This is a genomic window from Mucilaginibacter gossypiicola, assembly GCF_900110105.1.
Classification (GTDB): Bacteria; Bacteroidota; Bacteroidia; order Sphingobacteriales; family Sphingobacteriaceae; genus Mucilaginibacter; species Mucilaginibacter gossypiicola.
On record NZ_FOCL01000007.1, the window covers coordinates 1 to 386,720 of the forward strand.

Genomic DNA, 386,720 nt, shown 5'->3' on the forward strand with positions numbered 1-386,720 from the left:
ATCTTTGAGCGCTGTTGACTAAAAGCAGACTTGGTGGCTTTCAGTTCCTGAAAACCCATATGATCGAAGAATGCTGATAGCTCTATATCATAACTTCTCTTAAAAAAATTAAGCAGCATGCATACTACCAGTTCAAAATGAAGCTTACGCCTTCTGCTAAAAGCATTACAAGAGTTGGTGAATAGCTGTCTTAACTCGCTATTTTGAGATGAAAGGGCAATAAAATTCCGTAAATCTGAAATGATTTTTAAGTTTGCTGACATACCACAGTTTTTTGATTCGTAACCATAAAGAACCGGATTTTATCCGGTTCTGAACTGTGGTGTTCCTTAACTTAATGACATTGGGATACCGGCCTGTGGCTAAGGCCCGTGTAGTATGAGCGTACAGCCCGGGCCGCAGGCAACGCCCATATTATAAAACCGATAAAAAAAATTCTAATAATCAATGACTTACGGTTGCGTCATTAGAAGGTACGAAGCAATCTCCGACTTGCAGAGCTACTCTGTATAGTTCGCGATTGCTTCGTACCTCGCAATGACGGGGGGATTAAGTTATAATAAAAATAACCTTTCATCTTTATTTTCATTTTTTTTTGAAAGTTTAAAAACTTATCTATCTTTGTGCATGGAATTGGCAGAGGCAAGGTTAAAATTTATCGAGGCGTGGGGTAAGCTGGGATCGGAGTGGGGGATAAACCGCACCATGGCCCAGGTACATGCTTTGCTGATGATCTCGCCTGAAGCTTTGACCACGGAAGAAGTAATGGCCGAGTTAAGCATTTCGCGTGGCAATGCAAACATGACCCTGCGCGATTTAATTGACTGGGGCCTGGTAGAAAAGCAGCATAAAACCGGTGAACGCAAAGAGTTTTTTTACGCCGAAAAGGATGTATGGACTATTGCCCGCCGTGTAGCCGAAGAACGTAAAAAACGCGAGCTTACGCCTATTATCAAAATACTTGACCAACTGGCAGGGGTAGAGGGGGATGCAAAAGATCCGGCTTATAAAACATTTAAAACTACGGTTACTGATATCAACAAGTTGGCTAATAATGTGAACAAAACACTTGATACCATGCTTAAAGCCGAGGAGAATTGGTTTTTTGGTTCGATACTGAAAGTGTTTAAATAAATTTTTTTAAATTAAAATTTCAATTTTTACTGAAAATTCTAAATAATTAATAATAAATAAAACCCTAAGCGTCATGAACTACTTTATTTTAACCTATGTTATTTATCTGTTGGCAAGTATTGCATTAACTGTATGGGTGGCCAAAGTGCTGTTTAAAAACGGACGAATTTTTTTGGTAGATATATTTCACGGCAACAACGAACTGGCCGATTCTGTAAACAAACTGCTGGTGGTAGGCTTTTACCTGGTAAATATAGGTTATATGAGCCTGGCCCTTAAAGAGTATGGCTCTATAGCCAGTATGCAGGTAGTGGTAGAGGTATTGAGCTATAAAGTGGGCTGGATCATTTTAATATTAGGCGGTATGCATTTCCTAAACCTTGTCATTTTCTTTAAGCTGCGTAACCGCGCTAAACGGGAAAAGGCATTTAATACAAATGTTTGATTTTTAGTTTTTTGTTTTGATTTGGCGGGGTGGGCAAGCGTTTGTCTGCCCCGTTTTTTGGGGAGATATGCATTGTATATCAGGCAGCACTTCTTAATTGCCTGCTTATACTGTTCAGCAAAACATCAATATCAAAAGGTTTGGCTATAAAATCGTCGGGTGATCCGGCCTGGGTGAGCACGCCGGGGTTATGGCTGGCCGAAATTAATATCACGGGTATGTTTTTAGTTTCCTGCTGATTTTTAAGGGCTTTGCAAAGTTCGCGGCCGTCTAAATTGCCAAGCATAATATCAAGCAAAATTAAATCAGGCTCATGCTGCTTTATGCAGTCAAACAAACTTTTGCCTTCAGTTAAAGTCTCAACCTCATAACCTGAGTCTTCCAGTATATATTTTATGATCTCCAAAATATCTTTGTCGTCGTCCACCGCTAATATCCGTCGCATATGTAATCTGTAAAAATTGTATCAGCAAAAAAAATCGATATAGCTTATTCAATATCAGGTTACACTGAGCAATTTTTATACCAAGTATTATATCAAATATGAATCTGTATTTGTTCGGTTTTTATGCGGAAGATTTTATGATTTATTAATCACTGCAAAGTGTAGCGGGTATACTAATGTATATTAATAAGGGCAGTGTTGTAAAATAGCATAATTGTACTTTAAGCTCTGGCTATTTATGCTTAAAGTAAAAAAGAATATCAAGTTAACAGTGAAAACAGAATAACTGACCGAAAGTTATTTAATAAAAATATGGGCTGATTTTTTGCATTTGGCGCAAAAATATTTCCTAACTGGTATAAAAAACAGGACGTTTTTTAAAAACCAACTTCTTCGCATCTGGAAATGATAAGGGGCTCCGCACTTTGAACAATAGTACTTTTTTCTTGAGTTAGCTTCGTTTTCTTCCACAAATTTTTAAATAACAGGAAGCCAAAATACAATATCTATGTTATTGATTGTGAAGAAAAAAAGAAAAAGTACTTTTAAGTAGTTGTTAATTTACTTTTAAGAAATTAATTAAATTAGTTATCGTAATACATACCGCTTGCGTTGGCACTTGTAGCACATATATCTTTTTATGGGAAGGAAAAACAGAATTTTTTTCACAAAAAAACCTCTGGGTATGCGGGTGTCAAGCTCTGATTTACACCGCGGGCACAGCGGTGCTTTCCTTACTTCTGTTTTGTCTTGTTCTGTTATAGATAGTACCATAATACAATCAGGGGTTATTGTATTTAATTAATTGTTGTATTAACTTATAAAACAAAGTTAATGTAATTATCAATGTTTTAATAAGGGTGTTGAAGTATTGATAAATATTTAATTGAAGCCGTAAAAAGGCACTGTATTTATAATGGAGCAGACATTTAGCTGCTTTTTTTGTTTTTTTGATAATTACAGCTGCTTATTACAGGAAAAGATTTATAACTAATGCTTAAAGTGTGCAAAAAACAGGGCAGATAAATGGTTGATAGGTTGAGGGAAAGGATGGCTTAACTTTTAAAGCAGGTTATTTACCTTTTCAACAAGCTCGGTCAAATCAAATGGCTTATTGATTATCGAGTCGCATCCGTAACTAATGAGTTCACTTTCATTATTCACATAGGCCGAAAAGATAATTACGGGGGTATTGCCAAATTTAGGGTGTACTTTTATGTTACGGCAAATTTCGCCTCCATTGGTGCCGGCTACACGATAATCCAGTATTACCAGGTCTGGTTCAAAGCTTTCAATCAGCGGCAGAACGTCGGTACTTACTGATGTACTTTTAACTTCAAATTGCTCATAAGTAAGGGTTTCATGAACAATATCAAGGATGTCCTGATTGTCATCCAATACTAAAATACGCTTAACCATAATAAAAATTAAAGAAATAAATGCCGAAAAGGTATTAAAGTATGCTCGTCAAAATACAGTATCCCGTAAATAGTGGTTTGGGTTTAATCTTAATCGGATAAAACTTTAATGCAAAATTAAAACTATTTTTTATAAAATTAATCAAACAAGCCATAAATAGTAACAAGTTGTAGGAATAATTATACAAGCTTCCTGTTTTTCAGGTTGTAACTGCAAATACCGTGTAAATGCTATTGATAACAAGGTAGTAAAAAGCTTTTACCATTAAAAATCTGAAACTCAAATTTTGTTGTTACATTAGTTGGCCGCAGCGGGTGTTCAATGCGCTGGTTATACACCACAGGCCCTACATAAACTTATAATTTAATGGTACTATTAACTATCCTCTTTTGTATTGTTCTGCTGGTTTTGCTTGTGAGCCTTGTAAAAGTAAATCCCTTTATCGCATTTCTGCTTGTTTCAATAGTAGCAGGTTTGTTATTGGGTATACCTATTAATAAAGTAACCGCCTCGGTGCAAAAAGGTATGGGCGATATATTAGGCCAGCTGCTCATCATTATTTGCCTTGGCGCTATGTTGGGTAAGCTTGTAGCTGTAAGCGGGGCCGCGCAAAAAATAGCAGGTGTACTTGTTGATGCTGTAGGCGAGAAATACATTCAATGGGCCCTGGTTGTTGCCGGCTTTATTATAGGTATTCCGTTATTTTACGGTATTGGTTTCGTGTTAATGGTGCCGCTCATATTTTCGGTTGTTTACAAATACAAACTGCCCGCCGTTTATATAGGTTTGCCCATGCTGGCCTCGTTATCTGTAACGCATGGCTTTTTGCCACCGCACCCTTCGCCATCGGCATTAGTAGCTTTATTTCATGCTAATATGGCAACCACATTTATTTACGGCCTTATCATAGCTATTCCGGCCATTATATTGGCAGGGCCCGTGTTTGCACAATTCCTTAAAAAAATCCCATCAGAGCCGCTGGCCACTTTTCGGGCAGAAGAATTGCCTGCCGAAAAGCTGCCCGGTGCATTCAATAGCTTTTTTACCGCTTTGTTGCCGGTTTTACTGTTAATGCTCACCGCTTTTTTTCCATACCTCAATATAAAAGACCCCGGAGTGTCAAAAGTCATTTCATTTCTTGGCGATCCATCAATTGTTATGCTGATAGCACTTTTGGTTGCTACTTACACATTGGGTATAAGGCAAGGCAGAAACATGGGCCAGCTTGCAGGCAGCTTTACCGATGCAGTAAAGGATGTAGCGTTAATATTGCTGATTATAGCGGGATCCGGTGCATTTAAAGAAGTTTTGACGGCCAGTGGGGTAAGCAGCCAAATAGCAGCGCAATTACAATCTTTCAATTTACCCCCCTTGTTGCTGGGCTGGGTAATTGCAGCAATTATCCGTGTTAGCTTAGGCTCGGCAACAGTAGCCGGATTAACGGCAGCAGGCATTGTAGCGCCATTGGTTTTACAAAATCACATCAACCCTAATTTAATGGTGCTATCTATCGGTGCCGGCAGCCTTGCATTTTCGCATGTAAATGATTCGGGGTTTTGGCTGTATAAGGAATATTTTAATTTAAGTATTAAAGATACCATAAAGTCATGGTCGTTAATGGAGACACTGGTTTCTGTGATCGGGCTTGTTGGCGTAACCATTATTAACCTGTTTGTTAAATAAAGCCATGATAAAACAAATACTGGTAAGCCTGATCCTGGCAATTTTTATGCTAACCGTCAGCAACAATGTTTGGGCACAGCAGGCTACTGTAACCGGCAGCTACTATAACTCGTTTGATGGTGTAAAGATTTATTACGAAGTAAAAGGCGATGGCTTCCCGGTAATACTGGTACATGGTTTTTCGGGTACCGGCGAAGGCTGGAAAAAAGGACAGCTTTATAATGATTTGTTAACCGCAGGATATAAAGTAATCATATTAGATCAACGTGGTAACGGGCGATCGGATAAACCCCATACCGATGCAGGTTATGCTAACGATGCCGAAGCTAAGGATATTATGGGCCTGGCTACGAGCCTGGGGTTGAAACAATATGACATTGTTGGATACTCTCGCGGATCGATTATCACGTCGCGGGTGTTTGTGCTTGATAAACGTGTTAAAAAGGCTGTAATGGGTGGCATGGGCGATGCATATACTAATCCCGAATGGCCGCGCAGGATCCACGCCTATAAGGCTTTAATGGGCGATACCAGTTTTCATGATGTTGACGGAATGATTAAATACATCCGCAGTAACCCTTTTGATGAGCTCGCGTTGGCGTATCAGCAAAAGTGGCAACCCTCAACCAGCAAACAGGAATTAGCTAAAGTGAAAATGCCCGTATTGCTTATCGACGGTACCGAAGATCATGATAACGGCGATGAAGTTGCACTTAATAAGCTTATCCCCAACTCCAGGCTTGTCCACGTTCCCGGCGATCATAACAGCGCCAGTCGTACTCCCGAATTTTCAAAAGTTGTGTTGGATTTCCTGAAATAGTACTTTCAGTTTAGATCTTTTGTCGGATTTTTAAAGCGTTATTTTCAAAACGGCCTGCTATTTGTATAAGTGTTTTTGTTAACACTTATTAATACATACCATTATGAAAAAGTTGATGCTATATATGTGCTTTTTAATTGGCCTGATGTTATCCTTCAGTATTAATGCCAACGCACAAACAACACAGAAAAAGGGGATCAGTAAACAAGGTAAGGGAGCTATAATAGGCGGTGCCGGCGGTGCTATCGCAGGTGGGTTAATAACACATAGCGCTGGCGGTGCATTGGTAGGAGGTGCGCTTGGTGCCGGTGGTGGTTACATTATTGGCAACGAAGCCCGCAGGCGCGAAGAAAAAAGGAAACGCGCGGCTCGTATTGCCTGGCGCAGGGCACATCCGCATCATCATTATACCACCACCAAAACAACGGTAACTAAGACCACAACTTACCACTAATTTAAAATACGGTTTTAAAGGCCTGTAATTTTTAATAGTTACAGGCCTTTTTTATTTAAATTAAAATTTAGCTAAATTGAAGCGATTGGGACATTTTATCCGTTAATAACTTTATTAACGATCAAACCGCAGGGTGATTTTTCTGTTTAAAGCACGATGGTGAAAGGGTTATCTGTATTAGTTTTATGTTTAATACCGGCTATGGTGCTGGCACAGGATGCAGGTACCGATACCATGAGCATAAAAAAAGATACAGTACCGCAAAGAGATGTTATTGATATAGTACGTTCGGTTTTTAAAATAAAACCCCGGCAGCAAACAACCGAAAGAAAAAAAATTTACTTTTCTGTTTTTCCTACATCAACAAGTGATGGCCGGAGCGGGGGGAGGGCGCTGTTTACTTCAACAACAGCAGGATTTTATCTTGGCGATGCAGCAACCACCAATTTATCAAGCTTTACTTTTACACCTTATTTTAATTTAAGGGGGAGGTATGGTTTGCCTATCAGGTCAAATATCTGGCTTGATAATAACGAGTGGAATATACAGGGTGATACCCGACTGATGGTTTATCCGCAGTATACCTGGGGGCTGGGCGGCAATCAGGGTCCGCATGATAAATTTTTGGTGAATTATAACTACCTCCGCTTTTATCAAAGCGTGTTAAAGCAGATCAAGCCATACTTTTATGCAGGTTTAGGCTATAATTTAGACTACTACATGGATATTGAAAGCAACGGCGATCAAAACCTACGGAAGTTTACCGGTTATAAGTATGGTACCGCTGCCGATCAGGATGCTTTTTCATCGGGCATTACGCTCAATTTATTATATGATTCGCGCAGAAACTCGATCAATCCGCTGCCCGGAGCTTATGCCAATGTGGTTTACCGGGTTAACGCCAAAGCATTTGGAAGCCATACCGACTGGCGATCATTATATATTGATGTACGGAAGTACATACAGTTAAGCAATTCGGGACCTAAAAACGTGCTGGCATTCTGGTCTTTCTTCTGGACAACGCTTACGCCGCGCACACCGTACCTAAACCTGCCGAGCCTTGGCTGGGAACCTTACCAGCGATCAGGCAGGGGATTTCCGCAAAGTCGTTACCGGGGCGATAGGCTTGCGTATTTTGAAACGGAATATCGCCGGGATATTACACGTAATGGCTTGCTGGGCTTTGTGGTATTTGCCAATGTAAACTCTGTTACAGAACCTGAAAACCACGCTTTTGTATACTGGCACCCTGCCGGAGGAACAGGTTTACGGTTTAAATTTAATAAAAAGGCGGGCACCAATATTAGTCTCGATTATGGAGTGAGTAAAAACTTCTCGTCAATAAGTCTTAATTTAGGCGAGGCATTTTGATGCTTCGGTTCATAGGTTATTGATCATGGTTCATAGAATTTTAGCATGACCATTATATAACATGTGCCCATTCGCAGCTATGAACTATTAACCGTCAACTAACCAACACACAAGTATGACCAAACAAAAATATACAGTGCTGATCCTGATATTAGGATCACTTACGGCGCTTGGCCCTTTCTCTATTGATATGTACCTGCCGGGGTTTACGGCAATAGCCAAATATATGCATACCAGTACCGATGAGGTAGCGTTGTCGTTATCGAGTTATTTCGTTGGTATTGCGGCAGGGCAGTTGCTTTACGGGCCTTTGCTCGATAGGTTTGGCCGTAAAAATCCACTGTACTGGGGGCTGGGCCTCTATATCGTGTCATCAATGGGATGTTTCTTTTCCTCATCGCTTGAAATGCTCATTGTGCTTCGCTTTTTCCAGGCAGTAGGTAGTTGTGCGGCAAGTGTTGCGGCTATGGCTATGGTGCGCGATCTGTTTCCGGTTGAGGATAATGCCAAAGTATTTTCATTGCTGATATTGGTACTTGGCGCATCGCCCATGCTGGCCCCTACGGCCGGTAGTTACATTGCCGCCGCCTTTGAATGGCAGATCATTTTCCTGGTATTAACCATTATAGCGGTGCTGATATTGGTGTCGGTAATATTCTGGCTACCGGAAAGTTATCAGCCTGATCCTTCATACTCCTTAAAGCCCGGGCCGATAATAGGTCATTTTATAACTGTTTTAAAAGATGCACAGTTTGTGACTTATGCCATAGGCGGAGCGTTTGCATTTGCCGGTTTGTTTGCCTACGTTTCGGCATCGCCTATTGTGTTTATTGACGGCTTTAAAGTAAGTGGAACTCAGTTTGGATGGATTTTTGCCGGGCTTTCGGTTGGCTTTATTGGGTCAAGCCAATTGAACAGCTTATTGATAAAAAAATACAAAAGTGAGCAGATGATCGGAGCGGCCCTGATTTTAATGGTAATTATCTCAATAGTGTTTTTTATAGGCTCATTACATCACTGGTTTGGAATAGGGGGCACTATAGCTATGATATTTGGTGTATTATGTTGCATCGGTATCAGCGCGCCAAACACATCTGCATTATCTTTAGCCCCGTTCACAAAAAATGCGGGTTCTGCTTCGGCAATTTTAGGTGCATCTCAAATGGCTGTGGGGGCGTTGTCATCCATCGGCATTTCGGTAATAAAACAACATAGCTCGCTGCCTATGGCGGCCGTTATGGTTAGCTCATCAATTTTGGCGCTTTTAATTGTGTTTATTGGCAAGCGGTTTATTAAACACAAGGTTGAGGCCAGCGGAGATGTTGTTGTGGCTCATTGAACCTTGATTTTTAGGATTGAAGGATTCGCATGATTTAAACCAAGCGCTGCCGCAAGGCTTTGCCTTGTGGCCCATATGCATCTACAATTTTCCCAATTAAAACTTACTTGCCCGTAAAGCGGTAACTTTTGAACCATCCGGGCCGGTGCTTTCAAAAACTATCTTGTTTTCGGTGAGTTCAGAAACGTAAAAAACAAAATCGCGGGTCTTGCCATCGGGTAGCTTCTCTGTTATATTCATATTACTGCCGTTAAGCGTAAAACTACCATGCGACAAGAACTTGCCACCCCAAACTATCAGGAACTTCATTTCGGGCGTAAACTGGATATAGGGCACGTTTGCATCCAACTCGGCTTGTTTTACGGTATCGGGCGGACTGGCATTAGGGTGTTCAATTTTTATATATTTCCATTTACCGGTAAGCGTGGTAACCGAAACCGTAGGTTTGCATGATGTTATAAAAAGTGTAACTACAGCAAGCAATAAAAAGCCTTGTTTTATCATGACAGAAAAATGTTTGGATAAAACTATACAATTGCTTTTAAAATTGAAAGCGTAAACGGAGGCTTAGTCTTTAGTCTAAAGTTCAAAGTCGGGCATATCACTGCCGGCTTAAGACTATTAACTTTACACTATTATTTCTTTGTGCCTTTCCTGGTACGCTCTTCGGCCTGCTTCACTTCATCCTTTTCACTTAGTGGGCCTTCGGTTTTGATCTCTTTGGCTTTTTGTGCCCCAGTTTTAGTAGTATCTGCCTTGCTACCTTCTTTTTTGATATTATTAGTAGTGTTCATGGCTTTGTAAGATAAGTTTCTATTAAATAACCTGTATTTGTTTAACTATACGTATTGTTAAAAGTTTTTATAAAAATCGTCTTAAAATTTACTTTCTGTGTATCAATTAATTACATGGATTTGACGTTGTGCGTAAAATATTTTTAAGATTTTTCGTAACAATGCATCATAGCAACTGTCTTAATGACACTATATAGCCAAGGTACTCTTCCAGGTAAGCTATAAGTATTGTGAGGGCCCGCACCTTAAGGGTTCCGTTAATAAAAAAATCAAAAACAATCTTTAAAAAAATGGACAATCTAATTGTTAGTCTGTGGTGGGTTATACCCGTCATAGTGTTATTGCTGATGTACAAATTTGTTTTGCGCGTATTTTGCGGTATGGTTATCGTTCCTGATGATCGTATTGGGTTGGTGATCAAGAAGTTTGCTCTTACAGGTAATAGCCGACTGCCCGATGGCCGTATCATTGCTACTAAAGGTGAGGCCGGTATGCAGGGCCGTGGCCTTGCGCCGGGCTTATACTGGAAAATGTGGCCATGGCAGTACACTATTATCATGCAGCCCTTTACCATTATCGAGCAAAATAAACTGGGCCTTGTAAAGGCTAAAGACGGTGCCTCGTTTGATACCGGCCGTGTACTGGGTAAACCGGTTGATTGTGATAAGTTTCAGGATGCGGTAGCATTTTTGGATAATAATGGTCAAAAAGGCCCGCAGGCAGCTTTTCTTACACCGGGTAGCTATCGTATCAACACCTTTTTGTTTGATATTGAGATGGTGCCTATCACCCAGATCCACGAAAACAAAGTAGGTATTATCACCACTTTGGATGGTGAGCCGCTGAACAAAGGTGAGATAGCCGGCGAATCGGTTGCCGGGCACAAAAATTACCAGGATCCAATTGCCTTTATCACCGCCGGTGGCCGCAAGGGTTTGCAGGAGGATGTAATACTGGCAGGTACCTACTACCTCAACCCATGGTTTGTAAGTGTTGAACAAGTAGATATGATCTATATACCAATTGGTTACGTAGGTGTTGTTAACTCTTTTGTTGGCCCGGAAGGTAAGGATACCAGCGGCGATAACTTTAAGCACGGTAACATTGTAAAACGCAATGAAAAAGGTGTTTGGGATGAACCGCTTGACCCAGGTAAGCACCCGGTAAATATCTACACCCATGCGGTTGAAATTGTGCCTACAACCAATATCGTACTGAACTGGGCCGATAGCCGTACCGAATCACACGAATTGGATAAGAACCTGTGTACCATTACAGTAAGGTCAAGCGATGGTTTTACCTTCAACCTCGATGTGTCACAGATTATCCACGTGCCACGTAACGAAGCACCAAAAGTGATAGCAAGGTTTGGTAAAATGAAAAACCTGGTATCACAGGTACTGGAGCCAACCATCGCCAACTACTTCCGTAACTCAGCCCAAAAAAGTGATGTGATCGGCTTCCTTGCCAATCGTATCCAAAGGCAAACCGATGCCCGCGAACACATTGGCCGTGTGCTGGAAACCTACAACGTAATTGGTGTGGATACCCTGATAGGCGACATAGTACCTCCTGCAGCGTTGATGAAAACCCTTACCGACCGTAAACTGGCCGAAGAGGAGAAGGTTACTTACGAGATACAGCGCCATGCGCAGATTGAACGTAAAGAGTTTGAAAGTGCACGTGCCGGTGCCGATATGCAGCCTGAAGTAGTGAAATCAACCCGCCAGGTTGAGATCAACACCCAGATGGCCGCTTCAAGGGTTGCCGCGTCAAAAGGTGAGGCCGAAGCTAAAACAATCAACGCCAAAGCCGATGCCGAGGTAAGGATCACGATAGCCAAAGCCGATGCCGAAGCAAAAACAGTGAATGCAAAAGCTGATGCGAATGCCACTGAAGTGAACGGTTTGGCCGAAGGTGCTAAGATCAAAGCAATAGGTTTATCAGAAGCCGAGGTTACCAAACAAAAAACCGAGGCCATGGGTACCGAACAATATGCCATAGTGCGTGTAGCCGAAGCTTTAGCTGCTGCGGGCATCAGGTTAGTGCCTGAGATATTGGTGAGTGGTAAAGAGGGTGGCAGCGGCGGTATGATTGACGCCTTGATAGGTACCGAAATGCTTAAAAAATTGCAGATCGAAAACCAGGGCAAAGGTGCCGCCAGCACTAAAGGCGAATAATTAAAATATCCTGATGCATAAAAATTTGCTGGCTGATTATGTAATCCCTGCAAATTATGCATCATGGTTAAGGTTTGTGATTAGAGATTTTTGAGGGAGAGTACATATGATTTCAAAATCCTAAACCTTTTTATTGAAGAGATCTGCAGTTGGAGGTGAGTTTTGTTACTGCCTCCGGCCAAAGAAAAATGAGTTCTTTATACCTAAACCTTTTTTTAACGTGATCAGGGGTTGGAGATTATAAATCGGTTGCTGTGATAGTATCCGGCTTTATGATTCAATTGCACTGATATAATTGACGAGGCTTTTAACCTAAACCGATCAATGAACAAAGGCATTCCGCGAGGGGATGCCTTTTGTGTTTTAATGCTAAGTCCTCAAAAAGAGGCAGGCGTTATTCTATCCATCACATATTAAAAAATACGGTCATGTTGAACTTGTTTCAACACCTCATATGCTGAGTCGCCTGCTAATCAACCTGCCTGCCTGTCCTTTGAGGCGCAGAAGTAAATTACACATAGTATAATTAAAAATGGGTGTCATGCTGAGTTTGTCGAAGCATGGTGGGCAGGGCCACTGCGCGCGAGTCTTCGACCGGCTCAGACTGACAGACCCTATTTTGTTATTAGAGTTCAATTGATTTAAGCACTTAGCATGAAGATTTGGAGGTGCCATCATCGGAATCAAAACCAATCAACGATTAAAGATCACTAAGTTTGAAGGTTTCTTTAACCCTGATGCCTTTTTCTGTTTGTTGTAAAGTGCAACACTCATTAACCGGGTCATGCTCAAAATATAATACATATTCTTTTTCCAGAGCTTCGTTTAAAAATAGCTTTTTTTCGGCAAGTGTTTGCAGTGGGAACATATCGTAAGCCATTACATAGGGGATAGGCAGATGCCCTACAGATGGCAGCAGATCGGCCATGTACAAGAGTTGTTTTCCTTTATAATTAATGAGCGGCAGCATCATAGATTCGGTGTGGCCGGATACAAAACGGATATCAAAATCCTTCATGAAATTGATGCCATCTTTTGCATCAACAAATTTAAGCTGGCCGCTTTCCTGTATTGGTATAATATTTTCTGTAAAAAAAGAAGCTTTTTCACGGTCGTTAGGATTTACGGCCCAATCCCAGTGTTTGGGGTTACTCCAGTAAGTTGCATTTTTAAAAGCAGGCAGCAGGTTTTCGCCCTCGCGTATAACAGCACCTCCCACATGGTCAAAGTGCAGGTGGGTTAAAAATACATCGGTAATATCATTTCTGTGAAAGCCAAGTGAAGCCAGCGAGCTATCTAAAGTAGCATTACCGTGTAGATAATAATGGCTGAAAAACTTTTCGCTTTGCTTATTACCAATGCCGGTATCAACTAAAATCAGCCGGTTTTCATGTTCAACCAGCAGGCAACGCATGGCCCAGGTACAAAGGTTATTTTCATCGGCGGGGTTGGTTTTGTTCCAGATTGTTTTCGGAACAACGCCAAACATAGCGCCGCCATCTAATTTAAAAAAGCCGGTATCGATGGTATGTAAGTTCAAAGTTGTAAGTTTTTAGTTCAAAGTCAGTAGTCAAATATATTATAATAAAAAAGAAGCCCGAAGTTTTGAACTCATAAATGCAAGTTCAGAACTTCGGGCTTCAGACTTAGAACTTAAGACTTTCTGCTTACAAGTGGATACACTCGCCGTAAGCTTCGGCTGCTGCTTCCATTACTGCTTCACTCATGGTTGGGTGAGGGTGTACCGATTTGATGATCTCATGACCGGTAGCTTCCAGCTTGCGGGCAGTAACTACTTCGGCAATCATTTCAGTAACATTATAGCCAATCATGTGAGCACCTAAGAACTCGCCATATTTAGCATCAAATATCACTTTTACAAACCCATCTTTAGCGCCGGCAGCACTTGCCTTACCCGATGCCGAGAATGGGAACTTACCAACTTTAATTTCGTAACCGGCTTCTTTAGCTGCCTTTTCGGTGTAACCAACAGAAGCAATTTCAGGCGAGCAATAAGTACAGCCCGGGATGTTGTTATAATCAAGCGGGTGTGGGTTTTGACCGGCAATTTTTTCAACGCAGATAATACCTTCGGCAGATGCTACGTGGGCAAGGGCCTGACCTTTAACGATATCGCCTATAGCGTAAACGCCTTCAACGTTGGTACGGTAAAAATCATCAACCAATACTTTACCACGATCGGTTTTAACGCCGTTTTCTTCGAGGCCAATGCCTTCAAGATTGGTAGCAATGCCTACTGCAGATAATACGATCTCCGCTTCAAGTGTTTCGGTACCTGTAGCTGTTTTTACAGTTACTTTGCACAGCTCGCCGCTGGTATCAACAGCTTCAACATTTGAGCTGGTCATGATGTTGATGCCTTGTTTTTTAAGGATACGGTTTAATGCTTTTGATACGTCCTCGTCTTCAAGCGGAACGATGTTATCAAGATACTCAACAACGGTAACTTTAGTGCCTATTGCATTGTAGAAATAAGCAAACTCGATACCGATAGCGCCCGAGCCAACCACAATCATTGATTTAGGTTGCTGAGGCAATACCATAGCCTGGCGGTAACCGATAACTTTTTTGCCGTCCTGTTTAAGGTTAGGCAATTCGCGCGAGCGGCCACCGGTAGCTAATATAATATGTTTTGCATTGTAGGTTTTAGCCGAACCATCGGCAGCTTTAACTTCTACAACACCTTTGCTTTTCAATTTACCAAAGCCAACAAGAACATCAATCTTGTTTTTCTTCATCAAAAACTGAACGCCTTTGCTCATGCCATCGGCAACGTTACGGCTTCTTTTAACAACTGAGGCAAAATCAACTTCGCCTGCACCGTTAATTTTAATACCATAATCGGTACTGTGGTTAAGGTATTCAAAAACCTGGGCGCTTTTTAACAAAGCCTTGGTTGGGATACAACCCCAGTTCAAACAGATGCCGCCTAATGATTCTTTTTCGACAATGGCGGTTTTTAAACCAAGCTGGGAAGCGCGGATAGCAGCAACATAGCCACCCGGACCAGACCCAATAACAATTACATCGTAATCCATATTATTATTGATATACTTTAATTTCGTTTCAAAGGTAAATAAGCTGCGCGGATTTTTGTGGTTTTTCCGCAAGCCCCTATTTTTTTTCGAAGGCCAAATCTAAGTAAAAAGGGCTGAAACCAAAAATGTACCGCGGGTATATATAGCCCGCCTCAGGATATTTATATCTGCGCTGTGTCATAAAATAAACTCCGGCAGTTTAACCGTTGAGTTTGTATATGATTTAAACCATATTATTTATCATATTTTCATTGTTTGTGACCATAGTTTTATGGTTTTTGTATTTATGATGTAAAATGTTGATAAATATATAATGATTGTTAACGTTAACTTAACATTAGGAAACGGTTCATTAATTATCTTTGCGCCAATTAATTAAACGTATAATTAAAAAAGCAATTTATGAGGAAGCATTACCTTCTTTTATTACTTCTCATCGGCTTTTCGTTCTTCACTGGTAAGAATGTATTAGCTCAGGGTGTAACCACCGCCAGCATCAACGGTACCGTTACCGATGCTAAAGGTGCTATACCCGGCGCAACTGTAACAATGGTGCACACGCCAACTGGTACCGTGTATTCGACGGTGACCCGTGCCGACGGCCGTTACAACATCCCTAACTTAAGGGTAGGTGGTCCCTACACTTTCAAAGTAACTTTTATTGGTTATGCAAATTATGTTCAGGAAGGCATCAACCTTAACATTGGCCAGGATCAAAAACTTTCTGCCCAACTTGCTGACAACACTACTTCGTTAAAGGAAGTAACTGTTAAAGCTACAACCGGAAAAGTGATCAACTCTTCACGTACCGGTGCCCGCGAAACCATCAGCCGTCAGCAAATTGAAAACCTGCCAACAATTGCACGTTCATTATCTGATTTTACTAAATTAACTCCTTCTGCTAACGGTTTATCATTCGGTGGTCGTTCAAGTGCATTTAACAATATTACTGTTGACGGTGCTTTGTTCAACAACTCTTTTGGTTTATCAGGCACTTTAGGTGGTCAAACAAGTTCACAGCCAATTTCACTGGACGCGATTGACCAGATCCAGGTTGATATTGCCCCTTATGACGTACGTCAGGGTAACTTTACAGGTGCTGGTGTAAACACTGTAGTAAAATCGGGTACCAACGAAGTTAAAGGTACTGCTTACTACTACGCTCGTGGTTCAAAATTACAAGGTTACCATGTTGGCCCAACCAACCTGAATGTAACTCCCGTTAACTATCATACAGATGGTGTTGCAGTAGGCGGCCCGATCATCAAAAACAAATTATTCTTGTTTGTATCTGGTGAGCAGGAAAGAATCACTCAACCACCTGCAACTGTTTATGTAGCCGGTGGTAATGGTGCAAGCGGTGCAAACGTTTCGGCGGTACAAGCTTCAACACTTGATGCTATCAAAGCTAAATTGCTATCATTAGGTTATGATCCAGGTGCTTACCAGGGCTATAACTACAATACTTACAGCAACAAATTAACTGCAAAGCTTGATTGGAATATCGATAAAAACAACACTTTAAGTGCTAAATATTTTTATCTGAAATCATACAAAGATCAGCCTGCCAGTAACTCAGGTATCAGCAACAGCGATGGTAAAACTGCTGTTGGGTATGGTACCACTCGTGCTCCGGGTCCTAATACTTTGCCTTTCTACGGTTCAGGTTATACCATCAATAACAACTTTAACATCGGTATCATCGAGTTAGATACCCGTATCAGCAACAGCCAGTCAAACAAATTAACTGTTGGCTACTCTGCACTTAGGGATTTCCGTAATTTCTTAGGTAAAGGTTTATTACCAATGGTTGATATCGGTAACGGTACAAATGCTGCTGATGGTACTCAAATTACCGGCGCAACTGCAACAGCAACCAGCTTTGGTTCTGAATTGTATACTGCCGGTAACTTGTTGAGCACAAACATCTGGCAGTTTGCTGATGATTATACCATATATGCAGGTAAACACGAGTTTACCATAGGTACAAGCAACCAGATCCAAAGCTATACAAACGGTTTTGCGCCTGATTATAATGGTTTATATACCTATAACTCAGCGTCTGACTTTTTGAACGGTAACGCTGCTGCTGCTTACACTTTACGTTACTCTGCAGTTGGTAACAGCATTCCTTACGCTAAAATAAAAGCGTCTATCTATAGCGTTTATGTACAGGATAAATTCCATGTAACTGATAACTTCAGGTTAACCTATGGTTTGAGGGCTGATTACGACCAATTTCCTACTACTTTAGCTGCAAATACTAATGCAGCAGCTTTAACTTTCCAGGGTGGTACACATGTTGATGTTTCTAAATTGCCAAAAAACAGGGTTCAGTTATCTCCTCGTGTAGGCTTTAACTGGGATGTTAATGGTGATCAGTCAACCCAGATCCGTGGTGGTTCGGGCTTATTTACCGGTTCGGTTCCATTTGTATGGATCTCAAACCAGGCATCAAACAATGGTTTGTTATTTGGTTCAAAAACAATTACCAAAGCTAATGATCCAACTAACCCGGCCTTAATATTCAAACCGGATGTTAATGCAAACCGTCCTGCAAATGCAGCTGCTAATACTTCTTACGAGCTCGACGTTGCTGATCCAAACTTAAAATATCCAAAAATCTGGAGAACAAACTTAGCTGTTGACCAAAAATTGCCAGGTGGTGTTGTAGCTACTATCGAAGGTGCATATACCAAAGATATCCGTGCTATCTATCACCAAAACCTTGTTTTATCTGATGGCTTTACTACTATGCCAGGTACTGAAGGACAAATTCGTTACACTTCAAAAAATACAACACCTGCGGCCGCTGCTGCAACTGCAGAGAACCCGTCAATCACTGGTTTGTATTACATGAAGAATACTAACAAAGGTTTCTCTTATTTCGTTACCGGTCAGTTGCAAAAAAGCTTTACTAACGGTTTCGCTGCAAGTGTTGCCTACACTTACACCAAATCTAAAGACGTTAACGACGGTGGTTCAACAGCAAGTACTATCTGGAGCACCAGGTATGTTGCCGGTAACCCTAACGCCGATAACCTTTCAAATAGCTCATATGTACAGCCAAACCGTATCATTGCTACAGTATCTTACCGTAAACAATACGCTAAAAACTTAGCTACTACAGTTGGTTTAGTATTTGAAGCTGCTAACAGCGGTGCTATTTCTTATATCACCAGTAACGACCCTAACAATGACGGTGCTACCAACGACTTGATGTATATCCCTAAAAATCAGGGTGACATCATCCTTGTTCCTGGCGCTGCTTCAGCTAACGGTACAGTTGATAACCGTACTCCAGCTCAAATCTGGAACCAATTAAATGCTTTCATTAACCAGGATAGCTACCTGAGCGCACACAGAGGTCAGTACGCTCAAAGGAACGGTACTATTTTGCCTACTTACAAAAGACTTGACTTACACTTTGCTCAGGATTTCATGATCCAGGCTGGTAAAACCAAAAATACACTTGAGTTCACTTTTGATGTGATCAACTTCACTAACTTATTGAACCGTAACTGGGGCTTATACCAAACTTCATACAGCGGTTTTAACAACGGTGCAACTACTGTGTTAAGGTATGCCGGTGCAGATGCAACAACTGGACGTCCTACTTATTCATTCCCTTATCTTGATGCAAATAACCAAATTCCGGTTACTAAATCATTCCAGAATGATATCAGTACTCTTTCACGCTTCCAGGCGCAAATTGGTGTAAGGTATATCTTTAACTAAGAATAGCTTATAACAATATAAAACAAAAAGTCCCGGCCAATTGGTCGGGACTTTTTGTTTATAGGATTTTTCTGTTGTTTAAATATGACTGTTTTTGATCGTAGAGACGTATAATTGTGTCTCTACGCGTGCAGGTCAGATATGCAAGTTCGCAAGCTTGCATACAAAGTGGCTTGGCTTGTGAAAGACGCAATTATGCGTCTCTACGTAAACCGGTTTTGGGATTGTTTTCAAGCTCCCCCTGGAAAACGTCATGCAGCAAAGCAAAAAAGGCGCTTAAGTGAACCCTAAGCGCCTTTCTTTATGGTGATAAACTATTTATTCGTATTCAAATACCCCAAACTCAGATGTTACGGTTACCTTCTTGGTGTCAGCCTTTTCAACGCGACCAATGATCTGCGCATCAACGCCAAAGCTTTTTGAAATGCTGATCAGGTCTGCTGCAATAGCTTCAGGTACGTACAGCTCCATACGGTGCCCCATATTAAATACCTTGTACATTTCCTGCCAGCTGGTTTTTGATTCCTCATGAATGAGTTTAAACAGCGGAGGGACAGGGAACAGGTTATCTTTTATGATGTGCAGACCTTCTACAAAGTGTAATACTTTGGTTTGTGCGCCACCACTGCAATGTACCATGCCATGTACCTGGTTGCGGTAGCCATCCAAAATTTGTTTGATAATGGGAGCGTAAGTACGGGTAGCGCTTAAAACAAGCTTGCCTGCAGTTACAGTTTGGCTATTGCCTATCTCTATAGCGTCGGTAAGGTTTTTACTTCCCGAAAAGATTAGCTCATAAGGAATAGCAGCGTCATAACTCTCAGGGAATTTTTCGGCAATAGTTTTATTGAACACATCATGACGGGCAGATGTGAGGCCGTTTGAGCCCATGCCGCCGTTGTATTCTTTTTCGTAGTTGGCTTGTCCGTATGATGCAAGGCCTACAATAACATCGCCGGGCTCAATACGGTGGTTTGATACCACGTCATCGCGTTTCATACGGCAGGTAACCGTCGAATCAACAATAACGGTACGTACCAGGTCGCCTACATCGGCAGTTTCGCCGCCGGTTGAATAGATGCCAATGCCGGCTTCACGCAGTTCGGCCAAAATTTCTTCGGTACCGTTAATAATAGCTGCAATAACTTCGCCCGGGATCAGGTTTTTATTGCGGCCAATGGTTGATGACAACAAGATGTTATCTGTTGCGCCAACGCAAAGCAGATCGTCCAGGTTCATGATGATGGCATCCTGGGCTATACCGCGCCATACAGATATATCACCTGTCTCTTTCCAGTAAGTATAAGCCAGTGACGATTTGGTGCCTGCACCATCGGCATGCATAATGTTGCAGTATTCCTGATCGCCGGTTAAAATATCCGGTACTATTTTGCAAAATGCTTTTGGAAAAATGCCTTTGTCGATGTTTTTTATGGCATTGTGAACGTCATCTTTGGAGGCTGATACGCCACGCTGATCATATCTTTGCGAAGAAATCATGGGCAAATATAAGGCTATTAGGTTAAATTGAACGAATGGGCTTTCTGTATAAAGTAAAATGAGTTTTAATTAAATCGCGCTTTTAATATTCCCATCCATCGTACTTAATATTGGGAACTTCAATTTTAGGTGTTTGCCTTATTTTTCGGTTTCGCTGTTTTTTTTAACATTTTCTAAAACCGGCTTTAGGCTTTACCTCATATTTTCGATTAAACCAATGTTCGATTTGTTGATTTCTTAAAGACATATAATTGGCTTTGGGTAAGTTTAATAATTAATTAGGTAATGTAAATATGCTCCAATTTAGTTTAATGAATATAAACTGTTGGAAATTGTGTTTCTTTGTAAGAAAATAGACTAATACACATCCTTAGTCTGTTTTATCAGGTTAATCGAAAAATAATTCGCGCTGATAATACTTCATCGGCAGGATTAGTATTTACTTCTGTTATGTTAAAAACACTTTCCTACAAAATAAACCGCTGGCGGCTAAAGCGTAACAGCCAACGTAACTTTTTAATTTATTGCAGCGTTTTTGTAGGCTTTGTAGGCGGACTGGCAGCAGTAGCCCTTAAGTTTTTAGTGCATTTAATGGAAGAGCTGAGCCACAATATATCATCGCACCTGTATTATCATATAGCGTATGTGTTTTTACCAGCAATTGGCATTTTGGGTACGGTAGCTTATCAGCACCTGATAAACCGCGATAAGATTGAAAAAGGCATAGGCAAAATCCTCATCAATATCAAAAAGAACCGCTCGAACATTAAGGTCAATAATATTTATTCGCACCTGATCACAAGTTCATTAACTGTAGGTTTCGGAGGATCTGCAGGGTTGGAGGCACCTATTGTTTGTACAGGCACGGCTATTGGCTCAAACGTGGGTAAGTTTTTTAAGCTCACGCCCTATGAAAAAACGGTACTGTTAGCAGCTGGATCATCGGCTGGTATAGCAGCGGTATTCAATAGCCCTATAGCGGGTGTTTTATTTTCGCTCGAGATATTGATAGGGGAGATCACCATCCCAACATTTATTCCTTTATTAATAGCCTCGGCTACTGGTGTGGTTGTTTCAAAGGCCTTGTACTCGGGCCAGTTGTTTCACCTGGTTACTGAGGGCTGGGTAATGAACGCATTGCCCTTTTATGTGGCCCTTGGTGTACTAAGCGGATGGGTTGCTATTTATATAGCCAAAGTAGGTGGTAAATTAGAGAGCGGCATATTTAAAAAACAAAACCGATATGTGAGGGCCGTTGCAGGCGGTGTGATCCTTGGATTGATGATTGCGATATTTCCGCAGTTGTTCGGCGAAGGCTATCATTACCTTACAGCCATTTTAAATGGTAATATCCATGTTTTGAAAGAGGAAACTTTATTTAGTGAGTGGCTGGATCAGCCGCTTGTTATGCTGCTGTTTATAGCGGCATTAGTGTTTATGAAAATTATTGCAGCCGGCATCACCATAGGTGCAGGCGGTAACGGCGGTACCTTTGCGCCAACCATGTTTACCGGGGCTTTTCTTGGTTTACTGGTGGCTTATGGCGTTAACCAAACCGGGTTTATACATTTAAATACGGTTAATTTTATTGCTGTGGGCATGGCCGGTGCGCTGGCCGGTGTGTTGCATGCGCCACTTACAGCCATATTCCTGATAGCCGAAATTACAGGTGGATACGTGCTGTTTATTCCGCTTATGATCGTATCGGCTATATCTTATATCATATCGCGCTACTCGTCGCCACACAACATGTACTGGAGCCATCTTATTCATGAAAACAATATCCAGCCTGGCCAGGATTACGGTATGTTGAATTCCATAACGCTTGATAGTATTATCAATCGTAAATACACCGCTGTTGATAAATTAATGACAGTGACTGATTTTTATAAAGTATTGGCCAAAACAGACGCTAATATTTTCCCTGTACTGAAAGATGATGGCAGTTTGGAAGGAGTAGTGCTGATAGATGATATCCGCCGCAGGTTATTTAATAAGGAGATAGCTGATAGTTTGATAGCAGATATTATGATAGAGCCGCCAACAGTAATTGACTATGAGCAACCGGCCAGCAGCGTTATGGATACTTTTGATGCTATTGATGTTTGGCAGTTACCGGTGGTAAAAGATGAAGTTTTTATCGGGTTTATTTCCAAATCAGCATTGTTATCTAAATACCGGGCAGTGCTTATTGAGCAGCACAAGGCGAGTGATTTGTTTGCGTGATAGTAGGCTTAAAAAATGTCATTGCGAGCGCAGCGCGGCAATCTCGTAGCCAATGCATGTACGCCTACATTGCTACGAGATTGCCACGTCGCCCAGACGCTTTGGCCGTTCCGCTCCTCGCAATGACATGATAAATAACAAAAAATGCCACTAACTCTAAAATTAGTGGCATTGTATAAATGAGTAATCTTACCTATTTGATAAACAACAGCTCCCTGAATTTAGGTAACGGCCATAAACGATCGTCAATCAGTTGTTCAAGCTTGTCGACGTGGTAGCGGATAGGCTGGAAGAAAGATTTTACCTTTTCATCATAATCGATGGCACGCTGGCGGATATCATCGATAACGTTAGCCTTTTTACGCTCATTAACCATTTGCTCGGTATTGGTTTTAATGAAGTTGACATGCTCCGAAATCCTGTTGATAATATCAAGCTGCGAAGCATAAGTTGATTCAGCCAAACCGATGTCTTTTAAGCCTTTTACATTTTCAATCAGGTTGCTTTGGTAGGAAACTGCTGCAGGAATGATGATGTTCATCACCATTTCGCCAATTACACGGGCTTCTATTTGTAGTTTTTTATAGAAAGCATCCAGCAGGATCTCATGGCGGGCATGGGCCTCACGTACTGTAAATACACCGGTTTCGGCAAACAGGTTTTCTGATTTGTCGCTCAATAGGGCATCCAATGCCTTTGGTGTGGTTTTAACATTTGGCAAACCTCTTAATGCAGCTTCTTTTTCCCATTCTTCGCTGTATCCATTTCCCTCAAAGCGGATATTTTTTGACTCTTTGATGTATTTTTTGATCACCATTAATAAAGCAAGATCTTTTTTCTCGCCTTTTTTCATCAGTTTATCTACATCATACTTAAATTTCTTAAGCTGATCGGCAACGATGAGGTTAAGAATGGTCATTGGGCTGGCCGAGTTGGCTGATGAACCTACCGCGCGCAGCTCGAACTTGTTGCCGGTGAAGGCGAAAGGTGAGGTTCGGTTACGATCGGTATTATCGGGCAAAATTTGCGGGATCTTAGGGATGCCCTGCCATAGCAGGTTTTCTTCCTTGATCTTTTTGCTGATGCGCGATGTTTCTATCTCATCAAGCACATCATTAAGCTGGCTGCCCAGGAATATTGATATAATGGCCGGAGGGGCTTCATTGGCACCTAAACGGTGATCGTTATTAACTGATGCAATAGATGCCCTTAACAGGTCGGCATGTTCATGAACCGCTTTTATGGTGTTCACAAAAAAGGTAAGGAACATGAGGTTGTTTTTAGGCGTTTTACCTGGCGACAACAGGTTTTTGCCTGTGTTGGTTATCAGCGACCAGTTATTGTGCTTGCCCGAGCCATTGATGCCGGCATAAGGTTTTTCGTGCAGTAGTACCTTAAAGTTATGGCGTTTAGCTACGCGGTCCATCAAATCCATCAGCAATTGATTGTGGTCAATGGCCAGGTTGATCTCTTCGTATATAGGTGCGCACTCAAATTGAGATGGCGCAACTTCGTTATGGCGGGTTTTAAGCGGGATACCTAATTGCAGGGCCTCAGCTTCCATATCCTGCATGTATGCATACACACGCTCGGGTATTGAACCAAAGTAATGATCTTCCAATTGCTGGTTTTTTGCCGATATGTGACCAAACAACGTGCGACCGGTTAAGTAAAGATCCGGGCGGGCATTAAATAAGGCGATATCAACCAAAAAGTATTCCTGTTCGATACCTAATGAAGCGTTTACCTTTTCAATGCCTTTATCAAAATAGTGGCAAACGTCAACGGCCGCTTTGTCAAGCACGTTCAGTGCCTTTAATAAAGGTACTTTATAATCAAGCGCTTCGCCGGTGTAGGATACAAATACTGTTGGGATACACAGGGTACGCGCCATTAAAAAGGCTGGCGAAGAGGGGTCCCAGGCAGTATAACCGCGGGCCTCAAATGTATTGCGGATACCGCCGCTCGGGAAGCTTGAAGCATCAGGCTCCTGCTGCGCAAGGGCATCGCCCGAAAAGCGTTCAATAGCACCGCCATCTGCAGTAGGTTCAAAAAAGGCATCATGCTTTTCGGCAGTGGTGCCGGTAAGCGGCTGAAACCAGTGTGTATAATGAGTTGCACCTTTACCTAAAGCCCAGGCTTTCATTGCCGAAGCTATCTGTTCTGCCAGGTCGCGCGGAATTGGTTCTCCTTTTTCAATTGAATTAACTATTCCCTGATAGGCCTCTGATGAAAGATATTCTTTCATCTTCTTTTTATCAAAAACATTCGACCCAAAATAATCGGAAATTTTTGGTGAAGGTGGTTTTACTTCAGGGATAGTTCTTGAAAGTACATCCTGTAAGGCTTTAAAACGGATATTGGACATATTTTATGAGGTTTAAATAAAGGTTAGTTTCCAAAATTATAACTATCCTTTTAAAATACGGGGTAAAATTAAGTGAAATATAACATACCACCTAATCATTAAAAAAACTGAAATATTTTAAAGGAAAATCTTAATTCTTCTGGAATTTCTATCTGAAATTGATTGAATCCTGTTTTTTTTAATGTTTTTGTCGATATTTTTTGTTTTAATTCTGATTAATCACTGTTTTTAACTTTAAAAATTAAGTTTTTTGATTTTTTTAATGATGAAATTGAATTTATATTGAAAATAACATTTTTAAATAATTAAAAAATGGCATTTTGTAAGCCTTGTTTTTGCAATTTTCATAATTTTTCAATTTTTTACCATTAATTTATCATTAATAATTTGTTATTCTTAAAAATACTACCTAATTTCAGAAAATAATTTACGAAAACACACCAATTATTATGCTTTTTATAAAAAAATTAAAAAGTTTACAGGTAAAAAGAAGGATTTGGAGAGAAAAGGTGTTTTGTAACTAAGAATAGCAATCAAACTAAATTTAATACAACAATCAAACTAATTAATTTTTAAAAAACAATCAAACTAATTTAAACGATGAAAGTAGGTTCTACAAAACACAACTTCCTAAGTGCAGTCCGACAGCTGACACGTGAAAAATGGGCGCTGGGAGCAACCATTTTTACAGGGAAAATGATTGGCTTGTTGCTGGTATTTGCCGCAATGATGGTTTTGCCAGGTGTATTTGGTACAAAAGCTAACGCTGCTGAAACATACACCGCCCATGAAACAGCATTAATTAACACAGTTAATACTGTTTGGACACTGGTTGCTGCCTTTTTAGTATTTGGCATGCAGGCGGGTTTCGTTATGCTCGAAGCTGGTTTTGCCCGTAAGCGCGAAACAGTGAACGTGTTGATGGAGTGTATTTTTGATACTTGTCTTTGTGGTTTACTGTTTTACGCTATTGGTTACGCCTTTATGTTTGGCAATGGCAACGGCTTTATTGGCTGGGGCGGTCCTGATGGCAAAACCTGGTTCTTCCTTCAAAATACTCCTGAAACCTATGGTTCAACCGGTATCCCGGTATTGGCACACTGGATTTTCCAGTACGCTTTTGCTGATACCTGCTCAACTATCGTGTCAGGTGCTATGATTGGTCGTACCAGTTTCCGTGGCGATATTCTTTACAGTATTGGTATTACCGGCTTTATCTATCCTATCATCGGTCACTGGGCTTGGGGTCCGGATGGTTTCCTTGCTACAATGGGAACTTCAGGTTTCTTCAAATCAATAAGCGCTCAGCCTTTCCGTGACTTTGCTGGTTCAACAGTGGTACATACTATTGGTGGTGTGGCTTCATTGGCCGGTGCAATGGTATTAGGCCCGCGTTTAGGCAGAATATTTGCCCGCGATGATAAAGAAAAAGGCGGTTTGCCTCCAGGTCACAACTTATTGGTTGCTGCTGTAGGTGGATTTTTACTTTGGTTTGGTTGGTATGGTTTTAACCCTGGTTCAACATTGTCAGCAATGGACATGCAGGGTATTGGCCGCGTTGCAGCTAATACTACGCTTGCTGCCTGTGCTGGTGGTTTTACCGCTATGCTTGCTGCTTTGTGGTTTGGCCCAACAAAAGGCAAATTTGATTTGGCCTTTACAATTAATGGTTTCCTTGCAGGTTTAGTTGCTATTACCTGTCCTTGTTACTGGGTAAGTCCATTCGGTGCTATCCTTTTAGGTGCTGTATCTGGTTTCATCATCTTCGGTGGTGTTTACCTTATCGAGTGGTTCCGTATTGATGATCCGGTTGGTGCAGTATCTGTACACGGTCTTAACGGTATCTGGGGTACTATCTCTTTAGGTTTATTTGCTTCTGGTCAGTATGGTGCTACAGGCCCAACTGGTGCCGATAATTCAGCTCCTGTAACCGGTTTGTTTTACGGTGGTGGCTTCGATGTATTGAAAGCTCAGCTTATCGGTAGTCTTACTATTACTCTTGCGGTATTTGTGGTAAGCTATGTGATGATGTTTGTGATCAACAAATTAGGTCATCCATGGAAATTACGTATCGAAGAGCATGGCGAAACAGGTACAGGTGGTATCGACGTATTCGACCACGGTATCGAAGTTTACCCTGTTCAGGATGATGAGATCAGCTTAAGCGGCCTTTTTGATAAAGGTGCTAAAGTTGCTTCTGAAGCTTAATAGGATAATATATAAGCCTTATAGCTTATTGAAAATATTGATGCCTTGTGCGGTTGGAAAGTGTAGTATTAAGTCTATAGTCCTTGGTTTAAAGTCAGGAGTTAATTCTTTGACTTTAAACTAAAGGCTGGTGACTTAAAACTAAACAGCATTTCATGTTGAAACAACGGTAGTTGTTTAAATGGACGTTGCCGTTGCCAACCGTACAGGGATTTTTTATGCCGACACATAAATGATCCTTTTAATTGCAAGGTGTTGATAATCAAATAGTAACATCGTGATTATTCCCCAAAAAACAACAATTAACAAAATAGTTTATCAATTCACAATTAAATCGTTATCATGAAAAAAGTATTTCTACTCTTCTCATTTTTTTCAATTGCGGCCTTTACGGTTAAGGCCCAGGATACAGTTAAAACAACTTCAGATGCCCCTTTGGTGATCTACGGTTCGGTAGATACCTATTATAAGTATGATTTTTCTGATAAAGGCTCACAAATCCCTACAAGTTTTGCGAGCGACCATAATTCAGTATCAATAGGCATGATTGATCTGGGTTTAAAGAAAAAAGTTGGTAAAGCGGCTTTTGTTGGTGAGCTTTCGTTTGGTCCGCGCGGCCAGGCTCAGTCAATTCCTAATGGCCCTAACGGTGATTCATTTCATATTCAAAACTTATATGTATCGTATGATCTTACCGATAAATTAAACCTTACCGGTGGTTATATGGCAACATTTATTGGTTACGAGGTTATTAGCCCGGTAGGTAACTTTAACTATTCTACTTCGTACCTGTTTACCAATGGTCCGTTCCAAAACCCGGGTGTTAAATTAACTTACGCATTTAGCGATAAAGTAAGTTTAATGGCCGGTATCTTTAATGATACCTGGAACAATTATACTTCAACTAAAAAAGTTAATACGTTTGGTTCGCAGTTGTTCGTATCTCCGGTAAAAGGATGGACTGCTTATCTTAACCTTGCTACCGGAAGTACTTCTGGTACCGAAGTTGATTTGACAACTGCTTATCAAATTACTGATGCCTTTAAACTGGGCTTAAATGGCGCTACTTATTCTGCTCCTCATGATGGCGGCGGTTTTAGTGGTGTTGCTTTATATCCGCAGTTAGCAGTATCAAAAACTGTAACTTTAGGTTTAAGGGGCGAGTACTTTAAAACTAAAAAAGGTGATTTATTAACTTTAGGCCCTCCTCCGGGACAAAATGTTAAAGCATTTACATTTACTGCAAACATCAAATCAGGTCCGCTTACTTTCATTCCCGAAATCAGGTTAGACCACGGCTCATCTACTTCATTCCTGAATCACTCTGGCGATCCTTCAAAATCAGCCGGTCAGTTTGCTGTAGCTGCTGTTTACGCGTTCTAAAAAATATAATTTTAATCTATTTTTATCACGAGCCGTTCCGGATAAACCCGGAGCGGCTTTTTATATTTGTATATGAAAAATTTGCTGCTTACCCTGGCTGCTATCCTTTATTCGGGGATGGTATTTGCTCAAAAGGATTCTTTATCATTTGATGAGCGGGATAAATATATTTACTATAAGCTTGTTGACCAGCCGGGGGCTAATGCCGATACCTTGTATAACCGGGGCCTGTATTTTTTAACTGCCGCATATCCTAAAAAAACGCTCGCGCTTTCAAAAAGTGATAAGGCTGCTTATTCGCTAACGGCTGCGGGCAGTTACATGGTTTCAAAAAAAGGATTGGTAAGTAATAGTGATGGCGGATCGTTAAGTTATACACTAAAAATTGAGGTGAAAGATTCAAAATACCGGTTTTGGCTTACTGATTTTGTTTATCAGCCTTACCAGCGTAACCGATACGGATCTTCGGAGCCTGTGCCTGGCGGTGATGTTCCGCTCGAAAAGGCATCGGCAAAATTATCAAGAGTTGATTTCAATGTCTGTTTGGATCAGGTGTTGGTCAATAGTAAGCAGGTGGGGGATAAATTAAAGTTGTATATGCTTAAAGTTTCATCGCTGGTTAAGAAACAGGAGCCTAAAAAGGTAAATAAAATTTCTACTAAGGATTGGTAGTTTTCCTGATTTTGCAGTTGGTAGTAAATATCTGGCGAATAAAAGGTAATAAAAGAGCCGCACCTTGTAAAGGGTGCGGCTTATTTTTTATGTTGTTAATTGAGTTTAATCAGGTAGGGGTAGGATCTGGTTACAGTTCCTCGTCGTGCTGGCTTATGTCAAGGCCTGCAAGCTCTTCTTCAGGTGTTACACGTAATGTGCTGATCATGTCGGTGATCTTTAATAAAATGAATGAGCCGATGAAAGCAAAGGCTGATACGCCAATCAATGTAATTAAGTGAACTAAGAAAAGATGTGTTTCGCCATAAAATAAACCATTGCCGGTTGTGTTGGCAGCGTTTACATTTTGGTGCGCAAATACGCCGGTTAATAGCATGCCTACCATACCGCCTACGCCATGGCAAGGGAATACGTCAAGTGTATCGTCGATGCTGGTTTTGGTTCTCCAGATCACAACCAGGTTGCTCACTACAGCTGCTACGATACCGATAATTAATGAGTGGGGGATAGTTACAAAGCCTGCTGCCGGGGTGATAGCTACAAGGCCCACAACGGCACCGATACAAGCACCCAATACGCCGGGCTTTTTGCCGCGAAGGATATCAAAGAACATCCAGGCCATAGCAGCTGCAGCTGATGCTGTAGTTGTTGTTGCTAAAGCGGTTGCTGCTAATGTGCCTGATCCTAATGCCGAGCCGGCGTTAAAGCCAAACCAGCCAAACCATAATAAACCTGTGCCTAATAACACATAGCTGATACGGGCCGGGTTGTGTGAGGTTTCGTTACGGCCTTTTAAGTATATGGCTGATGCTAAAGCTGCCCAGCCTGCGCTCATGTGTACCACAGTGCCGCCGGCAAAGTCAAGTACGCCTTTTCCAAAAAGGAAGCCTTTTGGATGCCATGTAGCGTGTGCTAACGGGGCGTATATGAAGATCATGAACAGGCAAAGGAAGATAACGTAAGAGTTAAAGCGGATCCTTTCGGCAAATGCGCCGGTGATCAAAGCTGGGGTGATAACCGCAAATTTTAACTGGAACATGGCAAAAAGGATCAAGGGGATAGTTGGGGCAAGTTCCCAGGTGGCGTTGCCTAATGTTCCTTTCATCATAAAGAATGTGCCGGGGTTGCCGATAAAACCGCCAAACTCATCTTCGCCGAAGGCAAGGCTAAAGCCAAATATTACCCATATAACGGTAATTACACCCATACAAACAAAGCTTTGCAGCATGGTTGATAGCACGTTTTTCTTGCTCACCATACCGCCGTAAAAAAATGCCAGGCCAGGGGTCATGATTAATACAAGGGCGGTACTTACTAATAACCAGGCAGTGTCGCCGGTGTCAATTTTGCTGTCTTTAACGGTTGTAAGGGTAACTGAAGGGTATATAAGGGCTAATACAATTACAATTAAAAGTATGCCAAAGGGTATAAATTTTTTCATGTTTCGGGTTTAAAGGGAGGAAAAAATGAAGGTTTGAATAATACTGCCCGGTATCCAATCAAAAATACCGGACAGCATTAAAACTAAATTTTTTTAAAAAACAATAAATCCTGCATGCTTAATCAGAGCATGAGGGTTGAAGTTGTTTTTTGCCTACCAAAAGTCGTGAAACGGAAAAAGGATGAGCTTGCGAAATTGGGATAGTTTGCTTGTATCCAGTCCGCAAGTAAAATCAAGGTGCTTAAATCTAATTGTGTAACTGCCGGGTGTTGCTACAAACGCCTGTAATGAATGTGCGCCTCTGTGTTGCTGTACATTAATAACCGGAGCCGGTATATTATTTATTACAAACTCTAAAAGAGGATTGTGGTGCGGTATTGTAGCGGATACAGTGGTTTTTTTTGTTGTTTTATGGTAATAATGGTATAATCCACCCTTTGCAGAAGCTCTGAATCCGCAAAAGAGTAAAAATAATAAGGCAATAAGTTTGTAAAGCCTGTTAACCATATCTAAAAGTAATAAAAAATTAAAATAGTTGCACTTTTTTTTAAAATATTTTAAGTTTTAATGATTTATATGTTAAAATTTTGAATTATGTGCTGTTTTTTAAGGCTGTTTTGTATTTTATTAAATAAAAAATGCAAATAATGATCTTTTTTTTGTTGCTTGTTGTTATTGAGACGATATTTTATCAAGATGAAAATGAGATGAAAAAATCAGCGAAATTATTTTGAATTATTTTTAGTTTTTGCAAAATATAATATAAGTATATTCGTTATTAATAAAATTTAATTCTGAAACTATGCTTATCACCAAATTTGATTTGTACAAAGCCGAGTGGCTCGACCTTGTATTTGACCATCGCAACAAAAATTATGGCGCTTATGAATTAAGGCAGAACTATGGCCGTACCATGGCTAAATCCATGAGTATCGCCTTTGCGGCAGTAGCGCTTTTATCAGCAGCAGCCATTATTTTTAAAGCAAAGCCGAAACCTTTGGATAATATCGGGATGATTGAAGTGAAACTTGATCCTTCAATACCTAAGCCTCCTGTAGAGGCAAAGCCTAAGCAGCCAGACGCACCTGCCCCGGTTGAGCATCAAAAGCCGGCTGCTCCCGTTGAAACTAAAGGTTTCACAACTCCGCATATGGTAGCAAATGATCCGCCGACAGATCCACCTACAATAGAAGAACTGAAAAATGTTGCCATTGGGCCAGCAGATGTAGCCGGTAAAGGCGGGACAGATAATGTGACCAAATCTGATGAGGGGACACCCGGAGGAACATCATCGGTTCCTGCTAATAATAATGAAGTGTACACACCTGGTACCCTCGAAGTAATGCCCGAACCTATTGGGGGAGCGGCCGCCTGGGCTAAATTTTTACAAAAAAACCTGCGTTTTCCGGGTGCCGCGCAAGATGCCGGCGTTTCGGGCAGGGTATTTATGAGCTTTATTATTGAAAAAGACGGCTCGCTTTCCAATATCAAGGTTGACCGTGGGGCAGGTTATGGCTTTGATGAAGAGGCAACCCGTGTATTAAAGCTGGCCAAAGCCTGGAAACCCGGCGTACAAAATGGGCAGAACGTAAGGGTTAGGTACAGTATTCCAATAAGCTTTCAGTTAGGGACAGAAGAATAAATAATTGGTGTTATGTTTTTAATTAGATGTGTGTTATAAATTGTTGCTAACTGTGTTTAGGCCCCGTTTACGCGGGGCTTTTTTGTATATTAGCAATACCAGTTAAAAAAGGTATGAACAGGCCTAAATCTGAAATTTACAACGATAGCGTATGCGTTTACGTTTCTGTAAACGTAAGTAACCCGCTTTGGGGTAAAGTGGCGCTGATTTTAGCCAACTTATTTATTTTAACAATTATTGGTTTAGGTATAGCCTGGCAAATTCCGCTAATGATTATCTGTTTCGGGTTGCTTTTTGTGTCGCTTATAAAGTATTCATTATGGAATTTTTGCGGGTGCGAAAACCTGATCATCAATACACGGGCGGTTAGTTACCAGCACAATTATGGTTTGTTTAAAACAAGGTATGTAACCAAAAGACTTCAAAGCAGGCTTATCATAAGCCATAGCGTGTACAAGGCCTGTTCGGGATGTGTACTGTGCAGTTTTGGCTCTTATAAACAGATTGACAATACGCCTTTTGAGCTTTATAATATGATTTTTCCGATGACCGAAGTTGATGCAAAGTATCTGAATGCTTCGATTGAAAAGCTTTTTATAGATGACATGTCTAAACGATATGACCTTCCGCAGATCATTTTAAACTGAGGCCAGCCAGTATCACAAAGGTTTTTTGAAGCAAAAACTATAAGGCAATCCCTCGTATTGCCCGTAATTGAGTATCCGCTCATAGCCCGATTTTAGGTATAAGCTGTGCGCTTCTACCTGTTTACTGGCACTTTCAAGCACAGCAAATTTAAATCCCTGTTCCCGGGCCCAGGTTTCCAGTTCGGCTAAAACCGTTTTGCTGATGCCATTTCCCCTTGCATCCGGCCGCACAAACATTCTTTTAACTTCTATCGATTCTGCGTCGAAAGGTTTAAAACACCCGCAACCGGCAGGTTTATCATCTATATAAGCTAAAACTACGGTGTTGTTTTTTTCAATAATATTATGGTGGTCGTAAAAATCCATCATTTCGCCATTGCGAAGGCGTAGGTCGGCGTCGAGTTCTGTAATAAGCAGCCTGAAATCGGGATTGTCACTATTTGTTCTTTTAAGGATGGTGGTTTTCATTTGGGGCTAAAATAGCAGTTTCTTTAATGAATATGCCGCCGGCTGTATTGCATTTTTAAATGACCCTATCGTTTGCTATCCGTAATGCCTTTTAATACCTCGTTATATAAAGACTGGGTTGAAACTATTGCCGAATATTTTCCGCTTTCTGTTATCACAATAAAAGGTTCTTCGTTAGAGAACAGTGTCTTTGTTTGCTCTTCATTAGTCCAGTTTTTATCTATCTGTTTTTTTATTAGTACCGGTTTAAATATTTCATCGAGGTGCACAATGCTGATGTGCCTGGCATCGCCTTTATTTTCAATAGTTTCGCCAAGTTCGTGTTGTAAAAGTTGCTCAGACAGTAGTTCGTTGGGCAAACCTGTGGCGGTTGAAAATGCCATCCAGTTATGGTTTAGGGCAAGCGCGCCCTGCATCCAGGGCGGCGGGGGCGGAATAGTATAATAACTAAAAGGAGGAACAAGCTCTAACGGACCTAACAAAGCCCATTGTGCTGCCGCTGCGCGGGAGGCATAAAAGCTTTTTAAATATCGTGGATCTTCTTTTAACAACTGTTCAAGCAGGTCGCCGGGCCTGGCCCAGCCTATGTAAACCTGCTCTCTTGTTTCATCGGTTGCGGTAAAAACAATTTTGTCGGGTTTTTTAAGGCGGTCTGCACCAGCCAGTAAAACTAATAAGCGGGTTTCCCACCAGGCATGCCCATCTTCAAGGTCAATCACAGCGACGCCCGAAGAGGTGGCCGCACGCAAAGTTTCCAGGATATTGGAAGTGCCACTATCGGCAACATATTCGCCGCGTACCCCGATATTGGCGGGTACAGTAAATCCCGAATTTGATAGCTGCTGAATTTTTGAAAAATCGATCTTAAGGTCGCCATAGCCTATGCTGCCGCCTCGTTCAATAATCACGTTAAGAATTGCAAGTACGATGGGCAACAGGCTGAGGATAAAAATACCTATTAAAACAGTGTTGTTGGATGAGTCGGCTGGCCAACCGGTATAGGTACGAAGTACCCCGGTAATGAGTAACAGCACCAATAAAACAACAACGGCGGTAATGATGCTCACTTTTGGCGTAAACGGCCAAAAACTATGATCGCGTGGTTGCATTTGTTTTGCCTTAAAAAAACTGTAATAAGTGTGTGTTGTTTGTACAATTGCGCGTGCAGGCTGTCAACCGCTTGCAGGTATATTGGTCGGTATAGATGGCTGCCGCTGATTTGAAATAAAATTCGATATAAATTATTGAAAAACAATGCGTTGAATCACGTTTGGGATGTGCGGCTTTTACGCGAATATAGTTCGTGTTTCTGGCCCTGGTTTAAGAGCTGCGTAACTGAAAGGCTTTGATCGGCTACTTTAAACGATGTTGATACACAGTATCCCCGCCCAGGCTTTTTATAATAAGGGTGTCATTGTTTTTAAGTTTAAAGGCGAAGCTTTGTTCGCCTTCGTCATACCCGATACGGATACTGTCGCCGGTTATTTTATATTTATAGGATACAGAATGTTCAGGATAATAAATGGAATCCTTATTTATTTCGAATATTGGATTTTCCTCGCCATTAATGGCCCATACACCTATAATGTTTTTTGAAACCTCGCTGCCGGGTGAAGTTGTATTTGCTATTTGTTTATTTTTTGCCCCATCAATGTTTTTGGCTGGATCATTTTTTGCTGTGATGTTTCTTTTGTTTTGCGCGCTATCAGTTGAGTTACTATTACAGGATAGCATAATCAGCAATAATGGGATAAAAAGCAGCTTTTTCATTTGTGAAAGGAGTGGCTGCAATTATAAATAATGTTGCGGTACTTTTATTTATTGTAACGCTTTTAGTACCGATGTTCACCAGGCTGCGGTACTATAAAAGCTATTCATTTAAACTTATTTAGCAACCTCCGGAGCAGCCTGTGCCATCTCCCTTATAGATACCCAACCATAAGGGCTGTTTTTATATCTAACAAAAACAGTCATTGCCCTTCCACGGCCTATTGAAGGTTTGCCGCCATTTATTGGGGTGCTTCTGAAAGCGAAGATACAGGTTTCGACGATGGTGTTGCCGTTGAAGGTGGTGCTTTCAACCTGGTTCTGAATTAATTCTATTTTAGCACTACGGAACATGGCTGTTAAGCCCTTAGCCAATTCCGCGCGACCGGTAACTACATTATTGCCTCCAAAATATTTAACAATATCAGGATGGTGCAGCGCTACTAAAGCTTTTACATCACCGCGGGCGAAGGCAGCGGCAAAAGCGACTTTGGTTTTTTCAAGCGCAATTTTATCGGCAGCAAGGTTATTGTTTTGGCGCGAACAGCAACCACAAAATATTAAAAAGAATAAGATAAGGCAGTGTGATGTTTTCATTCCGGCTGTCGATTTAATTAGTGCAAGATATTGAATATTAGTAGCTAACGTTTTATTGATTGATGACTGTAACCGGGTGATTGATAAAATGTAGAATTAGAGTGATAACAGGTATTTGCCCATTATTATCACTTATCAGACAACGGCACCAGCTTAGCTCTCAAATCCGGATCTTTCATGTCTTTATCCAGCGGAAACATCGGCCGCTGAATGCGTTTATAGGGTAAGCGTTCGATATTTTGATCTACACCGCCAGGAGTGATGGCTAACAGCCAGTCGGCACGCATGGCATATAGTTCGGGTTCGAGATAGCCTATTTTTACAACTACAATATCTGCAGTACGCGGGTTAAGGCCGAGCCGGGTAAAGTCTATCTCTTTATGGTAGGGCTTGCGCTTTTGGGTGATGATCACGTGAACACTGCCAACTTTTATCACAGCCTCAACTTCGGCATCCTTATCACCAGATACTATAGACTCAACAGTGCCGGAAAGTTTCACCGGCGGGGCAAAGCGGTTATCAACAGCCGCACCGGCAAAGCCTTCCACATGATTGCCTACGCCTGCTGCAATGGCGCTTTTGATTAATTCGGGCGCCGGGATGGATGCATAAAGGAGTGAAGGCCCGTTAGCTGCTTTAAATTCGGGCCGGGCAAGAATTTGTGTTAATGTCCATGTGGCATCACCTGCGCCGCCGGCCGTAGGGTTGTCGCCCGAATCACTGATATAAAACGGATGTTTGGGGCTGGCGATGGCTTTATCCAAACATTCGGTTAAGGTGCCGGTTGGGGCAACAAACTCAAACTGGTTGCGAACATTCCAGAAACTTCGCGCCAGTTGCTCGGCGGTGCGGGTTACTTTTTGTTTATCGTCGCCGGTAACCATTACTACGGCATGATTGCGCGGTTCATCGGCCCAGGCATATCCTATCCAGATGGCGGCATCGGTAATACCGCTTTGCAACGCAGCAGGTGCTACCTGTTTATACAGGCTTTTGCCGGGCTCGATGCGGGTACTTGTTTTTTCGCCGGGGAGTAAAATGGGTACGGATATGTAAGCCTTATAAGCGGGTTTGCCTTTACCGCTTTCAATCCTGTTTATGAGGTTTTGCACAGCACGTTGTTTAGTTTGCATGGCATCTTCGTGCGGGGCCATTCGGTAGCAGGTAATCAGGTCGGAGTTTTGGGCCAGCCGCCACGAAACATTGCCGTGCAGGTCCATAGAGGTAGAGATCATGGTTTGGTTCCCAATTACCTTTCTTATCCGTACAATAAAATCACCTTCAGGGTCATCAAGACCAACAACACTCATAGCGCCATGGATATCAAAGTAAAGACCATCATAGGGGAGGTGTTTTTTCAGCGAATCGAGGGTTTTGTTCACCAGCGACTCATAAGCTGCACGTGTAACCGCCCCGCCAGGTAATGATTTGCCAACTATGGTAGGAAACCAGCTTGCTTTTTTGCGAAGCGGAGAATCGGCAGCCATAAATGGATAGGCACTAAAAACATCCGTAGCATATTTAGCATGAAAGGCTGCTTCATCAGTAAGCGCCGGCGAAAATGTGCTCGATTCAATGGCAAGACCAGCTATTGCAATACGGGGCAGCGGTTTTGTTTGAGCGAGGGCGAGAGATGGGAGCAGCAGTAATAAAATTAGCGACAGATGGGATGATTTCATTATCATAAGCTTTATGCGGGGAGATTTTTAAATATAAGAATTATTGAGAAAGATTCTTTAACTGATCGAAGCTCGGCAACAATGTAATGTCGACCAGGCCTGGTGTCCAAGGGCGGATAGCAGATCTGTTATTTCATAATTTATTATCCATTAATGCTTTACCATAAGTTTATGTTGTTAACTTTATGAAGCAATCTTACCTAATATATGAAAATACTTACCGAGCCCATCGGGAGCATTCCGCGCCCGGTTTACTTACAACAAGCCATGACCGCCTTTGCAGGCGGACAAATTAAAGCCGACGAATTAAACAGCCTGTTCGATCAGGCTACTCACGAAACCATCATGGAGCTGGAGGCCACAGGTTCGCCCGTAATTAGTGATGGCGAGCAATCAAAACCAAGCTTTGTTACCTACCCGATGCAGGGCTTTAAAAACTTTGCTGCCGATGGCGTGGTGATCCCTTTTGCCGACGGGCACACACGTCAGTTACCCAAACTAACCGCGGGGCCTTTTCATTATACCACTTTTGCAAACTCATACCTGGGACGGGCAAAAAAGTACGCCACGCTGCCGGTAAAGCAGGCTGTTATTTCCTGCTCGGCCATGAGCCTGCTTTATCCGCAGGAGGGTATCGATGGCTATTCGCGTGATCAGTTCCTGGCCGATTTGGTGAATGACGCCGCATACGATATCCGGTCATGCCTTGAAAGCGGTGCATATAACGTACAAATTGATTTTACCGAAGCCCGCCTGGCCATTAAGTTAGACCCGAGCAAGCAACTGCTGTCGGCATTTATCGATCTCAATAACCAGGTGCTCGACCGTTTTACTGCCGAAGAACAGAAGAAAATAGGCGTGCATACCTGCCCCGGCGGTGACCATGATTCTACCCACAGCGCTGATATCCCGTATACCGAGCTGCTGCCCCTGTTGTTTAAACTGCACGCCGGTAACTTTTACCTTGAATATGCTGCCGAAAAGGATAAAATGACGGTACTCAATGCCATTAAAGAAAACCTCGGCGCAGGTCAGCGCGTGTTTCTGGGTGTTACAGATGTAATTAACCCCAAAGTAGAAACCGCCGAAGAGGTAAGCGAGCTGATCCTCGAAGCCGCACAGATCATTCCCGTTCAGCAGCTTGGCACTACCGATGATTGTGGTTTTTCGCCATTTGGCGATGATACTTCAACCGCGAGGGAGATTGCTTTTGCAAAGATTCGGGCGAGAGTTGAGGGAACTAAACTGGCGGAGAAGGTATTGGGGAGATAGGGGATTTTAGATATTTGTTGATTCAAAAGCCGATCCAGATCGGCTTTTGATGTTAATGTGTGATCCATTTAATATTGGTTCAAGTTTAGAGATAGCTTAACCTTAACCTAAAATAAAGCAAGCATCCTGCTTGCGAGGTTTAAGTTATTATTTATTTTTAGCATAAAGGATTTACGTTAATGTCAAAACAAAAACCGATCGAAGAAGAAAAACTAACCGAATTAAATAAATACCGCGCTTTAGTTCTTGCAGCGATAAATTATCTTTTAGAAGATCCTTCAGCAATGGTCAAAACAGAAAATTTCGATTCTAACGAGCATTTCGAATCGTTGAAAAAGGCCGCAATAGAACATCATAGCCATGGAAGACTCGCAAAGCTAAAGCAATGGTTTAAGGACCTGACTGAGCCCATGATAGAAGCCCATGATTTAAAGTTCAATGGATATCTGAAAAATGAAACCGGTTATGATGTTAATATTTTTCATAATTATTTTAAGCGGGTTGAAAAGGTAATTGAAAAAGGAAAGATCACAACCAATAATCAGTTTTATGATGTTGGCCTTATGGTTAATCAACTATGCAATGAACAACCGATGAACAAGGAAAAGATTCAAATTTTGAACAATCTTTTGAGGACTTATGAAGTTGGAAAATCTAAGAAAATCGGCTAACCTATTTCTGCAGGCTTCTTCAAAACTATTTCCCCGCAATTTTCTTATCATACTCAGCCTGTAGTTCAGCTATTTCATCGTAATACTTCTTTTTATCAGCGAAGATTAATGGATTATAAGGGCTGCCGGGCTTATGCTTACTGATGAGGTCAAATTGGATGCCATGGGATGCTAACCAGATATCAAATTTTAAACCCTCCATTGCCTTCAATGTATAAGCATAATCATCAGCAATGCCGGGATAGGAAGGTATGTCCGAAAATTTCCTGTCAGTAACAATGGTAGGCATATTAGCTATCAATACCCTGTAGCTTCGTTTGCTATCCTTTACATCAAACAAATAACTGCACGAACCTTTTGTGTGGCCCGGATGGTGAAGTATGGTAAGCTTCATATTCCCCAACTTAATGCTATCTCCATTGTGTAAAATGCGATCAACTTTTACAGGCGTGAATGTGCGCACATCTCCTTTCAAATCGTAATCAGAAAGACCGCCGTCGGCAACAACTGTTGCGTCGCCTTCGTCAACCATCATTTTGGCTTTTGTTATCTTCTTTATGGCCGCCATCGCACCCATGTGATCAAAGTGCGCCTGGGTTGTTAAAAGAATTTTAGTATCTGAAATCTGGAAGCCCAATGCCTTGATGTTTGCTATAATCTGCGTTTCGGACGATGCGAGCCCGGTATTGATCAGGATATTACCCCCGGAAGTGGTAATGAGGTAACAAGCCAGATCGGCGGTACCTACATAATAAAGATTGCCCGCAATTTGAAAAGGGGGGAATGGGTGCGTCCATTCGGGGTGCTTTGCTGCAGATGGCTCAACTACACTTTGCGCTTGTGCAATTAAAGCGCTGCAGATAAAAAATAGCAGGAAAAGCGTTTGTTTCATTTTTGGTAATCTTTTAAAGGACAAAGAAATCATTTTATTTTCTCATTGCTTACATTATACTGCTGCAAGGCAATGGCATAAAAATGCAACAAACTCGAAAGTATTTGCAACATACGCGTAAGTGTTTTTTTATTGGGTGCCCTTTTTTTGTAAGGTAATAGCATCGGCGTTATAGCTTACTATTCATACTAAACCTAATATTCATTAAATACCTATGAAAAACACTTATCAACTCGGAATTTATGCTGCAAAAATTAACGTATTAAAAATTAGTCGGCTAATTGCTATTGCTGGCCTGTTGTTTTTTGCCGCCTGTAAAAAGGATTCGCCTTCTGTAACTAAAACAACCACCGGAACAGATACCACCCATACAGGAACGGGAACAGGTACCGGTACAGGGACGGGCACTGGTACCGGGACAGGAACCGTGATAGATACCCTAACTCCCAGTAAAATTGCTGTTGCCGCTTTAGACGATGAGGTGAACACCTTTATGACTACTTATGATGTACCTGCGGTATCCGTTGCCATTACCAAAGGCGAAAAACTGGTTTACCTGAAAGCCTATGGCATAAGCGATAAATCAAAAGGCACCAAAGCCGCTATCAGCGATCGCTATCGTTTGGCCAGCTGTTCAAAACAATTTACTTCTGTTGCCATTATGAAACTGCTTGAACAGGGTAAGATAAAACTGACAGACAAAGTATTTGGCGACGGGGCTATTTTAGGTAAAACCTATGGTACTAAAACATACGGTTTGCATATTACCGATATTACGGTTGACGAACTGCTGCACCATACTTCCGGGGGCTGGGGCAACTCGGTAGACGACCCTATGTTTAGTAACCCCACAATGACAACTTCGCAACTCATCACCTGGACTTTAGATAACCGCCCGCTTGACCATGTACCGGGAACCAATTATGATTACTCCAATTTTGGCTACTGTATATTAGGACGCGTAATAGAGAAAATTACCGGGCAAACCTATGCAGATGCCGTGAATGCACTGGTGTTAAAGCCTATAGGGGTTACCGACATGACCATTGGTGGCAACACGCTGGCCGATAAACAGACAAAAGAAGTTACCTACTACGGCCAGTCGGGCGAAAACCCTTATGCTTATAATATTACGCGGATGGACGCGCACGGAGGCTGGGTTGCTACCGCTGCTGATTTGGCCAGGTTCCTGGTTTATATTGATAAATTCCCGGTACGTCCCGATATCCTTACATCGGCTTCGCTGACTACGATGTACACCGGTTCTGCAGTTAATGCAGCCTATGGATGCGGTTGGGCCATTGCAGGGAGTAACTATTTTCATCAGGGTAGTTTGCCCGGCACAGCCACAGAACAGGCCCGCCTTGAAAATGGGTTTAATTTTGTGATCCTGACCAACACGCGCAGTTTCAAAGCTAATTTCGACTCCGATCTTGACCAGATCTTCTGGAAAGCATTCGCCAAAAATCCAACCTGGGCTACGGAGGATTTGTTTTTGAAATAGTTAAAAGGATATATACCCCATGTGATTATATCTCACCGTCATTGCGAGGTACGAAGCAATCGCGAACTGTACCGGGGGACTGGCTTAGCCGCTCTGCAAGTAGGAGATTGCTTCGTACCTCGCAATGACGTTTTTTTAATCAGCTTTTAATAGCGTTTTTATTATGAAAATCAATAATTACAAATTTATACTGCTTAGCCTGTGCTGTGTGTTTGGCTTCAAGGCTTATAGTCAGCAAATAGATACAGCAAAAGAAAACGGGGTAATAAAGCAACTCATTAAAAACTATGAAGATGCCTGGAACCGGCACGATCCTAAAGGCCTGGCCGATAATTACACTGTTGATGCCACCTGGGTAAACTGGTTTGGTGCATACTATAAGGGTAAGGATGATATCCAGTTTCATTACCGGCAAGTGCATACCTCCTATTTTAAAAATACACATTATTATACCCGCGCGGTTGAAGATATTAGCTATCCGTACCCCAATCTCGCTATTTCGCATGTACGAACTGGCTTAGATGGCGATGAACGGTATCCCGGCGAAACGTTTGAATTTAGGAGGATGATTGTGCTGGCAAAACGTGATGGGGTTTGGAAAATTTTAGCCGGCCAAAATGCTAAGCTGGAGAAGGGAGTGAAGTAGTTAGCTATCATCTTAAACAAGGTTTTCGCCGGCGATGTAAATGTATAACGGTTAATATAAGAGCCATTACTACCAATAATATCACCCAGGTATCAAGTGGGCAGTTATTGGGGTCATAGTCGCCATCATCGGGGCCGCCGCCGCAGGGTACCTCTTCTTGTGCAAACACTGTAGCAATACTTAAGAGAAAAATAGCGATTATCGTAATAGCCTTGTATATTTTGCCTGCCATACTTTTATTGTTTGATAAATTTGGCCGAAGCGATGGTTTTTTGGGTGTTATTATCGATAAGCAGGATGCTGTAAAAGCCGGTCATTAATGAAGAAACGTCTACCTGACCGGTGTTGGAGTTGAAAGTAGTGCTTTTTAAAAGTGCCCCCATACTGCTATAGATGTCAACGCCGAAAGTTGTTTTTACAGGTTGATTTGTAGCGAAGTGTAAATAATTTGCTGTAGGATTAGGATACACCGTAAAAACATCCTGGCTATTACTCCCCGCAGAGATGATCACCACATTCGAATATTTTACAACCCCGTCCAAATCTGTTTGCTTCAGGCGATAGTACCCGTTTTTATCAGCGGCATCGGCAAAGCTATAGGTGCCGGAACCTGCCGATTGCATGGTGTTTATTGTCCTGAAATCTTTATCGTCTGCGCTGTACTGTATTTCAAAAGTGATGTAAGTGAACTCATTTACAGTGTTCCACTTTATAATATTTGTATTAATGTTGCGCTGGCCGGTAAAGGCTATCAGTGAGTAAGGCGGCAATTGTTTTTTATTGATAACAATTTCAAAACGGCTGTTACCATAAGAGGCCGCAACTTTTTTGTCGAGCTTGAACTCATAGCTATCCGAGTTTCGCATGTTCAGTGAATCATTTTGGAAATGGTCAAGAAGCCAAACGTCATAATAGTCGGGTATGGCCGATATTTCTATTTGCTTGATCTTGTAATTGCCGCTTGCAACGTCGTTAACGCTTAAAAAAACTGATGTCTGTTGTTTATTAAGCGGCTGCGAAGCAATAGAAACTTCGTGGCCATCAGCGGTCATTGCGCCAAATAACGTAGTTTGCCAGTTTCCATTCAGGTCGTCGGCATCTTCGGTCTCGTTGTAGTTTTTGCTGAAAGTATCAGAGAACCGGAGCTGAGCAATATCATAATTGGCCGAATCCTGGATCATTTTCAGCGTTATTTGAGGCTTCGGCACTTCTGCTTTAAATGCGATAGTTCCCGGGGCGGTTGTTTTTAAGTTCTCTTTAAATACTATAGCGCTGGAACTGCTGTTGGATTTAAGGTAAAATCCCTGCCCGGTTTGTATCGTTACACCGGCAGATACATCCTGTGCGGTTATGCTGTTACCGCCCGGTGCAAAAGTGTAAACAAAAGGCGTGGTGCCTGTCAAAGCCGAGGCCGGGATCGTGATATTACTTGGGTAAGGATTGCCAACTAAATTATAGCCGGCCCCTGCATTAGTTAAAGTATAAGTGAAGGACTGTTGGTTAAGAGTGCCTGATTGTAAACCGACTACATTTTTTTCGGGTATGGCAAAAGTGTTGGTAGTGGGCGACCTGATCAGCTTTTGGGTAATGTTATGAATATTATCGCCCCTAAAATAAAAGTAAAAGCCCGAGCCAACATTTATAGCCGGAGTAGGTGTTAGTGTTGTTAACGGAGCAAATACAGCTGTGGCGGTATTATAAAACAATATAGTTGGCCCGTTGGCCCCATAGCTTGCAGGTTGATCAAAACCGTTGGCATTGCCCCCTGCCCCGGTAATAAACAAGTTGGTTTTTAAGCTCGAAAAGTTATAGGTAGCGGCAGTAGATACCGGAAGCGTACTGCTGTTATTGACCGGCGAGCTCATGAGGCGCCAGCCACGATTGGCAATGCTGCCGCCTGTAAAATAGCGTTGCACAACAAATGTACCGGTTACCTTGGTATTGGAGGGGATACTTCCGATTGAGCCAGTTCCGTTGACGTCAGAAAGCAGGGTAAATGTCCCGGCGGCGTTATTTAAAGTAACGGCATTTGATGATCCGAATTGAATTGATGCTGTACTGGCAACGGTTGATAAACCTCCGTTTACCTTAAGGGCACCAGCCGTCGCAACACCGTTGTTTATGGTGAATACCGCTGCAGAGTCAACATTTAAGCCGTTATTTACCGTAATGGTTTTGCCATTGAGGTTTTATGATACCGCACTTGCGGCCGAACTGTTTGAACCGAATCGGCCTATCTGGAGGTTGCCAATGGTGATACTGGCAGCAGTATTGTTATTTGTTAAATTGTTATTGTTGGTGTAATTGATGTAACCTATACGTACGTTATCCCGGCTGCTGCTAATGCCGGGTACGGTTGTTGTTGATGTGCCGTTTTTTAACCAGTTTGTAACATCGTTCCAGTTACTGTTGGTGGCCCCTGTCCAATCATATGTCGGAATCCCGAGCGAAAACTGTTGACCATCGGTATTTGATGTACCTATTGTAGCGCCGGAGTTAAGGGCAATTGATCTGTATGTAAATTGAAATGTTGTGGGGGCGCTAACAGGCGTAAGCCAGTCGGCCATGATGAAATAGTAGGTGGTTTGATTAAATGGAAGTGTTTCTGATGGAGTAGTTGACGGTGTTGTTAAATCTAACTTAAACACAGTGGTACTTGTAGATATCGTACCACCAACCAGGTTTGCCGGCACGGCAGTGGCGCTCGTAAAGGTGCTGGACGTGGATCTGTAAACCCTGTAGTTACTGAAAGGAGCAGGGCTGATACCTGTCATATTCAGTTGAATATTACTAATAGCTGTTTGGCTACCCGTATTGGTTACCGAAAAACCGTATAGTACAATGTTTGTTTGGTTTAAGGTTAATGTGGTACGTGAAATGCCATTACCACTGGAGCCAACAATATTTTGCCCCGTAAACATAATGGAAGGTGTGGCAAATGCTATAGGGTAACCATTAATGACCGATTGGGGCGGATTTACTGTTTGAGCAGTGAATGCCGAACCTCCTGAGATTTCGGTATAAGCTACAGCATGCGGATTAAGGGAGAATGAAACCGCGTTAGGGTAGCTTTTAAAATTGCTGTTAAAGTTAATGTAAACAAAAAAGTTCCTCGTAATACTGCCTGTTGCCGATGACGGTGTAAACTCAAGCGGGGTATTAAAATTGAGGTTTACAGTTGATGAATTGCTGCCGACGGCATTAGTGGTAGGCACCGGGGTATTTGTGCCCGAATTGAAATCTGTCCCGTTGTTTTCAACCACATAAACATCTGAAGTGCTAAAAAATGGAGCCGCAGTTCCGGATAGGGCTGCGGACAGCGCCACCTGGGTTATCAAAGCCTTATTATTGGCAACGGTTATCGAAAAACCAAAAACACAAATGCCTTGCTGCGTATAGTAAATGTCATTAACCTCAATGCCATTGTCTTTAGGGACGTTATTGCCGGTAACGGTTACAATAGCAGGGTTGGTCCAGGTGTAAGTGGGCCCTGTTATGGTTGTTGTTGCAGTGCTATTAATTTGCGATAAATTAAAACTGAAACTGACCGGTGACGGCGTTGGTGCATTCCCGCCCACATCAAAGGTGACAACTAAAAAGAAACTTGCCGGAGTTGCATTGATAGTCTGGGTAAAATTGCTTATCGTTAATGTATTTGACCCCGAACCACTAACAGCAAAACTGGTAGAGCTGCCGGTTATAACTGTGCCCGAGCCTGGAGCATAAGTAGCGTTAGCGCCATTTATGCGTACCAGGGACATGCTGCTGCTGGTTTTAGTGAAATAATTTAAAATGGACTGATCGCAACCAAATGTCAACGATGATAATGTTGAACCTGTAGGGTCGGTTAAGGTAACACCTAATACTGCGATACGTTGCCCGGCAGATATAGTATTGGGAGACGTTAACCCATTAGTGTTTGCCGTTGCTACTATAGCCGCCTGCACTTTAATAGTGCTTATCAATATCGCAATAATTAGCAGGTATTTTTGTAAATGTGCTTTCAAAGCTTAGGGTTTTTTCCTGAGATTTGCAAAGATGGTGCTAATGGGTAGGTTGTTATTTATTGTGTATGTGGCAGAAAATTGCGCGAAAGGAAAAAGTGAGAAGCGAAGATTTTCTTAATGGTTTAATTAGATTTAGAGCGTGCTTGATTTATCGTATGGCTTATTAAATGTTGTTTTTATAGATACATTTCAAATATTAGCTGTTCATGGAATGTACAGTTGTTGGCAAAAATGTATAACAAACGAGAAGCTAATATGAACAGGAAATAGAGCCTTTAGTTATTGAAATTTGGCAAGCTAAAATTTTAATTTAAAATGTGTATTTTTTTCCCGATAGTGGCAAGGAAATGCACATGTTGAAATTCTTCATTGCTTTATTTGCTCAATTACAGAGATAATTTTATAAAAATAATGGATTTGTTGATTTGTAATATCTGTTTGATAACCAGATCGTTTTATTGTTGCTAAAGCTGCCTGGTGTTCACAGATATTCGGGGAATAGCGAAATTAGTCTGCAGCCCGATAACATGGCATGGTAGCTATACTTGAATGAGGTACTGACCTTTGTTACCGCAAGTGTCGCCACTTTTGAACTTTCGATAGATGTTAAGCGATTACCTGATTCGGGCCATAGGCGAGGACGCTCATGGCAGCCAGGGGCAGCGCTTAGTTGAATGCGCAACTTATTTTTGCTTCAATTTCGAAAAGAAACCGGTAATGGTGCCAATGACCGCGCATGGCGAATTGGCCGGACAATTGGTAACTGCCGGAACATAAAAAATGTTTCTGTTGCCAGGTTGCCCGTCGGGGCTTATCTCTACAACGTAGGTTTCCTCACTCATGCCGCCGCAATTGCACTCCCGCTTATTAATGTTTTCGAAGTTTTTGGGTGTCAAATTACCCAGGAATTTGGTCATAGCGGCATCAGCTATGTATTTACCTTTTTCGGCCGATAAGGATTTGCCTATTTGAACATGCGGTACTTTTTTAAAGTAATAACACTTAGCCGCCAAAAATGCTATCGCTTTAACTTTATGGTCTTTTTTGTGGTGCGGATTATACCGGTAGATCACAACAAATTTTGAATTTATATTTGATGGAGATTGGCTGCCGGTTTGAGCAAAAGAACTCCCTGTGCTTATGATAAGCAACGCTGTCGATAATATTTTTATAAATATTAGCATGGGTTTAAATGGTATTTGCTGGGTACCTCTGTCGACTGCGCCGTAAACTAATAATTCTTCATTAGCTTAACTAACATATCCGATATGCGTCGGTGTTCTGCATCAAAAGGGGCGTCGTAGTTATGCTCAATTTGATAATTGGTTGAATAAAATTAGGAATTTATTGGGGGAATGGCAATGGTTAATTGTTGCTGTAAGGTAATGAGTACACTACACTTTTTCCGGCATTACATTCGCGTGCCAGATGAGGTGCGGCAGCGAAAGCTGTAAGTCACGATAGGATCTCATTTCTACCTCATCCTTTATATCGCCACTGAATTAATGCAAAGTGTATTTTTTATATGTATTGTTAATAAATATTATCTCAAATTAATAGCAAATAATATTGATTAATTGCTTTTTTTACTTACATTGTACTACACAAGTTTCACTCATCCTTAAACCTTAGGCCATGAAAACAATAAAAAGCCTGGACCATTTTTTATTAAAATCACTAACTGTAATAATTTTAATATTTATATCAGTTTCTGTTTTTGGCCAGGCGCCCGATAATCATTTTTTGAATGCAACAGATTATGGCGTTAGTCCATCCCTGGCAGACAATTATAATAAGTTAGATTCTTTATTTATTAATCACCCCAATTCAGATATCTATGTTCCTCCGGGTGTATATAAAATTGTTAATGATAGCGTTACACACGGAGGGCAGGGCTATCTGAAAATTCAAAACTACCAGGGGCATTTGTTATGTGGGGCTAATACCATTTTTCAGTTTCAAAAAGCACAGGGAGGATTTAACTTTTTGGGCGGAACGGGTGCACGATTAGAAAACATCCATGTTGAGTTTGCGACTCTCCCCAGTACAAGAAATAACCTGCACTCCATTAATGTTGGAATGGCGCAAAATATTGTAGTTAATAATATAACGGTTAATGGAAGCGGAGGTGTTGGTTTATTATTTAATCTCTGCTATAACCCGCAGGTTTCCAATATTGTGATAACTAATACAATGGCTGATGGGTGCAGTTTTTATTCTTGCCAGAATGTTCAATTAAACGGGCTGATAACTAAAAACACAGGGGATGATGCAATGGCTTTTTTTCAGTCCTCAGGTAAACTCCCCTTGGAAAGGGCAACCATAACAAATTTAATTCTTAAGCAATCTTATGCCCGTGGTATTGCAATAAACGGCACTTCCGACGTATATATCAGCAATTTTATGATAGATAGTACAAGCGCGGCCGGAATTTATGTTGCGAAGGAGTCTTCCGTTACTTATCGCCCAACAAACATATTTATCGCTAATGGCAACGTAAGGCATGGCGGTGTACTAACAGGCCGGGGCGTTACAGGTTCCAAAAACGGTGTTACCGTAACCGGAGCAGGCAGTGTATATCTGAATAATGTCGCGGTAAAACGTTCGCAGGAAAAAGGCTTCTATGTATATAATACAAATTTTATAAACGCCGCTCAAATTGCTGTTGATACCAGTGGTACCCTCGGTGTGGCGATAGATACGAACGTGATGACTGTTTTGAGGAATATCACTTCTAAAAATTCGGGTCAGTACGGAATTAAGATAACGAAGAATAAAAATGCGATTGCGGAAAACTTAACTGTTAATAATGCCTGGAAAGATGCCGCCGTAACCCCTAATCTGCACCGAGCTATATGGTTTGAATCTAACGTGAACTTTTATAGTGATGCATTAACGCTTTTGGATGATGATGCAACTACAACAACTGCAAGGGCCGACACTGTAGGGGAATACAATACGCTGGGGAGTGGGTATTTTGGAGATATCCAATATATGATTTCAAGTACTTCACCGCAAGTATTTGGGTTGGTGAGCAGCAGTACCACCGTGAAAACAGGCTTGATAAATCTTTTACCAAAAGGTGGCGTAAAGAATGGCATAGTTTACCAGGGGGATAAATCGCTTCTTACAACTGCTGCCGGTACATCCGGGCAATTCCTTAGTAACGCCTCCGGTACTCCTGTCTGGGTAACACCAATAGTACAAGGGCCGTCATCAACCAGTTTTACCGGCGCTGCAAGCGTTACGGTTACTTTTACCAGTCCCGGTTTTACGCCATCAAACGTGCTGTGGACACCAACAAATAGTATTGGTACCAGCGGATGGTATATAACTGGCATAACAAGTACAAGTTTTACTATAAATTACACAACCACGCCAAGCGGTACGGTAACCGGGAAATACACGTTGATAAAATAACACCAGGCATAGCCTTGCGGTAGCAAAAAATCTTGTCTGGTGCGGCGACCAATTATTTTACTACTCAATTGGTATTATTCGGCAATAAAGCTACGGTCCTTTATCTATTTTTTTAATACTTATGCTTTTTCTTAATAGTTTTAATTACTTCTCAGATTTGAACGATATATTTCTACGGGTTTTCATAGGTTTGATAAATCGGATTAGTATTTTTTATGACAATCAAACTCTTAGGAATGATATCGTTAATTGCCTTATCTTCTTTTGAAAAATGGACTTTTTTGATTGACAGCCGATAATTAACAATGAACACAATAAAAAAAGGAATTTTTTACCTGGTATTTTTTGGTTGTTTGATATTGATCAATTGCTCATTAAAGTATAGAGTTAAGCGGCAAGAGGCACGTATACCTAAAGTCCCTGACGAAAAAACAGCAATAAAAATTGCCGAAGCGGTATGGTTGCCCATTTATGGGGAAAGTATTTATCAAGAGCGCCCTTTTACGGCCACTTTAAACAATGGGGTTTGGTACGTTTATGGCTGTAAACCTGATAGCGCCTTAGGCGGAGTGGCAGAAATTAAAATCAGAAAGTCAGATTGTAAGATACTTTGGTTTCAGCATCTTAAATAATTGAAAGACGTTGTACAACGATATCCAGATTGCAGATTTTAGGCATCATTTTTATCCCTTTGCTGGCGTACGCGTGCCCCATGTGGGTTGTATCCTATCGACGTAAATTGAATTAGGAACTGACCGAAAGTTAAGATGATGGAAATAGTTCAGTGCACCGTTTTGTGCCATTCAGTTGGAGAGGTTCCTTTGTTTTATATTCGTTCGGGAAATAAGTGTAAGTATAAAGACAACAAAAGATGATTGGTAATAAAACGATTTCGACTGTAACGGATAAAAGTGAAAATCGCATGCTTTATTGGATGTCTATGTCCTGCGTAATCATCATAGGATTTTTTTGCCGGGATTATATCGCATTGATTTGGTGCCTTTTGGGATTTGTAATACTTTTTACTGCAATTTCATACATTTCAAAGACTATAATTTTAACCGGAGATTCAATAATTATTCAGAGTATTTTCGGGAAAGACATAACAAAAGATAAAAACCAATCTATGCGTTTAACAAACTCTTGGCTTCTGATAAACAGAATGAAATTAGAGTTTACTGATGGTAGTCGATATTTATTCAAGGGAAACTCAACTGACGAAGTGGTGAAAGAACTGGCCATAATTATTGCTCAGCGAAAATAGTTATAAATAACCCTTCGCCTCCTACCGCAAGCAAATTTAAGACACATAGCACAATGACCACAAGGCACAGCCTTGCGGTAGCAAAAAAATTAAAACGCTGCCGCAAGGCTGTGCCTTGTGGCCCACATGCAAGGTATAATCCAGAAATGATTAATACCTGAAAGAACCAGTACTATAATTTAATAATATCAGCTTCGCTAATGGTGTCACTATATTGTCAGTGCCCCTTGAGCCTGAAACGCAGATTTAAGAAAATCTTAAAAAAAACATAAAAAAATAAGGAAAATGGATGACAGCAGTAAATCTGCGTTTTAATGCTGATTTTTTACTCTAAAAAGTTTTAAGTGGTGATTGTTAACTATATAGATGTGTTTCAAGTAAAAAGTCAATTATTTGATTACCAAGGCGTTTCATGAAAAAGATGTTCCGCGTTTTCACATTCAAAATTTGGAACGCTCTCACTTTAAAAAAAAAGAACACCGGAGATTTTTTTATTTTTTTTCGGGAATCAAAAGATTGGGACAGCCGCTTTGTTACAGTGTATCCAATACTCATGTAACCGTTTCCTAAACCTTTTACCTTTCCCTCAAAAAGTCATACTTTTGCGCATCCTTTAAAATAAAACAATATTACATTGGAGCACCAGGAATTAACTACCGTTGAAACCGCTAAAGATCTGGGCCTTTTACCCGAAGAATTTGTACGTATAAATGAAATATTAGGACGTGTGCCCAACTTTACCGAGCTTTCTATTTTCTCGGTTATGTGGAGCGAGCACTGCTCATACAAAAATTCAATCACCTGGCTTAAAACTTTACCTAAGGATAGTCCGCGGATGCTGGCTAAGGCAGGTGAAGAAAACGCCGGCCTTGTTGACCTTGGCGACGGCATCGGCTGCGCTTTTAAAATTGAATCGCACAATCACCCTTCGGCCCTTGAACCTTATCAGGGTGCTGCTACAGGTGTGGGTGGTATCAACCGCGATATATTTACCATGGGCGCAAGGCCTATCGCGCAGCTTAATTCCCTGCGTTTTGGCGACTTAACACTCGACAAAACCAAATGGTTAGTTAAAGGTGTAGTTAAAGGCATTAGCCACTATGGTAACGCTTTCGGTATCCCAACAGTAGGCGGCGAATTATTTTTTGACGATTGTTATAATGTTAACCCGCTGGTTAACGCCATGTCGGCCGGTATTGTTAAGGCCGGCGAAACCGTTTCGGCTACATCATACGGTGTGGGCAACCCGGTTTATATAGTTGGTTCGGCTACAGGTAAAGATGGTATCCATGGTGCCGCCTTTGCTTCTAAAGATATTACCGAAGATTCGGTGAACGACCTTCCTGCTGTACAGGTAGGCGACCCTTTCCAGGAAAAACTATTACTGGAAGCTACACTTGAGGTAATTAAAACCGGTGCCGTTGTTGGTATGCAGGATATGGGCGCTGCCGGTATCATCTGCTCAAACTCAGAAATGAGCGCCAAAGGTGAGCACGGTATGCGTATCGACCTGGATAAAGTACCAACCCGCCAGGATAATATGAAACCTTACGAAATCCTGCTTTCTGAATCACAGGAGCGCATGTTGATCGTAGTTCATAAAGGTCGCGAAAAAGAAGTTGAAGCCATTTTTGATAAATGGGACCTGAACTGCGCCATTATTGGTGAGGTTACCGATACCAAACGTTTAGAATATTTTATGCACGGCGAAAAAGTTGCCGATGTACCTGCCGATGACTTGGTATTAGGTGGCGGTGCCCCGGTTTACCAGCGCGAATACCGTGAGCCTGCTTACTTTGCCGAAAATCAAAAATTTAATATCGATGACGTTGCCGAGCCTGCAAACCTGGTTGAGGTTGCCGAGCATTTGGTTGGTCACCCAAATATTGCTTCAAAACGTTGGGTAACCGATCAGTACGATAGCATGGTAGGCGTACAAACCATGACAGCAAACCGTTCATGCGATGCTGCCGTTGTTGCCGTTAAAGACACCGACAAAGCCATCGTATTAACTACCGATTGTAACTCTCGCTACGTTTACGCCGACCCATACAAAGGTACTGCTATTGCCGTTGCCGAAGCTGCACGTAACATTACCTGTGCCGGCGGTGAGCCTGTGGCTATTACCAACTGCTTAAACTTTGGTAACCCTTACATCCCTGAAGTTTACTGGCAGTTTGTAAGCGCCATTAAAGGTATGGGTGATGCCTGCCGTAAATTTGAAACCCCTGTTACCGGTGGTAACGTGAGTTTTTACAACCAGTCGGCAGATGGTGGTTCGGTGTTCCCTACGCCAACTATTGGCATGCTGGGTGTGATGGACAACGTTGATAACATCATGACTGCCGACTTTAAACAGCCCGGCGACCAGATCTATCTGATAGGCGAATCGGTTAATGATATCGCTTCATCACAATACCTTGCATCATGGCATAAAATCACCAAAGCCCCTGCACCGTACTTCGATATCGATAAAGAGTACGATATGCAGCAAACCGTTAAGGAACTGATTGCACACAAAGTGATTGAATCGGCTCATGATGTTGCTGATGGTGGTTTATACATTGCCCTGTTAGAGTCATCAATGCCTAATGGCCTTGGTTTCGAGATTGCTTCTGACGATAGTATTCGTAAAGATGCTTTCCTGTTTGGCGAAGCACAAGGCAGGGTGGTGGTAAGTGTTGCCCCTGAAGAAGAAGAGCGTTTTGTTGAGGTGATGGCTACCAGCGAGGTGGAGTTTACCTTGTTAGGCACAGTAACCAACGGCGCTTTAACTGTCGACGAAGAAGCTTTTGGTCATGTTACTGATCTGAAAATGGTTCACGATAATATCCTTCACGGTATTTTAGGAGAATAATGTTAAAACTAAATAGGGTACATCATATTGCTATCATCTGTTCAGATTACGCAAAATCCAAACAGTTCTATACCGAGGTGCTCGGCTTAAAAATAGTTCGCGAAGTTTATCGTGAACTACGACAATCATACAAGCTTGATCTGGAAGTGGGCGGTCTCTACCAGATCGAGCTTTTTTCTTTTCCCAATCCACCTGCAAGGCCATCCCGGCCCGAAGCTGCAGGCCTGCGTCATTTGGCTTTTGAGGTTGATGATTTGGATGAAGCCGTAGCACATATAGCTTCATTTGGTGTGGATGTAGAGCCGATTCGTGTAGACGAATGCACGGATAAACGCTTTACCTTTTTTGCAGATCCGGATGGTTTACCGCTGGAGTTGTACGAGCGATAGATAATCAGATTTCGGCATCCCAAAGGACAGGTCTGTTTCGTTTTTAAAATAACCTTTGTTGTTATTAACGATAACCGTCGCGCTCTTGGCCGCGCGGGGCCAGTTACTTTTGTCTTGACACAAAAGTAACCAAAAAGTCAAGTCAGCAGAGAGGCTTCTTTGCGCTCGCCCTGCGCTATGCCCTTGCTTCGGCCTTTGCCCCGCAAATCGAGCAGAACCACGGGCTGCAATTATTTTGCCCCGCTTCGCCCGCACTTAACTCATGCTTCTGCAAAAACTTGCTATGCCCCTGCAGCCGCACAAGGCCACCATTGTTCTGCCCGCTTTCGCCCGAAGCTTTCCTGCTGACGGCGGAAGCAGATGCAAGAAATCAAGAGGTAAGAGACAAGACTTAAAACCATGTCATTGCGCAGCGCGGCAACCGCACGGAAGCAAAGCCGCCCTGTATAGTATGCGATTGCCACGCTGCGCTCGCAATGACATATTATTGTTACTAATCCCCAAGCAAAAGCGGGCAAAGGCCTGACAAAAAAGCGGGCCTGGGAGTATGGCCTGCGGGGGGAAGCATTTTTTTGTCTTGATTTTTGTTTCTTTTTATCAAGAAAAAGAAAAAGCCCTTCCCGCGGCGAATGAGCGGGCCAATGTTGTTATTTAGTAGTAATATAGTTTATTCCCAACGAATAGATAACTTCGCCAAATGTTCCGTTTTAAACAATTCAGCGTTGACCAAACCGGCTGTGCCATGAAGATCAATACCGATGGTGTATTGCTCGGCGCTATGGCCGGCGAAGGTACACCTTCAAATATTTTGGATATTGGCACAGGAACAGGAGTAATAGCCATGATGCTTGCGCAACGTTTTACCAATCCCGAAATTGACGCGGTAGAAATTGACGAGCAGGCGGCAACTACGGCAAACGGAAATTTCAGCAATTCGCCATTTAACAACAAGCTAACACTTTACGCAAAAGGGTTTGAACCTTTTTTTGAAGATCATCCTGATAAAAGGTATGATCTCATTGTATCAAATCCCCCGTTTTATATCAACTCCCTACAATCGCCGGGAGCAAAGGTCAATTTGGCAAAGCACGCTGCTGATGGTTTTTTTGAAAAGTTAATAGCAACAATTGCAGCAAAGCTTACAGAGCAAGGGACTGGCTGGTTAATATTGCCTGTAGACACAGCGGAATTAGTTAAAGACCTGGTTAAGCAAAATGGGCTTTATCTAAAAAAGATAATCACCGTACATTCTTTTAAGTATGATGCAGCACACAGGGAGATCCTTGCTTTTGGGAGGAGCAATGAACCGCTAACTGCCGATAAGTTTATTATTTACAATGAACCAAAGGTATACACGGAAATGTACCGTGAGTTGCTAAAAGATTTTCTGATAATATTTTGAGGCCTTGTCTTGATTCTTGAATCTTAATTTCCTGACTCTTTAATTCTATCTTTACCCCATGACCCGCATTGGCCTTATTTCCGATACCCACAGCTACCTCGACGATGCCGTTTTTAAACATTTTGAAAATTGTGATGAGATCTGGCATGCCGGTGATTTCGGTACCATTGAACTGGCCGATAAGCTCGCCGCTTTTAAGCCATTAAAAGGTGTATACGGGAATATTGATGATAAAGACGTACGTATAGTTTATCCCGAACATTTACGCTTTAAATGTGAAAATGTAGATGTATGGATGACTCACATCGGAGGCTATCCGGGCAGGTATAGTCAAAATATCAAGACGGAAATTTACAGTAATCCTCCCCAATTATTTATCACCGGGCATTCACATATTTTAAAAGTGATGTTCGATAAAAAGATCAATTGCCTGCACATGAACCCCGGTGCTGCCGGTAAGCAAGGCTGGCATAAGGTGCGTACCCTGTTAAGGTTTAATATTGACGGTGCTAAGATCCAGGATCTACAGATTATTGAGCTGGCAGGATAGGAAATAAAATAAAAAAATGTCATTTCGATTGAGCCGGGCGGGTTTGAGCATTGGGGCGAAAGAGAAATCTTCTACGCCTTGTAAAGCAACAATGCATGGCCTAAAGCATGATGTATAAGATTTCTCCTTACGGCTTCCGCACACTCCTTAACCTGTTCATCAAAATGACGTTAGGGCTATCTAAGTAGATTTTTGATTAGATTACATCATCCCAGCCCTTGCGTTCTCAGCCTCAAAAACAGAGTCGATAAGCAGGGGAGGACGTTTGCCGGCTGCCACAGCTAACTGGTCGCAGCGCTCATTTTCCGGATGACCGTTATGGCCGCGCACCCAGGTAAATTTAATTTTATGAATTTTGCTTATCTCCAAATAACGCATCCACAGGTCTTTGTTTTTTTTGCCCACAAAGCCTTTTGCCACCCAGCCATTAACCCAGCGTTTTTCGATAGCGTCAATAACGTATTTGGAATCCGAAAAGATCATTACATTCTGGTTGGGGGCTTTCAGTGCTTCCAGGCCTTTGATCACCGCAAGCAGTTCCATGCGGTTGTTGGTAGTTTTACGAAATCCCTCGGATAACTCTTTATAATGCTGTCCCGAACGCAATATCACCCCATAACCACCCGGTCCCGGATTCCCGCTTGAAGCCCCGTCTGTAAAAATCTCGATCATGTGGCAAATATAGTAAAGCCCCCTAACCCCCTAAAGGGGGAATAATAAATAGTTTTTAAAGCAAATAGACAAGAAACTCCCCATTTAGGGGGCTGGGGGGCTAAATTTTTTTAATCTTCAACCTTAACGAATTACCTATCACCACTACATCCGAAAATGCCATGGTCAATGCGCCAACCATGGGGTTAAGGAAGCCCATGGCAGCTACAGGAATGGCTATAATGTTATAAGCGAAAGCCCAGAAAAGATTTTGTTTTATGGTAAGCAGCGTATGCCTGCTGATCTGTAAAAACTTGATCACCGATTGGAGGTCGGTATTAAGCAATACTACACTTGCCGATTGGATGGCAACCTGGCTTGCATCGTTCATAGATATACCAACATCGGCATGGGTTAGGGCAGGGGCATCATTAATGCCGTCGCCAATCATAATGGTTTTGCCCTTTTGTTTATAGATATCAATTGCCTTCAGTTTTTCTTCCGGAAGTCTTTCGCCATGTACCTCGGTAATCCCTAATTGCTTGGCGACACTAAGGCAGCGGTCTTTTTTATCACCGCTTAGCAGTACGGGAACAATACCCATTTGTTTAAGCTGGGTTATAAGTGCTCCGGCTTCGGGTTTTATCTGGTCGTCAACGGCTATTTGGGCCATTAGTACCTGGTTTTTATAAAGCGCGAGGTTAAAATGACTGTCATTACCGGCTTTTGCTGTACCTAAAAAATAATGATTACCCTCTACATCTTCAGCACGCATACCCAGACCTTTTTCTTCTTTAACCGATTTTAAAATTAGCTTTTGCTGTGGCAAGCCTTTTAAGCCATTTACGAGCGACTTGGCTATCGGGTGATTGGAACGTTCTTCTATGGCAGTGATCATGCCCCTGATGTGCTCTATATTGGCGCCATCTTCAATCCTGATCTCATTAACGGCAAACTTGCCGGTGGTAAGGGTACCGGTTTTATCAAATACAACATACTTGGTATTAGTTACAGCCTCAATTGTATCACCGCCTTTTACCAAAATGCCACTCTTAGCTGCCCGTCCCAAACCAACCATAACCGCAGTAGGGGTAGCTAAGCCCATAGCGCACGGACAGGAAATTACCAATACGGCAATGGCGTTCATCATGGCATGTTGAAAGCCGGCGTTGCCCACAAAGTAGGTAAGTATAAAAGTAATCAGCGCTATTAATATTACTGCAGGCACAAATACGGCAGCAACTTTATCACCCAGCTTTTGCACCGGAGGCTTAGCTGCTTGGGCTTTCTTCATCAGGTCGATGATTTGCGCAAGGATAGTATTTGAACCAACACGGGTGGCCAGCATATGGAAATTGCCATTAACCACGATAGTGCCACCAATAACCTTATCATATTTCTGTTTTTCAACAGGGATGCTTTCGCCGGTAAGCATGGCCTCATCAACCGAACCCTGACCCGAAAGTATCTCGCCGTCAACAGGCACTTTATCACCCTCATTAACCAGCAGCGTATCCCCGGGGCGTACTTCTTTAGCATTGATGACCTCAATACTGCCATTTATGACCCGGTTAGCATTTACTTCCTGAAACTTAATAAGATCTTTTACCGCAGAGGTAGTTTGACTTACCGAACGTTTTTCAAATACATTGCCCAGTAGCACCAGTGTTATAATGGTTGCACAGGTTTCATAAAACTGGTATTGGTCGCCAAGGCTTTGTGCCGTGCCGATAACGCTGTAAACAAATGCTGATGTTGAGCCAACAAAAATGAGTACATCCATATTGGGGATACCTCCTTTAAGTGAGCTAATGGCGCTTTTGCCAAAGTGCAGACATCCAACAATAAAAACAGGAAGGCATAACAGTAACTGTACTAAAGGCTGATGCAGAAAATGCAAGGGCAATATCATGTGCAGCAAAAGCGGCGCAGTAAAGATGGCGCAAAAGATAAATTTGTTTTCAATCCGTTCATAAAATGGCACAGAATGGGTGCTGATATCTTCAACAACTTTAAATCCTAAATTTTCTATTCCTTTTTTTATTTCAGGCAGCCGGGCTTCATCACTCGTAGAAAATTTCACCTCTTCGCCGGCAAAATCAACAAGGATATTATGTAACCCCTTTTTTTCGAGGAATTTATGGACGGACATGGCGCAATTATTACAATGCATGCCAGTCACGTTTAGTTCTATCAGTTGTTCGGCCATAGTTACAAAAATAGCTATTAACTATAATCATTCTAAATTAAACGGGTAAGCTTAATGTAATTTTAAAAAAGAGTTTGCAATTAAGCGGGAGATTTCTATTTTTGCACTCTCGAAAAAAACGAAACGGTAGGCATAGCTCAGTTGGTTAGAGCACCAGATTGTGGTTCTGGGGGTCGTGGGTTCGAGCCCCATTGCTTACCCGCTTTTATAAGGCTCATTTACATACGTAAATGGGCCTTTTTTTATGCCCATAGGGTAGTTTTACATGCATACTAAGGCTTTTTGATTGTCTTTTTTATGGAGAAAAATATTTTTGCTATTATAGGTTGGGCCGGGGTAATATTGTGTACGCTCGGTTATCTTTTATTAAACCTTAAGGTACTAAAGGCCGACTCGTGGCTTTTCCAGACGTTGAATATCCTTGGCGGTCTTTGTCTGGCAACGGCTGCATTGAACGCACATGACCTCCCTAATGCAGCTGCAAATGTTTCGTGGATGGCGATTGGCATGTTTGCCTTAGCCCGGCAATTACGCCAACGTTAACGGCGGAATTTCTAAAAATTCGTACGCTTTTTGTTTGTAATAACTCAGCCTCCGGGTGTAAGCTTCCATGTCATTTTCAAGCGAAAGATAGAAATAAGCACCATCCACCAGTACAAAAATGAAATCGGCAGCTGTCTGCGGGGCTTTTATCGCAGTTAAACCTTTTTCATTGCATTGCTCAATAATGGCTGCCAAACGCTGCCGCAATGCATCGAGGATGATCTTATATTTTGATTTAATTTTCTCTTCCCTGAAAGCCAGAGCATAAAAAGTGTAAAAAAGCCCATCGTCAAAAAGCACGTTCCACTCTTTCGAAAATAACATTTCCAGTGTACGCTGCAAATTCTCCAGGGTGGCCTGCTCCTTATCCTTGATGGTGTATATGGATAAATAACTTTCAAGAATGTGGTCGATGAGCGCGTAGGTAAGGTCTTCCTTGGTTTCAAAATAATGTAAAATGAGGCTGGGATTAATATCCATCACCTTGGCAATTTTAGCTATTGATGTATTTTCGTAGCCTTCCTTTTTGGCCACTTCATAAAACATTTTGACTATCTCCTGTTGTCTTGCTTCCTTAAGACTTTTGCGGCCCATTATTTTGTAGCGATTTTGTTGCAATACTACTAAAAAGAAATCTGCATCGTCAAAATATTAATAAATTGATTGACTGTTCAATCAATTTATTAATCCCTGCTTAACCTCATATTAATATCCGATAGGGAATTTCGCCAGCGGTTAAAAACCACCCCGTCTAATTAAAAATTAACTATCAATCAAATGAAAAAAAAGCTACTTTGGATCTTCCTGCTCCTGCTTATCTCTGCCGGTGGCTTTGCACAAGGTATTACCGTAACAGGTACGGTATCTGATGCAAAAACAAAAGAAACACTGCCCGGTGTAAACATTAATGTAAAGGGCACAAACGTGCGTATCGCCACAAACAAAAATGGTGGGTATACGCTTAGTGATTTGAAACCAGACGCCGTGCTGGTTTTCTCATTTATGGGATATAAGCCCGTAGAAGCCCCGCTAAATGGGCGAACAAAAATCGATGTCTCCCTATCGGACGATTTTGCTAACCTGAACGAAGTTGTTGTGGTTGGTTTCGGTACCAAGAAAAAAATCAACATTGCCGGTGCTATCGACCAGATTTCGGGGAAACAACTGGAGTCAAGGCCGCTGGCTAACGTTATACAAGGGTTGCAAGGGTTGAGCCCCGGCTTAAATATCACCTATCCCGGTGGTGCGCCGGGTACTGTGCCCACTATCAATATCAGGGGTTATACATCAATAAACGGTGGTTCGCCATTGATCGTTATCGATGGTATCCCGGCTACCAGTAATGACGACCTGCTAAGGCTAACCCCATCTGATATTACTTCGTTCACTGTTTTACGTGATGCGGCGTCGGCAGCTATCTATGGTGCCAGGGCTGCATTTGGTGTAATCCTTGTAACCACCAAACAGGGCATTGCCGGTCATAATACAATTAGCTACAATACTTACACATCCTGGGCCAAGCCAACACTGCTGCCTAAACCGGTAACCGATCCCTACATTTTTTCGAGGGTGCTTGAAACCTCTACCGATAATACGCCATGGGATTATGTGAACTATTCGGACGAGTACTACCGCTGGGCAAAAGAAAGATCGGATAACCCTTCAATTGCCGATACCCGCATTAACCCCACTGATCCAACCAAATGGGAATACATGGGTAGCAACGACTGGTATAAATACTTTTTTAATGATGCCAGCTTGTCAAAAAGTCACACCCTTACCTTTTCGGGCGGTGCTACGGTAAATAACAAGCCGCTTACCTATTATCTCTCTGCCGATTATACTAAAGATAACGGTTTAAATAAATTAACCGATGATTACTGGAGCCGTTATGGTTTGCGGTCGAAAGTAGGTTTCTCGCCTGTGTCATGGCTTAAACTGGATAACAATCTGAATATCTATCAAACCAAACGAGCGCTGCCAAACTCAAACATTACCGATCTGTATTACCTGATGCCTACCGACGTGGCTACCAACCCGGATGGTACCTGGGCCAATACAGCAGCCGGCAGGCTGGCAGCTAAACTTACCGATGGTGGTAATAGCCTGCAAAACATGTTCGGCTTCCAGAACATCACCAGTGCAACTGCTTTATTTTTAAACGGCGATTTACAGGTAAATGCTGATGCCTCATTTAAACGTGAGTTGTGGAAAACACATACAGATACCAAGAAATATAAAATTGGTTACGGCCCTAACGATGTTCGTGAAGAAGGCGGAACCGGTTCGGTAAGCGAAGGCAATGGCTATTTATATAACAACGCTTTTAACGTTTACTCGACCTACAAAAAAACACTGGGCGATCATTTTTTTAGCGCCATGGTGGGTTTTAACAGCGAAAACTACAGCTACTCGACTGTTAACGCATCTAAAGATGTGCTGATCTCATCTTCATTACCTTACTTATCGCTTACCAGCGGGACGGCTACGGCAAGCGGCGACTACTCGGCCTATGCAACCAATAGCGTGTTTTCAAGGCTGAACTACACTTTTAAAAACAGGTATATTCTGGAGGCTACCGGGCGTTATGATGGCTCGTCGCGTTTTCCGGTTACCAAAAGATGGGGCTTTTTCCCGTCAGCGTCTGCAGCGTGGATAGTAAGCGGCGAAAATTTCTTTAAACCATTGGCGCCAACGGTATCAACGTTTAAACTACGCTCATCATACGGTGACCTCGGCAATCAGAACGTGGGCGATTTTGGCTATATCCAATCGCTGGCTACCGGTACATCAGGCTACCTAATTGGCGGTGCCGGTCAAAACCAGATCGTTACCGGTGCACCAGGTTTGAATGTTGACCCACAGACCTACACCTGGGAGAGGGTATCTACCCGCAATTTTGGTACTGATATCGGCTTGCTGAACGATAAGCTATCGCTTACTTTTGATTACTACATCCGCGATACTAAAGGCATGTTAACAGCAGGCCAGGAACTTCCGGCGGTATTGGGTACGGGTGTGCCGCGCCAGAACGCTGCCGATTTGCGTACCAAGGGCTGGGAATTTTCGATATCATATCGTGACAGGTTTGAGCTGGGCTCAAAGCCGTTTAATTTCGATGCTAAAATATTTATTGCCGACTCAAGATCGAAAATTACCAAATTTAAAAACGACCAGGGACTGTTTTCCAGCTATCGTGTAGGTCAGGATATCGGTGAGATCTGGGGCCTTGAAAACGACGGCTTATTCCGCAGTAAGGACGAAATAGCCAAACTTGATGAATCAGCCATTGTTCCATGGGGGGCTTTATCTATTGTAGAAGGCTGGCCTAAGTACAAGGACCTTGACGGAAACGGAAAGATAGAAACCGGCTTGAGCGCTAAAAATCCTAAAGATTTAAAGGTCATCGGTAACAGTACAGATCGCTACACCGTTGGTGCCAATATCAATATGGACTGGCGTGGTATCGACCTGGCTATATTCCTGCAGGGTGTTTTGAAAAGAGATTTCTACCCGCACCATTACTTGTTCTGGGGGCCATTTCAACAGCCCTATGCCAACGTATATCCATGGAACCTGAACTACTACCGCGGCACTGCAGATTCGCCGGAGCAAAGGGCTAAACACTCGGCATCATACATTGCTGCCGGCCTTGCCGATGCTAATACCAATTCAGAATATCCGGTATTGCAATCATGGCTGGCGGATGCCAACTACGGCAGCGGTTTGGATATTCCGCAAACCAAATACCTGCTAAATGGTGCTTACCTGCGTATCAAAAACGTATCTGTAGGTTATACCATCCCAGCCAAATGGACTAAAAAGATCGGTATCAGCCGTCTGCGCTTTTACGCTACCGGCGAGAACCTGTATGAGTTTTCGGCCATTAAAAAATATATCGATCCGGAAGCTGTTAACCAGGGCCCAAGTGCATGGGCATATCCATACCAACGCAGGTATGCTTTGGGTTTAAACCTGGATTTTTAACAACCTGATGTTTCATTACATTTCAAATTAAAGTAAAATGAAAAAGTATCTATATATATTAATTATCGCGGCGGTAAGTACGCTCGCTGCCTGTAAAAAGGGTGGGCTTGACCGTTTTCCGCAAACGTCTGTATCGCCCAACCTGTTCTTTAATAATGAGCAGGACCTTGCCTTATATGTAAACGGTTTGTTATCTCAGCCAGATAGGGGTACTTATCTTAACGACCAGAGTTCGGATAACGTGGCTACTACTGCCGCCGTTGAAGTGAAGAATATTATGGTTGGAAGTGCTAATTCACAAAATATCACTACCGGCTGGGATTGGACAAGATTACGTAACATCAATTACTTTCTTGAAAATTATCAAAAAGCGCAGGTAACTCAAGCCATTAAAAATCATTATGCCGGTTTGGCCCGCTATTACCGGGCAGGGTTTTACCTGGATAAAATAAAGCGTTTTTCGGATGTGCCCTGGTATTCCGGTACTTTAGAGCCTTCAAGCAAGGACTTGTACAAAGGCCGCGATCCACGTAAGCTGGTTGCTGATAGCATTATGGCCGATCTTGATTTCGCTTATAAAAACGTAAGAGAAAGCGTGCCAACCGGTACGCCTGGCAAATGGGCTGTAGCTACATTATACGCCCGTGCTGCGCTGTACGAAGGTACGTACCGTAAATATCATGAGGAAGTTGGGCTGAAAGAATCAGCCAACACTTTCCTGGAGACTGCTGCAAAAATTGCCGGTGAGATCATCGCCAGCGGCAAGTTTAGCATTTATAACACCGGAAAGCCAGATCAGGATTACGGAGCTTTATTTTCGAGCCAGGACCTTACCGGCAATAGCGAAGTGATCCTGACCAATATTTTTGATTTAACCAAAGGCAAAGGCCAAAATGTTAACTCAACCGTATTTGGTGATTACGAGCAGGCGCCTGCTAAAGATCTGATCCAAACTTACCTGATGAAAGACGGGAGCCGTTTTACAGATGTAGCCAATTACGCGCAAATGGGTTTTGTTGAAGAGTTTAAAAACCGCGATCCACGCCTGGCGCAAACCATGGTTTACCCGGGTTGGGTAAGGGTACCTGATGCAACGCCTTACATACAGCGTTTAAATAAAAACTTTACAGGTTACCACCAGCTAAAAGGTTATGTAAACAGTACCGATAATAACACCTTAAACGGTGTTGATTTCCCGGTATACCGTTATGCCGAGATCTTGCTTACCTACGCCGAAGCATTGGCCGAGTTGGGTACGCTAACCCAAGGCCAATTAGATCAATCGGTTAATTTATTAAGGAGAAGGGCTGGTTTGCCCGATCTTAACCTTGCCGTGGCCAATGCAAATCCCGATCCTGTTTTGAAGCTCCAATATCCTAATGTAACATACAACGTAGGTGTTATTCTCGAGATCAGGCGCGAACGCAGGGTGGAGTTTGCTTTCGAAAATATGAGATATGATGACCTGATGCGCTGGAAATTAGGTAAGTTGCTTGCCAAAAGCCCGGAAGGTATGTGCTTTAAAGGTTTAGGTAAATATGATTTAACCGGAGATGGTGTGGAGGATATTATATTGATCGATCGCACTGCTACCATTCCTGCCGAAGATCAGAAAGAAAAAAACTCGTTGGGTGTTAAACTGGTATACTATCGCGCCGGAACTATTGGTACCGATGCAACCGTTTATCTGAAAAACGGGAACAGCGGTGGTAATATCGTAACCGAAAATGTGGTAAGGACTTTTGAAGATCCGAAATTTTACTACCGCCCCATCCCGCAACAGCAAGTTGTATTGAACCCTAATTTGAAACAGATTTTTGGCTGGTAACATCACTATGGAAATAAAAAGAAGAGCATTATTAAAGGCGGCTGCAGGTATAGCCGCGGGTATGGCGGCAACGGGCGCCATGCCCGTCATGGCCTTATCTGCCGGCAAAAAAGGCGGCAAAGGGAAACCTGTATTAACCGTGGCGCATATTACCGATGTGCATATCAGGGCGGGTGATAACGCCCCCGACAGGTTTAAGAGTTGTTTAAAGCAGATCATTAGCAAACACAAACCCGATTTATTTTTAAACGGCGGCGACTCGATCAACGATGCCTCGTATGATAACGTGGTACGCGAACAGGTTACCGAACAATGGAGCATCTGGGATGATTGTATACAACTGTTAAGCAAATACGAAGTATACAGTTGCATAGGTAACCATGACCCCTGGTGGAAAGCCCCTACAAAAACGGATGAAATGTTTGGCAAAGATTACGTAGTAAAACGCCTCAGGATCCCAAACCGTTATTACAGTGTTAGTAAAAAGAACTGGCATTTCATTATCCTGGATGGTAATAACAGCAATATTTCGCTGGATGCAGAGCAGTTTACCTGGTTGCAGCAGGAACTGGAAAAACTACCGGCGGGTACGCCAACACTGCTAATGTCGCACTATCCCATTCTGGGCACTACGCAGGTGTTGGTAGGCGGCGGCCATTCAGATTGCAAAAAGCTGAAAGACCTGTTTTATAAACATAAAGATAAAGTAAGGATCTGCCTGAGCGGCCACAACCACCTGTCGGACCATACGGTTTACAATGATGTATTATATTGCTGCAATGGCGCCATGAGTGGATTCTGGTGGGGAAAAGGCGATGCCGAGTCGGCCGGGCCAGGCTATTACCTGGAAACTCCGCCCGGATATGCCATCCTGAAGCTTTATGCCGACGGCAGCGTGGAGAACGAGTACTATCCGCATACCTTTTAACGATAAAACAATGAGATTAAAATCAATTATTTGTATTGCTGCCTGCCTTTCTTTGTCAGCAATTGGTTTCGCACAGCAAAGGCAAAAAAAGGTAGTTTATGTTATTGCTGATGGGGTCCCTGCCGATGTAATGGAGCGTGTGGAACTGCCAAATCTTAAAAAGATCATCGACGCCGGTTCATATCTGCGTATTCACGTAGGTGGTGACAAGGGTACTTATAATGAAACGCCAACCATATCGGCAGTAGGGTATAACAGTTTGTTAACCGGCACCTGGGTAAATAAACACAACGTGCCCGATAATGATATCACGGCGCCTAATTATAACTACAAGCATATTTTTGAGGTTTTTAAGACTCAATACCCCAATAAAAAAACCGGAATCTTCTCAAGCTGGACTGATAACCGTACCAAATTACTGGGTGATGGCCTGGCCGCAACCGGCAACTTTAAACCCGATTATGCTTTTGATGGTTATGAGCTGGATACAGTTAGGTTTAAGCATGATAAAAAATCGGATTACATGCACCTGATTGATGAGGAAGTTGTAAAACAGGCAGCTAATACCATCCAAACAAAGGCACCCGACCTGTCATGGGTATATTTGGAATATACTGACGATATGGGCCACCGCTATGGCGATAGTCCGGAGTTTTACAAAGCTGTTAGCATGTTGGATATTCAGATGGGTAAACTTTGGGATGCCATTACTTATCGTCAGAAAAACTATAAAGAAGACTGGCTGATTGTGATCACAACCGATCATGGTCGTGACGAAAGAACAGGCAAAGGCCACGGCGGCCAGTCGGAGAGGCAACGATCAACGTGGATGGTGAGCAACTACAAAAATCTGAATACTTACGCACAGTATTTTGATGTGAGTATAGTGGACATTATGCCTTCAATAGCCCGCTACCTGGATGTGAAATTGCCTGAAAGTGTTAAACAGGAAATTGATGGTACGCCTTTTATAGGTCCGGTATCGGTAACTGCCCTTAAGGTTAATTATATTCAGGATCACCTGGATATCAGCTGGAGGGCCCTCGAAAAAACAGGTAAGGTAAAAGTATGGCTGGCCACCACCAATAATTTTAAAACAAGCGGAAAAGATGAATATCATTTGCTGGGTGAGGTTGACCTAACACAGCAACATTATTTTGCGGATTTAAAAGACTACCCTTCCGAATTTTATAAAATTATTGTTGAAGGGGCAGATAATAGTGTGAACAAGTGGGTTAATTTAAAGAAATAACCCCAATCAAGGATATTTTTGATGAGTGATCCGGCTTGTTGTACCTGCAACCGCGATACACCGCACGATTTGCTAATTTCATTCATCGGCGAAAACCAGATCTGCGCCGGCCGGGAGCCTTGGTAATTACTCCAGCTCCCGGTATCTTCCTTAGGTTAAGCGAAAAACAAGCGCATACCGGCGTTACGATTTTATTTTGATATTGAACATCCCCGTATTTGGGTATATTACTGAAAACCTTGGCGATTTATCTTTGAAGCATTTTTTAATTACAGTAAATTATGTGGATTACAAGTGATATACCCGACCAGTCAGGAAAAACAGTAATAATTACAGGAGCCAATACGGGCATTGGATTTGAAGCAGCAAAAGCGCTTTATAACCGGGGCGCTTATGTTATAATGGCCTGCCGAAATATAGATAAGGCTCAGGCGGCGTTAAGCGAAATAAAAACAGGGTCCGGCCCGGGCGAAGTTGAGTTGGCGTTTCTTGATTTGGCATCTCTCAAATCGGTAAGTGAATTTGCGTCCACTATAAAAAATAGGGTATCAAATATCGACGTGCTGATTAATAATGCGGGCGTAATGACACCACCAAAGGGTTTTACAGCAGAGGGATTTGAGTCGCAATTTGGGATTAATCATCTCGGGCACTTCGCGCTTACCGGTCATCTTTACCCCCTTATCAGAAAGACGCCAGGGGCGCGAATAATAACGGTAACGAGTTTGGCTTATCTGTATGGAGACATAAACTTTCATAACCTGAAGTGCGAAAATCCATATGACGCTTTCAGGGAATACTGCCAGAGTAAACTTGCCAATATTAGCTTTGCGTTAGAATTGCAACGCAGGATATTAAAAAAAGGGGATAAGGTATATTCAATTGCCGCGCATCCGGGAGTAACTAAAACAAGCATCGGACGCCATATGAGCGACTCAGAGCTTGAGGCTGCATCTCAGCGTTTTGGGGAATTTATGGAGGCTTCACAAGGTGTGTTACCGATACTTTACGCTGCTGTAGCATCCGGAGTAAAAGAAGGTGGTTTTTATGGTCCCGATGCGGATGGAGGCCTCAGGGGGTATCCTTCTCCTGCCGCAGTTCAGGAAAACGCCGTCAACCAATCAACAGCCACCGAATTGTGGAACATAAGTCAGGAAGCTGCAAACATTATATTTCCATAAAACCATTTGCACGACAAGAACGCAGCACAGCCTATCTAAGCGGTGTCTGCGTTCTGTTATTATCAATTAAAAGCACGACCAATATGCCTGGATTTTCAGAAGTTTTTATCGTCTTTTAAAAGGTTGAGTTTTCAAATAAGTAAGACTGCGCCATGCCCATTCAAACGGGCCATAAGTAAAGTACCGTAACCAAATTGCGCTCAAAATTATTTGAAAAATCCAAATCAATAATGCTGCTTCTATCAGTTCATATCGTTGTAGTTTTCCATAAAAACCGAAGCCGAAAAATATTATTGAGGTTATAATGGATTGCATCAGATAATTGGTTAATGCCATTTGTCCTACGTTTGCAAATACTTTGAAAATGTTACGCAGACTGGTTAGTCTGTATAAAAGTATCAGCGCACTTAAATACGCAGCTACTTGTAATAGTCGTTTCGCCTGATAGAATACCACAGGAGAGGCACTTTCAGTGATTTTTACAAAGTCAAATTTGTTATTGTAGATGTTCATAAGGTCATAATAATTCATTACAAGAGTGATGATCAGGCCGCCTGACGCAACAACGATGTAAATCCATGTCTTGCTTTCTCCCGTTATAAATCCCGATCTGTAAAATGCCATGCCTGTAAAAAAGAGCAACGCTATGTCCCACCAGTGATTATAAAAGAAGGTACTTTCAAAATCAATATTTTGATCATATATGATCTTGAGCAGGCCCGAAAGATTGGCGCTTTGAACAGCGGTGGATGCCTCTTTGCCGATAACTACCATGCCAGGGTTGCTGTTTTCTGTTTTAAATTTTTGAAACGCTGTTAGGTCCGAATTTTGTTCAGGGGTCAAAGCGTGCCTGTGTATATTTAGTTCTTCAGCTTGTTTCCCCTTTTCGATGACGAGCCTGGTATCATTTTGCTGAGAACTTTCACGGTAGATCCCAAAAAGCAGCAGTATTGTTATTGGGATCATTAACCGGGACGCCGACATCCGTCGGAACGGAAAAAGCGTTAGCCCGATTAACGCGTAGTCATAAAGTATATCTCCGGGCCAAAGAAAAACGAATGCATTTAAAAGCCCCAGTGCTAAGAGCCATAACATACGTCTGTAAAAAATGTCCGCAGCTTTTAGGCCTATCCCGCGCTGTTCCAGCCGGTCCAGCAATAATAATGAACCGACTCCGAATAATATACAAAACATCCCCCTCATAACACCTTCAAAAAGGCCCATACCAAATAACCACGCAAAGAAATTACTTCCTGTTTGTGATTGCCCGGCGTTCATGTTCATGTAAAATATTCCGGGTTGTCCCTGCTCCATAATGTTCATTACCAGGATCCCCAGCACCGCTATTCCGCGCATTGCGTCCAGTAATATAATCCTCTTATTTTGGGCAACAGGGTTAGCCGTTTTTTCTTGCTGATCCGTATTTATGATAACTTTATCCATTGTATACTAATTGTTTGCTTTGTACTGTATGAGATAGTAACGAACTATATAAGACCGCAGGGAAGCCCAGTTATAATGCGTAAAACCATATTTAGACGGTGCCACCTTCTTCGGTCGCCGTCAGCATAAGTTTTATGTTTAGCCGCCGATTTTAAGTTCGAAATTGACTGAATCTGGGGGGAGGCACATTTTATCATTGTTTGCCATGTAGCTCAGCTTACCTCTGATAATGATGTTGGCCTTTGTGGTGATTATTTTTTGAATAAATATGGCCCTCCGTTTAAAGTACCGGATGTTCATTCCGAACGCGTCACTGTATATTGAATCACGAGCTGATTCGCTGACGGCACCCGAAAGACGATAATATTTGGATGGCTTGAAAGTGACCTGTGTTTTTATCGGACCGCCATCCGCAATGTTCAGGCTATATATTTGCCAACCGGTGTCGATCCGCGCTTCCATGCAGATTTCGGTTTCTACGCGGCTGATCTTTTTTGAGTAAACCCGGAATTTTACCGGATTCAGGTCTTGTGCTTTGGCATTGACACAGAAAAATATAGCTATTAATATAAAATGTAATTTTTTCATGTTTTGATTTTATGCTTTAGAAAGATGGATTGTTTGGCATGTGCTTCGCGGGTTTTGCGCCTTGGCTTCTGACAGGGTGATAATTACCAAAAGCAGCAAAATCGAATGCCTTCTTTTCATGATGCAAAACTCTTAATCAGATTTTTCTGGGACAATAACCGATTGTGGGGGTAATTGAGGCGGTTGACAAAGCTAATGGCAGCTGGAACCAGGGCCATCGTCCGGTTATTGGACGATAGATGACCCTATTTAGAATATCTTCACTGGAGGGTGCAGATCAGTTGGAAATTTTGATATAAAAAATCATGTCGGGCAGTCTGCCCCGAATTTATTTAGGGAACGAAGTAATCCCGTAGCTATACAGATTCGATACGCATTGGCTACGAGATTGCCACCTTACGCCCGCAATGACTGAATAGCCCGGAATTTGCGGATCTCAGGGAGATCAAGATTCGTTAAGGTCGGCGGAATTCATTTTATAAGTTCACCGGTATAGAAAACATGATCAAAAAGAACGTTGCTAACTATTAAAGTTGTCTATAATTGGCAAGAGGTCCATGAGCTGATTGATGATATGATCCGGCTTTGCCACGAGCAGTTGTTCCATCGTATGGGCTCCGGTAGTTATACCGATGGTCAGGCCGCAGCCTGCATTTTTTCCCTCTCCGATATCAATGGCCGAATCACCCACTTTCACTACCGCCGTTGAATCTGAAATACCAAATTTGTTCATTGCCAGATAGATCATGTCCGGATTTGGCCGGTTTCTGCTCACGTCAGAATCGGTGACAAGCGCGTCGAAATCAACTCCTTCATGCCATCTTATTTTTTTAATGATCGACCGGGCGGTTACACCGTCGTACCCGGTATTTAATACCGTTAATATGCCACGCTCTTTCAAAGCGCTGAAAAGCGCCAAAGCGCCATTTTGAGGTTGAATATCAGCTGTGCTGTATGCTGCTGCCAGATCTGTGATGAAGTTTGCATATATCTGTTCTGTGAGCGCCTCATCTTCCATATTGGCATAGCTTTTCAGTACCGACCGGATAGCCTGCTTTTTTTCCATACCGGCACCTTCTGCCAATACCTGGTCAAGATCGACATCAACCCCGGCTTCATTGATGGCTTTCCGAAGCGTTTTGTAAACTACGTTATCTTCGTTTACCGTTGTTCCTGCCATGTCGAAAACAACCATCTTAATCTTACTTTTCATTACAAAATATATTAGCTCAGTGTTGCACAAAATTCGTTCATCACACATTGGTTAGTTTTTAAAGCATTTGCTGTTTAGCTTCGGTGCTTCCAGAAGTGTTTGATGATAAACGTTTAGCAAAACTAAACAAAGTTTAATTTAAATGAGCCTGTTTTGTGTTAAGCTTGCATTAATAAATCAGGATGTGGTAAGTATCAGGATGTGGTAAGAATAAGACAGCTCTTGATTTCATAAAGAAACCCAACAGGAAAATACCCGCTGGGTTACCAGGCCCTGACCGCAGCGCCCGTTACTTGAAAATTGGCTTATAAAATATCTTTCCGGTCTGTGAACATGACGATGACTTCGACCGGTTAAATCAAAAAAAAGAAATTTTTATGTCACTCCGGGGGCTTTTGACCACTCTTACTTGTAAATTCCACCCCACGAAGGGCGACATAAATTTATTTTACAGACCTCTCTTTAAATATTTGGACGATGCGCGGGGCAAGGTTATTTGCCGGCTCCGGGAGCCGGTATAAATGCCGGAACAATGTTCTTATAGGGTGAAAGTGATTTCAAATAATGAAAAATAGCTTTAACATCTCGGTCTTGAAGTGCAACGAAATTTTGCCATGGCATAGGCGGCATCAATGTCCTTGAGCCATCGAGCCCCTTAAACTTTCCATGTGTGAGCGCGTTTTTAAACTGTGCTTCTGTCCAGGTGCCGATACCTGTATCATCTGGTCTGAGGTTAGCTGCAAAGCTGGTGCCCCAGGGACCCATGGCTGCCGTTGCGTCACCGGTAAAAACTACATATCCTTTTTTTACCAGGTCGGCGGGGTATTCCGGAACTGGTTTGTTGGCCGGAAAGCCGGAAAGCATGCTAAGGGAATCAATCGCCGGCCCGTGCGGTGTCATATATTTGGGCGAATGGCAATCATTACATCCCATTGTGGTAACCAGGTACTCACCGCGCTTAACAAGCATAGTACCTGAAATGGTGTCGGCTTGTACACTACTTTGTTCTTTTGCCCTGCCCCCGCAGGATACAAGCGAATAAACAAGTAACATTAACGCCGGGGTGAAGACCAATACTTTTTTGTTCATGATAGCAGATCAGTGTTATAAATACTGATGCAAAGTAACCCTGAATGAATTTTTTAAACAATCCCCTAATTGAGTGACTCCGTCACCTGCTTCGGTTATCCGCTCAGTAACAAAAACGATTGAATTTTCTTATTCTGATTCGCTGGGGCCAAGCAGCTGCACCATTTGATCCAGTGCGTTAGAGCCGTGCATCCATTCCATCATATCAAGCGAAACCCGGGCTTCTGCGGCGGCTCTTTCACGCATTAGTGCTTCGTAAACAGCAATGGCACTTTGGATATCAATATATTGATCTCCGCACAAACAATCGCTTAATTCAAGGGCATCAAGCATTGCCAGGTTCACGCCTTCGCCCGATGGCGGCATGATATGCGCTGCATCGCCCAGCAGTGTAATATCGGGCTGTGCCTCCCAGGTTTGTTCAAAGGGAATACAATACTGAGGGCGTATCAGCAGCGGATGACCGGCTTTTTCAAATAGCTGCAGCCAGATAGGCCCCCACTCAGGAAATTCTTTTCTGAACCAGGTAATCACCTGCGCCCCGGCCGGAAGATCAATTCCGTTTTCGTTGGTTTTTAAACTAAGATAAAAATCCAGGCTGCCATCACCTTTGGCCGATACATGGATATATTTCCCGCCGGCAAAAGCATAGATCTTTCCTCCTGCAAGTAGCCGGTGTATATCTGGCACATCGGTCTCTGCGTTATCTACGTTGCCCTGAACAATGGTCACGCCGGAGTAGCTGGCTTTATAACCGGTCACAAACGGACGGGTTTTGGAATTAGCGCCATCTGCGCCTATCACGATATCGGCAACGGCTGTGGTGCCATTATTAAATTCAAGTTTCCAGGCACCGTTTTGTCGTGACAATCCAGTTAAGTGACTATCCCAAATCACCGTGCCGGACCTAAGCGAGTTTAATAAAAGCGTCCGGAGAGAGCTGCGATCTATTTCCGGCCGCGTATAAATACTATCAAGATCTTCTTCGTCAGTCTGCCCGTCATGCTCATCGTAAAGGATCCTGGCTTGCGCGTCTACCACACGCCCTTTATCTGCGCCAGGCCGGTAAGCAAGCCGGAATGCGTCCATCAAACCTGCTGCCTTGATGGCTTTTAATCCTGATTCATAATGCAAGTCAAGTGTAGCTCCTTGCACCCTTACTTCTGGGTTAACGTCTCTTTCATAAACCTTTACATCTGCATTATTTAGTTGCAGAAGCCTGGCCAGCGTTAAACCGCCCGGACCACCGCCAATGATGGCTATTTTTTTATTCGCTGCTAACATAGTTGCAAAATTGATATTATATTTATGGATAAAATAGCCTTGATTGCTATTAAAATAGTCGTAAATGAAAATAACTATCAGAGATAAAGGCGCAGGCATTGTACAGGAATTTGCCAAAGCGATAGGTGCAGAGGTCAAAGGTCGGTATACCTATATCCCGGAAAGTAAGGGCGGGGGCTATATTACTGGATTTTCCTGGGGGAGCGATATGCGGATGATGATCAGGAATTATCATCTTAACGAGGACCTAATAATTGAACGAACAAATGATCTGGTGCAAGGGCAGGAGGATATGGTCTTTTTGCTAAGCGGGGTCCTGCCACTGGCTCAAAAGGAACTTTCGGCCGAAAATGCATATGTATTGATCTGTAAACACGCCGTATCGTCTTTAATGGATATGCCGTCACATACCTTGTTTGGCAGTATCACAATTGCTGTTTCCATGGAGTATCTGCGCAAAATATTCGGTCACCTTGAGCATCCCATAGCAGCAAGTGTTTTACATGCCGGCGAACATTTTGTGCTCGAAACAACTATATCTGCAGGGATGATTACAGCGGCCGCCGACTTATTGAATATCCCTGTGCCCGAAGTACTGGAAAGCCAGTACAGTAAATTGAAATGCGAGGAATTACTGCATCATATCTTTGCGCTTTTAATACAGCGGGAGGCTGTGCCGTTAACCAATATCCATATTAAAGATATCAAAGCCGTTTATAGAGTAAAGGCCCAATTGCAAAATTTGTCTGGCAATCCGCCTGATGTTGCTGGCCTTGCAGCGGCGGCGGGAATGAGCGCACCCAAACTACGCAAACTTTTCAGGCAAACTTTCGGGAAAGGGGTTTTTGAATATTATCAGTCTGCCCGGATGCAGGAAGCGGCCCGGTTGCTGCGGGAAAAGCACCTGGCAGTCTCTGAGGTAGGGTATCAGCTGGGCTTTACCAATTTGAGCTACTTTTCCAGGATATTTGAGCAATACATCGGTATGAAACCCAAGAAATATGCCGTGACTTTCCAGTTGAACGCCAGTACGCGATAAAAATTGGTTCTTTCAGGGAAGGCACCTGCTTTTTAAAGCAACTTGCCCTGTTTCGCAGTTGACAATTTTTGCATTAAAGGCAAGGCTAATGCAAGCGGTTAGCAGCCAGTAATCACAGGTCATTTAACTATCATATGGCTACGTATATAGAAAGTAAAAATAGTTACTTTTAGCCTTCAAAATATACCAGGAGTAATACCGGATGACCAGACTTATCAAGCTTCTTTTTACAATCTGTACAATTTTCTTTTTTAACCAGGTCATTGCGCAGCCGGGAACCGACAGCTTGCTGAAGAAGTTAAATAATGAATTGGCTAATCAGGATATCTATGTCCAAAAGAAACATAGTGATATTGATAAGCTGAATAAGCAATTGATAAGTGCGCACGCTCAAAGGGAAAAATATACTTTATATGATTCTCTTTATGATCAGTATAAGTCTTTCAGTTATGATTCTGCTTATAATTATGCCAAAAAGTTGCAGGTATCATCACGTATCCTGAACGATCCTTTTTTGATTGCCTCTGCAAAAATGAAGCTGGCTTTTACGCTTCTTTCTTCAGGGCTGTTTAAAGAAACGCTTGAGGAATTAAATGGTATAGATTTAAGCACGTTTCCTGTAAAAACGAAAGCGGAGTATTATTTCCTGAAGGCCCGGACTTACTTTGATTTGGCAGATTATGATAGAAACGCAGATTATACCGCCAAATACAACCCGGTTGGCATCGGCTGTATTGATTCGGCCCTTGCATTCAGCGTTCCGGGTTCTCCTGGCTACCTGGAATTGAACGGGTTAAAAAACCTGAGGCTTGGACGCTATGATGATAGCAAAAATACTTATATCGCCTTATTGAAGTCACCCGGGCTAACGCCTCATAATTTTGCTGTTAACGCTTGTTGCCTGAGTTATATTTACCAGGTAAAGGGCAATGAAGAACTATCAATGCAGTTGCTGATCAAAGCTGCTATTGCTGATATTCAATCCGCAACCAAAGAAACAGTGGCCAGCTATAACCTGGCTAATTTATTGTACAAAAAAGGGGATATCAATAACGCCTATATTTATATCAAACAGGCAATGGATGAAGCCACTTTCTACGGGGCTTTGCAACGCCAGGTAAAGATAAGCAGCATTCTGCCCATCATCGAGGCCGAACATATCAACCAGATAGAGCATCAAAAGAGATTACTCACTACTTACGCCGCTATCATAACACTTTTGGTTATTGCAGTAGTGGCATTTGCAGTAATTGTATTTAAACAGCTTAAGAAATTGCGCATTGCAGATAATATTATTAAAGCTGCCAATGTAGCCTTGCAGGAAAACAATAAAGTGCTGGAAGAACTAAATGTTAATTTAAGTACCGCTAACAAGATCAAGAACGAGTACATCGGTTATTATTTTAATATCAACTCTATTTACATCGAAAAACTCGAAAGTTTTCAAAAATCATTAGATAAGAAGCTCACCAGCAAGCGCTATGAAGATGCCTTGACAGCAGTCAGAAATCTGAATCTTGAAAAGGAGAGGCAGCAGCTGTTTCATACTTTCGACAATGTTTTTTTGAGGCTTTTTCCCGACTTCATCAGTAAATTCAATGCACTGTTTAATAACGGTGAAGAAATTGCAATTGCCGATGGTCAGTTGCTTGGTACAGAGCATCGCATTTTTGCCCTCATCAGGATGGGAATTCACGATAATGACCGTATTGCCAAACTACTGGGATATTCAGTAAATACCATTTATTCCTATAAAAACCGTATCAAGAATAAATCATTCGTTCCTAACGACGAATTCGAAGAGCACATCATGGCCATCGAAGCGGTTTAAAGCTATTTCTTTCAAATTTCAAATCTATATTGGCGTGTTGTGGTTTGGTTGTAACTGTCTTATAGTTAGGTTTTTGTAGTTTTAAAATCTTTATATTTTCTATATCGGCCTCTCCGGCTATTGTCTTTAGCGCTTCGGCTCATTTTCTTTGAATCGTATTTGGCAGCAAGCCCTGATACGAAGTTAAACCCAATTTAAACCAATAATTTAATGAAAAAGATTTACTTCTTGAGGTGTAATCTTATGCTGTTTCTTGTCTGTTTATGCAACTGGGCAATTGCCCAGTCTGGCACAATAGCAGGGCGTGTAATTGATGAAACCAACCAGCCCATACCGGGCGCAACTGTTCATGTTAAGGGGATAAGCCAGGCCACCGTTACCGATGCCAAAGGGCTGTTTAAAATTTCCGCAGGCGGGTCGGCTGCTATTGTCGTGGTGAGTTATGTTGGATACGATCCGCTGGAGAAAACAATTAATGCCGGTGAAACTGTAACCCTGCAATTAGTGCCTAATCAAAAAACATTGTCGGAGGTGGTAGTAGTGGGTTACGGAACAACCAAAAAGAAGGACCTTACAGGCTCCGTATCAACTATCGGCGCTAAAGACCTTAACCCCGGTACCGTTACTAACCCCCTGCAACAAATGGCCGGTAAGGCAGCAGGCGTAAACATCGTTCAGGTTGGCAGTGAACCAGGAGTTGCCCCCACAGTGCGGATTCGTGGTATCACGTCGCTTCAAGGCGGGAATGACCCGCTGGTGGTTGTTGACGGCATACAGGGCAATATGGATCTGCTCAACCAGGTTCCGCCGACAGAAATAGCATCGGTAGATATTTTGAAGGATGCCTCTGCTACTGCGATATATGGCTCGCGCGGAGCGCCCGGAGTAATAATTATTACCACAAAAAAATCTGGTACCGGAAAGACAGCTGTGGAGTTCAACGAAAATGCTTCTGTGGATGTAATTCCCAAGAAGCTCCAGGTATTAAACGCTGCTCAGTGGACGCAGGAAGCCAACGCCTTAGGCGTAGATGTATCTGCAAATCATGGATCGAATACAGATTGGTTTGACCTGCTTACCCGCAACGGGATAACGCAAAACCATAACCTGGCTTTTGGCGGAGGCGCAAATGAGTTCAACTACCGCGCTTCAATAACTGCCATTGATCAAACCGGTATCGTTGCCAATTCAAACTACAAAAATTACATAGCGAGGATTACCGCAACTCAAAAGGCACTGGACGATAAGCTTACGCTCACCATGAACGTTAACAACGGAATTAACGAAGCTGCGTATGAGCCTAACGGCATTGGTAATGCTGCTTTTAGCTCTAACCTCATTACCCAGGCTGATATCGCCCGGCCAAGCGATCCGGTATTTAATACCGACGGGAACTATTTCCGAGATGCGAACGTGTTTCAATACACCAATCCGTATGCCGTAAACCAGACTGTCAGGAACGATGTTAAAACCAACAATCTGTTTGGCAGCTTAATGGCCAATCTGGATATCTATAAAGGGCTTTCGGCAGGCTGGTTTGGCAGCTGGAGAAAGGTTGACGGTAATACAGGTTATTATTTACCATCAGTATCAACCGTTCAAACAGCAATAGATAATAACGGGATAGGTAATATCAGCAATTGGCATAACGACGAAAAATTAATGGATATTAATTTAAGTTATAAGCATGATTTCGGGAAGAACCATGTGGATGCCACCGCGGTATACGAATGGCAGGCCCAAACCTATAACGGCAGCTTTGTGCAAGGCAGGGGTTTCGTCAACGATTTGGCTTCTTATAATGCACTGCAACTGGGAGACATTTCAAAGGTTTTACAGGGAGATATTTCATCCTATAAAAATGATCGCCGGCTAATATCCTTTTTGGGCCGTTTAAATTATTCATTTGCTAACAAATACCTGTTGACAGCAAGCTTCAGGCGTGATGGCTCAACTGTATTTGGCGCAAATAACAAATGGGCCAATTTTCCTTCGGCTTCACTGGCATGGCGTGTTCTGGAGGAAGATTTCATGAAGAACCAACACCTGTTCAGCAATCTTAAATTGCGTATTGGTTACGGTATTACCGGTAACCAGCAGGGGATTGGCCCGCAAAACTCAATTGCATTGGTAGGGCAGGCAGGTACAGTATTTTTTGGCGGTACCACTATCCCTAACTATGCTGCAACTCAAAATGCCAACCCAAATTTAAGATGGGAAACTATAAAACAGGCCAATGCTGGTTTGGATTTCGGTTTGTTTAATGACGTGCTTACCGGCAACGTCGACGTGTATACAGCCAGGACAGATAACTTACTGTTTAACTATACAGTTCCTCTTGAAGGCCCTTTTTTAACTACGAACATACTGGCAAATGTGGGCAGCCTGCAAAAACGGGGTGTTGAGCTTTCGTTGAATTATAAAGTGATCCACACCGATAAAATGACCTTAACCCTTGCAGGCAACGGATCATATTTGCAAAGCAAGGTGTTGAGCCTTGGCGGCAATATAGAAGGATACGATATCCCTACAAATTATGTGGCCTGGGGCTCAAATGCCTACCTGGTTGTAGGTAAACCGATAGGCACTTATCTTATCCTTAAACACAGTGGGGTTAACGCGCAGGGCGTTGAAACTGTAATTGGCCAGGATGCCAGCGGAAATGTAGACCAGGGACCGCAAAGTAAATACAGGTATGAGGAAGGCCAATCTTTACCTAAATACACCTACGCATTTACGCCGACTTTTACTTTTAAAAACTTTGATATGTCAATGGTTTGGCGCGGCTCTGGCGGTAATAAGATTTACAACGGGCTTCGCCGGAATTTAAGCATGCTCGAAAACCTGGGCAAGCAAAACTTACTGACCAGTGCCATCCCAACCGGAATACATTCATCTCCATTTGGTTCTGACGAGTGGCTTGAAAGCGGAAACTTTTTAAGATGGGAGAACATGTCTGTAGGTTACCGTTTCAATGTTACCAATGTGAAATTTATAAATGCTTTGCGTGTGTCTGTAACGGGCCAAAACCTGGCATTAATAACCAAATATTCGGGTCTCGACCCCGAAGTTGATGCCAGCGGAGGCAGCTCATCAGGCGGCGACTACGGTATCTATCCGCGCACAAGGACATTTTCGCTGGGTTTAAATGTAATTCTAAAATAATCAGGACAGATCATGAAAAAAATATTAATGAGTATTTTCATTATTGGCCTTGCAGCGCAAAGCTGTACCAAGGTTAATGAAAATGTATATGACAAATACCCGGCATCAGAGTTTTATTCTACACCGGCCGGCGCTGATGACGCGCTTGCAAACGTTTATGCAAAAATAACCGGTTCATGGGGCAGTAACTATGCCGGGAGGGATAATTGCTGGTATGACCTTAACAGCTTTTCCGCTGATGAGCAGGTGATCCCTCACCGCAATACGGGCGACTGGCAGCTTGATTTTGCGCAACTTTATACGCATACGGAATTACCTACACTTGGTATCATCAATAACACCTGGAATTGGGCATATTCATGTATTTACAGCGCCAACCTGGCTGTGGCGCAACTCACTTCGGCGAAGGCAGATCCTGCTAAAATTGCCGAGGCCAGGGTGATGCGTGCATGGCTATATTATTTGCTGATAGATGATTTTGGCGATGTGCCTTTTTATACAGACAATAACACCAATCTATCAAAAATAACACAAACACCGCGGTTAACGATCTATAATTTCGTTGTAAATGAGCTGAAAACCAATGTTGATCAGCTTTCTGAAACGCGTGGCGGCGCTTATTATGGCAGGTTTAACAAGTGGGCCGGTTATATGGCATTGGCGAAGGTATATTTAAACGCCGGCGTATATACCGGTACCCCTCAATGGGAGGCGTGTCTTGCTGCCTGTAATAAAGTTGCGTCGGGAGGCTTTACCCTGCATCCGGCAACTGCAAATGCCGGCAGCCCGCTGGGAAATACTTATTATGATCTGTTCGGCAATGTGTGCCCTAATGATGAAACCATATTTGCGTTGTACATCACCGAAAATGTTGTCAGCGGAAATATTTACACCATCAGGAGCTTAAACAGTGCTAACGGTACCGCGCTTATTGGTTTCAATGGCTGGAATGGTACAATTATTCCGGGCGACTTTTATGATAAGTATAATGCTGCAGATATCCGCAGAAAACAATTCCTGGTTGGTCCGCAGGCAGGGGGTGTTACTTATACCGAAACGGTTTCATCGCTGATAGATCCGGGCGCCGCTCCTAATGAAGGTATCAGGGATGTGAAATTTTTCCCGGTGCCGCCAGCCGATGCCAGTGGCGAATCAAACGATTTTCCCGTGTACAGGTTTGCCGATGTATTACTCATGCAGGCAGAATGTAACGTTCGCATGGGGAATGTAGCCGCTGCCGCTCCGTTTTTGAACCAGGTTCGGAACCGGGCCGGTTTGAGCAATATAGCCGCCCCAACGCTTCAGAATATTTATGATGAAAGGGGATTTGAGCTAAATATGGAAGGTCATCGCAGGCAGGATATGATCAGGTTTGGTACTTTTTTGCAACCTCACGGCGCAGCGCCCAATATAGTTCCGGCTTCGCCTTCCTATATGCAGCTGTTTCCAATTCCTACCGCAGCGCTCAATGCAAATACCACATTAAAACAGAACCCGGGCTATCCTAACTAATGATCACGATGAAAAGATTAACTTATTTAATATTAATGGCCATATCCTGTATGGCCCTCGGGTGTCACAAGGACGCCCAACTGACTACACTGGCGCCTGTTGCTTTTACATCGGCCGTTAATGCGTCTACCAAGCAGGTGATATTATCCGCAGCTACAGATTCAACCCCGGCTGTATTAACCTTGAAGTGGCCCGCGGTAATATATCCGGTAAAGGCACACGTTACTTATACTTTACAAGTTGATAAGCCTGCGGATACTGTTGGGGCAAGCGCATGGGCCAATGCTACAGCTATTTTAATAGGCAATGATGTGTTAACAAAAGCCTTCAAAGGTGCTGATTTGAATACACTTGCGCTTGCAGTTGGTATTACAGCCAATGACACTGCAAATATGGTATTCAGGGTGCAGGCTTATCAAGACCGTGCAGTGTATACGCACGGGGTAACTGTATCGGTAAGCCCCTGGAAGCCGGCAGTGGTTTTTTCGCATGGCTGGCCTGTGTTGTGGATTCCAGGTGATTACCAGGGCTGGTCGCCTGGAACTGCACCTACAGTAGCGGCAGAACAGACCAACATTTACGAAGGTTATATTTACCAGCCGGCGGGTGGCACTCACCAGTTTAAATTTACAAATGCCCAGGACTGGAACCACATCAACTATGGAGATGCGGGTAACGGTACTTTAACCACCGACGGCAATGCCGCAGGAATGACCTTACCAGGCGCCGGTTATTATGAGCTGGTATGCAACCCGGTTACCCTAACCTGGAACTATACCCTTACTACCTGGGGAATTATAGGCGACGCCACGCCAGGGGGCTGGAACAGCGACACACAAATGTCATACGATCCTATTAAGCAGGTTTGGTCGGTAACCTGTAATATGGTTGCTTCCGGTTCGTTCAAATTCAGGGCTAATAATGCCTGGAGCATTGATTTTGGTGTAGATGCAAACGGCAAATTAGCATATGCTGATAATCCTGCATACCCTTATAATGGTTCACTTGGTAACCTGACTGTGCCATCAAGCGGTAATTATACAATAACGCTTGACCTTCACGATCCGAACAATTACAACTTTACACTTAAGAAAAACTAATTTATTAACAGGGCAGCGCGTAAGTGCTGCCTTGTTTTATCAATAATTCTGTGCGGCTATTATTTAAAATGGCTACTGCAGTTGAAATTATGAAATCCATGAGATTTACTAAGATAATTTTTGCGCTTGCCTTTCTTTTTAACCGGGCAACTGTAATGGCGCAATCGCCGGTGCTGCCGGTTGGTGACCTGGAAAAGGTGACCATAGGAGAGCAAGATATAGTTTTTAAAACTACCAATGCTTATGGGAAAGTGATGGTATACAGCCCGTCAATTATCCGGGTACGATTAGATAAACAAGAACTGGGCCGGGATTTTTCCTATGCTGTTGTTGGGGGCGTGAAAAAAACAACGACCAATATTATCCAGGATAGCCAGACGGTTACCATAAAAACCGATTCGCTCAGGGTAATTGTCACCAAACAACCTTATTCTGTTGCGTTTTACACTCCCGATGGTCAATTGATCAGCGAAGATGAAAAAGGTTTAACTACATCGTGGACGGGGCAAACGGTTACTACTTATAAGAAAATGCAGGATGGTGAGCATTTTATCGGCCTGGGCGAAAAAACAGGTAATCTCGACAGGAAAGGTAACGGGTATACCAACTGGAATTCGGATACGTATGCTTACAGTATATCTCAGGATCCCATTTACAGTACAATCCCGTTTTATATCGGTATTCATCATAATTTAAATTATGGCATATTCCTGGATAATACCTATCAAAGCGATTTTAACTTTGGCGCCAGCAACAACAGGTTTTCTTCGTTTGGTGCCCGGGGCGGCGAGATGAACTATTATTTCATTTATCACAAACGTGCAGCTGATATTATCACTTCATACACTTATTTAACCGGCCGGATGCCATTGCCGCCCCTGTGGTCGTTGGGTTATCAGCAAAACAGGTATAGTTATTACCCGGAAGCTGAAGTTATGCGGATTGCCCATACCCTGCGTGAAAACCATATACCCGCTGATGGTATCACCCTCGATATCCATTATATGGATCGTTACCAGTTATTTACCTGGAACAAGGAGCGTTTTCCAAACCCGGCCGGTATGAATGCAGAGCTTCAAAAGCTGGGGTTCCGGACCACCGTAATTGTTGATCCTGGTATTAAAGTAGAGAAAGGGGCACCGGCTTATGAGGATGGCCTTAGCAAGGACGTTTATATCAAATACCCCGACGGACAACCTTATACAGGTGAAGTATGGCCGGGATGGTGCAATTTTCCTGATTTTACCAGCATCAGGGGGCGCGATTGGTGGCATAAACAGGTTGATTTTTTCGCTAGATCGGGCGTAAGCGGCATATGGAACGATATGAACGAGTTTTCTACCTGGGGGCAAAAAGCACCGGATAACATATTGTTTAATTATGATGGAAAGCCCACCACGCATCTGGAGGCGCATAATGTTTTTGGCCTGGAAATGGTGCGTTCAAGTTATGAAGGTGCACGCGAACATTTGAAGGAACGGCCGTTTATTTTGTCACGGTCGGGCTATGCAGGTCTGCAGCGCTACTCGGCAATATGGACCGGCGACAACCGTGCCGAAGATAGTCATATGCTGCAGGGGGTACGTTTGATGACCAGCCTGGGTTTAAGCGGCGTTTCATTCAGCGGGATGGACGTGGGGGGATTTACAGGTACGCCGTCAACTGCGCTATATACTAAATGGATAACGCTTGGAGCATTCATTCCTTATTTCAGGAACCACAGTGCAAGTGACAGCCGGCCATCGGAGCCCTGGACCTTTGGAAAGGACGTGTTACAGGTTGCGCAGAACTACATCAGCTTACGTTATAAGCTAATGCCTTATCTGTATTCTGCTTTCTATGAATCAACTCAAAACGGCTTACCCGTAATGCGTTCTCTGGCGATAGACTATACCTTTGATCCGAGAATCATGTGGGCAGATTTCCAAAACCAATACCAATTTGGTGATGCCTTTCTGATTGCGCCTTTTGAAAGCAATAAAGATTTCGGTAAAGTTTATTTACCCGAAGGTACCTGGTATGACCTGTATACCGGGACAAAGGAAGCGGGTAAACAGGAAAAGATAATACCGTTAAGCAACGACAAATTGCCTGTTTTTGTAAAAGGGGGAAGCATTATTCCGATGCAGTCGCTTGTTCAATCTACTGCGGAGCAGCCAACGGATACCCTTGCGGTACATATTTATAACGGAGATACGTCCAATAGCTTTACTTATTATGAAGATGATGGGAAGAGCTTTGACTATCAAAATGGTGAGTTTTACAAACGATCTATAACCTTTAATCCTAAAAAAAGGTCTGTAATATTTACTGCTGCTGAGGGAAAACGGGCATCACACTTTAACCACATCATACTGATCCTGCACGGATTTGACCGGGCTACAGGCTTCCGGTTGGGGAGCAGCCGGGTCCAACTAAGTGACCGGCAGTTCAATTACATCGGCGGGGGAGAAACGCCTGGATGCCAGGTAAAGTCCGTCACTATTAAAAATGATAGTGGCACCATACAATTAAATTATTAATTCGAAGAGGAGAAAGCAGAATGAGACTTAGAAACAAATTTAAATGGTACCGTGTGTTACTCATCGCGGTACTGTCCGGCGCTACCATTGCCGGATGTAGCAAATCTAAAACGGTGCCGCCGGTAGTGCCGCCGCCGGTAACAGATACCGATCCGGTACAATATGGTACACCTTTCGGCGGGGTGCCCGCAACCAAAGATATCGTAATGTACGAGGTAAATATCAAAACATTTGCGCCTGCAAATTTTGACGGTGTTAAAGCGCGGCTCGATTCTATAAAGGCCCTGGGCGTAAATGTAATTTGGCTGATGCCTACTTATCCTATCGGGGTAGTTAAGGCAAGCGGCTCCCCTTATGCCGTTAAAGATTATGAAGGCGTTAATCCGGAGTTTGGATCGTTGGATGACCTGCGTTCGTTGGTGGCTCGTGCCCATACGCTCGGGATGGCTGTGATTTTAGACTGGGAAGCAAATGATACATCATGGGATAATGCCTGGATAACGCAGCATCCATCTTGGTATCAGCAGGATGCAAACGGCAATATCAAGCAGCTTTCAACATACACCGATGTGGCCGCTCTTAATTTTAACAGTGTGGATATGCGCGATGCTATGATCAAAGCCATGAAGTATTGGATATTTACGGCTAATGTGGATGGTTATCGTTGTGATTTTGCCGATAATGCGCCTTCAGATTTCTGGACTCAGGCAATTGATGCATTGAATAAAATTACAACGCATAAACTCATTTACCTGGCAGAAGGGACCAAGGGCTCCGAGATAACAGATGGTTTCCAGTTAGGCTACGCATTTAATTTTTATGGTACTATAAAAAGTGTATTTGCCGGCGGGCAGGTCAATAATTTGTTTACAACCAATGCGGCCGAGTTAGCATCACTGCCTTCGCCCGGGCTCAAGTTGCGATATATAACCAATCACGATAATGCTTCATCGGATGGAAGTACGATAGCCGAATATGGCGGCAAGCAAGGAGCACTGGCAGCATTTGTTCTTGCATCATACATGGGCGGTGTTCCTTTAATATACAGCAGTCAGGAAGTGGGCTATCCAAATGCAATCAATTTTTTCAACACCGTGCCGGTTGATTATACTGCCAATCCTGATATGGTGGCTGCTTATAAAAAAATACTGGCTTTCAGGGCGGCACATGAGGCTGTAAAAACAGGCCTGTTAACACAGTATAATGATACAAATGTTGCTGCATTTGAAAAAGTTTCGGGCACGGATGACGTACTGGTACTGGTTAATACCAGAAACAATGCAGTGCCCTTCAATATTCCTTTGCCATTGCAAAACACTACCTGGATCGATGGCATATCGGGGGTAACGACTACATTGTCTTCCCAGCTTACACTTCAGGCCTATAGTTACCTGATACTGAAAAAGAGGTAATCGCTATTATAGTTAATATCGGTTTTACTATAGTTTCCATCAAAATAAGAGGCCGCCATTTGTTATGCATTTGACGGCTTTTTTTATGGATATACCCTCCCTTCTTTATAGCCTGCAAGATATTTCCATCTGATGTTGAGCCTCATTAATGTATATATGGTTAAAAAAAATGTACAACCTGAAAAGTGTGGGCATTATAGTTTCAGGTTATTTGTAGTACGGTATACAATTTAATAATTGAACACCTCAACCGATTTATCTGTACCTATGAAATTCTTATTTTTTTTAATTGCCATGGCTTTGGGGCAACTTGTATTTTCTGCAGTACCGCCCGTAAAAAAGCGGCTCACTGTTTCGTCGCTTTTTTCAGACCATATGGTGATCCAGCAAAAACAAAAAGCGGCTTTGTGGGGGCAGGCTGCTCCCGGTCAAAAACTAACCATTACTGCTAACTGGGGGCAACGGATATCTTCAGTTGCCGATGCCGGGGGGAATTGGAAAGCAAAACTTTCAACACCCGCGGCAGGCGGTCCATACATTATTGCCATAAAAACAGCCGACACCTCTATCATGATAAAAGATGTACTGATTGGTGAGGTTTGGCTGGCGTCTGGACAGTCAAATATGGATATCCCCGTCAGGGGGTGGCCACCGGGCGACACGATATTAAATTCAAAGCAGGAAATAGAAAATGCAAATTATCCGGAGATTAGGTTTTTTAAAGTTCCGTTTGGTATCTCAGTAACTCCACTAAATTCAATCAATGCTAAATGGGTTACCACATTGCCCCAAACCGCCGGCGATTTTAGCGCTACTGCCTATTTTTATGCCCGCAGGCTCCGGCAAAAGCTGCATGTGCCCATTGGAATCATACAATCCTCAATAGGTGGAACACCTGCCGAGGCCTGGACAAGTAAAGCAAGTCTTGAAAAACTTAACGATTTTAACAGTGTAATAAGTGGTTTTGAAACATTTCAGGCTTCTATAGATGATTGGTTTAAAAATGTACCACAGCTAAAAGTCCCTGAAACAGACGAGCAATGGCGTAACATCAGTTTTGACGATCAGGCAGCGGCGAATTTTGAATTTGATGATTCGCACTGGAGTAGCATTAAACTTCCCGGCCGGATAGATGTGTTAAATTCCCACGAGATAGACGGTGCAGTATGGGTGAGGGGGGTATTCGTAGTAAGAGATACCTCGGCTAATTATACGCTGAAGATTGGTTTTATAGATGATATGGATGCTATCCATATCAACGGTAAATACGTTGGTGGTTTTGTTGGCCGGGGCTATGCAAGTACCCCGCGGAATATCATTATCCCAAAGGAACTTTTGAAACAGGGCAATAACGTTATTGCTATCCGGATTATTGATATCGGTGGGCAAGGCCTTGTAGGCGGAGACATTGCGATATCTGATAATAAAGGGGGGACTATTAACCTGGCCGGTGATTGGAAATTTCGTTTGGTTGCCGAGCTTTTGAATGGTAGGTTTTATAGTTACGGTTTGCAGAAAGATATCAGTCGCAGGCCGGATGTTAATAAATTAAACAGTAATTCACCTACAACTTTGTTTAATGCGATGATTAATCCGTTGATCCCTTATACGATAAAAGGGGTGATCTGGTACCAGGGAGAATCAAACGTTGGCAGGGCCGAACAGTATAAAAAACTGTTCCCGCTAATGATTGAGGACTGGAGAACTCAATGGGGAAAGCAGCTGCCCTTTTACTACGTGCAAATAGCGCCGTTTTTGTACCCGGCCGCCGACCAAAAAGAACAATCGCAAAAGCTTCGCGACGCACAGCGTTATGCTTTAAAGCTACCTAAAACCGGAATGGTAACCACGCTTGATATCGGCTACCTGAAAACAGCCCATCCGCCGTATAAACAGGAGGTAGGGAAGCGTTTGGCAACATTCGCCCTGAAAAACGAATATGGAGAAAAAATGCTTGTAGCGTCGGGGCCTTTGTATAAAAAAACAATCATGAAAGGCAACAAGCTGATAGTTGAATTTGAGTCGATAGGCGGCGGGTTGCTTGCATCAAACCAGGGACTTTTTAACTTTGAAATAGCGGGGGCAGATAAAGCTTACGTTAAGGCAGAAGCAAAAATAGTTAATAACAAAGTGGTGGTTAGCAGTCCATCTATAGCAGTCCCGGTTTATGTACGGTACGCCTGGAGTGATGGCAGCAGCGCCAGTTTATTTAACAAAGAAGGTTTGCCTGCGGCTACTTTTACAAGTGAAGGCGGGATGTAATTTGTTTGAGCAGTTATCAATTATGAAAAATATGAACAAGAGCAATTCAAGCTTTCGCGGGGTGTTCCGTTTTGGGGTGCTTCTGGCATTGCCGCTATGCAGTGGTATCAATGTGGTTATTGCCCAGCAGACACCCGTTGCACCCGAAGTTTTACCCGGGAAGGGCCTTAAACAGTACGACTTTTTTTACGCCGGTGAAGCAAAAGCCCGCAACATGTACATTATACGCGGCGGGAAAATAACATGGCAGTACATTGACACCACCGGTAAAGGCGAAATAAGCGATGCCATACTCATGAAAAACGGGAATGTGTTGTTTGCCCACCAGTTTGGCGTAACCTTAATAAATCGCAATAAAAAAGTGCTATGGTATTATGATGCCCCCGATGGTTTTGAAACGCATACTGCACAGCTTATTGGTAAAAACCATGTTTTAATTGTACAAAACGGCAACCCTGCCAAAGTGATGGTGATTAATGTAGGCACTAATAAAATTGAAAAAGAGTTTACACTGCCGTTTATAAGCGGCACTCATGGCCAAATAAGACATGCCCGCCTTACACCGGCCGGAACGCTGCTTATAGCCCATATGGATTTGGGCAAAGTTTGTGAATATGATACTAACGGTAATGAATTATTATCGATTGATGTTCCTGGTGTTTGGTCGGCAGTGTCGTTAAAAAGCGGGAATATACTGGTTGCAAGTAATGATAATTTTGTGCGCGAGTATGCACGCGATGGTAAGTTGATATGGAATTGCTCCTTAGCTGATATTGCCGGTTATAAACTAACTAATCCACAATTGGCTGTGCGGTTGCCTAATGGCAATACTTTAACTAATAATTGGTTTAACCAATGGAGCGGAAAGCTTGATACTAATAATCCACCTGTGCAGGCAATTGAAATTACACCCGATAAAAAAGTTGTGTGGGCGCTGCGCTCATGGCAGCCGCCGGTAAACCTGGGGCCGGCTACAACAATCCAATTGCTCAATGATCCTGATGATAGTACTGAAAACGCACATTTCGGGGAGTTTAAATAGCGTTTTTAAATAATAGAATAAGTAAGGCGCGTACACTTTTATGTACGCGCCTTACTTATTCTATTACATTAATCCTTACTGCAATAGCCAGCGTTGCTGCGCACCCCCATTCCATCCCCATTGTACAAGCTTGTAGCCGTTTACAGATGAGCTTGAATTATCCAAAGCACCGCTTGTAGCCTGGCTCCAGATTTTATAGGTACCGTCAGATTGCTTGTCAACCCACCAGCGTTGATTGTTAGCCCGGGTTGGCGTCCATTGATCCAGTTGCAAACCGTTGGTTGTAGCACCGCCCGGAACATCCAGCGCCAGCCAGCTCATTTGACTTACAATATTCCATGAGCTATCCTCATTCTGGGTAAAATTCCATTTTTGAGTTTGGCCGTGGTTTAAGCCCCATTGCACAACTCCTGCGCCGTTGGTAGCCGTATTGTTGTTATCAACCGCTACACCGTTTTGATTGCTTACTACGTAATGCATACCGGCAATTTCGTCGGGTTGTGCGCCGGGGGTATATTGCAGCCATGCCACCGCGCTTGCAAATTTGCTGGTGGTTAAAGTATTATCGGTAGGGGTAGCCTGGTCCCAGCCGTTCCAGGTAATGTTATAATCGGTGCGGCGGTTATTCCAAATGGCGTTGGCATTTTGTACCATCCATGCGTAGTAGGTGCTCCACATGCGATTATCCCTTACAAAGTGGCCCAGCCCGCGCGCAAATTCATCACCCCAGGTGTTAAGGTAACCGGCGTTATTGGTAATGATGCCATTGGTGGTCATATTGTTTTTTACGTAATCAATTGATCGTTTGGCATCATTGTAATAATTTACATTCCCGGTTATCTGGTAAAGTAAATTAGCGTAATCAACAAAAGTGCCCTGGTTATACACCGCCGATCCTGTATCAACCACATTATTACGATCTATCCCCGCGTAAACCTGCCCGGTATTTGAATTATAAATATGGTTCCAAACCCAATCGTAGATCTGGATGGCTTTATTCAGGTAGTTTTGATCGTGTGTGCTTTGATAAATGTAGCAAGCCACCTTGCCGAGGCTGTTGTTGGATAACGCTTGTTTGTTGATTGGTTCGCCGGCCGGAGTTTTGTCGGGTTGTTGCTCCCATATACCGCCTCCGTTGTATTGCGTATCCCAACCGCGGGCGTAGGCCATATCAAAACCATATTTGGCCTGCGTTAAAAAGTTGGAGTTATTGGTGATTTGGTAGCCGCGGATAAGCGCCAGCGAAAACCAGCCAATGTCATCGTTCCATCCGTCCCAGGTCCAGGGTACGGGCGTATTTTGCAGCCAGGTGGTGCATAGGTTGTTAACCAGTGTTTTGTGGGCTGCGCTGCCTGTACGCTCGTAGGCATCTTCGGCCACCAAAATATCCAGCGAGGCTACCCAGGTGCCATCGGCAGTACCGTCGCTAATGGATTTTTTGTAATACGTTTGCCCTCCGGAGTTTACTAAAAAAGCGTTATTGTAGGCATTAAAAGCGAGATCGGCATTGCCGGGATTCACCACATTGTGGGTGCTCAATTTTTGACCGGCCGGTTTTTGATCGGTGTTAGCCTTTACAAAATCGCTCTTTTTACAGGCCGAAAACGTTAACGCCAAGCCGGCGGCAAGCGGCAAAAAGAAGCGCATGGGTTTGTTGTTTGTTAAGTGTTTCTTCTTCATGGTTTGTTGTTTTTGTTTATAGATTGATAAATTGATTGGTATGCAGATGAAAGCGGGAGGCGGCTATTATGGCAAAGACATCCCGGGCCGGCATTTTCCGGCAAAAAATATGTTTTCAGTATAGTGTAGGGCATTAATCAACAGGCGGTTAGTGTGCCGCCTGTTGATCGTTATCTATTAGAAAGCGTTAAATTCGGCCACCTGCGTATAGGAGGCATTGTATGCCGAGTTAACGATCACTTTGATGTACCTGGCGCTTTTAAACCCGTTAGGCAAAAATTGCTTTTGCAGGTCTTTGTTGTTTAATAAGTTGAATGTGCCGGCATCCGTCCAGGTGGTATTATCGAGACTTACCTGGATATTGACCTCATTGGGCTTACCGCCTCCATCAGCCTGGCGGCCGACAAATGACACGCCATGGAGGGTTTTAACATCATTCATATCAATGATGATATAATGTGGTGGCCCCGGCGAACCGCCCGACCATTGGGTATGCCAGAAAGTTGAGGTATTGCCGTCAAGGGCAAATACGGCCCGCCCGTTGTTGGGGCCTTCTCCATTAGCCTCCTGCGATGAAAAGCCTATGATAGCCCAGTTAGCACGATCATAATTTGAATAATCGTTAAAATCGGGCTGGGCTTTAAGGATATAGAAAGTAGTACGTAAAGCTTCGCGCACTTTTACCGGGTTACCGCTAATACCTACGGGTAAAATATAAGTTTTTAAAGCGTCCATTGCGCCTGTTCCATTGGTTTTTAGACTGATGGTTAAAGGCGTTGTGCTTACCTTGCCCTTCGGAATAATCGCCGAATTTGCCGATAACGTATAACTGCCATCGGGCAAAAGCGGGTAGCTGGTTTTATTGGCCACGTTAAAACTATCGGCCAGTGCTTTATTAACCGCGAAGTTAACGGAGATGTCGCTGCCCGGATATCCCTGACCGCCATAGTTGGCGCCATAAACAAGGGTTTGTGCGCTATCGGTTATTTTTAGTGTTTTCACTACCGGGCCATTTACGGCCTCGGGCATGTAAATTTGGTTATAGCTGTCTATCGGCTGGTAAGGTAAAACTACATTATCCTTACAGCCCGATAAAACGGTGCTTTGAACAAGGGCCACCAGGCCCATGAACTTTAAAATATGTTGAATTTTCATACTTCTCTTACTGAATAATTAATCAATTGCTTACCATCCGGGGTTTTGAACAACCAGTTTTGAACGGTCCATATCGTACTGGCTTATCGGGAACCAATAGGAGGCCGGCGATCTGAACAGGTGATTGCTTACAACAGTACGTTTATAAAAGTCGTCACCATCCTTGTTCATGTTCATACCGTGTACATCGCCCATTACCTGCGCTGCAATTTTCCAGCGGCGGATATCAAACCATCGGATGGATTCGAAAGCCAGCTCAACCCGACGCTCCTGGTGGATACGGGTACGCATATCTGCCTGGCTTGGCGGGATGGGCAGATCGGTAGTGCCATATTGCGGCACACCGGCCCGCTCCCTGATCAGGTTTAGGTATTTTACGATATCGGCATCGCCGGGGCTATATTCGTTCAAGGCCTCGGCATAATTTAAATAAACCTCGCCCAGTCTAAACAAGGCCAGCGGACGCGCCTGCTGCGCACCATTACCGCCCGAACCCGCGTTGGTTTGCGTACCCACATTTTTACGTACCAGGTAGCCGGTTTTGGTAAAATCAGTGGGGTGACCGTTTTTGCTGTTAGGCCCGCTCACAAAAAAGCTGATGGGCGCTGCCGATTGCATATTGCCTCCCTGGAAAACCGCGTTATTATAAGTTACCGAAGCATAAAACCTTGGCTCGCGGTTGATATACATATTATAAACCTGTACGCCATTTACGCTGGTATAACCGGTTTCGGAATACAATGATGATTCGGTGATCGGTTTGCCATCCTTCATAAAGTAAGCATCAACCTGTTCCTGCGTTACGCCAATGCCATCCCAGCCCCCGGCCTGGCGCGGCATACAGTGGGTATCCCAGGTAGGCAGGTTGTTTGATTTACGGTTGAAGATCTGTTCCGAATTCCATTGCTGTAAGAAAATACCCTGGTATGATTTTACAGGATCACCGCTGCCATCTTTGTATAGTTGATATAACCCTAAATCAATAACAGCTTTAGCTGCATCGGCAGCTTTTTTCCATTTCTGCAAATCATAGGTTTGATTGATTAAAGGTTTGCCATCCGATCCTTTAAACGAAGCATAATCGGTATTGCCATTATACAGCGGACTTGCAGCATAAAGTAACATTCTCGCTTTTACAGCCAATGCCATCCCAATTGTCGCCCGACCGGCCTGCACATCGCTGGCCTGGCCGTTATTAGATGCAACCCTTGGTAATACCGCCGCGGCTTTATCCAACTCACTGCTTACATAGTTCACGCAGTCATCATATGAGCTGCGGGGTAACTGCATGGCATCGGCTGTGGCATCGGCAGGGATCTCTTTTTCTCCAACCAAAACTACAGGGCCATACTGGCGCATCAGCAGAAAATAAAAATAGGCGCGCAAAAAGCGGGCTTCGGCTTTGTACTGATCAATTAGCTGCTGGCCGTTCAATGCCAGAATTTCGGCGTTGCCATCAATGTGGTTTAAAAAGTAGGTGGCCGAACGGATGCCGTTGTAATAGTAGTTCCACCTATCGAATATAGCATTGCTTGGGCCTATGTTACCGATGTTGAGATCGTAAATGGTGTATTTAGACCAGGTTATATCCACCTCGTCGGCATTACCGAGCCATGGGTTTTGGGTCCATTGTTCGGATAGGTCATCTACGTAACTGTAAATATTAGCGAGGTATTGCTCGGAAGGGCCTTTCTTTTGGAATACCTGTTCGATGGTGATCCTGTCATTAGGTACCTGGTCCAGATATTTTTTACAGCCGCTGCTAAATAGCAGGGTTACTGTTAGTATTACAGTGCTGCACTTTATGATAGTATTTTTCATAATTAATATATATTGTATGATCAATTATTTAAAGGTGCATTTGATGCCCATATTATAAGTTTTTAACAGCGGATATTGCGCCCCACGACCATCGCCAAGCTCTACATCCCAAAGCTTAAAGCCACTTACCGTCCATAAATTGTAGCCGATAAAATAGATGTTGAAGTTTGACATGCCTACCGAACGCAGCCATTTTGCACCGGCAAAATCATAGCTAAGCTGCAGGGTTTGCAGGCGCATAAACGCGCCGTTTTTAACCCACCAGGTGCTGTTGGCGTAGTTCATATTATCATTACCGTAAGTAAGGCGCGGATAAAACGGACGGGGATTGGTGCTGTTAGGTGTCCACCTGTCGGTAATTTGGGCAAGCAGGTTGCCGCGTTCGCCACCCTGACTAAAGGGCTGCAGGCCGTCGCCGTTTAAGGATACATCAACATTGCTGATGCCTTTAAACCAGCCTGCTACAGAGAAACCTTTGTAGCTGATGGTAGGGCCAAAACCATAAACAATTTCCGGGATGCTGCCGTAACCGATAGGTCCCTGATCAAAATTATCGATCTTGCCGTCGCCGTTCAGGTCTTTGTATTTGATATCGCCTGGCTTGTTTACGCCGGTTTGGTAAGGGCTGTTGGCCACATCGGCGTCGCTTTGAAACAAGCCAAGATCAGTATAGCCAAACCGCTGGCCAAGCTTACGTCCAATACGTTGCTGCCAAGGGTATGGCCAGGGGGCGTTGGCATCGTTAATTACTATAGCCCTGTTCCAGGTAAAGTTGCCCCTGAAGGATGCCACCCAGTTGGTGCCAATCCGTTTGTTGATATCCAATGTAGCGTCGATGCCCCGGTTATGCACTTCGCCAAGGTTGGCATAGGGCAGGGTGCGGATCCCGGTATAGGTTGGCACGTCACCGCGCTGCCTGAAAATGCCGGTGCGATTTTCCTGGAAAACGTCGGCAGTTAAGGAGATCGCATTATCGAGCATTTTAAACTCAATACCCAGATTTTGCTTTTTAGCCTTTTCCCAGGTTACGCTTACGGCGTAATCGCCAATATCAAGGCCGTTCAGACTTTGGTCGGTACCGTTTTGACCGTACGAGTAGTTGCCGTTGCCGCCGCCAACAGTTGAGATATAGGCAAATCTTCGGCCGCCGATATTGCTGTTACCGACAACACCGTATGAGTACCTCAGTTTCAAAAACTGGAAGGTGCTGGCCAGGGGTTTGAAAAAAGATTCTTCAGAGATCACCCATCCTAAGCCGAATGAAGGGAAAAATCCAAAGCGATGATCAGGCGCAAAAGTTTCAGAACCGTTATAGCCAAAGTTGGCTTCGGCGAGGTATTTGTTATTGTAGGCATAAGTAACACGACCGGCAAGGCCCATGTAGCGGTAGGGGATGGAGCTGATGAAGTCATTGGCAAAGGCATCTTCCCTGTCCGATTGATTGTAAAGGATCAAACCGGTAACCGCGTGTTTCCCGAAGGTATTGTTGTAATTAACAGCTGCTTCGGTATAAAACTGGCGCGTACCTCCGTTTGAACGGTTATAACCCAAAAAGCTGGTACCGATGGAGGTTTTATCCAGGAGCAGGTTGCCTTTATCATCCCGACCGGTAGCGAGGTATCCATCAACCGTTTTTGTGCGGCTTATGGTATGCGTATTGTAGTTATCAAACGAGTACATGGCTGTAGCCGAGAGTCCTTTCAGTATCTTTCCCAAATCCTGTGTTATCCGGATATTGCTCCACAGCTGGCTCCTGAACTCATTTACATAGCCGCTTTGTGTAAGCAGGTTGTAGGGGTTTAACACATCGCCGGTACGGATCTGTGAGTGCAGGCCGTTGGAATAAACCGGAGGGATCACAATAGGGGGCATCACATAGGCCGAGCCCCAAATAGCGTCAACCGAACTGCCGGGGTAGTTACCATTACTGATCCAGCCAGAGGCGCCGAAATCAACCTTGGTGGTTTTGGTAACATTGAGGGTTAAGTTTGAGGTAAAATTATACCTGTCAAACTTAATGGACGAATTATAGTTAGCCAGCTGATCTGTTTTATATAAACCATTCTCGTTATAATATCCAACAGATAAATAATATTGTGCGCTTTCTGACCCGCCGTTGGCGTTGACCCTTGCCCGGCGGTTTTGACCAAATTTGTTAAACAAAACCTTAAACCAATCTACATTAGGATAAAGGTCGGGATCAGCGCCACTGGCTGTTTTCTGGATACGATCGTCGCTGTATTTAGGCAGGGGATCATTCGGGTTACTGCTTTTGTAGGCTTCATTAGCCATTTGCATATAGGTAACACCATCGGCAAATTTAGGGATGCGGGTAAACTGGGTTACACCCTGATCATACTGCGCGTTAATGGTAGCTTTGCCTGGTTTACCTTTTTTGGTTTGAATGATAATAACGCCGTTGGCGCCGCGCACACCATAAACGGCTGTAGCCGAAGCATCTTTCAAAATACTGAAACTGGCTATATCTTCCGGATCTACGTTGGCGAGGTCCCTTTCAACGCCATCAACCAATACAAGCGGACTGCTGCTGGTAAAGGTAGCGATACCACGAATATAGATCTCCGCGTTATCATATCCCGGCTGCCCGCTGCGTTGTACGCCGATAACACCGGCTACGCGACCTGCAATCAGATCTGAAAGGTTGGCCACTGGCTGTTTAAGGTCTTCGGCTTTGATGGTACTTATCGCACCTATCATGCTAACTTTTTTTTGCTGTCCGTAGGCAACTACTACAACGTCATTTAAGCCGGTAGCTGTTTCCTTCAGCACAACATTGATTTCATGTTTATTATTTACCGGTACTTCCTGTGTGGCGAAACCAATAAATGTGAACACCAGCGTACCATTACCGTCGGGTAGTTTTATCGAGTACGAGCCATCTTTACGGGTTGATGTACTTGCGGGGCCGTCTTTTAGCTTTACAGTTACACCGGGGAGGGGGATGCCTTTCTCGTCTGTAACTTTACCCGTTACCGTTATGGCTAACGTCTTACTATCCGGCGCGTTATCGATAGGCCGTTGTTTAATAATGATCATATTCTGGATGATCTCGTAGGTGAGGGGCTGCTGCGAAAAGCACCTGTCGAGCACGGCAGATAAAGGTTCGTTCACGGCGTTGATGCTCACGTGTTTTGCCTCTTTCAGCATTTTGTTATCGTAAACAAACTCAACACCGCTTTGCCGGTGCAGCTGCTTAAAAACATCTAAAAGTGTAACATCTTTTACCTTTAAACTGATGTTTTGCGAATAGGTGGCCGCGCTTACATGGAGTAAGGCAACCAGCAATAAAACAAACGTGAGCTTCATTATCAGCAAAATTTTGAACAGGACACGCCGGTCCCAGTTGCATGGGAATGCAATGAAAAATTTATACATTTGGTTAGGGTTAGTAAATAATTGGTTGTAAGGAAATAATCGGTTGGTAACCCTTATGCCGAAAGGTATTTGACCGGGGGCGCTCCGACCTGCTCCTGGTCTCTTTTTACATAAGGATTTTGTAATGAGGTTTTTAGGTAGCCGTTAATCCATCACTGTGATCCTCCTTTCAGTAATTTTAAAATGAACTGATCCTGTTGCTTCGAGTGCTTTAAGCACGATATCGATATTTTTATGCCGCGAAATTGTACCTCCGAAACTGTGCTGGTTTGACATACTATTTTTGTTTTCAAATACCACTTCCACATTATACCAGCGGCTTATTTTTTGCATGGTGCTTTCAATGCTTTCATTATCAAATACAAAAAAACCTTCTTTCCAGGCCACTACGTCGTCGGTATTTACCGTGGCCACGGTAAAGCCAGTGTTATTAAATACGCCCTGTTGTCCCGGTACCAGGCGGGTATTATTATGGGCCGATTGTAGCTTTACCGAACCTTCTAAAAGCGTAGTTTTAACCTCTTTATCTTCGGGATAACCCATTACGTTAAAGTGCGTGCCCAATACCTGTACATTCATTCCGTTAACGGTCACTTTAAAAGGCATTTTTCTGTTTTTAGCTACTTCAAAATATGCCTCACCGCTTAGCACCACCCGGCGTTCTTTGCCAGCAAATGCTACAGGATATTTGATAGAGGAAGCTGAATTAAGCCAGACTTTTGTACCGTCGGACAGGATGGTTTGATAGATACCCCCGCGTGGTACAGTCAGCGAATTGCTATCGGGAACGATTGTATTTTTAATGTTATTATTTGTGTTATTGTTTTTAGTATATGAAAGTATACTGTCGCTTATTTTTTTAATAATAACTCCGGATGTTCCGCCTATTTGCCCGTTTTTTGTGTTGTTAAGGATGATAGATTGTCCGTTGGATAAGGTAAGATAAGCCTGGTTTTTACCCGGCAAAATATTATTGACCGATTGGTTATTTCGTGTTTTTTGTTCCCAATAATGCCATGAAAAAAGCCCTGACGAGAGTAGGAAAACTATGCTGGCGGCGTACTTTAGCCAGGCATTTGACCGCTTTTGGGTAATCTCAATCGGCTTGCTAAAATCCAATTCCGACTGCATTTTAGCTATGATTTGGGCTTTGATAACCTCTTCATCGCCAAGTGTATTGTCCCACTCATTGTTCATGAGTTTTATTTCGGAGTAATGGCTCTCCAAAAGCTGCTTTTCTTCGTCGGTACATTGTCCGGAAAGGAACTTTTCGTAAAGTGAAATAAAATCTTGCTTCGACATTTGTGGTTTATATAAGTATAGTACCCGGTTCATCGAAAAGCTCACATACTTTTTTTGTATTTTTTAGATTTTATTGTGCGGTTTTGACATTTTTTTTGATTATTTTTATAATACCAGTTATAATGTTAAAATACTCAAAAACAGATCTTGAACTATGGCAATCTGTACGCCACGATGATCAAACAGCATTCGATTTGTTGTTCGATCGTTACTGGATTAGCCTGTACAAAACCGCTCATTATTACCTGGACGATGACGAGGTTTGTGCCGAGGCTGTTAATGATGTTTTTGTAAGTATCTGGAACCGGAGAAAAGAATTGAAAATAACTTCTTTCTCCAATTTTATGCAAACCTCCGTCCGCTTCCAGATCTACAAACGTCGGAAAGCGGTTAAGCTTGAAATTGTTTTTAAAGAGGATATTGTTATTGAAGGAAGACATGAAAGTAACGAAGGGGAAACCCGGATCAGGCAATCTGAAATTGACAACCTGCTCAGCAATCATTTAGATCAATTACCCAAACGTTGTCAGGAAATTTTTGAACTGAGCCGGTTTGATAACCTCTCCAATTCGGAAATTGCAGAGCGCCTCAATATCTCAAAACGCACTGTCGAAAATCAATTGGCTTTAGCTGTAAAACATCTTAAGGGTTGCTTAAAGCATATTTATCTTTTGGTGTTTTTTTATTTTATGTGATTACTGGCGCTATCGTTCTGCTGCTGTTCGCTTAAAGCCCTCAGGTGTCGGGAAAATGAAAATTAAAAAGAAAAACAAATAAAAAACATGTCATTGCGAGCGTAGCGTGGCAATCTCGTAGCCAATGCATGTTCGATTCGCATAGCTATGAGATCGTTTCGTCGTTCCTCCTCGACTTGGCTTTTTACATCAACAATCCATAATTTTTTCCCTGCACTTGTGGGCTGGAGCCGGGCGGCAGCTTTAAAAAAAGCCGTCCGAAGCTTGTGACTTCGGACGGAGAATAGCGATACTGTCGGTTGACGGAGGGTTAGTTTATAAACTCAATTGAGCTAAAGTTGAAAACTTTAGCTATGTTTCACCTCGGGTTACGCTACGCTAAACCCGCGGCAGATTTTTTAATTCTTCACAATTTTATAAATACTACCATTGGCATTTTCCGGCCCCGTATCTGAATTGGTCAATACATAAACTTCGCCAGCCGGATCCTCGCCAAAACCGATGATCTTTAAATTAGCCGGGATATTTTGAAATGTAATTTTGCCTCGTTGCCATTGGCTACCGCTTTTTTGCAGGTAGAACATTTTGCCTACCCAATCGGCAAATACATACTTGCTTTTTAAAACAGGTACTTGTTTGCCATTATATACATAACCACCTATTACAGAGATCCCTTCGGTATGGCTATATTCAGCAATAGGCATCGTAATTCCTTTAATATCGCAGCCGGTAGCAGGGTTATAACAATGGGTGCCTTCTGTTAGGCGCCAGCCATAATTGGCACCTTTGGTTACAATATCAACCTCTTCCCACAAATCCTGCCCAACATCTCCGGCAAATAATTGCCCCGATGCTTTATCGAATGAAAAACGGTAGGGGTTACGGAAACCATAAGCCCATATTTCAGGTCGTGCGTCTTTTTTTCCAACAAAGGGGTTGGTTTTGGGAACGTTATAGGTTGCGTTTGTATTTACATCAACACGCAAAATCTTACCAAGCAGGTTACCTAAATTCTGTCCGTTACCTATCTCGCCATGCTTATCGCCCTGGCCTCCGCCATCGCCAAAAGATATATATAAATAACCATCACGGCCAAATTGGATACAGCCACCATCGTGATTCCCATCGGGTTTATCCTGTTCAAGGATAATACGGCCGCTGTTTGGGTCGATCTCATTTGAGTTAGATGACAGTTTATACTCGGCTATCACATCTTTGTGGTTGAACTTACCCGTAGTATTAGCGCTATAAAAAACGTAAAACTTTTTATTTGATTTAAACTGCGGGTGCAGACAGATGCCCAACAAACCGCGCTCTTCATAACCCTTGTTCACTTTCAGCATTTTGCTTCGCAGATCAAGTAAAGGTTCATCAAGCAGTTTACCGTTTTTAACTATCCGGATTTTGCCGGGTTGCTCGGTTACCCAGATATCACCATTACCGGGAAAGGTGAGTGCCGTTGGCGATTGTAAATTGGAACTGATTGGTTGAACTTTTACGGTAATAAGCGGTGGCTCGGCTACGTTTTGTTTAGATCCTGGGAAAACATATGATGAGCAAATAATCATCACAGCATTCATGCCCATAATGCTCCAAAGGGTGGTGCCTTTTTTATTGTTAGCAAATAATTGTTTCATAAAGGTTTTGTTGGTTGGTTTAATAATTTTGGTGCTTAACGTCCGAAATCGAACCAAAGCGTGCCGCTTACCGGTTCACCACTGGCATGATTGGTTTGGCTTTGTGGCCCCATTACTTTAGCCGCCTGAAACTTGGTACCAATTGGGCTTATTGCATTTAAAAACCCGATACTGCCTTCAGGAAAAGCTGGTTCAACGTTATTGTTTTCGAGGGCGGCCTGTTCCCTTGCCGGGTGCAGCATTTGCAGGTAGATATTTTTATCGGTCGTATAAACTGTAAAAGGTGATTCTTTATTTTCGATCACAGCCCAGTTAAGCTCGGCATGATATCCTTTAAATTCGGGGTAACCCCAGGTTTGGCCGGTAATGGTATTGTTATAAGCCTTGTGCCAAACACCAAATTGCTGACCTTTAAGCCTGTTTTTCCAAACACGGTAAGGGCCACGGCCCAGCCACTTCATCCCGGTGATTTTTTCCTCAGGATAGTTAAATGTGATGCCCATAAAATCGGCATCGCCTTTTTGGGTATATTGATATTCCAGTTTTGCAGGCTGGCCCGGGGTGAAAGTCCATTTTACATGGAGGGTAGCGTCGCCATCATAATCGGCTTCAACAATATGCCCGCCTTTAATGGCCTTATTGGTAAACAGCTTTAATGATGTATTTACACCCGCCAAAATAGGACCGCCCGATAAGGAAATAGTGCCCGATGGCTTAATTACTTTTTGAATATAGCCGGTAGTTTTATCGAAATAATAAGTGATACCATCACACACAACCTGGAGTTGCTGATCAGTTTCATTGATTTTTATTGGTGATTTAACAGGGGAAGAGACAATTTTGTTAATAACAGCAGGTGCTTTTAATGCCCAGCTCCAGGTAAAGATCTCTTTTTTATCAGCTCCATAGGCAGTAAGATACAGCGCATCACTTTTGGCCCACGATGCTGGCAGATTAAAATTGAGCACACCTTTTTCGCCGGGTTTAAGATCAAACTTTGCCATTGAACCGGCAGCGCTTACAATTGCAGCAGTTGTTTTGGCACTGGCCGGTGGAAATTTAACCAGCTGCCATTTAAAGGTACATTGGTTAAGATTAGTGAAGCTATACCTGTTTTCAACCGGTATTTTTCCGTTAAAAGTTTTATCAACAGGTTGCGGATCAATATACACCGGCGCCCAAATCTCTTTAATGGCATAAAAACTGCCTTCTTTTTCGCGGTGCGGGCCTACAATACCATCGGGGGCGTGGTTGCCATCAGCATCATAGGTGTTGTTTTTATCGGTACGGATAACTGCTTCATCCAAAAACGCCCATATAAAGCCGCCTGCTCCATGGGGATGTTTCACCATTTGTGCCCAGAAATCATCGAGCGCGGCACCTGCACCGCCGTCATACAAACCGTGCATAAACTCGGTAGGGAAAAATACTTCCTGCCCCTTTGCGGCAGCATTAACCATATAATTATAGTCAGGATAATGCTTGGTATCGGTACCGTTAAACTTTTCCCAGGGATGGATCACCGTACGCTTTTGCGGATCATACAGGCCATAATCATTATCCAACGCCCTATTAAAGCCGCCTTCATTACCATTATCCCAAAACAGGATAGCCGGGTGGTTTACATCGCGTAGCACCAGTTCTTTAACCAGTTTATGGCCGGTTTCTGTATCATAATTGGCTTGCCAGCCGGTGAGCTCATCAAGCACATAAATACCCAGGGAATCGCAAACGTCTAAAAAATCGGCATCGGGAGGGTAGTGCGACATGCGTACCGCGTTCATGTTCATCTGCTTCATCAGCTTAACATCCATCAATTGAATCTCATGACTCAGCGTACGACCGGTTTCGGGCCAAAAACTATGGCGATCGCTGCCTTTCATCACGATTTTTGCGCCGTTTACATACAATCCATCATTAACCCTCAGCTCAACCGTGCGGAAACCAAATTTTTGCTTAATGCTATGTATAACGCCCTGCTTATTTTTGATCGCTACGATAACCTGGTACAGATTAGGGAACTCGGCGCTCCACAATAAGGGCTTATTAAAATTCGATTTTAGTTCGAGAGGCTCGGCAGTAGTATTCGTTTTTATGCTGAATGGCTGGCCTACTTTTTCACCGTTTAGCTTTTGTACTTGTGCCTCAATGGTTTCATCGCCTTTTAAATTCTGCGGGTATACGTCGGCCTGAAAGGAGCCGTCGGCTTTGGCATTTATGGCGAGCCTTTCAATAAAAGTTTCGGGTACAATTTCCAGATACACCGGGCGGTAAATCCCCCCGAAAACCCAAAAATCGCTGTTGCGGCGTTCAGCATCGTTTACCGATTCATTTGCCGATGTTTTAGCAACAGTAACTTCGAGGAGGTTTTGGGCGTTTGGTTTTATTAAGCCGGTTATATCATATTTGAAACGATAAAAGCTGCCCTGGTGTACCGGGCCAGCCTGTTTGCCGTTCACCGTTACTTTGGTATCAGTCATGGAGCCTTCAAAAACGATGAACACCTTTTTGTTTTGCCAGTTGCCGGCGGTAAATTCATGCTTGTATAAACCCTGCTCGTTAGCCTTAACTTTATCATGTCCGTAATTGTAGGTGCCGAAGCCTTGTAATTCCCAGTTAGATGGAACCGGGATATTTGTCCACTGACCGCTCTTACGCCCATCGGTACAAAAGAAATCCCATTGTACAGTATGGTCTTTATCTGTACCCGAAAGGTATTTAATGATGGTTTGTTGTCCTGATGCTTTGAAGCAAAAAACGATGAACAATAGTTGCAGAAGTGCTTTTTTCATTACTGGTTATTTGTGCCCGTTGCGAAGGCTGGTGGTAAAATGTTAATTGGTTGTACTACAGGAGTATTTAAGTTTGTTAACAAGATTACTCAACCTTAAACTGCAAAAAAAGAATATGCCCAATTAAAACTATGCAATCGTTTCCGGAAGGATGATTAGCATTAAAAGCTCATAAACCGTGTTCATTGCATCATACTTCATATGACGTAATTAAAACGTGGGTGTCATGCTGAGCCTGTCGAAGCATGGTGGGTAGGGCCTCTGCGCGCGACCCTTCGACAAGCTCAGGGTGACAAGCCGCCCGCCAAATGTTATATTCCCTTCACAGGCTGTGGTTTTTGCTTACTCACTATGGTGTTTTTTTAATAAAATCCTAATCGGGTAAAGACTTACGAAGTTTTTAAAACTTCGTAAGTCTGGATAGTAAATTACTTCTTGCCCAACAACTGAATCTGGTAACTAAACGATGTAGGTTTTGCGTAAACCCTGTATTGCTCTAATGGTTTAGGGCCGCAACCGTTTGATCCGACACCTAAAGTTTCGTGGCTGATGCACAATACGGTGCCTTTGCTTTTAGGCAAATCTATTTTGTATTCAACATCGGTCATTTCTTCGTCGCTATAAGGTAACGCTGTTACCTGGAATAGTTCATCGGCTTTTTTTACCGCAATGCCCGAACCTTTGGCTGTAAATATCTTAGCCCAGCGTACATCCTCGTGATTGCCGCAGTCCATCGGCTTTTCGTACGGTGTCATTTGTTGAGCTATTGTGCTGGTGTAATGGCCAATATCAAAGCCGCTTTTCCTGTCGGCATAATTCTCCATCGGCCCGCGACCAAAATATTCAAACTGATTAACGTCCTGTTTCAGGAACAGGCGCACGCCTAAACGGCCAAGCACTATTTTATCACTACCATTAAAGCTCACACTGTTATCAACTTTAATATTTCCATTTCCATCAATGGTGTAAACGGCCTGGTGATGAACAGCAAAATCATGTTTGCCTGTACCGGTTAGGCTTGCTTTTATCTCTACATTGCCGTTGGTAAGTTGGGTGGCTTTTACATCATCGGTTTTCCATGCCAATTCTTTTATGCCATATTTAACCCAATAATCATCATAAGCCCACATGTCATCCTTGCGGTGAGGCGCGCGCCATAAGTGCAGCATCGGGCCGCCATTATCCTGCAAAACATTTTCGCCGTCTTTTTCCATTTTGCTGAAAGTACCTCTGGTTATATCAAATTCCAGTGCAAAACCAGCCCCTTTTACTTTGATCTTATTATCCTCGTTTGATAAGCTTAATTTACCTGTTGCAACCGGTTCTTTGGCCGCAGGTATGGCTATAGGGAGCTCCAACTGCTGGGCAGCCACCTCATATCCTTTTTTGGCCCACATGTTATCAGCAGCCTGATCAAATGAAACCCTCAGGAAATATTCTGCCCCTGGTTTAGGAGTAACTGTGTACGGGATTTTTACATCCTGTTCTTCGCCTGGTTTAATTTCTTTTAATGGCAGGTTACCTGAAGATATGATTGAGCCGTTTTCGCTCACCGTCCATTTGGCAGTAAAGCTATTAAGGGTGATGAATTGGTAGCGGTTTTTAATGGTAACAATGCCGTTTTTCAGATCTTTAGCATGTATGCTGATCCACTGGTAGGCATGTTTCAACTCAGGGTAGTGTGGTTTCAATGAACGATCAGAGAACACAACGCCTTTATGGATAAAGTACTGATCGTTAGGGTACTCGCCAAAACCACCGCCGAAAGCAGTTATAGGGTGTTTAGGATCACGGTTGTTATAGATTCCCTGATCCTGCCACTCCCAGATAGCGCCGCCTAATAATTGCGGATATTTATCAAACAGATCGTTGTAAATATCTACCGAGCCCATGGAGTTGAACATGGCGTGCGCGTATTCGCACAGATAAAATGGCTTGGTTAAAGTGTTGTCGTTTGCATGTTTTTCAAGGTTTTCAACATCGGTATACATTTCGCTGTCCATATCGGCAGGATTATTTTTACCGATACCGAAACCCTGGTAGTGTGTAGGGCGGGTAGTATCAATATCTTTAATTACTTTCAGGATAGCCCTGAAGTTTGATCCGCCGCTGCCGCATTCGTTACCTAAACTCCAGATAATAACCGATGGATGATTCTTGAAATTCTCCACGTTGGCAACATTCCTGTCAATCAGGGCAGCTTTGATCCTTGGTTCTTCATTAAACTCATCCCAGGCACCATGGTTCTCTAAGTTAGCTTCCGCTACAAGGTAAATGCCATACTGGTCGCACAGTTCATACCAGCGCGGATCATCAGAATAGTGGCAGGTACGCACGTGGTTACAGTTGGCTTGTTTGATGAGTACAATATCCCTGATCATTTGCTCTTCGGTAACCGCGTGACCATCATTAGGCCAGTTTTCGTGACGGTTTACACCTTTTAGCTTAATTGGTACGCCATTAACCAGGAACAAGCGGCCTTTAATTTCAGTGCTTCTGAAACCTGTGCGGGATGACAGGGTTTCAACGGTGTTAGCGCCATCATTGATTTTAACTACAGTTGTGTAAAGCTTAGGCGTTTCTGCCGTCCATTTTTGTGGGTTGTTTACGTGGAAGCTGGTTTCAACAACAACCTCTTCGCCCGGCTTCAGGGCAGGGATAGCCTTTTTTACAGTTGCTCCCGGAACCGGTACACTGCCATTGTATAAAGCTACATCCAGTACACGGGCTTTAACAGCAGCAGTACCGTAGTTTTTTACCTTGGTTGATACTACTACATCTGCATTTTTATACTGTTTATCCAGATTGGTTTTAACGAAGTAATCCCTGATATGCTCCTGGGGGCTGCTCCATAAGGTTACGTTTCTGAAAATGCCGCTTAAGCGCCACATATCCTGATCTTCCAGGTAACTGCCGGTAGTAAAGCGGTAAACTTCTACAGCCAAAGTGTTTTTACCTGGTTTGATGTATTTGGTAAGGTCAAATTCGGTAGCATTACGGCTGTTTACGCTGTAACCTACTTTTTTGCCGTTCACCCATATAAAGAAACCGGCATCAACACCATCAAAAGTGATAAAAATGCGGCGTCCGCTCCATTCGGCAGGCACCATGAAATCACGGCGATAGCTGCCCACGGGGTTTCGCTCTTTATACGCGGTATATTTTTCGGGCGGGGTGCTCATTACCCTCGGAAAATCTTTCTGAAAGATATAGGTAAAATTGCTGTAATAGGGAGTGCCATAACCTTCAACCTGCCAGTTGGATGGCACTTTAATATCCTTCCATTTAGATACATCATAATCGGGTTTGTAAAAATTAACCGGACGTTTCTGCGGCCAGTCTACCCAGTTAAATTTCCAAAGCCCGTTCAGGCTGCGGCTAAATGATGACGCATGACGATTGCCGGTTAAGGCCTCCTTTAACGATGCATAAGGCATTAGCGTGGCATGGCTGGCTTCTTTATTGATGCCGATGTTTTCAGGATCTTCAATTTCTTTGGGAACAGAAGCTGTATCCGTTGCGGATAGCCTGCTTCCGGCAGGAGCCTGGAAACCGAAGCTTACCTGGCAACAGGAAACAAGGCTTAGCGTTAATAGAACAATAGTTTTTTTAGAGAAAAGGGTTTTACTCATAGATATTTATAATTTGAAATTTTGGGGCGATTGATAATTGTACGTTTCAGATACAAATAAATGTAAAATTTACAGCTGTAAATTGTCATACTGTACATTTTTATTTGCATAATGTACCTCAAGCACGCTAAAACAACCGATAATGCATTTTTGATTTATTGGGCGTTGTTTCTAAATAATAGACGTCCGTACAATAAGCATTACATTTTTATTATCTGAAAAGTTCTTTTAGCAGTTGTTTAGCATATCCGGAAAAAAACACGGCCCCGGGTTAACGGGGCCGTGAACCAATTAATAAACCGGATTATGAAATTAATTATATCCCGGGTTTTGTGTGAGCTTAGGACTTTGGTTTATAACACTGAGAGGTATCGGTAACCAGTTCATATGCTCGGAAAAGGAGTTTTTAAATATTGGTACGGGCGTATAAATTAGTTTACCCCCGGCACCTGTGGTGATCTTCATGCCGTATTCTTGCTCCAATAAAACGGCAGGCCCTTTTGCGGTAATATCCCACCGCCTGATATCGAACCAGCGCTTGTCTTCAAAAACAAACTCTATTCGCCGCTCGCGCCTGATAGCCTCGCGCATCTGATCTTTGGTTAAACCCGCAACAAGTGCCGGTAATGCCGAGCCTGCACGTTGCCTAACCTGGTTCACCGCCGCGTATACAGAAGCATCGGGCCCGGCAGCTTCATTTTGTGCTTCGGCATAACTCAGCAACACCTCGGCATACCTGAAGAATATGTAGTTTGAAGTACCCTGGGTAGTATTTAAACTCGTTTGGCCCCGAATGGATTCATCAAGCGTTTTTTTACCGTTATAACCGGTGTTTGAAATATCACTTGATGAACTTAGGTCGATCTCATTGTTGCCGCCGATCCGGGATTTGAAAATATCGCCCTGCCAGGTTGAGCCATCATATACAATAGATTGGTAAAACCTTGGTTCGCGGTGTACGTAAGGGTTTTGCGGATCATAGCCCGATGAAGGATCGGTTATAGGTTTGCCGTTGTCCATTTCGTATTCATCAATCAGGTTTTGCGTAGGTGCCAGGTTACCCCATGCTTGCTGCCCGCCATTAACAATAACCGGCCCCAGGATACCCTCGCGTTTGTGGCCCCTGTTTGGTGCTGCATAACCCCTTGCAAAGATGGTTTCTTTATTCCAGTTGTTGGCTGAGAGAAACTGGCCCGCATAGTCGGGAAATAAGTTATATTGCCCAAGGGTAATAACCTGTTGGTTGGTGGCAGCAGCTTTTGCCCATTTGGCGGCATCACCGGCTGGATTACTAAGCGGACTTGCCGCAAAAAGCTCTACCCATCCCTTTAAAGTTAAAGCAGCGCCTTTTGTGGCCCGGCCATTCTCTGAAGTAACCGGTAAGGCTGCAGCCGCGGCATCACAATCTGCTTCAATAAAAGCAAGTGTTTGCTCCGCTGTGCTTCGCGCAGTGAACAGATCGTCTCCAGTTCTGTTATCCAGCGGCACAGTAATAATCGGGACACCTCCGTAATTGGTATACAGTAAGGAATAAAAAAATGCCCTGAGATAAGTTACTTCGCCTACGCGTTTGGTGTACCATGCATCTGAATATTTTGCCTTGTTTTTGGCTGCTAACTGAAGAAAAATATTGCATTTTCTTATTTTATCATAATTGCCTAAGCTACTCTGATCGCTTGGGTTTGTTGATCTCCAACGCCATGCTCCGGCGGGGCCATCGATTGAATTGCTGGGGTTCAAAGCATTTGCCCTGATCACCGATTGACCGGTTTCCCACGAAGCACCACACGCGCTATTATCAGTGTATTGATCTGATGCCTGTGTTTCATTATTCAGATCGGGTAACTGGCTATATATATCATTAACAAAAAGATCGGCATTGGCTTCTGATGCAAATGCTGTTTCATCTGTTAAAAATCCTTTTGGGGGTACATCTAACGCATTTTTTTTACAGGCGCTTACACTTACAATCAGCAAAGCGAGAAAAATGACGTGTCCCTTTTTTAAATATGTTGATTTCATCTCGTTATATTTTAAAATGTTGCATTAACTCCTATTGAAAGCACACGCTGTTGGAAATAATTTTCATTGTTTCCGCTGTTTTCAGGGTCAATAGTTTCTTTTACTGATGGTGTCCAGGTAAACACGTTTTGGCCGGCAGCATAAACCCTTAACGAACGCATGGCTTTACCAAGCAGCCTGCTTGAAAAAGTATAACCCAATTCAAAGCTTCTTAAGCGTAGATACGAGTTATTCCTGATCCACCAGCTTGATGATTGCGTGTTATTTGATTTAGGTGTGCCATAAAGACGCGGGTACAAGGCATCTGTATTTGAAGGGGTCCAATGGTCTTTATAAGTAAGTTCGGTTGCCGAACCCGATGCCTGGAAAGGCCATACGAAGTAGTTGTTAAGCTGGATGTTACTGTTGCCCGATCCCTGGATTAACAGGTCTACATCAAAGTTTTTATAAGTAAGGCGCGGTTCCAAACCATAAATAATTTCCGGAGTATTCGGGTGACCGATCACGGTTTGGTCGTTGCCATTTATTTTGCCGTCGCCGTTCAAATCGGCATATCTTAAATCGCCGGGGCGTACATCACCAAACTGCGGAACAGGAATACCCGCTTTTAGCGTCTTTCCGTCAGCCTGAAAATCGGCAGGTGTGAAGTAACCCAATGCCTGTAAGCCAAATTGAGTGCCATTAGGCCTGCCGGTACGGCGGGTGTTTGGGTTGGCGTAAGTTCCTGCATCTTCATAAACCTTAACCAGTTTGTTGCGTGCAAATGTGAAGGTCCCTTTAATATCCAGGCGTAAATCTTTACTGAAGCTTTTTGAGCTCGTAATGGTTACATCAATACCATGGTTTTGCATATTGGCGCCATTTACTAACCCTAAACCAACGCCGTATTCGGGTGGAAGTGATGCCGCAATCTGAGCCAACAGGTTTGAACGTTTTTCTGAAAAGTAATCAACCTCAAAACCCAATGCGCCATTCCATAAAGTAGCCTCTAAACCAACGTCGATCTTTGTCGCTTTTTCCCAGGTAATATCAGGGTTCCCCTGCAAGCCTTCGTAAACGCCCTGCGTAGTGGTATTGTTCAAAACAGCCGAACTTGACGAAATTTTGTAAGGACTTAGATATTGATAGGTAAGGATATTACCGCCACTTGCCGGATAAGCACCGGATTGGCCCCATGAACCCCTAAGCTTTAGGTTATCGATCCAATCAAAATTATTTTTGATGAATTTCTCTTCAGAAATACGCCATCCGGCAGAGAATGCCGGGAAGAAGCCCCAACGATGATCAGGCGCAAAAAGGTAACTGCCGTCATACCTGCCCGTTGCTTCGAACAGGTATTTTTTATCATAGGCATACCCTAAACGGTAAACATAGCCTATCTGCTTTTGCCCGTCGGAATGTCCCGAGTTGGTAGCATCAGAAGGGGCGGGGCCGCCAAAATCAAGCTCATCGATATCAAGGTTGTAATTGATCTTTTTGGCCGAAAAGGTTTTGTATTTCACCGTGCGGTTTTCAACTACCAATAAGCCGGTGATATCGTTTTTACCAAATGAACCTGAGTAATTCAATAATCCCTGTGCAGTTATAGAATGCGTTTGGTTGTAAGTTTCTGAAAAAGTTGGGTACTGGCTACCTTGTATGCTTTGTACAAAAGTGTATGGTTTTTTATTTTTATCGGCTACGCTGTAAAAGGGGATAGGTGTGCGGTACGAACGTTGAAACGATGTTTGGGTATTAAATAACGGCTCCGGCCCACTATCGTAGCTGATAACGCCTTTAATACTTAAACCTTTAACAGGCAGTTTTTGATCGATAGATAGCTGCGACAATAAAGCCGAGTTTTCGTTAATATCATAACCACTATGGTAAATTTCACCTACCAGTGACTGGCCAATGTAACCGCCCCATAAACCATTGGTGAAATAAACCGGAGTGTAAGGTGCCGTTCTTTCGGCCTGGTCTAAAATACTTCCTGCGCCGGTACCGGGGTAGTGCCCATCCTCCACATAGCTGTTTACCGAAAAGTTTACTGTAGTGCTTTTAGTTGCGTTGGCTGTTAGGTTTAACGATCCGTTGTATTTGTTGAGATAAGTGGTGCTCCACATACCATCCTGGTGGGTATATCCAACCGATGCAAAATACCTGATATCGTCACTACCGCCCGACAGTGTGATGTTATGAGCTGTAATCAGGCGGTTTTTTAGGATAATATCATGCAGCGGATCGCTGTCACCATGTACATCCAGATCTGAATGATCCTTATATTTTTGCAGGTCATCATCGGTAGCAAAAGGAACATATTGGGTACCTGCATCAGCTGCGTCATTGGCGTTGGCCTCGTTACGCATCAGCGCGTACTGGTATGAATTAGTATATTGTGGTATAAAAGTTGGATTTTGAAAACCAACATAACCATTATAAGTTAAGCTGGCTTTTCCTGAACGGCCCTGTTTGGTGGTTACCAAAATTACACCGTTTGCACCCGCTACACCATAGGGCGCAACTGCAGCCGCGTCTTTTAATACCGTGAAGCTGGCTATTGTATTAGGGTCCAGGCGACTAAAATCCCGCGGAACTCCATCAACAATGAGCAGGGCCGCCGAACGGTTAAATGACCCCTGTCCCCTGATTTGAATGTTGGATGCATCAAAGCCAGGCTCGCCGCTGCCTTGCGTTACAATCAGGCCCGAAGCACGCCCCACCAGGCTGTTTGTTAAATTAACAACCGGTTTTTGCGCTATTTCGGTAGTGTTAATGGTTGAAACGGCGGCGGTAGATGAGGTTTTTTTCTGAGCACCGTAACCAACAACTATCACCTCGTTGAGGTTTTTTGCTGCCGGCTGCAGCCTTACATGTAACACGGCCTGGCCGTCAACGGGCACATCAAGCGAGTCGTAACCAAGGTATGTAAACACCAGTACAGCGTTGTCTGCTGCCTGTATTGTGAAGTTACCGTTGATATCGGTAACAGTACCGCCTGTAGATCCTTTGATCTTTACGGAAACCCCGGGGATTGTTTGACCTGTTACCCGGTCAATAACCTGGCCTTTTACAGTGGATGCGTTTTCTTTATTGCCCTTAGCAGCGCCTGCAATTTTATAGGCCGAGCTTTTTACAGGAGCAGCGGAGCTGAAACCTGAAACAAATAAGAGGACTATGCCGCCCAGGTAAAACCGGGACTTGCTAATGTTAAGATACTTTTTAAGTAAAGTCTTTTTCATAATTAAACTTTTAGTTGCACATAATGAGAGGTTGATTTGAATTGGTTAAAAGTTGATGTCTGGTTTTTACTTTCATTGGTTTTTTGAGGGTTATTGGATGGTTTAATTGCTGGTTTAAATAGTGCACTATCAAATCCATGCGTTGCCCACAAACACGTGTTGTGGCTTGCATTGATTTGAATATTTGTTTGTTGCGTTAATTGGTGGCAACAAATAACTTGTTTAATCAGGGGCGGGAGGTTACCAAATCATGCATATTTATTGGCAGAAAGTGCATTTATTAATAATCAGATAAAGTAGGGCCGACAGGGGGACAGCTGTTTGAAATTGCAAAAAATGAAGATTGGGCGGGTTACGGCAAACGAAAAGTGTCGACAGATAGGTTAAAAAAGCCAATTGTCAAATTGTACATTTTTATTGTCAAATTGTGCATTTTGAATTGAGGATATTATATTATCCGGTATAGAAAATTCATTTTTGTTATAGCGTAGCGTATAATGTTTAAACCAATGCTTTAAGCGGGGATTTGTGCATGCTATGGTAAACCAATTTTAAAACTGATATATACTATTTAGAGTAACCGCTATTCACTTAAGCCGGATAAATATTCTTTGCAGTATTTTTAAATCCAAAACCGATAGCAATATAAATGAGCATCAAAAACCTCTTTGGGTTAAATAAAGGCCTAAACGCAAAAGCGCTATATGTCTTTATTTTTTTTAACTGTATAGTTACATCTATTGCCTGTGCCCAACCATATCCTTATAAATTCAATTATCTGACGGTGGATGAGGGCTTGTCACACACGGATGCCAATTATATTGTGCAGGATAAGCAGGGGTATATATGGGTGGCCACCTTTTTTGGCCTTGACCGGTACGACGGTTACTCGGTTAAGAAGTTTTATAACAGCAATGTTCCACTCAATAATGCCTTTAAAAACAGGCTGATTTCCCTTTATCCTGATGATCAGGACAATATTTGGCTAAGTACTGAGGGCGGCTTGCAGTGTTTTAATACCCGGCAGGAAAAATATACCGATTTTACTGAAACTACGGGTTCAAGAACAAGTTTTGAAAAGGTAATTAAACCATCCGGCGATTTTCTGTATGTGTTTACAGGAAGCCAGTTTAAGCTATTCAAGGTTAAGGGAAATAAGATTGAGCCGCAAAAATTAAACATGCCTGCCGGTATCCGCGTTACAGATATTACAGCTGATAAATCTGGAACCCTTTATTTATCAGGCAATATGGGCATCTGGCTGCTTGATAAAAAACAGGTGCTGCATAAGATTGATATTAAAGGACTTGCTACGCAGGAGCTTTCACATGTGTTTATTGACAATGTTGGAAACCTGATGGTTTCGGCTAAAAATGAGTTATTGCTGATAAACGAGCAACGCGGTGTGTTTACAGCAGGCAGCCGGTTTGTGTGTACCGGTTATTCAGATATAAAGGGAGTGGTTCGCAGCAGCCGCGGAGATTATTGGATAAATGTACCAAGTGCAGTTCTGCGGCTCGACAATCAGCTCAGGTTTATCCAGGTGGTAAATGATAAAAGCTCTCCTCATGGCTTAAACTCAAACTCGCTGAGTAAGATCTTTATTGATCGTACAGATTGCCTGTGGATCTGCACTTTTGGAGGCGGTGTTAACTATTGTGATTTAAACGAAAAGCTTTTTTACACCCTTCAACATAATCCGGAAATAGCTAACTCATTGGCCGGTAATCATATTCGATCCGTATTGGCCAGTGGCGACGATATCTGGATTGGTACCACTGCCAACGGATTGAACCGGTACAATTTAAAAACACAGAGATTCACCTATTATAATACCTACAATTCTTCGGTAAGGATAAAAAATGATGCTGTAACTGCTTTAACGTTTGACAATGACCATAACCTATGGATTGGCAGCTCCAGCGGCATCGATATCCTGAAACCGGACGGGACCCTATGGAAACCGGCCGGATCGGAACTTTTCCCAACTCATGTTGTGGATTGCTTTGCCCGGGACTATTATGGTAATATTTGGTTCGGCAATCATCAGGATCATTTGGGGGTGATTTTGAAAGATGCACAAAACCGTTACCGGATAAAATATTACGGTGAAGGTTATTTTATTTTTGCCGATAAAAACCGGCCGCAATTGCTTGTTTCAAGTATCCATGGTTTAAAACGGATGATCATTGACAAGGAGGGGAATATCGTTAAAAGTTTCTCTTATAACGCGTCATCCTCAAATCCCAACTCGTTAAGTTCAGATTATACTTATCCTATAGATAAACAAAACGACAGTACCTACTGGGTAGGCACCATTGGCGGCGGTTTGAATAAGTTAGTACTACATGAAAAAAACGATTCATATGCCATCAGCACCTATGCAGGTAGTTATGGGATTTTTAACGATGTTGAAAGCCTTGAAATAGATCATGCCGGAAATATTTGGATGGGTGGTAACGGTTTGGAATGTTTTAATCCGGCCACCGGTAAACTGATCCGCTATGACAAAAACGACGGACTTCAGGGCAACAGTTTTAAAGTGGGCGCATCCTATAAAGGAGACGACGGGCGATTATACTTTGGCGGGATAAAAGGGCTGAATTATTTTTATCCCGATCAGATCAAAGCTAATAAAATAACCGCGCGGCCTGTTTTTACCGATATACTGATCAATAATCTGCGGCCGGTTTACACCAACCCCGATTCAACAAAAAATGCAATCCCGCAGGCTATTGGTTATTGTAATCAGTTAACGCTTAATTACCTGCAAAATAATTTCGTTATTGCATTTTCATCTATGCATTTTGCCAATCCTTTAAAATGCAAATACCGCTACAAGCTTAACGGTTTTGATAAGGATTGGAAATATACCGATGGGAAAAATCCCACCGCAGCCTATAGCAACCTCGATTATGCCAGTTATAAATTTGTGGTTGAGGCCACTAACAACGATGGTATCTGGAGTGAAAGTAAAGCAGCAATGACTATTACGGTAATTCCGCCATGGTGGAAATCGGGTTTTGCCAAATTGATTTACTTCATACTGTTTCTGTCGGGCTTAGCGGGTATTTATATTTACCAGGCCAGGTGGTACCGGCTTAAACGGGAAATGGAGGTGCGTGCCATTAATGAAAACAAACGTGAAGAAATGCACCAGCAGCGCGAAGAACTTTATCAGCAGCAGTTGATGTTTTTTACCAATGTTTCGCATGAGTTCCGTACACCTTTGACGTTAATACTCGGCCCGCTCGAAAGCCTCATTGGGCAAAATAAAAACCCTGCGCTTGATTATTCGTACCAATTGATGTACCGGAACGCTAAGCGGTTAATGAACCTGATTAGTGAACTGATGAACTTTAAAAAAGTAGCAGACAGCATCATTAAGCTCCAGGTTCAGCCGCTGCAGATCAGTCAGTTTTGCAAAGACATAACCTGGGAATTTCAAAATCTTGCCGTTAGTAAAAGCATTATTTTTGAAATTAACGATTATACCGAAGCGCAGATGACAGCTTCAGATCAAGCCCCGTTCGATGTTCAGGTGCTCGAGAAGATCCTTTTTAACCTGTTAAATAATTCATTTAAATATACTAATGCCGGTGGTCAGGTATCTTTCGATGTCTTTTTTGATATAGAACAGTTTAAGCCATCTTTTAATACCGGGTTTGAACTTTTGAATAAGGATCACCGCGCAAAAAAATATGTCTATTTCAGGGTTGCCGATACCGGGATAGGCATTTCCGGCGATTCTATTACCCGAATTTTTGACCGGTATTACCGGATAAGCAAAAATCATTTGGGATCGGGTGTAGGTTTAGCGATGGTTAAAAGTCTCACTCAATTGCACAAAGGGGATATTTATGTTTATAGCGAGCGATATAAGGGAACGGAGATTATTATAGGCATACCATGGGGAGAAGAGAATTACGATGCTGCAGAAAAAGCAGCAGGCGCAGGCGTAGTAGCGCAACTGGAAGTTATTGATAATGCTATGCAGATTCAATTGCCGGACATGGAACCTGCTGAAAATCATCTGCCGGAAAAAAATCGCAAACACCTGCTATTAGTTGAAGACAACCCCGAATTGCGCGCATTTTTAAAACACGCGTTTGAAAAATATTATTTGGTTCACGAAGCCGAAGATGGAAAACAAGGTTTTGAGATTGCTACCGAAAAAATGCCCGACCTGATTATCAGCGACGTAATGATGCCTGGTATGAATGGAATTGAACTTTGTAAATTGCTTAAAGAGCAGTTTGAAACCAGCCATATCCCTTTTGTGATATTATCGGCAAAAGATACCCTGGATACCAAAATTGAAGGAATGGAGTCGGGCGCTGATTTTTATTTTGCTAAGCCATTAAGTATAGATCTGTTGCTGCTAACAGTTAGCAATATATTTGAACAGGCCGAAAAACTGAAACAACGGTATTCCAAAAACTACCTGTCAGAAGCCACAGAACTTGTGCACACGGAAAAGGATAAAGAGTTTTTTCAAAAGCTGATCAACATCATTGAAGATAATATACAGGATTTGAACCTTGATGTTGATTTTTTGTGCAGGCATTTGTTCATTAGCCGTACCAAGCTTTATCAAAAAATTAAGGGAATCTCCGATCAGTCGGTCGGTGAATTTATCCGTACCGTGAGGCTCAAGCGCGCTATCCACATTATGACCCACGAGGATGTGTCAATGAACGAGGTGGCCGATAGGATAGGTCTTCAAAGCAATTCGAACTTTTCAAGGGCATTTAAAAAAGAGTACGGTAAATCGCCGCTGCAATTCATGCAATCGTTGAGGAAAGCTCAGTCATAACGGGTGTCAATTATTAAAAAGGAACATATTGTCAATAAAATTGTATGATTAGCATTGCGCTGAATCAATTTAGCAGGTAACTTGCAGTGCTAACAAAACCTATCAATGAATAAACCAATTAAAATCCTGATCAGCTTAACATTATTGATTTTTTTTACGGTGAACGCGGCAAATGCGCAAACCCAACCGTTGTACACTAAGTATGTAAACACTTTCATAGGTACCGCGCCGCTCAATGATCCTAAGATTCTGGGTTATGAGCTACCTAAAGGATGGCGGTCGTGGGCAGGGCTTACCTTTCCGGGCAGTTCGTTGCCAAATGCTATGGTGCAATTAAGTCCCATTACAGCTTATGGTTCAGGGGCAGGCTACCAATACGAAGACACGGTAATTTATGGCTTTACCCATACCAATAAAGGTCACTGGAATCTGTGTAATATTCCTATTCTGCCGGTATCTAATCCGCAGGGAAACAAATTCGGTTCAAAATTTTCGCATAAAAAAGAAAGCTCGGCACCTGGCTTTTATCAGGTATATCTTGACGATTACCAGGTAAATGTGAGCCTGACCTCGACCCTAAGAAGCGGCTACCATAAATATGAATTTAAAAATAACACCAACCGGCAAATACTTTTTGACCTGGGCAAAGCCAATAGCAGGGTATCAACCTGGCGTATAGAACAGGTGGCCCCGAACGCCGTACAAGGTTTTCAGGGCGGCGAAAACGTTTATTTTTATGCTGAACTAAACACCCAAATAAACAAATTAGAAAAAACAGACGACGGGCTGCGCAGCGGACATGCGATGTTGTATTTAGCCGACGGAGGTACAGCCCCTGTTGAACTTAAAATTGGGCTTTCGTTTGTAAGCGAGAAAAACGCTAAGGAGAACCTGGAGAAAGAGATCGGTAATAGAAGCTTCGATATGATCCGTAGCGAGGCATCGCAAACCTGGGAAAAATTATTATCAACCATACAGGTTAAAGGTGGTACGGAAAAACAAAAACGCATGTTTTATTCCTGTTTGTACCGTTCGTTTTTGTGGCCGGCTTTGCGCAGCGATGTGAACGGCGAATTTACCGATGCCAAAAGAAATGTTGTGAAAACGGGGGCAAGGTACTATACCGAACCATCGTTATGGGATACTTATCGCAATAAAGATGTGCTGCTGGGCTTAATTACGCCCGATGTAACGCTTGATGTTATTAAATCATTAAAAGATGTTGGTGATAAAACCGGCTTTATTCCTACGTTTTTCCACGGTGATCATGGGGCTTCGTCTATAGCAGGGGCCTACCTGAGGGGGATCGATAATTTTGATGTTGAAGGTACTTATAAATTGCTTTTAAGAAACGCCAACGTTGAAGGTGGCCCGCGTCCATATATCACCGAGTATATTCAGAAAGGATATATCTCTGATCCCGATATCGCCAAACCCGAGGTAGAAACCAAAGCCAAAGCTGGTGTTTCAAAAACATTGGAATACTCGTATGATGATTATTCGGTAGCGCAGATAGCCAAAAAATTAGGCGATACCGCCAATTACCGCATTTTAATGGCGCGTTCAAAAAACTATAAAAACATGTTTGATCCCTCTACCCGCTTTATGAGGGGCAGACTGGAAAACGGTGAATGGATTAAGAATTTTGATCCTCAGCATCCATATTACGAATACATGTACCGCGAAGCTAATGCCTGGCAGGTATCCTTTTTTGCACCACATGATATGCCGGGGCTGATTAAGCTTTATGGCGGGCCGAAAGGCTTTGAATCAAAGCTCGATTCGTTATTTACGCTGCCCTGGAACCCTAATTATATTGCCCGTAATGTGGAAACAATGATAGGCCAATACTGCCAGGGTAACCAACCCGATCATGAAGCTCCGTTTGCCTATATTTTTATTAATAAACCGGCAAAATCACAAAAGATAATCGATTATATTTTAAATAACCTGTATGGTATTGGTAATGAGGGTCTGGAACTCAGTGGGATGGATGATGCCGGCGAGATGTCGTCATGGTACGTTTTCAGCGCTTTGGGTTTGTATCCGTTTTCGGCAACCGATCCAAAATACATTGTTACAGCCCCGTTGTTTGATGAAGTGAAATGGACAACCAGTAACGGCAAAACATTAACCATCAGTAAGCCCGGAAAAGGCAGGGGCGTTACCTCAGTTCGGGTAAACGGAAAAATAAATAATGGCTATTTTGTATCTCACGATTTGTTTAAAACAGGTGGTAAAATAACTGTTGTTACTAATTAATAATATCGTTTTAATTATGTAAAAGAGGCCGCATTATTAAAAAATGCGGCCTCTTTATTTTGCCATAAAAAAGAAAAGAAGGCGACGTTAATTAAGCTCCGGATTGCCAATCACCACCAATATGTCAGCACGTAATTTGAATGTGATGTGTTATTTATTTACAATATCAAAACTGCTGAATTGAGCGCTTTCAGTTGCTTTTCCTTTAAAAAACAAGCCTATTCGCTGTGCGCGGTCCCATTGCGGTAAAGCGTCTACCGGGATATTTTTACCGGCATACATTTCTTTCCAATCCTGATCTTTTACACTATAATAGGCTTTGCATGTTCTGTCTGGTGCCATGCTTAGTTTTAATTTTACAGGCGTATCAGAAGTTAATGCTACAGAGTCAATCACATTAAAGCGCCCATCCTTAACTACCCATAATTTAACCTGTTTGCCCGAAGTACCTACCCCCAAAGCGGCGTTGGCATCGCCATAAAATGCCAGGCCTTTAATAGCTTCATTACTATCGGATACAGTTGTAGTCATGTCGAAGTTATCAGATACGGGGCGTACGCCATATATAATACCGGCATTATTTTTTTCGGATACCGTCCCCGATAAACTTAACTTTCCATTACCTTGTTTTACAACAGGAGTGGAGTTATGATAATCATATTGCCAATAGGGTGCGGGCTTATTTGTGGTAAAATTATCATGTATATTAGGAAGAGGGCGGGAGATAGCTACCATTTTCATGGCAGGCCAACTATTATTTTTCGACCACGTAAGTGTTGATAACATACCTTCGCGTCCGGTGAGTGTTTCGCTGCGTTCATTGTAGGCATGACACAGATAATAGTATTGGCCTGCTGCGTTTTTTACAAACGTTCCATGACCACTGCATTTCCAGCCCGGCGCGGGTTTTAGTAATTCTTCGCTTTCATTTTTTTCGTATGGGCCGGCAAAACTGGTAGCTCTTGCTACTTTAATATGGTAGCTGCAACGTATACCACAGCAACCTCCGGCCGAATAAAACAGGTAATAATATTTACCGTGTTTTAATATACTTTGTCCTTCCATGCCTTTGCCCTTGTCATCTTTAAGGAGGGAGAACATTTCTCCTTCGGCTTTCAAGCCATCTGCAGATAGTTTACAAGCCAGGAGCTCGATAGGGCGATTGTCCAGGCCATAAGCTTTAAACGAAATATACAACTGGCCATTGTCATTATAAACAAAGGGGTCGATAGCTTCTTTTCCGTGATCTATGATAATTCCGCGGTCTACAAAGCCATGATCAGGGTAATTTGAGGTTGCTACGCCAATGCAGGATACACGATCTGATTTTCGTCTGGCGGTGTAGTATATGTAGTAGGTTTTATTGATGTGATAATATTCAGGCGCCCAAAATGATCCCGCTGTCCACTCGGGTGCTTTGTCAAAAACATACCCCACCTGTTTCCAGTCTTTCAGGTTGGTTGAATGATAAACTGGGTAATGAGGTGCCCATTCAGATGATGTTCCGGCTGCATAATAACCTTTGGAGGTTGCTATCACCGTAGGGTCCGGAAAATCGCCGGCTATTACAGAGGTAGTAGTTTGGGCGGCGCATTGGTTTACCATACCCCATAGAAGCATGCAGGTTAAAAAGCGAAAGGTTATTAATTTCATTATAAATGGTTTTTGGAACGGCAATATCGTTATTATCCGCTATTAAAGTACTGCTAAACCGATTTTTGTTTTCCGGTAGCGAAATGTCTGATTACAAAAAAGGGCGGCCTGCTGGCCGCCCTTTTTACGTGGTATCAATCAAAATTATTTTATTAAATATGGCCCGTCTGTTTTCCAGCCTATGGGCAGGTTTGACAGGTACCAGGTGTGCCCGTTATCATTATTGCCCTGGTAAAATAGCCAGGTTTTGCCATCAGTATCCTGAAAAATGCCGGGGTGCCCCGATTCGCTGCTGTTCCATTCGCCCGGCTTGCCATTTTTGAGGAAGGGCTGGTTAGACAGGCGATTCCAGTTAATGCCGTCGGTACTTACAGCAACGCCAATTTGCTGCGGTGCATTATTATAGCTACCGGCATAAAACATATACAGTTTTTTGTTATGGGTGATGATACTCGCCCCTTCAACGCACATGCCTTCCCATGGCAATTGCGGATAGAGGATAGATTTGTCGGCTGCTTGCTTCCAACTGCTTCGGTCAAAGCTGCTTTTAGCGCTGGTTACGGCTACCCCTTGCTGCTGTATGCGTCCGCTTGAATCGCGGGTGGCAAAGTATAAAAAGTATTGGTTGTTAAACAGGTGTACTTCTGCATCTATGGCCCGGCCATTAGTCCATCGGCCGGTTGGGCGAAATACAGGGTTTGACGCATCCCGGGTAAAATGTAAGCCATCGGTTGATGTGGCATGACAGATGGCATCTTTAGGCCCGTTACCATACGTTTGATAAAATAGGTGTATAGTATCGTTTCGGATGATAGCTCCCGGTGCGCACAATCCCTGTTTTTCATAAGCGGCTTCAGGCGCTATTTCGCCAATACGTTTCCAGTTAAAAAGGTCGTTGCTTGTTGCAATACCTATTTGCCAGCCCTGCATACCGTCACCATCATTTTTTACCGGCATATGAACAGAGTAATACATCAGGTAACGACCTTTAAACTTAATCACCATTGGGTCTTTTGAAAACGGGCGACCGAGGGCTGTGGTATCACCGAACATCATTTTAGGTTGTTGAGCTAATGCCGGTGCAATACCCAATATCAATACAAAAAGCAGGTTTATAATTGGTTTCATACCGCAAATTTAATCGCCGTGGCTATTGTTAGGTAATACGTAGTTGCCGGTTATGCTAATAGTTGCGCTTTAGGGGCATTCACAGCTCAATTTTGATACTGGCTTTTCAAATAATGACACGAAGTGTTTATCCTTCGAAAAGCAGGCACGTGCTTATCGTGAGCAAATATTAATTACCATCCCGCAGTTGTTCATTAACTGCCTGAAGGTGTTTTATGGTTTGGTTCATCATGCTTTGCATCTTCTTAGACTCCCGGTTTTTTGAATAATACCAGGCAACTGCAAGGCAAATGAAAATGACTGAACAAAATATCGCCTTCAAAACACTCTGGTCCCTTAAAAACTGCAGCAAGTACAACAACATGCCAATAATCAACAGGCCGAAGTAGATATGTACCAGCACGCGGTCTAAAAACTCATTCTTCCGCTTAATGCGTATTAACTGGTTAAGAAACTCTTTATTGCTCATTCCAGCATCACTTTTGAAAAGCATGGGTAACAGCTGGTTCGAAACAACAAGGTAAATGACCATAGCCATTATCATGAGCCATGCACCTATAGTGGTTGTTAGTTGCCTGTTATTAATATTCAATCCGACTACCAACATAATTCCTGTGGACATTAACAGCACCAGGCTTTGAACAATTAGCCTGATGCGCGCCGCTTTTCTCATGTTGCCGGCTTTTTTAAACAGTTCCTTTACATCCGGAACTTCGTTCGATCCGCCTTTATTCCACAAGGTTTTTAGATCATTATCATTCTTCATAGTTTTCGAATTTTTGGGCCAGTTTTTCTTTAATACGGTGAACCTTTACCCTGATATTTGTTGGACTGAGCCCAATGATTTTTGCAATATCGGCCTGTTTCACATCTTCGAGTTCAAGAGAAATGATCAGGCGATCGGTTTCCGGGAGTTCGCCGATACATTTATATAAGAACCGTACCTGGGGTTCCCGGTCAGGTTCAATATGGTCTAAAAGGTGTTCAGGCATCTCGGCGCGCGGCATGCGATTGATAACTGTAATCTGTCGTAAACAATTGTTTGTTGCTATGCGAAATATCCAGGTACCAATGGCCGCTTCGTGCCTGAATTTTGGAAGTTGCTGCCAAATGCTTAAAAAAGTATCCTGCGTTAGGTCTTTCGCCAGATCATGGTTATTAACGAATCCCATGCAGATTCGGTAAACTTTATTCCAATAAGCTTTATAAATATCCTCGAATACCATTTGCTATTAGATACCACCCACGCAATAATGCTACACCCGGATTTTAAATTTATTTTATCGGAATTGGGAGGCGTATTTATTATTTCAGGTTTAAACAGAAAGAAATTAATGACAGGCAGCCCGAAACAATAACATCAAATGCAGTATTCTAAATAATACTGATGAGGGCACAGCCTCTTTTCATAGGCACGTTTAATTCCAGGGTTTTGGTATATGCTGTGTTTTTGAGTGGCTTCCATTTAGTTTCGCCGGGGTATAATACTTTTATTTGAAGTTTTTTCTTGTTTAGTTCAGCAAACGGCAACCTGACAATAACTGGTACTTTGCTTGTGCTCCCGCCTAACACTATCGGTATAATCACTTTGCCATTTCCTTTAAAGGCGTTAGCTTTTGCCGGTCCGTCAATTACTTGCACTATATGGGGGATAAGAAGCCACTCTCGTCCTTTTATTGCCGATAGCAGAGGCCCGTAATCTGTGTAATATTTTTCGGCCCAAGCATCCGGCTGTATACAATGGTCATTGCCAGGATATGGAGCTGTGAGGAAAGCACCAAGGTATAAATGCCGCTGAAAATAGGCATCTGGATCGGGCATTAGGTTCTCCTTGGATGCAGTCCACGCTATAATCGGTTTAAAAAATGCCATTTGCGCGCACAGGTTTAAGCTGGAGGCCATGTAGCCAAACTCGTCATAAATTCCGTCGATATGTGCCATCAGATCTATCCGCCGGTCAAGTGGGTTACAAAAAATAACTTTGTGTGCATTATGCATTATCCGGCTTAAGGGATCCATCAAATTTTTCCAGGATATAAGCAATGATTGTGTTTTCTGCCGGTCTACCATGCTGATGTGGTCGTCGCCATTGGCGTTGTAAAATCGCATCCAATCAAGCCTGTCAATACATATGCCCGATGAGGCAGGAATATTTTTTATATGCAGCGAAGCCTGGTTTAGTAAAAATGATTTATATACCGAATCTGCCGGATCAAGTACTATGCAATCCTCCCAGTTCGAAAACAATGGCCGGTCATCCCAATCGGGCAGTAAACCTGCTGGCTTCAAAAAAGCTTTTTTTAGTTTGGTGTAAACAAAGTTATTGGGGTTTTTCCAAAGCGAATCATCGGCAACAGCAGTGGTTTTATAAGGGTAAACCATACCATTACCAAATTCATTTACATTAAAATAGCTAATGGTATGAAACCCAAGTTGATTTAAGTGCCCGGAGTATTTGTTCAGCTGGTTTATGGTAGTGTAGCCATCATCTACCTGTACGCCTCTCTGTTTGTATTTTACCCATTTTTCGTCTTTGCTTTTAACGGGTGGGATAAACATACCCATATAAGGAAAATCCAGCGATGCCTTCCAGTTTATACTAAAAGCCATTTTACGATATTTGGCTGTATCTAATTCTCCTTCGTAGGATGAATATGCGGCGCAACCAGCGATATCATTGGCTATTGGCTCCTCGGGGAAAAAATAGGCTTTGTAGTTTTTCGCCATCCAGGCTATACCATCGCGCCAGTCGGCCTCATGCAAAACGATCTGATGGCGGATGTGAATGCTGTGTTTTGAATTTATTCGATGGTTAATATGCCGGTAAGCTAATTTCCCATCCGCAGTAGTATGCATTTCCAAATCGAGGATAGTATCATCCAGCGATTGGAGAAAGCTTAACCCAAGGTTATCCTTATTAAAAAAAGTGCTGGCTATGGGTATCACAAAAGCATTACGAGAAAGGTGTGTTTCGCCGCCATATGTTAATGCCAGATCCTGAAAATGTGCAGGTGAAAACGGATCATGCCAGGTATCTGTTTTGAGAGCGGTGTGATTATCAGCCCAGGTTGTCCAAAACAACGCCGAGTCCTGGTGCATCCATTGTAATGAAGTTTCGATAGGGGCCGTCCAGCTACCGGTATCTTTTGCGGTGATTTCGATATCCCATTGCAACCCATAGCCGGTTTTTTTTACGGTGCTGGTTAAATCACATGTATGGTTAAAATAAGTAAGTTGTTTTCTTACAACTATTCCTGTACTATCTGAAGATACCAATTGGATATTTGAGCTTTGATAAGTTGTAGGTATAACAGCATCCAGTATAAAAGTTTTTGTACCGTTGGCGCTTTTAAAACTACTTTTTACCTGGCCGTTTTCAAACTTTAACTGTATGGAAGAGACCTGACTAATAACTATTGCCGGACAGAAAAATAAGAGCAGCAATAACAGAATTTTAGGAGGCATAGTATCTATCTAAAACTAAGATGTTAAGATAAGATATTTTAGCAATACAGCCTTTATAAAAAGACAACCTTGCAAGAGCTTTTTCCCGGAGAAGGGGCAATTGGCGGCATATAAATACCGGCGCCAGGCACAAAAAGATATGGCTTTTTGTAACCTGGCGGCGGTTTGTGCCCCTTTCTTGAACATGACCTCTTTAACAGGGCGCACAGGTACCGCTATACCGGCATTTAAATCAAACCAACTTATTTTGAAAGGAAATTTGTAGCTGCCTGCACAAACTCATCATGATACTGAAAAACTGCAGCGTGTCCGGCATCAGGGTAGGTGATCAGGCTGGCGTTCGGGATATTCTTATACAGGTTTGTAGCATTAATTACCGGTACGGGTATATCTTCCTGCCCCTGGGCTATTAATACGGGTTGAGTTATTGTTTTTAGCTCGTTAAAGGCATTTGGATAGGGTTGTGCCCAGCCCAAAACCGCTGTAAGTTGAGCTCCGCCACTTTGTGCGTTTACGGGCAGGTCCCGGTCAACAGTGCGTTTTTGTGTTCTGGCATAAGATTCTTTCCCGGCCTCAATGCTCTTTGCCGAACTTGTGAAAGCAAAACGTAACAGGCTTTCTTCGGGGCTTAAGCCTGCGGCGGCAGCTAATAAATTAGGTAGGTTTGAAAGGCCCTCACTTCCTTTGGGCCCGGTTCCGGTCAGGATAATTTTATTAACAAGCGTGGGGTGATCTAATACCAGTTGCTGGCTGATAAAACTTCCCATAGAGAAACCCATTACGTTAACTTTGGTGTAACCTAAGGCCTTAATGAAATTAGCGGCATCGTTGGCCATTGCGGTGATATTATCCGGCGTGGTGCCTTTGGATAATCCAACACCCTGGTTATCAAATATGATCACTTTATATTTCTGAGCAAGGCCATTGGTGATCGCGGGGTCCCAATCATCCATTGAACCTCCCAATGCCGATAACATGACAAGGGGAATGCCATCCTTATCTCCCAGAACCCGGTATGCATAGGCACTTCCGGCTACATCAATGAATTTAGTAGGGGCGGTTTGGTGATAATCAATAATAGCAGCTGTTGTTCCTTTACCCGGCTCGTTATCTTTTTTGCAGGATGCGATAGTGAGAACGAGGAGGGCTAAGGCGATAAGTTGTTTTGTAAGCCCTAAAAGAGTGTTGTCTTTCATAAATAGATAGTTTTATGTCTTAATTGACACTGCAAAAGTATTTTTCAGCGTGGCCTCGCCTACGCACAACTTTGTGAACTATACAAATTGGATCCTGAAGCAGGCAAATTCCGCGGTCGAACCTGGGACTGTAAATTTTTGATATTTCATAGTTCTTAATATTTGACCGGAGCAAAAGTATCGGTCGTTCCTGGTTTAGAGAGTCACCAAAAAAGACGATATAAGCTAACTATTATTTACTGGTAACGTCCCCGAATTAGGTGATTGGTGGTTCATTTTGCAGTGGTGAATTTTGCAACCATTACAATTCTTGTAATAGTCCGGGTTTGACGGACGACAAGAACCTCTCAGACACCTTTGATATCATATGACAACAAAAACCATCAATCAAAATCGCCTTGCTGAAGGCGAACACTTTGCAGAAGTGAACAATATTATCATACATTATTATGTGGCCGGTAATGGTCCGGTATTGCTGCTTCCTTCACCCGGCTGGGGGCCATCGGTAAATTATATTATGCCGTTGCCGCTTTTTGAACAATATTTTACCATGGTATATTTTGATACCAGGCACAGCGGAAAGTCGACCGGGCCGGAAGACAGTACACAGTATGCGCTCGATAACTTTATAGCTGATATAGATGCCCTCCGGATCTATCTTGGACAATCAAAAATCTACATAGCCGGTCATTCGGGAGGAGGCCACCAGGTACTTGAGTATGGAATTCAGCATAGTGAGCATCTTTCAGGAATTATAGCCATAGATGCGATTGCCGCTACAGATGAACTGCGCGCTGAAGAAATGATGAAAAGGATCATGAAGAAAAAGACCGAACCTTTTTACCTCGAAAATCCAGAATATTATGAAAAGGCAACAGCATTCATGACGGGAATGGGAACAGATAAAACGCCGCGTACCCTGGAAGAGATCATTGGGATTATGGGCGGATTTTATTTTCATGATCCTGCGCTTGCAGCGAAAACCTTTCAAAACCTCGACCTGAATGACACAGTTTTCGGATACGTAAATTCAAATGGGTTCCAGGGAAAAAACTTACTTGGAGAATTGCACCGAATCACCGTACCTGTATTGATAATTGTTGGCGATGATGACTTTATTTGCGATCCTGTATCGCAGGCCGCCAGGATCCGCGCAAATATTCCTGGTTCAAAACTGGCCGTTATCGGCAATTGCGGTCATATGCCATGGATTGAACAACCTGCCGAATTTTATGCCCAGTGTGAAATTTGGTTTGGCGAACAGCAATTGCAGAAATCATGAAATAATAATAGTATTTACCGATAAGCTTATTGCCATTAGGGTAGGTATGGCTGTTATTACTGCTTTATATAAAATGCAAGGCCGGAGTTACGCTCCGGCCTTGCTCATTAATACCTCAGAACGCCTAATGTCTGACTCAGCAGGCATTTTGTCTGTCCTGCGTTGAAAGTGTTATACTTTTCTTTACAGGAATAGCAACTTCGTATCATAATCTTCCTGATAAATTAATTATGAAAACGATAAAAAGTGTTTATGTAAACGGAAAGTTCACTGAGCCTCATGGTAGCGAAATGGTAAGTATCGTTTCGCCGCTTGACGGGAAAGAAATAGCTCAAATTGTTTATGCTGATGAACAAGATACCTTAACTGCCATTAGTGCAGCAAAAGCTGCGTTGCCTGATTATAGTAAAAGCACTATAAACGAGCGTGTCGAGTATCTGAAGAATATTAGTATTGAAATTGAAAAACGGATAGACGACCTCATCATTGCTACAACTTTAGAGTATGGCGCCCCTGGTGAAAGAGCGAAATGGGCTAACCTGATTGCGGCTACAACTTTCGCCAATCAGGCGGAGATGCTTCAGAAATATTCATTTTCAAAGCAGGTAAATGAATCAACGGTTATTATGGAACCGGTAGGGGTAGCTGCGCTATTTACTCCCTGGAATGCTGTAGCCGGATCAATTGCTATCAAAGTTGCCGCTGCATTGGCTGCCGGTTGTACAATAATTCTTAAACCGAGCGAATTTGGATCATGGCAGGCCGAAATTATTATGGAATGCATAGCTGCTGCCGGCTTGCCGGATGGCGTTGTTAACATGGTTAATGGCAATGGTGCAGTTATTACCAAGCCAATAATGGAAAGTGCTGATGTTACCAAAATTTCGTTTACCGGCTCAACTTTAGTTGGTAAGATACTGGCGAAGCAGGCCGTTGATACCATGAAACGGGTAACTCTGGAGCTCGGCGGAAAATCGGCCAATATTTTGCTGGAAGACGCGGATTTTACCAAAGCTATTCCTATGGCCCTGCAGGCCGGATTCATGAACAACGGCCAGGCTTGTATCGCCGGAACAAGGTTACTGGTGCCGGAATCAAAATTTGGCGAAGTCAAGGATTTGCTTATCCATGAAGCTGCGAAGTTTATTGTTGGTAATCCGTCGTTAGCCGATGTTAAAATCGGGCCTCTTGCAAGCCAAAAACAATATGATCGTATCCAACAATATATTCAAACCGGAATTAGTGAGGGAGCAGAGCTTCTTGTAGGTGGTTTAGGCCGTCCGGAAGGTTTAAACGAAGGTTATTATGTAAAACCAACAATCTTTGTTAAAGTAAATAACGAAATGGCTATTGCACGCGAAGAAATCTTTGGGCCGGTGCTGTCGGTGATTACTTATAGCAATGAAGAGGAAGCGATTGAAATAGCAAATAATTCTGTATATGGATTGATGGCTTACGTTAGCTCTGACAATGAAGCACACGCAGAAAATGTTGCCCGTCAACTCAAAGCGGGCAGGGTGCTTGTCAATACCCTAAAGCATGATCCTATGGCTCCGTTCGGTGGCTATAAAAATTCAGGAATTGGCCGCGAAAACGGTGTTATAGGTCTGGAAGAATTTCTGGAAGCTAAAACGCTGATCAAATAAAATTAACTGTTTAACAGAAGCCAGGGGCAATAAACGACTGTATTTGCCCATTCAACGAATGCCAATCCCGAAAGGTTGTTGATGCCCCTACTTTAGCTTCAATAAATAATTCAAACATCATAATACTATGAACAATTTACCATTGAGAAAAGGAAACGGCCTGTTGGCCAAAATGAAATTGTTTCTTGTAGCCTTGCCGCTACTAAGTTTAGGTACTGCACATGCGGGCGGGCACCTTTCAGGAAAATCTGACACCACCAATGCTGTGACGAGTACACAGTTTGGGCCGGTAAAACAAATAAAGGCCGGGTTATTAAATGTAGGATATGTTGAAGCCGGCCCTGCCAGCGGAGAAGCAGTAATACTTCTGCATGGCTGGCCATATGATATATCAAGTTATAGTGAGGTTACCAATATTCTTGCGGCAAAAGGGTACCATGTATTTGTGCCGTACTTGCGTGGTTATGGTACAACAACATTTCTTTCTGCCTCAACAAAACGTAACGGTCAACAGGCTGTAGTTGCTGAAGACATCTTAGCCTTTATGGATGCCCTTAAAATTAAAAAAGCAATCCTTGGCGGATATGACTGGGGGGCACGTACTGCCGATATCATCGCAGCCATCTGGCCGGAAAGGGTTAAAGGACTGGTTTCTGTAAGTGGCTATCTGATCGGAAGCCAGGCCGGAAATAAAGCGCCGCTCCCTCCAAAAGCCGAATTTGCATGGTGGTATCAATTTTACTTTGCAACAGACCGGGGGGCTGCCGGATATGCTGCCAATACCGCAGCATTCAATAAGCTGATCTGGCAATTGGCCTCTCCAAAATGGAACTTCAGCGATGCAACCTATGAGCTGGCTGCCAAGGCTTTTGATAACCCGGATCACGTTAAAGTAGTCATTGATAATTATCGCTGGAGATTAGGCCTCACCCAGGGCGAAGCCAAATATGATGCGCTTGAAAAGAAACTTGCTGCGGCTCCCGCTATTTTGGTGCCAACGGTGACCCTTGAGGGTGATGCCAATGGTGCTCCGCATCCTGATCCTTCGCAATATGCTAATAAATTTAAAGGCAAGTACGTACACCACACCATCAACGGGGGTATTGGTCATGATTTACCGCAGGAAGCCCCGCAGGCTTTTGCAGATGCAATTGTAGAGGTTGACAATTTAGCCAAATAACCTGCCGCTGGTTTATATATCGCCCGGTAGGAACCTTAGTAAGAAGATAGAAAATATTGTTTTATGAAAAAAACGCCTTCAACTGCTTTCCGACGCGTGCTTTCAATTGTTGGCGTGCTGATAGTAGCTTTTGTGCCGCTCCAGTTTGCATCGCCGGTAGTTGTTAATCCGCCTCTTACAAAGGAGATATCTGCTCCGGAGGAGGTTACCCGGATCTTGAAGCAATCCTGTTATGATTGTCACTCTAATGCATCAAATCCGCGCTGGTATGGGCGAATCGCGCCGGTCTCTTTTCTTGTTGCCCATAATATAAGCGAAGGCCGCGCGCGACTTAATTTTTCTGAATGGGACAAGAACCCGCCTGTTGTGCAGGAACTGTTATTATGGGAAATAGTTAATGCGATAGAGCAGGGGAAGATGCCCCTTAACAGTTATTGCATGCTGCATAGCGGTTCACGGGTATCTGCTTCGGATCTTGCCATACTTAAAAAGTACGTTAATACTTTGCCCGGAAGGCATAAGGTTGATACAGCCCGGATTATCAGGCCTGCTACCCTTGCTTCAAGGCCGGCTAATGAAAAACTATCCCGAATTCCTGTTTCGATAAATGGCGTTCCTTACTATCCTGATTATAAGAACTGGAAGATCATCAGCATCACCGATAAATATGATGGGGGAAGCATGCGTGTAGTATATGCCAATGACATTATGTACAATGCCATTAAATCAAAAAAGATGCCTTTTCCGGACGGATCAAAAATGGTTAAAGCTGTTTGGGGCAAACAGCAACAGGACAGCGACGGCATTGTAAGACCGGGTAATTTTCAGAATGTGCAGATTATGGTAAAGGATAGCAGGAAATACGCTGCAACCGAAGGCTGGGGATTTGCAAAGTTTGATGGCCTGGGACTAAAACCATATGGAAAGACAGCAATCTTTGACAGGACTTGTATCAATTGCCACAGGTTATTGGCTCCCGGGAGCGATTTTGTCTTTAACGTTCCCACTAAATAAATTCACTAAGCCGTAAACTGAAATATAGGGTTATGTTGAAAATAATTTCATACACATTATCTGCCGCGCTGCTGTTGGGAAGCTGCCGGCAGAAAAAGAATGCTGAGCTGGCTCCGGAATATTTATACGAGGTCAAAGATCAGAAACCTATCTGTTCATTGATCGACAATAAAAAGGGGAATATTTTAATGCTTTATGGGAATAATGTTGCCCTGCAAGCTGCCAATGATTCGCTGGTGAAACAAGTGCCTGGAGCACATTATACCCTGGTTACCTGGAAGCAAAAGCAAATGCCAGGTTGGTACGGAACCAATATGAATGGTGGGATATATTCTGTTGAGACCCTTCAAGTTTCGCAGGTTGGGACACAGCCATTCAGAGCCGACTATGGATTTAAGCCGGGTGAAGTTTATTCGTCTTTAAACACAAAATTTGACCGCGATCAACGGATTCGCTTTATAATAGAACAGCGGGCCGCCATATTGCCATAAAAACTAAGGCTTTTTAGGTTTAAGTGGAACTTCGGACATTGCCGGTCCGAATAAAAAATGTCATTCTTCATGCACGAAGAATGACATTTTTTATTCGGTTAACCAGAGAGATTTTAGCGGTTCTCCATCCAGGAAAGAAAGAAAGGTGATTTTTCTTTATTAATGAGTAATTTCTCAGGCGTTTCTATAACCAATCTCACATACAGCTTGCGCATAAAATAAAGTTCGGCTTCTTTTATGGCTTTGAAATTGATGAGGTATTGGCGGTTAACACGAAAAAATTGATCGGGCGACACTGCCGCAGTGATCTGATCAAGTGATTGGCTGAGCGTATACTCCTGTTTATCAAAACATACCATTGATACAGCGTTATTTCTGATGTAAAAGAAAGCTATATTATCTGTTGAAACAGTAGTGTATTTGGGGTTTTTAAATACTAAAAAGCTTTGTTTCCATCGCTTGGTCTGCTGTTGGTAAATGTTTTCGTTCTGAACGGCCTGCTCTAAACGATTATCCTGTGGCTGTACCGCATATACAATATGATTTTCATTTAAATGGTTGCTTTGTTTGAGTGTAATCTTATTGTGGTATAACTCATTATGGTGAAATTCGTCATTTCCTCCTACATAAAGGAGACAGTCTTTAATTAAGATAAAGTCCGAATCAAAGCCGTTTTTGGGGAAGTCGATGATCATTTTTGTTTTAGCGTTGTAGTTCTCCATAGCATAAATTCATTTTAGTTTTGTGGATCAATGACTGGGTGGATATTTCGTTGTTTTCTTTTCATTACAGATGTGTTTCAAGTGGTATAACGATGTTTCGATAAATACAAACGATATACCATTGTATTAAATGTTTGATTGTTAGTGTTTTGCATGTTTTTGCTCGGCTGGGAAATAACGGGTATTTCATGAAATCGCTTAATTTCATGATGCCCGCGATTTAATTCGCCCATTGATGAGCATAGAAATCTGCATTGTATTTAAGCTGGCAGTGCTAAATATTCATTATTTATCGAAGCTGCATTATATAAAAAGGCAACCCCGGTTACAGGATTGCCTTTTTATGCAGAACAGGATCTGAAGTGTGCTCTTTTGAATTTGTAGCTAATAAAAAGCCCCCATGCTTATCGGATGGGGGCAGATTGCGGGTTTTGTTATATCGTGGTTATTTTACGCATATCATAACCTTCAAAATCGTTGACCACCTGCATTGACAGGCCCAGCTTGCCGGCAACACCCAGTCCATAATCAGGATCTGCCTTGTAGCAATTTCTGATGTGCCTTATCTGGATAAACTGTTGCGCGCCGCCTATAGCCGCTGCGGTGTTCAAGAATAAAGCTTCTTTCTGGCTTGGGGACATCAAACGAAAAAGGTTACCAGGCTGACTGAAGTAATCATCATCTTCCAGGTGGTCCCAATGGGCAGCATCTCCATTGATAGCTAACGGAGGTTCTGTAAAATCCGGTTGTTGTTGCCATTGGTTAAAACTGTTGGGCTCATATGATTTGGTGCTGCCATAATTGCCATCGGTACGCATCGCTCCATCCCTATGGTAGGAATGGTATGGGCATTTAGACGAGTTTACAGGGATTTGATGATGATTTATGCCTAAACGGTACCGCTGCGCGTCTCCGTAAGAGAACAGGCGTCCCTGGAGCATTTTATCTGGCGAAAAACCGATCCCTGGTACTACGTTTGCAGGGTTGAAGGCGGCCTGTTCTACTTCAGCAAAATAATTTTCGGGATTACGGTTCAACGTTAGCTCACCCACAGGTATCAGCGGATAATCGTTGTGCGGCCATACTTTAGTAAGATCGAATGGGTTGATATGATAAGAAGCTGCATCTTCCTCATTCATGATCTGCACATACATCAACCATTTTGGAAAATCACCTTTTTCAATACTCTCAAACAGGTCCCGCTGATGGCTTTCCCGGTCTTTGCCAATTAAAGCTTCCGCTTCTTCGTTGCTTAGGTTTTGAATGCCCTGGGCCGTTTTAAAATGAAATTTTACCCAGTATCGTTTTTTGTCTGCATTGATGAAGCTAAAGGTGTGGCTGCCAAATCCATCCATATGCCTGTAGGTTTTAGGCAGTCCGCGATCGCTCATTACAATGGTTACCTGGTGCAGGGCTTCCGGTAATAATGTCCAGAAATCCCAGTTGTTATCGGCACTTCTCAGGTTAGTTTGCGGATCACGTTTAACGGCATGGTTAAGGTCCGGGAATTTCAGCGGGTCGCGTAAAAAGAATACAGGGGTATTGTTACCCACTAAATCCCAATTGCCTTCTTCTGTATAAAATTTGATGGCGAAACCACGGATATCTCTTTCTGCATCAGCAGCACCACGCTCACCTGCTACGGTCGAAAAACGGACGAATAATGGCGTTTCCTTACCTATTTCTGCAAATAATTTTGCCCGGGTATACTTGCTGATGTCATGTGTAACCTTAAAGGTACCGTATGCGCCTGAACCTTTGGCATGCATTCGTCTCTCAGGTATTACCTCACGATCAAAATGTGCCATCTTCTCTAAAAACCAGGTGTCCTGTAACAATGCCGGTCCCCGCTTGCCCGCGGTCATTATGTTTTGATTGTCGGGTACAGGGCTACCTGTACGGGTGGTTAATTTATTGTCTGCCATGTTTTTTGAATTGTTTATCTAAGCCGTTAGCGTACTGATTTAAACGCAGCCCTGATTTCTTCAGCCAGTAGTTGTGGTTGTTCCCAGGCTGCAAAATGGCCGCCATTATTCACTTCATTAAAATAGATCAGGTTGTGATAGCAGCGCTCAGCCCAGGTTTTAGGTGCCTGGTATATTTCGCCGGGAAAAACCGTTACAGCTACCGGCGTTGAAATTTCACGGGCATTAAAATTATTGGAGTGATCTTCCCAATAGATCTGAGCTGCGGAAGTGGCGCTGTTTGTTAGCCAGTAAAGTGATATATCATCAAGTATCTCATCGCGGCTAAGCACTTTTTCAGGTTCGCCTCCGCTATATGTCCACTGCACTATTTTGTCGTACATCCAGGCAGCCTGGCCAACCGGCGAGTCTGCCAGTGCATACCCTACAGTTTGCGGGCGGGTAACCATCATCGCAGCATAACCGCAATTGTTTTTATAGAAGTTGTTCAATGATTCATAAGCAGCTTTTTCCTTAACAGACAGGCCGGCAGGTGCGTCGTCTCCATTGGTTAAGTGCGCCGCGATATCCGGAGGTACTGTGGCCGGCATATTGATATGGATGGCTAAAAGGCCCGGCACATGTTGTAAAGCCATGCGTTGTGATATAACAGAACCACAATCCCCGCCTTGAGATACGAATTGCTTGTAACCCAATCGGTTCATTAACTCTCCCCAGGCGCGTGCAATATGGTCAGAGCCCCAGCCTGTATTTGCCGGCTGGCCCGAAAAGCCGAAGCCCGGTAATGAAGGTATCACAACGTCGAATGCATCCTCTGCTTTGCCGCCATAAGCTGTTGGATTGGTGAGCGGATCAATCACTTTCAATAATTCAAATATCGAACCTGGCCAGCCATGGGTCATGATGAGCGGCAGGGCCTTAGGGTGTTTGGAACGGACGTGAATGAACTGGATATCGAGTCCGTCGATATTGGTTACAAACATGGGCAGGGCGTTTAGTTTGGCTTCGCCTTTGCGCCAATCATAGCCCGATGCCCAGTATTTTACAAGGTTTTGAAGTTGTTGTTTGCGTAAGCCCTGCGATTCGTCATTTGCGGTTTCACGTCCCGGCCAGCGTGTGGCAAGCAATCTTTTTTTGAGGTCAGCGAGTTGTTCATCGGTAACATGTACGTGAAATGGACGAATGCTTTTATCATTCTTATTTACAGTAGGTTGTGTTTGGGCTTTGCTTTGTAAAGTGCACAGCCCTACGGCCGCGCTAAAAAACGCAGACAGCAAGGTGGTTTTTAGGTTTCTCATAGTAATTTATTTAATTAACTATGCGAAAGTATCTTCAAGAGGTACCAGCCAACACCGATAAATAGTTTAACCAGACAAAATTGATGCTGATTTAGACATTTTAGTTTTGCTGCTGATTGAAACCGCCGGAAAATTAATGAGCTGCATCGGCCATGCTTACTTTGGATTTTGACTTTTTTACAAGAAGCAGCACAAATGGCACAAAAACAACAAACACGATCCCTACCATAATGAAAATGTCCATATAAGAGAGCAAAGTAGCTTGAGTGTTAACCCCATTATCTATGATTTGAACAGCGGCTTTCTGTGACGCCAGGCTGTCCAGCCCGTGCCCGCGAAACCCTGCGGAAAGTTGTTTTACCCGGTTTTGCACATTTATATCATTTGCATTCAGATGACCGATCAGGCCTGCACGGTGTTTACTGGTTTGCCTGGATAGGAAGGTTGAAATCAAAGCGATCCCAAACGAACCACCTAACTGGCGCATCATTCCGGTAAATGCAGCCCCCTGACCAATCTCCTGGCCTTTTAATGTTGATAAGGCCATGGTGCTGATTGGGACTGACAGAAAGCCCAGCCCGATACCCCTGATAATAAGAGGCCAGAAAAAATCGCCGCCACCGGTTGTTGGCGTAATTATCTGGTAGCATAACATACAGAAGATATAAAAAAGGAACATGCCGATGGCAATGAGAAATTTTTGCTGCACACCCCTTTGGATCAATGTAGCAATAAGGGGCATCATTAACGCGGTAAACAGCGTGCTCGGCAACTGAAGTAAACCGGCTTTCTGCGCTGTCCAGCCTAATACCGATTGCGTGAACAAAGGTATTACAAACGTAGATCCGTAGGCGCCAAAGCCCAATACAAATGACAATGCTACACCTATGCTCAAATTCCTGTTTTTAAATACCCTGAGATTAACAACCGGAAACCTTGTTTCCAGTTGCCTCCATACAAACAGGTACAAACCCAGAAAAGAGGTAATTGATAACGTGATAATTAATGGGCTGTTAAACCAATCCTCTTCCTGGCCTTTTTCTAAAATATATTGCAATGAGGATATCCCAATGGTAAGCAGGGCTATACCCAGCCAATCTATTTCGCTGGCTGATTTTTTTTGCTCATAGCGGGGACTTTTTACATAGATCAGTGCTAATAAAGTAGCTACGATTCCAATGGGAATATTAATATAGAATATAAAAGGCCATGAAAAATTATCTACAATATATCCTCCCAGCGGCGGACCAAGCGTAGGGCCTACTATGATGCCCAACACATATATGGCCTGGGCCATGGCACGTTTTTCGGGAGGCCAGCTTTCGGTAATAATAGTCTGCGATGTTACCAGCAAAGCACCGCCACCCATACCCTGTATAAACCTGAAAATAATGATCTCGGTAACAGAATGAGCGTTGCCGCATAAAAAAGAACAAACTGTAAATATTATAATGGAAGCAGCAAAATAATTACGCCTGCCAAATTGCTGCGATAGCCAGCTGGTTAAAGGGATAACAATGACATTGGCTAATGAATAGGCTGTAATAACCCAGCTTATTTCATTAAGTGTGGCCCCCAGGCTTCCGCGCATATTATTTAATGCAACATTTACTATGGTGGTATCAATTATTTCAAGTAAAGCGCAAAAAACTGCTGTTATGGTGATGATAGCTAAGCGTGGCCCACGCTCAATTAATGATTCATCTTGTTGCATCTTTGTAGGAGATTAAATTTGAATGGTAGTTCAAATGATGGTAATTAAATTGTTAGAGGTGCGTGGGCTTTACTTAACGCAGTTATCACAACAACTTGACTATGCAGGTTTTGAAAATGGGCAGATCATCCCGCTTTCTCTAATTATTATTGGAAATAACAAGGTCGGACAAACAGCCGCTGGAAGTCCAAATGTTTAAGACTTCTTGCCATGACACTAACGGCTTGCCGTTTCTTTTTTTAAATCAGCAATTTGTTTCTTTAATTCGGTAATTTGTGCTTGCTGTTCCTGCATTGCCGCAACCAATACCGGTACCAGTTGCGTATAGTCTATCGTTTCAAAATTGACCGCTTTTTGGGTGCTTTTGCCTTGTGCCGACCAGTTGCTTCCGGTACGTATAACATCCGGCATCACGGCCCTGGTACTGGATAGGTCAAGACCAAATTTGTAATATGGGGCCGATCCCTGAAATGTAGTTTCAACAGATAAAGGGTTTAGCTTGTTAATTATAAATGAGGCATTTTTTAAAGATGAAGAGCTGCCTGAATTGTTATCATCGTTGATGCTCTGTGCGTTTACTGATTTGAAAATACCAACCAGTATTAAAGTGGAAAATAGTATCCTGTACATTGTTATTTATTTGATTTTAGTTTCTATCCAATAGTTCCTGTTATAGTCTGACGTATGCTCTGTTTCCCTATTTGGCATAATTCGGTAAACGGTTTCCTCCAGAACACAGGCGTTATCCCATTTTTCGAAGCTTACGGCAAGATGGATGTCCTGCCCGGGAAGTAAGGCTGAGGTGATGAATTCTTTTACCTGCTCGCCGAGGTCACCGGCAGAAAGAAGTTTGACGGCCCCGGTATCATTATCGACTGCGGATATAGTCCTTATACTAATATTGAAACCGTTGCCATCGCTTTGGTTGATTTGCATGTTATCTTAAATTTAAGATGCAAAAGTATCCAGCAATAAAAAGCGTGTACATCCCCAAAGTTGGGTAGGATAACTGAAAAATGGGTTGCGTTATTAATATCCCGGTGCAGTGTACCCAATGTCTCTGAAAAAGATGCTCCTGTTTCCGAAAGCTTTATCTCCCCATTTTTGGTAATACCCACCAAAATGTTATTCCCTGACTTTTGTGCCTTTGAAAAATTTAAAAGGATTTACATATATGAAAAACACTTACGGGAATATCCCGTTAAAAAATGCACTGCCGCTTGCCGCTATCATCGTGGCATCATTAGGTTACTTTGTAGATATTTACGACCTGTTGTTGTTTAGCATTGTTAGATTGCCGAGTTTAAAATCGTTAGGTTTTACCGGCGCCGGGGCAGTTGCACCGGGTATTTTCCTGCTGAATGTACAAATGGCCGGTTTAATGGTTGGGGGAGTTTGCTGGGGGATATTGGGGGATAAGCGGGGAAGGTTAACTGTGCTCTTCGGATCGATATTAATATATTCACTTGCCAACATAGCCAACGCATTTGTTGACACGGTTAACTTGTATGCAGTTTTTCGTTTCATAGCCGGATTTGGGCTTGCGGGCGAGCTTGGGGCAGGGATTACGCTTGTTGTTGAATTAATGCCTGCGCAAAAGCGTGGATATGCCACTACTATTATTGCCGGAGTAGGGATTAGCGGAGCAATTGCTGCCCGTTTTGTTGCTGTTTATTTTGATTGGCGTACCGCATTCATTATAGGAGGAGCACTTGGCATTTTGCTTTTATTACTCAGAATTGGGGTTTCAGAGTCAGGCATGTTCAGCGAGTCGAAGAAAACGGGTATCAGAAGGGGAGATTTTTTTGCCTTGTTCACTAACCGCGAACGGTTTGTAAAATATCTTAAATGTATTTTAATTGGCCTGCCGCTTTGGTTTGGCGTAGGTATTTTGATTACCCTATCACCAGAGTTTGGTAAAGAACTCAACGTAAAAGGAATAGTGAGTGCAGGGACCGCCGTAGCGGTAACCTATGGCGGTACGGTGATTGGCGATATATGCAGCGGTTTGCTTAGTCAGTATCTGAAAAGCCGTGTAAAAGTGGTTGCCATATTTTTGACACTTACAATGGCTGCTATTTCAGTTTACCTGTTTCTCCAAAACCTCAGCCTGTTTCAATTTTACACCGTGTGTGCACTCTTTGGGTTTGCGGCCGGTTACTGGGTACTTTTTTTAACTATCGCTGCCGAACAATTTGGTACCAATATTCGTGCTACAGTTGCCACCACTGTGCCCAATTTTGTGAGGGGCGCAGTTGTTCCGTTGTTGTTTTTCTTTCAATACTGCAGGGGGCTTTTTAATGGGTCGTTGGTATCTGCCGGGATAGTTGTGGGTGCGCTCACATTAATTCTGGCATTTTGGGCCCTGTTAGGGATAAAGGAAAGTTTTGGGGCAAACCTGGATTACACCGAAAATATATAACCATTTACCAATGCATCGGTAAGGTAAGCATCCCCCAAAGTGGGGATGTTTTCTTTTAACGGGAAGAATGAATTTTGCAAATTAAAATTCAGTTGAAACTTAAATAACGATAACACTATGCGATCAGGCTTAATACTACTATTCTTTTTGGCGACTTTCTCCATCACCGCTAATGCTCAATCTATTAATGCTGTCAGGCCTTACAGCGCCTATAAAGTAAGCAATGGGATCGTCTATACATCCGGCCAGGTGGGTATATCCGCAATAACCGGTAAGCTGGTTACCACAAGCTTTGAGTCAGAGGTAAACGAGGTTATGCAAAATATCTCGAGGTTATTGAAAGAGTCGGGATCCGATTTTTCTTCGGTTATTAATGTGGTCATCTATTTAAAAGATATTAACCGCTACGCCGAATTTAACAAGGTTTATACTAAATATTTCAATGCTCCGTATCCGGCCCGTACCTGTATTGCTGTTGCCGATTTACCATTAGGTGCAAGTGTTGAAATTGCAGTAACTGCCGGGCAAAATAAGCACAGTAATTAAATGCCGGCTACCATATTCTCCAAGCGATAATTGTGATTTTCGGGGAAGAAATTCTTAAAAAAATTCACTTTAGCTGATTGACCTGCGAGACTATTTAAAGGGAAAATAGCTTTCAGTCTCTCGGTTAACTGACCATTATCCCGGGCTTCGACGAACATGTGATTTGGCATAGCATAAAGGCTGATGCGGATATCTTCATTGCTATAAGGGTTTTTAAATGAGGAGGATTGTTGTTGGTTCGCAAATTTATAGTATGGCAAGGTTGTATAGGTTTCTGCCAGTTTTGCTGTTTCAGCCCGGCCAACGCGGGGCATAGTGATCTTCAACATCGAAGTTATATTGACAGTAAATGTAACCGCTTGTTCTGTAGTGTTTAATGTTTGAGGCTGCGCTATTTGAGCATTTGTATTTATTGCAAATAATGAAACTACTGCGGCTAAGATTAATTTTTTCATGACTGTTTTTGTTTAAGGTATGTTTTGGTGTTTAGCACCTGTTTTATTTGTTTGTTTAAATAACTGAGTCAAAAGTATCGCTGCAGCTTGCTAAACCCAATCCTTAACCTGGTTAAACAGACAAACCATACCGTGGAATGGCCAATATGCAAGCCGAGCAGACCGGGAACATAAGTAGTATTAAAATAATGGGAAATTGAAGTCTGTTGGTTGAATATGTACATCAAATTTGCGTCGCCGATCCCTGTTAGTGGTAATGAACAGAAAGGTGTACTTGCGCTCAGATATTGTAAAAGGCAAAGGCAAAGGCTTCTGTTATAAGATTGGGTGTCGGAATTATCCAATATCTAAAATGTCTAATTCAATGCCGAGTTTGTCGGGTTGACAGACATAAGGTGTTTACAGGCTGCGGAGGATCATACTTTTGAGTAAAAATTAAGAAAAACACAACAAAATGAAGACTCAAACTAATTTCGCCAAATTAACTTTAGCAGCTGCAGCAGCACTGTTATTTGCATTTAGCCCTAAAAATAGTGCAGCACAAACTACAGCTCCTGTAAAAAATATTGTTATAGTACACGGAGCCTTTGCCGATGCATCGGGCTGGGAGGGTGTTTATAAAATTTTAAAGAAGGATGGCTATAATGTAACGCTTGTTCAAAATCCGCTTACCTCTTTAAATGATGATGTTGCGGCTACTAATCGTGCTTTGGAAAAGCAAGATGGCCCGGCTGTATTAGTGGGCCATTCATGGGGCGGTTCGGTAATTACCGAAGCTGGCGTATCACCAAAAGTAGCGAGCCTGGTATATGTTGCAGCTTTCGCTCCTGAAGTTGGGCAATCAACCTTAGATGTTTATCAGTCTGGTCCGGCGCTTCCAAAAAATGGCATCCTGCCTGCGGATAAAAATGGCTATGCCTATTTTGATAAAGCGCTTTTCCACGAATGCTTTGCTGCCGATCTGAGTGAAGCAAAAGCAGCTTTTATGTTTGATTCGCAACAGCCAATTGTTGGTTCAAGTTTTGTTGCGCCTTTAACACAGGCCGCCTGGAAAAACAAACCAACTTATGCAGTAGTAGCTACAGAAGATAAAGCCATCAATCCTGAACTGGAGCGTGCTATGTACAAACGTGCCGGCGCTGTAGTAACCGAGGTAAAAGGCAGCCACGTTGTATTTATTTCGCAACCTGCCGCTGTAGCACGTGTTATTGAAGCTGCCGCCAAAGATCCGGGTAAAAAATAAATCAGTTTTTGTTCAATAAATTAGTATCGGGACGGCTGTTTTACAGATCGTCCCGTGCTTAGTTAAGCATTTTTGGACAAAATCTCTTTAATAAGCTTTTTATTTCAGCAGCTGCAATTCCCCATTATTGGGGATAAAACTTTAATTCAAACAGCTGCAACTTTGTTTTTTAGTCCCTCTGCTATACCATCTAACAAATCATCACCTGTCGTGAACAAGCCGCTTGTTTTTTATACTGCTCAAATTTTAATTGGGCTATTTCTGACCGGCCTCTCTGTGTTATGCCCGGCTTCAACCCCTTTTTTTCGAAATATCGGAACAGAATACGGTTTGTCGCATCCTAAGGTCAATTGCATTCTGCAGGATAAACGGGGCTTTTTATGGTTCGGTACGGAAGACGGTTTGAACAGGTATGACGGCCATTTTTTTACCATATATAAAAACCAACCCAATGATACTACCTGTGTAGCAGGCAATATCATTACCGATATGCTTGAAGACAAATCGGGTAATTTGTGGATCGCTACAGCCGACGGAGGAATAACCCGATACAATTATCATCTGGAGGCATCAAAACAATTTAAGCAATACAAGTTTAACGCGCATAAACCCGGGGGGATCCCGGAAAATCACATCAACAAAATTGCCGAGGATAATGATGGTAATTTATGGCTGGCTACAAGTAACAGTTTTGTTGTTAGGCTGAATAAGAAAAGCGGCAGGTTTGATGTGCCCGTTAAAACTGGCAGCAGAAATATCTTGTCATTGGCTATGGCTGGTACAGACACGTTATGGGTTGGCCGGGAGGATGGCGGCTTGCTGAAAATCAATACACATACACTCAACTTTCGTCTTGATAAGCATTATGTTGGGCCTTATGGTAAGGCGTCCCGCAGTTCGATCGCGTCAATATTCAAAGACCACAATAGCCAGATGTGGTATGGCGACCGGGATAAAAAACTGTACACTTATCAATTGCGCACAGGTGCCGAGCAGGTTTTACTTCCGGGCTTGACCACCAAAAAAATACCGCAGGATGTAATCGTTTCCTTTGCTACCGATATGCAAGGCAAAATTTGGATGGGGACTGAAGGCAGTGGCGTAACCGTGTTTGACCCGGCAGACATGCAATTCACCACGTACCGGCATACTGATCAGGAAGGTGCGCTTGTTGATGATCATGTAAATGTGGTGTTTACAGATCGCAGCGGAATTATATGGATCGGTACAGATAATGGGATCAGCATTTTTGACCCGGTTTATTCTCCGTTCAGCCAGTACTATTTGCCGAAACCAATAAAAAAAGACCTCACTGTATTCGATTTTTATCGTGAGCCTAAATCTAACAATCTCTGGATTGCGACAAGTGAAGGCATTTATATTAAGCATAATAAAGGCAATAATTACGAACATCGAAGCATAACTTACAACGGGAAAGACCTTGCTATAACCAAGTTTTACATAGATGATGATGGTACGTTTTATTTAGGTACCGATTATTCTTTATTCAGATATGATCCTGCTTTGAACCGGGTAATGCTTTTACCTCACACAAACGAAGATCTGATCATGAAAAAACTGACCGGTTCGAGGGTGGTATCCATTGTCCGGGATACCATAGCTAACCATCCGGCATTACTTGTATCACCGTATGGACATTATTTAACGTATTATGATTTTATTAAAAAGCAATGGATTTCGGGAGCAGATGCTGTACAAGGCGGAATAAAAAAGTTAAATGTTAAGGATAATGTAGTAAAGAAATTTTATAAGGATGGAAATGGGACGTTGTGGCTGGCAACGGATAAGTACGGTTTGGGCACTTTACGGCAGGGTGCAACAATCTTTAATTATTTTACAAACGATATATACGATCATGCATCGATAAGCAGCAATGATGTTTATGATATAGAAGGAGATAAAAAAGGAAACCTGTGGGTAAGTACCTATGGTGGCGGGCTTAATTATTTTAATAAAAAGGAGCAACGTTTCTATCATATTCCCGGATCCAGTAATCTTACCGAAGGCATATGCCCCGATGCCCGCGGAAACCTATGGATGATATGTAATGGCCATATGCATGAGTATAATCCGGAAAGCTGCATATATAGCTGTTATGACCTGCCCGATTTAAAATATAATGGTGGTGTTAAAGGTTACATATACAAGGATCCCCACGGAAATCTCTATGCAGGCGGTACAAATTTCTATATCGAATTTAACCCGGCCAACATTGGGAAGATCGAAAACGAACCGGATGTATATTTTACCGACTTTAAGATATTCAACACCTCATACAGTTATTTGCTCGAAAACAAAACAATCAGGTTAAATCACAATCAAAATTATTTTTCCCTTGAGTTTTCGGCACCCGAATACAGTAGCAATCATATGCATTATGATTATATACTTGAAGGGGTGGATAAAGATTGGGTAGATGCTGATAAGCGGAATTATGCAAGTTATTCTAACCTGGCAGGGGGGCGTTATCTTTTCAAGGTCAGGGCATCTAACTGGAATGGAAGTGCTGTTAACAAATTTGCATCAATAATTATTGTTATAAGCCCTCCGTTTTGGCGCACGTGGTGGTTTTACACGTTGATCATCCTGATTATTGGGCCACTATGTTATTTGTTTTATCGCTACCGTGTTAACGATTTTTTAAAGCGCCAATCTATCAGGAACGGCATTGCGCAGGACCTGCATGATCAAATTGGTTCAACTTTAAGCAGTATCTCTATATACAGTAAAGTTGCACGCATATATCAGCAACAACAAAAGAAAGAAAGGCTAAGCGAAGTTTTGCAAACAATAGGGGAAACCGCCGATGATACCATTTCAGAGATGTCTGATATTGTTTGGTCCATCAACCCCAATAATGATCAGATGAGCAGTATCATACAGAAGATCCGGTCATATGCACAACCTTTATGCGTAGCCAAAAATATCGCTTTCTCCCTGGCTTGCGATCAACGGCTGCTGAAACTGACATTGGAAATGGAGACGAGGAAGAACTTTTTCCTCATCCTTAAAGAAACTTTAAATAACGCCATTAAACACTCAAACTGTAAAAAAATAGCAGTAGATATACGATTGAGGGGCAGTAAAATTAATTTAAAAGTATGCGACGATGGCATAGGTTTCAATTATGAAGAAAAACTGGCACAAGCGGTTTCTGTTGCTGAAGGGGGGAATGGATTGCGCAATATAAAATGCCGTGTAGCAGAGCTCAATGGGATATTGCTTGTGAAAAGCTCGCCAGGACGGGGAACAACCATAAATTTTACGTTCGGAAACTTGTAACTCCAACATGCAGCAGATTTTGAACAGATTAAAGAATAAATACATAAGACAATGAGTATCAGGGTAGCTATATTTGACGATAACAAGAATATCCGGAACAGTGTAATCATGTTATTAAACACCGATCCGGATTTTGAAGTGGTAGGGACATTTAGCGATGCAAAACATTGCGTAGATAATGTATTTACCTCGAGGCCCGATGTTGTTTTAATGGATATAGAAATGCCCGGCATCAATGGCATCGAAGCTGTGAGGATCTTAACCCGGGAGTTTCCGCATGTTCAGATTCTTATTCAAACGGTTTTTGAAGATGACGAGCGTGTTTTCGATTCGATTTGCGCGGGAGCTGCGGGGTATATTTTGAAGAACCAGCTTAACAGTTCCCTTACAGATGCCATTAAAGAGCTAAAAACCGGCGGATCTCCCATGAGCCCCTCCATCGCCCGGAAAGTACTTCAGTTACTCCAAAATAGCGGCGAAAAAAGTCGCCGGAAACCCAGTGAAGAGTATAACCTTACCCCGCGGGAAAAAGAAGTACTGAGCGCCATTGTAAACGGACTTAGTTATAAGATGATTGCTTACGAATTGAATATTTCATATGAAACAGTTCGCAGTCATATCAAAAAGATCTACGAAAAATTGCATGTAGCTTCACTAACAGAGGTAGTGGCGAAAGCTATCAATCAAAATATTGTGTAGCAGAAAACCTGCCCCCAAGATACTTTGGGTTACTATATTCACCACATTAGGGGATAGCCGTTTTGTACCTGTCAGTCCATATTTGCTATAAATAAAAGGTACTGACAAATACATATGAATCAAGCAACATTAAAAGAATTAACAGGAAAGAAAATCCTGATCGCAACGATAGCAGCAGACGGACATTTTAATCCGCTTACAGGCCTTGCCAAATTTTTAGCAGATAACGGCGCCGATGTGCGCTGGTATACCTCGGTAGTTCATGAAGCCAAATTAAAAAAGCTGGGTATTCCGCATTTCCCTTTTTTGAAAGCTATCGATATTAATGCCAACAACATACACAGTTTGTTTCCGCAGAGAAAGTTTTTAACCGATGCCGGGCAAAAGGCAAATTTTGATATGATCAATATATTCATTAAGCCCGGACCCGATCATTTTGAGGATATCAGGGACCTGCAGCAGGAGTTTCCGTTTGAGGCTATCATAGCTGAAAGTATGTTCCCGGCCATACCTTACCTTTCTGCCATGCTTGATGTTCCGGTCATATCCATCGGCATAATCCCGCTGGCTGAAGTTTCGGACGATTTAGGACCATATGGCCCGGGTTTCTATCCACCTGCAAACAGCGAGGAACGGGAGCATATAGCGCGGTTAAATAAGACGTTTAATGATGAGGTTTATAAAGAACACATTGATTGTCTTTCTTCACTTTTAAGCCGTTACGATATCCAGCATCAAAGGACAAATGTATTTGATATGCTGATAAAGACATCTGATCTGTATCTTCAGATCGGTTCTCCATCATTTGAATATACCCGCGGTAACATTGGAAAGAACGTACGTTTTATAGGCTCCTTGCTCCCTTATTCGGCACCTGCAAACGAAAATCGCTGGGATGACAAGCGCTTGGATGAATATAAAAAAGTTGTTCTTGTTACACAAGGTACTATCGAAAATGATATCACAAAGCTGTTGGGGCCTACTTTAGAAGCATTTAAAGGTACCGATACCCTTGTTATTGCAACTACCGGCGGAAACCAGACACACGAGTTAAGAACTAAATACCCCTACAATAACCTCATCATTGAGGATTATATTCCTTTCGATGAAGTGATGCCCTTTGCAAATGTCTATATCACTAACGGAGGCTACGGCGGAACACTTTTAGGTATTAAAAACAGGCTGCCCATGGTTGCCGCGGGGCTATTTGAGGGAAAGGCCGAAATATGTGCACGGCTGGGGCACTTTAAATATGGTATAGACTTGAGAACTGAACGACCAACCCCGGATGAGATCAGAAATGCCGTTGTAAATGTATTGGCCGATCCTGTTTATAAAAATAATATTACTGCTTTGGCAGATGAGATGGAGCAATACGATGCAAGGGAGCTTTGCGCAAAATACCTGGTTGAGTTGTTGAACCAATATAATACGATCAATGTAGCATAACCTAAAATGTGATAAATTGTAAGGGCGGCGCGAATAAATAAATTTGTGCCGCCCTTTTTAGCTTTAAAAAAAGAATGCGGCTTTGATACCGCATTCTAAACCAAACAAACGAAACCAAACAAAAAGATTTTTCTTGACAAAGTCCGGGTTGATAGATCCCGAAGGCTTTTGCCTTATTTTATACAATATTAAAGTTGATAGATTTGGCAACTAATTCGGTTAGTGAAGCAACATGCAGCTTTTCATAGATGTGTTTCACATGGCTGCGAACCGTTTCATACGAAATGTTTAATTCATAGCTCGTCATTTTATAGTTTTTCCCTTTAACAATGCAGGCCAAAACCTCCTTTTCCCTGCCTGTCAGCTTGTAGTCTGTTGATTTTTTGATAGCATTAAAATGGCCCATATTATGCTTGATCATATTGATCACCTTGCGGGCGATAGGGGGGCTCATGGGCGAACCTCCGTTCCTTAACTCTTTAACTGCTTTAACTAAGGTTAGCTTCACATCGCTTTTTAAAATATACCCCGACGCGCCGGCCAGGATCGATTGATATATAAGTGCATCCTCCTCAAAGCTTGTTTGCACGAGTATCTGAACACAAGGGAGTTCGTTTTTTAACTGTTCTATGGTTTCGATTCCGCTAAAGCCGGATGAGGCGATATCTATGATCACCAGGTCTGTTTTAATGTTCACCAGGTTTTTGATACTGTTTTTGGAGTTGTTATACACCCCCACAACGTTAAACATGATCTCCGAATTGAGGGTCATGACCATAGTGTTCCTTATATTTTTGTTATCGTCAAAAATGGCTATCCTTAATGAATGGTTGTTGTTTATACAGCTCATTCGCTCATTAATATTATTCATCATAATAAATACTTGTTAAGTTGTTTCCCTAAAACAAAATGTAACATAACGGTAATTTATCACTGCTATATTAATCTGTTCGCCGGGTTAATTTTATTTGCATGTTCAAATTAAGCCCGTTAAAACCGCGGTTGAAAAGGAAAAGTTGTTGAGCTTGGCGAATTGGCCCTTGAATGAGACAAATTAGTTTGCCGTACATCGACTATCCCGTGTGTAAGTTTTATTATGTACGATCATGGAAATCTCATGATGTAACGTGTGAAACCAATGGCCAACAGGATAATCTTTATATTTGGCAATTAGAATGTTAGCTTACACCGTATATAACGATGCCGAACTTACCGATTTGCTCAGATCGGGCGACGAGCTGGCTTATACTGAAATTTACCGGCGCTACTGGCGTTTAATGTATGCCCATATCTATAAAATGCTACGGGATGAAGAGGATTCCAAAGATATCTTACAGGAACTTTTTAGCACTTTATGGACAAAAGCTAATAAGATTCCGGCGCAGGGAAATTTGGCAGGCTATTTATACGTGTCGGCACGTAATATGGTGTTAAACCATATCCGTCAGCAGAAATTCCGCGACGAATACCTGGGTTCACTGGCGCAATTTGCAAGCGAAGCCAGTGTAGATACACTTCATTACCTGGAAGAGCGCGATCTTTTGGCCGCTATTGAAAGGGAAATTGAAGCGCTGCCACCTAAGATGCGTCAGGTTTTTGAAATGAGCCGTAAACAGAACTTAACTCATAAAGAAATAGCCGAAAGTTTAGGCACTTCGGAAGAAACGGTAAAAAAGCAAATTCATAAGTCGCTTAAAAGGCTTAGGGTAAACCTTAAGGATCCTGATAGAGCAGTAACGCTCCTGATGCTGCTTTCATTTTTTAAAAAAGTGTAATTTTTTTTCAACTGCAATACCCCCCAGCGTGTTTTCATGTGTTTTTACTTTAAATATCATTTTTTAAAGTATCAAAACGATGAACCAACAGGAAGCCGATCAATTAATAGCAAAGTATCTGGATAATACAGCTACTCCCGAAGAACGCGCGTTAGTTGAAAACTGGTACCTTTTTGAATCGGATAAAAGGAAACTTTCAGATGATGATAAGTTCGATCACTTGGCGGCTGAGCTTTGGGCCGGAACGCGGCAACGGGCAGGATTGCAAACTCAAGCTAAAGTCAGAAGTATTTGGCCAAGGATCGCAGTTGCGGCTTCTGTTGTATTTATCTTATCCGTTGGGCTCTTCGTTTTACTAAAATATAATGGAACCGGTTTGCCGGGTGATAATGACCAAAATCGTGTTGCTGTAATACCCGAAAGGTTGCCCACACTGATCCTCACAGATGGCAAGGAAGTAACCCTGCACAAATCTAAAAGCGAACAGCTGATCAACCAGAATTTCGGTTTGGTTACCCGGCTGGCCGACGGTGTGTTAAGTTATCAGCAAGGCATGGAGCATCAGGCCGACAACAAAGAGATCGCGTATAATTCCCTGCTGGTACCAAGCGGCGCTCATTACCAGATTGTGGTGCTACCGGACGGAACCAAAGTTTGGATCAATGCCGCCTCATCGTTGCGGTACCCTACAGCTTTTACCGGCAGTGAACGCAGGATTGAGTTAAAAGGAGAAGCTTATTTTGAGGTAGCGCATAACGCCGCGAAGCCTTTTAGGGTGGCCAGCAATAACCAAACGGTAGAGGTTTTAGGAACGCACTTTAATATCAGCGCTTATGATGATGACTCCGCCGTTAAAACAACGCTGCTTGAAGGTAAGGTCAAAGTAACCAGTGCCGCAAACCATGTCACTCGTTTCTTGTTACCCGGGCAACAGGCTGTTTTGGGTAAAAGTACTTTCAGTGTAAATGCGGTTGAAACCGGTGAGGCTGTAGCCTGGAAAAGCGATCAGTTTGAGTTTCAGGATGATAATATCCAGCATATTATGCGGGTAATTGCCAGATGGTATGATATGCAGGTAACATTTGATGGCCCTATTCCCGAAGACAAATTTGGAGGTACAATTAACCGGAATTCGGGTGTTGCAGAGAGCCTAAGTATCCTGGAGCTCACCGGGAAAGTACACTTTCATATCGAAGGAAGACAAATAATTGTATCCAAATAACCCTCAGTATTCGCCCTGGACAAAGGTTTCTTAATAATGAAAATACGCATCCTCGTTATCTTAAATATATTGATCATGTTTAGCGCTTCTGCTTATGCTCAGCAAATAAATCTCTCGGTTAACAAAGCCCCGCTTAAAGAGGTTTTTAAGGAGCTTAAGGCTCAAAGCGGTTACAATTTTGTTTATGCCGAGAGCGATTTGAAACATGCCCGGTTAGTTACTTTAACAATTACTTCAGGGAAATTTGAAGATGTGCTGGTGCAGGTTTTCGCCGGGCAGTCACTTACTTATACCATCAGGAGCAAAACAGTTATAGTTAAAGTAAAACCTGCCGAATTCATGGAAAAGGTTAAATCTTTTTTCAGATCACTTACCGGGGTAGTAAAGGATGAAAGAGGAAAGCCCCTGCCCGGAGTTACAGTTTCTGTTGAGGGCTCCGCGAACCGAACCATGACAGATGAAAATGGCAGGTTCTTTTTGAAAGATGTGGATAAAGACGCCGTTATTTCGTTTGATTATATCGGTTATAAAAGCCAGCACCTTCACTCCAGAAATTTAGATGCTAATGATATTGCCATTCAACTGGAACCCAATATCAATGAGCTTGAAGAGGTTGTTATGGTTGGTTACGGCACATCTAAAAGAAAAGACCTTACCGGTGCAATATCCTCGGTCAACATGGAAAATCTTAAAAACACAACACTGACCACGATTGACCAGGCGCTTTCCGGGCAGGCGGCGGGAGTTCAGGTTGTTCAGGGCGACGGCTCCCCGGGAGGCCTGGCTAAGATTCGGATAAGGGGAGGAGCCTCACTTATTGGGGGGAATGACCCGCTTTATGTCATCGACGGCGTGCAGGTTACCATACAGAACAGGTATATACAGGCAGCGGCCGACCTCGTGAACCCACTTGAAAAGCTAACGACAGATCCTTCGGGAAGCACAACCGTCGGCTCTTCGTTTACCCGTGGCCTCAATACACTTGCGGGTTTGAATATCAACGATATAGAATCTATCGATATTCTTAAAGATGCATCGGCTACGGCTATCTATGGTTCAAAGGCTGCAAACGGCGTGGTAATAATCGTAACAAAAAAAGGATTGCGAAATCACCGCCCGTCTGTAGAAGCCGGTTACTATCAAAGCTATAGTATGCCGAAAACCTTAAAGGTGCTGAACCTGGGTCAATATGAGTCGATACTTAAGGAAGGGGCAGTTGCGCTAAATAAGTTACGGCAGCCATATTCTGACATAAACGCCGATTCGATCTTAAACGTCCCTTCTTATTTTTCTAACAGTACCAATTGGATTGGTTTGGTTACGCGAACAGGTGTGGGTAAAAATGCAAACGCGAGTATTAGTGGTGGTGGGGCTTATACACGCTACTACACCTCATTGTCATATGACGATCAAACAGGTGCCGTACTGGGTACAAATTTTCGGCGTGTTGCGGGGAAAGTAAGCCTTGATAACGATATTACTGAACGTATACGTTTGAATGCCAGTCTGAATTATGGTTTTACTCAAAATGATATCAGCAACGGCGTGTATACTTCAGCGATACTCGCGCCACCTAACTTGGTACCTTTTAATGCAGATGGGTCGCCAAAGAGATTTATTCCCCAAATTTTAGCGGGCAGTGTTGCAGAGGGCGTTCAAAATCCCTTTAACCTGTTGCAGGGACGGAACCATGGCAATACTGATATGCTTTTAGGCTCTGTTTTTTTAGAATATTCAATTTTAAAATCTCTACGGTTTAAAAGTACCTTTTCACTTAACCACTCCACTTATCATCAAGAAAATTATGTGCCGGGCACACTTTATATTGCCACAACTGATCCCCATTCAACCGGTGGGATTTCTACACAAGGGCAAACTAAGGAAACGACGGTTTTTTATGAAAACACGCTAACCTGGGATCAGAAGTTTGATGACAATAACCGGCTCACTTTATTAGGCGGCACATCATGGCAGCAATCAAAAACAAATACGTTTTCCAACTCAGACCTTGTACCTGCCGCCAACAGTCAGTCTGCCGCTAACGTTACGCTATTGCCCACACAGCTCAATGATCGCAGTGCTTTATTAAGTTTTTATCTCCGGGCCAACTACGCTTTCAAAAATAAATATTTGTTAACCATCACCGGGCGGTCTGATGCATCTTCCAAATTTCCGGTGAACAACAGGGTTGGCTATTTTCCTTCTGCCGGTTTAGCATGGCTGCTAAACGAAGAAGGTTTCTTAAAAAATATTTCCTGGCTTAATAGCTTGAAATTACGTGTAAGCGGCGGGGTGACAGGTACCCAAAATATCAGTAATAACCTTTTTTACACTTTTTACACAGCAGCAAACTATGCAGGAAACAACGCATTGATAGCGTCAAAGCTGGGCAGTGATCAAACCAAATGGGAAACCACCCGTCAAAAAGATGCCGGAATTGATTTCGCATTATTCAATTTCAGGCTTAGCGGAAGTTTTGGCTATTATGATAAAAGATCAACAGATCTGCTGGTGGCCTTACCAGTTCCTACCAGCACCGGTTTTTCTTCTGCGCTGCAAAACTATGCCACTATCAACAATAAGGGGCTGGAACTTGAATTACGCGGGCAGATCATAAAAAAAAAGAATTTTCAATGGAGCGCCGTGTTGAATATATCCGGCAACCGTTCTACAGTGCTTAACCTTAACCAGGCGCTGTCTGATCCACTTGCCGGGCCTCTGACGTCCGACAAACAATTAAATTCACTTTTATTGGGTAACACTATATTAACCGTCGGGCAGCCGGTAGGATTGCTTTACGGAACCAAATATTTAGGTGTGCTGAAAACGACGGACAAAAATCCTTCCTTTCCATATGAGTCGTATCCGTACTTACAATTAGGGGCACCTCTTTACCAGTTAATTGAAACCGGACCATACGCGGGTACGCCCGAACATATGGTGATTGGACATGCCGAACCGAAGTTTTTTGGCGGCCTCACGCATTCGTTCACTTATAAAAGACTCTCTTTAATCACCTTGTTCAGCTTCTCGTACGGAGGGGACCTCATCTATCTTCCACGACAGAATGATATATCACTGGCCGATCAGTCAAACCATATCACAAGCATTTTAGATCATTACAGTGCCTCAAATACTGGATCAAATAATCCCGGGTTAATACTCAAAGGGAACGCGAGTCCTTTAGGCATTTCCAATTTTTCGGTATTTAATGCCTCTTACCTTAAGCTGAAATCGTTGACAGTCAATTATCAATTGCCTCAAAAAATTACGGATAAACTTCATATCCATGATGCCAGTTTTTTTCTGTCTGGCAATAACCTGTTCATTGTATCCAGCTACCCAGGTCCCGATCCGGAAGTAAGCAACAATCCCTACAGTTTAATTGGGGGCTATACAGATGATGCCTCATACCCGGCAATACGTCAATATAGTTTTGGTTTAAGGTTGAAGTTATAATAATAAGGCATGATCAAGAGAACAAACGTTATTACAATTTTGGCAGTTACCACAGCAATTACACTTGGAGCATGCTCTAAGCAACTGAGTGTTGTGCCTCAAAACGCAGTGGTTAATGTGAATGCCATCACCGGTCAAAGTTCGGCAGAGGTGGTTCTGAATGGCGCTTATTTTCGTTTTGCCAATGGGAACGCCAGTAATTTTACAGATTGGACGGCTAACGAAATTCCCGGAAGCCTGTATGCCGGCTTTATTGGCGATGGCTACAGTACGGTTAATCCCGAGGAGTCTAATAACTATAAGAACAGCAGCATTTTCAGCCAGCCTATCTGGGATAACAGTTACAAACTGATTGAAGCTTCTAATGATGTTATTAGTGGCGTAACTAATCTCAGCGCCGATGCCTTCACCGGAAATAGAAGAAATGAAATACTTGGTGAAGCTCGTTTTTTAAGAGCTTATGGCACTTTCAGGGTACTGAGCTATTTTGGGCAATGGTGGGATATCTCCAGTCAATTGGGGATTGTGATACGTGACCAACCTTCTGCAGTAAGCAATATTGCTAAGGCAAGGAGCAATGTTAGTACCTGCTATAACTTTATCACCGGCGATCTGGATTTCGCAATTGCAAACGCTCCTGCTACCAATCCGCATTACTATGCAACCAAATGGGCTGCTATGGCTTTAAAAATGCGTGTTTTGATGAGCCATGGAACTCCGGAAGACTATACTCAGGTAATTGCCTTGGCCAACGCTATCCGGCAATCGGGCTTTTATACGCTGGAAGATAATCTGAAGGATATTTTTAATGTTAAAGGCTTGAGTAGTTCGGAAGTTATCCTGGGCATTCAACCTTTCGCCGGACAGGAGAAGTATTATTTAGCCCTTAGCCGTTCCTATTACCCGGGAACATCTAACCTTTGGATTGCCAAACAAACGCTGAAAGACCTCCTGAGCAACGACCCAAGGGGAAAGTGGATGCTTAATAATGAGGATAGCCACAGTGTAATTATTCCTAACACCTATCACTTTCAAAAATACATTGCTTACGGAGCGTTGCCCACCCAGCTATCAGAAACCGCCTATGCTTTTCGTTTAAGCGAGGTTTATTTATTGGAGTCGGAAGCTATAATAAGGTCCGGTGGCAGCTTTGACCAGGCTAAAACTTTACTTAAAACCGTAATGAGCAAGGCTGGTGTAACAGATTTTTCGGCTGTAGATAATGCAACATCAAGCCAAAGCATGTTATTACAAAACTATTACGAGATAGTAAGAAACCTTGTGGGCGAAGATGGTGCGGACTGGATGGCCCTGCTGCGGTTCCCTTTGGCAACGGTAACGCAGCTTAAGCCAACAATTACATCAAACCAGCAGTACATTCTGCCAATTCCTTTAACTGAGTTTCAGGCTAATCCAGCTATCGGAGCGCAAAATCCAGGTTATTAATATCATCAGAATTGAAAATAAAACTCCCGGTGTTATACGGATCTAAACATACAGCAATATGAAAGTTAAGGTTCTTGTTTTTTCATTATTCATGTTTATTGCAAAGGTAATCCACGCCCAAAAAACAGAGGAAACGCCTGAGCATGAATTGAGCCGACTTAAAACAATGCCAGCCGATACTACGCGAATAGCAACACTGATAGATTTGGCCGAGGCTTACGAATATATGCCTTTTAAAACAAGCAGAACAGATACTATCGACATGTTTTTAAAAGAAGCCCGAAGCCTGAACGCTAAATTTAAGATAAATAAGTTTGGAGATAGGATAGACATTTTAGCTGCGCAAACCGCGTATGACAGGGATCAGGACCTGGACCTGAAAAAGCTTTTTCTTCCTATTGTTAACAGGTGCAAAAGGTCCGGAGATACATTAGGGGAGTGCCTCGCATGGTCACAGTTGGGCGTGAATATTGTTCGTGGGGAGAAAGAGATGTTTTATAAAATATATTGTTTTGAGCAGGCATTGCTGCTTGCTCAAAAATTAAAAGACCAGGATAGGGTACTTGACCTCATTACAAACATAGCTCGAATACATACCCGGCAGGGTAACTTCAATTTGGCCGAGAAAGAATTGTTGCAGGTTATCAACCCGGAAATGAAGGCCTCATACAATATTTTATTATCGGCCTATGATAACCTTTCTTTAGTTTACATAAAAAAAGGAGATTATCAAAAGGCACTGGCCTATGGGTTAAAAGCAGAGGAAACGATGGGGCCTGCTGCGGATTCGTCTTATGCGTACAACTACTATATTCGCATAGCCGAGATTCATAAGGATCTGGGCAACCTGCCCGAAAGTTTGCAATGGGCAAAAAAAGCTTACGCTTTTGTTGTTCGTAATCATGAAAATTCAGCCACTGAGATCACGGCTAAAGACCTGGTAGTTGAACGGCTGCTGGATTTGGGACGACCGGAAGAAGCTTTGAAATTTGTACTGATGGATTCTGAAAAGTATAAAAAGCTGGATCCTTCATCTCAGATATTATACCTTTCATTAGTTGGAGACTGCTATCACAAACTTGGAAAAGATGCGCCCGCTGAAAAAAGTTATCTGGAGATGATTGCTTTGGCTAACCGGCAGAAAGCCGATTTTTCTGCGAGGGAAATGGCCTCATCCTTTCAGCATATCGGATCTTTTTATCTTGGTATACACAGGCAAAATGTGGCAAAACCTTATCTCCTCCAGGCTTTAAAGTACCTCAATATTGCCGGAAAGAAGAACGATTTGAAAAGTAACTACCTGATGCTTTTTCAGGCAGACTCTGCTGCGGGTAATTACCAAAGCGCGATGAGGTATTTGCAACTTAGTAACCGGTTAAAAGATTCCATATTCAATGCCGAAAAAAATAAACAGATACAGCAACTGCAAATATCGTTTGATACAGAACAAAAAAATAAAGATATCAATGAGTTACAGGCTGTAGCAAAGTTGCAAAAGCTAAGTTTGAAAAATGCTGAAGCATCAAAAAACTGGGTTATTTTAGGTTCTTGCCTGCTCCTGATAGTGGCTGTTTTGCTTTACAGGAATTCGCTTACTGCCAAAAGAAATAGCAGGCTTATTCAAAAGAAAAACCAATCCTTACAGCGCTATCTTCAGGAAAAGGAATGGCTGATAAAAGAGGTGCATCACCGGGTAAAAAACAACCTGCATACACTTATATGTTTGTTGGAGTCGCAGGCCAAAAATCTGAAAGACGATGCCTTGCAGGCTATAGAAACCAGCCAGAACCGCATCTTTGCAATGTCTTTGATCCATCAAAAGCTTTACCGGTCGGATGATGTAAAAACCATCAATATGGCCGAGTATATTCCTGAACTCGTTTTTAACCTTCGGCGGAGCTTTGATATTTCTGATCAGGTTATTTTTGACGTTGATGTGGCTCCTGTTTCTCTTAATGTGGCCTACGCCATACCTTTTGGCCTCATTATTAATGAAGCCGTAACCAATGCAATCAAATATGCTTTTCCAAAAAGCGAAGGAACCATTTCGGTTGTATTATATCAATATAATAAAGAGGTTGTATTGACAATAGCCGATAACGGAATAGGAATGCCCTTCAATTTTGATAGTAGCCAATCATTGGGTATTGAATTAATGAAAGGCTTATCACAGGATATAGAGGGGGAAATTAGTATCGAAACGCATAACGGAACCCGGGTAATAGTTGCCTGTACTCCCCTAAATAATTTTGAAAAAGAAGTCTTTATTGCCGCGGATAAAGGCGCAATAGCTATGCTGATTGAACAATGAAGGGGCGCGAAATTCTTTACTCCGAGCAGGGCAAATGGTATGCTCAGGATCATGAAATCTCATGCTGAAATCACGGGATTTCATGATTTTGTGAAGGTTGTGTTGTTTGCATTTTGCTGATGGTTAAATAGATACCATTCGGCATAGCGTTTGTATTTACCGCAAATCGGTTTTAGGCAGTGTGTGCTTAGCCATTGATCGGTTTGTAAATTATATTACATTTTCTTAGGCAGTCCGGTTTAACCACTAAAATAGGTGGCCATGGAACCGGAATTCAGAAAACATCGGCATGAAAAATAAAATATTAATAGTCGAAGATCAGTTTATAGAAGCAAACAACCTGCGTAGGGTTTTGGAGGGGGCAGGTTACGCTGTTTGCCCTGTTGCCCGTTCGTTTGAAGAAGCGGTTAAAATCCTTCGGTCGGATTTGCCTGATCTTGTGCTGCTGGATATCTTTTTAAAAGGAGATAAAACGGGTATTGACCTGGCCCCGATAATCAGGGAACATAAAATACCTTTTATTTATCTTTCGGCAAATTCAGACGAACGCACTTTTAAGCTTGCTAAGCAAACCTCACCATATGGGTTCCTGGTAAAACCATTCCGTGAAAAAGATGTGCTGGCTATGCTTGATATCGCTACAAACTTGCATGCCGAACACCTTTCGCTGGCGCGCGTCTCGAAGGCATATAAAGAGCCTTCCGATTTAAAAAGCACGGGCATCGGCAATTTCGGCATGGCCGGAAAAAGCACTGGTTTAAAAGACGTGACAAGGCTGATCCAGATTGCAGCGGGCGCTGAAAGCCCGGTGCTCATATTGGGTGAAAGCGGAACCGGCAAAGAATTGGTGGCAAAGGCTATTCATCATCATTCGGCCCGTGGTAAAAAGCCGGTCATCGTTGTTGATTGTGCCGCTGTGTCACCCACACTGATAGAATCGGAACTTTTTGGGCATGAAAAGGGAAGCTTTACCGGTGCAGTAGACAAAAGGATAGGCAAGTTTGAACAGGCAGAAAGCGGTACCATTTTTCTGGACGAGATAGGGGAAATGCCGCTGGAGATCCAATCTAAATTGCTCAGGGTTTTGCAGGAAAAAGAGATTTGCCCGGTTGGAGGGAAAAGGAAAAACGTGAATGTTCGGATCATTGCGGCTACCAACAGGAACCTGGAAGAAGAGATTGCCGCCGGCAGGTTCAGGCTGGATCTTTATTACCGGCTTTATGTATTCCCGATAGAACTGTCGCCATTGCGGGAAAGAAAGGCCGATATCATGCCTATTGCAGATCACTATCTGGGTGTTTTTGCCGCAGCGAACAACAAAAAAATTACGGGATTTTCTGATTCGGTTAAGAAGACGTTGCTTGATTACCCCTGGCCGGGTAATGTACGGCAGCTTATTAATCTTATTGAACGTTCTGTACTGCTTTGTGATGGCCCGCTCATTAAACAGGTAACGCTGCCTGTTTTACAACGTAATCCTATTGTTGGTAATAATAAAGCGCAGAGCATCAAAACCTTCGCCGATAACGAACGCGACCATATTTTGGATACACTGGCAAAATGCAACTGGAAAGTATATGGTGCAGGAGGCGCGGCAGAACTGCTTAACATTAATTCTTCAACGCTCAAATCAAGGATGATCAAGCTGGGTATTTCCAAGCAATTCGGTTGATGCCCCAGTGAACGCTGATTTTAAGTAAAACAAATTTCTCATTGAAAGGGAATTTCTGCATAACCCTATAACACCTGCGAGCAGAAACTGGTCAGCATTCTGAAAATCGCCATGAAGACATTTATCACAATTATTTTGTTCCTGCTATCGCGCCTGACTGGGCTGGCTCAAGAACCTCATCCCCGCCTGTTGCCTGGTCGGGATGCCGACACAAGCCAATCTGCAGGGAATGCCTGCCTTATTAAAAAGCAGTATGGTAAAGCAAAATATTATTTGCTGAAAGCTCTGAAGGAATATGAAAGAGACGGAGATGTAAAAAAAGTACACGATGTTACCCTACTGCTTTTCAAGACAGATTCTGCCGCCGGAAATTATCAAAGCGCAATCTCTTATTTACAGCAAAGCGACAGGTTAAAAGATTCAATGCTCAATTTAATCAAAAGCAAGCAAATTAAGGATTTGCAAATCGCCTATGCTACGGAGCACAAGAATAAATATATCAGGGATCTGAAAAATTCGGCTAAGGTGAGGCAATTGAACCTGGCTCATGCCAGTTCTGCAAGAATCTGGACAATTATAGGGGCTGCATTACTGTTAGTTAATGCAGGCCTGCTTTTACGGCAAGGGATGGCCGCAAAAAGGAACAACGCTGCTATCGACCGGAAAAATGAAATGCTGCAGCACTTGATCACCGAGAAGGAATGGTTGCTAAAAGAAGTTCATGACCGTGTAAAAAACAATCTTCACACCGTTATTTGTTTATTGGAATCGCAGGCAAAATATCTCGAAAATGATGCTCTAAATGCAGTTGAAAGCTGCCAGCACCGAATCTTTGCCATGTCACTGATCCATCAAAAGTTGTACAGGACAGATCATGTTAAAACAATTGATATGACGGAGTACATACCCGAATTGATCAATAACCTGGAGGCAAGTTTTGGAGTTGAGGGCTTCGTTAGTTTTAAGTTTAATATTGATCCTGTGGTACTCGACATTTCTTACGCCATACCCTTAGCGCTGATCATGAATGAGGCCGTTACCAACGCCATTAAATATGCATTTCCGGGTTATAAAGCCGGTGAAATTCAAATTACATTGGTTAACGACAGTGATCAAATAAAGCTTCAAATTTCGGATAACGGCATTGGCCTTTCAGAAGATCCTTGTTGTACGGCATACAATTCGCTTGGAATGGAATTAATGAAAGGTTTAAGCGCAGAAATAAACGGGGTTATCAGATTTGAAAACTTAGGTGGCACCCGGATCTCTATCATTTTTATTCCATCTTTGCAGGTTTAATTTATTGCTTTGACTTATCCCGAAGGGACGATTCGCGGATAATCAATTCAGATCGAAGTATTAGCCCGTGTGTTTGCTGAAGGTCTTGTTTATCAAGTAAATAATTGATCATCAATTTGGCAGCAGCTTCTCCCATTTCATGGCCTTTGTAGTTTACTGTTGTAAGCGGTGGCTCAATTACAGTAGCAGTGGGATCGTTGTTAAATCCGGCAACTGCGATATCATCAGGGATATTTATCCCTTCTTTTTTTAGGGCCTGCATGCAGCCCACTGCGCATATGTCATTCGCCACAAATAAGCCATCGGGTAGTGGATCCATCTTTAGAATTTCCCCCGCAGCTTCAGCGCCCGCTTCGCTGGTGAGGTCATTAATGATCACCAAACTATTGTCAAATTCAATATGATTTTCTTCCAAAGCTTTTTTATAGCCTTGAAAACGTTCTGAGTACACATTACGTAGCTGGTTGCCCCCTATATGGACTATTTTTTTGCATCCTTGTTTTATCAGATGATTGGTAATATCGAATGCCGCTTTGTAATTGTCAATGTAAATTTGCGGGCACATAGCATGATCAAACACACGATCAAAAAATATAACGGGGATATTGCGTTTAATAAATGGTTCAAAGTGATCAAAACTGGTGGTGTCATATGCTACGGAAACCAGTAAGCCATCCACCCGGTTGTTAAGCATTGCTTTTGCATTACTCGCCTCCTTTTTCATTGTTTCGAGCGATTGACTTATAAAAAGGTTATAGTTGTTATTGTTAACTACCTTTTCAATGCCGGCAAGTACATCGGCCATAAAGTTGCTGTTAAGCCGGGGGACTATTACCCCAATAACATTGCTTTGCTTTTTGCGGAGGTTACTTGCAAATGAATTAGAACGGTAACCCATTTCATCTGCTGTTTTGACAATCAGTTTTTTTGTTGCCTTGCTAACCCTTGGATGATCTTTTAGACCCCTGCTAACAGTTGCAGCCGAAATATTAAGTTTCGCCGCGATATCGTAAATAGTTATCTCTTTTTGCACGCTTTTTAGGGGAATGTGGTTTACCGATTTAGCGATAAATATATAAATAAAATAATAGCAAAGAACGAAAAATGCAATCGATTGTATTGTGTTTGAATTGTCGTATACTCGCAGTATTCTGAATAGGGGAGTTATAAAACAAATTGAGCCTAATAAGTATCGCTTTAATTAGCGTAACTCATTAAAAATAAGTGGTTACGCTAATTGAAAACTTACCTGTCCGTTCTTTTGCCTGAATCTGGTGGACCGAGGTAACTTGGTTGAAGTCCGCCGGTATTTAAGACAACCCGTTCCAGTACAACGGCCGGGTCAACCATCCAGTATTTAATGGTATGTTTTCCGGCATGGCTAATATGATGCATCGTAGTTAGTTTCCTGATATTGTTCGATACGGTTTCTGCCCAATCCCTGCCGTCTACTTTAGTCGTTATGTTTACCTTTTGTGGTTGCTCATCGTCAATTGATACGGCATAATATAGGCCGTCGCCATTTTTAAAATCGAGGGTAGGGGAGATGAAGCAGGTAATTGCAACCTTCCCGGTATCTGTCAAATTAACATCGTATTCTAAATGGGGGGAAGTTCCTCCCGGGGTTAAACGTGGAGCAGTTACAGGCCACGGCGTTACGCCCGACATCGTGTTGCCAAAATCAGGAATAACTATCCAGGTTACATTCCCTGACGGTAAGGCCCGGCTATAATGTTCCGCTTCTATAGCTATGAACCCGTTTTTTCCGGCGCCAGCCTGCAAATTCAGTCCCGATGGCGCATCGGTAGACTTATGTAAAGAGTCCAAGCCTGCGCCAGCCTTAAACAATTCGGGCATCTTATTAGTCTTCGGATCAAACCATGATACGTACCCGATATGCGTTTGATCCATCATATGGTTCCATTTGCCATTTGCCAGCCTGGTATTGTAATAGTCTGATATTTCCTGGTCATGGTCAAATAGCTTTTTAACATTTGCTGCTGCCTGATCGGTCGCTGTGGAGTTTCCTGATTGCGCATAGAATTTGTTTTTCGCAGCCTCAAAATACATCTCATTTAAATTTGCACACGCCTGTATGGGATGAAGTACCAATTCGAAGTAGGCATCTTTATATTCACTGCCAATAACTGTATTGATTTGCTCTGCCTCGGCCAGCAGGTTGTTGTAGTCGCTAACCACCTGGCCAAACTCATCATAGTTGGAAAGGCTGTAAGTGTTTTGATTTAATAGTTCCGGCTTACATCTGGCATTGTAACGGGTATAACGTGTAAGCATATCTGCTATTTTGGAGGCATATTTGCTACCAAATTGCTGCGCCGCCCACTGTTGCGCATAATTGCCGAGGGTTGAAGCAGACCATTTTTCGGGGTTCCATGCGTAATCCAGGAAAAAGCTGATCGGATATTCCATTGGTTTCAGGTCGCCTACATTTACAACCCATATCTGCCTGGCGTTATACGCATAGGCCAGGTGCATTTGCTCCCAGGTTTTGGATATGGTATTGGTGTTTAGCCATTTATAATTTCTTGGGCCGCCAACGTAATCAAAATGATAATAAATGCCATATCCGCCTTTTCTTGGCTTTGCTGTTAATGAAGGCAGTTTACGGATATTGCCCCAGTTATCATCACACAATAAAAGTGTAACATCATCCGGAACGCGCATCCCTTTATCATAATAATCTTGTACCTCCTTATATAAGGCCCACATCTGCGGAACGCTTTCCGGCGATTTTTTTAGTACTTCTCCTATAATGTTCCGCTGATCTTTAACAATGTTTTCCAGTAGTGCTATATTGCTGCCCTCGGTCATAGGTTTATCGCCGTCGCCCCGCATGCCAATGGTTACAACTGTTTCTTTGGTACCCATGTTTTCGATTCCCTGCCGCCAGAATGACTGCAGCACCTCCTTATTATTTTCGTAATTCCACTCACCTTTGCCATATTTCTTCCATTCCTGCTGCGCGCGGTCCATCGGTTCATGATGTGATGTGCCCATTACCACGCCATATTCATCGGCAAGTACCGGGTTTTGCTTATCATCATCATTAAAGGCACTGCCCCACATAGCAGGCCACAGGTAATTACCTTTTAACCGGAGAATAAGCTCAAACATTTTTTCATAAACCAAATGATTGATTCCTCCAAATTTTTCACGTGCCCAGCCCGAAAACGCGGGAGCTTCATCATTGATAAAAATGCCGCGGTATTTCACAGCCGGACTGCCATCTGTATGTTTGAGTGGGTTAACATAAATTGATTTTTTATGTGCAGGAGGCACATCTGCCCACCAGTACCACGGAGATACACCTATCTGAGCCGAAAGATCGTAGACCCCGAAAATTGTACCACGTTTATCGCTGCCGGCAATAACAAGTGCCTGGTCAACTCCCGCAAAAGGTCGGTTAACCACCTGTATTACATAGCTTTCCCATTTTCCTGCTACTCCGTTAACGTTTAATTGCCCGTTTTTTACCATTTTGTCTATAACCGGATTTTTTCCGAGGGTACCTACAATTACCAGTCTTTTTGATTTAGGAGATGCTGCCAAAACCGCGGTTTTACCGGTTACGGCCTGGATGTCCTTCAAAAAACTGCCAACTGCCAGGCGTACGCCTGGCCATTCGTTTTCACTTAACCATACCGGCGAGCTGCCTGTTTCATTAACGAGAGGAAAGTAGCCGGCGGTTATTTGCTCACTTATTAAATGAGGGTGCCCAGGCGATTGTGCCACTACGCTGCTTTTTAAAACAATGGTGAATAAAATTGCCAGCGTTAAACTGATTGTTTTTCTAAATATCATTTCTTATTAAAGTTTACTATATCCGGTATGCTTGTTTCGGTTCAGGAGATTGGCCTGGCATCCTAAACAAGGGCTAATGATTTCTTAAATGTTGTTATAAATGGCTTAAAATGGTATGCTTTATTGGGCAATAAATCCCTTACGGCCTTAAAATTGGTGTAATTTATAAAAATAAAATTGCAATCGATTGCACAATTAAATTTTTGTTGTATCTTGCCTTCGCCAATTAAACAAAGTTTTAACCCAAGTTCCTCTTATGGATTGCTTTATGAACCTTATATACGCCATAATTACGCGTTCTTATAATTTTGCTGTAATTGAGCAATCGATTGCCAATAGGGGTAATTTATTGCTACAATTGAATGGCAGGGGTGCTGGGTTCTTAGCTAAATATTATAAACCATTATCAAAATTTTAAAAAAAAGGAGTTTTGGATGCTTTGGTTTTGCAATCGATTGCGTAAAAATTTCGAATATAAAAAAGTAGAATGATCAATTGATAAACAAAGGCGGAAGTCAGCCAGTCAAGGACCGGGGATTTTCAGGAAGGACTTATTAAAACCTACACTTCTAACCATTATAAAATGAATTATGCGAGTAAAAATTTACACAAAACATGAATGGGGTGCTGACCTGCCCCTTTTTAAAAAGACGGCTGCAATTTTCTTGATAGTCCTGTTAAGTTTTTTTTCTTTTAACCTGTATGCCCAAAACAAACCTGTTAAAGGGCGGGTGATAGATGAACGGGGACAGGGAATTGCCGGGGCCACCGTACGCGTTAAAGGCGTAAAAAGCGGCACAATTACAGATGCCGACGGCGGCTTCCAGATTTCATCGTTGGGAAGCGCCATACTGCAGATATCTTCTGTAGGCTATGTTGCACAGGATTTGCCGGTAAATAACCGGACAAATGTTACAGTAACCTTGGTATTGGAGCCTAAAAGCCTGAGCGATGTTATTGTTGTGGGATATGGCAGCCAACGAAAAGAGGCCGTTACCGGTTCGGTAGCTTCCATCAGCGGAGCAAAACTTAACGAAGTGCCATCGGCAAATATTGCGCAGGCTTTACAGGGGCGTGTAGCGGGCGTTGAACTGGCACAAACATCAACAAAACCGGGTGCAACCATGCAAATCCGTATTCGTGGTACACGTTCTATCAATGCTTCTAATGATCCCTTGATCGTGCTGGACGGAATCCCTTTTGGCGGAACAATTGCCGATATCAGTCCCGATGATATCAAAAGTGTTGACATCCTCAAGGACGCGTCGGCTACGGCAATTTATGGCTCACGTGGTGCCAATGGTGTTATTTTGATCACTACCAAAAAAGGCAACACTGGCCAGGAGCCCCAGGTGGCTTACTCTGGTTACTATGGTGCTAAGGATGTAATGAAGTATCCGATGATGCAGTCGGGCAAATATCTTGCACTGAGAAAAAGGGCCGGGTTGAACAAAAACCCGGGCGCAGATGAGGATACTACAGGCAACACCAACACCGATTGGCAACACCTGTTTTACAGACCAGCCGCGGTAACCAATCATGACGTAAGTGTTACCGGCGGTACCAATAAAGGAAGCTATAAATTTGGTGTGGGTTATTATCGCGATGAAGCCCCGGTGCCGCTTTCACAATATAACCGTATCTCATTACGCGGATCTCTTGATCAGGGGATAGGTAAACTGTTCAGGGTTGGGTTTACTACTAACAACAGCTATAGCATCACCGATGGCTCCAGCATTGGTATGTACGGTGTGTTAAGCATGTCGCCGTTGGCAAATCCTTTCAATGCCGATGGAAGTACCAAAAGGGTGGTTACCATGCCGCAGGATATTCAGTGGGTGCAAACCAGGAAAACGATGGATGCACTTGGCGATCAGTACGCAAACCGGACAAAAGAATTTGCTTCTTATAACTCCCTTTACGGAGAAATGAAAATTCCGGGAGTTGAGGGTTTAAAATATCGTTTGAACTTGGGCGGTAACATCCGTACCAGCTTTAACGGCAGTTATACAGGTGTTGGTGTTTTTAGTTCCGATCCGGCAAATCCTAATGTTGCATCTACTACTAACTCCCTTACTACCCAATGGACAGTTGAAAACTTGTTATTTTACGATAAAACCTTTGCGCAGAAACATACCATCAATGTAACTGCATTATATTCTTCTGAGCAGGTAAATTACAACAATCAGTCTATCAGCAGAAGGAACCTGGCCGGCGATACTTTTCAGTATTATAACCTGGGCCAAACCTCAACCGGTAGTAATGATGATATTACCATTGACCCTAATAACCAGGCTTACACCCAAAGCGGCCTGATGTCATACATGGGGCGTATCATGTACTCATATGATGATCGTTATATGCTCAGCGCTACTTTCAGGAGCGATGCCTCGTCAAGATTGGCCGCAGGTCACAAATGGCATAGTTATCCTGCAATTTCAGCAGGCTGGAATATCTCAAGGGAATCTTTCATGAAAGATGTTAACTGGGTTACTTCATTGAAATTGCGTGCCGGTTATGGTCAAACTTCCAACCAGTCTGTAGCGCCTTACGCTACGCTTGGCCAGTTGAGTGTACGGCCATATAACTTTGGAACCACCAACGCCAATGGTTATTATGTAACGGTATTGCCTAACCCGCAACTGGGCTGGGAATATTCAAAAACTAAAAACCTTGGTTTGGACTTCTCTTTGTTCAACAGCCGTCTTTCCGGTACCGTTGAAGGTTACGTTACCAATACAAACAATCTGTTGTTAAGTGTGGGCTTACCTTCAACATCGGGTGTAAGCAGCTATACCGGCAACGTAGGTTCAACACAAAACAAAGGTTTTGAGATCTCGCTTAACGGCACTATCATCAGTAACAACAATGGCTGGAGCTGGGATTTAGGAGTAAACCTTTACCGCAACGTTAATAAAGTTGTGAGCCTGGCATCAGGCCAAACCAGGGACGAAAGCAACTGGCTTTTTGTAGGCCATCCTTTAAACGTCATATTCGATTATAAAAAAGTAGGCATTTGGCAGGCTAATGAAGCTACCGCTGTTAAGCAATACGAAGGTAGCGGCGGACAGGCGGGAATGATCAAAGTATTGTATACCGGCGGTTACAATGCCGACGGGTCACCGAGCCGTATCATCGGATCTGACGACAGGCAGATCATGGATGCTGATCCTAAATTCCAGGGGGGCTTCAATTCAAGGGTTGCTTATAAGGCCATTGACCTTACCATAGTAGGCGCATTTGTAAGCGGCGGTATCCTGAACAGTACCCTGTATGGATCAAACGGTTATCTTAACCTTGAAGACGGAAGGCGCGGACAGATTGATATTAATTACTGGACACCTGATAACCCTGGCGCACAGTTCCCTGATCCTAACGGCCCTAAAAACAGTAACAATCCAAAGTACGGATCAACGCTGGGCTATTTTGATGGATCGTACCTGAAAATTCGGGCCATTACGTTGGGCTATAATTTTTCAGGAAAATGGATGAACCATATTGGCATGAAGCGATTGAGGGTTTATGCAACTGCTCAAAATCCGTTTGTATTCTTCTCTCCTTATTACAAGCAATCAGGTATGGATCCTGAGCCAAATTCATTTGCCAATGACGGTGCAAACATGGCCGTGGCTTACGGATCTGGACAAAGAAGATTGTTAACTGTAGGGTATAATACGCCTAATACACGTAATTATCTGGTGGGTCTTAATGTATCATTTTAAAATATGCAACAATGAATCGAGTATACAACAATATATTAAGGTTATCTGTCCTGACTATGTTTACCATGACAGGTTGTAAAAAAATCCTGGATGAAAAGCCACGTGCAATTTTCACGCCCGATTATTTCAAGACACAGGCCGGTGTAGTAGGTGGTATCACCTCGTGCTACGGGCATATGCGTTACATGTATGGTAATGGTTATTTTCTCAACTCAAATGAGATTAGTACAGATGAAGCAACCTGGGGCCAAAACTCCGATGGTAACGTAAAAAACCTCGACTTTTCAGGAGTAGGAACCATTGATCCAGCATCGAGCAATACAGGTATTTTATGGGGCGCTGCATTCCCTAACATCAATACTGCCAGCGGTGTAATTGAAAATGGCGCGGCGGTTGGTGTTTCGGATGCGCTGATTGCAGAAGCCAGGTTTTTCCGCGCTTTTGATTATTTTCTGCTGGTTCAAACCTTTGGCGGCGTACCGCTTGACCTTGGGGCCGGCGAACTGAAATTCAATACCTCTACGGTGCGGACATCTAAACGCAATACCGTACCAGAGGTTTATACCAAAGCGGTATTCCCGGATTTGCTGACAGCTATCGATAAATTACCAACCTCGGGCCGTGTTGTGGGCGGCGTTACCCAAACTGTAGCACGCCTGTTTTTGGCTAAGGCATATTTAACTTATGGTTGGTGGTTACAAAACCCTAATGGCATCCCTACTTATCCTGATGCGCAGCGTACAGATCCGGCCGGCCACAATGCTGCATGGTATTTCCAGGCCGCCTATGATATAGCAACAGCAGCAATTCAAACACCAGGCCCGTTTGGCTTACAGCCTACGTTTTATGACGTTAGCCTGGCAACCAATGATCGCAATAACGAAACGCTTTTATATGCCGATCATACACAGTCGAGCAGTATTTATAATGGCGGCGATCTTAGCTACAGCGGTGGAGGTTTCAGCACCGATAGTTTTGCTGCCTGGTTTGAGCAATGGAACTATACCAATATAAAAAGCAGTACATCCGCAACGGCATGGGCTGCTGTAAGTTCGGTGCAGCGCGCCGCGGTGCAGTCGCTTGGTCGCCCGTGGACAATGCTTGCCCCGCCTCAGGCAATATTTAAAAATACCTTTGCCGATAAAACCAATGATTCGCGTTACGACGGCACATTTGTGACCAGGTACCGTACAAATTTTGTGGAAGCAGCTGTTAAGGTTAATGGTGCTACTCCGGCTTTCCTTTACAATGCCAACTTCCTGCCCGTAGCAGAGAATGATCCTGTACTGAGCTTTTTAAATTCAGATGTAGGAGGCGTAGATTACTCAAATGCTAAATTCAACAGTACTGTGGGCGCCGGAGTTTTACCCGGAAGGGCTGATTATGTAATAGAGCCGAGTGCTTTCAGCAGGATCTGTTACCCTGGTACCTGGAAACTGGGCCCGTACCGTACAGATAACAACGGAGGCCTTGGATCGCCAAATGGAAGTCTTACCCGTCCTTTTCCTGTAGCAAAATTCTCTGAATTGTTTTTTATTGCTGCAGAAGCAGCTGTTAAGGGGGCTGCAACCAAGGCCGTTAGCGGAACTTATGCAAACGATGGTACCGCAAGAGGCTTGATCAACGTTATCCGTGCCCGTGCCGGCAAGTGGCGCTTTGATAATGGTAATAACGTAACCAAAATTGAAGACAACAGCGCGGCAATGATCGCAGCTACTCCGGGAACTATCGATATTAATTATATTTTAGCAGAAAGAGCACGTGAGTATTTTGGAGAAGGCTATCGTTGGTTTGATTTGGTGCGCACCCAAAAATGGACTGAATTAAGCAGCAGTTTCCAGATTGCAGGCGCTACAAATCCTAACGATTGGAAAGATCATACTGTTTCAACCGTTAGCCGCACTATAACACCGGCTTATTACCTGCGTCCGATTCCACAATCGCAACTGGACGGAATGGATATGAGTGCTGCGGATAAAAAAGCATACCAAAACCCCGGATATTAATCGGGGGAATACCTTTCATCATCAACAAATAATCAGGGAGAGGAGATCTTTTCTCCCTGATTTATTTATAATTGAGTAATCTTCTCTGCCCGGTTTTTATATGAAATTTAAACAGCCCGTTGCTCCTGCACAATTAAGTTTTTTAAAAGAAATCCTTTATATGGCAAAGTTAAAGCGCTTGCCGCTTGTTTCGTTTTTAGCGATTTTGATATCGATCCCTGCTATCGCTCAGCAAAAAAAAGAAAAGCTGACAGAAGGGAGGGAACGGATCAATATCAACAAAGGCTGGATGTTTTACCGGTATGATGATAAAGGCGATAACCTGATATATGATGAACGCCCGGCCGTTTATAACAAACATGACGACATAGTTGCCGACAGTCGCCCGGCACAGGCCAATTTTGAAGGCACATCCGAAAAGGTGTTAAAAAAATGGATCCTGCCTACCGCCAACGATTTTATTGCAGATGCATCAAAACACTACCTCAGGCCTGCGGGAAATCCCGGTGAAAATTTTCCATTTGTACAGGAAGGCTTTAACGACAGGCAGTGGCAACATATAGATCTTCCGCATGACTGGGCCGCAAAGGGGCCTTTTAATACAGACACCAATGCCGTTGTAGGCGGAGGCATGGGCCGGTTGCCTGTTCAGGGTATTGCCTGGTACAGGAAAAAGATCACTATCCCGGCTACCGACAGATCCAAATCTATCTACCTTGATATAGATGGCGCCATGTCATACGCCATGGTATGGTTAAACGGCAAGCTGGTTGGTGGCTGGCCCTACGGTTACAATTCTTTCAGGCTGGATTTAACACCCTATGTCAAATTTGGTGGCGCTAATCAGATTGCTATCAGGTTGGATAACCCGCCCAATTCGTCAAGATGGTATCCCGGGAGTGGCCTGTACCGGAACGTTTGGCTTACTAAAACAAACGCTGTGCAGGTAGCACAATGGGGCACAACAGTCCAAACCTCTAATGTGTCCGAATCAGCGGCAACTGTGGCATTGAAAGTTAATGTAGAAAACAAGGGAAATAAAGATCAGCAGGTAAAAGTGGTTACTGGTATTTACAATACCGATAATGCACCCGGAATAGAAAAGCTGGTAGTTAATTTTCCGGTATCAGTGATCCATATTAGCAATCACGCAAAGCAATCTGTAACAAATCAGGTAGTGCTTAGCCATCCGGCACTTTGGGGGCCGTTGCCGCAGCAAACGCCTAACCTGTATACTGCCGTAACACGGCTGTATGTAGGCTCACAGTTGGTTGATACTTACAGAACGTCTTTTGGGATACGCGATATTAAATTTGATCCCGTTAAAGGAGTAATAGTTAATGGCCGGCAAATCAGGATTCAGGGTGTTAACCAACATAATGACCTTGGTGCGCTTGGTGTTGCTTTCAACGCCAGGGCAACCGAGCGGCAACTCGAATTGTTAAGGGAATTGGGGTGTAACGCCATCCGCTTAGCACACAATCCGCCGGCACCTGAGCTGCTTGAAATGACCGATAAAATGGGATTCCTCGTTATCGATGAAGTATTTGATTGCTGGAACCAGGGGAAAACGCCGTTGGATTTTCACCTTATTTTCCCCGAATGGTATGAAGCAGATATCCGCTCGTTTATCCGCAGGGATAAAAATCATCCATCAATTATTGCCTGGAGTTTCGGCAACGAAGTAGGGGAGCAATATACCGGTGATGCCGGGGCCGATGTAGCAAAGAAACTGGCCGGTATTGTTAAGGACGAAGATTCGACAAGGCCGACAGCTGCATCCATGAACTATGCACGGCCCAATATGCCCTTCCCCGAATCAACCGACCTTATCTCCCTCAATTACCAGGGTGAAGGTATCAGGGATGCACCTGCTTATGCAGGGTTAAAAGGTATCAGGACAAGTCCATTATATCCGGCATTTCACAGCAAATTTCCCCAAAAAATGATTGTAAGCAGTGAAACAGCATCTACCCTGAGTACACGAGGTTCCTATATTTACCCGGTTACCAAAGAGATCAGCGCTCCTGTAAATGATACTTCGGGTGGCGACCCTCATCACAGGTACGTTAGTGCTTATGAACTTTATACTGCCCAGTTCGGTGCTTCGCCGGATAAAGTTTTTATGTCGCAGGATAAACATCCCTTTGTTGCAGGTGAGTTTGTATGGTCGGGCTGGGACTATATAGGGGAGCCGACACCATATTACAGTTCCCGGAGTTCCTATTCAGGTATTATTGATCTTGCAGGGTTCAAAAAGGACAGGTTTTACCTGTACCAGTCACGCTGGCGTCCGGATCTTCCATTCGCTCACATACTGCCTCACTGGACCTGGCCCGGAAGAGAGGGGGAAATTACACCTGTGCATGTTTTTTCTTCGGCTGATGAGGCAGAACTGTTCCTGAATGGCCAATCACAGGGGCGTATAAGAAGAGGCGCGTTTGAATACCGGTTTAGGTGGGATAGCGTTAAATATCAACCCGGACAACTTAAAGTAATAACTTATAAAAACGGACAATTGTGGGCTACCGAAACAATCAAAACCGCAGGTGCAGCATCAAAGTTAGCGCTAATGGCAGACCGTAAGGCAATCAAGGCGGACGGTTATGATCTTTCTTTTGTAACGGTAAAGGTACTGGATGAAGCAGGTGATTTGGTTCCCGAAGCAAATAATGATATTCAATTCTCAATCACAGGGCCAGGAGAAATTGTTGCGACCGATAATGGGGATCCATCAGATTTGGTAGCATTTCCGTCAAAGCGTAGAAAAGCGTTTAGCGGTATGGCGTTGGTTATTATAAAATCAAAAAGCGGGCAACCGGGAAAGTTGATAATTAAGGCAGAGTCAACTGGTCTGAAACCCGAAAGCGTGACTGTGATGACTAAATAAATTCGGGTAGTTGATTCATGTTGTGTTTAATTCGAGCGTTTCCATAATGGTGATTTAAAGTAAGCATATATGGTTGATAACCCTGCCAGTAACGAAAATGCTGCGGCAAAGGGAAAGAAATAGGTCAGTTCGGTAATACCCATAAAAAGCAGGAACAAACCAACAGGCAGGATGAACCTGCGATTGGGTTCGGCCGAAAGAAGCCAAAGCAGTACGGTGAGCAACAGCAATACCCCAATCATGATGAAACCGTAACCATCAAAGAAAAGCCCAAGACTAACGGAGCTGCCCATAAAGGGGAAATGGTTATTGTTCATTCCGTCAACCACGCGCTGTATGGTGGCATTTGGCGCTTGTTTCCAGGTCAACGCACCTATGGTGTGACCCAAAGTGTGCAGCAGCATTAAAATGCCGGCAACGCGTAAGGCAATTTTAGGCTTCATATTCGACAGTGTTTTTATAAAGGTTCAGTATCATTCCCCATCCTTCATCCATGCTTTCTATAGCTTTACCACCCTCTCCCAAACGGTGGAGGTCTTTGTGTTCCATCAGCACGCGGGTAGTTTTAGGGCCTTCAGCAATAAACTGAACTTCGACCTCTGTTGTGACGCCCGGATCATATTGAAAGTTGGCATTAATTTGCCAGTTGAGTACCAACAGCTCATAAGGGTTCCAGCTTAGTACCGTGCCAACATTTACTTCGCTGCCATCCTCATGTTTGCTGTACCAGCGCCCGCCTTGTCCCTGCTCCAGCACCATTGCTATCATGGCGCATTTTCCCACGTGATGGGTTTTAGGCCACCACAAATCCATTTTTTGAGTGAAAGCCTTAAAGCAGCTTTCCTGGGCCGCGGCAACCAATAGTTCTTTTTTAATATTGGGTATCATATTAGTTTAGGTGTTCGTTTTCTTTTTCGGTTTTTTCGGCCAGTGCTTTGAAATTCGCCAAAGCATCGTCCCAGAACTTATCCAGATAATTTCTCATAGCAATGATCCCTTCACGATTAAGTTCATAAATATTGTTATTGCCAACCGTTTTCAGGCTGATCAGCTTTGCTTCTTTCAGTACTTTCAGGTGCTGTGATACCGCCGGGCGGCTCACACTCATCCCTTCAGCAATATGTACCACTGATAAAGGGCCCTGTTGTAACTTTTCAAAAATCGACCTGCGGGTCGGATCGCCTAATGCATTAAAAGCCAGATTGCTGTTCATAATTAAATAGTAAGTATTTGCTTACCGTAAGTATAAACTTACTAATAAAAATTGATTTTGCAAATTTTTTTTAATTAACCGGATCGCAGGCCTGCAGCCTAAAAGTTTATTGAATAAAATAGGTTATATCAGTTTCAAAAGCACCTGGAATTGTATAAGCCTGGAATATAAAAGTTTGGTACTGGATAGTGCCGGCCGATTCCATTGACTTTGTTACAATAGAGCAGGTGGTCAGGGGGGATGATTTAATAATAGGTTAATATTGGTGGTCTACTTTTACCCGCATATCAATTGTACGATATGTTTATCAAGTATTGACAATTGAAAAAACTTAATTAAAAGTTATGTCGCCGAAAAAAATATTATGTCTGATTGCCCTGTTACTAATTTGTGGAAGGTTTGTGCAGGCGCAGGATCTTGCTACTATCGAAAATAAGCGGGTAAAGTTGCCAAACGGATGGTCATTAACGCCCGTTGGTAAGAGTTTGCCTCTCGGAGACCTGCCTTTAAATATCGCGGTAAGCAAAAGCCACCATTATGCAGCCGTTACCAATAACGGGCAAAGTGTTCAAACAATTCAACTGTTAGATGCCCGTACAGATCGTGAACTTGATAAAGTATTGATCAGCAAAGCGTGGGGCGGTCTGGTTTTCAGTGCAGACGAGCAATCGCTCTACGCCTCTGGCGGCGACAATAACTGGATTATCCGTTATGCCATTACTAACGATAAGCTGCTTGCTGCTGATACCATAAAATTGGGCGAAGCATGGGGTAAAAAGGCCAATTCGGCATCTATTTCGCCTACCGGTCTGGCTATTGATGATAAACGGGGAATTTTATACGTTGTTACCAAACTTGATAACAGTTTGTATCGTATCGATCTTAAAACAAAAAACATCCTTCAGCAGGTTAAATTAGGTACTGAGGCTTATACCTGTCTGCTATCGCCTGATATGTCAAAGCTGTACATTAGCCTTTGGGGAGGCGATAAGGTAGCCATATTTGATACAAAAGAAAATAAACTGACGGAGGCCATTGCGGTTGGCGATAATCCGAATGACCTGTGTATTTCGCGCAATGGGAAATATCTGTACGTAGCTAACGCCAATGACAATACGGTATCTGTAATTGATGCGCGCAAAGCAAAGGTACTGGAAACGCTAAATACTGCAGTATCGCCAACGCTGCTTAGCGGCACTACCAGTAACTCGGTAGCGCTGAGCAATGATGGAAAAACACTGTACATAGCCAATGCCGATAATAACTGCCTGGCCGTATTTGATGTTACAAAACCGGGTGCCAGTCAGTCGCTTGGTTTTGTGCCTACAGGCTGGTTTCCGAGTGTTGTGCGTGTTATAGATGATAAATTATATGTTGCCAATGCTAAAGGTTTTTCGTCACTGCCTAATCCGCACGGGCCTAATCCTGCAGCCAAAAACCAAACTGTAGTGCTGCATGGGGGCGACCCGTTCAGGCCCGCACGTACAGAATATATCGGCGGCGGCTTACTGATGGGGACTTTGAGCATCATTCCTGCACCAACAACCAAACAGCTGCCGGTTTATTCGCAGGCTGTAGTTCATAACACACCTTACCATCGCGAACAGGAAACAACAGCAAGCAGCGAAGATGGTAATCCCATTCCAGCTAAAGTAGGAGCGGCATCACCAATAAAATATGTTTTTTATGTAATCCAGGAAAACCGGACCTATGACCAGGTACTGTCAGATATGCCAAAGGGCAATGGTGACACCAGTCTGCTATTGTTCGGCAAACGCATTACGCCCAACCACCATGCATTGGCCGAAAATTTTGTGCTGCTTGACAATTTTTATGTTGATGGCGAAGTTAGCGCCGATGGACATAACTGGAGCCTGGGCGCCTACGCTACCGATTACATGGAGAAAAACTGGCCAACCAGTTATGGCAACCGTGGTCCGGGTGCAGTTGGCCTCACGGCAAAAAACAAATTATACATTTGGGATCAGGCCAACCGGTCTAACGTAACTTTCCGCACCTATGGCGAGTTTATCAATGCTGATAACACGCCACAGATACCTATATTAAAAGATCATTTTACGAAAGCCTATCCAACCCATGATCTGCGTGACCCTGACACCTTGCGGTACCAGGCCTGGGAACATGACTTTGACTCGCTGATGCACAACAATGCCTTGCCTCGGCTAAATACCATCCGTATGCTGTCTGACCATACCGAAGGCACCAGCCCGGGCAGGCCTACACCTTTTGCCCACGTTGCAGATAATGACGTAGCCGTTGGCAGGTTAGTAGAGCATATCAGCAAAAGCCCTATATGGGAAAACAGCGTAATTTTTATACTGGAAGATGATGCTCAAAATGGCCCCGATCATGTTGATGCGCACCGTTCGCCTGCATACATTGCCGGGGGATTTGTAAAACGCAACTTTGTTGACCATACCATGTATTCTACCTCGTCAATGCTGCGTACCATCGAGCTGATCCTCGGTTTGCCGCCTATGACACAGTATGATGCATCGGCTACGGCTATGTGGCGTTGTTTTAATAAAACGGCGGATGCTACTCCTTTTAACAGCATCCGCTCCAATGTTAACCTTAACGAGCTTAACCCCAAGGGCACCAAGCTTGCAGGAATGGCTAAGGGGCTTGATTTTTCGGCCGTTGACCGCGTACCCGACGAGATCATGAACAATATGGTATGGAAAGCCATTAAAGGCGAAAATGCTATTGTACCAACACCGGTGCGGGCAGCCTTTGTAAAAGCTGTTCAAAAAGCCGACGATGATGATTAGTATAAAAAAGCGAAAGAGGAGTGCCGGCACTCCTCTTTCGCTTTTTTGCCTCATTTTTAATTGAAAGCTTTTGAAACCGACTTGCAATTAAAATTGTGAAAGCTAAAAATCCGGTTCACATTTTTGTAAGTGAAGTTTTGTTCGTTAAATCCTCCGTACTGTTCAAGCTCAAAGCTGGTTAATATTTCAGTGGCCGGATTGAAAGTTGGCATATTCAGGTATTGGGAAAAGTCCGGAAGTACAAAGCTGTTGCAATTAGCTGCCGATGGTGAATATAGTTCAACATTTAAATTGCCACCTGCATGTATATTTAAAAAACTGGCGTGGTAATAATCAAATTTTCCCGAGCAAGTCGATGAAAAATTCGTAAGGTTATTGCCGCTTACGCTAAATGATGCATCAAAACCGGGTGCCTGGTCAGGGATGGTTTTTCCTGTCAAAACAAAGGAGTATTGAAACTGGCCAATTGTGTAACCGGTATAAATATCATACTCCGGAAATGTTTCCCTTGGATAATAAATATCGCCGCTATTGGCAATAGTGCTCATTGTGTAAAATCTGTAGCCTTGTGCATAATCAGTATCGGGTTTAGCATTAATACTGTAAAAGAAGTAATTTCCGGGCGCTGTAACATGCTTTACGAGCGGTGTTTGCGTTAACTGATGCAGGTCTACATCTAAATCGGCCGTGCCTTTGGGTATCGTTAAAAAATTATAAGAATATTGGTTGTTGCTTAGCATTTGTACCCATAGCTTACTTCCTTCCTGGTATACCAGTTGCTGAAGATAGGCCGTATCCGGAAGCTTGTCTATGTAACGATCAATAGTTGCCGTGCTCATAGCTATATTATCAAACACCGGGACATTTTTTAAATGAGGTTTAAGAATTGTAAAGTTTTTTTGAGGAAGCCCTTGAGTAATGTTAGTATAAACACTTCCTTTTTTTACCTGAAGGTATCCTGTTATGCTTGGGTTAAAACCGCTGATTATCGGATTAATTACAATGAAAAAGTTAAACCTGTCCTGTTCAAAAGTGGTTAAGGACGACAATTTGAAAGTTGAGGTACCATTTATATATTTTACTGCATTAAGTACTTTGCCGTTTTGGTCTGTAGCTATGAAATAAACATTGCTGTTTATAAAATAATAATCATTGGTATTGATATTCAGCGTTAAAAGTGTGCTTGAGCTGGCGTTAACGCTGTTATACGCAAAGGGAGTGAAAATTACCTGCAGCGTGCCGTTATTATGCTGTAGCCCAAGGTTATATTGGTTCAGTTTAATTGTTGATAGCCTTTTGGTTACGCTTTGCCCGGTTGCGTTATCGTTAAAAGTAACCGTGCCGGCAGCACCTCCTTTAACATATATATAGTAATAGCCATTGATAAGTGCAAATTTAAATGGTGATGTTACTGAATCTGCCTTAAACGAAGGTGTGTTATTGGCTGTAACCAGGTTTTTATTGATAGTGATGAGTGCATCATTTGTAGTGCCGGTTAATGAAGCAGCCTGCTTTTGGGCAAGCGCTAATCGGGTAATTTGGGCATTAAAACGTATAAATGTATCGGCTACGCTCGTTTGGTTTTTTGACGATAGATAGATGTTATAAGTTCCTTTGGCTAAGTTTTTAGTGTAGCTACTTAATTGTGTTAAATCTATACTGTCTTTTACAGTTGTGGATACTGTGTTATCTGAATTCAAAAGTTCAAACCTGAATAATCCTTTTCCGCCAAAAACATTAACCCAGGTGCTGTTTACAAATGAAGGGCAGTTAACGCTTTGAATAGAGATTTGGGGTACATCAACATTTTGAGGGGCATTATCCTGGCTTTTTTTACAACTGTTCAGGATCAGCATTAATCCGGCAAAAAGTGGCAGTAAATATTTTTTCATGTGATAAGGCTAATTAATGCTGATTTTGGTTGATGAAATTGTGTTGAAAGGGTATGATTTAATGGATAGCTCCCCGTACGAATTGGATAGTGGTATAAGATCGTATTGGTTCATTGCCCTATCAGTGAGGTCTTTCATGTATTGATAGCCATTGCTTAAGCTAAAAGTTATTGTGCCTCCCGTCGCATCTTTAACATATAAAAAGTAATAACCGTTGGTTTTTCCCAGGTTATATGCAGTTTGGTTGCCCACTTTAAAGGTTGGGGTTACTGTGCTGTCGATCAGTTTTGTGCTAATCGTAATTACACCATCTGTAGTTGTTGCCGCCAGATCTATGGTTTCATCTTTATTGACAGGCACATGATCTGCTTTTGATGTAAACCTTATGAAAGTATCGGCAACTGCTGTACTTTGGGTATTAAGTGTAATATCATATGTGCCCGCTATTACCTGCTGCTTATACGAGGCCGCATCTTTTAAATTTATACTGGTTGATATTGACGAGAGCGTTACAGAGTCACTGTTTTGCGGCGTTAATTTTAATGAAGCTGAGCCACCCAAAACCTGCTGCCAATTACTTGGAGGCAATACTAAGTAGTTAGGATGTAGTGATACCGTTACTAATTTTTGGGGGGCCGGGTTTATCAAATGCTCTTTTGTGCAGCCCGTAAATAATGCAAATAGTATAAAAAAAATGGGTATTGTTTTTTTCACTGTGAAAGGTTTAGCGGTTTTGAATTTAAAAATAAGAAAAAATATTAGTTATGGTAATTGAACTGAAATTTTTAAGGGTAGACCGAAGGGTTATCATATAACCAATATCCCAGGTTTTGTGATACAAATTAGCTTACAGCAGTAATTATGATGCTTATCTTTGAACAGATATGAGCATGTTACCGGTTAAATCAAAGATCAGCGCCGATCAGGTATTGAAGATTAGTCCTTTCAAAGAAGTGATAAAGCCTACCGTGCCTCATAAGCATGCCGGCTACTTTGAGCTCATTGTTTTGAGCGATGGCGCAGGAGAACATTTGATAGATGATATAGTTTACGAAGTAAACCCTCCGGTGATTTTTTTCCTTAAGCCCGGGCAAACACATTGCTGGGATTTTACGCGCATACCTAAAGGATTTGTATTGCTTTTTAAAGAGGAATTGTTGTCGGCCGATCTTCTGCCTATCATTTACCAGCTGAACACACAGATTCATATTCCCGGTGATTCCGGATACCTGTCGCTGCTTACATTATTTAATGAAGAATATCGCCGCGGAGCAGATATTAAGATCTTAGCGGCCTATCTGCGTTTGTTACTCGAAAAAACAGAAGCACTTGCAAGCCAAGCACCACGACCGCCGGCCCATGCTTTGTACTATAAGTTTAAGAGCCTCTTGTACACCAATAGTATCCGTTTAACCAGGGTACAGGAATATGCCGATACGCTTGGCATATCCTCCAACAGGCTTAACCTGATTTGCCGGGAGGCTTGTGGAAAAAGCCCATCAGCCATGCTTAACGAACGCCTGCTGCTGGAAGCAAAAACGTTGCTTACTTCAACCAACGGGTCGATAAAGGAGATAGCGCATACCCTTCAGTTCACCGATACCTCTCACTTTGTTAAGTTTTTTAAGGCGGCTACCAACCTTACACCCGGCGTTTACCGCGACCTGCTCGTTGCTAAAGGTTAAATATACCGTATATCGGGGCAATAGTACCGTATTGCGGTAATCAGCCTCTTTAATTTTACAGCAGTAAATATGAAAAAACTGCTGCTGCTTACCGTACTGCTTTGTTACACAACTTTTCTTTCTGCGCAAACCGCCCGAATTAGGGGCCGGGTAATTGACGGCCAGACACTGCAGGCTGTAGCGTATGCAAGCGTAGCGGTATTTCGCCTGAGCGATTCTGCTTTGGTTGCAGGAACGCTTTCCCGAACCAACGGAGGCTTTGAAATTGATAAGATTAGGGCAGGGGCTTATCGTTTAAAAATAGCTTTTATAGGCTATCACGATCTTACTAAAATAGATCTGAGACTAAACGAGGGACAGCAACTCAACCTGGGTGATTTAAAATTGCAACCGGCAAATACGCAACTGAACGAAGTAAGCGTAAAAGCAAAGCAGGCAAACGCCGTTAACAGGATAGATAAGCAGATTTACCGGGCCGGGCAATTTGAAGCTGCCAAGGGAGGGTCGGCTATTGATGTGATCAAAAATTTGCCATCGGTATCAGTTAACGGAGAGGGGAACATCAGCATGCGTGGATCTGAAAGCTTTATGGTACTGGTGAACGGCAAACCTGTTATTACCGACGCGCAAACTGTATTATCACAAATACCGGCCAATTCAGTAGAGAATATCGAGGTGTTGACATCGCCCTCGGCCAAATATGATCCCGACGGAAGGGGAGGAATGCTCAATATCATCACAAAAAAAGGCGCCACAGACGGTATGACCTTAACCGTTAATGCCTTGGGTGGCCTACCCAGTACCGGCGATTTCGGAAATAAGCGTGAGCCGGTACGTTTCGGTAGCGATGCTACACTAAACTACAGGAAAGGTAAATGGGATGCATCTGTTAGCAGCAATTATAATCGGAACGATAACGCTGGTTACCGCGAGGGAGATGCTTATACCAAAAACGTTACAGCAGGTACCATCACGAGGTTTCCATCGACAGGCGAACGCAGTTTTAAGAAATATAATTATGCTGGCCGGGCTTCCATCAGTTTTACACCGGGTGCCGCCGATGTATTTTCCGGCGGCTTGTTCCTGGGGCACCGCTACCAGGACCGCGTAGCCGATTTGCTGTACCATAATACCACATCAAACCTGGGCAACAATGCGCCAATTAAAAATACCACATATTATAACTCAAACCTGCAAACCAAGGAGGGGAGTTTTGCATTGGCCAATTTTGATTATACCCATACTTTCGGCGATAAGTCCACACTGGCTGCCGGTATGGTTTATGAACATGCCAATCTGTACGGAAATACCAAAAACCGTAACCTGTATTATCCAAATACTGCTGATACTATTCAATATGTTTACAATCCTTACAAACGGCCCATTACCAGCTACCGTTTCAAGCTTGATCATAGCATGCCAATAGGTAAAGGCAAGCTGGAAAGCGGTTACCAGTTGCGCTATGATACGCAGGATGGACAGTTTGATTATTTGGTAACACCGCCAGCTTCGCAACCTGACGCAAACAAATTTCAGGGTAGTTTACATGCAAAAAATGTTATCAATTCGGTTTACAGCCAGTATTCCGGTAAGTCTGGCAAATGGGAGTACAATGGTGGCCTGCGCTATGAATACGCTACACGATCGGTAAACCTTTCATATGATGCGAACCCTCACCGGCTTAACCTGTCCAATTTATTCCCATCGGTGTTGGTACAATATAGCCTTGATGAGCAATGGAAACTGAAAGCGGATTACAGCAAACGAATTAACCGTACCACCAACCTCGAGCTAAACCCCATACCCGAACGTGAGCACTCGGAGACACTTGAAGAAGGCGATCCCGATCTGCTTCCTGAATTTATAGATCAGGCCGAACTGGGCTTAACCCACAACTTTAGTGCCGGCTCTTTTTTTGTTACTGGTTATTATCAGCATGTCAAAAATCCAATCCAACGCCTCAACAGTGTTTATGCAGATACCATACTGAACCGTGTTTATACCAATGCAGGTTCGGCCAATCAGGTTGGTGCCGAAATGGGTACTAATCTCCAGCTAAAAAAATGGTGGAGCCTGTATGTAGGGGGCAATGCCTTTAACTATCATATCAGCGGGGATATCCGTATCCTCGGTGAGCCAGTTACTATAAACAACCGCCGCTGGGCTTACACATTGAACATGAACACGGCTTTTCAATTAAGTAAAACCTGGAGTGCACAAGCTAACATAAATTATCTATCCAAACGCCCAACCGCACAAGGGGAGGACTCGCAATATTTTATTCCAAATACTTCGGTAAAGAAAACGTTCATGAATGGCAGGTTGTCGGCATCTTTGCTATGGCAAAATATGGGCATATTTAGTTCGGCCAGGCAGCGTATTACCACTTCAGGGGCTGATTTTTATACTACTACCAATTATATCTACGAAACCAACGTGTTGCTGATCAATCTTAGTTTTAATCTCAATCGTTTTGTAAGTAAACTGAAATTACCGGGCAGCGAGTTGAATGACCGGGAGTTTTAGTTTGGCGATAGCCGCAACTGTTGTGGAAATGGCCTCATTTTCTTGAAAATTGTGGTTGAATTTTGTTTAAATGTTTGGTTATTGATTTTAATTGATTTTTAAGCTGTTCTATTTGCCGCATGTTTTTTTGGTTAATAATGTCTTGTTCTTTTTCCTTCTTATCCTTCTCAAGTAAGTAAAGGGTCAGTTCTTCCACTTTTTTTACCAATAGTGTATTCATCTTTCCCAAATCAATCCCTTCATCATTTACCTGCTTCGCCGCGGGTAAATCAGGGAGATGTCCATATTGGTCAATGTAGTTTTTAACTTCCGTTAATGATGGTAAGGGATAAGCTTTTTCAAAAACATAATCGGGCCAGGCGCTTTGTGCCTGTACAGTTACTGCTTCTGCAATTGCTGCACCGCCTACTGCCAGTGCATAGGTTGCTGCTTTGGCATTGTTAGTAACATTGATAGCAAGCCTGCCGGTTAACTCGTTAGTATAAGTTGGTTTTGGAACCCGCAGCGTGCCTGCTGTTGTAATCGTCTGCGGATCACCAAGCGTAATAGTAGGTCCATTTCCAGTTGTATAACGAAAAAGTATGCGGACCTGCTTCCACGGGTTGGGGCAATTAGCTATGAGCACTGCTTGTGTTGCTGATATAGATTTTAGTTCAAGCGTAACATTGGGTGTAACAACATCTTGTTGTAATCCGTAACCCGGTGTTGAAAAGTTTACAAATACCTTAAAATTGGCTACAACAGGCATGGTATATCCCCAATTACTTGTGCCGTCTATGATTTGACCTACTAAGGTGGCACCTGTATAAAGCGCTACAGCACTTGTGTTTATTGTGGCAACAATTCGTTCTCCTGTAATATCTGTTCCGCCTTGGTTCCATTCATATACTGTTGTTGGGTTTTGGTTGCTTTGTGCATTGGCACAGGTTATTGCTACGATACAAATAAAAGATAAAAGAAGTTTTTTCATGATAGGGGTTTAGATTGATAAAGGAAGATACATATAGTTTCAGGGAACTCGGTATTGTGCGAAGTTTCCTGGGATACTAAAAATCAGAATTTTAAGCTGGAGATTAAAGGCATGATATCGGATAAGGTTGGTTCAGTTAATAAATATATATAGTTTTCATTTACAACTAAGCCAATGTTGAAAAAAGATTAAAAAGGAGCCTATTAAAAGCGAACAAGGGCCAGCGCTATATCAACAAATAAATACTGATTGTGCGGGTGCACGCAGAATAATTGCCACCTCATTTATAGGGCAACTTTAGTGACGAAAAAGCAACAACCGGAAAAAAACAACAGCCGTTGAAGTATATTTCAAGCAGCTTCTAAGGTGTTTCAACGCCACTGTGATCTGATTTTCGACGGTACGTTTGGAAACCCCGAAACTGTCGGCTATTTCCTGGTTCGACAGGTTTTTCACCCGGCTTAAATAAAAGATCTCCTGGCATCGCTTTGGCAGCTGTATCAAATATTGCTGTAATTCCTGCTGAAGTTCCAGTTCAATTAAATGGTCTTCGCCTTCGTTGTTGTGAAAAGGTTCATTTTCAGGATGGGCATCGCCCAAAACTAAAGTAAGCGGTTTTGCGGCCCGCATACGGTTATATACCTGGTAACGTGCGGCCGTAAGCATAAACGTTGGGAATGATTCTATTTCGAGTGTTTGGCGCCTGTTCCAGATATTCAGGAAAATATCGTGTACCAGTTCTTCGCTTGTTTCCTGGTTTTTGAGATAGCCCTTTGCCAGTTTATAAAGCCTTACCCAGTACCTTTCAAACAGGGCAGTAAAAGCCACCTCGTCGTTATTACGTACGGCATTCCACAACTCGGCATCTGTTAAGGACGTGTAAAGCATATAATTGGTTAGGTAAATGTATAAAAAGAGGCGCTAATTTTTAAAATTTTAAAGAAAGTGACAGAAAGTTCAAAAAAGTATGTGTGTACTATAGGAGAATCTACACTTACCTTTTGTAAACCTCAGATCATAATACTTAATGATAAGCAAAGAAGAGTTTTTGGTACTATACCAAAAGTATCTCGATGGTGAATGTTCTCCTGCCGAGAAAGAATTGCTGGCTGCATACAGTGACGATATGCACCTGCCCGATGACGTATGGACGGAGGATGATACCGACCCACTGGAGGTGCGTACACGGATTTGGCAAAAACTAAGTGAAAGCAGACAGGAAACCATTGTTTTAATGCCTAAGCGTGCCAACTACAGGTGGCTGTGGGCTGCTGCTGCTTTGGCCGGCATAGCAGTACTTGCAGGTCTACTTTTTATACCTCATGCTAAAGTGAATAACATGGCTGGTGTTGTCAGTTCAAAAACTGAAACTAAAATATTACCCGGAGGTAATAAAGCATACCTCACATTGGCGAACGGCAGCAAGATAGTACTTGATGATGCCAAAAATGGCCAGTTGGCAGCACGGGCAGGTGTAAAAGTAAGTAAGACGTCCAACGGTTTAGTGGTTTATAAATTTGACAGAAAACCTACCGAGCAGGGGCAGGCAGCCATCCCCCAAATCAATACCATAACCACACCACGGGGTGGCCAATACCAGGTGGTATTGGAAGATGGTACTAAAGTACAACTCAATGCAGCATCGTCAATAAAGTTCCCTGAGTATTTTACAGGGGCCAACCGCGAAATTGAATTAGATGGTGAGGCGTATTTTGAGGTAGCCAAAGATAAAGCCCATCCATTTATTGTTAAGGCTAATGGTACGCAGGTGCAGGTATTTGGCACCCATTTCAATATTAATGCTTATAGCGATAATCCCGACATAACTACCACCTTGCTTGAAGGCTCCGTTAAAATGAGTAAAGGTACTGCTGCAGTGATGCTTTTACCCGGACAGCAGGGAACTGTAAACCAAAACGGCTCATCGATAAAAGTACAAAAGGCCGATGTAGAAGCTAATATGGCCTGGATAAATGGCTTTTTTATATTTCATGATCAAAGCATAATAAATATCATGAAGCAGGTAAGCCGCTGGTACGACGTGGATATTGAATATCAGGATGCCCAGGTTCAGGAAAATGAATTTGGCGGTACTATATCAAAATATAAGGATATTAAAGAATTGCTTGATAATATTAAGCTTACCGGTAGTATTCACTATAAAATTGAAGGAAGGAGGGTTATCATTATGAAGTAACCTCATACTTATATAATGCTATCCCAAAAAAGAAGTAACCAGGAGCGTTCGCACCGCTCCTGGTTCAATGCTACGGGTAGCAATCAGGTCAGTTAACGATCATTTTTCTCACAACCAGTTATTTAACCTAACATTCAAATGTACAAAAATTCTACTGCATTAAAGCGCGGGCAGATACCCCGTGCCGTATCAAAATTATTTCTGATCATGAAATTGTCGTTCTTTTTGTGTCTGGTTTCGATACTTCAGGTAAGTGCCTCAACCACTTTTGCACAAAAGATTAGCCTTAATAAAAATAACGCTTCGCTTGTGGAAACGCTGAAAGATATCCACAGGCAAAGCGGATACAGCGTGTTATACAATTCCAAAATGCTGAAAAAGGCCCAGCCTGTTAATGTCGACCTTAAAGACGCAGGGTTGGAAGAAGCATTGCAGCAATGCTTCCGTGATCAGCCTTTTAGTTATGTAATTAATAACACCACTATTGTAGTTACACCCAAGCCTGCCGAAAAGAAACAGGCAATAACCATCACAGGTACAGTAAAAGATCAGAAAGGTGTGTCTTTACCGGGTGTTACAGTAAAAGTTAAGGGTACCAACACAGGAGTACAAACCAATATTGATGGTAATTATACCGTTACCGTAAATGACAATAATGCGGTATTAGTATTCAGCTTTGTGGGTTTTGTTAGCCAGGAGGTACCGGTAGGCAATCAAACCAAAATTGATGTAACGCTTAAAGAACAAACATCGGCACTCAACGAAATTGTAGTGGTTGGTTACGGTACGCAAAAGAAAGCAAACCTTACAGGGGCTGTATCATCGGTATCCGGCGAAACATTGAATAAGCGCCCTGTTGTTAATACGGCTTCTATGCTTGAAGGCCTGGCACCGGGTGTTCAGATCAACACAGGTTCGGGCGAGCCGGGAAACGAGGCGGTATCTATCCGTATTCGTGGTAACAGCACATTCAGTGGTGCTGGTTCCGATCCGTTGGTGTTGATTGATGGTGTTCCCGGGAACTTCAGCGATCTTAATCCAACAGATATCGATAATGTATCGGTTTTGAAAGACGCCGCATCCGCATCTATATATGGTTCAAGAGCAGCCAATGGCGTTGTATTGGTAACAACCAAACAGGGTAAAGCCGGGCAAATGTCTGTTACTTATGATGGTAATTTAGGATACAACAGCCCGACCAAGATGTTTAAACTGGTGACCAACTCGGCTCAATATATGGAGATGTTTAACCAGGCCCGCATTAATAGCGGAACAACAGACCCGGGGTCGCTTTATCCGCAGGATCAGATCGATCTGTATCGTAACGCTACCGATAGGGTAAAATATCCTAATACCGATTGGCTAAGCCTGATATTCAGAACTGCTGTAACACAAAACCATAACCTGACATTTAGCGGCGGTACAGAGAAAACCACCTATAATGTATCATTTGGCTATGTTAACCAGGATGGTATTGAAAGAGGCTTCGATTATAAACGATATAGCGGCCGTATCAACTTAACATCAAAGATCAACGATCATATAAAATTTGGTACCAACGTATTGTTAAAATCAGGTACCAGGGGTGCTGTAGCCGGTAACCCTTCGTCACCAACGCAATGGGATGGTTCTTCAATGGATCTCTTCCTTTCAGCTATGTCTCAGGCGCCAACCTATGGCCCTTACTTATCTGATGGCAGCGGAAGGTATACCTATAAGGCTTATGACTTTGAGTACAATAATAAAAACCCTATAGCTGTACTCGATCAAAACTTCAGAAGGGTTACTAATGATTATGCGGTAAACGCCCAGGGTTGGTTTGAGGTGCAGTTTACTAAAGACATCTCATGGTATACCAAAGGTGCGGTGAACTTTAACATGGATAAGTACAAAGATTTTAAAGCCACACTTGATGAGTATAACTTCAGGACAAATCAATTTGCAACATCTCTTGACCTGGGTAAAGGTTTAACGGACCAGGACGAGCAAACCGTATATACCAACCTGTTTAGCTACCTGAACTATGCGCACAACTTTCATGGTCATAACATTAAAGCGCAATTTGGTTACAGCATTGAACAAAGTAAATATCAATACTTATCAGGATATCGTAAAAACTTTGCCGACCTGGACCTGCAGGAGTTAAACGCAGGCGGTTCTGACATTCAAAACGCAAACGGAACCAGTAATCAATGGGCCTTGATGTCTTATTTCGGTCGTGTAAATTACGATTATAAAGGGCGTTATCTTTTAGAGGGCAATATTCGTGATGACGGAAGTTCGAAATTTGCCGGTAAAAATAAATGGGGGGTATTCCCATCGTTTTCAGCGGGCTGGCGCGTTACCGAAGAGCCTGTTGTAAAAGCCATGAATTTAACCTGGCTGGATAATTTTAAAGTAAGAGGTTCATGGGGACAGTTAGGAAATCAAAACGTAGTAATTAACGGATATGGCGTTAATTATCCTTATCAGGCATTGCTGAATTTTACCGGCAACTATTCTTTTGATAATTCTACATTGTTAACTGGTGTAGCCCAGCAAAGCCTGAACAATCCGGCCATTAAATGGGAAACCACTACCATGACCGATATTGGTTTGGATGTAACAGTTTTCAAAAACTTTAACTTAACTGCCGATTGGTATAACAAAACAACATCTGATATTTTAAGGACAGCCCAGGTTACTGCAGCCGTAGGTTTAGGCGCTCCATCTATCAATGATGGTTCGGTTAACAACAGAGGTATTGAGCTTGGTGTATCATACAATAATGTAATAACTGATGGCGCTTTAAGAGGATTAGCCTTTAATGTAGGCGCAAACGTTGACCATAACCGCAACAAGCTGGTTAAATTTGGTCAGACAGAAATCAACGATTATACTATCAACCAAAATGGGCTGCCATGGAACTCGTTTTACATGCTGCAGGTTGTCGGCATATTCCAGTCGGCACAAGAGGTAGCCAATTCTCCAAAACAATTTTCTGACTCCACACTACCGGGCGATTTAAAATATAAAGATGTAAACGGCGACGGTAAAATAGATCAGAATGATAAAACCGTGATTGGCGGTGTTTATCCTAAGTTAAATTACTCATTTAACTTATCGGCCAGCTTTAAAGGCTTTGACTTATCGGCAATGATGCAGGGCGTTTACGGTGTTAAATCTTATGTATCAGGTTGGGGTACCATCCCATTTGTACAAGGTTCGTCGCCAACTACCGATTGGTTGAATGCCTGGACACCTGAGCACCCTTCAACCACTATGCCGCGTCTTTATTTTGGCCAAAGCGCACCCGATAAAATTGGTCGCAGGTCATCATACTTCCTGCAGGATGCATCGTATTTGAGGCTTAAAAACCTGGTGTTTGGTTATACTCTGCCGTCACAACTTACTAAAAAAGTAGGTATCAACCGGTTAAGGGTTTATTTCGCAGGCGATAACCTGTTAACCATAACCAAATTTAAAGGTCTTGATCCTGAACGTTATGGCAGCGGCGACCAGGTGCAGTATCCGCAAAATAAAATCTACTCTTTTGGTTTGAACGTTTCCTTTTAATTAGCCACATGAAAAATCGAATTATATTAACCATCATATTAATTACATCGCTGTTTTTAGGCGCATGTAAAAAGGCACTTGATCTTAACCCCAACGATCAGATTGCCACCTCAACATTCTATAAAACGAAGGCCGATTTTGACGCGGCTTTGGCAGCTGTTTACGCCTCGCTTCAAACCGAAGAATTTTCTTACGGTATGGGCTTTAGGGACGGGTTTACCGATAATGGCTATAACCAATTCAATTCGGGTGCAGCTAAAGATTTTGTGCAAGGTAACTTTAACCCTACCACCGGTGGTTACGAAACCGCTATTTATAACGATAGTTATGTGGGTATTACAAGGGTAAACCTTTTTCTGCAAAATTTAGGCAACTACAAAGGCTCCGATATTTCTGATAGCCAGCGTAAAATTTATGAAGGCGAAGTAAGGTTTATTCGCGCCTTTCTTTATTTTCAATTATATAGCATTTACGGCGACGTTCCGTTGGTGACACAACCACTTGATTTGAGCAATCAAAAACAACCTAAAGTGCCTGCGGCGCAGGTACTTGCCCAAATCACTGCCGACCTGGATTATGGTATTGCTAACTTGAGCACCAATGCTTATTACGCTAATGGTGGTCATGCGGCCGCGTCATCTGCAAAAGCGTTAAAAGCAAGGGTTTTATTGTTTGCCGCATTTGGAAGCACCGGCACCCCTGATGCTACCATGCTGACCCAGGTAAGGGACCTTTGTTTGGATTTAATGGGGCAGTACAAACTAAGCACCAATTTTGAGGATATTTTCAGGGATGCTACCCAGAAAAACAATACGGAGATTATGTTTTCGGTTAACTTTTTGGCGCCAAACAATACAGCCCCGTGGGATATGTATTATGGTGACTGGGACGCCTGTGCACCAATGCAAAATATGGTAGATGCCTATGAGTGTACTGATGGACAACCATATGGTACTTCACCACTAACCGATACTAAAAATCAGTTCAAAAACCGCGACCCAAGGTTGGCCAAAACAGTATATGCCGATTCGGTATATTTTGGTCCCGGCAAGGTTCACCATCCTTCAAATCTAAGGCCAACGGGCTACGGAATTATTAAATTCCTCGAGCCTAATAACATACCTTACGGCTTTTCAACGCTTAGTCAGCAGGATGCAGTTATTTTACGTTTAGGCGAGGTAATGCTGATGTATGCCGAAGCTCAAAATGAAATTGCAGGTCCGGATGCAACAGTTTATAAAGCCATGGCCGATTTACGTGCACGTGTAAATATGCCAGCTTATCCGGCCGGATATACCAAAGACCAGATGCGTGAACGCATCAGGCACGAGCGCCGTGTTGAGCTTGCCTTTGAAGGCCTGCGCCATTACGACCTGTTAAGGTGGCACATTGCAGGGCCGGTACTTAATGCAGTGGTATCTTCTCTTATTAATTATCACTTTGAGGATAAGTTTTACCATTGGCCGCTTCCGCAAACCGAAATTGACAAGAGCGGTGGGGTGCTTATTCAGAACCCGGATTATAAATAGTACGCAGAAACTCAATAAGGGAATAAGCAGAGATCCATAATTAATATCACCCCGAATAGGTTGCCACAATAAAGTGGCAGCCTATTCTTATATCTAAGGAAATTACACCACGTTCCACTATTGTAATTTCCTTGTTCTTTTTAGTTTAGAAATGGTTTAATTAAAGATTAAATCTGCATATTTGCGCATCTGAGACTTCCTAAGTCTCATTGTGATAAGGTTTAGGAAAAAGTCCCGGCGGCGAGCGCTTTGGGGCTTTTGTTTTTTTACGCTTTTTCTTTTGATTGCTGGAAATGAAGTAGGTATACTGCGTTTATAGCTTAGTATGGCTTCAGGAGATAGTTCATAAAAAAAGCCATGCTCCTGTTGAAGCATGGCCGCAATATTAGTTATTTAATACCCCTATTAAAATAACTTATGCCTCAAAGTTAAATTGATCTTAACAAAAAAATAAATTGTAATATAAAAAATACAAAAGCCCATCGATGACAGGCTTTGGCAGACGTAGGGTCCATAGGGGTATTAAAGCTCTCTAATTCAGGTAGTACAAATATAACCTTAGGGTTTTGGAGGTGGGAGAGAAAAATAGCGAATTTTTGTAACGACTTTGTTATGTAGTTAAATGGCCGGGGGCATTTTAAATGATTAGTAGAGCTGTCTATAAAGCTTACAGTTTAAATTGAAGTTTAGAATAACGATCTTAGTATACGGGCTAATTAAACAATGAACCAGTTTATTAATTTCTTCTGGACGATACTTGGCTTTGCAGCAGTGCTTTTTTATTGGGTTGCAAACGGCTTATCTGTTTGGTTTTACCTGTTTATAGGTTTAAGCATTATCCCGGCGTTTCTCTCTCAACGTTTTTTCTACAGGATCCAGTTAAGCCATAATACAAAAATTTATGAGCGTTTAGGGGTGAGGGTTATTCGTAAGTTTGTTCAGCATGGAGATTTCGCAAACCGCATAGGAAGAAAGAACAATCCCGCCTACCGGGGCATGCTAAAAAGCGTAGACCCTCAAAGGTATCTCGGCACCATTATAATGTATGAACGGTTTCATTTTATTTGCTTTATATTTTTCCTGCTCACCAGCGGCATAGCGATTGTACAGGGGCATTATCTGTTGGCATTATTAATTGTGATAAGCAATGTGGTCTACAATGTCTTTCCCATCTTACTACAGCAATTTAACCGGATTAGGGTGTTAAGGTGCTCCAATCAAAAATCAGTATAAGGCTGCTTAAAGAATGATCGGGTGATGGCTCAGCTTGCAATGACATTAAGTTAAGAGTTTTAGAGGCTGCACCAGAGGTGCAAAAGGTTTGTAGAAATAAAAATGGATTGGATTTTTAGTGTGCCAGAGGTACACAACTCCGGTGTTCCGTACCTCTGGCACGGTTATTCTCGGTATATTATATGCTACAAACCTGTTCCCCCTCTGGGGGATTTTCTTAATATAATGACATAGCTCCGGAAGATTTTTGATTTTGTTGAACGCCTCCCGAAAACATCTCTGCAGAGGAAAAAAGGCTTTCAGCTTTATGCATTCTGCTTTTAGCGCTCATTAAATCAGGCTTTATTTCGTCATTAAACCATTAGTGTACTACTATGAAACAATACTGTATCGCTTAAAAATCGCCGTAAACTAACATTGCCTCATAAACCAATTGAAATTTTATGAGGAAAATTATTTACGCAAAATTTGCCTGTATACTCATGGTTTTGCTTTGCGCCTTTACGGCCATGGCACAACAAAGAGAGGTTACAGGTGTAGTCACCGATCAGGAGGGTTTTACCCTGCCCGGTGTTTCAGTTGCTGTTAAAGGCAGCACGGCGCAAACCGCTACCGATGCAAAGGGTAGCTTTAAGATCAGTATATCGGGCAACGGAAATATCCTGGTTTTTAAATTTCTGGGGATGCAAACCCAGGAGGTGAAAGTTGAAGCTGGAAAAAGTAAGATCAATGTAAGCCTGCTTAACGCCCGCCGCGACCTGAATGAGGTTGTGGTTGTTGGTTACGGTACAGCTAAAAAGCGCGATGTTACCGGTTCGGTAGGATCATTAAAAGGCAGTGATCTTATCAAAACTCCTGCAGCCTCAGTTGACGCATTATTGCAGGGCAAGGTACCGGGTTTACAGGTGTTGACTACATCGGGGCAGCCGGGATCGGGCTCAACCATCCGTATCCGGGGACTGGGTTCAAGGGCCGATGCTAACCCGTTGGTTGTAGTTGATGGTTTACCTTTGGGCGACGCCGGTAACCTGAAACAAATTAACCCGGATGATATCGAATCAATTGATGTATTGAAGGATGCTTCTTCGGCAGCTATCTATGGCTCAAGGGGAGCTAACGGTGTTATCCTGGTTACTACCAAAAGAGGTAAAACAGGGCAGGCACATATCACCCTAAGTACACTTACCACCGTATCAACCCTTGGCAACAAACTTGATGTTTTTCATGACCCTGTTGACGCCGCTACTATTGATAACCAAGCCCGCATTAACGCCGGTATTGCCCCGCTGTTTATAGGCCAGGTTTATGGCGGTACGTATTACCCTTCATTGGCCGAGCTTAGAGGCATTGATCCCAATAAACCCAAATGGGCATATAATACTGATTGGGCCAAACTGGTTTACCGCAACCCGGTATCGCAAAATTATACCCTTTCGGCCGATGGCGGGAACGATAAAACAAGGTACTCGATATCCGGTAATTACTACAACGAGCAGGGCCTGGCTATCCAGAACGGGTACAAAAAATACACCGGCCGTGTAAACCTGGAGCAAAAGCTTAAACCTACCGTTACGCTGGGTACTAACCTTATTGTTACTTCAACCCAAAACTACGGTCAGGGCTTATCTGTAGACAGGAGTATTGTTTTTCCTGCGTTTAATCCGGACGGTACCTATTTTCACATCGGTAGTAATGATTTTGGTAACCCGTTGCAAATAGCCAACGAGGTGCTCAACAAAAGCAAAACCATCGATCTGTTAGGTACAGCCTACATTAACTGGGAAATCATTAAAGGGCTTAATTTAAAAACACAATTAAGCTATACTCATGGCAACGCTGTTAATGATAATTACCAGCCAAGAGATGCCACCTCAACCGGTTACCTGTTTCAAGGTTATGGTGATATCAACAACTACAACGGCGATCACCTCATCAACGAAAACTATTTAACTTATGACAGGAACATCGGTAAGCAGCATCACATTAACGTTGTAGCCGGTTATACGCAGGAAACCAATACCGTACGTACATCTGATTTGCAGGGCCACGGTTTTGTGAACGATGTACTGGAAAACGAAAACCTGAAATCGGCCACTACGCAGTTTATCAGCAACGGGCTTACCAAAACAGCTTTGCAATCATTTATAGGCAGGGCAAACTATACTTTTTTGGATAGGTACCTGTTCACCTTCACCGGCAGGGCCGATGGCTCATCGGTATTTGGTGAAAACCATAAATGGGCGTTCTTTCCTTCGGGAGCTATAGCCTGGAGGGCTAATGAAGAGGCCTTTATCAAAAATATCAGCCAGATCTCAGAGTTAAAGATCCGCGCCAGCTACGGTTTAACCGGTAACCAGGGTATCAGCCCGTACCAGTCGCTGGCTACGCTGGGCAGCTACAAGTATTTTACCGATGGAGGTTTTCAAACAGGTTATGGCCCGCCGTACTATAACGATGGGTCAAACACCAACAGTAAAGTATTTAACGGCCTGCAAAACAAAAGTTTGAAATGGGAAACTACCCGCCAATTGGATATCGGTTTAGATTTAGGCTTGTTTAACCAGCGCTTTACCTTAACTGCCGATTATTACTATAAGCATACTACCGATCTGCTTCGCCAAAACCAGGTTGCGTTGTCGTCAGGTTTTTCGGTGATAGAAGTGAATGATGGTACCATTGATAACCGCGGTGTGGAGTTAGCTGCCAATGCGCAGATCTTTCAGGGGAATAAATTTTCGTGGAGCGTAGGCGGCAACTTTGCGCTGAATAGGAATAAAGTAATTGCCATTGGCGGCGGCAACCAGATAGAAGCAAACGGACAGGATATTGAAGCCATTCGTGCACCATTAAACTACTACATTAACGGGCAACCCGCCAATGTTTTCCTGGGTTATAAGTTTGATGGCATTGTACAAACAGCAGGCGGCACTAACCCGGTTGATGGTACGGCAGCAACAGTTGGTGATATCAAATACTTAGCCGGCGGGCCAATTGCGGTAGGGCAGGGCGAGTACATTATCGGCAACCCTAACCCTAAGTTTTATTATGGCTTTAATACCTCGTTAAAATATGGTCAGTTTGATTTGTATGCGCAGTTTTACGGCGTAAGCGGTAATGACATATTCAACTTTCAAACCTTTACACCAAGTGCGCAGCTGCAAGCCTGGACGCCTGATAACCACACCAACCTTTATCCAAGTGTAAACGCAACACGTGTGTACTATGCTTCAAACTGGTATGTACAAAAAGGAACTTACCTGCGCCTGCAAAACGTAAACCTGGGTTACACGCTTAAACCCAATTTAATTAAGGGGATCACTAATCTGCGGGTTTATTTCTCGGGTACCAACCTGTACACGTTTACCAATTTCAGCCCAAGCTTTGATCCCGAAGTTGGCGAAAACGGACAGTTTGGTGGTAATTACCGCAAGCCGCGCCAGTATTCGCTGGGGTTAAATGTTAGTTTTTAATTAAACACCCATCACCAACATGAACAAATTTAAATACACCATCATAGCTTTAGCAGCAACAACCATGGCGTTGTCGTGCAAAAAGCAGCTGGAAGAAAAACCATACGGGTTTTTATCTACCACCAACTTTTACAAAACCGAGTCGGATGCAAATTCGGCACTTATTTACGCTTATTCCATCCTGCCCGATCTGGGTTATTATTCGCGTAATTTTATCGTACTAACAGAGCTGCCTACTGAGGATGTTGCTGCGGCCAGCGGTAAAAGCGCCGACGAAATGCTGCTTGACCAATTGACTGTTACGCCAACCAACGGCGTACTGGCACCTGCCTACCAGTTTCCCTATGTAGGGATAAACCGTGCCAACCTGGTTATCAAATATGTGCCTGCTATTACCGGCATGACGGATGCCGCCAAAAATGAGATCCTGGGCGAAGCTTATACACTTCGGGCCCTGCATTACTTTAACCTGGTACGTTTGTTTGGCGCTGTGCCTTTACATACCGATCCGGTTGATGACATTAGTCAAACCAACCTGCCGAAATCAAGCATGAAGGATATTTATGATCTCATCATTGCCGACTTAACAAAAGCTGCTGGTATGATGGATCAGACTGTAAGGCTTGGCCGCGTAAACCAGGTAGGTGCAGAGGGCATTTTAGCCAAGGTTTATCTTACGCTTGCATCGGCCAAAGCAAGCAGTTCACCGGGGTATGATTTTGTAAGCAATGCCGATGATATGTACAACAACGCCAAAACCTGGGCCGCAAAAGTTGTTACAGGGCAATCGGTTTACAGCCTTGATCCTGATCTGATGGCTATTTACGATGTAAACAAAAAGCTTGGCCCCGAGCATTTGTTTGACGCCTCGGTTGACAGGAGCGGGGCCGATGAAGGCCAGTATTCTAAGCTACCACTGTTTTTTATGCCAAACCTCAACTTCCGTTTACCTAACGGCACCTATGTACCCGGTGGCTTTAATGAATTCCTGACCGAAAGCGGTATTTACGACAGCTTTGATGCCAATGATAAACGCAAAAGCCAGCTGATCATCTCCACAATTTATGATGTGGGCGATGCAGGCGGCAACAAAGGCCCAACCCAAAACCTCAGCATTACCGATTCATATTACCGTCCGTTCAGCAATAAGTTTAATGACTCTGGCTGGCAAACCGGGCAGCAAACCAGTGCCAATACGCCTATTATCCGCTTTTCGGATGTGTTGTTGATCTATGCAGAAGCATGCGGCCCAACTGCTGAGGGGTATGCTGCTGTAAACCGGATCCGTACCAGGGCCGGTTTGGGTAACCTGCCGCCGGGCTTGTCGGTTGCACAATTCAGGGATGCGGTGATCCAGGAGCGCAAATGGGAGCTTTGTTTTGAGGGAAACCGCCTGTTTGATCTTCGCCGCAGTCATAAAATGGAATCGGTGTTGAAGGATACCTATGGTAAAACCATCACCGGCGATCCGTACTACTTCCCAATTCCGCAGGCCGAGGTAAACAAGAACCCCAATTTAGGTAAGTGATCAAATAAAACTGAAAATGAAAAAACTAACATATATCATTTTACTGGCGGTGTTCTTTGCAACATCCTGCCAAAAAGACCCGATGGATGGCATCAAAAGCCATGAACGGGCAATTGAATCATTCAGCGTAGGGGCAGGGCTGGTACAAATAGGCCCTGCGGTTATAGATCGGGATGCATCAACTGTGACCGTGCGCGTACTGGTACAACCAAGTAATGATTTCAGCAAGGTAAAACCAACGGTGATCTCATCATACAAATCAAACCTGCAGCCCGCATCTGGCGCGCAGGTTGATTTTTCGGGCAGCGGCAACACTGCCACTTATACCGTAACCTCCGAAACCGGTGAGAAAAAGGAATGGAAAGTAATTCTGCAACCTTTTTCAGAAGTGTTACTGGGTACATTTAAAATTAACGGTTTAGTTGTTTACGGCGGTACAGGTCCTGAGTATGGCGGCGGTGCGGTTTTAAAGCTTGATGATAAACCATGGGATTGGCCCGCCACTGATGGTCCTTCGGCAGAGCTGGATAACTCGCTTACCCTCACCTATACTGGTGTAACTGCCGATGGTAATACCTACGGCAAAATAGTGAACGATGCCGGTGCCGATGGCAAATACGCCAATTTTCAATATATACAAAACCCAGTTACCGATGTAAACAGTTTTTACCGCAAAATCCCGAAAGGTGAGGGCACCTGGCTGCATAATTATTCGGACAATACCATCACATTCACTTTTGCCGATGGTTCTACATCAACCGGAACATTTGAAAGTGCAGGTACAACCAGCCTGGGTAATGGCTTAAGCAAAACTATTACCGATAATGCATTCAAGTTCACACTGAACGGCGTTGACGACTGGAATAATATTTATTCGGATTACGACAAGTTTGTGAAACGCCCGAGGGTTTTCTGGATTGATGTGAAGAAGCAGTAAGTCGCCCGGGAAACTAAAAACACGCCGCCTGGCTCCGGATGGCAAGTGTCGGAAAGATGAAAGTCGATGAGCAAATAAATAAAAACATGTCATTGCGGGCGTAGCGCGGCAATCGCACGGAAGGATATTCGCTCTGTATAGTATGCGATTGCTTCGTCGTTCCTCCTCGCAATGACATAATTTTTGTCTTTCTAATACTTGTGGACCGAAGCCAGGCGGTAACTATTGAAATGTGACGTTGAATATGAACCCTTATGAAAAAAATGCAAATATCTTTAATCCTGATCACAGCTGCTACAGCCGTTTTCTTTGCCTGCGGCGGAAAAAAATCTGATGCCGGCCCCGGCGGCGATGGTGGCGGAACAAAACCTCCGGTTGATACGCCCGTGGTTACGATCCCCACCACCCCATACAAATCCCTAAACTATTTGTATAAAATATCGGGTACCAAAACCGTAGCCGGGATCCATAACCGCGAGCCAAATGCTACCCCCGCTGTATGGACAGAGAAAGTTTATTCCGTAACCGGCAAGTATCCCGGCCTGTGGAGCGGTGATTTCCTGTTTCAGCAGGATAATATCAACGACAGGCAAACCATGATCAACGAGGCTATTGATCAATGGAACAAAGGAGCGCTGGTCAACATCATGTGGCACTCCTGCAACCCGGCCCTTGCCGAGCCCTGTGGCTTTGATGCCAATGGTGTACTCAGTAAACTCACTAACGACCAATGGACAGAACTCACCACCGATGGCTCGGCTATGAACAATAAATGGAAGGCTTTGGTTGATGAAGTATGCTTTTACCTGCAACAACTAAAAGATAAAAACGTGGAAGTGCTTTGGCGGCCAATGCATGAAATGAACCAGGGCAGCTTTTGGTGGGCAGGCAGGCCTGGCCCAACCGGCACCCGCAAACTTTACCAGATGCTGCATGACTATATGGTAAAAACCAAAGGGCTCACCAACCTGATATGGGTTTGGGATGTTCAGGATTTTGGCAGCCTTAACGATGATGTAAACGCTTACAATCCCGGTGCCGATTATTATGATGTTGCCGCGCTTGATGTTTATGATGGCAGCGGCTACACCCAGGCTAAATACAACACTATGGTAACCGTAGCAGCGGGGAAACCCATTGCTATTGGCGAATGCCAGAAATTGCCTACCGCGGCCCAATTGACTGCCCAGCCTAAATGGACATTTTTTATGGGCTGGAGCGAACTGGAATTTAGCAACAACAGCGATGCGGATATCAAAAATCTGCATACTGCGCCCAATGTGATCACCCTTGATAAAATGCCAGGCTGGAAATAAGCCCATGTTATAAATGAAACTACATTATAAAATATTAACCCCCTTGCTGTTGCTTTTTGCTTGCGCCGCCCAGGCGCAGCAAATACAGTATCATTTGCTGAATGCGAAGGTTATTGAGTTTGAAAAAACGGAGTGGGATATTAGCTTATCTGCTCCTTTTGTAAACCCTTACGATCAGCAGGATATTAGTGTTGATCTGGAAATGGTTAGTCCGTCGGGAAGGCCGGTTGTGCTGCCATGCTATTTTGAAAAAGGAGACAGTACGCTGTCAAATTGGAAAGCCCGCTTCGCCGCGCAGGAAACAGGTGAATACAGTTACCATTTTAACCTCAGAAGTAAGGCTGGCGAATCAAAATCAAATGAAGGGCATTTCAATGTGCAGGCATCCGCGAAGCCCGGGTTCCTGCATAAAAATAATACCTGGACTTTTAAATTTGACAATGGCAGGTTGTTTAGGGGAATAGGCGAAAACGTAGCCTGGGAATCACGAAAGTTTGAAAACGACAAATGGACCTATGATCATTTGTTACCTACGCTTTCAAAAAACGGGGCTAACTTTTTCCGTACCTGGATGTGCTACTGGAACTTGCCGCTGGAGTGGAAAAAGGTTTCTTCAACCAAACGTTACCGCAGTACCAATGAGTACTTTAATCCAGGTGCCCTTAAACGCATGGATGAACTGGTACAGATGACCGATTCTTTAGGCCTGTACTTTATGCTCACGCTGGATTGGCATGGTCATTTGATGGAAGCAGGCGGCTGGAAAAACAGTCCTTATAACACTATAAACGGTGGCCCCGCAAAAACTCCAACAGAGTTCTTTAGTCTTCAAAAAGCTAAGGAAAAGTATAAGAATAAGCTCCGATATGTGATTGCGCGCTGGGGATATAGCACCAGTATCGCCGCGTTCGAGTTTTTTAACGAGGTTGATAATGCGGCATTCAACAAGGAGGACAGTATTTTGATCCCTCATCAATACATTACGCAATGGCATGATGATATGAGCGGATACCTGAAAGATGTTGACCCTTATCATCATATGGTTACAACCAGTATTTCGCACCGGGATATCCAGGGACTTAATTCCTTAGCTTATCTTGATTTTAACCAGAAACACATCTATAAGCATACGGAAAAAATCCCGGCAATCTACCCTGATTATATTCAAACCTATGGTAAGCCCTATGTAGTTGGCGAGTTCGGATACCGTTGGGAGGATGCTGATCCTAAATACGCAAAAGAGGCAGATTTTGATTTCAAACGCGGCCTGTGGTACGGTTTATTCAGCGAGACACCTTTACTCCCTATGAGCTGGTGGTGGGAGTTGTTTGATGATGAGAAAATGGCCTATTTTTTCAAAGGTGTACGGGAGATAAGTGATGCCATGCTTAATGCAGGTAACGGTTCATTTATACAAATCCGGGTTACTGCCGGCAAGGCAGAAGCATACGGGATGAAATGCGGTAATAAATATTTCATTTACCTGCTCAATAATACAGATCAGGTAATTTCAACACAGGTGGTTATCCTGGCGACAATTAATAAGTTCTCGATCCGGTCATTTTCGCCCGAAACAGGGGTGTATAAACCAGAGAGCGGCGGCAGGTCATCAGGCAAAAACATAACGATCAGCACTTTGGGATTGCAATCAAAAGAAGCTCGGATCTTAATCGTAAATGATGAAAGCAAATGAAGTTTTCAGGGAAATAACCCCGCTTACCCCGGGCGATTGTTTCCTGCTTTTCGATAGGAATAAAAAGCGGTTCGACTTTCCGGTGCACCGGCACCATGAAATGGAACTTAATCTGATCTTAAACGCTGGCGGTGCCAAACGCGTTGTTGGCAATCATTCGGCAGAAATTACTAATATCGAGTTGGTATTGCTTGGGCCAAACCTGGAGCATGGCTGGCTAAACCACAATTGCAGAGGCGAAAACATCCGGGAGATAACCATACAGTTTCAGCACGATATTTTAAGCGGCGGAATGTTTGACCGGGAACAGATGCAAATGTTAAAAACTATGTTCAACGTTTCGGCAAAGGGCATAGTTTTCGGCGCGGAGACGGTTAATAAACTCGCCCCTATGATTTCTGCACTGTCCGGTAAAAGCGGATTTGACTCGGTAATCGCCTTGCTGAAAATTCTTCATGAACTTTCTTTGTCTCCGTATCAATGCCTGCTCGATCAGAATACTGTCGAAATAAATCTACTTAAAGAAAAAATTCAGGAAGATGATTTTGTTGAACGGGTTTTTTCGTTCATGAACGCCAATTATCAGCAGGCAATCAGCCTAAATGAAACAGCCCAGACTGTTAAAGTGCCTGGCAAACTTTTTAGCAGGATATTGAAAAGGCGTACCGGGTTAACATTTAAGGATTGCCTCACCCAGATCAGGCTTGGGCATGTATCAAGATTGCTGATCGAAAATAACTATTCGGTTGGGGAAATAGCCTATCGTTGCGGTTTCAGTAACCTGGCAAATTTTAACCGGGTTTTTAAATTAAAGAAAAAATGTACCCCTAAGCAGTTCAGGGATAAGTATAACGGGAATAGGGTTGTGGTTTATTGAATAGCAGTTTTTATGCTGCTGATGTAACAAAAAAGTGGCCGGTATTTTTTACATGCCACGCGTTAATGTTAAAATAGTATTACTCTAAAGCATGGGTAATAGTTAAGTTTGTTTTACCAGTTATAATAGTCGCCATTATCATACTCAGCGACTTCATAATATGTTTTTCTTTTAAGCAGGTTGAATTGAAAGGTGTTTGCGCATGAAGAAACTTTACTTTTTTTTAGTGTTTTGGTATTGTGTTTTATTTGCTCTAAGCGGCAATGCGCAATATTTGTATCAGCAGATTGATAATAGCAGCGGTCTCTCCAATAGTTGTATTAACACTATTTACCAGGACAGCGAACAGCTCATTTGGTTTGGTACCTGGGATGGACTTAACTTTTACGATGGTAAAAATATCCATGTATTTAATTACGAGCGTACAAGGCCCGGTAAAAATTCAATAGCCAGCAATATCATCTATCAGGTAACCGGCGATAACAGCCGCAATATTTGGATAGGTACTGTTGAAGGCATCTCCAAATTCAACAAAAGCACCGGCGATTTCAGCAATTACTTTTACAATCGCAAAAAGGTGGTATCAAACGGATATACCATTGCGGTTGATAACAATGGTTTCGTGTACACCGCCCGTCGCAATGGTAATGAGATAGACCTGTACAATCAGCAGCTGGATAAGTTCAGCAAAGTTGATATTAAAGGGTTACATAACTTTTTGCTGATAAAGATCTTTTTTGATACGCACAACAACCTGTGGCTTCTGAAGGACGATGGTATTCTTGAGGTTTTTAATAAAACAGCCGCTGGTTTTGTAAAGCAGGTTGCATTTCCATCAGTCAATAATATCGATAACGTATTTTTTGTTAACGGGAAGGTATTTTATTCGTCCAAAACCGGCGACTTGTTTAGGGTTGAGGATAACCTCACTGCTCAAAAAATAATGAAGCTGCCTCACGAGGTGCGTTCTATGAGTTATTACCGGCAACATTACGTTTTTGCCTGGGCATCAAAGGGTATTGGCGAGTATGATCCGGATTTCAAACCATCTTCTTTTTTATCTGCCGAAATACCGGTACTGCAAAATATCCGGATTACTTCATTACAGGATGCCGGTGCCAATTTATTGTGGATAGGTACCGATGGCAACGGAATTTTAAAGGTAACGCCGAAGGAAAACTATTTTGGCATTATCCAGAAGCAGAGTAACGGTCAGTCGTTTCACATCCCGGTACGTGCTTTTTGTGCGGTTGATAATGAATTGTGGGTGGGTACTAAAGGTAATGGTATTGTCACCATCAAAAACTTTGGCAAAAGCGATGTGTCTTTTTCTACAATTAAATCCTTTCATACCAATGTCGATCTTTTGGATAATTGCGTGTATTCAATTACCAAAGATAAAACCGGTATGGTTTACATCGGTTCTGACGCGCCGGGCATCACGCTGTATGATCAACGGTTAAAAAGATTTATCAAATGGGAAGAAATAGGAGGCAGTCAAAAATATCCTTCATTCGGCTCAGTGCATTGTGTACTGCATGATCAGGACGGATCGGCATGGTTGGGGTTAAACGAGGGTGGCTTAGTTCACCTCAAGCTGGAAATTGACAAGGGGGGCCATGTTTCTTTAAGTTATCTTGAAAAGTTTATCTATGATGGCACCAATGCTGGTCCCGGCAGTTACGTAATTTATAGTCTTGCCGAAGGTAGTAACGACCGGATCTGGATAGGATGCCGTTATGGAGGCTTGAGCATGTTTGATAAAAAGCTCAGAAAATTTAAGACCATAAAAGCATTCTCTTACGATAAAAGCCTGTCGAACAATGATGTGCTTTCGCTTTACATGGATAGCCATAAAAAGCTGTGGATAGGTACCAGCTTTGGTTTAAACTGGGTTGATGAAGAGCTTGCAGCAAAGCAATCAAAACCGGTATTTAACAAATTGTATATTGACGATGGGCTTCCTAATAACACCGTTCATGCTATTAACGAAGACAATGCTGGTAATATCTGGATTAGTACCAACAAAGGACTGGCCCGGATCAATCCGCAAAGTTTAAAGATTGTACAGTTTAAAGAGTCGGACGGGTTGCAGAGCGATGAGTTTAGCGATAACGCTGTTTGGAAAGATCCTGCCGGGATGTTGTTTTTTGGAGGGATTTACGGGTTTAATTATTTTTCGCCGGGAGGCATTGTTATTAATAATGAACAGCCGCACCTGTTACTGTCTGAGTTACAGTTTGCAGGCAAGTTTGCAACCGAACGCGGGCTCAATGTGCTTACCAAAAATGGTTCCGCTGTAAACCAGCATTACGAGCTGGCTCCCCAGGATAACTATTTTGAACTCAATATTCAGCCCATAACATACCTGCACCCGCAAAAATGCCAGTATGCTTATTTTTTGGAGAACAGCGACAAGGAATGGCATTACATGGGAAATAATGAAAAGATCATTTACAATAATATAGCAGCGGGGAACTACAGGTTATTAATTAAATGGACAAACGGTGAAGGCATCTGGACGGAGGGTATCCCTGCATTCAGTATTACTGTAAAGCAATACTTTTGGCTTACTACATGGGCTTATCTGTTGTATGCGCTTGTACTGGCGGGTTCCGGCTATCTGTATTTCAGGTACCGTAAAAATAAATTCATGATGAGGCAGCAACTCCATATGGAACATATGCTGCATCAAAAAGATGAAAAATTGCACCAGGAGCAGCTCGATTTTTTTACCAATATAGCCCATGAACTGCAAACGCCGCTAACACTTATTTTAGGATCGCTTGAAAGGTACCTGTATAAAAATAAACAGGATGAACCGATGCAGGATAACTATTTTTTATCAGTAGTAAAACAGGAAGCATCGCGGTTACATTACCTGGTGTTGCAATTGCTGGAGTTTCGCAAGGCTGAATCAGGCTTTTTAAAAAATCATTTTTCATACCTGAATGTTTCCGGGTTACTTAAGAATATTGCCAAATTATTTGAGCCGCTTTCTGAACCTAAAAGGCTTGATTTTTCATGTTACATCGAACCCGACATTAGTTTATGGATTGATAAGGACAAGCTTGAAAAAATTATTTTCAACCTGCTGTCCAATGCGTTTAAGCACAGTACCGATGGGCAGTCAGTAATATTTTCTGTAAACAGGCTTGCCGGATCAGATCAATTGGAGTTCGTGGTAGCCAACTCTGGCTGTACATTAACCGCGGATGAAATGCAGCGCCTTTTCGACAGGTTTTTTGTGGCTGATGGAAGCCAGCAAAGCAAGATCAGCTCGGGGGTAGGGCTTGCCTTTACCCGGCAATTGGTGTCATTGCTCAATGGTACTATTGAAGCGCAATGCAATAACGGCTGGATAGCCTTTAAGGTACACTTGCAGTTAAGCTTTATACCCGGCAAGCACGAACTGGTAACCGAGATAGGGGAGAAGGTTGAAAAGCCGTCATATATATTCCAGTCGATAACTCCTGCACAGGCTAAGGACAGGCAGGTTACTGTAGCCGAGAATAATAAAAAGGCACTTGTTAAAAGCTTTGAGCAGGAAGATAAAAAAATGATCCTGGTGGTTGAGGATGAGCAGCGTATCCGTTACCTGCTTAAAGATATTTTGCAGGAGCAGTATATTGTATATGAAGCTGCAACCGGCAAGGAAGCATTGGAAGTGATCAAACGTATTACGCCCGACCTGATCATCAGCGATATCATGATGCCCGATTTTGATGGTCTGCAGCTTTGCGGTGTAATTAAAAGCACGCCCGAATCCTGCCATATTCCATTTGTGATCCTATCGGCAAGGGGAACCGTTGAGCAACAGACAGAAGGCTACGAACTGGGGGCCGATGCTTATATTCCTAAACCTTTCCAAACGGAACATTTGCTGGTAAGGGTTCAAAAACTGCTCGAATACAGGGAAAAACTGCACCTATTTTTTAACAACAGCAAGCTGGCCGACCAGTTGGATATTAATGACATTAAGGACAGCGACAAGTATTTTATAGAGAAGGTTGTAGGTATAATAGAAGATAATTTGTTGGAGGAGCTTGACGGCGCCTTTTTGGAAAACGCATTAAACCTGAGTAAGATTCAGCTGTACAGGAAAATAAAAACGCTCTCCAATATGAGCCCTACAGAGCTGATCAGGCATGTACGGCTGCAAAAAAGTGCCGTTCTGCTCACAACTTCCGATCTCACGGTATCAGAGATATTTTACCGGACAGGGTTCAACAACAAAACCTATTTTTTCAGGGAGTTTAAGCGGGTTTACAATTGCTCTCCCAATGCCTATCGTGCAAAGCACAGGTTGCCAGATTTAAATTAAGTGGAAAATATATTGAGATATAAAGCGTTTAGTTGGGACAACGAACACCGACAGTTTAAGCTTAACCTTTTGAATGCTGATTTGTATGAGGTTAGACTTGTTGGTTTACCGTTTGCTAACACTAAACCCATTCATGAAATTTCTATTATTTAATTTGAAAACAGCTTTTGTGTTTTTATTTGCACTGTCACTATTGTTTGCAGGCTGTAATGAAACTAAGCCGGTTGAAAAGACAGAATCGGTACCGATTAGGCCGGCAATTCAAGACATAGTTGATAGTGTAGCAAAGTTTAACAGGTTAGATAGCTCGGCAGTCGGTTATGCAGGTATAAGAACCATACAATGGATTCGCTATGAAAAATTAAGCAAAACGGCGACGTTGCCTGAACTGAGGGCTCTTACTCGTCATAAAAGCGCTGTGGTTAGGTGTTACGCATATGATGCTTTAACCGCCAGAAAAGATACTGCGGCCTTTACCATTCTTTTAGCTCATTTACAGGATACAGCGATGGTGTCATCTTTTATTGGCTGTGTAATTTCCCGGGAACAAACTGGTGTTTGTTTTCTGAATTCCGTTACTCGATATGATTCAACATACACCGGCTATAAGCTTTCACCAAAGCAAAAATCAACTATAGATAGTATTTTGCTGTTTGATAAACGTATAACTTTGTCCGTCAAATATGATCTGCTCTTTCATTTGAAACCGCAGCCACAATACTATACCCGCGTCAGAGAAATTGCTGTAAATGAAAAGACGCCAGTAGCGATATGGACTTTATCTCGGTATAAGAAAGCAAATGATATTAGCGTTATTGTAAAAGCATTTGATAATATCGAAGCCGAAGACTATGCGATTCGTTCAGCAGCGTCAAACCCTGATAGCAGTTTTTATCCAATGTTAGCAGAAATTTTTGAACGTGAGTGGAATGAGAAGTCTTATGATTATCAAAAATGGCGATTACTCTATGCGGCACTGGCCCGCTATCCCAAAGCTCCGCAAACTTTAGCATTTTTTAACAGAACAATTAAAACAAAGGACGAGTTCAGGTATAAAACTTTGGCTGCTGATCTTTTAATAGCTATAACTAAATACCCTGCCCCCGTTTTTGAGCCATTAAAAAAGTACATTAAATTAGATGAGTATTCGATGGAAAGTGTTCACGAGGCATTAAATAACGCAGAGTAAACACCTTCCAACCGCCGGATCTCAGGTCGGCTATTTTCTAATTATTTAATGCGATCTATCCATCCATACCTGGTAACTCGCTTTGCCATCGTTACCTACCGAGTAAAACGGAATTGCAATAAGCGGCTGTTTAGTACTTGGCGAGGTGATTTTTATCTTATTGTAGCCATTTGCCCGGTTTTTTTGTTCTGATTGAAATACTGCATTTTCGGTAATGCTGCTTTCAGAAAGCGGTGGATTGTTATTCGCTTCAAAAGCATAAATTATGGGGCCGGCGGCAATGGCTAATTTATTATTTAATTCGGCAACCTGGGCGTTCGGGGTAACAATGCGCGGCTGCACAGGTAGGTTCAGGCTGATTTTATCACCTGCCTGCCATTTACGTGTTATAACTGCATAGCCTTTTTCAATATGCATAGGATATGCCTGGTTGTTCACTGTAAGTGTTATTTGCCCATCAGATTTGGAATTATACAAACCGAATGGGTTTTCCTTACCCGTAGCCCAGCCAGGGATGCGTATATGCATGGCGAAATTGTCGGCCTTAGCCGGGTTAACATTGATCTGTACTTTGCCATTCCATGGGTAGCTGGTATACTGGCTGATGGTCACTCTGTTCGGGCCATTACCTATATTGGCGCTACCGCCTATAAATAAGTTTACATAAACGCCTTTTTGTTTATCTGTAGCGTAAATGAAACCCGGTAACGCTCCAAGCATTTTCAATATCATAGGCGGGCAGCAAGGGCAGCTATGCCATACCCAACGCGGGTGGTCAGTTGCTATTAGCGGGTTTTCATAATTATAATGCGCACCATCAAGAGAGATACCCGAAAGGATATTGTTGTAAAGTGCGCGTTCAAACTCGTCCATGTATTTACCATCGGCCTGCAGCTCGTTCATGCGCTGACTAAAAAAGGCCGCACTGATAGATGCGCAGGTTTCAAGATATGCCGACTGCGGCAGGTAATAATCCTTGCCAAATTTTTCATCATCGGCAATAGCACCCTGCCCGCCTGTAATGAAAGTGCGTTTGCCAATCATGTTATCCCAATACCGGTTAGCGGTTTGGATATATCGAGGATCGTTATCATAAGCTCCAATAGCTGCTATAGCTGTGCCTAACAGGGTTGCGCGCACGGCATGGCCCTCAATGGTTTGCTGCGTAAATACCGATTGGTCGTCCTGGTTATAACTGCCGTATACCTGTCTTTTGCGCAAACCATCCGGGTCGGCAGGTATACCCCGATGCTCGATCCAGTATTTTGCTATATGGAGGTAAGCATCAGGGGTTACCGGGGCGCTTATCTTGTTGGCAAGCGCTGGTTGCGCCTTAAAAAGAAGGTAAAGCTTGAAAAAAGCCTCCTCAGGGCCTGCATGGCCGGGGATGAGGTTGAGTTTTGGCGCATCGCCCATTACTTTGCACATATAGTCGGCCATTTTAACCGCTACATCTAAAAGTTTGGTTTTGCCCGTTGCATTGTAATAATGTATCCCTGCCTCTGTCAACATCCCTGCATTGTACAAATCGTGCTGCCAGCGGTCATCGCCTCCGTTTGTTCCCCAGCGTTGTGTGGGGCGGTTCAGTGTGGTATAGGTATTGATGTATCCCTCCGGATCAGCAGCTTGTGCGGCAGCAATGCGGTCAATGTAAGCATCAAGCTTTGCTTCTAATGCTCCGTCGGGATACGCAACCAACAGATCGGCAGCACCACGAATACTTTCATAAACCAAACCATCGTACCATGGCGGGCCGTCACTTTCGCCGGTATTTTTCTTGCCTTGCGCAACCCGGTCGAAATTAAGGAACGCATTACGTGTGCGGCCTGTCTTTTCTTTTTCCTTTATCAGGTCTTCACGGTCGGCTCATAATTTCCCTCCAGTTTATTCAGCACATCGTAAACAGTAACGATATGAATAGTATTCAGCTTTGGCGACCAAAAGGCATCTTTTATCGTAACGTGTTGTATATCTACAGGTGTAAGCTGTTGTGCAGTGGCAGTTGTACTGAATGTTGCAACAGCTATAGCGCTTGTTAACAAAGATTGCAGGGTTGTTTTCAGTTTCATTTGGTGTTTATCGGTTAAAGCGTATTATAGTATAAGAGGCAGCGGGTAAAGTATAATTAATTACATCGCCGGGCCAGGATATATGGGTTGATTTTGGACTGATCAGCGTTGGTTGCGCCGGGGTATTTACCTCTTTTAAATCTCCCGTAAGCTGCATTATTGAAGCCTCTTTATTACGTTTTTCAAAGCCACTTAATTTAATATCGGCTGTTACCGGTTTTGCAGCCGGATTTACAACATGCAGCACTAATTGTTTCCTATCTTCACTAAGTGTAGCGCTAACATCAATTTGCCCGGTGGTTGTACTTGCGATGTTTAAAGGCAGGTGATTGGCAGATGCCATTTGCTGTGCATAAAAAGGGGGCATGCCCCAAACCTGGGATGGGGTGAAAAACACCTGTCCCTGGTCCCAGCCATTGTCATTTTGTCCTAAAGGTTGCAGTGCATTTGCTGCGCATGAGGTAAGCACAAAATCGCCGTGCCGGCGTACAGCATTTAATGTACTGGCATGGCCAAGTGCCCTTGATATGTCATGGCGGCCACCATTTTCTTCAAAGATGGTGCATTTGAGGTGGGTATTGGGGTTCCATGCGGTAAAGATCGCCTTCATCCGGGTTAGCGAGCTATCAACCTTAATTCCAGCATCGGGATTGTCAGCGTCTGTGTGCAGGTCCCAATAATTGGCTTTGCCATCTATCGCCTTAAAAACTAACGCCATGTTCGGTGACTCGGAACGCCACCATGCCGAACAGATAAATTTTAAGGTAGTATCTTTTGCGTGCATGGCGCTTTGCAGGAGATTAAAACGTTTGGCATAGTGCTCATACTCCGATTTTATATCGCCGTTAAAGATCACCTCTTCGTTACCAATCTCAATATATTTTATTTTGTATGGAGCCGGGTGGCCATTGGCAGCACGTTGTTTGCCCCATTGGGTAGATGCATCGCCTTTCAGGTATTCCACCATATCGGCCATGTCTTGTGGTGTTTCCTCAATGTTGATGGCAAATGCCGGCTCAAAACCTGCTGCCTCGCAAAATTGCAGAAACTCTTCAATGCCGAAACCGTTAGTTGAATAAGGATACCAGTGCCCGGTATAAGGTGGCCGCTTATTCCGTGTCCCTATCATCTTTTTAAAGCGATAGCCGGGAGCGTTAACCATGGTACCTCCGTATCGTAAAAAGTTAAGCCCTTCTTGTTGCATAGCTGTTCCGATATCGGCGCGCAATGGCAGGCTCTTAAACTGCTCCTGTTTGCACATGAGTGTTACGTGGTCTACCCAAAGCTTCCCTTTATTATTTATGCTGATAACAAATCGGGCTTTTGTATCGCTTTGCAATGATTTTATTGCAAAAGGGTATGACATCCAACCCGATGTTATATTTGTAATTACCTGCGTTCCGTAAACCTTTTTGCCATCGGCACTTTGTAGTGATAGGGTTACTCCGCCTTTGAAACCTTCGGCTTTCATAAATAAGGAGCCGGCGTAAATATTCCCTTTATGCAACGCAATTCCCCAGCGGTATAAGCTCTTATTGGCGATGCCGGCTACGCCTTTAGAGCCGTTGTGTGTAATTATTTGTGATTGTTTGCCATTATAGCTATCGCTGGTATCTAACGAAAATGAACCTGCACCGCCAACGTTTACAGCATCCCACGCACCACTTACTTTTAGTGTTGGTTCTGCGTGAAAATTTTCGGTAGTAGTTTTTCCTTTAGTTGTGATAGTTAGATTTTTATAGGTTACATCTGCATTGTATGTTCTGAGTCCAAAACTTCCTGCAGGCAAAATATCTTTATCATCTGTTAAAGTGGCAACTGCCGGTTTTTCATCGTTTAGATAAACCTTAAATACATTGCCGTCATTTTCTACCTTAAGCTTTATCCAGCTTTTAAAATCGATGGAAAGTTTTGTTTCACTTATTGGAGTCCAGTTGTTATGATGCTTGCCGAATACCAGCACCCTTTTATTCGGATCGAGACTGATTTCGTAGCCGTCAAAATTATCAGCGCTTTTATTTGCGTTGTTCACGTTAACCACTATGCCTGCATTGTCATTCCGCAGGCCAAATTTTATCAAAACTTCTGCGGTGTATGAGGTGCCAGGCGACTGCTGTTTTATTAGTTTAAACCCCTCGCCGGCATTTACGCTTATACTATTTTCACCCGGTTGCCAATAACCGTCATAGCTTTTCCAGCCAGAAATAACCGGTGGTGCGGCAGGTTCCTCAAAGCTTTCTCCAAAAATGCGCTGATCGTAAAGGCCGCCGTAGATTTCGTGGTTAACATCTTCGATACATGCCCCGTAAAGATTAGAAGGTACGCGGTTAAGCACCCGTGAAGCGTCGACTGTTATTTGGGCCTGTTGAGCGAAGGTAACAAGGGGTAAGGCAAGCAAAGCGAAGAGATAAAGCCTTGCGGTTGAGGTTTTCAAAAGCATGCAGGATGTGAATAATTGTTATGTTTGTTGGTAATGCAGTGCAAAAATGTAGGATAGTGGGGCAATTATCTTATACTGCATTACCGAATTGTAACACCATATTGATATATGAAGTTTTTTCAGGAGAAAATATTGCCGGGCGACAGGCTTTTCGTAGTTAAAGAGGAAACTTTTCCTTACAACGATTTTCCATTGCATACCCATACGGAGTATGAAATTATATTGGTGATGAAAAGCAGGGGTACCCGTTATGTTGGCGATCATATTGCAGATTTCTTCCCCGGTGATCTGTGCCTTTTTGGGCCAAATTTACCTCATACCTTTTATAATAAGCATATGCCTGCCGATAGGGAAGTACACCAGGTTGTTATTCAGTTTGATGAAAACTGCCTTGGCGCCGGCTTTTTTGAAAAACCGCAATTTGCCGCAATAAAAGATTTATTGCAAAGGGCGGGGCATGGGTTAACCTTTACCGGGCCGGTACGTGACCTTGCCGAACAAAAAATAAAGGCCATGGTAAATGTTGACGAAGCCGAAGCTGTTGCGGGCCTGATTAGTGTACTGGGTTTGCTTGCCAGGTCAACAGAATACGAAGTGCTATCGGTACAAAAGCAAATAACTGCAAGTGCACAGAAAGATACCGCCCGGATGAATGTTATTTACCATTACCTGCTGGATAACTTCAGGAGCGATATTGAGCTTGAGGATATTGCTGCTATGGCTAACCTTACGGTTCCGGCGTTTTGCCGGTATTTTAAGCAGCATACCCGCAAAACACTATCCGAATTTGTGAACGATCTGCGTATTGGCTACGCCTGTAGCTTGCTGCAGCAGAAAGAGCTTAGCGTTTTGCAGGTTTGTTTTGAGAGCGGTTTTAACAACATCTCTTATTTTAACCGCCGCTTTAAAAAGCAAACAGGAGTGCCCCCGTTGTCTTACCAGAAAAATAATATCCGTGGGTATTCTTAAAGTACCCTGTTATTAGGGGATATTATTTAACAGAAACTTAGCATATGCTATATTTTATTTAAAAATGAAGGAGGGAATTAATTTAATATTTATTAGTGTTTTAAATACAATTAATTTATTTTCGATATAAATTAATTGTATATTGGCACCGTTATAACCTGAAATTAATTTATCTTTTAGTATGTATTGCGCGCCTGGCGTGTGTAAACGTAAACAAAAGCCTGAATTGATTAATTTTTGCATTTAATTAAATGTGATTTACACGCTTATAGTGCTGTGCATGAGTAATGCCGGTAAAGGTGATTTTATCTTGAATGAAAAGGCTTAGTGATCATACGGATATTCAGTTGACGGAGCTCTTCGGGCTTGGAGATATTGATGCGTTTGAAGAAATCTATAACAGGTATTGGCTCAAGCTTTACTCTGCCGCATATAAACGCGTGAAGGAAAGGGAAACCGCACAGGAAATTGTGCAAGACTTTTTTACCAGCTTCTGGATCAACAGGGAACAGGTAAAAATTCAGACATCGTTACAGGGCTACCTTTTTACTTCCATCAAATATCTTGTATTAAACTATAAGAGGGCCGAGGCTGTGAGAAATTCATATGCCGAGATTTTGCTGATGGTGAATAACAGTTTTGATAATTCAACAGAAGAGAATTACTACTACAAAGAATTATTGGAACGCGTTGAAACAGAGGTAAATCAATTGCCTCCAAAATGCCGCAATGTATTTGAACTAAGCCGCAAACAATACAAAACCAATAAGGAAATAGCCCAGCTGATGGGTATTTCAGAAAAAACCGTCGAAAACCATCTTACCAAAGCATTAAGATACTTAAGGGTAAATCTTAACAGTGTGCTTTTACTGGCTTTCCTTTATCTGCGGAAATAAGTTTTGACCGTATACAAAACTGCTTTGCAGCGTGGCCCGATTATGTATTGCGCCGAATGGAAAGACAACGGCGGAACAGTGAGCAATTTAGCAATACCTGCAAATGCAACATTTAAACCGGTTGTTGAACCAGGCTTATTAAATGGCGTAACTGTTTTAAAAGGACAGATACTAAGTGAAACTAAAGGCGAAGCTGCCAAAAAGGTAGAGCTTACCGCCATTCCATACTATTCATGGGCTAATCGTGGTAAGGGCGAAATGACTGTTTGGTTCCCGGAAGTAAATGCTGCCACTAAATAAACCAATGAAGCCTCAGCAACTCTCCCGCAAAAAATTAAGATGGTTCAGGGTAATTGCATTTTGCATCCCGGTACTCATTTTATTGCTTGCAGAAGTATTGCTGAGGCATTTCAATTATGGGCATGATACCAGTTTGTTCATCAGATATCCCGATGATCATAATTATTGGGTGATCAATAAATACGCGTCCGAAAAATACTTTACGGATACTACCAACGCTACCAAAGGTAATATTGAGCCTTTTAGGGTTGAGAAGGCAAAAAACACGTTTAGGATTTTTGTGCTTGGTGAATCAACCACAGCCGGGTACCCGTACCTTCATAATGGTTCCTTCCATCGTTGGTTGCAGTATAGACTCATGTATACTTATCCCGATGTTAATTTTGAGGTTATCAATGTATCGCTCACCGCTGTAAACTCATATACTGTACTTGATTTTGGTAAACAGGTAGTTAATTACCAGCCCGATGCAGTACTGGTTTATACCGGCCATAATGAGTATTATGGTGCTTTGGGAATTGGTTCAACCAGCCATATCGCCAATAACAGGTTTTTGGTACAAACGGTACTTGCACTTAAAGAGCTGCGGTTGGTGCAGTTGGTCAACAACGTAATCTCTGGTCTAAAACCAGCATCGTCGAATCCCGATCAGCGCGAAAACCTGATGAAGCGTATGGCGCAGCAACAGGCTATACCTTACCAGTCTGAAGCATATAAAGCTGGGATAGCTCAGTTTAAGAGCAATATGACCGAACTGTGCCGGTTTATGCAAGATAAAAAGGTGCCCGTGTTTTTGAGCACATTGGTGAGTAACGAAAAAGACTTGAAACCCTTTATCAGCGATGGTTCTGATACTTCGGCTGATATGTTGCATGCCGAGGCAAATGACTCGTATCAATCTGGTAAATATCGGCAGGCAAAACAGGAATATGTTAAGGCAAAGGAGTATGATCAGCTACGTTTTCGCGCACCTGAAGCCATGGACGGAGTTATAACAGAGCTGGCCAAACAATATGGCAATGTACATTTGGTAAACGCGCGTACTGTTTTCGAGCAGCATTCGCCAAATGGCATTCTGGGTAACAAAACGCTGCTGGAGCATGTGCACCCTAATTTATATGGTTATGCGCTGCTTTCGGATGCATTTTATCAATCCATAAAAAGCGCCGGACTAATTAAGGCTCAGGCTGATCACGAACTGAGTTTAACTGAATTACTGAGCCGGATGCCAGTAACCAAAGTTGATTCGTTGTATGGTGCCTATACCATCATGATGCTGGAAACCGGCTGGCCATTCAATAAGCCTATCCCCGCGGGGTTTAAACGCGGCGATGATATTACAGCACAACTGGCGGGCGCATTATCGGTAAACCGGATCAGCTGGCTGGATGCCATGGATCAGTTATTTAAATACAGTATGAAAACGGGGGATAAAAAAACAGCTCTGAAAGCGGTGGAAGCGGTGATGCTTGAAAAACCTCAAAACACTACCTATTCCATTTATGCAGGTAGGTTAAGCTTTGAGCTGGGCGATAATGATGCGGCTGCTTTTTACTTTAAAAAAGCTTATGAGCTTGATCCATCGTTTGCCAATACGCAAAATATGTACCTGGTATTTTTAAAAAGCGATCAGCCTGCAAAGGCTACGCCCTATATTGAATCGGCAATACAACAGCATCCCTCAGATATTGAACTGGTGAATTTAAAAAACATAGTAGCAGAGATTATCCGGCTTAAAAATACAACAGACAAAGCAGCTTACAAGCAAATAGCGGCCGATTATCATGCCGTTGGTGCCGATGAAGCAGCCATAAAATATAAACCGCAATGAATGATAAAGTACTAAACCAAAAATTTGGCCTTATCGTTGGTGGCGCATGTTTAATGTTAATGGCATGGCGATATTTTGCTCACCACCAGTTGATAATCTGGTTATTAGCGGCAGGCATTATGCTTGTATTAATTGCTGTGATCATTCCTCAAATATTAACACCCTTACGATTGGTGTGGGATAAAACAGGTAATGTTTTAGGGCTGATCAATAGCAGCATCATCTTGTTTTTGCTTTACTTCCTGGTCATTACCCCGGTAGGTTTTATCATGCGGATGCTTGGTAAAAATAACCTTGATTTAAGATTTGCCCCCGGAGTTCCCACCTATTGGAAATCGGCAAAGCAGACTGAGCACAGTTCAATGAAACAACAATTTTAATAATATGGCCATGGAAGTAGTTACTGAGTTTTTGATGTTCCTGAAATCCAGAAAACGGTTTTGGTTATGGCCACTGTTTATCCTGCTGTTTTTGTTAAGCCTGCTGCTGGTTTTAGCACAGGGATCGGCATTGGCGCCTTTTATTTACTCCTTGTTTTAGGCAATGTACATTCTTGGTATTTCGGCTTACTTTCATGATAGTGCAGCTTGCTTGCTCAAGAATGATCACATTGTGGCAGCAGCACAGGAAGAGCGTTTTACCCGCAAGAAGAATGATGAAAGCTTTCCGCTGAATGCCATAAAATACTGTTTGGTTGAAGCTGGGATCTCATTAAACCAGGTAGACCATATTGTTTTTTATGAAAAACCATTCCTGAAATTTGAACGGCTTTTAGAAACTTACCTGGCATTTGCTCCTTCGGGTTTTATTTCATTCATGAAAGCCATGCCGGTATGGCTTAAAGACAAGCTATTTCTGAAAAAGAATATTACCCAACAATTAAAATCCATCGATGAAAATTGGGATACGAAAAAGGCAAGCCTTTTGTTTACCACACATCATCAATCGCATGCTGCATCGGCTTTTTATCCTTCTCCATTTAATGAGGCTGTTATCCTTACTGCAGATGGTGTAGGGGAGTGGACAACAACCTCTGTTGCTATTGGTACAGGCAATAAAATAGAGCAGGTTAAAGAGATTTGTTTTCCGCACTCAATCGGACTGCTTTATTCGGCATTTACTTATTATCTCGGCTTTAAGGTTAACTGCGATGAATATAAGGTGATGGGCCTGGCACCGTATGGTAACCCCATTTATGTAGATCTGATATTTGAACACCTTGTAGATTTAAAAGCAGATGGCTCGTTCAGGCTGAACCTGCGGTATTTTAACTACTGCACTGGCCTTACCATGACGTCATCACGATTTGATAAACTATTCGGGTATCCCGCACGAAAGCCAGCTGAAGCGATTTCGCAATTTCATATGGATATAGCCAGTTCCATTCAGGTTGCAGCAGAGCGCATCATGCTTGATTTAACTTCAGCTTTGTATAAAGAATTTCAGCTTGATGATTTGTGTATGGCCGGGGGCGTGACTTTAAATTGCGTTATCAACGGTAAAATAATACAGCAATCGGGCTTTAAACGGCTATGGGTTCAACCTGCTGCCGGCGATGCCGGCGGTGCTTTGGGGGCAGCTTATGCTGTTTACTATGAGTACCTGGGTAATGAACGGGAAGATGTTGAAGGTGCAGACAAAATGCAGAATGCATTGCTCGGGCCGTCTTTTAACGCGGATGAAGTTAGGACGCGTTTCATTGCCAATAACATCCGGTTTGAAGAATTAGAGACAAAGGACCTGCATGAAAAAGTGGCTGCATATATCAATGAAGGTAAAGTAGTTGGTTATTTTAAGGGGCGGAGCGAATTTGGTCCGCGGGCTTTGGGTGCAAGAAGCATCCTTGCCGATCCGCGAAGAATGGACATGCAATCGGTACTAAATCAAAAGATCAAGTTCAGGGAATCGTTCAGGCCGTTTGCACCTGCGGTTTTACAAGAATATGCACCCGCTTACTTTGATTTTGAGGGATCAAGTCCTTACATGCTGATGGTTACCTCGGTTAAACCGGAGTTGCGGATAGCCTCTTCGCCGGCAGGTGAATTACTAAAAGGATTTGACCTGTTAAAAGTTAAAAGATCGGATCTCCCTGCAGTAACCCACGTGGATTATACCGCCCGGATCCAAACGCTGAACCGCGAAAGCCATCCCGACTTTTATGATCTGATTACTGCATTTTATAACTTGACGGGCTGCCCCTGCCTGGTAAATACTTCGTTTAACCGTATGGACGAACCTATTGTGAACTCGCCACAAGATGCCATAGACTGTTTTTTAAATACAGGTATCGATGTTTTAGTCATCGAAAATTTCATGGTTGTTAAATAATTTGTATCCTTTATTTGGAGCTTGATTGTGCGCTCTGCCAGGCATCATAAATCTTCCTTTAACAAATGCATACATCAGGGCACCGGATGTATGCAAAGATTGACAAGTCGCGGTTTTCTTCATAGTTACGATATTTCGTGATTTTTCGCTGCTGGGTTGTTTTTAACTGATTGATAATTAGTATGTTAATTAAATGGCACGGTAGTTAGCTAAAACTGGCAGATCTGTATTTTACTACGGTAAAGTGTTGATTATGAATTGAGTGCTCCTTCTCAAAATGAATCAATAACCTGATAACACTAAAAACTACACCATGGAAAAGAAAAAAGAACTAACCGCCGGTACTATCATTATTGCAGCAATGGTTTTATTTGCAGCGCCTGTTTCGGGCCAAAGTACTGCCTCTGCAAACACGCAGGGCTCTGAAGCTATCCGCCCGTTTCATGTAAATTTTCCTGATGCTGATCTGGCAGACCTTAAGCAACGCATTAAAGCTACAAGGTGGCCCGACAAAGAAACAGTAGCTGATGAAACGCAGGGCGTGCAATTATCAACCATGCATAAACTCGCCGATTATTGGGCCAACGAATATGACTGGCGCAAGATAGAGGCAAAACTGAATGCCCTGCCCATGTTTATCACTAATATCGATGGCGTAGATATCCACTTTATTCATGTGCGTTCGAAACAAAAAAATGCCCTGCCCGTCATTATTACTCACGGTTGGCCCGGATCTGTTATTGAACAACTGAAAGTTATAGGCCCGCTTACAGATCCTACTGCTTTTGGAGGGAAGGCTGAAGACGCTTTTGATGTAATTATACCTTCTTTACCCGGTCATGGTTTTTCCGGCAAACCCACAGGCACAGGCTGGGATCCGGTTAGGATTGCGCATGCCTGGGTTACGTTAATGAAAAGACTGGGGTATGCTAAATATGTTGCACAAGGTGGTGATTGGGGGGATGCTGTTACGGAGCAGATGGCATTGATAGCACCGCCTGAATTGCTTGCTATTCATGTTAATATGCCTGCTACTGTTCCCGCTGATATTGCAAAAGCACTGAAATTTGGAGATCCGAAACCAGCCAACCTTTCACCCGATGAATCACGTGCATACGACCAGTTAAATTTCTTTTATGCACACGGTTTGGGTTATGCTATTGAAATGGCTAATCGTCCGCAAACTCTTTATGCATTGGAAGATTCGCCGGTTGGACTTGCTGCATGGATGCTTGATCACGATGCCGCCAGTCAAATGTTGATTGCCCGTGTTTTTAACGACCAGTCGGAAGGGCTTACAAAAGAGGATATTGTTGATAATATCACTCTTTACTGGCTAACCAAAACTGCAATTTCTTCGGCCAGGCTTTACTGGGAAAACAAACTTGTTTTTTTTGATCCTAAGGGCATCAAAATTCCGGTAGCAGTAAGTGTATTTCCTGATGAGATCTATGCCGCTCCCGAAAGTTGGGCAAAGAAAGCTTATGCTAACCTGATCCATTTCAACAAGCTTGAAAAAGGCGGCCACTTTGCGGCATGGGAGCAGCCAAAGGCGCTTACAGAAGAACTTCGTGCTTCGTTTAGGTCCTTGAGATAATTGGCTGTTGCATGTCCCATCAGGGTCTCACGCAGGTTTAAGTTTACCCACAAATTCACCAACCTGAATTTCAATAGGAAGCATCTACGGAGCCCAAAAATGTCTCCTTTAACACTATAAACACGTGGCCCCGATGGGGCTGATAATATTTATAGCATAATGAATATGGCTGACGTGCCATGCGGCCTCAGAGAGGCCACGTGTTTATAGTGAAAATTTAAAGAGATATTGGACTCCAGCGGAGTCTCGTGATCGTAAACTTGCTCTCCAACCATTGCTTAGCGCACATTTAAATTTTATGGGTAAACTTAAACCTGCGAGAGACCCTGAAGTTTACAAAAAGCCTTACTTTTTAAGAAGGTTGCAAAATTTGATCATGGATTGTTGGCTGATACTCCAATCCGGAGCTTTAATATTGCCCCAGGCTTTAGGATTGTCATACAGATTAAAATAGCAAACGCCAAATACGTGAGGATTGGCATTTATTGTTTTTGCTGCATCAATAAGCCATTTGTCCTGGAAGCTTTCTGATCCTTTTACACCAAACTCTGTTACAAATAAGGGTTTATCAAGAAATCTCATCCTGAAATATTTTCTGTTGAATATGGTGCTAAAGGCTTCCTGTTTCTCAGGGTCGGTAATGTTTTTATCCGGCAAACCATAAATGGCTATACTGATAAAATCCACAACATCGCTCCCTGGCCAAAAATCAGCAGAACCGCGATCGCCGGCAGGCCCCCATACCTTTTTTACATTTTTACCAGGACCTCCATTAAATTGCATAAAATATCTAAAGGCGTTGATATAGGTAACCGGCTCCTGACTTTGCCATGCATACCGGTGTATCGGAATTTCCATTTCATGCATCCATCGCAGGTAAACTGTAGTGTTGGTAGCAGAAATTATTGCAAATAGTTTTTTGATCTGTTCGTTATAGCGCCCTTTTAATATGCTCTCCAAAACGGCAGTGTCGGGTTTGCCGGTTATATCCCGCCAGGGCTCCATGGTTACAATTACCTCGTGGTGGCGATTAATAGCCTCTGTGAATTTTTTCTCAAAATCGCCCCGTTCCAATTCACCCCAATCGGTAAAAATGTGCTCTACGTTAATTTCCGGTTGGTTAAGCAGCCGTTTGTTTGGGTCAAACACACCGATCTTTAATGAGGTTCGATTGGGTTTTGCCTTAATGCTGTCTATATAATTGCTTTTGCTATAAATAGTACTGCTGTAAGTTGTAACTAAATTCTTTTGTTCATTTAGCCAACTGTACTGAAAATCCGTTTTGCCCTTATCACTGCCAATAATTAACACTGGCTTGCCAATAAATCGCAGGCGATGCAGCTTATGCTTTAACATGGCGGCAGTTGTTTGGTCATGCGGGTAAAAGTTAGTAGTGAGCTCAGACCAACTGCCAAGTGTTATGCTTGCATAGTCAACAGTTTTGTTTCCCGGCCAATATTCAGTATCACCGGGGTATCCTGAAGGGCCCCAAACAATTTGTACAGCAGGTGCATGGTTTTTTATCTTTTTTGAAAAATAATTGAACGAATTAATATAGTCGTTAGGAGATTTAAATTGCCATGGATAAACACCGGCAGGCACTTCCATATCGGGATTCCAGCGAATAAATACTTTGTGGTTGCTTTTAGCTACCATAGCGGCCAATTTATTGAACTGATTATCAAATCGGCCCTTAAGTACTTCCGTTAAAACATTGTTTGTGTAATCGGGGCCTTTAAGCCAGGTTTCTAAAGTGATCAATACGTCTCCTTTAGTTAATGCTGCTTCCAAATCTCCATAGTTTGACCATAACGCGGTATTTGTTAATACCCCTCTGTAACATGAGATAGCTTTGACAGGCAAGGACTTATTTAAGTTGGTTGGATCAAATGCAGCTAATACCTGTTCGTTGCTACGGTAGTAACTATTCACCAAATAACTCTTAAAAGAAAAACGCATGTTTAGAAGCAGTATAGCTGAAAATAATATGCCCAGGCCTACTGCTATATAAACTTTAGAGGATGTTTTTTTCACTTAACAATTAATTTTGAAGAGGTGTATTTAAAGTGGTATAGTCGTCGGTCATGTTATTACCTTTGGCGGCTACAAGATATATTCTGTATCTGTCGTCGTTTTGCGGAATTGTAACATTTATACTCGGTCCGTCCCCTAATTTTTTCATGTCGGTAGCATTGCCCCAGTTGTCTGTTTTGATCAGGTACCATTCAAATTTTAAGTCGTTTTTTAAATAACCCGCTATATTCCATTTGTTATATGAATAAATGAGGGCGTTGTAAGTCAACGAGGAGCCGGGAGTGGTTGTTAATGCCGGTTTTAATATTTTAACATGAGGCAAATTATAGTTGGCCACACTGCCGTGCCAGCGCTTGCTTATATTATACAGGTAGGGTTTATTTCGGCCCCATATGTCTTTTAAACCGTCAAGTGTAATAGCTACGCCGCTTTGCTGATCCTGCCAATTGGCATAAAAAGCCCCGCCGGAAGGTTCTTTGCCCGCAAGGGCCGTAGGATCGGCGCTGCTAAAGAAAAAAGGAGCTTTAAGGTCTGATTTAACAAATTTCAACGCATGCTTATTATTAATAATCAATCCAAACGCATCTATTTGGGGTATTTGCTCATGTAATAAACTTATAGTTGAAGCAAGTGTCGACGACGAGAATAGGTCAACTGTTAATGGCCTGCTTGGGTCTGCCTGTTTGATTGCCTTCGCCAAAGGCTTTAAAAAACTGATATAATGCTGTTGAGCCTGCTGCAGCTGTGCCTCCTGATAATATTGAGCCAGTTGCTGATAACTATTGTTGCCCAGGTTCCATGCACTAATTTGAGGATTTGATTTGTTTTTATTTACAATGTTAAGAATAACAGCGCTTTGTTCTTTTAAGTAGCTGGTATCATTTAGAAAGTTTGGCGGGTCCGGCATCCAGAAACTATAATGTATTTTTAAGTTCTTTTTATCTGCAGCTTCAAAAATGGAGCGGTCATAAATATTGGGCCCATATATTTTTATAGTATTTACTCCTGCTTTGCTCATATCATCAAAGTCGTCCATAATGATCTTTTTTGTGAGCGGAGTTATGTTTTTGTACCAATAGTTTCCCTTGGAGTAGATCACGCCTTTAACGGATGTGAAAAATGAAGGGTTTGCCAATATTTGTTCCTGAGCTTTTATCTCATTTACCGTATCGGCTAAAATATCTTTTTGAGCAGTATGATAAGATATTAAAGAAGGGCCTTTAACCACGCTGCCCGAATCCTCATCTGAATTTCGTGAGGCGTATATGCTTATACAAACCGCTAATACTGTAAGAATCAGGCTCAATTTCCTTACACCGCCATATATTCTTCGTCGCAACAACCAAAAATGTTTTTTGGCGTTCTGCACTTGCGAAACCATACTGAATAAGGTAGCGTGCCTACCCACGTATCCCTGGAACTTTAGTTCAGAACTTGCTATCAGCATAAAGATCATGAACAAGCAGTTGAGGCTGACTATCCCGGCCATAAAAAGCGTAAACGGACTCCAGTCGTCATGAAGGCCGTAAGCAATAGCAGCTACCGAAACTGCTAATACCACGATATTAGGAAGGTTATATCTTAAATTTTTTTCATCCTTAATATCCTTAGGGGTTGCAATATAAGGCACATCTTTTCTGATGAGGGTGTAAATAAATCCTAAAATGAATACCCACCAGGTACCAATAAGCAATAATCCTCCAACTACGTGAAATCCCCGCTCATTGTCTTCCATTACCCATTGCTGTACAAAATGTCTGATCAGGATAACGGCGGTTATAAAAGGGACACTAATAACCAAAAAATCAGAAAAATCCATCCTTAACGGAAACACATCCATAAAAAGGGATATGACAGGGATCAGGAAGTTAATAAGAAATACAAAGCCCGATAAGTAAAACAAAGGTAAAAGACCATAGTGGAGCTTTTGCCGCCAGGTAAATTTTTTAAATAGCTGAACATAGGAAGTAACCAGGAGCTCAAAAACTCCTCTCGACCATTTTAATTGTTGCTTATAATAGGCAGATAAAGTGGCCGGAACGAGCCCCCTTGTCAATACTGCCGGTACATAAATGGATTTCCATTTGCGTGCATGCAGTTGCATTGCTGTATGCATATCCTCTGCCAGTCCGGCGGCGTGGCCGCCAATCGACTCTAACGCCGTGCGCCTGAAAGTACAATTGGCACCTATGGCCTGAACGGTTCCATAGCTGTTCATGCACATCATCATCGGGCCGTAAAACTGGTAGGTTTGTTGTGCCGCGCCTTTCGCAATCCATCCAATGCGTTGGTTGTAATAAGCCTGCACTATTTGCACATAACCAATTTCAGGATTGTCAAAATGTGCAACTATCGGATCAAGAAAATCGGGTGTCGGTACGTGATCCGGGTCAAGGATAACACACAATTCTCCTGATGATTGAGCCAATGCATTGTTGATGTTGCCGGCTTTTGCATTTGTTTTTTTAGTTCGCGTGATATGGTGAACTCCCAGTTCCTGGCACACTGATTTCAAATACGGATCATCGGCTTCATCACATAGGTATGCCTGGTGCGGATAATGTATAGCTTGAATAGCGGTAAGCGTTTCAACAATCATTTCATATGGCTCACCTGCGCAAAAAGTAGTAAATATATCTACCGTATATTGTTTTGTTAGTGGTGGGGTGGTGGGAACGCTTATTGACCAGTAATGGTACCACTCATATAATATTTTGAAAAACGTATATATAAAGGTCGACATTAACAGCCAGTAAAGCGGCTGATAACCAATAACTGATTTTTTGAACAGGCTGTACGTGAAAAAAAGCATGCAGAACACGCCGATGAGAATCATCAACCTTAAGTAAAGCAGCTGTAATTTGCTGGGCGGTTTAATTAAATTGTTGTTCATGGATTTTTTAATACATAAAAAGGTGTATTAGAAGTGGCAAAAACTCCCCTTTGATTGTATACATAAACCAATATGCGATAAGGCCCTTCTTTGTCGGGTACCTTAAAGCTTAAATCGGATCCATGTTGCCTGATGATTAATTTCTCTATTTCTTTTGGCTTTTTTTCGTTAAAAGTGCCATTGGGTTTAAACCAATCCTCATGGAATATTTTCCATTTAAATGTTAAGCCGGTTGTATCCGTATTTTCAAAATATACTTTGCTGTTAACAGTTATAGCAGGTTGAAATAAAATATTGTCCCTGGCTCCCTTTCCATCTAATAGCATGTATTTTAATGCAGGGGCGCTGCTTGCTGTTTTCTTTCCGGTCCAGATGTACCGCATAACCTGAACCGCCTCGGTTTCGGCACCGTTTTCATCAAACATACTAAACCACGTAGGTGTTAGCTCTTGTTTTTGTCCCCAATAAAATACCATCGACCCCAGAAATCCCGGATCATTTACAGGCATGTACTTTTTGTAATTAGTAAGATATTGTTCTGCTTTTTTTGCACTTGTACTTTCAATATAAGCACCCCATGCGTTTCGGTTTTCTGCGAGCCAGGGACCTTCGATACCCCATTCTGTAATTAAGAAGGGCCCGTTCCAAAACCATTTGAAATTTTCAAGATCTTCTTTCAATGTTTGAATAGAGCCGAAAATATTGAATGATATAAAGTCGATTTTTGTACGTAACCTGATATTAACGATGTTTTTCTTTTGAAAGCTCATAATTGTCGTCGTCACCGGATGATTAGGATCCTTCTCGTGAATCATATCGACGATATCATTGAACGTTGCATAAAACCGGTTATATTTCGGCTTATTAGGAAATGCAAGCTCGTTACCCAGGCACCAGGTCAATAATGCCGGATGATTTTTGAACCGCTCAACTATATTGGCAATTTTATCTGCATAAATATTAGCTTTAGGGGTATTATAAAAATCTTCAAGGCTCTCGCTTGAAGGCATTGGCAAACCCACTACTACTGCTAAATGATTGGCTTGAGCCGAGTCCAGTACACGGCCTAAGTTTAATGTATCCCAAACTCTGATGGTATTACCTCCCGCCTCTGCCAATTGTTTCAGATTTGTAGAACCCGAAGCGCCTTTGATGAAAAACGGCTTTCCGTTACGGTATAATTGGTACTTCCCATTTACATTTTGAATGCAAACCGTAATTTTTTTAGCATTAACCTGTGGTGATTGATAACATGAAGAGAGTAAAAAACAAAATATGGAAAGGTTAAGGATTTGCGTAAAAAAAGTAGATTTCATAAATGATAGTTCGGCAGCACCTGAAAACTGGATAAAGGCTCCGTATTTTATTTAAGCCGCATAATGCGGTTTCTTGGCTGCGTTAGTTTTTTTATATTTAATCATATAAAACATCAGTGTATCCTGTATACGTTGAATATTGATAATAGTTGGAGTGTTGGCTAAAGAACCGGGATGTTTTTAACCAATTACATTCAAAATTATAAAAAAATACATTGTGCCCATGAAGGTTTCCGTCCACCAGTGGATTTCGCAGAGAATACTGATGTCTGTACCATGTGCACAGCGAATTGTGAATTGAAGAGTTTTATATGGGATACCCAGCGGGTGTAGAATCTAATTTATTGAAAGAACTTCATGTAAAAGTAATTTGATAATCAGATATTAAAAACCAAAGCTATGGAAATCAACAAAATTCTATTCGTTGTAACATCACATGACGAGTTAGGCAACACCGGTAAAAAAACAGGTTTGTGGATCGAAGAATTCGCAGCGCCTTATTACAAATTTCATGACATGGGAAAAGAAATAGTAATAGCGTCGCCTAAGGGTGGGCAGGCCCCTATCGATCCTAAAAGTGATCTGCCTGAAAACAGGACGCCGGCTACCATAAGATACTATAACGATAAAGAAACACAGAACCGGCTAAGCAATACGGTGGTATTAAGCAGTGTTTCTGAAAAGGACTTTGACACCATTTTTTATCCGGGTGGCCACGGGCCAATGTGGGATTTAGCAAATGATAACGATTCGGCAAAGCTTATTGAAGCTTTTTATCAGAGCGGCAAGATCGTAACCCTTGTATGCCATGCACCGGTGGCACTAAAAGAAGTTAAAACTCCCGAAGGGGAATACTTGATTAAAGGGAAAAGGGTAGCGGCATTTACCAATACAGAAGAGGAAGCCGCTCAGTTAACAAACGTGGTGCCTTTTCTTTTGGAAGATATGCTGAAGGAACGAGGCGCTAATTATCAAAAAGGCGAGGATTGGAAGCCCTTTGTAACCCGCGAAGGTCATTTGATCACCGGACAAAACCCAGCCTCTTCTGTTTTGGCGGTAGATACTTTACTTGATTATGCAGAACGGATGTAAATTGATGCTTTTGTTCAGCATAAAACTCAAATATTTGCCGGGATATTAAGAGTGCGAAATATCCCGGCAGGTATTGGTTGCTATTATTTAAAAGAACGAAAATCTGTTGCTGCCTGATTTAACTGAGCAACGCTGTTGGTTTGAGGGCCATTGTGTATGATGATCCGATACCTGAATGTTACCGATTCGCCTTTCTTTAATGTAAGGTTTTTCTCCGATTTGCCATTGGTGAAAATCTTTTCGCCCAGTGGATTAGCCGCAAACAGTCCATAACCGCGGGCATGCCAAAAAGTAGGATAGTTAGGGTTTTGAGGATGATCAATTATAGTAACGCTTACCGAATCGGTTCCCATTTTACCATATACCTTACACCATACGCCGCGTGTGCTCCAGGCATCATTGCCTGTTTTGCCTTCACTGGTAAGGTAGGTGCCGTTGGCTACTTTATCGGTGCCGCCTTTTACTATTGTTACATTGCCTTTATCATCGGTAAATTTCTGATCGGCAGGGTCGGGGATTTGCAGCTCGTGGGCCAGGCGCAGGCCAAGCATCCCATCTTTGGCATCTTTAAAAAGAGCATCCTTATCTGCAGTAAGCGTAGTTACACGATCAATGATACGTTCCTGGGCGTTGCCGCTAAATTCAAAACGGGTCTGCTCTTCCAGTATTACCTGCTTTTGCTGATCTGTCCAGTTTGCATGGTAGGCCAGCACTCCTTTTGCCCCGTCTTTTGTTTCCAAAATTTTGTCAGTACGGATCCATCCATAGCCAATCTTTTTAGCAGCCGGTATGGCGTAGGAGTTATTCCAGAAATCGAGCCCGTTCAGGTTTTCAAAATTAAACCATAGGCCAATATGGTGCGGGTGATCGGTAGGATCGCCGGGACGTGGAGCCAGCGGAAAACCACGGGTTACCGATGTGCCGTTTGCCGACCGCAAAGGGTATAGCACTGGTTTTTCCAAGGTATCGGGATACAGGAAAGAGGTAAAAGGTTTGCCACCTATCAGGATATCTATTTTATTTCCTGCTGATTTGACCAATTTTACCGGCTCGGCTCGTTGAGCATGTATTGTCATAGCAAATAAGGTGTTAGCGGCAAAAATACAAGCCCAGTTTTTTAATATTTTCATAGATAGTGGGGTTATTATATAAGCGTGTGAAAAGATCAATCATAAAAGCATCGGATTGTGCGATTCGCCTCTTAATGGCTATCGTGTGGACACATTTTTAAAGAAATGTCATTTCGATAGAGCAGCGGCGGACCGAGTGGTGGAGAAATCTTCTACATCAGGCTCTACAGCTATACCTGTAAAAACAGGGTGTAGAAGATTTCTCCTCAGCTCAACGCACAAATCCCACCCTTGGTTCGTCGAAATGACATTTTTTTATCAATGATAAGATTAAAAAGATGTGTCCACACGACAGATCTCAAAGGGGGATTTTTATTACTTAGCCTTAATATTTAAACACTTTCCCGTTAGCCATTACCTCCTGGGTTGCCTCATCAAAGGTAGCTTTATAGCCAGTATGCACTGCGGCATTGGTCATGATGTTGGCTATGGAGTGACTGTAACCGGCTTCAACAGGTGCATTGGGCTGTTTACGGCTGCGCACGCATTCCATCCAGTTGCGAACGTGGTTTGACGTTAATACATCGCCGCCGGTATTGGCTGATGCTACTACCTTTTCGGTATTGGCAAGGCTAATTTCAGGCAGCAGGTTGGCTTTCATGTGCATGGCATCTGCCATTTTTTGGGTAAGCCCCCCGGTAGGGGATACCGTGTTGGTAATGAGGTTAAGCTCTCCGCCATTGGAGTAGTAAATCTCTGCCGGGTGCTCATCGCCATTATGCATACGCGAGCCAAAGGTAACCTGGAAGCCGGTAGTGGGATCATTAAGCGGACCGTAATCAAACGCAGCCAGTATGGTATCCCAGTTGCGGCGTCCGTCTTTCCACATATAAATGCCGCCGTTGGCAACCACACTGCGTGGGTGCTTTAAGCCGGTAAACCAGTGTACTGTATCAATCTGATGGCTCATCCACTGCCCGGCCAATCCCGATGAATATGGCCAGAATAAACGGAATTCCAGGTATTTACGCGGATCAAATTCCTCATAAGGGCGGTTCATGATAAAACGCTTCCAATCAGTGTCCTGCTCTTTCAGTTGGCTTAACAGGTCTGGTCGGCGCCAGCGGCCGGGCTGGTTCACATTCCAGGTAAGCTCGACCATGGTAATTGGGCCAAACTTACCCGAGCTGATAAATTCATTGGCAGCATGATAATTAGCGCCGCTTCTGCGTTGTGACCCAATTTGCACAATTTTACCTGTTTCTTTTACCGCCTTTAACGCAGCCCGGTTATCTTCCATGGTTTCGGCAAAAGGTTTTTCTACATAGGCATCACAGCCGGCCTTTACTGCTTCAATGGTATGCCTTGCGTGCTGAAAATCAGCGGTGCTTACAAATACGGCATCAACCGTTTTGCTGTCATACAATTCTTCATTATTGCGGTAAGCTTTTACGTCATGCTGCATTTTATCTTTCCATAGGGCAGCACCTTCCTCACGCCGTTTATTCCAGATATCAGATACGGCTACAACTTCAAAATTGAGTTCCTTACAATGGTTCATGAAGCTGGGCACGTGCGAGCTTTTGTGCCTGTCTGAAAAGCCGATTACTCCAACCCGCACCCGGTCATTGGCGCCAATGATGCGTTTATAACTTTGGGCGCTCCAGCTTTTGGGCGTAAGCATAATTCCGGCCCCGGCCATTGCTGCCTGTTTAATAAAGGTACGGCGTGATTTTTCCATATGGTATAGTTTGGTTTACAGGTTATTTTTCATCAAAAATGTAGGTGCCATTAGGGGGCTGGTGCCTGTGCTTTTTGTTGATTTAAAGGTAAACTGGTTAAATGCCTGCGCTTATGCGCGGCTAAACCAAATATCGAGGAATTGAACTAAAAAGCAATAGTGTTTTTAACTGTTAATGTAACAATAATACTGCGCTGGAAAAGCTGATGCAGAATACACAAAGCAAAACGCGATAAATTGATTTTTAACATATCTGATGCCGGCTTACATGATAGCCCGATTTGCTCCGCCATCTACCTGTATTGTTGTCCCGCTGATATAGGCTGCCTGGGCGGATGAAAGAAATGCCACCAGTGCCGCAAATTCTTCAGGCTTGCCGATACGCCCAAGGGGGATGCTCTTTGTTTTTTCTTTGATTGCTTCCTCCGGATCTACGTTTTGAGGTAGCGTGTGTTTGATCCGGTCGGTTAAAATGAGGCCCGGTGCTATATTATTGACTGTAATTTCATAAGGGCCTAATTCGTCGGCCAGCATTTTCGCCATGCCTACTACACCCATGCGCATCGCGGTTGATAATACCGAGTTGGCCAATACAGACTTTACTGAGCCACTAATGATGTTGATTATCCGGCCGCTGCCTTCTGTTTTCATGAAAGGTAAAACCAACCTGGATGTACGGACGAAACTAAGCATATTTTGCTCAAATGCCTGATGCCACTGTGTGTCGTCAAAACTCTCAAACTTGCCGAATTGAGGGCCTCCGGCATTGTTAACCAGTATATCTATTTTGCCGTAAACGCTGCCAGCCTGATTAATAAATGAAGTCAATTGTTCATTATCGGTAACATCCACCGGGAAGCAAATTACTTCGTTGCCGGTTTGAGACCGGATCTCATCTGCGGCCGAATTCAATTCGGTTATATTACGGGAGCCGATGATAACTTTAGCGCCTTCTGCAGATAAAGCCAAAGCCGATGCCTTCCCTAATCCCTTACTTGCCGCCAGTACAACGGCTACCTTTTGATCTAATCCTAAATTCATAAGCAAATTTTCTTAAACGTAAATCTCCTGAATTTTTGGATATCCGGCAGCGATAAAATCTGGTGAAATTGAAGAAGTGATAGCAGAGCAAATGAAGACTTACGAAGTTTTTAAAACTTCGTAAGTCTTGTTTCTGCCTAATGCTGTGGATGAGAACGAATACCTAACTCTCTTTAGGATTAGGCTCTCCTTTACCGGTGGTGATCAGTTTGTACAAACTACCGGTAATATAACCTGTCCAGGCGTTTGAACAAACCTCGTAACATTCATGCTGCGGAACTAAACCCTGATGGGTAAAACGGATTTGCGTTTTGCCGTTTTGCCCGGAAATTTCAAAAACCACTTTGGTGCCTTTCCATTCTGTTTGGTCTTCAGTGAAGCTGAAATAGTTATCCAGTACAAGCCAGACTACTTTTTGATTAGGGATAACTTCTATCAATTTCATAGTGCAGCGATGAAGGTCGCGGGCTTTATAGGTGAACTCATCGTTAAGTTGTTCTGTACCGCCTTTAACTTCTTCCGACCACCATCCGCGGACATTATTGATAGCATCGAAGGCCTCTTTTGGCGATTTGTCTACCGTTATGGTTACCGTTAAATCCTGATCTTTCATTTTTTGTTCATTTTATCGTTCATTAAAGCACCCAGTTTGTCCAGTTTATCGCCCCAGAACTTATCATAGTAGGCTAACCATTCATTAAGTTCTTTAAAACCGTCCTGTTTTAAAACACAATGCCTTTCCCTGCCGATATCCTGGATGGAGATAAAGCCGGCATTGTAAAGCACTTTGATATGCTTTGAAACAGCCGGGCGGCTCATATCAAAGTTTTCGGCCAGCGAATTGATGGTGCGACTATCTTTCGAAAGCAGGTGCAGTATCTGCCTCCTGCTCGGATCGGCAATTACCTGGAATACGTCAAGCCTGGGCTGTTCCATCTTTTTCCGTGTTTATAACCTGCAGCATTTTGGTAATGAGCACCAACCATCCTTTTTCCATTGAGTTAAACATCAACGGATTTACAGAGTCTGCAAAATCACGGTGGATCAGTAAAAGCTCGGTGCCGTTGTCTTTCTCAGTTAACATCCAGTTTACTGTCGAATTGCTCAAGTCGCCATTGCCCGGCCCAAATTTCCATGAATAGGAGAGTTTTTTAAATGGGACTACTTCCAGGATCTTACAATAAAAGATACCGTCGAAATCCATTTCGGGCATCGGTTTAGCCCTTAGCTCAAATTCGTGGCCTGGTATAGGTTTCAGATTGCCGGGCATGAGCCATTGTGTTATCAATTCCTGATTGGTAAGGAATTCCCAAACCACTTCTGGAGGGTGAGGGTAAAATAATTGGTGCTGAATGATTTTCGCCATGGTAGGTAACTTTTAAGTTACTCAAATGTATATGTAACTTGTGAGTTACGCAAATTTATTTTTATTTTTCTGGAGATGCTTGATAATCCATCACCGACAAAATTGAATGAACACAACAGCAGAAGTAATTTAGTCTGAGAATAATGCCGGCGTTAGGCTTATTGGTAATGGCTAAATGGATATCTAAGTATCTGTAAATCTATTGGATATAGCTCAAATCTGTATTTTTATTTGGACTGATTCTAAATAAGTTGTTTCTTTGCGCTAAATCCTGTAGCAATGAACATCAACGTACCCCCCTGAACGTTCTTATAAAACAAAAATCCCGATGCTCCGTCGCCAAACTTTACATCGGGTTAATGTTAACCGATCCTTTTAATCCATTAATCATTTCACTCAAAATTATGAAATCTGTTTTACTCTGCAGTAAACGGTCAAACTTTACTTCTCTATTATTTCAACATTTTTACTTTCTATTAATCCTCTTTTCTTTTTCAACCGTTTCAGCTAAGGCTGATGATGGTGCGGCCGGTAGCATAAAAGGCAAGGTTACCACAGCCGATGGTCAGCCTGCAATTGGTATTACCGTAGCCTTAAAAAATACCACTTATGGAGCCCTAACCGATGCCGACGGTCGTTATGCCATTGGTAAGATCAAACCGGGCAATTACATTATCCGCGTATCTGCAGTGGGCCTTGCACCCGAAGAGCAGTCTATAACCGTCGCCTCTGGCAGTACTCAAACCCTTGATTTTATGCTGAAAGAAAATGCCAGTATATTAAAAGAGGTAGCTATTACCGGCGCTAAAAGCCGCTATAAGGCCGATGTGCCTTCCAACTCCATCAGGCTGAACGAGCCTTTGCTGGAAGCGCCCCAAAACATCCAGGTAATTACATCACAAACCCTTTCCGATCAGCAGGTGATCTCCATGAGCGACGGTGTTACCCGCAATGTGAGCGGTGCAACCCGGCTGGAACACTGGGGCGATCTGTATACCCGAGTAAATATGCGTGGCAGCCGAGCTGCGGCATTTCGCAATGGCATGAACGTTACATCAAACTGGGGCCCGCCTAGCGAAGACATGAGCTTTGTTGACCGGATTGAATTTGTAAAAGGCCCGGCTGGCTTTATGATGAGTAACGGCGAACCAAGCGGTATCTATAACGTGGTTACTAAAAAGCCTACCGGTAGAGATTTTAACGGTGAGGCCACCATGACCATGGGTAGCTATGACCTGTACCGCGCCACGTTAGATCTGGATGGCAAAGCCACTAAATCGGGTAGCCTTTCGTATCGATTAAACCTGATGGATCAAACCAAAAACTCGTTCCGTAATTACGAGTTTAATGATCGCTTCAGCATAGCACCTGTGCTTACATGGAAAGTTGATGATAAAACTTCATTAACGTTTGAGTACACTTATCAGCATGCCAAATTATCAAACCTTGGGTCATACTATGTTTTTGCAACCCAGGGCTACGCCATAAAGCCCCGCGATTTTACCATAACTGAACCCGGCATAGCACCTACCTATATTAAAGATAACAGCGCTTTCATTTATCTTAACCACCAGATTGATGAGCACTGGAAGCTAACCGGTCAGTTGGGTTACTTTAACTACCAGCAACAAGGCAGCTCGGCCTGGGTAAACAGTGTAAAAGCTAATGGCGATCTGATCAGGAGCGTATCTATCTGGGATGCTTCAAACGTGATGAAATTTGGCCAGGTATTTTTAAATGGCGATGTGCAAACAGGCGTAGTGCGTCACCGTATACTGGGCGGTCTTGACCTGGGCAACAAACAATACATTGCCGATTGGGGACAGGGCGGCGCTATTGACAGCGACACTAAACCTTTTAATATCAACAATCCGGTTTATAACCAGCCTGCTTTGGGTTTACCGGTATTTGACAGATCGAAACCTTTGGCACAACGTGGTGCAGGTAACCTATCGAGCCAGTCATACACCGGTGTATACGGACAGGATGAGCTCGGCTTTTTTGATAATGTACTACGTGTAACCCTTGCCGGCCGGTATACCTATGTAAAAGAGATCAATTACCTTGCGGGCCGTAACCAGAAGAAATTTACACCGCGTTTTGGCGTAAGTGTAAATATCGACAGGCGAACATCAGTATATGGTTTATATGATCAGTCGTTTGTGCCGCAAAGCGCCCTAATCCGCGATGGCAGCTTGCCAAAACCTATTACCGGCAATAACCTGGAGGCCGGTATTAAACGCGACTGGTTTGACGGCAGTTGGAGCACCACTTTATCTGCTTATCGCATCCTTAAAAACAACACCCTTACCGCCGATCCTGATAACAAAGGCTCAGAAGGTTTTGTGATAGATGTGGGCCAAACCAAAACCCAGGGTATTGAATTTGATACCCGCGGACAGATCTTCAGCGGTCTTTCATTAGTAGCCAATTATGCTTATACCGATTCAAAGATCTCTAAAACCGGTGGTGCAGCCAACCTACCTGCTACGGCTGTTGTTGGTGCAAAGGTTCCGGGGTATGCCAAGCATAACATCAATGCCTCGTTAACTTATACCATACAAAATGGTCCGTTGAAAAACAGCGGTATCTACGCCGGGGCAACCTACCAGGGCGACCGTACCACCTGGACATGGAACGCCAGCAGCGGACAATTGCAGCTACCCGATTATTATAAGTTTGATGGCGGCCTGTTTTGGGGTAAAGACCACATCAAGATAAGCGCTAATGTGTACAACCTGCTTGATAAATACCTGTACAGCGGTGCGGCTTATGCTACTTATTATTATTGGCAGGCAGAGGCCGGACGTAACTACCGTCTTGGTATCAGCTATCGTTTCTAAAAAAATTATTCACCTGCAGGCCGGGATTCCGGCCTGCCTTTTTAGTTCAATATGCTTAAAACTGCTACCCCGGCACGGGCCGGTAAACCAAAAAAGAAAGGCGATTCATTATTTAAAAGAATCTCTGCGTGGCTGCATTTGTGGCTTGGGCTTTTCTCGGGAATTATTGTGGTGATTGTAAGTATTACAGGTGCCATTTATGTTTTTGAAAAAGAGATCCGCAGTGTAACCGAACCCTGGACACACGTACAGCCACAAAATAAAAAAATGCTGCCGCCTTCAGTGCTGACAGGCATCGCCGTTAAAACGGTGCCGGGAATGAAGCCTACTGCATTAAATTATGGCTTGCCTGATCAGTCGGCGGCGGCGGTTTCCTATAGCCGTAAAACGGGTTTGCTGATAACCGTTTTTATTGATCCGTATAGCGGGCGCGTATTGAAAAAAACGACTACAGATTTTGCGGGTAACAAGGGCGACTTTGATTTTTTTAGATTTATACTACATGGGCACCGCGCTTTGTGGCTGCCATACCCCATAGGTCGGCCGATAATTGGGGTAGCGATATTGATATTTGTGGTGCTTTTAATATCGGGACTTGTATTGTGGTGGCCCAAAAAGTGGACTAAGGCCACGCGCGATAAAAGCTTTAAAGTAAAATGGAATGCCAGCTTTAAACGGGTTAACTATGACCTGCATAATGTTTTTGGTTTTTACAGCATGTTGTTGCTGCTTATCATAGCCTTAACAGGCCTGGTGTGGAGTTTTCAATGGGTAAGTAAATCAATATATTGGGCTACATCGGGCGGAAAATCATTGACCGAAGAAACTGCCATGGTATCGGATACGACCTTAAAGCTATCATTCAATATGGCTTCTGTTGATAAATTATGGAACCAGATTGCTTTACAAGATAAACCGGAAGGTTTTTATATCAATTTACCCAGCCAAAAAGCCGATTTGGTGGAAGTGATAGCTTACCTGCGTTCGGATACTTATTACAAGACCAATATTTACAATTTTGATCAATATACGCTTAAGCCTTTCAAATCAACTGGGCCTTACTCCGGGCGTTATGCAGATGCCGGTGCTGCCGATAAATTGCGCCGTATGAATTACGATATCCATGTTGGGGCTATACTGGGTATCCCCGGTAAAGTTGTAGCGTTTTTCCTGGCCATGGTATCTGCCAGCTTGCCTATCACCGGGTTTTATATCTGGTGGGGAAAGCGGAATAAGAAACCTGCAGTAAAACAACAGAGGCTTAAAAAGGTTGAGAAGGAGTTGGTTGTTCAGTAAATGAGATAGAGATATTCTATAAAAGCGTCATTGCGAGGAACGAAGCAATCCCCTATAAGTAGAGCGGCTCTGTATAGTTTGGGATTATTAATAATTATAATTTGATTTTTATAGGTATTAATGAGCTCCCTACGGTCGGTTGTCTTCGTTCCTCGCAATGACGCTTTTTTTTAATAAAACCCAGACTTACGAAGTTTTTAAAGCTTCGTAAGTCTTCAGGTACATTAGTCAAAGGCACTTTTTATGCTTGGTGCGCATTCTGATACAGTACAACTCCGATGATTATCAGCGCAATTAAAAGCAATACAGCAAGGATGATCTTAATAGCGCTTATCGGTCGCTGGCCAATAACTTCGCCCGTGCTGGCGTTAACCGTAAACTGATAGACCTTATTATTGTAGTTATAGGCACTTACCCAAACAGGCAGCATCAGGTATTTTATAGCTTTGTCAAGATATTGAGTGTCTGTACTATCTATTCTTTGTTCATCTCCGCCAATGTCATCCCGAATTGCCGAGTGTATTGGCCCTGAAGTTTGCTCAGTAGCTTTAACAAAACCCTGTTCCGGATCTAACTGATAGGTTTCGGAACGGAAGCCGCTCATATAGCGTTCATCAAACTTAACCAGCATATTAAAATTCCAGGGCCCAAGTTTATCGAGCGTTTTTTCGGGCAATGATTTGCTTGCCGGTACCATCAGATCGCGAAAATCACATTCCACTCTTCCTGAAGCATATGACCAGTCCGTATGGCGTACCTGCCTGGTTCTGGTTTGAGATTTGCCGTCAACGGTTTCAGTATATGTTTCGGTGGTGTAGTAGTAATCGCCACGTTCGCCGCTGTAATCTGTTATCGTATAGGTATCATAAGTCCAGTGCGGGACATAAACGCCTTTAAGTGCCGATGATGCGTCGCTTACTTTTTTAGCCAGGTCATTGGGAGCCCACCACAGGCTTTTAAGCCATTTTTTGAAAAAGTCGATCCCTTGCTGTTGGGTAACGGCGAAGGGTAAAATGTAATGCGGCGGTACATATTGTTGCCCGCTTTCCAGGTCTAACACCAGTGGGGCTGTACAAAACGGGCATTTATCTGAAGTTACAAACTGATCCAGAATAGTTTGCGAACCGCAGTTTTTACAGTTTACTACTTTAAGATCGGCGCTTTGTTTATTGTTATCGATACCGGCAATAAACTCCTCATAGTCATAAGATAAAATATCGCGACTATCGGGAGCGCTTTCAATGGCATTGCTCACACCGCAATAATCGCATAGCAAGTTATGTGTGCCTGGATTAAAGTGCAGCAATGCACCACAGCCCGAACAGTTTAAGGAATTGTTTATGGCCGATGGATTAACCTCGTTGTTCATTTCAGAAAGATAGGATTAGGAATGATCGCAGGTTAGGCAATTGGCGGCGGCACGTTGTTAAATAGTTCTGCAATCTCTTCAACAGATGATGCGGCCGCCCAGGCAGCCATACCTTTTTTCCAAACCATACTCTCTCTGCTTAATGCTCCGCTGGCAATCATAGCATTGATGTCACTGAAGGAATGTGGCCCGTCAGATTTGCCGTCTTTTACAATGTGGTATTGAACGCCGGGCAGGGGCGGTGGTGTATTACCGCCGGTATTGTTAGGAGTAACCTGGTTTTGCTGAAAGATATTGCCAACCTGGCCCATCATGGCCGCACCAACGCCCAAACCCATACCGGCAGCACCCAAGTTGCCGCCTATAGTATTTTCGGCAGATTTTTCAATGGCATTGGCAGCCTGGAATTGCGCATAAGCACCAAGGTTGCCCAATATGCCCATTTCGCTGCGTTTATCAAGCATCTGCTCAACTTCTGGCGGCAGGGAAATATTTTCAACCAGTAATTTGGTTAGGGTAAGACCAAGGTCAGCAAAATCGGGCTGGATAGATTCGGTTATGAATTTACCCATTTCGTTATAGCTGGCTGCCAGGTCAAGTACATTTATTTTTGACTCGGCCACGGCATCCATCCCGCGTGATACAACGGTATTACGCAATTGCTCATTGATATCCTCAATAACAAAATCGGGATTGGTGGCAGAGATTTCGGCTATAAATTTCTTTGGGTCCTGAACTTTAAAGTTAAAAGAACCGAATGCTCTTAAACGTACGGGGCCAAACTCAGCATCGCGGATCATTACCGGGTTTTTGGTTCCCCATTTTTGATTGGTAAACTGACGAAGGCTCACAAAATATACATCAACTTTAAACGGGCTTTGAAAGCCATATTTCCAGCTCATTAACGTGGTTAACAGCGGCATGTTCTGGGTTTGAAGCTCATAAGTGCCGGGAGCATACACATCGGCAATGCGCCCTTCATTCATGAAAACAGCCGCCTGAGACTCGCGCACAACCAGTCGGGCGCCCATTTTAATGGCGTTGTCATGGCGTGGAAATTTCCATACAAGGGTGTTTTGAGTAGTATCAACCCACTCTATGATGTCGATAAGTTCGTTACGAAGGATATTGAACAGGCCCATATTTTTCGATACAAGGTTTAAATAATGTTTAAATATGTGAAAAAATCAGATACACAAATGTGTCTGCAGTTAATTATTTATGCTTTTAAACCGGCATAAAACAAAAAACCGGACATTAGTCAATTGACTAACGCCCGGCTCAAATGTTACAAATTCAACTAAATTAAGGAACGATCTTATCAAGCGGCGGGATATTGGTTTCAGCACCAGAATACCCTTTGCTTTGGTTAATATGTCCATTTACGTTCAGGTCGATCTCGCTTTGCGGGATAGGCCATAAAACGTGATACGGCGAAATGGTGAAGTGATTACCCGAGTTGGTCACAACGTTAGGGTTTTTATAAAAATCGTTCTTCTCCATGATCCTGTCATAAAAGAAGTTGTTTGTTGAAAAATTGGCCACATTGTAGCTTTTTCCGTTATAGGCAGGGATTCCTGTTTGGGCAAAAATATAAGCTATACGGGTAAGCTCGGTTTTGCGGGGCTCTTCCCAGTACAATTCCCTTTGGCGTTCGTCGAGTATGGTGCCTATGTTTACGCTGCCCGGATCTGTTAATAATTGTGCATTGGCGCGTGCCCTTACTTTGTTGATGTCATCCATAGCAAGCGCATTTTGCCCTTTCCAAACGTATGCTTCCGCACGCAGCAGATAGGTTTCAGCTAAGCGGAAAACGTACCAGTCGGTGTTGGTACCACGTGGCGGGCTCCACCATTTATCGAGCGCAATAGGGCCCGAGCCGATGAACACTTTGTAATGCGGCCAGCCAAACCATGCGCGGATGGTATCTTTGGCTCCATTCAGGAAACGTTTGCTCACGTTAGCGTCGGTATACTGCTCCAGGTGTTTACCATACCATGTTGGGTCGGAGGTTTTAAGGGCAGGGCTGTTGAAAACCAGGTCGGTCATGTTCATCCAGTTGCCGGGGGCGTGCCTTAAGTCAGTATTATCAGTCCAGATATATTTGGTAGCATATGGCGTACCGCGCAAACGGCCAATACCACGGCCATACCATAAAGTAAGCGGGAACTCTTCGGTTACTTTATCTGAAATGCCCGGTTTAAGCGCACCCGGGGTAAGGATGGTACCGTTATGCCACATAGGCACACAGTTCCTCATCACCTGCGATCCGTTAGGCGTAGCGCCTTCAAGCGTTTCGCGGTCAAGTACTACGTATAAAGCTTCGGCATTGGTTCCCAGTGCTTTGTTTTCCGGCCTATGAAGGTCCCAGATGATGTTTTTAGATGCATCGCTCGCAACTATACCAAAACGGCTGGTCATGAGGTGATACGGGCCGTTAATAGCAACGTTACATGCCGCAATGGCATCATCAAATAAACCAAGTGCAAGGTCAACCTTAGCTAAAAGGTGGGCAGCGCCGCCTTTTGAGATATCGCCTTTAGCGTTGGCATCAGTAAGGTTAGCAACAGCAAACTCCAGGTCGGTTTTCATTTGCTTAAGGATAACAATACGTTGTGTGCTGAAATAGCCTGTATTTACGGCGGTTTCTTCTTTCAGCAACAATGGTACATCACCAAATTCATGTACTAAACGATAATAACGATAAGCGCGGTGGAAAAGCGCGGTAGCCTTAACAAGGTTTTTATCAGCATCTGATGGCCATTTGATATTATCTATCCTTGATAAAATAACGTTACAATCATGGATGCCCTGGTACCAGGCGCTCCAGTAACGACCAATTTTGTTATAGTCGTCGCTGTTCAGGTTGGCGGTAGGGGTGATACGCGCATTCAGATCCTGTGCCGGCGTGGTTTTATCAGTAGTACCCTCAACCGCAGCATCAGTAAATATCGATTCGGTAAGTAAAGGGGCCGAGTCGCCGAAATACTCAAACCTAACGCTTACGTTCAGCGTAGCCAAAGCAGCTTTAAATGCAGCTGGAGAGGTATAAGTTACGTCGGGTGTAAATTTGGAAGGTGCCTGCGGATACAGATCAGCCCGTTTGGTACAGCCTCCGGTTATAAATATGGTTGCCGCTGTTAAAGCTGCAGCCATGATGTTTTTGTTTATCTTGTTCATGTATTAAAATCCCTTCTTTAAAAAACTACGTTAAACCCGGCTGATAAATATCTTGGAGTAGGGCCGCCGTTTTGCGGGTCCCAAAGTGGCCAGCTTGAAAACACAGCAGCATTGCTTGCATTCACAAATATTTTGGCGCTTGATATGCCCAGGCGTTTGATAAGCTGTGGACTGAAAGTATAGCCGATAGAAGCTGTTTGCAGCCTTACAAACGAAGCTTTGCGCCAAACGTTGATGGTAGTGCCTGATGAGCCTGAGTTTAAGCGGGCGTAATCATCAATCTGGTTATCAGGTGTCCAGTAAGGCAATACGTATGAGTTCATACGTGCAAAGCCTACGCTGCCCGGATTGTTTAAAGCCTGGTTATACTGTTTAAGCTGACCAATGCTTGATACCAGCAGGAACGATACATCAAAATGTTTGAAAATATTGAAATCGTTACGTAACGACCAGCTAAAGCTTGGGTTTTGTGAGCCTAAGAATTGTTTGTCATCGTTGGTGAACTTAAAGTCGCCATTAACGTCCTGTAGTTTAAAATCACCTGGTTTAGCACCATATTTAGCGGCTTCATCGGCTTCGGTTGTTTTCCAAACACCCTGAATTTTGTAATCCCAAACGGCGTTGATGTCATGGCCAATGAACCAGCCGTTACCGATATCATCTTTTTCGACATTGGTGGTAACGCCATTGGCATCAGTAACCGGGAATGCGCCATACAGGTGAACGATCTTGTTGCGGTTCAGGAAGAAAGTACCGCTGGCATTCCAGTTAAAGTTTTCACTTTTCATGATCTTGCCATCCAATGAAATTTCAAAACCTTTGTTGTTAACCTGGCCAATGTTAGTATACGGGTTTGAGTTGTTGGCGCCATTAACCAAATCGCCTGATGAGTTGTAGCCCTGAACGTCAAGAATGCTGCGTTTTACCAGCAGGTCGGTAGTTTTGCGGTCATAAACATCTATCGAACCACTAAGCCTGTTGTGCAATATGGTGAAATCGAGGCCGATGTTTGGTCCTACGGTACGCTCCCATTTTAATTGGGCATTTTGTAAAGAGCTTACATAAATACCGCTGTTATTGGTAACTGTACCCGAGTTGTTTGCAGTTGGATATTTGATACCACCCAATACAGCCAATGAAATAGATGGATCGGCAGTGGTTGTAGAGGTACGGTTACCGTTGGCGCCATAGCTGAAACGTAATTTACCATAGTCGAGCCATTTAAAGGCGTCACCTTTCATGAAGCTTTCATCACTGAATACCCAGGCAATTGCTCCCGAAGGATATACTTCGCGCGGGTGTTGCAAGCCGAATGCAGAGAAACCATCGCGGCGTACCGTAGCTGTCAGGATGTAGCGGCCTAAAAGTGTATAGTTGATCCTGCCCATGATGGCATCTGCGTTGTAAACGCGGTCGTCGCTGCTTTCAACAGGTAAAGTACCAGCGCCGATATTGTGATAGCCCAAAATATCGGTTGGGGTTAACTGTGTGTTTGAGGCGTTGGTATACCAGGTTGAATATTTTTCTTTGTTAAGCAGGAAGGTTGCATCAAAGCTATGGATGCCAAATGATTTGTTCCAGCTTAATATGTTATCAAGATTGTACCTGTAACGGTTTTCCTGTGTACGGATAGCAGTACCACCCGAAAGTTCGTTAGGGTTAGCTACCGGGCGGAAGAAGAAGTTTCTGTACGACTCAATGGTTGGTGCATAATTCACCGTGTATTTGATACCGAAAGGAAGATCTAAACGGGCAAAAAGCACAGAGAATAATGTGTTTTGAACAGCCACATTTTGATTGTAGCGGTTACCCAGGAAAGGGTTACGCTGGTTCAAACCGCTGTCGTCAGTATCAATCCGGCGTAACGAGCCATCGGCATTGTACATATCGCCATAAGGCGATGAGTTGATGATCTGGGTCCAATCAGCTTCAGTACCGTCAATAGCCTGGCCGCTTAGCGGGGTGCTGGCTGCACCTTCATCGCGGCTTGCAAATTGCGCGTTTACACCAAGCGTTAAAAATTTGGCAGCTTTACCTTCCAGGTTTACACGGAAGCGACCGTCGGTATACTGTCCTCCCTGGATCAGGTTTTGGTTTTTAGTGTAATTGCCGGATACGTAATATTTAACCGTTTCTGAGCTACCCGAGAAGCTGCCTGTATAATCCTGGCGGAAACCATTGCGGAAGATCAGTTTTGACCAATCGGTCATTTTACCTGCCTGGTAATTGGCAATCTCATTAGGGAATAAACCTAAACGTTGCAACCAGATGGTAGTAGGATCGCCTGTGGCACCGTTAAGGAATTGGGCAAGCGTTACGCCATCCGGCAGCTTGTTAGGATTGCTGTAATAATAATAGGGGTTTGAAGTATTGGAACTACGGGCTCCGTCGGCACGCCAGTTAAGGAAGCCATCGCCTGTATAATATTTTTGATTTTGCAACAATTGAGCTATCCCAAAGTTGGCATTTAAGGTGATCTGTGTACCGCCTTTTTTACCTTTTTTGGTGGTGATAGCTACAACGCCACCGGCCGATTGCGCACCGTATACGGCAAGCGCACTTGGGTCGCGCAGTACATCAACGCGGTCGATATCGTTAGGGTTGATATCGGCTAACTGGCCAGGGTAAATAACACCATCCAACACGATAACCGGCTGAACGTTGCCCGACAGAGAGGCTTTACCCCTGATCTGCAAGTCGCCTGTGCCACCGCCTTTGGCACTGGTATTCAAAGCAACCGAAATACCGGGGATATTACCCCTGATAATGTCGGTAGCACTGGCAGGATGTTCGTTTTCCAGCTTTTCTGCCTTAACACTACTGATGGCTCCGGTAACGTCTTTAACGGCGCGGGTACCGTAACCAATTACCACAACTTCTTCCAGTTGTTTGTTGGCATCGGTGAGGGTTACATCAATAGTGGTGCGGCCTTTGATCGGTTGCTCCTGCGTGGCCGAACCCACAAAGCTGAATACAAGTGTAGCGTTGCCGTTCGCAGTAATTGAATAACCGCCTTTTATATCCGTAACAGTTACGGCACCTGTTGATTTGTTTTTAACAGTGGCGCCAGGTATTGGCAGACCCTGGCTGTCTTTAACAATACCCTTCACGGTAATATCCTGTGCAAAGGACCGCGTTAGTATGGTAATAAGTAAAACAAAAATTAGCGTAATTTTTTTCTTCATAATTAATTGCTGTTTAGTTGGTTAAGCAGCTATGGCTGCCGGAATAGGCTATAGGCAAACCTTGTTCACACAATAGCAATGCAGGTAAATACTGCTGCGCGATTTTTACTTCATATAAGCGATTTGTTGGTTAAGCGTATTACTAATTGGTAATTGGTGGGGTAAATTTAACGTGGAATAAATCAATAATGCAATAGGTGTATTGTATATAAGTTATTGATTATAAGATATTTAAATCAATTTTGATACGTTTAAATAACGAGAAACTCAAACGTTGAAGTGGCGTATTTACAGCGGGTTACACCCGGTTGATTTTTGCAGGTGATACGCTTTGTGAACAAGAAAAAAAAATGAAAATAATTTAAAAAATGACAATTGTAGAGCCGGAGAGACTACTAAAATCTGGTTTCGTATGATAGAAACGAAGTTTTCGTTTCATCAAAATCCTCTTCGAGAACCCCTGAGACTCAAGTAACTGTAAACAAACATGTCATTGCGAGGAGCGAAACGGGCAGGAGCTCAGGCGCGACGTGGCAATCGCATGCTATACAGAGCAGCTGTGCCTCCGTGCGATTGCCACGCTACGCTCGCAATGACATGGTTTTTAAGGTTGTTTGTACAGAATAAACAGGCGATGGCGTATGCCGAAAGAAAATATGAATCGCTCGATCCAGCAAAGCTATCTCACATCACCAACACCGTCCACCCTTGCTGATCATTCTTTTTTCGTGATTTTTTCTTTTCCTGCAGCACCTTTTTTATGCGGATGGCATATGTCCAGCAAGTGCTTTGGCGGATATCAAGTTTTTCGGAGAGCTGGTGTGATGATATGGTTCCGTTGGTGCTGTAAATAAGATAGGTTAGATAAAAAGCCTTGTTGATAGGGATGCGGCTGTTTTGAAATATGGTATTATGCAGGGCTGATTCTTCATAACTGCATTTGGTACACCGGCGACTGTGCGGCAATCGCCCGGCACAATATGTTGTGTTTGAGCAGCGTGTACAAATAAAGCCATCTTTCCATTTTAAAGCCGACAGGAATTTAAAGCACGTTTCCTGGTCGGGATATTTAGCGCTGAACTCTTCATAGCCGAGTTCGGTAGAAAGTGCCCTTGATTCGGTAACCTTTTCAATATTCGTTTTCAGCTGAACGTTATCTTTTTCAAGCAAAACATTCATGCGTAATATTTCTCCGGCTTGTTTTTCCAGCTGCAGGTTGGCCAGTAATAGTTCTTTGTTTTGATTTTCGATGATTTGACTTTGTTGGCTCACCTCGTTTGATTTTTCAACCAGTTCATGCGTGCGGGCTCTTACCTGCCGTTCCAACTCTTCATTAATTGAATCCTGTAGCTGGCTGTTGAGCTCCATTTGCCTTATGGTTTCTTCATGGGCCGCATCTTTTTCTTTTCGAAGTACCCTTACCTGGTCGCCAATGGCAAATGATAACAGTACCATCTCAATAATAAAGCAAAAACTAAGGCTGTAATAACTTATTGGGGCTGGTAAAAAATAGGTATAACCAAGGGCCGTGAGTGCCTTAACTATAAAACCCACAAATAGCACCGAATAAGCCAGTACAAAGAAGCGGGCAGGTTTGTAGCCGTTTTTGAATATATATACGCCAGTAGCAAAGGCCAGCGACAGCGGGATCACCTCAACAAACTTATATACAAACAACGATTTGTTGAAGATAAGGCAATATATAAAGTAAACCGTACGAAATAATATTACATAGTTGATGGCCCTGTTAAATTGCGGTGCTTTTTCTTTAACCTGCAACAGCGCTTTACTGAATACGAGGGCACAAATGCTGATAAAGTATAAGGAAATACCGTTACCGTAATGATTTAATCCCGGGGTCTCGGGCCATAAATATTGAAACGCGATGCCATCGGCACTCATTTCATAAAGCCCTACGCTTAAAATGTAAAATACATAATACAGGTATTGTTTCTTTTTAACCGCCAGGAACATGAGCAGGTTATGGAAACAAAAAATAAGGATCATACCGTAAAACAGGCCGTAGGTTAAATATTCATTAAGCGCATAATGAATAAAATAATTAATGGTGCGGTAAACTATAATAACGTTTACAGCATTTTGCGATTTTATCCTGAAATAATAAGTATGATAGCCAGGCTGGGTATCCCCAATTAAAAACTCAAAGTTTTTATGATGAAAAAGCCTTTTGCTGAAATCAAGATTAGCACCCGATTCACTTTTTATATAGCCGCCTGTAGCATCGGGCATATAAGCCGTAACGTCATCTGTGGTTTGATCAAATAGCTCAATAACACTGTTATTGTTTACAGGTTCGCTGAAGTACATTCGCACCCGAAACCAGTAGGTTGAGTTTTTATGATGATTGCTGGGATAGTATGAGCTGTTTTCGGTAAAAGACGAGCTCATTTTCTGAATGTCCTGGAATGTGAGCTTCCCTGTGCTATCCTGCAGGTATTTTACCTCGTTAAGGGTAAACTTATGCTGCTGAATGTTTTTATCAATCGTGAGTACATTTTGCGCATAGGAGGTAAGCCCCCCAAGGCACAAATAAAAAGCGAATAAATATTTAGTCAATGCAGGTAAATGTTTAATCAAATGTTTTAATTAATAGTATGACCTGTTACAATTGCATAACCACTTGATTACGCGCAATTATAGCATTCCCTTTTTGGGGATATAGCCATTACAATAAAATCTTTATTAAGAACCGGTTTATAATATCCCAAATATAATTAATTGTTAATTATTTGTCGTTAACGGCTGTGCTATTTTCTTTCTGTTTTCTGATACGCTTTTGATGTATTGTATTTCCTGACATACCAAAACAGGATAAAATTTGCGAATGAAAGCCTGCTACATTTTGATACCTTTGGAAACAACCAGTTATTGATTATACGGCGAATGTTTCAGCGATTAAAGGCCTTTTTGCTTATTTCTTTTTTGTGTTATTTTTTAACAGCCTCAGCAAAAGGCCCTGGTTTCCCGGTTAGGTATTTAGGTATTGAAGATGGTCTTTCAAATAATGCGGTAACCTGTATCACACAGGATAAATATGGCTTTATGTGGATGGGGACTTATGACGGTCTTAATCGTTATGATGGTTACTCTTTTAAGGTTTTCCGAAATATTTGGGGCGACAAAAACTCGCTGGTTAATAATCACATTAAATCCATTAATGCCAGCGGCGGAAGAATATATGTTGGTACCGAAAAAGGCCTCATGTATTTTGACTATGCCGACTCGCGCTTTCACGCGCTTTATTGCTATAATGAAAAGCATCAGCCAATTAAAATTGGGTTTAATATCAACGAGATAGTCGCCGACCGGTCGGGCAATATTTTTGCCACCAATGGCACATATGGTTTCCTCAAGTTTGGTAAAACAGACACCATCGGTAAAGAGATTCTTTACGATGTTAACAAACAGCGGTTTAATACACTTGCTGCCCGGATGGATAAACAAGGCACCGTATGGGTACTGGTAAGTGGGGCAGGCCTTGGCAGGTATGATGTTGTAACCGACAAAATAAAGATAGTAGCACCCGAACTGGCCAATGCAGGCTCTATCATTATTGATGGAAACGGGAAGGTAATTGCGGGCTGGGGCAACGAATTGTTTATATACGACCCCATTGCACAGAAAACAACAAAGCTTGATATTGGGCTTAATAAAGTAACAAGCAATAACATTTTTAGTCTGGCCGCAACAAAAAACGGCGATATCTGGGTTACAACCAATGGTGGAGGTATCAAGGTCTGGAACCCTGCAGCCAACAATATTACGTATATCACCGCAGGCGAAACACCAACCAGTTTACGCAGTGGCGCCGTTGATTTTGTTTATGAGGATGATGAGTCGCGGATTTGGATAGCAACTTTACGGGGTGGTGTAAACATTATCGACCGTAAACCAACATCATTTCATCTGTTTGCGCATGATGCTTTCAATAAAAACAGTGTTATCAACAATTTTATCTTGTCGTTTTGCGAAGATAGGCAGCATAATGTATGGGTAGGTACCGACGGAGGAGGGCTCAATTACTGGAATACCAAAACAAATACATTTACCCCTTATGTGCATCAAAATGTTCCGGGATCTATCAGCAGTAATTTTGTTGTAAGTATCTTAAACGATTATACTAATAAAATATGGGTGGCAACCTTTAACGGCGGTATTGATGCCTTTGATAATGCTACAGGCCGGTTTAAACATTATAGCTGCTACAACCCGGTAGAAGAAAAGGAAGAAAGAAACTTTTGGAAGTTGTACGAAGATTCGCAGCACCGGTTGTGGGCTGGCAGCACCTGGGGTGGTGCTTTGTTTTTGTACAATCGGGCCAAAGATCAGTTTGAGCTTTTTGATAACAGTCTGGTAAATATCCACGCACTTTTTGAAGATCATGCGGGTAATTTATGGGCAGGTAACTACAACAGCCTTATTAAAATTGATATTCAGCATAAAAAACACCAGGTTTATTTTATTGGGCAGGCTATCAGGGCTATTGCCGAAGATAATAAACACAATTTTTGGGTTGGTACCGAGGGAGGGGGACTGCTGCAATATGATATCAACAGTCATCAGTATAAAAGATACACCGAATCGGCAGGGTTACCGAGCAATACCATACTGAATATATTGGCAGATAACAGCGGGAATTTATGGTGCAGTACTTATAATGGTCTTTCCTGCTTTAATATAACCACAAAAAAGATCATCAATTACAATGCATCCGATGGTTTGCAAAGCAACCAATTCAATTACAATGCGGCGCTAAAGCTTGCATCGGGTAAAATGCTGTTTGGAGGTATCAAGGGGTTTAACTTATTCTCTCCGGATAGTATTGCCCCCTATGCGCACCAGCCCCGGCTCATGCTTTCTGATTTTAAAATAAACAACGTATCTGTAGAACTTGATAGCGGTTATGCACAAAAGCTGCCCTTAAATGAATTAAAAAAAGTAACTATCCCGTTTAGTCAGGCTACCCTGAACATCAGTTACACAGCGCTTGAATACTCTTTTCCCGAAAAGATCTCCTATGCCTATTACCTTGAAGGCTGGGACCATGGCTGGAATTATGTGGGCAAACTAAAATCGGCATATTTTTCGCGCCTTAATGAAGGTACTTATACCCTTAAAATCAGGGCTACAAATACAGAAGGACAGTGGACAGCGCCGCCCATCGCCATTAAGATAGTTGTTCTGCCTCCCTGGTACCGCACATGGTGGGCTTATTTAATTTACTCGTCGTTAATAGCTGTCATGGGTTACGCCTTTTACAGATATCGGTTAAACCAGGCGCGCCTCACGTTTAAAGTAAAGCTGGCCAACCTGCAGGTAGAGAAGGAAAAGGAACTTAACGAAAAGAAACTGACTTTCTTTACCAACGTATCGCACGAGTTCAGGACGCCGTTAACACTTATTATCAATCCAATAAAAGACCTCCTTAATCAAAGCAAAGGCAATACTGAAGAGTTAAGCACCATATACCGCAATGCACGCCGCCTGCTTGGTTTGGTTGATCATTTGCTGCTTTTCAGAAAAACCGAAAGCGAAAATGCTTCGCTGAAAGTGAGCAGGTTAAATTTTGCGACCTTGTGTAACGAGGTTTATTCATGCTTTATTCAGCAAGCCAAAATTAAACGCCTCAATTATACCCTCGCAGGCGGAGCAGATGTTATTGAGGTATACTGTGATCTGGAAAAGATAGAAATAGCATTATTTAACCTCATCTCAAACGCCATAAAGTTTACTCCCGATGGAGGTATTATCCATGTTGTAATAGAACAGGACGATGTTTATGTGTATTTTAAAGTAATTGATAATGGCATAGGTATAAATATCGAGGCCGGCGACAGGTTGTTTGATAAATTTTACCAGGCAAAGGATAAAAACTATTTCCGAAAAGGTTTTGGTATAGGTTTATACCTGGTGAAGGTGTTTATTGAGAGCCATAAAGGTAATATCAGCTACTCCAACAATCCTGATGGGGGCACAACCTTTGTGCTTGCCTTGCCAAAAGGTAAAGCACATTTTTCGGGAGATGTTATTGTTGACGATGTTGTGCCGGATTACACCTATGTAAACGAGCTTATTAGCGAAGACAACAAAGATGTTCTGCCGGAAGACGAGAATCTGGCAGCGTTGGAGTTATTTAGTTCGGCCAGACATACACTTATGGTGATTGATGATAATGACCAGATCCGTGCGTACATCAAAAAGATTTTTACGCCTGGATATAATGTAATTGAGGCGCAGGATGGTTCCACAGGCCTCGAGCTTATCAAAAAACACATTCCCGACGTAATTATCAGCGATATCGTAATGGACGGCATTAGCGGGCTTGATTTGTGCCGGATTGTTAAGGAAGACCAGGCTATAAGCCATATCCCCGTTATCCTGTTAACCGGCGATACTACACCGGATATTATGCTTAAAAGTATGGAGGAAGGGGCCATTGATTTTTTACGCAAGCCTTTTGATAAAGAATTGCTTATAGCGCGGGTAAAAAGCGTGCTGCGCAATAAAACCGAGCTTCAGAATTACTTTTATAAGGAGGTTACCAAGAAAAGCACCGGTCGTAGTATCTCACAGGAAAATAAAGATTTTCTGAATAATTGCATTTCGGTTATCGAGCATTACTTTACCGATGACAAGTTTGATGTATATGTGCTGGCCAAAGAGATTGGTATCAGTTATGCAACCTTATTTAAACGCTTGAAGAATATCACGGGGCAGTCGGTTAATAATTTTATCCGTTTTGTACGCCTGCGTAAGGCTGCCGAATTACTCATTCAAACCAATTGCAATGTTAATGAAGCTGCATTTCAGGTTGGCTTTAGTGATGTAAAATACTTTCGCGAACAATTCTTCAAACAATACGGGATCAACCCGTCTGACTTTATCAAAAAACACCGCGCCAGTTTTCAAATTTCGTATCGTATGAACGAGTTTGAAAAAAACTCTTCCAAATAGACCTTCCTATATCGGCCAGGTGCAATGCTGTCGGAAAAGCTTCCCTGAAAAAAATAAGAGTGAATTTGACACTTATTTTCTCGCGTATTCTACAAAAACTATCAAAAAGGCGTGTTTTTGTATATTTTGACCCCGGCAATTTATAGTTTTACCCCTCTCTCGTAATGCCAAATTCCGCTTATTTCGTTTCAACCGACAGGCAATAATCAGCACCTGTATTTTATTGCCGGCAATTTATAAACTAACAAGTAATACAATGAAAATTTTAAAAACGCACTACCGGGCGGCTTCCGCCGTGGTGTTAAACCGTCCCGGATAAGCTGAATGACTACCCGAAATTCCAGATTAAATGAACCCGATAAACCAAATTAAATTATGAAATATAGATTTACTCTCTTAAAAAGTTTTTCCGTATTGCTTTTAATGATGATGCTAACAGGCATTGCTCAGCTGGCAAACGCGCAAACAAAAATTAATGTAAAAGGTGTTGTAAAAGATGCCACTGGTAATGTGCTGCCGGGTGCAACTGTAAACATCCAGGGCACAACCCAATCAACCACAACCGATGTTAACGGTGCTTTTAAAATAGAGGTTGCCGAGGGCTCCACACTAAAAATCTCTTTTGTGAGCATGGTAGCCAAATTCATCGCGGTAACTAAAAATACCACAACATTAAACATAGTGCTTGAAGACAGTAACAAGCAGCTTAATGAAGTTGTAGTAGTTGGTTACGGCACGCAAAAACGCTCGGATGTTACGGGCTCGGTTACAACGGTGCCAAAGTCGCGTTTGTCGCAATTGCCAGTTACAAACGTTTTACAGGCTGTAGAAGGTGCCGTTGCAGGTGTAACTGTAACCACATCATCGTCTATTCCTGGCCGCCAGCCTTCTGTTACCGTTAGGGGCCAAAATTCTATTTCGGCAGCTTCGGGACCTTTTGTGGTGGTTGATGGTATTCCTCTTACCAAAAGCGGCGGATCCCTTAATGATATAAACCCTAACGATATTGCTTCTATGGAGATACTTAAAGATGCTTCTGCAGTAGCTATTTATGGTGCCAACGGCTCACAGGGTGTTATCCTGATCACTACAAAACGCGGTACTACAGGTAAACCTGTTATCCGTTACAATGGTTATGCAGGCTATGAAAACCTCGGGCACATCCTTGAACCGCGTGATCCGGCCTCATTTACACAGAAATTCCTTGATTATGAATCACAAAATCACTTAACCCAACAATTTCCGGAGCCTGTATACAATAACTCGGAAAGAGCTAACTATGCTGCGGGGCACACTATTGATTGGGTGAAAGAAGTTACCCAACAAGGTTTTATGCAGGATCATAACCTAAGCGTAACAGGTGGTACCCCTGATGTTAAATACTTTTTATCTGGCGATTACCTGAAACAGAAAGGTGTAATAAAAGGCTATCAGTATAACCGTGCAAGTGTGCGTTCAAATTTAGATGTAAATGTAACCAGTTTCCTGAGTGTAGGTGCAAACCTGTATTTTGCTAACAATAACTACGATGGTGGCAGAGCAAACTTATTGAATGCGACAGCCATGAGCCCTTATGGTAACGAGTATAATGCCGATGGTACTTACACCATTTATCCGATGGCTCCTGAGCAGTTATATGTTAACCCATTGCTTGGCTTAACTACTGACCAGATAAACCGTAGTGTAAACCTTAGCGGTAATGGTTATGCCGAAATAAAATTTGGAGGTGTGCTCAAAGGCTTAAAATATCGTTTAAATGCAGGGTACACTTACCTGCCTACACGTGTAGATAGCTATAGCGGCCGTTTGGCTAATACGCCTTTAGGTTCTGCAACTGCGTTAAGTTCTGAGACCAACAGTTACACACTTGATAACCTTTTACTTTATACCCGCGATTTTGGCAAGCACCGCATTGATTTCACTGGTTTATACAGCGCTCAGCAACGTAAGTATTTCACTTCTGGAATAGCCGGTACCGGTTATATAAACGATGAGCTGTCATTTAACCAGATTGGGATTGGCGCAACGGTTTCAGGTGCAACGGTAAACAATTCATTCTCGGGTACTTATTCAGACAGGTATGCGCTTAATTCGCAAATGGCCAGGTTGAATTATTCATATGACAGCAGGTACCTGGTAACCCTTACCGTTAGGCGTGACGGATCATCTGTGTTTGGAGCAAATACTTCAAAATATGGCTGGTTCCCTGTTGCGGCCCTTGGTTGGAATGTAAGTAATGAAGATTTTCTTAAAAACTCAAAACTGATCAATAGTCTGAAACTTAGGGCATCATACGGTAAAACCGGTAACGAGGCGGTAAGTGTGTACAGAACCATAACATCTGACGGTACGGTAAGGTTCCCTTTTAACGGCGTAAGCAGTGTTGGTATACAGGCAAGTAACCTTGGTAATGGAAACCTGCATTGGGAAAGCACTAATCAGGCCAATATCGCGGCAGATTTTTCTGTGCTGAACAGCCGGATCAGCGGTACCGTGGAGTATTATGATTCAAGAACAACCGGATTGTTGTTAAATCGCGCCCTACCAACTATAACTGGCTATAATGTGGTGGTTGATAACATTGGTAAAGTAGCAAATAAAGGTATTGAGGTAACATTAAATACCCGCAATATTGATGGCAAAGATTTTAGATGGGAAAGTACCATTGTGTTTGCATCAAATAAAAATAAAATTGTTGCCCTTTATGGCGATGGCAAAGATGATATAGGTAACAAATGGTTCATCGGTAAACCTATCAATGTGATATATGATTATAAAATGACAGGTGTTTGGCAAACTGGCGAAGATCCTTCAAAACAGGATCCGGTTGCTAAGCCAGGCGATTTGAAATTTGCCGATATTAACGGCGATGGTAAGATCACTGCCGATGGTGACAGGGTTGTATTGGGCCAGCAAGATCCGAAATGGACCGGCGGTTTAACCAACACGTTTCATTATAAGAATTTTAACCTAAGCATCTTCGTACAAACGGCACAGGGCATGTTAAAAAATAACGCCGATTTAAATTATGCCGATGAATCGGGCAGAAGAAATACACCTGCTGCAGTTGGCTATTGGACACCAACCAACAACAGCAACGAATTTCAGTCATTAACCTATACTAATACACGTGGTTATGGTTATCCGCGTAATGCCAGTTATACACGTATTAAAGATGTGACCTTTAGCTATGTAGTTCCTCAAAGGTTGCTTGATAAAGCGGGCATAAGTGGTTTAACCTTTTATCTAAGCGGTCGTAACCTGAAAACTTTTACAAACTGGATAGGATGGGATCCTGAGGCCAGTTACTCAACCCGCGGATCGGGCGATTGGACAAATAATTATCCACAAACCCGTACAATCATTTTAGGTGCTAATATTTCTTTAAAATAACTAACCCGTAAAAGACATGAAAAATTATTCAGCAATATTACTCTTTGCAGGGGTGTTAACAGCGTTTGCATCTTGCAAAAAATCATATCTCGACGAAAAACCATACTCGTCATATACTCCCCTTACCGTTACCGATTCATTGGGGATGGAGGCATCGGCAATAGGTTTATATAATCTTGAAACCGGTATCCTGACGTATTCAAGCGCACAGGGTTGGCCAAGTGTTTGGCAGGTAGGTACTGACGTGGCCAACGCTACAGCTCAGCAGCAGGGTATTGAGGTACCTTATTACAATTATGCCCTTTTAACATCAACAGATGGTGCTGCCAGCTATATCTGGAGCAAATACTATGCGCTTATCAATAATGCCAATATTATAATTGATAATGCCGAAAACCCAGCAAATACAAAACTAGGCCCTGTAGGTAAAAAGCAGGTAGAAGCTGAGGCTAAGTTTTTCAGGGCTTATGCTTACAATAACCTGGTGACCTTATTTGGTAAAGTTCCGCTTACAGATCATGCTTTAACTGCTCCTAAAACAAACTTTACCCGTGCTTCGCTTGACGATTTAAATGCGCTTATTGTAAGTGACCTTACCTATGCAAGTACCAACCTGTCCGATTTAAATGCAGGTACTTCTAAAACCAATGCCCAGGGTAAACCGGTAGGCCGGGCCAATAAATATATGGCTATGCAGCTATTAGCAGAAGCTTACCTGCGTATAGGCAAAAACGACCTGGCCGAGCAACAGGCCCAGACAATTATCAACAGCGGTAAATTTAGTCTGATCAAAGCCCGTTATGGTGTGAGAGCAGCCGGTGCCGGCGATTACTATTCGGATATGTTTGTATATGGCAATGAGCGCCGTGCTCAGGGAAATACCGAAGCCATCTGGGTACTTGAGCAGGAAAACCCATCTGTAGTAGTTGGTGGCAATGTGGATAACGCCCAGCAGCGCCGTGTATGGGGCGCGGCTTATTACGCAGTTCCAGGAATGTTGCCATGTGATTCTTTGGGCGGCCGTAGCATTGCCAGGTTAAGATTAAGTAACTGGGTGCTTTACGGCCTTTATCCTCAAGGTGATCTTCGTAATTCAGAAAATAGCATTAAAAGGCAGTACTATTATAACGACCCTGCTTTCCCTGCTTTATTAGGTAAAAAGGTGCCTTTTGCAGGGGCAGATACCTTGTTCAGGATTTGCCCAAGTACTACTAAATGGGGCGCTTTTGATCCTAATGATACTTTTGGGTATGCAATGATCAAGGATTTTATGATGATGCGCCTTGGCGAAACTTACCTGTTACTTGCTGAAGCACAGTTTAAGCAAGGCAAAACTGCTGATGCAGCCGCTTCAATTAACGTATTAAGAACAAGGGCCAATGCACCACAGGTCACAGCCGCTCAGATAACCCTTGATTTTGTGCTTGACGAACGTGCCAGGGAATTGATAGGAGAGGAAAACCGCCGCCAAACCCTGATGCGAACAGGCACACTGGTTGACAGGGCTACGCGGTTAAACAGTAACGATGCTGTGCACCCTACAAGCGGACTTGCGGCTAAAAATATGCTGCTGCCTATTCCGCTATCAGAAATTCAGTTGAATAAAGATGCAGTGCTGGAGCAAAATCCTGGTTATTAATTAAAACACAAATAAAAAGTAAGGGCAATATTGATTGCCCTTACTTTTACTTTTTATGAAGCTATACCATTTAAGATCACTGTTTTTTATTTATATCCTGTTTGGAAGTGCTATTGCTGCATCTGCCCAAACCGGCAAAGTAGCTACCTCTACTATAGGTTTAGGTTGGGCAAATAATTCTGTTAATACGGTCGTGTTTCGAAAAAACGCTCTCGTTACTTTTAAGGGCGAACAGTACGCAGCTTATTATAATAACGATCAGGTTTTAGTGTTGGCTAAGAGAAAAAGCGGATCTGCTAAGTGGCAGGTTACCGCAACGCAGTATAAAGCCGATGCTGCTGATGCCCATAAGGATATCAGTATCATGGTTGATGGTGCCGGCTATTTGCATGTTGCCTGGGGACATCATAACCAAACCTTGAATTATGCCAAAAGCATTAAGCCCCGAAGTCTTGTTTTGGCGGCGCAACAAAGCATGACGGGTATTACCGAAAACAAGGTAAGCTACCCCGAGTTTTATCATTTACCAGGCGGCGATCTGCTGTTTGTTTATCGCGATGGTGGTTCGGGCAATGGTAACCTGGTTATGAACAGGTATAGCATTGCTTCTCAAAAATGGGTTAATGTGCAACAAAACCTTATCGATGGCGAAGGCAAACGCAATGCCTATTGGCAAATGTGCATCGACAAAAAAGGAACAATCCATATTTCATGGGTATGGCGTGAAAGCCCGGATGTAGCAAGCAATCATGATATGTGCTATGCCCGGTCAAACGATGGAGGCTTAACCTGGGAAAAATCGACCGGCGAAAAATATATTCTTCCAATTAATGCCGCTAATGCGGAGTACGCCTGCAAGATACCACAGCACAGCGAGCTCATCAATCAAACATCAATGTTTGCCGATGATCAAGGCAATCCTTTTATTGCAACCTATTGGCGCGATAGCAGTACTACAATACCACAATATCATATTGTTTTTAAAACCAGCAGTAGCTGGCGTTCAGAGAGCCTTGGTTTCAGGAAGACTGCTTTCAGTCTTGGCGGAACAGGTACTAAACGGATCCCAATATCGCGCCCGCAAATTATTGCCTGGAACAGGAGCGGGAAACAATCAGCCGCAATTATTTTCAGGGATACCGAACGTGGGGATAAAGTTTCGGTGGCTGTAAACAATGATCTGCAAGGTGCAACCTGGCAGGTTAATGATTTAAGTTCTGAATCAGTAGGAGAGTGGGAACCAACTTATGACACCGAGTTATGGAAAGATAAAAAGGTGCTGAGCCTGTTTGTACAAAAAGTAACCCAGGTTGATGGTGAAGGAAAAGCCAGCATACCGCCCACTAATGTGCAGGTATTGGACTGGAAGCCCTTGAAGTAGTAAGCCTTAAGTCAGAAGTTTCAAGTTGAAAATTAAATTAAAGCGTGATAAATAAAAAGCCCGGATGAAAAAGCTCATATTTTACTTCATATTAATAAGTGCACCATTTTGCGTATCTGCCCAAAGTAAAAAGAATACCGCGCAGGTATCTGATAGAAAATTATGGTTAAGCTACATGGATAAGGTGGCCCGGCCGGTGATCAGCAATCTTGCAGCCGACCAGCTTAAAGAAAAGATGCCTATGAAGCTATCCGATAAAATTGATAATAAGGAAAGCCGTGCTAAAGTGGGGTATCTGGAGGCTTTTGGCCGCACCTTATGCGGCATAGCGCCATGGCTGCAATTGGAGGGCGGTGATCCTGTTGAAGTAAAACTTCGTGAGCAATACAGGGCCTGGTCTTTAAAGGCTATTGCAAACGCAGTTAATCCGCAGGCCAAAGACTATCTGCAATGGAGCGGTGGCCAGCCCTTGGTTGATGCCTCATTTGTTGCTTTTGCTTTGGTACGGAGCCCATGGCTATGGGAGCATCTTGATGAAGTAACCAAAAAACAAGTAATTGAAGTAATGAAGACTACCCGCGCAACGGTTCCGGTATACTCCAACTGGATTTTGTTTTCGGGGATGATAGAGGCATTCTTTTGCAAATATGATCTGGGCTACGATCCGGTAAGGGTTGAGTTTGGCATCCGCGAATTTACCGAGCATTGGTATGTGGGCGATGGCATGTATTCGGATGGGATGAGCTTTCATCTCGATTATTATAACAGCATCGTGATCCATCCCAATCTGAGTACCATACTGGAAGAGGTTAACGCAAAAAAGAAAACTTATGCACGCGAGGAGCAAAGGGAACTGGCTGTAGGGAAGCGTTATACCGAAGTGCTTGAGCGCCTTATTAACGCTGATGGTAGTTACCCGGTAATTGGTCGTTCTATAGTTTATCGTGGCGGGGCCTTTCACCATTTAGCAAATATGGCCTACAAAAAGCAATTGCCCGAAAGTCTTAAACCCGCACAGGTAAGGTGCGCACTTACGGCCATGATCAAAAAAACGCTTGGTGCACCGCAAACTTTTACTGCCGATGGCTGGCTTAATATGGGCTTATATGGCAAGCAGCCCGGCCTTGCCGATTTTTACATTACAACAGGCAGCCTTTATTTCTGCGCTACTGCTTTCGTACCATTAGGACTGCCCGAAACCGATCCTTTTTGGGCAGATGCGGATGAACCGTGGACGGCTGTTAAAATTTGGAGCGGCCAGGATGCACCGGCCGATCATGCACTTGATATCAAAAAATAATACAAACATCTTTATATGAAATACTATCGCTTTTTATTGCCGGCCTTTTTGCTGCTAAGCATCATTGGCCGTGCGCAAACTAAATTAACCAGTTTTAGTCCGGGCGCTATTTGGCCTGATGATAAAGGGGTACACATTAATGCCCATGGGGGAGGCATCCTTTATAATAATGGCGTATACTACTGGTTTGGCGAACACAAAATTGCCGGGGATGCCGGCAACAGGGCAATGGTTGGGGTTCATTGCTATTCGTCAAAAGATTTATATAACTGGAAGGATGAAGGGATTTCGCTGAGTGTTTCATCCGATCCCACAAATGATATAGCAAAAGGCTGTATCCTGGAAAGGCCCAAAGTTGTCTATAACAAAAAGACTAAAAAGTATGTGATGTGGTTTCACCTTGAGTTGTTAGGCAAAGGCTACAGCGCTGCACGCGCCGGGGTTGCTGTAAGTGATAAGGTGACCGGCCCATACAAGTTCATTAAAAGCTATCGCCCTAACCCAGGGCAGATGCCTTTTTATCCGGCGCTTACTCCCGAAGGAGATAAAATAAACTGTGTTAATCCGGCCCGCGAAACCGATAAATATTTTTGCCGGGATCTGCCCGGCGGCCAGATGGCCCGCGACATGACCGTTTTTGTTGATGACGATGGCAAAGCTTACCACGTTTTTTCATCCGAAGAAAATTATACACTTGATTTGGCAGAGCTTACTCCCGATTATACTGGTCACACCGGTAAGTTTATCCGCATATACATCGGCCATCAAACCGAAGCACCTGCCTTATTTAAACGCAACGGAATTTATTATATGATAGGTTCGGGTTGTACCGGCTGGGCGCCAAATGCTGCCCGTTGGTTTAGTGCAAAATCCATCTGGGGGCCGTGGACTTACCACGGTAATCCATGCCAGGGGCCGGATAGTCAAATTACTTATGGTGGTCAAAGCACCCATGTATTACCTGTAGCCGGCAAAAAAGATGCGTTCATATTTATAGCCGATAAATGGACACCTAAAGATGCTATTGATGGCCGTTACCTGTGGTTGCCTATCAGCTTTAAGGGCGATGATATCGAAATAAACTGGGTGGATAACTGGAACCTTGACGTTTTTAAGAAATAAGATGCATCAAAACTATTACAATAGCAAAACGCGGAAGCGATAGGAAGACCATGAAAAAAACTATTATATCTTTTCTAACATTATTTCTGGCTTGGGGTGTCACGGGCTTCTGCCAAACGCCTAAGCATACCTTTGCCCTGGGCTATGAGGCTTTCCTGCTTGATGGGAAGCCTTTCCAGATGATTTCGGGCGAAATGCATTATCCCCGCGTACCGCGCGAGGCCTGGCGCGCCCGCATGAAAATGGCTAAGGCAATGGGATTAAATACCATTGGCACTTATGTGTTCTGGAATTTGCACGAACCTCAAAAAGGTAAATTTGACTTTACCGGCAACAATGATGTGGCCGAGTTTGTACGTATAGCCCAGCAGGAAGGCCTGTGGGTGATTCTTCGCCCAAGTCCTTATGTATGTGCCGAGTGGGAGTTTGGCGGATATCCTTACTGGCTGCAGAATGAAAAAGGCCTCGAAGTACGTAGTAAAGAAGCTCAATATCTTAAAGAGTATGAAAGCTATATTAAAGAAGTAGGCAAGCAATTGGCCCCGCTGCAGATAAATCATGGCGGCAATATCCTGATGGTACAAATTGAAAATGAGTACGGATCGTATGGCAGTGACAAAGAGTATTTGGGGATTAATCAAAAACTATTTAAAGAAGCCGGTTTTGACGGATTGCTATACACCTGCGACCCTGCACCCGACCTGGTTAACGGTCATTTGCCGGGATTGCTCCCCGCTGTTAACGGTCTTGACAACCCTGCAAAGGTTAAAAAGATCATTAACGAAAATCACGATGGGAAGGGCCCATATTATATTGCCGAGTGGTACCCTGCCTGGTTTGATTGGTGGGGAACTGCCCACCACACTATCCCTGCCGAACGCTATGCGGGCAGGCTTGATTCTGTACTGGCAGCGGGTATCTCTATCAATATGTATATGTTTCACGGCGGTACAACACGTGCGTTCATGAATGGCGCTAATTTTAAAGATACTTCGCCTTATGAGCCGCAAACAAGCAGTTATGATTATGATGCGCCGTTAGATGAGGCGGGTAACGCAACTCCAAAATTTATGCAGTTCAGGCGGGTGATTCAAAAATATTTGCCTGCTGGCGTGCAATTGCCTGATGTGCCGGTGGCTAAACCGGTAGTTACTATACCTGCTTTTAAGCTAACACAATCGGTAAGCTTATTGAATTCCTTGCCGGCGGCTAAGGAAAATATAAGCCCGCTCACTTTTGAAGACCTGCACCAGGATTACGGCTTTGTACTATACCGCACCGTTTTAAACGGAAGCAAAAGCGGGCAGCTTAAGCTAAAAGAGCTTAGGGATTATGCTGTGATCATGATCAACGGTAAAAAAGTAGGCACGCTCGACCGAAGGCTTAACCAGGATAGCCTGTATTTAAAGCTGCCTGCTGGTAAAGTAAGGCTTGATATTTTGGTAGAGAACCTTGGCCGTATCAACTTTGGTAAGTATCTTTTGCAAAATAAAAAAGGGATCACCCAACAAGTGCTTTTGAACGGAAAGGAAGTACAACATTGGAAAATGTATTCGCTGCCGTTTCATGATTTAAGCACTGTTAAATTCACTGCGGCTAAGCAGAATGGACAATCGCCGGTGATCAGGAAAGGGGGTTTTAACCTGGATAAAGTGGGTGATACTTATCTTGATATGAGCAATTGGGGCAAAGGTGAGGTGTGGGTAAATGGCCATAACCTGGGCAGGTACTGGGGCATCGGTCCGCAGCAAACCTTATACTTGCCGGTTGAGTGGTTGAAAAAAGGTTATAATGATGTTGAAGTACTTGAACTGCTAAAACCAGAGCAAGAACACTTAGCGGGCATTGATAAACCGATATTAGACGTAGTAAAACCTTAAATAAGCTTAAAGCCGAAGGCTTAAGGCTCAAAGCTCAATGCTTTTTTACGTTAAACTATTAAGAGCTTTGAACTTTTTGCTTTAAGCTCTTTTAATAACAGATATAAAATACTATTTACAATGGCAAGAGTAGCATTTAAAATGAAACTTCATGAAGGTAAGACAGCCGAATATAAGGCCCGGCACGATGCCATCTGGCCCGAATTAAGCAGTTTGCTTAAGGATGTGGGGATCAGTAATTATTCTATCTTTTTAGATGAGGATACAAATTGGCTTTTCGGTGTAATGGAGGTTGAAGACCAGGATGCCCTTGATCATCTGCCGGATACCCCAATTATGAAAAAATGGTGGTTATACATGGCAGATATTATGGATACCAATGCCGATCACTCGCCTGTGAGCATACCCTTGAAAGAAGTGTTCTTTTTGCCATAAAAGGCTAACGTACTATTGAAAAGCGTCATTGCGAGGCACGAAGCAATCCCCTGTAAGCAGATCCGCCCTGTATAGTTTGGGATTGCTTCGTGCCTCGCAATGACGCTTTTATATTAAAATGGCTGTCATGCTGAGCCTGTCGAAGCATGGTGGGTGGGCCTTTGTGCGCGAGTCTTCGACAGGCTCAGACTGACAGCCCACCACGCTTATTCCCACCACACTTATTGTTGCTGCTACCTATCCCTTAACAACCATTTCTGTTGTTTTGTGCTTTCTTAACATTAGCCTAACATAGCAGCCTTACATTTGAGCCAAAACAACTCTTTGGCATGTATCCTGCACTTACTGATGAAGCGTTGATGGGGCTTATCCAGCAAAGCAACCCCGTTGCCCTTGAAACTCTTTTTAATCGTTATTACAAAACCTTATGCCAGTTGTGCACGGTGTACACTAAAGATTATACTGTTGCCGAAGAAATTACTGCCAATCTTTTCATTAAACTTTGGGATAACCGCGATACTGCCATCCTTAATGTAAAGAGTTATCTGTTTGTTGCTGCCAAAAACCTCTCCTTAAATTATATCCAAAAAAAGAAGGATCCGGTACATTCTATCGAAGATGTCGACCTTCAGGGCCATGTATTAAAAGACAGGGATAATCCTTTCAAAATCCTTTCGGGCCGCGAATCATACAATAAGATTTTAAGTTTGATAGATACGCTGCCAACCAGTCAAAGGCAGGTATTGCTTATGAGCCGTATTGATAACCTTGATAAAAATGAGATAGCCAAAGTGTTGGGTATTTCTGTTCGTACGGTTGAAACTACACTTTATCAATCTATCAAAAAACTTCGTCAGCTATTAAAAGGGCAGCACAATTTTACTTCCGAGAGTTAATGATTTCTTAATACAAACTTAACCAAGTTCGCTACGTATCGGCTACGTAAAATCAGTCTTTAAGGTCAGAGACAGATTTAATGGAAGATAATAGCTACCGCTTAATAGTTGAATATTTTGAAAAAACCATCAGCGACGATGGTTTAACGCAGTTACAGGAGTGGATTGAGGAGAGCCCTGAAAACCTTGCCCAGTTTAGTGAAACCATCCAGATACTGGAAGCATCCAAAACGTACTTTAAACAGCCCGAGCATGCCGGAAGCAGCTGGGCCAGGATCAACGCGCATATAACCCAACCGCAAATACAGGTAATTAAACACAGTTCTAAATTTAACTGGATGGCTTATGCTGCCGCTTGTTTGCTCATTTGTACTGCAGGTTGGTTTGGATATCGTTATTTCAAACAGTCACCGGTTTTGGTTTATGAAGAGATCAGCAATGTTGATGGCAAGCATTCAAAAATAATGCTGCCAGATAGTTCTACAGTTTATTTGGGTGGTGGCAGCAAACTCAGATACGCCAAAAACTTTAGCGGCGAAAAACGTGATGTAACGCTTAATGGTGAAGCTTTTTTTGATGTGGTTCATCAGGCTAAACCATTTGTAGTTAAAAGCGGCGATATCACCACTGTGGTATTGGGCACTTCATTTAATATCAAAGCCTACCTGGCCGATCATAAAGTAGCTGTAACCGTGAAAAGCGGTAAAGTAGGGGTGATGGCCAATGTGCAGGGAAAACCTCAAATGGTTAAATACCTGGTAAAGAACGAAGAGATCAGCATCAACACCCAAAACGGTATCTACACATTTAACAACACCGATGCATCGGCAGTAACTTCATGGATCAACAACGAATTTGTTTTTTACAACACAACTTACAGGGAGATAGCCGCTTCGCTGGAGCATCATTATGGCGTTAAAATCCGGTTTACAGAACAGGATTTGGGCAATGTAAGGCTTACAGCCAAATTGAGGGGAATGACATTGACAGATGCCATGGAAACCCTCAGCGCGCTATCAGGATTAGGCTATACGCAAAAAGGCGATCAACTATTTATTTCAAACAATAATCAAAAAGGAGGAAGTATAATGAAATAGTATTTACCCGGCTCTTGGTAAAAGCCTGGACGTTGCTGGTAACAACCCCAGGCTTCAGAATTTTGACAATTTAAACTCACGGTTAGACAAGTATAAATTAAAGTAAATATATGAAAAAGTTATGGTTATTAACCATGCTGTTCTTTTTACAATTGCCTTTCGGCGGTATAAACGCTAAGGCTCAAACAGTAACAAACAAAAGGATCACGTTTGGTGCCGAGGGTACCATGCTAAAGGATGCCTTTCAGCAAATTGAAAAATTAAGCGATATCTCCATTAGCTATAACAATAGCCTGCTTGATGATAAACGCAAAGTACACATAACAAAAGCAGAGCGCTCTTTGGGCGAAACACTTGACCTGCTTTTAAAAGGAACAACCTGCACTTACAAAGCGGCAGGCGAACGTAATATCCTCATCATTGCAAAAACACAGGATAGGGGTAGCATTAAAGGGAAGGTGGTTGATGAAAAATCAGAACCACTTCCCGGTGCTACTGTAAAAGTTCCGGGGACCGGGGCCACTGCTATCAGCGGCGTTGATGGTTCATACACATTAAATATTGTGCCGGGTACTTATACGGTTGAGGCAAGCTTTATCTCTTATGAAACTAAGAGGATCCAGAATGTAAGTGTTAGCTCGAATGCTAATACCGTTTTAAATATCACACTTAGCCCTGCCGATAATAAACTTAATGAGGTTGTGGTAACAGCGCTCGGCATCAAAAGGGAAGATAAAAGTTTGGGTTATTCGGCACCGGTTATTAAAGGCGATCAGTTAACTAACGCCCTTTCAGGTAACTGGACGGATGCATTATCTGGTAAAGTAGCCGGTTTAAACCTGATCCGTTCAAACAGCGGTCCGGCCGGATCAAATAAAATTATCCTGCGTGGTGAAAATAACTTAACCGGTGATAACGAAGCTTTGATAGTGGTTGACGGTGTGGTAATTAACCAGGGTAGCGGCAGGCGCACAAGCAACTCCGGCGAATCGGCCTACGGTACCAGCAGCGATAACATGCCGGCCGACTATGGCAGCAATCTGAATGATATCAACCCGGAAGACATTGAAACTGTAACGGTATTGAAAGGCCCGGGTGCGGCGGCACTTTACGGTCAGCGTGGTGCTAATGGCGCCATTATCATTACCACAAAATCAGGTAAAAAACATAGCGGTTTGGGTATCACCTTTAATTCAAATGCAAGTCTTGAAAGCGTAAACCGCTGGCCCGATCTGCAATATGAATACGGACAAGGTACTGCAGGATCACGTTATTATTCGTATGGTGCTGGTCCTGATGGAGCAAGTACCAGTGCAACGAGTTCAGCCTACGGCCCCAAGTTTGACGGTCAGCTTTTTTACCAGCTTGATCCTGTTACGCAAAAACAAAGCACAACACGTACGCCCTGGGTACCGTACAAAAACCAGATCCGCGATTTTTTTGATGTTGGTCAAACTTTCACCAACTCGGTAAGTGTTGATGGCGGCAGCGATAAAACAACGGCCCGTTTTTCGGCAACCAACGTAACCAACCACTGGATAACGCCAAATACAGGTTATACCCGTAACAGCATCGCTTTATCGGTTAACTCCAAAATCAATGATAAGTTAACCATCAACGCCAAAGTAAATTATAATAACAGAAATAGCGATAACTTACCGGGCGCAGGCTACGGTAACCAATCATTGATGTACTGGTTTATTTTCTGGCAGCCAAATGCCAATTTAAACTGGTTAAAAAACTACTGGAAAAACGGACAGGATGGTAAAGCCATATTCTATCCTTTTAGCTCATTTCCTGAAAACCCTTATGCAGTATCTTACGAGTTTATCAATAAATCAAACCGCAACTCGGTTACCGGAAACGTTGAAGCGCTTTACAATGTAACAAAAGAGTTTAGCGTACAGGTTCGTGCTACTTTAGATATGGGTTATGAGCAGCGTGCGCAGCAACGTCCGTATGATGCCGGTACCAAATACCCTAAAGGCTCATATCGTACCCAAAACATTTATTCGGAAGAGCAAGGTGCCGATTTCCTGTTGAAATATAACAAGAAGGTAACACACGATGTTAATATCACTGCTACCGCCGGTGGCAGCATGTTGCGCAATAATTATAACCGCGATGAGGTACGTGCCGACTCGTTAGTATATCCGGGTGTGTACTCGATGGCTAACAATGCTGGTCCGTTGGTTACGCTGCCATATAAATCAAAATATGCTATCAACAGCTTTTACGGCTTGTTATCTACATCTTTTAAAGATTATTTGTATGTGGATTTAACAGCCCGTCAGGACTGGATCAGTACACTGGCTACCGCTAACCGTACCGATCAGGTTGGTTTCTTTTATCCATCGGCAAGCATGAGCTTCTTACCCTCTGAAGCATTTAAGCTACCTAAATTTATTGACTATGCAAAAGTAAGGGCATCGCTCGCCGGTGTGGGCAGTGGTACAACAAATCCTTATCAAACCTCATTTAATTATGTATCGGCAGGTAGTACTTATGCAGGTGGTTTGCAAAATCCGCGTACGTTATCAAACCCCGATCTGAAACCATTGCGTACTACCACACTTGAAGTTGGTGCCGAAGCAAGGATGCTCAATAATCGTTTGGGTTTTGACATTGCTTTATACACAGGTAATACTAAGAATCAGATCCTTAGCCGTACTGTCGATCAATCGTCGGGTTATAACCAGGCAGTTATCAACGTGGGTAAGGTAAGTAACAAGGGTATCGAAATTACATTAAATGGAACGCCTGTACGTAAGTCCAACGTATTTAGCTGGAATGTTACAGCAACATTCAGCGCCAATAAAAATACCATTGAGCAGCTTGCAGACAGCGCAGTAGTATTACGTAATGGCCCGACGGGTGGTGGTCAGATTGTGGCGCGTGTAGGTGGTAGCATGGGCGATATGTATGGCCGCGGTTATTTACGCTCGCCAGATGGACAAATAGTTTACGATGCATCTACAGGTTTTGCCAAATTAGCTGATAACCTGGTTTATCTTGGGAACACTATTCCTAAATGGAAGGCAAGCATGGGGCACGATTTCAGGTATAAGCAATTTAACCTGCACCTGTTGTTTGATGCCCAGGTTGGCGGCGTATCATATTCGCTTTCAAACTATAAATTGGCAGAGCAGGGTAAAACAACACTCACTTTACCGGGCCGTTACAATGGTATCATCGGTAAAGGTGTGATCCAGAACCCTGACGGTAGCTATAGGCCAAACGACGTTATCGCAACCGATATCGATGGCTACTACCGCTCACACTACGGTATTGATAATGCCGAAGGCAACACGTTTTCAACCAACTTCCTGAAATTCCGCGAAGCGAGGTTTGATTATTCATTGAGCCCGCGTTTGGTTAAACGTCTTGGTTTAACGCGCGCTACGGTAGGCGTGTATGGTCGCGACCTGTATATCTGGACAAAGTGGCCAATCTTCGATCCTGAATTTGGTACACTTTCGGGCAGCGACATTGTGCAGGGATTTGAGATTGCACAGTTTCCATCAACCCGCACATTTGGTTTTAACATAGTTATTGGCATTTAATAATTAACAATATGAAAAGGAACGGATATATACTTATATCAATGATGATGTTGTTCGTTAGCATAATGTCGTCATGCAAAAAAGATTTTATTGAGCTTAATACCGATCCCAACGGTACACCAAACGCCCTGCCGCAGCAATTACTGGCCCCGGCGCTGGTGAATACTTTAGGCACTAATATGCTTCGCGCCCGTAATTTTAATAACGAGCTGATGCAGGTTACCGTTGATGCAGGCGACTCGGAGGGTAGGGTGTTCAGGTATGATATTAAACGTACCTGGGCCGATGTTACCTGGAACGCCTGGTACACCCAGTTAACCAACTTTAAAGATATTTATGCTATTGCCAGTAAGGAGGTTACCTACAATAAAACCTACATGGGGATCTCGCTGATATGCCAGGCCTGGTTATATTCTTTACTTACTGATACTTATGGCGATGTACCTTACTTTGATTCTAACAAAGGAAAGGACGGGAATTTTACACCTAAGTTTGATAAGCAGAAAGATATCTACCTGGATATTTTCAAGAACCTGGAAGCTGCGGATACCTTGTTGAATGCCTCTGCAAACGTAGTGGCCGGTAGTGACCCGGTTTTTAACGGTAATGCTTTAAAATGGCGCAAGTTTGGTAACTCGCTTTATTTAAGGTTGTTGTTAAGGGTATCAGGTAAGGCCGATGTTTCTGCCGATGTGATAGCCAAAATCAAACAGATTGTTGATACCAACCCTGATGCTTACCCTGTCATGGGCAGCAATGATGATTCGGCAGTTTTAAGGTGGACTGGCTCCGGTTCTTTAACATCGCCGTTTATAGGTGGCGTACGTGAGCAGGACTGGCGGCAACCTGGCGTTTGCGAGTTTTTTGTAAACAATCTGGCTAAATGGGCCGATCCGCGACTGGTTAACAATCGCTGGTCTATATCAAGTTATCAGGGTGGTATCCAGGGGATCCCAAGTGGTTATGCGCCAGGTGAAAATGTTGGTATCAAATCATATTTTCAGTCTACCACTTCAACTACCACGTTAATGAACGATCCGTTGATGGGTAACATCATGAACTATTCTGAGCTGCAATTTATCCTCGCCGAGGCTGCTGCCAAAGGCTGGATAGCCGGAGATGCATCAGCCTACTACAAAAATGGTGTTCAATCGGGTATTACGTTCTGGATCCCGACATATACGGTACCGATAGACACCTATTTAACAGGTGCTGATATCACCTGGGATAATGCTGCGCCACTTGATGAAAAAATGGAAATGATCCATGTTCAAAAATATTACTCGATGTTTTATACTGATTTTGAGCAATGGTTTGAGTACCGCCGCACCGGGCACCCGGTATTACCCAAAGGCAACGGCTTAAGGAACAACGGCATTATGCCGGCAAGGCTGCAGTACCCGGTTTACGTACAATCGGCCAATCCGGATAGTTACAAAGCTGCTGTAGCAGCGCAGGGTGCCGACGAGATTAGCACACAGGTTTGGTGGCAAAAACAATAATAAACCGGTTTTAAACTAAGATATCCATAAAATGAAAAAGATATATTTATTACTGGTGCTTGCAACGGTTGTCAGTATTAATTCATGTAAAAAAAATAAGTATGCCGAGGGGACATTAAGCCCTATCATAGCTGTTGTTGACCTTCGCAGCATTTACAAGGGTTCGGACGTTGTGCTGAACAGCGACAATATGGGCGGGGCTAAAGAAATAGTGGGCGTAGTAATTTCAAACGCCGCAGCAGGTAACAGTCCGGTCGGAGTTTTAGTTGTGCAAAATAACCGCCGTAACGCAGTTAGGGGTATTTCTCTCGAAATAGGTAATGCAGCCGCAAACTACGTTCCCGGCGATTCGGTAGTAGTGCAGGTTAATGGCGCTACACTTACCAAAGTGAATGGCAGCATGCGTGTTAAAGGCCTTACCGAAGCATCGGTAAGCAAAGTTGGTGATAACAAGGCTATCAAAGTACAGTCTGTTCCTTCGGCTACCTTGTTGGCTTCGCCTGATGTTTATGAAGAAACGCTGATTACCATTGCTAAGGCTGTAACTGATCCGGAGCCGCAACAGGGTGAAACTTACGCGGGTGATAAAACCATCAATGACGGCTTTGGCAAAATAACGATGCATACCGAGGCTAATGCCAGTTTCGCTGCAACTGAATTACCATTCAGTGCCAACTTTAGTGGGATTCCGTTTGCCGTAACATCTGGTGCGGATACCAAATTGCAGCTTTGGCCGCGTACTATTGATGATGTGTTTACGCTTGCGGCAACCAAGCCATCGCCAATTATTATAACAGGATACCTTACTAATCCATCAGGCAGTGATGGTGATTATGAATACATCCAGTTTAAAGCAACTAAGGATATCGATTTTTCGGTAACCAATTATGCCGTAGTAACCTGTAATAATGCCGGTACTAATCCAGCTCCGGCAAATGGCTGGGCACAGGGATTGGCAAAAACCTATAAATTTAACCTTACTTCAGGATCGGTTAAAAAAGGAGAGTTCTTTTATGTAGGCGGTAATAAAAATATCTGGGGCAAAGGCTCAACCGATATCAGTTCATCAAACTGGATCAACAGTACCATGTATGCCGAAGTGCCCGGCGCTGATTTTGGTAATGTAACTACCAACCTGTTAGCTAACAGTGGGAACGTTGCAGGTATTGCCGTATTCACCGGCACAACTGTTACTGCTTCGAGTGTCCCTCTGGACGTAATTATGTATGGTGGCAGCGGTACGGTCTACTCTGCTGGTCCGCCAGAAATTGGTTACCGCATTACAAATACCGATTATTACAGCACTATTAACCCGGTAACCCGTACAGAACAAGGTTTTTATGGTGGAGGCTCCAACACATCTAAGCTCCCATTGCCAACTGATGGTTTATTTAGCCAGTTGGGTGGTGTTTATGATGCGCTTACTGGCAGGTGGGTAACCGGCAGGACAGTAACCAGCGTGCCGCTTACGCTGACCTCTCCGATTAGCACCATCGAGGCAGCTACTGGTGTAACAACAGTTCAAAATTAGAAATTAAAAAGCATCGGGTTGCGCGATTCCCCTCTTGAGAGGGGGGAGGGGTGTGTTTCTGCTTAGATAAGCATATCGCAAAGACACACCCCTTCTATCGCGCATTTCGTTCGCGACCCATCTCGAGAGGGGAATTTGAAATTTTCCCATCCACATTTACCAAAGCTCAACATCTGTTGAGCTTCGAAAACATAACCAAATGAACAGAAGATCATTTTTACAGGGCGTTGGCCTTATAACCGGCGGCGCGTTTATCTCGCTGCGTGCCAACGCCTTTACTAAAATATTTACCGGGGATACCGTTAAAGGTAAGGTTACAGCCGGAAAAAAAGGGATTAAAGACGTTGTGATATCCGATGGTTTTTCGGTAGTGCTTACCGATGACAAGGGTAACTACGAGCTTAAACCTAATGAAAAGGCTAAGAGTATTTTCATGAGCACGCCATCCGGCTATGAATTTAAAACAGATTATAATGTTGCCAGGCATTACGAAAACATCGGCGGCAGTTCGCATTTTGATTTTAAGCTGGAGCCGTTAAAAGTTGATGATAATAATCACCACTTCATCATCTGGGCCGATCCGCAGGTTAAAAACAAGAAGGATGTTAAGCAGATGATGGATACCTCGGTTCCGGATACGATCGCTACCATCAAATCATTGGGAAAAAATGCACTGGTACATGGTATTTGTGTAGGCGATATTGTATGGGATAATCATGAGCTTTTCCCTGCTTATAATGAGGCAGTGGCCCAAATGGGCATTCCGTTTTTTCAGGCGATAGGCAACCATGATATGGATTACCGGCAGGGAGGTGATGAAACATCGGATGTTACTTTTAAGCAGATCTATGGGCCAACCTATTACTCATTTAACCGTGGTAAGGCGCATTATGTTGTATTAGATAACGTGCGCTACCTGGGCGTAGAGCGGGAGTATGATGGTTATATCACCGAAGATCAGCTAAACTGGTTGGCGAAAGATCTGCAGTATGTAAAGAAAGATCAGTTATTGATCATCAACCTGCATATCCCGGTTTACAACCAGGTGAAAAACAACCAGGATTTTTATAAAGTGTTGGAAGGATTCAGTAATGTACACATCATGTCGGGCCATACTCATTACCATGATAACAATATCACCAACGGCATTTTTGAGCATAACCACGGTACAGTCTGCGGTGGCTGGTGGACAGGCCCCATTTGTGTGGATGGTACGCCTCGCGGTTACGGTGTATATTCAGTAAATGGAACTGATTTGAAATGGTATTACAAATCGACAGGATTGCTTGCCGAAAACCAGATCAGTGTTTATGCTGAGAAACTAACCGATCAGATGCGCCTTATTGCTAATGTTTGGAACTATGACCCGCAATGGAAAGTTGTGTATTATTTAGATGACAAACCAATGGGGGCTTTGTCAAAAGAACAGGGATATGATCCCTTATCGGTAAGTTTGTATAAAGGCGATCAGTTACCGGCAGGCCGTCATTTTGTGGAGCCTCATGAAACCGGGCACCTGTTTGTAGCGCACTTTGATCCATCGGTTAAAAAAGTTAGGGTTGAGGCTACCGATCGTTTTGGGAATAAATATTCAAGCGAATTAGATGCAAAATAAATTGAACATTGTTGCCGGAATAAGTCTTATCTTGTTATCAGGCTTTACTGTTGTTAAAAACATGGAATTTAAAAATGCGGATTTTCCTTCATTTAGTGCCGAAGCACATCGCGGCGGCCGGGGATTGAGGCCCGAAAATACCATCCTGGCTATGAAAAATGCCATCGACCTTGGTGTTGTTACAACATTGGAGATGGATACGCACATTACAGCTGATGGGCAGGTAGTATTATCGCACGATGAATACATCAATCCGTTATTCTCGCTCACGCCTGATGGTAAAGAGATCAGCAAGGAGGAAGCGAAAAACCTGATCCTCTACAAAATGAAGTATGAGGACCTCAAAAAATACGATGTAGGCTCAAAACCATACAGCAAATTTCCGCGCCAGCAAAAGATCAAAACCTATATGCCGCTGCTGTCTGAATTGATTGATTCGGTACAGCATTATATTAAGGTTAATCATAAAAAGCCGGTATTCTATAACATCGAAACCAAATGCTCACCAGAAGGGGATGGTATTTATAATCCCAGTCCGGAAGAATTTGCGGAGCGGCTAATGGCTGTCCTGGTCAAAGAGAAGATCCTGCCTTATGTGGTGATCCAATCATTTGATAAACGTACGCTACAGATCATCCACAAAAAATATCCCGATGTGCGCACCTCTTATTTGATCGAAAACAAAAAAACGTTTGAAGATAATATGGCCGATTTAGGCTTTACTCCATTCATCTACAGCCCGGATTATAAACTGGTTAACGCCGACCTGGTAAAGAAATGTCACGATGCAAAGATTAAAGTATTGCCATGGACAGTAAATACAAAAGCTGAGATTGAGCAGCTGAAAAGTTTAAGTGTTGATGGTGTAATTACGGATTACCCGGATTTGTTTTAGAGGCCGATATCCATAAAAATATGTCATTGCGAGCGCAGCGTGGCAATCGCACGGAAGCATGGCCGCCCTGTATAGTATGCGATTGCCACGTCGCGCCCAGGCTCATTTCAGTTTCGCTCCTCGCAATGACATGTTTTTATGTTCCTTTCTTGCGCTCATTTATAATGAGTGCTTAAAATGGACTTGCGTTTGTAACGCAACCGGGCGATGCAATCGCCAAACCATGTTAAGCGCTCGTTGCAAACGAGCGCAAGTTTAATTTCCAGCCACGCCAAATAAGCTGAATGTAATGTCAAATTCCGATAATCTAAACATTAAATTTAAATGTGATATTGCAGTTGTTAAAACGTTTTATCAATTTAACCAACAACCCAATCATGTTTAAATTACGAGCTATATGCTTTGTAGTGTTTTGTGCCGCTTCACTCTCACTAAAAGCACAAACGGCCCCGCAGCCTGTAAAACCGCTTGCTCAGCTTCAGCAGGAATTTGTCGATCTGCGTTTCGGTATGTTTATCCACTTTAACATCCCAACCTATATGGATCAGGACTGGGCAGATCCGGATGCCTTGCCAACTATCTTCAATCCTAAAAAACTGAATTGCGACCAGTGGGCGAAGGCGGCAAAATCGGCTAACATGACCTATGGTTGTATCACCACCAAACATCACAGCGGTTTTTGCATCTGGGATACCAAAACCACCGATTATAATGTGATGAACAGTCCGCTGAAAAAGGACGTTGTTAAAGAATATGCCGATGCTTTCAGGGCTAATGGCTTAAAGGTTTTCCTGTATTATTCTATCCTGGATACCCATCACAGGTTAAGGCCAAATATGATCACACCAAAACATATTGATATGGTTAAAGCACAGATCACCGAGCTGATGACTAAATACGGTGAAATTTCGGCCATGATCATTGATGGCTGGGATGCACCATGGTCGAGGATCTCATACGATGATGTTCCGTTTGAAGAGATCTACACACTGGTAAAATCATTGCAGCCAAACTGTTTGGTAATGGACCTTAACGGTGCTAAATATCCTGCTGAGGGCATGTACTATACCGATATCAAAACTTACGAAATGGGTGCCGGTCAAAGGGTGTCAACTAAAGATAACCGCATGCCTGCGATTGCCTGTTTACCATTGCAAGCTAACTGGTTTTGGGAAACAAGCCACCCTACAACCCCGGTTAAAGAACCTGCTAAACTGGTTAATGACATTCTGAAACCGTTAAATAATGTTGACTGTAACTTTATCCTGAACGTAGCGCCTAACCGTGACGGTTTGTTTGACGATAACGCACTTGCGGCACTTAAAGAGATAGGCAAGCTATGGAAAAACGAAGGTCCGGTTGCCAAGCTCTCTACATTGGATGCGCCGATCATATCATCAAACATTGCTAAAAATCAACCGGCAAGCTCAAGCTGGAGTGATGATTCGGCCATTATGGACTTTGCCAATGACGATGATTTTCATAGTTCATGGGTATCAAATCCCACCGTTAAGAATCCATGGTACGAGATCGATTTTAAGAAAGATCAGGCATTGAATACCATTGTCATTGCTGAAGAAAAACCGAATATTTCACATTACCGGTTAGAATATTACCTTAACGGAAGCTGGAAGCCATTGTTTGACGGTGAAAATGCTAACAAGATTAAAGTTCACCGTTTTGACAGGGTATGGGCCGGCAAGGTTCGTATCTCTGTAGATAAGGCCGATCACCAGGTGTCAATAGCCGAGTTCCAGGTTTATAACGAAAGAAGATAATACACTATAACTGACTGACTACTTACTAATGGAGACCCGCCTGCAAGGCGGGTTTTTTTGTGTACTGTACCTTGTTTTTGTACATTAAAATGCCAATAAGCATTATTTTTTATCGCTGTTGCATTATTATACTTGTAGAAACAATTTTAACCTATTTTATGAACCAAGGCCTGAAAACAACACTCCTGTCTGTAGTTTTACCGCTATGCATGCAACTGGTTGCGCCGAACGCGAACGCGCAGAATAATACTTTATGGTATAAAAAGCCCGCAAAGGTATGGACAGAAGCTTTGCCGATAGGCAACGGCAGGTTAGGAGCCATGGTTTTTGGTGGTGTTAATGATGAATTGCTGCAACTTAATGAATCTACGCTATGGTCGGGCGGGCCGGTGAAGCAAAATGTAAATCCAGGCGCATTTCAATACCTGGCCCAGGTGAGGGAAGCGTTGTTTAAAGGCGATTATCAAAAGGCGCATGAGCTAACGCAAAAGATGCAGGGTTTATCCTCCGAAAGCTTCCTGCCAATGGCCGATCTGCATATCAAACAATCATACAACGGTGTTAACAGCGCCAACTATTACCGCGATTTGAATATCGGTAACGCTGTTGCAACGACAAAATATACTGTTGCCGGTGTAAACTATAAACGCGAGATTTTTGCTTCGGCGCCTGATAAGGTAATTGTTATCCGGTTTACGGCGGATAAGGCTAAACAGTTAAACCTAAAAATAAATACAAACAGCCAGCTTAGGTTTCAAAAAGAAGTGCTGAATAACAATGTATTACAGCTAAGCGGCAAAGCTCCGGCGCATGTGGAGCCGAGTTATGTTGATTCAAAAAATCCTATAGTTTATGCGGATGATGATAAATGCAGGGGCATGCGCTATGAGGTGTTGGCGAAGGCTGTAAGCAACGATGGTAAAATAACTGTCGATACAAGCGGTATCACCGTTAAAGGGGCATCAAGTTTAACATTGTATGTTACCGGAGCCACCAGTTTTAAAGCCTATAACCAATGCCCTGATGGCGACGAAAAGGTTGCGGCCAAATACCTTGATAAAGCTGCTGCCAAACCTTATGCGCAATTGCTTGCCGCTCACCTTGCCGATTATCACCATTTTTTTAACAGGGTAGGTCTCAAAATTAATGATAATAAGGGCAGTCATGCCGAATTGCCCACCGATGAGCGGCTGGCACTTTACAATAAAAACCAGGGTGCCGATCCCGGTATCGAAGCTTTATATTTTCAATATGGCCGTTACCTGTTGATAAGCAGCTCAAGAACGCCAGGTGTCCCAGCTAACCTGCAGGGCATCTGGAATAAAGAATTACGTGCACCATGGAGCTCAAACTACACCAGCAACATCAACGTGCAAATGAACTACTGGATGGCTGAAGACTGTAACCTGTCTGAAATGCACCAACCTTTATTCGAACTGATCAAAGGATTGTCGGAAACAGGCGCTGGTGTTGCTAAAGATTTCTACCATGCTAAGGGCTGGGTAACCCACCATAATACAGATATCTGGGCTTTGGCTAACCCCGTAGGCGACCTTGGTCATGGCGACCCTAAATGGGCAAACTGGGCTATGGGGGGCGACTGGCTAACCCGCCACCTTTGGGAGCACTATTTATATACCGGGGATAAAGAGTTTTTGAAAAACACAGCTTACCCTTTAATGAAAGGCGCTGCCGAATTTACTTTTGATTGGCTGGTGCCCGATGGTCAGGGCCATTTGGTAACGGCTCCGTCTATGTCGCCCGAGAACGATTTTATTTATGCTGAAGGTAAAACCGGGGATGTTTCTGTTTCTACCACGATGGATATGGGCATCATCCGCGATTTGTTTGATAACCTGATAACAGCAACTAAAGTGCTGGGTGTCGATGCCGCTTTCAGGGATTCACTTATCGCCAAAAAAGCTAAACTGATCCCATACCAAATAGGCAGCAAAGGTCAATTGCAGGAGTGGTATAAAGATCAGGAATCACCAGATCCGCACCATCGCCATGTATCACATTTATATTCTGTTTATCCGGCCAATGAAATTTCTATGGCTGCAAATCCTGAGCTGGCGGCAGCAGCAAAACGTTCCTTAGAGCTGCGCGGGGATGAAAGCACCGGCTGGAGCCTGGCCTGGAAAGTAAACCTTTGGGCCCGCCTTAGAGATGGCAACCATGCCTACAAACTTTACCGCGACCTGCTGCGCTTAACCGGCGAAAGCGGTTACAACTACAGCGAGGGCGGGGGACTTTATCCAAATATGTTTGATGCACACCCGCCGTTCCAGATTGATGGAAACTTTGGCGGTACCTCCGGTCTGGCCGAAATGCTGCTGCAAAGCCAGGATGGGAATGTGCACCTGTTGCCAGCATTGCCTGATGCCTGGGCTAATGGCGAAATTAAAGGTTTGGTAGCAAGAGGCGCCTTTGTTGTAGGCATGAAATGGGCAGCAGGTAAAGTTGTAACCGCAGATCTATTATCAAAGGCAGGCGGCATATGTCATATCATTTCCAAATCAAAACTCACTGTTAAAGGTTTAAATGCCGCACCAGTTAAAGTAAAAGACGGGTATGAGTTGGTAATAAATACTCAAAAAGGCAAATCATACCAATTAGTAAGTAGTTTATGAGTAACAGCAGGAGAGATTTTTTAAAGAAAGCATCATTGGCGGGGGCATCAGCAATAGCAGCGCCCGGACTGGTGTCGGCATCAACAAAAAACGATCAGTATTTATCGGATGATAATACTGGAAAAACTTTTCTGTTCCAGGGCGATTCTATAACCGATGGTGGCCGCAGCTTTGATAAAGACTGGAACCATGTTTACGGGCAGGGTTATGCGTACCTGATAACTGCCCGTATTAATTTTGACTATCCCGGGAGAGACTATCAGTTTTTTAACCGGGGGATCAGCGGAAATACTGTAAATGATCTTGCAGCACGCTGGCAAAAAGATACGCTTGATATTAAGCCCGATGTGTTAAGCATACTGATCGGTATTAATGATGTACATAGAATAATAATGCAGGGTGCTAAAGCCACCGCGGAAGATTTTAGCAATGCTTACGAACAGTTGTTAACCCAAACTATTACCGCTTTACCCAATGTTAAGCTGATCTTACTGGAGCCTTTTATTTTACCCCTGGGCATGGTAAGCAAGAATCCTGAACTATGGGCAACAGAAGTTCAAAAACGACAGATGATAGTTAAAGCGCTTGCCTCAAAATTTAACGCCATTTTTGTGCCTTTGCAGGAGGTTTTTAATAAAGCATTGCAAAAAGCAAAGGCCGATCATTGGATCTGGGATGGCGTTCACCCCATGCCTGCCGGGCATGAGCTTATTGCCCGGGAGTGGATGAAGGCAGTTAAAAAGTTGTATTAAATCTGCGTTTTGCGCATTGGAAATTACTTAAAGCGTCATTGCGAGATACGAAGCAATCCCAGACTATGCAGAGCGAACCTGCTAATCGGGAGTTGTTTCGTACCAGGCATTGACAACACCCAACAACTGAGAAGAAGATAGGCCTGTCTTTTTTTTAAAAAAACTTAGTGACTTCCTGCTATCATTTGAATAGCTTCTTCGCGGGTTTTGTGCTCAATGGCCATTACAAATTCAATTGGGCCGCCACCTTTACCACAGCCAAAGCATTGAAATATATTTTTTTCGGGCGATACCATGAGTGATGTGGCCTGGTCTTTATGAAAGGGGCAGCGACCTTTTAAATTTCTCCGGCTTTCTTCAAGCAGCACATATTTTGAAACAATTCGTACAAGATCGGCCTGTACCGGCGACAGGGAATGAGATGCAGACATGTTGGGTATTAGAATAATTAATTATCAGGTTGCGAAAATAAATTATTACCCGAATTGAATTAACGGTTGTTGAAAAAAAGGCCTCAGAAACTGCATACAAGGTTTTTTCTGGATTTTGTGGCGATGAACCGGCAGTTTTCGCGGTAACTATCTCCTAAAGTTATACTAATGGCATGATTTATTTTTATATGCTCACAAAGCAATAAATATAACGTAAATATTACAGGGGAGGGATTAGCGCTATTCAAAAAGCGAATTGTTAAATTAGCCTAACCAAAATCTGCTTTTATGAATCAAAGAACAACCTTGTTGCTTGGCTTATCGTTAATGGCGATAGGCGGCCTTGCCTCATTTAATCTTGCTAAAAAAGATAAACAGTCGATTGCCAGTGCCGGGCTTAAAATCCCCGATGGCTTTAATGCTGCTATCATCGCTGATAATTTAGGCAGTGCCAGGCACATGGTGGTAACACCGGCCAATGATATTTATGTGCATTTGGAAGGCCTCAAAAGCGGCAAAGGCATAGTTGTTTTACATGATAATGGTGACAAAGCCGATATCAAAACCAGTTTTGGCAGTTTTGCGGGTACAGGTATCCGTATCAGTAATGGCTATTTATATGCATCATCTGATAAAGCAGTGTTTCGCTTTAAACTGAATGAGAAACAGGAAGTGATTGATCCCGAACATCCCGAAACGGTGGTAAGCGGCCTGGTATCAAAACGTGCACATAAGCCAAAAGCAATAGCGTTTGATAATGAGGGCAACCTGTATGTGAACATTGGGGCTTACTCAAACATCTGCTCTGAGTTTGATCCGCAGAAAAAGGGTTGTCCGATATTGGACTCGGCGGGGGCTATCTGGAAATTTAAAACTGATAAACTAAATCAAAAGCAAAGCGATGGTATCCGTTTTGCATCAGGCTTGCGCAACGTGGTTGGCCTTGATTGGAATCAGCAGGATAACCAGCTTTTTGTAATGCAGCACGGCCGCGATGCCCTGCATGATCTGTTCCCGAAATATTATACCACCCAGCAATCGGCCCTGTTACCCGCCGAATGCATGTATGCTTTAAAAGAAGGCGATAACGCAGGTTGGCCATATATGTATTATGATGATGTAAAGCACAAGAAGATGTTAGGCCCCGAATACGGCGGCGATGGTGAAAAGGAGGCAGATGCCAAATACTTAGATCCCGTAGCAGCTTACCCTGGGCACCTCGCACCCGATGGCTTGTTGTTTTACACCGGTAATCAGTTCCCCGAAAAATATAAAAACGGCGCATTTATAGCTTTCCACGGTTCATGGAATAGGGCACCCGAGCCTCAGGCCGGCTACTTCGTGGTTTTTCAACCATTTAAAGATGGAAAGCCAGATGGTAAATGGGAAGTGTTTGCCGATGGGTTTGCCGGTACAGCCGAAGAAACCTCGCCGGGTAAGGCCGAGCACCGTCCCTGCGGACTTGCCCAGGGCCCTGACGGTTCACTTTATGTAAGTGACGATGTTAAAGGGACTATCTATAAGATCACTTATAAAAAATAAGGGATAAAGCGCATGCAACAAAAGCTCAACTTGTTTAAAGCAAGTTGGGCTTTTGTTTTAATCTACGTTAAGTAGAACGGCTGTCATGCTGAGTGTTTAAATCTGGCAACTCTGAAGGTGAAATGACGTCTATTAAAGAGGGCTGTCACCCTGAGCTTGTCGAAGGGTCGGGCGCAGAGGCTCTACCCGCTATGCTTCGACAGGCTCAGCATGACCCATTTTTAATCATGTCATGGGTAGTAAGTAAAATCCTGGGGCCTCCGAAGATGAAATGGCATTAACTCTAATTACGAAGGATCTTCTTCGCTCTGTATAGCGGCCCTGTTTATTGCAGAATATTCTTCGCTACCGCTCAGAATGACAGATGTTTTTAACATGTCGTGGTTGCTCATAGAGACATGACGGGGCGGTACTCTAAACATGAGTCCTCGATGGGGCAGGCTAACTTGCTTTCGTTGGTCTAACTGGATGTGATAACTCAGCATCGATTGAGTATCATATCCCCGGAAATAACTACTTTAGTCAACTCAAGCAAACTTTGTGCGCTTACCCGAAAAACAAAATCTCCAATGAACTACACCCAAATTTGTAAACCCTTCCATGATTTATCAGTTACCGAGCTATACCAACTATTAAAACTCAGAAGCGAAGTATTTGTGGTTGAGCAAAATTGTGTGTTTTTAGATGCCGATGATAAAGATTACGCTTGTCATCATTTGTTATTGTTTGATGATGAGCAGGAACTGGTGGCCTACGCCCGTGTTGTACCGGCAGGTAAATCATACGCCGAAGCATCAATAGGGCGTATAGTAAGCAGCAGGAAGGTGCGCGGTACCGGTGTTGGTAAAATATTAACGCAGGCGGCCATTGATGCAGCTAAAGAGCTTTATGGCGATGTGCCTATCCGGATAGGTGCCCAATATTATGCAGTTAAATTTTATGAGCAGCTGGGCTTTAAAATGGAGGGCGAAATTTATGACGAAGATGGCATCGACCATATTGAAATGATCAGGGCCTGATAAACGTTTAAACATCATCTGCATAAAAAATACCTTTTAACGATTGCTTTTGCCCGCTCATCGAATTTGGGATATGCCTTAGTTGCCGGGCTGTTAATTTTATGTCATAACCTTAAAAGCTGTGCCATGAAAACATTGCAGTTACCACCCGATCCAAGAGACCTTGCTAAAAACAAGATCCGCAAGGCAGACACCGAACTAAAGAAAGCTCCGGTACAGCCGACGGCCGGGCATTCAAAACCCGTTTTAGATAATTTTTTGAAACGGTTTTTTCCTGATGATGCTCCCGAAAACCTGAGCACTACTGAGGCGGTGATCCGCGGGGCTTTGGTGTTTGTTATGCCCGTACTGTCATCTATTGACTGGAATTATCATACCCATGCCATGATTATCATAGCACCCATAATATTTTACCTTGAGGTAACAGCATTTACGCTATATTGCCCTGTGAAAAGGCTGTTCAGTAATTATACTCATCCATCAAAATATGAGTAAGTTATAAAATAAAAGAGCTATCAACCACAAAAAATACAATATCATGAAAACAAACATCGGAATTAACGAAGCCGACCGCCAGGCCGTTTCAGATCAGTTAGCCAAATTATTAGCCGACGAATTTGTACTGTACACTAAAACCCGTAATGCCCATTGGAATATTGAAGGTCCGGACTTTCACTCTATGCACGTTTTTTTTGAGCAGCAATACAATGAGCTTGACGAAATAATGGATAGCGTAGCTGAGCGGATCCGCAAAATTGGTCACTATGCGCCTGCTACTTTAACCCAGTTATTACAACTTACCCATTTAACCGAAAAGCTTGATCATAAAAACGATAGCCTGGGCTTTTTGAAAGAACTGCTTGAAGACCATGAAAGCATTATCGAGTTTATCCGCGGTAATATCGATCCTTTTGTTAGCAAGTATAATGACGCCGGTACCAGTGATTTTATCACCGGCTTAATGGAAACCCACGAAGGCATGGCCTGGATGCTGAGGTCTCATTTCAGATAAGATTCCCATACTCGTAAATAACCACTTTTCGGCTCAAATGATTTCCCGGATGCAAACGGGAGATCATGAGCGAAAAGTAAAATGATTATTTTAGCAATATTATTCAAGCGCCTGCACATGACCAGTTTAATTGTTGACGATAATCCCATTGCGCGTGCAACACTAAGCCATCTGGCAAGCCAGGTTAATGACCTGGATGTTATTTGTGAGTACTGCACTGCCATGGAGGCTTATAATCATCTCCAAAACAAAAATGTAGATCTGTTATTTCTGGATATTGAAATGCCCGGAATGGACGGATTGGAACTTACCCGCAACCTTAAAAACAAGGATATAGTTGTAATTTTTACTACCTCAAAAAAAGAATACGCGGTTGAAGCCTTTGAGCTTAATGTAGCCGATTACCTGGTTAAGCCCGTTACGCCAGGCAGGTTTTTACAGGCTGTGAACAAAGCCCGCGAAGTGCTGGAAGCCCGCAAAGAAGACGCGCCGCTTAAAAACGACGAGTTTATCTTCGTACGCGATTCAAATATCACCCGCAAACTGATGCTCGACGATATTTTGTATGCCGAAGCCATGGGCGATTATGTTAAATTTTATACCCCAAAAAAAGAGTACGCCATACACGGTACGCTAAAATCGGCCGAAGAAAAACTGCCATCATCAAAATTTATCAGGGTACACCGCTCGTACATTATAGCACTTGATAAAATTGACACCCTGCAGGATGGCGGTTTGGTAATTGCCGGCAAGTTTTTGCCCGTGGCCGATGCCTATCGCAAAACGCTGAACAACCGGATGAACGTTTTTTAGCCGCCGATGCCCTTGGGCGCTTTAACGATAGTTTAGCCCTGTTGAACGATTAGTGTAATTAAAATAAATTTAACACCTGCATATTTACTTATCACCAATGCGTTCAGCGTCATCAGTAATGGCTAATAAAAAGTTTGCTTATCTCATACTGGCATCATTTGTTGCAGGTACAATTTTGTTGCTGGTTATTCAATATAATTTTTCACAAAACATGCAGTCGATGCGCAAGGGCAATGAAAGCCTGCTGCGCGAACTGCATACCAGTAACCACCTGCGCGAAATTGACCGCGACCTGCTGGGCGTTGAGGCCCGCATCAGGGCAGCTATAGCAACAGATGATATCTCACACCTGGAAGGTGTTGATGCCAAGATCAAGGCTGTTAAAGACTATCTTGATTCGCTTCGTGGTGGCAACCACAACCCCATGGTTAAACAATACCTCGACAGGCTCAATATTTTAGCCGATGAAAAAGTAAGGATCAAGAATGATTTGCTGAAGCATTACTATAAAACGGGTAATATGAATGATACCAGTTTTATAGCCAACCCACATGCCCGCCGCATCTCCAATGAAATCACTGATGTAACGCATAAGATTTATGACAATCGTCAAAAAATGATGGATGAGCTTAGTGTGGCTGTTATTCATAACAGTACCCAAGCGCGTATGTATGGAAATATACTCATGATATTCATGTTTTTAAGCGGCGGTACTTTGTGCTGGTTTATTGTAAATCAATTCAGGCAGCAAAACAGGCTGATCAACAGGCTTAACGAATCGGAAAAGACCGCACGTGAAGCATTGCTCATCAAAGAGAATTTTTTGGCCAATATGAGCCACGAGATCCGCACACCGCTTAACTCCATACTGGGTTTTACCAATTTGCTTAAACGCCGTAAAATTGATACAGAGGCCGGCGAATTTGTCGGCTCGATTCAAAAGGCAGGGGAAAACCTGCTGGCGATTATTAATGATATCCTCGACCTGTCAAAAATTGAGGCGGGCATGATGCGCATCGTACATTCGCCGTTTAGTGTACGCGGTTTGATAGATTCTATCGAAACATTGTTTAATGAAAGGATCAAAGAAAAAGGACTTATTTTTAGTAATAAAATAGCACCGGATGTACCCGATACGCTTATTGGAGATGCAACACGTTTAACCCAAATCCTGGTGAACCTGATAGGCAATGCCTTAAAGTTTAGTGAGCATGGTTGTATCAGGGTAGAGGTTTACAACAAGCAGGTAAGTGATAAAACAATTAAGCTTGGCATCAGGGTGGCCGATGATGGTATCGGTATTCAAAAAGATAAGCTGACCTCCATATTTGAGCGTTTTAACCAGGCCGAAGATTCTATTACCCGTAGCTATGGCGGCACGGGGCTTGGGCTTTCAATAGTTAAGGACCTGGTTGTTTTACAACTTGGAGAAATAGAAGTAACCAGTGAACCTGGAAAAGGTACCGAGTTTAATTTTTATATCCCATACACTATTGCTGATAATCAGGTTACCGGGTACAGCAATGAAGAAGCGTTAGATTCGGAAGCAAAAGTAAGCCACGACTTAAATATTTTGGTAGTTGATGATAATATCATGAACCAAAGCCTCATGAAGCATATGCTTACGCAATGGGATGCCGGGTTTGATGTGGTATCAAATGGCGAGGAAGCTATTAGCAAACTAAAATCGGAAGCTTACGATGTTGTGCTGATGGATATCCAGATGCCAAAGATGGATGGATACACGGCAACTTATCACATTCGCAACGATCTGGAATTGGAAGTGCCAATCATTGCAATGACAGCCCATGCCATGGCCGGTGAACGCGAAAAATGCCTGAGCCACGGCATGAATGAGTACATAGCCAAACCTGTAAATGATGATGATCTGTTTAAATTGATCCTGAAGTTTGTACCCGGTGCATCGCGTTCGGAAAGTCTGGCAGTTACCAATGTGCATAATTACCGGTTTATCGATCTCAACTACATGAAAGAGATCAGTAAGGGTAATATTGATTATGAGAAACTGGTTACCTCACAATTTATTGAACTTACTTTAGGTGATGTGAGCGCGCTTAAGAACATGTTCAGTGCCGAAGATTTTACCGGCCTGAAAGATATTGCACACAATATGAAAACAACGGTAGCCATTATGGGCTTGCTTCCCGCATTGGAAGCCGATTTGGACGAGCTTGAACAGGCTACCACAGCCGATACCGAAACTTTAAGGCTCATTAATGATATTACCGCGGTATGCCTTAATGCCATTGATGATGCCAAACATTTTTATGGTACGCTGGCGTAGGTTTTCTATTGTAGGAGACGCATTACATGCGTCAATATCCTGGTCGAAGTTTAGCGATAGCGTAACTTCGTCCCAAACAAGGCTCAGCTTGACCCGATAAAAAGGAATAATATGCTGCGTTGCTATTATCTGCTAATGCACAACACGGAAGCAGAATGCTTCCGCTATTTTAGGACGAAGTTACGCTACCGCTAAACTTCGACCAGTGTAAGGGGCTTTTGCTCGGCAGACGCATGTAACGCGTCTCCATTTGTTTCAAGACAGCCCTTCACCGACAGTTTTTGCCCGTTCAACGAATCCCATACCAATTGCCATAACAGGAGCCTTAGTTTTATAATAACAAAATTATCGCTCAAAGCTCATGGCAACATTAACCGCAACCCCACAACAATCAATTAACGCCAATCCGCATATCGCTGTATTTGGCAGTCACGATAATTTTATTGAACCGGTTTTTCCGGGGCAGGTATTAAACCCCTACGCATTTTTGGTTGATATCTCCGAAAGGGCGCACACCCGCGAAATGGCCATAACCAATATGCTGGCCTCGGCAGGGATCGGGATGTGGAGCTATGGAGTATATAGTAAAAAATTTCATTTATGCCCTGTAGCCAGCGGTTTTTTTGGAATGAAAGGCAGCAGCACTTTTGGGTTGGGAGTATTGATGCAAAAATTGATACAATGGAACCAAAAGCATGTTGTAGATACAGCCAGGGCGGCATGCCGAACCCAACAGGAGTTTGAAACCGAGCTGCAGATCAATGCTGCAGATGGTTGCTATGGTCGCTGGCTCAAAATAACCGGAAAGCTTTATTGCAGCGACGGTTTGGCCATGAAAATGATGGGAACCTTAACTGATATTACGGCGGCTAAACAGGAAGAGCTTCGCAAAAATGATTTGATGGCGTTCCTTAACCATGAGTTGCGCACTCCGCTAAGCACTATTAAATTATATATTCAAAATACCGTCCGCGTTGCCCGGTTGGAAAACAATAAGCCGCTGGAAGATAAAATGCTCAAGGCCGATCAGCAAACGGTGAGCATGACGCAGTTGATCAATAATTTTTTAACGTTATCACAGGTTCAGGATGCAAGGCTGACCTTACAGAAAACCAGTTTTAACCTGGCCGAATTGGTGGAGGAAGTAACCACTGATATGATGTTGCTATATCCCGACCGTAAGTTTAAACTTAAAGCACCCAAAGCCGTCCGAGTAACAGCCGACTATGATAAACTGGTACAGGTATTAGTAAATTATGTAAATAACGCGGTAAAGTTTTCGCATGCCAAAAGCGTAGTAACCCTCACTTGCAGCTCAATTAATGGAGAAGCCGTTGTTACCGTGGAAGATAAAGGCAGGGGGATTAAACTGGCTGATCAAAAACTGTTGTTCTGCCGCTATTCCCGTATTCATCATGAAAAAGCGGCAGGTACAAAAGGATATGGCTTAGGCCTGTACCTTTCGCGCGAGATCATTGAAAGCCATTGCGGAGAGGTTGGTGTAAATAGCGAGTATGGTAAAGGCTCATCGTTTTATTTTAGTTTGCCTTTATAGTTATCCGTTAGGCTGATATCATTTAATTTAAAATCGACTTGATGAAGCCGGCCGGCGCCGCATGTTTTTATATCATTTCTGTATCATTCTTTGCTTTTGGCTGTTGCATGTTGTGAAAATTGACATACTATTAGCGTTGATTATATCACCAACATACGTTTACCAAAATGAATACTTTATCAGAAATTGCCAATCGCTTGGCTTCATTGTGTAAGGAGCTTAAATTTGTTGAAGCTTATACCGAGTTATATGCTGATAACGCAATAAGCATCGATCCAAATAATAAAAATGAGCCTATAACCGGCCTTGAAAATCTCATTGAATACGAAAAACGATTTCTCGCAAATGTGGAGATCCATGAGGTCAATGTGTCTGATGCAATTTTTGCAGGAAGCTACTTCAGCTTGGTTTTTTCAATGCATTTCACAATTAAGGGACAAGGAAGTAAATCTGTTGAGGAGATTTGTGTTTATAAAGTTGAAAATGGAAAAATTGTTAGTCAGCAGTTTTTTATAGGTTAGTTAACGGTGAGGTTATTCGTTAGTAAGCCGTTTTACGATCCATGGCAAAGTAAGGCCCTGGCCAATTAACGTAAACAGTACCACTACTACCGAAATAAAGATAATAGCATTGCGCTGCGGGAAGGGACTGCCATCGGCTAATGTTGCGGGCAAACCAATGGCAATAGCCAGCGATACTATCCCCCTCATGCCCGACCAGCTGATGATCAAACTACTCTTAAAATCAAGCAGGGCATCTTCAGTTATTTTGTGCTTTCCTTTTTTGAAGGCATTTTGCAGGTTTAGCTTTTGGAGAAAAACGCGTGCCATCCGCAGGGCCAGCGCAACAATAGTGATCAAAAATGAGTAACCTACATAAGGCCAAACCTGGGCTTTCGGGATGTTTTTGATCACATAAGGAAATTGCAGGCCGATAAAAATAAAGATCAACCCGTTGAGTAAAAAGATAATGATATCCCAAATTGATTTGGATTGCTGTTTAAGTTTTTCGGGGAAAACTTTGGCACTGAAACGGGCAATACTCAAACCTAAAATAACCACAGCAATAACGCCGGATACGTGAAAATGCTCGGCAATAAGGTAGGTTACAAAAGGCATCAAAAGCATAAAGCTGATCGTAACCATATCATTTTTGTGCACCCGTTTAATAATAAATGCCAGTATTTTCCCCATCACCAAACCAACCAGAAATCCACCGGCCATCAATACAAAAAAATCCAGTGTTGCCCGCCAAAATATAAAGGCAGCACCCGTTACAGATGCAACAGCAAAGCGATAAGCTACCAATGCCGATGCATCATTCACGAGGCTCTCGCCTTCTAAAATGGTATTAGTGCTATGTGATAAACCAAGGCCTTTAGTAATACTCATGGCTGCCACCGCATCCGTAGCCGAAAGGATAGCACCCAAAACAAAAGCCAGCGGCCAGGTCATACCCGGTATAATGTAATGGGCTAATACTGCAATGCCCGAAGCCGTAATAAACACCAATGAAATAGCCAGCGTGCCTATGGTATTGATATTTGTCCTGAATGTTTGAAAGGAGATATTGAAAGCCGCATCATACAGTAATGGCGGCAAAAATATCAGGAAAACAATTTCGGGATTAAGCTCAATATCGGGTATAGACGGAACAAAACCTACCGCGATACCTGCTACAATCAGTAAAATTGGATAAGGAAGTTTTACTCTATCGGCCAGTGCCGACAGGCCGATCATCACAGCCAGGATAAATATAACTATAGTGTAGTTTTCCATAAGCAGCTAAGCTTTTAGTGATTTGTAGAAATCAGGTACCATAGCCAAGATAAATGAAAAGTTTGGAAAATTTGTTCTTCTCAAAATACACCCAAGACATGTTGGAAAATTACGTTCTCCGTCAGCAGGTAAGCTTCGGGCGAAAAGGGCCAGAACAATGGTGGCCCTGAGTGAAGGAAAGGGCATAGCAAGTTTTTGCAGAAGTATTGGGAATTGCGGGCAAAGGGGCAAAATAATTGCAGCCCGTGGTTCTGGCCATTTTGCAGGGCAAAGGCCAGTGTGAGTGGGCTTAGCGACGGCTGAGCGCAAAGAAGCCTCCCTGCTGACTTGATTTTTTGGTTACTTTTTTATCAAGAAAAAAGTAACTGGCCCCGCGCGGCCAAGAGCGCGCCGATGTAAGTTCAATACTAATAAAGCACATTATTTATCTATGGCTTCAGATGCTGCTACTTATTTAACTCAGCAAATTACCATGAATACCGTTTCGATAACATCATATATTTTTAAGACAAGATAGTACAGGATGCCAAATCATGATGAAAACTTTAGTATTGTTTTAATTATAAACTTAGCAGCTTTCACGTACAAATCCTTATCATCCCGACCTGTGGGTTGGGTGGTTGAAAACATTCTAATCTTCCTGATGCAAAATATCTATAAAAAAACCGCAGTCATATTGCTTATGTTTAATGCCCTTGGTTTAAGTACCAAAAGTTTTGCCCAAACCAAAGCCATTAAGCAAGATAAACTTTACAGCGGTTTTAAAACCACTCCCGATTCTGTTCAAACAAGCGTATACTGGTATTGGATCTCCGGAAATGTCTCTAAGGAGGGCGTTGTTAAAGATCTTGAATCGATGAAAAAGATAGGCATCAACAGGGCATTTATCGGTAATATTGGATTGGATGAAATTCCTTACGGAAAAGTAAAATTGTTTTCGGATGAATGGTGGGATATCATGCATACAGCGCTTAAAACTGCTACCCGGCTCAAGATAGATATCGGTATTTTCAATGGCCCCGGTTGGAGCCAGTCTGGTGGGCCCTGGGTTAAACCTGAGCAGTCTATGAGGTACCTTACTTCGTCAATTTTAGCAGTTAAGGGACCTATAAGTCTTAATAAAAAGTTGGATCAGCCTCAAAAGCAATTTCAGGATGTTAGGATTATCGCGTTTCCAGCACCTGCGGGTTACGGGGAACATATGGCAAGTTCATTTATCAGTTCTGTGCCTGTTGATCCACACGTTAATAACCTCATGGATGGTAACGAAAATACCGTATACACCATTCCAAACGATCCCAAACCAACGGTAACTATCGATGCCGCTTCGCCTTATACTGCGCGCAGTATTGTTTTTTACCCCGTGCACAAGGAACTGAGATTTGAGGGGGAGATCCAGGCCCGTGATGCTGCTGGTAATTATCAAACTGTTAAACACTTTGTGGTAGATAGGAGTAACACCAATTTAAACGTGGGCTTTAGTCCGTATTCGCCGGCAGCGATATCTATCCCCACAACAACGAGCCAAAGCTTCAGGGTTGTGTTCACAAATGGTTCGCAGGGGAGTGATATCGCTGAGCTTAAAATTTCGGCTTCACCCAATGTGGAGAACTATGCCGAAAAAACTTTAGCCAAAATGTTCCAGACGCCACTACCTTATTGGAAAGAATATCAGTGGCAACCACAGCCCGTAGTTGATGATCCGCAATATGTGATCAATCCGCAAAAGGTTATCGATATATCTAAATACATGCAGGCCGATGGCACCCTGAAGTGGGATGTACCTGCTGGTAATTGGATCATTATGCGTACCGGCATGACGCCTACACAAGTTACCAATGCCCCGGCACCACCCGAAGGCCGCGGACTTGAAATTGACAAAATGAGCAAACAACATATTGCCGAGCACTTTGACGCATTCCTGGGGCAAATCCTGAAACGCATTCCCGCGGCCGATCGCAAAAGCTTTAAGGTAACTGTAGAGGATAGTTACGAAACAGGCAGCCAAAACTGGACGGACGATATGCTCAAAAACTTTAAAGCGAAATATGGCTACGATGCTTTACCTTACCTGCCGGTACTAAATGGCAGTGTGGTAGGCAGCCAGGATCAAAGCGACAGGTTTTTATGGGATTTGCGGCGTTTTGTTGCCGATAAGGTTGCTTACGAATATGTTGGCGGGTTACGAGATGCAAGCCATAAGCATGGGCTTACTACATGGCTCGAAAATTATGGACACTGGGGCTTCCCGGGCGAGTTTTTGCAATACGGTGGACAGTCGGATGAAATAGGAGGCGAGTTTTGGAGCGAGGGTGATTTGGGGAATATCGAAAACAGGGCGGCTTCATCTTCAGCGCATATCTATGGTAAAACCAAGGTTTCTGCCGAATCATTTACCTGTGCAGGTGGTCCGTTTTCGCGTTATCCGGCTTTGATGAAACAACGTGGCGACCGTTTTTTTACTGAGGGTATTAATAATACTTTATTACATGTGTATGTAACCCAGCTCGCCGATAACAGGTTGCCGGGATCAAATGCATGGTTCGGTAATGAGTTTAACCGCAACAATACGTGGTTTTATGATATGGATATGTTCATTAGTTATATCAAACGCTGTAACTATATGCTGAGGCAGGGTAACTACGTTGCCGATGTAGCCTATTTTATAGGTGAAGACGCGCCAAAAATGACAGGCATACGTGACCCCGAACTGCCGCAAGGCTATTCATTTGATTATATTAATGCGGAAGTATTGAATGGGAGGGCAAAAGTAGTGAACGGTAAACTGGTACTGCCGGGTGGCATGAGCTACAGGCTGTTGGTATTACCTAAGCTGGCCACCATGAGGCCCGAATTGCTGAAGACTATAACCAGGCTGGTTAACGATGGCTTGGCGATATTGGGCCCTAAACCGGAGCGTTCACCAAGTTTACAAAATTACGGTACTGCCGATGAGGAGATCAAAAAAATGGCTTCGGCACTTTGGGGCAACATCGATAGTGTTTTGGTAAAAACGCATCAATATGGCAAAGGATTGGTGATTAACGGCATGGATATGCAGCAGGCGCTTGATTTGCTTAAAGTTGTACCGGATTGTAAGTTTAATACTGTTGATCAGGCGTTGTTTATCCATCGCAAACTAACTGATGGCGACATGTATTTTGTATCCAACCAAACTGCGCAAAATATCGATATTAATGCTGCCTTTAGGGCGAAAGGGAAAGCGCCCGAACTTTGGGACGCAACAACCGGCAACTGCCGTAACCTGCTCAATTATAAACAGGACGGCAGTATTACAACTGTGCCTTTGAAATTGGCTGCATATGAAAGCGCATTTATAATATTCAGGAAGCCGGCCAATTCAAATCCGGTTAAGGGCGAAAACTTTCCTGATCAGCAGGTTTTGGTTGACGTAAACACACCATGGCAGGTTACCTTTGATGCTAAAAGATGGGGGCCTACCAACCAGGTTACCTTTGATAAACTGGTAGATTGGACGTTGAGGCCGGAGGGGGATATTAAATACTATTCAGGTTCGGCAGTTTATCATAATACATTTAATATTGCCCGGATTGAAAAGAACAAACACCTGTTGCTTGATCTTGGACAGGTAAAGGCCATGGCCAAAGTAAAGGTAAATGGCATTGCTGTGGGCGGTGTATGGACGGCTCCTTATCAGCTCGATGTAACCGCTGCACTTAAACCCGGTAATAATACGGTAGATATTGAAGTAGTAAATACCTGGGTTAACCGTTTAATTGGCGATAGTAAATTGCAACCGAATGAACGCCACACCTGGACAACTGTAAACCCTTATAAACCCGAAAGTGCGCTTGAAGCTTCAGGGTTGACCGGGCCGGTGACTATTAAATCGGTTGTCTATTAAGAGAAAATAAAAAAGCCGCCGCTCGGCTCCAGCCGAGTGGCAACTATAAAGCGGCCTCTGGCCGCCGAAGCTATATTGTGCAGGCCAGAGGCCTGGGAATAACTGCCACTCGGCTGGAGCCGAGCGGCGGCGTTTTTTTATAATGTTTTTATATGAAGAAAACCCTCTCCATACTCATATTAACCCTTGTTGGTGCAATCTGCAAAGCCCAAAAGCTTCCCCCGGTTTTTGACGCCAAACGATCTGACGAAGCGCAATCAACCGAAACAGTAAGAAAGTACTTATCGCCTGTACGCATCCTGTGGAAATCACCTGATGCGGCAAGTAATATCACAAATGCCGAAAAGTTGCTGAAACAGGGTACCGGGCAGGCTGATCTTTCAGGTAATGATCTTTGTATCCTCCAAAGTAATGAAAAAGGTAAACCCGGTTTGTTACTTGATTTTGGCAAGGAACTGCACGGCGGTTTGCAATTGGTAACCGACCAGTCAAGAGGCGGCAAGCCCGTAAGGGTTCGCATTCGTTTTGGCGAGTCGACAAGCGAGGCTATGTCAAATATCGATACCATAAAGGGGGCTACGAATGACCATGCCATGCGCGATATGATAGTGTCACTACCCTGGCTGGGTAAGCTGGAAATTGGCAACACCGGTTTTCGTTTTGTGCGGATAGATTTAGTAGATGATAACAGTCAGCTTAAACTGAAAGAAGCGCGGGCTATTTTTATTTACCGCAATATCCCTTATCTGGGCTCATTTAAATGCAGTGATACCTTGCTTGACAAGATCTGGCTTACCGGCGCTTATACAGTACATCTTAATATGCAGGATTACCTCTGGGATGGCATCAAGCGCGACAGGTTAGTATGGGTTGGCGATATGCATCCCGAAACATCAACCATTGCCGCCGTGTTTGGAGATAATGCGGTGGTTCCTAAAAGCCTTGACCTTGCTCGTGATATTACACCCTTGCCGGATTATATGAACGGTATGGTATCGTATTCTATGTGGTGGATCCTGATTCAGCGCGATTGGTATATGCATACCGGCAACCTAAAATATCTGCAACAACAAAAAGCTTATCTTGTAAAGCTGCTAAACCAGTACGCGCTACAGGTTGATGAAAACGGAAGTGAAAAGCTTGACGGAGCAGGCAGATTTTTAGACTGGCCATCGAGCGAAAATAAACCTGCTATCCATGCCGGCTTGCAAGCGATGCTGGTAATGACACTCAATGCAGGTGCCGAGCTTTGTAAAATACTGAACGAACCCGTTACAGCACAAAAGTGCGAAGCCGCCGTTGCCAAACTTAAAACCAATGTGCCCGATGCCAATGGTTCCAAGCAGGCGGCAGCGTTATTGGGCTTGTCGGGTTTGTTGCCTGCTCAAAAGGCAAACGAGATCCTTTCGGCAGGAGGGGTACATAATTATTCTACCTTTTTTGGTTATTACATGCTGCTGGCCAAAGCTAAAGCAGGCGATTACCAGGGCGGTATTGAGGCTATCCGCAATTTTTGGGGACCAATGCTAAATCTCGGCGCTTCTACTTTTTGGGAGGATTTTAATATCGACTGGTTGCCCAACGCCTCTCGGATTGACGAACTGGTGCCCGAAGGTAAAAAAGATATCCACGGCGATTATGGTGCTTATTGTTACAAAGGTTTCAGGCATAGCCTTTCGCATGGCTGGGCGTCGGGGCCAACGCCCTGGTTAACCGAATACGTGTTGGGTGTAAAGGTGATAGTACCGGGTTGTAAAGTGATTAAGATCCAGCCCCATTTAGGCGATCTTAGCTTTGCGGAAGGAACTTACCCAACGCCTTATGGCATTGTAAAGATCAAACATGTTAAGCAGGCCAACGGAAAAGTGAAATCCACTATTAGTGCGCCCGCAGGGGTTAAGATAATTCGATAAAGAGTAATATATTGAGGCTAAAGCCTGGTATTGGCTTTCCCTGTTCGTCCGTTCCTTAAAAGGAACGGCAATGAAATAAGACAAATGTGATTTTTTTCATTGCCGTCTGGCTTTAGCCGACGGTTAAAAAACGGAATACATGTGGCTTTAGCCTAAATCTCACTATTTATTTCGCCTGTCAGTCAAAACATAAGAGTTTAAGAATTTGATGGCTGGCAAAAACGTAGTGTATTGCCGTCAATGTCGGTAATATAAAACTCGCGTGTTCCCCAGGTTTGGTCGGTTGGCCCCTGGTGAACGGGTGACTCTTTTTTTGCAGTGGTATCCAATCCTCGCGAAACATAATATTTAAACCTGCTGTCCACATCATCTATCCAAACATTTATTACAGAGCCAAACAAACGGTCACTTTCATATACGGTTAACTGTAACTCTCCAAATTCGCTTATGAGGTCAATAACGCCGTCATCAGCTGTAGCTTCAGGGTATTTGAGCCTGAAATCAAGTACATTGGTATAAAAACCAACAGCCTGCTGCAGGTTACGGCATTTAAAAAGTGGAATCATTTTCATGGCGAAGCATTTTCTTAAAGTTAGCCGTAAATTTTTATCAATCGAAATATCTAAAATAGTATAGTTGATATTATTGTACTTTTCACTGTTGCCGGATAAATTTGTTACCCTGCTATTGTTATTAAAATGCTACATTGGTATGGTTATAAACTGTATACCTATGTTAGTAAAAAAGGGTTTACTGATGTAGAGGAGGATAATATAAAATACCTGATAAACTGATATAAGCTGTAAAGCTGCCCATGAAAGAGATTATTGATATTGTTGCCGCTTATGATGAGGCTCATGCGCTGGGTAAAAAAACAGCACTGGCCACAGTTGTACTTGTAGAAGGCTCTGCCTATCGCCGGGCTGGTGCGCGTATGCTTATAACTGAGGATGGGCTGCTTACAGGTGCTATCAGTGGTGGATGTTTAGAGGGCGATGCCCTGCGGAAGGCCCGCCTGGTAATTATGCAGCAGCAGCCACTATTAGTAACCTATGATACAACCGACGACGATGACGCCAAACTGGGCGTAGGCCTGGGCTGCAATGGTATTATCCATATTCTTATTGAGCCAATAACCGGCGATTTCAACAATCCCATTAATTTATTAAAAGATATTATTGCTAACCGCTGTTATTCGGTGTTGGTTACGATGTTCTCTGTTAAAGACAGGAAAGCGCCGCAGCCTGGCACATGTTTGTGTTTAACGGGTGATAAACTAACCGTCACCTCGCCCGAAAATGCGCCGTACCGGTCGGCCCTGATTGCAAATGCAGAACAGGTTTTACGGCAGCAGCGATCTGAAATACAGGTTTATGAAGCCGGTGTAAATTATACCGCATTTATTGAGTATATAAAACCGGTAATTTCGTTGGTGATAGTAGGAGCAGGTAATGATGCTGTTCCTTTAACTCGTATAGCCTCAGTTTTAGGCTGGGATATTACAATAATTGATGGCCGGGCCAATTACGCAGCAAGTCAGCGTTTTCCACTGGCTAATCGTATAATCACTGCCAAACCCGCCGGGGTGCTACAGCATATCGAAATTAACGATCGTACAGCAGTGGTGTTAATGACACATAATTATAATTACGAAATAGCGCTGCTTAAGGAAATATTGCAGATCCAGTTACCTTATATCGGCATCCTTGGGCCCAAAAAGAAATTGGAGCGTATGCTGGCAGAGATTGAAGGTGCAGGTGTTGTCATCAGCGAAGAGCAATTGAGTAACATCTACGGTCCGGTAGGATTAGACATAGGTGCCGAAGGCGCCGAAGAGATTGCTTTATCTGTAGCATCCGAAATTAAGGCAGTATTATCTTCCCGCCAGGGGTATTCATTAAAATATAAACCAGCCCCAATTCATACTTCTCATATTAAATATTTGATTTAATAGCATTTTTTATTAGTTATTTAATCCAATGTTGCCGGAAAAAACTCCGGCTGTTTTTCTATGCCTATTTGAAGTAACTATTTTAATTGGGTATTTGTCATGCCCGGATCATTAATTTTCTAAAGCAGTAAAACCAACCAAACTATCAGAATTCCAGCTCTTTTTAAATGGTTATTACTTTGCAATTTTGTATTGCACAAATGAATAAAGGCAGCGAAAATAGGCCGTTGTTTAAGTGTGTAATTATTACACTAAGATGAGGCCGTTTTGTAAGGATATTGGTAAATTTATAACAGAAAAAACGAGGCAGACGAAGCCGGGATGTTTTTCAGATCGAGCCCTGATCCTGCATTACCTGCCTATAAAATGGTCATAAACATTTAAATATCATGACGAGTATAACACCCAACAGCGGCAAAAAAAAGATAGTAATAGTTGGCGGCGGTTTTGCCGGTCTTAATATTGCCCAGCAGCTATATAAAAATAAGTATTATGAAGTTACCCTGGTTGATAAAAATAACTTCAATTATTTTACGCCACTGCTTTATCAGGTGGCAACCAGTTTCCTTGAACCGTCAAGTATCAGTTATCCGTTCCGCAAGCTTTTCAGGAACAAGGGGCTGAATTTCCGTATGGCAGCCGTTGTTAAGGTTGATCCTGCTGCAAAGATCGTTTACCTGAGTGATGGTGAGCTGCCGTACGATTATCTTGTTTTTGCGGCCGGTGCAAGTACAAATTTTTACGGTATCGAAAGCATCAGGCAAAATGCAATCTCCCTTAAAGAAATTGACGATGCGCTCCGCATGCGTAACAGTCTTATTAAAACAATGGAAAAGGCAGCAGTTACCACCGACCCGGTCGAACGCCAAAAGCTTTTAACCATAGTGGTTGCCGGCGGCGGCCCAACTGGTGTCGAAGTAGCAGGCATGCTTGCCGAAATGAAAAATTACATCCTGAAAAAGGACTATCCCGAGCTGATGAAAGCAAGGGGTAAAATTTATATTGTTGACGGTGGCCCCAATTTGCTTGCACCTATGAGCAATAAAACCCACAAGGAAACCCGCCAGGCATTGATCGATTTAGGGGTTGAAGTTAAATTAAATGCCCATGTAAGCGACTTTAGCAATGGCGTAATAACCTTTGCCGATGGCGAGACACTTGAAGCCAAAACCCTCATTTGGGCTGCCGGAATTATTGCAAACACCTTTGAGGGTATTCCTGCAAGTAGCTTAGGTATAGGCCGCCGAATGATCACTGACGAATATAACCGGGTTAAAGATGTGGAAGATATATATGCCATAGGTGATATCAGCGTGCAAATAACCGATCCGGTGTATTCAAAGGGGCACCCGCAGTTGGCGCAGGTTGCCATACAAATGGGCCGTAATACTGCTAAAAACTTTATAGCCATGGCAAAAGGTAAAGCCATAAAGCCATTTAAATACTTTGATAGGGGCGATATGGCTATTGTTGGCAGGCATAATGCTGTTGTTGACCTGTTTAAACACAAGGTACACCTCAGTGGTATTGCAGCTTTATTTGTTTGGTTATTTATTCATCTTATATCATTGGTAAATTATAATAATAAGATTAAAACTTTGTATAACTGGGCCGTAGCATTTTTAACGAGGGATCAGGCGCTAAGGATGATATTCAGAGGCGGAGAAAACCGAATAGATTAATAGTTATTTATTTAATTATAATATTATTTTTAGTTATTAAATCCGGTTTGCTTATTACATTTGTTCCCGAAAAAGGGGCAGGGCCTTGTATAGGTTGCTGCCCCTTTTTATTGCGAAATAATGTGCGGGTTATTATAGTTTTTGTCTGCTACATAAAATAGCTTAACTTAAGTTTGCTGTTCATACACGGAACCTTGTCTTATATATAAATGAAAGTTAATTTTATTAACGGTTTAATTTTACGCTCGGCGGCTTTGTCATACAGGCAAAAGCTTAGTAAAAAAAACTTGCTTATATTATGGAATAACAGGTTGATAAAGGAAGGCATTTACATAGCAAGTAAATCGCTTTATAATGAACTTGATGCTCTTTTTGCTAATGAACAGCAAACACATGCTAAAGAGGCACAATTACTTTCAAGCTTTTATAAATATATGGCCCGCATGACAAACCGGGCTACCCCCTTTGGCTTGTTTGCAGGTTGTTCGCCGGTTTACTGGGGGAAGCATAGCGAAGTCAGGCTTACGACAAAATTCAGGAAGTATGCTGTGCCTGATGCTGTGGTGAGTTTTTCGCTTGCGAAGCAAATTGAAAATGCCAATCAATTATCGGCAGGATATAAGCTTAATAATACCCTTTATAAAGTTGGTGACGATTTACGTTTTATTACTTATCAAACCATTGATGACCAAAGGGTTTATCAGGTAAGCGCTATTGCCAGTAATGATGTACTTGATGATATAATTGCTGTTGCGGATGATAAGGTCTGGAATAAACACCAATTGATTGAAAAATTCCCGGATTTTGAGGCTGATGATTTTTTGGCTTTTATTAATGACCTTATAGAGGGGCAATTGTTGAAACCGGCATTTGAACCGGCAATTGGATTTGATTTTCCGGTTTTTTTGCAAAAAACTGATAATCCCGAATTAAGTAATACCATTAACGAATTAATCAATTTGCTTAATGAAGTTAATAATGATGACCGGGAGAACCTAAGCTGGCTTTTGTTTTATACAGCAATAGAAAAGATTACTGGTCATATTACCGGCAGGGAACTGAAAGACATGGTTCATGTAACCAGGTTTAACCAACTGGCCAACCGGGAGCTTAATCAATCCCTGCAATTAAAAATAACCAGGAGTATTGTATTGCTTAATAATATTTGTGTTCCGGTGCTCAATAAAAGAGTTGAGCAGTTTAAAAGCAGGTTCAGGAAAAGATATGAAGAGCAGAGTGTACCGCTGCTGGAGGCATTTGATACAGATACCGGGATCGAATACGGGCAATGGTTTGAACATGAAACACTTTTTACAGAAGGCCTGTATGGCGGCAGCGAAGCTGCTCCACCGCTGGTGGATTATACCGAGATTGACTTCAAAATGCTCAACCTGTTAAACCGCGCTAAAATTGAAAAACAGTACAAGGTTGTTTTACCCGATAATTTTGTCAAAGAACGCGGTGCTGAGAATTTGCCATTTTCCATGGCGGCAGTTTTTCAGCTTTTTGAAAATGATATATTATATCTTGAAAGGGTTACGGGCCCGGGCGCTTTAACTATGATTGCACGGTTTGCAGCCGGTGATGCCGAAATATATGATATAGGTTTAGATATAGCTGCAAAGGAAATAGCGAATAGCCCTGAAGCTATGTTTGCCGAAGTGGTTCACATGCCCGAAGAACGGATGTTAAATGTAATGATGCACCCAACTTTCTGGCCTCATGAACTGGCTTACATTGATGATGCCAAGGGGACCTCAGTTTTAAGGCTTAATGATATTTACATTAAGCTTGAGCAGGGTGTATTTAAATTGTTTTCAAAAAAACATCAGCGGGAAGTAGTGCCGCGGTTAAGCAGCGCATATAATTACAATCGTTCGCAACATCCCATTTATACCTTTTTATGTGACATCCAACACCAGATGGGCAATAGCGGCTTAAGCTTTAACTGGGGTGCGCTTGCGGCCGAGTTTGTGTTTTTTCCGCGTGTTGAAACAAGTTATGGCGTTATTCTGCACAGGGCAACCTGGAAGTTTACACCTGCTATCCTGGATGAGCTTTGCAAAGCCGAAAAAAGTAGTGATAAATTTGGCCATTTGTTTGGCCAGTTTAAGGATGACTGGTTGCTGCCCGATAAATTTTATATTATAAAAGGCGACAATGAACTACTGATAGACACTGGAAATGAAATTAGTATGCAGGTGCTTGTAAAGGAAATTGCAAGGCAGGCCCCGGTTTTGACCTTGTCTGAGTGCATTCACTTTCAGCATGAGACCGTTGTTAAAGACATGAATGGCGATCCATATATGCATCAGTTTGTTGCCCCTTTTCATTTCGACCGCCCCTTAAAACCTCAATATTTTCAATATATTGAAAACACGATCCAACGTAATTTTTTTCCTGGCAGCGAATGGTTGTTTATCAAGCTATACCTAAGTAGTAATATTGCTAATGAGGTACTGTTAAAGCTTGATGAACTGTTAAACTATTCGGGTACTGTAAAAATAAAGCAATGGTTTTTTATCAGGTATCATGACCCTGATAATCATATCAGGGTTAGGGTTAATTTATTTCAGGAGGTTGATTTTCAAGGGGTTTATATGGCTATTCGTGAGGTGCTGTCTCCATTTCTGATCAGTGGACAGGTGCATGTTGTACAGCTTGATACCTACGTACGCGAGCTGGAACGGTATGGGCAGCAAATTGAACAGGCCGAAGGTTTGTTTTGCATTGAAACTTCATTTTGCTGCAACGTATTCAGACTGCTTGAAAATAACCGTTATGATACGGAAGACTGGCTCCTCATTTTTTGGCTCATCAAAGACTATTTAAACCTGATGAGCACGGATATAAATGATCAGCTGCAATTTGTTGAAAGGCAGCAGGCCTACTTTTTTGCCGAATTTGAAGATAAGGCCGTTAAAATACAGATTGATCAGTTATACCGGAAATATCATGGAAGTTTAAATAACCTGCTGCTTGCATACGATGACCTGCTTCAGCAAAAAAGAATGCAGGTAGAATTGTTGCTACAGCGCTACAGTGTTAACTGGAATACGAAATTTTTGGGCAGTGTAATCCATATGGCGGTTAACCGCTATTTCAGTAACAGGCAGCGCCTGCATGAATGTATCCTGTACGGGCTGTTGCTTAAGTTCCTTAAATCAGAAAAGGCACGGAAAGGTAAAGTATAATTTACCTGAACATTTTATTGTTAAGCAAAGAAAAAAAGCCGTCACGGTAGGTAACCCCAATGGGTATTTTTTCTTTGATCTTGTCAAATATTACCATATTGCCATCAATAGCCTTAATGCGTTTTAACGCGATAATATATGATTTATGAGTTCGTGCAAAATCTTCCTGGGGCAAGGTTTCGGCGAGGGTTTTCATGCTTACCAATGAGATATGTCGCTCATTTTCGGTAAAAACCGAACAGTAGTTTTTAAGCCCTTCTATATAAATGATATCCTCAAAGTTGATACGTACAATTTTACCATGGTCGGTTTTTAGGTAAAATGAGTCGGGTTTTGGTTGCAGGTCAACTACCGGGGCCGGTTTATTTGATGCAAGCAGTAAAAGTTTATCAAGCGCTTTTTGTGAGGCTTGTAAAAATCTGTCGAATGCAAAGGGTTTAAGCAGGTAATCGAGTACATTATTTTCAAACCCAGCCAATGCAAATTCACTAAAGGCTGATGTTATAATAACCTCGATATTTTTAGGTAACATTTTGATCAGGTCGATGCCCGAAAGTTCGGGCATGTTTATATCAAGAAAAATCAGGTCAGTGGCCGATTCTTTTAAGTATAATAATGCCTCAATAGGGTTTGTAAATGTTTCGGTAAGGTTGATGAAAGGTACTTTTGATATAAAATCGCTTAAAATATCAATGGCATAAGGCTCATCCTCAACTATAATACAGTTAATTACTTTCATGGTACTTTAAAGGCATAGTGAGCTTGCACTCATAGCTGTTATGTGTTTCATCAATTAATAATTCATATCCTTTCTGTCCATACTCATCTGTTAATCTCTCCCTGATATAATTTAACCCTATTCCGTTTGATTGTACTTTATTAACGCTATTGTTGTTTTTATAATTGAGTGAGTAAAAATGCAGTTTCCCGTCGTCAACAGCAATACGCAAAGCGGCTTCTTTTGTGTTTTGATTAAAAATCCCATGCTTAAACATGTTTTCGATAAGGGTAATTAACACCAATGATACAATCTTATACGGAACAGTACCGCTTTCGATACTTATGTTCATAAAAAAAGCTTTGCTGCGGCTTTTATGGATCTTTATAAAATCTTTGATGTAGGCAAGCTCACTTTCCAGGCTGCTGTAGCCATCTTCGTTTTTCGTTAAGGCATACCGCATAATGTTTGAAAGGGTAATAATTGACTGTCCAACTTCGGGTAGTTTTTTATAGGTTTCGGCATATAAAAAGCCGAGCGTATTAAACACAAAATGCGGGTTTATTTGTGATTTAATAACGTTAAGCTCGGCCTGCAGAGCTTTCTTTTCTAATTTTTGCTGTTGCTCAAGTATATGAGCTTTCTCTATGTTATGTTGGGCTACTTCGCGTTCCCGTTGTATCAATTCCCTCGCAAAACCAAATGCAGCTCCCATTCCGCCAAAATATATTGTGCGCATGATAAGGCTGGATATTTTATCGGGGTCAGCCGAGACAAGAAATGACGTATGGTATATCAGTGCATCAACCTCAAGTTTAAATAATACTGTCACACCTATAATAGCCGTGGCCACTATAAATAAAACGGGTGCCAAAAGGAAAATATTAGTGATCTTTTTACTTATAGTCCTTAAGATTTTCCATGTATTGTAAAATATGATGGCGTTAATAATAAAAGCAAAAACGGTGCTTATATCAATTTTAGAAAAATATACAACTGCCTCTTCATACAATATGTAAATAAGCCATCCAAGTAGGTGTTGACAGAATACCCTTATCCTGAATTTTGGCCGCTTTACATTCATTGTCATAATTTTTTGTCCTGCTTTAGGTGGGTTTGGTCGTCCCCAACGGCGCATTGGTACTAATTTTTTCCTCTCCTGCAACCACTTAGCCACATTTATCTCAATAACTACAGATAAATGATCATTCACCCTCCTTTCAAAAGCTTAAAAGTATGAAAAATTATGGCAAGGCATCTTTACCAAAGATCCAAATTAAACAAGTTCAAATTTTAAACCGGGTACTTACGAATAACATCGCAAAAAATAGTGGCGCTGCAGATTTCTATATAACTATGGCAGCAACCACAACAGAAAAAACTTCAAGTTCAACAGGGTTCTAAGGGCAGACTTAGATCAATATTAGGTATGTCTGTTTTATAATAAAACCATCAAAAGGCATTTATAATGAAAACAGCAAAGCTTTCCGGGCAATATAAATTTTCGTCAGGCCTGATGCTAAGGTTTCCTGTATTTGATTGCGTAGCACCAATTACTAAGGAAACCATTAAGGCATTCACCCAGAATGAATTGTTTATGCAGGCGCTTTGGCTAACATCGAAGGATTTGTACGAGGCTGTTTTGCACATTGATAATATTAGCGATGTAAAGAAACGGGAGAAGCTTGAAATATCCCTTGCCAAATTTATTAACAGGAGCGCAACCGGCACTACTCCCTTAGGATTGTTTGCGGGTTGCGCTCCAGTTGCCTGGGGCGATGCTACCAAATTACAGCTTGGTGTTGATTACCAGCATGTAAGACTTAATGTGGCGGCAGCCGTTACTATGAATCGTTGGTTTTTAAATGATGCGGCCATACGTGCATTGCTGAACTACAGGGTAAATAAAACACTGTATAGTTTAAATGGGGCTTACCGCAAAATTGATTATCAAACTTTAAGCTATGGTAAATATAAGGCGTCATCGATAAAGGCTTCTGGTGATTTACAGGAGGTTATCACGTTTTGCCAAGGTAGCAGATCGTACAGTTCAATAAGTTCATTTATAACGGAAACGCTTGGAAAAACGGAGAAGGATGCTGCCGCCTTTTTGAACAAACTCATCGAAGACCGGATTTTGTGGAGCGAGCTTGAACCCTGTAATGAAGGTGAAGAATATCTTGATCAGGCCATCAGGATTTTTACCCGCTTAACATCCAAAAGTTGGAAAGCACAAGGTTATTTATCAAAACTGAATGTAATAAAGGAGGTGCTATCCGGCATCGATAGTGTGATTACAAAAAATAATAAAGTTGCTATGATTTTGAAAGATTTATCAGGTGAAGCCCCGCAGGGGACACTGTTGCAGGTTGATTATTTTAGGCAAGGGGCTTCGGCTACGCTTGATAAAGCTTATGCTGATAAGTTGCTTGATGCCATTGATATGCTTAACCGGATCACACCCAGGTATCAGAGTGAAAATTTAAAAACGTTTATAAAGCGCTTTAGCGACCGGTATCATGAACAGGAGGTTGCACTTACAGATGTGCTTGATCCTGAAAAAGGCATCGGCTACGCCGGAAAGCATTATACCCAATCTGCAGGTTTCATAGCAGATGAGAAGGATCCGCAGTACACCAGCGCTGTGAAATGGCTTATTGGCCAGATTGTTAATAACCCGGGACAGGAGACTATTCACATACAAAAATCGCAATTTGATAACGTAAAGGTTAATGATGATGAATTACCGCCAAGTTTTTCGGTGATGTTCCGTGTTTCGGGTCATGATGAACCTTTACTTTACCTTGAACATTGCGGGTGGCCTGCCGGTAATGTTATGCTTGGCCGATTGGCCGGTGCCGACAGAAATTTCGGCCAGGTACTGAATGAAATCGCCGAAACCGAAGCCCGTATTTATGAACCTGCAATAGTAGCCGAAATTGTACATTCTCCTGATGATTGTTTGGGGAACTTTACTTCTGCGCCATATCGCAATAATCAGTTACAAACACAAATAAGTGCAGGTAACCAGGAAGTTAATTTAACCGATTTACTGGTGTCTGTTAAAGAAAACAGCGTTGTGCTACGTTCGGCCAGTTTGGGCAAACGTATTATTCCCCGCTTAAATGCTGCGTATAATTATGGAATGACGGCGTTACCGGTATACCAGTTCCTTGCCGATTTACAGTGCCAGGATTCAAAATATCAGCTTGGTTTTAACCTTGATATATTACCCGAGCTTGGCGTAACCAAAACCCCGAGGGTAGTTTATGAAGGCGTAATATTAGCCTTGAAAACCTGGTACATGACCAATGCCGGTTTACAGCAGCTTTTGAAAGAAATAGCTGTTGACTATGATAAAGCATGGAGAAAGTTTATTAAATACTGGGATTTGCCCGATGCTTTTGTTTTTACAGATATCGACAGCGAGCTGGTTGTACACACCAGTAACAGGCTTGAGGTTGCTGCCTGGCTTTCATCGTGTAAAAAGAAGAATGAGATTGTTTTAAAAGAATATATTGGCGAACGCAATAACATTGTTCTTAAAAAGAAAGATGAAAAGTTACTTGGTAACCAGTTTGTTGCCGTTTTAAAACGTGGCGAAAAAACGGCTGGCAAATATGCAGGCATGGTACCGCTTAGTGCAAATGCTGCTAAACGCCAGTTTTTTCCAGGCGACGAATGGTTGTATGTAAAACTATACTGCGGCGTTAAAACTGCCGAACAGGTAATTGGAAATGAACTTATACAACTAAGCAAGAAGCTTTATCACGAAGACCTTATAGACCAATGGTTTTATGTTCGCTATGCCGACCCGGAACCTCACATCCGTTTCAGGGTGCACCTGGCTTCAGTTTTTGCGCTGGGCAGGGTAATACAGAGTATTAATAGCTGTTTTTCCGCCTTAATTAGGTCGAAACAGATTTGGAAAGTGCAATTTGATACTTACGAGCGCGAACTGGAACGTTACGGAGAAGCTTCGATTGAGCTCGTTGAGCAATTATTTTTTAACGATAGCCTCGCTATAGCCAGTCTCATATCAAGAACGGATATGACTGAAAACTTTGAAGAAGTAAGATGGCTTTGGGGCTTGCTATCAATTGACAGGCTATTGATTGATTTTGATTTTCATCTTGCCCAAAAAATTGAGCTTATGGAAATGCTTGCCGCGGTATCAAATACAGATATTAATGATAACAATCTGTTTTCAAAGCAACTGACATTTAAATACAGGCATTACCGCAATAAGATTGAAGGACTTTTTACAGCCGGAGCATTGATTGTGGGAGATGACTTGCTCATGTACCGGAGCTTAAATAATAAGCCAGTGACTTCGCTGCTTGCAGAGCTGATTTCATCGGGTACAGTGCAACATGATTTAAACCTGCTTGTGATCAGCCTTATTCAAATGAGTATGAACCGCTTGTTTAAAACCAGGCAGCGGGTTCACGAACTGGGTGTTTATGATTTTCTCTTGCTTTATTATAAGTCTGTATTACAAAATGAAGAAGCAGCTTATGAAACCAAGTATGCCGCGGGAGGTACAAATGAATAAATAAGAAGGGGCCATATCTGCAATAGCAGAAGCAGCAGCGGCCGTTACCTTAAAACAATACTTTAACCTTCCCTACACAAATCGCATTAAGCTTTCCGTTAATTCGGGAAGCTTTTTGGTTTTATAAAACTTTCTTTGTTTTCTTAATAAAAGTTTAACAGAAGTTGAGGCAGCTCAGCAACATTATAACTGTATTTTTGAGACTGCAATTGCCTGGGTTTTACAGGCTGTTTATACTATGGAAAGAAGATCTGCATTGAAAAATATAGGTGGCCTGTTGTTGGCACCTTCATTGGCTCTCGGCAAAACTAAGTCAACAGCAAAACCGTCATTGAGGATTGCACATATTACTGATGTGCACCTGAAGGATAAGTTTGATGCCCCCGCCAGGTTTACCAGGTGTTTGCATCACCTTCAGCAACAAACGCCAAAGGTTGATATGGTATTAAACGGCGGCGATATTGTTTTTGACATGAATAAGGAAAACATAGGCACCATTAACGATCAATGGAAGCTGGTGCAAAACATCATGAAAAACGAATGCAGCCTGCCTGTTCATTACTGCCTGGGCAACCACGATATCTGGTGGTATGAAGATGACAAAGGTCAGGCCATTTATGGGAAAAAATACGCCCTTGACAAACTGCAGCTGGTGAAGCCTTACTACAGTATGGTAAAAAACGGCTGGAAAATTATTGTGCTTGACAGTGTTCACTTAGATATTGATAATACCTGGTACATAGGCAAATTAGGCGATGAGCAGCTTAACTGGCTTAGCGAAGAGTTGAAAGCTACAGATGCTAATATGCCTGTAATGGTAATGTCGCACATCCCGATTTTAACAGCGTTGCTCATGATAGAGGATGATATTGTAAACAAGTGGACAATGCTTGGCGGCGATATGCATACTGATACTGCCAAGATCATCAATCTGTTTTATCAGCACCCTAACGTAAAGCTATGCGTAAGCGGACACCTGCATATGCGGGATAAGGTAGTTTATAACAATGTTACTTATTTGTGTAACGGCGCAGTTTCGGGGGCCTGGTGGGAGGGTAACCGCCGAGAAACAGCTCCCGGCTACGGTTTGATCGACCTGTATGCCGATGGTACTTTTGAAGAAAAATACGTGAATTATTAAACCATAAAAAGGGGCAGACTAAATTCAATAGCCTGCCCCATAGCATATATATGTTGGTTGTTTAGAGCTGGAGAATACTTTTAAACTTATCGGCGTAATCATTAAGCTGAGCAAGCAACTGGCCGCTCAGTTCTTTTTGATTGCTGTTATGCGTAATGGCAACCATGTTGTTCAGCAGCGACATGCTGATCTGTACATCGCGGGGGCTTAACCGGCCTGTATCTTTTTGTAATTGATGATAGTTGTAATCAAGCTTATCGGTTAAGTAGCCGTTAACGCTTTTAATCAGTTTATTACCCAGTTTGGCATAGTCAAGCTTATATGAAGTATCGGCCATTGTTATTTTGCCCTGCGCGGTCATGAAATTAGGATTAATGTCGGGCATTACTGTCTCATATTTGTGCAGCGTGTTAAGGGCAAGGTTACGACGCCCCTCTTTCAGTAATGCTGCCGACAGATCGGAAAAAGCAGAGACCATTTGCGGGAAAAACATGCTTGTTGATTGCTGGTCAAGGTATTTGGCAGTTTTGAAATTGCCGAACTTAAACTTGTCCATCATGTTACTGTACATCACCAGACTATTGATTTTTGAAAGCTGATCTGCCAGCGATGAATCAGTTTTGAATGGCAGCAGCCGATAGGTAAAACCTTCCTGGTATAAATACGGCTGTAAGCCAACCATACTTGTTTGGCCAATGGACGTAGTGAAACAAATTGCTCGTTTCCAGTCATTATGGGCAAGTATATCTATCATGGCAAGGTTTTCTTTGGTGATATAATTAGGAGGGAACTTCCATTTCATGGTATCCGTTAGCATCCCCTTTTGCTCTGGTGTAATAACCTTATTTTTCATCACATCATCAGCATTCACCGCCAGTTTGAAATTTTTGGTAGGCAGATAATTTTCGGTCGTGCCGTTGGTGTATTCAACGTGGGTGCGTTTATCGTCTGATGTGATAAAATCAAAAATATCTTTTACGTCAACGTAACCCGGTATTTTGGCATCATTGTACCTGATCACATCGCGGGTGCCCAGCTTGTATTTGTCAAAATTCATCGTGATAGGCAGGGCGTCGGCCTGGTTTATTTTGCGTTGCATTTGTCTCACCGACCAGTCGGCACTTAGCAGGCTCAGGTTTACGATACGTACATCCGGTCGGATGTTTTCCACCTCCTGATCATACCACAGCGAGTAAGTGTCATTATCGCCCAGGTCAAACAAAATAGCATTTTTAGGGCACGACATCAGGTAATTGTATGCCATATCATGTGCTGCCATTTTAGTTGAGCGATCATGGTTTTTCCACTCTTTACTGGCCAGCAACACGGGTCCAACAATAGTACATATAACAAATGCCCCAATTGTGGCAAACCGCGGACTGATCTTTTTAGGCACCATGTCAATCAGTGCTATCAGTCCCAGACCAATCCAAATGGCAAAGGCATAAAATGAGCCAACATACGAGTAATCGCGCTCACGGGGCTGCACCGATGGCTGGTTAACATACAGCACTATAGCCAACCCGGTGAAAAAGAACAGCAACGTTATTACCAGGGCATCTTTCTTCCGTTTTTTGAAGTGATACAGCATGCCGAGCACGCCAACTACTAAGGGGAGGGCATATAGCGGCGTATAGGTAACGTCATTCAATACAAACTTCGGAGTATTGGAAGCGTTGTTGAATAAGCCCGATGTCCAGTTGCCGCCAATGCCGTTCATATTGGTTTGGCCTTCCATATCGTCATCATTGTAGCGGCCAACAAAGTTCCACATAAAGTAACGCCAGTACATCTGGTACATTTGCCAGCTGAACATCCACCGCAAATTATCGGAAAAAGTAGGGGTAGCGTTATCGCTCAGCTGCAGCCAGTCGCGATAAAACTGCGAGTCCTGTGCGTACGTTGTATTCTCCTCTGTCGACCACATGCGGGGCAGGATGCTTGTATGGTCGTAAACATAATTAGGCTTGTTATAGGCTACCTCATATTGTTTTTTGCCTTTACGGTAAAGCGGTGTTCCGTCGGTAACGTCGGTTATTTTGGCATCAAATAAAGGGCCTTTAAGCAATGGTGTTTCGCCATACTGGGTACGGTTAAGGTATTCATACATTGTAAAAGCATCGCTGGGGTGCGAGTTATTGAGATTGGTACCCGCCGATGCCCTGATCGGGATATATACAAAAGAGCTGTAACCAAAGTAAATGAATACGATGCAAAGCAGGCTCACATTTAAAAAATGTTTCTGTTTGCGAATGCTGTACCAGATACCGGCAACAAGCAACCCGATCAGTAATAAAAAAAAGAACAAAACGCCGCTTCCAAAACCCAAGCCTATGGTGTTCACAAAAAACAAATCGAACCGGGAGGCAAGGGCAATGGTGTAGCCCCTTATCCCGAACTGAACAAGGGCCAGGATCAGGATACTAACGGCAAACGCTATAAGACCGCTTTTAATATTTATTTTTGTATACCTGCGGAAATAATATACCATAACCAAAGCCGGTATAGTTAATAAATTGAGCAGGTGGATACCGATAGAAAGGCCTATTATATAAGCTATAAAAACCAGCCATCGGTCGGCGCGTGGTTCATCGGCAACGGCGTCCCATTTTAAAATAGCCCAGAATACCACAGCAGTACATAATGACGACCATGCAAAAACAATGGTTTCAACCGCCGAAAACCAAAAGGTATCGGTAAAAGTAAATGCAAGGGCGCCGGTTAACCCGGCACCCATTATTTGTAAGGTTTGGGTTTTGTTAACAGGGGTATTTTTAATAGCAAGCAATTTTTTGGCAAGTGCGGTTATGCTCCAAAACAAAAACATAATGGTAGCCCCGCTGGCCAAGGCCGAACCAAGATTGGTAAAGTAGGCAACTTTTGTCCTGTCGCCCATGGAGAGCAGGGAAAAGGCTTTGCCAATCATGGCAAAAAGGGGGTAGCCCGGCTGGTGCGATACCTGGAGTTTATAAGCGCAGGAAATAAATTCGCCGCAGTCCCAAAAGCTTACAGAGGGCTCTAAAGTAAGGATGTAAGTTAAGGATGCAAGGGTAAAACAAAGCCAGCCCAAAAGGTTATTGATCTTGTTGTAGCTCATGATAAAGTGTAAAAGTTTTTTTCAAATAGTTAATACCAAATTAGGGCTTAAAAATGGTAACGTATTGAAATTTAACACTTTTAACATTTGTTAACACTTGCAGGGCCGAAGTGTTAAATGGTTGTTAAAACAGATCGGAGTGGGTTCCTGTCCGTACTAATTCTAAAAGGTTGATCTGTTCATTTTCATCCCAAATGAGTAAGAGGTCGGGTTTTACATGGCACTCCCAATAGCCTTTATAGCTACCACTTAGTTTATGGGGTTTATGTTTTTTATCAAGGCCTGTATGACCATTGTTGGCAAGTGTAATAATTACGTTCTGCAATGATTGGAAATCATTAAGCGAACGCTTTTTGAGTAATTTTAAATCTTTGAGGAATTTGGTTGAGGTGACGATCTCGAACATAACCGGGTTAAATGCTTTTGAACAGATCGTCTACGTTCTTGAATTTTTTCCCTTTACCGGCTTTCAACTCTTCCATAGCCGCAATGGTTTCCGCATTAGGTATTTTGCTCTCTTTTTTTACCTTAATTGTTACACCCAGCTCTTTAAGGATGTCCTTAACCAAACGTGTTTTATCGTCAGGAACTATTATCTCGAGTGTCTGCATATACAAAAATAATCAATTAATCTGTTTAGTTTATAAGTATCTGTCGTTGTTGTTTATGTATGGTTTATTCACCGAAAATAAGAACGTAGATAACTATTAAAACAAACTCTTCCTTCATATATGCGTTAAGCTTTAGTTGTTTTTTATTCGGGAGCTTAACGTTTTGTGTTATGAAGATAGAGAAGTTTTATGACCAGGTTTATATATGGGTGATCCGCTATGCACCCAGCTTTTTAATAGGGTTGGTGGTTTTATTCATTGGCCTTTGGTTGATCAATTTGTTGTTGAAATGGTGGCAGGGCCATATGCAGAAAAAGGAAATAGATCCTACCATAAAGCCCTTTTTGCAAAGCCTTGTTGGCGTTATATTACGTGTGTTGCTGATATTAGGTGTTGTGCAGATAATGGGTGTGCCTATCACCCTGTTTACCGCGCTTGTTGGCGCTTTTGGTGTAGCAGCCGGTTTGGCGCTTTCAGGCACACTGCAGAACTTTGCCAGCGGGGTGCTCATACTTTTACTCAAACCCTTTGTTGTTGGTGACAATATCATAGCCCAGGGACTTGAAGGCACGGTTACCGCTATCCAGATCTTTTATACCATTGTTAAAACTTTTGATAACAGGATAGTGATCATGCCTAACAGCAAGCTATCAAACGAGGTGATCATCAACATTAGCAGGGAAGGCACCCGCAGGTTGGATATCGAATTGAAATTTACCAATAATATCGATTTTAATGAGGTGAAATCTGTGATTAATTCATCTATTGATAAATCAAAGAATATATTGGAAGCGCCTGACCGGAGGATTGGTATAGCCGGGCTGGATGCCGACGGTTACCGGGTAGGAGTGAATGTTTGGGTTCATGCACATGGTTTTCAGGATACCAAGCTGGCTGTGCAGGAAAATATTTTGCAGGAAATAAAAGCAGCAGGGATAAAGATTCCCGGCTTATAAAAACAGGTGGGGTATGGAAAATTTAGAAAACAACATCACCGTGATTGTTGAAACGCCAAGGGGGAGCGGGCACAAGTATAATTACGATGCCGCAACAAAGCAGTTCAGGCTTAAAAAACTGTTGCCGGCGGGTATGGTTTTTCCTTTTGATTTTGGATTTATTCCCAATACGCTCGGCGGTGATGGCGACGCGCTGGATGTGCTGGTAATATCTGAAATAGGTACCTTTCCCGGATGTGTGATAGATTGCCGGCTGATAGGGGCTTTTAAGGTAGAACAGATTAATACCGATGGACAGCGTTATAGAAATGACAGATTTTTGGCAGTGCCGGAGGTGTCCAAAATATTTACCGGCCTGCATGACGCCGCGCAATTGCCGCCAAATCTGGTTGACCAGATAGAAGCATTTTTTACTAACTACAGCCGCCTCGAATCTAAAGAGTTTAAATTAATGGAACGGCTGGGTGCTGAGGGGGCCATGGAACTTGTTAATAACGCAGCTACCGGCGATGAATAGATATAAAATAATTTAAACCGCTACTGCTTTCCTGGCTTCCGCCTCAGCGCGACTCATTTGTTTAATGTGCTCCCGGTGTTTCATGCCCCAATCATGCAGTTCGCTTATTACTTTACTGAGCGAGTTGGCATAATCAGTACGCTCATAAATAACAGTTACGGGGGTGGTATCATAAACCGTTCTGGTTACAAAACCATTAAGTTCCAGATCTCTTAATTCTTTAGATAAAACCTTAGGAGTGATATCTTCCAAATCGCGCTGTAGTTCCTTAAAGCGTTTAGGGCCGTTTATCAGGCTTACCAACATGGGTAATTTCCATTTGCCATTTACTACATAAAGCGCGTCGCGCACGGCATTAACACTTGCTTTACAGGCTTCTTTTGAGTGTGGGATATTTTTATGGTCCATACTTGCTATCCTTAACGATACCGGTATCCTTTAGGATAGTAGTATCTTTTTGATAGCAAAGGTAGCTAAGTTTGCGGCAAATAATTAATAAAATGAAAACTGTTAAAATTTTTTACTGGATACTGACCGCAATTGTAGCTTTAATGATGGCATTTTCGTGCTACTCATATTTAACAAAACCCGAAATGGCTGCTGCCTTTCATCATTTAGGCTTCCCCGATTATTTTAGGGTTGAATTGGCTATAGCTAAACTTATCGGCGCAATATTACTATTGGTACCAGTGCCTGCAAGATTGAAAGAGTGGACTTATGCAGGCTTTACCTTTGTATTTGTTTCGGCATTTATAGCGCATACCGCATCCGGTGATCCGGTAGCAAATAGTGTTATGCCGTTGGTGTTTTTGGCTATTTTGGGAGGATCGTATTTCTTTTACTATAAGAAGCAACAGTAATGTGAGGGATGTTTCCATCACGTCATTGCGAGGAACGAAGCAATCCCTATGAAGTAGAGCGGCCATGTAAGTCTCCCTGTAGAGTCGGGGGATTGCTTCGTACCTCGCAATGACGTTAGATACAATCCTACGGCACCAGCAACTTCTCAAACTCTGTACTATCTCCCTTAAAAACATTGAAATCCACAACATGATTAATGCCGTTTACGTGCGCCTTGTCCGAGTGTTGCCAAAACTTCCAGTTAGTTTTGTTTGATACCAGCAGTTTGGGTTGATAGTAATGGGCTATCCAAAGCGTATAACCATCAAAATATCCTTCCAGGTAATCCTGGTAAAATTTAAGGTTAGTGTAGATGATAGGCTTGATGCCTGTACGCGTTTCAATTGTTTTGATAAAGCTCTCCAATTGCTCCCGCATTTTTTCAGGACTGGTACGATACAATCTCTCAATATCCACCACCATGGGCAGGTCGCCTTTTTCGGTTTTTACGGTTTGCAGGAAAAACTTGGCCTGCCATACGCCGCTTTTTTGCGGAAGAAAAAAATGATAAGCGCCGCACATGATCCCGGCTTTTGGAGCCTCACGCCAGTTACGTTGAAAATAGGGGTCGACGCTTAATACGCCTTCTGTAGCTTTGATAAATGCAAAGCTGATATGGACATCGCCCTCGCGCATGGCCTTCACCTGTTTCCAGTTGATACGCCCCTGGTATGAGGATACATCAATGCCATATACGGTATAGCCGTCGGGGATGTGGATGGCAAAATCCTTGTATTTACGATAATGCGTATCCTCGCCGGCGTCCATGATCCATCGCCACGTGGCGCTGCCAAACTTTAAGATATAACCATAATAAAAAGGAGAAAGCAGGATGAGCAGCAGAGCGCCTATAGCCACTATCCACTGGGGGGAGAAATTGGTCTGCTGTTTTGCTTTAACCACCGGTTTTTTACGGGCAGGCGCTTTCTTTCTTACAGGTGTTTTCTTTTCAGGAGCAGGCACGGGGTAAAAATACAAAAACGAACCGTTGATTTGAACCCTGATTTTTAGGATTAATGGATTCCCTTGATAACCGGTTGATTATAGCTGAAATTACTGAGTTTTATTCGAAACTTGATTCAGGAAATCCTTAAATCAAATAAATCAAGGTTTACATTCCCTTAACAAAACAATCTTTATATTTGTAAGGTAAACTTATAAGTTTAACTGATTAATTGTATGAGCGACGAAAAAGAGATCCAACTGGCTTCCGAATTGCGGTTTATTATAGGGAGGCTTAGTAAAAAAATCAGGAAGACTTCGGCTACTGCCGAAAAACTATCGCTTACCGAGCGGTCGACCATGGCACTGATCTTCCAGCATGAAGAGATCCTGCCTAATGAACTGGCAGCCATGGAGAAGATTACTACGCAATCCATGTCGCAGATCCTGAGTAATCTGCTTAATCTTGGGTTGATCAAAAGGCGCATCTCAGCATTAGACAAGCGCAAGGTGATCATTTCACTTTCGGAAGAGGGGATCAGCCTCATCCATAAATCAAGAAGCGAAAAAGACGAATGGCTCAACCGTGCGCTTGAAGCCACCTGTAATGCCGAAGAGCAGGAGGTTTTGAAGAAAGCCCTGGCGCCGCTGGCCAAACTTGTTGACTTTGAATAATAAAAAACGACAGAAAGAGATAGATGAGTAAGATAAGTACATTCAACGCTTTTAAAAGCCGCAACTACCGGCTGTATTTTGCCGGGCAATCCGTTTCTTTACTGGGTACCTGGATGCAGAAAACTGCCGTAAGCTGGGTGATATATTCGCAAACGCATTCCAAGTTTATGTTGGGTTTAACCCTGTTTGCAAGTTTGTTCCCCTCGTTCCTGTTTTCGTTTCTGGGTGGTGTGGTTTCTGACAGGTATAACCGCTTTAAAGTACTGCTATTTACACAGGTGGCTTCAATGGTACAAGCCATTTTGCTCACTATGCTGGTGTTTTTTGGCTATTATTCGATTTGGGCAATTATGGCATTGACTGCTTTGTTGGGGCTGATCAATGCATTTGACGTGCCTGCCAGGCAATCATTGGTATATGAAATGGTTAATGATAAGTCCGACCTGCCCAATGCGCTTGCCCTTAACTCTTCTATGGTAAACCTATCGCGGTTAATAGGGCCGGGGATAGCGGGCCTGATTATCGAAAAATTTGGCGATTCGGTTTGTTTTGGGGCTAATGCTGTAAGCTTCGTTGCCGTAATTGGCTCATTACTGATGATGCGTTTGCCCAAATTTACGCCCAAACCCCATGGTAAAAATGTATTTGCCGACCTGAAGGATGGTTTCGAATACATCCGGAATACACCCACTATCATGTTTATGTTACTGATGCTTGCTTCGATAAGCCTGTTTGTACTCCCTTTTAGTACGCTGATACCGGTTTATGCTAAAGATATATTTAAAGGAACGGCATCAACATTTGGGGTGATTGATAGTGTAATAGGGCTTGGTGCTTTTGGTGGCGGCATTTTCCTGGCCTCATTAAGTGCCGGTACCGATCTTAAAAAAATCCTCGCTGTTAATACGCTGGTATTTGCGGTGGGGCTAATCGCATTTTCGCATATGCACAACTATCCTGTTGCGTTGTTTTTCTCGGCCATTATCGGTTTCGGTATGATGTCGCAGGTTACCATTGGCAATACTATTATTCAAACTACCGCAAGTCCAGAAATGCGCGGCCGGGTAATCAGTTATTATGCTATGTCTTTTTTTGGGATGCAGCCGCTTGGCGGTTTGCTTATTGGTGCGGTTTCGCAAAAGATAGGCGTACCCGATACCGTAATGGCCGAAGGTATGGTAGCGTTGCTTTTAGGGATTATACATTTTGGTTTTTTACGGCGCAGCAGGCTTAAAAAGAAAGCTATGGCTGCCATGCAGCAGCAACCCACTGAAGCAATTTCTTAAACATTAAACAATCAAATTAACATGATAACTACACTTGATCAAAACACAGCACTTGTACTGATAGATTTGCAGAAATACATTGTACAACTTAAGGGGGCTCACCCAATGGCCGATATTCTTGAAAAATCGGCTCAACTGGTAGAAGCCTTTCGCAAGGCCGGGAAACCCATTGTTGTTGTTCATGTAGAACCAACAGGTGCAGCCTTTAAAACAAGACGCGACAACAAGGGAAACAGCATGACCGAACTCCCGGCCGATTGGAATGAAATAGCTCCTGAAATTAAAACCGAACCAACAGACATTTTTATCACCAAAAAAACCTGGGGCGCTTTTTATAACACCGGTTTACACGAAGAACTGCAAAAAAGAGGTGTTACGCAAATTGTACTGGCGGGGGTAGCCACCAGCATAGGTGTTGAAGCCACAGCTCGTTCTGCTAACGAGTACGCCTACAATATAGCCTTTGCCAGCGATGCCATGACCGATATGTTTGCCGAAGCGCATGCTCACAGCTTCAAATACATTTTCCCGAGGATAGGCGAGGTGGGGACTACTGCCGAGATTATTGAGCAGTTGGGATAGTGCCAATTACAGAGTGTCTGGATGAAGGGCACTCTGTAATTAAACTGATAAAAGACAGTTGGTTTTTGTGAGAAGAAAGTTATAAGTATTACTTTTACTAAAACTTGTTAACCAATAAACTTAACCTTTTCACAAAATGAACACTACGCCGACAAAGCACATTATTATTTGTTTTTTCTTTCTTCCTGCAATTTTATCTTTTTATGCATGCTCGAAAAAAGATAGTCCACCACCACCCAAAGTTGATACAGCGCCTAAAATTGCTATAACATCATTAAGTGCAGATTCTGGTGTTTATAATGCCTCTGTGACCATAACAGGCACGGGTTTTGACAAAAACGTAGCGAACGATAAAGTATTTTTTAATGGCAAAGCGGCAACTATTACAGCGGCCACTGCAACGCAATTAACGGTGTTGGTGCCTTTGGCCGCAGGCACAGGGAAAGTAAGTGTGAAAGTAAATGACGGAACCGAGGTAAATGGCCCTGTGTTTAACTATAAACAATCATGGATTGTTAGCACGTTTGCCGGAAGTGGTGTAGCCGGATTTACTGACGGCGATGGCGCCGGCGCGACTTTGAATCAACCTGTGGGTATAACGATTGATGGTAATGGTGATTTTTTTATAACAGAACAAGGAAACCACGCAGTGCGGAAAATTACAGCGGCGGGGAAAGTAACCACAATTGCGGGTAACGGAAATTCGGGAAAAGTGAATGGAAAAGGGTCTGCCGCTTCGTTTGATCATCCGGCGGGTATAAGGGCAGACAAGGCAGGAAACCTTTATATCGCGGATCATGCAAATAACCTTATCCGTAAAATTGATGCGTCTGGAAATGTAACGACTATGGCGGGTACAGGAGCGATAGGTTTTGATAACGGAAGTGCTTTGCTTGCGTCATTTACGGGGCCGACTGATTTAGTGCTTAACAGTGCGGGAGATGTATTTGTATCTGATTATGTTAATGAAGCCATCAGGAAAATTTCTAAGGGCGGGGTAGTTAGTACATTCTCTTCAAGTTTGATCCCCGGCGTAGATGATCATTCACACGGTTTTCATTTTCCATCTGGTTTAACGGTGGATAAGAATGATAATATCTATGTTGTTGATCAAACAGCTTATACCATTAAAAAGATAACACCATCAGGCATCATATCGGTGTTTGCTGGTAATGGTTTAAAAGGTGTTATTGATGGACAAGGCAATAAAGCCGGATTTTTCTCACCGTACATGTTGACCATTGATAAAAATGGCACTTTTTACGTCACTGATGGTAATCAGATCAGGAAAATTGATAAAGATGTGAATGTTACACTTTTTGCAGGTGTAACTGATCACGGTTCGGTTAACGGTGCCGCAGCAGTTTCAAGCTTTTATACGCCAATTGGGATAGTTACTGATCAGGATGGTAATGTTTATGTGGCTGATACGTCAAATAATCTTATCCGAAAAATCGCATTTCAATAATAACCCAGCCTTACGAGATTTTACAATTTCGTAAGGCTTTTCCTTCGGCAAAACAATCTCCATGCAATGGGTATTTATAGCTAAGTTAGCGGTACAGTAGGTTGCCGCTGAACATCTATGAAAAAAATCTCCCCGCTTAAATTTCTGGTAGTTTTAATTCATTTGCAGTGTTTATTTATTTGCTTTACAAACAAAGTCTTAGCTCAGGCCGATTCGGCGAAAATTACTGTCAACAGTCCGGCATTTATTCCACCTGCAGTTCAGCGCTGGGACGACCGTGTGATGATCGGCCTGCAAAATCAGCGGACACCCGCTCAAACCGGTTTTTTCATGTTTCTGAGTAAAAATGTATTGTATGGCGATATCGGAATCCCGGCAGGTTTATTAGTAGGGGGGATTGTAAGCAATAATAAAGAAATGCGGCAAAACGCCGGCTATGTAGCCAGCAGCACAGCGGTATCCTACGGTTTTATGTTACTTATCAAACACCTGGTGAAGCGGCCGCGGCCATTTATTCAAAATATCAATATTACACCAGTTTACAGGGCCGGCGGTACCTCATTCCCGTCGGGGCATACCTCATCAAGCTTTGCCACGGCTACAGCGCTTTCGGTGGCTTATCCTAAATGGTATGTGATAGCGCCATCTTTCTTTTGGGCAGGGGCTACCAGTTATTCAAGAATGTATTTGGGCGTTCATTATCCTACCGATGTGGCAGCCGGATTAACATTGGGTGTAGGCAGTGCGGCGGCGATGTCGTTTTTGAAGAAGTAGAGCTGTTGGATAATTATCTTGTTATTCTCTTCGCACATTTGAGAGTATTAATCCATACGGTTGTTTTTTGAAATTTGAATTATAACAAAGTTCGTCCATTACAAACAATAAATGTGAGTGTAAAGAGAAACACAGATCAATTGCATATCTGTGGCCCTGAGTGTTATATTCAACTATTTCAATTCCTGAAAAATCGAAATACCCTTTTTTATCCAAAAATTCGTTATCGAAAATTTGCTGATGCAATGCTATAAGCGCAGATTTCGATTTGTACATTAAAGTATCAAAGTTATTTATAAGGTCTTTGATTGCTTCCTCAATGCAATTCCAGTTTATAGTTAATTCTTCGTCGGGTTTGTTTTGAAATACTTTCTCGTCAAATGTAACCTCACATTGACTGGTGTTAAGCGTAAATATTGCCCACCATTCACCATCGTTGTTTCGTTTAAAATTTAATTCGAAGTTATCTATTGAGATTCGCATGGATGTTAAGATAGAAGAATCTTTAATAAGAAGCGGCTTTTGTTTTGCAGGAAAGTTTTAATAATATTTTGCAAGTAAATTATTATTAAAGTAATATATTGACCTCAAACGCTTTCATAGCTTGCCGTCATAAACGGCTGATGATAACCTAATACAAAATGAATACAAATATCGATCAAAACGGCTCAAGAAAGATAGGATTAGTGCTGTCGGGCGGTGGCGTACGTGGTGTCGCTCATTTAGGGGTGATGCAAGCCCTAACCGATTATGGTATCAAATTCGCACACATCTCGGGTACAAGTGCAGGCGCGATAGCTGCCGCTTTTTTTGCGGAGGGATATGAACCAAAAGAAATTCTTAGGATCATTAAAGATAACAGCCTGCTTAAATTGTTGCGCCCGGCGTTTGGCAGCAATGGTTTGATCTCTATATTACACACCAGGGTGTTGATCAATAAATATATTCCGCATAACTCCTTTCAAAGCCTCAAAACGCGTGTCACTATTCCAGCGGTTGATATTGGAGAAGCAAAATTGGTTTACTTTACAGAGGGGGAGCTGGATATAGCCATTTTAGCCTCCTGCTGCTTGCCCGGTATCTTCAGGCCTATTATCATTAAGGACCATATGTTTGTTGATGGGGGCATACTCAATAATTTCCCGGTTGAGCCGTTGGTGGGCAATTGCGACTTTATCATAGGCTCTTGCTGTAATCACTTGCCGGTTGTTTCAAGTATTAAATCTTTTGGGCACCTGGTTGACAGGGCTGCCATGATAACGATCAATTCGGGACTTAACGCACATAAGATGCTGTGCGATATAGTTATTGAGCCGCATGGTTTAGGAGGATATGGCATTTTTGATACCGATGCCGCCGAAGAAATTTATATGATAGGTTATGAAGAGGGGCTAAAAACCATCAACAGCAACGAAAAACTGAAAGATGTTATCCATAAGCTAAAAGGGTGAAAACCTATCCGTAAAGGATATCGCAATGTCGCTTGAAAATTACAGTTAGCATTTGACAAAAGATCTGAAAACAGATTTGATAATGTCTTAAAATAGATGGAAATTGCTCAAAAGGTTGTACATAAAGAACTATTTAACAGGTGTTAAATAATCTTTAAAATGTTGTACCGCTTTTCTTCTTTGTTATTGCACCTTTAATCATCCAAACATATTTAACTATGAAAAAAGTAACAGGCCTTGGAGGCGTATTTTTCAAATGCGACGATCCGAAAGGTATGAACGAGTGGTATGTCAAAAATCTTGGTCTGCCAGTAGGGCAATACGGAACAACGTTTGATTGGCGACATGCCGATGATCCGTCGAAAATAGGGTCTACATCGTGGTGCACGTTTCCGCAGGATACCAAATATTTCGACCCTTCAACAAAGCCATTTATGGTTAATTACCGGGTAGAGAATCTTGTTGCACTGGTAGATGAGCTAAAGAAAGAGAACGTAACGATTATTGATGAGATTGCTGAATATGATTACGGCAAATTTGTACACATCCTTGACCCGGAAGGCAACGTCATTGAACTCTGGGAACCGGGCGATGAATCAGACCCGGATAACATAGCTGGGTAATTTTAGTCAGAAGCCTTAAGTTCTAAGTCGACAGGGGTAAATCCTGTTTACGACTTAAAACTTAAGGCTTTCGACTTAAGACGTCTGACTAAAGATCAAGGGAACTTAACCCCATTATAGTCTGATATGTTTACCTGTGGTATTGATGAATTGTATTTATCATTAATGGCCTTAATAAACTCATTGGCCACAATTGCATACCCGCGTGGGGTAAGGTGTACCCCATCTAACGAGAACAGGCCGCCGCTGATGTAATTAGAATTAACGCTTACGCCATTCACTACCAGGCCGTTCTGTTTTATATTTTGTAAAAAAGTATAGGCATCAAATACTGCCAATCCTTTTGACGCTGCTACCGATTTTATGGTAGTGTTATAGGAGGTAACATAATCCTCGGTAAGGGCAACTTCATTTTCGTCGAGTACATACTGGTTGTCTATAGGTGTATAGGGCGTTAAACCATAAGGCAGGTTGCCAACAGGCGTTGCAACCGGCTGCCCGATCTTGCTTGTGGGGAAGGTAAGTATGATAAGGTCATTAGTTGTTGCCGCACGTGGTGCATAAGTACTGCCCGATACCAATGCATTAATATACAAAGCTTTTGCATTGGGATTTGCCTTTTGCACGCCGGCCAGTATTGCACCAACAGTAACAGTATTAAAATATGGTATCGAAGTTACATCAGGTACTGTTGCAACCACACCTTTTTGTCCTTTGGCGGTAAGGGTGTTTATCAATACGTTGTATAAGGCAGCAAAAGTACTTTTGTCTGTCAGTACGTCGCCCGCTCCGCCAGATGTGGCATATCCCAAAGCATCATTATTCCCCAACCAGTTAGAAAAGAAAGTGAACGGTTTAGACATAACAAAATCAAGATAGGTAGTAGAGTTTGTTGGCGCATTACCAGGCAGCAGACGTTCAAAATAACCGTTTAAATTGCCGTAAGGCGCATAGGTAATATGCAGCAGCTTAATGCCGGGAACGCCGTAGTTATTGATATCGCCGGTGTATTTGGTGTATAAAGTAACATTTCCAAAACCGGGGACAGGCAGTACTCCGCGTACGGCAAGGTTGGTAGTTACCGGAGTTGTAATAGGAGTGCCATCAGCATTAAACCCGGTGAGTGATAAATAGCCCGATCCGTTTGCTTGTGCGGTACTGAATAATGGCTGCGAAAACGTGCCGCCACCAACCGACTGCATTTGCTTGCCTATGATACTTGGATAAGATACCTGCTGACCTGCAAGATATAAGCCCCCGTCGGCATAGCCGGCAGTGAGCGAATTGCCTAACGCAATGTATCGTGAAAAATCAACAGAACCTGCAGACGGCTTTGGCGTATGGATTTCGGGCTTGCAGGCACCTAATAAAAGTAACCCTGCAATAATATAAATATGTAGTTTAAACGTTTTCATGTATTGATTTCTTTAAGGATTACCAATGATAGGCCAATGAGATGCCTGGTATATACACATCAGTTTTAAATGATCCAGATAACTGCGACTCGAAATTAGTTTGAGTACGTTGCATCAGGTGCTCATACTCAAAGGAGATATCAATATCGAGGTGTTTAGCAACGGTATAACCTAAACCCAGGGTACCATAAACCCTGTTGGCATCGGGCGCTTCGGGAGTTACATAGCCATCTAAAACAGCTGTGCTGGCATAGCCACCGCCAAAACGCAGGGCCAGCTTATCATTTGCCTTGTATTGGGCGCCTCCGCGTAAACTATACGCTTGCTGGTAATTCCGGGCAGAATGGGTATCCTGTAATACAGCTGTATTGGTGTTATAATCAAATGATAATGTCTTATAGCTATCCCAGTTAACGAGGTTAACATCCAGCGCCACAATCCATTTACTGCCCGGATAAAATCCAAAGCCGATAGAGTTAGTAGCGGGTAGTGGTATGGTTGATCTGAAAGTATTGGGCTGCGGAAAGCTGCTTTGTAATGATGCGGGCACAGTAAAAATAGCATCACCGGCCGGAATAGTAGTATTTACCTGCGAGCGGTGGGTGATACCAACGGTGATGCCCGCCTCCGTTTTAAAGTAAACGCCCGCGTTCCATCCATAACCTTTGCCGCTGCCTTTTAACCTGGCCTGCCCTGGGTCGCCATTGCTGTTTGCCAGCGGAATGGCCCGTGTCAGATCAACGCTGCCGTGGTTATAAACAAATCCTCCGCCAATACTCATCCAATCGGCCAGTTTTACACTCAGTGTAGGCTGAATATAAATGGCTTTCAAATTAAGGCTTTCCAGCACATATTTACCCTGCCAGGTGTTGCCCCAGTCGGTTAATCCGCCAAAAGGGGTATAAACACCAACTCCTAATTTCCAGAAAGACGATTTGGGCCCCCATACGGCATAAGCCTGGAACGGGGTCGCTACTTTATTTGAAGTGTGATTTTGGATTGATGTTCCGGCCGGGTTAAAAACAGATTTGAACAATAAGGGGCTTATTCCTCCCTGTATGTAATTTTCGGGCAACATGGCCATAGCACCCGGGTTAAAAAATACGGAAGCGCCATCCTGTACAATACCCGTACCGGTATGGCCCATGCCAATTTGCTTTTGCCCTTCCAAATTAACCTGGAAACCCTGGGAATAGGCTAACAGCGGTGCCATGGTAAGCACCAGGAGTAGAAATTTTCTCATAAAATTATAATTGGTTTGCGACAGGAAATTGCTTAAAGGTTACAATTTGAAACTGTCAGGGATAAAATTAGTTTGGATTGGAAAGAAAAAAAGGGCTATAATGCGGAGATATTAGTCAAAAAGTCGGATAAAGCTTATTTTTAATAACAAACAAGGAAAACCACATTACAACTGTCTTTTTTATAATTTTTTGACGAATACAGCAGTTGAATTGTAATATTGAATCATATGAATAATAAGGTTGGACAATTAAGCTTATCAAAATTTGCAGATCTTTACGCGGACAAGCTGGCCGGCGCCGATTTTTTTGTTGTTGACGAAAAGCAATTACTGAGTTTGAGCGAATATCCTTATCGTTCGGATGGCTATATTATAGGTATTTGCACCCGCGGTACAGCTAAGGTTGAAGTAAATCTGCAGATCTACGATGCCCGGCCGGATGCCATGCTGTTGGCAACCCCCTTTCATGTTTTAAGGATTTACAACAGCAGTCCTGATTTTTTATGCCGGTTTGTTGTTTTTAGCAAAGCTTTTTTAATTGAAAATAGTGTAAACAGCCATTTTCTTGAATCGTTCAGCTATTTTAACAGTGCATCTATCCCCGTGATATACCCGGATAGTGCCGATGCGAAAATGATACTGGAAATTTATTTACTGATCCAGCAAAAACTGACACGGGAAGGGCATCCATACCACGTTGAAATATCCAGGAGCATTTTAATGACGTTGCTTTATGAGATTCAGGCTATTTATGAAAAGCAGCATACCATAATAAAGGGCAAGCAAACCAGGAAACAGGAGCTGAACGTACTTTTCCAGGCCCTGGTTTTCCATCATTATAAAGAACACCGTAACGTGCAGTATTATGCCGACGCACTTTATGTTTCCTCCAAGCATTTAACAGAAACTATTAAGGAAGTAACCGGAAGGACCGCCGGTGAATGGATAGATGATGCCGTAATTCTCGAAGCCAAGGTATTGCTAAGAAATCACGAGATCAGCATAGCCCGTGCAGCCGAGAGTATCCATTTCCCCGATCAATCTTCCTTTGGAAAATATTTCAAGAAGCATACAGGCATGTCGCCATCTGATTACAGGGCGATATCTGCACATTGATAAAAAACATGTCATTGCGAGCGATAGCGCGGCAATCGCACAGAGGCATGGTCGCCCTGTATAGCATGCGATTGCTTCGTCGTTCCTCCTCGCAATGACATTTTTTTCTGTCCCCCAATAATTCTTCCCCCTTCTTATTTCCGACTTTTTGACTAATATCTCCGCATTGCTGCCCTTTCTTTGGCCTGGTAATGCCTCTAATTTTACTCCTGATTATAAACCAGAAAAACTTTATGAATGCCACAGAACCGATGAAAGCCATAAAAGGAGGCGAGTTTCTGATCAGGGAAACTTCCGCGGATAGCATTTTTATTCCCGAAGAATGGAATGAAGAGCAGTTGATGATCGCTGAAACATGTACCAATTTTCTTGCACAGCAGGTAACACCAAATCTACAGCGAATTGACGAACAGGAGGAGGGATTAATGCGTCACTTAATGGATGAGGCAGGTGCATTGGGACTGTTAGGTATATCAGTACCCGAAGAATATGGTGGTTTTGGCAAGGATTTTAAAACCGCCATGCTGGTTACGGAAAAGCTGGGTGCCGGGCATTCATTTTCTGTCGCATTTTCGGCACATACCGGGATAGGTACCATGCCTATATTGTATTATGGTAATGATGCACAAAAGCAAAAATATATCCCTAAGCTGGCCAGCGGTGAGTGGAAGGGAGCTTATTGCCTTACAGAACCATCTGCCGGCTCGGACGCCAACTCGGGTAAAACAAGGGCAAAACTTTCTGCCGATGGTAAGCATTATCTCATCACAGGGCAAAAAATGTGGATCACTAATGCGGGTTTTGCAGATGTGTTTACCGTTTTCGCCAAGATAGATGACGATGAAAACCTGAGCGCGTTTATCGTTGAAAAAGATTTTGAAGGCCTTTCGCTCAATACAGAAGAGCATAAAATGGGTATTAAGGGAAGCTCAACCCGCCAGGTGTTTTTTAATGATTGCAAAGTGCCGGTTGAAAACCTCCTTTCCGAAAGGCAGAATGGGTTTAAGATTGCTGTTAATATCCTAAACCTCGGTCGTATCAAATTAGGCGGCGGAACTGTTGGTGCAAGTAAAGATGTGATCACCTCATCGGTGCGTTACGCTAACGAACGGGAGCAGTTTGGTCGCGCCATCTCCAAATACGGCGCGATAAAATATAAACTGGCCGAACAGGCGATCCGTACCTATGCTGCCGAATCGGCGGTGTACAGGGCCAGTCAAAATATGGAGGAGGCTACCGAAATGTTAATCGCATCCGGTCTCGACGAAACCAAAGCCAAATTGAAGGGGACTGAGCAATACGCCATTGAGGCAGCAATCCTTAAAGTTCATGCCTCAGAAGTTTTGGATTATGTAACCGACGAAGGTGTGCAGATCTACGGTGGCATGGGCTACAGCGCCGAAGCACCAATGGACAGGTCGTACCGGGACTCAAGGATCAACCGAATCTTTGAAGGTACCAATGAAATTAACCGGCTGTTAACCGTTGATATGATGCTCAAACGTGCAATGAAGGGCGAACTTGATCTCATGGGGCCGGCCCAGAAAGTGGCCGGTGAATTGGTAAGCATCCCTGATTTTGGGGTGACTGAAGAAGATGGCCTGTTCACCAAAGAAAAGAAATACATAGCCAATTTCAAAAAAGCCATATTGCTGGTAGCCGGTGCAGCTGTTCAAAAGCTAATGACGCAATTGGGTAAAGAGCAGGAAGTATTGATGAACCTGGCCGATATGCTGATAGAGCTTTATGTGAGCGAATCGCTGCAATTGAGGGTAGAGAAGCTGGTTGGTTTAAGGGGCGAAGAAGCCTGCAAAGAACAGCTGGATATGATGCGGGTGTACATCAATGATGCTGCGGAACACATAGCCAAATCAGGTAAGGAAGCGTTGAACTCATTTGCCGAAGGCGACGAAAGAAGGATGATGCTGATGGGCCTTAAACGCTTCACCAAAACCGAAGATATTAATACCACCCAGGCCCGCAGAAATATTGCTGCAAAACTGATCGCTGAAAATAAATATTGCTTTTAATTTTTTTTAAATCCCCTCTTGAGAGGGGGCGCGAAGGAGCGAGTGGTGGCAGGGGTGTGTTTCTACTACAAGCTTATCAACGCAGAAAAACACCCCATTCGCACGGGCAAGCGTCCACGCTTGACTGTTGGGGACATGTGAGCGTCCACGCTCGCGTTATAAAAGTAAGCGTGGACGCTTACTTAAGCTATAATTCAAGCGAAGGACGCTTGAACTTGCGGAAGCCTTCATTTCCCTAAATAATATCAACCTAAAAAACGAAAAACTGATAATGAGAATATTAGTGTGCATAAGCCAGGTGCCGGACACGAGCACCAAAATTGTATTGAAAAATAATAATACCTCGGTTAATAGTGATGGCGTTACCTGGGTGATCAATCCGTACGATGAATGGTACGCGTTGATCAAAGCTATCGAATTAAAAGAAAGCGGTATAGCCACCGACGTTCACCTGGTAACCGTGGGTAAGGCCGATGTTGAGCCTGTGATCAGGAAAGCGCTGGCGTTGGGCGGTGATGAAGCCGTCCGCATTGATGCAGATAGTAATGACCCTTACGAAACCGCCCATTATATAGCCGAGTATGCTGCCGGGGTTGGCTATGACCTTATCTTATGCGGCAAAGAATCCATCGATTACAATAATGGTACTACAAGTGCTATGCTGGCCGAATTGTTGGGTGTTGATTACATAGGTTCTGCAACCGGCATCCAGGTAGAGGCCGATGCTGCCGTGGTAACGCGTGAAATTGAAGGCGGCGAAGAAACGGATATTTGTAATTTACCAGTAGTCATTTCCTGCCAAAAAGGTGTTGCCGAAGCACGGATCCCCAATATGCGCGGCATAATGGCTGCCCGTACCCGTCCGTTAAAAGTTATCACGCCTTCAAAAGTAAGGGCAGTAACCGAAGTTATTTCCTATGAACTACCGCCTGCAAAGGCTGGTATCAAACTGGTAAGCCCGGATAACCTGGATGAGCTGATAGAACTGTTGCATACCGAAGCTAAAGTTATTTAATAATCATATTTTTTGCCCGGTGTGCACACTATGGGTGTCTGGAAGATGAAATTACCGCTAAAAAATATGTCATTGCGAGCGGAGCGTGGCAATCCCGTAGCCAATGCATGTCCGGCTACGAGATTGCTTCGTTCCCGAAATAGAATCGGGACAGGCAGTTCCTCCTCGCAATGACATAACTTTTAAATCAACATTTACAACTGATCTGCATCTTCCGAACATCTGTGGTGTGCACACCGGAGCATCTCAACCTAAAAAAAATAAAAAATGTCAGTAATAGTATTGGTAGAACATACCGGGGGAATTATAAAAGCGCAAAGCTTTGAAGCAGTGCAATATGCCGCGCAAATAGCTGAAAAAATGGGTGCTACAGTAACTGCCGTTGCTTTAGGCAGTGTTGCCGCTGACGCAATGGAAGGCCTTGGCCAGTACGGTGCGCAAAAAGTACTGCACGTTGCCGATAGCCGGTTAGATGAGTTGCATTCAAGGGCATATGCCGGCGCACTGATAGCGGCAGCACAAAAGGAGGACAGTAAAGTAATTATCACTCTTCATGATCTTAAGGGCAGGGCGGTTGCTCCGCGGGTGGCTGTAAAGTTACAGGCAGGGCTTGTGGCCGGTGCACTTTCATATCCTGATACGGAAAAAGGATTTGTGATTAAAAAAGCCGTGTTTTCGGGCAAAGCATTTGCGTATGTAAATATTTTAAGTGAGGTAAAGGTAATTATGCTGATGCCTAATACATTTCCTGTGAAAAAGCTGGAGGGTAAGGCAATTGTTGAGCAACTGGATGTAAGCTTTAACGAAAAGGATTTCGGCGTAAAAGTTAAATCGGTAAACAAAGTAACCGGTGAAGTACCACTTGCTGATGCCGAACTGGTGGTTTCGGGTGGTCGCGGTTTAAATGGGCCTGAAAACTGGGGCATCCTGGAGGATCTGGCAAAAGAGCTGGGCGCCGCCACAGCCTGCTCGCGCCCGGTGGCCGATTCGCACTGGCGACCGCATCATGAACATGTAGGCCAAACAGGAGGCACCGTACGCCCTAATTTGTATATCGCTGTGGGGATCTCAGGGGCCATTCAGCACCTGGCGGGGGTTAACGGTTCAAAAACTATTGTAGTGATCAACAAAGACCCGGAAGCCCCATTTTTTAAGGCAGCCAATTACGGCGTGGTCGGTGACGCGCTGGAGATTTTGCCCCGACTAACTGCGGCTGTGAAAAAATTCAAAGAACATCATCAATAAAATAATCCGGGCTATGGAGTTTTTTTATGAAGGACAGGTGCTGTGGTCGCAGATAGACTCGAACCAGCACATGAGGCATTCTGCCTATGCTGATTTTGCAGCACAGGCCCGCATCATTATGCTGGAAAGCCTGGGTTTAAAATTGCCCACACTTTATGAATACAAAATAGGGCCGGTACTATTCAGGGAAGAGTTGATCTACCTGCGGGAGATAGGGATCAACGAGCAGATCAGGGTAACCTGCGAGCTTATCAAATCGCGGCCTGATGGTTCCCGCTGGGCAATCAGGCATGAGCTGTACCGCGGCGATGGCGTTAAAGCTGCAATCATAAATGCCGAGGGCTCATGGATAGATATGGAAAAACGCAAACTCGCCATATTGCCAGCAGAACTAAGCGAGATGTTTATGAAAGCACCCCGGAGCAGCGATTATGTTGAAGAGGGCAGTTAACTTAAGGGGAAAAAGCGCGGGATTGCGCGATTCCCCTCTTGAGAGCGGTGGAGGGGTGTGTTTCTGCTTTGATAAGCCTGTAGCAGAAACACACCCCTGCCATCACTCGTGCCTCCGCGCCCCCTCTCAAGAGAGGATTTTAAAATCTTTATACAATTAATTGCTTAAGTTAACGGCTAAGCTATATTGAAGAGCCCAATCCAGCCTAAAATAATTAATAAATAGTATTGAATATCAGTTTATAAGCTTTAGACTTTATGCCTTCCGCTTTCAGCTTTTAAATAATTTATCTATGACCGACCTAAATGATGCTTTTGAAAAAGCAGTTAAAGAGAGTAAAGAATTGCCTTCGAAGCCTGATAATGAAACATTACTACGCCTGTACAGTTTATATAAACAGGCAACGGAAGGCGACATCAATACAGAAAACCCTCCGGGTATGTTTGATTTTGTGGCTAAAGCAAAGTATGATGCATGGTTAAAACAGAAAGGCATTACTATCGATGATGCCATGCAGCAATATATTCAGCTTGTAGCGCAATTATCAAATAAAACCAGTTAGCTTTAATTCCGAAATATTGACAAATGTTTCCGCCGTTTAGACCTTTGTAAAAGGCCGCGGAAATAGATATTTGTTATTATAAACCACCCGGTATTATGCCGGGACTAAATTATTTGACCATTTTATAATTCTACCTGTCTCTTTTTTTAGAAGGCTTCTGATGCCGGATCTTACTATTTGGTGAAATCTGAAAAGCATGTACCTGCTTTAAAAACGAGCTGATCTTATTTATAAAAATAAACCTCAGGCAATGTCAGTATCAAAGAAACATTTCGTCCGTTTTGCATTAATCCTGCTAACGGTGGTAGCTGTAAGCATCAACGCAAAAGCACAAACCGATAAAATTGAGGGCTTATGGTACAATGATGTAAAAAGTGCCAAAATCCAGATCACAAGGGAAAGCAACGGCAAGTTTTACGGTAAGGTGGTATGGCTTAAGGAACCCCTGAAAAACGGGAAGCCCAAAGTTGACGAAATGAATACCGATGAAAAGCTCCGCTCAAGGCCAAGGCTGGGCCTACCTGTATTGGCCGATTTTATAAAAGATGGCGATAACAAATATTCGGGCGGAACAATTTACGACCCTAATAACGGTAAAACGTACTCCTGCAAAATGACCTACAAAGGTGGAACCCTGGATATCCGCGGATACATCGGTATTTCACTTTTCGGGCGTACAACAACCTGGTCTCGGGCCGAATAAATTAAAGAATTAATAAAACAAGCAGATACTAATGGATGCTAAACGAATTATAAAGAAGGTTGCAGTATTGGGGTCGGGAGTAATGGGCAGTCGTATAGCCTGCCATTTTGCAAATGTCGGCGTACAGGTACTGTTGCTTGATATTGTACCAAAGGATGCCCCACCGGCAGATAAGAAAGCGCGGAACAAAATTGTGAACGACGCGCTGGATTTTGCTTTAAAATCAAACCCTTCGCCCATCTACCTCAAATCATTCGCAAAACGTATCACAACCGGCAATTTCGAGGATGATATGCCCAAAATTGCTGATTGCGACTGGGTGATAGAAGTAGTGGTTGAGCGGCTGGACATTAAACAGCAGGTGTTTGAAACGGTAGAAAAGTACCGGAAACCGGGAACGCTGATCACCTCAAACACATCCGGCATCCCAATCCATTTAATGGCCGAAGGCAGGAGCGATGATTTTAAAAAACATTTTTGCGGCAGCCATTTCTTTAACCCGCCGCGGTATTTAAAACTACTGGAGATCATCCCTACAAAAGATACACTGGCAAACGTTGTCGACTTTTTGATGGAGTATGGTGCAAAATATTTGGGGAAAACCACGGTGTTGGCTAAAGATACCCCGGCATTTATCGGTAACCGCATCGGGGTTTTCAGCATCATGAGCGTGTTGCATTACGTAGAGCAAACCGGTATGACGGTTGAAGAGGTTGATAAGCTGACCGGGCCGGTAATCGGTCACCCTAAATCGGCCACGTTCCGCACCAATGATGTGGTGGGTTTGGATACCATGGTGCACGTTGCCAATGGCCTTTACAAAAACGCGCCGGATGATGAGGCCAGGGAATTATTCAGAATCCCCGCATTTGTGGATGGAATGGTGAAAAATAATTGGCTGGGTAGTAAAACAGGTCAGGGTTTTTATAAAAAGGAAAAAGGCGAAGGAGGGAACCAGTTTTACGCGCTTGACCTGAAAACGCTTGAGTACAAACCATCCCAAAAAGTAAAATTCGCTTCGCTGGAAACTACAAAATCGGTTGATAATCTGAAAGAAAGGCTTAGGATCCTGGTTGCTGCAAAAGATAAAGCCGGTGATTTTTACCGGAGTACCTTTTACCAGTTATTTGCTTATGCCAGTAACCGTATCCCCGAAATAGCCGACGAGCTTTATAAAATAGATGCTGCCACCAACGCTGGTTTTGGCTGGGAATTGGGCCCTTTTGAAAAATGGGATGCGCTGGGTGTTGAAGATACGGTAAAAGCCATGGAAGCTGCGGGTAACAAACCGGCTCAATGGGTTTACGATATGCTTGCGGCGGGTGCCAAAAGCTTCTATAAAGTAGAGGATGGCAAACGTCTGTACTATGATATCCCATCGAAAAGCTACAAGATAATTCCGGGTACGGAAGGACTTATTTTGCTCAGTAATATCCGTGAAACCAACACCGTTTGGAAAAACAGCGGTACTACCATTACCGACATTGGCGATGGCATCCTGAACCTTGAGTTTCACACCAAAATGAACACCATAGGCGGCGAGGTAATTGAAGGCATAAATAAAGCCATCACGCTTGCCGAAGCAAGTTACAAAGGCTTGGTTATATCAAACGAGGGTGCCAATTTCAGCGCTGGGGCCAACGTAGGCATGATATTCATGATGGCCGTTGAGCAGGAATTTGATGAGTTGAATATGGTAATAAAGGCTTTCCAGAATACCATGATGCGGATCCGCTATTCATCCATTCCGGTTGTGATAGCGCCTCATCAGATGGCTTTGGGCGGCGGCTGCGAAATGTGCCTGCATGCCGATAAGGTTGTAGCTCATGCCGAACTGTATATGGGTTTGGTTGAGTTTGGTGTTGGTTTGATACCGGGCGGAGGCGGCACAAAGGAATTTGCCCTGCGCCTTTCAGACGAACTCCAGGAGGGTGATGTAGAACTCAATAATTTCCGCGACCGCTTTTTGACTATTGGCCAGGCTAAAGTATCTACTTCGGCTTATGAGGCATTTGAATTTGGCCACCTCAAAAATGGTAGGGATGTAGTCGTGGTATCCCGTGACAGGCTGCTTGCCGAGGCTAAACAACAATGCCTGCAGATGGCAAATGAAGGGTACATACAGCCTATTCCGCGCGGTGATATCAGGGTGCTGGGTAAACAAGCGCTGGGCTTGGGTTATGTGGGTGCCAATACCATGTACAGTGGTAATTACATCAGCGAACATGATGTGAAGATTTCGCAGAAGCTGGCCTATGTGCTTTCGGGCGGCGATCTGTCGCAACCTTCAATGGTGAGCGAAGAATATTTGCTGGGGCTGGAGCGTGAAGCTTTTGTTTCGCTTTGCACCGAAAAGAAAACGCTTGAGCGGATCCAGTCCATTTTAACCGGTGGAAAAGTGTTAAGGAACTAAATTTTAATAAGTATAAAATCTCAATAAAATGAACGCATATATAGTGGCAGCCAGCCGCAGCGCTGTTGGAAAAGCTACCCGGGGCGGGTTCAGGTTTACCCGTCCGGATACGCTTGCAGCGGATGTTATCAGGCATCTGCTGGCATCAGTGCCCAACGTTGATAAAGAGCAGATAGACGATGTGATTGTGGGCAATGCTACGCCGGAAGCCGAACAGGGATTGAATGTAGCCCGGCTCATTTCATTAATGGCACTTGATACCGATAAGGTTCCCGGCATGACGGTAAACCGCTATTGTTCATCAGGCCTGGAAACAATTGCCATCGCATCAGCAAAAATACACAGCGGCATTGCCGATTGCATTATTGCCGGTGGTGTGGAAAGTATGAGCCTGATCCCGATGGGGGGCTGGCGCATTGTTCCGAATGCCGATATAGCTCTTGCACATCCCGATTATTACTGGGGTATGGGCCTCACCGCCGAAGCTGTTGCCAGGGAATATCATATCAGCCGTGAAGAGCAGGACCAGTTTGCTTATAACTCGCATCAAAAAGCTATCAGCGCTATTAAGGAAGGTAAGTTTAAAGATGAAATAGCACCGGTAAATATTGTGGAGACCTATGTAGATGAAAGCGGCAAGAAAAAGAAACGGGAATTTAAGGTAGATACAGATGAAGGTCCGCGCAGTGATACCTCAATCGATGCATTGGCTAAGCTTAAGCCTGTGTTTGATGCAAAGGGCGTGGTGACTGCCGGCAACTCGTCGCAAACCAGCGATGGAGCTGCTTTTGTGATGGTGGTTAGCGAACGCTTTCTGAAAGAGAATAACCTTAAGCCCATCGCCCGGCTGGTTAATTATGCCGTTGCAGGCGTGCCGCCCCGGATCATGGGGATTGGTCCGCTGGTAGCCATTCCTAAAGTATTAAAAATGGCCGGGATGAAGCAACAGGATATTGAGCTGATAGAATTGAATGAAGCTTTTGCTTCGCAATCGTTGGCCATAATAAAGGGGCTGGAGCTTAATCCCGACATTGTAAATGTTAACGGCGGCGCTATCTCGCTTGGGCATCCGCTTGGCTGCACCGGGGCTAAACTTTCTGTTCAGCTTTTTAATGAATTGAAGCGGCGAGAAAAAAAGTATGGCATGGTTACCATGTGCGTGGGCACCGGGCAGGGTGCAGCGGGTGTATTTGAACTGTTATAGGAAATTACCATTATCTAAATAATTGCTGCAAACATGGAAAAAGCGACAAGATTGTTTGATTGCATAGCCACCCAGGCCAAAGCGCCCAGGGCAGACTTTTTGAATGCAAAGGAGAATGGTTCCTGGAGATCATACAGCACCGAAGAAGTGCATACCATGATCAACCAGTTATCTACAGCCTTGTTGGACCTTGGAGTTTCGGGTGGTGATGGCACTACCGAAGGCCGCGATAAAATAGGGCTGATAAGTAACGGCCGGCCAGAATGGGTAATAACCGACCTGGCAGTGCAGCAAACGGGCGCCATATTGGTGCCACTATATCCCAACACGGGCACTAAGGAAATTGAGCAGATCCTAAATGAAGCTGAAGTTAAATACGTATTTGTAAGCACTAAGGACTTATGCGATAAGGTTAAAGAGGTACAGCTAAATATCCCCTCCTTAAAAGCCATTTTTACTTTTGACAGTATCGATGGATGTAATCATTGGTTAACATTGCTTAAACCTTTAAAAGATGGCGATCTGCAAAAAATACAGCAAATAACCGGTCAGGTCACCGAAGGCGATGTGGCAACCATCATTTATACTTCGGGTACTACCGGCCGGCCTAAAGGCGTAATGCTTACGCATAAAAACATCATAACCAATGCAATGGCATCCGGCGATATTCTTAACCGGATCCCGCTGAAAGAGAAACGTGTTTTGAGCTTTTTGCCCATGAACCACATTTTTGAAAAGATGTGTACATACGTTTATCTCTACTACGGTTTTTCTATTTACTATGCCGAAAGTATGGATACCATTGGGGCAAATATGAAGGAGGTAAAGCCTTCTCTGTTTACCGCTGTGCCCCGTTTGCTCGAAAAAGTGTTTGAGAAAATTATGGTGCAGGGGCAGAAATTAACCGGTATTAAAAGGAAGATCTTTTTCTGGTCGGTAAAAGTGGCCGAAGCGTATGAAATCCATAATACCAGCCTGTGGTATAAAATCAAACTGGCTATTGCCGATAAACTGGTTTACAGCAAATGGCGTGATGCCATAGGCGGAAATATAACGGCTATTGTGGTAGGTAGTTCGGCCTGTCCACTTAAGCTGGAAAGAATTTTCACCGCCGCCAATATTGTTATTATGGAAGGTTACGGGCTTACCGAAACCTCGCCGGTAATTGCTGTTAACTGTTATCAGAAAAGCGACAGGAAATTTGGTACCGTGGGTCGCTTGCTGAGCGGTGTACAGGTTAAGATAGCGCCCGATGGCGAGATCCTTTGCAAGGGCCCTAACGTTATGCTGGGATATTATAAAAATCCTGAGCTTACAGCAGAGGTACTGGAAGACGGATGGTTCCACACGGGGGACATAGGCGAGCTGGATAAAGATTCGTTCCTGAAAATTACTGATCGTAAAAAAGAGATCTTCAAAACCTCGGGCGGTAAATATGTGGCCCCGCTGCCTATCGAAAATAAGATGAAGGAAAATTATTTTATTGAGCAGATGATGGTTGTCGGGTCAGAAAAGAAATTTGTTGCAGCGCTGATCGTGCCATCATATACCCATTTAAAACCCTGGTGTAAGGAAAATGAAATTTCTTTTTCATCTAACAGTGAATTAGTTAAAGATGCCCGGGTGATTGAGCTTTATCAATCAATTATCAATACTTATAACCCCGAATTTAACCATGTTGAACAGGTGAAGAAAATTACCCTGCTTCCCGACGAATGGTCGATAGATAGTGGCGAGCTTACACCAACCGGAAAAATGAAACGGAAGGTGATCACCGAAAAATATAAAGCTGCGATAGACAAAATGTACCCCTGCGAAGTGAGCGAGGATCCCACTCTTGTAAATTGATTAACCGGATGAATACATTTCAAACAACTATACAGGGCAGGCTGGTTACAATCTCGCTCGACCGGGGCCGATCAAATGCCATCAATCATGAAATGGTTAAAGAGCTGGATGCCTGTATGAAAACACTGGAGGGTGATGATAATGTAGGAGGGGTTATTTTAACCGGAAAGGAAGGTTTTTTCTCGTCAGGGATCGACCTGATTGAGGCTTATGATTATAACGAAGAGCAAAGCCGCCAGTTTTGGATCGACTTTTTAGCCCTGCAAAATACTTTAGCAGCTTTCAGGAAACCGATAGTGGCTGCTATAAGCGGTCACAGCCCTGCCGGTGGCTGCATATTAGCTATTTGCTGCGATTACCGGGTGATGGCAGCGGGGACATTCATCATCGGGTTAAATGAAGTCCCGGTTGGTATTATTGTTCCTGATAGTGTTTTTAATCTGTATTCATTTTGGCTCGGCCAGCGTAAAGCTTACCAGTATTTAATGGAGGGAAAGCTGCTTAAAGTTGATGAAGCACTGGAAGCCGGACTGATCGATGAAATTACCTCCCCTGATAAATTAATGAACGCGGCCATAGAAAAAGTAACAGCTTACATGAAACTAAACCCGGTTACCTGGAGCGAGAGTAAATTAAACTTACGCAAAGAACTGACAGGCAAACTAAAGGCCGATCAAACCGATACCCTGAATAAAATGCTGAAGCAATGGTGGGCACCCGAAACCAGGCAAGGCTTGCAAATGATGATCCAAAATTTAAAATCAAAAAATACAGCTGTAAATTAACTGATGATGGCCGATCCGACAAACCTAAATACTTCCGTAAACTCAAACGCCGCAGCTGCCGGTGGAATGTTAAGAGATGATGCATTGAAAGGAAAAACCATCATTGTAACCGGCGGTGGAACAGGTTTGGGTAAAGCAATGGGAACTTACTTTTTGCAGTTAGGCGCTAACCTGGTAATCACCAGCCGTAAGCTGGATGTATTGCAACAAACGGCTGCTGAAATGCAATCTACGACCGGTGGTAAGGTGTTACCAATTGCTTGCGACGTTCGAAAATATGATGAAGTTGAAGCGATGTTGCAACAAGCCATTGACGAATTTGGGCAGGTTGATGCACTGTTGAATAACGCCGCCGGCAATTTTATTTCGCCTACCGAGCGGTTATCGGCAAACGCGTTTTCGGCTATCATTGATATCGTTTTAAAAGGTTCAGCTAATTGTTCACTGGCTTTGGGCAAATATTGGATCAAAGAAAAAATGCCCGGTAACATATTGAGTATTATCACCACCTATGCCTTTACAGGTTCGGCTTATGTTGTGCCCTCGGCCTGCGCAAAGGGCGGCGTGCTGGCCATGACCAGGTCTTTAGCAGTTGAGTGGGGCAGGCATGGCATACGTGCCAATGCTATTGCGCCGGGACCGTTTCCTACAAAGGGTGCTTGGGAAAGGCTGCTGCCGGGTGATATGGCACAGAAGTTCGATTTTAAAAACAGGGTGCCGCTAAAAAGGGTAGGAGAACACCAGGAACTGGCAAATCTGGCCGCCTTTTTGGTGTCTGATTTTTCAGGGTACATTAATGGCGAAGTGATCACCATTGATGGGGGAGAGTGGCTGCAGGGTGCAGGCCAATTCAGCGGTCTTGAAATGATACCGGATGAAATGTGGGATGATATTGAGAAAGCTACGCGGTCGGCGTAGAGTGGGAATCAATTACCATTCGAAAGGAGTGAAATTTAAAAAAGCATTTTTGCCTTCATCAAAAGGTTTTAGGTCTTCTTCAGTCCACGTTGAAACTTGAGATAGTTTCGTTCTATAGGAAGATGGCTGTGGTTTAGATTCTTGCTGTATAATTACGCCCAGTTCTTTAAGTATATGTTTAACCAAAGTGCTTTTGGTATTGGGAATATCGATTACTAATCTTTCCATATGATGTATCGGCTAACTTTTTGACATTTTTAATCGAAATAGATATTAAGAAAAATAATAAATTATTCCGAGTAGATCACTCGCATGATTTTATCGTTTATCTTTTTAAGGCGTTCATCATATTCTTTTGGAAGTATGTTTAGACAATTGCTAAAGTGTTTTTTAAACTGATTTTCGTAGTTCTTAATTCTCTCTTTGTTATCCGGGGTTTCTAAATCGATCTTATCAGAAATTTCCTCACAAAATTCTACCCAATTATAGAGACTTTTTTCGTAATTTAATTCAAGCATAGTTGGGATTGCTGATAGCCCCCAATCAAGGGCTATTACGTAAAATTCCCTGTCGTCGTTGATGCTACACATGGCGCGGTTAATATCCACATCAGCTTGCAGAAAATTATTTTTTAGAGATAGCGATTCTTGCTTTAAATCATTTAATGCTGAATCGTAAGCAATAGAATTTTTTTCAGCTTGATCTCTTAATTGATGCAATGTTGAAGTGAATTGGTTTTCCATTACTATTATTCTATTATCGAAGTTTATCTGCATTTCTCTTCTTTCTTGCTCAAACCGAATAGTTATAGTTCGCCAAGATACATAGCCTGCAATTGTTGCAATAATCGCAACCAATCCAACAAAGCAGGTAAATCCGATACCGATGATATCATGAAAATAACCTGTGCCAATAGTTGTTGTAGAGCTTACCTTATTCAAGCTATCAACTACATGATTTAAATGTAATACCTGTGCTTGTAGAGTATCAACTTTAGTTAAGTGGTAAGGTAAGGCTATAGCTGTCTGCAACATTAAAATAAGATTTAGCTCTCAAATCTAATTATTTTTTATAGAGTAATAGCCTCGACAGTACTTCTGAATTAGCGCTAAATTGAAACGCAAGATGAAATTAAAACTGCTAAATGCAATTGATTAAAGTCTATTTCGTTACTAAAACAAAAAGCCCTCAGCATACGCTAAGAGCTTTCCAAAATATGTTTTCCCACAAGGGCTCGAACCTCAATCTTCAGAACCGGAATCTCATTTTCTTGCCGTTCATAAAAATCAGTATAGAGCCTCCCGGCTCATAAAGGGATTCATAAAATCATGAAAGGAGTCATTATCTGAAGTTTTTTATAGAATCATAAACAAAAGTTGCCTTTTATCGCCAAATAGTGTCATTGTGTGGTTCTGTGAAAGAATAGTTTTGGTTTACCGCAAACCAATTAAATGAAGCTATATATGATGAATATTAAATACAGAACAGTATTGCTTATAGTTACCCTGATGATTTTGGTAGGGTTAAGATTACAGGCGCAGCGCCCTCCGGCCAAGATAGACAGTATAACCGCTAACGATATCAACCGAAGTATCGCGCCATTCTTTATCCCGGCAACTACCTTAAAAATGAGTCCTGATGCCGATGGATTTATTCGTCGCTGGCTGCTTTTGGAGCCTGTTAATAAATCAATACGCAGTAATCTTGTTTTTACAGACAGCTATCTTAAAAAGGAATTTGAAACAGATTATTTCCCAAATCAATTTACAGTTGTACCGAAAGATGGAGAAATCGTAAAAGTAGGAGGGCAGCAGTTGTTATGGCATGCATTGGAAAGCCCGGATTTCAATGTTAAACTGTTTCGCTTTGCGTATGGGTTAAAAAAGCAGACTTATGCGGTATTGTTTTGGGCAGTAACTGTGGTTAACAGTCCGCGGGAGATGAAAAATGTACGGCTGGCGGTGGGTTCAAACGGAGGATCGGCCTGGTGGCTGAATGGTAACCAGGCAGTGGTTCTTGATGGCGACCGGCGCATGGTGATGGATGATTGTGTATCGCCCCGATTAACACTTAATAAAGGTAAAAATATCATAAGGGGGGCAGTGATCAACGGGCCCGGACTTAGTGATTTTTGTGTCCGTTTGCTGGATGAAAAAGGAGCGCCGGTAAAAGATCTGACCATCAGCCTGAAATAAACTAATCTGTTTTAACATCGAATTTTTGTTATGAAATTAAAAATACTAAGCACTACAACCCTGTTTTTATTATGGCTGATCGAAAACGCGGTAGCACAGATTGGAAAGCCATTTATACATGATCCTTCAACCATAGCTGTGTCCAATGGAAAGTATTTCACATTCGGAACATTTGGGGGCGGATTGATATCCGAAGATGGCTGGACATGGCAAGGCGGGGCGGTGCGGCCAGGCCGCGGGGCTGCTCCGGATGTGCTGAAAATTGGCGACCGCTACCTTGTTGTGTACGGCGCTACCGGCGGTGGCCTGGCGGGCGGCCACAACGGAAAGATACTAACCATGTGGAATAAGTCGCTTGATCCTGAATCACCGGATTTTAAATATTCTGAAGCAGTAGTAGTTGCCTCATCTGATGGTATAGAGGATAATGACGCGATAGATCCGGGGCTGCTTCTCGACCCAACCGATGGCCGGTTATGGTTATCTTACGGGACCTATTTTGGGTATATCCGCCTTGTGGAGCTTGATCCTAAAACGGGTAAACGTATCAAAGGCAATAAAGCCTTAAATATAGCTATTGATTGTGAAGCATCAGATTTAATTTACCGTGACGGATGGTACTATCTGCTCGGAACACATGGTACGTGTTGTGATGGCGCAAACTCTACTTATAATATTGTTGTTGGCCGATCCCGGAAAGTAACCGGCCCGTACCTTGATAACATTGGCAGACCAATGTTAAAGGGAGGTGGCAAAATGGTAGTGATGGCCGGGGACAGGATGATCGGTCCGGGACACTTTGGACGGTTTGTAGTTGGCGACGGCGTTGAAAAGATGTCATGCCACTATGAGGCCGATCTGGATCAGGGTGGTTACAGCGTATTAGGCATCCGCCCCTTGCTATGGAAAAATGGTTGGCCGGTTGCTGGTGATAACTTTAAAGAGGGGGTTTACGAAATTGAATCTGAACGAAGGGGATATGCCCTGGAATTAGGCGTTGATTTTACAAGAATGCCCGGCGGGATGCGCTTTAATCGCAACAATGATGAGCCGGTAAAGCCAGTACCATCGCAGGAGCTTGCAGATGTGATCAAAACCTGGCCTACCGGAGATATCAAAGTAAGAATAAGTGATTATATGTTTCGTCCGCATCAAAAATGGGCAATTTCACCTGTTCCAAACGCAGGCGGATATCTCGGCGGGCCCTATTACAAAATAGTAATTGCCGGAACAGAACGCGCACTGGCAGCAACAGCTGCAGCCGAACTGATAACCGTGCCCGCGTTTACCGGCGCACCGGAACAACTATGGCGAATTGATCAGTTGACCGACGGAACTTACAGGATTATGCCAAAGATTGTGCCGGGTTCGAAAGAGCAGCTGGCGTTAGTTTCTGCCGGAGATAGCACACCTGCACTCGGCAGGTTTGATAAGAATAGCGATAACTCTAAATGGAATTTTAGGGTTCATTGAGGCAGCCTCAAAAAACTTGCACCGTTGTTGTTTTAAACTAAGCGGGCTTGTGTTGTTTAAATATATTTTAAGTACGCTTAATTGCGGGTAAAGCAATTAAGCGTGTTTTTTAATGCAGACATATCTCATGAGTAAAATGTTTATTAGCCTTGGCTGGGCTTTCGCGTGTTTTTGGTTGGGTATTCATACGTCTATGGCCCAAACGGCTCACAATCCTATTATTTATGCGGATGTGCCCGATATTTCGATAATAAGGGTAGGTAAAACTTACTATATGAGCAGCACAACCATGCACATGAGTCCCGGGGTGCCGATTATGAAATCAACCGATTTGGTAAACTGGAAGCTTGTTAGCTATGCCTACGATGTTTTGGATGATACCGATGATCTAAACCTGAATAATGGCCAAAGCAGCTACGGAAAGGGTTCATGGGCAAGCAGCCTGCGTTATCATAACGGCGTTTACTACGTGTCTACCTTTGCGGGCAATACCGGTAAAACGTATATTTATAGTACTCGGGATATTGAAAAAGGTCCCTGGAAAGCCATATCCTTTAAACCGAGCCTGCATGATCATTCTATGTTTTTTGATGATGATGGTAAAGTTTACATGGTTTATGGAAGCGGACGCCTCATGTTAACCCAGTTGAAGGATGATCTTTCCGGATTAAAACCCGATGCAAAACCGCAGGTTTTGATAGAAAATGCCAGCCTCCCTGCCGGTCCCAATTTAGGTTTACCTGCCGAGGGTTCACAGCTCTTCAAAATAAAAGGTAAATACTACCTCTTCAATATTTCTTGGCCGCGCGGCGGGATGCGAAGCGTGATCATCCACCGGGCAGATCATCTTACCGGCCCGTATGAAGGGAAGCTGGCGTTACAGGATAAAGGTGTAGCGCAGGGAGGCCTGATCAATACGCCCGATGGCCGGTGGTTCGCTTATTTGTTTCGCGATTTTGGGGCGGTAGGAAGGGTACCTTACCTGGTGCCGGTAAAGTGGGAAGACGGCTGGCCGGTATTGGGTACAAACCATCAGGTGCCTGATACTATCGCGTTAGCGCCAAACCGGTCATTAATGCCGGGCATCATCTCGTCCGACGAATTTAACCGCCAACCCGGGGAACGCGAGTTACCTCTGGTTTGGCAATGGAATCATAACCCGGTTAATGATCTATGGTCTGTAAAACAGCGTAAGGGATACCTTAGGCTAACTACAGGGAGGCTTGATACAACTTTACTAACATCAAAAAATACCCTCACCCAACGCACGTTCGGGCCGGAGTGCTCAGCCATAACGGCAATTGATGTATCCTCATTAAAAGATGGTGACCGTACCGGGCTTGCCTTGTTGCAGCAAAAATTTGGATGGGTAGGCGTAAAGGTACAAAACGGGAGTAAATTCATTGTCATGGTAAAGGCACTGGGCGCTTTACCGATAGAAACAGAAGGGGTTCCATTAAACCGAAACCGGGTGTATTTAAAGGCAGCTTGCGATTTTAAAGACAGGGCAGACAAAGCTTATTTTTACTACAGCCTTGACGGTCATAATTGGACAACAATCGGAGATCCGCTTCAAATGGCTTACACCATTCCGCACTTCATGGGTTACAGGTTTGGTCTTTTTAATTACGCCACAAAAACCGCGGGAGGGTACGCCGACTTTGATTATTTCAGGGTAAGCGATAAAATAACTGCCCAATAATACCAGGCAGGAGCGCTTGTTTAAAGAAAAACGCCCTTTATAATTTTGCATCGCTTTTATTTAAATAAACACCAGGAGCTGACACGATAGTTAGCATACAAGCCAAACGAGGTTAAAAAAACTAACAACAGAGTAAAAATGATAAAGAATTTTAGGAGATGCGCGGCGCTATTGGCTTTCATATTATGGTTTAACGGCCTGATGGCGCAAAATCCGCTTATCCAGAACCAGTTTTCTGCCGACCCATCGGCCCGTGTTTTTAATGGTAAAGTATATCTTTATCCTTCGCATGATATTCCTGTAACGCCCGGACATGGCAAACCGGGTTGGTTTTGTATGCAGGATTATCACGTATTTTCATCACCTAACCTTACCGATTGGACCGATCATGGCGTAATTGTAAGTCAAACTACCGTGCCCTGGGCTGATTCTACCGCGTATAGCATGTGGGCGCCCGACTGTATTGAGCGAAACGGAAAATATTATTTCTATTTCCCGGCTACAGCAAAGTCCGGTACCAACAAAGGGTTCTCGGTAGGAGTAGCGATAGCCGATAAGCCTTATGGTCCCTTCGTTCCGCAACCCTTGCCCATTGCAGGGATCCATGGTATCGATCCCAATGTACAAATTGACAAAGACGGACAGGCCTATATTTATTGGGCGCAGGGAAACCTGTATGGCGCTAAGCTTAAGGCCAACATGACAGAACTTGACTCAGAGCCGGTAAAACTGGAAGGTTTCCCTGATAAAGGTTTAAAAGAAGGGCCATACTTGTTTGAACGGAAAGGTATTTACTATATGACGTATCCGCATGTTGCCAATAAAACAGAGCGGCTTGAATACGCAATGTCGGCCAGCCCGCTGGGCCCTTTTAAATATGCAGGCGTATTGATGGATGAATCTGCCTCGGGCTGCTGGACAAACCATCAATCTATCATCAAATTTAAAGATCAATGGTACCTGTTTTATCATAATGACGATTTATCACCAAGCTTTGATAAAAACAGGTCGGTGAGGGCCGATAGTTTGTTTTTTAATGAAGATGGCACCATTCGCAAAGTTATACCTACCTTACGTGGTGTTGGTGTAACCGCCTCATCTGCAAAAATACAGGTAGACAGGTTTAGTGCTACAAGTGCGGATGGGGTGGCGGTAACGTTTCTTGATACGCTAAATAAATTTAAGGGCTGGAAAACCACTTTCAGTAAAGCCATGGCCTGGGTAAAATATAACAGTGTGTTTTTTGTAAAGAAAACAGCGGGAACCGTTTATGTAAATGCATGTTCGGCAACAGGAGGAACTTTATTAATCAGTACCGATAGTACCAACGATAAACCGGGTAAGGTTATAGCAAAATTAATTATTCCGAAAGGAAATGATTGGCACATCGTTACAAAATCAGGCTTATCACTGCCTGCAGGCATTAAAAACCTTACAATACAATCAGAAGGCGACGCGCTTGTTAATGTTGACTGGATAAGCTTTAAATAAGTATTCAGATAAAAAAAATTGCCGTCGGGACACAATTATTTGTCCCGACATTTAAACATTGAGCTTTTTTCAATTACAAGGCCATTACCTTGTTGTTCTCCATCTTCCGGTAGTCAGACGGCAGCATATTAAACTTCTCCTTAAACGATCTTGAAAAATAATGCGGGGTAGCAAATCCTGCTTCATAGGCTATTTGCGTAACTGTTAAATCGCTTTTAAGAAGCAATATCGCGGCACGGTCAAGTTTATAGGAACGGATAAATTCGACAGGGGGGAGGCCAGTAAGGTCGAATATTTTTGTGTAGAGGGCACCCCTGCTCATCGACAAATGTTCGCTAAGGTCCACAACAGAAAATTTTGGATTATTCAGGTTGCCGTCAATATAATTGATCACCCTATTTAAAAACTTTTCTCCGCTCGATTCTACTTCTATATCGGGATGCACCACCGTTAATTGCTTTTTATAGGTGTTTTTAAGCTGGGTGTTGAGTTGCAGTAAATTTTTAATTTTGATATTTAAGATATCAAAATTAAAGGGTTTGGTGAGGTAGTCATTTGCTCCGGATTCCAACCCCCGCAGCTGCTCTTCTTCGCCGGTGCAGGCGGTAAGCATTATAAACGGGATGTGACTCGTACGTTTGTCCGCTTTTATTTTCCTGCTTAGCGTGATACCGTTCATAAATGGCATGGTTACATCACTGATAATCAAATCCGGATGACATGATAGCGCCTTATCCCATCCCTCGGTACCGTTGGCAGCCTCAACAACTTTATACTGCGCCAACAAATTATCTTTAATGTAATAACGAAATTCGTCGTTATCTTCCACAATAAGCAGCACTGGCCTATCAGTAAGGGCCTGGGCATTATTTCTTTTTATGCGTTGATCTTTTTCTTTTACATCTGTGTTTACCGGCAACTCAATCTCTACCGGCTTAGCAGCAAATACCTCAAGCGGAAGCAATACGCTAAAATCCGAACCATTTCCTAATTTACTTTCAACGGTAATGCTGCCACCGTGCATTTCAACAAACTCTTTTGTAATAGACAGGCCAATTCCACTTCCGGGTTTTATGTTTTCTATATCGGTATTTTCTGCCTGGTAAAACCGCTTAAATATCAAATGTTTTCTATGAGGGTCAATGCCAATGCCAGTGTCACTTATTTTAAATTCCAGCATTGTTTTATCTGTTTGAGATATGGGATGCTGGGTAATATGAACAGAAACCGTCCCGCCAGGTAATGTAAATTTGAAGGCGTTAGAGAGTAGATTAAACAAAATACGCTCCACTTTATCATGATCAAAGCGTACAAATAATTTATCTTCCGGAGCTTTAAAATCAAGGGTGATGTTTTTTGATTCCGACAGGTCGTGAAAAGAATCCACAACGTCGCTTATAAACGAATTTATTTCACCTTCACCCAGGTTGAGCTTTAATTCCTGCTCTTCCAATTTTCGGAAATCTAAAAGCTGGTTTACTAAATTTAAAAGTCTTCGTGCGTTTCGCCGGATTACTGCCAGCTGGCCTGTTGTCTGCTCATCTTTATGCGTGGCCAACAGTTTATCTGCCGGTGCCATGATCAGCGAAATTGGTGTACGGAATTCATGGCTTAGGTTGGTAATAAATTTAATTTTTAACAAATCAAGCTCATGTAGCCGTTCTGCCTCCCTTCGTTCGTGCTCTAACGCCAGTTTGCCTTTTAATTTTTTGATCCCTCTGTGCCTGATAAACAGGAGTGCGGCTAAAGCGGTTATCGCGTATAAGAGGTAGGCATACCATGTCATCCATATCGGGGGATGGATCACGATGCGGATCTGCGTTCCCACGTTGTTCCATACGCCATCATTATTACAGGCGCGCACCATAAAAGTGTATTCGCCAGGATCTAAATTAGTATAATAAGCCGTTGTAGCCGAACCCACATAATTCCAGTTTTTATTAAACGGTTTAAGGATGTATGCATATTGGTTTCGCTGCGGAATGGTAAAATTAATTGCCGAATAACTGATTGAAAAGTTTTGTTTATAATCCAAATCAATTTGCTTAGCTACAGAGATATCTTCTTTGAGAGGCGATTTATTGCCGGATAATACGGTGCTGTTATTTACTTTTAAGGAGGTGAAAAATACGGGCGGCACGTTGTTGTTGCGCTGCACCTCCTGCTGCGGATCGATATAATTAAAACCCTTATCCCCACCAAAAAAAAGCAGGCCTTTAGTTGTACGGATGCCGGATCCATCAATAAAGGCGTTGTTTTGCAGACCATTGCATGCCGAATAATGCGTGAACTTTTTTAGCGTTGTGTTAAACGTACAAATCCCCTTATCGGTACTTAACCAGATATTGCCGCTGTTGTCTTCCAGCAGTTTATGTACTACCCCGTCTGGCAGTTCTTCGGGAGCCGAATAGCTGACAACTTTTTTCGTTTTTTGATTAAAGCAAAATAAGCCATCGCCGGCGGTACCAATCCACATATTGCCGTTTTGGTCTTCTAACAGTGAAAATGCGCGGTCAATTGCCATGCCGGTGGTCAGGTTGTTATATACCCTGAATTTTTGCGTTGCGGGGGTCAATACCGCTATTCCGCTGCCATAGGTACCAATCCAAATGTTGCCTTCACGGTCTTCTTCAATAGCCCTGATATAACCATTAACAGGCAGCTTTCTTTCCCCGCCATTAGCCTGGGCTGATGTATATTTAAAAAAGGTTCCTGTTTTTGGGTCAAACACATTAACGCCGCCGCCATTGGTACCAATCCATATTTTGCCATCCCTGCTTTCCTTTATGCTGAAAATTTCATTATGGTTTATATGGTTGATGTCTGTACCGGCAGTTAACTGTTGATAATTACCTGTTTGGGTGTTGTAGATAAATAAACCGTCCTGGAAAGTTCCAATCCAAAGCTGCTCTCTCCGGTCAAGCATCATGGTTAATATCGGTAGCCCGGCCGAGTTGCTTTTTGCTTTAGCTTTGATGGCGATATGGCTGAATAAACCGCTTTTGGTATGAAACAGGTTAAGGCCGCCGCCATCTGTCCCCACAAATAAATCTCCCTCTTTGTTTTCTGCAAATGACGAAACAAAAGGCGCGCTTAGTCCTGCAGGGTCATAAGGGTTATTTTGTTTTGAATTAAACAGGGTAAGGTTTTTGTCATACTTATCTACACCGCCCTGGTAGGTTCCAAGCCAATAAATGCCTTCACTATCATTATATATGCAGCGGATAGATTTGCTGCTTACGCTAAACTTGTCCTTATCATCATGATTGTAGCGCTTCACCTTTCCAGATAAGGGATCTAAAATATTCAAACCTCCTTCGGTACCCACCCAAATTTTATCGCCGCTGGCGGCTATACTGTAAATAAGGTTGCCGCTAAGGCTGCTGTCGTTTTCGGGACTATATTTGAGTGTTTCAAAACTTTTTAAATCGGGCGATAAAACACTCAGTCCATCATTGGTACCTATCCAAAGCCTGTGCTGGCATTCGGCTATGGTATTAATTCCATCATTCGGGATACCCGAGGCGTTGTTGTTATCATGCCGGAAAGCGATGAAACTATCCGATTTTTCATTGTAAAGGTACAGACCTTTATCGGTACCGATCCACATGCGCTGTTGGCTATCCCTAAAAATTGATAATATAATCCCTGAAGAGATCAACCCGGCTTTGAGTTTACCCGGCTGATAAAACTTTTCCTTTTTTGTTTTGGGGTCAAGTACCCAGATTCCGTCCGTTGTACCTATCCAAAGCTTGCTATGCCCATCGCCATAAATAGATTTGATGTAACTTTTTGCCGGGTGATTATTTGCCGTACTTCCCTTAAAAGGGCGAAATTGATCATGGGCACGATCAAAAAGATACAATCCGCCACCCAGTGTACCAACCCAAAACCCACCGGCCTCATCCTCATACATACAGGTAACTTCTTTTGATCTGAAGCCCGATTTGTCTGCCGGGTCAAATCGGTAAGGCTTATGTTCCGTACCGTCAAACCTGTCAAGCCCATCGGCGGTTGCAAACCATAAAAAACCGTAACGATCTTTCGTTATCGCGTTAACTGTATTTGATAACAAGCCATCGTGCGATGTAATTACCGTAAATCGTATAGTCTGCCCCTGGCATTGCATTGTGATGCTGGCTATGGTTACTACAATTAAGAATAACCGGTCAACCATAGTTTGTTTAAGTGATAGATTTAACATAGCTCAAGCCATTTTTAAATCGTACGCACATCTTTTATGGACTGATGAACATACCGATTAAATATTTCAGAAATTTTGTGGTTTATAACGGTGCGACTTCGAGGATTACTAAAAATCGAACAACGTAAATCTAAACTATAGATCAATAAAAAACAATCGATTGCGTGAAAAAATTATAATCTCGTTATTTGGCATTTTTTTGTTTGCCGATCAGCCTGTTTGTACTTCTCAAAGCGATTTATTTAACCAAAGTGTTAGTTTCTTCAACATTTGTGTCATACAAAATTTTCTTTTCAAGATACTTTTGAAAGCCAATACCTAATACATATATGCACCAATCTATCCGGCTTACGGGTTTTATAGCCGTATTTGCACTCAGATGTCTGTTTGTAAATGCCCAGGCAAAAATGCCCGATTCATCTTCGTTCTATCAAACCGTTAATACTTATGTAAATCCCGTATTACCCGGCGACCATCCCGACCCTACGCTCCTTAAAGTAGGAGATGATTTTTATTACTGCGGATCGTCCTTTCATTTTAATCCCTATTTGCCGGTTTATCACTCAAAAGATCTGGTTCATTGGGAAGTGATCAGCCGGGTACTGCCATCATCAAAAGCCGGCTGGGTTGCCGACAAGCCGTCGGCTGGCATTTGGCAGGGGGCGATAACTTATTTTTATGGTTCTTACTGGATCTATTTTTCGGCCGGAGGGCAATGGTTTTGTAAGGCCGGTTCTCCTAAAGGGCCATGGTCGGCACCTGTGCAGGTGAAAACTAATCCCGAAACAGGCAATCTTGGTTATGACAATTCAGTTTTTGTGGATGACGATGGCAAACCGTACATGGTGATCAAAAACGGCCAGAAAGTTAACCGCTTGCAAGCTCTTGGTAAAGACGGGCAGCTTACAGATCATGTTATCAATCTTGATTGGGTAAACGCCAGGTTACAGTACAGTTGGGCCGAAGGCCCGGTAATGTGTAAACGTAATGGCTATTATTATTACTTCCCGGCCGGGGATGTATCCGGCGGACAGTATGTTTTAAGAGGAACTGAGTTAACCGGCGATTCGACGAAATGGGAAAGGTTAGGTGATTTTTTTAAGCCCATTACTGATAATAAAGCAGGTTTCCGCAGACCTAACCATATTTCGGCACCCCTTCAGTTAGCCGATGGCACCTGGTGGACAATAGGACAAAGCTATGAGAAGTACGAAGGCGATGATTGGTCGGGTACCGGGCGTCAAACTTCCCTTTATCCTGTGATCTGGGAGGGCGACAGGCCATGGGGGATGGCTCCAACCTCTTTGCCTATCCCAAAACCCAACCTGCAACGGGGGGAGATTTCATGGAGGAGCGTGAGAACGGATTATTTTGATGGGAAAGAATTAAGTTTGAGCTGGCATTTCCTTACCAAAAAAGCTTCAGCTTCATATTCACTTACCAACCGGAAAGGATGGATCAGGCTTACACCCGATTCTACCCGTACGCACCTTGTTCAAAAAGAAACAGATCACTATTACTCGGCAGTTACGAAGGTAGACTTGCTCGCCACAGATGAACGAGCCAAAGCAGGCATTTACCTCACCAACGGCAACCAGGCGATAGTGGTAAAACTTTACAGTGGTTACCGAAACGGAAAAAAAATCTTTTTCAGCATGGATACTGCTACCAGGGTCGCGCCTAACACCATTGGAAACGTGGTTTGGCTGAAACTGGAAAGATACGGGCACGAGCTAAGCGGTTATTACAGCGGCGATGGTAAAACCTGGTTATCATTAGGCAGGCCGATTAACGCGGCGAATCTTGACAAGGCCCAGCCAAATTTTAATTCGTGGGTGGGCACAAGCGTGGGCTTATTTGCAGAGGGCAAGCCTGCCGACTTTGATTGTTTTATTTGCAAGGACGGGGCGTCTTCATTACCCGCCGCGGGTTACAGTAACTATTACGGAATGACAGCTGCACAAGCGGGCAAGTTGAAAACGGTAACCAATACATCCAAATATGGTGGATGGTTTATGATTTCGGGTGTTGAAATTGGGGCGCATTCGCCGTCTGCTGTACAGATAGTCGCCTCTTCAAAAAGCAAAGGTGTGCTGCAAATCTGGCTCGATGATCTCCGGGATGGTAAACTGATTGCTACCATACCGGTAAATACTACGGGTGCCTACAATTATAAAACATTCAGCAAGCAACTTAAAAATGTTACAGGGCAGCATGATGTTTTTGTGCGATATCCGGCAGGTAACCCGCAGAGCATTTTTATCAAAAGCATAAGGTTTGCCAGTAAATAGGGGCGCCTTGAGTTATTAACCAATCAAATAAAATTAATAATAAACCACAACCCGAATATGAAAAAAATACTGCTATTGTACGTAATAACTGCTTTGCTGCCGGCTTTGGCGATTGGCCAAAATAAAAAAACTTTGAAAAAATCGTCGGTTAAAGGGGCTTTCGCTTCCGGGGTCTATCCTAACCTTTTTAAAGAAGCGGGTTATAGTAAAAGCGATATCAACGCCAAAGTAGCCAAAGCTTATTATGATGTTTTTGAAGGCCCCAATAAGGTTTACTTTGAGGTTGGCGATTCGATGGCCTACGTGTCTGATGTGAAAAATCACGATGCCCGTACCGAAGGCCTTTCGTATGGGATGATGATTGCGGTACAGCTTAACAAAAAGGATGTCTTCGACCGGATTTGGCGGTGGTCAAAAAAGTACCTGCAACACCAGGATGGGCCAAGTGAAGGATATTTTGCATGGAGTATCGACCCCAAAACTATGAAGCATAATTCGGAAGGTTCCGCATCTGATGGCGAATTATACTATGTTACTGATTTGCTGTTTGCTGCCAACAGGTGGGGTAATAATACAGGTATTAACTATTACGCCGAAGCCAGGCGTATTTTGGATGCCATGTGGAAAAAAGATGGCACCGGGAATATCCATCCGTTTATCAACTTAAAAGCAAAACAAATTGCCTTTGTACCCGAAGGCAGAGGCGCCGAATGGACCGATCCGTCTTATCATTTGCCGGCCTTTTATGAGGTTTGGGCGCTTTACGCTAAGGATGGCCATGAGCAGTTTTACCGTGATTGTGCCGATACCGCGCGGGCGTTTTTACGCCGGGCCTGCGATCCGGTAACAGGCCTCAACCCGGACAATAGTTATTTCAGCGGCAAGCCCTTTGGCTGGGGCAAGATGAAACCAGCCTTTCGTTTCGATTCATGGCGGGTGCCGATGAATATCGCTATGGATTACGTGTGGTTTGGAAAAGACAAAAACTGGCAGCGGGATTATGCCACGCGCATTCAAAATTTTTTACAATCAAAAGGGATAAATGATTTTCAGGATCAGTTTAACCTGGATGGAACCAAGCCCGATTTTATTCTGCCTGCCGGAGGTGTAACAAAATTAAGGCATTCATTAGGCCTGGTATCAACCGCCGCCGCTGCTTCGCTTATGATCGGCGATAACACCAAGCTTGATTTCGTACGTCCGCTCTGGAGCGCTAAACTTGAACCCTATGCAGATGGATATTTCGATCCATATTATGATGGGTTGTTATATTTGTTCAGCCTGATGCACCTCAGCGGCCAGTACCAGTTAATAAAACCACAAGTTAATTGATTTTTCAAGTTAGGATATTGATAATGAATACATTAAAATTTATTAAGCGGTTTTGGTTTGCAGTATGCGTCATTATCGTACTTAACATACCCGCTTATTCGCAACAACCGGTAACCCAGGCCCGGGTGGGCTTTGATGAATTTCGGGCGGATATTCCGCATGGCGTCATTGACACTATAAGTTATGAATCAAAAACGGTGGGTAGTACCCGCCGTGCACTCATTTACACACCGCCGGGCTACACTAAAAGTAAAAAGTACCCGGTGCTGTACCTGTTGCACGGCATCGGCGGCGATGAAAAAGAGTGGTACAATGGCGGTAGCCCGCAGGTTATATTGGATAACCTTTACGCGCAAGGGAAAATTGTACCCATGATAGTAGTGATGCCTAATGGCAGGGCATTAAAAGACGACCGGCCAACCGGGAATATCATGGCTGCTGATAAGGTGCAGGGTTTCGCCGTTTTTGAAAAAGATCTTTTAAACGATCTTATCCCTTTTATCAATAGTAAATACCATGTATACACCGATAAAGACCACAGGGCAGTTGCAGGTCTTTCTATGGGAGGGGGGCAATCATTAAATTTCGGTTTAGGAAACCTTAATGTGTTTTCGTGGGTGGGGGCTTTTTCGGCAGCGCCAAATACTAAAAAGCCCGAAGAGCTGGTTCCCGATCCGGAGGCTGTAAAAAGCAAGCTGAAATTACTTTGGATCTCTTGCGGGTCAAGCGACGGTCTGATTACCTTCAGCAAACGAACTCATGATTATCTGACGGAAAAAAACGTTCCGCACGTATACTATATTGAACCGGGTGTCCACAATTTTAAGGTTTGGAAAAACGGCCTGTATATGTTTTCGCAAATGCTTTTTAAACCGGTAAATCCCTCAACGTTAGGGCGATATGCTTATAGTGAAACAGGGGTGCCAGCTTCAACTAATATTCCTGGTGTAAAGTACCCGCAGATCTTTCCGGACAATACGGTTTTTTTTCGCGTGAAAGCCCCGAAAGCGGAAAGTGTTCAAATTGATTTGATGAAAAAATACCCGATGACAAAGGATACCGGGGGATACTGGACAGTGACTACAGATCCTATTGCATTGGGCTTTCATTATTATTCGCTGCTTATAGACGATGTAGCGGTTGTCGATCCATCAAGCCAGGCATTTTACGGGATGGGACGAATGGCAAGCGGCATTGATATCCCTGACCGCGAGGGTGATTTTTATGCGGTAAAAGATGTGCCGCATGGCGAGGTGCGTTCGGTAAACTACTATTCAAATATTACCAAAGCCTGGAGGCACGCAAATGTATACACGCCTCCCGGCTATGACACGCAAGCCGATAAAAGGTACCCGGTGCTTTACCTGCAACATGGATCGGGTGAGGATGAAACCGGCTGGCCTACGCAGGGGAAAATGAATTTTATATTAGATAACCTTATCGCTGCTAAACAGGCCACCCCCATGATAGTTGTTATGGACAGAGGATATGCCACAGATCCAACCCAGCCCGTAACTAACAACGCCGGCGGACCAATGGCCGGGAATGTTTTTCCGGACGTGTTGGTGAAAGAGATCATCCCCATGGTTGACACGAAATTCAGAACATTGGCCAACCGAGATCAACGGGCTATGGCCGGACTTTCGATGGGCGGGTTTCAAACCTTTCAAACTACTATGACCAACCTTGATAAATTTGCTTACATAGGCGGTTTCAGCGGGGCAGCTTTCATGCAGCCGGGTACAGAAATAACTAAAATGTACAATGGCGTATTTGCCGATGCCATTGCTTTTAACCAAAAGGTTAAAGTGCTCTACTTAAGTATCGGAACTACCGAACCTGAACGTATGCAAACCACAGTAAACGGCCTTCATCAGGCACTTGAAAAGGCTGGTATTAAACACGTGTACTATCAATCGCCGGGCACCGCGCATGAGTGGCAAACATGGAGGCGCTCGTTGAAACAGTTTGCCGGCCTGATCTTTAAAAATTGAAATATCTATAAAAATGAAATTAAAGATCGTAGCGCTTGCATGCCTCGTTTTGCTGAACATGAAGGGCTTTTCGCAGGATAAGAATTTCTACATATTTATCTGCTTCGGCCAATCAAACATGGAGGGTAATGCTAAAATTGAAGCCCGCGACACTATAGGGGTGGATAGCAGGCTGAGGGTTTTGCAGGCGGTTGACTGTGCTGATAGTGGCAGGATGAAAGATAATTGGTATACCGCTATACCTCCCTTAGCCCGATGTGGTACAGGTTTAACCCCGGCAGATTATTTTGGCCGTACCCTGGTAGCCAATCTTCCTCCTAAAATAAAAATAGGCATCATCAATGTATCCGTAGCAGGCGCCAAAATAGAGGTTTTTGAAAAGGAGAGTTACCAGGCTTACCTTGCAACGGCCCCCGGCTGGATGAAAAACATAGCTGCCGAATACGGCGGAAATCCTTATGCGCGGTTGGTGGAGCTGGCCCGGTTGGCACAAAAATCCGGCGTGATAAAAGGGGTTTTATTACACCAGGGCGAATCAAACACAAACGATACGTTATGGACAAAAAAGGTTAAAGGCATTTACGACAACCTGATGAAGGATTTAAACCTGAAATCTAAAAAAGTGCCTTTACTTGCAGGAGAACTGGTAAATGCGGATCAAAACGGAGCCTGCGCCGTGATGAATAAAATTATAGCAATGCTGCCTGAAACGGTTCCCAACTCGTACGTCATATCATCAAAAGGATGCCCCGCATCGCCCGATCATCTGCACTTTACTGCCGAAGGTTACAGGCTATTAGGTAAACGATATGGTGAAACAATGCTTTCCATATTGGGTTACAAGGTGAAAGATAACACGGAAAAAGGCTTAAAAGACTATTATAAAAACTATTTCCCCATTGGTGTGGCCGTAAACATGGCTTCGTTGCATGGTGCCGATTCGGCACTAATTGTTAAGGAGTTTAACAGCATAACACCAGAAAATGACATGAAAATGGGACCGATCCATCCGGCCGAAAATGTATACAACTGGGGAAATGCCGACAGTATCGTTAATTTCGCGGTAAGCCATCATATTAAAATACGCGGGCACAACCTATGCTGGCATAACCAGGAAGCAACATGGATGTTTAAAGACGCCGACGGAAAGCCCGTTACCAAACAATTGCTGTTGCAGCGTTTAAAGGAGCATATTTTTGCTGTTGCCGGGCGATACAAAGGTAAAATTTACGCCTGGGATGTGGTGAATGAGGCCGTTGATGATAGTAATGATACCACGCAGATTTATCGTAAAAGCAATTGGTACAACGTGTGTAATGGGCCCGATTTTATTGAAGCAGCCTTTAGATATGCCCATGAAGCCGACCCCAATGCTAAGCTATACTACAATGATTATAACAGCGAACACCCGGTAAAAAGAGAAAAGATTTTTAAGCTGTTAAAAAAATTGGTTGAGGACCATGTACCTATTGACGGGGTAGGCATGCAAGCGCATTGGAAACTGAACGACCCATCGCCCGAAGATTTGCGTAAAGCTTTGGATGAGGTAATCTCATTAGGTTTAAAGGTGCAGTTTACCGAGCTGGATATCACCGTACGCCTGCCACAGCCACCGCCGGCAAACGGAACAACACCGGCGTCAACGCCGGTTCCTGACATAGGCTATACCCCCGAACTGGAGGCCAAACAGGTTGCGCAATATAAAATGGCTTTTGATATTTTCAGAGAGTACAAACAGTTCATAACCAACGTTACCTTCTGGAATGTATCTGACAAATACAGCTGGCTTGACGGTAGGGGAGGAGGCTTAATGGGAGGGGCCGCCGCGGGCGCTAATACTCCGCGCGTAATTAAAAAAGCTTATCCTTTATTGTTTGATGAAAACAGGCAGCGCAAAAAAGCCTACTGGTATGTAGTAAACTTTTAAGTTGCATTGTTTTGAATGAGGTGATCTGTGGGCGGGTATCTCCACACAAAAAAAATAGAAAAGCTAAACATACTAACCAGAGCTAAATGACCAGATTATTAAAAGTAAGCGCTTTCATTGCAGTGTTGTTGGTGTTTTCATCAGTGCAGGCTCAACAAAAAAGTTATACGAAAAAAAAATCGGATGTGCCTTATCATGATGGCCGATACAAGTTATGGTATAAGCAAGCAGCCAAAAACTGGAATGAGGCCTTACCGCTTGGCAATGGTTTTATAGGGGGCATGGTGTTTGGTGATGTAATAAATGAACGCGTTCAGCTTAACGAATCAACTATATGGGCAGGAGGCCCTAATAACACCATCGATTCGGGCGCGAGGCCATACATTAACCAGGTAAGACAATTGTTGTCCGAAAAAAAGTATGCCGAGGCGCAGGCAATAGCTAACAGCAAACTTGGCCCTAAAGGCAATAGCGGCATGCCCTATCAGCTTGCCGGTAATTTATACATCAGCTTTCCGGGGGTAGATAACGTGAGCAACTATTATCGTGATCTGAATATAGCCAACGCTACGGCTACGGTTAAGTACACATCAAACGGAATTAATTATAAAAGGGAGTTTTTTACATCATTCGCCAAAAATGTTTTGATGGTGCGATTGACAAGCGATAAGCCTGGGATGATCAGTTGTAGCCTAAAGCTTCAAAGTCCGCTCAAAACCTCGGTTGGTGTAAATGACGAAAAAGCCCTGGTTTTATCGGGACGTGGCAGCGACCACGAAAATCAAAAAGGAAAAATAGAATTTAGTGTGCTTACCAAAGTTAAAAGCACCGGAGGTACGAATACAGTAGATACTTCAGGTATTACCATCGCAAAAGCCGATACGGCTGTAATTTATCTTGCTATCGCTACCAACTTTGTAAATTATCACGATGTTTCCGGCAGTTCAATATCCCGGGCAAATGGTATTTTAAAAGAGGCCTATAAACACAGTTTCGATGAGTTGTTAAACGAAAACATCAGGGATTACCGCGCTTATTTCGATAGGGTAAAAATCGATCTCGGTATTGATAGTGCTGTAAAGCAGCCCACAGATCTGCGTATCCAAAATTTCGCTACCAACAATGACACTCAGTTAGCCGAATTGTATTTTCAATACGGTCGTTATTTATTGATTTGTTCATCGCAACCAACGTCGCAGCCTGCCAACTTACAGGGAATCTGGAATGGAGAATTGAAAGGCCCATGGGATAGTAAGTACACTATCAACATCAACACCGAAATGAATTATTGGCCGAGCGAAGTAACCGGGTTGCCGGAACTAAGCACGCCTCTTTTTAACATGATCAAAGATTTGTCTGTTACCGGCAGGCCAACCGCTAAAATAATGTACGGGGCACGTGGATGGATGTTACATCACAATACGGACATCTGGCGGATAACCGGTATTGTCGATGGCGCTTTTTGGGGGTTGTGGCCCACTTCAAACGCGTGGCTTTGCCAGCACCTGTGGGAGCATTACTTATACTCGGGCGATAAGCAGTTTTTAAAGCAGTATTACCCTATTATCAAAGGCGCGGCTCAATACTATATCGATGCCCTGCAAAAAGAACCTGAACATGGCTGGCTGGTTGTATCGCCTTCAATTTCGCCCGAACATGAGTATATCGGCGGAAAAAACCAGGTTTCTGTTACTGCGGGTGCTACCATGGATAATCAGTTAGTTTACGGCCTGTTTACCGATGCCATCAACGCCGCAGCCGAACTGAATATGGATAAAACATTTGCCGATAGCCTGGCCGCTTACCGTAGTAAACTCCCGCCAATGCAAATTGGTAAATATGGGCAATTACAGGAGTGGCTGGAAGATTTTGACCGTACCGACGATCAGCATCGCCATGTTTCTCATTTGTACGGCCTGTTTCCGGGCAACCAGATTTCTCCCTTTACACAACCGCAGCTTTTTGCAGCAGCAAAAAATTCGCTTCAGTATCGTGGTGACGTATCAACAGGATGGTCCATGGCCTGGAAAATTAATCTTTGGGCACGTTTGCTGAACGGCAATCATGCCTATAAGCTTATTAAGGATCAAATAAAGCCTGTAAGCAGTAACTCCGGCGGAACTTATCCCAATTTATTCGATGCGCACCCACCTTTTCAAATTGACGGTAATTTTGGATGCACATCGGGCATAGCCGAAATGCTGATGCAAAGCCATGACGGCGCTATTTACCTGCTGCCTGCATTGCCAGGTGACTGGAAGAACGGCAGTGTTTCCGGCTTAATGGCAAGAGGCGGTTTTAAGGTTGATATCAAATGGACCAATCATAAAATCAGTAAATTAGTGATCCATTCATCCCTTGGCGGAAACTGCCGTTTACGGATCAATCAGCAAATTATCAGCAAACTGTTAACAGCAGCAAATGGTAAAAATAAAAACCGCTTTTACCAGACAATGGATCTGAAAACACCGATAGTTAAAAATGGCGGAGATATTCTTAACCCAGGTTTAGCTAAAACCTGGTTATATGATATGGCTACCAGTCCGGGTAAAACCTATACCATTATCAATGAAGTTAATTAGCGCCGATATTGTACAGATGTTATATCAATATAAACAAACGTTGTGTTTGAAGCCGTCATCGCTATTTATATTTAATAATTGTTTTAAACCCTGTATGTTGATATAAGTTCCTGTTCGTTTTTTCGCGGAGGATTTGCTATTACAATTTGTAAACCATTGCGGGGTTAAAACAAATCCGAACCAATTTAAAAAACGAGAATGTCATGTTATCACGATTTGCAAAAGCTGCGGGCTATTTTGCTATAGGTTATTGTTTACTAAGTTCATGTAAACCACATCCCCCTGCAGCAATGGCTGATTTGTTACAGCAACTCAAAAAGCGCAATTACAACCCACAAAACATTTTTAGCTCTGATGCCCGGCTCGCGGCCTGCGATTCGACCTTAAAGGCCGATTCGCCAAACTACGATGTCCAATTGCTTTCGAAGAAAGCACTGTTTGAATTGCAGGAAGGGCATGAGCAACGGGCGGTTGAGATCTATTCAAAAATAGCGAAGCTGCCACGCTATATGAATCCTGTAAATATACTGCCAGATCAGGCAGTGGCTTACATGCGCCTGGGCGAAAGGGCCAATTGTGTGCTTAGCCATAACAGATCATCGTGCGTATTCCCGGTTAGGGAAGCCGGAGTACATCGGGATCAGACAGGATCGCGAAAAGCAATTGAAATTTTGGAGAATGTTTTGAAAAGTAATTCGCAGGATGTGCAGTCGAGGTGGTTGTTAAATATCGCTTATATGACATTGGGTGAGTACCCTGAAAGGGTGCCCACTCAGTACCTGGTTCCCAATTTAAATGACGGCGATGGGCAGTACAGCGTGAGGCCATTTACCGATATAGCTGCAAGTGTTGGCATTAACCTGTACAGCAGGGCAGGGGGCTCCGTAGCCGATGATTTTGACGGCGATGGATATATCGATCTTATTACAACAGGTATGGATTTGCAGGATCATGCGCATTATTTTCATAATAACGCCGATGGCACTTTTAGCGACCGTACTGCTCAGAGTGGTCTGCAGGATGTGGTTGGCGGACTTAATGCCCAACAAACCGATTATAACAACGATGGTAAGCCCGATATTTTTATAATGCGCGGTGGCTGGCTCAAGGACGGCTTTGGCAACCAACCGTGTTCTCTCCTTAAAAACAACGGCGACGGAACTTTTACCGATGTTACCATTGCCGCAGGCTTAAAATTTATGCACCCCACGCAGACGGCCGTATGGGCCGATTTTAATAACGATGGCTGGCTGGATGTTTTTATAGGGATGGAAAGCCATGGTGTGGCCGAGCCTAAAAATAATCATCCATCGGCACTATACATGAATAACCGCAATGGCACTTTTACCGAAATGGCCCAAAAAGCCCAAGCCCAGATCAACGATTTTGTAAAAGGCGTAACGTCGGCAGATTACAATAATGATGGCTGGCCGGATATTTTTGTATCTACCATGAGTGGTAAAAAGTACCTGCTGAGAAACAGGGGTATGAGAGGTAAGGATTTTGGCTTTGATGATGTTACCGCTAAAGCAGGCATTAACATTAAGCAAAATACGTTTACCACCTGGTTTTATGATTATAACAATGATGGATGGCCCGACATTTTGGCTGGTAGTTACAATTTTACTTACTCGTTGAGTTACTATGCTGCCCTGGAGGCATTAGGCACACCTGTGCCTGATAATGGCAACATTTTCCTTTTTAATAATAATCGTGATGGTACATTTACAAATGTGACGCATATTGCCGGGTTGGATAAAGTAGTGTTTAGCATGGGGGGCAATTTTGGAGACATAGACAACGATGGCTATCCCGATATGTATTTTGGAACCGGTAACCCCGATTTCGCTTCGCTGATACCTAATAAACTTTTCAGAAACATAGGAGGCGAAAAATTTGCCGATGTAACCCGTTCATCGCGTACCGGTAATTTGCAAAAAGGCCACGGCGTATCCTTCGCCGATTTTAGAAATAATGGTCTGCAGGATATTTTTATAGAGATGGGCGGCGCATATATAGGCGATGCTTATAAAAGCGCTTTTTATCTTAATCCGGGTCAAAATAATAACAATTGGATAGGATTAAAACTGCTTGGCACAAAGGCAAACCGGTCGGCAATCGGCTCGCGGATCAAGCTTACTTTTAAGGAAAATGGGTTACAGCGCAGTGTTTTTAAAGATGTAAATTCAGGCGGTAGCTTCGGTTCATCTCCGCTGCGGCAGGAGATTGGGGTAGGGCAAGCCAGGGTTATTGACGACATTGAGATCAGATGGTCTGGCACTGGAACTGTACAGCATCTGTATAACATAAAGCCCGATCAGTTTTTGGAAGTTACTGAGGATGGCAAGGTGACACCATTACATTTAAAGGCGTTGAAATTTAATGCAGATGGACAAACGGTGTCAATGCAAAGGGCAGGTATGACAATCGGCGGTAAGAATGCGGTGAAGTAAAAGGCGTTGAATTCCGTTCCCTCAGGGTCTTTCGGAGAAGACCCTGAGGGAACGGAAAAAAACTGTCATTTCTGAGCGATAGTGATGAATCTTCTGCAAAAAGCAAAGCGGTCATGCAGAGTGGCTGTGTCAGACGTAGAAGATACTTCGTTCCTAAGGATGACAAATGGCTAAAATTTGACAACCCTAATTGCTCCGGAATAGCTTTTTATGGCTACGTGCGCTACTTTATCATTAATAAGGATACATCTTGAAGACTGGGAAATAAACGAACTACCATAATAAAATTCCTGTTTAGTGCTGCTGCCATTTTTATAAGTAATTACGGCGCTTTGGTCTTCATCGTTTATTTTTAATGTGGACGTTTTCGCATTCAACTGAAATATTCGAAGCGGCCCTAAATGCTCGGTTGATGTCAGCAGGTAATTGTTAGCAGCCCCGCGCAGTTTTACCAGCGCTTTTCCATCTCCGGGTAAATACACCCCGCTTCTTGTTATAGGTATTGTAGCAAATCCTCCTTTGCCGTCACCTTTTAATACTAAGCCATTTAAAGCATCGTACCGGCCAATAGTAACTTCCGTGCTAAAATCATTTCCATTAATAGCCAGATCGAGATTGCCGTCGCTGTCAAAATCATCAGCAACCATTCCGTTCAATGCCGACACCTGCGCCTCGAGGGGGAGGGGAATCACGGTAAATTTGCCATTACCGTCGTTCCTGAAATAGCACGATCTTAATTCGGTAGCTTTCAGTCGAACGGCGCTTTTTATCTGATCGGCGCTAAGTATATCCTGCATGGTGGCCTCGGCGTACGAATGATAGTTGGTGAATTTGGTACGTAAAGAGATCATCTGCTTAAAAGCATCATCCCGTACATTTGCCGGATATTCGCGTTGAATACCATCCTTCCCCGGAAGATACAATGATGGGAAGGCATCGAACCTGTTCCGTTTGTCGAAATCATTAGCGGTTATAAATGCAGGAAATTGGTCGCTGACCTGGTAAAGTGTGTTCAGGCCCGCGTTGGCTACTATGTAATCCATCCTGCCGGTATGCCTGAAATCGCCGGCTACTATCGAATTCCACCAGCCGGGTTTATTGCCGGGGCCGGTTTGTTCAGTAACATTTACAAACTTTAGGCCCGTGTTTCTCAGGAAGGTTACCGGCATCCATTCTCCGGCTAATATCAAATCTGTTTTGCCATCGTTGTCAAAATCGCTAAAAAGCGCATCGCATACCAGTCCTATTTTTTTCAAGCCGGGTGCAACCTCATCAGTCACATCCGTAAATTTTACCTTACCGTTTTTGGTGTCATTTCTTAAAATATAGCTATTAACCGCTTCCGGGTACCGCCATGGTTCCACCCGGCCCGAAATAAAAAGATCCGGTTTACCATCGTTATTATAATCAAAAGCCCTTACGCATAACTTGCTTTTAAAGCATACCGGGAGCGCATCTTTTGCGAGCGTAAAATTGCCTTTGCCATCGTTTAAATAAAGGCGATCCTGGTATGATGGATCATTGGCTTTTGTTTTATAGCCGCTACCGGTAATCAGCACATCCGGAAATTTATCTCCATTTGAATCAAAGATCAATATCCCGCCATCCAGGTAAGGTTTATCATATTTAACTTCTGTTAAAAGATTCCGCTGTTTAAATGTGCCATCACTTTGCTGAAAAAAAACCTGGGCTGGTTTAATTTGGTTTCCCCCAACAACAATATCATCCAGGCCATCACCATTAATATCGCCTGCGGCCATCGCCGGGTTGTATTCTGAAAGTTTGTGCGGTAAAAGTTTCTGAATATTAAAGTCGGTATAGTCGGTATCGCGATGGATGTATTTAACCGCGCTTTTATCGGTGATATTGGTAAATAACGGATCTTTTACATAGGTAGCACTTGCAAAGCTATACCTTTGACGGGCATCATTAACGTTTGCTGATAGAACCTGATTTGCCTTTACATTTAAAAAAGTTTGTTTATATAAATTGGGCCATCTTACAACTACCGAATCGATGGTTGAGCATTTGCCTAAGCCAAAGTTTGCAACGGCTTCAATGCTGGATACATAACCCCTGTACGGGTTGTTTTCATAAACCTGGTGTAAGCCGTGCTGGTAATAGATATCTACAAATGCTCCAATTCCCTGGCGGTTTCGGTTTGGTCCTTTAAACTTCACCTTCAGGTAGTGGTTTATGTTCCCATTGTCTTCTGCCCCGTTGTTTTTATAAATTAAAGCCTCATCATTGATGTTATTAATGGCAAGGTCCATTTTGCCGTCGTTATTCAGATCGGCGTACACAGCCCCGTTTGAAAACGAGGGGATGCCCAGTCCCCAATCCAAACTTACGTCGCTAAACTGCACTCCACCCTGGTTGCGGAAGCCATAATTGTGAATTTTAACCGAGGGTATTTGCCGAAGAATCTCTTTTTTAGGTGCTATCAAAAACGCGTTCGCTCTGTAGGTCATGAAATCACGGTCAGTAATATCGCGCGGGTAGCCGTTGGTAACAATGATATCGCGGTAGCCGTCGTTATCAAAATCGGTTACCATTGGCGTCCAGCTCCAGTCTGTTTGGGCTACGCCGCTTAAAAAACCGATTTCGCTGAAGGTTGGGTTTCCTAATTTGTTATTTTCTCCCACAGATGGCCCTTGATTTAACTGAAGCGTATTCCGAACATATTGATATTGATAGCCATAGTGATCAAAATTTTGAATAGTGTTATAGCTTCCGGGGCCCGACATCATCTTTTTGCGGAAGTTATCGGCAGGGTTCATATCCAGTTCAAATATATCGGCCAGCCCGTCGTTATTGATATCTTCAATATCTTGCCCCATAGCGTTGAACGAGGTATGCTTGAAATATTCTTTCGATCTATCGGTAAAAGTACCGTCATGATTATTGATGTACAATATATTATTCGATAAAAAATCGTTGGTGACATAAATGTCTTTCCAGCCGTCGAGGTTGATATCGGCAATAGTTGTAGCATGCCCGTATCCTTCTGTCTTGATACCCGCGGCAATCGATACATCTGTATAAACTGGATGCTTTAGTTTAGGGTTCCAATCATTGCGGTACAAATGGCCCATGCTTCTGCCTGTACCTGTATTGTTAATAGGCCTGAACTGGTTGGGGAATTCGGCGGGGTTGGGCTCATTTACGGTGAGGTACATATCCAGGTCGCCATCGTTATCGTAGTCAAAAAAACTGGCCATTGTTGAAAAAAAACGGGCATCAAGGCCATATTCTTTCGCTTCTTCTTTAAACACCGGCACATTACCTTTACCAACTCCCTGGTTTATATAAAGCAGGTTTTGCCTTTTTTGAGGATCATTAGCAAACGAGTTACACACGTAAATATCAGACAGCCCATCATTGTTAATGTCAATAATGGCAACACCCCGGGCCCAGCGGCCTTTGCCATCTACGCCCGCTTTTGTTGTAACGTCTTCAAATTTAAAATCGCCTTTATTAAGGTAGAGCTTATTCTGAACCATGTTACCCGTAAAGTAAATATCGGGCAGACCATCGTTATTAAAATCGCCAACGCCTACACCACCGCCGTTGTAAACTGTAGCGTTGTCAATAGGGTTGATGGAATCATTTTCTGTAATCAGGTTATTAAACTTTATACCTGAGCCGGATGACGGGATTTGCTCAAACAGCGTGTGTTTTTTGCAGGAGTAAAAAACTACAGCGATGGTAAAGAATATAATTAGCCTCTTCATAATTTAAATAAAAATATAAAAAGCGCAGGCAACTTGTAGTTGCCTGCGCTTTAAAACAGGAGTAAACAATTTAATAACCAGGATTTTGATGCCCGGCAACCAATGGGTTGTTATCCAGTTCGGCCTGTGGTATAGGTAACAATTCGTCCCGGCCTGCTTTGAAGTTGGCAATCGGCTCTGTTGTAAAATAGCCTTTTTTTCGCCACCTTAAAATGTCGATGTTGCGTAGTTCTTCATCACCCAACTCAACCATTTTTTCGTGCATAATGGCTTTGGTTACATCGGCTTTTGAACCAACCGGATATTGAGCCGTTGGATAAGAAGGCATGGCAACATCAGCCCTTGCACGTATCATGTTAAGGTAGTTTACAGCTCCGGCTATATCGCCTGTTTCATTGGCACATTCGGCAAGGTTAAGTAAGACTTCCGAATAGCGTATAATACGCTGATTGTTACCTCCTGGATGAAAACTTGCTGTTGAGGCGCTTTCCTGGTAAATGATCATAAATTTGCGCCAGCTGATCTTTTTGGTAACGCCGTGAAGTACCGATGAGTTACCGTTTTGATCAGCATCGGTTAAAACGCTTGCTCCGTTGTTATAAACATCCCCGCTTTGATAAACGCTATATGAGAAACGCGGGTCTGTTTTTGCTGCGCCGGTAGCAGTACTTTCAAATTCGTTCAGGTATTTATTGGAAGGAATAAGATTTCTCCAGGCAACAGGGCAATATTCCTGATTTCTTACAGTTGATTGTGCCTCTGTGGCGCTTTCACCACCCCAGTTGTAGCCGTTATCGCCTTTATCTACAAATACAACCTCAAAAATTGATTCCTGATTGAATTCGGTTGCTATTTCAAAATTGTCGAGATAGCGGGGAGTGAGCGAATAACCGTCGGCTCCGCTGGTAGGTATTTTAAGTAGGGCGGCTTTAGCTCCGGCATAATCACCTTGCTGCATCAACACCCTGCCCAGCATAGCGTTGGCAGCAGCAGCTGTGGCTCTTCCTTTATCGGTAGCCGATTTTCCCGGCAATACTGCCGCGGCATCCGTCAGGTCCTGAATTATTTGAGCGTAAACGGCGGCAACATCGGCACGCGGTTTAAAGTCAGTAGGGTTTTTGGGAACCGATGTTACCAGCGGAACGCCTCCCCACATGCTAACCAGGTCGAAATAAGCCCAGGCGCGTAAAAATTTTGCCTCACCAACTGATTTTTTAGCGTCGGCCGGATCGTCAGTCACGTTTGATGCATTGTCGGTTACCACGTTTGCGCGGAATATAACGGTGTACCAGCCATTCCATACAGAATTCATTACCGAATTTGTAGGGTCGTCGGTATTGTTGATTAATTGAAGCCTCGGTGCTTCCAGCTGGCCGCCGCCGGGTGCCACTTCATCGCTCCTGGTATCGTGCAGGTAATACCACTCACGGGATACCAGGTTGTTTTGGTGCATCACAGCATAAATTGCATTAACACCCGCTTTTAACTGCGCCGCTGTTTTATAATAATTGCCAGTTGTAAGGTTGTTTGGATCAGAAGTATCTAATGCCGATTTTTTACACGACAATACAATCACCGTTACGGTTAATAAGATAACGGCAGACAATAAATAAATTTTTCGTTTCATAATATACCAATTTGATGATTGTTAAAATGTTGCCTGTAAACCTGCCTGGAACACGCGTGGTGTAGGATACTGACCATAGTCGATACCATTGGTAAGTGTTCCGTTTTTAGAACCAACCTCCGGATCAAGCCCGGTGTATTTGGTAATAGTGAACAGGTTGGTTGATGATACATAAATCCTCACTTTGCTTACTAAATTGTTTGTTGATGACCTAAGCCAGGTCTGTGGCAAGTTATAACCCAGCTGAAGGTTTTTTAAACGTAAATATGAGCCGCTTTCAACCCAGCGTGATGATGGCCTTACGTTGGAGTTTGGATCGCCTGAAATAGCTCTTGGAATATCGGTGTTGGTATTGGTAGGCGTCCATGCCCTGAGTACATTAACATCTGAGTTAAATAACCTCGACATGCCTTCGGCTATAATTTTTTCGGCATTAAATATTTTGTTACCATATACTCCCTGGAAAAACAAAGCAAGATCAAAATTCTTGTAACTGGCAGTGTAGTTTAATGAATAGGTAAATTTAGGAAGATAGCTACCCAGGTTAACCCGGTCATTAGCGTCAATTACACCATCTTTGTTAACATCTTTAAATTTTAAGTCGCCAGGTGCCGCACCTGTTTGGGTAGCATGGCCGCTTACATCTGCAGCATTTTGGAATATTCCTTCAACCACATAACCATAAAAATATTGAATTGGCTGACCAACTGAAGTATTGGTGATAGGGCCGCCGCCGCCAAAATCTGCATCGCCACCAGCTGTTATTGTTCCGTTAGCGGCTCCGGTCAGGGAAAGTACTTTATTTCTGCTTAGTCCGAATACTCCTGTTATGTCATATCTAAACTCGCCGCTTGTTTTGTGATAGCCCGCGGTTAACTCAAACCCTTTGTTTTGCATTGACCCTACGTTTGCAATCGGCGCGCCAACTCCCTGGCTGGGCGGTGCCGGTACAGTTAAAATCAAACCGTCGGTTTTTCTTTTGTAAACCTCAGCTGATAGGGTAAATGCGTTCTGGAATAAGCCTAAGTCGAAGCCAATATTTGTTGACTTAGTTTTTTCCCAATGCAGGAAATAATTACTTAAGTTACTGTAAAAGGAACCGTTACCAGAGTTAACTCCTGTTGCCAAATTGCCAAATGGGTATGTTGTGCCGCCTGCCGAAACATTGGAAACATAAGGGTAATTTCCTAATACCGTTCCGTTTATGCCTGTAACGCCGTAACCTGCCCTTAATTTAAATTCGCTTATTGATTTAATTCCTTTCATGAAGCTTTCCTGGTCAACCTTCCAGCCAACTGAGGCAGCGGGGAAATTCTCGTATTTATGCCCGGGAGCCCAAACCGATAAGCCATCGCGGCGTATTGAACCGGAAACTAAATATTTCCCTTCAAAATCATATCCCACCCGGCCTACTAACGAATGTAATACGTTGGTAGTGTAAGTATAATCTGTTGTTATGTTTGTAGCGTTGTGCAGTGTACGTATGGTATTGTTGTTTTGATTACCAAAAGAGTTTTGGCTGTCACCGCGATTGGTTTGCACTTCGTAAACTGCTATGGCCGACACGTGGTGTTTAGCGGCGAAGGTGTGATCAAAAGTTAACTGCTGCGTATAAAGCGTAGTAGTTCCGCTATTGGTATTTTCGGTAATGGAAGCAAGCGGGCTGCTTGAGGTACCGCCATCATTATAAATTGGGGTATATTGCTCCTGCCTGTTTGTTCCGTAATCAATACCATAGGTTGAGTTAAATTTAAGCCATGGCGTAAACTTAACCGTTAAATAGGCGTTGCCGCGGATACCTACACCAAGATTTCTGTTTTCGTTAATCAAGGCCTGCTCTACAGGGTTTACCGGGTCGGCCCCGTCAAAGCTGCTCTGCGGACCGAAAAAGCCCCCCATATTGTTAGGATTGTAAACAGGTAAGTACGGTTGCATCCTGATTACGTTGGTAATGGGCGTTCTGTTACCCGGGGGGATCCCGAAGCGCTGGCGGGTAACCGAAGTGTTAAATGTTTCGCCAATTGTAATAAACTTATTTATGTTGTGATCAGAATTTATTCTGAAGTTTTTACGGCTGAAATTTGTACCTACGGTAATACCATCCTGATCAAAATAACCGGCAGATGTAAAGATCCTCGAGTTCTCATTTCCACCGCTTACCGAAACGGTGTGTTGTTGTAAAACTCCGTTCTTGAAATAAGCATCCTGCCAGTCGGTATTGGTTTGTGCAAAAGTTTGTGAAGAGCCTGCATAAATAGGGAGGTTAAAATTGGCAGGTTGCAAACGCGGCGGCAGGCCTATACCGGCGGCGCCGTTTAAAGCCCTTTCGTATTGCAGGTATTGATTTGTATTAAGCAAATCATAAGTTTTAGTGACCTTTTGAACGCCCGCATATGAATCGAAGCCAACCTGGATTTTGCCGGTGGAACCTTTTTTGGTTGTTATAATAATTACACCGTTAGTTGCCCGTGAACCGTAGATAGCTGCGGCGCTCGCATCCTTAAGTACATCAACTGATTGGATATCCCTGGGATCAAGACTGCCGATAGAACCCGGGAAACCGTCAATAATATACAGGGGATCGGCTCCGTAGCCTATTGAGCTTACACCACGGATCTGAACAATCGGCGCGCTGCCAGGCGAGCCGTTATTGGTAACCGTTAAACCCGATACACGGCCCTGCAAGGCCTGGTCAACACCGCCAACAGGCAAGGCGGAAATAGTTTTGCTGTTTACCGATGAAACGGCCCCGGTTACACTGGCACGCTTTTGTGTTCCATAACCTACAACAACAATCTCGTTAAGTGCCTTTGAATCCCCCTTTAAAGACACATTGATTACAGATTGGCCTGAAACAGCCACTTCTGTTGAAGCAAAGCCAACAAAGCTAAAAACAAGTATGGCCTGCTCGTTAGGTACTTCAATACGGAAGGTACCATTACTACTGGTTCCCACCGCAGTGGTTGTACCTTTTATAGTAACAGTTACTCCGGCCAGGGCTGCACCGCTCTCGTCGGTTACTTTACCGGTTATAACCCTTGCTGGCTCCGGTTTTGTTGCAATATGAGTCATGCGCCACGAAACAGCAGGAGTGTTAGCCGCAAACGCATAATTGGTAATAGTTATAAATACTATTATGGCCGTCATTCTCATGAAAGTGTTTAGTAAATATTTTTTTTTCATATTTTGGTTAATTAATTGGATATATTAATTGGTGTTAGGTTAGTTTTTGCCAACTACCTAATAATGAAGGAACCCCATCTTTAATGGTTGGGTCTGTGTGTCAAAACTCCTTATGATAATGGTTCATAGCCGTTGATGAAGGTTTATTTGGCTTGATAAAAGGCCGTTTACTTGGTTGACTGCTTACCGGTAGCGTATATTAAAAAATGAATTTTATTAACCCATTGCCATCTGTTAATAACAGGCACCGGTGTAGTTTAATGCGGGTTAGAGGCGCTAACCGGCAAAACAGGATTATCTTGTTATTTTCCCATAATGAAGCGTATAAAATGTTCGCAATCGATTGTATAGTTGAACCAGTTTTTACATTCCTGCATACATTTAATAAAAATATACAAGGATACTTAGCCTTAATAAATTAAAACTCAGAATACCGGTTAGCTTTGTTTGTTTATAAGTTGGCAGCTGTTGTTACAGATTTTAGCAGCTTTACTGGAGGTAAAATTAATTTTGAGGCAAAGTTTGATACCTCATTTTTTATCATAAAAATACAACATTTGTCAACTTTAGCCTATGATCATTGGCATTTTTGATTGCTGTAAGCCAAAATGTTGTCGTGAGCAATAAGTGATGCGATGCAACAAGTGCTGGGGTTTCTGGTTTTGTAAAAGAACAAGTGATCTCGTGATTAGAATTGACGTTCCGGCTTACTTGAACATTCTATTCCGCGCACTTTAGACCAATGAGTTGTGTTGATGGATTTTGATTTTTAATATTTAAAGCAGCGCGTTAGCATGGTCAAAGTGTAACGGAACACTTGGAACTTTTTTTGGAACGCTTTGATGAATGCCTCTGGAATGTCCACTCCAACAACCAACAACGGCGGCGCAATAAATTACAATACGCCGATAAAAGATCACGAGCCGGTACCGAATATCACGAATAATGATCCGGACTTAATTTGGTGAAACAACAATACCACAACTTTCCCCGCCCAGGCACTTCCGACCTGGAATAACATTTTTCTTCTTAAAATCTTTAAAAAATGCCTTTAAAGCCATGAAAAAAGCCCTTAGCAGCGACGCTAAGGGCTTGGGAATTTTAGTTTTCCTACAAGGGCTCGAACCTCAATCTTCAGAGCCAGAATCTGACGTGATACCATTACACCATAGGAAAATAACAGAACACCTGCACCGCAAAAAATGATGCGTTTTGTTCAGTGCAAATATACTAAATGCGCAAATCGATGTAAAGTCCGTTTTTGAAAAAAGCCGTAACCAGGTTAACTGATTACGGCTTTTTTACAGTAGGATTATTTGCTGTTTAGTCCTCGTTCACGAACGAACGCAGCATCCAGGTATTTTTTTCGTTGAATTGCATGAAACGGTTGATCATATCATTGGTACCGTCATCGCCGGCATCGGCAGTGATATTCAATATTTCGCGTTCCATTTTTATGAGTGCAGCCAGATCTTCAATAATGGCTTTCACCATTAGGGTGTCTTTTAAGCCAATGGTTGGGATTTCTTTAATGCTTGATGTTTCGATATAATCTTTAAACGTGCTGATAGGAGGTTTGCCAAGGCTCAGGATCCTTTCGGCAAGCTCATCAATGGTAACAAGCGCTGCCGTATATAATTCTTCAAATTTGAGGTGCAGGGTAAAAAAGCTTGTGCCTTTAACGTTCCAATGGCAGCCGCGCAGTTTTTGGTAGTGGATGTGGTAATTGGCCAGCAGGTCGTTCAGGTGGTCAACTACCGGTTTTACTTTAACTTCTTCGAGGCTTATTTCTTTAGCGTTCATAAATAAATGTGATGTTTTTAAGTGTAACATGCCTCTGCAGGCAATGTTTGGTAAAGATAAACAGTTTTGATTTTAATGAGCATATTTGCAAACTTTATGACTGCGCTTTTACCCTTTATCAGCAAAATTTACCCGGCCCCGGTTTGGCGTATGGAAATCGACGAAAGCAGCCAAACGCTGTTTCTCGAGATCAGGGACCATGCCGATAAACAGGTTGGTTTTTCGGCCCTGAGCCTGCAAAACGGTGATATTTATTTTGAGGGTTTAACTACCCCCGAGCGCTGGCTTACCGGTATTGAAGCAGCTTATAATGGCGTGTTGCTGCTGCATAATTATCAGTCGGCAACAGGGCCGGTACATAAAGGCATCACCGCTATTGAGGCTGTATCTGGTAAAGAATTATGGAGCAATTTTACTTTGGCGTTTGATCATCTTTCGGTAAACGGGCCAATAGTGTATAACGCGCAGTTGCAGCCAAAGAAATTATTTTTAATTGATGTTAAAACAGGCAATGCGCTAAGGGCATATGAGCCTGTGATTGATCAGCCGCTGAATAATCAGATCGTAAGCCCTGAATTATTACCAGCAACGGCGGTAAATAATTTGTATTTACCCCTTAGTGTACATGCAAATGCGGTGCATTATATCAGTTACAATGGTTTCAGAATTGTATCTTTGCACACGCTTTTGCAGGAGCATCTTGAACAGCACTTGTTTGTATTTAACGAGGAGTGTACCCTTTTGTATCACGATTTGTTAAACAACGCTATACAAAAAATGCAACCCGAGGCGTTTGTACTACATAATAATCAGCTCATCTATTTAAAAAACAGATCGGGCTTAATAGTGTTGAACTTGTAAATTACTGTATTATAATTTATTATGAAATTTAAGATTTTATTATTGGTCACTCCTTTACTCACATTCTCCATATCGCTTTTTGCAAACCCGCTTGTTGATTCAGTAGGTGTTGAAAACCTTAACGGTAAAAAAGTGATCGTTCACAAACTCGATCCCAAAGATAATTACTACTCTATAGGCCGCCGCTACAATGTTAGCCCCAAAGCCATTATACAATTTAATAACAATGCGCCCCTTAAAATTGGCGGTATTGTAAAAGTACCTACCGAATTACCTTTTTCGGGCGAAGCTACTGCACCAGTAAAACAAGTAGTGACAACTCCAGCTCCTGCACAACAAAAGCCGGTTACCCAAGCTCCAGTTCAGCAAAATAAGCCGCAGGTTCAGCCTCCGGTAAGTTCGCCTGCACCGGTAGCTCAAACCACTGCGGCAAAACCACAGCAGGCTCCGGCTGATACCGTAAAAAAAGTGAGTATGCTTAACGTGCAGCAATACAAAGTATCAGCAGGCGAAACCTTGTTTTCTATCGCCAAGCGATTTAATACTTCGGTGGATGATATCAAGTCGCTTAATAAATTAGGTTCTGATTCTTTGGCGCCTAACCAGGTTATCAATGTGCGCACCGGTTTGCCTCCTCAAGAAACTAAAGAGCCGGTGATGCAGCGTGATTCAACTTCGGTTGCAGCACAGCAGGATACAACCGGCGGCGATCATGGTAAAGCAAACCGTTTTGGACTGTACGAAAAGGTTGAAAAAGGTGTAGCCACCTGGATGGACGATGCCAGCTTAGATCCTAAAAAGGAATTGGTACTGCACCGTACAGCGCCAATCGGCACTATCATCAAAATTACAAACCCTATGAACAATCATACCACCTTTGCAAAGGTTGTTGGCCGTTTTACCGATAACGAAACAAACAAAAATGTTTTGATCATTATGACCAAAAATACTGCCGATGCTTTAGGTGCTTTAGATAAACGTTTCCAGGTAAATATCAGCTACGGCAGCCCGAATGAATAAACCGTATATTATTGGAATTGCCGGCGGAAGCGGGTCGGGCAAAACCTTTTTTTTGAAGTGCTTTTTAGAACATTTTACTGCCGACGAGGTAAGCCTCGTATCGCAGGATGATTATTACATCCCGGTAGCGCATAACATGACCAAAGAGGAGAACAAGGAATATAACTTTGATCTTCCTTCAACTATTGATCACGAACATTTTCAGCAGGATATCAGCAAGCTCCTAAATAAGGAAGCTATCCTGAAACAGGAATATACTTTTAACAATCCAGATGCTATCCCTAAAATGATAGAGATCAAGCCCGCGCCTATTTTAATAGTGGAAGGCTTGTTTATCCTGCATTTTAAAGATATTTCCGAACTGCTCGACCTGAAAGTTTTTATTGGTGCCGACGAAGATGTAGCCCTGCAGCGCCGCCTTAAACGCGACCTGATAGAACGCGGCTATTCGCACGATGATGTGATGTACAAATGGATCAATCACGTGGTGCCGGCTTATAAAGAATACCTGTTGCCCTACAAAGATGAATGCGACCGCGTGATCACCAACAATACCCACGTTGCCGAAGATATCATGGTAATAACAGAAGAAATTTCGGCCGATTTAAGGAAGAAGCTTTTTTAACAGTTGAGAACTACTGTCTAATAAAAACCGTCATTGCGAGGTACGAAGCAATCCCCGACTTGCAGAGCCATTCTGTATAGTTCGCGATTGCTTCGTACCTCGCAATGACGGTTGAGTGATGGATTAAACCGCTATTTCCGGAATCTCCCCCTCCACAATAAGCGTACCCGCTGTAGCCTGTTTTATTTCCTCAACACTTACACCCGGCGCACGCTCTATGAGCCTGAAACCGCCTTCGGGCAAAACATCATATACACCAAGCTCGGTCACGATTTTTTTAACACAGTGTACGCCGGTTAGGGGTAGGGTGCATTGGGGGAGCAACTTTGATTCTCCCGCTTTGTTCACCTGCTGCATAGCTACGATGATATTTTCGGCCGATGCTACCAAATCCATAGCGCCCCCCATGCCTTTAACCATTTTACCGGGAATTTTCCAGTTGGCGATATCGCCGTTTTCGGATACTTCCATAGCGCCGAGGATAGTTAGGTTCACCTTTTTTGCCCTGATCATTCCAAAGCTCATTGCCGAATCAAATATGGCCGAGCCGGGCAGCATGGTAATGGTTTGTTTCCCTGCGTTAATGATATCAGGATCTTCCTCTCCCTCAAAAGGGAAAGGCCCCATGCCTAATAGACCATTTTCGGATTGGAGTACTACATCCATTGTATCCGGAATATAGTTGGCTACCAGCGTAGGGATGCCAATGCCAAGATTAACATAGTAACCATCTTTTATTTCTTTCGCAATTCGCTTTGCGATGCCTTGTTTATCTAACATAAATTCTTTCATCTAAACATGTCATTGCGAGGAGGAACGACGAAGCAATCGCATGCTATACAGAGATACTTGCACAGCCGCTCTGCCAATCGGGGATTGCTTCGTGCCTCGCAATGACGGGTGGTTAAGTGTTTTTATTGTTTACTCCTTACTGTTGCATGTTCAATCCGTTTCTCGTAATCTACACCCTTAAAAATCCGGTGCACATAAATGCCGGGAGTATGGATATGATCCGGGTCAAGTTCGCCGGGTTGTACAAGCTCTTCTACCTCGGCAATAGTTATTTTACCGGCCATGGCCATAACCGGGTTAAAATTGCGTGCGGTTGACCGGTACACGAGGTTACCCATGGTATCACCTTTCCAGGCTTTTACGATAGCAAAATCCGCATCAAAAGCCATCTCCATTAAGTAATCTTTACCGTTAAAGTTGCGTACTTCTTTACCCTCAGCCACTTCAGTGCCAATACCGGCCGGGGTGAATATCGCAGGCATACCATAACCGGCCGCCATGCAACGGGTGGCCAAAGTGCCCTGAGGTATAAGCTCAACTTCAAGTTCGCCGCTTAATAGCTGACGTTCAAATTCGGCGTTTTCACCCACGTACGATGAGATCATTTTTTTTACCTGGCGCTGCTTCAGCATCAAACCAATGCCAAAGTCATCAACCCCGGCATTGTTGGATATACACGTGAGTTGCTTAACCCCCTTTTTTACCAGTGCGGCTATACAATTTTCGGGCAATCCGCATAAACCAAAGCCGCCCAGCATAAGGGTCATGCCATCGGTAATGTCGCGGATGGCCTCGTCGGCACCACTAACTACTTTATTCATATATTATAATTGGTTGTTATAAAAATAAGTAAAATAAGCCTAAAGCTTATTGTTATGTAGATAACTTATTAGGGCAGGTTTGTGTTTTATGGATGTGGGGAATATTATTTGATTTAGCTAATGTTTTGCAGGATGAAATGGCACCTGGGCAACCGGAGGCACAAGTCAGCCATGCACAATCCTACACACAAGACTTGGGCCAGTAGAGGGTTACAAAACGAGCTCAAAAAATCATGTCATTGAGGAGGACGACGAAGCAATCGCATGCTATACAGGGCGGCTCTGCTTCCGTGCGATTGCCGCGCTACGCTCGCAATGACATGGTTTTTCTTTTTTCTTGCGCTCGTTTGCAACGAGTGCTTAACATGGGTTAGCGTTTATAACGCGACTGGCGATGCAATCGCCTAACCAAATTAAGCGCTCGTTACAAACGAGCGCAAGTTATAGATGTGAAACGCGGCGACGTGGCAATCTCGTCGTTTTGCAATCCGAAAAGCATATCCGCCCTGTATTGCTACGAGATTGCCGCGCTACGCAATGACATGGGTTTATATACTACCACTTAACCGTCTTTTCCAAAAAAGCGATCAGGTCATCGGCCATAGCCTGTTGTTCTTTCAGGCTTGGGTGCCCCGGCGTGTTTTTGTATGGGATAAAGTGAGTATAAATCTGCTTATCGTTAAGCGCAGTAACGGCTTTTTCAATATATCCCGGCCATGGTGATCCTGCTTTGGTTGCATCCATGCTGCCTAAAGCACAAACGATCTGCGCTTTGGGATAAACCTTGCGGATGTTTTTTACAAACTCTTTGTAAGCTTTGATTATCTGTTCCGGTTCCGGTGCTTTGCTACCAAAACGTTCTTTAAATTGCGGGTTATTAGGCTGGTTTACAATCCATGAATCATTTTGGAAGAGGTTGATCACCACTACATCGGGTGTATATTTTTTAAAGTTCCAGATGCTTGTTGGATCTGTTGGATCGAGGCGGTTATACATCTCCGGCATAATAAGCGGGAACCAGCTTACCGTGATGCCAATGCCGCTTTTTGAGGTACAAACATATTGCGCATCAAAATGACGGGCGGTTAAGGCAGCATAACTCAGGTAGCCGTTTTCGTAAGGGGCGCTGCCGCGATCCTGCCCGGTTGTATCTTCATCGGCATAACCGCAGGTAATGGAATTACCAAAAAATTCGATCTTGCGTTTTTTTGCCTCTGGTGGGGCTAACGCCGTGGCTTCTTTAGCTAAGGTAAACTGATAAAAAAGTGTTTTCCCTTTGTCCCATTCGGTGCGTTTAAATAACTCAAGGGTGTGCTTCCCTGCAGGTAAGTTTTCGGCGAGGGTATAGGCTTGTTTGGTGTTATCTAAATGAATAGTGTTGATCACTTTGTCATCAACAATGATGGTGTAATAATTTTCGCCTCGCTCGTCCTGCATCAGGGCTGATGCGCCGGTACCATTAAAGTTGATCTTTAGGGATGAGCCTGTCCAGTACAGTTCGGCAGCCTCGTCGGTTTGATTGATTCGCCCGGTATAGCGGATGCGTTGATCTTTGCTTTTTAAAATAACGCTTTGAGCGGCGCAGCTTGTTATTGAAGCGGTAAATGCAATAAAAAGTACGAGGAAATATAGTTTGCGCATTTTATTAGGGTTTGGCTGCCCTAAAAATAGGAAACTTATATAGAAAGCAGATAGGCTATTAACCTATCCGCTAAATATTTGTTAAGAAAGTATTATTCAATCGGCATCCCGAATTGCAGCAGGTAACCGTTGTAATCAAAAACGCCAAACTCGCGCATACCGTAATTGAAATCTTCAATAGGGTAACAAATTACAGCCCTATCCTTCAGTTCACTCCATAAAAAATCAACTTTATCGGTACGGATATAGAAAGAGCCGGTAAATTTAGGCACAGTGAATGAGGTGTTATCAACAGGTAAAGCCAGCATGATCTCAATATCATCGCGACTTACCGTAGCCCATCCCCAGTCTTCGTCATAACCAACACAAGTGAACCCGAGGTTATTTATATAGAAATCAACACTTTCCCGTACCTGCCGGGTGTATAACATAGGAGCAATAGATTTTAAAGACATATTTGAAATAAGTTAAGGTTGAATTATTGCTAATAAATTGAGAACCGTCATTGCGAGGTACGAAGCAATCCCAAACTATACAGAGCGGCTCTGCTTATCGGGGATTGCTTCGTTCCTCGCAATGACGCTTTTTGAGTGGTTTCTTAACCTTCCGTTTACTTCAAATATACATAAGTTATTCCATCTCCGCCGCGATCAGCATGTTCATCCTCCATACGGTCAACTTGCTCGTACTTTTTGAGGTATTGCCTGATCATTTTGCGCAAAATGCCATCGCCCTTACCATGAATAATTTTAAGGTTATTAAAGCCCATCATCAACGCACGGTCAAATAGTTTTTCAATGGCGTGCAGCGCATCTTCAGTGCGCTGGCCACGCACATCAATCTCCGGACTAAAACTGGCCATATCATTGGTTTGCGAACTGAAATTGCGCCTGATCTCTTTAGGAACTGATGATTTGGAAACCTTCATCACCCGTTTCTTTTTGGCAACGGTACGCAGATCGCCAATGGCAATCACTACGTTCTCTTTTATGATCTCAATCACCTGACCTGTAGTTTCTGAATCGGTAAGCTTTACCCAGTCGCCCGGTTTCAATTCCTCATCGGCAGGTGCTGCAGGTTTCGGCGTCTCGACTTTGACTGTGTTCTTTTTAAGCTCAACATTAAGGTTTTCGCGCAGTTGCTTTGTTTTCTCCTTATCGGCATTGCTGCTCTTAATTTCAGAAATGGTATTTTCAACCAGCTTATTGGCGTTCAGAATAATGTTTTTGGCCTGGTCTTTAGCTTCTTTAATAAGCGTACGTTTGTTTTCTTCGAGATAGCTTTTTAGTTTCTCGTTTTCGGCCAAAAGTTCATTTACCTTGCGTTGTTGCTTATCCAGCTTTTGTTTAGTTTCAAAAATAGAACGTTTTTCGCGCTCCAGATCAACCAGCAGGGTGTCAACCTTTTTTTGCCCTTCGCTTATTTTGTTTTTGGCGAGGTTAAGGACATTTGCCGGTAAGCCAATTTTTTGGGCGATTTCAAAAGCATACGAACTGCCGGGCTTACCAATCTCTAACTGGTACAAAGGCCTCATCTCGATATTATTAAATAACATCGATGCATTTTCAATGCCTTCGGTATTGCTGGCGAATATTTTAAGGTTAGAGTAGTGGGTGGTTACCATGCCCTTAACCTTTTTTTGGTTAAGTGATTCAAGCACAGCTTCGGCAATGGGCCCGCCAAATTGGGGGTCGGTACCGGTACCAAACTCATCTATCAGGATCAGGGTTTTACCGTTCGCCTGCTCCACAAAATTTTTCATTTTAGACAGGTGGGCGCTATACGTACTCAAATCGCTCTCTATCGATTGGTCATCGCCTATATCAACAAAAAGCTGTTTAAATACCCCAACAATACTGGCTTCATCGGCAGGGATCAGTAGACCGGCCTGCACCATCATTTGTAATAAACCAACGGTTTTCATACAAACAGATTTACCGCCTGCGTTGGGCCCGGATACCACAATAATACGGGTACCCTCATCTATCTGCATATTAAGCGGGACAACCGTTTTTTTCTCGGCCTTAAAATTCAGGAACAACAGCGGGTGACGTGCATTATACAGCTTAACCCTGGCTTCGTTTATTACCTGCGGCATTTCGGCCTCAATATCAATGGCAAATAAGGCTTTAGCGCGAACAAAATCAAGCTTGGTTAACAAACCATGATAGGAGAGCAGTAAAGGAACGTAAGGCCTTAATTCGGTAGTTAAAGCCGTAAGGATCTTTACTATCTCGCGGCGGCGCTCAAATTCCAGGTCGCGGATGCGGTTGTTGAGCACAAAAACCTCTTCAGGCTCAATATAAACCGTTTGGCCCGATGCTGACTCGTCATGCACAAAGCCTTTGAGCTTGCGTTTGTTTTCGGCCAGCAGGGGGATCACCAATCTGCCATCGCGTACGGTTAAGGAACCATCGGCAGCCCAGCCGTTTGAGGTGGCATTTTTAAATACCATGTCAATCTTTTTGCGGGCTTCCTGCTCGGCTTTGGCAATGCCTGTGGTAATTTCCATTAGCTCGCGCGAAGCATTAGGCCTGATCTTGCCTTTTTGATCAATCACCGCATCAATCTTTTTAAGAATAGCCTTTTCAATAGGCAGGTGCTCAAAAAGGGCTTCAAGATTTGGGTACAAACCTTCACGTTCGTTAAAGTACGCTATAACGGCAAACACGGTATTCAGCGAAGCCTGAACCTGGTAAAATTCTTCTTCTGTTAAAAAAACGCCCTCAATACGGGCTTTATTGGCAAGGGACTTTATATCGAAAAAATGCTGGATGGGCAGTGCCTCATCATTAACCAGGATATTCTTAAACTCGTTTGCCTGGTTCAGGAACTTATGTATCTGGTCGTAATTGCTCATTACCTGTATCCTGTCAACCATTTGTTGACCCATTTCGCTCAGGCAATGTGCTTTTATCAGTTCTTTTATCTCGGTAAAACCCAGCTTATCTACACTATTTTGGGGGTAAAGCATCAGGTTACGGCTTTAAGTTTTTTTATTGAATCGGCTTTGTGCTTTGCCTTTCTCTTGATAAGGTCAATTCTTTTTGCCGGATCAGGTTTTTGATTGTTCTTTAAATTTTCTAATGAGTCGGCTCTGCGGGCTGCCGGGTTTTCATGTGGAGTAACTTTTTTTGCCGAATCGGTTTTAACTTTAATATTTAAGTTTTTCAACGAATCGGTTTTGCGGGCAGCCTTACTAAGTTCAGTTTGTACTTTGGCAAGCGAATCTGTTTTACTTTTAATTTTAATATCTACTTTGTCATAGATTGCCAGTAGTTTATCGGGTTGTGTAGCATAATACCGCATACTTTTGTTAAAGTGGCCCGTATCAGTATGCAGGCGTTGAAACATAGCTATGTACTTGCCTGCACCATATTTATACAAGCTATCGGGTGCCTGCATGGTGTTATAAAGGCTGCCATCGATGATGTGGATCTCGGTTAAAATCTCAGCCATCGCGTCCGGCTTAAGCACATCTCCGGGAACATTTTTGCCATTGCAGGCACATAAAAAAAGTGCTGCAGAAAAAAACAAGGTTATATATTTATGCATTCAGTAATTTAGCGGCTGATTAATTAAGCAAATTTACGGATAAATGAGCATTGCAGATAACATCAAAAGCTTAAAAAAGGAAACGGAAGCAGATAAGGTAATATTATTGGCAGTATCAAAAACAAAACCTGCCAGCGATGTGCAGGAAGCTTATGATGCGGGCCAGCGCCTTTTTGGCGAAAATATAGTGCAGGAGATGGTTGAAAAATATGAGCAGCTGCCTAAAGATATTGAATGGCATTTGATAGGCCACCTGCAAACCAACAAGGTAAAATATATTGCACCTTTTGTGAGCATGATTCAATCTGTTGATAGCCTGAAGCTTTTACACGAGATTAACAAACATGCCGAAAAAGCCGGAAGGGTGATCGACTGCCTGCTGCAGATCTACATTGCCGACGAAGAAACCAAATACGGACTGGGCTTTGATGAAGCGATAGAACTGCTTCGTTCGGACGAGTTTGCTGCGATGAAAAACGTTCGCATCCGTGGATTGATGGGCATTGCTACAAACACCGACAATGAAAAACAGATCAAGGAAGAGTATTATGAACTGAATACTTTTTTTGAAGGCATAAAAGTGAGTTATTTCCGGAAAGAGGAAAGTTTTGATATCCTGTCGATGGGTATGTCATCCGACTATAAACTGGCTATTGAACAGGGCAGTAATATGGTAAGGCTGGGCAGCACTATATTTGGTGGCAGGGTAATTAAGCATTGGAAAAATAACTGATCGGAATTTGTCTGAACCCGAATTTATGGAGTTAAAGAATGGACAGAATGAAAACACAATTCAAATAATTCGCTTAATTCCATAAATTCCGGTTCAGACATAATTAGACCGCCCGTTGTTGGTGTTGTCACCAACAACATGTTTTTTGAAGCGAAATTTAGGTGTTCAGTTTTTCAAAAACGGGTGTTCAGCTTTTAAAATTGTGAAAAGTTAAGTGATTGATTGTCAATGCTAAGTTGTTCGTTTGTTAAAAATGAACAAGAATGTTAAAAGTTAAAGTGTTGATTGCCAGCTTTGTTTTAGTTGAAGATAATTGCAAGTGTTCACACTTTAAAAAGTTGAACACCTGTTAAATAGATAGGAGGTTGTTGGTGACAACACCACTGGTGTTGGGAAGATTTTTTAGTTCCCTCCTTGGGGAGGGGTGTAGTGGGATGTGTATTGGCAGGGAGGGGTTTATGCGCCATTAAAGCAAATAAGTTTGGCGGAGAAACCCCTCCCTACACCCCTCCCAAGAGTAATAGCCCATGAATTGACATAAAAAATATGTATCTTTATGGAAATGAATATAATAGAGACGATTAGTAGATTTCCAGATCAGGCTACCTGCATAAGTTATCTTGAGCACCTAAGGTGGCAGGAAGCGCCTACATGCCCTTATTGTGGCGGAAAGCGAAGCAGCAAACGTACAGCCACCCATCGGCATCAATGCCATGAATGCAATCGTAGCTACAGTGTATTGGTTGGGACGATTTTCGAAGATACGAAGCTGCCTTTACCCAAATGGTTTCTGGCTATTAGTTTAATCCTGAATGCTAAAAAAGGCTTATCTGCCCGCCAACTTGCCAGGGATTTAGGTATCAACCG

267 protein-coding genes and 1 tRNA gene are annotated in these 386,720 nt (G+C 43.0%); 164 read left to right on the top strand and 104 right to left on the bottom strand.

Annotation, left to right across the window (positions count from 1 at the left end; all coding sequences use genetic code 11):
* On the bottom strand, nucleotides 1-263 hold a 263-nt coding region (locus BMX50_RS34760), incomplete at its 3' end, for a hypothetical protein (RefSeq protein WP_208864766.1).
* Between the two features lie 364 nt (nucleotides 264-627).
* Between BMX50_RS34760 and BMX50_RS21880 the strand changes: the two genes are divergently transcribed.
* Both BMX50_RS21880 and BMX50_RS21885 read left to right on the top strand, forming a co-directional pair.
* Nucleotides 628-1,134 (top strand): GbsR/MarR family transcriptional regulator, encoded by a 507-nt coding sequence (locus BMX50_RS21880; protein ID WP_091214781.1) that lies wholly within the window; start codon nucleotides 628-630, stop codon nucleotides 1,132-1,134.
* A 73-nt stretch (nucleotides 1,135-1,207) separates the two neighbouring features.
* On the top strand, nucleotides 1,208-1,579 hold the full coding sequence (locus BMX50_RS21885) for a hypothetical protein (protein ID WP_091213837.1): 372 nt from the start codon (nucleotides 1,208-1,210) through the stop codon (nucleotides 1,577-1,579).
* Nucleotides 1,580-1,658: 79 nt separating this feature from the next.
* Here BMX50_RS21885 and BMX50_RS21890 read toward each other — a convergent pair whose 3' ends face one another.
* Both BMX50_RS21890 and BMX50_RS21895 read right to left on the bottom strand, forming a co-directional pair.
* A complete protein-coding gene (locus tag BMX50_RS21890; protein WP_091213841.1) occupies nucleotides 1,659-2,024 on the bottom strand; it encodes a response regulator in 366 nt (121 codons plus the stop codon).
* Nucleotides 2,025-3,086: 1,062 nt separating this feature from the next.
* The gene (locus tag BMX50_RS21895) at nucleotides 3,087-3,443 is read right to left on the bottom strand and encodes a response regulator (protein WP_091213844.1); all 357 of its coding nucleotides are present in this window, start codon (nucleotides 3,441-3,443) and stop codon (nucleotides 3,087-3,089) included.
* Nucleotides 3,444-3,809: 366 nt separating this feature from the next.
* Between BMX50_RS21895 and BMX50_RS21900 the strand changes: the two genes are divergently transcribed.
* From BMX50_RS21900 to BMX50_RS21920, 5 genes are all read left to right on the top strand, one after another.
* The gene (locus BMX50_RS21900) at nucleotides 3,810-5,126 is read left to right on the top strand and encodes a GntT/GntP/DsdX family permease (protein WP_091213847.1); all 1,317 of its coding nucleotides are present in this window, start codon (nucleotides 3,810-3,812) and stop codon (nucleotides 5,124-5,126) included.
* Nucleotides 5,127-5,130: 4 nt separating this feature from the next.
* The gene (locus BMX50_RS21905) at nucleotides 5,131-5,946 is read left to right on the top strand and encodes an alpha/beta fold hydrolase (protein WP_091214785.1); all 816 of its coding nucleotides are present in this window, start codon (nucleotides 5,131-5,133) and stop codon (nucleotides 5,944-5,946) included.
* A gap of 103 nt (nucleotides 5,947-6,049) precedes the next feature.
* Nucleotides 6,050-6,400, top strand: coding sequence for a glycine zipper domain-containing protein (locus tag BMX50_RS21910; RefSeq protein ID WP_091213850.1), 351 nt, complete (start codon nucleotides 6,050-6,052; stop codon nucleotides 6,398-6,400).
* A 156-nt stretch (nucleotides 6,401-6,556) separates the two neighbouring features.
* Nucleotides 6,557-7,771 (top strand): BamA/TamA family outer membrane protein, encoded by a 1,215-nt coding sequence (locus BMX50_RS21915; RefSeq protein WP_091213853.1) that lies wholly within the window; start codon nucleotides 6,557-6,559, stop codon nucleotides 7,769-7,771.
* Nucleotides 7,772-7,886: 115 nt separating this feature from the next.
* Nucleotides 7,887-9,110, top strand: a complete 1,224-nt coding sequence (locus tag BMX50_RS21920) for a multidrug effflux MFS transporter (RefSeq protein ID WP_091213858.1) — start codon at nucleotides 7,887-7,889, stop codon at nucleotides 9,108-9,110.
* 96 nt (nucleotides 9,111-9,206) lie between these two features.
* Here the strand turns inward: BMX50_RS21920 and BMX50_RS21925 are convergent, their stop codons facing one another.
* Both BMX50_RS21925 and BMX50_RS34610 read right to left on the bottom strand, forming a co-directional pair.
* Nucleotides 9,207-9,614 carry a hypothetical protein gene (locus BMX50_RS21925; protein WP_091213861.1) on the bottom strand — a complete coding sequence of 136 codons (408 nt, stop codon included), beginning with the start codon at nucleotides 9,612-9,614 and terminating at the stop codon, nucleotides 9,207-9,209.
* Between the two features lie 131 nt (nucleotides 9,615-9,745).
* Nucleotides 9,746-9,904 carry a hypothetical protein gene (locus BMX50_RS34610; RefSeq protein ID WP_167668056.1) on the bottom strand — a complete coding sequence of 53 codons (159 nt, stop codon included), beginning with the start codon at nucleotides 9,902-9,904 and terminating at the stop codon, nucleotides 9,746-9,748.
* Nucleotides 9,905-10,194: 290 nt separating this feature from the next.
* Here BMX50_RS34610 and BMX50_RS21930 point away from each other — a divergent pair, with 290 nt between their 5' ends.
* The gene (locus tag BMX50_RS21930; RefSeq protein ID WP_091213864.1) at nucleotides 10,195-12,084 is read left to right on the top strand and encodes an SPFH domain-containing protein; all 1,890 of its coding nucleotides are present in this window, start codon (nucleotides 10,195-10,197) and stop codon (nucleotides 12,082-12,084) included.
* 700 nt (nucleotides 12,085-12,784) lie between these two features.
* Here BMX50_RS21930 and BMX50_RS21935 read toward each other — a convergent pair.
* Nucleotides 12,785-13,624, bottom strand: a complete 840-nt coding sequence (locus BMX50_RS21935; protein ID WP_091213867.1) for an MBL fold metallo-hydrolase — start codon at nucleotides 13,622-13,624, stop codon at nucleotides 12,785-12,787.
* A gap of 127 nt (nucleotides 13,625-13,751) precedes the next feature.
* Nucleotides 13,752-15,143 (bottom strand): dihydrolipoyl dehydrogenase, encoded by a 1,392-nt coding sequence (gene lpdA, locus BMX50_RS21940; RefSeq protein ID WP_091214788.1) that lies wholly within the window; start codon nucleotides 15,141-15,143, stop codon nucleotides 13,752-13,754.
* A 402-nt stretch (nucleotides 15,144-15,545) separates the two neighbouring features.
* Between lpdA and BMX50_RS21945 the strand changes: the two genes are divergently transcribed.
* Nucleotides 15,546-18,881, top strand: coding sequence for a TonB-dependent receptor (locus BMX50_RS21945; RefSeq protein ID WP_091213869.1), 3,336 nt, complete (start codon nucleotides 15,546-15,548; stop codon nucleotides 18,879-18,881).
* Between the two features lie 318 nt (nucleotides 18,882-19,199).
* On the opposite strand, the gene BMX50_RS21950 is transcribed toward BMX50_RS21945, so the two are convergent.
* Nucleotides 19,200-20,381 carry an AIR synthase related protein gene (locus tag BMX50_RS21950; RefSeq protein WP_208864767.1) on the bottom strand — a complete coding sequence of 394 codons (1,182 nt, stop codon included), beginning with the start codon at nucleotides 20,379-20,381 and terminating at the stop codon, nucleotides 19,200-19,202.
* A gap of 450 nt (nucleotides 20,382-20,831) precedes the next feature.
* Between BMX50_RS21950 and BMX50_RS21955 the strand changes: the two genes are divergently transcribed.
* On the top strand, nucleotides 20,832-22,607 hold the full coding sequence (locus BMX50_RS21955) for a chloride channel protein (RefSeq protein WP_091213871.1): 1,776 nt from the start codon (nucleotides 20,832-20,834) through the stop codon (nucleotides 22,605-22,607).
* Nucleotides 22,608-22,800: 193 nt separating this feature from the next.
* On the opposite strand, the gene BMX50_RS21960 is transcribed toward BMX50_RS21955, so the two are convergent.
* Nucleotides 22,801-24,975: a glutamine synthetase III family protein gene (locus BMX50_RS21960; protein WP_091213875.1), complete on the bottom strand. Its 2,175-nt coding sequence runs from the start codon at nucleotides 24,973-24,975 to the stop codon at nucleotides 22,801-22,803.
* A 600-nt stretch (nucleotides 24,976-25,575) separates the two neighbouring features.
* Between BMX50_RS21960 and BMX50_RS21965 the strand changes: the two genes are divergently transcribed.
* From BMX50_RS21965 to BMX50_RS21975, 3 genes are all read left to right on the top strand, one after another.
* On the top strand, nucleotides 25,576-27,183 hold the full coding sequence (locus tag BMX50_RS21965) for an ammonium transporter (protein ID WP_091213879.1): 1,608 nt from the start codon (nucleotides 25,576-25,578) through the stop codon (nucleotides 27,181-27,183).
* Nucleotides 27,184-27,525: 342 nt separating this feature from the next.
* Entirely contained in the window at nucleotides 27,526-28,566 is a 1,041-nt protein-coding gene (locus BMX50_RS21970; protein WP_091213882.1) for a porin, read from the top strand.
* A 72-nt stretch (nucleotides 28,567-28,638) separates the two neighbouring features.
* Nucleotides 28,639-29,238, top strand: a complete 600-nt coding sequence (locus BMX50_RS21975) for a DUF4468 domain-containing protein (protein ID WP_091213886.1) — start codon at nucleotides 28,639-28,641, stop codon at nucleotides 29,236-29,238.
* Nucleotides 29,239-29,368: 130 nt separating this feature from the next.
* On the opposite strand, the gene BMX50_RS21980 is transcribed toward BMX50_RS21975, so the two are convergent.
* Nucleotides 29,369-30,679 (bottom strand): ammonium transporter, encoded by a 1,311-nt coding sequence (locus BMX50_RS21980; protein ID WP_091213890.1) that lies wholly within the window; start codon nucleotides 30,677-30,679, stop codon nucleotides 29,369-29,371.
* 802 nt (nucleotides 30,680-31,481) lie between these two features.
* Between BMX50_RS21980 and BMX50_RS21990 the strand changes: the two genes are divergently transcribed.
* Together BMX50_RS21990 and BMX50_RS21995 are read left to right on the top strand one after the other, a co-directional pair.
* Nucleotides 31,482-32,321: an energy transducer TonB gene (locus BMX50_RS21990; protein WP_091213898.1), complete on the top strand. Its 840-nt coding sequence runs from the start codon at nucleotides 31,482-31,484 to the stop codon at nucleotides 32,319-32,321.
* Nucleotides 32,322-32,434: 113 nt separating this feature from the next.
* On the top strand, nucleotides 32,435-32,968 hold the full coding sequence (locus BMX50_RS21995; RefSeq protein WP_091213902.1) for a hypothetical protein: 534 nt from the start codon (nucleotides 32,435-32,437) through the stop codon (nucleotides 32,966-32,968).
* A gap of 12 nt (nucleotides 32,969-32,980) precedes the next feature.
* On the opposite strand, the gene BMX50_RS22000 is transcribed toward BMX50_RS21995, so the two are convergent.
* The 5 genes from BMX50_RS22000 to BMX50_RS22020 all read right to left on the bottom strand — a co-directional run bounded on the left by BMX50_RS22000 (nucleotide 32,981) and on the right by BMX50_RS22020 (nucleotide 37,479).
* Nucleotides 32,981-33,436, bottom strand: coding sequence for a GNAT family N-acetyltransferase (locus BMX50_RS22000; RefSeq protein ID WP_091213906.1), 456 nt, complete (start codon nucleotides 33,434-33,436; stop codon nucleotides 32,981-32,983).
* Between the two features lie 65 nt (nucleotides 33,437-33,501).
* On the bottom strand, nucleotides 33,502-34,545 hold the full coding sequence (locus BMX50_RS22005) for a hypothetical protein (RefSeq protein ID WP_091213910.1): 1,044 nt from the start codon (nucleotides 34,543-34,545) through the stop codon (nucleotides 33,502-33,504).
* A 244-nt stretch (nucleotides 34,546-34,789) separates the two neighbouring features.
* Nucleotides 34,790-35,206 (bottom strand): hypothetical protein, encoded by a 417-nt coding sequence (locus tag BMX50_RS22010; RefSeq protein ID WP_091213914.1) that lies wholly within the window; start codon nucleotides 35,204-35,206, stop codon nucleotides 34,790-34,792.
* Nucleotides 35,207-35,320: 114 nt separating this feature from the next.
* Complete coding sequence (locus BMX50_RS22015) at nucleotides 35,321-35,800, bottom strand: YybH family protein (RefSeq protein WP_091213916.1); 480 nt, start codon at nucleotides 35,798-35,800, stop codon at nucleotides 35,321-35,323.
* 128 nt (nucleotides 35,801-35,928) lie between these two features.
* Nucleotides 35,929-37,479: a M81 family metallopeptidase gene (locus tag BMX50_RS22020; protein ID WP_091213918.1), complete on the bottom strand. Its 1,551-nt coding sequence runs from the start codon at nucleotides 37,477-37,479 to the stop codon at nucleotides 35,929-35,931.
* Nucleotides 37,480-37,686: 207 nt separating this feature from the next.
* Here BMX50_RS22020 and BMX50_RS22025 point away from each other — a divergent pair, with 207 nt between their 5' ends.
* Entirely contained in the window at nucleotides 37,687-38,751 is a 1,065-nt protein-coding gene (locus tag BMX50_RS22025) for a cobalamin-independent methionine synthase II family protein (protein ID WP_091213920.1), read from the top strand.
* Between the two features lie 179 nt (nucleotides 38,752-38,930).
* On the top strand, nucleotides 38,931-39,422 hold the full coding sequence (locus BMX50_RS22030) for a hypothetical protein (RefSeq protein WP_091213923.1): 492 nt from the start codon (nucleotides 38,931-38,933) through the stop codon (nucleotides 39,420-39,422).
* A gap of 25 nt (nucleotides 39,423-39,447) precedes the next feature.
* Here the strand turns inward: BMX50_RS22030 and bla are convergent, their stop codons facing one another.
* Nucleotides 39,448-40,314: a subclass B3 metallo-beta-lactamase gene (gene bla / locus BMX50_RS22035; protein WP_091213925.1), complete on the bottom strand. Its 867-nt coding sequence runs from the start codon at nucleotides 40,312-40,314 to the stop codon at nucleotides 39,448-39,450.
* A gap of 214 nt (nucleotides 40,315-40,528) precedes the next feature.
* Between bla and BMX50_RS22045 the strand changes: the two genes are divergently transcribed.
* Together BMX50_RS22045 and BMX50_RS22050 are read left to right on the top strand one after the other, a co-directional pair.
* On the top strand, nucleotides 40,529-41,818 hold the full coding sequence (locus tag BMX50_RS22045) for a serine hydrolase domain-containing protein (RefSeq protein WP_167668058.1): 1,290 nt from the start codon (nucleotides 40,529-40,531) through the stop codon (nucleotides 41,816-41,818).
* A 163-nt stretch (nucleotides 41,819-41,981) separates the two neighbouring features.
* The gene (locus BMX50_RS22050; RefSeq protein ID WP_091213932.1) at nucleotides 41,982-42,464 is read left to right on the top strand and encodes a YybH family protein; all 483 of its coding nucleotides are present in this window, start codon (nucleotides 41,982-41,984) and stop codon (nucleotides 42,462-42,464) included.
* Between the two features lie 7 nt (nucleotides 42,465-42,471).
* Here BMX50_RS22050 and BMX50_RS22055 read toward each other — a convergent pair whose 3' ends face one another.
* The 4 genes from BMX50_RS22055 to BMX50_RS22070 all read right to left on the bottom strand — a co-directional run bounded on the left by BMX50_RS22055 (nucleotide 42,472) and on the right by BMX50_RS22070 (nucleotide 47,655).
* Nucleotides 42,472-42,696, bottom strand: a complete 225-nt coding sequence (locus BMX50_RS22055; protein ID WP_091213934.1) for a hypothetical protein — start codon at nucleotides 42,694-42,696, stop codon at nucleotides 42,472-42,474.
* Between the two features lie 4 nt (nucleotides 42,697-42,700).
* The gene (locus BMX50_RS22060) at nucleotides 42,701-44,380 is read right to left on the bottom strand and encodes a T9SS type A sorting domain-containing protein (protein WP_091213938.1); all 1,680 of its coding nucleotides are present in this window, start codon (nucleotides 44,378-44,380) and stop codon (nucleotides 42,701-42,703) included.
* A gap of 273 nt (nucleotides 44,381-44,653) precedes the next feature.
* Nucleotides 44,654-46,471 carry a hypothetical protein gene (locus BMX50_RS22065; RefSeq protein ID WP_091213943.1) on the bottom strand — a complete coding sequence of 606 codons (1,818 nt, stop codon included), beginning with the start codon at nucleotides 46,469-46,471 and terminating at the stop codon, nucleotides 44,654-44,656.
* Nucleotides 46,472-47,154: 683 nt separating this feature from the next.
* Nucleotides 47,155-47,655, bottom strand: a complete 501-nt coding sequence (locus BMX50_RS22070) for a hypothetical protein (protein ID WP_091213948.1) — start codon at nucleotides 47,653-47,655, stop codon at nucleotides 47,155-47,157.
* Between the two features lie 451 nt (nucleotides 47,656-48,106).
* Between BMX50_RS22070 and BMX50_RS22075 the strand changes: the two genes are divergently transcribed.
* The 7 genes from BMX50_RS22075 (at nucleotide 48,107) to BMX50_RS22110 (ending at nucleotide 56,353) form a co-directional block, all read left to right on the top strand.
* On the top strand, nucleotides 48,107-49,891 hold the full coding sequence (locus BMX50_RS22075) for a glycoside hydrolase family protein (protein WP_091213953.1): 1,785 nt from the start codon (nucleotides 48,107-48,109) through the stop codon (nucleotides 49,889-49,891).
* Nucleotides 49,892-50,196: 305 nt separating this feature from the next.
* Entirely contained in the window at nucleotides 50,197-50,523 is a 327-nt protein-coding gene (locus BMX50_RS22080) for an NTF2 fold immunity protein (RefSeq protein WP_091213956.1), read from the top strand.
* Nucleotides 50,524-50,762: 239 nt separating this feature from the next.
* Nucleotides 50,763-51,155 (top strand): hypothetical protein, encoded by a 393-nt coding sequence (locus tag BMX50_RS22085; RefSeq protein ID WP_143065241.1) that lies wholly within the window; start codon nucleotides 50,763-50,765, stop codon nucleotides 51,153-51,155.
* A gap of 634 nt (nucleotides 51,156-51,789) precedes the next feature.
* Complete coding sequence (gene purL, locus BMX50_RS22090; protein ID WP_091213965.1) at nucleotides 51,790-54,012, top strand: phosphoribosylformylglycinamidine synthase subunit PurL; 2,223 nt, start codon at nucleotides 51,790-51,792, stop codon at nucleotides 54,010-54,012.
* Nucleotides 54,012-54,401: an SMU1112c/YaeR family gloxylase I-like metalloprotein gene (gloA2, locus tag BMX50_RS22095; RefSeq protein ID WP_091213968.1), complete on the top strand. Its 390-nt coding sequence runs from the start codon at nucleotides 54,012-54,014 to the stop codon at nucleotides 54,399-54,401. The genes purL and gloA2 overlap by 1 nt, the downstream gene beginning before the upstream one ends.
* A 697-nt stretch (nucleotides 54,402-55,098) precedes the next feature.
* Entirely contained in the window at nucleotides 55,099-55,803 is a 705-nt protein-coding gene (locus BMX50_RS22105) for a tRNA1(Val) (adenine(37)-N6)-methyltransferase (RefSeq protein ID WP_091213975.1), read from the top strand.
* 58 nt (nucleotides 55,804-55,861) lie between these two features.
* Nucleotides 55,862-56,353: a metallophosphoesterase family protein gene (locus BMX50_RS22110; RefSeq protein ID WP_091213978.1), complete on the top strand. Its 492-nt coding sequence runs from the start codon at nucleotides 55,862-55,864 to the stop codon at nucleotides 56,351-56,353.
* 201 nt (nucleotides 56,354-56,554) lie between these two features.
* Here the strand turns inward: BMX50_RS22110 and rnhA are convergent, their stop codons facing one another.
* Both rnhA and BMX50_RS22120 read right to left on the bottom strand, forming a co-directional pair.
* A complete protein-coding gene (gene rnhA / locus BMX50_RS22115; protein ID WP_091213981.1) occupies nucleotides 56,555-57,025 on the bottom strand; it encodes a ribonuclease HI in 471 nt (156 codons plus the stop codon).
* 100 nt (nucleotides 57,026-57,125) lie between these two features.
* Complete coding sequence (locus BMX50_RS22120; RefSeq protein ID WP_167668060.1) at nucleotides 57,126-59,213, bottom strand: heavy metal translocating P-type ATPase; 2,088 nt, start codon at nucleotides 59,211-59,213, stop codon at nucleotides 57,126-57,128.
* A gap of 126 nt (nucleotides 59,214-59,339) precedes the next feature.
* Between BMX50_RS22120 and BMX50_RS22125 the strand changes: the two genes are divergently transcribed.
* Both BMX50_RS22125 and BMX50_RS22130 read left to right on the top strand, forming a co-directional pair.
* Nucleotides 59,340-59,413: transfer RNA gene (locus BMX50_RS22125), tRNA-His, on the top strand.
* Nucleotides 59,414-59,510: 97 nt separating this feature from the next.
* A complete protein-coding gene (locus tag BMX50_RS22130) occupies nucleotides 59,511-59,756 on the top strand; it encodes a CBU_0592 family membrane protein (RefSeq protein ID WP_091213989.1) in 246 nt (81 codons plus the stop codon).
* Here the strand turns inward: BMX50_RS22130 and BMX50_RS22135 are convergent.
* Nucleotides 59,742-60,350, bottom strand: coding sequence for a TetR family transcriptional regulator (locus BMX50_RS22135; RefSeq protein ID WP_091213993.1), 609 nt, complete (start codon nucleotides 60,348-60,350; stop codon nucleotides 59,742-59,744). The genes BMX50_RS22130 and BMX50_RS22135 overlap by 15 nt on opposite strands.
* 183 nt (nucleotides 60,351-60,533) lie before the next feature.
* Between BMX50_RS22135 and BMX50_RS22140 the strand changes: the two genes are divergently transcribed.
* The 5 genes from BMX50_RS22140 (at nucleotide 60,534) to BMX50_RS22160 (ending at nucleotide 68,932) form a co-directional block, all read left to right on the top strand.
* Complete coding sequence (locus tag BMX50_RS22140) at nucleotides 60,534-63,743, top strand: SusC/RagA family TonB-linked outer membrane protein (RefSeq protein ID WP_091213997.1); 3,210 nt, start codon at nucleotides 60,534-60,536, stop codon at nucleotides 63,741-63,743.
* A gap of 37 nt (nucleotides 63,744-63,780) precedes the next feature.
* Complete coding sequence (locus tag BMX50_RS22145; RefSeq protein WP_091214002.1) at nucleotides 63,781-65,571, top strand: RagB/SusD family nutrient uptake outer membrane protein; 1,791 nt, start codon at nucleotides 63,781-63,783, stop codon at nucleotides 65,569-65,571.
* 7 nt (nucleotides 65,572-65,578) lie between these two features.
* Nucleotides 65,579-66,499 (top strand): metallophosphoesterase family protein, encoded by a 921-nt coding sequence (locus BMX50_RS22150; RefSeq protein WP_091214005.1) that lies wholly within the window; start codon nucleotides 65,579-65,581, stop codon nucleotides 66,497-66,499.
* 10 nt (nucleotides 66,500-66,509) lie between these two features.
* A complete protein-coding gene (locus tag BMX50_RS22155) occupies nucleotides 66,510-67,751 on the top strand; it encodes an alkaline phosphatase family protein (protein ID WP_091214008.1) in 1,242 nt (413 codons plus the stop codon).
* 281 nt (nucleotides 67,752-68,032) lie between these two features.
* A complete protein-coding gene (locus BMX50_RS22160; protein WP_091214014.1) occupies nucleotides 68,033-68,932 on the top strand; it encodes an oxidoreductase in 900 nt (299 codons plus the stop codon).
* A 105-nt stretch (nucleotides 68,933-69,037) separates the two neighbouring features.
* Here BMX50_RS22160 and BMX50_RS22165 read toward each other — a convergent pair whose 3' ends face one another.
* The 5 genes from BMX50_RS22165 to BMX50_RS22185 all read right to left on the bottom strand — a co-directional run bounded on the left by BMX50_RS22165 (nucleotide 69,038) and on the right by BMX50_RS22185 (nucleotide 74,549).
* A complete protein-coding gene (locus BMX50_RS22165) occupies nucleotides 69,038-70,375 on the bottom strand; it encodes a DUF418 domain-containing protein (protein WP_091214018.1) in 1,338 nt (445 codons plus the stop codon).
* Between the two features lie 138 nt (nucleotides 70,376-70,513).
* Nucleotides 70,514-70,963, bottom strand: a complete 450-nt coding sequence (locus tag BMX50_RS22170; protein WP_091214022.1) for a protein-disulfide reductase DsbD family protein — start codon at nucleotides 70,961-70,963, stop codon at nucleotides 70,514-70,516.
* Nucleotides 70,964-71,483: 520 nt separating this feature from the next.
* Nucleotides 71,484-72,176 (bottom strand): phosphonatase-like hydrolase, encoded by a 693-nt coding sequence (locus tag BMX50_RS22175; protein ID WP_091214026.1) that lies wholly within the window; start codon nucleotides 72,174-72,176, stop codon nucleotides 71,484-71,486.
* Between the two features lie 492 nt (nucleotides 72,177-72,668).
* Nucleotides 72,669-73,265, bottom strand: a complete 597-nt coding sequence (locus BMX50_RS22180; RefSeq protein ID WP_091214029.1) for a hypothetical protein — start codon at nucleotides 73,263-73,265, stop codon at nucleotides 72,669-72,671.
* 129 nt (nucleotides 73,266-73,394) lie between these two features.
* Nucleotides 73,395-74,549, bottom strand: coding sequence for an FAD-dependent oxidoreductase (locus tag BMX50_RS22185; protein WP_091214794.1), 1,155 nt, complete (start codon nucleotides 74,547-74,549; stop codon nucleotides 73,395-73,397).
* Between the two features lie 64 nt (nucleotides 74,550-74,613).
* Between BMX50_RS22185 and BMX50_RS22190 the strand changes: the two genes are divergently transcribed.
* The 9 genes from BMX50_RS22190 (at nucleotide 74,614) to BMX50_RS22230 (ending at nucleotide 90,434) form a co-directional block, all read left to right on the top strand.
* A complete protein-coding gene (locus BMX50_RS22190; RefSeq protein ID WP_091214032.1) occupies nucleotides 74,614-75,588 on the top strand; it encodes a helix-turn-helix transcriptional regulator in 975 nt (324 codons plus the stop codon).
* Between the two features lie 202 nt (nucleotides 75,589-75,790).
* Nucleotides 75,791-77,419: a DUF6377 domain-containing protein gene (locus BMX50_RS22195; RefSeq protein WP_091214035.1), complete on the top strand. Its 1,629-nt coding sequence runs from the start codon at nucleotides 75,791-75,793 to the stop codon at nucleotides 77,417-77,419.
* Between the two features lie 210 nt (nucleotides 77,420-77,629).
* Entirely contained in the window at nucleotides 77,630-80,584 is a 2,955-nt protein-coding gene (locus BMX50_RS22200) for a SusC/RagA family TonB-linked outer membrane protein (RefSeq protein ID WP_091214038.1), read from the top strand.
* A 12-nt stretch (nucleotides 80,585-80,596) separates the two neighbouring features.
* Nucleotides 80,597-82,096 (top strand): RagB/SusD family nutrient uptake outer membrane protein, encoded by a 1,500-nt coding sequence (locus tag BMX50_RS22205; RefSeq protein ID WP_091214043.1) that lies wholly within the window; start codon nucleotides 80,597-80,599, stop codon nucleotides 82,094-82,096.
* Between the two features lie 8 nt (nucleotides 82,097-82,104).
* Nucleotides 82,105-83,196, top strand: a complete 1,092-nt coding sequence (locus tag BMX50_RS22210; protein ID WP_167668062.1) for a SusE domain-containing protein — start codon at nucleotides 82,105-82,107, stop codon at nucleotides 83,194-83,196.
* 98 nt (nucleotides 83,197-83,294) lie between these two features.
* Nucleotides 83,295-85,718: a glycoside hydrolase family 31 protein gene (locus BMX50_RS22215; protein WP_091214798.1), complete on the top strand. Its 2,424-nt coding sequence runs from the start codon at nucleotides 83,295-83,297 to the stop codon at nucleotides 85,716-85,718.
* A gap of 20 nt (nucleotides 85,719-85,738) precedes the next feature.
* Nucleotides 85,739-87,130, top strand: a complete 1,392-nt coding sequence (locus BMX50_RS22220) for an alpha-amylase family glycosyl hydrolase (RefSeq protein ID WP_091214050.1) — start codon at nucleotides 85,739-85,741, stop codon at nucleotides 87,128-87,130.
* Nucleotides 87,131-87,397: 267 nt separating this feature from the next.
* The gene (locus BMX50_RS22225) at nucleotides 87,398-89,392 is read left to right on the top strand and encodes a sialate O-acetylesterase (protein WP_091214054.1); all 1,995 of its coding nucleotides are present in this window, start codon (nucleotides 87,398-87,400) and stop codon (nucleotides 89,390-89,392) included.
* A 31-nt stretch (nucleotides 89,393-89,423) separates the two neighbouring features.
* Nucleotides 89,424-90,434 (top strand): beta-propeller domain-containing protein, encoded by a 1,011-nt coding sequence (locus tag BMX50_RS22230; RefSeq protein ID WP_143065242.1) that lies wholly within the window; start codon nucleotides 89,424-89,426, stop codon nucleotides 90,432-90,434.
* Nucleotides 90,435-90,509: 75 nt separating this feature from the next.
* Here the strand turns inward: BMX50_RS22230 and BMX50_RS22235 are convergent, their stop codons facing one another.
* The 5 genes from BMX50_RS22235 to BMX50_RS22255 form a co-directional block, all read right to left on the bottom strand.
* Entirely contained in the window at nucleotides 90,510-92,114 is a 1,605-nt protein-coding gene (locus BMX50_RS22235; protein WP_091214062.1) for an RICIN domain-containing protein, read from the bottom strand.
* Between the two features lie 177 nt (nucleotides 92,115-92,291).
* A complete protein-coding gene (locus tag BMX50_RS22240) occupies nucleotides 92,292-93,269 on the bottom strand; it encodes a discoidin domain-containing protein (protein WP_091214066.1) in 978 nt (325 codons plus the stop codon).
* A gap of 30 nt (nucleotides 93,270-93,299) precedes the next feature.
* Complete coding sequence (locus BMX50_RS22245) at nucleotides 93,300-95,090, bottom strand: RagB/SusD family nutrient uptake outer membrane protein (RefSeq protein ID WP_091214070.1); 1,791 nt, start codon at nucleotides 95,088-95,090, stop codon at nucleotides 93,300-93,302.
* Between the two features lie 24 nt (nucleotides 95,091-95,114).
* On the bottom strand, nucleotides 95,115-98,417 hold the full coding sequence (locus BMX50_RS22250; RefSeq protein ID WP_167668063.1) for a TonB-dependent receptor: 3,303 nt from the start codon (nucleotides 98,415-98,417) through the stop codon (nucleotides 95,115-95,117).
* A 213-nt stretch (nucleotides 98,418-98,630) separates the two neighbouring features.
* The gene (locus BMX50_RS22255) at nucleotides 98,631-99,788 is read right to left on the bottom strand and encodes a FecR family protein (protein WP_167668066.1); all 1,158 of its coding nucleotides are present in this window, start codon (nucleotides 99,786-99,788) and stop codon (nucleotides 98,631-98,633) included.
* A gap of 122 nt (nucleotides 99,789-99,910) precedes the next feature.
* Between BMX50_RS22255 and BMX50_RS22260 the strand changes: the two genes are divergently transcribed.
* Nucleotides 99,911-100,483, top strand: a complete 573-nt coding sequence (locus tag BMX50_RS22260) for an RNA polymerase sigma factor (protein ID WP_091214082.1) — start codon at nucleotides 99,911-99,913, stop codon at nucleotides 100,481-100,483.
* 398 nt (nucleotides 100,484-100,881) lie between these two features.
* On the opposite strand, the gene BMX50_RS22265 is transcribed toward BMX50_RS22260, so the two are convergent.
* The 5 genes from BMX50_RS22265 to BMX50_RS22285 form a co-directional block, all read right to left on the bottom strand.
* Entirely contained in the window at nucleotides 100,882-102,120 is a 1,239-nt protein-coding gene (locus BMX50_RS22265) for a PQQ-dependent sugar dehydrogenase (protein WP_244281076.1), read from the bottom strand.
* Nucleotides 102,121-102,155: 35 nt separating this feature from the next.
* Complete coding sequence (locus BMX50_RS22270; protein ID WP_091214086.1) at nucleotides 102,156-104,912, bottom strand: glycoside hydrolase family 2 protein; 2,757 nt, start codon at nucleotides 104,910-104,912, stop codon at nucleotides 102,156-102,158.
* A 428-nt stretch (nucleotides 104,913-105,340) separates the two neighbouring features.
* Nucleotides 105,341-108,544 carry a glycoside hydrolase family 2 TIM barrel-domain containing protein gene (locus tag BMX50_RS22275; RefSeq protein WP_091214089.1) on the bottom strand — a complete coding sequence of 1,068 codons (3,204 nt, stop codon included), beginning with the start codon at nucleotides 108,542-108,544 and terminating at the stop codon, nucleotides 105,341-105,343.
* Nucleotides 108,545-108,856: 312 nt separating this feature from the next.
* Complete coding sequence (locus tag BMX50_RS22280) at nucleotides 108,857-110,566, bottom strand: RagB/SusD family nutrient uptake outer membrane protein (RefSeq protein ID WP_091214094.1); 1,710 nt, start codon at nucleotides 110,564-110,566, stop codon at nucleotides 108,857-108,859.
* 11 nt (nucleotides 110,567-110,577) lie between these two features.
* Nucleotides 110,578-113,787, bottom strand: coding sequence for a SusC/RagA family TonB-linked outer membrane protein (locus BMX50_RS22285; RefSeq protein WP_091214097.1), 3,210 nt, complete (start codon nucleotides 113,785-113,787; stop codon nucleotides 110,578-110,580).
* 649 nt (nucleotides 113,788-114,436) lie between these two features.
* On the opposite strand from BMX50_RS22285, the gene BMX50_RS22290 reads away from it, so the two are divergent.
* Both BMX50_RS22290 and BMX50_RS22295 read left to right on the top strand, forming a co-directional pair.
* Nucleotides 114,437-118,603, top strand: coding sequence for a response regulator (locus tag BMX50_RS22290; RefSeq protein WP_091214101.1), 4,167 nt, complete (start codon nucleotides 114,437-114,439; stop codon nucleotides 118,601-118,603).
* A 105-nt stretch (nucleotides 118,604-118,708) separates the two neighbouring features.
* Nucleotides 118,709-120,865, top strand: coding sequence for a GH92 family glycosyl hydrolase (locus tag BMX50_RS22295; protein ID WP_091214106.1), 2,157 nt, complete (start codon nucleotides 118,709-118,711; stop codon nucleotides 120,863-120,865).
* A 150-nt stretch (nucleotides 120,866-121,015) separates the two neighbouring features.
* Here the strand turns inward: BMX50_RS22295 and BMX50_RS22300 are convergent, their stop codons facing one another.
* The 6 genes from BMX50_RS22300 to BMX50_RS22325 all read right to left on the bottom strand — a co-directional run bounded on the left by BMX50_RS22300 (nucleotide 121,016) and on the right by BMX50_RS22325 (nucleotide 128,307).
* On the bottom strand, nucleotides 121,016-122,518 hold the full coding sequence (locus BMX50_RS22300) for a family 43 glycosylhydrolase (protein ID WP_091214110.1): 1,503 nt from the start codon (nucleotides 122,516-122,518) through the stop codon (nucleotides 121,016-121,018).
* Nucleotides 122,519-122,662: 144 nt separating this feature from the next.
* The gene (locus BMX50_RS22305) at nucleotides 122,663-123,646 is read right to left on the bottom strand and encodes a family 43 glycosylhydrolase (RefSeq protein ID WP_091214113.1); all 984 of its coding nucleotides are present in this window, start codon (nucleotides 123,644-123,646) and stop codon (nucleotides 122,663-122,665) included.
* A 169-nt stretch (nucleotides 123,647-123,815) separates the two neighbouring features.
* A complete protein-coding gene (locus BMX50_RS22310) occupies nucleotides 123,816-124,412 on the bottom strand; it encodes a hypothetical protein (protein WP_091214136.1) in 597 nt (198 codons plus the stop codon).
* Nucleotides 124,402-124,872 carry an RNA polymerase sigma factor gene (locus tag BMX50_RS22315; RefSeq protein WP_091214139.1) on the bottom strand — a complete coding sequence of 157 codons (471 nt, stop codon included), beginning with the start codon at nucleotides 124,870-124,872 and terminating at the stop codon, nucleotides 124,402-124,404. Before BMX50_RS22315 ends, BMX50_RS22310 begins: the two co-directional genes overlap by 11 nt.
* Nucleotides 124,873-125,020: 148 nt before the next feature.
* Nucleotides 125,021-127,111, bottom strand: a complete 2,091-nt coding sequence (locus tag BMX50_RS22320; protein ID WP_091214144.1) for a hypothetical protein — start codon at nucleotides 127,109-127,111, stop codon at nucleotides 125,021-125,023.
* Between the two features lie 242 nt (nucleotides 127,112-127,353).
* Nucleotides 127,354-128,307 carry an alpha/beta fold hydrolase gene (locus tag BMX50_RS22325; RefSeq protein WP_091214147.1) on the bottom strand — a complete coding sequence of 318 codons (954 nt, stop codon included), beginning with the start codon at nucleotides 128,305-128,307 and terminating at the stop codon, nucleotides 127,354-127,356.
* Nucleotides 128,308-128,674: 367 nt separating this feature from the next.
* Here BMX50_RS22325 and BMX50_RS22330 point away from each other — a divergent pair, with 367 nt between their 5' ends.
* The 5 genes from BMX50_RS22330 to BMX50_RS22350 all read left to right on the top strand — a co-directional run bounded on the left by BMX50_RS22330 (nucleotide 128,675) and on the right by BMX50_RS22350 (nucleotide 133,920).
* Complete coding sequence (locus BMX50_RS22330) at nucleotides 128,675-129,589, top strand: alpha/beta fold hydrolase (RefSeq protein ID WP_091214169.1); 915 nt, start codon at nucleotides 128,675-128,677, stop codon at nucleotides 129,587-129,589.
* Between the two features lie 230 nt (nucleotides 129,590-129,819).
* A complete protein-coding gene (locus tag BMX50_RS22335; RefSeq protein WP_091214173.1) occupies nucleotides 129,820-131,235 on the top strand; it encodes an aldehyde dehydrogenase family protein in 1,416 nt (471 codons plus the stop codon).
* A gap of 127 nt (nucleotides 131,236-131,362) precedes the next feature.
* Entirely contained in the window at nucleotides 131,363-132,415 is a 1,053-nt protein-coding gene (locus BMX50_RS22340) for an alpha/beta hydrolase (RefSeq protein ID WP_208864768.1), read from the top strand.
* Nucleotides 132,416-132,478: 63 nt separating this feature from the next.
* The gene (locus tag BMX50_RS22345; RefSeq protein WP_091214176.1) at nucleotides 132,479-133,429 is read left to right on the top strand and encodes a heme-binding domain-containing protein; all 951 of its coding nucleotides are present in this window, start codon (nucleotides 132,479-132,481) and stop codon (nucleotides 133,427-133,429) included.
* 32 nt (nucleotides 133,430-133,461) lie between these two features.
* Entirely contained in the window at nucleotides 133,462-133,920 is a 459-nt protein-coding gene (locus tag BMX50_RS22350; protein WP_091214180.1) for a hypothetical protein, read from the top strand.
* A gap of 113 nt (nucleotides 133,921-134,033) precedes the next feature.
* On the opposite strand, the gene BMX50_RS22355 is transcribed toward BMX50_RS22350, so the two are convergent.
* The 4 genes from BMX50_RS22355 to BMX50_RS22370 all read right to left on the bottom strand — a co-directional run bounded on the left by BMX50_RS22355 (nucleotide 134,034) and on the right by BMX50_RS22370 (nucleotide 139,579).
* Nucleotides 134,034-134,642 (bottom strand): LytR/AlgR family response regulator transcription factor, encoded by a 609-nt coding sequence (locus tag BMX50_RS22355; protein ID WP_091214183.1) that lies wholly within the window; start codon nucleotides 134,640-134,642, stop codon nucleotides 134,034-134,036.
* 434 nt (nucleotides 134,643-135,076) lie between these two features.
* Complete coding sequence (locus tag BMX50_RS22360; protein WP_091214188.1) at nucleotides 135,077-136,567, bottom strand: catalase; 1,491 nt, start codon at nucleotides 136,565-136,567, stop codon at nucleotides 135,077-135,079.
* A 26-nt stretch (nucleotides 136,568-136,593) separates the two neighbouring features.
* A complete protein-coding gene (locus BMX50_RS22365; protein WP_091214192.1) occupies nucleotides 136,594-137,865 on the bottom strand; it encodes an epoxide hydrolase family protein in 1,272 nt (423 codons plus the stop codon).
* Between the two features lie 133 nt (nucleotides 137,866-137,998).
* Nucleotides 137,999-139,579, bottom strand: a complete 1,581-nt coding sequence (locus BMX50_RS22370) for a DHA2 family efflux MFS transporter permease subunit (RefSeq protein WP_091214196.1) — start codon at nucleotides 139,577-139,579, stop codon at nucleotides 137,999-138,001.
* A 34-nt stretch (nucleotides 139,580-139,613) separates the two neighbouring features.
* Here BMX50_RS22370 and BMX50_RS34615 point away from each other — a divergent pair, with 34 nt between their 5' ends.
* A complete protein-coding gene (locus BMX50_RS34615) occupies nucleotides 139,614-139,778 on the top strand; it encodes a hypothetical protein (protein WP_167668068.1) in 165 nt (54 codons plus the stop codon).
* Between the two features lie 17 nt (nucleotides 139,779-139,795).
* On the opposite strand, the gene BMX50_RS22375 is transcribed toward BMX50_RS34615, so the two are convergent.
* Nucleotides 139,796-140,209, bottom strand: a complete 414-nt coding sequence (locus BMX50_RS22375) for a hypothetical protein (RefSeq protein ID WP_091214200.1) — start codon at nucleotides 140,207-140,209, stop codon at nucleotides 139,796-139,798.
* A gap of 6 nt (nucleotides 140,210-140,215) precedes the next feature.
* Entirely contained in the window at nucleotides 140,216-140,515 is a 300-nt protein-coding gene (locus BMX50_RS22380; RefSeq protein WP_091214206.1) for a hypothetical protein, read from the bottom strand.
* A 238-nt stretch (nucleotides 140,516-140,753) separates the two neighbouring features.
* On the opposite strand from BMX50_RS22380, the gene BMX50_RS22385 reads away from it, so the two are divergent.
* Together BMX50_RS22385 and BMX50_RS22390 are read left to right on the top strand one after the other, a co-directional pair.
* Nucleotides 140,754-142,001: an MFS transporter gene (locus BMX50_RS22385; RefSeq protein WP_091214212.1), complete on the top strand. Its 1,248-nt coding sequence runs from the start codon at nucleotides 140,754-140,756 to the stop codon at nucleotides 141,999-142,001.
* Between the two features lie 117 nt (nucleotides 142,002-142,118).
* On the top strand, nucleotides 142,119-142,547 hold the full coding sequence (locus BMX50_RS22390) for a Rid family detoxifying hydrolase (protein WP_091214217.1): 429 nt from the start codon (nucleotides 142,119-142,121) through the stop codon (nucleotides 142,545-142,547).
* On the opposite strand, the gene BMX50_RS22395 is transcribed toward BMX50_RS22390, so the two are convergent.
* On the bottom strand, nucleotides 142,544-143,002 hold the full coding sequence (locus BMX50_RS22395) for a hypothetical protein (RefSeq protein ID WP_091214222.1): 459 nt from the start codon (nucleotides 143,000-143,002) through the stop codon (nucleotides 142,544-142,546). The two genes, BMX50_RS22390 and BMX50_RS22395, sit on opposite strands and share 4 nt — an antisense overlap.
* A gap of 454 nt (nucleotides 143,003-143,456) precedes the next feature.
* On the opposite strand from BMX50_RS22395, the gene BMX50_RS22400 reads away from it, so the two are divergent.
* The 4 genes from BMX50_RS22400 to BMX50_RS22415 all read left to right on the top strand — a co-directional run bounded on the left by BMX50_RS22400 (nucleotide 143,457) and on the right by BMX50_RS22415 (nucleotide 149,696).
* Complete coding sequence (locus BMX50_RS22400) at nucleotides 143,457-144,245, top strand: alpha/beta hydrolase (RefSeq protein WP_091214227.1); 789 nt, start codon at nucleotides 143,457-143,459, stop codon at nucleotides 144,243-144,245.
* Nucleotides 144,246-144,455: 210 nt separating this feature from the next.
* The gene (locus tag BMX50_RS22405) at nucleotides 144,456-147,548 is read left to right on the top strand and encodes a sensor histidine kinase (protein ID WP_167668070.1); all 3,093 of its coding nucleotides are present in this window, start codon (nucleotides 144,456-144,458) and stop codon (nucleotides 147,546-147,548) included.
* 51 nt (nucleotides 147,549-147,599) lie between these two features.
* Nucleotides 147,600-148,247, top strand: a complete 648-nt coding sequence (locus BMX50_RS22410) for a response regulator (protein WP_091214237.1) — start codon at nucleotides 147,600-147,602, stop codon at nucleotides 148,245-148,247.
* Nucleotides 148,248-148,361: 114 nt separating this feature from the next.
* Nucleotides 148,362-149,696, top strand: coding sequence for a glycosyltransferase (locus BMX50_RS22415; RefSeq protein WP_091214240.1), 1,335 nt, complete (start codon nucleotides 148,362-148,364; stop codon nucleotides 149,694-149,696).
* A gap of 178 nt (nucleotides 149,697-149,874) precedes the next feature.
* Here the strand turns inward: BMX50_RS22415 and BMX50_RS22420 are convergent, their stop codons facing one another.
* Nucleotides 149,875-150,570, bottom strand: a complete 696-nt coding sequence (locus BMX50_RS22420; RefSeq protein ID WP_244281078.1) for a response regulator transcription factor — start codon at nucleotides 150,568-150,570, stop codon at nucleotides 149,875-149,877.
* Between the two features lie 301 nt (nucleotides 150,571-150,871).
* Here BMX50_RS22420 and BMX50_RS22425 point away from each other — a divergent pair, with 301 nt between their 5' ends.
* The 7 genes from BMX50_RS22425 to BMX50_RS22455 all read left to right on the top strand — a co-directional run bounded on the left by BMX50_RS22425 (nucleotide 150,872) and on the right by BMX50_RS22455 (nucleotide 162,880).
* Nucleotides 150,872-151,471, top strand: coding sequence for an RNA polymerase sigma factor (locus tag BMX50_RS22425; protein ID WP_091214245.1), 600 nt, complete (start codon nucleotides 150,872-150,874; stop codon nucleotides 151,469-151,471).
* Between the two features lie 79 nt (nucleotides 151,472-151,550).
* Complete coding sequence (locus BMX50_RS22430; RefSeq protein ID WP_091214250.1) at nucleotides 151,551-152,693, top strand: FecR family protein; 1,143 nt, start codon at nucleotides 151,551-151,553, stop codon at nucleotides 152,691-152,693.
* A gap of 36 nt (nucleotides 152,694-152,729) precedes the next feature.
* Complete coding sequence (locus BMX50_RS22435) at nucleotides 152,730-156,152, top strand: SusC/RagA family TonB-linked outer membrane protein (RefSeq protein WP_091214255.1); 3,423 nt, start codon at nucleotides 152,730-152,732, stop codon at nucleotides 156,150-156,152.
* 9 nt (nucleotides 156,153-156,161) lie between these two features.
* Nucleotides 156,162-157,598: a RagB/SusD family nutrient uptake outer membrane protein gene (locus tag BMX50_RS22440; RefSeq protein ID WP_091214258.1), complete on the top strand. Its 1,437-nt coding sequence runs from the start codon at nucleotides 156,162-156,164 to the stop codon at nucleotides 157,596-157,598.
* A 58-nt stretch (nucleotides 157,599-157,656) separates the two neighbouring features.
* Entirely contained in the window at nucleotides 157,657-159,909 is a 2,253-nt protein-coding gene (locus tag BMX50_RS22445; RefSeq protein ID WP_091214263.1) for a tetratricopeptide repeat-containing sensor histidine kinase, read from the top strand.
* Between the two features lie 289 nt (nucleotides 159,910-160,198).
* A complete protein-coding gene (locus tag BMX50_RS22450) occupies nucleotides 160,199-161,581 on the top strand; it encodes a sigma-54-dependent transcriptional regulator (RefSeq protein ID WP_091214267.1) in 1,383 nt (460 codons plus the stop codon).
* 111 nt (nucleotides 161,582-161,692) lie between these two features.
* Complete coding sequence (locus BMX50_RS22455; RefSeq protein ID WP_091214270.1) at nucleotides 161,693-162,880, top strand: sensor histidine kinase; 1,188 nt, start codon at nucleotides 161,693-161,695, stop codon at nucleotides 162,878-162,880.
* Nucleotide 162,881: 1 nt separating this feature from the next.
* Here the strand turns inward: BMX50_RS22455 and BMX50_RS22460 are convergent, their stop codons facing one another.
* Nucleotides 162,882-163,913 carry a LacI family DNA-binding transcriptional regulator gene (locus BMX50_RS22460; protein ID WP_091214273.1) on the bottom strand — a complete coding sequence of 344 codons (1,032 nt, stop codon included), beginning with the start codon at nucleotides 163,911-163,913 and terminating at the stop codon, nucleotides 162,882-162,884.
* A 212-nt stretch (nucleotides 163,914-164,125) separates the two neighbouring features.
* Nucleotides 164,126-166,702 (bottom strand): glycosyl hydrolase 115 family protein, encoded by a 2,577-nt coding sequence (locus tag BMX50_RS22465; protein WP_091214277.1) that lies wholly within the window; start codon nucleotides 166,700-166,702, stop codon nucleotides 164,126-164,128.
* A gap of 590 nt (nucleotides 166,703-167,292) precedes the next feature.
* Between BMX50_RS22465 and BMX50_RS22470 the strand changes: the two genes are divergently transcribed.
* The 3 genes from BMX50_RS22470 to galB all read left to right on the top strand — a co-directional run bounded on the left by BMX50_RS22470 (nucleotide 167,293) and on the right by galB (nucleotide 175,320).
* The gene (locus BMX50_RS22470; protein WP_091214280.1) at nucleotides 167,293-170,424 is read left to right on the top strand and encodes a SusC/RagA family TonB-linked outer membrane protein; all 3,132 of its coding nucleotides are present in this window, start codon (nucleotides 167,293-167,295) and stop codon (nucleotides 170,422-170,424) included.
* 11 nt (nucleotides 170,425-170,435) lie between these two features.
* Nucleotides 170,436-172,430 carry a RagB/SusD family nutrient uptake outer membrane protein gene (locus BMX50_RS22475; RefSeq protein ID WP_091214283.1) on the top strand — a complete coding sequence of 665 codons (1,995 nt, stop codon included), beginning with the start codon at nucleotides 170,436-170,438 and terminating at the stop codon, nucleotides 172,428-172,430.
* Between the two features lie 160 nt (nucleotides 172,431-172,590).
* Nucleotides 172,591-175,320, top strand: coding sequence for a beta-galactosidase GalB (gene galB / locus BMX50_RS22480; protein WP_091214811.1), 2,730 nt, complete (start codon nucleotides 172,591-172,593; stop codon nucleotides 175,318-175,320).
* Between the two features lie 26 nt (nucleotides 175,321-175,346).
* Here the strand turns inward: galB and BMX50_RS22485 are convergent, their stop codons facing one another.
* Genes BMX50_RS22485 through BMX50_RS22495 form a run of 3 tightly spaced genes read right to left on the bottom strand, consistent with a single transcriptional unit; the run spans nucleotide 175,347 to nucleotide 176,533 of the window.
* Nucleotides 175,347-175,763 carry an LIC_13387 family protein gene (locus BMX50_RS22485; RefSeq protein ID WP_091214286.1) on the bottom strand — a complete coding sequence of 139 codons (417 nt, stop codon included), beginning with the start codon at nucleotides 175,761-175,763 and terminating at the stop codon, nucleotides 175,347-175,349.
* Complete coding sequence (locus BMX50_RS22490) at nucleotides 175,753-176,208, bottom strand: SRPBCC family protein (RefSeq protein ID WP_091214290.1); 456 nt, start codon at nucleotides 176,206-176,208, stop codon at nucleotides 175,753-175,755. The genes BMX50_RS22485 and BMX50_RS22490 overlap by 11 nt, the downstream gene beginning before the upstream one ends.
* A gap of 1 nt (nucleotide 176,209) precedes the next feature.
* A complete protein-coding gene (locus BMX50_RS22495) occupies nucleotides 176,210-176,533 on the bottom strand; it encodes an ArsR/SmtB family transcription factor (protein WP_091214294.1) in 324 nt (107 codons plus the stop codon).
* Between the two features lie 344 nt (nucleotides 176,534-176,877).
* Here BMX50_RS22495 and BMX50_RS22500 point away from each other — a divergent pair, with 344 nt between their 5' ends.
* The gene (locus BMX50_RS22500) at nucleotides 176,878-179,325 is read left to right on the top strand and encodes a bifunctional YncE family protein/alkaline phosphatase family protein (protein WP_091214299.1); all 2,448 of its coding nucleotides are present in this window, start codon (nucleotides 176,878-176,880) and stop codon (nucleotides 179,323-179,325) included.
* A 56-nt stretch (nucleotides 179,326-179,381) separates the two neighbouring features.
* Here BMX50_RS22500 and BMX50_RS22505 read toward each other — a convergent pair whose 3' ends face one another.
* Entirely contained in the window at nucleotides 179,382-181,217 is a 1,836-nt protein-coding gene (locus tag BMX50_RS22505) for a hypothetical protein (protein ID WP_091214302.1), read from the bottom strand.
* Nucleotides 181,218-181,226: 9 nt separating this feature from the next.
* Entirely contained in the window at nucleotides 181,227-181,931 is a 705-nt protein-coding gene (locus BMX50_RS22510; RefSeq protein ID WP_091214305.1) for a hypothetical protein, read from the bottom strand.
* Between the two features lie 170 nt (nucleotides 181,932-182,101).
* On the opposite strand from BMX50_RS22510, the gene BMX50_RS22515 reads away from it, so the two are divergent.
* Together BMX50_RS22515 and BMX50_RS22520 are read left to right on the top strand one after the other, a co-directional pair.
* Nucleotides 182,102-182,902 carry an AraC family transcriptional regulator gene (locus tag BMX50_RS22515; RefSeq protein WP_091214310.1) on the top strand — a complete coding sequence of 267 codons (801 nt, stop codon included), beginning with the start codon at nucleotides 182,102-182,104 and terminating at the stop codon, nucleotides 182,900-182,902.
* Nucleotides 182,903-182,971: 69 nt separating this feature from the next.
* Complete coding sequence (locus BMX50_RS22520; protein ID WP_091214312.1) at nucleotides 182,972-185,428, top strand: TonB-dependent receptor; 2,457 nt, start codon at nucleotides 182,972-182,974, stop codon at nucleotides 185,426-185,428.
* Between the two features lie 34 nt (nucleotides 185,429-185,462).
* Here the strand turns inward: BMX50_RS22520 and BMX50_RS22525 are convergent, their stop codons facing one another.
* On the bottom strand, nucleotides 185,463-186,398 hold the full coding sequence (locus BMX50_RS22525) for a hypothetical protein (protein WP_091214315.1): 936 nt from the start codon (nucleotides 186,396-186,398) through the stop codon (nucleotides 185,463-185,465).
* A 297-nt stretch (nucleotides 186,399-186,695) separates the two neighbouring features.
* A complete protein-coding gene (locus BMX50_RS22530; RefSeq protein ID WP_091214318.1) occupies nucleotides 186,696-187,286 on the bottom strand; it encodes an RNA polymerase sigma factor in 591 nt (196 codons plus the stop codon).
* 139 nt (nucleotides 187,287-187,425) lie between these two features.
* Between BMX50_RS22530 and BMX50_RS22535 the strand changes: the two genes are divergently transcribed.
* The 12 genes from BMX50_RS22535 (at nucleotide 187,426) to BMX50_RS22595 (ending at nucleotide 210,246) form a co-directional block, all read left to right on the top strand.
* Nucleotides 187,426-188,595: a FecR family protein gene (locus tag BMX50_RS22535; RefSeq protein ID WP_091214323.1), complete on the top strand. Its 1,170-nt coding sequence runs from the start codon at nucleotides 187,426-187,428 to the stop codon at nucleotides 188,593-188,595.
* Between the two features lie 138 nt (nucleotides 188,596-188,733).
* Nucleotides 188,734-192,150: a TonB-dependent receptor gene (locus BMX50_RS22540; RefSeq protein WP_208864770.1), complete on the top strand. Its 3,417-nt coding sequence runs from the start codon at nucleotides 188,734-188,736 to the stop codon at nucleotides 192,148-192,150.
* Nucleotides 192,151-192,158: 8 nt separating this feature from the next.
* A complete protein-coding gene (locus BMX50_RS22545; RefSeq protein ID WP_091214327.1) occupies nucleotides 192,159-193,679 on the top strand; it encodes a RagB/SusD family nutrient uptake outer membrane protein in 1,521 nt (506 codons plus the stop codon).
* Between the two features lie 723 nt (nucleotides 193,680-194,402).
* The gene (locus BMX50_RS22555; RefSeq protein ID WP_091214337.1) at nucleotides 194,403-194,912 is read left to right on the top strand and encodes a glycosyl-4,4'-diaponeurosporenoate acyltransferase CrtO family protein; all 510 of its coding nucleotides are present in this window, start codon (nucleotides 194,403-194,405) and stop codon (nucleotides 194,910-194,912) included.
* A gap of 443 nt (nucleotides 194,913-195,355) precedes the next feature.
* The gene (locus BMX50_RS22560; protein ID WP_091214340.1) at nucleotides 195,356-198,382 is read left to right on the top strand and encodes a SusC/RagA family TonB-linked outer membrane protein; all 3,027 of its coding nucleotides are present in this window, start codon (nucleotides 195,356-195,358) and stop codon (nucleotides 198,380-198,382) included.
* Between the two features lie 19 nt (nucleotides 198,383-198,401).
* A complete protein-coding gene (locus BMX50_RS22565; protein ID WP_091214344.1) occupies nucleotides 198,402-199,910 on the top strand; it encodes a RagB/SusD family nutrient uptake outer membrane protein in 1,509 nt (502 codons plus the stop codon).
* Nucleotides 199,911-199,926: 16 nt separating this feature from the next.
* Nucleotides 199,927-200,847 (top strand): hypothetical protein, encoded by a 921-nt coding sequence (locus BMX50_RS22570; RefSeq protein ID WP_091214349.1) that lies wholly within the window; start codon nucleotides 199,927-199,929, stop codon nucleotides 200,845-200,847.
* Nucleotides 200,848-201,110: 263 nt separating this feature from the next.
* On the top strand, nucleotides 201,111-202,163 hold the full coding sequence (locus BMX50_RS22575) for a glycoside hydrolase family 26 protein (protein WP_091214818.1): 1,053 nt from the start codon (nucleotides 201,111-201,113) through the stop codon (nucleotides 202,161-202,163).
* A gap of 13 nt (nucleotides 202,164-202,176) precedes the next feature.
* Complete coding sequence (locus BMX50_RS22580; RefSeq protein WP_091214353.1) at nucleotides 202,177-203,856, top strand: DUF5060 domain-containing protein; 1,680 nt, start codon at nucleotides 202,177-202,179, stop codon at nucleotides 203,854-203,856.
* Complete coding sequence (locus BMX50_RS22585; RefSeq protein WP_244281079.1) at nucleotides 203,840-204,733, top strand: AraC family transcriptional regulator; 894 nt, start codon at nucleotides 203,840-203,842, stop codon at nucleotides 204,731-204,733. The genes BMX50_RS22580 and BMX50_RS22585 overlap by 17 nt, the downstream gene beginning before the upstream one ends.
* 202 nt (nucleotides 204,734-204,935) lie before the next feature.
* Nucleotides 204,936-209,057 (top strand): hybrid sensor histidine kinase/response regulator transcription factor, encoded by a 4,122-nt coding sequence (locus BMX50_RS22590; protein WP_091214362.1) that lies wholly within the window; start codon nucleotides 204,936-204,938, stop codon nucleotides 209,055-209,057.
* Between the two features lie 133 nt (nucleotides 209,058-209,190).
* Entirely contained in the window at nucleotides 209,191-210,246 is a 1,056-nt protein-coding gene (locus BMX50_RS22595; protein ID WP_091214366.1) for a hypothetical protein, read from the top strand.
* 45 nt (nucleotides 210,247-210,291) lie between these two features.
* On the opposite strand, the gene BMX50_RS22600 is transcribed toward BMX50_RS22595, so the two are convergent.
* From BMX50_RS22600 to BMX50_RS22605, 3 genes are read right to left on the bottom strand one after another with little or no spacing between them, the layout of a single operon-like run.
* Complete coding sequence (locus tag BMX50_RS22600) at nucleotides 210,292-212,097, bottom strand: glycoside hydrolase family 127 protein (protein ID WP_208864779.1); 1,806 nt, start codon at nucleotides 212,095-212,097, stop codon at nucleotides 210,292-210,294.
* The gene (locus BMX50_RS34765; protein ID WP_208864771.1) at nucleotides 212,094-212,315 is read right to left on the bottom strand and encodes a hypothetical protein; all 222 of its coding nucleotides are present in this window, start codon (nucleotides 212,313-212,315) and stop codon (nucleotides 212,094-212,096) included. The genes BMX50_RS22600 and BMX50_RS34765 overlap by 4 nt, the downstream gene beginning before the upstream one ends.
* Nucleotides 212,316-212,322: 7 nt before the next feature.
* Nucleotides 212,323-214,755: an alpha-L-arabinofuranosidase C-terminal domain-containing protein gene (locus BMX50_RS22605; RefSeq protein ID WP_091214370.1), complete on the bottom strand. Its 2,433-nt coding sequence runs from the start codon at nucleotides 214,753-214,755 to the stop codon at nucleotides 212,323-212,325.
* Nucleotides 214,756-214,863: 108 nt separating this feature from the next.
* On the opposite strand from BMX50_RS22605, the gene BMX50_RS22610 reads away from it, so the two are divergent.
* The 8 genes from BMX50_RS22610 (at nucleotide 214,864) to BMX50_RS22650 (ending at nucleotide 222,676) form a co-directional block, all read left to right on the top strand.
* Nucleotides 214,864-215,724, top strand: coding sequence for an AraC family transcriptional regulator (locus BMX50_RS22610; RefSeq protein ID WP_091214374.1), 861 nt, complete (start codon nucleotides 214,864-214,866; stop codon nucleotides 215,722-215,724).
* A gap of 314 nt (nucleotides 215,725-216,038) precedes the next feature.
* Nucleotides 216,039-216,620 (top strand): RNA polymerase sigma-70 factor, encoded by a 582-nt coding sequence (locus BMX50_RS22620; protein ID WP_091214382.1) that lies wholly within the window; start codon nucleotides 216,039-216,041, stop codon nucleotides 216,618-216,620.
* A 3-nt stretch (nucleotides 216,621-216,623) separates the two neighbouring features.
* Nucleotides 216,624-216,920 (top strand): hypothetical protein, encoded by a 297-nt coding sequence (locus BMX50_RS22625; protein ID WP_091214385.1) that lies wholly within the window; start codon nucleotides 216,624-216,626, stop codon nucleotides 216,918-216,920.
* A gap of 4 nt (nucleotides 216,921-216,924) precedes the next feature.
* Nucleotides 216,925-218,751 (top strand): SGNH/GDSL hydrolase family protein, encoded by a 1,827-nt coding sequence (locus BMX50_RS22630; RefSeq protein WP_167668072.1) that lies wholly within the window; start codon nucleotides 216,925-216,927, stop codon nucleotides 218,749-218,751.
* The gene (locus BMX50_RS22635; RefSeq protein ID WP_091214391.1) at nucleotides 218,748-219,131 is read left to right on the top strand and encodes an SxtJ family membrane protein; all 384 of its coding nucleotides are present in this window, start codon (nucleotides 218,748-218,750) and stop codon (nucleotides 219,129-219,131) included. The genes BMX50_RS22630 and BMX50_RS22635 overlap by 4 nt, the downstream gene beginning before the upstream one ends.
* 10 nt (nucleotides 219,132-219,141) lie before the next feature.
* Nucleotides 219,142-219,291 carry a DUF5989 family protein gene (locus BMX50_RS34620; RefSeq protein ID WP_091214821.1) on the top strand — a complete coding sequence of 50 codons (150 nt, stop codon included), beginning with the start codon at nucleotides 219,142-219,144 and terminating at the stop codon, nucleotides 219,289-219,291.
* Between the two features lie 3 nt (nucleotides 219,292-219,294).
* On the top strand, nucleotides 219,295-221,079 hold the full coding sequence (locus tag BMX50_RS22645) for a carbamoyltransferase family protein (protein ID WP_091214395.1): 1,785 nt from the start codon (nucleotides 219,295-219,297) through the stop codon (nucleotides 221,077-221,079).
* A gap of 313 nt (nucleotides 221,080-221,392) precedes the next feature.
* The gene (locus tag BMX50_RS22650; RefSeq protein ID WP_091214398.1) at nucleotides 221,393-222,676 is read left to right on the top strand and encodes an epoxide hydrolase family protein; all 1,284 of its coding nucleotides are present in this window, start codon (nucleotides 221,393-221,395) and stop codon (nucleotides 222,674-222,676) included.
* 345 nt (nucleotides 222,677-223,021) lie between these two features.
* Here the strand turns inward: BMX50_RS22650 and BMX50_RS22655 are convergent, their stop codons facing one another.
* Genes BMX50_RS22655 through BMX50_RS22665 form a run of 3 tightly spaced genes read right to left on the bottom strand, consistent with a single transcriptional unit; the run spans nucleotide 223,022 to nucleotide 228,919 of the window.
* A complete protein-coding gene (locus tag BMX50_RS22655; protein ID WP_091214402.1) occupies nucleotides 223,022-224,710 on the bottom strand; it encodes a glycoside hydrolase family 26 protein in 1,689 nt (562 codons plus the stop codon).
* A 7-nt stretch (nucleotides 224,711-224,717) separates the two neighbouring features.
* Entirely contained in the window at nucleotides 224,718-227,603 is a 2,886-nt protein-coding gene (locus tag BMX50_RS22660) for a glycosyltransferase family 2 protein (RefSeq protein WP_091214406.1), read from the bottom strand.
* Nucleotides 227,600-228,919, bottom strand: a complete 1,320-nt coding sequence (locus tag BMX50_RS22665; RefSeq protein WP_091214411.1) for a glycoside hydrolase family 2 TIM barrel-domain containing protein — start codon at nucleotides 228,917-228,919, stop codon at nucleotides 227,600-227,602. The genes BMX50_RS22660 and BMX50_RS22665 overlap by 4 nt, the downstream gene beginning before the upstream one ends.
* Nucleotides 228,920-229,318: 399 nt before the next feature.
* Between BMX50_RS22665 and BMX50_RS22670 the strand changes: the two genes are divergently transcribed.
* Nucleotides 229,319-230,011: a type 1 glutamine amidotransferase domain-containing protein gene (locus BMX50_RS22670; RefSeq protein ID WP_091214415.1), complete on the top strand. Its 693-nt coding sequence runs from the start codon at nucleotides 229,319-229,321 to the stop codon at nucleotides 230,009-230,011.
* An 83-nt stretch (nucleotides 230,012-230,094) separates the two neighbouring features.
* On the opposite strand, the gene BMX50_RS22675 is transcribed toward BMX50_RS22670, so the two are convergent.
* From BMX50_RS22675 to BMX50_RS22700, 6 genes are all read right to left on the bottom strand, one after another.
* On the bottom strand, nucleotides 230,095-231,141 hold the full coding sequence (locus BMX50_RS22675; protein WP_167668074.1) for a DUF6807 domain-containing protein: 1,047 nt from the start codon (nucleotides 231,139-231,141) through the stop codon (nucleotides 230,095-230,097).
* A 325-nt stretch (nucleotides 231,142-231,466) separates the two neighbouring features.
* A complete protein-coding gene (locus tag BMX50_RS22680) occupies nucleotides 231,467-232,822 on the bottom strand; it encodes a Gfo/Idh/MocA family protein (protein WP_091214420.1) in 1,356 nt (451 codons plus the stop codon).
* Between the two features lie 264 nt (nucleotides 232,823-233,086).
* Nucleotides 233,087-233,863, bottom strand: coding sequence for an SDR family oxidoreductase (locus tag BMX50_RS22685; protein WP_091214424.1), 777 nt, complete (start codon nucleotides 233,861-233,863; stop codon nucleotides 233,087-233,089).
* Between the two features lie 163 nt (nucleotides 233,864-234,026).
* Nucleotides 234,027-234,476 (bottom strand): SRPBCC family protein, encoded by a 450-nt coding sequence (locus BMX50_RS22690; protein WP_091214428.1) that lies wholly within the window; start codon nucleotides 234,474-234,476, stop codon nucleotides 234,027-234,029.
* Entirely contained in the window at nucleotides 234,473-234,799 is a 327-nt protein-coding gene (locus tag BMX50_RS22695; RefSeq protein WP_091214432.1) for an ArsR/SmtB family transcription factor, read from the bottom strand. Before BMX50_RS22695 ends, BMX50_RS22690 begins: the two co-directional genes overlap by 4 nt.
* Complete coding sequence (locus BMX50_RS22700; protein WP_091214435.1) at nucleotides 234,780-235,229, bottom strand: SRPBCC family protein; 450 nt, start codon at nucleotides 235,227-235,229, stop codon at nucleotides 234,780-234,782. Before BMX50_RS22700 ends, BMX50_RS22695 begins: the two co-directional genes overlap by 20 nt.
* A gap of 404 nt (nucleotides 235,230-235,633) precedes the next feature.
* On the opposite strand from BMX50_RS22700, the gene BMX50_RS22705 reads away from it, so the two are divergent.
* Together BMX50_RS22705 and BMX50_RS22710 are read left to right on the top strand one after the other, a co-directional pair.
* Nucleotides 235,634-238,072 (top strand): TonB-dependent receptor, encoded by a 2,439-nt coding sequence (locus BMX50_RS22705; protein ID WP_091214826.1) that lies wholly within the window; start codon nucleotides 235,634-235,636, stop codon nucleotides 238,070-238,072.
* Between the two features lie 51 nt (nucleotides 238,073-238,123).
* The gene (locus BMX50_RS22710; protein ID WP_091214439.1) at nucleotides 238,124-239,368 is read left to right on the top strand and encodes a PepSY-associated TM helix domain-containing protein; all 1,245 of its coding nucleotides are present in this window, start codon (nucleotides 238,124-238,126) and stop codon (nucleotides 239,366-239,368) included.
* A 241-nt stretch (nucleotides 239,369-239,609) separates the two neighbouring features.
* Here BMX50_RS22710 and BMX50_RS22715 read toward each other — a convergent pair whose 3' ends face one another.
* From BMX50_RS22715 to BMX50_RS22735, 5 genes are all read right to left on the bottom strand, one after another.
* Nucleotides 239,610-240,737, bottom strand: coding sequence for a zinc finger domain-containing protein (locus tag BMX50_RS22715; RefSeq protein WP_091214442.1), 1,128 nt, complete (start codon nucleotides 240,735-240,737; stop codon nucleotides 239,610-239,612).
* Between the two features lie 32 nt (nucleotides 240,738-240,769).
* Nucleotides 240,770-241,879, bottom strand: coding sequence for an SPFH domain-containing protein (locus BMX50_RS22720; protein ID WP_091214445.1), 1,110 nt, complete (start codon nucleotides 241,877-241,879; stop codon nucleotides 240,770-240,772).
* 163 nt (nucleotides 241,880-242,042) lie between these two features.
* Nucleotides 242,043-243,917 carry a RagB/SusD family nutrient uptake outer membrane protein gene (locus BMX50_RS22725; RefSeq protein ID WP_091214448.1) on the bottom strand — a complete coding sequence of 625 codons (1,875 nt, stop codon included), beginning with the start codon at nucleotides 243,915-243,917 and terminating at the stop codon, nucleotides 242,043-242,045.
* Between the two features lie 17 nt (nucleotides 243,918-243,934).
* Entirely contained in the window at nucleotides 243,935-247,102 is a 3,168-nt protein-coding gene (locus BMX50_RS22730; protein WP_091214455.1) for a SusC/RagA family TonB-linked outer membrane protein, read from the bottom strand.
* A gap of 684 nt (nucleotides 247,103-247,786) precedes the next feature.
* Nucleotides 247,787-249,679 (bottom strand): 7TM diverse intracellular signaling domain-containing protein, encoded by a 1,893-nt coding sequence (locus tag BMX50_RS22735; protein ID WP_091214460.1) that lies wholly within the window; start codon nucleotides 249,677-249,679, stop codon nucleotides 247,787-247,789.
* Between the two features lie 327 nt (nucleotides 249,680-250,006).
* Between BMX50_RS22735 and BMX50_RS22740 the strand changes: the two genes are divergently transcribed.
* From BMX50_RS22740 to BMX50_RS22825, 18 genes are all read left to right on the top strand, one after another.
* Nucleotides 250,007-254,077 (top strand): hybrid sensor histidine kinase/response regulator transcription factor, encoded by a 4,071-nt coding sequence (locus tag BMX50_RS22740; RefSeq protein WP_143065243.1) that lies wholly within the window; start codon nucleotides 250,007-250,009, stop codon nucleotides 254,075-254,077.
* Nucleotides 254,078-254,452: 375 nt separating this feature from the next.
* Nucleotides 254,453-257,470: a SusC/RagA family TonB-linked outer membrane protein gene (locus BMX50_RS22745; RefSeq protein WP_091214468.1), complete on the top strand. Its 3,018-nt coding sequence runs from the start codon at nucleotides 254,453-254,455 to the stop codon at nucleotides 257,468-257,470.
* A gap of 16 nt (nucleotides 257,471-257,486) precedes the next feature.
* Nucleotides 257,487-259,109, top strand: a complete 1,623-nt coding sequence (locus tag BMX50_RS22750; RefSeq protein WP_091214473.1) for a RagB/SusD family nutrient uptake outer membrane protein — start codon at nucleotides 257,487-257,489, stop codon at nucleotides 259,107-259,109.
* Between the two features lie 55 nt (nucleotides 259,110-259,164).
* Nucleotides 259,165-260,490, top strand: coding sequence for a BNR repeat-containing protein (locus BMX50_RS22755; protein ID WP_091214477.1), 1,326 nt, complete (start codon nucleotides 259,165-259,167; stop codon nucleotides 260,488-260,490).
* A gap of 64 nt (nucleotides 260,491-260,554) precedes the next feature.
* Nucleotides 260,555-261,790 carry a DUF2264 domain-containing protein gene (locus BMX50_RS22760; protein ID WP_091214481.1) on the top strand — a complete coding sequence of 412 codons (1,236 nt, stop codon included), beginning with the start codon at nucleotides 260,555-260,557 and terminating at the stop codon, nucleotides 261,788-261,790.
* Between the two features lie 15 nt (nucleotides 261,791-261,805).
* The gene (locus tag BMX50_RS22765; protein WP_091214485.1) at nucleotides 261,806-262,912 is read left to right on the top strand and encodes a glycoside hydrolase family 43 protein; all 1,107 of its coding nucleotides are present in this window, start codon (nucleotides 261,806-261,808) and stop codon (nucleotides 262,910-262,912) included.
* 50 nt (nucleotides 262,913-262,962) lie between these two features.
* A complete protein-coding gene (locus tag BMX50_RS22770) occupies nucleotides 262,963-264,792 on the top strand; it encodes a glycoside hydrolase family 35 protein (protein ID WP_091214489.1) in 1,830 nt (609 codons plus the stop codon).
* Between the two features lie 120 nt (nucleotides 264,793-264,912).
* The gene (gene rhaM / locus BMX50_RS22775) at nucleotides 264,913-265,227 is read left to right on the top strand and encodes an L-rhamnose mutarotase (RefSeq protein ID WP_091214492.1); all 315 of its coding nucleotides are present in this window, start codon (nucleotides 264,913-264,915) and stop codon (nucleotides 265,225-265,227) included.
* A 329-nt stretch (nucleotides 265,228-265,556) separates the two neighbouring features.
* Nucleotides 265,557-266,123 carry an RNA polymerase sigma factor gene (locus BMX50_RS22780; protein ID WP_091214497.1) on the top strand — a complete coding sequence of 189 codons (567 nt, stop codon included), beginning with the start codon at nucleotides 265,557-265,559 and terminating at the stop codon, nucleotides 266,121-266,123.
* Between the two features lie 80 nt (nucleotides 266,124-266,203).
* Nucleotides 266,204-267,220, top strand: coding sequence for a FecR family protein (locus tag BMX50_RS22785; RefSeq protein ID WP_091214501.1), 1,017 nt, complete (start codon nucleotides 266,204-266,206; stop codon nucleotides 267,218-267,220).
* Between the two features lie 110 nt (nucleotides 267,221-267,330).
* On the top strand, nucleotides 267,331-270,783 hold the full coding sequence (locus BMX50_RS22790) for a SusC/RagA family TonB-linked outer membrane protein (RefSeq protein WP_244281080.1): 3,453 nt from the start codon (nucleotides 267,331-267,333) through the stop codon (nucleotides 270,781-270,783).
* 11 nt (nucleotides 270,784-270,794) lie between these two features.
* A complete protein-coding gene (locus tag BMX50_RS22795; protein WP_091214505.1) occupies nucleotides 270,795-272,285 on the top strand; it encodes a SusD/RagB family nutrient-binding outer membrane lipoprotein in 1,491 nt (496 codons plus the stop codon).
* Nucleotides 272,286-272,316: 31 nt separating this feature from the next.
* On the top strand, nucleotides 272,317-273,816 hold the full coding sequence (locus tag BMX50_RS22800; protein ID WP_091214509.1) for a DUF5689 domain-containing protein: 1,500 nt from the start codon (nucleotides 272,317-272,319) through the stop codon (nucleotides 273,814-273,816).
* Nucleotides 273,817-274,015: 199 nt separating this feature from the next.
* A complete protein-coding gene (locus BMX50_RS22805) occupies nucleotides 274,016-275,431 on the top strand; it encodes a calcineurin-like phosphoesterase C-terminal domain-containing protein (protein ID WP_091214512.1) in 1,416 nt (471 codons plus the stop codon).
* Nucleotides 275,421-276,326, top strand: a complete 906-nt coding sequence (locus tag BMX50_RS22810) for a glycerophosphodiester phosphodiesterase family protein (protein ID WP_091214515.1) — start codon at nucleotides 275,421-275,423, stop codon at nucleotides 276,324-276,326. The genes BMX50_RS22805 and BMX50_RS22810 overlap by 11 nt, the downstream gene beginning before the upstream one ends.
* A gap of 377 nt (nucleotides 276,327-276,703) precedes the next feature.
* Nucleotides 276,704-278,104 carry an alpha-L-fucosidase gene (locus tag BMX50_RS22815; RefSeq protein WP_091214833.1) on the top strand — a complete coding sequence of 467 codons (1,401 nt, stop codon included), beginning with the start codon at nucleotides 276,704-276,706 and terminating at the stop codon, nucleotides 278,102-278,104.
* A gap of 158 nt (nucleotides 278,105-278,262) precedes the next feature.
* A complete protein-coding gene (locus tag BMX50_RS22820) occupies nucleotides 278,263-280,737 on the top strand; it encodes a glycoside hydrolase family 95 protein (protein WP_208864772.1) in 2,475 nt (824 codons plus the stop codon).
* The gene (locus BMX50_RS22825; protein WP_091214518.1) at nucleotides 280,734-281,489 is read left to right on the top strand and encodes a GDSL-type esterase/lipase family protein; all 756 of its coding nucleotides are present in this window, start codon (nucleotides 280,734-280,736) and stop codon (nucleotides 281,487-281,489) included. The genes BMX50_RS22820 and BMX50_RS22825 overlap by 4 nt, the downstream gene beginning before the upstream one ends.
* Nucleotides 281,490-281,653: 164 nt before the next feature.
* On the opposite strand, the gene BMX50_RS22830 is transcribed toward BMX50_RS22825, so the two are convergent.
* Entirely contained in the window at nucleotides 281,654-281,920 is a 267-nt protein-coding gene (locus tag BMX50_RS22830) for a CHC2 zinc finger domain-containing protein (RefSeq protein WP_091214523.1), read from the bottom strand.
* Between the two features lie 288 nt (nucleotides 281,921-282,208).
* Between BMX50_RS22830 and BMX50_RS22835 the strand changes: the two genes are divergently transcribed.
* The 8 genes from BMX50_RS22835 (at nucleotide 282,209) to BMX50_RS22875 (ending at nucleotide 290,687) form a co-directional block, all read left to right on the top strand.
* A complete protein-coding gene (locus tag BMX50_RS22835; RefSeq protein WP_091214527.1) occupies nucleotides 282,209-283,462 on the top strand; it encodes a PQQ-dependent sugar dehydrogenase in 1,254 nt (417 codons plus the stop codon).
* Nucleotides 283,463-284,031: 569 nt separating this feature from the next.
* A complete protein-coding gene (locus BMX50_RS22845; protein ID WP_091214534.1) occupies nucleotides 284,032-284,481 on the top strand; it encodes a GNAT family N-acetyltransferase in 450 nt (149 codons plus the stop codon).
* Between the two features lie 126 nt (nucleotides 284,482-284,607).
* Entirely contained in the window at nucleotides 284,608-284,976 is a 369-nt protein-coding gene (locus BMX50_RS22850) for a YgaP family membrane protein (RefSeq protein ID WP_143065244.1), read from the top strand.
* Between the two features lie 43 nt (nucleotides 284,977-285,019).
* On the top strand, nucleotides 285,020-285,493 hold the full coding sequence (locus tag BMX50_RS22855; protein ID WP_091214541.1) for a Dps family protein: 474 nt from the start codon (nucleotides 285,020-285,022) through the stop codon (nucleotides 285,491-285,493).
* A gap of 81 nt (nucleotides 285,494-285,574) precedes the next feature.
* A complete protein-coding gene (locus tag BMX50_RS22860; RefSeq protein ID WP_244281081.1) occupies nucleotides 285,575-286,306 on the top strand; it encodes a LytR/AlgR family response regulator transcription factor in 732 nt (243 codons plus the stop codon).
* A 97-nt stretch (nucleotides 286,307-286,403) separates the two neighbouring features.
* Nucleotides 286,404-288,611, top strand: coding sequence for a response regulator (locus BMX50_RS22865; RefSeq protein WP_208864773.1), 2,208 nt, complete (start codon nucleotides 286,404-286,406; stop codon nucleotides 288,609-288,611).
* 361 nt (nucleotides 288,612-288,972) lie between these two features.
* On the top strand, nucleotides 288,973-290,166 hold the full coding sequence (locus tag BMX50_RS22870) for a sensor histidine kinase (RefSeq protein ID WP_091214554.1): 1,194 nt from the start codon (nucleotides 288,973-288,975) through the stop codon (nucleotides 290,164-290,166).
* Nucleotides 290,167-290,333: 167 nt separating this feature from the next.
* Nucleotides 290,334-290,687, top strand: a complete 354-nt coding sequence (locus BMX50_RS22875) for a nuclear transport factor 2 family protein (RefSeq protein WP_091214557.1) — start codon at nucleotides 290,334-290,336, stop codon at nucleotides 290,685-290,687.
* Between the two features lie 12 nt (nucleotides 290,688-290,699).
* Here the strand turns inward: BMX50_RS22875 and BMX50_RS22880 are convergent, their stop codons facing one another.
* Nucleotides 290,700-291,944: a Na+/H+ antiporter gene (locus BMX50_RS22880; RefSeq protein ID WP_091214560.1), complete on the bottom strand. Its 1,245-nt coding sequence runs from the start codon at nucleotides 291,942-291,944 to the stop codon at nucleotides 290,700-290,702.
* Between the two features lie 643 nt (nucleotides 291,945-292,587).
* Between BMX50_RS22880 and BMX50_RS22885 the strand changes: the two genes are divergently transcribed.
* Nucleotides 292,588-295,830 (top strand): glycosyl hydrolase, encoded by a 3,243-nt coding sequence (locus BMX50_RS22885; protein ID WP_244281082.1) that lies wholly within the window; start codon nucleotides 292,588-292,590, stop codon nucleotides 295,828-295,830.
* A gap of 152 nt (nucleotides 295,831-295,982) precedes the next feature.
* The gene (locus BMX50_RS22890) at nucleotides 295,983-297,743 is read left to right on the top strand and encodes an alpha-L-rhamnosidase-related protein (protein WP_091214563.1); all 1,761 of its coding nucleotides are present in this window, start codon (nucleotides 295,983-295,985) and stop codon (nucleotides 297,741-297,743) included.
* Between the two features lie 197 nt (nucleotides 297,744-297,940).
* Here BMX50_RS22890 and BMX50_RS22895 read toward each other — a convergent pair whose 3' ends face one another.
* Complete coding sequence (locus BMX50_RS22895) at nucleotides 297,941-298,315, bottom strand: VOC family protein (RefSeq protein WP_091214567.1); 375 nt, start codon at nucleotides 298,313-298,315, stop codon at nucleotides 297,941-297,943.
* Between the two features lie 242 nt (nucleotides 298,316-298,557).
* On the opposite strand from BMX50_RS22895, the gene BMX50_RS22900 reads away from it, so the two are divergent.
* The 3 genes from BMX50_RS22900 (at nucleotide 298,558) to BMX50_RS22910 (ending at nucleotide 304,570) form a co-directional block, all read left to right on the top strand.
* Nucleotides 298,558-299,694, top strand: a complete 1,137-nt coding sequence (locus BMX50_RS22900) for an XdhC family protein (protein ID WP_091214571.1) — start codon at nucleotides 298,558-298,560, stop codon at nucleotides 299,692-299,694.
* A 389-nt stretch (nucleotides 299,695-300,083) separates the two neighbouring features.
* A complete protein-coding gene (locus tag BMX50_RS22905) occupies nucleotides 300,084-301,376 on the top strand; it encodes an NAD(P)/FAD-dependent oxidoreductase (protein WP_091214575.1) in 1,293 nt (430 codons plus the stop codon).
* A gap of 209 nt (nucleotides 301,377-301,585) precedes the next feature.
* Nucleotides 301,586-304,570, top strand: a complete 2,985-nt coding sequence (locus BMX50_RS22910; protein WP_091214578.1) for a lantibiotic dehydratase — start codon at nucleotides 301,586-301,588, stop codon at nucleotides 304,568-304,570.
* 1 nt (nucleotide 304,571) lies between these two features.
* On the opposite strand, the gene BMX50_RS22915 is transcribed toward BMX50_RS22910, so the two are convergent.
* Both BMX50_RS22915 and BMX50_RS34625 read right to left on the bottom strand, forming a co-directional pair.
* Nucleotides 304,572-305,309 carry a LytR/AlgR family response regulator transcription factor gene (locus tag BMX50_RS22915; RefSeq protein ID WP_091214582.1) on the bottom strand — a complete coding sequence of 246 codons (738 nt, stop codon included), beginning with the start codon at nucleotides 305,307-305,309 and terminating at the stop codon, nucleotides 304,572-304,574.
* Nucleotides 305,296-306,027 carry a sensor histidine kinase gene (locus BMX50_RS34625; protein ID WP_167668077.1) on the bottom strand — a complete coding sequence of 244 codons (732 nt, stop codon included), beginning with the start codon at nucleotides 306,025-306,027 and terminating at the stop codon, nucleotides 305,296-305,298. Before BMX50_RS34625 ends, BMX50_RS22915 begins: the two co-directional genes overlap by 14 nt.
* Before the next feature lie 497 nt (nucleotides 306,028-306,524).
* On the opposite strand from BMX50_RS34625, the gene BMX50_RS34630 reads away from it, so the two are divergent.
* From BMX50_RS34630 to BMX50_RS22930, 3 genes are all read left to right on the top strand, one after another.
* Nucleotides 306,525-306,692, top strand: a complete 168-nt coding sequence (locus BMX50_RS34630; RefSeq protein ID WP_167668079.1) for a hypothetical protein — start codon at nucleotides 306,525-306,527, stop codon at nucleotides 306,690-306,692.
* A 64-nt stretch (nucleotides 306,693-306,756) separates the two neighbouring features.
* A complete protein-coding gene (locus BMX50_RS22925; RefSeq protein WP_091214588.1) occupies nucleotides 306,757-309,843 on the top strand; it encodes a lantibiotic dehydratase in 3,087 nt (1,028 codons plus the stop codon).
* A gap of 238 nt (nucleotides 309,844-310,081) precedes the next feature.
* Nucleotides 310,082-310,984 (top strand): metallophosphoesterase family protein, encoded by a 903-nt coding sequence (locus BMX50_RS22930; RefSeq protein WP_091214591.1) that lies wholly within the window; start codon nucleotides 310,082-310,084, stop codon nucleotides 310,982-310,984.
* Nucleotides 310,985-311,045: 61 nt separating this feature from the next.
* Here BMX50_RS22930 and BMX50_RS22935 read toward each other — a convergent pair whose 3' ends face one another.
* The 3 genes from BMX50_RS22935 to BMX50_RS22945 form a co-directional block, all read right to left on the bottom strand.
* Nucleotides 311,046-314,081: a glycosyltransferase family 117 protein gene (locus tag BMX50_RS22935; protein WP_091214594.1), complete on the bottom strand. Its 3,036-nt coding sequence runs from the start codon at nucleotides 314,079-314,081 to the stop codon at nucleotides 311,046-311,048.
* 124 nt (nucleotides 314,082-314,205) lie between these two features.
* Nucleotides 314,206-314,487, bottom strand: coding sequence for a type II toxin-antitoxin system YafQ family toxin (locus tag BMX50_RS22940; RefSeq protein WP_091214597.1), 282 nt, complete (start codon nucleotides 314,485-314,487; stop codon nucleotides 314,206-314,208).
* Between the two features lie 7 nt (nucleotides 314,488-314,494).
* Nucleotides 314,495-314,692, bottom strand: coding sequence for a hypothetical protein (locus tag BMX50_RS22945; protein WP_091214601.1), 198 nt, complete (start codon nucleotides 314,690-314,692; stop codon nucleotides 314,495-314,497).
* 170 nt (nucleotides 314,693-314,862) lie between these two features.
* On the opposite strand from BMX50_RS22945, the gene BMX50_RS22950 reads away from it, so the two are divergent.
* Both BMX50_RS22950 and BMX50_RS22955 read left to right on the top strand, forming a co-directional pair.
* Entirely contained in the window at nucleotides 314,863-315,648 is a 786-nt protein-coding gene (locus tag BMX50_RS22950) for a mechanosensitive ion channel family protein (protein WP_091214604.1), read from the top strand.
* Nucleotides 315,649-315,661: 13 nt separating this feature from the next.
* Entirely contained in the window at nucleotides 315,662-316,165 is a 504-nt protein-coding gene (locus BMX50_RS22955) for an inorganic diphosphatase (RefSeq protein ID WP_091214608.1), read from the top strand.
* A gap of 12 nt (nucleotides 316,166-316,177) precedes the next feature.
* Here the strand turns inward: BMX50_RS22955 and BMX50_RS22960 are convergent, their stop codons facing one another.
* On the bottom strand, nucleotides 316,178-316,573 hold the full coding sequence (locus BMX50_RS22960; RefSeq protein ID WP_091214611.1) for a winged helix-turn-helix transcriptional regulator: 396 nt from the start codon (nucleotides 316,571-316,573) through the stop codon (nucleotides 316,178-316,180).
* Between the two features lie 92 nt (nucleotides 316,574-316,665).
* Here BMX50_RS22960 and BMX50_RS22965 point away from each other — a divergent pair, with 92 nt between their 5' ends.
* Entirely contained in the window at nucleotides 316,666-317,025 is a 360-nt protein-coding gene (locus tag BMX50_RS22965) for a DoxX family protein (RefSeq protein ID WP_091214616.1), read from the top strand.
* 127 nt (nucleotides 317,026-317,152) lie between these two features.
* Here the strand turns inward: BMX50_RS22965 and BMX50_RS22970 are convergent, their stop codons facing one another.
* The gene (locus BMX50_RS22970; RefSeq protein ID WP_317040903.1) at nucleotides 317,153-318,028 is read right to left on the bottom strand and encodes a glycoside hydrolase family 25 protein; all 876 of its coding nucleotides are present in this window, start codon (nucleotides 318,026-318,028) and stop codon (nucleotides 317,153-317,155) included.
* 216 nt (nucleotides 318,029-318,244) lie between these two features.
* Here BMX50_RS22970 and BMX50_RS22975 point away from each other — a divergent pair, with 216 nt between their 5' ends.
* The 5 genes from BMX50_RS22975 to BMX50_RS22995 all read left to right on the top strand — a co-directional run bounded on the left by BMX50_RS22975 (nucleotide 318,245) and on the right by BMX50_RS22995 (nucleotide 322,792).
* Nucleotides 318,245-318,682, top strand: coding sequence for a MarR family winged helix-turn-helix transcriptional regulator (locus BMX50_RS22975; protein ID WP_091214623.1), 438 nt, complete (start codon nucleotides 318,245-318,247; stop codon nucleotides 318,680-318,682).
* Nucleotides 318,683-318,705: 23 nt separating this feature from the next.
* Nucleotides 318,706-319,968, top strand: coding sequence for an MFS transporter (locus BMX50_RS22980; protein WP_091214626.1), 1,263 nt, complete (start codon nucleotides 318,706-318,708; stop codon nucleotides 319,966-319,968).
* A 21-nt stretch (nucleotides 319,969-319,989) separates the two neighbouring features.
* Nucleotides 319,990-320,550 carry an isochorismatase family protein gene (locus tag BMX50_RS22985; RefSeq protein ID WP_091214629.1) on the top strand — a complete coding sequence of 187 codons (561 nt, stop codon included), beginning with the start codon at nucleotides 319,990-319,992 and terminating at the stop codon, nucleotides 320,548-320,550.
* A 136-nt stretch (nucleotides 320,551-320,686) separates the two neighbouring features.
* Nucleotides 320,687-322,018 carry an NHL repeat-containing protein gene (locus BMX50_RS22990; protein WP_091214631.1) on the top strand — a complete coding sequence of 444 codons (1,332 nt, stop codon included), beginning with the start codon at nucleotides 320,687-320,689 and terminating at the stop codon, nucleotides 322,016-322,018.
* A gap of 117 nt (nucleotides 322,019-322,135) precedes the next feature.
* Nucleotides 322,136-322,792: a phosphatase PAP2 family protein gene (locus BMX50_RS22995; protein ID WP_244281083.1), complete on the top strand. Its 657-nt coding sequence runs from the start codon at nucleotides 322,136-322,138 to the stop codon at nucleotides 322,790-322,792.
* A gap of 21 nt (nucleotides 322,793-322,813) precedes the next feature.
* Here the strand turns inward: BMX50_RS22995 and BMX50_RS23000 are convergent, their stop codons facing one another.
* On the bottom strand, nucleotides 322,814-323,275 hold the full coding sequence (locus tag BMX50_RS23000) for a hypothetical protein (protein WP_091214634.1): 462 nt from the start codon (nucleotides 323,273-323,275) through the stop codon (nucleotides 322,814-322,816).
* 158 nt (nucleotides 323,276-323,433) lie between these two features.
* Here BMX50_RS23000 and BMX50_RS23005 point away from each other — a divergent pair, with 158 nt between their 5' ends.
* Nucleotides 323,434-324,243: a patatin-like phospholipase family protein gene (locus BMX50_RS23005; protein WP_091214639.1), complete on the top strand. Its 810-nt coding sequence runs from the start codon at nucleotides 323,434-323,436 to the stop codon at nucleotides 324,241-324,243.
* 218 nt (nucleotides 324,244-324,461) lie between these two features.
* Nucleotides 324,462-324,866 carry a VOC family protein gene (locus BMX50_RS23010; protein WP_091214642.1) on the top strand — a complete coding sequence of 135 codons (405 nt, stop codon included), beginning with the start codon at nucleotides 324,462-324,464 and terminating at the stop codon, nucleotides 324,864-324,866.
* A 95-nt stretch (nucleotides 324,867-324,961) separates the two neighbouring features.
* Here BMX50_RS23010 and BMX50_RS23015 read toward each other — a convergent pair whose 3' ends face one another.
* Nucleotides 324,962-326,281 carry an SGNH/GDSL hydrolase family protein gene (locus BMX50_RS23015; protein WP_091214646.1) on the bottom strand — a complete coding sequence of 440 codons (1,320 nt, stop codon included), beginning with the start codon at nucleotides 326,279-326,281 and terminating at the stop codon, nucleotides 324,962-324,964.
* A gap of 19 nt (nucleotides 326,282-326,300) precedes the next feature.
* Entirely contained in the window at nucleotides 326,301-327,524 is a 1,224-nt protein-coding gene (locus BMX50_RS23020) for an OmpP1/FadL family transporter (protein WP_091214649.1), read from the bottom strand.
* A 228-nt stretch (nucleotides 327,525-327,752) separates the two neighbouring features.
* Here BMX50_RS23020 and BMX50_RS23025 point away from each other — a divergent pair, with 228 nt between their 5' ends.
* The 12 genes from BMX50_RS23025 (at nucleotide 327,753) to BMX50_RS23080 (ending at nucleotide 341,814) form a co-directional block, all read left to right on the top strand.
* Complete coding sequence (locus BMX50_RS23025) at nucleotides 327,753-328,640, top strand: helix-turn-helix domain-containing protein (protein ID WP_091214655.1); 888 nt, start codon at nucleotides 327,753-327,755, stop codon at nucleotides 328,638-328,640.
* A 233-nt stretch (nucleotides 328,641-328,873) separates the two neighbouring features.
* Nucleotides 328,874-330,670, top strand: coding sequence for an acyl-CoA dehydrogenase family protein (locus BMX50_RS23030; RefSeq protein WP_091214660.1), 1,797 nt, complete (start codon nucleotides 328,874-328,876; stop codon nucleotides 330,668-330,670).
* A 271-nt stretch (nucleotides 330,671-330,941) separates the two neighbouring features.
* Nucleotides 330,942-331,685 carry an electron transfer flavoprotein subunit beta/FixA family protein gene (locus BMX50_RS23035; protein WP_091214663.1) on the top strand — a complete coding sequence of 248 codons (744 nt, stop codon included), beginning with the start codon at nucleotides 330,942-330,944 and terminating at the stop codon, nucleotides 331,683-331,685.
* A gap of 267 nt (nucleotides 331,686-331,952) precedes the next feature.
* Nucleotides 331,953-332,930, top strand: coding sequence for an electron transfer flavoprotein subunit alpha/FixB family protein (locus BMX50_RS23040; RefSeq protein WP_091214667.1), 978 nt, complete (start codon nucleotides 331,953-331,955; stop codon nucleotides 332,928-332,930).
* A gap of 13 nt (nucleotides 332,931-332,943) precedes the next feature.
* Complete coding sequence (locus tag BMX50_RS23045; RefSeq protein ID WP_208864774.1) at nucleotides 332,944-333,381, top strand: acyl-CoA thioesterase; 438 nt, start codon at nucleotides 332,944-332,946, stop codon at nucleotides 333,379-333,381.
* 292 nt (nucleotides 333,382-333,673) lie between these two features.
* On the top strand, nucleotides 333,674-333,943 hold the full coding sequence (locus BMX50_RS23050) for an acyl-CoA-binding protein (protein WP_091214671.1): 270 nt from the start codon (nucleotides 333,674-333,676) through the stop codon (nucleotides 333,941-333,943).
* A gap of 250 nt (nucleotides 333,944-334,193) precedes the next feature.
* Nucleotides 334,194-334,646: a DUF2147 domain-containing protein gene (locus BMX50_RS23055; RefSeq protein WP_091214675.1), complete on the top strand. Its 453-nt coding sequence runs from the start codon at nucleotides 334,194-334,196 to the stop codon at nucleotides 334,644-334,646.
* A gap of 31 nt (nucleotides 334,647-334,677) precedes the next feature.
* Nucleotides 334,678-337,059 carry a 3-hydroxyacyl-CoA dehydrogenase/enoyl-CoA hydratase family protein gene (locus BMX50_RS23060; RefSeq protein ID WP_091214678.1) on the top strand — a complete coding sequence of 794 codons (2,382 nt, stop codon included), beginning with the start codon at nucleotides 334,678-334,680 and terminating at the stop codon, nucleotides 337,057-337,059.
* A 28-nt stretch (nucleotides 337,060-337,087) separates the two neighbouring features.
* Entirely contained in the window at nucleotides 337,088-338,263 is a 1,176-nt protein-coding gene (locus tag BMX50_RS23065) for an acetyl-CoA C-acyltransferase (protein WP_091214681.1), read from the top strand.
* A 33-nt stretch (nucleotides 338,264-338,296) separates the two neighbouring features.
* Nucleotides 338,297-340,111, top strand: coding sequence for an AMP-dependent synthetase/ligase (locus tag BMX50_RS23070; RefSeq protein WP_091214685.1), 1,815 nt, complete (start codon nucleotides 338,297-338,299; stop codon nucleotides 340,109-340,111).
* Between the two features lie 8 nt (nucleotides 340,112-340,119).
* Nucleotides 340,120-340,896 carry an enoyl-CoA hydratase/isomerase family protein gene (locus tag BMX50_RS23075; protein ID WP_091214689.1) on the top strand — a complete coding sequence of 259 codons (777 nt, stop codon included), beginning with the start codon at nucleotides 340,120-340,122 and terminating at the stop codon, nucleotides 340,894-340,896.
* A 6-nt stretch (nucleotides 340,897-340,902) separates the two neighbouring features.
* On the top strand, nucleotides 340,903-341,814 hold the full coding sequence (locus BMX50_RS23080) for an SDR family oxidoreductase (protein ID WP_394332324.1): 912 nt from the start codon (nucleotides 340,903-340,905) through the stop codon (nucleotides 341,812-341,814).
* Nucleotides 341,815-341,826: 12 nt separating this feature from the next.
* On the opposite strand, the gene BMX50_RS23085 is transcribed toward BMX50_RS23080, so the two are convergent.
* Together BMX50_RS23085 and BMX50_RS23090 are read right to left on the bottom strand one after the other, a co-directional pair.
* Nucleotides 341,827-342,042, bottom strand: a complete 216-nt coding sequence (locus BMX50_RS23085) for a hypothetical protein (protein WP_091214693.1) — start codon at nucleotides 342,040-342,042, stop codon at nucleotides 341,827-341,829.
* Between the two features lie 62 nt (nucleotides 342,043-342,104).
* Complete coding sequence (locus tag BMX50_RS23090; protein WP_091214698.1) at nucleotides 342,105-342,848, bottom strand: hypothetical protein; 744 nt, start codon at nucleotides 342,846-342,848, stop codon at nucleotides 342,105-342,107.
* A 429-nt stretch (nucleotides 342,849-343,277) separates the two neighbouring features.
* Here BMX50_RS23090 and BMX50_RS23095 point away from each other — a divergent pair, with 429 nt between their 5' ends.
* The 4 genes from BMX50_RS23095 to BMX50_RS23110 all read left to right on the top strand — a co-directional run bounded on the left by BMX50_RS23095 (nucleotide 343,278) and on the right by BMX50_RS23110 (nucleotide 348,675).
* The gene (locus tag BMX50_RS23095; protein WP_208864775.1) at nucleotides 343,278-344,009 is read left to right on the top strand and encodes a hypothetical protein; all 732 of its coding nucleotides are present in this window, start codon (nucleotides 343,278-343,280) and stop codon (nucleotides 344,007-344,009) included.
* A 30-nt stretch (nucleotides 344,010-344,039) separates the two neighbouring features.
* The gene (locus BMX50_RS23100; protein WP_091214705.1) at nucleotides 344,040-345,482 is read left to right on the top strand and encodes a family 43 glycosylhydrolase; all 1,443 of its coding nucleotides are present in this window, start codon (nucleotides 344,040-344,042) and stop codon (nucleotides 345,480-345,482) included.
* Between the two features lie 112 nt (nucleotides 345,483-345,594).
* Nucleotides 345,595-347,184 (top strand): glycoside hydrolase family 43 protein, encoded by a 1,590-nt coding sequence (locus BMX50_RS23105; protein WP_244281084.1) that lies wholly within the window; start codon nucleotides 345,595-345,597, stop codon nucleotides 347,182-347,184.
* A gap of 138 nt (nucleotides 347,185-347,322) precedes the next feature.
* A complete protein-coding gene (locus BMX50_RS23110; RefSeq protein WP_208864776.1) occupies nucleotides 347,323-348,675 on the top strand; it encodes a family 43 glycosylhydrolase in 1,353 nt (450 codons plus the stop codon).
* 73 nt (nucleotides 348,676-348,748) lie between these two features.
* On the opposite strand, the gene BMX50_RS23115 is transcribed toward BMX50_RS23110, so the two are convergent.
* Nucleotides 348,749-352,879: a hybrid sensor histidine kinase/response regulator transcription factor gene (locus BMX50_RS23115; protein ID WP_091214714.1), complete on the bottom strand. Its 4,131-nt coding sequence runs from the start codon at nucleotides 352,877-352,879 to the stop codon at nucleotides 348,749-348,751.
* 329 nt (nucleotides 352,880-353,208) lie between these two features.
* Here BMX50_RS23115 and BMX50_RS23120 point away from each other — a divergent pair, with 329 nt between their 5' ends.
* The 6 genes from BMX50_RS23120 (at nucleotide 353,209) to BMX50_RS23145 (ending at nucleotide 365,458) form a co-directional block, all read left to right on the top strand.
* Nucleotides 353,209-355,170 carry a family 43 glycosylhydrolase gene (locus BMX50_RS23120; RefSeq protein WP_091214717.1) on the top strand — a complete coding sequence of 654 codons (1,962 nt, stop codon included), beginning with the start codon at nucleotides 353,209-353,211 and terminating at the stop codon, nucleotides 355,168-355,170.
* A 57-nt stretch (nucleotides 355,171-355,227) separates the two neighbouring features.
* Nucleotides 355,228-356,502, top strand: a complete 1,275-nt coding sequence (locus BMX50_RS23125) for a family 8 glycosyl hydrolase (protein ID WP_091214721.1) — start codon at nucleotides 355,228-355,230, stop codon at nucleotides 356,500-356,502.
* Nucleotides 356,503-356,525: 23 nt separating this feature from the next.
* Nucleotides 356,526-358,496 (top strand): alpha/beta hydrolase-fold protein, encoded by a 1,971-nt coding sequence (locus tag BMX50_RS23130; RefSeq protein WP_091214725.1) that lies wholly within the window; start codon nucleotides 356,526-356,528, stop codon nucleotides 358,494-358,496.
* A 13-nt stretch (nucleotides 358,497-358,509) separates the two neighbouring features.
* Entirely contained in the window at nucleotides 358,510-360,423 is a 1,914-nt protein-coding gene (locus tag BMX50_RS23135; RefSeq protein ID WP_091214730.1) for an endo-1,4-beta-xylanase, read from the top strand.
* 86 nt (nucleotides 360,424-360,509) lie between these two features.
* A complete protein-coding gene (locus tag BMX50_RS23140) occupies nucleotides 360,510-363,005 on the top strand; it encodes a glycoside hydrolase family 95 protein (RefSeq protein WP_091214733.1) in 2,496 nt (831 codons plus the stop codon).
* Nucleotides 363,006-363,295: 290 nt separating this feature from the next.
* Nucleotides 363,296-365,458, top strand: coding sequence for a CRTAC1 family protein (locus BMX50_RS23145; RefSeq protein ID WP_167668081.1), 2,163 nt, complete (start codon nucleotides 363,296-363,298; stop codon nucleotides 365,456-365,458).
* Nucleotides 365,459-365,628: 170 nt separating this feature from the next.
* Here the strand turns inward: BMX50_RS23145 and BMX50_RS23150 are convergent, their stop codons facing one another.
* The 4 genes from BMX50_RS23150 to BMX50_RS23170 form a co-directional block, all read right to left on the bottom strand.
* On the bottom strand, nucleotides 365,629-369,192 hold the full coding sequence (locus tag BMX50_RS23150; protein ID WP_091214739.1) for a VCBS repeat-containing protein: 3,564 nt from the start codon (nucleotides 369,190-369,192) through the stop codon (nucleotides 365,629-365,631).
* Between the two features lie 70 nt (nucleotides 369,193-369,262).
* Complete coding sequence (locus BMX50_RS23155) at nucleotides 369,263-370,819, bottom strand: RagB/SusD family nutrient uptake outer membrane protein (protein ID WP_091214743.1); 1,557 nt, start codon at nucleotides 370,817-370,819, stop codon at nucleotides 369,263-369,265.
* A 21-nt stretch (nucleotides 370,820-370,840) separates the two neighbouring features.
* Nucleotides 370,841-374,002 (bottom strand): SusC/RagA family TonB-linked outer membrane protein, encoded by a 3,162-nt coding sequence (locus BMX50_RS23160; RefSeq protein WP_091214746.1) that lies wholly within the window; start codon nucleotides 374,000-374,002, stop codon nucleotides 370,841-370,843.
* Nucleotides 374,003-375,325: 1,323 nt separating this feature from the next.
* Nucleotides 375,326-375,805, bottom strand: a complete 480-nt coding sequence (locus BMX50_RS23170; RefSeq protein ID WP_091214864.1) for a Dps family protein — start codon at nucleotides 375,803-375,805, stop codon at nucleotides 375,326-375,328.
* Nucleotides 375,806-375,880: 75 nt separating this feature from the next.
* Between BMX50_RS23170 and BMX50_RS23175 the strand changes: the two genes are divergently transcribed.
* The 3 genes from BMX50_RS23175 to BMX50_RS23185 are packed head-to-tail and all read left to right on the top strand — an operon-like array spanning nucleotide 375,881 to nucleotide 378,311.
* The gene (locus tag BMX50_RS23175; RefSeq protein WP_091214750.1) at nucleotides 375,881-376,666 is read left to right on the top strand and encodes a DUF4905 domain-containing protein; all 786 of its coding nucleotides are present in this window, start codon (nucleotides 375,881-375,883) and stop codon (nucleotides 376,664-376,666) included.
* 21 nt (nucleotides 376,667-376,687) lie between these two features.
* Nucleotides 376,688-377,686: a LysM peptidoglycan-binding domain-containing protein gene (locus BMX50_RS23180; protein WP_091214753.1), complete on the top strand. Its 999-nt coding sequence runs from the start codon at nucleotides 376,688-376,690 to the stop codon at nucleotides 377,684-377,686.
* Nucleotides 377,679-378,311 (top strand): uridine kinase family protein, encoded by a 633-nt coding sequence (locus BMX50_RS23185; protein WP_091214757.1) that lies wholly within the window; start codon nucleotides 377,679-377,681, stop codon nucleotides 378,309-378,311. Before BMX50_RS23180 ends, BMX50_RS23185 begins: the two co-directional genes overlap by 8 nt.
* A gap of 123 nt (nucleotides 378,312-378,434) precedes the next feature.
* On the opposite strand, the gene BMX50_RS23190 is transcribed toward BMX50_RS23185, so the two are convergent.
* The 6 genes from BMX50_RS23190 to BMX50_RS23215 all read right to left on the bottom strand — a co-directional run bounded on the left by BMX50_RS23190 (nucleotide 378,435) and on the right by BMX50_RS23215 (nucleotide 385,120).
* Nucleotides 378,435-379,091, bottom strand: a complete 657-nt coding sequence (locus BMX50_RS23190; RefSeq protein ID WP_091214868.1) for a 3-oxoacid CoA-transferase subunit B — start codon at nucleotides 379,089-379,091, stop codon at nucleotides 378,435-378,437.
* Nucleotides 379,092-379,225: 134 nt separating this feature from the next.
* A complete protein-coding gene (locus BMX50_RS23195; protein ID WP_091214761.1) occupies nucleotides 379,226-379,924 on the bottom strand; it encodes a CoA transferase subunit A in 699 nt (232 codons plus the stop codon).
* Between the two features lie 555 nt (nucleotides 379,925-380,479).
* Complete coding sequence (locus BMX50_RS23200) at nucleotides 380,480-381,565, bottom strand: SGNH/GDSL hydrolase family protein (protein WP_091214765.1); 1,086 nt, start codon at nucleotides 381,563-381,565, stop codon at nucleotides 380,480-380,482.
* Nucleotides 381,566-381,657: 92 nt separating this feature from the next.
* Entirely contained in the window at nucleotides 381,658-382,020 is a 363-nt protein-coding gene (locus BMX50_RS23205) for a VOC family protein (protein WP_208864777.1), read from the bottom strand.
* Nucleotides 382,021-382,175: 155 nt separating this feature from the next.
* Entirely contained in the window at nucleotides 382,176-384,539 is a 2,364-nt protein-coding gene (locus BMX50_RS23210) for an endonuclease MutS2 (protein ID WP_091214769.1), read from the bottom strand.
* Nucleotides 384,539-385,120: a DUF4296 domain-containing protein gene (locus tag BMX50_RS23215; protein WP_091214772.1), complete on the bottom strand. Its 582-nt coding sequence runs from the start codon at nucleotides 385,118-385,120 to the stop codon at nucleotides 384,539-384,541. Before BMX50_RS23215 ends, BMX50_RS23210 begins: the two co-directional genes overlap by 1 nt.
* Nucleotides 385,121-385,163: 43 nt before the next feature.
* Here BMX50_RS23215 and BMX50_RS23220 point away from each other — a divergent pair, with 43 nt between their 5' ends.
* Both BMX50_RS23220 and BMX50_RS23225 read left to right on the top strand, forming a co-directional pair.
* Nucleotides 385,164-385,853: a YggS family pyridoxal phosphate-dependent enzyme gene (locus BMX50_RS23220; RefSeq protein ID WP_091214776.1), complete on the top strand. Its 690-nt coding sequence runs from the start codon at nucleotides 385,164-385,166 to the stop codon at nucleotides 385,851-385,853.
* Between the two features lie 556 nt (nucleotides 385,854-386,409).
* The coding region (locus BMX50_RS23225) for a transposase (protein ID WP_167668083.1) at nucleotides 386,410-386,720 on the top strand (311 nt) is incomplete at its 3' end.

Coding starts and splice junctions, on each gene's coding strand:
- BMX50_RS22950 (WP_091214604.1), top strand. CDS start 314,863: ATGAAGATAGAGAAGTTTTATGACCAGGTTTATATATGGGTGATCCGC.
- BMX50_RS22530 (WP_091214318.1), bottom strand. CDS start 187,286: ATGCTTTACACGTCCTTAACAGATGCCGAGTTGTGGAATGCCGTACGT.
- BMX50_RS22445 (WP_091214263.1), top strand. CDS start 157,657: ATGAAAGTTAAGGTTCTTGTTTTTTCATTATTCATGTTTATTGCAAAG.
- BMX50_RS22505 (WP_091214302.1), bottom strand. CDS start 181,217: ATGAAAAAATATTTACTGCCACTTTTTGCCGGATTAATGCTGATCCTG.
- BMX50_RS21965 (WP_091213879.1), top strand. CDS start 25,576: ATGAAAGTAGGTTCTACAAAACACAACTTCCTAAGTGCAGTCCGACAG.
- BMX50_RS22055 (WP_091213934.1), bottom strand. CDS start 42,696: ATGGCAGGCAAAATATACAAGGCTATTACGATAATCGCTATTTTTCTC.
- BMX50_RS22160 (WP_091214014.1), top strand. CDS start 68,033: ATGTGGATTACAAGTGATATACCCGACCAGTCAGGAAAAACAGTAATA.
- BMX50_RS22945 (WP_091214601.1), bottom strand. CDS start 314,692: ATGCAGACACTCGAGATAATAGTTCCTGACGATAAAACACGTTTGGTT.
- BMX50_RS22975 (WP_091214623.1), top strand. CDS start 318,245: ATGAGCGACGAAAAAGAGATCCAACTGGCTTCCGAATTGCGGTTTATT.
- BMX50_RS23105 (WP_244281084.1), top strand. CDS start 345,595: ATGCAGACATATCTCATGAGTAAAATGTTTATTAGCCTTGGCTGGGCT.
- BMX50_RS23195 (WP_091214761.1), bottom strand. CDS start 379,924: ATGAATAAAGTAGTTAGTGGTGCCGACGAGGCCATCCGCGACATTACC.
- BMX50_RS23090 (WP_091214698.1), bottom strand. CDS start 342,848: ATGTTGCAGACAGCTATAGCCTTACCTTACCACTTAACTAAAGTTGAT.
- BMX50_RS22865 (WP_208864773.1), top strand. CDS start 286,404: ATGCGTTCAGCGTCATCAGTAATGGCTAATAAAAAGTTTGCTTATCTC.
- BMX50_RS22935 (WP_091214594.1), bottom strand. CDS start 314,081: ATGAGCTACAACAAGATCAATAACCTTTTGGGCTGGCTTTGTTTTACC.
- BMX50_RS22335 (WP_091214173.1), top strand. CDS start 129,820: ATGAAAACGATAAAAAGTGTTTATGTAAACGGAAAGTTCACTGAGCCT.
- BMX50_RS23025 (WP_091214655.1), top strand. CDS start 327,753: ATGAATAATAAGGTTGGACAATTAAGCTTATCAAAATTTGCAGATCTT.
- BMX50_RS22790 (WP_244281080.1), top strand. CDS start 267,331: ATGAAAAAGTTATGGTTATTAACCATGCTGTTCTTTTTACAATTGCCT.
- BMX50_RS21950 (WP_208864767.1), bottom strand. CDS start 20,381: ATGATTTCTTCGCAAAGATATGATCAGCGTGGCGTATCAGCCTCCAAA.
- BMX50_RS22980 (WP_091214626.1), top strand. CDS start 318,706: ATGAGTAAGATAAGTACATTCAACGCTTTTAAAAGCCGCAACTACCGG.
- BMX50_RS22745 (WP_091214468.1), top strand. CDS start 254,453: ATGAAATATAGATTTACTCTCTTAAAAAGTTTTTCCGTATTGCTTTTA.
- BMX50_RS21895 (WP_091213844.1), bottom strand. CDS start 3,443: ATGGTTAAGCGTATTTTAGTATTGGATGACAATCAGGACATCCTTGAT.
- BMX50_RS21990 (WP_091213898.1), top strand. CDS start 31,482: ATGCTTATCACCAAATTTGATTTGTACAAAGCCGAGTGGCTCGACCTT.
- BMX50_RS22470 (WP_091214280.1), top strand. CDS start 167,293: ATGCGAGTAAAAATTTACACAAAACATGAATGGGGTGCTGACCTGCCC.
- BMX50_RS22410 (WP_091214237.1), top strand. CDS start 147,600: ATGAGTATCAGGGTAGCTATATTTGACGATAACAAGAATATCCGGAAC.
- BMX50_RS23060 (WP_091214678.1), top strand. CDS start 334,678: ATGGATGCTAAACGAATTATAAAGAAGGTTGCAGTATTGGGGTCGGGA.
- BMX50_RS22105 (WP_091213975.1), top strand. CDS start 55,099: ATGTTCCGTTTTAAACAATTCAGCGTTGACCAAACCGGCTGTGCCATG.
- BMX50_RS34610 (WP_167668056.1), bottom strand. CDS start 9,904: ATGAACACTACTAATAATATCAAAAAAGAAGGTAGCAAGGCAGATACT.
- BMX50_RS22565 (WP_091214344.1), top strand. CDS start 198,402: ATGAACAAATTTAAATACACCATCATAGCTTTAGCAGCAACAACCATG.
- BMX50_RS22365 (WP_091214192.1), bottom strand. CDS start 137,865: ATGAGAAACCTAAAAACCACCTTGCTGTCTGCGTTTTTTAGCGCGGCC.
- BMX50_RS22340 (WP_208864768.1), top strand. CDS start 131,363: ATGAACAATTTACCATTGAGAAAAGGAAACGGCCTGTTGGCCAAAATG.
- BMX50_RS22290 (WP_091214101.1), top strand. CDS start 114,437: ATGAGCATCAAAAACCTCTTTGGGTTAAATAAAGGCCTAAACGCAAAA.
- BMX50_RS22575 (WP_091214818.1), top strand. CDS start 201,111: ATGCAAATATCTTTAATCCTGATCACAGCTGCTACAGCCGTTTTCTTT.
- BMX50_RS22020 (WP_091213918.1), bottom strand. CDS start 37,479: ATGAAATCATCCCATCTGTCGCTAATTTTATTACTGCTGCTCCCATCT.
- BMX50_RS21915 (WP_091213853.1), top strand. CDS start 6,557: ATGGTGAAAGGGTTATCTGTATTAGTTTTATGTTTAATACCGGCTATG.
- BMX50_RS22620 (WP_091214382.1), top strand. CDS start 216,039: ATGAAAAGGCTTAGTGATCATACGGATATTCAGTTGACGGAGCTCTTC.
- BMX50_RS22960 (WP_091214611.1), bottom strand. CDS start 316,573: ATGGACCATAAAAATATCCCACACTCAAAAGAAGCCTGTAAAGCAAGT.
- BMX50_RS22905 (WP_091214575.1), top strand. CDS start 300,084: ATGACGAGTATAACACCCAACAGCGGCAAAAAAAAGATAGTAATAGTT.
- BMX50_RS22645 (WP_091214395.1), top strand. CDS start 219,295: ATGTACATTCTTGGTATTTCGGCTTACTTTCATGATAGTGCAGCTTGC.
- BMX50_RS23155 (WP_091214743.1), bottom strand. CDS start 370,819: ATGAAACGAAAAATTTATTTATTGTCTGCCGTTATCTTATTAACCGTA.
- BMX50_RS21930 (WP_091213864.1), top strand. CDS start 10,195: ATGGACAATCTAATTGTTAGTCTGTGGTGGGTTATACCCGTCATAGTG.
- BMX50_RS22080 (WP_091213956.1), top strand. CDS start 50,197: ATGAACACAATAAAAAAAGGAATTTTTTACCTGGTATTTTTTGGTTGT.
- BMX50_RS22110 (WP_091213978.1), top strand. CDS start 55,862: ATGACCCGCATTGGCCTTATTTCCGATACCCACAGCTACCTCGACGAT.
- BMX50_RS23000 (WP_091214634.1), bottom strand. CDS start 323,275: ATGCGAATCTCAATAGATAACTTCGAATTAAATTTTAAACGAAACAAC.
- BMX50_RS22305 (WP_091214113.1), bottom strand. CDS start 123,646: ATGAAACCAATTATAAACCTGCTTTTTGTATTGATATTGGGTATTGCA.
- BMX50_RS22070 (WP_091213948.1), bottom strand. CDS start 47,655: ATGCTAATATTTATAAAAATATTATCGACAGCGTTGCTTATCATAAGC.
- BMX50_RS23015 (WP_091214646.1), bottom strand. CDS start 326,281: ATGAAAACGTTTAAACTACATATTTATATTATTGCAGGGTTACTTTTA.
- BMX50_RS22150 (WP_091214005.1), top strand. CDS start 65,579: ATGGAAATAAAAAGAAGAGCATTATTAAAGGCGGCTGCAGGTATAGCC.
- BMX50_RS22555 (WP_091214337.1), top strand. CDS start 194,403: ATGAACCAGTTTATTAATTTCTTCTGGACGATACTTGGCTTTGCAGCA.
- BMX50_RS22420 (WP_244281078.1), bottom strand. CDS start 150,570: ATGATGAATAATATTAATGAGCGAATGAGCTGTATAAACAACAACCAT.
- BMX50_RS22275 (WP_091214089.1), bottom strand. CDS start 108,544: ATGAGTAAAACCCTTTTCTCTAAAAAAACTATTGTTCTATTAACGCTA.
- BMX50_RS22855 (WP_091214541.1), top strand. CDS start 285,020: ATGAAAACAAACATCGGAATTAACGAAGCCGACCGCCAGGCCGTTTCA.
- BMX50_RS22250 (WP_167668063.1), bottom strand. CDS start 98,417: ATGAAGCTCACGTTTGTTTTATTGCTGGTTGCCTTACTCCATGTAAGC.
- BMX50_RS22725 (WP_091214448.1), bottom strand. CDS start 243,917: ATGAACAAGATAAACAAAAACATCATGGCTGCAGCTTTAACAGCGGCA.
- BMX50_RS34620 (WP_091214821.1), top strand. CDS start 219,142: ATGGAAGTAGTTACTGAGTTTTTGATGTTCCTGAAATCCAGAAAACGG.
- BMX50_RS22800 (WP_091214509.1), top strand. CDS start 272,317: ATGAAAAAGATATATTTATTACTGGTGCTTGCAACGGTTGTCAGTATT.
- BMX50_RS22815 (WP_091214833.1), top strand. CDS start 276,704: ATGTTTAAATTACGAGCTATATGCTTTGTAGTGTTTTGTGCCGCTTCA.
- BMX50_RS22685 (WP_091214424.1), bottom strand. CDS start 233,863: ATGAATTTAGGATTAGATCAAAAGGTAGCCGTTGTACTGGCGGCAAGT.
- BMX50_RS22715 (WP_091214442.1), bottom strand. CDS start 240,737: ATGAACAACGAGGTTAATCCATCGGCCATAAACAATTCCTTAAACTGT.
- BMX50_RS23020 (WP_091214649.1), bottom strand. CDS start 327,524: ATGAGAAAATTTCTACTCCTGGTGCTTACCATGGCACCGCTGTTAGCC.
- BMX50_RS34765 (WP_208864771.1), bottom strand. CDS start 212,315: ATGAAACTGAAAACAACCCTGCAATCTTTGTTAACAAGCGCTATAGCT.
- BMX50_RS21890 (WP_091213841.1), bottom strand. CDS start 2,024: ATGCGACGGATATTAGCGGTGGACGACGACAAAGATATTTTGGAGATC.
- BMX50_RS22390 (WP_091214217.1), top strand. CDS start 142,119: ATGCGATCAGGCTTAATACTACTATTCTTTTTGGCGACTTTCTCCATC.
- BMX50_RS22050 (WP_091213932.1), top strand. CDS start 41,982: ATGAAAATCAATAATTACAAATTTATACTGCTTAGCCTGTGCTGTGTG.
- BMX50_RS34615 (WP_167668068.1), top strand. CDS start 139,614: ATGATGGTAATTAAATTGTTAGAGGTGCGTGGGCTTTACTTAACGCAG.
- BMX50_RS22240 (WP_091214066.1), bottom strand. CDS start 93,269: ATGAAAATTCAACATATTTTAAAGTTCATGGGCCTGGTGGCCCTTGTT.
- BMX50_RS22325 (WP_091214147.1), bottom strand. CDS start 128,307: ATGAAAGACAACACTCTTTTAGGGCTTACAAAACAACTTATCGCCTTA.
- BMX50_RS21980 (WP_091213890.1), bottom strand. CDS start 30,679: ATGAAAAAATTTATACCCTTTGGCATACTTTTAATTGTAATTGTATTA.
- BMX50_RS23055 (WP_091214675.1), top strand. CDS start 334,194: ATGTCAGTATCAAAGAAACATTTCGTCCGTTTTGCATTAATCCTGCTA.
- BMX50_RS22030 (WP_091213923.1), top strand. CDS start 38,931: ATGTCAAAACAAAAACCGATCGAAGAAGAAAAACTAACCGAATTAAAT.
- BMX50_RS22515 (WP_091214310.1), top strand. CDS start 182,102: ATGAGCATGTTACCGGTTAAATCAAAGATCAGCGCCGATCAGGTATTG.
- BMX50_RS22805 (WP_091214512.1), top strand. CDS start 274,016: ATGAACAGAAGATCATTTTTACAGGGCGTTGGCCTTATAACCGGCGGC.
- BMX50_RS23070 (WP_091214685.1), top strand. CDS start 338,297: ATGGAAAAAGCGACAAGATTGTTTGATTGCATAGCCACCCAGGCCAAA.
- BMX50_RS23200 (WP_091214765.1), bottom strand. CDS start 381,565: ATGCGCAAACTATATTTCCTCGTACTTTTTATTGCATTTACCGCTTCA.
- BMX50_RS22965 (WP_091214616.1), top strand. CDS start 316,666: ATGAAAACTGTTAAAATTTTTTACTGGATACTGACCGCAATTGTAGCT.
- BMX50_RS22220 (WP_091214050.1), top strand. CDS start 85,739: ATGAGACTTAGAAACAAATTTAAATGGTACCGTGTGTTACTCATCGCG.
- BMX50_RS22235 (WP_091214062.1), bottom strand. CDS start 92,114: ATGAAGAAGAAACACTTAACAAACAACAAACCCATGCGCTTCTTTTTG.
- BMX50_RS22635 (WP_091214391.1), top strand. CDS start 218,748: ATGAATGATAAAGTACTAAACCAAAAATTTGGCCTTATCGTTGGTGGC.
- BMX50_RS22995 (WP_244281083.1), top strand. CDS start 322,136: ATGAAAAAAATCTCCCCGCTTAAATTTCTGGTAGTTTTAATTCATTTG.
- BMX50_RS22930 (WP_091214591.1), top strand. CDS start 310,082: ATGGAAAGAAGATCTGCATTGAAAAATATAGGTGGCCTGTTGTTGGCA.
- BMX50_RS22795 (WP_091214505.1), top strand. CDS start 270,795: ATGAAAAGGAACGGATATATACTTATATCAATGATGATGTTGTTCGTT.
- BMX50_RS22170 (WP_091214022.1), bottom strand. CDS start 70,963: ATGAAAAAATTACATTTTATATTAATAGCTATATTTTTCTGTGTCAAT.
- BMX50_RS21975 (WP_091213886.1), top strand. CDS start 28,639: ATGAAAAATTTGCTGCTTACCCTGGCTGCTATCCTTTATTCGGGGATG.
- BMX50_RS23215 (WP_091214772.1), bottom strand. CDS start 385,120: ATGCATAAATATATAACCTTGTTTTTTTCTGCAGCACTTTTTTTATGT.
- BMX50_RS22330 (WP_091214169.1), top strand. CDS start 128,675: ATGACAACAAAAACCATCAATCAAAATCGCCTTGCTGAAGGCGAACAC.
- BMX50_RS22285 (WP_091214097.1), bottom strand. CDS start 113,787: ATGAAAAAGACTTTACTTAAAAAGTATCTTAACATTAGCAAGTCCCGG.
- BMX50_RS22850 (WP_143065244.1), top strand. CDS start 284,608: ATGAAAACATTGCAGTTACCACCCGATCCAAGAGACCTTGCTAAAAAC.
- BMX50_RS22315 (WP_091214139.1), bottom strand. CDS start 124,872: ATGGTATTCGAGGATATTTATAAAGCTTATTGGAATAAAGTTTACCGA.
- BMX50_RS22345 (WP_091214176.1), top strand. CDS start 132,479: ATGAAAAAAACGCCTTCAACTGCTTTCCGACGCGTGCTTTCAATTGTT.
- BMX50_RS22310 (WP_091214136.1), bottom strand. CDS start 124,412: ATGAAGAATGATAATGATCTAAAAACCTTGTGGAATAAAGGCGGATCG.
- BMX50_RS23115 (WP_091214714.1), bottom strand. CDS start 352,879: ATGTTAAATCTATCACTTAAACAAACTATGGTTGACCGGTTATTCTTA.
- BMX50_RS22265 (WP_244281076.1), bottom strand. CDS start 102,120: ATGAAACAATTATTTGCTAACAATAAAAAAGGCACCACCCTTTGGAGC.
- BMX50_RS22200 (WP_091214038.1), top strand. CDS start 77,630: ATGAAAAAGATTTACTTCTTGAGGTGTAATCTTATGCTGTTTCTTGTC.
- BMX50_RS22255 (WP_167668066.1), bottom strand. CDS start 99,788: ATGTCGAAGCAAGATTTTATTTCACTTTACGAAAAGTTCCTTTCCGGA.
- BMX50_RS22755 (WP_091214477.1), top strand. CDS start 259,165: ATGAAGCTATACCATTTAAGATCACTGTTTTTTATTTATATCCTGTTT.
- BMX50_RS22015 (WP_091213916.1), bottom strand. CDS start 35,800: ATGAAAACATCACACTGCCTTATCTTATTCTTTTTAATATTTTGTGGT.
- BMX50_RS22940 (WP_091214597.1), bottom strand. CDS start 314,487: ATGTTCGAGATCGTCACCTCAACCAAATTCCTCAAAGATTTAAAATTA.
- BMX50_RS22455 (WP_091214270.1), top strand. CDS start 161,693: ATGAAGACATTTATCACAATTATTTTGTTCCTGCTATCGCGCCTGACT.
- BMX50_RS23120 (WP_091214717.1), top strand. CDS start 353,209: ATGCACCAATCTATCCGGCTTACGGGTTTTATAGCCGTATTTGCACTC.
- BMX50_RS23050 (WP_091214671.1), top strand. CDS start 333,674: ATGACCGACCTAAATGATGCTTTTGAAAAAGCAGTTAAAGAGAGTAAA.
- BMX50_RS23100 (WP_091214705.1), top strand. CDS start 344,040: ATGAAATTAAAAATACTAAGCACTACAACCCTGTTTTTATTATGGCTG.
- BMX50_RS22400 (WP_091214227.1), top strand. CDS start 143,457: ATGAAGACTCAAACTAATTTCGCCAAATTAACTTTAGCAGCTGCAGCA.
- BMX50_RS23220 (WP_091214776.1), top strand. CDS start 385,164: ATGAGCATTGCAGATAACATCAAAAGCTTAAAAAAGGAAACGGAAGCA.
- BMX50_RS22895 (WP_091214567.1), bottom strand. CDS start 298,315: ATGAAAATGATTCCACTTTTTAAATGCCGTAACCTGCAGCAGGCTGTT.
- BMX50_RS23095 (WP_208864775.1), top strand. CDS start 343,278: ATGATGAATATTAAATACAGAACAGTATTGCTTATAGTTACCCTGATG.
- galB (WP_091214811.1), top strand. CDS start 172,591: ATGGCAAAGTTAAAGCGCTTGCCGCTTGTTTCGTTTTTAGCGATTTTG.
- BMX50_RS22785 (WP_091214501.1), top strand. CDS start 266,204: ATGGAAGATAATAGCTACCGCTTAATAGTTGAATATTTTGAAAAAACC.
- BMX50_RS22130 (WP_091213989.1), top strand. CDS start 59,511: ATGGAGAAAAATATTTTTGCTATTATAGGTTGGGCCGGGGTAATATTG.
- BMX50_RS22475 (WP_091214283.1), top strand. CDS start 170,436: ATGAATCGAGTATACAACAATATATTAAGGTTATCTGTCCTGACTATG.
- BMX50_RS22430 (WP_091214250.1), top strand. CDS start 151,551: ATGAACCAACAGGAAGCCGATCAATTAATAGCAAAGTATCTGGATAAT.
- BMX50_RS23160 (WP_091214746.1), bottom strand. CDS start 374,002: ATGAAAAAAAAATATTTACTAAACACTTTCATGAGAATGACGGCCATA.
- BMX50_RS23035 (WP_091214663.1), top strand. CDS start 330,942: ATGAGAATATTAGTGTGCATAAGCCAGGTGCCGGACACGAGCACCAAA.
- BMX50_RS22010 (WP_091213914.1), bottom strand. CDS start 35,206: ATGAAAAAGCTGCTTTTTATCCCATTATTGCTGATTATGCTATCCTGT.
- BMX50_RS22585 (WP_244281079.1), top strand. CDS start 203,840: ATGATGAAAGCAAATGAAGTTTTCAGGGAAATAACCCCGCTTACCCCG.
- BMX50_RS22440 (WP_091214258.1), top strand. CDS start 156,162: ATGATCAAGAGAACAAACGTTATTACAATTTTGGCAGTTACCACAGCA.
- BMX50_RS22925 (WP_091214588.1), top strand. CDS start 306,757: ATGAAAACAGCAAAGCTTTCCGGGCAATATAAATTTTCGTCAGGCCTG.
- BMX50_RS22695 (WP_091214432.1), bottom strand. CDS start 234,799: ATGGAACAGCCCAGGCTTGACGTATTCCAGGTAATTGCCGATCCGAGC.
- BMX50_RS21995 (WP_091213902.1), top strand. CDS start 32,435: ATGAACAGGCCTAAATCTGAAATTTACAACGATAGCGTATGCGTTTAC.
- BMX50_RS22180 (WP_091214029.1), bottom strand. CDS start 73,265: ATGAACAAAAAAGTATTGGTCTTCACCCCGGCGTTAATGTTACTTGTT.
- BMX50_RS22760 (WP_091214481.1), top strand. CDS start 260,555: ATGAAAAAGCTCATATTTTACTTCATATTAATAAGTGCACCATTTTGC.
- BMX50_RS22750 (WP_091214473.1), top strand. CDS start 257,487: ATGAAAAATTATTCAGCAATATTACTCTTTGCAGGGGTGTTAACAGCG.
- BMX50_RS23140 (WP_091214733.1), top strand. CDS start 360,510: ATGACCAGATTATTAAAAGTAAGCGCTTTCATTGCAGTGTTGTTGGTG.
- BMX50_RS22185 (WP_091214794.1), bottom strand. CDS start 74,549: ATGTTAGCAGCGAATAAAAAAATAGCCATCATTGGCGGTGGTCCGGGC.
- BMX50_RS22605 (WP_091214370.1), bottom strand. CDS start 214,755: ATGCTTTTGAAAACCTCAACCGCAAGGCTTTATCTCTTCGCTTTGCTT.
- BMX50_RS22595 (WP_091214366.1), top strand. CDS start 209,191: ATGAAATTTCTATTATTTAATTTGAAAACAGCTTTTGTGTTTTTATTT.
- BMX50_RS21920 (WP_091213858.1), top strand. CDS start 7,887: ATGACCAAACAAAAATATACAGTGCTGATCCTGATATTAGGATCACTT.
- BMX50_RS21970 (WP_091213882.1), top strand. CDS start 27,526: ATGAAAAAAGTATTTCTACTCTTCTCATTTTTTTCAATTGCGGCCTTT.
- BMX50_RS22195 (WP_091214035.1), top strand. CDS start 75,791: ATGACCAGACTTATCAAGCTTCTTTTTACAATCTGTACAATTTTCTTT.
- BMX50_RS22740 (WP_143065243.1), top strand. CDS start 250,007: ATGTTTCAGCGATTAAAGGCCTTTTTGCTTATTTCTTTTTTGTGTTAT.
- rnhA (WP_091213981.1), bottom strand. CDS start 57,025: ATGATCGAGATTTTTACAGACGGGGCTTCAAGCGGGAATCCGGGACCG.
- BMX50_RS22670 (WP_091214415.1), top strand. CDS start 229,319: ATGGAAATCAACAAAATTCTATTCGTTGTAACATCACATGACGAGTTA.
- BMX50_RS21880 (WP_091214781.1), top strand. CDS start 628: ATGGAATTGGCAGAGGCAAGGTTAAAATTTATCGAGGCGTGGGGTAAG.
- BMX50_RS22535 (WP_091214323.1), top strand. CDS start 187,426: ATGATAAGCAAAGAAGAGTTTTTGGTACTATACCAAAAGTATCTCGAT.
- BMX50_RS22990 (WP_091214631.1), top strand. CDS start 320,687: ATGAACACTACGCCGACAAAGCACATTATTATTTGTTTTTTCTTTCTT.
- BMX50_RS21910 (WP_091213850.1), top strand. CDS start 6,050: ATGAAAAAGTTGATGCTATATATGTGCTTTTTAATTGGCCTGATGTTA.
- BMX50_RS22650 (WP_091214398.1), top strand. CDS start 221,393: ATGGAAAAGAAAAAAGAACTAACCGCCGGTACTATCATTATTGCAGCA.
- BMX50_RS22395 (WP_091214222.1), bottom strand. CDS start 143,002: ATGAAAAAATTAATCTTAGCCGCAGTAGTTTCATTATTTGCAATAAAT.
- BMX50_RS22880 (WP_091214560.1), bottom strand. CDS start 291,944: ATGGAAAACTACACTATAGTTATATTTATCCTGGCTGTGATGATCGGC.
- BMX50_RS22820 (WP_208864772.1), top strand. CDS start 278,263: ATGAACCAAGGCCTGAAAACAACACTCCTGTCTGTAGTTTTACCGCTA.
- BMX50_RS22120 (WP_167668060.1), bottom strand. CDS start 59,213: ATGGCCGAACAACTGATAGAACTAAACGTGACTGGCATGCATTGTAAT.
- BMX50_RS22580 (WP_091214353.1), top strand. CDS start 202,177: ATGAAACTACATTATAAAATATTAACCCCCTTGCTGTTGCTTTTTGCT.
- BMX50_RS22380 (WP_091214206.1), bottom strand. CDS start 140,515: ATGCAAATCAACCAAAGCGATGGCAACGGTTTCAATATTAGTATAAGG.
- BMX50_RS23125 (WP_091214721.1), top strand. CDS start 355,228: ATGAAAAAAATACTGCTATTGTACGTAATAACTGCTTTGCTGCCGGCT.
- BMX50_RS23030 (WP_091214660.1), top strand. CDS start 328,874: ATGAATGCCACAGAACCGATGAAAGCCATAAAAGGAGGCGAGTTTCTG.
- BMX50_RS22810 (WP_091214515.1), top strand. CDS start 275,421: ATGCAAAATAAATTGAACATTGTTGCCGGAATAAGTCTTATCTTGTTA.
- BMX50_RS23205 (WP_208864777.1), bottom strand. CDS start 382,020: ATGTCTTTAAAATCTATTGCTCCTATGTTATACACCCGGCAGGTACGG.
- BMX50_RS21925 (WP_091213861.1), bottom strand. CDS start 9,614: ATGATAAAACAAGGCTTTTTATTGCTTGCTGTAGTTACACTTTTTATA.
- BMX50_RS22085 (WP_143065241.1), top strand. CDS start 50,763: ATGATTGGTAATAAAACGATTTCGACTGTAACGGATAAAAGTGAAAAT.
- BMX50_RS23150 (WP_091214739.1), bottom strand. CDS start 369,192: ATGAAGAGGCTAATTATATTCTTTACCATCGCTGTAGTTTTTTACTCC.
- BMX50_RS22300 (WP_091214110.1), bottom strand. CDS start 122,518: ATGAAATTAATAACCTTTCGCTTTTTAACCTGCATGCTTCTATGGGGT.
- rhaM (WP_091214492.1), top strand. CDS start 264,913: ATGGCAAGAGTAGCATTTAAAATGAAACTTCATGAAGGTAAGACAGCC.
- BMX50_RS22415 (WP_091214240.1), top strand. CDS start 148,362: ATGAATCAAGCAACATTAAAAGAATTAACAGGAAAGAAAATCCTGATC.
- BMX50_RS22140 (WP_091213997.1), top strand. CDS start 60,534: ATGAAAAAAAAGCTACTTTGGATCTTCCTGCTCCTGCTTATCTCTGCC.
- BMX50_RS22045 (WP_167668058.1), top strand. CDS start 40,529: ATGAAAAACACTTATCAACTCGGAATTTATGCTGCAAAAATTAACGTA.
- BMX50_RS22485 (WP_091214286.1), bottom strand. CDS start 175,763: ATGAAGCCTAAAATTGCCTTACGCGTTGCCGGCATTTTAATGCTGCTG.
- BMX50_RS23210 (WP_091214769.1), bottom strand. CDS start 384,539: ATGCTTTACCCCCAAAATAGTGTAGATAAGCTGGGTTTTACCGAGATA.
- BMX50_RS22830 (WP_091214523.1), bottom strand. CDS start 281,920: ATGTCTGCATCTCATTCCCTGTCGCCGGTACAGGCCGATCTTGTACGA.
- BMX50_RS22765 (WP_091214485.1), top strand. CDS start 261,806: ATGAAATACTATCGCTTTTTATTGCCGGCCTTTTTGCTGCTAAGCATC.
- BMX50_RS22245 (WP_091214070.1), bottom strand. CDS start 95,090: ATGAAAAATACTATCATAAAGTGCAGCACTGTAATACTAACAGTAACC.
- BMX50_RS22590 (WP_091214362.1), top strand. CDS start 204,936: ATGAAGAAACTTTACTTTTTTTTAGTGTTTTGGTATTGTGTTTTATTT.
- BMX50_RS22260 (WP_091214082.1), top strand. CDS start 99,911: ATGTTAAAATACTCAAAAACAGATCTTGAACTATGGCAATCTGTACGC.
- BMX50_RS22525 (WP_091214315.1), bottom strand. CDS start 186,398: ATGAAAAAACTTCTTTTATCTTTTATTTGTATCGTAGCAATAACCTGT.
- BMX50_RS22630 (WP_167668072.1), top strand. CDS start 216,925: ATGAAGCCTCAGCAACTCTCCCGCAAAAAATTAAGATGGTTCAGGGTA.
- BMX50_RS22985 (WP_091214629.1), top strand. CDS start 319,990: ATGATAACTACACTTGATCAAAACACAGCACTTGTACTGATAGATTTG.
- BMX50_RS22675 (WP_167668074.1), bottom strand. CDS start 231,141: ATGAAAATATTAAAAAACTGGGCTTGTATTTTTGCCGCTAACACCTTA.
- BMX50_RS22490 (WP_091214290.1), bottom strand. CDS start 176,208: ATGATACCCAATATTAAAAAAGAACTATTGGTTGCCGCGGCCCAGGAA.
- BMX50_RS22680 (WP_091214420.1), bottom strand. CDS start 232,822: ATGGAAAAATCACGCCGTACCTTTATTAAACAGGCAGCAATGGCCGGG.
- BMX50_RS23170 (WP_091214864.1), bottom strand. CDS start 375,805: ATGAACGCTAAAGAAATAAGCCTCGAAGAAGTTAAAGTAAAACCGGTA.
- BMX50_RS22435 (WP_091214255.1), top strand. CDS start 152,730: ATGAAAATACGCATCCTCGTTATCTTAAATATATTGATCATGTTTAGC.
- BMX50_RS22720 (WP_091214445.1), bottom strand. CDS start 241,879: ATGGGCCTGTTCAATATCCTTCGTAACGAACTTATCGACATCATAGAG.
- BMX50_RS22280 (WP_091214094.1), bottom strand. CDS start 110,566: ATGAAATCAACATATTTAAAAAAGGGACACGTCATTTTTCTCGCTTTG.
- BMX50_RS22155 (WP_091214008.1), top strand. CDS start 66,510: ATGAGATTAAAATCAATTATTTGTATTGCTGCCTGCCTTTCTTTGTCA.
- bla (WP_091213925.1), bottom strand. CDS start 40,314: ATGAAACAAACGCTTTTCCTGCTATTTTTTATCTGCAGCGCTTTAATT.
- BMX50_RS23065 (WP_091214681.1), top strand. CDS start 337,088: ATGAACGCATATATAGTGGCAGCCAGCCGCAGCGCTGTTGGAAAAGCT.
- BMX50_RS22350 (WP_091214180.1), top strand. CDS start 133,462: ATGTTGAAAATAATTTCATACACATTATCTGCCGCGCTGCTGTTGGGA.
- BMX50_RS22770 (WP_091214489.1), top strand. CDS start 262,963: ATGAAAAAAACTATTATATCTTTTCTAACATTATTTCTGGCTTGGGGT.
- BMX50_RS22910 (WP_091214578.1), top strand. CDS start 301,586: ATGAAAGTTAATTTTATTAACGGTTTAATTTTACGCTCGGCGGCTTTG.
- BMX50_RS22135 (WP_091213993.1), bottom strand. CDS start 60,350: ATGGGCCGCAAAAGTCTTAAGGAAGCAAGACAACAGGAGATAGTCAAA.
- BMX50_RS23085 (WP_091214693.1), bottom strand. CDS start 342,042: ATGGAAAGATTAGTAATCGATATTCCCAATACCAAAAGCACTTTGGTT.
- BMX50_RS22205 (WP_091214043.1), top strand. CDS start 80,597: ATGAAAAAAATATTAATGAGTATTTTCATTATTGGCCTTGCAGCGCAA.
- BMX50_RS22225 (WP_091214054.1), top strand. CDS start 87,398: ATGAAATTCTTATTTTTTTTAATTGCCATGGCTTTGGGGCAACTTGTA.
- BMX50_RS22845 (WP_091214534.1), top strand. CDS start 284,032: ATGAACTACACCCAAATTTGTAAACCCTTCCATGATTTATCAGTTACC.
- BMX50_RS23135 (WP_091214730.1), top strand. CDS start 358,510: ATGAAATTAAAGATCGTAGCGCTTGCATGCCTCGTTTTGCTGAACATG.
- BMX50_RS22190 (WP_091214032.1), top strand. CDS start 74,614: ATGAAAATAACTATCAGAGATAAAGGCGCAGGCATTGTACAGGAATTT.
- BMX50_RS22690 (WP_091214428.1), bottom strand. CDS start 234,476: ATGAAAGATCAGGATTTAACGGTAACCATAACGGTAGACAAATCGCCA.
- BMX50_RS22465 (WP_091214277.1), bottom strand. CDS start 166,702: ATGATATTTAGAAAAACAATCAGTTTAACGCTGGCAATTTTATTCACC.
- BMX50_RS22915 (WP_091214582.1), bottom strand. CDS start 305,309: ATGAAAGTAATTAACTGTATTATAGTTGAGGATGAGCCTTATGCCATT.
- BMX50_RS22215 (WP_091214798.1), top strand. CDS start 83,295: ATGAGATTTACTAAGATAATTTTTGCGCTTGCCTTTCTTTTTAACCGG.
- BMX50_RS23010 (WP_091214642.1), top strand. CDS start 324,462: ATGAAAAAAGTAACAGGCCTTGGAGGCGTATTTTTCAAATGCGACGAT.
- BMX50_RS22875 (WP_091214557.1), top strand. CDS start 290,334: ATGAATACTTTATCAGAAATTGCCAATCGCTTGGCTTCATTGTGTAAG.
- BMX50_RS21905 (WP_091214785.1), top strand. CDS start 5,131: ATGATAAAACAAATACTGGTAAGCCTGATCCTGGCAATTTTTATGCTA.
- BMX50_RS23110 (WP_208864776.1), top strand. CDS start 347,323: ATGATAAAGAATTTTAGGAGATGCGCGGCGCTATTGGCTTTCATATTA.
- BMX50_RS23045 (WP_208864774.1), top strand. CDS start 332,944: ATGGAGTTTTTTTATGAAGGACAGGTGCTGTGGTCGCAGATAGACTCG.
- BMX50_RS22665 (WP_091214411.1), bottom strand. CDS start 228,919: ATGAAATCTACTTTTTTTACGCAAATCCTTAACCTTTCCATATTTTGT.
- BMX50_RS22355 (WP_091214183.1), bottom strand. CDS start 134,642: ATGGAGAACTACAACGCTAAAACAAAAATGATCATCGACTTCCCCAAA.
- BMX50_RS21945 (WP_091213869.1), top strand. CDS start 15,546: ATGAGGAAGCATTACCTTCTTTTATTACTTCTCATCGGCTTTTCGTTC.
- BMX50_RS21960 (WP_091213875.1), bottom strand. CDS start 24,975: ATGTCCAATATCCGTTTTAAAGCCTTACAGGATGTACTTTCAAGAACT.
- BMX50_RS22900 (WP_091214571.1), top strand. CDS start 298,558: ATGAAAGAGATTATTGATATTGTTGCCGCTTATGATGAGGCTCATGCG.
- BMX50_RS23005 (WP_091214639.1), top strand. CDS start 323,434: ATGAATACAAATATCGATCAAAACGGCTCAAGAAAGATAGGATTAGTG.
- BMX50_RS22450 (WP_091214267.1), top strand. CDS start 160,199: ATGAAAAATAAAATATTAATAGTCGAAGATCAGTTTATAGAAGCAAAC.
- BMX50_RS22005 (WP_091213910.1), bottom strand. CDS start 34,545: ATGCAACCACGCGATCATAGTTTTTGGCCGTTTACGCCAAAAGTGAGC.
- BMX50_RS34630 (WP_167668079.1), top strand. CDS start 306,525: ATGAAAAATTATGGCAAGGCATCTTTACCAAAGATCCAAATTAAACAA.
- BMX50_RS22270 (WP_091214086.1), bottom strand. CDS start 104,912: ATGAAAAAAGCACTTCTGCAACTATTGTTCATCGTTTTTTGCTTCAAA.
- BMX50_RS22210 (WP_167668062.1), top strand. CDS start 82,105: ATGAAAAGATTAACTTATTTAATATTAATGGCCATATCCTGTATGGCC.
- BMX50_RS23145 (WP_167668081.1), top strand. CDS start 363,296: ATGGCTGATTTGTTACAGCAACTCAAAAAGCGCAATTACAACCCACAA.
- BMX50_RS22885 (WP_244281082.1), top strand. CDS start 292,588: ATGCAAAATATCTATAAAAAAACCGCAGTCATATTGCTTATGTTTAAT.
- BMX50_RS22560 (WP_091214340.1), top strand. CDS start 195,356: ATGAGGAAAATTATTTACGCAAAATTTGCCTGTATACTCATGGTTTTG.
- BMX50_RS22570 (WP_091214349.1), top strand. CDS start 199,927: ATGAAAAAACTAACATATATCATTTTACTGGCGGTGTTCTTTGCAACA.
- BMX50_RS22705 (WP_091214826.1), top strand. CDS start 235,634: ATGAAATCTGTTTTACTCTGCAGTAAACGGTCAAACTTTACTTCTCTA.
- BMX50_RS22700 (WP_091214435.1), bottom strand. CDS start 235,229: ATGGCGAAAATCATTCAGCACCAATTATTTTACCCTCACCCTCCAGAA.
- BMX50_RS22320 (WP_091214144.1), bottom strand. CDS start 127,111: ATGCCTCCTAAAATTCTGTTATTGCTGCTCTTATTTTTCTGTCCGGCA.
- BMX50_RS22175 (WP_091214026.1), bottom strand. CDS start 72,176: ATGAAAAGTAAGATTAAGATGGTTGTTTTCGACATGGCAGGAACAACG.
- BMX50_RS22230 (WP_143065242.1), top strand. CDS start 89,424: ATGAACAAGAGCAATTCAAGCTTTCGCGGGGTGTTCCGTTTTGGGGTG.
- BMX50_RS22375 (WP_091214200.1), bottom strand. CDS start 140,209: ATGTACAGGATACTATTTTCCACTTTAATACTGGTTGGTATTTTCAAA.
- BMX50_RS22825 (WP_091214518.1), top strand. CDS start 280,734: ATGAGTAACAGCAGGAGAGATTTTTTAAAGAAAGCATCATTGGCGGGG.
- BMX50_RS23180 (WP_091214753.1), top strand. CDS start 376,688: ATGAAATTTAAGATTTTATTATTGGTCACTCCTTTACTCACATTCTCC.
- BMX50_RS22295 (WP_091214106.1), top strand. CDS start 118,709: ATGAATAAACCAATTAAAATCCTGATCAGCTTAACATTATTGATTTTT.
- BMX50_RS22000 (WP_091213906.1), bottom strand. CDS start 33,436: ATGAAAACCACCATCCTTAAAAGAACAAATAGTGACAATCCCGATTTC.
- BMX50_RS22495 (WP_091214294.1), bottom strand. CDS start 176,533: ATGAACAGCAATCTGGCTTTTAATGCATTAGGCGATCCGACCCGCAGG.
- BMX50_RS23185 (WP_091214757.1), top strand. CDS start 377,679: ATGAATAAACCGTATATTATTGGAATTGCCGGCGGAAGCGGGTCGGGC.
- BMX50_RS22955 (WP_091214608.1), top strand. CDS start 315,662: ATGGAAAATTTAGAAAACAACATCACCGTGATTGTTGAAACGCCAAGG.
- BMX50_RS22385 (WP_091214212.1), top strand. CDS start 140,754: ATGAAAAACACTTACGGGAATATCCCGTTAAAAAATGCACTGCCGCTT.
- BMX50_RS22835 (WP_091214527.1), top strand. CDS start 282,209: ATGAATCAAAGAACAACCTTGTTGCTTGGCTTATCGTTAATGGCGATA.
- BMX50_RS23075 (WP_091214689.1), top strand. CDS start 340,120: ATGAATACATTTCAAACAACTATACAGGGCAGGCTGGTTACAATCTCG.
- BMX50_RS22860 (WP_244281081.1), top strand. CDS start 285,575: ATGATTATTTTAGCAATATTATTCAAGCGCCTGCACATGACCAGTTTA.
- BMX50_RS22780 (WP_091214497.1), top strand. CDS start 265,557: ATGTATCCTGCACTTACTGATGAAGCGTTGATGGGGCTTATCCAGCAA.
- lpdA (WP_091214788.1), bottom strand. CDS start 15,143: ATGGATTACGATGTAATTGTTATTGGGTCTGGTCCGGGTGGCTATGTT.
- BMX50_RS21885 (WP_091213837.1), top strand. CDS start 1,208: ATGAACTACTTTATTTTAACCTATGTTATTTATCTGTTGGCAAGTATT.
- BMX50_RS22610 (WP_091214374.1), top strand. CDS start 214,864: ATGAAGTTTTTTCAGGAGAAAATATTGCCGGGCGACAGGCTTTTCGTA.
- BMX50_RS23175 (WP_091214750.1), top strand. CDS start 375,881: ATGAGCATATTTGCAAACTTTATGACTGCGCTTTTACCCTTTATCAGC.
- BMX50_RS22425 (WP_091214245.1), top strand. CDS start 150,872: ATGTTAGCTTACACCGTATATAACGATGCCGAACTTACCGATTTGCTC.
- BMX50_RS23190 (WP_091214868.1), bottom strand. CDS start 379,091: ATGTTAGATAAACAAGGCATCGCAAAGCGAATTGCGAAAGAAATAAAA.
- BMX50_RS22710 (WP_091214439.1), top strand. CDS start 238,124: ATGCTTAAAACTGCTACCCCGGCACGGGCCGGTAAACCAAAAAAGAAA.
- BMX50_RS22025 (WP_091213920.1), top strand. CDS start 37,687: ATGAAAATACTTACCGAGCCCATCGGGAGCATTCCGCGCCCGGTTTAC.
- BMX50_RS21900 (WP_091213847.1), top strand. CDS start 3,810: ATGGTACTATTAACTATCCTCTTTTGTATTGTTCTGCTGGTTTTGCTT.
- BMX50_RS22145 (WP_091214002.1), top strand. CDS start 63,781: ATGAAAAAGTATCTATATATATTAATTATCGCGGCGGTAAGTACGCTC.
- BMX50_RS34625 (WP_167668077.1), bottom strand. CDS start 306,027: ATGCGCACAATATATTTTGGCGGAATGGGAGCTGCATTTGGTTTTGCG.
- BMX50_RS22360 (WP_091214188.1), bottom strand. CDS start 136,567: ATGGCAGACAATAAATTAACCACCCGTACAGGTAGCCCTGTACCCGAC.
- BMX50_RS22660 (WP_091214406.1), bottom strand. CDS start 227,603: ATGAACAACAATTTAATTAAACCGCCCAGCAAATTACAGCTGCTTTAC.
- BMX50_RS22540 (WP_208864770.1), top strand. CDS start 188,734: ATGTACAAAAATTCTACTGCATTAAAGCGCGGGCAGATACCCCGTGCC.
- BMX50_RS22370 (WP_091214196.1), bottom strand. CDS start 139,579: ATGCAACAAGATGAATCATTAATTGAGCGTGGGCCACGCTTAGCTATC.
- BMX50_RS23080 (WP_394332324.1), top strand. CDS start 340,903: ATGGCCGATCCGACAAACCTAAATACTTCCGTAAACTCAAACGCCGCA.
- BMX50_RS22075 (WP_091213953.1), top strand. CDS start 48,107: ATGAAAACAATAAAAAGCCTGGACCATTTTTTATTAAAATCACTAACT.
- BMX50_RS22545 (WP_091214327.1), top strand. CDS start 192,159: ATGAAAAATCGAATTATATTAACCATCATATTAATTACATCGCTGTTT.
- BMX50_RS22890 (WP_091214563.1), top strand. CDS start 295,983: ATGAAGAAAACCCTCTCCATACTCATATTAACCCTTGTTGGTGCAATC.
- gloA2 (WP_091213968.1), top strand. CDS start 54,012: ATGTTAAAACTAAATAGGGTACATCATATTGCTATCATCTGTTCAGAT.
- BMX50_RS23130 (WP_091214725.1), top strand. CDS start 356,526: ATGAATACATTAAAATTTATTAAGCGGTTTTGGTTTGCAGTATGCGTC.
- BMX50_RS22520 (WP_091214312.1), top strand. CDS start 182,972: ATGAAAAAACTGCTGCTGCTTACCGTACTGCTTTGTTACACAACTTTT.
- BMX50_RS21955 (WP_091213871.1), top strand. CDS start 20,832: ATGTTAAAAACACTTTCCTACAAAATAAACCGCTGGCGGCTAAAGCGT.
- BMX50_RS22165 (WP_091214018.1), bottom strand. CDS start 70,375: ATGGATAAAGTTATCATAAATACGGATCAGCAAGAAAAAACGGCTAAC.
- BMX50_RS23040 (WP_091214667.1), top strand. CDS start 331,953: ATGTCAGTAATAGTATTGGTAGAACATACCGGGGGAATTATAAAAGCG.
- BMX50_RS22500 (WP_091214299.1), top strand. CDS start 176,878: ATGTCGCCGAAAAAAATATTATGTCTGATTGCCCTGTTACTAATTTGT.
- BMX50_RS22730 (WP_091214455.1), bottom strand. CDS start 247,102: ATGAAGAAAAAAATTACGCTAATTTTTGTTTTACTTATTACCATACTA.
- BMX50_RS22870 (WP_091214554.1), top strand. CDS start 288,973: ATGGCAACATTAACCGCAACCCCACAACAATCAATTAACGCCAATCCG.